We start from the raw sequence: 453,831 nt of genomic DNA, 5'->3' as shown, positions 1-453,831 counted from the left end.
TGGAGCGACGTCGCTGAAGCTGCACGAGGATTGGGGCACGACGCCCGCCGCCATCGACTGCTGCCTGTCGGTCGCTGACGAATACGACGTGCAGGTGATGATCCATACGGACACGCTGAACGAAAGCGGGTTCGTGGAAGATTCCATCGCCGCCTTGAAGGGGCGCACCATCCATGCCTTCCACACGGAAGGTGCGGGCGGCGGGCATGCGCCTGACATTATCAAGATCTGCGGCCAGCCGAACGTCATCCCGTCCTCGACCAACCCGACACGGCCCTATACGATCAACACGCTGGCAGAGCATCTGGATATGCTCATGGTCTGCCATCACCTGTCCCCGTCGATCCCGGAAGACATCGCTTTCGCCGAAAGCCGCATCCGAAAGGAAACGATTGCGGCGGAGGATATCCTGCACGATATCGGCGCCTTCTCCATCATCTCGTCCGACAGCCAGGCCATGGGCCGTGTCGGCGAGGTGGCGATCCGCACGTGGCAGACGGCCGACAAGATGAAACGCCAGCGCGGCCGGTTGCCTGGTGAAACCGGCGACAACGACAATATGCGGGTGAAGCGCTACATCGCGAAATACACGATCAACCCCGCCATCGCACACGGCCTCAGCCACGCGATCGGCTCGGTCGAGGTTGGGAAACGGGCGGATCTCGTCCTGTGGAACCCCGCCTTCTTCGGCGTGAAGCCGGACATGGTGCTGCTCGGCGGCATGATCGCAGCGGCCCCCATGGGCGATCCGAACGCCTCCATTCCAACGCCGCAGCCGGTGCATTACCGGCCGATGTTCGGCTCCTTCGGCAAGGCGCGGACCAACTCTTCCGTGACCTTCGTCTCGCAGGCGTCGCTGGATGCAGGCCTTGCCGCAAAACTCGGCGTGGCGAAGACGCTGATGGCGGTGAAGAACACGCGCGGCGGTATCGGCAAGGCCTCAATGATCCACAATAGCCTGACGCCTGTGATCGAGGTGGATCCGGAAACCTACGAAGTGCGCGCGGATGGAGAACTGCTGACCTGCGAGCCGGCGACGGTGCTGCCGATGGCGCAGCGCTATTTCCTGTTCTAGGTGCTCATGACCGCGATATCGACGCCTGTCCGGAAGCGCGCAGCCATCACCGTGTGGGCATGACGAGGTTCCGCAAGGTCATGCGAAGGCTGGCGCTCGGCCTATCGCTCATCGTTCTGTTGCTCGCACTTTCGGCAGGCCTCGGGACCATCGTGCCGCAGCCGCTCTTTGCGGCAAATGCGGAGGAGGGTGGCGAGATGCGGCGCATCCTCGTTCTCTCCAATCCCATCCACACGGACATCGCCATCCCCGTGGATGCGGAAAGCCTGGCGCGGTTTCCCTTTCTCGCCGCGAACGGTGTTCCGGTTGACGATCCCGCGGCACGGTGGATCATTTTCGGCCGGGGCGGGCGCGCCTTCTATCTGGAGACGCCGACCTGGGCGGACCTGAAGCCGTTGCCGTTGCTGCGCGGGCTCACGGTCGATCGGGCGGTGCTGCATGTGGATGTCGTCGGCGCGCTTGCCGAACCTTCACTGAGCGTGCAAGGCTTCGAGATCGGACCGGCCGGCTACGCCCGATTGCTCGACATGATCGAAGCCAGTTTTGCAAAGCGGGAAGGGCAGGTCGTGCCCGTGCCCGATGTGCGTTACGGGCAGAACGACCGGTTCTTCGAGGCGACCGGCTGGTTTACGGCGCTTGCCGGCTGCAACACCTGGACGGCGCGAGGCCTGAGGGCCGCGGGGCTGCGCACAGGACTGTGGAACCCGTTGCCGGTATTGCTCGCCTTTTCTCTCACGCATTTCAACTGATCGAGGTCACCATGCCCTATCGCTCCACATCCATCGTCTCGCCCGCACCCGCCGATATCACGCCTGTAGCCCTGCTGCGCCTGCCGCACGACCAGCGGCATGTCAGGCGCAAGCTGCTGCACCTGCCGGATGACGATCTTGTCATGCTGGACCTGAAGCAGGCCGTGATGCTGGCAGATGGCGATGCCCTGGTGCTGGAGCAGGGCGGCTACATCCTCATCGCCGCGGTGGAGGAGCCCCTTTACGAGATCCTGCCGCGCAACCGGCTTCACCTCATCGAGCTTGCCTGGCATCTCGGCAACCGGCACCTGCAGGCCGAAATCCGTGAGGACCGCATCGTCATCCTGCGCGATCCCGTCATCCGGTCCATGCTGATCGGGCTTGGCGCCGAGGTGAACGAGGTGACGGCCCAGTTCCAGCCAATGCGGGGCGCCTATCACAGTGGGCACGATAATGGGTCTCATGCTCATGAAGCGCACGAGCACGGGAAGCACGACCACGCCGGTCATGACCATGACCATCCTCACGACGGCCACGGACATAGCGGGAAAGGACACAGCCACTCCCATGACTGACATGCTCATGCAGGGGCAGGGACAACGACCGGCTTCGGGCAGCACGCAGGCTCTGCTCCGCCTGATCACGTGGATGTCGCCGGCATTCCCCATCGGCGCATTTTCCTATTCGGTCGGGCTCGAGCAGGCGGTGGCGGATGGCAGCGTCGGGGATGCGGCCTCTCTTCAGGATTGGTTGTCCGGCAGCATTGCCGAAGGCACGGTCTGGAACGATGCGGTATTGCTTGCGGAAAGCTATCGCGCCGCCGAGGACGTCGAGCGGCTTGAGGTTGTCGCTTCGCTGGCGGAAGCCATGGCCGGCAGTCGGGAACGGCAGATGGAAACGATGCTGCAAGGCGAAGCCTTCATCACGGCTGCTTCGGCCTGGCGAGCGGAGGGCGACCATATCATGCCGATGCGCATGGCCTATCCGGTTGCCGTCGGTGCGGTCGCCGGTGCGCATGCGACGGGACTGGAGCCTGCGATTGCGGCCTATCTGCACGCAACGGCGTCCAATCAGGTCTCGGTCGCGATCCGCTGCGGCGTTCTTGGGCAGCGTGCCGGGGTCGCCGTGCTGGCGGCACTGGAAAGCGAGATCGGCTCAGTGGCCGAGAGAGCGGCGGCAAGTTCGCTGGACGATCTCGGCTCTGCCGGTATCCTCGCCGACATCGCCGGTTTCCGGCATGAGACGCTGACCTCGCGGCTGTTCCGCTCGTGAGTGCCAAACATCCAGTCTTGCCGTATGGCATCTGTCGTCCGGCTTGTGAGCCTTCCGATCAACTCCGGTTCTTCGGCAGCTTTCGACATATTCTCTTGAAAGGATAATCCCATGGCATCTTCCAATGGTCCCCTCCGTGTCGGCATCGGCGGTCCGGTCGGCTCCGGCAAGACGGCGCTGACGGACAAGCTCTGCAAGGCCATGCGTGACAGATGGTCGGTCGCGGTGGTCACTAACGACATCTACACGCAGGAAGACGCGGAAGCGCTGGTGCGCATGCAGGCGCTACCCTCCGAAAGGATCGTTGGTGTCGAGACGGGCGGCTGCCCGCACACGGCTATCCGAGAGGATGCGACGATCAATCTACAGGCCATCGCCGATCTCAACCGTCGTATTCCGGATCTGGACGTCGTCTTCATCGAGTCCGGCGGCGACAATCTCGCGGCAACCTTTTCGCCCGATCTCGCGGATATCACGCTCTACGTCATCTCCGTCTGCCAGGGCGAGGAAATCCCGCGCAAGGGCGGGCCCGGCATCACGCGGTCCGATCTCCTCGTCATCAACAAGAAGGACCTCGCCCCTTACGTCGGCGCCGACCTCGACGTCATGCAGCGCGACGCCGACCGCATGCGCCAGTCCCGCCCGTTCGTGTTCTCGGACATGAAGCGCGGTGAGGGCGTGGAGCGGATCGTGGAGTTTTTGCGGGTTGAGGGGGGGTTGTAAGCTGGCTTCCCAGCTTCCGGCAATTCGTTCTGTCGCGGTGCGCATCTGCACCTCATCTGCCTGCCGGCATCTTCTCCCCGTTTTGACGGGGAGAAGAGACCTGAGGCACCGCTTCCGCCTCACATCGAACCGCCGCGCGGGCCACGTCCCCTCGCCCTGCCAAGCGGGGAGAGGGTTAGGATGAGGGGTTGCCGCAGATGCACAGCCTTTTCGTCTACTCCGCCGCCAGCGCCGGATGCGTGACCACGGTGCCACCCACCGCGCGCAGCGTGCCGGGGGAGGTGCGGCTTTCCAGGCGGTCCAGGCGGGCTTGCAGGGTTTCCAAGGTCTCGGACTGTTCGGCGAGTTTCTCCGTCAAAGCGGTGTTCTCGAGCGGGATGGTCTCGATTTCCTTGCGGCCGACGAGGCGGCCGAAGGACCAGCCTAGCAGGCGGGAGAGGTCGTCCATGATCAGGAAGAACGAGGGAACGACGACCAGCGACAGGACGGTGGAAACGATGATGCCGCCGATGACGGCGATGGCCATGGGTGCGCGGAACGAGCCGCCTTCGCCAACACCGAGCGCCGATGGCAGCATGCCGGCCGACATGGCGATGGAGGTCATGATGATCGGCCGGGCGCGCTTGCGGCCCGCCTCGACCATGGCATCGACGCGCTCCATGCCGTGCCGTTTCATCTCGATGGCGAAATCGACCAGCAGGATGGCGTTCTTTGTGACGATGCCCATCAGCATGAGGATGCCGATGAGGACGGGCATGGAGAGCGCATTGTTGGTTACGATGAGGCCGAGCGCGACGCCGCCGATGGCGAGCGGTAGCGAGAACAGGATCGTGAAAGGCTGGATGACATCCTTGAAGAGGAGGATAAGCACCACGAGCACCAGGAGCAGGCCAAGCAACATGGCATGGACGAAGCCGGACTGCATTTCCGCCTGAACCTCTGCATCGCCGCTTTCCAGGAAGCGCACGCCTTCTGGCATGCTGATTTCGTTCGCGGCCTGCTTGAAGCGATCGGATGCGGTATTGAGCGCGACGCCAACAGGCAGGTCGGCGCCCATGGTGACCACACGAAAGCGGTCGTAGCGCTTGATGGAGCTCGGGCCTTCCGAATAGGAGATATCGGCGACGCTGGAGATCGGCACGAGCGCGCCGGATGCCGTCTGGATCTTGAGATTGCGGATCGCGGCAAGATCGGTGCGCACGCCGGTGTCGATCTGGACGCGGATCGGGATCTGACGATCATCCAGCGAGATCTTCGTCAGCGCGGCATCGATATCGCCGATGGTGGCGACACGCACGATGTCGGAGAGCTGGGACGTGGTGATGCCAAGCCGCGACATGCGGTCGGCAAGCGGCCGCAACTGCAGTTCCGGACGGGGCAGGGCGCCATCCGGGCTGACATTGGCGAGCGTCGGTTCATCCCGCAGCCTTGCCTCCAGCAGACCGACAGCCTCGTTCAGGGCCGCGTCGTTGTTGGAGAGAAGATTGAAAGCGAGGTCGCGTTCGCCACGGTCGTTCAGCTTGAGCACGCGGACATCCGGAATCGAGCGGATGGCAGCGAAAACCTGGGACTCGATCTGCGATTGCGGAATGATGCGACCGGCCGGTGGCAGCTTTGGCATATACTGCCCGACCAGAGGCAGGTTGCCGAGCAACGTATTGACCAGTTTGTTGACGAGGGAATGGTCGAGCTTTTCCAGCATGACCGTGATGGTGGCGCGGCGCAGCTCCAGATCGCCCTTCGGCGAGGCGCCGCCGAGAACGAAGATGCCCTCGACGCCCGGGAAGTCCTTGATCCGGTCGTAGATTTCGGCGGTCGTGCGGTCGGTATCCTCCAGCATCGCATCCGGCGGCAGTTCGACGGAGAGCACGATGCGCGAAGCGTCTTCCGGCGGCAGGAAGCTGCCGGGAACGGTGAGGAGCAGCATGACGGAACCGACGAGGAAGGCGAGCGCCACGGACAAGGTCACGTAGCGCATGTACCAGCGCCGCGTGGTGGCTGCGACAAGCCATGTGTAGCCGCGCATGAACAGGCCGTCGCGCTCCTCGCCATGTCCGTCGCCATCGCCCGAACGCATGAGGTAGGCCGCCATGACGGGTGTGATCAGGCGCGCGACCATGAGCGAGAAGAACACGGAAACGGCGACCGTCAGGCCGAACTGGATGAAGTACTGCCCGGGAATGCCCGGCATGAACGACACCGGCACGAAGACGGCGATGATGGTGAAGGTTGTGGCGATGACGGCGAGGCCGATCTCGTCTGCCGCTTCGATCGATGCCCGGTAGGGAGACTTGCCCATCTTGATATGCCGGGCGATGTTCTCGATCTCCACGATCGCATCATCGACGAGGATGCCGGTCGCGAGCGTTAGCGCCAGGAACGAGACAAGGTTCAGCGAGAAGCCGAGCAGGTCCATGATCCAGAAGGTCGGGATGGCCGAGAGCGGTAGGGCCAAGGCCGAGATCAAGGTCGCGCGCCAGTTGCGCAGGAAGAGAAGCACGACGGCCACCGCCAGCAGCGCGCCTTCGATCAGCGTGTGAAGGGCTGCTTCGTAGTTGCCATAGGTAAAGTAGACGCTGTCGTTGATGAGTTTGATCGACACCCCGGGATTGGCGGCGCGGACCGCATCCAGAGACTTCGCGACCGTCTCGGCAACGCTGACCTCGCTGGCACCCTTGGAACGGAAGACGGCGAAGGTAACGACGGGTGTGCCGTCGAAGCGCGAGAAGCTCTTTGGCTCCTCATAGGTGTCGGTGACCGTGCCGAGTTCCGAGAGGCGCACGAAGCGGCCATTCGGCATAGCGATCATGGTGTCGGCCAGGGCGGAAACGGAGCGTGCGTCGCCGAGCGTGCGGATCGCCTGTTCGCTACCGCCGATCTGCCCGCGGCCGGAGCCGAGGTCCGTATTCATCTTTCGCAGTTGCGTATTCACGTCGGTTGCCGTGATGCCGTAGGAGTTCAGGCGGCTTTCGTTCAGTTCGACGCGCACCTCGCGGTCGGCGCCGCCATAGCGGTCGATGCGGCCGATGCCGGTCTGGCCCTGAAGCGCGCGCTTGACCGTATCGTCCACGAACCAGCTGATTTCCTCGATCGTCATATCCGGCGCGGAGACGGCGAAGGTCTGGATCGCCTGTCCCTCGACATCGACCTTGGCGACGATCGGTTCCTCGATGCCGGCCGGCAGGTCGCCGCGGATACGGTCGATCGCGTCCTTGGTGTCCTGCACCGCCTGGTTCGTCGGAATCTCGATCTCGAATTGCACCGCGGTCGTGGAAAGCCCGTCGGTAATGGTGGAGGTGACGTGCTTGACGCCGGCAATGCCGGCCACGGCATCCTCGATCTCCTTGGTCACCTGCGTTTCCAGCTCGGCGGGTGCCGCGCCGCTCTGTGCGACGGCGATGGAGACGATGGGCACGTCGATGTTGGGGAAGCGCGTGATCGGCAGCGTGTTGAACGACTGATAGCCGAGGAACATCAACAGCACGAAGGTGAGGATCGGCGCGATCGGATTTCGAATGGCCCAGGCCGAAAAGTTCATGGCGGGTCGATCCTCAGTTGGTGGTGGCCGTCTTGTCGGCGGGGTTTGCGGCCTTGACCGGCGTGATGCGGTCGCCATCGCGAACGTAGGCGCCGGCCTTTGCAACGACCTCGTCGCCATCGCTGAGGCCGGAGAGGATCTCGATGTAGCGGCCATCCTGAATGCCGGTCTCGACCCGTGCCATCTCCACGACGCCGTCCCGTACCTTGCGTACGACCGTTTCGGTCTTGCTGCTGGTGACAGCGGTCAGCGGCAAGGCGAGCGCCTGTTTCTCCTCGACCGTAATATCCGCGTTCGCATACATGCCGACCCGCGCCTTATCCGCCTCGGCAATGCTGATGAAGACGGTGCCGAGCCGGGTATCGGCGTCCACGGTCGGGGAGATCAGGCGGATCCTGCCGTCAAGGGTGACGCTGCTGTCGGCGAGCTTCAGCTTGGCCTTTTGCCCGACGCCGAGCTTCAGGAGATCGCTTTCCGAGACGTCGGCGCGCATTTCCACCGCGCCATCGCGGATGATGGTGAAGAGTGGCTGACCAGAGCCCGTGGCAATGGCGCCGACTTTCGCCGTCCGGGCCGAGACCGTGCCGGCGACCGGCGCCTTGACGACGGTGCGGGCGAGGCGAAGATCGACATCGGAAATCTGGGCCTCGACCACCTTGATGTCGGACTGCGCGACGGCGATCAGTTGCTCGGCCGAATTGACGCGCGCAAGGGCGGCGGCTGCCGCGGCTTCCGTCTGGTCGGCAAGGGCCGTGGAAACCGAACCGGATTCCCGGAGCTTGGCATTGCGTGCCGAGACGCGCACGGCCTCCTGCGCATTGGCCTGCGCCTCCACCAATTGGGCCTGGTACTGGGCGAGCGAGGCGCGAGCCTTGGCAAGGTTTGCCTCGTTCTGGCTGCGCGTCAGCAGCAGAGCGTCTTCGTTCAGCGTGGCCATGGTGCCGTCCGCCTCGACGGTATCACCGATATCGACGGCAAGACTGCGGATCGACAGGCCTTCGACCAGCGGCTGCACAAAGGTTTCTTCGACGGCCTGTATGGTGCCGGTCGCGATGACGCGGTCAATGACGGTCCGGGTCTCGACTTTCGTCACGACGATGGAAGGGTAGGCGGCATCGGGTGCGGCCTGTGTTTCCGTCTTTGACGGGGCTGCGTCCTGCGCCAAAGCTCTGCTGTTCAAGGCAGGCGCGGTTCCCATTGCAAGAACGGCCAGGAACACGGGAAGCCTCGCGGCCGTGCCCAGGCGGTTTGCAAACATTTTTCCACCAGCCATCGGCCCGTCCTCATTGTCGAAACATGCTGAAAGACGACCATCATCGTCTGGTCCGCCCCCGCCATCTCCCGGCGAGCGCCACGCACCGCAGCACCGCGCATGATCGTCCATATCATTAATCAGTGTCGGAGACGTGAGCAATAAGGACGGGAGCCACGGCTGCAAGTGACCAAACCCCGGCGAATGCGACAGTCTTTACGGTATATGACGCAGGGATCAGGCATTTTTCAGGCGGAACGCAAAACGCGCGACCGAAGCCGCGCGTTGCAGAATGCCGATCCACTGCGGTCCTACTTCAGGGCTGCGTCGGTGATCTCATGCGTCCAGGCGCCCGTCGGCTCCTTGGTGATGACGGGGTCGGAACCGCCCTTCATGAGGGATGCGACAGTGCGGGTGTAGTCGGCCTCATCCAGTGCGCCGTTTGAGCCGGCGGTCAGCTTGGCGATCTCGCCCATCATGCGCTTCTGATGCTCTTCGGTCTGGGCGCCGGTGGCATCGTTTTCGAGCACGATGCCGGCGGCTTCGTCCACATGCTCCTCGGCGTACTTCCAGCCCTTCATCGAGGCGCGGACGAACTTGACCATCTTGTCCTTGAAGGCCGCATCCTTCAGCTTGTCTTCCAGCACGTAGAGGCCGTCCTCCAGCGTCGCGACGCCCTGGTCCTCATATTTGAACGTCACGAGATCCTCGGGCTTGATGCCAGCGTCGAGAACCTGACCGTATTCATTATAGGTCATGGTGGAGATGCAGGCAGCCTGTTTCTGGATCAGCGGATCGACGTTGAAGCCCTGCTTCAGGACGGTTACGCCGTCCGGTCCGCCATCGGTTTTCAGGCCAAGCTGGCTCATCCACGAGAGGAACGGGTATTCGTTGCCGAAGAACCAGACGCCGAGCGTCTTGCCCTTGAAGTCGGCCGGGGTGGCGACGCCGCTTTCCTTCAGGCAGGTCAGCATCATGCCGGATTTCTTGAAGGGCTGCGCGATATTGACGAGGGGGACGCCCTTTTCACGCGTGGCGAGTGCCGAGGGCATCCAGTCGACCACGACGTCGGCGCCGCCACCGGCAATGACCTGCGGCGGTGCGATGTCCGGGCCCCCGGGCTTGATCTCGACGTCGAGACCTTCCTCTTCGTAGAAGCCCTTGTCCTTGGCGACGTAGTAGCCGGCAAACTGGGCCTGAGTGACCCATTTCAGCTGCAACGTCACCTTGTCCGCCGCCATGGCGTCGAAGGCGGCCAGCGTCATCGCGCTGGACAGGAGAAGCGATGCGATTGTGCGTTTCATGTACGTTCCCTTTGTTATCGTTTGTCTTTTTTTACGCCCGTCCACCGCGGACGGACGGATGCCAGAAGGTGACGACGCGCTCCACCAGCGCCACCACACCGTAAAATACCGAACCGGCCAGCGCCGCGACGGCAATTTCTGCCCAGACCATATCGACATTCATGCGCCCGACCTCCGTGGAGATGCGAAAGCCCATGCCGACAATCGGCGTGCCGAAGAATTCCGCGACGATGGCACCGATCAGCGCCAGCGTCGAGTTGATCTTCAGCGCATTGAAGATGAAGGGCCATGCGGCGGGCAACCGGAGCTTCACCAACGTCTGGAACCAGGAGGCCGCATAGGTCTGCATCAGGTCCTTTTCCATGCTGCTGGCGGCGGCAAGCCCGGTCACCGTGTTCACGAGCATGGGGAAGAACGTCATGATGACGACGACCGCGACCTTGGAAGGCCAGTCGAAGCCGAACCACATGACCATGATGGGGGCAACGCCGACGACAGGCAGAGCCGAGACGAAATTGCCGAGCGGCAGCAGGCCCTTTTGAAGGAAGGGCGAGCGATCGATGGCGATGGCGACGAGGAAGCCGAGGCCGCAGCCGGCGACATAGCCGGTGAGAACGGATTTGAGGAAGGTCTGGCGGAAGTCGGCCCAGAGCGTCGGAAGCGACGAGATCAAGCGCGTCCAGATCATGGAGGGTGGCGGCAGCAGGACGGCGGGCACCGCAAACCCGCGCACCAGACCTTCCCAGAGGACGAGCAGGCTGACGCCGAAGAGGACCGGCACGACGAGGCGGATGGCGCGCTCCGCGGCTCTCGAAGCCGGCCTGCGACGCACAAGCCATTCGTTGAGCGCCCAGGCGCCGAGCCAGAACAGGATGGCAGGCAGGATGGCGTTCATGGGCGGGCTCCCATGCGGCGCAATACCGCGCTATGGGCATAGCCGACGATGAGGACGAGGATGGCGGCGAGGCCTGCCGCCATGAACAGAGCCGACCAGATCTGTACCGTTTGCCCGTAATAGGAGCCTGCCAGCAGGCGCGCGCCGAGGCCTGCGACAGCGCCCGTCGGAAGCTCGCCCACGATGGCGCCGACCAGCGAGATCGCGACCGCAACCTTCAGTGAGGTGAACAAATAGGGCATGGAAGCCGGCCAGCGGAGCTTCCAGAAGAGCTGCGAGGGGCTGGCGCTGTAGGTGCGCATCAGGTCAAGCTGGATCTGCTCCGGGCTGCGCAGGCCCTTCACCATACCCACGGCGATGGGGAAGAAGGAGAGATAGGTCGAGATCAGAGCTTTCGGCAGCAGGCCGGAAATGCCGATCGCGTTCAGCACGACGATGATCATCGGGGCGATGGCGAGGATCGGGATGGTCTGGCTGGCGATGATCCAGGGCATCAGCGAGCGATCCATCGCCTTGTTGTGCACGATGCCGACCGCGAGCGCGATACCGAGCAGCGTACCGAGACCGAAGCCGACCAGCGTGGCCGAAAGCGTGATCCACGCATGGTAGACGAGGCTGCGCTTGGAGGTCACCGGCTTGTTGATCGTGGTGTCCCACAGTTCGACCAGCACCTGATGGGGCGCCGGCAGAACAGGCCGCGCCTGAGCCATGGTTCGCGGCACGATGTCGGAGAAGGCGATGGTGGTGCCGGCCCGGGCGGCGGTGTCGCGCTCGAAGGGCGCATTGAGGAAGACGGCGGCGGCGTACCAGATGACGAGCAGGGCCGCGAGGATGGTGAGGACGGGGAGGATTTTATCGCGGGCTGTCATGGGGTTGCCTCGGAGAGCAGGTGTGCGAGGCGGTGTTCGATCAGGAAGGCATCGCGACGGTGGTCGTGAATACGGCCCTTTTCGGTTTCGTGACTGTCACCATCCACCTCTATGCCGATGCGTGCTGTGAGCCAGGCGACGTCGGCGATGTAGGGGCCCATGGGGGTTTCACGCCGGAAGCGGGCGCCGCGTGGTTGGAAGTCCCGCAGGATGTTCCACATGATTTGCTCGGCCCTGGTGCGTTCCCGGCGGAGACGTTTGGCGCGGATTCGTGTGAGGGGCGTGATGTTGGAGTGGGCCATGGTTCGGGCGGCCCCATTGAGGCGGCGGTGGGTTAGGTAGGAAAGGCCCTCTCTGCCCTGCCGGGCATCTCCCCCACAAGGGGGGAGAGGACGTGGGGCAAGCCTTCTACTCCACAAGGAATATGGAGCGGGGAGCAGGCCAAGAGTCTTCTCCCCCCTTGTGGCGGAGATGGCCGGCAGGCCAGAGAGGGCCTTCCTTCTTTCCTCTCGCAACCCCAGGCTACTCGTCATAGCTATGCCCCGCCCTCAACCCGTCGCGCACGCGGCTGGCGATTTCAAGGAACTCCGGCGTTTCCCGGATATCCAGCGGACGCTCCCGGGGCAGGGTGGACTCGATGATGTCGGTAATCCGGCCGGGGCGAGGGCTCATGACGACGATTTTGGTGGAGAGGTAGACGGCTTCGGGTATCGAGTGGGTGACGAAGCAGATAGTTTTTTCGGTGCGCGCCCAGAGGTCGAGCAGCTGCTCGTTCAGGTGGTCGCGGACGATCTCGTCGAGGGCACCGAAGGGCTCGTCCATCAGCAGGAGATCGGCGTCGAAGGCCAGTGCGCGGGCGATGGAGGCGCGCTGCTGCATGCCGCCGGAGAGCTGCCAGGGGAACTTCTTGCCGAAGCCGGAGAGATTGACCAGTGCGAGCGTACGCTCGATCCGTGCCCGCTTCTCGGCCTCGCTATAACCCATGATTTCCAGCGGCAGGGCGACGTTCTGCTCGATCGTGCGCCAGGGATAGAGCGCGGCGGCCTGAAAAACGTAGCCGTAGGAGCGGTTCTTCCGCGCGTCCTCAGGTGTCGTGCCGTTGACGGTGATGGTGCCGGCGGTCGGCTTTTCCAGATCCGCGATGACGCGCAGGAAGGTGGTCTTGCCGCAGCCGGAGGGGCCGATGAAGGAGACGAAGTCGCCCTTGCGAACGTCGAGGTTGACGCCCGTCAATGCGGTTACCGGCCCGTCATCCGTCTTGAAGGTGAGGCCGAGATCCCGGGCGGAGACGACCGATCGGGCATCTGCAGGGCGGGCATCCGGGGAACTGGCATTCTGTATCATCTGCGGCATTGCGAAAGCGGTCCCCATGTGGTGCCGTCGTTGAAGCGGATCGTGTAGCCCATCGCGCTTCTGTCGAGCGCAACGGTTTCCTTCGGGCCAACCTCGCCTTCGGCGTCGCATCGGGTACGGATGGAGAAGCCCGATGCGGTTTTCGCCGCCGTTCCCTCGAACTGGCAGTAGGCCGTGGCGGTGGTGATCCCCTCATCGTTCAGGAGGAAGAAGGCGTCCGCGCCGCTCGATTCACCCGTCTTTGCGTAGATGCAACCCTCCGCATTGCCATAGGCTCCATCGAGAAAGGTGGGTGCTGCGATGCTCACACCGGAGACGCAGCCGCAGGCGGCAAAAAGCGCGAGGGAACGCATCAGACGCCGCTCGCCGGGATTCCGGTCCTGACAACCTTGCGAGGGGCGGTGATGTCCTTCCAGGTGGAAAGCGCCTTGGCGACAGGCGTGACCGGCGGGCGGCGCACGAAGGCGCCGTGGCCCTCCCTCGTCTTGACCGTATCCTCCTCGATCGCAACCATGCCGCGGGTCAGCGTATAACGGGGCAGGCCGGTGACGGTCTTTCCCTCGAAGACGTTGTAGTCGATAGCGGATTGCTGGGTCTTCGCCGAGATGGTCTTCGTCCGGGCAGGGTCCCAGACGACGAGATCGGCATCGGCGCCGACGAGGATCGCGCCTTTCTTCGGATAGATGTTGAGGATCTTGGCGATGTTGGTCGAGGTCACGGCGACGAACTCGTTCATGGTGATGCGGCCGGTGGCGACGCCGTAGGTCCAGAGCATCGGCATGCGATCTTCAAGGCCACCCGTTCCGTTCGGGATCTTGCGGAAGTCGCCAAGGCCGGAGCGCTTCTGTTGCGTGGTGAAGGCGCAATGGTCGGTGGCCACGCATTGCAGCGAGCCGGAGGAGAGGCCGGCCCAGAGGCTGTCCTGATGCTGCTTGCTGCGAAAGGGCGGCGACATGACGCGGCGGGCGGCGTGGTCCCAGTCGGCATTGGCATATTCGCTTTCGTCCAGCGTCAGGTGCTGGATCAACGGTTCGCCATAGACGCGGATGCCCTTCTGCCGGGCGCGGCGGATGGCTTCGTGGCTCTGCTCGCAGGAGGTGTGGACGATATAGACCGGGCAGCCGGCCATATCGGCGATCATGATGGCGCGGTTCGTCGCCTCGCCTTCGACCTCCGGCGGGCGGGAGTAGGCATGTGCCTCCGGCCCGTCATTGCCCTCTGCCATGAGTTTGGCCTGCATCTGCGCCACGACATCGCCGTTTTCGGCATGGACGAGCGGCAGGGCGCCAAGCTCCGCGCAGCGCTGGAACGAGGCGAACATCTCGTCGTCATCCACCATCAATGCGCCTTTGTAGGCCATGAAGTGCTTGAAGGTGTTGATGCCCTTGTCGCGGACGATCGTCTCCATCTCCTCGAAGACCTGCGCGCCCCACCAGGTGATCGCCATGTGAAAGGAATAGTCGCAAGCCGCGCGCGAGGTCTTGTTGTGCCACATATCAAGCGCATCGAGCAGCGACTGGCCCGGGTTCGGCAGCGCGAAATCCACCACCATCGTCGTGCCGCCGGCCAGCGCCGCCCGGGTGCCGCTCTCGAAATCATCGGCCGAATAGGTGCCCATGAACGGCATTTCCAAATGGGTATGCGGATCGATGCCGCCGGGCATGACGTAGCAACCCGTTGCGTCGAGAAGGTCGCCACCTGTCAGCTTCGGGCCGATCTCGGCGATCACGCCGCTCTCGATGCGGATGTCCGCCGTGTAGGTCAGGTCGGCTGTGACGATGGTGCCGTTCTTGATGATGGTGGTCATGGATGCTCCTCCCTCATGCTCCCTAGTGCGGCTGCGGGATGATTGCCTGTCGCAGGCCGGTAATATTGATCAGTGCCGCTTCGACCTGCGATATGTCTGAATCTGAAAGAAAGCCGATCACATTGCGCATTGCCGTCTTCTTGATGTGCGTCATCTTGTCGACCATGATCTGCGATGTCTCTTCAAGGCCATTCTCCTGTGACGGGACAATCGTCGGCCGGTAATTCGGTGAATCCGCGAGATACGTCGTGAAGGCGCAGACAAGCAGGGTGACGTGGTCTTCGATATATTCGTTGGCATGAAGGATGACAGCTGGTCTTGGCTTTCCGAGGTTTCCCTGAAACACCGCGAGAACAACATCTCCACGCTTCAATCTCACGGACGATCCCATTCTTCATAGGCCGTTGGATCGTATAGCTCCTCGATGCCCGCCTTCTCATCTGCTTCGACCGAATTTGCTGCCTGCCGGCGTGCGTCTTCGAGGTAGGAAGGGTTGGTCGGATCGGGCACCCAGACTTCGACCGGGCGGTAACCTCGCCTTATGAGAAGATCACGCTCTTCCGGCGACAATTCTCTCGGATGTCCCATTGTCGTTCTCCTGCTGCCTCTGTCGCCCGATCCTACTTCACAATTCCCGCCGTCTCCACCACGGCGTGGAACAGGACGTCACAGCCGGCGCTGGCCCAGTCCTTCGAAATCTCCTCCGCCTCGTTGTGCGAAAGACCGCCGACGCAGGGGCACATGATCATCGTTGCCGGCGCGATGCGGGCCGCCCAGCAGGCGTCGTGGCCGGCGCCGGAGATGATGTCCATGTGGCTGAGGCCCAGTTTTTCGGCGGCGGTGCGCACCGCCGACACGAGCGTGGGGTCGAAGGTGACGGGGTCGAAATGGCCGACGGCTTCGACCGCGTAGCCGACGCCGAGATCTTCGCAGATCCGGGCGGCCTCCGCCTCGATGCGGGCGCGCATGCGGTCGAGCTTCGCCTGGTCGGGCGTACGGATATCGACGGTGAAGACGACCTTGCCGGGCAGAACGTTACGGGAGTTCGGGGAGAAGAAGACCTGACCGACGCCACCGACAGCGCCCGGCTGCTCGCTGGTGGCAACGGTCTGTACCATCTCCACGATGCGCGACATGGCAAGCCCCGCGTTGACGCGAAGGGCCATGGGGGTCGAGCCGGTATGCGCCTCGCGGCCCGTCAGCGTGAACTCGAGCCACCACAGACCCTGGCAATGGGTCACCACGCCGATTGCCTTGTTCTCCGCTTCGAGAATTGGCCCTTGTTCGATGTGATATTCGAAGTAGGCGTGCATCTTGCGTGCGCCCACCTCTTCCTCGCCAAGCCAGCCGATCCGCTTCAGCTCGTCGCCATAGGTCTTGCCCTCCGGGTCCCGGCGGGAATAGGCGTAGTCGAGCGTGTGGACGCCGGCAAAGACGCCGGAGGCCAGCATGGCGGGGGCAAAGCGCGCGCCTTCTTCGTTCGCCCAGTTCGTGACAACGACGGGATGCTTCGTCTTGAGACCGAGGTCGTTCATGGTCCGCACGACTTCCAGTCCCGCAAGCACACCGAGAACACCGTCATATTTTCCGCCCGTCGGCTGGGTGTCGAGATGCGAGCCGACATAGACGGGCAGGGCATCCGGATCGCTGCCGGGTCGGGTCGCGAACATGGTTCCCATGCGATCGACGCCCAGGGTCATGCCGGCATCACGGCACCAGGTCGCAAACAGGCTCCTGCCTTCGGCATCCGCATCGGTCAGCGTCTGGCGATTGTTGCCGCCGGCAATGCCCGGGCCGATCTCCGCCATCTGCATGAGACTGTCCCACAGACGGTCGGCGTCGACGCGCATATTCTCGCCCGGTGCGGCCATGATATCATCCTCTTCGTTCGAACATGGCGATGCGCAATGGCGCGATCGGGCCTTGTGTTCGATTGCATTGTTCCCACCGGTCGAATGGGGCATTCTTTTTGCTCGCCCTCGTATCAGTCGTTGCGTTTGTCATTGAAGTGACTGATAATTTAACCGGTTGGTAAACATTACAACTTCCGTTGCAGCACTCAAGACGGAAAAGCAAAAAAACGAAAAAGCTTCAGGGCGACGTGACGGACAGGACGGCCGGAAGGCGGGCGAAGGGGGCGTGGGATGGCATTGCCAAGAGCAGCGAAAACGCAGCGGCGTACGCGGATCCAGGAAGAAAAGGAAGAACTCATTCTGGAGGCCGCGCTGGAGGTCTTTGCGACCAACGGTTTTCGTGGCAGCACCATCGACCAGATTGCCGACGTCGCGGGCATGTCGAAGCCAAACCTGCTCTATTATTTCCGCACCAAGGAGGCGATGCACCGCGCGCTGATCGAGCGGGTGCTGGACAGCTGGCTCGATCCGCTGCGCGAGTTCGATGCGGAGGGCAATCCGGTGTCCGAGATCCGCAGCTACATCCGGCGAAAGCTCGAAATGGCACGCGATTTTCCGCGCGAAAGCCGGCTTTTCGCCAATGAGGTCCTGCAAGGCGCGCCCCGGATCGAGGATGCGCTGATGGGACCGCTGAAGGCGCTGGTGGACGAAAAGGCGAAGGTCATCCGCACCTGGGCCAAGGCCGGCAAGATTGCCAAGTGCGACCCCTATCACCTCATCTTCGCCATCTGGGCGACGACCCAGCACTACGCCGATTTCGACGTGCAGGTCAGAGCCGTGCTCGGCAAGGACAGGGCGGGCGAGGGCCGTTTCGAAGACGCAGCCCGTTTTCTGGAGCTTCTTTTCGTCAATGGCCTCGCGGTCAGCGGACCTGCAACGGGTGGCCCGGCGGCGTAACTTCCTTGCGCGGTAAAACCTGATCAGGCGCCGCTGCGTGCAGCTTGCGCCACCGCCGCTTTCCTCTCGCGGGCGGCGGCAAGCAGCGTCGCGATTTCCTCGGCGTTTTCGACGATCAGCGTCTCCAGCGTGCCCTTGCGGCCGCGGATTGCGATGTCGTGGCTCTCGCGGTCGTCCAGCGTCAGCCCGGCATAGCGGATGACGTCGGCGGAGACGGCGAGCTGCGCGTCGTATTCCTTGGCGAAACCTTCGAGCCGGCTTGCAGCGTTGATGGTGTCGCCGACGGCCGTCAGGGAGGAGGCTCGGCCGTAGCCGATATGGCCGATGATTGCAGGCCCCGCGTGCATGCCCATGGCGATGCGCAGCGGTTTATCGAGTTCGCTCGTGAAGTTGCGGTTGAGGGTGTCGATACCGCGGGCGATGCGCGCCGTCGCGTCCAGTGCATTGGCGCAGGCGTCCTCTATCCGGCCGGTAAGGCCGAAAATCGCAAGCACCCCATCGCCGATAAACTTGTCGATCACGCCGCCCGCACCCTCGACCGCTTCGCCGATCGTCTCGAAATAGCGATTGAGCAGGAACACCGTGTCGAAGGGAAGCTGCTGCTGGGTGAGCAGCGTGAAGTCGCGCAGGTCGCAGAACAGAACCGCGATACGGCGTTCCCGACCGGCCGCGATGTCCTCGCCGATCTGCGGACGCACGCCGACATTATCAGCGCCGAGCACGGGAGCGATGGCCACGTCGTGATTCGGCCGAAGCTGACAGCCGAGGCGGACATTTTCACCGGCGCGAATACGGATCAACGTCTGTCGCTCGCCTTCGCTCGGTGGCGCCAACCCTTCCAGCCCATCCGTTACGCGGACGCGACAGGTCGAACAGCGACCGCGCCCGCCGCACACGGAAAGATGCGGGATGCCGGCGGAGCGGCTCGCTTCCAGCACCGAGAAGCCGCGCGCGACCGACAGCACTCTGCCATCGGGATAGCGGATGCGCACCTTGCCGCGGATGGGGAAGGACCGCCAGAGCAGCGTGAAGCCGATGCAGGCCGCGAGCGTCAGGAAGATGCCCTGGCGGATATCTGCCAGAAGGGCGGGATCGGTACGGCCCGACATGAACCAGGCGTTCGATGGCATGGCGGGGCCGACGGCGCGTGCAGCCACCACGAAGCCGAGCAGCGAGAGCACCGGGACCAGAAGCGCCAGCGTGTAGAGCGTCAGCGCCATGCGGGGATACCAGTCCCGGCCGCGCATCCAGAACCAGAAACCGAGACAGCCGTGCGCCCAGGCGATGATCAGCGCGGCGGATTGCCAGATGGTGTTTTCGGTCCTCGACCAGATGCGCGGCAGGATATCGCGATAATCGGCGGAGTAGCCCGACAGCATCCAGTCGATGCGGGTAACGGTGACATGGCTGATCAGCAGGAAGGGAAGAGCGAGCCCAAGCCCGATCTTCAACGCCTCGCGCAGCGGCATGCGCAGCGTCTGCCGCCGCCGCAGGCCATCGAGTGCCAGAACGAAATGGACAGCGAGCGACCCGTAAAGGGCGATGGTTCCCGGCAGGCTGCGCCAGATCTGGTTGAAGAGGTCCCGGCCTCGCTCCATGGCGTCGATCGAGATGAGGCCGAGCGCGTGGTTGAGAAAGTGTGTGAGCAGAAACAGACCCAGGCACACGCCGGTCCAGATGTGCAGGCGCTTGCGCAGCTTCGAACGATCGCGTTTCAAGCGGGCTCCGGTCCCATCGGTTGATCACAGGATGCTTATCGGCCAGTTTGCGGTGCGGAGCAACGCACGATTTGCGACGCGGCGTTGAAGCCGCGCGCGGCCCGGAGACACTGTGCCGTCAGCCCATCGCCAGCGGAAGCTCGGCTGCGAGCCGGTCGATCACCAGGCGCGTCCTCGGCAGCATGACGGGAGATTTGGGCCAGACGACATGGCTCGGGAAGGCGAAGCCCTGCGTGGAAGGGAGAACCTGGCGCAGCCGCCCCTCGGCGATGCGGTCGCGCACGAGCCAGCACGGCATCCAGGCGAGGCCACCGCCCGCGCACGCGGCGTCGGCGATTGCCTCGAGATCATCGAGTTGCAGCCGCGCCCTCGGCACCACGCTGCGTGTCGGCATGTCCGGTGTGGGAAACAGCCAGGAGCGCTTGATTCCGCTTCGGGCGTAAATGATCGTCTCGTGACGATCGATATCCTCCAGCGTCTGCGGTTCTCCGTGCGCATCGAGATAGGCCGGTGAAGCGCAGACGATCATGCGCTGGCGGGCGATCACGCGGGACATGACGTCGCTGTCGTCGCGAAGCGCACCGTTGCGAACCGCGAGGTCGAACCCGTCCTCAAGAAAGTCCACGAGTCGGTCGCTGAAAGCGAGGTCCAGCTCCAGACCGGGATGTTCGGCCAGAAGCGGCGTGAGAATGGGCGCTATACAGGTGCGACCGAGAACGACCGGAAGCGAGATGCGCAGGCGCCCCCGGATCTCCTTGCGCCCGGATTCAAGCATCGCTTCGCCCGCGCGGATTTCCTCCAGCGCCTTCAGGCAGCGCTCATGAAACAGGATGCCTTCCTCGGTCAGGCTCTGCGAGCGCGTCGTGCGGTGAAACAGGCGGACACCCAGCCGTTGCTCCATCCGGGCGATGGTCTTGGCGACGGCGGAGCGGGTAAGGTGCAGACGGGTCGCAGCGGCGGAAAAGCTGCCGGACTCCGCTGTCTGAATGAAAACCGGGATATCGCGCAGATCGAGCATTGTATCCTCCAGAGAAACGATGTGACGAAAATCTATCATAACTGCCGAACGTAATTCGCCGATAAAGTCGAGCTTCCCATCGAAAAGGAGTTGGACATGGCACGGACAATCAAGCAGTGGCAATTGAGCGCTCTCGGCGCTGACAACCTTGCGCAAGGCACTGCCGAGGTCGTAGAGCCGAAAGGGACGGAGGTGCTCGTCCGCACGGAGGCGGTCTCGCTCAACTATCGCGACAAGCTGGTGGTGGAAACGGGCATGGGTCTTCCGCTCGGCTTTCCCTTCGTGCCGGTGTCCGATATGGCGGGCATCGTGGAGGCGGTGGGACCGCAGGCCACGCGCTTCAGGGTCGGCGACCGGGTGATCTCGACCTTCTCGCCGATGTGGATCGACGGGAAGCCGCTCGGCGATGCTCGCACGCCGCCATATCGTGCGCTTGGCGGCGCCTATCCCGGCGTGCTTTCGGAGATGGTGACATTCCCGGATGACTGGTTCGTGAAGGCGCCGGAAACGCTCGATGCGGCCGAGGCCAGCACCTTGCCCTGCGCCGGCCTCACGGCATGGTTCGCTCTGATCGAGAGGGGGCAATTGCAGGCGGGGGAGCGCGTTCTGATCAAGGGTACGGGCGGTGTCGCGATGTTCGGCCTCGCCATATCAAAGGCTTACGGCGCGGACGTGTTCATCACCTCTTCCAGCGCGCAGAAGCTGGAGCGGGCCGGAGCGCTCGGCGCCGACCACCTGCTTATGCGGGATGGCTGGGTCGAAAAGGTCTACGAGATCACAGGGGATGCGGGCATCGACCATGTTCTCGATATGGCCGGCGGGGAAGGGTTTGCGCAATCTCTGGAGGCGGTTGCCGTCGGTGGGCGCATTTCCGTGATCGGCGTTCTCGATGGGTTTGCGGTCTCCGGACCCGCCGGTCCGCTTCTCCTCAAGAGCCCTGTCGTCCAGGGGATCGGCGTCGGTCATCGCCGCGCGCTCGAGGATTTCGTTCGGGCAATCGACGTGCAAGGGCTGAAGCCTGTGATCGACAAGCGGTATGGTTTCGATGCGGTGCCGGAGGCGTTCGCGCATCTGGATCGGGGGCCATTCGGCAAGGTGGTCATTACATTCTGACGTCCACATCCATGTGCTGTGGTTCGTAAGATCGGTTTAAAGCATGAGCCCTGATGCAAAGCGTCAGAAAATACTTACGTTTTGCATCGGCAACCGGCGGAAAAACTCTGAAATACTGCGTCTTGTAGCTGTGCCAGCATCGTGAAATCGCCTTGTCACGAAAACAGGTTTCGCTTATACGCCAGCCTTGGGAGGACGTGAGATATAGTGAGGTTGACATGGCCAGTGAAAAGAATAGCCGCGCTCCGCGTTCGGGAGCCTCGCAGCATCTGGCCTTGAGTCGCCGACAACTTCTCGGATCTGCCGCAACCGGTGCGGCCGCTCTCACTCTGTCCTCGCTCCCGAGTTGGGCCCTTGCTCCCGAGAAGACGGTCGACGTGCTTCTCGTCGGCGGCGGCATCATGAGCGCGACGCTCGGCGTCCTCATCAACGAGCTGGAGCCGTCATGGTCGATCGAGATGATCGAGCGGCTGGACGACGTGGCGCTGGAAAGCTCCAACGGCTGGAACAATGCAGGCACCGGTCACTCTGCGCTCGCCGAACTGAATTACACCCCAAAGGATGTGAACGGAAACGTCGATATCAGCCGCGCCGTCGGCATCAACGAATCCTTCCAGGTCTCCCGCCAGTTCCTCGCGCATCAGGTGGATCGCGGGGTCCTGAAGGATCCCCGGTCCTTCATCAATTCGACACCGCATATGAGCTTCGTCTGGGGTGACGACAACACGGAATTCCTGGAGAAGCGGTATGAGGCGCTGAAGGCCAGCGCGCTCTTTTCCGGCATGAAGTTCTCGCGCGACCATGACGAGATCGCGAAATGGGTTCCGATCATGATGGAAGGCCGTGACCGCACGCAGACGCTGGCCGCGACATGGTCCCCGCTTGGCACAGACGTGAACTTCGGCGAGATTACCCGTCAGTATGTCGCGCATCTGAAGACCCTGCCGACCTTCAGCCTCGCGACCTCCAGCGAGGTGCAGGAGATCACCCGGAACGAGGATGGCACCTGGCGGATCAGCTACGCCGACACGCGGACAGGCACACAGAAGGGCGTCATCAACGCGAAATTCGTCTTCCTCGGGGCTGGCGGTGGCGCTCTGCCTCTCTTGCAGATGTCGGGCATTCCCGAAGCCGCGGACTATGCCGGCTTTCCCGTCGGCGGATCGTTCCTCGTTTGCGAAAAGCCCGAGATCGTCAGCCAGCATCTGGCGAAGGCCTATGGTCAGGCTTCGGTCGGCGCGCCGCCGATGTCCGTTCCGCACCTCGACACGCGCATGCTGGATGGCAAGCAGGTCGTGCTCTTCGGCCCCTTCGCGACCTTCTCGACCAAGTTCCTGAAGGACGGTTCCTATTTCGATCTTCCGGCTTCGGTGACGCTCGACAATATCTGGCCGATGCTGCAGGTGGGCATGAACGAGTTCAGCCTCGTCCAGTATCTCGCCGGGCAGCTGCTGATGTCGGACGAGGATCGCCTTGCAGCCCTGCGCGAGTATTTCCCGGAGGCCAAGGGTGAGGACTGGCGCCTGTGGCAGGCCGGTCAGCGCGTGCAGATCATCAAGCGCGACCCTGAAAAAGGTGGCGTTCTCAAGCTCGGCACGGAAATCGTCGCCTCGGCAGACGGCACAATCACGGCGCTTCTCGGGGCTTCGCCGGGTGCCTCGACGGCGCCGCCGATCATGCTGGATGTTCTCAAGAAGGTCTTTGCCGAGCGTCTTGCGACACCGGAATGGCAGGCAAGAGTGCAGGCGATGGTGCCGAGCTACGGCAAGAAGCTGAACGACGACCCGCAGGCGCTCGCGCTGGCCTGGGCCGCGACGAGCGAGCGTCTTCAGCTCGCCATCGCTCCGCCGGCGATTGGCGCAACGTCACCCGCCGCCGTTCCGGCCGGCGACGTGCACCGCGTTCCGGATATGGCGCTCTGAGCTTATCGACGTCCTATCTGCCAGCGTCGTTCGCAGCAGGTCATCAAGGGAGCATGGCGAACCGTTTGCCATGCTCTGCTTCATCCGTTACTCCGCCGCCTGACGTGACATCGGGTTGTTCGGGTGCGTGGTCCAGTTCGCATAGGCGGGATCGACCACTTTACCGGTGCGCTCGTCAAGGGTGCCCGGGGGCAGGGCGACCATGGTGATGCAGTCCTGCACGGGACAGACGTTGACGCAGAGATTGCAGCCGACGCATTCGTCCTCCATCACCTCGAAATGCCTGACGCCATCGACAGACTGCGTGATCGCCTGATGCGAGGTGTCCTCGCAGGCAATGTGGCAGCGGCCGCATTTGATGCAGGCATCCTGATCGATCCGGGCCTTGGCGACGTAGTTGAGGTTGAGATACTGCCAGTCCGATACGTTGGGGATCGCCCGGCCGGTGATGTCGTCGAGCGACCGGTGGCCCTTGGCGTCCATCCATGTCGAAAGCCCTGTGATCATTTCCTGGACGATCTTGAAGCCGTAGGTCATGGCGGCGGTGCAGACCTGCACGTTGCCGGCACCGAGCACGAGAAATTCCGCCGCATCCCGCCATGTGGTGATGCCGCCGATGCCGGAGATCGGCAGACCTTGCGTTTCCGGATCGCGAGCGATCTCGGCCACCATGTTGAGCGCGATCGGCTTGACCGCCGGGCCGCAATAGCCACCGTGACTACCCTTGCCGTCGATCGACGGTTCGGGCGCGAAAGTGTCGAGGTTAACGGATGTGATCGAGTTGATCGTGTTGATCAGCGATACGGCATCGGTGCCCCCGGCTTTCGCGGCGCGGGCGGGGTGGCGGATATCGGTGATATTAGGCGTCAGCTTGGTGATGACCGGCATGCGGGTGTATTGCTTGCACCAGCGCACCACCATCTCGATATAGGCGGGCACCTGACCGACGGCCGCGCCCATGCCGCGCTCCGACATGCCGTGCGGGCAGCCGAAATTCAGCTCGATGCCATCGGCGCCGGTTTCCTCCACCAGCGGCAGGATCGCCTTCCAGCTCTCCTCCTCGCAGGGCACCATGATCGAGGCGATCAGGGCGCGGTCGGGCCAGTTCATCTTGACCTGCTTCATCTCCCGCAGGTTGGTGTAGAGGTCGCGATCGGTGATCAGTTCGATGTTGTTGAGGCCGAGGAGCCGCCGGTCGGCGCCCCAGATCGCGCCGTAGCGCGGACCGTTGACGTTGACGACCGGAGGGCCGTCCTCGCCAAGCGTTTTCCAGACGACGCCGCCCCAGCCGGACTTGAAGGCCCGCTCGACATTGTAGGCCTTGTCCGTCGGCGGTGCCGAGGCGAGCCAGAAGGGGTTGGGGGACTTGATTCCGACGAAAGTGCTACGCAGATCAGCCATGATTCATCTCCCTCAAGCGACGGCGACGGCGACGGCCGGATGGCGTTCAGCCATCAGCGCGCGGTGGATCGATTGAGCCGCGTCGCGCCCCTGGGCTACGGCTGATACAGTGAGGTCCTCGCCGCCGAGGCGACAGTCCCCGCCAGCCCAGACACGATCGAGCGAGGTCCGCCCCTCCTCATCCACGACAATACGACCGGACTGGAGCGCCACGATGCCGAGCGCGTCGGGCTCGAGGGTCTGGCCGATGGCCTTGAGAATATGGTCGGCTGCGAGAATGCCGGTCTCGCCGGTGGCAACCAGCCGTCCGTCCACATCCGATGTATAGTCCAGCTCGATCCTGGCGACATTGCCGTCGTCCTGCGCAAGGATGCGTCTTGGCTGCAGCCAGTGGCGAATGGTGACGCCGCGGGACGTGGCGAGATCCTGCTCGTAAGTGGAGGCATTCATATGCTCGCGTCCGCGGCGGTAGCAGATGGTCACTTCCTCGGCACCCAGGAGCTTCGCCTGCACCGCCGCATCGATCGCGGTCATGCCGCCGCCGATGACCACGACGCGCCGGCCAACGGGGATGTCGGTCTTGCCGGGGGATTGGCGCAGGGACGCGATGAAATCGATCGCATCCTCAACGCCTTCGGCCGCTTCGCCTTCCGTGCGCAGCGCGTTGACGCCGGTCAGGCCTATGCCGAGAAAGACGGCATCGTGACGGGCGAGGAGATCGACGAGTTTGATGTCTCGGCCGAGCATTTGACGATTGCGAATCTCGATGCCGCCAATGGCGAGCACATAGTCGACTTCCCTCTGCGCGAAGTCGTCCGTCGCCTTGTAGGTGGCGATGCCGTATTCGTTCAGACCGCCGGCCTTCTCGCGGGCGTCGTAGATCACGACATCATGGCCGTTGACGGCGAGCCGGTGAGCGCAGGCTAGGCCCGCCGGTCCCGCGCCGACGACGGCGACGGTCTTGCCTGTGGAAGGCGCGCGTTCATAGAACTGCCGGCCTTCCGCCATGGCGATGTCGGTGGCAAAGCGCTGGAGCCGGCCGATGGCGACCGGGCGGCCCTCCGCCTCCATGCGGACGCAGGCCTCCTCGCACAGCGTTTCGGTGGGACAGACCCGCGCGCACATGCCACCGAGGATGTTTTGATCGAAGATCGTATTGGCCGAGCCGATCGGGTTGCCGGTCGCGATCTGGCGGATGAAAAGGGGGATGTCGATGGAGGTGGGACAGGCCGTCATGCACGGCGCGTCGTAGCAGAAGTAGCAGCGATCGGATGCGACGAGCGCCTCGTGCTCGTCCAGGCGCGGATGCAAATCCGCAAAGTTTACCTCGTATTGACCGGGCGTCAGCCGCCCGCCGATCATTCCGGAGTCCGTCGTTCCCATGTTTTCCTCCCAATGGCAACCGCACGATCAGCAGAGGCTAACATGGAAAATTTCTTGATCAAAAGGTAAAATTTTAGCGCCCTCTTTCGTTTTTTCATGCGGCGGCGGATCGATTGACAGGCCTGGCCAAAAGGTGTCAGCACTTCGGGTTCCCGCTGGACCTTGGAGGGGCATGGAATGGCACGCAGACCGGAAGCGAATGCACGGCTCGACGATGCGGCACGCGCCGGCTGGCTTTACTACGTCGCGGGACGGACGCAGGACGAGATTGCCGGGCAGATGGGCATCTCGCGCCAATCCGCGCAGCGCCTCGTGTCGCTCGCCATGGCCGAACGGCTGATCAAGGTCCGTCTTGACCATCCGATCGCTGCCTGCATGGAGCTCGGGCTTCGGCTGAAAGAGCGTTACGATCTGCGGCAGGCAGAGGTGGTTCCGAGCGATCCGGCGTCGTCTTCCACCACGGTCGGCATTGCCGAGGCAGGCGCGGCCGAGATCGAACGCTGGCTGAAATCGAGCGATCCGGTCATCATGGCGATCGGAACCGGGCGGACGCTGAAGGCGGCGATCGACCAGCTTCCGGCCATGGATTGCCCGCAGCATCGCATCGTCTCGCTCACCGGCAATATCGGCGTCGATGGTTCGGCGGCCTATTACAACGTCATCTTTTCCATGGCCGACGCTGTGAAGGCACGGCATTTCCCCATGCCCCTGCCGGTCATCGTGTCCTCGGCCGAAGAGCGGGAGGTGCTGCACAAGCAGATCCTCGTGCAGTCTGCCCTCAGCCTCGGAACGCAGGCCAATATCGCCTTCGTCGGTGTCGGTGAAGTGGGGACGGATGCGCCGCTCTGCCAGGATGGCTTCCTGTCGCGCGACGAGATGGCGCAACTGGTGGAGCAGGGGGCCGCTGGCGAGATCTGCGGCTGGATGTTCGATGGTGATGGGCAGCTCATCGCGGGCGACATCAACAATCGGGTGGCCAGCGTGCCCTTGCCCTCGCGCGAAACATCGACACTGATCGGCATGGCGAAAGGCCGTCGAAAGCACCTCGCTCTGCGCGCTGCCCTGCGTGGCGGACTCATCAACGGTGTTATCACCGACGAGGAGACGGCTGAATATCTGCTCGCCCCCTGAGCAAATATGTCAAAAAATTGTCAATTTTTCCGATGGCTTACCGATGTGTTCGGCATCGCAGCATGGAATGCGATTGACAAGTCGGCCCAGAAAATGAGTAATTGCCCGTGAGCGAGGCAAATGCTCATTACTCTTCTGGGAGGAAGATCATGAATTTGAAGACATCTCTGCTGGGCGCATGCTCGGCACTCGTCATTGCAGCCGTTTCCGGCGGTCTGGCTCAGGCCGAGACCCTCACCATCGCAACGGTGAACAATGGCGACATGGTCCGGATGCAGACTCTCACCGACGACTTCACCAAGGCCAATCCCGACATCCAGCTCGAATGGGTGACGCTGGAAGAGAACGTCCTGCGTGAACGCGTCACCACAGACATCGCCACGAAGGGTGGCCAGTACGACGTGCTGACCATTGGCACCTACGAGGTTCCGATCTGGGCCAAGCAGAACTGGCTTCTGCCGCTCGACAACCTCGGTGCCGACTACGATGTCGACGACCTGCTGCCGGCCATCCGCTCGGGCCTGACGGCCGACGGCAAGCTCTATGCCGCACCGTTCTACGGTGAAAGCTCCATGGTAATGTACCGCAAGGACCTCATCGAGAAGGCGGGGCTGACCATGCCCGACGCGCCGACCTGGGACTTCATCAACGACGCGGCGCGCAAGATGACCGACCGTGCCAACGGCATCAACGGCATCTGCCTTCGCGGCAAGGCCGGCTGGGGCGAGAACATGGCGTTCCTGACGGCAACGTCGAACGCCTTCGGCGCACGCTGGTTCGACGAGAACTGGAAGCCGCAGTTCGACCAGCCGGAATGGAAGAACACGCTCGACATGTACGTCAAGCTGATGAACGATGCCGGCCCGCAGGGTGCATCGTCCAACGGCTTCAACGAGAACCTGGCGCTCTTCCAGCAGGGCAAGTGCGGCATGTGGATCGACGCCACGGTAGCGGCATCGTTTGTCACCAACCCCAAGGACTCGACGGTCGCCGACAAGGTCGGCTTCGCTCTCGCTCCCGATACGGGTCTCGGCAAGCGCGGCAACTGGCTCTGGGCCTGGAACCTCGCGATCCCCGCAGGCACGCAGAAGGCCGAAGCGGCCGAGAAGTTCGTTTCCTGGGCGACCAGCAAGCACTATCTTGACCTCGTCGCGCAGAAGGAAGGCTGGGCCAACGTTCCCCCGGGCACGCGCACCTCGCTCTACCAGAATGCCGAGTACCAGAAGGCGGCACCCTTCGCCAAGATGACGCTCGAGAGCATCAACGCGGCCGACCCGAAGAACCCTTCGACGAAGCCCGTTCCCTACGTCGGTGTCCAGTTCGTGGCCATTCCCGAGTTCCAGAGCCTCGGCACGACCGTTGGTCAGCTGTTCTCGGCAGCCCTTGCCGGCCAGATGTCTGTTGACGATGCACTGGCGCAGGCCCAGACGGCAGCGACACGCGAAATGACGCGCGGCGGGTATATCAAATAAACTCGTAGCCCGATGGGTGGGGTTGCCTGTCACGCCTTTGCGTGGTTGCCCCTCACCCTAACCCTCTCCCCGCCTGCGGGGAGAGGGGACGTGCCACACGGTAACTCCGAGTGCCCTTCGCCCCGCCCAAGCGGGGAGAAGGTGCCGGCAGGCGGATGAGGGGCTGACCCGCACGCCGCCCGAGACCGACAAACAACCCACACAACAACAAGCCGCCCCTTCCGCATGTGCGGAAGCCGGAGCCGGCGACACCAGAGGGAGGGTCTATCCATGGCAACGCAGAATACCCGAGGCCTTGCCCGGATCATGATGGCGCCGTCCGTCGGGCTGCTCTTGATCTGGATGATCGTGCCGCTGGCGATGACGCTCTGGTTCTCCTTCCAGAACTACAATCTGCTCAATCCGGGCAATGTCAGCTTCGCCGGTCTGTTCAACTACCAGTTCTTCTATTCCGATCCCGCCTTCTTCCAGTCGATCCTCAATACGCTGATCATCGTCGTCGGCGTCCTCGCCATCACCGTCATCGGCGGCATCGCGATCGCGCTGATGCTCGACCAGCCGGTCTGGGGGCAGGGGATCGTGCGCATCCTCGTCATCTCCCCGTTCTTCGTCATGCCGCCGGTGGCCGCACTCGTCTGGAAGAACATGATCATGCACCCGCAATACGGGGTGTTTGCCGATATCAGCCGGTTCTTCGGCGTGCAGCCTGTCGACTGGTTCGGGCAGTATCCGCTGTTCTCGATCATCATCATCGTCGCCTGGCAGTGGCTGCCGTTCGCGACGCTCATCCTGCTCACCGCCCTGCAATCGCTCGACGGCGAGCAGAAGGAGGCAGCCGAGATGGACGGGGCGAACTTCTTCAACCGGTTCATCTACCTGACCGTGCCGCATCTCGCCCGCTCGATCACCGTCGTCATCCTCATCCAGACGATCTTCCTGCTCGGCGTCTATGCGGAAATCCTTGTGACCACCAATGGCGGCCCGGGCTATGCCTCGACCAATCTGCCGTTCCTCATCTATCGCACGGCCCTTCTCGGCTACGACGTCGGCGGTGCATCTGCCGGTGGCATCATCGCCGTCATCCTCGCCAACATCGTCGCCTTCTTCCTGATGCGCGCCGTTGGCAAGAACCTCGACAAGTAGGGAGATCAAGACCATGGCACGTGCCGTTTCCAAACGCAGAACCGTCTTCTTCACCGTGCTGGCCTGGATCGTGGCTCTGGTGATCTTCTTCCCCATTCTCTACACGATCATCACCTCGTTCAAATCCGAGACCGAGGCGATCCAGGGGTTCAACCTGATCCCCTCCGGCACCGTCGAGAGCTATGCCGCCGTGCAGGCGCAGAGCAACTACTTCAAGTTCTTCCTGAACTCGGTGATCATCTCGGTCGGCTCGACGTTTCTGGCGCTGCTGATCTCGGTGCCTGCCGCCTGGGCGATGGCCTTCTCGCCGACGCCGCGCACCAAGGACATCCTCATGTGGATGCTGTCCACGAAGATGATGCCGGCGGCGGCCGTCATGGTGCCGATCTACCTGCTGTTCCGCGACTTCGGCCTGCTCGACAGCCGGTTCGGCCTGACCATCATGCTGACCATGATCAACCTGCCGATCGTCGTCTGGATGCTCTATACCTACTTCCGGGAAATCCCGGGCGAGATTCTGGAAGCCGCCCGCATGGACGGCGCGTCGCTCTGGGGCGAAATCGCCTATGTCCTGACCCCGATGGCGGTGCCGGGCATTGCCTCCACCATGCTGCTCAACATCATCCTCGCCTGGAACGAAGCTTTCTGGACGATTCGCCTGACGACCACGAACGCAGCACCGCTGACAGCCTTCATCGCCTCGTTCTCGTCGCCGCAGGGCCTGTTCTGGGCGAAGCTTTCGGCAGCCTCGACGCTCGCCATCGCACCGATCCTGATCATGGGCTGGTTCAGCCAGAAGCAGCTTGTGCGCGGCCTGACCTTCGGCGCCGTGAAGTAGCAGATCAACAAACGATATAACGACAAGACGAGCGGGAGCGCGCACCATGGGCAATATACGTCTGAAGAACGTCTCGAAGAGTTTCGCCGCCACGACGGTCATTCCGGGCATCGATCTCGAAATCAAGGACGGCGAGTTCGTGGTCTTCGTCGGGCCGTCGGGCTGCGGCAAGTCCACGCTGCTGCGGATCATTGCGGGGCTGGAGGACGCGACGTCAGGCCACATCGAGATCGACGGCCGGGATGTCACCAATGAGGCGCCCGCCAAGCGTGGTCTCGCCATGGTGTTCCAGTCCTACGCGCTTTATCCGCATATGACGGTGCGCAACAACATCGCCTTCCCGCTGAAGATGGCGAAGATGGATCAGGGCGCGATCGACAAGAAGGTGACCGAGGCCGCCCGCGTCCTCAACCTCACCAACTATCTCGACCGCCGTCCGGGCCAGCTTTCGGGCGGCCAGCGCCAGCGCGTCGCCATCGGCCGGGCCATCGTTCGCGAACCCTCGGCGTTCCTGTTCGACGAGCCGCTGTCCAACCTCGATGCAGCGCTGCGCGGCACGATGCGGCTGGAGATCAGCGAGCTGCACAACCAGCTGAAGACCACGATGATCTACGTCACCCACGACCAGGTGGAAGCCATGACCATGGCCGACAAGATCGTGGTGCTGAACGCCGGCAATATCGAGCAGGTCGGCTCTCCGCTCGATCTCTACCACAAGCCGAACAACCTGTTCGTCGCCGGCTTCATCGGCTCGCCGCGCATGAATTTTGCGACCGGCGCTTTTGCCAGCGGCTACGACGCCCACACGATCGGCGTGCGGCCGGAGCATCTGAAGCTGTCGCGCGACAGCGGCACGTGGATGGGCAAGGTCAGCGTCGCTGAACACCTCGGTGCCGACACGTTCCTGCACATCCAGGTCGAGGGCATCGGTCAGGTGACCGCGCGCATCGCAGGCGATGTGCCCGTGCAGCACGGCGATACCGTTTATCTGACGCCCGACGAGGCGCGCATTCACAAGTTCAACGAGAAGGGCATGGCGATCCGATGAAACGTCTTGAGAGAAAAAGTGCGCTGATCACGGGTTCGGCCAGAGGCATCGGCCGCGCATTCGCGGAGGCCTATATTGCGGAGGGCGCAACCGTCGCAATTGCCGACATCAATCTTGCGCGCGCAACGGAAACTGCGGCCGAACTGGGGCCGCAGGCCTATCCGGTGGAAATGGATGTGACGCAGCAGGCTTCCATCGACGCTGCGATTGCGACTGTCGTGGAGACGGCTGGCGGGCTGGATATCCTCGTGAACAATGCCGCCCTGTTCGACCTTGCGCCCATTGTCGAGATTACCCGTGAGAGCTACGACCGGCTGTTTGCGATCAACGTATCGGGCACGCTCTTTACGCTGCAGGCGGCGGCAAGGCAGATGATCGCGCAGGGTCGCGGCGGCAAGATCATCAACATGGCGAGCCAGGCCGGACGACGCGGCGAGGCGCTGGTGGCCGTCTATTGCGCCACCAAAGCCGCGGTTATCAGCCTGACCCAGTCGGCTGGCCTCAACCTCATTTCGCACGGCATCAATGTCAACGCGATCGCCCCCGGCGTCGTGGACGGCGAGCACTGGGATGGTGTGGACGCGATGTTTGCCAAATACGAGAACCGTCCGCTCGGCGAGAAGAAAAAGCTGGTCGGTGCGGAAGTGCCGTTCGGGCGCATGGGGACGGCGCAGGATCTCACGGGCATGGCCGTGTTCCTGGCGTCGGGCGACAGCGACTACATCGTGTCCCAGACCTACAATGTCGACGGCGGAAACTGGATGAGCTGAGGCCGACGCCCGCTTGACGCCTGAAGCCGCTTTCCGAAAAGGGTAATATCATGACCACCAAGCTCTCGCTTGCAAACCTGGACGCCATCAAGGCGACGGCAACCGTTCCGGCCTTCGAGCGATCTGCGCTGACGGCCGGGATCGTTCACTTCGGCGTCGGCAATTTCCACCGCGCCCATCAGGCCGTCTATCTCGACGACCTGTTCAACACGGGCCGCGATCTCGACTGGGCCATCGTCGGTGCCGGCGTCCTGCCGTCGGACGCCGCCATGCGCGAAAAGCTGGCCGGTCAGGATTTCCTCACGACCGTGGTCGAACAGGACAACAACCGTTCCGCCGCGCGGGTCACCGGGCCGATGATCGACTATCTCGCACCGGGCAAGCCGGCCGAGACCATTGCGCGGCTTGCCGATCCGGCGATCCGCATCGTGTCGCTGACGATCACCGAAGGCGGATACTTCATCGATCCGGCGTCAGGACACTTCAATCCGCAGCATCCGGCCATCGTCGCCGATGCCGGGAACCCGGATGATCCGAAAACGGTGTTCGGCCTCGTTATCGCCGGGCTTAAGGCTCGCCGGCAGAAGGGTATCCAGCCGTTCACGGTCATGTCCTGCGACAACATTCCGGGCAATGGCGAAGTCACGCATGCTGCCGTTTCCGGTCTTGCCCGCCTGTCGGATGCGGCACTTGCCGACTGGATCGACGCCAACGTCGCCTTCCCGAACGGCATGGTCGACCGGATCACGCCGGCGACCGGATCGCGCGAGATCGGGATCGCGGCCGATCAATATGGCATCGACGATGCATGGCCGGTCTTCTGCGAAGAGTTCAAGCAGTGGGTTCTGGAGGACCATTTTCCGGCGGGCAGGCCGGCACTCGAGACGGTCGGCGTCCAGTTCGTGCCGGATGTCGCGCCCTATGAGCTCATGAAGATCCGCATCCTCAACGGTGGCCATGCGGCGATTGCCTATCCCGCAGCACTGCTCGACATCCACTTCGTTCATGATGCGATGGAAGAGCCGATCATTCAGGCCTTCCTCGAAAAGCTGGAGCATGACGAGATCATCCCGATCGTCCCGCCCGTGCCGGATACGGATCTGAAGGCCTATTACAAGCAGGTGGAAACGCGTCTCTTCAACCCGAAGATCGGCGACACCATTCCGCGCCTTGCACAGGATGGATCGAACCGGCAGCCGAAGTTCATCCTGCCCTCGACCGGAGATCGTCTGCGTCAGGGCCTCGACGTTGTCGGTCTGGCGCTGGTCTCGGCGCTCTGGTGCCGCTACTTCGCCGGCACGACGGACAGCGGCGCCGCCATCACCTTCAACGACGCCAGCGCGGACCGCCTGCACGAGGCGGCGGTGAAGGCGAAGGACGATCCGATGGCTTTTCTGGCGCTTTCCGACATCTTCGGCGAGGTGGCGCAGTCCGAACTTTTCCGCAAACGTTTTACTCATGCCTTAAAGACGCTATGGGAGCAGGGTACGCGCCAGACGCTGCAGCTGTATCTCGACGGAAAACTGACGGAGTAAGATCATCATGGCCGCACCCGAACTTGTCATTTTCGATTGCGATGGCGTGCTGGTCGACAGCGAGCCCTTGTCTCTCGATGTGCTGGTACGGGTGCTGCGCACCGCCGGTGTCGAGATGGATGCCGAGGAAGCCACCGAGCGGTTTCTCGGCAAGAGCCTGATGACAATGACGAAGATCCTGCATGACGACTTCGGACTGCATGTGGACGAGCCGTTTCTGGAAGACATGCGGCGGGATCTTTACCAACGGTTCGAAACGGAACTGCAGCCGATTGCCGGGATCGCGGGTGTTCTCGACGCGCTGGACGTTCGGCGTTGCGTGGCATCATCGAGCCAGATGGAGCGCATTCGCCTGTCGTTGACCATCACCGGGCTCATCGACCGGCTGGACCCGCACATCTTCAGCGCCACCATGGTCACGAACGGCAAGCCGGCGCCGGACCTCTTTCTGCATGCGGCCGGCGTGATGGGCGTGGCGCCGGAACGGTGCATCGTCATCGAGGATAGCCCGGCGGGCGTTGTGGCGGCAAAGGCCGCCGGCATGCGCGTCTTCGCCTTCACCGGCGCGTCCCACGCACGCACCGAGCGGCATCTCGGGGCCATTCGTGCGCTTCAGCCGGATGCGGTGTTTGACGATATGCGCGAACTCATCCATCTTGTCGCCAAAGAACAAAAGCGGGATGGACACCCAGACTGACGCACCGGATTGCATCACGTACCGACCCTGCGAGACCGGCGCGCCCGTGGCCAGCGACGGGCTGTGTTGCCGTGTCGGAAGCCTGTGCGACCCTGCGTGACAGAACGGGTGCGGCATGGGCGATCTGATCGTCGCGGTTGATATCGGCACGGGCAGTGCCCGCGCCGGGATATTCGATGCCGCCGGCGTGCTTCTGGCGCGGGCGGATTATCCGATCCTCATGAACCGCCCGGAAGAAAACCACGCCGAGCATGACTCCGAAAACATCTGGTCTGCCGTCTGTATCGCCGTGAAGACCGCACGTGCCAAGGCGGGCGTTCCTGCCGAAGCCATCGCCGCCATCGGCTTCGACGCGACATGCTCGCTCGTCGTGCGGGACCATGACGGCGCGCCGCTGTCGGTCAATCGTAAAGGCGACCCGCGCTGGGACACGATCGTCTGGCTGGACCACCGTGCGCTGGTGCAGGCGGATGCCTGCACGGCGACGGAGCATCCGGTGCTTCGCCACTCCGGCAGCGTCATGTCGCCGGAAATGCAGATGCCCAAACTCCTCTGGCTGAAGCAGACCTTACCGGATCAGTGGGAGCGGGTTGGCTATCTCTTCGATCTTGCGGACTTCATGTCATGGCGGGCGACGGGCAGTGCGATGCGATCGCGCTGCACGCTCACGGCCAAATGGAACTATCTCAGCCATGCCGGCGGCTGGCAGCCGGATTTTCTCGATGTCATCGGACTTCATGATCTTCTGGAGCGCGGAAGCCTTCAGGCCGATGCCTGCCCCGTCGGATCTGCGATCGGCGTGCTGACGGCGGAGGCCGCGGCCGATCTCGGGCTTCACGAGGCGTGCCGGGTCGCGACCGGAGTTATCGATGCCTATGCCGGCGCTATCGGTGTGCTTGGTCAGTTCGCCAGCCGGCCCGAGGTGCTGGAGCGACAACTGGCGCTGATCGCGGGTACGTCGAGTTGCGTCGTTGCATTCTCCCGCGAGATGCGGCCCGGCTTCGGCATGTGGGGGCCGTATTATGAAGCAGGTTTTCCCGGGCAATGGCTGATCGAAGGCGGGCAGTCGGCAACCGGCGCTCTGCTCGATCATGTGGTGCGCAGCCACAGCGCAGGCGGCGAGCCGGATGCGGAAATCCATGCGCGGATCGTGCTGCGGATCCAGGAATTGCGCGCCGCCTACGGTACGGACTTCGCCGCGCGGCTGCACGTGCTGCCGGATTTCCACGGCAACCGCTCGCCGCTTGCCGATCCGCACGCCCGCGGCGTCATTTCGGGCCTGACCCTCGATAGCTCTTTCGACGCGCTCTGCCGCATCTACTGGCGGACCTGCGTCGCCATCGCGCTCGGCGTCCGTCATATTCTCGCGATGATGGAAGATGCCGGCTATCACGTCGATACACTGCACGTCACCGGCGGTCATGTGCGCAATCCGCTATTGATGGACCTCTACAGCGATGCGACGGGCTGCCGCGTGGTTGTTCCGGAAACGACGGATGCGGTGCTTCTGGGGACAGCGATGGTTGCCTCCGTTGCCGGCGGCGTGCATGCCGATCTTTCCGCGGCCGGAACGGCGATGAGCCCGGCCGGCGTCACGCGTCAGCCCGATCCTGCGATGAAAGCGGTCTATGATCGCGACTATGAAAAATTCCTCAGCCTCTACCGTCACCGGGCAGAGCTTGAGGCGGACTGAAAGCCGCTGACCAGCGTATATTTTCGCGAACAAAAAAATTCGAAAAAAGACAATCGGCGGCGGAACGAATATCCGGCCCGGGTGTTTAGTGGATGTCCGGACCATGGTTCTCATCGCCCCCAATGAGAACCGCCAAACAATATCCGGCTTCCAACTCACATGCCCCCTCGGTGAGTTGTCGAATACAGCCAGTGCCTCCCCCCGGCACTGGCTGTTTCTTTTCAGCCTTCAGATACATTACGGAGTGATTGCCTCTCGCCGTCGTGAGGCCTTCTGCGATCATCGTCGCGCTCCACCAACGCCTAGGATAAGACCTGATCAAACAATTGTCTTTATTGCATGATTCTTTCTTATTTTGAGTTTCAATGCAAGGATGTTCATGATGAGCGATCTTTTCTGGCTTTCGGATGAGGCATGGGCTGCGATTGAGCGGCATTTGCCGAAAAACCAGCCCGGTGCCCGCCGGGTCGATGACCGGCGTGTTATTTCCGGTATTCTGCATGTGCTGAAAATTGGCTGCCGATGGCGCGATGTTCCGCCGGAATACGGGCCTGCCAAAACCATCTACAACCGATATCACCGTTGGTCTCGACGTCGTATCTGGCAGCGCATTTTCGAGAAGATGGCGGCAACTGGTCCAGTCCCTGAAGAGCTTTCCATCGACAGCACTCATATCAAGGCGCATCGTTCCGCCCAAAGCTCAAAAGGGGGGCGTGGACGCAAGCGATTGGCACCTCACGAGGCGGAAGAACAAGCAAAATCCATTGTCTGGCCGATGATCGCGGCAGACCGGTCGCATTTGCCCTGACACCGGGAAACATCGCCGACATCAGGATGGCTATCCCTTTGCTGGAAGCCATTCGTCCGACCAGACGCCTCCTCGCTGACAAGGCCTATGATGCCGATAGCCTGCGCGGATGGCTCACTGGTCACAAGATAAAAGCGGTTATTCCGTCCTCGGCGGCACGCAGAACACCATACCCTCTGGATCGAAAAGCATATCGCCGCAGAAATGTCATCGAACGTCTGTTTTGCAGGCTCAAAAACTGGCGACGAATCGCAACACGATACGACAGGCTCGCAACGAACTACCTCTCGGCAATCGCTCTCGTTTCAATAGTTATCGCGTGGATTGGAATGAGTCCTCACCGTAGTCTTCGGCGCGGGTGAGGATCTCGTACTCGTGCGCGGGAATCGTGAGATGATACTCGATCCGGTCGGCGCGCGTCATGTAGATCGCCTTGCCGGCGATGGCGATGGGCACGACACGTTCCAGAACGGTGCGCGCAAAGCTCGGCTCATCGTGATCCCGCGTGTGATCCGCTTCCGGAAGATGCTCGATCCAGGCGAGTTCAAGGGCGGGCTTGTCGTTGAAAACCGTTTCGAAACAGTCCAGCGTCAACGAATTGACCCCGGCAGCGATCGCGCCGTGTGAGGCTGAATTGACGATGAGCTCGTGCAACGCCAGGCCAATATGAAGCGCGGCATTGGGCGACAGATGTGCGTCGATGCCCGTGGCGACGATCGGCATGCGCGGTTCCGACCAGTATGCGGCGAACTGCTTTTCGGCCAACGCGAAAAGAAAAGCACCGCGCCAGCTGGAATCGGTCACAAGGTCCTGAGAATAAGCCAGCGACTGGATGCGCCCGCGAAACTTGACCAGAAAGCTGTCGAGCGACAACGCCTGACGTGCCGTCTGGGTCGCGATGCCCTGGATGATGGCGAGAAGGTTTTTCGAGCGGTGGCTGAGTTCCCGAAGAAGGGTCTTCAGGACGCGCTCGCGGTGGCGAGTTTCCGAGATGTCGGTGATGACGGAGAGGATGCCGTCGGTACCATGCGTGGAGATGCGCTCCAGATCGATCCGGAAGGTCATCAGGCCGGCCGAGGAGGGAAGTTCCACCTCCATGCAATCGGCTTCTGCCGTGTCGAAAACGGTTCTCTTCAGCGACAGGAGCCGGTTGCCGTCATCATCTCCGAGAACGCCGGTTTCGCCGTTCTGCGTTAGTAAACCGGTCAGGCGGTCGGGTATATTGCCGGAGAGGAGAACGTCGAGAGTTGCGGACTGGAAGATATAGCCTGCGCCGGTTTTCTTTACGACGCGGTCGAGCAGTCCGATACTCTCTCCAGCTTCGGCGGTTCTGATCTTGCCGGCCGGAGATGTTGAACTGCTTGCGCTGGTCACGCGGGATGCCTCTTCATTCACTACAATACGGGGCGGCTGACGCGTTAACGAGACAAAGCCGGGTCCGTTCCATCATTCCTGTGACGTTGCGAAGATGTTCGGCTGATCGTTATCCGATGAGAGAAGCCGCCCCCGGACAGGCGCGGCTCGAAGAGAGGGTAGAGCGGAATAAGCTTTGCCGATCAGGCGGCGGCCTGCGTCGATTCGTTGAAGAAGAGCGCCTGGCTGATCAACGCCTTGACCATGTCCGGGTTGAACGGCTTCGTCACGAGGAAGGTCGGTTCGGGACGCTCGCCTGTGAGCAGGCGCTCCGGGAAGGCCGTGATGAAGATCACAGGAACCGCAGACGTGCGCAGGATCTCGTTGACGGCGTCGATACCCGAGCTGCCATCAGCCAGCTGAATGTCGGCCAGCACCATGCTTGGCTGTGTTGCGTTGAAGAGCGCGACCGCTTCATCACGCGTACGGGCGATACCGGTGACGCGGTGACCAAGGCTTTCGACCATCTGCTCGATGTCGATGGCGATCAGCGGCTCGTCCTCGATGATCATGATGTCAGTGGCGACCTGACGGGAGATTTCTTCGGAGGCACGCTCGATAAGCTGCGCCATACCACTTTCCGACGTTCCCAGAACTTCGGCCGCTTCGCTCGTCCGGAAGCCTTCGACGGACACCAGCAGGAATGCCTGACGGGCCAGTGGTGAGACCGATGCCAGATTGATAGAAGCGCGTTTTTCCCATGCGAATGGAGAAACGGGTTCCGGAATGAGAACCGACGAGGACCCGAACAGCTTGGTATAAAGCTGGAACAGAGCGACACGGTCGCTGCTCGCTTCCGGGAAAATCGACATATCCGAGATCAGCGCCTCCAGAACAGCGGCGACATAGGCATCGCCCGAGGTCTGGGACCCCGTCAGAGCGCGGGAATACCGGCGCAGATAGGGCAGGAACGGAGCGATCCGGGTAGACAGTGACATACAAAAACTCCCTCAATCCGGCCGAGGCTATGGCCATGACAGATATGGAAACGTTGATCCAAAAAAAAGGTTCCGTTGCGGGAACAAATTTTTGCTCCATGCATTTAGGGAGCGATCACCACGCGAGGTATTTCGTATTCATGACCGACAAAACTGGGGCAAGTTCCGGAGCCGGCGAGCCGGTCCGGGCCGATCATCCACATGCGCAGATCGCCACGAAGCTGCGCGCGCTTTACGTTTCCGTTCAGGAGGAGGCTATCCCGGATCGCTTTCTGGATCTCCTTGAGCAGCTTGATGCCGTCGAGCGTCGTCATGTTCCGGACGTTGCGAAATGAGTACCAAGATGTCGGCTGAAGAACCCAGTTTCAAGCGCGAAATGCTGGCTGCCCTGCCGAGCCTGCGCGCTTTCGCCATGTCGCTGATCGGTCGCCATGATCGCGCAGACGATCTGGTGCAGGACACGATCATGAAGGCGTGGGCCAAGCAGGATCACTTCGAGATGGGCACCAACATGAAGGCGTGGCTTTTCACGATCCTGCGCAACGAACTCTACAGCCAGATGCGCAAACGCGGTCGCGAGGTGCAGGACAGCGACGGCTTCTTCACGGAATCGCTCGCGCAGCATCCGTCGCAATACGGCTCGCTGGACTTGCAGGACTTCAAGCGTGCGCTGAACATGCTGCCGCCGGACCAGCGGGAAGCCATCATTCTCGTCGGCGCCTCGGGCTTCTCCTATGAGGAAGCTGCGGAGATTTGCGGCTGCGCGCTCGGCACCATCAAAAGCCGTGTGAACCGTGCCCGCCAGCGTCTGTCGGATATTCTGCAGGTGACAGGCGAGAACGAGTATGGGCCGGATGCGACATCCGCGCCTCTGACGTCCCGCGCGTTCGTCTCGTAGGCGTTCGGCACCCATGCAACCATCGTCGGCGCATCTTCGGATGCGCCGAATGCTGACTTTGCGCCTTTCTCCATTGCTGTCGCGCGCAGGATCATGCAGATTCCGGTCGAACCGATTCAACCCCGCCGACCATTCCTAGGTCCTGGGGATGCCGCAGGCGAATGTTGATGACTGAGACGAAACCGGATTTGCAGCCAGATGTCCCCGCGGTCATTCTGGATAAACGCAGACTCTCAGCCTTGCGGTCGCTTCAACCGGGGCGTCCGGGTGTTTCGGCCGAGTTCCAGGAGATCGTGGAGGTTGCCGCCGGCATCTTTGATGCTCCCGTGGCGCTGCTGACGCTCATCGACGACCGACGCGAGTGGGTTGTCGCTCGCGTGGGTACGGACATTTCCGACGTCGATGCCTTTACCTGTTTCGGCGCCCATGCGGTCGCAACCCATCCGCTGGCGCCGTTTGTCGTGCACGATGCGGCAAGGGATCCACGGTTCGCCACCCAGCCCTGCGTGACGGATGGCGTGCGTTTCTATGCCGGCGCGCCCCTGCTGGTGGAGGGGCATGCCGTGGGCATGATCTGCGTCATCGACCGGGTCGTGCGCATCGATGTGCCCGAGGCCCTGACCCTTCAGTTGCAGCGGCTTGCACGTATCGCATCACGCCTGATGAGCTTCAAGGAGGATGCGCGCGTTCGCGCGGCACGTGCCGAGGTGCTGTCGCGTGATGAAAAGAGGCATGCGCAAGCGCTCGAAGCGGCGAATGTGGGCAGCTGGCTCTGGGATGCGGAAACGGGTCAGGTGACATGCAATGCGGCGATGTCGCGGATGTTCGGCATGACCGTGACGACCATGAGCGCCCGCGACATCATCGGCCTCATTCATCCTGAGGATCGCGTCGGCATGCTGGCCAGCCTTCGTGCCGCGATGACCGAGGATGCCGAATATGCCAGCACGTTCCGCGTGGAGACCACGGGCCGCTGGGTCCTGGGGCGCGGGCGGGTGCACGAGCGCGATGCCGCGGGCAAGCCGAAGAGTTTTCTCGGTGTCAATATCGACGTGACCGCGGAGCAGTCTACAACACAGCGAACGCGTCTGCTGCTGCGGGAACTCAATCACCGGGTCAAGAACACGCTCGCCATGCTGCAATCGCTGGCCCGGCAGACCTTGCGGCAGACGAGCGATCCACAGGAATTCATGACCGCTTTCGCCGGACGCCTGCAGGCGATCTCCGAAGCGCATGGTCTGCTCTCCGACCATGAATGGGGAGAGATCCGGTTGTCGGCCTTGCTCAAGAAGCAGCTTTCGCCGCATGTGCGCGATTATGAGGCCCAGATCGAAATCCATAAGGACGAGATCCTTCTCGGGCCCGATCAGGCTGTGGGTCTCGGTCTCGTTCTGCACGAACTGGCAACGAACGCCTATAAATACGGGGCTCTCTCGGTGCCCGACGGCCGGATCGTTATCACGGCGCGCGGCCATCAGGAGGAAACGGGACGTATCCTCAACCTGACATGGACGGAAGTGGGCGGTCCCGGGGTAAAAGAGCCGGGTCGCCGTGGTTTTGGCTCCATCCTGATCGAGCGCAGCCTTGATAAGGTCATGGGCAGCTCGGTGAAGGTGGAGTATCTGCCAGCAGGCGTGACGGCTCTCGTCAGGTTGCCGTTGTAGAACGTGTGCCTGTTCCAGATACAAAAAAGGCCCCGGAAGGGCCTTTTTCGTGTGGTTTCTGTTGCCGATGCTCAGTCGTCGTGACGACCGCGGGTAACACCAAGAAGGGCGCCGACGGCCATGGCAACACCTGCGGCCACCAGAGGCTTGCGTCGGAAGACGGTCAGAGCCGTGGTCATGGCGACATTGGTCTTCAGCTGCGACTGGCGGCGGCGCTCGGCGGCGCGACGCTTCTCGGCCGAAGCCATAGCCGACATGATGATGAAGAGGACGACAGCGATGGCGATGAAGACGCCGCCCATGATGAGCGTTGCCGGGATCATGCCATAGGCATCCGATAGCGCGATGGTGCCGGCGACAAGCAGGAAAACATAGGCCGTCAGAAAGAAAACGCCGGCAATCGCCATAAAGATGGCGTTGCGTTTCGTCCGTGCAACAACCGTTGATATATCAGTGAGTACGACGCCTGACAGTAATGCCGCCAAAGACCCCATGCAGATTCTCCCTCAAACCCTGAAAAGCCGCCCCTCGGGGAGGGACGGCATCCTAAATCGAAGCCGGGCCTTAACGGCGCGAAAGCGCGATGACGGCGATGCCAAGTGCAGCAATGGCGCCGACGGTGGCGAGGGGATGTTCGCGTACCGTGTGGCGTACCTGGCGCTCCGTGGACGCGTAACGATGGCGGAGGTCGGAGAGCAGCTGTTCAGCGCCGTCCATCATGTCGGAGAGGCCGGTCTCGGCCTGACCGCGAACGTCGCTCGCGCGCGAGGAAAGCATGTTGCTTGCCTTGTTGCCGCGCTTCGACACGAGATTGGCGAGCGAAGCGATATCGCTGCGCAGATCGCTCAACTGGTCCTCGATGGCACTACCTATCAGATGCTGGCGCTTGCGGCTGGACGAGCTGGAAAAGAGACCGAAAGACATGATTTACTCCTTGTTGCCGCGGGTTCGACGACGTCGGCCGGAACATACCGACCTTGTGCACCGCAAACGCGGAGAGCAGTCTTTTGTTCCCGTCAGGGCTGCTCTCACGCTTCGTTTGGCGAAAGCGAAGAGTGGAGGAGGGTGTCTACAAGGCCGTGGTTTGCGGCAGGACGAAGGGGATGCCGGCTGGTGGCAAGGCGCTGACACGCATCGGGCAGCCAAAAACCGTTTCCATCATCTCGTCCGTCATGATGGCCGCGGGAGCACCCGCTGTAACGACACGCCCGTCCTTCATCATGACGATGTGATCTGCGAACATCGCTGTGAGGTTGAGATCGTGCATGATGGTGACCACGCCACCGCCGCGCCGGCAGTAGTCGGCGGCTAGCCGCATGATGGTCAGCTGGTGGCGGATGTCGAGGCTGGACACAGGCTCGTCGAGCAGCAGGAAGGCCGGACGTCCGTCGCGCACCGGCTCCCAGATCTGGCTGAGCGCGCGGGCAAGCTGCACGCGTTGCTGCTCGCCGCCGGAAAGCTCCTGATAGAAGCGTCCCGCAAAACCGCCGAGATCGACGGCTTCGAGAGCATCCTGCGTGACGCGGTCCACGAGGCCGGGATCGGCTGGCGTGCCGTTTGCGCGCGTCGTGGATGCGCCGACGGTCAGGCCCATCCGCACGATCTCGCGCACGGTGAAGGGAAAGGAAATGACGCTTGCCTGTGGGAGAACGGCACGGCGGGTGGCCAGTTGCCATGGCTTGAGGCTGCGGATGTCGTCGCCGCCGATGAGGACTCGCCCGTCGCAGGCGATCTCGCCGGCCAGCGCTTTCATCGTGGTCGTCTTGCCGGAGCCGTTCGGGCCTACGATCGCCGTCAGTTCTCCCGCCCGGGCGGTCAGGCAGACATCATTAAGCACAGCCTTGGTGCCAAGGCGGACATTCACGTCGAGCGCTTCGATCATCGGTGTCACAAGCCCATCTGCGTGCGGCCGCGCAGCAGGATCCAGAGAAAGAACGGAGCGCCCGCAAAGGCGGTGATGATGCCGATCGGCAATTCGGCCGGCGGTACGATGGTACGAGCGACCATGTCGGCGACGATCAGCAGCGTGCCGCCGAGGAGGGCGGAGGCGGGCAGGAGATAGCGATTGTCCGGGCCGATCAGGAGGCGCAGCACATGCGGAACGACGATGCCGACGAAGCCGATGCCGCCGCTGACCGCAACGGCCGCCCCGGTGGAGGCGGCGACGGTGACGACGGCCACCGTCTTCAGGCGCTGCACGGGAACGCCCATATGAAAGGCAGCGGCTTCGCCGAGCGTCAGGGCGTTCAGGCCACGCGCGAGGAACGGCACGACGGCGAGCGAGAGCACAATAATGGGGGCGGCACCGGCGATTTTCGTCCAGCTGGCGCCGGCAAGCGAGCCGAGGCCCCAGAAGGTCAGGTCGCGCAACTGCTTGTCGTCGGCGACGAAGATGAGGACACCGGTGACGGCATTTGCGAGAGCAGCAAGGGCAACGCCAGCAAGCAGCATGGTGGCGACCGAGGTCTGCCCGCCGCGCGTGGCGATCCGGTACAGAAGAAATGTAGCGATCAGTGCACCGAGGAAAGCTGCAACAGGCAAGGCATAGACTCCCACGAGAGCAAAGACCGGACCGAGCAGGGATGCACCGAGGACGATGGTCAGAACCGCACCAAGACTGGCGCCAGCCGAAATGCCGACGAGGCCTGGATCGGCCAGAGGATTGCGGAACAGGCCCTGCATCACCGCGCCCGAAACGGCAAGGGCCGCGCCCACCAGCAAGCCCATGAAAGCGCGAGGCAGGCGGATGTCGAGGATGATGATGCGATCGCGCAGGCTGAGTGCGGCCTCCGCGGTTTCCGTGCCGGTCAGCCAGCGCAGCAGGTTGCCGATCGACGCATCGGCGGCACCGGTCATGACCGAGGCGCCGAAAGCAAGAATGGTAACACCGACAAGAGCCACGATCAGGAGACGGGCGAGGCGCGAGCGATCGCCCGCAGCCCAATCCGCGCGAATGCCGGCGAGGGGCGAGAGACGCGGCGCGGGGGGCCTTTGCTGACGCTGGGTCTGCCGCGGCTCTGGGGCCGTGAAATCGCCCGTGACGGCCTTACTGGGATGCATTCGCTTTTCCGTAGATCGCGCCGTTCAGTTCGCGCACGGCGCTGGCGGTGCGAGGGCCGAAACCGAGCAGATGGAGACCGTCCATGCGGATAACGCTCTTGCTGGCAGCGGCAGGCGTGAGCGCGAGGGCCGGCTGCTTGAAGACCTCCTCGTCGGAGGCGCTGTGCGAGCCGCCGCGCGTCATCATCAGCACGAGATCCGGTTTTGCCTCGATGATCGCCTCGTCGGTGACGGGCTTGTAGCCCGGGAACGTGTCCGTCGCGTTGATGGCGCCCGAGAGCTCGACGATGGCATCGGCCGCCGTGCCCTTGCCTGCCGCCATGATCTTGCCGCCCTGCATGCTGAGGATGAAGAGCACGCGCTTGCGCTCGGCTCCCGGGCGGGCATCGGCGGCGGCCACGGCGGCATCGAGATCGGTCTTGACCGTAGCTGCCAGCGCGCTTGCCTTGTCCTCGACACCGAGGACGGCGCCGACGCGCTCGATCTTGGCGACGATGCCTGCGCCATCATAGCGTTCCGGCACGGTTTCCATGGGGATGGCGGCGTTTTTCAGAACGGCAAGCGTCTCGGGCGGACCGCTGCCCTCGACGGCCAGGATGGCCGTCGGGTTCGTCGCCATGATGCCTTCCGGCGAGAGCTGGCGCATGTAGCCGACATCCGGGACCTTCGTCGCCGCTTCGGGATAGATGCTGGTGGAGTCGCGCCCGACCAGCCGCTTCTCCTCGCCGAGCGCATAGATGATCTCCGTGACGTCTCCCCCGACCGAAACAAGACGGGACGTGTCGATGGGCTTGGCCTCCTGCGCCACGGCCGGTGCAGAGGCGAGAGGAGCCGCGAGAATGAGGAAAGCGAGACTGAGAGGCGCAAGACTGGCGCGCAGCCGGTGGTCGAGGCGCAGGGTCATAAGACGGTCCTTCAGGCAGCGACGGTGAGATCGAGGCGGGGCAGGGCTTCCATGATGGAGCGCCATTCCTCGCGTTCGGCGACGCCTTCCTTGCGCTTGCCGAAGAACTGGATGACCATTTCGCCACGGGCGTCCAGCGCCTCCAGCGACGTCACGTGGCCATCGGCTGTCGGCTTGCGCACCGCCCAGATCTCGGCGAGCTGATCCGTGCGCAGATGCAGGTGGAAGGTCGGGTCCATGACGTTAAGCCACGGGCCCATGGTCTTGATGTTCTCGACCGGGCCGGAATGGATCTGGATGATGCCCTGATTGCCGACGAAGCACATCAGCGGGAGGGCGACCTCGGCAGAGCCGCGCATCATCGCCTCGACGGCGCTGCCGTCGAGCTGCCAGGCATAATCTTCGCCGATCGCATGCAGGGCCGCACGGCGCTCGATCTTCAGCTTGCGCAGCAAGCCATGAAACTGATGCGTGTCCGTCATCCGGCTCCAGCCATCGCGCAGGCCTTCGAGATCCGGGGCTTCGGTCTCGGCGGCTGCGACAGGTGACGGCGCTTCTGCCGTGAAGGTCTGCGACTGATCTTCTACCGCAAATTCCTTCACAAGGCGGTGATAGGCTTCGAGGTTGGAGGCCGGGCGCAGGTGAACCTTGTGGACGGCGGTGCCTTGGCGGTCGAAATATTGCAGGCTGCGGCGAACGTCCTCGCCATCCGTCTTGGTGACGGCGAAAGCGTGCGCCCATGCACCCGGAAAGACGCGCAGGTCGATGTTCTCGCCAAGAACGATGGAGGAACCCTTGCCGGTCTTCGGTGTTTCGAAGACGCCGATCTTCTCGTGAACGGCGCTCTCGTTGCGGGTCAGCGCCATGACTTCCCCCAGCTGCGGTGCGAACTCCAGAAGGCGGTTGGCGTCCGAGTCGATGCGGATTGCCGTCAGCCCGCATTCGGCCGCGATCAGGGCTGCTTCCGAGATACCGAGCTGTGCGGCAATCTCGCGCTCGCGCATCTTCGGGTGTTCGGCCCGGTAGGCGCGGATATCTGCGGGAGAAGGACGGTTCGGTTCGGTCATGATTCGCTGCCTGGTTCTGGTGGCTGTTTCGGTCCAGAGACGCCGCTTTTCGGGGTGATCCGGGCGCTCCTATCTTGACTTCATAACTCATCTTTTAATATGGACGCAATATGCCAGCAACGTTCCCGAGTGGACGACGTGCCGGCCAGACCATCGTACCGGAGTTCCGCACCATGATCCGCCGTCCCTTGTCGTCCATCGTCGCCTTTTCCTCGCTCGCGCTGATGACGTCGTTCGCGCCCGTCCTTGCCCAGGGCACTGAAACTGCCGCTGCCGGGCTTTCGGTGGAGTTGAACGATGTTGCGACCTCCGAGCGCGGCTGCAAGCTGACCTTCGTTGCCGGCAACGATCTGGCGCAGCCGCTCTCCAAGGTATCGTTCGAATTCGTGCTGTTCGACCAGAAGGGACGCGTCGAGCGCATGGCGGTGCTCGATTTTCGCGATCTGCCGGCTGGCAAGACGAAGGTTCGGCAGTTCGATCTGGCGGGAACGAAATGCGATGCGCTCGGCAGCTTGCTGATAAACGACGCTCCGGTCTGCACCGGCGAGGGCATCGACAAGAGCGCTTGCATGCAAGGTCTGCGGACCGGCTCCAAGTCGCCGGTGGAGTTGAAGGGCTGAGGCAGGAAGCGGGACGCCACGTCAGGAAGGATTGGAACACGCGATGAAGAAAGCGGCGAAATGGGCTCTGGCCCTGTCAGTCTCGGTAGCGGCCCATGCCGGTGCGGCGATCGCCTTCCTGCCGGACGCGCCGCCACCGCCCTTTGCCGCTACGCAGGGGGGCGAAGAGATGGAACTCGCCATTCTCGGAAACGCGTTCGAGGATACGATTGAGTCCGGCACGATCTCCGATACGATTACCCCGGTGGATACACCGCCTGAAGAGGTTGCCGCGCTCGAGCCTGAAACGACCGAAGCCGAAGCCGAGACAGTGATGCCGACGACACCGACCGAGACGGTTTCCGAAGTGGTGCCGGAAACGGTCCCGACCGAGGCCGACGTCATTCTTCCCGCGGATGCGCAGCCACCCGTCATTGCCGATGAGCCCGAGGTGATCGCTTCGCTTCCGCCGGTGGCAACGGTCATTCCGGAGACGCGTCCCGAAACGCCGCCGGAAGTGGCGGAGAAGCCGCCGGCGCGCAAGCCTGCGCCTGTGAAGCCCGCTTTTGTGAAGAAGGCCGAGGCGGAAAAACCGAAAAAGAAGCCGGAGGCCGTGAAGGCCGGCAAGGACGGTACGGCGGAGGCGCGGAACAACAAGGGCCGGTCAGACGGCTCGGAACTGGCAACGGCGACCACCAGCGGCAAGGGTACGAGAGCGAGTTCGGCGGGCAATGCGTCGTTCTCGAACTTCGAAGGCAAGGTGCGTACAGCTCTGCACCGCGCGCTCCGTTATCCTTCGCGCGCCGAGAGCAAGGGCGTGAAGGGTGTGGTCCAGGTCCAGTTTGTGGTCGCTGCAAATGGCAGCGTGAGCGGCCCGAGAGTGACCAAGAGCAGCGGATCGCAGGTGCTCGACTCCGCAGCCCTTGATGCCGCACGGCGTATGAGATCCCCGAAAATTCCCGAGGCTTCGGGCAAATCGACCTGGCTGTTCACAGTTCCCATTTCTTTCACGCGATGATTTTTTTGTGTCGTCGATGCCAAAAACTTCGGGGCATTAAAATATGACAAAAACTATCATGTTTTAACTTTACTCGGTTTATCAAGTTTACTAGGGTCGCTGTAGAAGAAGCGGCGCGAGACGTGCCCGCGGGAACCCGGAGATCCACCATGGGCGACAAGCGTCAGCGGATGAAACAGAAGCGCGGAGCGACCACAACGGCGGCTGCGGCGCCGGCTGCACAGGAAGCTGAAGCGTTGAACGTCCGCAGCTTTCTCTATGTCGGCGGGCGGGATTGTCAGGTCGCGCATCTTCGCCAGATCGCCAGCAATTTCGGTGCGGAGCTGATCCACCACGATGGCGGCCTGCGCGAAGCCGTCTCCCGGATCGACAACGTCCTTCCCTCGGTCGATTGCGTCTTCTGCCCGATCGACTGTATCAGTCACGATGCCTGCCTGCGGGTGAAGACCGGCTGCAAGAAGTTCGGCAAGGCCTTCGTGCCGTTGCGCAACGGCAGCAAGTCCAGCCTCGAACGTGCCCTGCACGACCTGCAGACGGCACGCGCGCGCGCGAACTGACGCAGCGCAGATTTCACATGCAGGACGATATCCTCTTCGCAGCTCTCGGGCTTCACACGGCGGTGGCTCTTTCCGAACTCCGTGCCCTGAGCGAGATGCCGAGGACGGGCGCCAACGTCGTTCCGTTCCTGCCGCGCCGAACACGCTCCTGCCGTTCGGGGGTTGCGTCCAGGCAGAGCGGCGCTATCGTTCTCCTTCCTCAGCGCGGCAAACCAGCTGCGCCGGAGACGATGACGAAGGAAATGTGAAGCGATGTATTTTGCCATGAACCGTTTCCGGATCGCGCTCGGCCATGAAGAGGCCTTCGAGGCAATCTGGAAGAATCGCGACTCGAGTCTTGCCGAGAACCCGGGTTTCAAAGAATTCCGGTTGCTGCGGGGCGAGACGGTGGCGGACGAGGGCTACACACTGTTCGTCTCGTCCTCCATCTGGTCCAGCCACGAGGATTTCGTCGCCTGGACCAAGTCCGAGAATTTTCGCGCGGCTCATCGCAATGCCGGTGACAATCGCGCGCTATATCTCGGTCCGCCGAAGTTCGAGGGCTTTACCGTCGTAGACGGTGCTTGAAGAGCCTGCCTGGCAGATTCCATTTGTCGAGCCAAGTTGCTGACATCTTTGGCCTTTACCCTCGGGGTAAAGGCCGATGTGGGGTCAGGTCCGTTTCGGCAGGACGGCGCTGATGACGATCAAAGCCCATCCCAGCATCATGAGCATGCCGCCGAGCGGCGCCGACATGGGGAAAAGCCCATGCCCGGCGACGTGCCGCAGGACGAGGTCGCCCGCAAAAATGGCTGTTCCCAATGCCATGGCGGAGCCCGCAGCCGCGCCGAAGCGGAGCCGCGGCAGAACACCGGCGAGCGCGAGGAGCGACGGCGCGTGTGCGAGACACATCGCCGAGGCGCCGCCGAGAAGGCGCGGATCCGTGCCATGCGAGGCCGCGGCAGCAAGCGCCACGCCGCAGAGACCGAGAAGGCCGGCCGCAGCGAGGAATACGGCCGGGAAGTTGACGTGCAGGCGCTCGGCCATCTCTCAGCCCTCCCGATTGTGCATGTGATGGGCGAGCCGGGTGACCGGTTCCAGAATGATCTTACGAAGCTCGGAGTGATCGACGCACTCCTCCAGCGCCTTCCGGAAGCAGAAGAGCCAGCCTTCGATTTCTTCCGGGCCGATGGTGGCCGCGAAATGACGACGGCGCAGCATGGGGTGGCCATGCTTGTCCGTGTAAAGCGGCGGTCCGCCCAGCCATCCCGTCAGGTAGTCAAAGAGCTTGGCCTCACTGCCCGCAAGGGATGGCGGGTGAACGGCGCGACAGGTGGCAGCTTCCGGCGCCGTATCCATGATCTCGTAGAACCGGCGTGTCAGGGTCCGCACAGTGGCGTCGCCGCCGATGGCGTCGTAGAGGGTGGTGGTACTGGCTTCTTCCATGGCGGGCATTCCGGTCGGCGCTGTAGCGCTTTATACGTGCTGCATCATTTATCCTGAAATCGATTTCGATTTAAGGAATGATGCCACAAGGGGGTCATCGCTCATCTCTCCCGTGAGCTTCTTAAACCCGATTTGCAGGGAGAAGAAGATTCCGCAGTCGATTCAATTGGTCGCGGTCTCTAGCTCTCAATGTGAATCGGGTATGTCGGCTCTTGACCGGGCCTGCGGCGAGACCCAAGATCGGTCTTTCCCCGGCGGAGGCTGCCTTGAACCCTTTGATGCTCTATGCCGTGCTGGTGATCGCTATCGTCTTCGAAGTGCTTGGCACCTCTGCCATGCAGGCGGCTCAGCACTTCACGCGGCTCGGGCCGACACTGGTGATGGTCGGTTGCTATGCGGTCGCCTTCTTCTGCCTCTCCTACACGCTGCGCGCCATTCCCGTCGGCATCGCCTATGCCATCTGGAGCGGCCTCGGCATCGTGCTCATTTCCGTGGTGGGCGTCGTCGCCTTCGGGCAGCGGCTCGACTTTCCCGCCATACTCGGGCTCGGCCTGATCATTTCCGGTGTGATCGTGATCAACGTGTTCTCCAAGTCGACCTTCCATTGATGGCAAGGCCTCCGGGACGTCTTGTGCATGTAACTCCTGTGCGGTGATGTCATGCAAATGCTGGCGTCCGCAAGCGCTACGGGTGGGCGCTTTGGCGGAACTTTTTCCGCTTTTGAACCTTGCTTTCGCTGGGGCTGATTCATAGTTTTTCAGGAGATGATAATGACCATTCGTGCCATCGTCTGGGGCGAGAACATCCACGAGCATACGAATTCGATCGTCGGAGGCGTCTATCCCAACGGGATGCATACCGCGATCGCTGCCGGTCTGAACGAACATCCGAATATCGATGCGACGACGGCAACGCTGCAGGAGCCGGAGCACGGCCTGTCCGAGGCGCGTCTTGCAAAGACCGACGTACTTCTCTGGTGGGGACACAAGGCGCATGGTGAGGTCGTGGACGAGATCGTGGAGCGCGTGGCGAAACGCGTATGGGAAGGGATGGGCCTGATCGTGCTGCATTCCGGCCATTTCGCAAAGCCGTTCAAGCGCCTCATGGGGACGCCCTGCGCGCTCAAATGGCGCGAGGCAGGCGAGCGGGAACGGGTCTGGGTCGTCAACCCGCGTCATCCCATCGCAGAGGGGCTCGACGACAATTTCGTGCTCGAGAACGAGGAGATGTATGGCGAACAGTTCTCCGTGCCGGAGCCGCTGGAGACGGTTTTCATCTCGTGGTTTGCCGGTGGGGAGGTGTTCCGCTCCGGCCTGACGTGGCGGCGCGGTGCCGGCAACATCTTCTATTTCCGTCCGGGTCATGAGACCTATCCGACCTACTACGATGCCAATGTGAAGATGGTGCTGAAGAATGCCGTCCGCTGGGCCTACAATCCGCAGGGGGCTCTGACGTCCATACACGATGCGCCGAACGTACCGGTCGAGCGAGCGTTGGAGCCCATCGTCGAGCGCGGGCCGCGTCTGCACAAGGCTGGCGAAGAGGGTTACAAGTGATGCCTCCCATCCGGATCCTCATTCTCGGCACCGGCGGCATGGCCAACACGCATGCGATGAACTTCGAGACGATCACGGATGCCGTTCTCGTCGCGGCGGTCGATGTGGATCTTGCCCGGGTGCGGGCTTTCGCTCTGCGGCACGATATTCCCACGACCTTCACCTCGCTGGACGAGGCCATCGCCTGGGGTGGGTTCGATGCCGTTGCCAATGTCACGCCGGATAGCGTGCACCACGCGACGACGCTTCAATTGCTGGCGGCTGGCAAGCACGTGCTCTGCGAGAAACCTTTGGCGGAGAACTTTGCCAAGGCCGACGAGATGGCGACGGCGGCGGAGACGTCCGGCCTCGTGACGATGGTGAACCTGACCTATCGCAACGTTGCCCCGGTGCAGAAGGCGCGGCAGCTTGTCATTTCCGGCGAGATCGGGCAGGTGCGCCACATCGAGGCGTCGTACCTCCAGAGCTGGCTCGTATCCAAGGCTTGGGGGGACTGGGCGACGGAGTCGCAGTGGCTCTGGCGGCTTTCGACCAAGCATGGCTCGAACGGGGTTCTGGGCGATGTCGGCATCCATATCCTGGACTTCGTCGGCTATGGCGCGGCCACCGAGATCGATCACGTCTTTGCCCGGTTGAAGACGTTCGACAAGGCGCCGGGCAACCGGATCGGCGAGTATGATCTCGACGCGAACGACAGCTTCACCATGACGGCCGAGTTTACCAACGGAGCGATGGGCGTCATCCATGCCAGCCGCTGGGCTGTCGGCCACCTGAACGAGCTTCGCCTGCGGATGCACGGGGACAAAGGCGCGCTGGAGGTGGTCCATACCCCCGATGGGGCGACGTTGCGCGCCTGCCTTGGCGAGGATGTGGAGAAAGGCATCTGGAAGGTCATCGACCCCGGTACCGTCTTCACCAACTATCAGCGCTTCATCGACGCCATCAAGATAGGCAAGACCGCCGAACCCGGTTTCCGCCACGCTGCCGACCTGCAAAAGGTGCTGGACCTTGCGCTGGATACGGAGCGGGAGAGGCGGGAGATGGCTGTTTGAGGAAACGAACCTGCGCGATCAGGCTACCGATAGCGGCATTTAAATAAGATTAACCTAATAGAAAGGGCGTTATTCTAGGTTGAGGAGTGCTATCGCATCATGCAGTAGCGACGCGCGCCGTCATCCATGATCGATAATCGGCGTTACGAGGCTTGCTATGACATATGCTTTGAATGTCGGTTCTACCGCCCTTTCCATTCTTCGGCAGCCCAGTTCGGTTCGTGTCGCAGATATCCAAGACAGCCCGGCCGCCAGCAATCTCATTCTCGTTGCGAACGGACAGTCGTCTTCCGACAGCCCGCCGGCGGCATCTCAGGCCAAAATCGCGAAAACTCTGTTCTCCCTGAATGCAACCGACGTGACGAAGATGAAGCTCGATCTTATCGAGCGGACCGGGAAGGCGCTTGGTGTCAATTCGGACTATTACGTCTCCAATGGAGATTTCGTCGCGGCGATGAGGGAGGCGGTCGCAAAAATCAAGGCACAGCCGACTGGCGAGACAGCGCTGCTTGCTATCGAGAAGGACCTGGGTCTCGACAAGCTCGGAATATCCATCACCGATGTCATCGACAGCGCTGCGGGTGGATCGGGAGAGGACAAAGTAACACGAGCATTGGAAAAACAGGCGAGCGGCCACGACTCTGATAAGAGCACTGTCGATGCATCGAGGGTGCTGGCCATCGATGTCGATGATATCGGACGCTACAACATGATCGCCGAAAACAAACTCTGAGCACCACGCTCATTGCCCTGTTGCCGTCTCCAGTGTGCCGCCGACCGATCTGCCGAGCCGGTCTACCTGGCCGCGATAGTTCTCACGGGTCTTCGGATCGAAAATGAGGATCGGCGTGCTGACGGCGATGCTGGCGGCGCTGCCGACAGTCTGGGCAGTGCCGAGCGCCACGGCGCCGACGCGCTCTCCGAGACCGATATCGCTATCGGTGACGGTCTGGCCGGCGATCAGGCGGTTGCCGAGCAGTTTCACCACTTCCGGGCTTTCGGCGAACTTGCCGTGGTTGAGGCGGTCGCCGGTCTGAAGAGCCGTGAGGTCAAGCACCGTGATGCCTGCCTTTTCCAGATTGGTGCGGTAAGGCTCCTGCGTCGGGTCGATCTGGCCGAGGCGTTCCACATTGCCCGAGATTCGGCGGGAGATGGAGAGCGCCCGGTCGTCGCGCGACACGAACAGCGTGAATTTCGGCTTGTTCGGCCCCATCGCTTCCCACTGCTTGCCGAACACATCGACGTCGAGATCGGGTGATGCCAGGATGACGTTGTTGATCTTCGGCGCGACACGGCCGTCGCGGATGGCCATCTGGCGCAACGCCTCCACGGTAACCCAAGAGCCCATCGAGTGCGCCATGATCGTCACGTCGGAGACGCGCGGGTCCTTTGCGGTCCGTCGCAGCAGGTCTTCCAGCGCGTCTCGCGAATAGTTGGTGCTTTCCTTGTCGTAATTATAGTCGAAGATGCTGGCGCGCGACGGCCACGTGAAGATGATCGGTGCCACGTCGGCGCGGCTGTCATGCACGATCTGCGCGAAGCGATAGACCGCGTCCTCGTAGCGATTGTTGAAGCCGTGGACGAAGATGAGAACGCGGCGGCTCTTCGGCAGCGAGTCGCGTGTCCATGTCTCTACTTCGGCGCGTTCGGCCAGCGGCGTTACCGAAACGGTCGAGAACTCCTTCGACGGATCGGCCGGCAGGCGCTTCGGCCACTGGACCTGCCCGATCTTGCGATTGCTGTCCGGCGGGATGGAAACCACGATCTCGGCGGCTGAAAGCTCGGTGCCGCGCTCGCCGCCATAGAGAACACCGGCCTGCTGCGAAGGCGCGCGGGTCGTTGCCACGAGCATATCGACCTCCGTCGCGCCCGGCGCAGTGCCCGAGGGAATGAGCACGCCGACGGGCCGGCCCGCGCAGGCCGATAGACCAAGCACCAGAGCGAGAAGACCCACTATCCGCAGGCTTCTGGAGAGGGACGGTGCCGGACGTCCTGTCCGCTGCTCTGTCATCATGACGGAACCCTTCATCTGTTCGCTTGAGACTTGCCAGATTTAGGGGACTACGGAAAACCGTTTCTCTCTCTATCGCAAATCGCTGGGGTACCGTCACCCGAATGTCACGCCGGCTCCCTCCTGTGCACTGCCCAATTTGTTTGCAGATCGCCGTTGCAAGCCATGCCCGCATTGTCTAGCATTCAATTTGCCGACAGGAGTTCCGTGCTTCATGTGCGGGTAACACCCTGTTTCAGAAGGTTTTCTATAATGCAGGCAGTTTTCGACGGGCATAATGACGTGCTCTTGCGGCTCTGGAGCCATGCAAGAGGTGGGCAGGATCCTGTTGCCGAATTCCGCAATGGCACGCCCTCCGGGCATATCGACGGTCCGCGTGCAGCCAAGGGTGGTCTCGCGGGCGGACTGTGCGCCATTTACATTCCCTCGGGCGACCTGATCCTCAAGCAGCCGGATGCCAACGGGCACTATGTGACGCCGATGTCGGCGCCGCTGGAGCGGGCCCCCTCGCTGGAAATCGCCCTGCAGTTTGCGGCCATCGCGCTACGCCTCGATCAGGCGAAAGCCTGGCGGCTGTGCCGCACGACGTCGGACATCCGCAAGGCGATGGCGGACGGGATCTTCGCAGCGGTGCTTCATATGGAAGGCTGCGAGGCGATCGACGCGGATCTGGCCGCACTCGAAACCTTCTATGCCGCCGGACTGCGGTCGCTCGGCCCGGTCTGGAGCCGGCATAATATTTTTGCCCATGGCGTGCCGTTTGCTTATCCGATGGAACCGGACACCGGGCCCGGCCTGACGGATGCCGGGTTCGCTCTCGTGCGGGCCTGCGACAGGCTGGGTATCGCCATCGACCTCGCGCATATCACCGAAAAGGGCTTCTGGGACGTGGCAAAGACCAGTACGGCGCCGCTGATCGCCAGCCACTCCAACGCCCATGCCCTGACGCCTGTGGCCCGAAACCTGACCGACAGACAGATGGACGCCATCCGCGAGAGCGGCGGAGTTGCCGGCCTCAACTATGCCACCACCATGCTGCGCCCGGATGGGCAGGAGAATGCGGCGACGCCGCTCTCCGACATGGTGCGGCATGTGGACTATATGGTCGAGCGCATGGGCATCGATTGCGTCGCCCTCGGATCGGACTTCGACGGCGCGACCATTCCTGCCGAGATTTCGGATGCCAGCGGCAACCAGAACCTGATTGCCGCCCTGCGGAGCGCCGGTTATGGTGAGGACGATCTTACGAAACTATGCCGGGAAAACTGGCTGCGTGTTCTTTCCAAGGTCTGGCACGAGACCGACCAGGGCTGACGATCAACGGCCGCAAAGGCCAGAATAACAAAGGGAACAGAGCGATGATGCATACTTTCGGCACGACGATGCGACGTTTGACGGCAGGGGCGGCGATCGCTCTCATCATGGCAGCGGCGGCACCCGCCTATGCCGCGACGCCGGCGGATACACTGGTCCAGGCATGGGCCATCGACGACATCATTTCCATGGATCCAGGCGAGGCCTTCGAGCTTTCGACGGCTGAAATCACCGCAAACACTTATAGCCTCCTCGTCCGGCTCGATCTTTCCGACACGTCGAAGGTCAAGGGCGATCTTGCCGAAAGCTGGACCGTGTCCGACGACGGGCTGACCTTCACCTTCAAGCTGAAGCCGGGCATGACCTTCGCCTCTGGCAACCCGATCACAGCCGAAGATGTGGCATGGTCGATCGAGCGCGTCGTCAAGATGGACAAGAGCCCGGCGTTCATTCTGACGCAGTTCGGCCTGAGCGGCGATAACGTGACCGAGAAGGCCAAAGCCGTGGATGCCGCGACCTTCAGCTTTACCGTTGACAAGCCCTATGCCCCAAGCTTCGTATTGAATTGCCTGACGGCGACCGTGGGTGCCGTCGTGGACAAGAAACTGGTGCTGGAGCATGTCGCACCCGTGACGCCGACGGCAGAATACAAATACGACAACGATTTCGGCAATGCCTGGCTGAAGACGAACTTTGCTGGTTCGGGACCCTTCAAGCTGCGCGAATGGCGCGCCAACGAGGTCGTCGTGCTGGAGCGCAACGACAATTATTTTGGCGAGAAAGCCAAGCTGGCCCGTGTCATCTACCGACATCTGAAGGAAAGCTCCGGCCAGCGTCTCGCGCTTGAAAATGGCGATATTGACATTGCCCGCAATCTGGAGCCGAACGATCTGGAATCGGTTTCAGGCAATGCGGACCTATCTTTCGATAGCGCGCCCAAGGGGCTGGTCTACTTCATCACCTTCAACCAGAAAAATCCGAATCTCGCCAAGCCCGAGGTGGTCGAGGCGTTGAAGTATCTGATCGATTACGACGCCATCGGCGCGACGCTGATCAAGGGTGTGGGTGACATTCATCAAACCTTCCTGCCGAAGGGCGTTCTCGGCGAACTCGATGAAAAGCCTTACAAGCTCGATGTTGCCAAGGCCAAGGAACTGCTGGCGAAGGCCGGTCTTCCCGACGGCTTCAGCATCACCATGGATGTCCGTAGCACACAGCCGGCGACGGGGATTGCCGAGTCGTTCCAGCAGACGGCTGCGCAGGCGGGAATCAAGATCGAGCTTATCCCGGGCGACGGCAAGCAGGTGCTGACGAAGTTCCGCTCGCGGACGCACGAGATCTACTTCGGTGAATGGGGTCAGGATTATTTCGATCCGAACTCCAACGCCGAGACGTTCACGATCAACTACGACAATTCCGATACCGGCAAAGTCAAGACTTTGGCATGGCGTAGCGCCTGGGACGTGCCGAAGGCAATGACTGACGAGGCCAAGGCTGCCCTGACGGAAAAGGACGGCGAGAAGCGAGCCGCCATGTATCGGAACCTTCAAAAGAAGTTCCTTGAGGTCGGTCCGTTCGCTATCGTTTACCAGAAAACGGAAGTCGCGGGCCTTCGCAAAGGGGTTGCCGGCTTCAAGCTCGGGCCGAGCTTCGACAATACCTTCCTCGGTGGCGTCACCAAGGAATAGGCCGGCCGCATGACCCTTCCCGAAACGTCGCAGATGGTGGCCGGGCGCTCGAAAGGCGCCCGGGCGAGGGGGCGGGCGGCGATCGTCGCGCGCTTCCTCGTGGTCATCGTCACCACCTATCTCGGCCTTCTCGCCGTGACCTTCTTCATCGGCCGCGTGATCCCTATCGATCCGGTGCTCGCCGTTCTCGGTGACCGGGCTCCGACCCATGTGGTGGAGCGGGTGCGCGAGGAGATGGGGCTGAACCTGCCGCTCTACCAGCAGTTCTTCCGCTATCTCGGCGATGCTTTGCAGGGGAATTTCGGGACCTCGGTTCTTACAACCAATACCGTCATGACCGACATCCGCCGCGTCCTGCCGGCGACTTTCGAGTTGGCAACTTTGGGAACGCTGATCGGTAGCCTCATCGGCGTACCGCTCGGCGTTCTTGCCGCTGTCAAGCGCGGCAGCCTGATCGACCAGGCAGTGCGCGTCATCGGGCTGATCGGTTATTCCGTGCCGATCTTCTGGCTGGCGCTGCTGTCGCTGCTGCTGTTCTACGCGCAGCTTCGCTGGGTTGCCTTTCCCGGCCGTATCGATGTCGTCTACGAATATACCTTTACGCCGAAAACAGGGCTTTTTCTGCTCGACTCACTCTGGCAGGGGCAGTGGGACGTGTTTCGCGACGTCTTCCGTCACATCATCCTGCCGGCAAGCCTGCTCGGCTATGTTTCCCTCGCCTATATCAGCCGGATGACGCGCAATTTCATGCTCAATGAACTGTCGCAGGAATACATCGTCGCAGCCCGGGCAAAGGGTCTGTCGGAGACGCGGATCATCTGGTTCCACGCGCTGCGCAATGCAGCCGTGCCGCTGGTCACCGTGATTGCGCTGTCCTATGCAAGCCTCCTCGAAGGTTCCGTGCTGACCGAGACGGTGTTCGCCTGGCCGGGTATCGGGCTCTACATCACCAATTCGCTGCAGAACGCCGACATGAACGCCGTGCTTGGCGGCACGATCGTCATCGGGTCGATCTTCATCGCGATCAACATCCTGTCCGACATTCTCTACCGGACGCTCGACCCGAGGACGCGCGCGCGATGACGGCTGTACCCTCCGCTCCCATGAGCCGGCGCGACTGGCTTCTTTCCGACAGGCCGCAGTCACGGATGCAGGCGCGGCTCGGCCGGGCCTACATGACGTGGCGCCGGTTTTCGGCCAACCGGCTGGCGCTGGTCGGCCTCGGTATTCTTCTGCTCCTGATCTTCATGGCGATCTTCGCCGGCGTGCTGTCGCCGCATTCGCCCGTGACCGGTAACCTCGCCGGCGCGCGCCTGCTGCCGCCCGGCTCGCCCGGATATCTGCTCGGCACCGATGAGCAAGGGCGCGATATTCTTTCGCGACTTCTGCATGGGTCACGGCTGACGCTGTTCGTCATCGTTCTCGTGGCCGTCATCGCCGCACCGACCGGCCTTATCGTCGGCGCCGTCGCCGGCTATGCCGGAGGGTGGGTCGATGCCGTGCTGATGCGGATCACGGACATCTTTCTCGCCTTTCCGAAGCTCGTTCTGGCGCTCGCGCTTGTTGCGGCCCTCGGGCCGGGAATAGAGAACGCGGTGCTCGCCATCGCCGTAACCTCATGGCCGCCTTATGCGCGTATCGCGCGGGCGGAGACGATGACCGTGCGCAATGCCGACTACATCGCCGCAGTGCGGCTGATGGGGGCGTCGCCGCTCCGCATCGTGTTGCTGCATGTCATGCCCATGTGTCTGTCGTCGCTCATCGTTCGCATCACGCTCGACATGGCAGGCGTCATCCTGACGGCTGCGGGCCTCGGCTTCCTCGGTCTCGGTGCTCAGCCGCCATTGCCGGAATGGGGCGCGATGATTGCATCCGGCCGCCGTTTCATCCTCGACCAGTGGTGGGTTGCGACCATGCCGGGCATTGCGATCCTGCTCGTCAGCCTGGCCTTCAACCTTCTGGGCGACGGCCTTCGCGATGCCCTCGACCCGCGCGAGGCCGGACAATGAGCCCCCTCTTGACCGTCGAGGACCTGCGCGTCAGCTTCCCCACACGGATCGGGCTGGTGGAGGCGGTGCGCGGCGTGACCTTCTCACTGGGACGCGAGCGCCTCGGTATCGTCGGCGAAAGCGGCTCGGGCAAATCCCAGACCGGACGCGCCATCATGGGTCTGACGCCGCCGCATGCGCGGATCACCGCAAAGACGCTCAATTTCGACGGGATCGATCTGCTCAAGGCCTCTGCACGCCAGAGGCGAGACCTGCGGGGCAACCGCGTCGCCATGATTCTGCAGGACCCGAAATACTCGCTGAACCCGGTCATGACCATCGGTCGCCAGATCGTAGAGACCTTGCGGACGCACCGCAAGATCGGCGCCTCCGAGGCGAAGGAGCGGGCGATCGCCATGCTGGAGGCCGTGCAGATTCGAGACGCCGCGCGTGTTTTCAATCTTCATCCACACGAGGTTTCCGGCGGCATGGGGCAGCGCGCGATGATCGCCATGATGCTGATCGCTGAGCCCGAATTGCTGATTGCCGATGAGCCGACCTCGGCGCTCGACGTCACGGTCCAACTCGATGTGCTCGGTATTCTCGACAAACTGGTGTCCGAGCGCGGCATGGGGCTGATCTTCGTCAGCCACGACCTGCGGCTGGTCTCGTCCTTCTGCGACCGGGTGATCGTCATGTATGCCGGGCGCATCGTGGAGGAGATCGCCGCCGCCGATCTGCGCAATGCGCGCCATCCCTATACGCAAGGGCTCCTGTCCTGCATGCCGGATATCGGCAACGACCGGCATCCGCTGCCCGTTCTCGATCGCAAACCGGAGTGGGCCCTATGAACATTGCCGTTTCCGCACGCGACGTGACGGTCATCTACGAGGATTTCAAGGCGCTCGACAGCGTCAGCATTGCCGTCGAAAAGGGGCAGTCCTACGGTCTCGTCGGAGAATCCGGTTCGGGCAAATCGACGCTGCTGCGGGCGATTGCGGGCCTCGCGCCGGTCTTTTCCGGCACGCTGGACGTCAACGGCCGGACGCTCAAGCCGCGCCGCCGGGACAAGGCCTTCTATCGCGACGTCCAGATGGTCTTTCAGGATCCCTACGGATCGCTGCATCCGCGGCAGACCATCGACCGGCTGCTACAGGAGCCGCTCGCGATCCATGGAATCCCCGACGCCGAGGCGCGGATTGCGCGGGCGCTGGACGAGGTGGGCCTGGGAACAGGATTCCGGTTCCGCTACTCACACCAGCTCTCCGGTGGTCAGCGGCAGCGTGTGGCGATCGCCCGGGCTCTGATCGTCGAGCCCTCTATCCTGCTTCTGGACGAACCGACATCCGCGCTCGACGCCTCGGTGCAGGCCGAAGTGCTCAATCTACTCGAGCAGATCCGGCGCGACCGTGGCCTGACTTTCCTGATGGTCAGCCATGACCTTGGCGTCGTGACGCATATGTGCGACCAGCTTGCCGTCATGCGTCGTGGCAGGGTCGTGGAGCAGCTGAGTGCGTCCGATCTCGTCGAAGGCCGGATCACCGCTGACTACACGCGCAACCTGATGGTCGCGAGCAAAGGCTTCGTTCGTACGGAGGCGTGACGGCGCCCGCATTCTCTTACGCTATTTGATGAACCTGTGGTCGCGCCCGAAGGCGGGCGGATCCGCAGGCGTGTGCCCGATTGTGATGTTTATAAAAATGCCCGCGTGTCTTTTACAGACACGCGGGCCATATCTGCAGAATGCCGATGTCAGAGAGACGCACTCTTCCTGACAGGCTCTGCTGACGCCGATATCGTGGTCTTGCCGGGCTGAGAAATCGTCTCAGCCAATGCCACAAGTGCGTCTGAGAGGGCTGTCGGGCTGTTGATCAGCTTCGGATCGAGGATATGGCCCGTGCCAGCCTCGCGGATGCGGTCCGCCTGTGCCCCAAGGTCGAAGACAACCGTTGGCACGCCTGTCTTGAGCGCAATCGACAGCGTGTAGCAGAAGGTCTCCGGCCAGACGCTGGGGATGAAGATCAGGTCGGGCTGGATGCGTTCGAGCTCGATGAAGGCTTCCTCGTTCGTGGTGTAAGCCCCGGTGATTTCGACGCCGGCCTTGGTGAGGGCTTCATCGATATTCGTGTAGCCGACCACGCTGTAGTCGATGCCGAGATAGCGGTCGCGGGAGTCGTTTGCGAGCGCCAGCAGAATATCGCTGCCCTTGTGCGAGCCGATGGCGCCGATGAGGGTGATACGGATCTGTCCGTCCGGACGACGCGGCAGGACATCGGGCAGGACGTCCCATGTCTCCTCGTGCGGGACGACGCGGATATCGGCTTTCGGGAAGAAGGTTCGGAAGATCTCGGCCGATGCCTTGCTTGGCGATTCCACTCTGGCATCCACGAGAAACGCGTTGTAGGCGGCGTGGCGGATGTCCGGATCGCAAGGGTCCGTCGCCTGCGGGTTCTTCATCAGCGCCCATTGACGCAGATCCGCCATTGTCGGCAGACCAGCGTAGATCTGGTCAGGGCGAATGAGCTGGTAGTGGTGGGTGATGGCCGAGTAGTCGTGCAGCACCAGCGTCTTTTCCGCGCTGAGGCTGGAGAGAGAGGCGAGCAGGGCGCTGTGAAACTCCCAGGTCAGACCGGCGAACGAGTTCACCATGATGCGGCTCGGCGAAAGGTCGGCCAGCAATTGCAGCACGAAGGCCATCTCGGTTCGCATGTCGATGTCCACGAGATTCGGGACATAGATGTCGTCCTGCGAGAACGAAACCATGTGCTGATCATGCACCTTCATCATCAGCGACTTGGTGCCGAGGAGAGCAAGCTCGGCGGCCTTGTCCTTCAGGTAGGTATCGATGCCGCCGCCCCAGTTGTGGGTGACCATCAGTGCGGCGCCCTTGGCCATGTCGATCAGCCGCGCACGATCCAGCGTGCGGCGGGCCGTCAATGCCGGATCGGCTTCGAAATGATGACGCACGAGCGACGGGTAGTTCGGATGCTTGCGCAGCAGCGCCTTCTGCCCTGCGTCGAAGTTCTCCGCCTTGGAGGAGGAGAAGGAGACCGAGCCGACGTGGAAGGTGAAAACGTCGCAGGCGAGCAGGTTCTTGTATCCGGCGTTCAGGCTGCGCATGCAGAAGTCGTTCTCTTCACCGTAGCCAACCTTGAAGGCGACGGGATCGAGCGCGCCGATCTCCTCGATGACCGAGCGGCGCATGTAGAAGCAGAAGCCGACGCCGGTCGGTGCCTCCACCGCGACGCCGGCATTGGCGCGTCCGGCAATGTCGTTCATCTCGGCGGGCGTGCACTCGAGCGACAGAAGGTTGTTCTTGTCGCGCAGCGGGTAGCTGCAGAGCGTTGCGTTGTTGGAGAGCGGCGTGATGGTGGCGACGCTTGGATCCTTGTCGGCATGCGCGATCATACGCTCGAACCAGCCGGGGAAAACGAAGGCGTCGGAGTTGAGGAGCACCACGTCGAGCCCGCCCGAGAGATCGGCGATGGCAAGGTTGCAGGTCTGGACGAAGCCGCGGTTCTTCTCGCTCAGGTGATAGTCGAACAGGCCCTTTTCGCCAAGGCGGGCGAGTTCCGCGTTGAGCTTCTGGTCCGGGCCGCAGTCGTTGATGACGAGGAGGCTGTAGGCTGCATCGCCGCGTGCTGCCAGCGCATGGTAGACGGAGGCGAGCGTCTCGTCGTAGCCCTTGTAGACGGGGAGGATGACGACGGCGCGCGTGCTTGCTCCGAGGACGGCCGGCGAGAGAGCGTCCCACGCAGCGCTGTCGGGCGCCTTTGCGGTGAACCAGCGCTTTTCGCTGAGCGCGTTGCCGCGGAAGCCCTTGCTGCGGTTCTTGACGTAGTGCAGGAGCGACATGGCGCCGGGCTTCAGGTGCTTGCGGTACTGGCGCTCGTAGTACCACGGGTCGAAGGTATGGGAGGGAGACCGCTTTTCCTTCCAGCCGAACAGGATGTAGTGAAGCCGCGGATCGACGCCTGCCGACGCGATATCGCCGTTCAGCTCAAGGTAGTCTTCCGTGCTGAAGACCTCGTCGATCATCCTGATCGTTTCCGGGTAGGAATATTCCGAACCGAGCATCAGGCCCAGTTCCTTCTCGGCTTCCGTGTTGCCGTCAGCCTCATAAGCCTTGAGAAAGTTCTCGTATCCGCCCCAGATGTCGCCACTAAAGCGCAGCATATGCGCGAGGTGGAAGAAGGCTTCCGACCGGTCCGGTGCCAGTTCGCCCGCGGTGACATAGGCGCTACGGGCGCCGTCGATGTCGCCCATTTCCTTGCGGCAATGGCCAAGCTGGATCCAGATCGCAACTTTCGTCGGATCGGCCTTGAGGACCTGTTCGTAGAGACGCGCAGCCTGCGGCCAATTGCGAGCCGCATTGGCCGCATCTGCTTTTTGCAGGAGGGACGCAGTCGCGTTTTTGCTTGATGTTCCTTTCAAGAGGTCCAACCAGTTTCCGGCAGCCATGAATATCCTCGAAATGAAAATCTTAAATGCGAGATATGCGCTGTAGACGCCTGCACGATGAGGCGTCTTAAAGCTCACCTGCACCGGTTGTCAAAGAATATCAAGGCTTTCCGATGGCAGGGCGAGCTTGGTTGGGACCGGACCAATGGTCCGCCGCGCCTAACGCATTGAAGAAAAGAGGGGATTTCTCTTGCGGTGCGGCAAGCATTGTGCGCTGCGGCGATTTCTGCCTTGCGGTGCTCTGCAGGGCATGTTTGTATCAGACGGTCCTCAATCGAACGGCCGTATCCGTGTTGCCCGCATCAGTGCTTGGGGATCGTCGGCCGGATGCAAGAAACGGAGACGAAGCGTGACCTATCGCATCATTGCCGGGGGAACTCTTTGGGCCTTTGCCGATCTGAAGCAGTTGATGGCAAAAGCCACGCCGTTGCGCTCTGGCGATGTGCTGGCGGGGGTTGCAGCTTCGAGTGCGGAAGAAAGCGTTGCGGCTCGCATGTGTCTTGCCGACGTTCCTCTGAAGCAGTTCCTCACCGAGGCGCTCATTCCCTACGAAGCCGATGATGTCACCCGCCTGATCATGGACGGCCATGACGCAACCGCGTTCCGTCCCGTTGCTCACATGACCGTCGGGCAGTTCCGGGACTGGTTGCTGACGCCGGCGGCAAGCTCCGCCGTTCTCTCCGCTCTTGCCGGCGGGCTGACGCCCGAAATGGTCGCAGCCGTATCGAAACTGATGCGCAATCAGGATCTCATTCTGGTCGCCCGGAAATGTCGCGTGGTCACACGCTTTCGCAACACCATCGGCTTGCCCGGCACCATGGCAGTGCGATTGCAACCGAACCATCCCTATGACGACAAGCGCGGCATTGCAGCGAGCATCGTCGATGGGCTGCTTTATGGTTGCGGCGATGCGGTGATCGGCATCAATCCGGCTTCCGACAACATTGCGGTTCTGAGCGACCTCAACCACATGCTGGACGAGATCGTTCATCGCTACGACATTCCCACGCAGACCTGCATTCTCACGCATGTGACCTCCTCGATCGCGATGATCGAGCAGGGGGTCCCGGTCGATCTCGTGTTTCAGTCCGTGGCTGGCACGCAGAAGACCAACCAGTCGTTCGGCGTGACGCTCGACGTGCTCAGGGAAGGGCGCGACGCGGCGCTTTCGCTCAAACGCGGGACCGTCGGCGAGAACGTGATGTATTTCGAGACGGGCCAGGGATCAGCGCTCTCCGCCGGTGGCCATCACGGCGTCGATCAGCAGACCTGCGAAGCCCGCGCCTACGCCGTCTGCCGCGCGTTCGACCCTCTGATCGTCAACACGGTCGTCGGCTTCATCGGCCCGGAATATCTGGCGGATGGCAAGCAGATCGTGCGGGCGGGGCTGGAGGATCACTTCTGCGGCAAGCTGCTCGGCGTGCCGATGGGCTGCGACATCTGCTATACCAACCATGCCGAAGCCGACCAGGACGATATGGACGTGCTGCTCACGCTTCTGGGAGCTGCCGGCGTCAGCTTCGTCATCGGCGTTCCCGGTGCGGACGACATCATGCTGAACTATCAGTCGACCTCGTTCCACGACCAGCTCTACATCCGCGAGGTTCTCGGCCTCAAGCGGGCGCCGGAGTTCGAGACGTGGCTTCAGCGTATGGGATTGACGGACACCGCAGGCCAGCTGACCCATCATGGGTTCAACCACCCCTTGCTCACCATTCTGGAGGCCTCCTGACATGGCAAAGGATCTTTCATCGGCCGATGGCGCCCCGCTGACGGACAACAGGAATACGGCGCTGACGGCGCTGACGAATGCCCGCGTCGGTCTCGGTCGCGTCGGCGCGTCCATGCCGACGACGGAGGTTCTGAAGTTTGCCTATGCGCATGCCCGCGCCCGCGATGCGGTGCATGCGGATTTCGACGCGGAGACCCTGGCGAGGGAGCTGCAGGCAATCGGCCTTGGAAGCTTCTCGGCCCGCAGTGCGGCACCGGATCGGATGACCTATCTTCGGAGACCCGATCTCGGACGCCGGCTTGCCGACGACGACCGCGAGCGTCTGGCAGCGATCCGGGGCGAGGGCGTCGATATCGGCATCGTCGTTGCCGACGGTCTTTCGGCGACGGCGGTCCATGTGAATGCCGTGCCTTTTCTGGCCGCGCTCGTGCCGCTCCTGCGCGGTGCCGGGCTTTCGGTCGGGCCCGTCACCTTCGTCCACAACGCACGCGTGGCCGTCGGTGACGAGATCGGCGCGCTCTTGCAGGCGCGGCTGGTGCTGGTGCTGATCGGCGAGCGGCCGGGTTTATCCTCCGCCGACAGCCTTGGCGTCTACCTCACGCATGGACCGGTAACCGGGCGCTCGGATGCGGAGCGAAACTGCATCTCCAACATTCGCGAGGGTGGCCTCATTCCGCCGCTTGCCGCCCGCAAGGCCATGTGGCTCGTTACGGAGTCCCTGCGTCGGGCCCTGAGCGGCGTTGCGTTGAAGGAAGAGGAGGCGACTCTGATCGGTACGGCTGCCGAAGCGTGATATGCCCGGAGGGTCGGGAAGCCTTTCAGGCGTTCACGTCGATGACCACGCGGCCGCGAATTCGACCTGCGACGATGGTCTCGGCAAGTTCAGGCAGGTCGGACATGGGGGCGACCGTCGTCATGCTATCGAGATGTGCCGGGTCGAGGTCTCGGGACAGACGCTCCCAGGCGGCGAGGCGCTGGGTGCGGGTTGCGTAGACTGAATCGACGCCGATCAAGGTGACCGCGCGCAGAATATGAGGCATGACAGTGCCCGGCAGATCCGCACCGCCGGCAAGACCGCAGGCGGCGATCGCTCCGCCGCGCACCGTCTGGGCAAGGGCATTGGCGAGGGTCGTGGAGCCTACAGAGTCGATCCCGCCGGTCCAGTGTTCCTTCTGGAGGGGGCCGCCCTTTTCGGCCAGCGTCGCGCGATCGATGATCCCGATTGCGCCCAGAGACGTCAGGTATTCTTCCGTATCCGGACGGCCGGTCGATGCGATGACACGATATCCCCGTGCAGCGAGGAGCGAAATGGCCACTGAGCCGACACCTCCTGCCGCACCGGTGACCAGTATCTCGCCCTCGCCGGGCGTGATCGTACCCCACGTCTCCAGCGCATCGACGCAGAGAGCGGCGGTGTAGCCGGCTGTTCCGATGGCCATGGCCTGCTGCATCGAGAAAGCGGCGGGGAGGGGGATCAGCCATTCAGGCTTGACGCGCTGGAAGCGGGTGAAGGCGCCCCATTCCGTTTCTGAAAGGCCCCATCCGTTCAGGACAACCCGGTCGCCGGAGTTCCATTCCGGTGACCGGGAGGAGACGACCGTGCCCGCGAGATCGACGCCGGCCACCATCGGCGTTCTGCGCGCAATGCGGCCCTTTCCGGAGATCGCCAGGCCGTCCTTGTAGTTCAGCGTGGAGTAGGCAATCTCGATCAGCACGTCATGATCCGGCAGGTCGGCCATCGAGATCTCGCGGAAGGCTGCTTGCGGGCGACCATCGACGGTGTCGATCATCATGGCTCTGAATGTCTCGGTCATGTCACTCTCCCGGTGCCGCGGCGATCCAAGCCGCGCCTCTACGTCATGCCATGTTGCGAGCACGCATGCCAATGCGGCTTTGGTCGCGGTCACCTGCAGGTCGAACCCGCCTCCGATGCTCAGGGAATGAGCCAGACGATGAAGGCTATGATGAGGGCCCACGCAGCCAGCGACAGGAGGACGGCGAAGGCAAGCGCCATGATGCGCAGGGTAGGAGCGAACCGGGAAACCTCGTCCGGACGACGTGCGGCCCAGCCAAGCAAGGAGAACTCGCAGGAAAAAACCCAAGGTGGCATAAGTGCTCCCGGTATGTGCGTTAACGCTGACTTAAATAATAGGAGGTTGCGCAAGGACGCAAGCATAAACCGTCGAATGCCATTACCAAGCAGAATTATCGACATGCGGGGATGTGCTTTTTGCCGGGCTGCCTAAAGAACAAGCGGCCGAGGAGCAACGGCGGTGTTCGCTATCGTTTCCCTCGTTAAGGTAAATGGTAGCTAACTTAGATGGTCCTTGTTTTGCAGCCAACACCATGCGATTTGATGGTCGCGACTTAAATTCACGTACCGGATTTGTCCGTGCGGCCAGAGGTCTGAAGGCATGAGGCATCGTCAATACAGGTTTCGACCCACGCTGCGGCTGACAGCGCTTCTTGTCGCCGTCATGATATCGCTGGCTCTTTGGGCGCTTCTCTACGTCTCTTTTGTGCTGATGGCATGGATGTGGTTCGGTTGTCTCATCATCTTCACGCTCCTCGGAATACTCTTTTATGAAAGCGGAGACTTTCGTAATGCAAGCTGGCCATTGACCATCATTGCTTACGCATTCTGGCCGCTGACACTTGTCGGCGCGCTGATCTACCTCGCCACTGTCCGCGCCACGGGCGTCGGCAAACAGCCGGAAGCCGCGGCGCGCGTATCGGATCGTAGAACGTAATTGCCGGCAATCATCTTGGGGTGGCACACCCCTCCCTGGAACCACTGCTCTTCTGCGTGGTTCGCAGTGTTCGTCTGCATCGAGAAGTGGTGAGGGCGCAGGAGGAGTGACATGACCCGCATCAAGACCCGGCCGGCACAGCGGCGTTTTCCCCTTGCACTCACACTGGCGGGAGCGGCGCTGGGTCTCGGACTCGGCGGCTTTTTCGATGGCATTCTTCTGCACCAGATCCTCCAGTGGCATCATCTTCTGAGCGGTATCGACGCCATACAGCAGGATTTGCGGCTCCTCGTGCTGGCGGACGGCCTTTTTCATTTGCTGATGTATGTCATCACGGCGGTGGGCCTGTGCCTGCTCTGGAAGATGCGACGCGTTTTCTCCGTGGCAGGTGCGGATCGATATCTGGTGGCGCATGCTCTCATCGGCTTTGGTAGCTGGCATGTCATCGATGCTGTGCTGTCGCACTGGCTGCTCGGTCTTCACCGCATTCGCATGGACGTGGAGAGCCCGCTGGCGTGGGATCTTGCGTGGCTGGCCATTTTCGGGATCGTGCCGCTCATCGCCGGGCTCGTGCTCCTGCGGTCGGGGAGTGCGGGACGTGCAAGGTGGGTGCCTCCCGGTCTCATGGTTCTCTGCCTCATCTCGGGCGGGGTGGCAGCGGTTCCCGCATCGCCGTCATCGATCGTCATGGTCGTGTTCCGGCCGGATACGTCGCCGATGCAGGCCTATGCAGGCCTTGAGGCTGCCGATGGCAGGCTGGTCTGGACCGATGCGTCGCAGCAGCTCTGGGCAGTTGAGCTTCCCGGAGGTAGTAATGGCTCGGCATTCTATAAACACGGTGCCCTGTTGATCACCAATTCCAGCTTCCTCGCCGGTTGTCTCCAATGGTTCAAAGCATCATCCTGACGAAAACGAGTCCTTACTGGCTATATTAGGTAGTTCTGAGTTGCGTAAACTTAAGGGTGGAAAAACATACTGCCGCGAATACCGCGATGTGGGTCGGTACCGTTGCGCTTCTCTGGCCATGACAGGCGGTGGATGCGCGTCCGTCCAGCATAGGTGTTTCGTGACCAGGCCATCTGTCCGCACATCGCTGATTTCCACTGAGAGCTGACCCCCTATCAGGCTGTGCCGGGTCACCTCTTAGTGGAAATCAACAGGCAGGTATCCCAACTCGTTCAGGATGAGCAGATCGAGGCGGACCAAGGTCTCCGCAATCCGGCCCGCCTTGCCTTTGGCCTTCTCCTGTTCGAGCGCATGGACCGGGCGTTCGTCAAATCGTCAGACATTTAAGACAGACAGGCTCATTCCTGCGACTGAGAAACGACAAGACCTAGGCCCTCAGGTGCAAACCTAGGTGGCCTCACCAGCGGAAGCGGAAATATCAATAAAAACAATGAGTAATGGCGCACCCGACAGGATTCGAACCTGTGACCTTTGGAATCGGAATCCAACACTCTATCCAGCTGAGCTACGGGTGCAGCGACCGGCTTTGCCGGGCGGATGATGGGTTCATAGCTTAGGTTTGGGTTGGCATCAATGGGGAAGACGGGGATTGGTGGAAAATCAGAGCGGGGGCCTTGGGGATGTGGTGGGGGAGATCCGCTTGGGGGAGCGGGGCGTAGATGGTGTGAGATCTTTGTGGTGGATGTGCTGACAGGCCCGGCGGGCCGGGTGTGGTCGGGAGGATGGGATGTCGGGGTTTCGGCAAGGATATCAGGCGGTGGTTCTGGGTGCGAGCGGCGGGATCGGGGCTGCGGTTCTTGCAGCGCTTGAGAATGATCCGAGGTGTGGTCATGTCGTGGCGTTATCGCGGCGGAATGACGGGATGGATGTGACGGAGGAGGGGTCTGTGAGAGCTGCAGCTCTTCGCGTTGCGGAGAAGCTGGGATCCGTGGACCTCGTTTTCGATGCGACGGGAGCGCTGGAGATCGACGGGCATGGACCGGAGAAGACGATCCGGGCGATCGATCCCCAGCTTATGGCGCGACAGTTTGCGGTCAACGCGATCGGACCTGCACTGCTGATCAAGCATTTCGCGCCTCTCCTGCCGCGGGACCGGCGCTGCGTGTTCGCGACGCTGTCGGCGCGGGTCGGGTCCATCGGCGACAACCGGCTCGGCGGGTGGATGTCGTATCGCTCGGCAAAGGCGGCGCTGAACCAGATCGTCCGGACGGCATCTATCGAAATCGCGCGCACCTGCCCTCAAAGTGTCGTCGTCGCCTTGCATCCAGGGACGGTGGAAACCGGGCTGACGGCCACGCATGGGCGGCATGCGCATAAGGTCACGCCTGCGGCAGCGGCGGCTGCACTTCTCTCTGTCATCGATAGGATCTCGCCTGCGCAAACCGGGCAGTTTTTCGCCTATGACGGGACGGAGATCGCATGGTGATGTCCGTTTTCAAGGGGAGGCAGGCGGCCGGTAGGGAAGGACGTATGCCATGAGCGGTGCCAACGTTCGCAACCTGATCCTCATTCTCGGCGATCAGCTGTCGCCCGATATGTCCAGCCTCGTTGACGCATCGACAGATGATGTGGTGCTGATGTGCGAGGTTATGGAAGAGGCGCAATATGTGCGGCATCATCCGAAGAAGATTGCATTTCTCTTCTCTGCCATGCGGCACTTTGCCGGGGAACTCCGCGCGAGCGGCCGGACGGTGCGTTATGTCCGTCTGGAAGACGAGGGGAATAGCGGCTCGTTCGGAGCGGAGGTCGGCCGTGCCGTATCGGAGCTGCGGCCGGATCGGGTTATTGTTACGGAACCGGGCGAATTCCGCGTGCGAGAGATGATGGACGGCTGGCAGCGGGCGTTCAACGTTCCCGTCGAAATCCGCGACGATGGGAGATTTCTCTGTTCGCGGTGCGAATTCGAAGCCTTCGCGGGCGGCCGTCGGCAGCTGCGGATGGAGACGTTTTATCGTGATATGCGGCTCAAGACCGGGCTGCTGATGGAGGGCGACAAGCCTGCCGGCGGACGCTGGAACTTCGACGCCGATAATCGGAAGCCCGCGACGCTCGACCTGTTCTCGCAGCCTCGCAAAGGATTCGAGCCGGATGCCATCACGGCGGAGGTGCTGGAACTTGTCGGGCGGCGGTTCGGCGCGCATTTCGGGCGGCTCGAAGGCTTCGACTTCGCAGTCACGCGAGAGCAGGCGGAGACGCTGCGGGACAGGTTCATGGCCGACCACCTGCCACGCTTTGGCGAGCGGCAGGACGCGATGCTGTCCGGGGATCCCGTGCTCAGCCATTCGCTCCTGTCTTTCTACCTCAATGCCGGTCTGCTCGATCCGCTGGATCTCTGTCGGCGGGCGGAGGTTGCCTACCTCGCAGGCGACGCGCCGTTGAACGCGGTGGAAGGCTTCATTCGCCAGATCATCGGGTGGCGTGAGTATATTCGCGGCGTTTACTGGCTGAAGATGCCGGACTATCGCGAGATGAATTTCCTGGAGGCGGACCGTGCGCTTCCCGATTTTTACTGGACCGGCGAGACGCGCATGGCCTGCCTGCGGCAGTTATCACGGAGACGCGAGACAATGCCTATGCGCACCATATCCAGCGGCTGATGATCACGGGAAACTTCGCCATGCTGGCCGGTGTCCGTCCGCTCGAGATTCACCAGTGGTACCTCGAAGTCTATGCCGACGCCTATGAGTGGGTCGAGCTGCCGAACGTCATCGGCATGAGCCAGTTTGCCGATGGCGGCTTTCTCGGCTCGAAGCCTTATGCGGCCGGCGGTAACTACATCAACCGCATGTCGGATTATTGCGAGGGCTGCGCCTACGACGTGCGCAAGAAGACGGGGAAGGATGCCTGTCCCTTCAACGCGCTCTACTGGGATTTCCTCGACCGCAACGCGGACAGGCTGAAGGGAAACCACAGGCTGGGGCCGGTCTATGCCGCATGGGCACGGATGAGCCCGGAGCAGAAGCAGGAAACGCGGCAGAGCGCCCGGACATTCCTTGCGGAACTGGACGCCCTGCCGAAGACCTATTGACGTCGTCCTCCGACGAAGGTCGGCTCCGGCTCAGATCTCGACGGTGACCTGGCGCTTCTCCTTGACCGAACGCAGCGCGGCTTCGGCGAGGGCAAGCGCCGCCAGGCCATCTGCGCCGGACGGTGTGATCGGCGTGCCGGTCTCGATGGCGGAGATGAAGCTCGCGATCTCGTTCGCATAGGCCTGTGTGTAGCGGGTCATGAAGAAATCATGCAGCGGCGGGCGGGTATAGCCTTCGCCATTGGCGATTTCGATCGAGACGGCGCGCTGGTTTTCTGCCGAGACGACGCCCTTGGAGCCGTGCACCTCGATGCGCTGGTCGTAGCCATAGGTCGCGCGCCGGGAGTTCGAGATGATCGCCTGCTTGCCGGTGGCCGTTTCGAGAATCACGGACACGCTGTCGTAATCGCCGGCGGTGCCGATATCGGGATCGACCAGTACCGCGGCATGCGCCGTGACGATGACCGGTTCCTCGCCAAGGAGAAAGCGCGCCATGTCGAAATCGTGAATCGTCATGTCGCGGAAGATGCCGCCGGAGCGCTTGATGTAATCGACCGGCGGAGCGCCGGGATCGCGCGAGATGATCGTGACCATTTCGACATCGCCGATGCGGCCATCGTCGATAGCCTGTCGTACCGCCATGAAATGGGGGTCGAAGCGGCGGTTGAAGCCGACCATCAGTTTCCCGTCCGTCTCGGCGACCGTCTTCAGGCAGTCGCGCACCCGTTTGACGTCGAGGTCGATCGGCTTCTCGCAGAAGATGGCTTTGCCGGCGCGAGCGAAGCGCTCGATCAGGTCCGCATGGGTATCTGTGGGGGTGCAAATAACGACAGCGTCGATATCGTCTGCCGTCTCGATGGCCTCGACGGTGCGGACAGCGCAGCCGTAGCTGTCGGCAATCGCCTGAGCGGCGGCCGGAAACGCATCGGCGACCGCGACGAGGCGCGCGTGAGCATCGCCGCTGATGGCCTTGGCATGGACCTTGCCGATACGGCCGGCGCCGAGGAGACCAAATCTCACAGTCATGTTACCACTTTCGATAGAGAGCCCCGAGGGCCAATTGAACGCGGAATGATGCGCTCACTCCGCACAAGCGCTTGGCGATCCGCTGACGGCGGCAGATCAGGCATCGAGCAGGGAAGAAGGCTGGTAACGCCGTCTTCCCAAGGCGTTGTGTCATCCAGATCATGCAACGCTCTCTCACGGAACGGAATGCTGATCCGTATGATTTTCAGAATTTTTATTCCGTCTTCATTCCGTCCGTCAAGCCGGTGCTCTTGCGCTTGGAATGTTTTTTGCGCATGTCATTTGCGCAAGACTGCGCGTTCATCATCCATATGGCGCGCCTGTCCGACGTTTCGTCATTCAAGAGGATGCATGCAAAAGTTCATCGACCCGGATCATCCTTTTTATCGTCCTCTCTGGAAGCGGCTGCTGATCGTCGGGAGCTGCGCGCTCTGGACGGCCATCGAGTTCTGGAACGGTGCGACGACCTGGGGCATGATTTTCCTTGCGGTCACCGCCTATACATCGGCCACGCTGATCGTCTTCTTCAAGCCGAAGGCGACATCGACCGAGGTCGGTTCGCAGGCTTCCGAGACAGCCGCCGACCCGCAACCCATTGCAGACGCTGAGGCACCGCCTCGCGACGATCCGAAAGTCTGATCACGACGGCGGGTACGAGGGTCTATCGCGGGTGCTGCGATGTCACGCTGATCGGCAGACCGCGCTTCAGCCGGCGCAATGCTTCATCCACCAGCATGTTCGCCATCGTCATCCGCATCGTCGCCGCCTTCCTGTCCTCCGGCGCATGGCGATCCGGATGGTTTTGGCTGGCGAAGGATCGGCGCTTCTCTGCAAGCGTTGCCGGCGTATCGGCATTCGAAAGTCTTAGGTCTTCGGCCACCTGCGCGGGTGTAAGCCGGTCGAGATGGGCCGGCCGCTGCCGGGGCGGGGGCTTTGGCGCTTCAAGAACGGGTGTCGGTTGCGCAATCGGTGGCTCGGGCGCGGCACTACGCGCATCATCCATATCGGCATAGGCCTGGCGCACGGCATCGCCACCGGTCGTGCGTTCCGTATCGAAGGCAAGGCCGGCGTTGAACCCCGGAATCCCGGTATGCGGCGTCACCTCGGCATCCGCACGAGGATCTTCCGCTTCAATGCGTTCAAGCACGGTCTGGAAGAGCGATTTGCCGAACATGGCCGTCCTCCCACATTAGGGCGCCGCATTTTGTGACGCAGCGGATCTAGATTGCCGCCGCAGAAGCGCAGTGCGGCATTTCAGCCAATCACGACAACATTGCGTAAGCCTGTCCATGCCGTGAAAGCGAATCCTCGACCGTGAGCGCGGAGGCCCGTCATCAGCCTTTGCTTTCCTGCAGGATCAGGTCGTAGAGCAGCTTGGCGCTGGGCGGCAGCTCGCGGCCGCGAGGGGTGATGAGGCTGTAAGGGCGGATAGTGATAGCGAAATCGACCGGGAGAATGCGGATTTCGCCGATGGACGCGCCGTTGCCGGCGACCAGTTCGGCCACGTCCTTGGCCACCGGCGCGATCGCATTGGTGTTGCGCACGATGGAGAGAGTGAGGATGATGGACGACGTGTTGATCGTCGTGGTCGGCAGAGGCACGCCGTTCGTGAGAAAGCTATCCTCGACGGAACGTCGCAGCAAGGTGCCTGCCGGCTGGAAAACCCAATCGTAACCCGGCAGGTCCTCGTGCACGATCACCTGCTTTTCGAGCAGCGGATGGCCCTCGCGGACGATCAGACACACGTCTTCGGAACCGATTTCCACAAGATCGAACTGGCGAGGATCGATGTCGTCGGGAATACGGCCGATGACGAAGTCGTGTCGTGCCGCCATGAGTTCCCGGATGAGAACATTGCTGTTTTCGACCTGAATGCTGATCTCGATGCCGGGATATGCCGTCGTCACCTGGTGCATGGCGGGTACGGCGAGATGCAGAGCGGGACCCGTAACGGAGCCGAGCGAGACCGAGCCGCCACGGCCGGTCTTCAGCTCGCCGATCTCCCGAGCCGTCTCACGAAGCTCGAGGAAGATGGTACGCGCGCGTCGGGCCAGCGCCTTGCCGTAGGGTGTGAGTTCGACGCCCCGCGCAACGCGCTCGCAAAGCGGCGCCCGCAGGATCGATTCGATTTCTCCGAGCATGCGTGAAGCTGCCGGTTGTGATATGCCGAGGGCCTCCGCAGCCGCGCTGATCTGTCCCCTGTCCTCGATCGCCAGGATCAGGTGCAGGTGGACAAGCTTCAACCCCGACTTGAAAACATTGCGTGCAGATGTACCAAGGGGCACAAGCCCTTGATTTTCTGTCTCTTCCATGTGACGTCACCCTCCCAGATCCCCAGTCTTCCAAAAATCACATTCTTTTCGTTTATTATACCAAAAAAAATATGCGCCTAGCCGAATATTGTATTTGACAGTTATGGAGATTGATTCCAGTTTGCGGCGATGTGCGCCGGCGCTAGCGGAGGTTAAAGCCGGGGGGATTTCTTCATCCATTTTCCCTCCACCCTGGAACGAGGTTCCGGGTGCGTCCAGCGCTGCACATATCGCGACGGCTTCAGGCCGGTGCGGTCAACACTCAGGGAGAGACCTTATGAAATTGGTTACATCACTTCTGGCCGCTGCCGCCATCGGCGTCGCGTCCTTCGCATTCCCGGCTTTCGCGCAGGACAAGGGCGTCGTTGGCATTTCCATGCCGACCAAGACCTCGACCCGCTGGATCTCGGACGGCGAGACCATGGAAAAGCTGTTCAAGGAAGCCGGTTACACCGCCGACCTGCAGTTTGCTGACGACGACATCCCGAACCAGCTCGCCCAGATCGAGAACATGGTCACCAAGGGTGCCAAGGTTCTCGTCATCGGCGCCATCGACGGCACGACCCTCTCCGACATTCTCGCCAAGGCTCACGAAGCCGGCGTCAAGGTCATCGCTTACGACCGCCTGATCCGCGACAGCGGCAACGTCGACTACTATGCGACGTTCGACAACTTCCAGGTCGGCGTTCTCCAGGCAACGACGCTCGTCAACGGCCTGAAGCTGGACGGCGCGACCGAGCCGAAGAACGTCGAACTCTTCGGCGGTTCGCCGGACGACAACAACGCCTTCTTCTTCTACGATGGCGCCATGTCGGTTCTCCAGCCGCTGATCGACGCGAAGAAGATCGTCGTCAAGTCCGGCCAGATGGGCATGGAACAGGTCGGTACGCTGCGTTGGGACGGTGCCGTTGCACAGGCTCGCATGGAAAACCTGCTGTCCTCGACCTACACGGACGCAAAGGTCGATGGCGTTCTCTCGCCCTATGACGGTCTTTCGATCGGCATCATCTCGGCCTTGAAGGGCGTTGGCTACGGCTCCGGCGACATGCCGATGCCGATCGTCACCGGTCAGGACGCCGAACTGCCGTCCGTCAAGTCGATCATGGCTGGCGAACAGTACTCCACGATCTTCAAGGACACGCGTGAACTGGCCAAGGTTACCGTTGGCATGGTCGATGCCGTGATCAGCGGCAAGGAGCCCCAGATCAACGACACCAAGACCTACGACAACGGCGTCAAGGTCGTCCCGGCCTACCTGCTGAAGCCGGTCGCCGTCGACAAGACCAATGCCAAGGACGTTCTGGTCGGCGCCGGCTACTACACCGCCGAGCAGATCGACAACTAAGCGTTTACGCTATCATGGGGTCCGCGATACCAGTCGCGGACCCTTTTGGCATATGAGGAGCCTGACCCTCGGCCGGTCCCACCTCATCACACGACGGACGGCCACTGGAACGCCTGACATGGACAAATACATTCTCGAAATGCGGGGCATCACCAAGACGTTTCCCGGCGTGAAAGCGCTCGACAACGTCAATCTCAAGGTTCGCGAGGGCGAGATCCACGCGCTCGTGGGTGAGAACGGTGCCGGCAAATCGACCCTGATGAAGGTGCTGAGCGGCGTCTATCCCGCTGGCAGCTATGACGGCGATATCGTTTATGATGGCACGGTTCGCCAGTTCAAGGATATCACCGACAGCGAGCATCTCGGTATCATCATCATCCACCAGGAACTGGCGCTCGTTCCGCTGCTCTCGATCGGGGAAAACATCTTCCTCGGCAACGAGGTGGCGAGCAAGGGCGTCATCGACTGGAAGGAAACATTCGCCCGGACACGCGAGCTTCTCGCCAAGGTCGGCCTGAAGGAATCCCCCGCGACGCTCATCACCGACATCGGCGTCGGCAAGCAGCAGCTGGTGGAAATTGCCAAGGCGCTGTCGAAGAAGGTACGCCTGCTGATCCTCGACGAGCCGACCGCGTCGCTTAACGAGACGGATTCCGCTGCGCTGCTTCACCTGCTGATGGAATTCCGCAAGCAGGGCATGACGTCGATCATCATTTCGCACAAGCTGAACGAGATCAAGACGGTCGCCGACAAGATCACCATCCTGCGGGATGGCGGCACGGTGGAAACGCTCGATTGCCATAACGAGGATATTGGCGAGGACCGTATCATCAAGGGCATGGTCGGGCGCGACATGGACGACCGCTATCCGCCGCGCGAGCCGAAGATCGGCAATACGCTGCTGGAAGTGAAGAACTGGAACGTATACCACCAGCATCACCGCGACCGGCAATTCCTGCATGACGTGAACTTCACGGTTCGCGCCGGCGAAGTCGTTGGCATCGCCGGCCTGATGGGCGCTGGTCGCACCGAGACGGCGATGAGCATCTTCGGCCGTTCCTGGGGGCACAAGATCACCGGCGACGTGATGATGCACGGCAAGCCGGTCGACGTCAGCACCATCCAGAAGGCCATCGAAGCCGGTCTTGCCTATGTCACCGAGGACCGCAAACATCTGGGTCTCGTGCTGAACAACAACATTATGCACAATACAACGCTCGCCAATCTGCCGGCTGTTGCCAATGGCGGCGTGATCGACGGGCATCGCGAGCGCGAGGTCGCCACCGACTATCGCAAGCGCCTGCGTATCCGTTCGCATTCGATCTATCAGGAAACGGTCAATCTTTCAGGCGGCAACCAGCAGAAGGTCGTGCTGTCCAAGTGGCTGTTCACCAATCCCGAAATCCTCATCCTCGACGAGCCGACACGCGGCATCGACGTCGGTGCGAAATACGAAATATATTCCATCATCAACCAGCTGGCCGCCGAGGGCAAAGGCATTCTCATGATTTCATCGGAGATGCCGGAGCTTCTGGGAACCTGCGATCGCATCTACGTCATGAACGAAGGTCGCATCGTCGCGGAGCTTCCCAAGGGTGAAGCCAGCCAGGAATCCATCATGCGAGCCATCATGCGCTCCGGGGAGAAGCACTAATGGTCCTTGAAACCAGCGCACCAACAGCAAAGCCGTCCGTCGGCGCCTATCTGAAAGCCAACATCCGCGAATACGGCCTTCTGGTCGCACTCGTCGTCATCATGTTGTTCTTCCAGTTTGTCACCGGTGGCGTGCTGTTCCGCCCCGTCAACATCACGAACCTGATCCTTCAGAACTCGTTCATCGTCATCATGGCGTTGGGCATGCTGCTGATCATCGTCGCCGGCCATATCGACCTTTCGGTCGGGTCCATCGTCGCCTTTACAGGCGGCCTCTCGGCTGTGATGATGGTGAAATGGGGCATCCACTATTCGCTCGTGGTGCCGCTTTGCCTCGTCCTCGGCGGGCTCGTCGGCGCAGCGCAGGGATACTGGGTCGCCTACCAGAAGATCCCGTCCTTCATCGTGACGCTGGCCGGCATGCTGGTCTTCCGTGGCTTGACATACCTCATCCTCCAGAACCGCCCGATCGGTCCTTTCCCCAAGGAGTTTCAGGTCCTGTCGACCGGTTTCATACCGGACCTTCTCTGGTTCGCCAATCCGAACCCGGCCATCGTTACCAACCTCTTCGCGCTTGTTGCTGTTATCGTGCTCGTCGGTCTCGCCGTCTATTTCGGCCTCAGGGAACGCAAGAGCAACGACAAGCATGGCACAGAGAACGAGCCTTTCGTGTTCTTCGCCATCCAGATGGCCATCATCGGCGTTGTCGCGATCTTCCTCGGATTCCAGCTTTCGACCTATCGCGGTTTCCCCAACGTGCTGATCGTCATGGCGCTTCTGATCGCGCTCTACACCTTCATCACCACGCGTTCGACCATCGGCCGGCGCATCTACGCCATGGGCGGTAACGAGAAGGCCGCCAAGCTTTCGGGTATCAACACCGAGCGCCTGACCTTCCTGACCTTCGTCAACATGGGCGTTCTCGCCGCGCTCGCCGGCATGATCATCGCCGCCCGCCTGAACTCGGCAACGCCGAAGGCCGGCGTCGGCTTCGAGCTGGACGTCATCGCGGCCTGCTTCATCGGCGGCGCATCCGCTTCGGGCGGCGTCGGCAAGATCACCGGTGCGGTCATCGGCGCGTTCATCATGGGCGTCATGAACAACGGCATGTCGATCATGGGTCTCGGCATCGACTACCAGCAACTCGTCAAGGGCCTGGTTCTGCTCGCTGCCGTGTTCTTCGACGTCTACAACAAGAACAAGGGCTGATCGTCTCCCGAAGGGGTCACGCTCACGTCGTTGAAGATCACGCCGCCGTCTGACACGCTCAGATGGCGGCGTTCGCATTTCAAAAGGGAGAGAACACCATGCTGATGTCGCAGATCCGCAATGAGGACGGCTCGATCACGGTCGCTGTTCGGGAGGAGGGCGAGCCGGCTCGTGCCGTTCGCGGCGCTCGCAGCGTTTATGATCTTGCGCTGGAGGCCGCGAATTCCGGTCGCATGCTTGCCGATGTTGTGACGACGCGGGGTGTGGCAGGTGTGGTCGATCTCCAGGCAGCCTATGCCGATGGGCGGCTTCTGCCGCCGATCACTCATCCCGATCCGGCGCATCTCCACCTGACCGGCACCGGGCTGACCCATCTCGGCTCAGCTGCCACCCGCGATGCGATGCATGCCTCCGTGAAGGCCGACGATGCCCCGATGACCGACTCCATGAAGATGTTCCGCATGGGTCTCGAAGGCGGCAAGCCGAAGCCGGGGGAGGCGGGGGTTCAGCCGGAATGGTTCTACAAGGGAAATGGCCTGCAACTCGCATCGCCCGGCAGCGACCTCATCTCGCCCGCCTTTGCCATGGATGGCGGGGAAGAGCCTGAAATGGCAGGGATCTACATCATCGCCGATAATGGCCAGCCCTTCCGGCTCGGTTTTGCCGTCGCCAACGAGTTTTCCGACCACGTCACGGAGCGGGTCAACTACCTCTTCCTCGCGCATTCCAAGCTGCGCCCTGCCAGCTTCGGCCCTGAGATCCGCATCGGCAATGCCCCGCAGGATATCCGCGGCACCTCTCGCATCCTTCGAGGCGGCGCCGTCCTCTGGGAAAAGCCCTTCCTCTCGGGGGAGGCCAACATGTCCCACAGCTTCGCCAACCTCGAATATCACCACTTCAAGTACGGCCTCTTCCGTGCTACCGGCGATGTCCATGTGCATATGTTCGGCACGGCGACGTTGTCGTTCGGCGATGGCGTGCGAGCGGAGGCGGGGGATGTGTTCGAGATGGAGGCCGAGGGGTTCGGCTTGCCGTTGAGGAACCGGTTGGCTGTGGCGGCAGAGGACGTGGTGACGATCGGGGTGCTGTGAGGACCGACGTCATGCCCAGCCGAGAACGAAGCGTGTAGGCCGGATGCCGTCATGTGCTTGTTGCAGGTCATACTGCTCAAGCGCATTGACGGCTCCATTATCGCCTATGTAGATCTCGAACGTTCACCTCGGGGCGGTTCGAACGATCGCGTTCGATCAACTCTGGCTCTGACTTTGACTCTGTCCCTGTTGTTCCACCGTCAACGCCACCGTGAGCGTCTCATTCGCGGCGCCGTGGACCAGACCGGAGATCGGGGCGGCATCCCGATAATCCAGCCCGGTGGCAATGCGGACGTAGCGTTCGTCCGGGCAGACGTCGTTGGCGGCGTCGAAGCCGACCCAGCCAAGGCCGGGCAGGTGGGCTTCGGCCCAGGCATGGGTGGCCGTTTGCTCGATGCGGTCGTCCATCATCAGGTAGCCGGAAACGTAGCGTGCGGGCAAGCCAACCGAGCGGGCGCATGCGATGAAGATGTGGGCGTGGTCCTGACAGACGCCGATCCCGCGCGTCAGTGCTTCGTCCGCGGTGGTCTCCGTGCCGGTCGATCCCGGCTCGAAGACGACGGCCTGGTGGATTGCGCCCATGAGATTGTGCATCTGCGCAAGGGCGCCATCGCCGGATTGGGACTTGGCGAGATCGCGGATCTGCTTCGTTCGCTTGGTCAGCGGCGTGTCGCGCTGGAAGAGCCAGAGCGGCACGTAGGATTGATGGGGTCCGAACACCCCGGCGCGATCCTGCGTCTCGACCTCGCCGCTGGCGACGATGCGCATGCGGATCTGGTCTCCCATGACGCTGACGAGGGTCACGCGGTTGGCGAAATGATCCTCGTAACCGACCTCCACCTTTGCGCCCTCCACCGAGGTTTCCCAGTTCAGAACCGTTTGTCCCGGCTGCGTGAAGGGCGTGAGGCGGAGCCGCTGCAGCGAGTAGCTCACCGGCTCCGCATAGCTGTACTCGGTCGTATGGGTGATTTTCAGTCGCATGCGCCTGATCTGTCCTTGTTCAATAGAACCGGTAACCGTCGGAAATTTCCTGACTCAGACGGTTGTTCTGGATGATGAACGTCTCGATATACTCGTGCAGGCCCTGATCCATCACGTCCTTGATCGAGCAGTTTCGCAGCGATTTCAGCGTGTTCTCAGACGTTTCATGCGCGCCGTGCCGCTCGCCGTATTCCCGTTCGAGATAGCCGAGATTGCTGTTGATCTTGTCATAGCAATAGGCGAGCGAACGCGGCATGCGGCCGTTGAGGATGAGGAAGTCGGCGATGTTCGCCGCCTTGTACTCCGCCTCGTAGACCCAGCCATAGCTGCGATGGGCTGAAACCGATCGCAGGATCGATTCCCACTGCACATTGTCAATGGCGGTGCCAACCTGTGAAACGGCGGGCAGCAGGACGTAATATTTTACGTCAAGAATGCGAGCAGTGTTGTCGGCACGCTCGATGAAGGTTCCGATGCGCGAGAAATTGAACAGATCGTTCCGCAGCATGGTGCCGTGGAACGCGCCACGGATGAGACCGGTCTTGCGCTTGATCGCGTCGATGACCTCCGGCAGGTCAGCGGCCTTTACCCGGCGCGCGAGCATGGACCTGAGATCGAGATAGCACTCGTTGACGGCCTCCCATGTTTCGCGCGTCAGGGCAGTGCGGACCATGCGGGCATTGCTGCGGGCGGTTTCGATGCAGGAGAGGACGCTCGATGGATTGGTCGTCTCACGCAGCAGGAAATCGACGGCGTCGGCGCTGGTCGCGCTTTCGTATCTCTGCTCGTAGATGTCCATCACCCCTGAGCTCTGGAGCACGCCTTCCCAGTTGTCTTCACCGAGATGAGAGCGGGTGAGGGACATGCGCAGTCCGGCATCCACGAGGCGGGCGCTGTTTTCTGCGCGCTCGATATAGCGGAACATCCAGTATAGGCCGTTTGCGGTTCTTCCGAGCATGCCGATCAGTCCTCCAGTACCCAAGTGTCCTTCGTGCCGCCACCCTGGCTGGAATTCACCACCAGAGAGCCGGCCTTCAGGGCCACGCGGGTCAAACCGCCAGGAATGATCTGCACCTTGTCGGACACCAGCACATAAGGCCGGAGGTCGACGTGGCGCGGCGCGATACCCTTGTTGACCATGATCGGTACGGTCGAGAGGGAAAGGGTCGGCTGGGCGATGTAGTTGCTCGGACGCGCCTTCAGCTTGTCGGCAAAAAGCGCACGTTCCTTCTTGGAGGCCGTCGGGCCAACCAGCATGCCGTAGCCGCCGGAGCCGTGGACTTCCTTCACGACGAGGTCGGCGAGATTTTCCAGCACATACTTCAGGCTATCCGGTTCCGAACAGCGCCATGTCGGCACGTTTTCGAGCAGCGCCTTTCGACCGGTGTAAAACTCCACGATCTCCGGCATGTAGGAGTAGATCGCCTTGTCGTCGCAGATGCCGGTGCCCGGTGCGTTGGCGATGGTGATGTTGCCTGCGCGGTAGACATCCATGATGCCGGGAATGCCGAGTGCCGATTCCGGCTTGAACGTCAGAGGATCGAGGTAATCATCGTCAACGCGCCGGTAGAGCACGTCGATCGCCTCATAGCCCCGGGTGGTGCGCATGCGCACCTTGCCGTCGATGACGCGCAGGTCCGAGCCTTCGACCAGTTCGACGCCCATCATGTCCGCCAGGAACGCGTGTTCGTAATAGGCGGAGTTGTATATGCCGGGGGTGAGCACCGCGACGCGGGGCTTGCCTTCGCAACCGGGAGGCGCCACGGCGGCGAGAGAATGGCGCAGCAGATAGGGGTAGTTCTCCACCGGTTGGACGCGGTTCTGGTAGAACAGCTCGGGGAACATCTGCATCATCGTTTCGCGGTTTTCGAGCATGTAGCTGACGCCGGAGGGCGTGCGAGCATTGTCCTCGAGAACATAGAACTGATCTTCGCCGGTGCGCACGATATCGGTGCCGACGATGTGGGTGTAGACCCCGCCCGGCGGTCGCATGCCGACCATCTGCGGCAGGAAGGCATCGTTCTTTTCGATCAGCTCGCGCGGAATGCGGCCGGCCTTGATGATTTCCTGCTTGTGGTAGATGTCGTCGAGGAAGGCGTTGAGCGCAAGCACGCGCTGCTCGATCCCCTGTGCCAAGCGGCGCCATTCGCGCGCGGAGATGATGCGCGGAATGAGGTCAAAGGGGATCAGCTTTTCGGCGCTGTCGGCATGACCGTACACGGCAAAGGTGATGCCGGTCTTGCGGAAGATATTCTCGGCCTCTTTGGACTTGGCGATCAGGCGGGCTCTGTCCTGGTTGGCATACCATTCGTTGTACGTTGTGTAAGGCGGTCGCGGAGTGTTGTCCGCATTCATCATTTCATCGAATGCCAACGGCCTGGTCCCCTTTTTAAGCCATTTGATTACAAGCGCTATGGCAATGCAAGAAGCATGCTCGTTTCAGACAGAAAGAAATTTTCACCCGTTCTGGCTGTCCCCTCTAGGGATGACATGGCTTTCGCGTGCGGAATGGCAAGATGACGTCTGCGTGACGGCGCAGCTTTTTCGCCTATCATCCGCGCAGTTGCTTATTGAATAAGCGTCAGTGGTCCAGCGCGTACCTGTTGCGCAAAAGAAAGCGGCGGAACTTTCGTCCCGCCGCCAACCGATGTCGAAATGTCGAGGTGATTACGCCTCTTCGCGGCGCGAGCCTTCGCGGCGCTGGGCTGCCTGTGCACCCGGGCTGCCGGCTGCCGGGCGAGGGCCGCGGCTGGACGTGCGCGGTGCGCCGCCCGGGCGGCCGTTGCGGTTGCCGTTGCGCTTGGCAAGGGCTGCCTGATGAGCGGCCTGAGCGGCCGGGCCCTGGCCCTTGCGGTGCTCGCGGCGGCCATTGTCATCACCAGCCAGCAGATCGTCGCCTGCAAACGGGCTCGGTGCCTGTGCAACGCGGGCCGGACGGCTGTTCTCGCCGCCACGATTCTCGTTGCGACCGTTGCCACCACGGTTCTCGCCACGGCCTTGGCCGTTGCGACCTTCATTGTTGCTGCCACGGCCGCCATTGCCGCGCGCATTGCGGGCTGCCGGTGCGCGGGAGATGTGCGCCGGCGCTTCGCCGCTGGCCACGGTGATGGTCATGCCCATCAGCTTCTCGATATCACGCAGCAGACGGGCTTCGTCCGGTGCGCAGAAGGCGATGGCGATGCCGTCGCGGCCGGCACGGGCCGTACGGCCGATGCGGTGAACATAGGCTTCGGCGACTTCCGGCAGGTCGTAGTTGTAGACATGGGTGATGCCGGGAATGTCGATGCCGCGGGCGGCGACGTCGGTGGCGACCAGAACCTTGATCTCGCCGTCACGGAAGGCCTTCAGGGCGCGCTCGCGCTGGCCCTGGCTCTTGTTGCCGTGGATGGAGGCTGCGGAATAACCGACCGATTCCAAGTGCTTCATCAGCTTTTCGGCGCCATGCTTGGTGCGCGAGAAGACGATGGCGCGGCCGTCGGGATTTGCCGTCAGGGACTGCTTCAGCAGGGTGACCTTGCCGTCCTTGCCGTTTACGAAATGCACGAACTGCTCGATCTTGTCGGCAGCCTTGCCGGCTGTTGCCACTTCGACGCGCTTCGGGTCGGTGAGGTAGTCGCCGGCCAGATCCGCGATCGCCTTCGGCATGGTTGCCGAGAACAGCAGGGTCTGGCGGTTCTTCGGGACGAGCTTGGAGATCTTGCGCAGGTCGTGAATGAAGCCGAGGTCCAGCATCTGGTCGGCTTCGTCGAGGACGAGATAGCGCGCGGTCGTGAGCGTCACGGCCTTGCGGTTCAGAAGGTCGAGCAGACGGCCGGGGGTGGCGACGAGGATTTCGACGCCGCGTTCCAGCTGCTGGGTCTGCTTGTTGATGGAGGCGCCGCCGACGACGAGGCCGATGCGCAGCGGGCTCTTCTTGACGAAGACCTTCAGGTTGGCGGCGATCTGGTTCACCAGTTCGCGGGTCGGGGCGAGGATCAGGGCGCGCACATTGCGCGGATCGGCGCGCTTGCCGTCGGCAAGCATGCGCTCGATCATCGGCAGGCCGAACGCGGCCGTCTTGCCGGTGCCGGTCTGTGCGAGGCCGATGAGGTCATGGCCTGCCATGACGAGCGGAATGGCTTCGGCCTGGATCGGCGTCGGCACGGTGAAACCTTCAAGAGTAAGGTTCGCAACCATCTGCTCGGAGAGGCCAAGAGAAGAAAAATTGGTCAAAGGTATGCCTTTCGGGGCGCCAAACGACAGGGACCGGAACAACGCTTTCCTGCGGTTCCGGGTCATCTGGGTTCAAGAACCCCGCGTGAAATGGGATCTTGGTGGGTTGAAAAAGCTGTCTGCGCTGCGGGTGCCGAATATGGCACGGTCTCATGGGTGCGCTTGGCCTTCGCGACGGATTGACAAAATCCGCTTGGCTCGCTCACGCGGCGGCCGGAAGGTGACGCTGGCCCTCATGTCGTTGTTTCCCGCCCGAAAGTCAAGCCGTCTTTTTCGCATGTGCGAACAGACGAGCAGCCTCAGGGGGTGCGCGGACGCTCCGCAGGCTTCGTGCCGCACAGCATTTCCCGCTTGCCGGCAAAGCCCTTGCGGCGCTCGATGGCAAAGCCTGCGGCTTGCAGGTTTCGGCGCACGAAGCCGGCTGCGGCATAGGTCGCGAAGGTGCCGCCCGGAGCCGTGACGTCGTGAACTGCGGCCATGAGAGCCTGCGACCACATGTCAGGATTGCGCGAGGGGGCAAAGCCGTCCAGATACCAAGCATCGAACGTACCGGCATAAGTCGTTACGCCTTCGATGGCCGGGCCGCAGACGATGGTGAGCGTAACGTCGCTTGCAAGGTCGAGGCGCACCGTGCCGGCTGGCGCTGCGGACCATGCGGCGACCAGCGCGTCGCGCTCATCCGCGATTTCGGGCCAGGCGGAGAGGGCGCGCGTAATATCCGGCGCCTGCAGGGGGAAGCGCTCGAACGAGGTGAAGGCGAGGTGGCCGCCGACAGGTTTCTCCGCGTTTTGCCAGTGGCGCCATGTCTCGCAAAAGTTGAGGCCGGTGCCAAAGCCGAGTTCACCGATGGAGAAGACCTGCGCTTCACGCCAGCGCTCCGGCAGGCCGTTGCCGCTCAGAAAGACATGGTCGCATTCCAGCCGTCCGTCGGTCCGGCAATAAAAGTGATCGTCAAATTCGACGGAATACGGCATATCGCCGGTATGCCAGTCGAGTGTCTGGTTTTGTGGTATCGCCGCTTCGGCGGCGGTCGTCGGGCGGCTTTCGATCATGGACAAGCGATAATGAGCCCTGTGGGCAAGGTCAATCGATGGCAGTTATGAAGACGGATCTGATCGTCATCGGTGGCGGCATCATGGGTCTTTGGGCGGCTCTCTATGCAGCGCGCGCCGGGCTTGAGGTCTTGCTCGTGGAGCACGCGACCATCGGCGCCGGGGCGAGCGGCGGGCTGCTCGGAGCGCTTATGCCGCATACGCCGGACCGCTGGAACGACAAGAAGCAGTTCCAGTTCGATGCGCTGGTTTCGCTGGAGCACGAGATCCGGAAGATGGAGGCGGAGACCGGGCTTTCCGCAGGCTACCGTCGAACCGGCCGCCTTATTCCCCTTGCAAAACCGCATCTGCGAGAGATCGCTCTCCGGCAGGTTGGGGATGCCGCTATCAATTGGCGCACCGCAGATGGCGGCTTTGCCTGGCGTGTCCTGAACGCTGCGCCGGATGGTCTATTCGCATCGGATGCCGGTTTACAGGGCGCTGTTTTCGACGAACTTGCAGCACGTGTTTCGCCTCGTGGGCTGCTGCAATTGCTGACGGCTGTGCTCGGAAATATGCCCGGCGTTATCATCCGCGAGGGATGCGCTGCACGCGATATCGATCCGCGGCAGGCACGGGTCGTCCTTGCGGACGGAACCATCGTTCATGCCGGTCACATCGCGCTTTCGGCCGGTGTGGACAGCTTTCCGTTTATAGATGGCCTTACGGCGTCGGCCGGTGGAGAGGCAAGACTTCGGAGCGGCACGGGCGTGAAGGGACAGGCGGCGCGGCTTGCTGTCGATCTCGATCCCGCAACGCCCATCCTTTACTCGGACGGTGTCTACGTCATCGCGCATGATACCGGTGGCGTGGCAATCGGCAGCACCAGCGAAGTGGAGTATGACGACGCGTTTTCGACCGATCAGCGGCTCGATGACCTGCTCGTCAAGGCCGAAAGGCTGGTCCCGGCGCTGGCGGGGGCGCCGGTTATCGAATGCTGGGCCGGCCTGCGCCCGAAGGCCATCGGGCGCGATCCGATGGCCGGCCCGCACCCGGACTTTTCCCGACTGCACATCCTGACCGGCGGCTTCAAGATCAGCTTTGGCATTGCGCATCGGTTGGCGGCAGCTGTCGTGGCGGGTATCTCCGCTCACACGAGCGGCCGAGACGAGGCTATCGAACTGCCTCTGTCATTTCGGTGCGAAACCCATCTTGCCCTGCTGCAAAGCTAACCGTCGCCTTGCAGACTCTTAGCCTACATCCAGTAAGGCGGAACGCCGTAGTAATCGTAGACGAGGCGACCGTTCTCGCGATTCCAGTCGTATTCGTCGTCGCTGCGATATTTAGGCGCTTTCTCGACCTGCTCGCGGGTCAAGTCGGTGCGGTAGCCGCCAAGCTCTTCGTCATAGCTGAGCTTTGCCCAGGGAATCGGATAGTGATCCTCGCCAATGCCGAGGAAGCCACCGAAGCCGATTACGGCGTATGCGACCTGGCCACTGCGCTTGCCGATGATCAGACGTTCGATCGAGCCGATACGTTTTCCGTCCGCGCCATAGACGCGCGTGCCTTCGACTTTGTCGCTGGCAATCAGATCATGTGTCTCGACGATGCTCGCGTCCTGAAGCTTGGGGCTTTCACCCGGAATGTTCGGGTTGTCACCATGCAGATTGGGGTTGTGATAGGTCACGGTCCTTCTCCTCTTCTGACTTGATGAAAATAAACGTGCGAACGGCCCGCCTGGTTCCGTTTCTTTCCACGCACAAATGGTCCTGTTCGTCAGGCTGTCATGCAAATCACGTAATGCAGGGGCAAATCGAGGTCTGCCATGCGCTACGCCATCTGCTTCACTCCGCCGATCCATGATCCGCTATCCGTGGCCGCAGCCGAATGGCTGGGGCGAAACGTCTATTCCGGCGAACTTTGCGAACAACTGTCGGTCGCAGGCTGCAGCGCGCAGGACATGGCTTTCTACACGGCCGTCCCGCGCCGATATGGCTTTCACGGGTCCATCAAGGCGCCGTTTCATCTCGCTCCCGAGCGAACCGAATCCGCCCTTCTGAAGGCTATGATGCGGTTTGCGGGGGACATAACCCCGTTCGAGATTCCGGATCTCGAGGTCTCCTGGCTCGGCAGCGCTTTCGGGCTCAGCCCGCGCGTGCCCTGCGAACCGATGACGCATCTGGCGGCACGCGTCGTTCAGGCCTTCGACGAGTTTCGTGCGCCCTTCACGGATCAGGATATCAAGCGGCTCGATTCCGACAGGTTGACGGCACCCCAGTTCTCGAACCTGCATCGCTGGGGCAGTCCCTTCGTCATGGACGAATACCGGTTTCACATGATGCTGACGGGACCCATGACCGCCGCCATGCGACTGAAGATGGAAGAGCCGTTGCGCATGCAGTTTGCGCCCTTGCTTGCAAAGCCGGTCAAGGTCGCGAGCCTCGCGCTGTTCATTGAGCCGGAAGCTGGCGCCCCGCTGCGCGTGCATTCCCAGCATCCTCTCGGCAAGCTTTCGGCGCACAAGCCGACGGCACGCTTTGCCGTGCCTTCCGATCCCAGTGCTTCGGCCGCAACGCCGGCACGCGAGGTGCAGATGGCGAAGGCCATGCGGCGTCTGACGACCAGCGCCTGAAAACCCGCGCTTCATAAACGGCATTCTGTAGATAGCCGTTAAGCTGGCTGCTTGCCGATTTCGCCTGTCGATATCCATCTTTATGCCTCGACTTTCCCGCTTCGGATGGTACCGTTTGGCGACAAAGAGGGCACAACATGGATTTTTCGACACCGCGCGATCTTGTCGGCTACGGCCGTCATCTGCCGGAGGTTCACTGGCCCGGAGAGGCGCGGATTGCGGTTCAATTCGTCGTCAATTACGAGGAGGGCGGCGAGAGCACGATCATGGATGGCGAGAAGGCTTCCGAATCGTTGCTGTCGGAAATCGTCGGTGCTCAACCTTGGCCCGGGCAGCGCAACCTCAACATGGAGTCCATTTACGAATACGGCTCGCGCGCTGGCTTCTGGCGGCTGTGGCGCATGTTCACGAGCCGCAACGTTCCGGTGACGGTCTATGGTGTGACGCTGGCGATGGCGCGCAACCCGGAAGCGGTTGCCGCCATGAAAGAAGCCGACTGGGAGATTGCCAGCCACGGTTATCGCTGGCTGGAATACAAGGACTTCACCGAGGAGGAGGAGCGTCGTCACATTGCAGATGCGGTGCGGCTGCATACGGAACTCACCGGTTCCCATCCGCTCGGCCTTTATCAGGGCAAGCCTTCCGACAACACGCTGAAGCTCGTCATCGAGGAGGGCGGCTTCCTCTATTCCTCCGACAGCTATGCGGACGAGCTGCCCTATTGGGTGCCGGGCAAGACGCCGGAAACGCCGCACCTCATCATTCCCTATACTCTCGACGCTAACGACATGCGGTTTGCCACCCCGCAAGGGTTCAACTCCGGCGACCAGTTCTTCACCTATCTCAAGGATACGTTCGACGTGCTGTACGAGGAAGGGGCAGAGGGCAGCCCGAAGATGATGAATATCGGTCTCCACTGCCGTCTGGTCGGGCGCCCGGGACGGGCGGCGGCGCTGGCACGCTTTGTCGATTACGTGCTCTCCAAGGACAAGGTCTGGATCGCCAAGCGCATCGACATCGCTCGCCATTGGCATGCGCATCACAAGCCGGAGGGCGGCCTATGAGCATCGGCAGAGACAGCGTAGAGGGGCGAGCTTTCATCGACACGTTCGGCGGAATCTTCGAGCATTCGCAATGGGTTGCCGAAGAGGCGCTCGACTGGCTGGCTGACGGGGCACCGACGGCCCAGACCGTACATGCCGCCATGGTGCAGGCTTTTCGGGCGGCTTCTGCGGAAAAGCGGCTGCAGGTTCTTCGCGCGCATCCCGATCTTGCTGGGCGCCTGGCAATTGCGGGTGAATTGACGGCCGACAGCAAGGCGGAACAGGCCTCGGCGGGGCTCGACCGCCTGACGCGCGAGGAGCATGAGCGCTTCACTACCTGCAACGCGATCTACACCGACAAGTTCGGCTTCCCCTTCATCATCGCCGTGCGCGGGAAGACGAAGGACGATATTCTCGCAGCGTTCGAGGCGCGTCTGGACAATACGCCCGACGAGGAATTCGCGACAGCCACCGCCGAAGTCGAGACGATCGCGCGGCTTCGGCTCGACGCTCTTCTTCCCGGATCGGCGGCATGAGCGGTCTGGTCCTGCCCATCGAGCCGCTGACATCAGAGGCCTTCGCGCCTTTCGGCAGCGTCATCGAAGCCGATCCCGCAACGACGCGGCTCATCAATGGTGGCACGACGGAGCGGTTTCATGCGCTCGGGACGGCCGAAGCTGCCGGCGAGGATGCGCACGTCGTCATCAGCATCTTCCGCGGACAGCCGCGACTATTTCCCTATGCGGTCGATATGATGGAGCGGCATCCCTGGGGTTCGCAGAGCTTCGTTCCGCTCGACAACCGGTCCTGGCTGGCGGTGGTCGCGCACGATGAAGGTGGCCTGCCCGGCCGTCCGAGGGTGTTTGCCTGCTCGGGGCGTCAGGGTGTGCATTACGGCCGTAACGTCTGGCACCACCCGCTGATCGCCGTCGGCGCGGTGAGCGATTTTCTGGTGGTCGATCGGGAAGGGAGCGAGCATAATCTGGAAGAGGTCTTCTTCGAGAACCCCTTCACGATCGCAGCATCTTCGATTTCCTGATCTGTCTGTTCACCGCTCCCATCGGCATTCAGCCGGTCGGTTCTGAAAAGAGGTAATGATGACCGCCACCGGCCGCCTGACCACCCATATTCTCGATACGGCGCTGGGCCGCCCTGCGGCCGGCATGCAGGTCGCGCTTTTCCACATCGAGGGCGAGACGCGTACGCTTTTGAAGATCGTGGCGACGAACGGCGATGGAAGGGTGGACGCACCGCTTCTCGAGGGCGATGCCTTTTTGCGCGGCACCTATGAACTCGTCTTTCATGCCGGTGATTATCTCAAGGCAAGCGGAGCGACGCTTTCCGATCCGCCGTTCCTCGATACCATCCCCTTGCGCTTCGGCATTGCCGATCCGGCAGCGCATTATCATGTGCCGCTCCTGCTGTCGCCCTACAGCTACTCGACCTATCGCGGAAGCTGAGGGGTCCACGTTTCCGCAAATCGCTGCTTACCTTGGCGCGGCAGTCTTTAGATGTCGAGGATATCCCTGTTGACGTCGAGGATGTCGCGCTTGCCGCAGAGCGCCATGGTGATGTCGAGTTCCTTGCGCAGGATTTCGAGCGCCAGCAGAACGCCGGTCTTGCCGCCGGCGCCGAGGCCATAGAGGAACGGGCGACCGATATGGGTGCCGCGCGCGCCGAGGGCGACGGCCTTGAGGATATCCTGTCCCGAGCGTATGCCGCCGTCTATATGGATCTCCACGTCGCCGCCGACGGCATCGACGATGCGGGGCAGCATGACGATGGAGGAGGCAGCACCATCGAGCTGCCGTCCGCCATGGTTGGAAACGATGATCGCATCCGCGCCGGTCTTGGCCGCCATCCGGGCATCTTCAGGGTCGAGGATGCCTTTCAGGATCAGCGGACCGCCCCAGAGTTCCTTGATCCAGGCGACGTCGTCCCAGGAAAGTTTCGGGTCGAACTGCTCGGCCGTCCAGGCGGACAGAGAGGAGAGATCCGAGACGTTCTTGGCGTGACCGACGATATTGCCGAAGCCGCGCCGCTGGGTTTTCAGCATCTTCAGGCACCAGCCGGGTCGCGTTGCCATCTGCCAGATATGTTTCGGCGTGAACTTCGGCGGCGCCGAGAGGCCATTTCGCAGATCCTTGTGACGTTGCCCGAGGATTTGCAGGTCGAGTGTCAGCACCAGCGCCGAGCATTTCGCAGCCTTGGCGCGCTCGATGAGATTACGGACGAAATCGCGGTCCTTCATGACGTAGAGCTGGAACCAGAACGGTTTGGTTGTCACCGACGCCACGTCTTCGATCGAGCAGATGCTCATGGTCGATAGCGTGAACGGCACGCCGAACTCTTCCGCAGCCTGTGCCGCCAGCATCTCGCCATCGGCATGCTGCATGCCCGTAAGGCCTGTAGGGGAGAGGGCGACCGGCATCGAGACCTTCTGCCCGATCATGGTGGTGGCGAGCGACCGGTTGGTCATATCGACCAGCACGCGCTGGCGCAGCTTGATCTTGTGATAGTCCGCCTCGTTGGCGCGATAGGTGCCCTCGGTCCAGGCGCCGCTATCGGCATAGTCGAAGAACATCTTCGGCACGCGGCGCTTAGCCAGAGCTTTAAGATCGCTGATTTCGAGGGACGGCATGGGGCGCTCCGCAATGAGGTGTTGTTTTCCTCCTATCACGCCGGATAGCACGCGTTAAGCAGCTGCGGCACAACTGGTCAAAAAAATTGACCAGTTAGCTCAGAGCACTTTTTGCGGCTCGTCCGGCAACGTAGGTTTCCACCACGGCGCGGTCGTCGCCCATGGTCTGAAGCAGGAAGAGCTCGTCGGACAGGGATGTGACGACCTCGGCTTTCAGTGCCATGGCGGGCGTTGCGGCCATGTCGAGCACGATAAGGTCGGCCTCGGTTCCCGGCTCCAGCGTGCCGATGCGATCCGCCAGGGACAGCGCCTCGGCATTGCCGAGCGTCAGGTAGTAATAACTATCGAAGGGGTTCAGCCGCTCGCCCAGCAATTGCTGGATCTTGTAGGCTTCGTCCATGGTGCGCAGCATGGAATAGCTCGATCCGCCCCCGATGTCGGACGCGACCGAGATGCGGACAGGCTTTTCCCGCCGTGCCAGTTCCTTCAGCGGGAACAGGCCAGAGCCGAGAAAGAGGTTGGATGTCGGGCAGTGAACGGCGATGGAGCCCGTCTCGCTCATCGCCTCCCGCTCGCGCTCCGACAGGTGAATGGCGTGGCCGAACAGGGACTTGGGGCCCATCAGGCCGTAATTTGCGTAGACGTCGGTGTAATCGGCAGCATCGGGGTAGAGCGAGAGGGTGTAGTCGATCTCGTCGCGGTTTTCAGAAAGATGCGTCTGGATGTGCAGGTCCGGGAATTCGGTGGCGAGCGCTTGCGCTGCGGACATCTGTTCCGGCGTCGATGTGATGGCGAAGCGGGGCGTGATGGCGACGTGGTTGCGACCTTTCCCGTGCCACTGCGCGATGACGGCGCGCGTCTCGTCATAGCCCATCTCCGGCGTGTCGAGCAGGCCTTGTGGCGCATTGCGGTCCATCATCACCTTGCCGGCGACCATGCGCATATCGCGCTTCATAGCTTCCGCGAAAAACGCGTCAGCGGAGGTCTTGTGGACGGAGCAATAGGCAACCGCCGTGGTCGTGCCGTGGCGGATCATCTCGTCGAAGAAATGCACCGCGATGCGCTCGGCATGCGCCGTTTCCACAAAGCGGCATTCTTCCGGGAAGGTGTAGGTGTTCAGCCATTCCAGCAGGTTGGCAGCGTAGGAGCCGATGACCTGCATTTGTGGAAAATGGACATGGGTATCGATGAAACCGGGGAGGATGAGGTGTGGCCTGTGGTCTATCTCGATGACATCTTCCGGTGCCTGCTCGCGAAGGGTCGAATAGGCTCCGCTCGCAACGATCAGGCCATCTTCCAGCAGCAGGGCGCCGTCGGTTTCGTAGACATAGGCCTGCGCATCGTCCATCGACAAAGGGCGGCGGCGGAATGTCAGCGTGCGGCCGCGAAGAAGCGTTGACGTCATCGTGTGGCGGTTCCTGCGGCGCTTTCGAACCAGGCGGCAATCAGCGCGCGTTCGTCGGCCGTCATGTCGGTGAGGTTGCCGGGTGGCATGGCATGGCTGCGACCGGCCTGGAGGTAGATCTCGCGCGCATGGGCCGCGATCTCGCCGTCGTTCTCCAGCATCACGCCCTTCGGCGCCCGTACCAGACCCTCATAAACCGGCTCGGCTGCATGGCACATGGAGCAGCGGGTCGAGACCGTATCGCGGACGGCGGGAAAATGCGCGTTCTCGGCAAAACGGGCAAAGGCTGGAGGGACTGCTGCTGTTTCGGCCGCAGTGCCGGGCAGCTTCGGTGCGGTCGAGAGCCACATGATGAGGATGAAGAGAAGGACCGTAACGAGCCACGTCCATGTCGGTCGGCCTTTGCGGGCATGGGTAGTGTTGAACCAGTGGCGGATGGTGACGCCCATGAGAAATACAAGCGCCGCAATGATCCAGCTATAGGCAGTGGCGAAAGCCAGCGGGTAGTGGTTCGACAGCATGAAGAAGATGACAGGCAGCGTCAGGTAGTTGTTATGCAGCGAGCGCTGCTTGGCGATTGCGCCGTATTTCGGGTCGGGCGTGCGACCGGCGATCAGGTCCGCCACCACGATGCGCTGGTTGGGCATGATGATGAAGAAGACATTGGCCGACATGATGGTGGCGGTGAACGCGCCGAGATGGAGAAAGGCGGCACGACCGGTAAAGACCTGCGTGTAGCCCCAGGCCATGGCGACCAGCGCCACGTAAAGCAGCCCCATCAGCGTCCAGGTGTTCTTGCCGAGCGGCGACTTGCAGAGCAGGTCGTAAAAGAGCCAACCTATTCCAAGCGATGCGAGCGACAGGAGGATCGCGGTGGTGGAGGAGATGTCGAGCACGTGGCGATCGACGAGAAACAGGTCGGCTCCGCCGTAGTAAACCAGACAGAGGAGGGCGAAGCCCGACAGCCAGGTGGTGTAGGCCTCCCATTTGAACCAGGTCAGGTGCTCCGGCATCATGGCGGGGGCAACGAGATATTTCTGGATGTGGTAGAACCCGCCGCCGTGGACCTGCCATTCCTCGCCATAGGCCCCGACCGGCAGATACGGGCGCTTCACCAGTCCGAGATCGAGCGCGATGAAATAAAAGGAGGACCCGATCCAGGCGATCGCCGTAATCACGTGCAGCCAGCGCACGGCAAAGGCCAGCCATTCCCACATGATGGCGTATTCGTACATTCCTGTCCCCTTTCATGCCCCCGCCTGTCACATTGCGAGAATTTTCAGGGCGATGGAAGAGCGCTTCCCCTAAAGATCCGCGTGCTCGACAAGATATTTTGTAGCGAGTGCGATATGGCGGGGGATCGGCTTGTCCTTGCGGTAGTCTGCAACGAGGCGGCGGGAAATCTCAAGGGCGGCCGCCATGCCCTCAAGGCTCATGCCGAGGTCCGCCATGGCGTTGCGAAAGGTATCGTTATCAATGGTGGCGGGGCCGAGACGACGGATCCAGTGGGCTGTCAGTTCGGCTCCATCGTCCCACTCCAGAGCGTTTCCGTAGCTGCTCACACGCAATGTTGCAAAAAGCGCGTCGTCTGTCCGCAGCCTCAGAAAGACCGGCTTGCTGGCCAGTGCTGGTGCAAGGTCGACAATCTCCGTGTCGCCGCCGACCCAGCCGATCTCGACCTTACGAGCGTCGAGCGGTAACGCCGAGGAAATGCGAGGAAGTGGCTTGTTGAAGCCCACGATCTCGTTATCGTCAGCGCTGATTAAGTCTTGTCCATTCATCCTGAAGTCTCTGCCTGTTATCTGCCGCCCACGCCAGTACGGCCCGTAAATCCCTTGCCCGCATCTGCCCCGCTACGATCCGGAAATCCGAGATGGCGATAAGGATGTCGTGATCGGGCGACGATGCATGGAAATGCGGTGGATGATGATCATCGGCAAACACCTGAATCTTGACGGTCCCAAGCATGACCAATGTTGGCACGGGTACGACTTCCTGTGAGTTAGTGCACTATATGCACTTTAAAATTTTTGAGCAAACGATTGTTTAGTCAAATTCCTCCAAGATCCAGTCGCGGAAGGCGCGAATCTTGGGAACGTTATGGCGGCTCTCGGCGTAGGCGAGCCAGTAGTTCCGGCCGTCGTTGCACAAAAGATCGAATGGCAGGAGGAGGCGACCGGCGGCGATGTCGTCGGCGTAGTGGGCAGGATTGACGATGGCAACGCCTTGTCCGGCCATGGCCGCTGCCGCATCGAAGGTCTGGACGCCGAAATCGTTCGGCGTGAGGGTGTCGAGGTTCGGATCTGGGACACCGGCAGCAGTGAACCACTGTTTCCACCACGGATCGGACGGGCTGATGAGTGGCAGCTTCAGAAGATCGGCAGGCTCTCGGATGCCGCCATCGACTTCCGCGAGGGCGGGGCTGAGAATCGGCGCGAAATCGAGACGCATGAGGTGGTGGCTGATCAGGCCCGGCCAATCACCCGTACCCCAGCGAATGGCGATGTCGGCATTCTCTGTTTTAAAATCGATCATGCGCGCGCCGGTGACGAGCCGGACGGCGATTTGCGGGTGTCGGAACTGAAAGGTGCCGAGGCGTCGGGTCAGCCATTGCTGCGCAAACGTGGGCGTTGAGTGCAGGATAAGGATTTCGCTCGATGCGCGCCGCGCGCCGCCCCCACGGCCTCACCCAGAAGATCGAACCCTTGGGCGACCTTCGGGAGCAGGCGTTCTCCTGTTTCCGTCAGCGTGATCTGGCGCGGGCGGCGCAGGAAGAGGGGTTCGCCGATGTTCTCCTCGAGCAGCTTGATCTGATAGCTGACGGCAGTCTGGGTCAGGCCCAGTTCCTCACCGGCGCGGGTGAAGCTCGACAGGCGCGCGACCGCCTCGAAGACGCGCAAGGCATTCAGCGGGAACTGTCGGGACATCTTCATGGATCAGTTCTCTTGATGGCAGCAGGCGGATGTTCGATTGGATTTCGATCACGCTCGGCGCGATGATGCAAGCCAATCCTCGACCCATTGGTGATGCCATGAGCTTGCAAACGACTCGCCCGTTTCCCCATCAGACCGCGAAAACCAACGCTGTCCGTCTGGCTCTGCGCAAGGTGCGGGCAGCATTTGCCCTGCTGATACGGAGCGGCTACCCGCGTCTCGACCTGGAGAGCATGCCGCCGCATCTGCAGCGCGACCTTGGCTTTCTCGACGGCCGCGACCCGCGTTACGAGCCGGCAGACAGGCGGTAGGCTTCCAGCGCGACCAGCACGTCGGCCGCCGTCATCGCAGCGATCACGGCGGGACGCTTGTCGCTTACGGTCTTGCCACCAATGGGCAGGACGAGGCGTGAGAGGGCGTCGTCGTCGAGACCTTCGTCGCGCGCCCAACTGGCAAAAGTCGCGCGTTTGGTCTTCGAGCCGATCATCCCGGTATAGGCAAGGTCGGTGCGGGACAGGGCCTCGCGAGCGATCAGAAAATCCAATGCGTGATCATGCGTGAGAATGATGACTGCGCTCCCGGGTGCGATCTCTTTCACGAGCGACTCCGGCATCGCAGTCAGGCGCTGGCTGGCGGCTGACGACATCAGGCCGAGTTCGGTGCTGCGCGTTTCAACGGCAATGGTGCGTACGGGCAGGAGCACAAGCGCATCGGCGAGGGCCCGGCCAACATGGCCGCCGCCGAACAGCCAGACTTCGGGGAAGCCGTTGACGCGGGCCTCCAGCATGGCGTCGAGATCGTCGCGCGCCGATGCATCGAGCGTGCGGAAGGAGAGCACGACGCGGCCGCCGCAGCACTGTCCGATCTCCGGGCCGAGAGGGATATCGAGGCGTGTCTCCGTCGTCATGCCCGCCAGCAGGTTGCGGGCGTGGTCGATCGCCATGTGCTCCATCTGCCCGCCGCCGATGGTGCCGTGGCTGTCCGTGGGCGAAACGAGCATGAAGGCGCCGGTCTCACGCGGGGTGGAGCCTCGCGTTTCCGCGACCTCGACCCAGACGATATATGCCTCGCGGGCAAGGAATGCCTGCAGGCTCCCGACGACGTATTTCATAAGGCGACACGCATCCGCTCGACGGCCATCAGTACGCATTCCGGCGTGGCGGGCGCGTCGAGACGCGGGCATCGGCGATAGCCGCCGACGCTGGCGACCGCCATGGAGATGGCTTCGAGCACCGAGATCGGAAGGTTGAACGGCGGCTCGCCAACAGCCTTCGAGCGGCCGATCGTCTCCTCGCCGTTCTCGCTCCATTCCGCCAGTTTGACGTTGAAGATCTTGGGGCGGTCGGAGGCGAGGGGTATCTTGTAGGTGGAAGGCGCATGGGTACGCAGCCGGCCCTTGTCGTCCCACCAGAGTTCTTCCGTCGTCAGCCAGCCCATGCCCTGCACGAAACCGCCTTCGATCTGCCCGATGTCGATCGCCGGGTTGAGCGAGCGGCCGACATCGTGCAGCACGTCTACCCGCTCGACCATGTATTCGCCCGTCAGCGTATCGATCGAGACTTCCGAAACGGCGGCACCATAAGCGAAATAGTAGAACGGTGTGCCGCGCCCGGTGTTGCGGTCCCAGTGGATTTTCGGCGTCTTGTAGAACCCGGCGGCGGACAGCTGAATGCGGGCGAAATAGGCCTGCTTCACGAGGTCGGCAAAGGGCACGCGCTCCTCGCCGATGATGACATGGTTGGGTGCGAAGGAGATCCTGTCCGGCGTCGTCTGCCAGCGCTCGGCGGCAAATGCGACGAGACGTTCCTTGATCTGGCGGGCAGCGTCGGCCGCCGCCATGCCGTTCAGGTCGGTGCCGGAGGAGGCGGCGGTGGCCGAGGTGTTCGGCACCTTGCCCGTCGTGGTCGCCGTGATCTTCACGCGGTCGATATCGACCTGGAAGCTGTCTGCCAGCACCTGCGCGATCTTGGTGTACAGCCCCTGGCCCATCTCCGTGCCACCATGGTTCAGGTGGATCGAGCCGTCCTGATAAACATGGACGAGCGCACCTGCCTGGTTGAAGGCGGTCATGGTGAAGGAGATGCCGAACTTGACCGGCGTCAGCGCGATGCCCTTGCGGATGATGCGGCTTTGCGCGTTGAAAGCGAGGATGTCGGCGCGGCGCTCCTGGTAGTCGGCACTTTCCTCAAGGTCCGCCACCAGCTTGCCGATGATGTTGTCCTCGACCTGCTGGTGATAAGGGGTGAGATCGCGACCGGAGCCCTTTTCACCGTAGAAGTTCAGCTTGCGGATCTCCAGCGTGTCCTTGCCGAGCGCGTATGCGATCTCCTCGATCATGCGCTCGGCGCCGACGATGCCCTGCGGCCCGCCGAAGCCACGATAGGCGGTGTTGGAGACGGTATTGGTCTTCAGCGGCTCCGAGGTCAGGCGCACATGAGGGTAAAAATAAGCGCCGTCCGCGTGGAAAAGCGCGCGGTCGGTGACGGGCCCGGAAAGATCTGAGGAATAGCCGCAGCGGGCGGCAAAGGTCGCGTCCACGGCGTGAATACGGCCTTCATCGTCGAAGCCGACCTCGTATTCGACGAGGAAATCGTGACGCTTGCCGGTGCAGGCCATGTCCTCGTCGCGGTCGGGGCGGAATTTCACCGGGCGGTTCAGCTTCTTGGCCGCGACGGCCGCGATGGCGGCGAACTGGTTGCCCTGCGTTTCCTTGCCGCCGAAGCCGCCGCCCATGCGGCGGACCTGTACGGTGACCGCGTTGGACGGCACCCCGAGCACGTGAGCGACCATGTGTTGGACCTCGCTCGGATGCTGGGTGGACGACCAGACGGTGATGTCGTCGTCTTCGCCGGGAATGGCAAAGGCGATGTGGCTTTCAAGATAGAAATGCTCCTGCCCGCCAATGCGCATTTCGCCCTTCACGCGGCGCGGCGCGTTCTGCATTTCGTGCGCGGCATCGCCGCGTGAAAGCGTCAGCGGCTTGGTCACCAGCTTGCCACCGGCCTCGCGCGCCTGCGTCACGTCGATGGCGTGCGGTAGGTCGTTGTAGACGATGCTGGCGAGACGGGCGGCCCGACGGGCGGCGTCGCGTGTTTCGGCAATGACGGCGAATGCCGCCTGACCGTGGAACTCGACGCGGCCGTCGGCAAGCACCGGCTCGTCATCGAGATGGCTGGGGCTGATGTCGTTGGAATGCGGCATGTCGCGCGCGGTGAGAACGCAGACGACACCGGGATAGGCTTCCACGGCGCTCAGATCCATGGAGACGATCTCGGCATGGGCGCGGTCGGTCAGCCCGAGGGCGGCATGCAGCGTTCCCGCTGGCTCGGGCATGTCGTCGATATAGTCGGCACTGCCTGCCACATGCTTGTGCGCGCTGTCGTGGCGCAGGTTCTTGTGCATACCGCCGCGGATGGTCTTGCGCTCCTGAAAGGTCGAGGTGTCCATGGTGCATCTCCTTGCCCTTGAGGCTCGTTTATCGTTCGCACTTCACATTCGTGACTGCCCCTCATCCGCCTGCCGGCACCTTCTCCCCGTTTGCACGGGGAGAAGGGACGCGGGCGTTGACGTGAGGCACGTTCCCTCGCCCCGCGTGCGGGGAGAGGGTTAGGGTGAGGGGCAGTGCCCACCCGAAGCATTCCATTTCATTCCGCAGCCTCGAACCGAACCAGCTCGGCCGGGGAGCCGGATGTTTCGAGATAGAACCGCAAAAGCAGGTTTTTCGCGGTCACTGCGCGATAGGCGCTGGTCGCGCGCCAGTCGCTCAAGGGCTGGTAATCGAGGTCGAAGGCCGGGCGGGCGGCTGTCACGGTTTCCTCTGTCCACGGCTTGCCGATCAGCGCATCCTCGACGGCCGTGGCACGCTTCGGCGTGCCGGCCATGCCGCCGAAGGCGATGCGGGCTGATGTGACAAGACCTTGCTCCGAAAGGGCAATCCGGAAAGCGGCGCAGAGGGCGGAAATGTCCTCGTCTCGGCGCTTGGAGATCTTGTAGACGGCGAAATGCTCGTCTGCAGGCAAAGCGGGCACGAACAGGCTTTCGACGAACTCGCCCGGATAACGGTCCTGCCGGCCATAGGCGATGAAATAGTCCTGAAGAGGCAGGGTGCGCGTGCCGGAAACGGAGCGGAGCGTGACCGTGGCGTCGAGAGCGATCAACGGTGGCGGCGTGTCGCCGATGGGCGAGCCGTTGGCGATGTTGCCGCCGATGGTGCCCATGTTGCGCACCTGATCGCCGCCGAGCCTGTCGAGCAGCTTCCCCAGCGGCGGCAGGCGGCGCGCAAGGGTGGAGAAGGCGAGCGAATAGGTGACGCCGGCGCCGATGGTGATGCCGTCGGGCGCTTCGGTGATCGATTGCAGATCGGCAAGGCCGTTGATGAAGATGACGGGATTGATGGCCCGCATCTGCTTCGTCACCCAAAGGCCGACATCGGTGGAACCGGCAACGACGGTCGCGCCCGGATATTCGGCCAGCGCTTCGGCCAGCGCCCGCGCCGAGCCGGGCACCACGAGGCGGGCGTCGCTGGGGCCGAGGACAATGGTTTCGCCGGTGGGCAGGCCAGACAGAAATGCACGAACGCGATCGCGCATCTTCAGGATCGGATCGAACACGGCATCGGGCCGGGCTGTAGCGACGGCTTCGGCCGCGCGCACGATCGGCTCGTAGCCGGTGCATCGACAGAGATTGCCCTGAAGCGCCTTCTCGATGTCGGCCCGGCCGGGATTGTCCTTCGACAGCCAGAGGCCGTAGAGCGACATGACGAAGCCCGGCGTGCAGAAGCCGCATTGCGAACCATGATAATCCACCATCGCCTGCTGCACCGGATGCAGAGTGCCGTCTCGTGCCGCCAGATGCTCGACGGTGACGACATGGGTGGCATTGAGCGAGCCGACGAAACGGATGCAGGCATTGACGCCTTCATAGACGAGCTTTCCCGCAACCAGCCGCCCCACAAGAACGGTGCAGGCGCCACAGTCACCTTCCGCGCAGCCTTCCTTGGTGCCGGTGAGCCTACGTTCCAGCCGCAGAAAATCGAGCAGCGTTGCGGTGGGCGCAACGGTCGAGAGGGCGATTTCGCGGTCGTTGAGCAGGAAACGGATGCTGCCGGAAGACGGATGGACGATTTCGGTGGTGCTGGTCATACGGACCCCTTGTCTTGACGGGCAAGACTAAGCGCAAAGACAGCCGCATGACAATTGCTTTTGGCAGCCAGCTCGCGCATCCCCCGAAAGGCACGCTGCCTATGGGTGTAAACAGGGCGGCAACGCAGCGTTCTGTCTTTGGCTGTGGGAAAACATGGGGCTCATGGTTATGTGTAGGGGAGAACTCCATCAGCAGGGCAGGCACATCATGGAACTCGGTCTTTACACCTTCGGCGATGTCGATCCCAAAGCTGCTGACAAGGGCCGCGAGGGCGAGCGCCGGCTGAAGAATCTGCTCGAGGAAATCGAGCTGGCCGACCAGGTCGGCCTCGACGTTTTCGGGCTCGGGGAACATCACCGGGCCGATTATGTCGTCTCGTCCCCGGCCGTGGTGCTGGCGGCAGCGGCGGCGAGGACCAGCCGCATCCGCCTGAGCAGTGCCGTGACCGTGTTGTCGTCGGACGATCCGGTGCGCGTGTTCCAGCAGTTCGCAACGCTCGATCTTCTCTCCGGTGGACGGGCGGAGATCATGGCCGGGCGCGGTTCCTTCATCGAATCGTTTCCGCTGTTCGGCTATCCGCTGGAGGATTACGACGACCTGTTTTCCGAGAAGCTGGACCTGCTGATGGCGTTGCGCAACGACGAGATCGTCACGTGGGAGGGGGAGAAACGGGCCGCTCTCCACGATCGCGGCGTCTATCCGCGACCGTTGCAGGCACCGCTGCCGCTCTGGGTGGCCGTTGGCGGCACGCCTCAGTCGGTCGCGCGCGCAGGCGCGCTCGGACTGCCCGTGGCACTGGCCATCATTGGCGGGGAGCCGGCGCGCTATGCACCGCTGTTTGATCTCTACCGGGAAGCCGCGCGGCGAGCAGGGCAGCCGGCGACGGGGCTGAAGACCAGCATCAACGTGCATGGCTTCATCGCCGATACGACGCAGGCCGCAGCCGACCAGTTCTACGGGCCGCAGGCCGAGGTGATGGACAGGATCGGCCGCGAGCGTGGCTGGGGACCGACAAACCGCGCGCATTTCGATCAGGCGATCGGTCCGCGCGGCAATCTGTTTCTTGGCGATCCGGAGACGGTCGCGGAAAAGATCGTCCGGCATCACCGCATCTTCCGAAACGATCGCTTCCTGTTGCAGATGGCGATCGGCCCTATGCCGCACGAGCAGATCATGCGGGGCATCGAGCTTTACGGCACCAAGGTTGCGCCACTGGTTCGCGAAGGCATTGCCGAAGATGCGGCGCGGGCGGCGAACGCCGTCTGAAAAGGCGTGGTCTTGCCCTCGGCCGGTCCACCTTTCTTGCGCGAAAGAAGCGGAGTACATAGATCTGCCTTTTGCCGGAGCATCGGGTCCGTTCCCGATGCTCCGAGCCAGCCTTCGGATATGCACGACCATGACACTTGAAAATGACGACGATCTCGAACGCCTGAAGGAGATCGGCCGGATCTGCGCCAACACGCTGCAAATCATGGGCGCCGCTCTGGAACCGGGCATGACCACTGCAGAACTCGACCTCATCGGCCGCAAGGCGCTGGAGGCGGAGGGCGCGCAGTCGGCGCCGGAACTTTCCTATCGCTTTCCCGGCGCGACCTGCATTAGCGTCAACGAAGAGGTTGCGCATGGCATTCCCGGCGCGCGGGTGATCGCGGCCGGCGATCTCGTCAATATCGACGTATCGGCCGAAAAAGGCGGGTTGTTTGCCGATACCGGCGCATCCTTTGCCGTGCCGCCGATCTCGCGGGCGACGGAACGGCTCTGCCGCGACGGCAAGCGCGCCATGTGGGTGGGGCTGAACGAGGTGAAGGCGGGCAAGCCGCTCGCCGCTATCGGCAACGCCATCGGCGCATTTGCTCGCAAGAACCGCTATACGCTGATCTCCAATCTCGCGAGCCATGGTGTCGGCCGCTCGCTTCACGAGGAGCCGACCGAGATCTCCACCTGGCCTGACAAGCACGAGAAGCGGCGGATGGAGGACGGAATGGTTTTCACCATCGAGCCCTTTCTGTCGATGGGCGCGCAATACGCCGAAGGGGGCGACGATGCCTGGACGCTCTATAGCGAGCCGCGCGCGCCGACCGTGCAGTATGAGCACACCGTCATCGTGACCCGCAACGGTCCTCTCGTCGTCACGCTGCCAGGTTGATGCCCCACACGCGCGCACATGGCTTTCGGCTTTTCGCGACGGCTCTGGCCGGTGCGATTGCAATGGCGGTCGCCATGGGCTTCGGCCGGTTCTCCTACACGCCCATCCTGCCGGGTATGATGCTGGACATTCCGCTGTCGCCGGGGCAGGCCGGGGTCATCGCGGCGGCAAACTTCGTCGGGTACCTGCTCGGCGCTGTGTTGGCGGGTCTTTCTTTCGCGCAAGGGCGAGAACGGGTGATCGGGCTTGGCATGCTGGTTGCGACCACCGTGCTGCTCTGCGCCATGGGTCTGACGACGTCGGTCGTCCTGTTTGCGCTCATCCGGTTTCTCGCGGGCATGGCCAGCGCCTTCACCATGATCATGATCTCCCAGATCGTGCTGACGCGGGGTGCAGCGGCCGGTCATACCTACGTGCAATCTTTGCATTTCGCGGGCGTCGGCCTTGGCATTGCTGCATCGTCGCTGATGGTCTGGCTGCTGCCGTCCGGGCAGGGAGAGGCCCTGGCGAACTGGCGGGAAGCCTGGTTTGCCGGCGCGTTTCTTGCTCTCCTCGGCACCGCCTGCGTGGCGCTGCTGCTGCCGGATGGGCCGGCGAGCACCGCAGCCGCGCCCGTGGCCGAGCCGCCGCTCGTGTGGACGCGGCCTTTCGTGGCGCTGACGCTGACCTATGGCCTGTTCGGCTTCGGTTACGTAATCACGGCGACCTTTCTGGTTGCCATGGCGCGCGCGGGTGCGGTGGATCACACCATCGAGTTCTTATCCTGGCTTATCACGGGTCTCAGTGCCGCCGCGTCTGTTGCAGCATGGCGAAAGGCAGTGCCGCGCTTCGGCATCGTCGGCGTTTATCTTATCGGGCTCGTGGTAGAGGCGCTCGGCCTTATCCTCACCGTGGTCCTGCCGTTCCCGGCCGCGCCCCTTGCCGGCGGTCTGCTGCTGGGAGCCACCTTCATCATGATCACGGCCTTCGGCCTCCAGATCGGCCGGGCGCTGGCCCCGGCCAGCCAGCGCCGCGCGCTCGCCGTCATGACCGCCGCCTTCGGCGTCGGGCAGATCATCGGGCCGCTTGTCGCCGGCTGGCTCGCCGGCAATACCGGTAGCTTCACGCTGCCGACGCTGATTGCGAGCGGTGTCCTCATTCTCTGCGTGGTCATCATCTTTGCCGAGCGACGGGGGATCCGTGCGGCCTCCGGGCTTTGAGTTGGTTGTCCGGAATTAAAAAGCTGTAACCTTTCAATGGCGTGATTGTGATGAGACGGCATTTGGCCTAGGTTCGCCGCCATGAACGCGGGCGGTTCGCCCGCCAGCCAAAAGGTTGCCGCCTTGTTTCATTCGTTCTTTCCCAAGCCAAAGTTGTTCTTCACGTCGCTGATCGTGTGGACGCTCGTCTGCATCTTTCTCTGGTATGGCTTCGTTGCCGATTGGGGAGCCTCTATCGGCTACGCTCCGATCCCGGAGGACCAGATGCCGATCGATCTGCGTTTCTTTCTGACGCCGGACAATCGCTTCTTCTATGCCTATTTCTTCGTCTGCACGGTGCTTTTCGGCGGTGTCTGGAACTACATCGCCCGGGATCATCCCTGGATTGACTGGTCCATCTGGGGCTCCGCTTTGATCCTCTTCTGCACCTATTTCGGCGTGCAGGTGTATGTTGCCATCAACAACTGGCGCCGTCCTTTCGGCGATCTCTTGCAGAATGCATTGACGGGAAAGCCGGGCGTTACCGTCTGGGATTTCTACTCGCTGCAGCTGATCTTCTGCCAGATCGTCTTCCTCAGCATGTTCGTGTCGATCCTCACGGATTTCTTCGTCAGCCATTACGTGTTCCGCTGGCGCACCGCGATGAACGACTACTACATGTCTCAGTGGGAGCGTGTTCGACACATTGAAGGCGCCTCGCAGCGTGTGCAGGAAGATACGATGCGCTTTGCCAACATTCTCGAAGGACTAGGCGTCAGCCTTATCAATTCGGTGATGACGCTGATCGCCTTTCTCCCCATCCTGTTTGCCCTGTCGAGCTATGTAACGGAACTGCCGGTCATCGGGCCGATTGCGCATTCGCTGTTCTGGCTTGCCATTGGTTGGTCGGCATTTGGAACGCTGTTGCTGGCCTTTGCCGGCATCAAGCTTCCGGGCCTGCATTTCCGCAATCAGCGGGTTGAGGCAGCGTACCGCAAGGAGCTTGTCTACGGTGAGGATCACGCCGATCGCGCTCAGCCGATCACCGTTGTGGAATTGTTTTCCAATGTGCGCCGAAATTACTTTCGTATGTACTGGCACTACCTGTATTTCAACGTCGCGCGCTATTTCTACATTCAGGCCGACGCCCTGTTCGTCACCTTCATGCTGGTGCCGACCATCGTTGCGGGCAAGATCACCTACGGTATCTACCAGCAGATCGCCACAGCCTTCGGGCAGGTATCCAACTCGTTCCAATATCTCGTCAATTCCTGGACGACGATCATCGAGCTCTTGTCCATCCACAAGCGCCTGAAGGCATTCGAAGCTGCCATCGACAATTTGCCGCTGCCGGACATCGATCAGCGATATCTGAAAGGTCAGAACGAGGAAGAGGTCAATCCTGCTCAGCCCTGACCAAGGCGTTCGACGAGACGATCAAAAGGCGGAGGGATCCGCCTTTTTTCGTGCCTCGATCAAAGGCAGGGCCTGCGCATAGCTGACGCAGGCGACGTCCGCCTTCCGGCAGGTTTCGGTCAGAAAGGTTTCGAGCGCGCGCCAGTAGGCGCCTCCGTTCATCTCCACGAAGTGGAAGCCGAGTTGCAGGGGGATGCGGGCGCCGTCGTACTGGGCGGCGAAGGCATCGCGGTAGGCCTTCAGCGTTCGTTGTTCGAACGTGGCGCTGTCCTTGCGGTTTTCGACGCCCATCGAGTGGCGGACGAAGAGGTTGTAATCCATGCCGATGACGCGGCGGCCGGTCGGGCCTTCGGGGATCAGCGGCAGGCCGAAGCGCTGGACGCCATCCTCGATGATGGGCCAGGCCGGTCCCTTGGTCACGAGGCTGGCGTCGTAGGACAGGCCCGCCTTTCGCTCGGCCGGAACGAGCCCTGTGCTGGTCGAGAGGTACGGAGCGCGAAATCCTTTGATGCCGTCGATCATGCCGCGCCAGCCGTCCGGCTCTTCGGCTCCGATGCCACCGGCTTTCCAGCCATTGTCGAGCGCCGCATCGAAGGCGGTGAACTCGGCGCTCCAGTCTTTTTCGCTCCAGTCCTTGCCGTCAAAATGACCGCAGCCATGGCTGCCGATGTCATGGCCATCCTGATGCGCCTGCCAGATGTGACGCACGCGCGTTGCGATCTCGTCGCGGTTCTGGGCGTAGCCGACATTCGACGCCCCGACCTTGTGTCCGCTCGCCCGATAGGAACGGCCACCTTCGGCCTTGGTCATCAGGAAAGTGCAGGAGAGGAAATAGGTGAAATGCGCGCCGACCTTCGGCCCCATGGCAAGGCTTCGCTCCCAGAGGCGATTGTCGTGGGCACCGTCGAACGAGATGATGACGAGTTGCTGGAATGCCGAGGGTGTCTTTGCGGCAGGTGCTGGCTGGGCGGTTTGCGTCGCCGGTCTCGGTGGGTCCGCTTGCACCGCCGACGGCGCCAGCGTCACTGAAGGCAGGAGGAGAATGGCGGCCAAGGGTGCGGCGGATCTGTGCATGCGGAACCTGACGTGATGCGCCTGCTGCGGGCAATGGCGATCTGGGCGAGATCTCGGCCTGAAGCAGAGGGATGTGGAACACGGCGAAACCGTAGGGGATACGGGTCGGCGCTCGCCCATGCGACAGGAATGCGGCGATCCTTTGAAGCGATGACAGCCAAAAGCCCTAGGATGCGGAAAAACCGCATGAATGTGCCTTTGGGGGCATATGGGTGCGGTATATCAGAAAAGCTTTGCAGATGCCCGGATTTGCTTCATAAATCTTTGTTAACCCTTTCGGGTGCGGTCTACGGGCGGCTGGAGCTGTTTGGCGACAGCATGACAAGATGATGGGTACAGGCATGGGACTTCTGGTTTTCGGTGTCGTTGTTCTCCTCGGCGTGCATCTGCTGCGCGTGGTGGCTCCCGCTTTCCGCACGGCGCTGATAACCCGGTTGGGCAAGCCGACCTTCATGGTGCTCTACGGCCTCGTCAGTCTTGTGGGCCTCTGTCTTGTGGTGGTGGGCTTCGGGCAGGCGCGGGCGGTTACCGGGTTGCTCTATGCGCCACCGGTGTTCCTCAAGCACATCGCTTTGCTGCTCATGTTGCCCGCCTTCATCTGTCTCGCCGCGGGGTGTCTCCCGGCCGGCCGGATCGCCGTAAAGACACGGGCTCCCCTGGTGCTGGCCATCAAGATCTGGGCGCTGGCGCATCTGCTTGCGAACGGCGAGACGGCATCCGTTCTGCTGTTCGGCACTTTCCTTGCCTGGGGCGTCATCGTGCGAATTTCTCTGAAGCGCCGCGAACGGGCCGGCGAGGAGGTGCTCCCGGTTTTTCGCTCGCCGCGCTTCGACGTGATGGCGATTGCCCTCGGCCTTCTTGCTTACGCCCTCTTCGTGCTGAAGCTGCACGAGCTCCTGATCGGCGTCTCGCCGATCGCGATGTCGTGAGAGGATTTTTGCGGCTATGTAGGGCGGCGGCATGCTCACATTGCCGCGATTTCGCCTTGCCCCCTTACAATATGCGCGAAATAGGCTAGAAGCGCGGCTTTGACAGAAATGGCAGAGAAGGCCGGTCCGCCGGAACCCGAATGGCGCATCAGAACGACAGTTTCATCCGCGAGGTCAATGACGAGCTTCGCTCCGAGCAGGTCAAGGCGGTCTGGCTCCGCTTCGGCGGCATTCTTGCCATGCTCGCGATTCTCATCGTTATCGGCACGATCGGCAAGGTCGCTTATGACTACTGGCACGAAACGTCCGCTTCGGCATCAGGCGATGAGTTTCTGGCAGCCCTGACGCTGGCCAAGGACAACAAGACCGACGAGGCGCTCGCGGCATTCGACAGACTGGAGGCTGACGGTTACGGCGCCTATCCGGTTCTGGCGCAGATGCGCGCGGCGACGCTGAAGGCCCAGAAGGGCGATACCGCTGCCGCCGTCACAGCTTTCACCGAAATTTCGAAGAACGATGCGATCGTGCAGCCGATGCGGGACGCAGCGCGGATCCGTGCCGCCTATCTGCTCGTCGATACGGGCACCTATGCACAGGTTGCGGCGGAAGCCGAGCAGCTGGCGGTGGATGGCAATGGCCTGCGCAGCTCCGCGCGCGAAGCGCTGGGTCTTGCCGCCTACAAAGCCGGGGACAAGGCCAAGGCAAAAGAATGGTTCCAGCAGATCGTAGACGACAACCAGGCGCCTCGCGGCCTTGCAAACCGGGCGCGCATGCTTCTGGACGTCATGGCGTCCACGCAGTGAGCCGAACCCCGTGCCGCTACCTCTTGTAGGGCGCGCGGGGATGAAACAAGAGGTCGCGCCGCCTATCGCCCGTCATGACGACGAGCGGCGCTGCGACCGGGACAGCGGCGTGAACGCCGCGACAGGATTTGAGATGAACTTCACCGTCGCCATCGTCGGCCGGCCCAATGTCGGCAAGTCCACGCTCTTCAACCGCCTTGTCGGCAAGAAGCTGGCGCTGGTCGATGACACGCCGGGCGTTACGCGTGACCGCCGGCCGGGCGACGCGAAGCTTGTCGATCTCCGCTTCACCATCATCGACACTGCCGGCCTCGAGCAGTCCGGCCCCGAGACCTTGCAGGGTCGCATGTGGGCGCAGACGGAGGCCGCGATCGACGAGGCCGACATAACGTTGTTCGTGGTCGATGCCAAAGCAGGCCTGACGCCGGCCGACCAGACGCTGGCCGACCTCTTGCGCCGGCGCGGCAAGCCGGTCGTGCTCGTCGCCAACAAGTCGGAAGCCAAGGGCTCCGATGGCGGGTTCTACGATGCCTTCACGCTCGGCCTTGGCGATCCCTGCCCGATTTCGGCCGAGCACGGGCAGGGCATGATCGATCTGCGCGATGCTATCGTCGAGGCGATCGGCGAGGAGCGGGCCTTCCCGCCGACCGTGGACGAAGCCGAGACGAATATCGACCTGCGCAAGACGGCGGAAGAGGGCGACGACGACGAGGAGCCGGTCTATGACGAGACCAAGCCGCTACGTGTCGCCATCATCGGACGACCGAATGCCGGCAAGTCGACGCTGATCAATCGCTTTCTCGGAGAGGATCGGCTTCTGACCGGTCCGGAAGCCGGCATCACGCGCGATTCCATCTCGGTGGAGTGGGACTGGCGCGGCCGCACGATCAAGATGTTCGACACGGCCGGCATGCGCAAGAAGGCGCGTGTGCAGGAGAAGCTGGAAAAGCTCTCCGTCGCCGACAGCCTGCGCTCCATCCGCTTCGCCGAATCCGTCGTCATCGTCTTCGATGCGACGATCCCGTTTGAAAAACAGGACCTACAGCTGGTCGATCTCGTGATCCGCGAGGGTCGCGCAGCCGTGCTCGCGTTCAACAAGTGGGACCTTGTCGAGGATCCGCAGGCACTACTGACCGATCTTCGTGAGAAGACCGAGCGGCTGTTGCCGCAGGCGCGCGGCATCCGGGCCGTGCCGATGTCCGGGCAGACCGGATATGGGCTCGACAAGCTGATGCAGTCGATCATCGACACGGACAAGGTCTGGAACCGCCGCATTTCCACGGCGCGCCTCAACAAGTGGCTCGATGCGCAGCAGACGCAGCATCCGCCACCGGCCGTTTCGGGCCGTCGCCTGAAGCTGAAATATATGACGCAGGTCAAGGCCCGCCCGCCGGGCTTCATGATTTCCTGCACGCGGCCGGACTCTGTGCCGGAAAGCTATATCCGCTATCTGACCAACGGCCTGCGCACCGACTTCCAGCTACCCGGCGTGCCGATCCGCATTCACCTGCGGGCGTCCGACAATCCGTTCGAAGGCAAAAAGCGCCGCTGAGCAGCGCTCCACCGCGTTGCAGCAGGAACGTGTTGTGATGCGGGACTTTCCCACGTCACCGTCCAATGTGACTTTTCATGCGAATACGCTTGTCGCGAGGTTCATGCCTGCGGCAGATGCTCGACAGGCACGAGCGCGCCGTGATGGGCGATGACGGCGGCGGCGACGCGGGATGCGAAGGCTGCGGCTTCGGCCGGCGCAGCGCCCGCCAGCACTTTCGCCAGAAACGCACCGTTGAAGCTGTCGCCGGCGCTTGTCGTATCGACCACGGTCTCCACCTTCGGCGGCGATATGCGCGCGACATCGTTCGCTCCATCGGAGAGAAGCGCGTCTCCACCGCCATTCTTGACGAGCACTATCTCGGCGCCCCACTGCCGATACCGCGCGATCGTGGCCTCGGGGTCGGCGTCGCCGAAATGCACCTGCTCGTCATCGAAGCTCGGCAGCAGAACGGAGGATGCACGCGCCCCGGCCTCGACGACGGCGCGTAAGCTTGCCGCATCTTCCCACAGCCGTGGGCGGATATTGGGGTCGAAGACGACGCGCTTGCCCGCAGCCTTTGCGCGCCGCAGTTCGAGGATGAGCGTCTCGCGTGCTTCAGGTGAAAGGATGGCCAGCGTTATGCCGGAGAAGACGATGGTATCCGCCTTCTCGATGGCACGGCGCAGATGCGCGGCGTCGTCGGCAAGCTTTCGCGCGGCAGACGCCGAACGCCAGTAGGAGAAGCTGCGTTCCCCATCCTTGAGGTGGATCATGTAGAGGCCGGGGGCGGCACCCTCGATCTGCCGGATATCCTCGGTGAGGATGGACTTGCCTTCTATGAAGGCGAGCATTTCCTGTGACAGGAGGTCCGTCCCGACGGCGCTGAGATAGGCGACATCGTGATCGGCAGGGAGATAAGTCCGGGCATAGTAAGCGGCGTTCAGGGTGTCGCCGGCGAAGCCCTTTCGGAGCAATCCGCTGCCGGCATCGCCAAGTTCAACCATGCATTCGCCGATCGCCAGAAGCCGTGCCATTGCTTTTCTCCTCTTCGCTTTGCCGGATAAAGCCTGTGCGTGACGATGGCAAGGCAACGCATTTCTTCGGGAAGCGTATATTAGCGGTGCGTTCGTCGGGGCGGCCTCTGAAAGGCGCTCTCGCGTCATTGCCTCCCGGGTGAGTGGTCGTTAAACATCGACTGTCCCCATCGTTCAGAAGGAATCGTCCATGGCCTCTTCCTCGAAGACCAACCCGGACTGGTGGCGTGGCGCGGTGATCTATCAGGTCTATCCGCGCTCGTTTCAGGATACGAACGGAGACGGTATCGGGGACCTCACGGGCATCACCGACCGGCTGCCGCATATTGCGAGCCTCGGCGTCGATGCCATCTGGCTCTCTCCCTTCTTCACCTCTCCCATGGCGGATATGGGCTACGACGTCTCGGATTACTGCGATGTCGATCCGATGTTCGGAACGCTGGCCGATTTCGATGTGATGCTCGCAGAGGCGCATCGCTTGGGCCTCAAGATCATCATCGATCAGGTCATCTCGCACACATCCGACCAGCATCCCTGGTTCAAGGAAAGCCGGACGAGCCGCAACAATGCGCGCGCCGACTGGTATGTCTGGGCGGATGCCAAGCCCGACGGAACGGCGCCGAACAACTGGCTGTCGATCTTCGGCGGGCCGGCCTGGGAATGGGATGGTGTGCGCCGCCAGTACTATCTGCACAATTTCCTCGGCTCGCAGCCAGACCTGAACTTCCACAACCCGCAGGTTCAGGAAGCCGTGCTCGACACGGTCCGTTTCTGGCTGGAGCGCGGCGTGGACGGCTTTCGGCTGGATACGGTCAACTACTACTTTCATGACAAGGAATTGCGCGACAACCCGCCGCTCGGGCATGGAGATGACGGGCCGGGGCTCGATGCACCCGACGTCAATCCCTATGGCATGCAAAGCCATCTCTATGACAAGACGCAGCCGGAGAATATCGGCTTCCTCAAGCGTTTCAGGGCGCTGCTGGAGGAGTACGACGATCGCACCGCCGTTGGCGAGGTCGGCGATGGCGGGCGCTCGCTGAAGACGCTGGCGGCCTATGTCAGCGACGGCGACAAGCTGCACATGTGCTATACGTTCGATCTCCTGGGTCCGGACTTCACGGCGAGCCATATCAAGCACTGCGTCTCGTCGTTTCAGGAATCGGTGACGGATGGCTGGGTCTGCTGGGCGTTTTCCAACCATGACGTCCAGCGGCACGTGTCGCGTTTCATTCAGAACGAGAGCGAACGGGAGCGGATCGGCAAGCTGGCCATCTCCGTGCTTGCAACGCTACGCGGCTCCATCTGCCTCTATCAGGGCGAGGAACTGGCATTGCCGGAAGCCGAACTCGAACTGCACGAGCTTCGCGACCCTTACGGCATTCGCTTCTGGCCGGCCTTCAAAGGCCGCGATGGATGCCGCACGCCGATGCCGTGGGAAAGCGCGGGCCAGAGCGGCGGCTTCTCGACGGGGCAGCCGTGGCTGCCGGTGCCGGACGTGCACAAAGCTATTGCCGTCGATGTGCAGGATGCAGCCCCAGACTCGGTGCTCGCGCACTATCGGGCAACGCTTGCCTTCCGTAAGGCTCACCCTGAGCTCTTCGACGGAGGAATGACCTTCCTCGATACGAACCAGGACATTCTGATTTTCACCCGCGAGAAGGGCGGCGAGAAACTGCTCTTCGTCTTCAACCTCCGCCGGGGCCCGCAGACCGTGACGTTGCCGAAGGGCATGACCATCGCCGCGGCGCTGCCCTTGCCGGGGTTCGACACAGCGCGCGTCGAGAAGGGCGAGATCGTTCTGGAGGCGCTGGATGCGTTTTGCGGGCGGGTTTCAGGCTAGAAGTTTGTCGTACTCGGCATGCGAGCCGATCCAGAACCAGACAAGGTCTTCGCCGTTTCTGACGGCGAGGGCTCGCCAAGACGATCCGACCCGAACGGACCAGAACCGCCCTGCCTGTTTCAGATGAAGGGAAGGATGGAGAGGATCGTCCTTCAGGATATCGAAATTGCGATCGGCTACCTTTCTCACATGCGCAGGAAGCGCATTGTAGCATTTCCAGAACGCGGCGGTCGCGTGATGCTTCAAAGGCGTTGTGCTCGTCCCGCGAAAAGCTCCGACAGGGCTTCATCCGCAAGCGTATCAAGCTTTCCAGATGTCGCATCCGTTTCGAAGCGCTCGTCCCAGCGCTTTGCCTGCAGGTCTTCGAACCAGCGTGTGAACTCTGCCAGTTCTTCGGCTGATAGTTCGATTACGGATTTTTCGATATGTTCGAGGCGGCTCATCACAGTCTCCGATTTTGCACGCAGATTAGGACACGCGTCTGTTGCTGCCAAGGTCGTCCTTCACCCGATCAGCATGAACCGATCCACATCCACCAGTCCCCTGTCTGAAATCTTGAGATGCGGGATGACAGGGAGAGGGAGGAAGGCGAGCTGGAGGAAGGGTTCCTGGAGGGTGGCACCCAAAGCGAACGCGGCCTGTCGGAGGTCGTGGAGGGTGTCACGAACGCTTTCATAGGGTTCGAGGCTCATGAGGCCTGCCACGGGCAGAGAGATCTCGCCGGTCACGACGCCGTCTTCCACCACCACGAAACCGCCTTTGATCTCGCCGAGGCGGTTGGCGGCAAGCGCCATGTCGTCGGGATCGACGCCGACGACGCAGATATTGTGGCTGTCGTGCCCGACCGTCGAGGCGATGGCACCCTTCCGAAGGCCGAAGCCTTGAACGAAGCCGTTGGCGTGGTTGCCGTTCACGCCATGGCGTTCGATGACGGCGGCCTTGATGATATCCCGCCCCAGATCGACGCCCGTCTGGTTGCCGTCGGCCGGTAGCTGGAACCGGCGATGTTCGGTGATGATCTTGCCCGGAAGCACGCCGATAACAGAGCTTTCGCCTTCGGTATAGGGCACCGCGAAGGCGGCCGCGTTGATGTGCCCGGCCTTGACGCTGTCGAGCCCGACAGGTGCAACAGCGCCCCGGCTCGCAAAGAGAGCATCGGTCACGCGGCGACCGCCGGAAAACACCATCTGCGCCTTGCAGTTCTCGAGGCTGTCCACCACCACGAGATCGGCGCGCCAGCCTGGCGCGACCAGTCCGCGGTCGCGCAGGCCAAAGGCGCGGGCGGCAGAGATGGACGCGGCGCGATAGACGACGAGCGGTTCGACGCCGTGGGCGATGGCCTCGCGGATCATGTAGTCGAGATGCCCTTCCTCCGCGATATCGAGCGGATTTCGGTCGTCGGTGCAGAGTGCGAGGAAAGGCGACAGCCGCTCGGTCAGGATAGGCATCAGGGCATGGAGGTCTTTCGACACCGAGCCTTCGCGCACGAGGATGTGCATGCCCTTGCGGATCTTTTCCAGCGCTTCGTCCGCCGTCGTGCACTCGTGATCTGTGCGGATGCCGGCTGCGAGATAGCCGTTGAGGTCGAGACCGCGCAGCAGCGGCGCATGGCCATCGATATGACCGTCCTGGAACGCTTCGAGCTTGGCGAGGCAGATGGGGTCCTTATGAATGACGCCCGGGAAGTTCATGAACTCGGCAAGGCCGATGACCTTTTCATGGTTTCGATAGGGCAGCAGGGCTTCGATCGGCAGATTGGCGCCGGAGGTTTCCAGATGGGTCGCGGGTACGCAGCTCGACAGCTGCACGCGAATATCCATGATCGTTTCACGGGCGCTGTCGAGGAAGAATGCGATGCCCTCCGTGCCGAGCACGTTGGCAATTTCGTGAGGATCGCAGATCGCCGTCGTCACGCCGTAGGGCAGCACGCATCGATCAAACTCGTGCGGTGTCACCAGCGAGGATTCGATGTGCAGATGCGTATCGATGAAGCCGGGAACGACGATGCGGCCGGAAATGTCGATCTCCTCTACGCCTTCATAGCTACCGCAGGTGCCGACGATTCGGTCTCCACAAAGGGCGATGTCGGATTCGATGCATTCGCCGGACACGAGATCGAAGAAACGGCCGTTCTTGAGGACGATGTCGGCGGCGACGCGGCCCGTGCCCTGGTCGATACGGTCGGAGAGGGAGGCGGACATGGGAACTCCGTTTCTGGCATGTGACAAGCGGCACGACGAGCGAGCGAGGTCTGGCGTCGAGCCTCATCATAGAGGGCAGAGCCGGCAGGGGAAGGGCAGTTGGTAAAATGACCTGTCCGGTTGGCGCGAAGGGTTATCGCGGTCGCGGTGGTCAGATGTAGAGCGCGGCCATCTTCCGCCAGGACTGGCCGCGATGGGCTCGACCGTCCCATATGTGGAGCTGGTGGCTTACGTTCTTCTCACGCAGCACCTGGCTCAGATGCCGATTGTTGTCGAGAAAGGGATCGGCATTGCCTACGGTCAGGACGATATCGACGGACCTTAGGCGATCAATCCGCCAGTCCTGCGAGAGGCCGGGGAGAAAATGGGTCGGCGTGTGGAAATAGACCTCATCGTCGTAATATCCGTCAAGAAGGTTCGTGAAGCTCTCGATCTCCAGCGTGAGGTCGTAGCGGCCGGAAAAGGCGACGAGCTTGGAGAAGAGGTGAGGGTGGCGAAAGACGAGGCTCGCCGCCTGGTAGGCGCCGAGGCTGCAACCCTGCACGATGGTGGCTCCGTCCGGGTTCTTGTGCGCCATCAGCGGCAGCACTTCGTTGAGGACATATTCTTCCAATGCCCTGTGGCGGCGGATGCGGTCGGCGGGGTGACGGCTGGGGTCGTAGAAGGTCTCTCGCGCGAGACCCTCGATGCAGAAGAGCTGCAGGTGACCGGCATGAACCTTGTCTGCCAGCGCATCGACCAGCCCGAGCTTCTCGTATTCCCAGAACCGACCTTCGCGTGTCGGGAACATCAGCACCTTGGCGCCGGCATGCCCGAACACCAGCAACTCCATGTCCCGATGGAGCCGTGGACTGTACCAGCGCAGATATTCGCGATTCATGGTGTCCCGAAGAGGTTCCCGACTTTTGCCATGAGCGCAGATACCTGCGCTGCCTGACCAGGATAATCGAAATGCCCGGCATCCAGTATGAAGATTTCGTTACAGTCCTCGATCGGCAAAGCATTTGCGACAGAGAACTGACAGGGCGGCGCCACCGCGGGATCGAAGCGTGCGACGGCGCAGAGGATGGGCACGGTGATGCGGGTGGCAGCGGTCGCAGCATCGAAGAGCCTCAGCGTTTCCTGCACCTCGGGGTGGCTGTGCCCATAGACCTGCACGGCACGGGCGCTGCCGACGGTTGGCAGCGTCAGCCAGAGCGGCCGGTTGCCGAAGGTGGGAACCACGAGATGGCCCCTGTCGATGCGGTCGTCGTACGGGATGGCCAATGCGCCGATACCGCCACCGAGGCTGATGCCGCTGTAGCCGACATGGCCTTTCGTGCCAGGGAAAAGCGTGTTCAGCACGGTCACAGCAACCCACACGTCTTCGACGCAACCGCCGATGATGTAACGGTCCGGCTTGTCGATATCGTGCAGCACGTGCCAGTCGGGATCGGTCGAGATGGGCGCCCGCGAGCTGCGCGAAAGGCCGCGAAAGCACAGAAAAAGGATCGCTGTATCATCGACCGGCAGGTCAAGATCCGGCCTGTCGCGCCCGCCATAGCCATGGCCGACGACGAGCCCGCGACGCACATTGCCGTGGTGCGGGACGAGAAGCCACCCGCCGATGCGGAAGCCATCCGTCGAGGTGTAGGAGAGATCGTGGATGAGCCACTTTGGATGCTGCGTCGGAGAGCGCGTCAGGCTGGGGCTCGGCTCGATGGCAAGCGCCCGATTGTAACGCGCCTGCCAGAAAGCGTCGAAACCTTCCACCTCCCGCGGGGGGCGGATCGCGCGGAGATCGGCCAGCCCCAGACCGTAGGTCGGGTCGAAATCATAAGGGTGGCGCTTGGGTATGCTCATGGTCGGCAGCCTTATGCTCAGGGAACGGACGACCGCACGCTGCGCGCGGTTCGCCCGTCTGCCGATGCGGCATTATCGGAATCGAGCATGGAGGTCCATCTTCCCGCAACTGATCCGTGCAGCGGGATGATGGCCCGGCCGGATCAGATGCCGGTTTCGAGGACCTGTCGGATTCCCGCGACCAGTTCGTCGATCTGGGCTTCGGTGATGATCAGCGGCGGAGAGAGGGCGATCGTGTCGCCGGTGGTGCGGATCAGAAGGCCATTCTCATAGGCCTTGAGGAACGCGGAGAAGGCACGCTTCGTCGGTTCCCCGGCGATCGGCGCGAGCTCGATCGCACCGATGAGACCGATGTTGCGGATGTCGATGACATGCGGGCAGTCCCGGAGCGAGTGCAACGCATTCTCCCAATAGGGCGCGAGCGTGGCCGCGCGGGTCAGAAGACCTTCGTCGCGGTAGGTGTCGAGCGTTGCGATGGCAGCCGCCGAGGCGATCGGGTTGCCGGAGTAGGTGTAGCCGTGGAAGAACTCGATCATGTGTTCGGGACCCTGCATGAACGCGTCGTGGATCTCCGACGTCACGAAGACGGCGCCCATGGGAATGACGCCGTTGGTGAGGCCCTTCGCCGTCACGATCATATCCGGCATCACATCGAAATACTGTGCTGCAAAGGGTGTCCCCAGACGACCGTATCCGGTGATAACCTCATCGAAGATCAACAGGATGCCATGCTTGGTGCAGATCTCGCGCAGTTTCTGCAGATAGCCCTTCGGCGGGATGAGCACGCCCGTCGAGCCTGCCACGGGCTCAACGATGACGGCAGCGATGGTCGAGGCATCGTGCAGCGTAACGATGCGCTCCAGTTCGGAGGCGATGTCGCCGCCATGCTCGGGCTCGCCCTTGGTGAAGGCGTTCTTGTCCGGCATGTGCGTGTGCGGCATGTGATCGACACCGCTCAGCAGCGTGCCGAACATCTTGCGGTTGGAGACGATGCCACCGACGGAGATGCCACCGAAATTGACGCCGTGATAGCCGCGCTCGCGGCCGATGAGCCGCGAACGGGCGCCATCGCCCTTTACGCGGTGGTAGGCCAGCGCGACCTTGAGAGCGGTATCGACAGATTCAGATCCGGAGTTCGTATAGAGCACATGATTGAAGCCTTCTGGCGCGATATCCACAAGGCGGTTGGCCAGTTCGAAGGCCTTGGGGTGGCCGAGCTGGAAAGCAGGGGCGTAATCCAGTTCGCCGGCCTGTTCGCGGATCGCCTCGGTGATCAGCGGGCGGCAATGGCCGGCATTGACACACCACAGGCCGGCTGTGCCATCGAGAACGGTGCGCCCGTCATGCGTCTTGTAGTGCATGTCCTTCGCCGAGACGAACATGCGCGGTTCCTTCTTGAACTGCCGGTTCGAGGTGAAGGGCATCCAGAAGGCACGCAGGTCGTTAGGGGTGGCGTTCAAGCGGTTCGACATGACGGTCTCCATGGCCGGAATGGCCATTTGGCGTTTGAGCTGATCGGCGAATTTTATCCGATGGTCAAACTATCAGCGGACCTGAGGGCGTCAAGGCATGGCGCAGACAGTGACGTGAACGAGGCAAACACTACGTGCCGACATATACACAGAAGCCCGTCCTCTAAAGGGTGAGTCAGCATCTTGTTACGTAAATTTCCTCAACGTGCCGGGGAGGGCGATGAAATCCGGAATTCGGCTTTTAAGGTAAGTAAAGTCTAACTTTTCGGGTGGTTGTGAAAAGAAAAAAGGCCAGGAACCTCCCTGATTCCTGGCCCCTATTTTCAATTTTGACTCATCCCGGCGAGAGCAGGTTTGAGGGTCGTGCGTTGATACCTGCCCGTGTCAGACCATTGCTAATCGCGGCTTTTACCGGCGACAGCAGCTATCATGGCATCTCAGGCAGACCGGCGGCGCGGCTGTGCTTCTTCCTTTGCGTCTGCTGCTCCGTAGATCTCGGACAACATTGAAAGGACCTTCAAAACGGATTCGGACGAAGACGAGTAGTAGATCGTCTGTGCGTCGCGGCGTGTCGTAACGAGGCTCTGTGCCCGAAGCTTCGACAGATGCTGCGAAAGCGCAGACTGACTAAGTCCGACCTGAGCGGCAAGCGCTCCAACGGCCATTTCGCCTTTGACCAGTTCGTTCAGGATCAGCAGCCGCTTCGGATTGGCCATAGCCGAAAGAAAATCCGCAGCGACCTCGGCTTTTTCATGCTGGTGGGGAGGGATCGTTTCCATGCCATACTCCATGCGACGTCTTGGCCCCACCCATTTGGTGCGGCTAGAATGAGACAATTAGGCATGACGCATAAAGGGAACAACAGGGCTATGCGAGATTTAGGGGTACTTTAGCAGAGTTAACGGTAAAGTTTGACGAACATTGCATGGAGTTCTGCGGCGTTTTCAACCTGTCGGGGAAAGACGACCCTGCGAAATGCGTCTCCCAGTGCAAGATCGACTCCCTCTGAGTCGATGCCAGTCACTTGCCAGGCTGGAGTAACAGGCTCGGGATCGTCCGCTATCAGATGTTTGACAGCATCTGCGTTGCTTCTGAGTTCGTCAAGAAGAAGACGTTCTGCTGTTGCAATTTCTTCGAGCGCCGATGACGTGATCAAAAGATCGTTTCCGGCCAGTGCGTAAGCCCGGCCGAAGCCTGCATTGAAGCTTGCGCGCATGGGTGCGAGGTGGAAGAACAGGAAATCGGGAAGGTCGATATAGAGCTGAGCCTTGGGATGCCGTCGAAGGAAGCGCGCCCGCATGAGCGGATATCGCGGGTCCGTCTGCGTCACCGGTTCCCCCTCGCACTGCACCGTGATTCTCGGATGCGCGAGGGGATCGCCCTTGCCCATGCGCCCTGCCAGCAGCGAACACCTGGTATCGGTAAGCAGCGCCTGCGTATGTGTCGCCAACCGCGAGGCGAGAATGACGGGCGCGCCATCGAGATCGAACCCGAGGAGGACGCGGCTGACGAAGGGGAAGCCATCGCTGCCCGGTTCGACGACGGCCATGGCTGCACTGCGCTGTTCACGCAGGACGAGGCGGGCAAGCTTCCGCGCCTCATCGTCCGTCTCCCGCAACACCTTCGGTTTGTCTGTCATCTCAGGCCTTCCTGACGTCTCGAAGCTTCATCGTTGACGAAACGATTCCGCGGTGAGACTACAGGGCAAAGCCGTGTTGTGAAGTCATCATGGGCAGACATATGCGTGGCGTCGTCAGGGGCGGGTTCGGTGCCGCGTCAGCCCCTCGATCACATCCTGTGCATCGATCGTGCCGATGACGGCACCGTTTTCGACGACGCCGATCGCCCCCGGCTGCCGCGTCATGGCGTCGAGAATGTCGATCAGCGGCGTGTCGGGCGCGGCCGTGGCGCTGACGCCACCGGGCGAGGGACGCTGGTTAAGGCCGCGCTGCATGACATCTGTCGCGGTCAGCATGGTGATCGGGTTCATATGCTGAACGAAATCGGCCACATACTGATTGGCTGGGTTCTTCACGATCTCCTGCGGCGTTCCGCACTGGATAATACGTCCGCCCTCCATGATGGCGATGCGATTGCCGATCCGGAAGGCCTCATCCAGATCATGGCTCACGAAGAGAATGGTCTTCTTCAGTCGGCGCTGGAACTCGAGAAGCTCGTCCTGCAGTCGTGTGCGGATGAGCGGATCGAGTGCGGAAAACGGCTCGTCCATCAAAAGAATCGGCGCGCCGGTCGCAAAGGCGCGGGCGAGGCCGACGCGCTGCTGCATGCCTCCCGAGAGCTCCTGTACCTTGCGCCCGGCCCATTGCGTAAGGTTCACCAGCTCCAGTTGCTCGCCGACGCGGCGTCGACGTTCGGCGTCGGGTACCCCGGCCAACTCGAGCCCGAAGCCGACATTGTCCTCGACCGTGCGCCACGGCAGAAGAGCGAACTGCTGGAACACCATGGACACGGTGTGCATGCGAAAGTCGCGCAAGGCCTTTGACGTCGCGCGATAGGGGTCGATCGTGCCGTTGCCCGTCTTCACGCTGACATTGCCGCGCACGACAGGAGCCAGGCCGTTGACGGCTCGCAGGAGCGTTGACTTGCCGGAGCCCGACAGCCCCATCAACACGAGGATTTCGCCTTCGCGCACGGAAAGCGACGCGCCGGCCACGCCGAGGACGAGACCCGTGGCATCGCCGATCTCGTCGCGGGTCTTTCCGGCGTCTACCATCTGCAAGGCCCGCTCGGGGCGATCGCCGAAGACGATGTCGACATTTCCGAAGATCACGGCATCGCTCATGCGCCTTCTCCTTCATCCGAGGAGCGGAAGAGACGATCGAGAATGATCGCGAGGATGACGATACAGAGACCGGCTTCGAAGCCCTTGGCGACGTTGACCGTGTTGAGTGCCCGCAGCACGGGAACGCCGAGGCCGTTGGCCCCGACGAGAGCCGAGATGACCACCATGGACAGCGAGAGCATGATCGTCTGCGTGAGACCCGCCATGATCTGCGGGGTCGCGAAGGGCAGTTCGATCTTGCGCAGGACCTGTGATGGCGTGGCGCCGAAAGACACCGCCGCCTCCGTGAGCGCTGGCGGCGTCGAGATGATGCCGAGGCGGGTGAGGCGGATCGGTGCGGGAATGGCGAAGATCACCGTCGCGATGAGGCCGGGAACCATTCCGAGGCCGAAAAGGATCAGTGCCGGAATGAGATAGACGAAGGTCGGAATGGTCTGCATCAGGTCGAGCACGGGGCGCATGAAAGCGTAGACCCAGGCGCGGCGGGCGGCGGCGATGCCCAGGGGAATACCGATGGCCATGGACACGACGCTTGCGGCCAGAACGAGGGCCAGCGTTTCGGTCGTCTCCTTCCAGTACCCCTGGTTGATGATGAGCAGCAGTCCGAGGCCCGTGAAGAGTGTAATGCCGATCGAGCGGCGCAGCCACCCGGCGAGCACGGTGACGAGGCCGACGACGACGAGGGGGTGGGGATATTGCAGAACGAAGAGAATGGCCGAGACGACGCCCGACAGGAAGCTTGAGAGCTGGTCGAAGAACAGGCTGAAATTGGTCGTCAGCCATTCGACGAAGGCCTTCGCGCCCTGGCCGATAGGAACGCGGTGTCCTGTCAGAAAATCCATGCGGGATCCTCTCCTGAAAGAGTGGCGGATGATACGACATCGATCGTTTTGACATCATGGACCGCGGACGCGCGGATCGCAAAGGCCGGATCGAAAAAAGGCGGATCTGAGAGAAACGGGGCTTGGATAAGCCCGGATGCCAGCGTGGAAAAGGCGGGGTTTCCCCCGCCTTCCGGTGTCTGGATCAGAGGCCGAGCGCCGCCTTGACGGCTGGCAGACCGTCCTTGCCATCCAGCGTCGTCACGCCGGCGAGCCAGGGTTCGATCGCGGTCGGGTTGGCCTTCAGCCATTCCTTCGCCGCCGTATCGGGTTCTTCACCGTCGTTCAGGATCTTGCCCATGATATGGTTTTCCATATCGAGGGTGAATTTGACGTTGGAGATCAGTTTGCCGATGTTCGGGCATTCCGCAACGTAGCCGGCGCGCGTGTTGGTATAGACGGTCGCGCCGCCGAAGTTGGGGCCGAAGCTCGAGTCGCCGCCCGTCAGGTATGTCATCTCGAACGTCGAATTCATCGGGTGGGGAGCCCAGCCGAGCCAGACGACCGGCTTGTCGTCCTTCTGGGCGCGAGCGACCTGCGACAGCATGCCCTGTTCCGAGCTCTCGACGACCTCGAGGCCGCCCATGCCCATCTCGTTCTTCTCGATCAGCGTCATGACGAGACGGTTGCCGTCATTGCCCGGCTCGATGCCGTAGATCTTTCCGCCGAGCTCGTCCTTGTGCTTGGCGATGTCGGAGAAGTCCTTGATGCCGAGGGCTGCGCCCTTGGCGTTGGTGGCGAGCGTGTATTTTGCGCCTTCGAGGTTCGCGCCGAGCGATTCGACGGTCTTATCATCCAGATAGGGCTTCACGTCCTTTTCCTGCGCCGGCATCCAGTTGCCGAGGAAGACGTCGATGTCCTTGTTCTTCAGCGACTGGTAGGTGACGGGAACCGAGAGGACCTTGATGTCGGGCGTGTAGCCGAGACCTTCAACGATGGCGGCAACGGTTGCGGTCGTCGCCGTGATGTCTGTCCAGCCGACATCGGAAAAACGGACGGTGGCACAGCTTGCCGGGTCAGCGGCTAGGGCGGTTCCGGCGCTCAGCGCGCTCAGAGAAACGGCGGCGGAGAGCGTGAGCAGACGGGTGAAACTTCTGGTCATTGGTTTTTTGTTCCCCTGTTATGACGTCAGAAAGAGCAGCGGATCCTCGGCCTGTCGGATCCGGTGGTGCGATGAGTGTATTGCGCTTGCGAACTCACACGGCCCGTAATGCGACAGTGAATGTCGCAATGGCGCATTCCATGACCGCGATCGAATTTTGTGGACCGTCGATCCTGAGCGCAATGTCGGACCGGCATGAGGACGGTCGCGCGTTCACGAGCGTCAACATAAGGCATCGCCTCCGCGAGGCATAGGTGCAAGGGGCAAGAATGATCGAAGCCAAGCGTCCAAACAGTGCTCTGGCCAAATGACGCTTGGTAAGGCATGAAGCCGCCGGCCGGGCGCCGCGTGGCGCCCCTACAGCGATGTGTCTTGAAAACCCGAAAGGATCGTCGGCATGGCGAAGCTCTATTTCCACTACGCCACGATGAACGCCGGGAAATCGACCCTGCTGCTCCAATCCTCCTACAATTACGAAGAGCGCGGCATGCGGACGGTGGTGCTAATCGCTGCCTTCGACGACCGCGCAGGTGAGGGACGCGTCTCCTCCCGCATAGGCCTGTCGTCGAATGCCATCGCGTTCAACGTTGCGGACGACCTCTATGCACTGGTCAAGGACGCGATATCGCAGACGGATGCAGCTTGCGTGTTCGTTGACGAGGCGCAGTTTCTCAGCGAGGTGCAGGTCTGGCAGCTTGCCCGTGTGGCCGACCGGCTCGGCATTCCGGTGATGGCCTACGGTCTGCGCACCGACTTTCGTGGTCAGCTGTTTCCCGGTTCCGCCACGCTTCTTGCGATCGCGGACGAACTGCGCGAAGTGCGGACCATCTGCCATTGCGGCCGCAAGGCGACCATGGTGGTGCGTCTCGACGGGCAGGGCCGCGTGATGCATGAAGGTGCTCAGGTGGAGATCGGCGGCAACGAGAAATACGTCTCCTACTGCCGCCGGCACTGGGACGACCGGATGCATGAAGCATAAGCTGCGTTTTCACCTCGTTCTCGGGAGCACGACATGCGCATCGGTTTTTCCCTCTGTCTTCTGCTCGCCTTCCTTGCGGTAACGGGTGCGGCGCGTGCCGGAGATGCCCCGGTTGGAGATATCGCCGCGGGCGAGCGCGTCTTTCGCAAATGCGGCGCCTGCCACATGGCAACCGGGCCTGAGAATCGCGTCGGCCCCAGCCTGCAAGGCGTCGTCGGCCGGCCGGTCGCGCATGTGGAAAGCTACGGCTATTCGGCTGCGATGAAAGCATTCGGCAGTGACGGCAAGACGTGGGACGAGGCGCGTCTCGGGAGGTATCTGCTGGCGCCGCGCGCCATGGTTCCCGGTACGCGCATGAGCTTTGCCGGCCTGAAGACCGACAAGGACATCGCCGACGTGATCGCTTATCTGAAAAGCACGGCCGCGCAATAAAGCGCCAGGCATGATGAAGCCGGTTGTGGCGGATGGCCACGACGCCTATGTCAGGCTGGGCAATACGCCGCATGTCAGAAGGAACACGCCTCCATGCTCGAACCGGTCGTCGCGTTCTTCCAGCGCTTCTTTTCATCGTTCGGCCGGGGGCTCGGCGTTGCCATCTCCTGGCTTCTTTTCCCTTTCGTCAAATTTGCCGGCTGGTTCCGGGCGAGTGGCGGCTGGATCGTCAAAGGGCCGGTCGCCGCTGTCGTGATCCTCTTCGTCGGTCTCTACGGCTACTTTATCTTCACGACGCAGGCCTGGACGAATTTCGATCCCGACTACGTGAACCGCTATAATTTCGCGGCACGCAAGACCGATGCCGGGCTGCCGGTGAAACTGGCGCCGGGTGCCGCAGCGCCGGCAACGCCGACCTGCGAGCGCTCGGCGATCGTCGATGTCGCTTCGGACCTGATCGATTTCAATGTCGACGAGAATGCGTGGATATCCTCCATGCTGCTCTACAAGGCAGGCTTCTTCGGCATCGACTGGGACCACACGCCGTTCCTCGATAACAAGGCATCCTTCCAGCGCGGCGTGAATCAGGCGGTGCGGCGCACGACGGTTGAGCTGGTCGATTCGCTCGGCAGGGTGCGTGGCACGTCGGGCATCAACGAGAACCTGCAAAAGGCCCGCAGCAACATGCAGTTCGATGAGGGCGCATGGTATTTCGGGCTTGATCCCTTCGGTCCGAAGACGCCGACACCGAGCTTTTATCGCTCCGCCAAGCGTGATCTGCAGACGTTCAACGAGAGCCTCGTGAAATGCGAGGCGACGTTTGACGGGCGTTCGGACAATCTGGTCGAGTTCATCGACCGCATTTCCAACGATATCGGGAACACCTCGGCGATGATCCGCGAGCGTTCGGAGGATCACAATGGCGGCTGGTTCGATACGCGAGCGGACGACCGGTTCTGGTTCGCCTACGGCCAGCTCTACGGTTACTACGGCGTGATGGCAGCGGCTGGCGCCGACTTCGACGGCGTTATCACCCAGCGTGGCCTGGCGCCGATCTGGGCGGAAAGTCTGAAGCAGCTGCGCTCGGCGCTCCGCATCCAGCCGGCCATCATTTCCAATGGCCGCGAGGACGGCTGGATCATGCCGACGCACCTCGCGACGATGGGTTTTTACATCCTGCGCGTTCGCTCCAATCTCGTGGAAATGCGCGAGATTCTGGCCCGCTAGGTGACGCGTTACCGGCAGTAACGGTAGTTGCCGCGCCTTTGCAGCACGTCGAAATGCAGGTGATTTTCGTGGGCCTCGTCGCTGCCGGGGTCCAGCACCGTTTCGAAGTAGAGGCATCCGGTCGCCGTCACCGCGCGCTGGAAGGCGCCGGAGAGGGTGCCATCCTCATCGCGCGGCTGGATGGCGATCGTTTCGCCGTTTTTGAAGGTGAACGAGGCGATGTCGATGGCGTTGCCGCGGGCGTGCTCGGAGATCTTGCCGGTCGAGGCATTGTTGCGCAGGCGGCAGATATAGCTTGAGGCCTGGTTGATGGTCTTCAGCGCTCCATCTTCAGACATCGCGATGCGGGCCGCGGGAAGCACGGCTTCCTTCGTCCAGCGGGCGAGTTCCAGTGCGGCCTCGCAGCGCAGCGTGGCGTCCGGTGCGAGCTTGATGCCCGGCAGGATCTCTGAGACGGAGATCGGCTTGTCGATGCCGCAACCCTTGCCATCGTCGATGCGCGGCTTCTCCGAGAAGGTCGCGCCGAGGGCTTTGAGGTCGGTCAGGCACTGCGCATAGGCTGCGGGCTCCTCCGGCGTGATGACGAGTTCGGCGGCAGGCGTCGTGGTCCTGGGTTCGGCTGGCTTGTCAGCTGGCGCTGAATCGCCCGGCTCAGGCACCTCGGACTTCGTTTCCGGCTGGGCAGCATTCTTATCTGCCGGCGGCTCTGCCGGTTTTTTCGTCTCGCTTTCCGGCTTTCCGGTTTCTGGCTCCGCCGGCGCCGCATCGGTCGTCGGCGGGGCAGGTTTGGCCTCGGGCTTTGGAACATCTTCCTCGGCTGCCGGTTCGACTGGCTGACCGTCAGTGCTCGTCGGCTCGGGCTTCTTTTCCGTCGTCGGCGCAGGTTGTGTTTCGGCGGTCGCCGGCTTCGTGTCCGGAACGGGGCCGGCTTCCGGCAGGCCTGCACCTGCGAGGATAAGGACGGCCGGGATGACCATCAGCGGGAGAAACAGCGGCAGACGTCGACGCATAGGGACCCATCCAGTTTCAGGCGGCGCTTTGGCCGGTCATCCTGAACTAGGTGCGCGACGACTGGCGGCGAGGGGCATGACGAACGGTTTGCCGAGAGGTGTCGCCCTTTCGCCACGGTGTCGTGATGGCGAAGCCTGCTTTTGCAGCGCTTGCCGCTTGCCAGACGGCGATCTCCGCGCTAACAGTTTTTCATGATCAACACACGCATCCTCTCTGTCTGGTGGTGGGCTCGCTAAAGCGGCCTCGATCAGTCCTGCGTGATGGATTTTTACGATAAGCCGCCCGGAGTTTCGAGGCGGCTTTTTTGCATTCTGGCCGTGCTCGTTTCCCGAGCCAGAACGGAGCGAACGAATGTCGACGACCAAGCTTGAAGATGGTGCCGAATCCTACGTGACGCAGGGTGGAATCACCGTCACACGCCGCCGCCGCGAGGCGTCGTATGCCGATGCGATCTCGACTTATGTTGACCAGCTCGATGAGCGGCGCGGCGCGGTGTTCTCCTCCAACTACGAATATCCCGGTCGCTATACCCGCTGGGACACGGCCATCGTCGATCCGCCCCTCGGCATATCCTCCTTCGGCCGCTCGCTGTGGATCGAAGCCTATAACGAACGCGGCGAGGTGCTGCTGTCTCTGATTTCGCAGCACCTGAAGGGCGTGAAGGACATCACGCTCGGCACGTTGACGGATCGGCGGCTGGATCTGACGATCGACATGCCGGATCATGTCTTTACCGAGGAAGAGCGTTCGAAGACGCCGACCGTTTTCACGGTGCTGCGCGCCGTTACAGCGCTGTTCTTCTCGGCGGAAGATGCCAGCCTCGGCCTCTACGGCGCCTTCGGCTACGACCTCGCATTCCAGTTCGACGCCATCGATTTCACCCTGAAGCGCCCGGACGACCAGCGCGACATGGTGCTGTTCTTGCCCGATGAAATCCTGGTGGTCGATCATTACGCCGCCAAAGCCTGGATCGACCGTTACGACTTCGCGCAGGGCGATCTCTCGACTTTCGGAAAGGCTGGCGACATCGAGGCCGAGCCGTTCCGCGTCGTGGACAGCATTCCACCGCATGGCGACCATCGGCCGGGCGAATATGCCGAACTGGTGACGAAGGCCAAGGAGAGCTTTCGTCGCGGCGACCTCTTCGAGGTCGTGCCCGGGCAGAAGTTCTACGAGCGCTGCGAAAGCCGCCCCTCGGAAATTTCCAATCGCCTGAAGGCGATCAATCCTTCGCCCTATTCGTTCTTCATCAATCTCGGCCATCAGGAGTATCTGGTCGGGGCATCGCCCGAAATGTTCGTGCGCGTGTCCGGCCGGCGCATCGAGACCTGCCCGATATCGGGCACGATCAAGCGCGGCGACGATCCGATTGCCGACAGCGAGCAGATTTTGAAGCTGCTGAACTCCAAGAAGGATGAATCCGAGCTGACCATGTGCTCCGACGTCGACCGCAACGACAAGAGCCGCGTCTGCGAGCCCGGCTCGGTCAAGGTCATCGGGCGCCGCCAGATCGAGATGTATTCGCGTCTGATCCACACCGTCGATCACATCGAAGGTCGCCTGCGCGACGACATGGATGCTTTCGACGGCTTCCTCAGCCATGCCTGGGCCGTAACGGTCACCGGCGCGCCGAAACTGTGGGCGATGCGCTTCATCGAAAGCCACGAGAAGAGCCCGCGCGCATGGTATGGCGGCGCGATCGGCATGGTCGGTTTCAATGGTGACATGAACACGGGCCTGACGCTGCGCACGATCCGCATCAAGGACGGCATTGCGGAAGTGCGGGCCGGCGCGACGCTGCTCAACGACAGCGATCCGCATGAGGAAGAAGCCGAAACCGAACTGAAGGCCTCCGCCATGATCTCCGCCATCCGCGATGCCAAATCCGCCGCCAAGGGCAAGCAGGCCCGCGATGTCGCGCCCGTTGGCGCCGGCGTCAGCATTCTGCTGGTCGATCACGAGGACAGCTTCGTTCATACGCTCGCCAATTATTTCCGCCAGACGGGCGCGACCGTGAACACGGTGCGCTCTCCGGTGGCAGAGGAACTGCTGGACCGGTTGAAGCCGGATCTCGTCGTGCTTTCGCCGGGCCCCGGCAAGCCTAGGGATTTCGACTGCAAGGCGACGATCAAGAAGGCAAGGGCGCGCAATCTGCCAATCTTTGGTGTGTGCCTTGGCTTGCAGGCGCTCGCCGAAGCCTATGGCGGGGACCTGCGGCAGCTTGCCGTTCCCATGCATGGCAAACCTTCGCGCATCCGCGTGCTGGAGCCGGGCCTCGTCTTTGCCGGTCTCGGCAAGGAAGTGACCGTCGGGCGCTACCATTCGATCTTCGCCGACCCCTCGACACTGCCGCGCGATTTCATGATCACGGCCGAGAGCGAGGACGGGACGATCATGGGCATCGAGCATACGAAGGAGCCGATCGCAGCCGTTCAGTTCCATCCGGAATCCATCATGACGCTCGGCGGCGACGCCGGCATGCGGATGATCGAGAACGTCGTGGCGAACCTCGCCAAGCGCGCCAAAGTGAAAGCAGCCTGATAAGCGGCTTGCGCCTGTTTTAGGGTCTTGCATGCCCGTGCCTTTTCCGCGAAAGGGTGCGGGCAATATCGTTTCGGCAGATACGTCGATGGCCGTGACCGCTCTCGGCGGCAGAAGACACTGCGACCGCGCAGATCAGGCATTCCAGATAGGTCCGCAGTCGTCGCCCCATCGCCACCAACGCGGCGGCGGGCGTCAGCCGCGTGAGAGGCAGGCACGGGCTGCCGGCCAGAGGTACGTTTCATGACGACGACAAGCACCATCAACCGCGCCCAGCGGCTTGCTTTCTGGACCATTCCGCTGTCGCTTCTCGTGCTGGCCATGAAGATGGCGGCATGGTGGTTCACGGGGTCCGTGGCGCTGCTCTCCGATGGTCTCGAATCGATCGTCAACGTCGTTGCGGCTGTCGTCGCCTTCGTGGTGATCGGTTATGCCGCAAAGCCCGCCGATGACGACCATCCATTCGGCCATCACAAGGCGGAATATTTCTCGGCCGTCATCGAGGGCGTGCTCATCGTCGTCGCAGCCCTCGTCATCGTCTACGAGGCCGTGCCCGCAGTTCTCTCGCCGCAACCGATCGAGGCGCCGGCCATCGGTCTTGCCATCAACCTTGCGGCCGGCGTCGTCAACGCGATCTGGGCGACCATTCTGCTGCGCGCCGGAAAGGCGTTCCGGTCGCCGGCGCTGTCCGCCGACGGGCATCACATCATGTCGGATGTCGTCACCTCGGGCGGCGTCCTTGTCGGTCTCCTGCTGGCCATCGCTACGGGTTACACCATCCTCGATCCGCTCCTTGCGGTTATCGTCGCCGGCAATATCCTGTTTCAGGGCTGGAAGGTCATCGCCGGTTCGATCAGCGGCTTGATGGATCGCGCGGTGGAGACCGCGGAAGATGCGGAGATCCGTGCCGCTATCGCGGACAATGCGGCGGGGTCGCTCGGTGTGCACGACTTGAAGACGCGGCAGGCGGCTTCGGTCATCTTCGTCGATTTTCACATGGTGGTGCCGGCGGACATGACCGTCGGCGCCGCGCACGATATTTGCGACCGCATCGAGGACGCCATCCGCGCCGTCAACGGGGCCGCCAAGATCGCCATTCACATCGAACCGGAGAGTGAGAAGGCCCACGGCATTCGCGTCAAGGTAACGCCGAGCCGGCCCGAGCCGATGTCACCCGACGGACCGAGAAGCCAAGAAGGAGCTGATACATGAGTAAGACCGACGTTTCCGGGCTGTCCATGCTGGGACAGGCCGTTGCCGGCGCAACGAACCCCGACGAAGCCGTGCTGGAGCGCGTTCCGAGCAATCACGCGGGCACCGATTTCGTGGTGCGCTTCACGGCACCGGAGTTCACATCGCTTTGCCCGATGACCGGGCAGCCGGATTTTGCGCATATCGTCATCGACTATGTGCCGGACGGATGGCTGGTCGAATCGAAGTCGCTCAAGCTCTTCCTTCATTCGTTCCGCAATCACGGCGCATTTCATGAGGATTGCACACTCGATATCGCCAAGCGGCTGGTCGATCTGCTCTCGCCGAAATGGTTGCGCATCGGAGCCTACTGGTATCCGCGCGGCGGTATTCCGATCGACGTGTTCTGGCAGACGGGCAACCCGCCCGAAGGCGTCTGGCTGCCCGATCAGGGTGTCCAGCCCTATCGCGGTCGTGGCTGACCGCCGGCAGGGCCGCTCGGGTCACACGTCCATGGTATCGTCGGAGCCGAAGTCGGTATCGACGTCATCGCCCTGCGATGAGTCGAAGTCGGCTTGCTGCCAGCCGTCATTGCCGGCGGGCGCATCGGGCGCATTGTCTGCCGGTGCGGTATCCGACGCCTGGGTGACGGCATCGTCACCGTAATAGTTGTTGATCGTGGTTTCCTCGATCGGCGCTGCGGTTGGCATCGCGCCGCCAAGGCCGAGCGATGACATATGGTTGCCGAAGATGCCGCTGAGCGAGTTGGCGAGCAGCATGCCACCTGCAACCCCGGCTGCCGTACCCATGGCACCGCGCAGAAAGCCTCCGCCGGCTGATGTCTGCTGCGGCTGACGCTCCCAGGGACCGCTCGCTGGCTGCTGCGGCTGATAGGGTTGCTGCTGTGGCATAGGCGACGTTGCGCGGGGTGCGCTGCCCCATGGCCCGCCTGTGTCGGACCGATCCGTTGGTTGCGGCCTTTCCGACGATCCGAAGATGGAGCCGAGGAAGCCACCCGGATGGCTCTCGCGTGGCGCGCTGTCGCGTTCGCGCTCCAGTGCATGGAGGCGGTCCTCGCTCTGGCGAAGTTGAGCTTCGAGGGCCTCGATCCGCTGTGCTGCGGCCTCCAGGCCCTTTTCCTGAACGATGACGGCCTGGGCGAGGTAGTAGGGTGCCGAAGGCTGGCTGCGGACAGCCTGATCGATCAGGTTTTCCGCCGCGCTGTCGCGTGGCGTCGATGATGCGGTGCGGACCCGTTCGAAAAGGCCGCTGAGAAGGGATTGTTCTTCCGGTGACATGCTCGTCTCCCAAGGGCACGATCATTCAAGAATGATGCTGCCGCTTGTCGGTTCCTCATGGATCGGTCTCGCGGTGCTGTGCCGCCCGGTCCATGCTGGCTGGTGTGCCATGTCGTCGATTACACCGAGCAAATCCGGCTTTTCAGGGCCGGATTCGGGCAGTGTGCAAAAGATTTTCAGCGTCGCCTGGAGGCGAACGTTCCGGTCAACCGGCGACGAACAACGCGGCACCCGTTATGGCCGTCGCGGCGCCGAGGAAGCGAGAGACGAGACTTGCATTGCCCGCACGGCCGATCATGAGGCCAAGGCCGATACCCGCTGCATGCAGCGCTGCCGTCGAAAGTGCGAAGCCGAGGCCGAAGGGCAGGGCGGTTGCCGCGCCAAGTTCGCCGCCATGTGCATAGCCGTGGAAGAGGGCGAAGATACCGACGACGCCCGCGCCGGCCGCCGCCGGCATGCGCACGGCCATGGCCACCAGCAGGCCGAGCGCCACGATGGAGGCAAGGATGGCCGGCTCCACGAAGGGCAGGTGCAGGCCGGACAGCGCCAGCGCGAAGCCGAGAGCCATCGTGACGACGAAGGCCGCGGGAACGACGGGAATGCTACGGCCGCCCATCTGCGCCGCCCAGAGCCCGACGGCGACCATGACCAGGATGTGATCGAGCCCCGAAAGCGGATGGGTGATGCCCGCCATCATCGAGCCGTGTTCGGCCGGGTTCAGGTGGGCGAAGGCGGGAGCGGTGGAAAGGGCGAATGCCGCGGCGGTGGCGGCGAGAAAGCGACGTGTCATGATGGTCCCCTCAGTTCATGGCGGCGAATGGGATCTGCTTGGGAGGCGCGCCGCCGTTATCGTTGCAGTCCGCATCCTAATCCGCCATCGCCCAGTGTCCATACGGCAAATGCCCAGGACAGGGCTTCAAAATTGCCCTCTTAACCATCGCGAGCGGTCTGGCCGGTGCAGGGGACCGCGCTTGTTGCCCCGGGTCCTGTGTTTGTTGCATTGTCATCGCGGTCGAGTCGCCTTATCTGAGCAGGCAGACACCTGAAATTTCGCGGGAGACAGCGGATGAACGAAGACGAGGACGACAAGAAGACGGAACTGCCCCTGGGCAAGGAAACGGAAGCGAACCTTTTCAAGTCGCGCTCGATTTTCATCTACGGCCCGATCAACCAGGAACTGGCGCAGAAGGTCTGCTCGCAGCTCGTGGCCCTGTCGTCCGCAAGCGATGAAGATATCCGCATCTTCGTCAATTCGCCGGGCGGCCATGTCGAATCCGGCGACAGCATTCACGACATGATCAAGTTCGTGAAGCCGAAGGTCTGGATCATCGGCACAGGCTGGGTCGCCTCCGCCGGCGCGCTGATCTATGTATCGGTGCCGAAAGAGCAGCGTCTTTGCCTGCCCAATACGCGCTTCCTCCTTCACCAACCCTCTGGCGGCACGCGCGGCATGGCATCCGACATCGAGATCCAGGCACGTGAAATCATCAAGATGAACGAGCGCCTGAACCGGATCTTCTCGGAAGCGACCGGCCAGCCGATCGAAAAGATCGCCAAGGATACGGACCGCGATTACTGGCTGTCCGCCGAAGATGCCAAGACCTACGGTCTTGTATCGCGGATCGTCACGAATGTGGCCGACATCTGAGCCATTCGGCTTGGAACGGTATTTTGAACCCCGCCGCGTATCGGCGGGGTTTTTCGTTGCGCAGATTGAGGACTGCGCCGGACCGGCGGCCGCGGGACGTTCATACAGCCATACATGCATTATCGGTGTGCATATGCCTTTTCCTTCATCCGCACTTGCCCTTTTCTGCAGCGGCGTGTATTGAGCCCATCATGTCGAAGAACAGCGCCAAGATCATCGAGCAGTTTTCCCGTGGACGCACCGTCGTTCGCGATCGCTCGCGCGCGTTCACCTCGCTTCTTCTTCTCGGCCTTACGCGCGGTTGCCGGGTTCTTTAAGGAGCGCCCGGTGGCCGACAAGCCCACCGGCACAGCTCCTTAGCCTCCGCTAAAATCCGACGTCTCCGCAGCACTCCTCAGCATTTGCCATCGCAAACCGGTCTCCGATCGGTTATGGCAGCACGCGCGACGTTTCACCGTGACAGCGAACCAGGCCCCGCCTTTATCCGATGCCGGACGCTGTGAAGTCGAAGAGAACCGAAATGATCCTGAAGTCCCATACCGTCAAACAGGGCATGCCCTCGGCCGCCGTCAAGTATCAGCCTTATCCGCAGGTGCCGATCACCGACCGCACATGGCCGTCGAAGACGATTTCCACCCCGCCCATCTGGTGTTCCGTTGATCTGCGCGACGGCAATCAGTCGCTGGTCGATCCCATGGGGCATGACCGCAAGGCACGGATGTTCCAGTTGCTGGTCGACATGGGCTTCAAGGAAATCGAGATCGGCTTTCCCTCCGCATCCCAGACAGACTTCGATTTCGCGCGCTGGTGCATCGAGGAGGGCAACATTCCGGCCGACCTTTCCTTGCAGGTTCTGGTTCAGTGCCGTCCGGAATTGATCACGCGGACGTTCGAGTCGCTGCAAGGCGCCAACAAGCCGATCGTGCATTTCTACAACTCCACGAGCGAGTTGCAGCGCCGCGTCGTGTTTGCCAAGGACGTGCACGGCATCAAGCAGATTGCGACGGATGCGGCCAAGATGATCGCGGACATGGCGGCAAAGGCCGGCGGAGACTTCCGGTTCGAATATTCGCCCGAAAGCTTCACCGGTACGGAGCTGGAGGTCTCGCTGGAGATTTGCAATGCCGTCGCCGAGATCATCAAGCCGACCGCCGAGAACAAGCTGATCCTGAACCTGCCCTCGACCGTGGAGATGTCTACGCCGAACATCTATGCCGACCAGATCGAGTGGATGTGCCGCAACCTCGACAATCGCGAAAACCTGATCATCTCTCTGCACCCGCACAATGACCGGGGTACCGGCATCGCTGCCGCCGAACTCGGCCTGATGGCAGGCGCGGACCGCGTCGAAGGTACGCTGTTCGGCAATGGCGAGCGGACCGGCAACGTGGATATCGTAACGCTGGCGCTGAACATGTTCACGCAAGGGGTGGATCCGCAGATCGATTGCTCCGACATCGAGCGGATCAAGGACGTCTACGAATACTCCAACCAGATGGCGATTACCGAGCGTCACCCCTATGTCGGCGAATTGGTCTATACGGCCTTCTCCGGCTCGCATCAGGACGCGATCAACAAGGGCATGAAGGCGATCAAGACCGCCAACAAGCCGCAATGGGAAGTGCCCTATCTGCCGATCGATCCGCGTGACGTGGGACGGTCCTACGAGGCGATCATCCGGATCAACTCCCAGTCAGGCAAGGGCGGCATCGCCTATATTCTGCAGGAGGATTACGGGATCAACCTGCCGCGTGCGCTGCAGGTCGAGTTTCGCGAGGACATCCAGCGCATCACCGACGAGCAGGGCAAGGAACTGCCCTCAAAGGCGATCCATGCGCGGTTCCTTGAGCGTTATATCGAGCAGCCGGGTGCACGCATCCGCTATGTCGATCACACGACGCTGCCGCTTGGCGAGCATCGGGGCGCGCGCATTGTGCAGGCGGAGATCATCGATCGCGGCGAGACGAAGACGATCGAGGGGCGTGGCACGGGACCGATCGATGGCTTCATCAACGCGCTGTCACTCTATCTCGGCGTCGATATCTCGGTTGCCGATTATTCCGAGCATTCGTTGCAGCAGGGATCGAACGCGGCGGCCATCGCCTATGTCGAGGTCCAGCACAATGGCGGCAAACTCTTCGGGGCCGGCATCAACACCAATATCGTCACGGCATCCCTCGAAGCCATCGTTTCCGCTGCCAACCGGGTGATCGAGGAACAGGTGGCCTGATCGCCTGCTTTCCAACAGGTAAAACACGATCCCCGGATGGAAATGTCCGGGGATTTTTTTGAAGCTACATCACGTCGGCGATGGCGTCGGCGAGGTCCTTGAAGTTCGCCGTGGCGGAAGGGCCGACGACGACATAGGCAGCACCCGGCTTGTCCCATGAGATGAGCGCGAGGTCGTCGCGCATGCTCTCCGTCATGCGGTCGCTTTCATCCGCCGTGGCTGAGCGCTGGAAACAGACGGCGAAGACCTCGCCGTCCTCATCCTTGAAGAGCAGCTGCGCGGTCGGCTTGCCGGCAGCGACCAGCAGGCGGGCGCCCTGAAAGGTCAGCTTGCTTGCCGAGAGATCCGGGATAGCAAAGGAGACGCCGGTGCTGGCGGTCAGCCAGTTGCGGATTTCTTCGTCATTTTCAGCCGTGACCTCGACCAGATGGCGGGGTTGACGGGCGTAGACCCGATGCGCATCCGTGACATCATCGAGCCAAGTGCGAGGCTTGACCACCGGTGTCGGCGGCGTGTTGTCGTCGACGGTTCGACCGATCAGGTAGCCCGTGGAGCCGCCAATGAGAAGCATGCCGCAGGAGGCGGCAAGCGCGCCGCGCCAGAGCTTGCGACGCTGTTTTCGCGGTGCGCCCACCACGCGTTCCTGTTTGGGGTTGATGTCTGTACCCTGCCGGATGCGGCGGGCGAGCGACAGCGGGACAGGATCGTGCAGGAACGCTTCGAAGCCGGAGGCACCGAGCGCGCTGCCCTGTTTGAGATGTTCGAGTATCCGGCGCGCTTCGGCATCGTTTGCCAGAAGCTGGTCGATCTCCCGGCGCTCGTTTTCGTCCACTTCGCCATCGAGATAGGCCGACAGCCTTGCCTCGATGGAGGGACTTCTGGTGTTCTGCAAGGTCAGGCCCTTCTTTCCGTCATGTCGGAGGCCATCGAGGCCAGCCGCGCCCGTGCGGTCGCAAGCCTGCTCGCGATGACATCCGGCGCCAGACCCAGAATCCGGCCGGCGTCGCGATAGGTTCTATGCTCGACGGCGACCAGAAGGAAGGCGCTGGCCAGCCCCTCGGGCATCGAAATGATCACCTGCTGCACGGCGCCGGTATAGGATGTTTCTCCTGATGGGCTCGGTCCTGCATGCAGATTGGTGGCCACGCGCCGTCGGCCCATGGCCTCGTCGCGCAGGCTGCGTGCCAGCGTATAAAGCGCATCTTCGAGCCGACCATGACCGTTCCAGACCGGCTGGCGTCCCGTGGCGCGCTCGCAGACCGTCTGCACAAGGTCATCCGCCTGCTGCCCGTCGCGCGTCAGGGTGAGCGCAAAGCGTCGCAGCCTGGGCAGCAGACTGACGAGATCGCGGCTGATGTCGATCGTTTCCTGAGCTGGTCGCATCGCTTTCACCTGCGGAGGTTTAGTCCGGAATCCTGGATATCAGCGCTTCCGGTCGGCGCCGAGCCCTCGGCTCCCGTTTGTCGAACCGAACAGATATGAAACCATCGGCTGGTGCTTCGCAAGTCGAGCCACGGTTCTATCACGGTTTTTTGCCGATCACGATGCGGTGGTATGGCGGTGTTTCCCGTTTCGCCACGCTCAGGCGAGGAAACGTGTCGTTTCCGCCAGATGCACGCCTTGCCCGACCTCGTTCAGCTCGAAGCGCTCCCGCAGGAGCTTCCAGTTGCCCGGGCTTCCCGATATCGAGAAGAGATTGAACCCGGCAGGGGGTTTGGACCCGCCGAGACCCTGCGATGCCGACGCGATGCCCACGACCGGCACGGGCATCTGCTGGCCGCGGAGCGAATAGACCGTGTTGAGATGCGTATGCCCATGCAGCACGAGTTCCGCGCCGCCCGCCGAGATGGTGGCGCCGAAACGGCGGATGCCGATCATGCGCTTATGGGTGGGCGTAGCGCCACGAATTGGCGGATGGTGGATCATGACGACGCGGAAGAGACCGGCCTCTCCGGCGGCGCGCAACAGGTTGACCGTCTCGCGCGCCTGACGCCGGCCGAAATAACCGCTGGCGGCGAAGGGCGGCGTGGCAAGGGCCGTCGAACAGCCGATGATCGCGACATTGCCGCGAACCCGCATGTAGGGGTAGCAGTGAAAATCTTCGTCCCACACCGCGGGCGCATCTTCGCCACGCATGAAGGGGTACCAGGCCTTCGTCGCCTTTTCATAGGCGCCCGGCACATAGGCGTCGTGATTGCCGGGGATGACCGAGATGTTACGCGGGTCGCCGGCATCCGTCAGCCAAGCCGTTACCGTCTCGATCTCCCGCGAGGATGCGAGGTTCACCATGTCCCCGGTGATGGCGAGGTGATCCGGGTCGATCCGGTCGATCGCATCCATCAACGTGTTCAGCGTATTGCCCACCATATGGCTGCGCCTGTTGCGATGCCAGTTGATGAAACCGGTGATGCGCTTGGAGGCGAGTTCCCGAAGGGACAGGCTGGGGAGGGGGCCAAGATGAATATCGGAGATATGCGCAAGTTTGAACATGGGTTCTACCTAGCGCATATCGCCCGAAAAGCTAACCGCAGCGGCACGCTTTTGCCACAATCTTGAACGGACGGCGATCAGGCCGCTGTCAGGCGTTCGCGGCCATGCGGACCGTCGAGGTCGAGATGTGGCCCCTCCGGCACGATGCCGGTCGGGTTGATGGTCTTGTGGCTCTCGTAATAGTGATGCTTGATGTGATGCATATCCACCGTGCCGGCGACGCCGGGGGTTTGGTAGAGATCCTTCAGGTACCCCTGCAGGTTGGGGTAATCGACGATGCGGCGGATGTTGCATTTGAAGTGTCCGACATAGACCGGGTCGAACCGGACCAGTGTCGTGAACAGCCGCCAATCGGCCTCGGTCACGCGGTCGCCAAGAAGGTAGCGGCGGGCGGACAGTCGCTCTTCCAGATCGTCGAGGGTCTCGAAGACGGCTTCGACGCTCTCCGCATAGGCCTCCTGTGTGGTGGCGAAGCCGGCTTTGTAGACGCCGTTGTTGACGGTGTCGTAGATGCGGGTGTTGAGTGCGTCGATCTCCTCGCGCAACTCGCTCGGGTAGAAATCGCGGGTCGAGGCTGTCAGCCCATCGAAAGCTGTGTTGAGCATGCGGATAATGTCGGCAGACTCGTTGGAGACGAGCTTGTTCTGCTTTTTATCCCAAAGGACGGGAACGGTGACGCGACCCGAATATTTCGGATCGGCGCGCACGTAGATTTCAGACAGCGCTTTCGCGCCGAAGAGATGGTCCTGCGTATCGCCCGGACCGTCCTTGAACTCCCAGCCCTTCGACAGCATCAGGTAATCGACGACGGAGACCGAAATCAGATCCTCCAGGCCCTTCAACGCCCGGAAGATCAGCGTGCGGTGAGCCCAGGGACAGGCCAGCGAGACATAAAGATGGTAGCGTCCGGCTTCGGCCTTGAACCCCGCTTCGCCGGTCGGCCCCGCGCTGCCGTCCGCTGTCACCCAGTTGCGGAACTGCGATTCGGAGCGCTTGAAATGCCCTTTGGTCGCCGCGGTATCGTACCAGACGTCGTGCCAGATGCCTTCGACCAGCATGCCCATGGATCGGTTTCCTCATTGTCGGTTCAGTGTCCTCGATGACACACAAGATAGGAGACGGGCAACGTCCGGACAGGCATGCCGCGGTGAACGATGCGTTTTCACTTGGTGACGCCATTTTTTTCTGCTATCGGCGCACCAGCTTTTTCTTGAAAGACGTGAACATGCATTTTGCAGGAAACCCTCGACGACGCTGATGACCATGCTTTCGGGCATGCGCGGTCGCGCGCTGCCGTTCCCCATGTTTCGTTTGCCAATCGGGTTTCCCCATGTTCATGCACAAGCACGACCTCGTCTATCTGACGGAAGATGCCTCTCACGCCGCCGCCATTGAACTGATCAACGAGGAAGCCTTTGGCCCCGGCCGGTTTGCGCGCGCCGCCGCCCGCATCCGCGAGCAGGGACCGCATGATCGCTCGCTGTCCTTCATTTGTGCCGACGACGGCGAGACGATCGGTTCCGTGCGGATGACGCCGGTCTTTGCCGGTCCTGTCTCCGCCCATTTGCTGGGGCCGCTGGCCGTGCGGCCTTCCCACAAGAACAGGGGCATCGGTCGGGAACTGGTGCGGATAGCTGTCGAGGCCGCCCGGCGGAAGGGATCGGAAGCCGTGATCCTCGTCGGCGACGCTGCCTATTACCAGCCGCTCGGTTTCGAGCCCGTTTCCCGCGGAGCGCTGGCGTTTCCTGGCCCGGTCGACATGGCTCGGGTTCTGGTGGTGCCGATCGGCGCTGATATTCACGCGCGGCTTGCCGGCGAAATCCGCTGGCGCGGCTGATCGCGCCAATTGTCGGGCTCGACGTAAACGTTCCTCAATATCGTATGCGTAGTGTGGCCTCGTGTCCGGACGCCTTGCCCGGCAAAGCCGAGGTGCGCGTTCATGTCCGGTCTCAAGGGTCTCGTTCTCGCGTTCATCGTCTTTGCGCTCGGCTATCTCGGGGTGGCCGGCGACGAGCGCTGGTATCGCTTCAATCCGCCGCCGCCGCTGCCGCGCGCCGATGAAAGCGGCTTTGCCGCCGTGAACGGGATCCGCATGTATTATGCTGTGTACGGCAAGGGGAAGGGGTCGCCGATCCTGCTCATCCACGGCGGCATGGGAAGCGCCGATGTCTGGGGTTTCCAGGTGCCGATCCTCGCCAGAACACATGAGGTTGTTGTCGCCGACAGCCGGGGTCATGGCCATTCCACCCGCACGGATGCGCCCTTCAGCTATCATCTCATGGCCGAGGACTATGTCGCCCTGCTCGATACGTTGAAGATCGAGCGAACGGCCATTGTCGGCTGGAGCGATGGCGGCATCATCGGCCTCGACATCGCCATGCATCATCCGGATCGGCTGACCAAGCTGTTCGCCCAGGCCGCCAATGTTTCGCCGGACGGACTTCTTCCCGAGCCGCGCTTCTCGCTTCAACAATCCGACGGCAACCGGGATGAGACGGACTATCGCCGTCTCTCCTCCACACCCGACGAATATCCGGCATTCAGGGCAGCCATAGCCAAGCTCTGGGAAACCGAGCCTCATTACACCGAGGCCGACCTGAAGAGCATCCGCGTGCCCACCCTGATCGCTCTCGGAGATCATGACGAAGCCGTCAGCCAAACGCATTCCGAGTATATCGCCCGTACGATACCCGGTGCCCGTTTTCTCCTGCTCAAGGATGTGGGCCACAAGGCGATCTATCAGGATCCTGCCGGCTATGCCGCCGCGGTGCTCGCCTTCATCGATGCGCCGGAAACGAGGCCATAGGGTCTTTCCGTTCCGGCTGGAAAGGCTCTAGCGGCCCTCGCGATACCACGTGCTGGAGAGGACGAGGAGCAGCGCGGCAAGGCCGAGAAAGCCGGCGAAGAGGGGAAGAGAATTGACGCCCTTCAGCACCGTCTCATCCGTCATGCGCAGTGACATTCGATTGGCATCGGCGACGCGGACCTGACCGCGAACGGGCAGGATGGCGGGAATGTCGATGTTCCCCGAAGCATCGGCAACACGGTGGACCAGCCCCTTGGTTTTCTCCGCCCAAGGCGCCAGCATCTCCTCCGTCGAGACGGTTGCCTTGAACTCCGGCGCATCGACGCTGCCGACATGGACAAGCGTGGTCAGGTCGCCGTTGGCTACTTCGAACAGACCGGTTTCGCCGGTGCGCACATCGGCGCGGTAGAGCCCGGGCTCGCGTTCCGTCAGGGCGACGTCTTGTGTCCCGCCCGAGGGCAGAGTGATGCGCGCGGGACCCGGATCGCCGGCGATGGTCTGGCGGGTGACTTCGAGGGTCCTGCCGCTGGCACGCGCCGTCAGCGCTTCCTCTTCCAGTGCCGGTTCCTGCATCAGCCAGTGGGCCATGCGGCGATAGAGCGAAACGCTGGGCCCGCCGCCTTCGAAGCCACGCGCCCAGAGCCAGCCCTGATCGGACAGCAGCATGGCGACGCGGCCCTTGCCGACGCGGTTGAGCACCAGCAGAGGCTTGTTGTCGGCGCCCTGCATGATGGTCTGCCCCTCAGGCGGATCGACATCGACGGTGCGGAACCAGCGTCCCCAATGCGGCGGCTCGCTGTTGGCGCCCTCAAGCCCGCGTGTCACGGGATGCTTCCTGCCTTCGTCCGTCAGTCTCGGAAAAAAGGCCTTGTCGTTCATCTGCCCGGTCGGGCTTGCGGGAAGGACGGCGGAGAGCGGCGTTGTCGCAATCGAGTCCGCGCCCGCATGTTCAGGCCCTGCGGCGATCAGAAGGGCGCCGCCGTTTTCGACATATTGCGCGATGTTGTCGTAATAGATGATCGGCAGCACGCCGCGATGCTGATAGCGGTCGAAGATGATGAGGTCGAACTCGTTGATCTTCTCGATGAACAGTTCGCGGGTCGGGAAGGCGATCAGCGACAGTTCGTTGATCGGCGTGCCGTCCTGCTTTTCCGGCGGGCGCAGAATGGTGAAATGGACCAGATCGACCGACGCATCCGACTTCAGGAGGTTGCGCCAGGCGCGCTCGCCGGAGTGTGGTTCGCCAGAGACGAGGAGCACGCGCAGGTTCTCGCGGATGCCATCGAGCACGTGAACGGCACGGTTGTTCGCCTCGGTGACCTCGCCGGCAAGCGGGGCCACCGCGAACTCCAGAATGTTATTGCCACCACGCGGCACGGTGAAGCGAAAGGGAATGTCGGTGCCCGGCTCGGCCTGCTGCTTGGCAATTTCCTGACCATTGAGGCTGACGGTGACGTCAGCTGTGCCGGAAGGGGTGCGGCCATCGTCGATGACGCGAAAGGTTACGGCCTGTTCCTCGCCGACGATGCCGAAGCGGGGCCCGCTGATGACCTCGATACGGCGGTCGAACTCGTCGGGCTGGCCGGTGATCAGGCCATGGACCGGCGCATCGAAGCCGAGCGGCTGGTTGATGTCGGGCACGTCATGGATCTGCCCGTCGGTGATGAAGATGGCACCGCCGACACGGGCCGGGGGAACGTCGGAGAGCGCATTCGACAGGGCCGAGAACAGGCGTGTCGATGGCGTCTCCGTGTCTGCATCGTCGGCGGCCTCCACGATGCGCGGCTCGATCTGCGGGAAGCGCGCAAGGCGCTCCTTCAGGGTTGCGAGAGCCTGATCGGTCATCGCGCGTCGATTTGCGGTACCCTGTCCCACATCCTGGCTTTGGCTGCGATCCACAACCACGGCGACGATAGTGGACAGCGGCTCGCGTTCTTCCTGAAAGAAGACAGGATTGGCGAGCGCAAGGCAGAGCGCCGCCAACGCCAGAGCGCGCAGGACGGCACCGCGAACGCCGCGCCACAGCGACAGCGCGATCAAAAGAGCCGCGAGGATCGAAAGGGCGATCAGTACCGATTGGGGAACGAGGGGCGAAAAGTCGATGGTCATCTGTGGGCCTTCACTGGCCGAGCCGTTCGAGCAGCGCCGGGATGTGCACCTGATCGGCCTTGTAGTTGCCGGTGAGCATATACATCATGATGTTGACGCCCGAGCGGAAGGCATATTCGCGCTGCATCTCGTCCGGCGGCACGGTCGGCAGGAGGGGTGCGCCGTTGTCGTCGGTCGCCCAAGCGCCCGCCATGTCGTTGCCCGTGATCATGATCGGCGAGACCCCGTCTCCCGAGCGGGCCGGACGCTCCGATTGCTCGCCATCGCTGTGCGGCTGCGCCTCGATCCACAGCGGGCCGCCGGAGTAGCGGCCGGGAAAGGACGAGAGCAGGTAGAAGGACTTGGTAAGCACGCTGTCCGTCGGCACGGGTTCGAGCGGGGGAATGTCGAGATCGGCCAGAATAGCCTGCAGGCGCTCTGTGTTCGGGCTCGTGCCGGAGGCGGCCGACAGGGAGGAGAGCTGGTCGCGCGTGTCGAACAGCACGGTGCCGCCGGCGCGCATATAGGCATCGATCCGGCTGATAGCGGCGGCACTCGGCATCTCGGCGTTGGCCGAAATGGGCCAGTAGATCAGCGAGTAGAACGACAGTTCGTCCTTGGAAATATCGAGGCCCACAGGGGCGCCGGGTTCCAGGGTCGTGCGGTAGGTAAGAAATTCGGTAAGGCCGGCAAGGCCGCGCTCCGAAATGCGATCGACCTCGCTTTCGCCGGTGACGACATAGGCCAGATGGGTGTTGTCGAGGTGGCCGAGGATCTCGTCGTCGCCGGGACGGGTATCGTCGAAAGGCCCTTGCGCGGGCGCGGTCTGAGCCTGCGGTGCAGGTGGCGTCTGTGCCTGAGCAGCCTGCGGCGAGAGAGCCGTCATGCCGATGGCGATCACCCCGATTGCCAGCATGGCGGTTGCCGTCCGCATCCGGTTCGTGCGTGCGAACGTGCCGGCCATGAAGAGAACGATCAGCGTATCCACCAGCAGGAGAACCAGAGCGGCGGTGAAGAAGGCGGGCTTCAGTGACCACGCTTCGCTGCCGATCAGGGCTTCGCTGGTGTACGGCATCGGCAGATCCGTGCTTTCGATCGGGCGCAAAGTGGCATCCCTGGGCAGAAGGTTGAGCGCAACGAAGCCTTCTTCGGAACCGTAAAGGCCCGGAGGATGCTCCCCGTCGGCCACAGGTGTGGTGCCCGCCGATATCTCCAGCGGACGCGCGCTACCGGTTTCGGTGACGAGCGTACCGTCCGCGTTCATCAGGCGATAGGGCGGCAGGGCCTGCGCCTGTGCGCCGCTTTCGCTGGTCACGCCGCCGCTGCGCGACAGCTGCACGACACGGCGCAGCATCTCCACGAAGTCACCCGAAATCGGCAGGTTCGACCATGTCGCCTCCGCGCTGACGTGGAAGAGGACGATGCGGCCGGCGCCGAGCGTGCGGGTGGTGACGAGCGGCGTGCCGTCCGCAAGGCTGGCCCAGGTTCGTTGCGAAAGATCGGCCGTCGGTTCGGCCAGCACCTGCCGGTTTACCGTGATGCCGTCCGGGCGCGGCATGCCGGCAAAGGGGCTCGTGGCCGGGTAGGGTGCGAGCGGTTGAGGTTCCGACCAGGAGAGCGTGCCGCCGAGCGCACGCTCGCCCTGACGCAGGCGTACCGGAACCAGTGGATCGTCCGCCGGCGCGGTGGCGAGACGGGGACCGGCGAAGCGCACCAGCGTGCCGCCATTCTGGATCCAGCGCGTCATGACCGGCATCGTGTCCTCCGGCAGACGACCGATATCCGCCATGATGACCATCGAGGGCTTTTGCTCGAGAAGCTGCGGCAGTGCGACGGCAAGGTCGGTCTCCGTCGGCTGCACGAGGTCGGCATAGGGGGCCAGGGCGCGATTGATGTAGTAGAGCGGCGACAAGAGCGGCTGCGACTGGTCGCGCGCCTCGCCGGACAGAAGCGCCACGCGACGACGGCGAAAACCATCGTCCAACAGATAGGTGCTGCCTGCGGTGGCGAGGCCGTCGATGCCGATGCGGGCAAAATCATTGCGCAGCTCGAAGGGTGCCGTCAGCGTGCCGGACGCGGTGGCCTCGCCTGCGGGGAAGGTGATGCTGCCATTCGAGATCGCCCGGCCGCGTGTGTCGAAGGCGGTGAGCGCCACGGTGCGCGGTGCCGCACTCTCAAGGCGCGTCGCGGTAATGCGCATGGCATCGGCTTCGTTGACCGCGCCGGTGAGCGCGATCGCATCGCCTCCGTTGCCTTCGATCAGACGCAGGCTTTGTGGTGACAGGGATGCGAGATCGCGCATGATCGTGTCTTCGCCGGACGCAATGCCGTCACTGATGAAGGCGAGCGTGCCGGGGCGCGTCCCGTTAAGTCCGGCGCGGAGCGCAGCCAGAGCTTGCGGACGGTTCGGGCGAAGGGGCCTCGGAGCGGCGGCGGCCAGCCGGGTACGGGCGGCCGTGGCGGTCCCGGGCACGCCGTCATTCTCCCGATCTGCGGAAAACACGATGGAGACGGGGACATCCGCGGATTCGGCCTCGGCGATCAAAGCGTCGGCCGTTCGCACACGGCGTTCCCAGTCGTTTGCCGTTGCCCAGCCATTGTCGATAACGAGTGCCAGTGGTCCCGAAGACGACAGTGTGCCGACCCTGGGATTGACGACCGGATCGGCGATGGCAAGAATGATGAGCGCCGCCATGAGCATGCGCAGAGCCGTCAGCCACCACGGGCTTTTTGACGGAGTTTCCTCGCGCTTCAATATCCCGGCCAGAATACGCAGCGGTGGAAAAACCTCCGTCACCGGTTTCGGTGGCGTCAGCCGCAGAAGCCACCAGATCGCGGGCAGAGCGACGAGCGCCGCGAGCATCAGCGGGCTTGAGAAAATGAAGGGCAGGAAGCTCATAGCTGACCCCCGTGCGTGGCGCGTCCCGGCATGCCTGAAAGGTGCATGTGGACGGCGACCAGCGCTTCGGACGCCAGATGATCCGTGCGATGGGGAATGAAGGTCCAGCCCATGTGCCGCAAGCCTTCGCCCAGACTGTCGCGTCGCGCGAGATAGGCACGCCGATAATCTTCGGCGAGGATCTCGGCGCGACCGGCCGTCAGCTTGTCCCCGGTTTCCGGGTCTGTGAATTCGGTCCGGCCGGCATAGGGAAAGGTTTCCTCGGCAGGGTCTGCGACCTCGATGACATGGCCGCGCATGCCGCGCCGGCCGAGAGGGCCCAGGCGTTCCATGATGGCAGGGGTCGGATCGAGAAAATCGCCGATCAGCACGAGATCGCTCCAGCCGCGGATCATGCCGGTCGCCGGCAATCCCGAGGAGAGGTCGCTGTGCATCAGCGCGGTCGCCAGGCGCTCGGCCGCGTTGCGCGCGGACACCGGCTCCATGACGCCGGGGCAACCGATACGCTCGCCCGAGCGGGCGAGGATTTCGGCAAGTGCCAGCATGAGCACCAGCGCGCGGCTTTCCTTTGATACCGTGCCGAAGCGGGACTTGTACATCATCGACGGTGACAGGTCGGCCCAGAGCCAGATCGTGTGAGCGGCCTCCCATTCCCGGTCACGAACATAGGTATGATCGTCTCGGGCGGAGCGGCGCCAGTCGATTCGCGACAGGCTTTCGCCATCGGAATAGGGGCGGAACTGCCAGAAATTCTCGCCGATGCCACGCCGGCGGCGTCCGTGCCATCCGGAGATGACCGTATTGGCGATGCGGCGGGCTTCGACCATGCAGTCCGGCACCAGCGCGGCCCGGCTCTGGGCGCGCGAGAGGACTTCGCCGGAGGGCGTGCGATCGACGATGTGCCCGACGGCGTTCACCATCCGGTCAGGCCTTGAGCGTCTTGACGACGCCGGCAATGACGTCGCGCACCGACATGCCTTCCGCGCGGGCGGCAAATGTGAGCGCCATGCGGTGCTGCAGCACAGGTTCGGCAAGCGCCGCGATGTCATCGATCGACGGCGCGAGCCGACCATCATAGAGAGCGCGGGCGCGGGCCGTCAGCATCAGCGACTGGCCGGCGCGGGGGCCGGGTCCCCAGGCGACATGGCGATCCGTATCGGCATTGCCGTGTCCAGGACGAGCGGAGCGCACAAGCGTCAGGATCGCATCGACCACGGTTTCGCTGACGGGCATCTGTCGGATCAGGTTCTGGATGCTCATCAGCTGCGGCGCATCCAGAACCGCCTTGACGCTGCTCTCATGCGTGCCCGTGGTCTCGAGCAGGATGCGGCGTTCGGCGGCGAGCTCGGGGTAATCGACATCCACCTGCATCAGAAACCGGTCGAGCTGGGCTTCCGGCAGCGGGTAGGTGCCTTCCTGCTCCAGCGGGTTCTGGGTGGCCAGCACATGGAAGGGGCGCGGCAGGTCGTTGCGCTGCCCGGCGACGGTCACGTGATATTCCTGCATGGCCTGCAGAAGGGCGGACTGCGTCCGCGGGCTTGCGCGGTTGATCTCGTCGGCCATCAGCAATTGGGTGAAGATCGGGCCGGGTACGAATCGGAACGATCGACGTCCCGTCTCGTCCTGATCCATGACTTCCGAGCCCAGAATGTCGGACGGCATCAGGTCGGGCGTGAACTGCACACGGTTGCTGTCGAGGCCGAGCACGGTGCCGAGCGTGGTCACCAGCTTGGTCTTCGCAAGCCCGGGCACGCCGACAAGCAGCGCATGACCGCCGGAGAGAACGGCGAGCAATGTCTGCTCGACCACGCTTTCCTGACCGAAGATGACCTTGCCGACCTCCGTGCGGACAACCGCGATATCGGCAAGCGCCTTTTCGGCCGCGGCGACGATGGCTTTGTCGTCAAGCGCGGTGTCTGCCGTGTTCATCAGTCCCATCGCTTAACTCTCCGCTCGCCCGGCGCCCCGATGATCCTGATCCGAACGGGAATTTCGAATCGCGTCCGCGCCTGTTCCGTGTTCCATTTCAAACTAGCTATCACCTTCAGGCTGACAAGCCACGCGAGGCGCACTATCTCGTGAAACGCATTCTGATAGAACGCCGGATCACTTTCACGACGCAAGATCACGGGCAAACGGGACGGAACGATGGCAGCTGCGAAAACGGATGAGAAAAGCGACGCTGCCGGTCTTGCAGCGATGATCGCGCGAGCGGCAGGGCAGGCCGTGACCGTCGAGGGTGCCGCGCCACGCGGCTCGGCCCCCGTGGAACGCTGGAACCCGCCGTTTTGCGGCGATCTCGATATGGAAATCCGCGCTGACGGAACTTGGTTCTACATGGGCACGCCCATCGGTCGACCGGCGCTGGTGCGACTGTTTTCGACCGTTCTGCGCAAGGACGAGGACGGCAAGACATATCTGGTGACGCCGGTCGAGAAAGTGGGCATCCGCGTTGCGGACGCGCCTTTCCTCGCCGTGGAGATGACGGTGACCCATCGCGACGGGGCGGCGGTCCTGTCGTTTCGCACGAATGTCGGCGATGTCGTGGAAGCGGGCCCTGAGCATCCTCTGCGCTTCGAGATTGCCGGCGAGCATTCCGAGATGAAGCCCTATCTGCGCGTGCGGGGCCGGCTGGACGCGCTGGTGTCCCGGGCCGTCATGTATGATCTCGCGGCACTTGGCGAGGAGATCGAGATCGACGGCGTGCCCACCTTCGCCGTTCGCTCAGGGAGCGCCATCTTCCCCGTGATGCCGGCTGAGACGCTGGCAGCTCTTGCCGAGTGATGGCGGCTGGACGATGACGCTGTCATGACCGATGCCATCAACACGACCGGGGCAACGACCGATTTTTCCGCTGCCGCGTTCCGTAGCCGCGCTGCGTCTCAGACGGGCGGGCCGATCGAGCTTGCCTGGCGGGATCACGCCGATATCCTGCTCAATCCCGATGTCGTCCCGTATATCGAGACCCTGACGCTCAGGGACGCCGCCGTGCTGGTGCCCGTGATCGACGACGGTGCCGATGCACGGGTGATTTTCACCCAGCGGACGGCGACGTTGCGCAAGCACTCCGGGCAGATCGCCTTCCCCGGAGGTTCGGTCGATCCCGAAGACCGTTCTGTCGAGGAAGCGGCGCTCCGGGAAACCGAGGAGGAGATCGGCCTCGACCGCGCTTTCGTGGAGCCTGTCGCGCGACTGCCGCATTACATGGCGCTCTCCGGCTTCCGGATCACGCCGGTGCTCGGTATCGTTCGTCCTGGCTACACGCTGTCTTTGAACCCGGCAGAGGTCGCGTCGTCTTTCGAGGTGCCCCTGTCCTTTCTGATGAACCCCGATAACCACACCGTCGACAGCGGCATGTGGAAGGGTTCGACGCGGCATTACTACGCCATGCCCTATGAGGGGCATCGGATCTGGGGCATCACGGCCGGCATCGTCCGGATGCTGTATGAAAGGCTTTACGCATGACGACTTCCGCACGCTCCGTTGCCGATCAGCCCTGGTTTCAGGCGCCCGGCCTTCGCCGCGTCTTCGACCTTCTGAACGCGGATGGCGGAGAGGTTCGCGTGGTCGGTGGTGCCGTGCGTAACGCGCTCATGGGAGCTGCCGTCAACGATGTCGATCTGGCGACGACGTTGACGCCCGATGTGGTAACCGAGCGTGCGAAAGCGGCCGGCATCAAGGTCGTACCGACGGGCATTGCGCATGGCACCGTCACGCTGGTCGTGGACGGCACGCCCTTCGAGGTCACCACGCTGCGCCGTGATGTCTCGACCGATGGCCGGCATGCCGAGGTCGCATTCGGTACGGACTGGGCCGTGGATGCGGCACGGCGCGACCTGACGATGAACGCTCTCTACGCAACGGCGTCCGGCGAGGTGATCGATCTCGTTGATGGTATCGCCGACATAGAACGGGGCATGGTGCGCTTCATCGGGCCGGCGGCCGAGCGGGTGGCGGAAGACTATCTGCGCATCCTGCGCTTCTTCCGGTTCTTCGCGTGGTACGGTTCCTTCCGCCCGGATGCAGATGGTCTGCGCGCCTCCGCTCAGGCAAAATCGAAGCTCTCGACGCTGTCTGCGGAGCGGGTCTGGGCAGAATTGAAGAAGCTACTGTCCGCCAGAGATCCCGGCCGGGCGCTGTTGTGGATGCGGACGTCCGGCGTCCTTACCGAAATCCTGCCGGAAAGCGAGAAATGGGGCATCGATGCGATTCCCGGTCTCGTGGCAACCGAACAGGCTCTGGCGTGGCCGGTCGATCCGTTGCTGCGGCTCGCGGCCATGGTTCCCCCGGATGCCGAAAGGCTGGAGGCGATGGCCACGCGGCTGCGTTTCTCCAAAGCGGAAGCCGCCGTGTTGCAGGCGTTTGCCGAGGCCGGGACAATCAAGGACAGCATGTCGGAGGCAGCCCTCGACCGGAACCTTTATCGGCAGGGTGCCGTCGGTGTGGGGTTCCGCCTGAAACTCGCGCTCGTCTCCGCACGCCAGAAGGCAGAGGGAGACGTGGAGGCAATGGTCGCCGTCGGACGGCTCGGACGGTTGCTCGATCATACATCCAAGTGGAAAACACCTGTGTTTCCCGTTAGCGGCAGCGATCTGATCGCCAACGGCATTTCACCGGGACCCGCCATGGGGGCAACACTTGCCGACCTCGAAGAAGCTTGGATCGCGTCGGGCTTTCGTGAAAAGCGGGAAAGCTTGCTAAAGCGGGTGACGGATGCCCCATCGACATAGTCAGGTCCGAGACCGGCCAAGCCGCAAGCTATATGCCTGCGGCTCCCGTCCTGTTCGTTCAGGCCGCTTTTGTTTCGTCGGATATGCGGCACTTGATGTTGTCGATCATCGTCTCGCGGATAACGTCTTCGCCGTGCGCCTGGCGAAGGTGCTCCACCGTGCGACGTACGATTTCGGCGTCGCTATCGGCTCTCGTGTGCCAGTCGCATCCGGGCACGAGCGCGCCACATTCAAACAACCTCATCGCTTCCTCCTTGGTTTCCTCCTGCCATCCCGTACCTGCGCACGAGACAGCTTTTGCAAACACGCGAGAGGGAGGGATGGTTCCGGAAATCTGCATCTCGTCACATTCTTGCCGGGTGGGTCGGTCAGAAGGGGCGCGGGCTGAGAAACGCAACGGAAGCAGACGGCTTCCCGGAAACACGGAAGGACACTTCATGAACAACCGCCCCACGACGCTCCGTATCAAGGCTGCCTCCACTCCCGTCGCATCGTTGACGGCCGCGCTCCTCGGTATTCTCGTCGTCCAGTCGCCGGCCTTCGCGCAAGGGGCGGCGGAGCCGCAGGCGACCCAGCCGCGCACGCCGCAAGCCGGAGCCACGCAGATTCCAGCGCCTCAGGGACAGGCTCCGCAAGCTGCGATTACCGACGAGAAGCTGAAGGCGTTCGCCGTTGCCTATCTGCAGGTGGACAAGGTACGGCAGGATTATACCCAGAAGATCGGCACGACGACCGATGCCGCTGCCAAGCAGAAGCTGCAGAACGAGGCAAACCAGCAGATGATCAAGGCTGTGGAAACCTCTCCCGGCATGTCGCTGAACGACTACAAGACGATCATCACAGCTGCGCAATCCGACCCGACCGTGGCGCGCAAGGTGCAGGAAAACCTGCAGAAGAGCCCCACTGCCGCGGATTGACGAAGATTTTCGAACGGTCCGGCTGCCGGCCGGACCGTTCCCTTGCGGTGTGCGATTTTCACGAAAATGCTGTAGGGCCCGGCCAGGTCCGGTGCTAAGAGTTGCCGGTAACAGACCTTTGCGAGGCCTTCCGTTTTCATGACGTCTTCCCTTCAGAGCGAGCTTTCCGCCGCCATCCGCACCATCGAGAATTATCCGAAGCCCGGCATTCTCTTTCGCGACATCACAACGCTGCTTGGCAATCCCCGTGCGTTCCGTCGCTCGATCGACGAACTCGTGCACCCCTATGCCGGTACCAAGATCGACAAGGTCGCGGGCATTGAAGCGCGTGGCTTTATCCTCGGCGGTGCCGTTGCGCACCAGCTGTCCTCGGGGTTCGTGCCGATCCGCAAGAAGGGCAAGCTGCCGCACGATACGGTGCGCATCGCCTACAGTCTCGAATATGGCGTGGACGAGATGGAAATGCACCGCGACGCCATTACGCCGGGCGAGAAGGTTATCGTCATCGACGACCTGATCGCCACCGGCGGCACGGCGGAAGGCGCTTGCAAGCTGCTGAAGCAGATGGGCGCCGACATCGTCGCCGCGTGCTTCGTCATCGATCTTCCCGATCTCGGCGGGCGCAAGAAGCTCGAGGCACTGGGCGTCGAGGTGCGCACGCTGGTCGAATTTTCAGGTCACTGAACAAAACGGCCTCAGGCATGTCCGAAGCGGAGATGCCTGAGGCGTTGTCTTGTCGCTGCTTGTCAGCGCTTAGGTGTTGAAGCGGAAGTGAATGACGTCGCCGTCCTGCACGACATATTCCTTGCCTTCGTCCCGCGCCTTGCCGGCTTCTTTTGCACCGCTTTCGCCGCCGAACTGGATGTAGTCGTCAAAAGCGATGGTATTTGCGCGGATGAAGCCGCGCTCGAAGTCCGAGTGGATGACGCCGGCGGCAGCGGGTGCCTTGGTGCCGCGCTCGATGGTCCAGGCGCGTGTCTCTTTTGGCCCCACCGTAAAGTAGGTGATGAGGTCGAGGAGCTTGTAGCCTGCGCGAATGAGACGGTCGAGACCGGCTTCGCTCAGCCCGAGCGCCTCGAGGAATTCCCGCGACTCTTCTTCCGGCAGCTGTGCGACTTCCGATTCAATGGCGGCGGAGATGACCACCGTTTCCGCGCCCTGCGCTTTTGCCATCGCCTCGACGGCGCGCGTATGGGCATTGCCGTCGACCGCATCGGCTTCAGCGACGTTGCAGACGTAAAGGACGGGATGCGAGGTCAGGAGGTTGAGACCCTTCAGGATCAACAGTTCCTCGGCATTCAACGTGGAGAGAAGTGTGCGGACCGGCTTGCCTTCGTTCAGGAGCTTCAGCGATGCATCCATGATCGGCAGGGCGGCGACCGATTCCTTGTCCTTGGAACTTGCCCGCTTGCGGGTCTGCTCCGTGCGGCGCTCCAGGCTTTCGAGGTCGGCGAGCATCAGCTCGGTTTCGATCGTGTCGGCGTCGGCGACCGGATCGATCTTGCCCTCGACATGGGTGATGTCGTCGTCTTCAAAGCAGCGCAGCACGTGGACCACGGCATCGACTTCGCGGATGTTGGCGAGAAACTGGTTGCCGAGGCCTTCGCCTTTCGACGCGCCACGGACGAGGCCGGCGATATCGACGAAGGCGATGCGGGTCGGAATGAGCTCCTTGGACTTGGCGATGTCGGCAAGTTTGCGCATCCGGGGATCCGGCACCGCGACTTCACCCGTGTTCGGCTCGATGGTGCAGAAGGGATAGTTGGCCGCCTGCGCCTGCGCCGTTTTCGTCAGCGCGTTGAACAGCGTGGACTTGCCGACATTCGGCAGACCGACGATACCGCATTTGAAACCCATGGCGTGACGACCCGTCTCTTCTCGTTTTGCAATGCGGTGCCTATGGGCGAAAGCGGCTAAGGGGTCAAGGGGTGGGCTGTCGCAGGTGCGGTCTGACGGCGCAGCTTCTCTTGGCGAGCCGGTGAGGTGCGGCCTGAGCCGCACTTGAAACCGATGGCTTGCGATGTGATATAGCGGCATGCCTGCATCCGGGCCTTTCCGTCAGAAGGCATTTGCCCATGAGCGATGATACAACCACCACGCCGAAGACCGTGACCAAGCCGAAGCTCGACCGGCCTAAACTTTACAAGGTCATTCTGCTCAACGACGACTACACGCCGCGTGACTTCGTCATCATGGTGCTGAAGATCGTTTTCCGAATGAGCGAAGAAACCGGATACCGGATGATGCTGACCGCCCACAAGATGGGCTCCTGCGTCCTTCTGGTCTGCGCGCGAGACATCGCGGAGACCAAGGCGAAAGAGGCGACGGACCTTGCCAAGGAAGCCGGGTTTCCGATGATGCTGACCACCGAGCCGGAAGACTGATCAGGCCATCGCGGCGGTCTTGTTCTCTCGGGCCGCTTACTCGTCCTTGTTGCCAAACATCTTCTTCAGCATGTCCGCCATCGGTCCGGTCGTCGGCAGTATTTTCGGCTGGGCATGGTTGCGTGCCGCGCGGATGTGGGATTGGCCTGCGGGCTTTGCCTTTGGCGCCGGCTCGGCGGGCGGCGGGCTGCCGGTTGCGAGCGCAAGCTTGTTCATGAGTTGCGAATCCTCGCCCTTGGCCAGCATGTCCGCATTATCAGCCAGTGCTTCCAGCAGCGGGTCGAGCCAGATGCGGTCGGCTTTCGCGAAGTCACCGAGAACGTGGCGTTCCACCAGCTCCTTGGCGCCGGGATGTCCGATGCCGAGGCGCAGGCGGCGGTAGTCGCGACCGCAATGGGCGTCCATGGACTTGATGCCGTTGTGTCCTCCATGGCCGCCGCCCGTCTTCAGTCGGGCCTTGCCGGGCACCAGATCGAGCTCGTCATAAATGGCGACGACGCTGCCCACGGGAACCTTGTAGAAGCGCATTGCCTCACCGACAGCTTCGCCCGAGAGGTTCATGAAGGTCTGCGGTTTCAGCAGCAGCACGCGCTCGCCGCCGAGGTCACCCTCGGAGATCTCGGCCTTGAACTTCTTCGTCCATGGTGAAAAGGCGTGGCGACGGTGGATCGCGTCGAGCGCCATGAAGCCGATATTGTGACGGTTTCCCGCGTATTTCGGGCCCGGATTGCCCAGTCCTGCAAAGATCAGCATGTTTCGTCTCGGTTCGGTCGCCGGTTCGGGTGCATGGTCATTGTTGCCAACGCATGCCGTTCAGCCCGTGTCATGCACCGCGCAGGCCCGTTCCTGTCAAGCCGCGCGGGCAGCAGTAGACCCTATTTCGACGATTTTTCGTACCGACGCTCCATCTCGGCCTGGGTGCCGTCTGCAATCAGGCGGTCGAGAACCGCCTGCATGTCAGCGATGGTCAGATCCGGCACGGCTTTGTTGCAGGCAATGCCGGAACGTGTCGTCTCCACATCCAGGATGGCTTCGAGGGGCTGGCCCTGTTCGCGCAACTGATCGTATGCTTTGCGGGTCAGCAGCACGAGATCGACGCGGCCGGCGAGAAGCTTCTTCAGGGAAAGATCGATGCTGGGGGCGGTATCCAGATGCGGAAATCCCTTGTTGATTGCGAACAGCTCACCGCTGTCACCCTTGTAAACGGCGATCGTAAAAGCCTTTGCAGCGTCGAGCGAAAGAGGGCGCGCATTCCCGCCTGTGCGGCCGACCAGCATCAGCGTATCGATATTCAGCGGCGCTACCCATTTGAAGCGTTCTGCGCGCTCTGGCAGCAGCGTCGTCGTGAAGACGCAGGTCGCGGGGTCTGTTTCCGCCGTGGCGATCGCGCGAGCCCATGGGACGATGTCGAGCGTATAGTTGGGATGGACTTCGGCCATGATGCGGCGGACCTGATCGACCGAGGACCCGGTGATTTCACCGTCCCGGGTGAAGGCGAAGGGCGAATATTCCTCCGTCAGCATCGTGATGGTCCGTTGAGCGTCAGGCGCTTCGGACGATTGCGCGAGGGTAGGGGTCGTCGGCAAGAGGACGCACAGAAGGGCAGCGCCCGATACCGTCAAACCACGTACCTGCCATGATCTCGTTCGTTGCATGCCTGCCGTCATTCCTTGCCCGTCATCAGCCCTCTTTGGGCGCTTGTCGTGGTACATTCGGTTCAGGCCGTGGTTGCCTTGGCTTCCGAATTGCTTTCCAGCATTTTCAGCATGTCGCAGATCGGCATCGGCTTGCTGAAGAAGTAGCCCTGGCCATAGTCGATGCCGAGCTTCTTCAACAGCTCCCAGTCCTCCAGCGTCTCGATTCCCTCGGCGACCGTGTCATAGCCCATCTGGTTCGAAATGGTTCGGATGCCCTTGATCAGCATGCGGCTCTTGCGGCGGACGTCCACCTCATCAGCCGTCAGAGACCGGGTAAAGGACTGGTCCACCTTGACGATATCGACGGGGAAGCGGTTCAGATAGCTGAGCGAGGAATAGCCGGTTCCGAAATCGTCGAGCGCGATCCGGCAGCCGAATTCACCGAGCTGCTTCAGCACGGCATGGACCTCCGGGCTGTCGAGCATCAGCACGGCTTCGGTAATTTCGATCACGATGCGGCTGGGCGCGATGTGGTTTTTGAGAAGCAGCGCCGCCAGCTTGTGGGGGAGAGTGGTCTCGAACTGCATCGGGGAGAAGTTGACCGCGATGTACGTGTCTCCCGTGCCCTCCAGTCGCGAGATAGCAGCGAGATGTCCGATGGCCTTTTCCAGAATACGCTCGCCGATGCGGCCGATCGTTCCTGTTTCCTCTGCGATGCCGATGATGCGGGCAGGGGGGAGAATGCCTTTTTCCGGATGGTTCAGGCGCATCAGCGCTTCGAACCCGACGATACGGCCATCGCTCATGCCGACGATTGGCTGGAGGTAAGCTTCGAACCAGTCTTCGCGCAGGCCTGTTTCGATATACTGGGCGATCTCGTGGCGCTCGCGGGCGGCGTCCAGCATTGACGTGTCGAACATCTGCTTGCCGTTCTTGCCGCCATGCTTGCGCGCATACATCGCGATGTCGGATTTCAGCAGGAGATCCGAGGCGTTTTCGGCATGGATCGGATAGAGGGCGATGCCCACGCTGCAGCTGACCGACAGCTCGGTGCCCCGTACATAGATCGGTTCGGCAAGCCCCGCGCAGATGCTGTCGCCGATGTCGCTTGCCAGCGTCTCGACGTTTTCGCCATTGATGAGAATGGCAAATTCATCGCCGCCGATACGCGACATCGTATCTTCCGGGCGCAAGTTGGCGCGGACGCGGGAAACGACCTGCCGCAGAACTTCGTCGCCGACGGCATGGCCGAAATTGTCGTTGATCCACTTGAAACGATCGAGGTCGATGAAGACGCAGGCGAGTTCGCCGAAACGCTCGTCAGCCCTGCGGATGCCGGCGTCCAGCGCTGCCTCGAAGCCCTGACGGTTGAGGAGGCCGGTGAGGTGGTCCGTCATGGCCTGCACGTGATTGCGGCTTTCCGCCTGCTTCAGCGCGGTGATGTCAGTCATGACGGCGAGGGCAGCATCCTCTGTCTGGCCGTGGCCGAGCGTCATGGTTTCCTGTATCAGGACAGTCATCGTCTCGCCGTCCGCCTTCAGGAAGGGGACGGTCACTTCACACGTGTTCTGCAGACCTGCGGCGATACGGCGTTCGCGATAGGCCTCGTGAGCCGACGTTTGGATGAAGTCCGAAAAGAGACGGTCGATGACGGCTTCCCGCGCATAGCCCGTCTTGCTGAGCCAGAAATTGCTGACGGCGACGATCCGGTCTTCCAGATCGATCGAGAACAGCATGGCCGGGGTCAGGTTGTAGATTTCGGTGGAGCGCGCGTGCGCACGGCGAAGGGCGTTCTGCTCGTTTTCCAGACGGCTCTGCATTTCGTTGAACTTCAACACGAGCGCGCCCATTTCGTCGTCGGATTCCCATTCGACTCTTTGACGCGACCCGAACAGGCGGCTCATCTCGATGGCGGCCGTCAGGCGCAGGAGTGGGCGAATGACAGTGATGCGATTGCCGATAATGGCGGCGATGAAGACCACCGCAATGGCAATGAGGAGAATCGAGAATATGACGAGTTCGTCATTGCCGAAGCGGGTAAGAAGACCCTCTTTCCGCACATGTAGCTCGACCGCTCCGACGGACTTCCGGCCTGACGGAGCATCATAGACGATGTCTCGCGAGAAGACCGAATGGGGCGCGGCGCTTTCATCGTCCTTGGCAGGATAGGCTGCCGACGGTCCGCCCGACGTGCCGGTAACCCTGACGAAGGCAATGTTACTGTCGGCGGCCAGCGCGCGCACGATCTGGTTCATGGCTTCCGTGTCGAAGTCCCAGAGCGGCTTTGCCAGCGCCTTTGCCCCGGCATCCAGCATGATTTCGGCATTGGCGATCTGCTCGCGCTCGATGCGATCTGAGGAGAGATAGAGGAAGAGTAAGATCAGCGGTGCGACGAATACCAGCATGGCGCCGCAGACGATCGCGACGAAGCGATGTTCCACGGAGTGCATCATTCTCCTGCCCCTAAAAACGCCCTTGCCATCACTCGTTCCCCGCACGGTGCCGCATGCTGGAACATGCCGCACAACCTGCGGCAACATGACCATAAAAGCATTAAATGTTATTGAAGCGGCGGAGCGTCTTTTGAATGCAGAAAGGCCCGTCTGCTGGGTGCGGACGGGCCTTTCAAAGAAACGATAGCGTTCGTAAAACCTAACTGTAAGTAAGGTTTACTCGGCGTTACCTTCGTTTGCCGTATCACCAGCAGCTTCGCCAGCTGGCGTACCTTCTTCTTCTTCGGCCGTCAGGACGTCCGGAGCAGCGATGGTCGCAACCGTGAAGTCGCGGTCTGTGATCGTCAGCGTGGCGTTCTCGGGCAGCTTGATGTCCGAGATGTGGATGCCGTCGCCAACCTTTGTCAGGCTGCTGAGGTCAACGGTGATGGCTTCCGGGATCGCGTTCGCGGGAACGACCAGTTCGATCGTGTGACGGACGACGTTCAGAACGCCGCCGTTCTTGATGGCAGCGGACTTGTCTTCGTTTTCGAAGTGAACGGGCACTTCAACAGTGACGACGCTGTTCTTCGACACGCGCAGGAAGTCGACATGCATGGTGAAATCGCGCACCGGGTCGAGCTGATAGTCCTTCGGGAGGACCTGGATCTTCTCGCCATTGACGTCGATCGTGGCAACCGTGGTCATGAAACCGCCGGCATGAATGCGCTGCGTGACTTCCTTCGTGGACAGGGCGATGGAAATCGGTGTCTGCTTGTCACCGTAGATGACAGCAGGAATAAGACCGTTGCGGCGAAGTTCACGGGAGGACCCCTTACCAACCCGTTCGCGCGTTTCGGCCTTGAGCTCGTAAGTTGCGTTGCTCATGGCAGTACCTTTCTTGTTGTGAAGCATTCGCAGGGCGCGCTGGCCTTGCGAATTGAGGTTTTGAGGCCTCATCCGCGTTTGCCTCCAAGGGTGTCTGCGCGGACGCGCGTCCATAACGGAGAACGCCCGGAATTGCAATGGTTCCCGCTCTTGAGGCTCTTCAGAGGTCGGTAACCGTCCTGCGAGATCGCATCGGCACGTTAAGGATCTGAAGGCAGCGGACGTGGCATGCACAAGCTGTCTCTTATAGGTGTGCCATGCCGACCATTCTTTCCTGCATGACGATCGATCATAACTTTCCTCTGCTGATGGCGGCGCTTGTCGTCTGCATCCTGGGCTCGGTCCTCACGATGCGGCTTTATGCCCGGGTGCGGCGGACCCAGGGCGTCCAGAAGCTGAACTGGCTGTTTCTGTCCGGCAGTATCGGCGGCTCCACCATCTGGTCCACGCATTTCATCGCGATGCTCAGCTACCGGATGCCGATCGATCACGCCTATGATCCGCTTATGACGATGTGGTCGCTGGCGATCGCCGTTGGTTTCACCCTGTTCGGCTTCGCCGTCACGGCTGGACGGCGCACCGGTGTTACCATCGAGGTCGGGGGTGGCATTGTCGGGCTTGGCATCGTGTCCATGCATTATGCAGGAATGGCCGCGCTGCTCGTGGCGGGATTAAAGACCTGGGATACGGTGCTCACGGTTGTCGCCGTCGTTCTTTCCGTCGGTCTCGGCGCCATTGCCACCAACCGGATCGCTCGACCGGTCACCCGCTTCTGCAAATATGGCGGTGCGACGGGCCTCGTTCTCGCGATTCTTTCGCTGCATTTCACCGCTATGGCAGGTATGACGGTGGTTCCGGATCCCACGATGTCGATCCCTGCAATGGCAGTGGCGGAAAGCGTGCTCGCCGCCATGGTTCTGCTGATCATGGCCGTCATGATGGCGCTCGGCGCCTCCGCCTATGTGATCGACCTCAACTCCAATCAGATGGCAGCCGAGCGGTATCGCCATCTCTCCCTGCACGACCCTTTGACGGGCCTTCCAAACCGCGAAGCGCTGCATGAGCATGTCGGCGAGGCGATGCGGCAGCCGCGGGACGACACGGCACGTCTGGCGCTGGTGGCTATCGGTATCAACAGGTTCAAGGATGTGAACGATGCCCATGGGCAGGCGGTCGGCGACCGTGTCTTGCGGACAATCGCCGAACGGGTATCCGGTATTCTGCAGCATGGCGAGTTCCTCGCGCGTGTCGGGGGCGACGAGTTCGTGGCCGTTCGGGATCAGTTCTTCATAAAGACCGACGCGAAGGAATTCGCCGAACGGATCCTCGGCGCCGTGAACCTGCCGATGGATCTCGAGGGCCGAGCGTTCCGCGTGACGGCAAGTGCCGGTATCTCGCTCTTTCCTGGCTCGGCGCAGACCGCTATCAACCTTGTGGCGCAGGCGGATCTTGCCATGCACCGGGCCAAGGCCAACGGAGCCGGCGCTGTGCGGTTCTACAAACCGAGTATGGATGCGGCCACGCGCGACCGCAGCCTTCTTTCGATCGATCTTCATCATTCCATCGATCGTGGCGAACTCGAACTCTATTACCAGCCCCAGAACGATACGCTGAGCCGTGATATTATCGGATACGAGGTGCTGCTGCGCTGGCGTCACCCGACACGGGGTATGGTGTCGCCCGCCGAGTTCATTCCGCTGGCGGAGCGGACGGGCTTCATCCAGACGCTGGGTGACTGGGTGCTGGAAACGGCTTGCCGGGAGGCCTCGTCCTGGGCACAGCCCGTCCGCATCGCCGTCAACGTCGCGCCTGCCCAGCTGGCCGATATGCTCCTGCCGCACCGTGTGCGCGACATCCTGCTCCAGACGGGCCTTTCGGCGGATCGGCTGGAACTCGAGATCACCGAATCCGGTATCATTGGCGACCAGCAGCACGCCTTGCACATTATCCGACAGCTGAAGGCCATGGGCGTAAAGATCGCCATGGACGACTACGGCACCGGCTATTCCTCGCTGTCGACGCTGCAGAACTTTCCGTTCGACAAGATCAAGATCGACCGCAGCTTTGTCGATGGCATCGGTCGCAGCCGACCTGCGGAAGCGATCGTGCGCTCGACCATCATCCTCGCACGCAGCCTCGATATCCCCGTGCTCGCCGAAGGCGTGGAGACGGAGGAGCATATGACGTTCCTGAGAGGTGAGGGGTGCTTGCAGGTCCAGGGTTATCTTTTCGGGAAACCGCAGCCACTTTCCGACATCAAGACCGCGGTCATGACCGCTATCGAGGCCAGCCCCCCATCGCTCGACGAAGACATCGTCGATCTTCCCACCGCAACGGCAGCCTGAAGATCTCGCAAGGCGCAGCCGTCAGGAGGTGCGTGAAGCTTTGCTGCGTCCGGACCTGACATGGGCGAGGAGCAGCATGAGCCCGCCCGCCACAATACCCCAGAACGCGCCGGAGATGCCGGCGAAGCTGACACCGGATGCCGTAACCAGGAAGGTAATGGCCGCACCGTCCCGGGTCTCTGCGTCTTTGAACGCGGCGGAGGCCGACGTCGCAAAGGCCCCGATCAGCGCAAGGCCCGCCACGGCCTGGATGAGCACGGGCGGCGCGAGACCGACGAGCAGGGTCACGGTGGCCGCGAGAAGGCCGAAGACGATGTAGAAGATGCCGGCGATGATGGCCGACCAGTAGCGTCGTGCCGGGTCGGCATGCGAATCCGGCCCGGCGCACATGGCCGCCGTGATCGCCGCCAGGTTGACGGCATGGCCGCCGAAGGGCACGGCGAAGAGCGAGAAGACACCGGTTGCGGCAAAGAGCGGACCCGGCTCGGGTGAATAGCCGTGGACTTTCAGCACCGCGATACCGGGGATATTCTGCGACGCCATGGTGACGACGAAGAGGGGCAGGGCGATCGACACGAGACCTGCGAGAGTGAACACCGGCATGACAAACACTGGCTGCGGGACAAGCGTTTCGACGACGCGGTCCATCGTGCCCGGCGGAATATCGATGCCGAAGACGATGACGAGGGTGAAGGCGAGGAGGGCGGCGGGCACGGCCAGCAGCCGGTTGATCGCTCCGGCGATTGCCCAGGCCAGCACGATCGGCAGGCCGAGGGCGGGATCGATCCCCACGGCCTTGACCGGAGCAAAGCAGAGCGAGAGCAGGACGCCCGCGAGCATGGCGTTTGCGAGCGGGGCGGGGATCATGGCGACAAGCCGGCCGAGCGGGCGCCAGAGGCCGGCGATGACGATCATGACGCCGCAGAGAACGAAGCCACCTGCGGCGGCTGGAAATCCGCCGGCAATCGCACCAGAGCTGGCGATCAGGGCTGCGCCCGGGGTCGACCAGGCTATGCTGATGGGCAGACGGGTCCAGACGCTCAAAAGGATCGCGAGGATGCCCATGGAGACGGAGAGGGCCATCAGCCCGGATGCTGCCTCGGCTTCCGTCGCACCCACGGACGACAGTCCGTGAAGGATGACGGCGAAGGAACTGGCAAAGCCGACAAAGGCCGTGAGCAGGCCCATGAACAGGCTCTGGAAGGAGATGTCTCGCAGCATGATCGTCCGTCGGAAGGATATGAAAGAGCTGGCCCTTGCGGGCATGGTGTCCTTTCGCTGTAGCAAGTTGAAAGCCGAGAGGACACAGGCCCGCGCGAAATTTCCTGAATGGACCGTTCCGGCAACAGCGGGAGCCCCGGCGCGCCCGGCATGGACCTTTCCGGAAATCCCGTTATAGTGCCCTTACCGTCAGCTTTCGGGGAGGAGAGCGGATGAACCATTCGGATCACGTTCAGGCCGTGGCGCATCATGCGTCTGCGGCAGCCAGTTCGCCCGTTGCCGCCTCGTGGCGGCGATGCATGACCGTTCATGGACTTTCGCCGGAGGAAGCGCGGTCGCCGCTCCGGCTCGACGAGCGGGCATTCAGCGATGCCCGTGAGGAGAGCGGAGCCTTGCTCGAAGAGGCGCGGGGCGAGATCGACCGGCTGTTTGCGACAGTCGGGAAGGCGGGTTGCTGCCTGCTGCTGACGGATGGCAACGGCGTCGCGCTGGACCGGCGGGGCGCAGCCGGCGACGACGATGATTTTCGTGGAATAGGTCTGTGGTCCGGTACGCTCTGGAGCGAGGCCAGCGTCGGCACCAACGGCATCGGAACGGCCATTGCCGACGAGCGGCCCATCGTCATCTATCGCGACCAGCATTTCCTCAGCCGCAACACCGGTCTTTCCTGCGCCACGGCACCGATCCGTGACCACCGGGGGCGGGTCACGGCGGCAATCGATATCTCCACCTGCCGGGAAGACGCCGGGGAGATGGCTATGACCATTCTCTCGCAGGCGGTGCGCGATGCCGCAGCGCGGATTGAATCGAATCTCTTCCACCGGGCCTTCAAAGGCCATCGCGTGCTCCTCGTGCCGGCGGAGGGGAAAGCGACACCGGCGCTCCTCGCCATCGATCGCGACGACCTCGTCCTCGGTGCGACGCGGGCGGCCCGGCTGACGCTCGGGATCGATGATGTGAGAATCGCGGCAGGCATTCCTGCCTCGGACCTCCTGCACGACCGTCCCTCAGGCGAACACGAGAACCTCGATGACGCGGAGCGTGCCGCGCTTCGCCGAGTGCTGTCTCGGGCCAGTGGGAATGTGTCGGCTGCTGCCGAAAGCCTCGGCATCAGCCGGGCAACTCTCTACCGGAAGATGAAGAAGCTCTCGATCGACTGAGAAGGCTGCTGTTTGCGGTGCAGCACGGGTTGCACTGCACCCTTGTCGCAGATGTGAGACATTCGCGCCCCCGAAGCGGTTTCCGCCTCTTTTGCTACGCGATGTTCCGGCGCAGGTTCTCTCCAGACAGAGGTAGCTGTCCTTTGGAGGAGAACCACATGCTGCACCAGAAGATCGTCGAGAACCCGTTCAAGCAGACGTACGGCAACTTTATCGGAGGGGCTTGGCGCGACGCCGCAAGCGGCCGGACGTTCGACAATACGACCCCCGTCACGGGCGGCGTGCTCTGCAAGATCGCCCGCTCGGAGGCCGCCGACGTGGAACTGGCGCTCGATGCCGCCCATGCCGCCAAGGACAAATGGGGCCGCACCTCGACCACCGAGCGCGCCAATATTCTGATGAAAATCGCCCAGCGCATGGAAGACAATATGGAGCTGCTGGCGCGGGCGGAGACCTGGGACAACGGCAAGCCGTTGCGCGAGACCATGGCGGCCGACATGCCGCTCGCTATCGACCACTTCCGCTATTTCGCGTCCTGCGTCCGCGCTCAGGAAGGCACGATCGGCGAAGTCGATCGCGATACCATTGCCTATCACTTCCACGAGCCGCTTGGCGTCGTCGGGCAGATCATCCCCTGGAACTTCCCGATCCTCATGGCCGCGTGGAAGCTAGCCCCGGCACTGGCGGCCGGCAACTGCGTCATCCTAAAGCCGGCCGAGCAGACACCGGCATCCATCCTCGTTTGGGCCGAACTGATCGCCGACCTGCTGCCGCCGGGCGTGCTCAACATCGTGAACGGCTTCGGTCTGGAGGCCGGCAAGCCGCTCGCCACCAATCCGCGCATCAACAAGGTTGCCTTCACCGGGGAGACATCGACCGGCCGGCTCATCATGCAATATGCGAGCCAGAACCTCATTCCGGTCACGCTCGAACTCGGTGGCAAGTCGCCGAACATCTTCTTTGCCGACGTGATGGCGGAGGATGACGACTATCTCGACAAGGCGCTCGAGGGCTTCGCCATGTTCGCGCTTAATCAGGGCGAAGTTTGCACCTGCCCGAGCCGGGCGCTGGTCAGCGAAAAGATCTACGACAGGTTCATGGAAAAAGCGCTGAAGCGCGTGGCAGCCATCAAGCAGGGCAATCCGCTCGATATGGCCACCATGATCGGCGCGCAGGCGTCCTCCGAGCAGCTGGACAAGATCCTGTCCTACATGGACATCGGCCGCCAGGAAGGCGCGGAAGTTCTCATCGGCGGCGAGCGCAACATGCTTGAGGGCGAGCTTGCCGGTGGTTTCTACGTCAAGCCGACGGTGCTGAAGGGCCACAACAAGATGCGGGTGTTTCAGGAGGAAATCTTCGGCCCCGTGGTCTCGGTCACCACCTTCAAGGATGACGCGGAAGCGCTTGAGATCGCCAACGACACGCTCTACGGCCTCGGTGCCGGCGTATGGAGCCGCGATGCGAACCGCTGCTACAACTTCGGCCGCAACATACAGGCAGGACGTGTCTGGACGAACTGCTACCATGCCTATCCCGCCCACGCTGCCTTTGGCGGCTACAAGCAGTCCGGCATTGGGCGCGAGACGCATAAGATGATGCTTGATCACTATCAGCAGACCAAGAACATGCTGGTCAGCTATAGCCCGAAAGCTCTCGGATTCTTCTGAGACCAGAGGGAATCCGCGCATCCGTGAGGCCATCTCCCGTTGTCAGGGAGGTGGCATGCGGTCGCGGTCAACCGTGATGAACGACCAGAGCCAGCGCGCTCCACAAGAGCAGTGAGAGACTGATGCAGCTCAGATAGCACTCCGTGCGGTACGACATGATGTGATCCTCCCAAATCGTGGACGCAACTATGTCACAATTATGAACAGGTCGTCACTCACTAAATTTAGGCATATCTCATAAATGGACACTATCCACATGCATGGCATTGTCGCCGGCGATATGCCGGACGGGCAGAAACGGGTTCTTGCAACAGAGGTGGCGCTCGCCTTCATCGAGGAGATCCGCCAGGATCATCCCGACATTCTGTTCCATCAGTCCGGCGGCTGTTGTGATGGCTCCTCGCCCATGTGCTATCCGGCGGACGATTATATCGTCGGGGATCACGACGTATGCCTTGGCGAGATCGGTGGCGTGCCAGTCTATATCAGCGGCAGCCAGTTCGAGGTCTGGAAACTTACGCAGCTGATCATCGATGTCGTTCCCGGGCGCGGCGGCATGTTCTCACTGGACAACGGTCGCGAGAAACGGTTCCTCACCCGCTCACGTCTCTTCTCCGGCGGCGAAGCCTGTGCCGTACCCACGCGCACCTGAGAGAGCAGGCGCTCAAAGCTCGACCCGGAAAATCTTCAGGACCATCTTTTCCGAAGTCGTGACGGGCTGAAGGTAGGCGGGAACAATGCCCTGGCCGAGCGTGGCATAGAGCCCGTCGGGAGCATGATCCGCAATCAGGCTTGTCTGGCCGTCCGTAGCGCAGAAGGCAAGCAGTGTGACGCCGTTCCTGATCAAAAGATCTTTCGCGGTTTCAGCCGGGGCAAGTCCGATATTCAGTTCCGCAAGCATGCCCGCCTGGTTGCGATGATAGGGAGCCGCGAGCACGCGGTGGTGCGTGAAGCGCAGGATAGAGGCGCCTAGATTGGAGGGAGCTGCCACGACGCCGATGGGTTCGTCGGCCAACGGAGCGATCGCGTCACGTGCGACGCAGGCGCTCGGCGCTATCCCCCCCATCACCGTGTCGTCCGCACCGGTGATCTTTGCCACGCCCGCTGCAGCGACAGCCCAGGCGCTCGGGAGCGAGACCAGCATCAGCCCGGCAAAGGCGAGTTCCGCGCCGATGATTTTCGGTTCGCGGTGTGCTCGGGTACGCAGGTCGGAAACCGCAAGCGACAAGGGGAAAATCGACAGAAAATTGAGGAAGGTGGTGCCGCGGATCTGAATCATGCTGATCGCAAGCGTTGGAAGGCAGAGCGCGAGGAAGACGAGATGCAGTTCCCGACGGTCGTTTCGCCAGATGCGCACGAGGCAGACGATGATGGCGATGATGCCGGCCGCAAAGCCGAAGCCGAGATAGGAAGGCATGGTCTGCACCGTTTGTACGATCGACTGCGCTTCCTGTACTCGTTCCAGCCAGAGGGTCTTCAGGAGTGGATCGAGCGAGGCGAGGGGATTTTGCAGGCATTGCGGTGCGCTCGAGAGCGTGATGGCGGCAACGGCCACACCCGAGGCGGCAAGGGCCAGAATGCGTGCCCGTCGCGAACGCTGGCTTGTGATGAGGGCGGAAAGATAAAGCGCCAGACCGCCCGCAGTCGCGATGGCGAAGAAGCCGAATGAAAGATTGTCGCAGGTCACCGTCCCGTAGAGCCGAGGCGGCGTTGTGGCGATGAAGGTCGCCGCAACCGTGGCGGCAAGCGACAGGCCGAAGACCATGGCGGCTCTATCCATCGACTGGCCATGCCACGCCCAGCGGAGCGAGACGACCAGTGCGGCGACCGCCACCAGCGGGGTTGTTTCCGCGCCGACGGCGATGGCGAGCCCTGCCATGATGCCAGCAATGGCATGGCCGCTGGTCCGGCCGAGAGGATCGGTAAGGCCGGCCACGAGCAGAGCGATCAGGGCAAGCTGGACGTTGTGATGGTCGATATTTCCCGGCTGGAAGCGCACATTGCTGATCATCGACATGGCGATCAGAACGAGACCGATCATCATGGTCTGGTATCCGCCGATATTCCGGCAGGCCCTGGCCACGCCCGCGACGACGGGGACGATCAACAGGATCGGCCAGATGAAGAGAGCTGCCGCCTCGGCGGCCTCCGGTTTCAGGAACAGGCCGAAGACGATAATCAGCCCGGCGATCGGCAGATCCACGAGGCGCGACCAGTGCATCAGGGTACCGCCGTCCAGGCCGAGGCGGTATTGCATCATGTCGAACCAGCCTTGTCCGAGGAGAAAATCCCTGATCTCGACGAGGCGCATGGCGTCGTCATTGTCTGCCCCGACATAATCCGTAGCCCTGATACCGGCAACGATGGAGGCGATGGCGACGACGAGAATGGCGAGGAAGACCGCGACCCGAGGCGTGACGGCCCTTTTCGGCGATGTTGCTGTCGATGGCGCGACGTTGCGAGAGGCGGGTTCGGAAAGGGTCACGGCGGAAGGCCTCGCAATCGTCATCCGGGGTGTCCGGCTGGCAGGAACCATAGAAGGCGAAGGTGAAAAAACCTTTGTCGAACAAGGGTAACCGGAGCGCTCGATCATCGACCATTGACCGGGTATCGTCTTCAACGAGACCTTAAGATTTCCCGGTCATTGTCGTGCGATCGCCACGGATGACATCGATGCAGACGCTTCCGACAGATCTCAGGATCGCCGTACTCCTTCCATGCTATAATGAAGCGGCGACGATCGTGTCGGTCGTTCATGCGTTCCGCACGGCATTGCCCCTTGCGCGCATCCATGTTTACGACAACAATTCGACCGATGAGACGGCGTTGCGCGCAGCGCTCGCGGGTGCCCACGTCACGCGGGAGACGCGGCAGGGCAAGGGCCATGTCGTGCGCCGCATGTTCTCCGACGTCGATGCCGATGTCTACGTGATGGCGGATGGCGACGGCACCTACGCGGCGGCGGACGCGCCGGCGTTGATCGCCACAATGATCTCCGAGCGCGCGGACATGGTGGTGGGCACGCGAAGGGGCGTTAAGGCGGATGCGGGCCGGCAGGGGCACGCCTTCGGCAACCGGCTGTTCAATCGGCTTTACCGGACTTTGTTCGGCAATGATTTTACCGACATTTTTTCGGGATACCGTGTGTTCTCGCGGCGCTTTGCCAAGAGCTTTCCGGCCATTTCCGGCGGGTTTGAAATCGAGACCGAGATGTCCGTGCATGCTTCGAGGCTGAAGCTCCCGGTTTGCGAGATGCCGCTCGATTACGGCCGGAGGCCGGAAGGATCGCATTCCAAGCTCTCCACATTCCGGGACGGCGGGCGGATCCTCTGGATGTTTGCGATGCTGATGAAGGAGACGCGGCCCTTCACCTTCTTCGGCACCATCAGCGCCGCCTTCATGGCTTCGAGCCTCGTCTTCATGGCGCCTGTCCTGGTCGAATATTTCGAGACAGGTCTCGTTCGGCGCATGCCGACCTGGGTACTGTCGGTTGCCTTGATGATGATTTCGTTCATGATGTTTACCGCCGGTCTGATCCTAGACTCTCTTGCCCGTGCTCGCGCAGAGCAGCTGCGGCTGCACTACATGGCCCTGCCGTCGAGCCCTTTCCTGTCCGAAAGCATGTCTGTCTCGGCCAAGCCGATGCCGCAGGAAACGGGCGATGCGCGGAGTGCGGCTGCGTGATGCCGGAGGCCGGGCGATGAACCGCGAGACCACCAACCGTATCCGCTTCGTGCTGGAAGACCTGCTGCCGCCGGTGGTGCGGGATTCTCGTCTGTTCCGTGCGGCCGCCAAGCTGGTCTGGGGCGAGCACATCGTCCATCTCGCCAGCTTTCGCGCCCGCGCGCCATTTTTGACGGAAGCGGAATATGAGGACCTCTACCGCAAGCACCCGCGCGTGCATGAGGGGACCGATAACTCGGTCGCCTGCATCCGTCGTATCGCCGGCGCGATCGAAGGTGAAAGCGTCTGCGATGTCGGCTGCGGGACCGGCGCGCTCCTGAAACATGTTCAGGCAGCACAGCCGGCCCTCAGTCGCGTGACTGGCGTCGATTTCGTGGTCGACGATGCCGCAAGTCTTCCGGGTGTCGAATATGTTGCTGCTCGTATCGAGGATCTGCCTTTTGCGGATGGCGAATTCGATACGGTCATTTGCACGCATGTCATCGAGCATGTGCTCGACTATCGGAAGGCTATCTCCGAGTTGCGCCGGATCGCGCGCCGCCGGTTAATCATCGTCGTACCGCGCGAGCGGGAGTATCGCTACAGCTTCAATCCGCACTTCAACTTCTTTCCCTATACGCACTCCTTCCTGCGCGCCCTCCACCCGGTTCCCGCGATCCATGTCTGCGAGGATATCGGCCGCGACATCTTCTATTGCGAGACGGTCGAGAGGGCAGGGAACGTCGCTGGCCGCAACGAGACGGCTGCGGCATGATCGGGGGAAACGACAACCCGGCTCTCTGGTTGGGCCTGATCGGAACGCCACTGATGATCGCAATGGGGCAGGTATTGTTCAAGCTGTCGAGCCGCACCACGGGCGACTTCGGCGTGGCCGGCATCGTTGCGCTTCTGCTCAATCCGCTGATGATCGCGGCGCTTGCGGTCTATGGCGTGGGAACACTGGTCTGGATCTTCGTGCTGAAGAGCGTGCCGCTGACGATCGCCTATTCGTTCATGGCGCTGACGTTCTGCTTCGTGCCGCTGCTCGCCAGCGTGTTCCTTGGGGAAGCGCTGACCTTGCGCACCGCCATCGGCGCAGTGCTCTTGATCGGCGGGATGATCGTCATCAACAGCTGAGGCACACGCCCGCAGCCGGGCGCGATGTCAGTCGAACAGGCTGGATACGGATTCTTCCTGGCTGGTGCGGTTGATGGCCTCGCCGATCAGGTTTGCGGTCGAAATCACGCGAATATTGTGCGCGGACTGCACGGCCGTCGTTGGCTGGATGCTGTCGGTGATGACGAGCTCCTTCAGCTTGGACGAGGTGACGCGCGCGACGGCGCCGCCTGAGAGCACGCCATGCGTGATGTAGGCCGTGACGCTGGTTGCGCCGTTCTTGAGCAGGGCTTCCGCCGCGTTGCAGAGCGTGCCGCCGCTATCGACGATGTCGTCGATCAGCAGGCAATCCTTGCCGGTGACGTCGCCGATGACGTTCATGACTTCGGATTCACCTGCGCGTTCACGGCGCTTGTCGACGATGGCGAGCTGACAGTCCAGGCGCTTGGCGAGCGCGCGGGCGCGCACCACGCCGCCGACGTCGGGCGAAACGACCATGACGTTGCTAAGCTCGTAATGCTCTTTCACGTCGCGCGTCAGGATCGGCACGGAGTAGAGATTATCCGTGGGGATGTCGAAAAAGCCCTGGATCTGGCCGGCATGCAGGTCGAGCGTCAGCACGCGGTCGGCACCGGCTTCGGTGATGAGGTTCGCTACGAGCTTTGCGGAGATCGGTGTGCGCGGGCCGGGTTTGCGGTCCTGACGGGCATAGCCGAAATAGGGGATGACGGCCGTGATGCGCCGTGCCGACGAGCGGCGCATGGCGTCGATCATGATCAGCAGTTCCATCAGATGATCGTTCGTCGGGAAGGACGTGGACTGGACGAGGAAGACATCCTCGCCGCGCACGTTCTCCTGAATCTCGACAAAGATTTCCTGATCGGCGAAACGCCGGACCGTTGCCCGCCCGAGCGGAAGATTGAGATAGTTGCAGATCGCTTCGGCGAGGAGCCGGTTCGAATTGCCCGCGAAAACCTTCATCGATGGTCCGCCTGTCGTGCTGTCCGGGATAGGCCCGAACCGGACGGTCCGTTTGCCGTAATCCGCAAGATTCCGTAAACCCGCATCCCAATGCGCGTCGGTCTCAAGGAGCGTGCCCCTGTCGATGCCGATGGGCGCTTCATAGCGGCCTTATCCTCGAATGCAAGAGGAACGCCGGTATGGAGAGGGTTTATCCGAAAAAGATTTCGAAGGCGGTGCCGGAAAAGGCGTTTTAGAGGCTTCGAAAAGACGGGCGCGCTCATTCTCAATCGGCCATTCTCAACCTGCCGTGGCATCCCGCCAGGTCACGTACTGCCCGACGCTCTTTGTGGCTATGTCGCGCATCGTCTGCGGGGGGACGCCCGACCAGAGATCGGCGCCCTTGGTCTCGACGCTGTCCTGCCCCTGGATGCGGTGCAGGCGGTTGCCGGCCTGATCGAGCACGTCCCAGACGTAGACGATCGTGGTCTTGCGACCATCCTTGAAGGCCGAGAAATAGCCCTTGAGGATATGCTGGCTCCCGGGTTCGGCCGCCGTCTTGATGGTGAGACCATGCGAGCGGGCTTCGGAGCCCAGTTGCTCGGAGAGGGGGCGGATAGCCTCGACGGGAGCGCCCATGATGGGGAGAAAGCGGATGCTGCCGGCAGGGCCTGCCTTGGCGGCCGGGGCGATGGCGGCTTGCTCTTCCGGTGCGCTGCCGGCTTCGGCGGGTACATCGTTCTGCGCTGTTTCTGCCGGCTCGGATCGCGGCGCCTCGGCGCTCCGCGTGCGTGCGGCGGCCTCGGTCTCGCTGACCTGGTTGCCGTTTGCAGGAAAGCCGACCGCGCTTTCGGACGCTGAGACCTGCGGGGGCGGATTGCTGGAGAGCGCTTGAGCCTGCGCCTCGAAGGAGCCCGCAGGATTGCGGTAGCTCTCGTCGCCACGTGCATAGGCGGTGCCGGTGATGTCGGGCTGGTCCGCCCGCGGTGCGGCCTGATCGGTATAGTTCGGATCGGACAGGCTTGCCGACCGTTGGACCCGCATTTCATGGACGGCGACCGCACCGGCGGGCGCGCTGTTCACCACCGGCTGCTGCGACGACATGGTGTCGAGGTCGGCCTGATTGACCGGCGAGGACTGATAGCTGCCGTCGCCGACATTCTCCGGCGGGGTCAGCGCGTCGATGCTGTTGCAGGACGACAGCGCGAAAAGGAAAGGGAGGGCCAAGAGCGTTGCTGCGGCGCGGCTGCGCGCGATGTTCGTCGTCGTTGCGAAGAGGGTGCGCACGGTCGACCTCCGTCCTGGACAGATGCAGCGCACGTCGCCCGTCTCCAGCACCCGGTACGCCTCATGGCGAACGTCAGGATAGCTGCAGTATATACGCCGATACGCTGGCACACTGTGACGCCATCCGAAGGGCCTATCCCTTCGGTGCTGAGCGTCGAGGCGGCCAGTCTATCGCGATAATCCTAAGAACCCGTTTTGATCGGGCTTATCCTTTTTGGGGCTGGCGAGCGCCTGTCCCCGCTCTATCGCCGGGCGCCCGTCACAGGTCGATGACATCGAGGCCGTAGCGCGACAGAGCCCGTGGCGCACCGTCGGTCGTCAGGTAGGTCTGCCCGAGCGTCATGGCCGTACCGCTGTCGCTGTCCATGATGATCATGTGCACGAAAAGCGACATATTGGGCAGGATCTCCTGCGGATTGCCTGCGTGGAACATCTGCTGTTCCATCCACGAGGGCGAGAAACGGGCGCCGAGCGAGTAGCCGCAGGCGTTCAGCCGGTGCTTGGCCAAGCCGCGTTCGTCCATGATCTTCGCATGGACATCGAAAACGGTGCCGAAAGTGTTGCCCGGCCGAAGGACCATCTCGATCGCCTGAATGGTTTCGCGGCAGGCGCTGTAAAGCTCGCGATGACGGTTGGTCACCTCGCCGACGACGATCGTGCGCATCATGGCCGCGTGGTAGTGGGCGCTGACGCCGGCCCATTCAAGCGTGAGCTGGTCCTGCGCATCGAGCTTGCGGCGGCCGGCCTTGTAGCGGCAGAGAAGGGCGTCCGCGCCCGACCCGATGATGAACTCGTTGGCGGGATAGTCGCCGCCGCCTGCAAAAACCGCGCCCTGCATGGCGGCGAGGATGGCCGCTTCGTCGCCGCCGGGGCCGATCAGCGGCAGGGCTGCATCCAGCGCGTCGTCGGCCAGGCTTGCGGCCTTTTCGACATGGGCGATTTCGGCGGGGCTCTTGATGAGCCGCAGCCGTCCGACCAGCATGGATGCGTCGATGATCTGTCCGAAGCTTGCCATCTGGTGATCGAGCAGCCGGGCGATACGGCCGGTCATACCGTGCGTGTCGTATTCGATCCCGATACGCGCGCCGAGGAGGTCGAGTTCGCTCAGCAGGTTCTTGAGGTCCATCGTCGGGTCGGCATTGACCCTGTCGACCCAGACCTGGATGCGCTCGATATTGGAGGTGTGGCGCGCCTGACGCAGATCGGCCGACCGCGTCAGCAGGACCATGGAGCCATCGGATTTTACCACCAGCGTCTGGAAGAAGCAGTAGCCGAAGGTGTCGTAGCCGGTCAGCCAGTACATGCTCTCCTGCGCGAAAAGCAGCAGCGCGTCGAGCTTGTCCTCGCGCATCTTCGCCGTGAGGCTGGCAAGGCGCGCGGCGTACTCGTCCTGGGTGAAGTGAAGGGCCATGTCATGCCTCCCTGATGCTGATGGCGGAAATCTGCCGACCGTAATCCGGCTCGCCGCGATGGGTTGTCCGGCGGTACGAAAAGAAACGAGCCTCGTCCTCATAGGTGCAGAGGCCGAGTTTTTCGGCCTTGACGCCGGCCGCCACAAGGCGCGCGACGGTCAGGCCGGGGAGGTCGAACATCGCGTGACCGGAGCGCTCGGACGGGGTGAAGAAGCTGGTATAGGTCGAGTCGTGAGCAAGGAACCGCTCGACGAATTCCGGCCCCACCTCGTAATTGCCGGGGCCGATGGAAGGGCCGAGGCAGGCGACGATGTTTCCGCGAGTCGCGCCGAGCTTTATCATGGCGGAGATCGTGTTTTCGAGGACGCCGGTCAGCGCACCCTTCCAGCCGGCATGTGCGGCACCGACGACACGGGCCTGCGGGTCGGCGAAAAGGATCGGGCCGCAATCGGCCGAGAGGACGCCGAGCACGATGCCGGGTGCCATCGTGACCAGCGCATCGGCTTCCGACCGCGTGCCGTCGTAATCGTGGCCGACGGTGACGACATCGGGCGAATGGATCTGATGGACGGTCGCGAGCTTTGCGACAGGCTGGCCGAACCATGCGGCAATGCGGCTGCGGTTTTCCTCGACATGGGCACGGTCGTCCTTCGAGCCGAGGCCAACGTTCAGCCCCTCGTAAACTCCCTCCGAGACGCCGCCCTCTCGGGTGAAGAAGCCATGGGCGATGGAAGGCGATGCGGAGGTGAGCAGCGCGCTCTGAAGGGGGGAGGGAAAGGCGTCGTCCTGCATTGGTCTTTCGCCCTTTTTGATGTCAGCGTTTTCACGGGAACGAGCGATGCCAAGCATGGCTCGCCTCTGATTTGCGCGGGATGTTGACCTTTTGCCGCCTGCCGTGTCAATCGCGCAGGCCGAAGACGGCATCTTCAGCGGTGCGATCCGCTCAGGCCTGAAACGGCACGAGGGCCACGGCGGGGTGGCTGACGGCGAGGACTTTGAACAGTTCGCCCATCTTGCCTTCGCCCGAGCCGGAAAGACGCTCGGCATCCTGTCGTACGCCTTCCTGCACGATGATGTCCTTGCCGCGCGCAAGCGCTTCGGCACGTTCGCGGATGCCGAGGGCAAGCAGGAAATCGCCCTGATAGGTCAGGCCGTTGATCCGCAGTCCCTCTGCGACGGCGCGGCGGGCGAGCTGTTCGAAGTCCACATGGCTCGTGATGTCAGCTTCGCCGGGGTGGGCAAGCGGCGGGTCGAACTGATGGGCGCGAACCGCTTGCAGCGTATCGCCGTAATTCGTCGCCATATGGCCATAGTCGATGATGAGGGCAGAGCCGTCGGTGCGCTTCAGCCGTGCGGAAATGGCGGCCATGACCGCGTCACGGGCCGGGGCGACCTCGAAGATGGTGCCGAGGGGCAGGTTGTCTCCTGGCGGCAAAAGGTCAGGGTCGATGGTCGCGACGCCTGCCGTGAAGCAGAGATTGTCGTCGGCATCCAGGCCCACCATGCGCTCGCGAAAGCCCTGCTCGGTCTTTACGAACTGGCGGATGGGGATGGCGTCGAAAAGTTCGTTGGCAACCAGCAGCATGAAGCCGTCCGGGATCTCCTCGAAGCTCTCGTGCCACGCGATCTTGAACTTGTGGGCGACGAGCGTCTGGCTCTGGACCTTCTGCAGGCGCTCGCTTGTCTCGACCAGATGCACGCTGGCCTTCTCATAGAGCTCCGGTGACAGGCGGGAAAGAACACGCAGGATATCCGCCATCATGGTGCCGCGGCCCGGGCCGATCTCGGCAATGGCAACCGTTTCCGGCTGGCCGTGACGGCGCCAGGCCTCGAACAGGAACATGCCGATGAGCTCGCCGAACAGCTGGCTGATCTCGGGCGCCGTGATGAAGTCGCCGCTTTGCCCGAAAGGTTCGCGCGTCCGGTAGTAACCGTGTTCGGGATCGGCAAGGCAAAGCGCGAAGTAGTCGGTGACGCTGATCGGTCCCGATGCCAGGATGATCGCCTTGATCTTCTCTGCAAGCGGCGTGGTCACAGGCGCGTCCTCGAAAGGGTTGCGGCCCGGCGGGCGCGCAGAATCGCCCAGACACCAAGCCCGACCATCGGTAGCGACAGCAGCATGCCCATCGTCAGCCAGCCCCCTGCGAGATAGCCGATCTGCACGTCCGGCTCGCGGAAGAACTCGACGAAGATGCGGGCAAGGCCATAGCCGGTGATGAAGACGCCGGCGACAAGCCCGGGTTTACGCAGGGCGTGGCGCTTGTAGATGAGGAACGCTAGCACGAGGAGCAGGAGAATGCCCTCAAGGCCTGCCTCGTAGATCTGGCTCGGATGGCGCGCGAACGGCCCGCCGGTCGGGAACACGATGGCCCAGGGCATGGAGGAGAGGCGACCCCATAGCTCGCCATTGATGAAGTTGGCGAGGCGGCCGAAGAGCAGACCGATCGGCACCACGGCGGCCACGACGTCGAACAGGCTCCAGATCGGAATGGACCGCTTGCGAGCGAAGATCAGCATGGCGAGGATCGTGCCGATGAGGCCGCCATGGAAAGACATGCCACCGTTCCAGATCTCGAAAGCCCGCAGGGGATTGGCGATAACGGAGGGCAGGTCGTAGAACAGGATGTAGCCTATGCGCCCACCGCCGACGATGCCGACGGCCACCCAGAGGAGGAAGTCGTCGAGATCGACCTCGGTGATCGGTGCCTTGCCGCCCCACAGCGTCTCGTTGCGCACGATACGGCGGGCGTAGAACCAGCCGAGCAGGATGCCCGCGACGTAGGCAAGACCGTACCAGTGGATCTGCAGCGGGCCGATAGCGATCAGGACGGGATCGATCTCCGGGAAGGGCAGGATCGAAAGAAGGCTTGCGATGGGTTCCAAAGGACGTGCTTCAGCCTCGGTTTCACCCGGCCGATCCTTTGGCAGACCCGGCAACGGATCAGGACCTGCGACGGGTGGTTTCTTTGCGGACCGGTCTTTCGCCACGCCCGCCTGCTCGGGACCATGGCGGGCGGCATGCATGGGGTCAAGCGAAGCGAGGGTTGCAAGCCCCATGATTCACTGGTTTTTCCTTGCAAGCCGGCCCTGCCTCTCCTACCTCCATATCACAGGCGCCATGCGGCGCTCCAACCGCGATCCCGGAGGGACATCATGACGACGACAGGCGCAAACCGCATTCTCGACGATCTTGCCAAGCTGATGACGGACGCGGCCGGCGCGGCGCAAGGCGTGCGGCGCGAGGCGGAGACGATGTTCCGGACGCAGGGCGAGCGCATCCTCAACACGATGGATGTGGTCAAGCGTGAGGAATTCGAGGTTGTGCGCGAGATGGCGCTGCGGGCCCGCGAGGAAAACGACGCCCTTCTGGCGCGCGTCGCTCTTCTGGAAGCACGTCTCGCCGAAAAGGGCTGATCGACCTTTTCGATGGCTTTATTCCGAGAAGCGGGGAGGGTGTTTCTCCGCTTCCTTGCCTGCTGGCGACACTTGCGTCGCCGTTACGGGCGGCTCCACTGCCTCATGGCAGGCTTCGTGCGGTCGAAATCGCGAAAAAATTCGACCCTGTGGACATCCCTAAAAAACGCAATCCGCTGAATCCTTTACTGACTCAGGCTGAATCAGTTTCCAAAGCTCTATCCACAGCTGCGACGCCTTTTTCGGACTGTCGGGGCTGGCGTGCAGACTCCGGCGTTATACACTGATTTTACAAGATGATTCGAAACGGGTCACACGAGATACGGGCAGAGTCATCGGTTCGACCTCGTCGTGCGTTCGTCGATCATTCCATGTTGTTTCCGGTGTCGTCGGGCTTGTGGGGCTTCGCGTGAGAACGCGATGGCGCATGCCACGCTGGAACTTTGAAGGTGAAGCATGAGCCTCGTAGAACTGGAACTGCAGCGTCAATCCAATCCGGTCGATATGATCGAGTTCGTCGCGGCCAACAACGACTGGACCTTCGAGCGTTCCGGTGAAGACGAGATCGCGATGACGGTGGAGGGCAAGTGGTCCGATTACCACGTCTCCTTCTCGTGGATGGAGGAATTCGAAGCGCTGCATCTTGCCTGCGCCTTCGACATCAAGGTTCCCGAAAGTCGCGTCAACGAGGTCATCCGGCTTTTGTCCCATATTAACGGCCAGGTGCTGATGGGCCATTTCGATCTCTGGCGTCAGGAAGACGTCGTCATCTTCCGCCAGTCGCTGTTGCTGTCTGGCGGCGCGGAACCGACGAACCGTCAGGTCGAGGTTCTGTTGTCGAGTGCGCTCGACGCCTGCGAAAGCTATTTTCAGGCATTTCAGTTCGTGGTCTGGTCCGGCGTCGATGCCGAGCGCGCGGTCGAGGCCGTGATGTTCGAAACGGTTGGAGAAGCCTGAGCGTGGCGGCGAGCGGTATGGGCCCGATCGTCCTCGTGGGCGCCGGCAATATGGGCGGCGCCATGCTCGCCGGCTGGCTGAAAAGCGGCATCTCCGGAGCGGATGTGCTGGTGCTCGATCCCGGTCCGGCACCGGCAATGGCCACGCTGATCGCAGAACACGGTGCGCGTCACGTAACATCGGCGCCGGATGGCGTGACGGCATCCGTGCTGTTCCTCGCGGTCAAGCCGCAGGTCATGGACGCCGTGCTGCCCGGTCTTTCCGCTCTTGTCGGGCCGCAGACCGTCGTGGTGTCGGTCGCTGCCGGCAAGACGCTCGGTTTCCTCCAGTCTCATCTCGGCGACGTCGCCATGGTGCGCGCCATGCCGAATACGCCGGCGATGATCGGCCGTGGCATTACCGGCGCCTTTGCCAATGCAAAAGTCGGGGAAGATCAGCGTGTCCGCGTCAACGACCTCCTGAAGGTGTCCGGTCCGGTCGAATGGGTCGATAGCGAGGCGGATATCGATGCGGTGACCGCGCTCTCGGGCAGCGGGCCGGCTTATGTTTTCTATCTCGTCGAATGCATGGCGGAAGCCGGTCGCAAGGCCGGGCTTCGGGCGGACCTCGCCATGCGTCTCGCACGGGAAACCGTCGCGGGGGCTGGCGAACTGCTTCACCAGTCCCCCGATGACGCCTCGAAATTACGCCAGAACGTTACATCTCCCGGCGGCACCACGGCCGCAGCTCTTGCCGTTCTGATGGCCGAGGACGGCATGCAGCCGCTGTTCACATCTGCCATTGCCGCCGCGCGGCAGCGGGCGGAAGAACTGGCCAACTAGAATTTGCGGTGAGGACGGACCCGATGAGCGACACGATTAGCTATGGTGATTTCGAGCGGGTCGACATTCGCACCGGTACGATCGTCGAGGCATCTGCCTTTCCGGAAGCGCGCAAGCCCGCCATCAAGCTGGTCATCGATTTCGGTCCGGACATCGGCCTGAAGAAATCTTCCGCGCAGATCACGGTCCATTACGATCTCCAGACACTGGTTGGACGACAGGTCCTCGGTGTCGTCAACTTTCCGCCCCGGCAGATCGGACCATTTCAGTCCGAAGTTCTAACGCTCGGGTTCGAGGACGAGGCCGGCGCCATCGTTCTCGCCACGTCCGAGAAGCCGGTTCCGAACGGTCGAAAGCTTCTCTAGTCTCGATGACATTTCCTGCCGTTGGCAGAAGCGAATTCTCCGTTTCGGGGAGCGGCGCTCTGTGTCCTGATCGAATCTTTCGGGACGCAAAGCAGCGTTATGTCCGATTTCGACGGAAGGACTCGTTAACCTTAGATACCGCTAATTTTACTATTGCCTCTTTAGAAAAACATTAATTTAACGGCGGTAGCGTTTTTAGCGCAACCATTGAAGGCGCATGTCGTGCGGACGAGACGTAATACCAAGTGTCGATGATAGAAACCTATAGGTTCCTATCATCGACACTTGGTATAAGTCGGTTCAGTCTGGATGAAGGACGCGCTTTTGTTTGCTCCTCGTTGCTACAGGAGAGCTAAATGGAAGAGAATCGACGTAAACCCCGTATGAGAACGTTCAAATCGGGACTTCTCGTCTTCAATGAGGGACGATCAACACTCGATTGCGTCGTTCGTAATATCTCGGAAGGCGGGGCCAAGCTTTCTTTCAATCAAGTTGCGGACATTCCGAATGTCTTTCATATCTCGCTGTCAGACGGTGCGAAGAAGACATGCCGGATCGTGTGGCGAAAGTCTCTGGATGTCGGCGTGTCGTTTGATGAGCCGGAGGATGCACCTGCGACGTCGCCTTCGGCCGAAGGCTTATGAATATCTCATCCAGCGGCCGCTTGGCTTGGACTTGTCGATCCCGTGTGATGGTCTTTGCGCTATGCCGTGCGATTCGGACACTCGGTAGAGATCTGCCTCACGCGGGGATTCGCGCGACAGCTCTCAATCCGCCAAGGGGACTGTCCGACAGTATGACGTTGCCGCCATGGCTTCTGGCGATATCGCGGGCGATGGACAGGCCGAGGCCGGTGCCGGTGCTATCGAGATTGCGGGCCTCGTCCAGACGGAAGAAGGGCTTGAACACGTCTTCACGGGCACGCTCGGGAATGCCCGGGCCATTGTCGTCAATGGTAACGGACAGCCAGCGCTGCCCGTGCCGCGCTTCGATATGGATCGTATCGGCATAGCGGTAGGCATTGGATGCGAGATTGAGGATGAGACGCGTGAAGGCGTTGGGCCGCACCTGTACCTCGTCGTCGCCTTCGATCACGGTGGTCAGTGTCTTGCCGTGCAGCTCGGCTTCGGCCGAGAGGCGGGTCATGACATCCGTCAGCTTCAGCGTTCCGACATCTTCCTCCGCCTCGCCACGCACGAAGGCCAGATAGCCTTCGAGCATGCTCTGCATGTCATCGACATCCTGGTTCAGCGGTTGCAGATCGGGGTGATCGCCGGCAATGGCGAGTTGCAGCTTGAAGCGGGTGAGGATGGTGCGTAGGTCGTGGCTAACGCCTGATAGCATCGTGGTGCGTTGTTCTATCTGCCGTTCGATCCGCTCGCGCATCTGAATGAAGGCCAGGCCTGCCCGGCGAACCTCCTCCGCGCCACGCGGCGAGAAATCATCGATCTTCTGCCCCTTGCCGAAGCTTTCGGCGGCGCGGGCCAGATGCAGGATCGGCCGGATCTGGCCGCGCAGGAACAGGATGGCGATGAGCAGAAGCACCAGCGACGCGCCGACCATCCAGACGATGAAGATATGTGTGTTGGAGGCGTAGGCGGCATTACGGCGAACGGTGACGCGCAGGATGCGGGCGCCATCGAGCTTGATGCGGACATAGACGTTGTCTTCGCTGGAGGACGTATCCAGCCAGAACGGAAGCTGCGTCTCCTGCCGGATTTCGTCGGAGAGAATGCGGTTGAGGATGTCGAAATACGGCTGCCGAACCGGCATCGGTAGTTCTCCGCCGTTTTCAAGCGAGATGACGAGCCCCAGCTGTCTTCGGGCGATCGACTCGATATCCGGATAGGAGGTGGACGGCATGGTGTTGATCAGGTCGATGACCGCAGCGATATCGGAGGTCACGGCCGCCGAAAGCCGCTGGGTGACCAGTTGCCAGTGCCGCTCCATGAAGACGAAAGCGACGATGGACTGGAGGAGCACCATCGGTATGATGACGATCAGCAGCGAGCGGGCGTAGAGCCCCATCGGCAAGTGCCGGCGGAGCCAGCGGGCGAGCGGGCTGCGTGGCTTTTCTCCGCGTTCTGTCTTCGTCTGGCGAACGGCCTCGATCATTGTCGTCCTCCGGTCTGCCCGGGATGGTGGTGTCTGTTCAAACGCGTGATGGCGCTGCTCGGCGGGACAGCATGGTTCAGTTGACAGCCAGCTTGTAGCCGATGCCGCGCACAGTCTGCAGCCAGACGGGGTTGGACGGGTCGTCCTCGATCTTGCGGCGTAAGCGGTTGATCTGGACGTCGATGGTGCGCTCGCCGACTTCCGTGTCGTCGCTGACGAGTTCGTGCCGGGGGATCGTCTCGCCCGCACGCTGGGAGAAGAGCATCATGATCTCCTGCTCGCGGTCTGTGAGGCGGATATGGTCCGCGCCGCGGCGCAACTCGCGCCGGACGACGGAGAAGGTGAAGGGCCCGAAAATCACCTGCTCCACCTTTGGCGGCTGGACCGGCGTGTTGCGGCGCAGGATGTTGTTGATGCGCAGGACGAGTTCACGCGGGTCGAATGGCTTCGGCAGATAGTCGTCGGCGCCGGCTTCCAGCCCCTCCACCCGCGCATTGGTCTCGGCGAGGGCCGTCAGCATGATGATCGGCACGGTCTTCAGACGGCGCAGGCTCTGCGTGAGCGAAATTCCTGTCTCGCCCGGCATCATGACATCGATGATCAGAAGGTCGAAGTCGATACCGGAAAGGCGGCGGCGGGCTTCGTCGGCATCGGCTGCGGTGGAAATACGAAAACCCTGCTCGACCAGATAGCGGTTGAGCAGATCGCGAATGCGGCGGTCGTCATCGACGATCAGAAGATGTGGCGCGTCGTCGGGGAGGGAGAATGGTTTTGTCATCGTCGTCGCTCTCTGGACCCTCTCCGGACAATTCCGGCTCATCGGAGCGGCTCCAGCTCCTTGTGTTCAACGCGGGGCCTGATAGCGGAGCCGTCAGGCTTGCCCGCATGGGCTTTAGACCGGACCTGTTCTCATGCTGGCGAGAAAGCGGCGAATGACATCGCGGCCGCCGGGCCCGACCTTTGTCAAAGCATCGGCTATGCGTTTCGACTGTGGCTCCGCCAAGGCCTTGGCCAATGCCTTGCCCTCGCGCGTCGTGTAGAGCATGCGCTGACGCCGGTCTTCCGGCCCCGCGACCTGATGGATGTAGCCGCCGTCGATCAACTGCTTCAGCACGCGTGCGAGGCTCTGCTTGGTGATCTTGAGTGTTTCCAGGAGGTCGGCCACCGTCATGCCGGGCTCACGATCGACAAAATGCAGCACGCGGTGATGTGCACGGCCGAAGCCGCGTTTTTCCAGAATGACATCGGGATCGGACGTGAAGTCGCGATAGGCAAAGAAGAAGAGCTCGATCAGTTCGTAATCAAGACCATTACGCTCCGCAGAGGGCTGCTCGGCAGGGCGCGTCTTCTCCGCGGAAGGAACGTGTTCAGCCAAAGGTGTCTGTTCTGCCAAATGCATGAATCCTGCGGATATGTGGTCTGATACGAGGGCGCGGTATCGCCGCGCTCCTGTAAGCTCATATGATACGTTCTGCTCTTTCTACCGTTTGCTCCGGCGCTCTGCCAGCAGGAAAGCGTGTTTGTTGCCGCTTTGCAACAGCGTGTTCCGGCTCGCTCGAAATAGCTGCTTTCCAGGACGGTCGGTCGGAACTTTTGTGACGGGAACTGCATTTCGGCGTCAAATACAAGGACCCGTGCCATGCAGATCGAAGCAACCTCACCTGCCTCCTCGACCGCCGAACAACTTCGCCCGGTCGTGATCACCGTCGTCCTCGCCAAGATCGCCGTCTTCGCCTTGCTGATGACGACGATCAACTACCCGGTCCTGCCAACCCTGAGCACAGGCGACACCCTGGAAATTGCAGCGATACGCTAGAACGCTCGCGCGATGACCCGTTAGACGGTCTCATCAGAGCGATTGCCTGTTTCCACGCCGCAGCGTTACCCTTATATCGGCTGAACGTCGCAATCTTGCCGGCAAGGCAAGCGTCGTTTGGTCGGATTGGCACCCCAAGATCTGGGCCTGCCACAGGCGAGGGTTCTTATGCTTCAGGCAGGCATTATTCCGGTTACGCATTTCCAGCAGAACTGCACAATCCTCTTCGATAGCGAAACGAAGGAAGGTGTCGTCGTCGATCCCGGTGGGGATGTGGATGTCATCCTGCAGACGGTGCGGGAGAATGGTATCGATCTGAAGGCCATATGGCTGACGCACGGTCATATCGACCATGCTGGCGGCGCCAAAGAATTGAAAGAGGCCACGGGTCTCGAGATCATCGGACCACATGAGGACGACAAGCCCCTTCTGGAGAAACTGGAAGCACAGGCAGAACGCTTCGGCCTGACGATGAAGGTCGAGAATGTCTTGCCGGACCGGTGGCTGTCCGACGGGGATACTGTTTCCTTCGGAACCCATGTCTTCGACGTCTTGCACTGCCCTGGCCACGCGCCGGGCCATGTCGTCTATGTCAATCAGCTTCAGCGTTTCGCCCATGTTGGCGATGTGTTGTTCCACGGGTCCATTGGTCGGACGGATCTACCGGGTGGCAATCACCAGCAATTGCTCGACTCGATCCGCACCAAGATCCTGCCACTTGGCGATGATTTCGGTTTCATCTGCGGCCATGGCCCCGGCGGGCAAATCGGCGAGGAACGTCGCACGAATCCTTATCTACGCGGCATCTGACAACGCATCTCAGATTTTCCATACAAAGAAGGCCACGCTTCCCGGAAGCGTGGCCTTCTTTGTAGGACGATACGCTGGCTGATCAGCCTGCGTTGCAGAAGTAGGAGCGACCGTCATAACCGACGAAGGTGCCCGTACGGGAGTCGAACGAGCGGTAGCGGTTCGAGCAGTAGCGGTACCAGGACGGAGACCAGGGCTCCAGCGAGCCGTAATTATTCACGACCACGGGGCGAGGGCGGCGATAGACCGGTGCCGGTTCGTAATAGTCGTCAGCTGGGGGGTCGATATAGACGCGCTCCTCGTTGCGATAGCGCGGCGCGCTCGCAATAGCGCCGCCGACGATCAGGCCGGTGGCAAGGCCGACGGCGCCGAGCGCCAGGCCGTCATTGCCGCGATGATGATGGCGACGATACCGCCAGTCGTCCGCATGCGCGGGCGTCATGCTCGGCAGCACTGCGGAGAGCGAGGCGATGGTAAGAACGGCAGCTTTGACCAAGGTTCTCATAGCGTTGATCCTGTCTCACGGGACGAAACGGCTCGCCCCTTACGATGACCTCACATTAGGTGAGCCAAACTGAATGCAGGGTGAACGGTTCGTTTTCATGGCAGACGGCCAGAAGCTCGTACGTTCCACGGCGAGAATGCCCGAATTCCGCGCACCTCAACCATGAATGGATAAAGGCAAACCTTTGTTGCGCGTGAGATCGGACGATCTACCTCTGGTAAAAACCCGGCATGAGAGCCGGGTTCCATCTTGGGGCCAAGGGCTGACGTCTCAGTCGGAGACGTTCAGGTTGACCGCCTTCGGTCCCTTGCCACGGCGGTCCGGCTCGGTGTCGTAGCTCACCTTCTGGTTCTCGTTCAGGCCATTGAGGCCCGACGCCTGTACGGCGGAAATATGGACGAAAATGTCCGCGCCGCCATTGTCAGGCTTGATGAAGCCAAAGCCCTTGTCGGTATTGAAGAATTTTACGATGCCAGTTTCGGCCATACGTCAGGTCCTTTTTCCCCTGCCCGGGTGCGGCGGGCAGTATTGCGAATGTGCCCATTGGGCGAGTGGCAGGCATGTCTCGACTGTGAGGAAAGGTCCCGTCATTCATGTCCCGTATCGGATCTACCGCTCCGACACGGGCCACCCGGAGAATTTTTGCGTCCCCGGTGCGCATTTATTCTTAAGGTCTTCCCGTGTTCGCAGATTGCCCGAACGCAGTAAACTTGCTGGGTTTATTTTCAATTGGCAAGCGAAAGTTTATTGAAACAAGTCAGCCGGTTGCGTTTGTCTAAATTCGGCGCAGCTGCCGATAAACCACGCTTTTACCCGCTGTATTGCAAGCTATTGAAAAGATTTTCGTTTGCGTGAAGGCTGGTTAAAAAAGGTGCGAAACGAGATGGAGGATGTCGCTTTCGTACGCGCGCACTCCAGGTTCGGTATGGCGCTACGAACCGGCAGGTGGACGTAAGATCGTGCTAACCCACTGATGAAACAGGAGTCTCGCTCGTTTTGCGGCGCCCGAGTTCGGGGACGATCTCCACCATCAGCATGGCTGCAAAGATGATAATGCCGCCAAGGTAACCGATGGGGGAGATGGTTTCACCCAGAAGCAACACGCCGAACAATGCTGCAAACAATGCTTCGCTCGACAGGAAGATCGCCGCTTGCGGAGCCGTGGTGTAGCGCTGGCCGACAACTTGCAGCGTGAAGGCAACGGCGCTGGCGAAGATGCCGGAGTATATCAATTCCGTCGCCGTCGCCCTGATCGCGTCGAGCGATATGGGTTCAAGAAACAGCGCGACGACCCCTGCGAGGACCGCGCAGGTCGCAAACTGAACGAGGGAAAGCGTAAAAGGGCGCCCGCTGGAATGCGCGAAGACCGCGATGAGGATGACCTGCACGGCGCAGAAGAGAGCGGCGAGAATGGTCAGGAGATCCCCACCCGTCAGCGCCGACAGAGCGCCACCCGACAGAAGGAAAATGCCCAGGAACGCCAATCCGGCAGCCGGCCAGATAACCCAGTGGGGACGGCGGCGCAGGAAGAGAACCGTGAGGATGGGGACGAGCACCACGTACAGTCCGGTGAGGAAGCCGGAATTTGCGACCGTGGTCGTCATGATGCCGACCTGCTGGGCGATGGCGGCAAGGAAGACAGCGCCGCCGATGGCGACGAAGCCGCGCATGTCTCGACGGCCGAGCGGCAGCGCCGCCCGACGGCTTTCGCGGAGCGCAAACGGCGCGAGGACGATCAGGGCGATGACGAAGCGCAGGCTCGTGAACCAGATCGGGCCGATGGTTTCCATAGCCGTGGATTGCGCGACGAAACCCGCGCCCCATATCGCTCCGGCAAGAAGAAGGACGAGATTGGCCTGAATGCGCGTCACGACCTGCTCCTCTGAACGCTTTCCTGACCGTTCGGCTAACAGGCAGGGCGTATCGTGGTATAAGCTCGCGCTAAAGTGCGGCGACAAAGATCGCCCCCGGGCCGGCAACGATGCGGCTCTGCAGGAAGAGGCCCTTTCCAACGAGCATCATGCCGGCGAGTGCGACGATGACGATTGCGGCGACAACAATGGTCTCCAGCGCGTTCAGGCCGGAGAGGAGGCCGAGGCGAGGCTGTTTATGATCGGGTTCGGAGGCCATGTCTTTCACGCTTCCCACGACAGGCCGCGGACCTGCCAGCGCCAGAGACCGAAGCTGACCGCAGCCATCGCAGCGCCGGCAAGCAGCATCAGGCCGATGGCGATATGGCGTTCGGCCGGCATGATGCGGCCGGGGAGGGAGAAGGCGCTGATGCTGGCAAGCTGGCGGGCCGAGAGGATGGCGCCCGTCGACATGCGATCCGGCTCCGTCAACGTCGCACCATCCAGCCAAAGCATCGGGCTGCTCACCGCCGAGCCCGTTGCCTCGATCAGCGCCGGTGGTTTGCCAAGAGGAAACAGGGCGTCATCCGCCTGCTCGATCGCCATTTCCGATCGCCACTGCATCTCGCCACTCTCTCCGGCAACCGCTCCGCCCGCAAAGGCAAGCGTCGCCGCGGTCGCAAAGCCAAAAACCGCGCGGCGTGTGGGCGGCGATAGGGCAGGCGGTGCGGAAACGGACATGACGGACCTCGATAGCAGGCGGCAGGGGGTTTGGCGGATATGATGTAAAAGGCGCTCCGAAATCGGCTTCATATCGACCGAATTGCGGCATGCTCCGGCAAATATCGTGGCAAAAATAAGGCGGGTGTATAGGGCGGAAATAACTGTTTTTATTAAGGAAAAATAAACCACTCAGGCAGGGTTCGCGCAAGCTCCCGCAAGCCGGAATTGAAGGCTGTGTTGCCTGATTCGCGAGTGGCATTGCATGCATCCATGCTGATGATGCGACCCATCAAACCTTGTCATGTCACGGGGTCGCGCGGCCTTTCTGCTTGAATTGACCGTCTACATTCGACATACAGCTAGCGCTCCAGGGCAATTCCTTGCCGGGGCATCCTTGTCGAAACCATCAGGACCGTCCCATCATGGCCTTTCTCGCCGACGCTCTTTCCCGTGTGAAGCCCTCCGCCACCATCGCCGTGTCGCAGAAGGCCCGCGAACTCAAAGCCAAAGGCCGGGACGTGATCGGACTTGGGGCCGGCGAGCCGGATTTTGATACGCCCGATAACATCAAGCAGGCTGCCATCGAAGCAATCCACCGCGGTGAGACGAAGTACACCCCGGTTTCCGGCATCCCGGAACTGCGCGAAGCGATTTCAAAGAAGTTCAAGCGCGAAAACAATCTCGACTACACCGCAGCGCAGACGATCGTTGGCACCGGCGGCAAGCAGATCCTGTTCAACGCCTTCATGGCGACGATGAACCCGGGCGATGAAGTTGTCATTCCCGCGCCGTACTGGGTATCCTATCCGGAGATGGTGTCGATCTGCGGCGGAACACCGGTGTTCGTCGAGGCGACGCAGGCCAATAAATTCAAGCTGACGGCCGAGGATCTGGACAAGGCGATCACGCCCAAGACGAAGTGGTTCATCTTCAACTCGCCCTCCAATCCGTCTGGCGCGGCCTATTCGCACGACGAGCTGAAGGCGTTGACGGACGTGCTGCTAAAGCATCCGCATGTCTGGATCCTTACCGACGACATGTACGAGCACCTGACCTATGGCGACTTCAAGTTCGCGACGCCCGTCGAAGTGGAGCCCAAGCTCTATGAGCGGACGCTGACGATGAACGGCGTTTCCAAGGCCTATGCCATGACCGGATGGCGCATCGGATACGCAGCCGGCCCGTTGGCGCTGATCAAGGCCATGGACATGATCCAGGGCCAGCAGACGTCGGGGGCCTGCTCGATCGCACAGTGGGCGGCCGTCGAGGCTCTCAATGGCACGCAGGATTTCATTCCCGAGAACAAGAAGATCTTCGAAGGCCGTCGCGATCTCGTGGTGTCCATGCTAAACCAGGCAACCGGCATCGAGTGCCCGTCGCCGGAAGGCGCGTTCTACGTCTACCCGTCGTGCAAGGGGCTGATCGGCAAGACGGCCCCCACGGGCAAGGTCATCGAGACGGACGAGGACTTCGTGTCCGAACTGCTGGAATCGGAGGGCGTTGCCGTCGTTCAGGGTTCGGCCTTCGGTCTCGGCCCGAACTTCCGCATATCCTACGCCACGTCGGAGGCACTGCTGGAGGAAGCCTGCAAGCGCATCCAGCGCTTCTGCGCGGCCTGCAAGTAAACAACGGATCAGGCGCGCCTTTTGACCATTGCCGGGCATCACAGGATCTACATCTGCTTCTTCCTGTTTGCCGTGGCGCTGGGGGCGTTGCTTGCGCGGATGCCCGACCTGCAGGTTGCCCTGCAGGTCGACAAGTCGGAACTCGGCCTGACCCTGATCGGAATGGCAATCGGCGCGCTGATTTCCCTGACCGTGTCCTCGCCGCTGATCGAGCGGCTTGGCCCGAAGATCACCGCTTATATCACCGTGATCGGTACGGCGGCCTGCTATGCCCTGGTGCCGTGGATGCCCGGTCCCGTCGGTGTGTTTGCCGTGCTGCTCGCGGCGGGCATGCTGGCCGGAGCTCTCGAAATCAATCTCAACGTCGAACTCGGACGCATCGAGGCGGCGACAGGTCGAAGCGTCATGAACCGCGCGCATGGCTGCTGGAGCCTTGGCTTCTTCGTGACGGCGCTGGCCGCCTCATTCATCCGCCAGTCCGGCGTGTCCATGCAGGTCCATCTTGGTCTAACTCTGCTTGCGGTGATCGTCTTGGGCTGGCTGGCGATCCGGGGGCTTGAGGCCGCACCGGTGGATGCGACGCATCTGCCGGAGGAGAAGGCGCCCACCTTCGCCTTTCCGACCGTCGGTCTTCTGCCGCTCTGCCTGATCGGTATCGCCGCGTTTCTGGTGGAGGGGGCCGGTATCGACTGGTCGGCCATCTATATGCGCGACGTGTTCCGGTCGGAACCCTTCGTCGGTGGGCTCGGGTTGACGCTTTTCACCTTCTTCATGGCGCTGGTCCGCATGGTCGCCGACCCCATCGTGGAGCGCTTCGGCAGCCGGGCGGTTGCTGCCTCACTGCTGGTCCTGTCGGCCATCGGCATTGCCGCCGTGGGGCTCTCTCCGCATCCCGCCGTTGCCCTCTTCGGCTTTGCGCTCATGGGAGCCGGCTGCAGCGCTATCTACCCACTGGCGGTTTCCGCCGCCGCCCAGCGCCGCGACCGCGCGCCGCACGTCAATGTCGCCTCGCTCGGGCAGGTGACGTTCATCATCTTCTTCTTCGCGCCGCCTCTGCTCGGTTTCGTCGCAGAGCATGCGGGCATCCGGGCGTCTTACTTCATCTGCCTGCCGCTGGTTGTCGCAGCTCTGTTCTGCGTGCCGGCGCTGAAGAGCGCTGCCGCTCGCGCCGCCTGAATGTTTGCGCGTATCCTGACGGACGGCATGAAAAAGGCCCGCATCGCTGCGGGCCTTTCCCTATCCGTCGGAGGCACAAAGACTACTCGGCGGCCTGCTGCGTGAGTGCCGGATAGTCGGTGTAGCCTTTGGCGCCGCCGCCATACAGGGTGTCCGGGTCGAGGGCGTTCAGCGGGGCATCCTGCTTCAGGCGTTCGACGAGGTCCGGGTTGGAGATGAACGGCTTACCGAAGGCGACGAGATCGACGCGACCGCTTTCGACCGATTCAATCGCCAGCTTGCGGTCGTAGCCATTGTTCGCCATCCAAGCGGCTTTGCCGCCGGCTGCTTGATAGCTTGCACGGAGATCAGCGAAGTCGAAGGCCGTATCGCCTTGGCTGAAGTCGCGATCGCCACCGGTCGCCCCTTCGATGACGTGGATGAAAGCCAGATCGTGCTTGGCGAGACCCTTGACGACGTGGTCGAACAGCTGCTGCGGTGCGGGATCGAACGCGTCGTTGGCCGGCGTGACCGGAGACAGACGAATGCCGGTGCGGCCGGCGCCGATCTCTGCAACGATGGCATCGGTGACGTCGAACAGGAAGCGCGCGCGGTTTTCGATGGAGCCGCCAAAGGCGTCCGTTCGCGCGTTTGTACCGGAGCGCAGAAACTGGTCGATCAGGTAGCCGTTGGCCGCGTGGATCTCGACGCCGTCGAAGCCCGCATCGATCGCTGCGCGTGCGGCCTTGCGGTAGTCCTCGACGATGCCCGGAAGTTCGGAGGTTTCAAGCGCGCGAGGCTCGGACGTCTCCACGAATTCACCGGTACCATCGGCATGACGGATATAGGTCTTGGCCTTGGCAGTGATCGCGGAAGCGGAGACCGGTTGACCTTCGCCCGGCTGCAGCGACGTGTGCGAGATACGGCCGACATGCCACAACTGGACGACGATCTTGCCGCCGGCTGCGTGAACGGCGCTCGTGACCTTCTTCCAGCCTTCCACTGCTTCCGGCGTGTAGAGGCCGGGAACGTCGGCATAGCCCTGTCCCTGGTGGGTGATGGCCGTGGCTTCGGTGATGATGAGGCCTGCCGTGGCGCGCTGTTCGTAATAGGTTACGTTCAGCGAGTTCGGCACGGCGCCCGGCGAGCGATTGCGCGTCAGCGGCGCCATGACGATGCGGTTGGCAAGCGTGATGTCGCCGGCGGTCGTGGGTTCGAAGAGAGACGTCATGGAATGTCCTTTCCAGTCGGGTCGGGGAGGGAGGCTTCAGAGGGTTGTGCCGATTTCGGCAAGGAACGCCTGAATGGTGTCCTCGTTGCGTTTGTAGAAGATCCACTGGCCGACACGCCGCGTCGTTACCAGGTCTGCGCGCTGAAGGATGGCGAGATGCGCCGATACGGTGGACTGCGAGAGGCCGACCGTCTCGAACTGGCTGGCGCAAACGCCCATCTCGACGGGATGCGCCTGGGACGAAAAATGCGCGTGAGGGTCCTTCAGCTTGGTCAGAATTTCGACCCGCTTGGGATGCGCCAGCGCCTTGAGGATTTCGTTCAGGTCCATATCAGCCCATAGCACGATGGCGATTTCTAAATTGTCTTCTTCCGATATATGGATCGTCAAAATACGATTTACAAGGCCTGACCGCGTGGATCTGGAAGGCGGGCAAAAAAAAGGACCTGCGGTCATACCGAGGTCCTTGAGATGTGAAGGTCATAAAACCTCCAGAGGGGAACAGCTGGTGCGGTGATACTGGGAGGGAATAGATCACCAAGTGCATCAGCTGATCTTGATATGGGAAGCGCTGGCAGCGAATTCAACATCCCGCAACGTGATTTCGGTGAGAATTTGCCCAGCGTACGGTAGCGCTCGCCAACGATCAGGGCGCAGCATGGCATCGATGCGAAATCTGGGACGCAAAATCCGGACAAAAAAAGAGGGCCGCAAGTAAACTTGGGCCCTTTTAAATTATGAAGGTTATTCAACCTCCAGAGGGGAACAGCTGCTGCGGTGGCACTGGGAGGAAAATCGCCACCAAAGATGCATCAGCTGTGATCGGTATGATCGTTTCTTAGGCGGGTAGCAATCATTTTATGCGCACATCAGCCATGCAGAAAATGCACCTCTGCTCAAGTTTCGGGCAAAGTAAACGCATAGCTCATTCCGGCAGCGTGGCGCCACCAAGGAAGCATAGCATTAACAGGATGTTGAGAATGGGATTTCCGATGACTGAAATTTCGGCACTGCTAAAGCGCGATGCTAGAAATTCCAGTTTCGCGCCTTGGAGACGATGAAGTCCCGGAAGACCTTCAGCTTTGCCGCATTTTTCAGCTCGTCGGGATAGCAGAAATAGGTGTCGAACGAGGGAATATCGGCGCCGATGGGCAGCTGAATAAGGCCAGGATCGCGCCCAACGATGTAATCCGGCATCATGGCGATACCGATGCCGAGAAGGCAGGCGCGCTTGATGGACGTCTGGCTGTTGATCTGCAGGTGCGAATTGCGCGGATTGTCACCATCGCGACCGGCGATCGCCAGCCAGTTCACGTCGAGAAGGTAATTCGGTGCCGGTTCGCCGAAGGTGATGATGCGGTGGTTATCGAGGTCCTCGATCGACTGCGGCTCGCCATGCTTGTTGATGTAGGACGGCGCGGCGTACAGATGCATGTGCACCGTGAACAGCTTGCGCTGGATCAGGTCCGACTGCTGCGGCTGGCGAAGGCGGATGGCGCAGTCGGCATGGCGCATGTTCACGTCGAGCTCCTCGTTGTCGAGGATGAGCTGGACGGACATATCCGGGTAAAGCGCCAGAAACTCCTGCACCTTGTCTGTCAGCCAGCCCTGGCCGAGTCCGACGGTGGTGGTGATGCGCAGCTTGCCGGAGGGCTTGTCGGTCGTTTCCGTCAGGAGAACCTTCACGCTCTCCAGTTTCATCAGCACTTCATGCGCCGTGCGATACAGGATCTCGCCCTGCTCGGTAAGGATCAGTCCGCGGGCGTGGCGATGGAAAAGTTTTATGCCGACATCCTGCTCCAACGAGGAGACCTGACGGCTGATGGCTGACTGGGACAAATGCAGCTTGTCGGCGGCATGGGTAAAGGAACCTGCTTCCGCCGCCGCATGGAAAATGCGCAGTTTATCCCAGTCAAGCGGCATTCCGTCCCCCCACTCAACGCCTGCAAGGGAAAGCAGTGCTGCTTCCCCTCATCCGGCGCTTCTTTCGTTCCCACATGGCACCATCCGTGATGCCTCGTTCTCTCGCAGCGTCTACTCGGCTGCAATTGCGACGGGCATATGACCCGCCAGAAATTTCTCGGCTTCCAGCGCGGCCATGCAGCCCATTCCTGCTGCCGTGATCGCCTGCCGGTACACATCGTCGGTCACATCGCCGGCGGCATACACGCCCTCGACATCGGTTGCCGTCGAATCGGGTGCCGTCCAGAGGTAGCCGTTCGGCTTCAGACGCAGCTTCCCCTTGAAAAGTTCGGTCGCCGGCGCGTGGCCGATGGCGACGAAGACGCCGTCGATGGGCATGTCCGATATCTCGCCCGTGCGCGTGTTGCGCAATGTAACCCCGGTCACCGAGGCCGGCATGGGCGGCTTCGGGGGTGTGCCGGTATAGGCGGCGATCTCGTGATCCCAGACGATCTTCACGTTCGGCTTGGCGAAAAGACGCTCCTGCAGGATGCGTTCCGCCCGGAAATGGTCGCGACGGTGCACGACGGTCACGGTCTTTGCGAGGTTCGACAGGTACAGCGCTTCCTCGACGGCGGAGTTGCCGCCGCCGACGACGATGACGTCCTTGTTGCGGTAGAAGAACCCATCGCAGGTCGCGCAGGCGGATACGCCGAAGCCCTTGAACGTCTCTTCCGTCTCGATCCCGAGCCACTTGGCCTTGGCGCCTGTGGCGATGACGATCGTATCGGCCGTCCAGGCGGTTCCGCTATCGGTGGTCAGGCGGAACGGGCGTACGGACACATCGACCGACGTCACAAGATCGTTGACGATCTCGGTACCGACATGCACCGCCTGCTTCAGCATCTGCTCCATCAACCACGGGCCCTGGATCGGATCGCCGAAGCCCGGATAGTTTTCCACATCCGTGGTGATCATCAACTGACCGCCCTGGTCCATGCCTGCGATGAGAACGGGGTTCAGCATGGCGCGCGCGGCATAGATGGCGGCGGTGTAGCCGGCCGGGCCGGAGCCGATGATGAGAAGCTTGGTGTGGCGGGACGTCATGGCGTATCCTTGGGCGCGGTCTCAAGCCCGGTTTGCGGAGCATGCGCATGAAACGGGCGATTTTGATAACGGCAGAAGTGCTCAGTGTAGGGATGAGGGTCAAGCGTTTTCAAGTGCGCGGCACAGGATTATCACATCTGATTGTCAACGATACCGGCTTTTCGATCCTCTGCCCCGGATCCGGCACCCTCGCACGGCGGGCCACGCGTGGATGCCGAGAGGACGGAGGCATCCGATATACAGTCGATCTCCGCTAGATAATTAAACATTAGTAATTTAGATCATTTTCTTTTAGCGTGCGGCATCGGCCGGGGTTGTCGATCCTGCGTTCCGGTCCCCGTGCTGCACGCCGTCAATGGTCGAGACATGATGCACAGCAGAATAGAACGTACGCAAAAAACTACGCCTCTCGCACTTTCCGTGTTCATCATCTGCAAGAACGAAGAGGCCTATCTCGAGAACTGCATCCGGAGCCTTGCCGGATGCGCCGAGATCGTCATCGTCGATTCCGGTTCGACCGATGGCACCTTGCCGCTTATTCACCGTTACATCGCCGAGGGCTGGCCGATCCGCCTGTTCGAGGAGGCATGGCGTGGCTATGCCGGGCAGAAGCAGTTCGCGCTCGACCAGTGCACGCAGCCCTGGTGCCTGAACGTGGATTCCGACGAGCGGCTGGATGGGCCGCTCCGCAAAGCTCTGCCAAGGCTTCTGAATGCGGAGGCCGACGTGGTCGCCTGGAGGGTCGCGCGGCGACCGTACCTCATCGGCTTTGGTTTTACGCCGCCGCATGTGCGCGAGCGCAAGAACCTGCGGCTCGTGCGGCGCGGCAGGGGCGCATACGACCTCAGTCAGGCTGTGCATGAGGGGATTTCGGCGGATGGCACCGTGCGCAATGCTCCGACCGGCAGCCTGCTGCACTACCGGCCGCTGATCATGGACGAGCAAATTCTCAAGGAAAATCACTACTCCACGCTGAAGGCCGACCAGGCCTACAACACCGGACGACGCCCGAGGGCGCTTAGTCTGGTTTTCTCGCCGTCGATCTATTTTCTCCGGCTTTACCTGAAGAGCGGCCTGTGGCGCTGCGGCACGTCCGGCTTCATCGAGGCCATGACCGGGGCCGTCTACTCCTTCCTGACACAGGCAAAGCTCCACCAGCGGCACGCTCTTCGCTACCGCGCGAATCTCGACGACTCGCAGAAAAGGTAATCCCAGCATCATGAAAGTTTTCCACTTCCACTTCGGAAAAGATGGTGGAGCCGAGATGTTTTTCGTGCATCTCGTCGGTGCTCTTGGACGTCGCGGCGTCGAGCAGACAGCGGTCATTCGGCGGGATCGTAAATGGCGCGCGGACATAGCGCCTTATGCCCGGATCATCGAAAGCAATTTCCGCAATATGACGATCGACAGGCTGACGCTACCCCTGCGGGTTCGAAGCTTGGCCGAACGGGAACGGCCGGATGCGATCATGTCGTGGGCAACGCGGGGCAGCCGGTTGATGCCGCCCTACCGGCATGGCCTGACCCTGTCCCGGCTCGGCGATTATCCGACACATCTCGGCTATTTCAAAAATACGGACGTGCTCGTCTGCAACACGCCGGGGATCGCCGACCACGTCCGCCGGATCGGCTGGACGCGCGGCGTCGAGGTGATTTCGAACTTCACCAGAACCGAGCCGGTCCAGCCCGCTCTGCGCAGCGCGGCCGATACGCCGGAGGGCGTTCCCGTGGTGATGACGATGGGGCGTTTCGTCAAGCGAAAGGGTTTCCACACCCTGATCGATGCGGTCGCGAAACTTCGCGACGTCTTCCTGTGGATTGCGGGCGACGGCGAGGAGCGTTCCGCGCTGGAGGCGCTGGCTCTCGAGCGCGGCATGCAAGGGCGTACCCGCTTTCTCGGCTGGCAGAAGGACACGCGTGCTTATGTTGCCGCAGCCGACGTCTTCGTGATGCCGTCGTCTCACGAGCCCTTGGGCAATGTCATCCTTGAAGCCTGGGCGCAGAAGCGGCCTGTGGTGTCCTCCCGCTCCGAAGGTCCGTCCTGGTTCATGCGGGACGGCGAGAACGGGTTGTTTGCCGATATCGACAATGTGGATCAGTTTGCCGGTGCGATCGCGCGGATCCTCGCCGATCCAGTCCTCGCCCGAGATCTCGGCGAAGGCGGCTTTGCGACTTTGATGCAGCAGTTCTCGGAAGAGGCAACGGCGGCGGCCTACATCGATTTGTTCAGCCGTCGCAAGTGACGCGAGACGGACTGCATGCCCTCGCCCTGTCGAACGCAGCGGCGCGACGCCACGTATGCGGCTCATAAATCTTCTTGCCCCCGGCAGAACGATGATGCAGAACCCGAAGGCTCTGCCGTGCGTCGATGCCCGGGCCGAACAGGCCATCGTGTGTCGCGCCCGACAGGTCCGTATCCCTGCAGCGTTCCAAGCGCGCCAGACATGGCGTCGCGCTGTCGAGGCGAAGAAGAGGTGGTCACTTCCGTGCTGCGCGCCGATCTCGATCAGATCGACATTAGAATCCTCCGCGAACTTCAGGCCGATGGACGGATGACGAATGTGGAGCTTGCCGCCCGGGTCGGCATCTCCGCACCGCCCTGTCTGCGCCGTGTCCGGCGGCTGGAGGAAACGGGGATCATCGAGGGCTATCGCACGGTGCTGAACGGGCCGATGCTCGGTCTCGATCTCGTGGCCTTCTGCATGGTCGGTCTGAAGCATCAATCGGATGCCAATCTGAAGGCCTTTTCGGCTGCGACGACGGCCTGGCCGCTCGTACGACAGGCATGGCTCGTCAATGGAGACAGCGACTTCCTTCTTCACTGCGTCGCGGAAAATCTCACGACATTCCAGAACTTCGTCATCGAGGACCTCACAGCGAACGAGCAGGTGGACACGGTTCGGACCATGCTGACGATCCGCCAGGTGAAGAAGGTCGGGCTGGTGGATATCTGAATGGCGTCCGATCGACCGCTTAGCCGCAGGATCTGGAAACTGGCCGCCACACTCGCCTACGGCCGTCGTCGCGCCCACGCCTATGACTGGGCGCCGTCGCTTCGCATAGTGCCCGCAGCTTATGGTCCGGAAAGAACAATTGTTTTTCGAAATCGCGTGGCCGGAACGCTGTTGCCGCCCTCTGCGCTGTCGGACCTTGCAGGTAGCGATATCACCATCGTCGGCTCCGGGCCTTCCGTTCGCGACTCCGATCTCGGCGCACTTGCCACACGCAGCACGCTTCTCCTCAACGGGGCTATCGCTCTCGTTCCTGAGCGGATCGCCCGGCCGCTTGGCTTCGTCGTCGAGGACGAGCGCTTCGTCTATCGCCATTTCCAGACATTCATGGCGGGTCTCGACCGGAGCATTCTCTGTCTGTTTTCCGTTGCGGTCATTCGCGCTGTTCTGGAGCAGGACCCGGAGTGGCTGGCCGAGAGGCCTGTCATCCTGATCGACAACCTGCTGAAGCCCTATGGTGAAAACCGGCGCGATCTTGCCGCGGTGTCGCGTATGCCGGCGGTCACGGTGGATGCGCCCAGCCGCTCCGGCGTGTCGCTCGACCCGTCACTCGGTGTTTTTCAGGGCGGCAGCGTCGCCGTATCGGCGCTCCAGTTCGCGCTGTTCTGCCGGCCTCGAATCGTCGGCTTCATTGGCATCGACATCTCCAACGCAGCTCTGCCGCGCTTCTATGAGAAGCCCGGTGAACGGGTCTTTTCCGGCGTATCGGAAGCCGAAGGGCGGATCCTCGGTCATATCAAACTGGCAAAGACGGTCGGTGAGGCGCGAGGATCAGCCTTCGTCAATTACGCGCCATCATCAGCGTTGCAGAAAATCGGCATTCCCTACAGCAACAGGCTTTCCGTTTCGCACTGAGGCACGTCTTCAAGCCGACGGCGTGTTTCGGCCCAGCAATCCATCATAGACCCGGGACAGCGCTTCCGCCTCCCGTTCGATGCCGAACTCGGCGCGGACATGGGCGAGGCCGGCCTGTCCGTGGGCGGTGGCGCGGGCAGGGGCCTGGAGGTAGAGGCGAAGCGCCGTGGTGAGAGCTTCGCCATCGCCTGCCGGCACGACCGCACCCGTTTCGCCGGGACGAATCATCTCGGCATAGGCGCCGGCGTCCGACGCGACGACAGCGGCGCCCGAGGCCATGGCTTCGAGCGGCGTCAGGCCAAAGCCCTCGTTGCGGGAGGGGGCGACCAGCAGCGAGACGCGGCGGTACCACGGTTTGATGTCATCCACTTCTCCTAGAAACCGGATCCGGTCCGACAGCCCCGCGTCAGCAATAGACGTTTTCAGGCTGGCGGCGAAGGCCTCGTGCTCCGGTGTGACGCGCCCGCAGATGACGGCTGTCCATTCGGGATGATGCGGTAAAAGGGCAATCATCGCCTCGATGAAGAGATCTGTACCCTTCTGTGGTCGCACACGCCCGAAGCAGCCAACAAGCCTGCGCCCGGCGAGATCGTCGGGAGCGGGTTCGCGGCCACCAGTGGCCGGCGGATGAAAGCGCTCGAGATCGACGCCATGGCGGATGACGGTGTGGGGAACCTCAAGAAAGCTCCCGGAGCGCGCCGATGTGGCCACCACGGCATCCATGCGACGGATCAGCCCCTTGGTCCACCCTGAATGCCTGCGTTGGGCTGCGGATGTGAACAGCAATTTCAGCGGCATGCGCAGCACGTCGCGCAGAAGAATCCCCGGAAGCATTTCGAGGTTTCGGCGGGCGTGCCAGATGCGGGCTGTGCGATCTTCCGGCGGACGGCGCAGATGCAGGAGATCACGAAAGCGGATGGCGGGCAGGTCTGCCGGCAGGCCGGGACCCAGCGTTGCGATGCGCTCACCCATACGGGTCTGCACCGGCACGAGCTGCACGATGGTCGAGGTGACGCCGGATAGTCGCTTCTTGAAATTCGGAGCGATGATATCGACGTTGCGGATGTCCAGGTGCCTGCTCATGATAGGTTTGAGGATAAAGGAAGTGAAGCGGTCCGTCACCCGCAGGCGCACGTCATCCACCACGCATTCATGCCGGTTATGATTGCACGCAGTACATATTTCTAAGCATGGGCGGATCGCTAGAGACAATTTGCGACGAGTAGAATCAGAACAGCTCCCGACGCGGGGTCGGGAGCTGTTCCAGCATTCGCTGAGGATCAGCCCCAGTTGATCGCAAGGATCTCGTAAGCCTTAGAGCCGCCCGGGGCGACGACCTCGATCGAATCGCCAACTTCCTTGCCGATCAGCGCGCGGGCGATGGGCGAGGAAATCGAGATACGGCCCTGCTTCACGTCGGCTTCCTGATCGCCAACGATCTGGTAGGTCTTGTTCTCTTCGGTGTCTTCGTCGATCAGCTTGACGGTGGCGCCGAACTTGATCTTTGAGCCGGACATTTTCGAAAGGTCGATCACTTCGGCGCGTGCTGTGAAGTCCTCCAGCTCGCCGATGCGGCCTTCGTTATGGCTCTGGGCTTCCTTCGCGGCGTGATATTCGGCATTTTCCGAAAGGTCGCCATGGGCGCGCGCTTCGGCAATCGCCTCGATGATCCGCGGCCGCTCTTCCTGCTGGCGCCAGCGCAGCTCTTCCTGCAGCTTGGTAAAACCGCTCTGCGTCATCGGTACTTTTTCGACCATTTCAACGTCCTTCATGGTGCGCCCCGGGCCTGCGCAGGCAGGCCCGAAGCAAAATAAAACGGCATCCGGAGCGTCAACTCCGGAACCGTTCAAAACATCAAGGCAATAACTATAGCAGAAACGCCCGGTGGGAAGCCAGATGTTTCGAAGAATGTCGATGGGGATGGGCTTGTCCGGCGTTCACAGGAACCAAGCTGGGCACGAGACAGTTCCGACCGACAACATGGAGCATGTCGATGAACCCGGAATTCCCGCAGCAATCCAGTGATCAGATCGATGGACGCCTGAACGCCTACAGGCGCCTCCTGATCGGCCTCATGACGCATGTCGCCCGCGATGCCGACGGACGTGAACTGCTCGAAACGATGGCACGCGATACCGAGATCGTCGCGGACCACGAGGAGGATCCGGGCGTGCTGCCCGACGAGGGCTTTGCGGGCCAACGCCTCGCCGACGAAGAGATCCGCTCCATCATCATGACGGCTTTGACACGGGCGGAGGCCCTTGCTGCCGCTCGCTGAGCTGCATCCAGAACTGAAAAAGGAGACCATCATGACCCAGAACGATATTCGGCAGCTCCGGCTCTACCGGCTGGTTCCCTCGGCACAACCCGGCGACCCGGGCTGGAGCAATGCACCGAGCCAAGGGGAGATCGTCGTGCGGGCGGAGTCGCCGGCCGACGCTCGCATTGTCGCCGCCGAGGCCGAACTCGACTTCACCGAGATCGACGCCAAGCCGGCCGAAGGCACGGATACGCGGATGGCGAGCGTCTTCCGCAACGAGAAGCTCTATACGGTCATCGAGGAGCCCATCAGTCCCGCCTTGAGAAACGAAGGTGAGCGCGGGGTGGTGCAGGGGACGGTTTCGGTCGGCACGATCCGGCCGACGCAGGTTTGAGCCGATTTCTATCCGCGACGTGCGGCGCATTCGGTTTCGCGCATTGAGCCGCGTCGTCAGGCAACATCGAGAAGCGACGAGGAGAGATGCGACCGCGCGTTGAGAACTTCCATCCCGACGATGTGGCCTTGGTCGTCGTAGTCGAGAACGATTCCCTCAGAGACCTCTGCACTTTCCGTGACGGTTTCGCTTGAAAGCCGGATGTAGGCCGCGTCGGACAACCTGTCATATTCAACGATGGGCTTCATGCCGGTTTCCTTGCATCGCGATCGAGGAACGCAGACACTACACGACATTCAACGTCGTCTTCAACGCATGCGACGCGGAGAATCCGCCCGTCTCGCATGGGGATCGCTCGAAAACACCGTCGGACGGCCGGATCGCGGGGATCCGGTTCCGTCCATTCCGGCGTCCGCATCGTTTCTTCAATCCAGCCTTTGGACGACTCTCGCTGCAGGATAACCGTTTCCGCATGCATCGTGTAGCGGACCGGCTTTTCCATTGTCAGAAATAGCTCTGGAGCGGCCTGACCTCCAGATTGCCGGCTTTCAGCGCCTTGATCGCGGCAGCCGCTGCTTCGGCACCGGCCATCGTGGTGAAGTAGGGGACCTTCTGCATCAACGTGGCGCGGCGGAGGGACTTGGAATCCGAGATCGCCTTGTTGCTGTCGGTCGTGTTGATGACGAGCTGGACCTGACGGTTGCGGATGGCGTCCTCGATATGCGGGCGACCTTCCTGAACCTTGTTGATCTTGGTCGTCGCAATGCCATTGGCTTCGAGGAAGCGGGCGGTGCCGCCGGTCGCCAGCACCTTGAAGCCGATATCGGTCAGGATGCGGATCGCCGGGAGGACGCCGTCCTTGTCCCCGTCGCGAACAGAGACGAAGACCGTGCCTTCGCGCGGCAGATCGACGCCGGCGCCGAGCTGGGCCTTGGCGAAAGCGAGCGCGAAATCGGTATCGAGGCCGATGACTTCGCCCGTCGAGCGCATTTCCGGCCCGAGCAGGATGTCGACGCCGGGGAAGCGGGCGAAGGGGAAGACGGCTTCCTTGACGGCGATATGCTTCAGCGCGCGCGGGTCGGGCTTGCCGCCATAGGCTGCGAAGCACTGTTCGAGCGTCTCGCCGGCCATGACACGGGCGGCGATCTTGGCGATTGGCGCACCGATGGTCTTGGCGACGAATGGCACCGTGCGCGAGGCACGCGGGTTGACTTCGAGCACGTAGACCACGCCGTTCTTGATGGCGAACTGCACGTTCATCAGGCCGCCGACGTTCAGCGCTTTCGCCATGGCTTTCGCCTGCCGTTCAAGCTCGTCCAGCATGTCGTTGGACAGCGTGCGCGGGGGCAGGGAGCAGGCGCTGTCACCCGAATGGATGCCGGCCTCCTCGATGTGCTCCATGATGCCGGCGACGTAGACGTCCTTGCCGTCCGAGATGCAGTCCACATCAACTTCGATGGCGTTTGCCAGGTAGCTGTCGAAAAGAAGCGGGTTCTTGCCGAGCAGCGTGTTGATCTGGCCGGTTTTGTCGTTGGGATAGCGCTGCTTGATGTCCTCCGGCACGAGTTCGGGAACCGTATCGAGCAGGTAGGTCTGCAGCATGCTTTCCGAGTGAATGATCTGCATGGCGCGGCCGCCGAGAACATAGGACGGACGCACGACCAGCGGGAAGCCGATTTCGGAAGCGACGAGGCGTGCCTGCTCGACGGAGTAGGCGATGCCGTTGTTCGGCTGGTTGAGGTCGAGCTTCATCAGAAGCTTCTGGAAGCGGTCGCGGTCTTCGGCAAGATCGATCATGTCGGGTGCCGTGCCGAGGATCGGAATGCCATTCTTTTCAAGGGCTTCGGCGAGCTTCAGCGGGGTCTGGCCACCGAACTGCACGATGACGCCGACGAGTTCGCCACGCGTCTGCTCCATCTTCAGGATCTCGATCACGTCTTCCGCCGTCAAAGGCTCGAAATAGAGCCGGTCGGATGTGTCGTAATCGGTGGAAACCGTCTCCGGATTGCAGTTGATCATGATCGCCTCGAAGCCGGCATCCTTCAGCGCGAAGGCGGCGTGGCAGCAGCAGTAATCGAACTCGATGCCCTGTCCGATACGGTTCGGGCCCCCGCCGAGGATGACGACCTTTTTGCGGTCGGAGATGCCGGCTTCGCTGCGGGCCTTGCCGACGAAGGGGGACTCGTAGGTCGAGTACATGTAGGCGGTGGGCGAAGCGAACTCGGCCGCGCAGGTGTCGATGCGCTTGTAGACCGGGCGAACGTCAAGGGCGTTACGCTTTTCAGCGACTTCCTTCGGGCGCTTGCCCGAGAGGGTGGCGAGACGAGCGTCCGAAAAGCCCATGGCCTTCAACATGCGCAGGTTCTCGGCATCGTCCGGCAGGCCGTGCTCACGAATGCGCGCTTCCATGTCCACGATGGCCTTGAGCTGGGCAATGAACCACGGGTCGATCTTCGAGCCGTCATGCACGTCGGCTTCCGACATGCCGAGGCGCAGCGCCTGTGCGACCATGCGCAGGCGGTCTGGCGTCGGCGTGCCGATGGCGGCGCGGATGGCGTTGCGGCCGTCGCTGCCATCGTCGAGGCCGGGGATCTCGATCTCGTCAAGGCCGGTGAGCCCCGTTTCCATGCCGCGCAGGGCTTTCTGAAGCGATTCGGCGAAGGTGCGGCCGATGGCCATGACCTCGCCGACGGACTTCATCGCCGTCGTCAGCACGGGGGAAGCGCCCGGGAACTTCTCGAAGGCGAAGCGCGGGATCTTCGTCACCACGTAGTCGATGGACGGTTCGAACGAGGCCGGCGTCGCACCGCCGGTGATGTCGTTCTCAAGCTCGTCCAGCGTGTAGCCGACGGCGAGCTTGGCGGCGATCTTGGCGATCGGGAAGCCGGTCGCCTTGGAAGCCAGCGCCGACGAACGGGAAACGCGCGGGTTCATTTCGATGACGACGAGGCGACCGTCCTTCGGGTTGACGGCGAACTGCACGTTCGAGCCGCCGGTCTCCACGCCGATCTCGCGCAGAACCGCAATCGAGGCGTTCCGCATGATCTGGTATTCCTTGTCCGTCAGGGTCAAGGCAGGGGCAACCGTGATGCTGTCTCCCGTATGGACGCCCATCGGGTCGATGTTCTCGATCGAGCAGATGATGATGCAATTGTCCGCGGTGTCGCGAACCACTTCCATCTCGTATTCCTTCCAGCCGAGCACCGATTCCTCGATCAGCACTTCGGTGGTGGGGGAGGCATCGAGGCCTGACGAGACGATCTCGAAGAATTCCGAGCGGTTATAGGCGATGCCGCCGCCGGTGCCGCCGAGCGTGAAGGACGGGCGGATGATGGTGGGCAGGCCGATATGGTCGATCGCCTGGGCGGCAATGGCCATGGCATGGCTCATGTAGCGCTGCTTGCGGTCGGTCTCGCCGAGGTTCCACTGGTTTTCCAGCGCGTCGAGCGCAGTGTCGAGATCGGCACCCGACAAGCTTTCCTTGAGCTTGTTGCGTTCGGCCTCATGCATCTTGCGGTCGGCATCCTTGATGTCGGTGGCGTTCGCCAGCATCGACTTCGGCGTTTCCAGTCCGATGCGGGCCATGGCCTCGCGGAACAGCGCGCGGTCTTCGGCCATGTCGATGGCTGCTGGCTTCGCGCCGATCATCTCGACATTGTAGCGGTCGAGCACGCCCATTCTTTTCAGGGAAAGCGCGGTGTTGAGCGCCGTCTGGCCGCCCATGGTGGGCAGAAGCGCATCCGGGCGCTCCTTGGCAATGATCTTAGCCACCACTTCCGGCGTGATCGGCTCGACATAGGTCGCATCGGCAAGGCCGGGATCGGTCATGATCGTCGCCGGATTGGAGTTGACCAGAATGACCCGGAACCCTTCTTCCTTCAGCGCCTTGCAGGCCTGCGTCCCGGAATAATCGAACTCGCATGCCTGGCCAATGACGATCGGTCCAGCACCGATGATGAGGATGGACTTGATATCTTGGCGCTTGGGCATGGTCTCGGTTCCGCTTTTCAGGCTGCGCGAAAAACCGGCTCCGATGGCGGGTGTCCATCGACCGGTCGTGCAGTCTCACGTCTTTAAGGCTAGAAGGGGCTTATAGGGAAACGGCGACCGGAGCGAAACCCCGAATTTCCAAAGATAACATGAAAATCTACGGCATAGCGCCATCAGACGTCGTCCTAAAGGTCGCAGTCGATTGAAGGGTCACGACGGGTCCGCCACCGGCACAATTGAGTATATAATATTCGTGATGTATTGATATCACTCATCACTACGGGCCTAGGTAAATGACGCTTCTTCACGACAAGATCTACGAGGCTGCCTTCTCGCCGGATCTCTGGAAGGACGTGCTGCACGAACTGTCCGTCCTTGTGGGGGCGGAAGGCGCGATTCTCGCGAATGTTAGCAGCGCGCAAAAGCCGTGGATCGCAAGCGACGGTGTGTGGAGCCTCTACAAGGATTTCTTCGATGAAGGTTGGGCTTACGACAATGTGAAGACGAGAACATTGATCGGTACGCCTCATCGTGGCTTCATCAGCGATGCCGACCATGTCGCCGAGAAGATAATGGGGGAGCAACCGATCTACCGGGACTTCTACTGGAAACGTGGTTTTGGCTATGCCGCTGCAACGCTGATCGAAGCACCGAACGGCGATGCGATCGCGATCTCGATCGAGAAAAAGAAGGGGCTCGGTCCTGTCGATCGCGCCGAGCTCGATCTTCTCGATACGTTTCGGCCGCATCTTGCGCGGGCAACACTTCTGGCCAGCCGCTTCGCCTTCTCGAAGATCGAGGCCGCCTTGCACGCTCTCCAGATGATCGATTTGCCAGCGGCCGTCATTGGCGAGGATAGCAGCACGCTTGCCTGCAATACTCTATTCGAGACTTTTTCTCAACAGATCAGCATCGGGAGCCGTGATCGTATCCGGTTTCTGAACCGCAAAGCCGCGGCCTTCTTCGATGGTGTCATGACCCGGCACGACAGTGGAAGACGGACGGCTGACGTCACCAGTCACTCCTTTCCGATCCCGTCTGACGGAGAAAGGCCGCCGGCGATCGTTCATCTTGTACCGGTCGTCGGATCCGGCCGCGACATCTTTCTGGAAGCCGCTTACATCATGATCGTAACGCCGCTACGCCAGAGAGGCGGTCCGTCCGAGATGCTTCTTAAAGGTCTATTCGATCTTACGCCCGCCGAAGCACGGATCGCCGCCTGTCTTGTCTGTGGCTTGACGGTGCAGGCCATTGCCGCCCAGCACAGACTCAGCGTGGAGACGGTGCGCTCCCACGTCAAATCGCTCTTATTGAAATCCGGAACCAGTCGGCAGGCGGACTTTCTGGCGATAGTGTCCGGCTTTCGGGCGCTCTAAGCGATCGCCCGATGCGTTTTGCGGAAGAGTCTCAACGCCGTCGTTCTAATCCTGCTTCGCTTCGGCTGGCGGACGAAGGTTCCGACCTGAACTGTCAGGATTTCGGAGCGGGGATGCATTCCTTATGACGTGGAACGCCCTTGGTGCTACCGGTCACCTGTTTGAGTTGACCTTTCGGGCAGCTACCATCATCGACCAGAACCTTCTGTCCTGTTTGCAATGTGCCTGAGCGCGGTTCTGTTTTCAGCACGGTCTGGCAGCTGGCTAGCAACAGACCAGCCAAAATGGCAACACAATATCTTCTCATAACTCTCTCTCTCTCTTTTGGATCGTTGGCGGCCTTCACAACCAGATCGATGAGAGGCCTCTTCTATTCAACGTGCACCCCCCGTTTTGGTGAGACATGCGAAAAAAACCGGTACGGCCAATTCCAGGAGAATGATGTAGGTTTTCCGGCAGAGCGCTCTATATCGGTTCCATCCGTGATGCCGAACCAAGGGAGTGAACCGCCATGGAATGGAAGGGCCGTCGCCAGTCGAGCAATGTCGAGGATCAAAGCGGTTCCGGGCCTGTACGGGGCGGTTTCGGCCGAGGTGGGCCGATCCGCATTCCCATGGGCGGCGGTCGCGGGGGCGGCTTGAGCATCGGAACCATCATCTTTCTCGTGGTGATCTACTTCATCTTCAAGGCGATGGGCATAGACCTGCTGCAGGTTCTCGATGGGGGCCAGACGGGGCAATCCGGCTACGAGCAGAGCCAGGGCAGCACGCAGGGCACGGCCGAGCAGGAGGAAACCAAGGCCTTCATCCGCACGGTTCTTGCCGAGACGGAAGATACGTGGAACGGCATCTTCCAGTCGAACGGCCAGACCTATCGCGAGCCGACGCTGGTGTTCTTTACAGGCGGCGTTCAGTCGGCCTGCGGTCAGGCCTCGTCCGCCTCGGGGCCGTTCTACTGCCCGGGCGATCAGAAGGTCTATCTCGATACCTCCTTCTTCGATGAGCTTTCGCAGCGTTTCGAGGCGTCCGGCGATTTCGCGCAGGCCTATGTCGTTGCGCATGAGGTGGGGCATCACGTGCAGAACCTGCTCGGCACACTGCCGCGGGTCAACGAGCAGCGCCAGGGAATGGACGAGGCTTCGTCCAACGAGCTTTCCGTGCGGACCGAGCTTCAGGCCGACTGCTACGCCGGCATCTGGGGCAAGTATACGCAGCAAAAGGGTCTGCTGGAGCAGGGCGACCTCGAGGAAGCGCTCAACGCTGCAACCCAGATCGGCGACGATACGTTACAGAAGCGGACGCAGGGTTACGTCGTGCCCGAGAGCTTCAACCACGGCACCTCTCAGCAGCGCGCAACGTGGTTCAAGCGCGGCTTTGACAGCGGACAGCTTCAGGCCTGCGACACGTTCAACAATCCTGTCTGATCCGAGGCGGCACGCGGGCGGTTTCATCCGTTCGCGTGCCGTCTGTCTCTTCCATGTCATGCGCGGTCGCTAATCCAAGTGCATTCCAACGCACCAGGAGCGCCTCTCATGGCAGACTGTCCCAGCACATCATCGCCCGCCATCCGCGACGTCATCGCGGCACGGGCTTCGCGCCGCAGCTTCCTCAAGGGCTTCACGGCCGTGGGGACCATTGCGGCCACGGGTTCAGGCTTTGTCGGATCGCTGTTCGCCGAGGAGAGCTTCGCGGCTTCGTCCGCGTCGACGTTGCAGTTCACCGAATTGAAGCGTGTCTACGACAAGGACATGGCGGTCGCCCCCGGCTACAAGGCCGAAGTGGTCGCGCGCTGGGGCGACCCGATGACCGGTTCCACCGCCGCTTTCGACGGAACCGTTCCGTCCGCCGTCGAGCAACAGGTTCGCTTCGGCTATAATTGCGACTACATCGCCTTCATGCCGCTGCCGAAGGGCTCCGCCAGCGCCGATCACGGCCTGCTCTGCGTCAACAACGAATACATCTCGCCGAACGTGATCTTTCCCGGCATGACCGAAGACGATGCCGGTGCGAAAATGACGCGGGAGCAGGTCGATTTCGGCATGGCCGCGATGGGCCACTCCATCGTCGAGGTGAAGATGGAGAACGGTGCCTGGGCCATGGTCCAGGACAGCACGTACAATCGCCGCCTGACGGTTGAGACGCCGATGGCGCTGTCCGGCCCTGTCGCGGGACACGATCTCGTCAAGACCAGGGACGACCCGGAGGGCCGCCTTGCGCGTGGCACCAACTATAATTGCGGCGGCGGCGTTACCCCCTGGGGCACGGTGCTGACCTGCGAGGAGGGCGCCTCCGACACGTTCGGCGGCAAGCCAGATGGTTCGGCGATCGCGCCGGTACTGGAGCGTTACGGCTTCGACGGTTCGGATGTCTACGGCCGTGCTCGCTTTCACGATCGCTTCGATATGACGCGGGAGCCCAACGAGCCCAACCGTTTCGACTGGGTGGTCGAGATCGACCCTTACGATCCGTCCTCCACGCCGATCAAGCGCACGGCGCTCGGCCGCATGAGCCATGAGGCTTCCACCGTCGTTCACAACAAGGATGGCCGGATCGTCGTCTACATGGGTGACGACGATTACTTCGAATACACCTATCGTTTCGTCACCAAGGCGGCTTTCGATCCGGCGAAACCGGAAACGTCCAAGGACATTCTCGACGAAGGGATCTTGTCCGTGGCGCGTTTCGATGCCGATGGTACGCTGCACTGGCTGCCGCTGGTGCATGGGCAGGGGCCTCTGACGGCCGAGAACGGCTTTGCGTCCCAGGCGGAGGTGCTGCTCAAGACGCGGCTCGCCGCAGACGCGGTCGGGGCGACGCCGATGGACCGGCCGGAAGATATGGAGACCAACCCGGTTACGGGTCGTGTCTACGCCGTCATGACCAAGAACAAGAAGCGCGAGCAGGACAAGCTAAACCCTGCCAATACCCGACCGGAAAACCTGTGGGGTCATATCGTCGAGCTGATCCCGCCAGGCGGGCGCGGTAAAGACGCCGACCATGCGGCCGACATCTATGAATGGGACCTGTTCGTTCTCGCCGGCAATCCCGCCGATGCGGCGACGAAAGCGAGCTTCCACCCGGAAACCTCCGAAAACGGCTGGTTCGTCTGTCCCGATAACATCACCTTCGATCCGGCCGGACGGCTGTGGGTCGCAACCGATGGCGCGAACGATTTCGGATTGCCGGACGGGATCTACGGTATCGACACCGAAGGCCCGGCCCGCGGCCTGCCGAAGCTGCTCTTCACCTGCCCGGCCGGTGCCGAGGCGACCGGGCCATGCTTCACGCCGGATGGCAAAACCCTCTTTGTCTCCGTCCAACATCCGGCCGAGGATGCAGAGACACTGGACAAGGCGGAAACCCTCTGGCCTGACTTCAAGGGCACTCTGCCGCGGCCGTCCGTGGTCGCGATCCGCAAGATCGAGGACGGCGCCGTCGGCGCCTGAGACGCGTATCATCGCGGGGTGACCCGGTCTTCTCTAGAGTATTTCCAGCCGAAGCGGGATCGCTTCGGCGTCGGACAATGCTGATAAAACAAGAGGCTAGAGTATTCCGGTGAACCCGTGTTCACCGGAATACTCTAGCGCCGGGTCGCTTCCATTTTTCCTGACGACACGAGAGGTGAGGATCACGTCGACAATGGTCGTTGCCTCGCCTCACGCTTGCCTCTACAGCAGCACGAAGCGGACCGCGCCTGTCGGAGTCGGACGGTTTGCAGCAGGGCCTCGCGTCTTCAGACGCGCGGTGCGGGAGTGGGGAGGTTTGGCATGATCGATCCGGCTGCTGCGAGGCGGGGGCTTTTCCTCGTCTTCATGATTCTCTTCCTCGATATCATCGGCATCGCGATCATCATGCCGGTGTTGCCGGCCTTCCTTGCGGAACTGACGGGAGATACGGTCAGCGACACGGCCATCGACGGCGGATGGCTTTTGCTCGTCTATTCCGGCATGCAGTTTCTGTTTGCCCCGCTGATCGGCAATCTCTCCGACAGGTTCGGGCGCCGCCCCGTGCTTCTCGCCTCGGTGCTGACATTTGCCATCGACAACCTGATCTGCGCGCTCGCCACAAGCTTCGGCATGCTGTTTGTCGGCCGCATCCTCGCCGGCATCTCCGGTGCCAGCTTTTCCACCGCGTCCGCGTTTATCGCCGACGTTTCCGACGACAGCAATCGCGCCAAGAATTTCGGCCTGATCGGCATCGCCTTCGGTACAGGCTTTGCGCTGGGTCCGGTCATCGGTGGCGCCCTCGGAGAGTTTGGCCCGCGCGTGCCGTTCTACGGCGCGGCGCTGCTCTCCTTCGTCAACTTCGTTGTCGCCTTCTTCCTGCTGCCCGAGACGCTGGAGCGCAAGAATCGCCGGCGTTTCGAGTGGCGCCGAGCCAATCCGCTCGGCGCGCTTCGCCAGATGCGCAGCTATCCCGGCATCGGCTGGGTCCTGCTGGTGTTCTTCCTCTACTGGCAGGCCCATGCGGTCTATCCCGCGGTCTGGTCCTTCGTTGCCACCTATCGCTATGGATGGAGCGAGGGGCAGATCGGCCTATCGCTCGGCGTCTTCGGCATTTGCAGCGCGATTGTGATGGCGTTCATCCTGCCACGCGTCATCCCCTTGCTCGGCGAATGGCGCGCCGGGGCCGTCGGCCTCGTCTTCTGCTGCATCGGGCTTTTCGGTTATGCCTTCGCTTTCCAGGGCTGGATGGTCTACGCCGTGATCGCAGCAACCTGCCTCGAGGCGCTCGCCGACCCGCCGCTGCGCTCCATCGCCGCAGCGAAAGTGCCGCCCTCGGCGCAGGGCGAACTGCAAGGAGCGCTCTCGAGCATTTCCTCCTTCACGACGATTCTCGGTCCGCTGGTCTTTGCGCATATCTTCAGCCAGTTTACCGCGCCGGATGCGCGGTTGAGCTTTGCCGGAGCGCCCTACATCCTTTCCGCCGTGCTCATCGCCGCTGCCGTCTTCCTCTACGTCACCCGGCTGAAACCGAATGGCGCATCCGGCGGGTTTCCGAAGATCTGACGGGAACCGCCTCGAAAACGATCAATCTGTGTGATGTTTCGATGAAATTACGCGCATAGTCTGCCTTTTGCTGGAGGTCTGCAGCCATTCGCGCTATGAGCGACACGTCGCGTGAGCCCATTCCGGCCGCGACGGACCAGAGGCTTCTCGATCATGCTGACGTCAACGCACCCCGCTGCGGGGGACATCCGTGGGGACAATTCCTGGGCTGCGCACTTCCGCGGAAGCGTCATTCTCGGCGTGCCCTTCGTTGCCGCGCAGATCGCACAGCTCGCCATCAACACCACCGACGTCGTGATGGTGGGCAAGCTGGGCGCGACGGAACTTGCCTCCATCATTCTCGCGACGCAGATGTTTTTCACCGTTTTCGTGTTCGGATCCGGTTTTTCAAACGCCGTCGTACCGATGGTGGCGCAGGCCGTCGGACGCGGCGATGTCGTGTCGACGCGGCGTTCCGTGCGCATGGGCATGTGGGCGGTGCTGATCTACGGTGTCCTCACCGCGCCTGTCCTTTGGGCAGCCGAACCGATCCTGCTCTTTGCCGGCCAGCAGCCGGAGGTGGCGGCGAAGGCCGCAGGCTATCTGCATGTCGCGCAGTGGGCGGTGTTTCCGAGCCTTGTCTTCATGGTGTTGCGCGCCTTCCTCAGCGGTCTGGAGCGGGCAGGGATCATTCTCTACATTACCCTGATCACGCTCGTTCTCAACGCCGGCCTCTGCTACCTTTTGATCTACGGTCATTTCGGCTTTCCGGCGCTTGGCATGGTTGGCGCGGCCTGGGCGGCACTTGCGGTCGCCATCCTCGGTCTCGTGCTCGCCATCGTCTACATCCAGCGGCATGAGGAACTGCGCGGCTTCGAGCTCTTCGTGCGGTTCTGGAACCCGGACTGGCATGCGCTGAAGGAAGTCGTGCTGCTCGGACTGCCGATCGCCTTGACGATTCTTGCCGAAGTCAGCCTCTTCACCGTCGCATCGCTGCTCATGGGCACGATCGGCACGGTGGAGCTCGCAGCTCACGGTATCGCCCTGCAATTTGCCTCCATCGCGTTCATGATCCCGCTCGGTCTCGCGCAGGCGGCCACTGTGCGTGTTGGCCTTGCCTATGGCCGTGGCGACATGGAGGGCGTGCGGCGTGCGGGCATCTCGGCGCTGGCACTTGGCATGATCTGCGCCGCCCTTGGTTCGACGTTGTTTGCCGTCATTCCCTATGCCCTTGCAGCGCTCTATCTCGACACGACCCGGACGGATGCAGCCCTCGTGCTGGCCTATGCCGGTCCCCTGATCGTCATCGCCGGCGCCTTTCAGCTCGTCGATGGCCTCCAGGCTATCGCGGCCGGCATGCTGCGCGGGCTGAAAGACACGACGGTGCCGATGGTGCTGGCGCTGATCTCCTACTGGCCGATCGGCTTCTTCTCCGCCTGGCTCTTCGCGTTCCCGTTTGGCTTTGGCGGTCAAGGTGTCTGGTACGGCTTTTCCCTCGGCCTGCTCGCCGCAGCCGTGCTGCTGAACGCCCGGTTCTTCCGTATCGTTCGCAAGATCAGCTGACATTTTAAGGAAAGAGATCCGTCGGCCGTTTCCAGCTTGCGGGCAGGCGGCGATGTATCTTCTTCGCGACGACCAAGCCATCGCTTGCGGAGGCAATGCAGGGCTCGGCGCATGCGCTCACGTCGGAGCTGGCGGCAAGCCGAGCGAAGCTCATCCTGCCGTTCAAGATGCTTCAGATCGTCAGGCACGCTCCGCCAGAGCGTCCTCGCCCTTCTTCTCGCGCAGCAGATTGACGAAGCGGCGGAAGAGGTAGTGGCTGTCCTGCGGACCGGGAGAGGCTTCCGGATGGTGCTGGACGGAGAAAACGGGCTTGCCGGAGAGGCGAAGGCCGCAATTGGTGCCGTCGAACAAGGATACGTGAGTCTCCTCGACGCCTGCCGGAAGAGAGGCGGAATCGACGGCAAAGCCATGGTTCATCGAGACGATTTCGACCTTGCCGGTCGTGTGGTCCTTCACAGGGTGGTTGGCGCCGTGATGCCCTTGATGCATCTTCTCGGTCTTGCCGCCAAGCGCCAGGCCTAGCATCTGGTGGCCAAGGCAGATGCCGAAGACCGGGATGTCTGTCTCGATCAATTCCCGGATGACCGGGACCGCATATTCACCCGTTGCCGCCGGGTCTCCCGGGCCGTTCGAAAGGAAGACGCCATCCGGGTTCAGCGCAAGCACATCGTCCTTGCTCGCCGTCGCCGGCACCACGGTGACCTTGCAGTCGAGCCCGGTGAAGAGGCGCAGAATGTTGCGCTTTACGCCATAGTCGATGCAGACGACATGGTACTTTGCAGCGTCCGCATCCAGTTCGGCAGTGCCTTCGTTCCAGACCCAGGGCTTTTCGCTCCAGGTGGACGACTGACCCGATGTCGCGACCTTGGCGAGATCGAGGCCTTCAAGGCCGCTCCAGTCCTTCGCCATCGCCTTCAGCGCGTCGATGTCGAATTGTCCGTTCGCATCGTGGGCGATAACGGCATTCGGGGCGCCGTTTTCACGGATCCAGGCTGTCAGGGCCCGCGTGTCGATGCCGCACATGCCGATGATCCCGCGGGCCTTGAGCCATGCATCGAGATGGCGCACGGCGCGATAGCTGGACGGATCGGTGATATCGGCCTTGAAGATGACGCCGACTGCGCCGTGCCGGGCCGCAGGCGTGAGATCCTCGATGTCTTCGTCATTTGCGCCGACATTACCGATGTGGGGGAAGGTGAACGTGACGATCTGGCCGAGATAGGATGGGTCGGTCAGGATTTCCTGGTAGCCGGTGAGGGCAGTGTTGAAGCAGACTTCGGCCGGAACCGCGCCTGTCGCTCCGATGCCCTTGCCTTCGATCACGGTGCCGTCCGCCAGGACGAGCATGGCGGTTGCGGTTTTGGTGGTCCATGGAGCGGTCATCGGCATCATCCCGTTGCGGCGAGGCGGCGGAAAATCGGGCCACCGGGTCGCCAAGCTTCTCAGCACCCGGTGCCGCCCGGCGCATGCGGGCGCGGGTCGCAATTCGGGTCTCTCTTGGTGCAGGTCCTCGACATAAGCGCGCGGTCGCGCGGGGTCAACCGTCGCAGATGGAAATCCGCCGAATAATGCGGGCCACGTCCGAGGCTGCCCGCAAGAGATCGGCTGACCTCCTCCTTTGGGCACCCTATCTGATGACGAACACGTTTGTTGCCGCCGAGGCAATGGTCTATGAGGGCCGCCAGGACGACAGACCCACAAGAGACAAGGGAGATATCCATGCTGCGTGACACGATCAACGATGCCCTGAAGACGGCGATGAAGGCCAAGGACGCTCGCCGCGTTTCCACGTTGCGGCTGGTGCAGGCGGCGCTCAAGGACCGCGATATCGCCAATCGTGGCGTAGGCAAGCCGGAAACGACCGATGACGAGTTGCTGCAGATCCTTGCGAAGATGGTCAAGCAGCGTGAAGAATCGGCAAAGGTCTACGAGGATGCCGGCCGGCCGGAGCTGGCGACCCATGAGCGGGAGGAAATCGCCATCATCGCCGATTTCCAGCCGGAGCAATTCTCCGAAGCGCGGGTGAAGGACGTCGTTGCGGCCGCGATTGCCGATGCGCAGGCGGCGGGACCCAAGGATATGGGGAAAGTGATGGCGATCCTGAAGGAGCGGCACGCGGGCCAGATGGATTTCGCCAAGGCATCCGCCGTTCTGAAGAACCTTCTGTCCGGCGCCTGACACTATCTGCTGACACGATGTCCCGCAGTCGATGTCACGATTGCGGGGCTCGCGACAACCATTTGATCTTGCCGTGCCTGTGGATAGCGGTAAGGGACGTCGCGCGCTGTAGCGATACGGCGCGTGAGCGACTATATCGAGTTCATGCGTTTTTCCCCGACCTTTCTCGAAGAGATCAAGGATCGCGTCCCCATTTCGGACGTGATCGGCAAGCGCGTGACCTGGGATCGGAAGAAGACCAACGCGTCCAAGGGTGATTATTGGGCCTGCTGCCCCTTTCACGGAGAGAAGTCGCCGAGCTTCCACTGCGAAGACCGGAAGGGTCGTTATCACTGCTTCGGTTGCGGTGTTTCGGGGGATCATTTCCGTTTTCTGAATGAACTCGACGGGATGAGCTTTCCCGAGGCCGTTCAGCAGATCGCCGATCTCGCCGGTGTCGCCATGCCGCAGCCGGATGTGGAAGCGGAGAAGCGGGACAAGCAGCGTTCGACGCTGCAGGACGTCATGGAGATGGCGACGCACTTCTTTCAGGATCAGTTGCAGACCGCGAACGGCGCGCGTGCTCGCGCCTATCTACGCGACCGGGGACTGACGGGGCGGACGATCGAAACGTTTCGGCTCGGCTACGCGCCGGAAAGCCGTAACGCCCTGAAGGAGCACCTTGCCAACAAAGGCATCCCGCGCGAGCAGATCGAGGCCTGCGGCCTCGTGGTGCATGGTCCTGATATTGCCGTATCCTATGACCGATTTCGCGACCGGATCATGTTTCCGATCCTCTCGTCGCGCGAGAAGGTGATCGCGTTCGGCGGGCGCGCCATGTCGCCGGATGCGCCTGCGAAGTACCTGAACTCCAATGAGACCGAGCTCTTTCACAAAGGGAACGTGCTCTATAATTTTGCTCGCGCCCGCCGGACGCTCGGGGGCGCCGATGGCAACGACACGATCATCGCCGTCGAAGGCTATATGGACGTCATCGCTCTCCACCAGGCGGGAATCGAGAATGCGGTGGCGCCACTTGGTACGGCGCTGACCGAGAACCAGCTGGAACTTCTCTGGAAGCTGACGCAGGAGCCGATCCTCTGCTTCGATGGGGACGGCGCCGGAATCCGGGCTGCCAATCGGGCCGTCGATGTAGCGCTGCCGCACCTCAAGCCCGGTCGATCCGTGCGGTTCGCGCTGCTGCCGGACGGCAAGGATCCCGACGATCTCGTGCGTGAAGAGGGACGAGCGCCGTTCGACCGGGTGCTGGCGGCCGCACGGTCCCTGTCCGAAATGGTTTGGACCCGGGAGGTTCAGGCCGGAAGCTTTGACACGCCGGAAAAGCGGGCGGAACTGGAGGCGAAACTCAAGCAGGTCGTCGGCGTGATTGCCGATGAAAGCGTTCGGCGGCACTACGGGCAGGCCATGCGCGACCGGCTGAACACCTATCTGCGCGGGCCGCAGCGTTCGGGCTTCCAAGGTGGCGGCTTTCAGGGCGGAAACTATTCGCGCGGCGGGGGTGCAGGCGGATTTCAGTCCGGAGGTGGCCAAAGGAGTGGCGGGCAGGGTGGTGGCAGATCCGGCGGACGCGGCGGGTTCGGCAAGGACACCGCGCCGATGCGCAGTCTCGCTGGCGTTTCCGAACGGCTGGCGCGATCCTCGATCGTGTCCGGCGTGCAGTCTCTGCCGCCGCTGAAGGAAAGCGTGCTGGCCCTGACGATCGTCAATCATCCCGACGTGTTGTTTGCCGAGTATGACGAGATCTCCGTTATCGACTACGAGAGCAAGGAGCTTCAGCGCCTCTGGTCCCAGGTCCTGAATGCGGCTGCCGCCAAGGGGCCACGGCTGACGCGCGAGATGCTGGTGGAGAATCTCGAGGCTGCCGGTTTTGCCGGGCTTCTTGCGATGCTCGATCAGCAGGTTCGCTTCGCCCGGCTCTGGATCGCGACGCAGGCGGCCGATCCCGCCGATGCGCTGGAAGGCTATCGGCAGGCTCTGGCGCTGCACAAACGGACGAAGGCGCTTCTCTGGCAGCGTCGCGAGCTGGAGCGCGATCTTGCAAGGGCGACGGAAGACGGCGACGACGAACTGGCAAGTCTTGTCCTGCGCAATCTGGAAGAGGTGCAGCATGAAGTGGAGCGCCTGGAGAATCAGGAGGCGATCATCGAGGGGTTCGGCGTGCTCTCCGGTCGGGTCAAAGGACCGGGCGCGAAATGACGGGTGAATTGTAGAGGTCATTCCCGCGCCTCCCTGTCCTCGCCCTGCTTCGGTTCATGAGAAAACCCTAATTGATATTTTGAACAAAGCAAGAACAAAACGCTTCTCTTTCGTCGCTCTTTCTGTATTCTTTCACTCACGCCAGAGGGGCATGTGGGTCCACTCCGCTGTGATCTTCATGGCGTTCGGCAGCCAGCGCCCTCGCGCCGGCTGGTGGAATCGTGCAGAATGGCTTTCATGACATCTTCTCCAGTGCCTTCTTTTTCCAATCGCAACGACCCGCTTTTCGATCCCCCCGGCGATCCCCGATCTGGCGATCCCTCGGCCGGAAACGCGCGGGATTTCGCGTCGGAGGCAGTCCGGACAACCGGCAAGCCGCCGCTGGATGTTTTGAAATCCGTTTACGGCTACTCCGTTTTTCGGGGACAGCAGGGCGAGGTGGTCGAGCATGTGGTTTCGGGCGGGGATGCGGTGGTGCTGTTTCCAACGGGAGCCGGCAAATCGCTCTGTTTCCAGGTTCCGGCGCTCTGCCGTTCGGGTCTGGGGATCGTCGTGTCCCCCTTGATCGCGCTGATGCGAGATCAGGTGGAGGCGTTGAAGGCGCTTGGCGTTCGGGCGGCGGCTTTGAATTCGTCGCTGTCGCGCGAAGACTTCCTTGACGTGCGGCGATCGGTGCGCGACGGGACGCTCGATCTTCTCTACGTCACACCGGAGCGGATCGTGACAGACGGTTTCCGCGAGATGGTGGCGGGGGTGGAGATCGCTCTGTTTGCGATCGACGAAGCGCATTGCGTTTCGCAGTGGGGTCACGACTTCCGGCCGGAATATCGCACGCTCGGTCAGCTGGCGACGCTCTATCCCGGGGTGCCGCGCATGGCGCTGACAGCGACGGCCGATCCGCAGACGCGCGGCGATATTATCGAGCGTCTTGCGCTCTCCGATGCGCGTGTTTTCAGCACGAGTTTCGACCGCCCGAATATCGCTTACGAGATCGTGGAGCGAGATCAGCCGCGCCAGCAATTGCTGCGCTTTCTCTCTCGACACAAGGGCGCGAGCGGCATCGTCTATTGCCTGTCGCGTGCGAAGGTCGAAGATACGGCGGAATGGCTGAACGGGCAGGGCATCAGGGCGCTCGCCTACCACGCCGGAATGGACCGTGCGGTGCGCGATGCCAATCAGGATGCGTTCTTGAAGGAAGAGAACCTCTGCCTCGTCGCGACGGTCGCCTTTGGCATGGGAATCGACAAGCCGGATGTGCGCTATGTGGCGCATCTCGACCTGCCAGGTTCCGTCGAGGCCTACTACCAGGAGACGGGGCGCGCAGGGCGTGACGGTATGCCGTCGCAGGCCTGGATGGCCTATGGCATGGCCGACGTCATCCAGCGGCGCAAGATGATCGATGAAGGGGGGGCGGCTGACGACATCAAGCGCATCGAGCGTGGCAAGCTCGGATCGCTCCTCGGCATCTGCGAGACGGCCTCTTGCCGGCGACAGGCTATCCTGGCGCATTTCGGTGAACGGCACCCCGGCGGTTGCGGCAACTGCGATACCTGCCTCAACCCGGTCGAGACATGGGACGGGACCGAGGCGGCGATCAAGGCGCTGGCCGCCGTCTATCGAACGGGTGAACGTTTCGGCGCGGGGCACGTGATCGATGTGCTGACCGGCACGGTCAACGAGAAGACGACCCGGTTTGGGCATGCTGATATGCCGGTATTCGGGGCCGGCAAGGAGATTGCGGCGAAGACCTGGCAGTCGATCCTGCGGCAGTTGCTGGCCGCAGGCTTCCTCAGCGTGGATCACGCCGCGTTCGGAGCCCTGAAGCTGGAGCCGGCGGCGCGTGCTGTCTTCAAGAAGGAAACGGAGGTGCGGTTTCGCAAGGATCGCCCGACATCTGCCAAGGCCTCGCGGCACGTCAAAGGCGGTTCACCCGCGCAGGTCGATCTCTCAGCGCGCGATCTCGACCTCTTTCAGGCCCTGCGGGCACTTCGCGCGTCGTTGGCCAAAGATATGAACGTCCCGCCTTATGTCATCTTTCCAGACACCACGTTGATCGCGCTTGCCCGCGAGCGACCGTCGACCTCGGAAGGACTTCTTGCTATCCCCGGTATCGGCCAGTCCAAGCGCGAGCGGTTCGGTATGGCGTTTCTCAACGTTATCTCCATGGCGGACTAGGACGATTCTGATGAACACGGGTTTAAAGGAATTGTCCTAAATCCTTGTTTTAACCGCATTGTCCGACGCCAAAGCGACCCCGCTTCGGCTGGCAATGCTATCGACAGCTAGAGGCGGCCTGATCTCATGAAAACATCCAATCCCGTCCTGCCGCTCGGTTATTCCGCAATCCCTCCAGGCGCGCTGGTCAACGCAGTCACGTGCCTTGAGATGCGAACACCACCTGTTCTGGGAGCGACGCCCGAGAGTAGCGAGTTTTCTCTTCTGAGATGGCCCGTTGACGATCTCGATGGTTATCGAGCACTTTATCGGCGCGTGGGCGAGGACCTTCTCTGGACGTCGCGGCTGGAACTCTCGGACGAGGCTCTTGGCGCTGTTCTCTCGGATCCGCAGGTCGAGATCTATGTTCTGCAAGGCACTGCCGGGCCAGCGGGGCTTCTGGAGCTGGATTTTTCCGTTAAAGGCGAATGCGAGATCGTCTTTTTTGGCGTGGTGGCCGACGTCATCGGCAGGGGTGTGGGCTGGTATCTCATGTTCAACGCGCTGCTGCGCGCGTGGCGTGATCCCGTCGAAAGGGTTTGGTTGCACACCTGCAACTTCGATCATCCCAAGGCGATGGCATTTTATCAGCGGGCAGGTTTTCGCCCCTATGCGTATCTGGTTGAGGTGATCGAAGACCCGCGTGTGACTGGTGTTCTGCCTCGCACGGCTGCGCCGCAAATTCCCCTCATCGTCCCTCCCGATGCAACAGATTTCTGATCTCGATCCATACGGTGCAAGCTCTTATGGGCGATGGTCTTGTCTTGCGGGTGAAAAACCCTACATCTGCCTAGCAGATAGAAACAGCAGGACTGTCGAGCCTTAATTCCGGCGTTTTTCGCCTAATTGCGCTGTTTTCTGCCGGAAGAGCTTGACGTAGCCGAAGAATCTGGGAATCAACCATCTTTGGCTTGGAAGGTTTATTGGATACGGCGGAAACGATCATCATGCAAGTGGTGTTTGGAGCGTGCTGCTGTCGCAGCCGACCGGGATTATCGCGGCAGATGCCGTGGTTAATCGGGAATTAATATCAGCCCGTTAGGTCAGGGATAATGTTCGCGGTGTTGCGCCGGTAGGCGCCCGGGCCACACGGCTCGTCACCGCTCCAACGTGGAATGCTGGTCCAAAGAAAGCGACGAAGAATGGCAACCAAAGTCAAAGAGAACGAAGAAGCCGAATCTGAACGCGACGGCGCAACGGACGGCCCGCTTCTCGATCTCTCGGACGACGCGGTCAAGAAGATGATCAAGGCCGCCAAGAAGCGCGGCTACGTCACGATGGACGAGCTGAACTCCGTGCTTCCGTCCGAAGAGGTGACCTCCGAGCAGATCGAAGACACGATGGCCATGTTGTCCGACATGGGTATCAACGTCGTCGAGGATGAAGAGGTCGACGAGAACGCGTCCGGCGGCGAGGAAGAGGCAAGCGACGACGAGCCCGATAGCGAGGGCGGCGAAATCGCGACCTCCAGCGGCACCGCGCTCGCAACCGCCAAGAAGAAAGAACCGACGGACCGGACGGATGATCCGGTGCGGATGTATCTGCGCGAGATGGGCTCGGTCGAGCTTCTGTCGCGCGAGGGCGAAATCGCGATCGCCAAGCGTATCGAGGCTGGCCGCGAAACGATGATCGCGGGTCTCTGCGAGAGCCCGCTGACGTTCCAGGCCATCATCATCTGGCGTGACGAACTGAACGAGGGCCAGACCCTCCTGCGCGAGATCATCGATCTCGAAACGACCTATTCCGGTCCGGAAGCCAAGGCTGCGCCGCAGTTCCAGTCGCCCGAAAAGATCGAGGCGGACCGCAAGGCCGCCGAAGAGAAGGAAAAGACCCGCCGTTCGCGCAGCAGCGAAGACGACATCACCAATGTCGGCGGCGAGGGCCTGCCTCCGGAGGAAGAGGAAGAGGACGACGACGAGTCGAACCTTTCTCTTGCCGCGATGGAAGCGGAACTGCGCCCGCAGGTCATGGAAACGCTCGACATCATTGCCGAGACCTACAAGAAGCTGCGCAAGCTGCAGGATCAGCAGGTCGAGTTGCGGATGAATGCTGCGACGGGATCGCTCACATCCGCGCAGGAGAAAAAGTACAAGGAGCTCAAGGACGAGCTCATCACGGCTGTGAAGTCGCTGTCTCTCAACCAGAATCGCGTCGATAATCTGGTCGAGCAGCTTTACGACATCAACAAGCGGCTGGTTCAGAACGAAGGCAAGCTGCTTCGTCTCGCCGAAAGCTACGGTGTGAAGCGCGACTCGTTCCTGGAACAGTATTCCGGCAGCGAACTCGTGACCAACTGGATGGAAACGGTCAGCAACCTGACCGGGCGTGGCTGGGCTCCTTTCGTGAAGAACGAAGAGCGCATGATCAGCGCGATCCGTGGCGAGATCCACAATCTGGCGACGGAAACCGGCATCTCGATTTCCGAATTCCGCCGGATCGTTCACATGGTGCAGAAGGGCGAGCGCGAAGCCCGGATCGCGAAGAAGGAAATGGTGGAAGCCAATCTTCGCCTCGTGATCTCCATTGCCAAGAAGTATACGAACCGCGGCCTTCAGTTTCTGGACCTTATCCAGGAGGGCAATATCGGCCTGATGAAGGCGGTCGACAAGTTCGAGTATCGTCGTGGCTACAAGTTCTCGACCTACGCGACGTGGTGGATCCGGCAGGCGATCACCCGTTCGATTGCCGATCAGGCGCGTACGATCCGTATTCCGGTGCACATGATCGAGACGATCAACAAGATCGTTCGTACATCGCGCCAGATGCTGCACGAGATCGGCCGCGAACCGACTCCGGAAGAGCTGGCAGAGAAGCTGGCCATGCCGCTGGAGAAGGTCCGCAAGGTTCTGAAGATCGCCAAGGAGCCGATTTCGCTCGAAACCCCTGTCGGTGACGAGGAAGACAGCCATCTCGGTGACTTCATCGAGGACAAGAACGCGTTGCTGCCGATCGACGCCGCCATTCAGGCGAACCTGCGGGAAACGACGACACGCGTGCTGGCTTCTCTGACGCCGCGTGAGGAACGTGTTCTGCGCATGCGCTTCGGCATCGGCATGAACACGGACCATACGCTGGAGGAAGTCGGCCAGCAGTTCTCGGTCACACGCGAGCGTATTCGCCAGATCGAGGCGAAGGCGCTCCGCAAGCTCAAGCATCCGAGCCGGTCGCGCAAGCTGCGGTCGTTCCTCGACAGCTGATCCGAGCGTTCTGGCGATGATATGCAAACGGCGCCCGCGACAAGCGGGCGCCGTTTTCGTTTATCTTTGGTGGACTTGCGCCGTATGACGCGTATCACGCTCTCTGACGTTGATCCGCCGCGATCTTTGCCTCCATAAAGCGACCTCGGTCCGAGCCTGTATACAGTCGGTGCGAGAGGAGGAGGGACCCCGCGTCCGTTGTCGCATGCACGGTCTTCTTGACCGCAGGCGAGACGCCGCATAAGCTTTGCCTCATGAAACTGATTTGCCCCATGACGACCTGCATCATGACATCCCTCTCGGGATGTGCGGAGCGTTGTCGGGACTGATTGTCTGTTCCAACGTCCGTGCCTCCCTCTCCGAAGGGTGGCCGGTATCGGTTCGCCCTTGACCCTCCAAGGAGCGACCTATGCCTGATCCGTCATTTCCTATCCGTGCTCATGCCGGGCGTCCTGTTCCGGAAGGCTTGAGACTTCGAGCGGCCGAGCACCGCGATGTCGCCGGCATCACAGAACTTTCCAATCTTCCGCTTTATCGTGCGGGTACGCAGAGGTTGCCGTTTCAGAGCGAAGAGGCAACGGCAAGGTGGCTCGGCGCCGGCGGCGAGGCGGCCTCGACGAAGGTGGTTGCGGAACTCGACCGGCGGATCGTGGGATTGGGTGGATTGCACTGCCAGTCCGGGCGACGTCAGCACGTCGCCATCCTCGGCCTTGGCATTCATGATGATTTTCAACGACAGGGCATCGGCGTCGTTCTGCTCGAGGCGCTGCTGGATGCGGCCTTCAACTGGCTGCAGATCCTACGCGTGGAACTAACGGTGTTTTCCGATAATGCAGGCGCGATCGCGCTCTATGAACGGGCAGGCTTTCGACGCGAGGGTGTATTGCGGGCCTATGCGTTCCGCAATGGTGCTTACGCCGATGTTATCGCCATGGCGCTGATGTCGCCGCAACTCGGATGCAAAGCTGCACAGACGGAGACCTGATCGTCATCATCGGTGAGAAGACAGCCAGCAGACGTCCCCTCGCTTGGTGTTACGGCTGAAAGTGCCTATGTCCCTCCCTGTGACATCAGATTCTTCTCACCATCGGTACGACAGACCTCTCTGGGCAGTCATCGCCTCGCTGGTTCTCCACGCGGTTGTCGTTGCGCCGTTTTTCCTGGAACTTCCCCGGAGAACGGCAGAGGCGCCCGTCGAGCCGAGTGTGACCGTCGAGATCGTGCCCGAACCTGAGGTGCCGGAGAAAGCTATAGAGGCACCGAAGCCAGCGCCCGAGCCGGAGAAAGAGGAGGCTGCCTCGGAAAAGGTAGATCGCGCACCGCCTGGGAAAGCCAGGCCGGAACAGTCCGCAGCTTCGCCACCGCCCGGCGCAAAATCGGCTCCGGCCGAGCCAACGCCATCTGCCGCCGCATCGCAACCCTTCGAGGCGTCTGCGGCAGAGGAGCCGGATGCGCCACCGGACCCTCTGGATATGCCGGCACCAAATGGCATGGCCGACGAAGACGAGGCACCGCCACGCGACCCGGCTGCGGAGGCGCCTTCAAAGCTTCCCGATGCCGGGCAGAAACAGGGTACGGCTGCCTCGACGACAACTGCAGCGCCGGTTGCCGAACAGGCGCCGGAGGAGGCTGCTTCGCCAACCTCAACCCCCGCACTTCAGCCGAAGTCGACAGGGGCCTCTCCGGCAGTGCCGCAGATTCTTGCCGGCAAGACGCCATCCGGTGAGGAGGTGTCCTTTCCCCAGGCAACAGCTGAGCCCGCTCCCGAGGCGCCTGCGACAGAGAAGGCGCTTCCGCCTCCACCTGTCGCGCCTCCCGCAAAGCCGGACAGTGAAGCTGCGGAGGCGGCACCAGCCGCTTCATCGCCCGAAAGCGACAGCGACACGCCGATGACGCCGGCCGAGCAGGCGGCATTTGTTCCCGCCACCCCGGTCGTGCCGCAGGCAAAGCCGACACCGTCTCCGGCACCAAAGCCGGCGAAGACGCTCTACTCCAAGAATATCCTGTCGGATCCACGCGTGCGCGGCGCATTGGGCAAGCTGCCTCCAGAGAAGCGTATCGTGCAGATGTGCAGCATCGAGGCCGCCGAGCAGGCGCGACGCGCCAGCGCAGCGTTCACACCGGATCTCGTGCAGAGTTTCGGGAAGAACGGCGGATCGATTACGGCGCAGCATCTCAGCGCCCGCGGCGGTGCTGTCCGCTCTCGCGGGGTGTGGCGTGAGATGACGTTCGATTGTACCGTGAACACCGCGTTCGACGCCGTTACCGCATTTCGCTTTGCGCTTGGCGAAACCATTCCACGCAGCGCCTGGGTAGCACGCGGTCTCGTTGTGGATTGACCGAAAACTCGAAACCCCTTCGGAACATCTCGCCAACCTTCGGCTTCCCCAGCCATCACGAACGGTGTCGTGCGTGGAAGGAGGACGAATGACATATGTCGACGGTTTCATCGTGGCCGTGCGCCGGGATCGGCTCGATGCCTATGCTGACTTGGCTCGAACGGCCGGCGCGATATGGAAGGCGCACGGGGCACTCGATTACGTGGAATGCGTGGGTGACGATCTTCCCTATGGTAAGGTAACCTCGTTTCCCCGGGCCGTGCAGGCCGCCGCGGACGAGGTCGTCATCTTCGCCTGGATCGTCTACGCCTCCAAGGCAGACCGGGATATGATCGTGCCCAAGGTCATGGCGGACCCTCGACTGAAGATCGACCCCGGCGCCATGCCCTTTGACGGGCAGAGAATGATCTATGGTGGGTTCAATACGCTTGTTCACGTGTAGAGTGCGTGCTCGCGCAGATGATGGAACGACCGGGAGATGTCATGCCACAGACCACACTCATCGTCTCGACCCGCGGCGCCGGGCTCTATGAGTTCACCGGCGAGGTGCAGGCTTTTGTACGACAGTCAGAGGTCGAGGAAGGCCTTGCAACAGTGTTCGTCCGGCACACCTCATGCTCGCTGCTCATTCAGGAAAATGCGGATCCGGACGTGCGACGGGATCTCGACATGTTCTTCTCGCGTCTCGTTCCCCCGTCCGATGATCCGTCCATGCGGTGGGTCGTTCACACCGACGAGGGCCCGGACGATATGCCGGCGCACATCAAGGCGGCGCTGACCGCCGTATCGATCGGTATTCCCGTCTCGGCGGGACGCCTGGTGCTTGGCACGTGGCAGGGCCTGTATCTCTTCGAACATCGTCAGCGTCCGCATCGGCGAGAGATCGTGCTTCATCTCGGACGATAGAATTCGGTGCGTCATTCCAGCGCTTGACATCGGCCGTTCTCGTATCATTGTTTCCGAGGAGTGTTTGCTTTCACAGCGCTGTAAGCCGACGAAGAGGGAGGAGTGATGACGGACGTGCAGACGATTGCCCAGCGCTTCATGGAGGCTCTGAACCATCGGGACTTCGAGACGATCGCGGGGTTTCTGGACGAGGATGCGGCGCTCGATACCCTGACCGGGCAACGTGCCATCGGCTCGCATCCGCTACGTCTCGCGATCATGAGTTATTTCCGGCATTTCGACGAGGAATTCGTCGATATGGTGCCGATGCGCGACCAACTCGGCCAGCGCGTCGCAGTGGATGTCACGGCGCGGGGACACTACCGCGAAAGCATGGCGGGATTTCCGGCTGCGACAGGCCAATCCTACTCGATCCCGAGCGTCTTCGTCTTCGAGTTCGACGGACCGAGCGTGACGCGCCTCACGCACTACCGCAACATCCGCATCTTCGAGCAGCAGCTGCTGCGGTAGAGCCCCTTGTGATCTCTCAACCTCGCTGAAGACACGTCTGGTCCTTGCTCCTCTGCATGTCGCTGTGGAGAAACCACGACGCGCTCCTGTATGACGTATTCCCGGGAGCCTGCGCTACCGGGAGACGTAGGCCGGTGCCTTTTCAACATGAACGGTTCCTGAATGTGCGATTTTACCTACATTCAGCTTCCCCGCGCTAAAAAGGAATCCTTCGCCTGATGATGGCGAGCAACAGATGAACGCCTCGCGGAAACGCGAGTTCGCTCCAGAAGATCGAGGAACGCTCCATGAAAACCATGATCACCCGACTTGCCGTTGCCGCGCTGATCGGCGTGTCCGGCCTTTCTGCCTTTGCCGGCACCGCTTTCGCCGACCAGATCCGTCTCGGCCTTCACTCCGGCTCCGTTGTCGATGTTCAGTATCGCGACGAGCGTGACTGGTCGCGAAACCGCCACGATCGCGATCGCCGGGACTGGGGTCGTGACCGCCGCGGTCGTTGTGCACCGTGGCTTGCTGCGGACAAGGCCAGCGCCTACGGCCTGCGCCGCGCCCGCGTCGTCGATGTTACCCCGCGCCGGGTTGTCGTCGAGGGTCGTTTCCGCGGCGGCTTCCGTACAGTGACCTTCGCAAATGTGCGGGGATGCCCTGCTTTGGGCCGGTAATCGCACAGAAATTCTCGTGGCCGCGTGACAAAAAAGCCTGTCTGCTTCGAACGGAGCAGGCAGGCTTTTCCTGTCATTGTATGAAGTCCAAAACAGCGCGGCCAGCGTCGGCTGCTCCGAGCGAGCGATGCCGGCAGAAGGGACGGAAACTGCGTCCACCAAGGTAGAGCGACGAGCTGCAATGAGCCCGTCGCTCCAGATATCCTCAGGGATCGATTGCGAAGGTCACGTTCACCGTGACGTTGTAGCTGTTTTCGCCATTTGCGATAGGAACGGACACTTCGGCCATGTCTTTTGCCATGGCGCGGGCCATGGGCATAGGTTCGGGGCGACCGGCATTCTCGTTGATTTCGATGACCCGTCCAAGCTTTACGCCTGCGGCTTCGGCAAGCGTTCGTGCCTTGGTGACCGCATCGGCGACGGCTGCCTTACGGGCTTCGCTCAGGGTAGCTTCAGGCTTGTCGTTCGTAAACTGAATGCTGCCACCCTGATTGACGCCGAGAGTGACGGCCTGATCGATGATCGCGCCCAGCTTTGCAATCTCGCGCAGGCGTACCGTCAGGGTATTGGCGACCTGATAGCCGATAAGGGTCGGGGGCTCGCTGCCATTGTTGTTTTCGGGATAACGGTATTGCGGATTGACCGCGAAGCCGGAGGTCTGGAGATCCCGGTCGGCGATCCCGCCTGTGCGCAGGGCACCCAGTACATCTGTCATGGCTTTCGAATTGCCGTCCAACGCTTCCCGCGCCGTCTTGCCATCCGTCACCACGCTGAAGGAGAGGATCGCCATATCCGGCGCTACGGCCGCACGCCCTTCGCCATTGACCTCGATCACCGCTTCACGATGCGGTGGCGGTGGTGTCTGGGCGAAAGCGGGCAGGGCCGCCGTGGCCGCCACGACAAGTGCGAGCACGGGTGCGAAACCAGCCGGAAGGGCAGGGCGCGGGCGGAGCGTTGACATCATATCGGGTTCTTTCTCTTCATCTATTTCGTCCCTGCAACCTTGTTGCGGACCGAATGTGAAGGGAATACGGCGGTGTCTTGTGACAATCCCGAAATTCCGCTAAAGCCATCTCGCGGAGGCCACCATTGACCTCCACAAACGGCACCGCCGTCAGGGCCTGTAGCTCAATGGTTAGAGCCGGCGGCTCATAACCGCTTGGTTGGGGGTTCGAGTCCCTCCGGGCCTACCACCTCAATTCTTAGTGCTTGAATTCGTTACGCTATTTGGAATTTTCCCCTCGCAAGTTTCACTGTGAGGGGCAAGCTCGTTCTCTAACTGTTCGCTGACGATGCGGGAAGCCTTGACCCCGAGCCGTGCTCGATCGGCCTTCTTGGTATAGATCTCCGCCTGCTTCGAATTCGACCAGCCGAATTGGCTCATCAGTTCGTGCGCTGTCGCACCGCCATTCGCGGCCATGGTCGCCGCCAGTTTTCGAAGGCCGTGGGTGTTTTTTTCTAGTCCTGCTTTTCTGGAGGCTTCGCCAAACCAGTTCCCAAAACCCGGAACAGAGAACGGCTTACCGTAGTCCGTGACCAGGAAGTGCAGATCGCCGGTTTGCGTGGCCGCGATGATGTCGATCACCCGTTGCGGCAGCTCGACAGTGATTCGAGCTGACGTCTTGGCTGTCGTTATCGACAGTGCGCTGCCTCGGAGATGTTGCCGTCCAATCCGGACAAGGTCAGATCGTCTCAAGCCAGTGTGCATCGCGAGTTCCATCGCAAGCCTCTGCTTCGTGCCGATCGGCCACTTGATACAGAAGGCGCGAACGTCCTCGATCTCCCATGCAGGGAAGCCGTCGCCTTTAAGCTTGTAGCGGTCGGCGCCCTCTGCCGGGTTGCTCTTCATGTGCCCGTTCTTGACGGCCCATTTGCAAAGTGCGGACATGGATTTTAGATAGTTGTTCGCGGCGGCCGGCGTCTTGCCTCGATCTTCCATGCCGGCACGGACGGCCTTCTCTGTGATGAGAGAATATGACTTCATGCCGATCTTGCCGCCGCGACCGTCGGATTTCTCTTTGACGTGGAAGAAGATATTGCTTCGCTGCTTCCGGGTCGCTGGCTGAAGCCCTGCCCATTCTGCACTTTCCATATAGCGGGCGATCAACCACGCGATGGTGTTCGGCGCATCTCGATCTCTGATTTCGATGTCCGTGCCAGCCAAAGCCGCCTGGTAGGCCGCTCGAAATCTGGCGTTGTTTGGATCGGGCAGCCGGGTACGCGAGCCTTTCCCTATTCGGAAATAATAGACCCATGCGCCGTTGCGGTCTTTTTGCTTGCAGACGTAGAGCGGGAGTTTTCGAGGCATGAGATCATTCAAAGCCTGATCTCCTCCTGTTCGTCAACTGCGGCGGGCTTGGAGTGCTCCGGCGCAACCCAGTACACCCTGCCATCGATCTCTGTGCCAACTCGGACGCCTTCACTCTTGACGACCCTCGCCATGCGGCGCAACTCGCTCTCGGTGATGATTGCGCGGGCGGTCATGTCGCACCGCCCGATGGCTCCTGGGGCGTTGGCAAAGGGCGCACCTCTCCCGTCGCTCGGCCGTCTTCATCGAGTACGGCATATTGGCCGTCCGGGATCACGAAGGTTCGCCGCGTTCCATCGTTCGGTTGTTCCTGGGGCGGCAGGTTGCCGCCGAGCGTCGAATAGGCGGCGATGACGCCTAGCGCCTGGCCCTTCGCGTCATCAAGCGCGTTGTGCGCTGTGCCGACGTCGGGTTGCTTTGTGTTGGTCAAATCAAAGATCGTCCGGCAGTCGCGGTGCGTCCGAAAATGCCATGGCACGGGAAGGATGCACGCCCTGAAGGCTGCTTCGAGCAGCACGAGATCGAAGGATGGGGGTTTGGCCCATACTCGACTGGCGTCTGCACTTCGGACAAATTCCGCGAACTCAATCAGGACCGGCGCCAAATGGCGCTCGCCGCAGAAGGCCGCACGGCGCGCGTCTTCCGATTGCTTCATCCACCACATCATCGTTGCGACGTCAGTGGTCAGCCCGATTGAGACTGCGGTTTCAGGATCAATTGCCGAATAGAACTCGTCGCCCAACTGGCCGGTCTCGGCGTCAAACGTGACTGCGCCAATGCTCAAAATGACGCTTCCGGGGCGGCTGCCCAGCGTCTCGATGTCAATCATAAGATCGCGCATCAAAGCGTCTCCTGCTGTTCCGTTTGGGTCGCGGGCTGGACAGCATCGAGCAGCTCACGCCGATGGTGGGCATAGTGGGCCGCCGCCATCTCCGCTTCCTGCCACGCCTGAAGCAAGCGCTCGACGATCTGTTGACCTGCGTCTTCGTCCGCATCGCCCCATTCATCGTCTCGGAAGTTGATGGCCGTGTAGATCAGGTCCTGATCGTCCGGCTTCCACTCGGCATTCCGTTTCGGCCCAGCGAAGTTGGACCAATCCAGCTGCCGCACATTGCGCTCGCGCGGCGGGTCTACGTACAGTGCAACCGTCAAAGGCTGCGGCTCGGTGTAGATAAAGATTTTGCCCTGCACTCCGTCGCGCAGATGCTTAATGAAGGCGCTTGGGATATAGCCGATCGGTTTTGTCGGTTGGGGTGCGTCTGGATAGGTGAGCGCAATATATTCGCCCATCTCCGCGTAATCGGTCGTATCCCAAATCGCACCGATGCCGCCGCATTCGCTGCAGCCTATGCCAAGGTGGCACCTCATCAGATCGCTGTAAGATCCGGTTGCAACGCCCTCGTCAAGTTCATGGCAACCGCTGCATGACCGCCAGACGCCGTCGCCGTTTTCCAGTGCCCTCGAAACGCCGTCGAGTTCGATCGGCACCACATTCGGTTGGGGTGGCGGGGCTTCGACATGGCTCAAAAGCTCGTCCAGTTGCTTGCCGCAACTATGCTCCCGCATTTCCTGCTTCAGGTCGTTGGGTGTCATCTCCCAACGATCAAGGAGGTTTCCGATAAGTCGATCTCGGGTAGCGGTCATTGCTGCTGCCCTTTCTTCTCGCGAAGGACGGACGGCGACAGGATCGACCCGTTCATGGCCCGATAGGTCAGCGATCCGTTTTCGTGGTTGAAGGTGCAGTCCAAGAAAAGCTCCGAGCCTTCGGTCATGAAGCGCTCGATGTGCTCGGGGTTGGCGGCAAGGATGGAGACGATCAGGCCAGCCATCTCCATCGCCGGTTCGCCCGCTTGGAAGCCGACTGCGTTAGAGACTTGCGCGATCTTGGCAACTAGGTCCGCCGCCGTGTGGCCTAGCTTTCTGACCTGGGGTGGCGGGGCTTCAACGAGCGGAACGATGGTATGCCCGTCAGCCCGCCACGTATCCGCCTGCGCCTCGATGTCCGTCACGAAACGCCATCCGCCTTCCGTTTTCGGCACAGTCGCCCAGGCGAGCGGCTTCACATTGTTCTGGGTCGATGGGGGTTGGTCGGCCGCATTGGGAGTGGCGATGCGATATCGACCTTCAGGCAGAAAGTGCCCGTGATAGTGATGGTCGAGCAGCAGGTTAAGAACCTGCGCCTCCACATCTGCCTGGGGTGATGGGGTGGGCGACAAGAATGGTGCGGCGGCGTGAGCGTAGCGCAGCGCCTCGTCACGCTGCGGGGCGGCCGCTGGTTCATCCCAGGCAGGCCGTGCGCTGCCCATTGCGCCGTTGTGCGGCAACAGGTCAAAGATCGTGCGGGCCGCTTCTTCAATCCGGTTTGGTTGCTGACCTTTATGGGGGGTCATCGGTTTGCTCCGATCTGGATCTGTCCTTGCTGAAGGCTCTTGTTGTAGATTTCGACGAGGACCTTCGCGACGCTGGCGGTGGCGTCACCCCCGCCGATACTGCGCAGGGTTTCGGCGTCGCCCGTTAGGATCTTGCGATCCTTTCCCATCAGTTTTGCGGTCATTCGTGCTTCGTCGATGTGTTGGCGGTTGTTGCGATACAGCCGGGCCAGCGCTTGGATCATGATGGCGTGGAGGGCGCCGGTGTCCTTCGGCCATGCTGCAACTAGGGTCCGGCATGCTGAGACGACGGCGGCGTCGCCGTAGGTCTTGATCGACCGCTGCACGGCCGTAACAGCCGCAGTGCGGTTTGCCGCCGGCTTGATGCCGTGGCGCGCGATAACTTCGCAGCCCGCTTCCTCGAGCAGAGTGCAGACGGCCATCATATCCGGGTCACCTGCCTCAATGCCGGCATGATATTTTTCAACCGTGCTGATGGCAGTGCGGTTGACGTTGACGCCAAGGAATGCGCCTGCCTCATCGCGGGGCTGATCTAGCTCCACGATCGCCGCAGGCACTTCGATGATCGACGGATGCCGGCGCGCTGCCTCTACGCGGTGCTGGCCATCGAAACAGGTGAACGTGTCATCTGACTGGCGGACCAGCATGACGGAGCCGAAGTGCGCCCAGGTGAAATCGCTCAGGATCTGCGTGACGCGCTTTTCCTTTAGCTCGCGCTGATAGCTGTCGTCGATGCGGATCGCGGTGACCGGCACCCACGCCAGCTCGGGCGGTTCGCCAATCTCCATCTTTATGGCAGGCTTTGGCGCTGTCATTGGCTTCTCTCCCAGGATTCGAAATCCCGCACGAGATCGCGCCAACGGTTGGCGGCGGCGGGGTCGGTGTTGAGGACGGCTCGGGAGTTGATCCGGAGCATGAAATGAATGCGAGTTCGAATGCGTTCGTCGTTGGACACATCGACGCCGTGGCAGACGCTGAGGAACTGGCGGAACTTGCGTTCGCCGCAGCGCATGGCGCATTCGGCGGCGTAGTTCGCTGGCTTTTCCGGTGTGATCTTGGCCGGCCTGGCCGGCATGAACCGCTTCACGAGAGCGTCGTACATGCGCAGCAGAAAGAGCAAATCGTCAGGCGCGCTGATGGCCATCTCGCGGTTGTCGAGATTGGCGGCATCTTCGAGCCGATAGACACGCTCGCTGTCCGGGCCATCCGCTGCGGTCACAAACGTGCCGGTCTCGTCGGCCATCACCTTCCAGTCGGGCATGGCGGCGGCTACGCGACGGCGTATCGCATCCATGCGCTTCTGGTTCGGGGAGGGCGGCAAGACCGACATGCTCAGATCTTCTCCCTGACGATCTTCACTTTGTTGATCGGCTTTCCGGGGTGCCTGATAGACGCGCGCTTGCGCGCCTCGTCGGGGTCGCAGGCGGCGATATCGACAGGCGTGATCGTCTCGTCCTCGAAATGGACGCGGAAAGGGAGGATGGGCTGGGGCTCGACATCACGCATGGGCGGCCATCCTTTCAGGTGCCGGCGTCCAGGCCGGACGCGGGCGAAAGGCGCGACGCTGCTTTTCGAGATCGAACCATTCCTCCTGCAACTGCTCACGATCGACGCCGTGCGCGGCGGCGATCGCACAAAACTTTTCGTCAGGCGTGACGTAGCAAGCGAGCAGAGCGGCCAGCATGTTCTGATCGAGCCGCTTCATATGCGGGCCTCCGCACGCTCGTAGGCGGCGTGCCGCGCCATGCCGGCGGTTGCCAGCGGCACGGCTGCCATGAGAGCGAGGAAGAGGATTCCGAGCAGAGCGGCGACCATGCCGCGGCACGGCGACGGCGGGCGGCATAAATGGTTGGTGCCGGTGATGTCGGGGAGTTTGATCATCAGCGATAGCCTCCGGTGAACAGAGCGATGAGAGCGACCGCCACAACGACGATGACGGCAAGCGCGCCCGCGATGAGCGCCGCCTTGATGACGGCACGCATGCGGCGCTGGCGACGGCGGGTCTTTGCGACTTCGGGGTGAAAGACGACCTTGCCGCGCGTTGGGGAGCGGACGTCCATCAGCCGAGCCTCTTCGAGTCTTGTGACTGATCCGACCCGGCAAGCGTGACGCTCTCAATGCGGATGCGCTGATGACGACGCTGGACATAAAGCCGGGCGGCATCTTCATTCGGCGCAAGCACGTCGAACTGGACACCGCTCGCCGATGTCAGCCGGTAAGGATAGGTCTTGATCGAAGGCACAGTGCCGCTTTTGCGAAGCCGCATCGCGGTCGCATTGTCAGGCAATCGGGGCATGTTGGGAATCCTTCATCCGTTTCGGATGCCGCCCCACAGGAGGGCGGTCACCGAAAGCGGATCGTGGATCAGGCGGCGCGTCGGGCCGGGACGCGTGCGATCGTCTGGCGCTCGGTGCGCGCTTCGGCTTCGCGGGCCGCGGCGGCACCCAGGCGGTCGAGATCTGCTGGTGTGAAGTGCGCTTCCATCTGCGAGCGCGTGGCACAATGGCCGGCGGAAGCGTAGTGGATGAGCTTGTCGGCCATAGCGGACTTGAGTTCGGCGTCCGTTGCGGAAGTGCGGTATGTGGTCGGGGTCATGATGCGCTCCATCTGTTGTCGTGGGCAAGGCCTCGACGGTGGAGCGGCGCGGGACGCTAAACCTGTTTCTGCGCCGCTCCGGGTCCGGGGAGGTGAGCAGACGCTATGCGAAACTCATAATTTGGTCAACAGTTATTATGGAAAAGTCATACATCTGGCCTTCCGAATATGGTTGGTCCCGAATCAGAGGTTGATGAACTCAACAATTTAGTTCTTGTTATGTTCTCATTATTGAGTCAGTGTGCCTGATCCTTTACGGAGGCAGGTGGCGGAAGTGATCGTATATGAGAGGCGAAAAAAGTTAACACGCGGCGTGTCGATGGGCCGTCTAAAGGCCTTGGCTGCGGATCTCTCGCTCTACGAGATGCGTGAGATCGTCAAAAGAGATGCTACTCTGAAGATGATTTTGCTTTTGCCTGAGCCGGTGCTTGAGCAGGCCCTTGCTGTTGGTAAGGCGCTGCAAGCTTGCGCAGAACATCGGCATAGCTCTCCTGAAGATCAGGAGGAAGGCTATCAAAAGTAAGGAGGATCTCCCTGTACTTTGACGCCAAATCCTTCTGCGGCCCAACGCCGCTCATGAGCCATTCGAAGCGTACTTTGAATTTTTTGGCGTAAATCTCGCCTTTATCGGCACGGAAGCCTGAGCTTCCATTCTCATGACCTGCATATGTAGGATAAGGCACGCCAACGGCTGCCGCTGCCTGAACAGCAGTTTCAAAACCAGCGTCAATTCGCGCCCGCATCAATCGTTCGTGCAATTCCATGGTGTGACTATTTCATATTCTGATATGGGATACTCATTGACAATGATCTATGGAAAACTCATAGATTGGCGATGGAAGCCGAACTTGATGTCAGAAAGCTCCGCGACAAACTTCGCATGACGCAGGCCCAGCTCGCGTCGGAGATTGGCGTTGACCAGAGCACGGTCTCTTTATGGGAGACAGGTCATAGCAGGCCCCGTGGTCCAGCTTTGAAGCTTTTGACGTTCATTTCTTGCTCCAACGAGGTCGTTCTGGCCACCGGAGGCGCGGAATGAAGTTTTCGTTATCATCGGCTCAAGGCCCTCCGTAATTCTGATGGCAAACCTCTAAGCCGCCTCCGGGCGCGCTTCACCGAATCCTTATTCGATTTTTTTTCCTTGCCATTTTGCGGGGTGTTTTCGTGCGTCTGAAATCCGACCATTTGCGTGGCATCTCCGCTGAAGAAGTCCGCACCATCAAGAAGGCGACAGAGGCGGCCTACCGGCTGGCCGGTGGCGTGAGCGTGGTGACAACGCGTACGCGCGCGAGCATTAGCCAGCTTTCGAAGTACGCATCGACGAACGCTGAGAACGACGAAACGCTGATCCCGCTCGACATCGCCGTTGAAGTGGATCGTGCCGCCGGTTCACCGATTATCCTGACCGCGTATGGTGAGATCCTGGGCTTTCAACTCGTGGCTGCCGCGCCTGCTGAAGAGCTCGAAGGTGCGGTTACTGAAGCGGACGCACACATGATTGCCCGCAAAGCCATGGGTCTGGCGGAGGAGATCTTTTCAGCGCTGGAAGACAACGTGATCGACGCGCTGGAGAAGCGGACGATCATCGACAAGTGTCACCGTCTTAAGCGTCTAGTCCGCGACATGGTCAAGCGGCTGGGAGGCGCATGATGTCCTTTCCCTCAACGCTTGAGGTCGTCCTTGTCCCCGCCGCCCGCGCCTTCCTGCGAAAGCTCGATGGCGCGGGCGGTCGGCTTTTCATCGAGACGCCGGCCGATCGCGACAGCGTCCGCACGCTGCTGCCGCTCGGTCTTGTCGGACCATCCGGCCTGAACCGCCGCGCTATCGAAATCACCAACAAAGGCAGGGCCTATCTTGCGCGCCTGCGGGGAGCGCACTGATGAGCAAATACGACCCCTACACCCCTCGAAACCCGGCTGTTCCAGCTGACGAGGCGATGAGTGAACGCCGGGAGACGCGCGCAAAGGTCATCAGCGGCGGGCCGAACGTCGCGGCCGACCAGCTGCGCAGCTTCCTCGAGCGCATCGAGCGCTTGGAAGAGGAAAAGGCCGGCGTGGCCGACGACATCAAAGAGGTTTTCGCAGAAGCCAAGGGCACCGGCTTCGAGCCGAAAATCATGCGGGCCGTGCTGAAAATCCGCAAGCAGGACCCGAATGAGCGGATGGAATTCGAGACGATTCTCGACACGTACCTTGCCGCGCTCGGCATGATCGATAGAGGCGTCGATGGCTAAGCTGGTGTGGGAAAGCGAATTCTCGATCAAGACCGGAAGCGGCGATATGGCGACGGCGGTCCGGGTCGACGAGATCATCATCGGGCATCGTCTGCGCAGCGTCGACCAGGCCAAGGTCGATGCGCTCAAGGTGTCGATCGCGGATCTCGGTCTGCGCACGCCCATTTCTCTGTTCCTCGGGGGTGATGATCAACGCCAGATGTTTTTGGCGGCTGGCGCGCATCGGCTTGAAGCTGTCCGGCAGCTCGGCCGCGAATGGATCGCCGCCGTGGTGCGCGAGGAAGATGAGTTCGATGCCGAGTTGTGGGAGATCGACGAGAACCTTTGCCGGGCGGAACTGACGCCGGCGGACAGGGCACTGTTCGTTTTTCGTCGGAAAGAGCTTTACCTGATGAAGCACCCGGAGACGGCGCAGGGTGCAACTGGGCGCGGCGGCTATGAAAAAGGTGGCCAAGTTGGCCACCTTTCCGACGTGGATTCGAAAAGCTTCGCCACCGCAACGGCTGAAGCTACCGGTCAATCAGAGCGCGCTGTTCGTCGTGATTCCGAGCGTGGTGAGAAGATCTCGGAACAGGCGCTGCGCATGCTGCGCGGCACGCGGCACGACAAGGGCGTCGTACTTGATCGGCTCAAGAGCCTGCGGGCGGAAGAGCAGACAGTTTATGTCCGGGCCCTGTTCGAGGTCGATAAGGCGAAAGAGGCGGAAGCCAAGGAAATCCGCACCGAAAAGATGTCGACGAAGCGTGCGGTCCGGACAGGGCTCATCAACGCGATCGCGGCGCATGGGAAGGTGACGGCAGGCGAGATGCCGCGCGCGGCGTTTCCGATCGGCTACTGCGATTTCCCGTGGGAGCAGGAGGCTTGGAGCGAGGCTACGGGGCAAGACCGGGGCCTGATGTATCCGGCCATGTCCGTCGAGGACGGGCGTGCGCTCTGTGCCGGTGACCAGTCGCCCTTCACGCCGGATGCTCTGCTGTTCTTCTGGGTGACGACGAACCGCTTCGCGGACGGGCTCTCCATCGTTGAGGCGTGGGGCTTCCGATACGTGACGGCCATCACCTGGGACAAGGTGAACATCGGCATGGGCCGATGGGTGCGGGACCGGACGGAGCACCTGCTGATCTGCAAGCGGGGTGATTTCCCGGGCTTGGAAATGGGGACGCAGCCGGAGAGCCTCTACAGCGAGGTGAAGACGGAGCATAGCCGCAAGCCGATGTGGTTTGCGAAAGAGATCGACAGGCTGTTTCCCGACATGCGGAAGCTGGAGCTCTTCCAGCGCAAAGAAAGCCTTCACTTCGCGGATGTGCGCCATGGCCCGACCTGGTCGTTCTGGGGTTTCGAGGCTGGAGGGGTCGACAAACCGGACGCTGCGGCTAATCCAGTTGCGCCGGCGCCGGATGTGCCTGCGTCGAAACTGCCGCCCGGACCGGGAAAGAATGCGCCGGTGGAATTTACCGTTGGCGGCATGCGCAAGGGGTCCTTCGCGCGGTTCTCGGTGCATCTCAACGACGATGCGACCTATTCGATTGCGGCGGAATGCGAACTTGCCGGATTTCGGGGCGGGGCAAGCCCGCTCACCGGCACTATCGGCACATTCGAATCTGCCCTTCGTCATGGGTTGGCGGCGGTCGCTGGCCAGCTGCGGCCGGTGATCAGTGACGCCTCGACGGTTTGCACGTCCGGGCACAAGGCGGCGGCGCGGGCAGGGCTGAAATGGATCGAGGCGCGCATGGAAGAATGGGGGCTTGCGGCAAAGCCTCTGGCGGACACGCGACTGTCAGCTGCGGCAAGTAAGCCGCCAAAGGAACCGAAGCCGCCAAAAAAGCCAAAACCGCCGAAAGAGCCCAAATCGCCAAAACGATCCGAATTCGAGATCGAACGAGAGACGCAACGGGCATTGCGCGTGACCTATCGTGAGACCTTGCCGGCTGATGACGAAGGGCTGATCGGACGAGCATGGGAAGAATTGCGGACCTATGACCGCGCTGTTCGCGCTGGCGCGATCGGGGACATGAAGGATGCTGCGGACCGCATCAGGGCAATTTACGAACATGCCTTCGGGCTCGATCCTCTCCATTCCATGGGCGGCGGGCCTCCTGACGGGAACGGGCGGTTCAATTGCCTGCATGATGCAAGCACTTGGCTGAAGGACGCCTTGGCCGCGCCTGACGGCGATGTGCCGCTGTTCGGTCAGCCCGGGCGCTTTCTCATCGAGCTTTTCGGTTGCCGCGTCGATTTCAAGTATTCGGGGCTGTTCGGTTACAGCGGCGGCGATGCGCATGTGGTCGATCTCGACAAGCCGTTTTTCTCGGACACTGGCTATCGTTCCTTCATGGTGAGCCACCTTGATGGCGAAACGATCTCGGAAGGGCTCGATGTGCGGTCGTATCTGGAAAGCGTCTGCACGCTGCAATTCACGGAGGGCGGAAAGAAGAAGGTCAAGCTACACGACGGACCTTTCGGCTTGAATACCTCCGAAGACGGCCCGCGCGAAAGCTGGATCTTGCAGCGTCGGGAAACGGACCCTGCCTATCTGCCCGGCGGGTTCCTGTATGATGCTGCCAGCTCGACAGCGGCCGTCGCAAGCGAGGTGGCGGCATGAGCCATCTTCCTATCGTCGAGCTTCTTGCGGACGCGCAGGACGGCGCGGAGCGAGCGGCGTGGCTGCTGGCAGCGCCGGTCTGCATCCTTGTTCGCGAGATGATCTCCATACGCGCCATCCTGCGTTCCTGTGGCTGCCAGTGGGGCGTGGACGCGCTCGACATCGAGATCGCCTGTGGCAGCGCCCGGCGCGACCCAATGACCGGCGAGGTGCCTGCTGCGCTTCTCGCCGCACGCCGCAAGGCCCGCACGGGTTTGATCGATATCGCGCATGGGGATGCGCAGAGGGCATCTGCATCATGAGTTTCGACGCCACCAACTGGGCGATCAAGCAGCGCGGGCTAAGGCCTGCGGCTAAGATTGTGCTCTGGCACCTGTGTGACCGCTTCCATCCCGACCACGGGTGCTTTCCGAGCCAGGATACGCTTGCCGAGGACTGCGAGCTGCCACGCTCGACATTGAACGTGCACCTGAACGATCTCGAAGCGGCGGGGCTGATTGCGCGTGAGCAGCGTCGCAGCAAGGGCACGCGGCGGCAGGAATCCACCCGGTATCGGTTCCCGTTCGAACCCGGATTCGAGCGGCAAAATGCGGAAAAGCCGGGTCCAGAAACTGGACACGGGTCTGATGAAGCCGTGTCCAGAAATCAGCCCGAGCCGTGTCCAGAAAATGGCGAAAGCCGTGTCCAGAATCTGGACAGTAACCCTGTAAGGGAACCAGTAAGAGAACCAGTAAATTTGAGAGAGGGCGGGCGCGAGGCATCGGAAAAGAACGAACAGCCTTTGAGCGATGCGAAAAAGGCGGAGGCTGCGTTCTGGAGGCTGGTGAAGAACTGGCCCGGCTTCGACGGCATGCCGAAAGAGCCGGCACTCGTCGTCTGGATGAAGCTGACCGATGACGAGCGCGAGCAGGCTACCGTGCGGTTCCCGGCTTGGCTGGCCATGCTCAAGGCGCAGAAGAAATCGCATGTGCCTGCGCCTTCTACCTATTTTCGGGAAAAGCTCTGGACGGCTGCGCCTGACCCGGTTGAGGCGGCCAAGCCGAAGTCGGCGGTTGCGGGCCCTTTCGGCAAGCTCTGGATGGCAACACGCTTCGCAGAACTCATGCTGCCACATGCGACAAACATCCCCGGGCCCACCGGCTTCGAGCAGGCGCAGATCCGAGCTGGGAAGCTGACGCTGGCCCAGGTCAGGGAGCAGAAGCTCATTCGGTTCGGATGGCCAGCTGTCAACGCGATGCACGAGAGTGCAGCCGACAGGCGCCCTACGCATTGCCCTCTGGCGCTGGAAGAGGCTGCTTCCGACTTCCGTCAGGTCCATCGGGATAGCCCGCTCTTTGACGCATGGATGGCGGAGCATCAGCGGCGTGGATGGCCCACGCTTGACCGCAGGCGCGTTGCGGAATGGATCTACTTCCCATCCGTGGAAGATGGTGAAGCGCCCGCTGCTGGCCTTGAGCGCTTCGTGGATGCGATCTCGGATTACCTCACCACTCGGAGACAGGGCGATGAACATGCAGCATAGGAACGGTGAGTTTGACAAAGCGCAGGCAATCGAGATCCGTCCGTATGCCGAGTTCAAGCAAGAAAAGGCACGGCGTGAGAACCGAATCAGGATCTCACAGCTCGCGTCGGCCAGTCGGAGAATCGCCGAGGATTACCCCGATCTGGCTGCATGGTTGTGCTTCAGACTGCGGAGCCGTTGTGAATTTGCTGTGGAAGAGGCACTGTTGTCTGAAGACGTGCATGCCCTTGTCCCGAGGCGAAAAGGCGAAGAAACAAGACGAAGGGGCAGGGTTATCCCTGCGCCGACGCTGCCCGTTCTCCCCGGATATGTCCTCGTTCGGTGTGTCCCAAGCGCTTCCGCCATCCAAGGCGTGCTGCACTTCGATAGCCAAAAACGTATCTCGGGTGTGATCGGTGGAGGTGGGCATGTTCACCGTGTTCCTGACAGATTGATGAGCAAATTCATACAGAAGGCTGATCATGGTGCTTACGATCATCGTGACCCTGATCCGGTTCGCTATGTCGTTGGAGAGACGGTTCTTGTGACTGAAGGACCATTCTCTCGGTTTCACGGCGTTGTTCTTGCGCAAGATGTGGATCGCAACAGGATCAGGGTTGAAGTGAGGATCTTTAACGGTTGCACGCCGATGGAATTAGATGTTGCAGACGTCGAGAAAGTGTGAGTATCAATTCGCCCACGGACGATCCTATGATCCTGATTGTGAGCCCTAGAGCCGATGGCAATGCGACCAGAGGCGAGTGAAGCGAAAGCTTCCGGGTCGGTACACCGGTAGGACCCAGCCCTGAAAGCCTCATAAGAGGCATCGATTCAGGGCCAGTGCGAAAGCTATGACCAGACGATGAGGCGGCCAAGAGGTCGCCTTTTGTGTTCTAGAAGTATGCGCCTTCGCTCCATTAAGTCATCCATCCGCCAGATCGACGCCCGCGCTGTCAAGCCAAAGCCAAAGACGGCGGACGCCTTCTACCTGTCTCCGGAATGGCGGTTGCTGATGAGCCGCCTGATCGCTGAGCGAGGCCGGCGGTGCGAAGAGGTGGGGTGCGGTCGGATCAACACTCGGATCTTCGGCGACCACATCGTTGAGGTGAAAGATGGCGGACCGTTGCTCGATCCCTCGAACATCAGGCTTCTCTGCGGCTCGTGCCATACGACTAAGACCTTGGCGCAGCGTGCCAAGCGGATGGCGGAGCGGTTCTGATGGGTGAGCAGATGGATCAGGCCAAGGCTTTCATCGATGCACTGCCAGACGGCGATGTCATCGTTGTCACAGCCACCAACGACATCGCCCGCTGGCTGGCCAATGGCATCCGAGAAAGACGTGGGCCCGCAGTCGCGCGCAGGTGCAAGGTGATCGGTATTCTGAGGCGGTCGTCCACCGCCAAACTGATCGGTCGGCGCGGGACAGTAATCCTCGAAGACAGCTTCATCAGTCATGCCCGGCCCGAGGTCAGGGCCGAGGTCGAGGGTCTTATGCAGGGCATCAACGCGATGTCCGGATCGGAGGGGCGGACCTGACCGGACTGTGGCAGATGCGCCACAGGGGGTAGGGGGTCGAAAGTCCACAGGGTCCTAGGGCCCCAACCGCTTGGGTGCGAGCGAGAGGTTTTTTTTCTATGCCTGCTGTTTTTGACCTCTTCGGCGATGAGGTTCCCGAAGGCTGGGGAAAGCGGGGTCGCCCGCCTCATCTGGTCGATGACAAAAAGCGTTGCAAAGTCAGACTGTTGCTCGCGATGGGCCGGAAGGAAGCGGAGATCGCTGCCGCCCTCGGCATCACAGAGCCGACTTTACGCAAACATTATTTTCGTGAGCTGGCCTGCCGACAAACGGCGCGCTTCCAGTTGGAGGGTACGGTGCTCTTGCGGCTCTACGAGGAGGTCGAGGCCGGCAACGTGGCGGCGATTAAGGAGCTGGGCAAGAAGATCGACAAGGCTGCGATTGCCGACAGCGATTTCGCCCGCCGTGTCGCCGAGCAGAGCCAGCCGAAGAAGGCAGTGAAGCTGGGCAAGAAGGAGCAGGCCCTGCAGGACGCTCGCACGCCGGATACCGCAACGCCGCTCGGCCGCCTGATGGCGATGCGGACAACCGACAGCGACAAGCTGAACTGACATGAGCGTTCATGTCCGCCAGCCCGTCGGATGGGATCTGAGTTGCGTCGACTGGGAGGACCGGATCCGCAACGGTCAATCCCTGATCCCGGATCTGCCCTTGTTCGAGGAAGAGGCGGACTTGGCCGTCGAGATCTTCGACGAGCTTCGCCTGCCGGATGTCATCGGCCAGCCAAAGATGCGCGACGCCTGCGGGCCATGGTTCCGCGGCATCGTCCGGGCGGCCTTCGGCTGCTACGACCCGGTCGAGCATATCCGCATGATCCGCGAGATCTTTGTGCTTGTGCCGAAGGGGCAGTCGAAGACGACTTACAGCGGCGGCCTGATCATCGTCGCCATGCTGATGAACCGCCGGCACAATGCCGAGATGCTGTTCATCGGGCCGACGCAGTCTGTGTCCGACCGTGCCTTTCTGCAGGCTGCCGGCATGATTCAGGCGGCGCCAGAACTCTACGGCGGCCCCGGTCGGTCTGGACGCTTCCATATCGTTTGGCACGAGAAGCGGATTGAGGATCTTCTGAACGGCTCGATGATGAAGGTGAAAACTTTTGCGCTGGACATTCTGACGGGCTCCATGCCCGTTGTCGTCCTGCTCGACGAGCTTCATCTGCTCGGACGCAACCCGCATGCGGCGCAGGTCATGCGCCAGATCCGCGGCGGCCTGGAGAAAAATGCCGAAGGCCTGCTGATCATCATCACGACGCAGAGCGTTGCGGCGCCCGCCGGCGTGTTCCGCGACGAGTTGATCACGGCGCGCAAGATCCGCAACGGCGACTACCGGGGGAAGCTGATCCGGGCAATGTTGCCGATCCTCTATGAGTTCCCGGATGATATCGCCACTGACCCGTTCAAGTGGCAGGACCCAGCGAACTGGGGGATGGTCATGCCGAACCTCGGGCGGTCAATGCGTCTTCACAGTCTGGTTCTCGACTGGGAAGGCGAGCGGGTCAAGGGCGAGCGTGATATTCGCAACTGGGCGAGCCAACATCTGAACATCGAGATCGGCATCGGCATCAAGACCGATGCATGGCCGGGGGCGGAGTTCTGGGATCGACGGGCGGATGCGACCCTCACGATGAAGACGCTGATGGAGCGTTCGGAAGTCATCGTGGTCGGCATCGACGGTGGAGGGCTCGACGACTTGTTCGGGTTTGCAGCACTCGGTCGCGAGAAGGAAACGAGGCGCTGGCTCAGCGTGTCGCGCGCATGGTGTCATGAGGGTGTGCTCGATCGGCGCCAGTCGATTGCCTCGACCCTTCTGGATTTCAAGGCGGATGGTGACCTGACCATCGTCGACGACGAGCTGAAGGACGTCAGCGAGATCATCGAGATCATCGAAGAAATTAACGAGGCCGGGCTGCTCGCCTGCGTCGCGATCGACAACGAGGGTCCGTACGGTGAGTTCGTTGAGGAGCTTGCTAAGATTGGCATCACGCCGGAGGGCGGCCAGATCGAGGGCGTCGGGCAGGGCTACAAGCTAATGAACGCCATCAAGACCACGGAGCGAAAGCTGGCCAACGGCACGTTCGTGCATTCGGCCAGCCGCATGATGGATTGGTGCATTGGCAACATCAAGATCGAGCCTACCGCCACCGCGATCCGGGCCACGAAGCAGAACGCTGGCGACGCCAAGATCGACCCGGCCATGGCGCTCTTTGATGCCGTCACGGTCATGATTACCAACCCCGAGGCGGCCGGCCGGTCCGTCTATGAAGAACGTGGATTGAGGGTAGCCTGATGACAGAAGACACCAAGGCCGTTTCATCGTCGATCAAGATTGATCGCCAGACCGGCCGCGAGATCATCGGCATCTGCGGCGCCGCCCTGTCGGGCTACGGCGCCTGGCTGCATTACCCACCAGCCGGGTTCATGGTCGCTGGCGGTATCCTTGTCGGCCTTGCCGTTCTCGGCACTGTACGCGGCGGACGCTAAGCATGGGTCTGTTCTCGGCGATGCTCGGAGGCGTGCGCGCTTCGTCCGACAGCAAGCCGCCGCCGGCCGACGACGATCGTTGGTACGATGGTGGCGGCGTGTCCAGTATGAGCCTGTCCGGTCGCCGCGTGACCGAAGACGGCGCGATGCGTGTGTCGGCCGCTTACGCTTGCATCGGTCTTTTGTCGAAGACCGTCGCGACGCTTCCGCTGCGAATGTATCAGCGCGACCCTGTGACGAAGAAACGTTCGGAGGCTCCATCGCACCCGCTGAACGATCTTTTGGAGTATCAGCCGAACCACTGGCAGTCGGCATGGGACTTCAAGGCCATGATGATGGGGCATCTCGCACTGCGAGGGAATGCCTATTCCGAGATCCTCTCTGGGCCGCGCGGTTTTGCCAACAGCCTCGAGCCGATCCACCCCGATCGCGTGCATGTCGAGCGGCTGAGTGACCAGAGCATTCGCTATCTGGTCGCCGATCCCATCAAGGGAAACAGGATCCTGCTGCAAGACGAGATTCTGCATCTCCGGTCGCATATGGCACCCGGCGGGCTGGTTGGCGTGAGCCCGGTTGCCTATGCAAGGGAAACCATCGGCCTGGCGCTTGCAGCCGAAGAGCACGGTGCTCGCCTGTTCTCCAACGGGGCACGCCCCTCCGGCGTCGTGACCGTTGAAAAGCAGATGAGCGACGCGGCGTTCGAGCGGTTCAAGTCGCAGTGGAATGCGAACTTCTCCGGGTTGGGCAATGCCAGCAAGACGCCGATCCTCGAGCAGGGTGCCAAATTCGAAAGCATCAGCCTCGATTCCGAGGAAGCGCAGTTTTTGCAGACCCGTGAATTCCAGATCGAGGAAATTGCGCGCTGGTTCGATGTGCCGCTCGTCCTGTTGCACCACATGACCAAGACGAGCTCTTGGGGCACTGGCGTCGAAGCCATCATGCTGGCGTTCGTGCGCAACAATCTGATGCCGTGGCTGAGTTGCTGGACGGGCGCGATCCGCCGCGACCTCATTCTCGCGCCGAACATCTACGAGGCCGCTTTCGATGTTGAGCCTTTGATCGCGGGGGACTCCAAAGCGCAGGCGGATTTCTTCTCGCGCCTTGTGCTCAACGGTATTCTCACCCGCAATGAGGCGCGTGAGGCACTGGGGTACAATCCGCTGGATGGCCTTGATGAACCGTTGGTCCCGACTAACACCACAACGCCCGACAATATGCCGAACCACCAGCCCGACGACACGGCCAGCGCCCTGATCGGTCATAACGGCGGCCCTTCAATCTCTGACATTGCCCCGGAGCCTGATGATGACAATTAGATTTCCCCACCTTCACGCCGCCATCGTCCAGCACCCCTGGGCAATCACACCCGACCGGCTTCAAGCGATTGCGGAAGTCGTGGAGCGACGTGCCGAGGGCATCCGTCTGTCGCCCAGCGAGATCGCAGCACTGAAGGGTGAGCGTGAGCCGAACGGCGTTGCGACGCTGTTCAGCGCAACCTCACTGGATCAAGTGGCCATCGTTGGTCGGGGTGAGGGCGGAGCGCCAGCGCCGGTCGCTTCTGTGATAGCCGTCATTTCCGTGTTCGGCATCATCGCCCAGCACGCATCCGAGGTCGACGACATCAGCGGGCCGGGCGGAACGTCGACCGAGCGCGTGATGCGGAGCTTCCGCAACGCAATGGGCGATGCTTCGGTTAAGGCCATCGTGCTGCGCTTCAATAGCCCTGGCGGAAACGTCCATGGCGTGCAGGTTTTGGCAAACGAGATCTTCAAGGCGCGGGGGCAGAAGCCAATCATCGCTCAGGTGGACAGCCTTGCAGCGTCAGCGGCCTACTGGATCGCGTCGGCCTGCGACGAGATCGTCGTGACGCCCGGAGGTCAGGTCGGTTCGATCGGCGTCTACGGCTTGCATCGTGATGTTTCGAAGGCTGCCGAAGCGCAAGGGGTGAAGTTCACCTTCATCTCGGCCGGCAAGTACAAGGTCGAAGGCAACCAGTACGAGCCGCTGACGGATGAGGCGACGCAGGCGCTGCAAGCGCAGATCGACGACTATTATCGCGACTTCACGACGGACGTTGCGCGCGGTCGGGGCGTCAAGGTTGCTGACGTCGTCGGTGGTTTCGGAGAGGGGCGCGTCGAAAAGGACAAGGTTGCCGTCAAGCTCGGCATGGCCGACCGGGTTGCCACGCTCGACGAGACGTTGCGCCGGGTCGCCTCCATGAAAACGACGTCTGGCCCTCGCGCAGATCATGACACCATCCTGCATGCAACGGCCGGGACGACCGAACTGGAAGAACCTACCGCTGCCCCGGATATTCCTCCATCTGAGCCGCCGGAAGGCGATAGCCCCCTCGATGCGGCTGCTCCGTCTTCAACTGAGAGCGATAGAGATGCATTCCGGCGCCGGCGCCATGCCCATCGGTCGCGAAACGGCTGATACCGCGCGGCCCTGACACGATTGGCCGCATCCAACCGACATTTCTTCAGCGCCCCACGATCGCCGGGACAGTGGGCTGACTTCCTGCGCCCCATTCGCCCGGTTCTCTCATCAACGGAGCATGTACATGACAATCAAAGTTCTTCGCCAGAAGCGTGCCGATCTCGTCAAGGAGGCGCAGAGCGCTTTCGATCTGGCGGCGTCGGAAAACCGCGGCCTGACCGATCAGGAGGCAACTCGCGACGACGCGATCTCTGCCGAGCTGACCGCTCTCGACGATCAGATCGTTCGCGCCGAACGCCAGATGGAGCGTCAACGCTCCGTCGGCAGTGTGATCGACCCGAACGAAAACGCAGATCGCAACAATGCCCAGGGGCGGGAAGGGGCACGGTTCTCCTCGCTCGGAGAACAGATGCTTGCGATTGCCGGTGCAGCCAACCCCGATCGTCGCGGCAATGCCGACCCCCGGCTGATCTTTGCGGGCCCGACCGGTATGTCGGAGGGCGTTGCGGCTGATGGCGGCTTCCTCGTGCAGACCGATTTCTCCAACGAACTGCTGCAGAACACCTACGAAGGCGGCGAAATCGCCAGTCGTGTGCGTCGCATTCCCATCGGCCCGAACTCCAACGGCATTCACATGAATGGCGTCGATGAAACGAGCCGGGCGAATGGTTCGCGTTGGGGTGGCATCCAGTCATTCTGGACCGCCGAAGCCGGCCTGAAGCGTGACAGCACGCCGAAGTTCCGTCGCATCAAGATGGAGCTCGATAAGCTCACCGGCCTCTGCTACGCGACCGACGAGCTTCTGCAGGATTCCACGGCGCTCGAATCGTGGCTGCGCCAGGCCTTCGCCGACGAGTTCCTGTTCAAGATCGAAGATGCGATCATCAACGGTACCGGCGCCGGCATGCCGCTCGGCTTCCTCAACGGCGGTTCGATGATCACCGTCCCGAAGGAAGCCGGCCAGCTGGCTGGCACCATCGTCGCCGAAAACATCCTGAAGATGTGGGCCCGCATGCCGGCCCGGTCGCGCAAGAATGCCGTCTGGGTCATCAACCAGGACGTCGAGCCGCAGCTCTATCAGTTCGTGATCAAGGTGAAGAATGCGGCCGGCACGGAGAATGTCGGCGGCATTGCGGCTCCTGCCATCATGTTCACGCCACCCGGCGCGAACGGCAGCCAGTATGCGACCCTGATGGGCCGCCCGATCATTCCCGTCGAGTACGCCGCAACGCTCGGCACGGCTGGCGACATCATGCTGGTCGACCTGTCGCAGTACCTCGCCATCGACAAGGGTCCGACGCAGTTCGCGTCGTCCATCCATGTCCGCTTCATCTACGACGAAACGTGCTTCCGCTTCGTCTACCGGTTCAACGGCCAGCCCATCTGGTCGAACCCGATGACGCCCTACAAGGGCACGGCCACCCAGAGCCCGTTCATCACGCTTGAAACCCGCGCGTAACACGAGGCGCCGGGTTTCGCCCGGCACTTCGGCCTCCACTAGATCGTCATAGGAGACGAATGAAATGACCAAGTTTACATTTCCCCAGCAGATGAAGCTGGTCGAAGCCCTTGCGCCGGCGGCCGATGCTGCCGGCCGCGCTTCGGATATCATCAGCCTCAAGAGCTGCGGCAAGGCCTACGTCAAGGTGCACCTTGCACAGGGCAACGCTGCGACCGTTGCCCTTGCCATCATGCAGGCAACGGACGTGGCGGGCACGGGCGCCAAGGCTCTGGTCAACGCCGTGCCGATCTGGGCGAACCTCGACACGTCGCTGAGCGACACGCTGATCCGCCGCGGTGACGCGGTGAGCTACACCACGGACGCGGCAGTGAAGAACAAGCAGGTGATCTTCGAGGTCGATCCTGCGCAGCTCGACATCGCCAACGGCTTCGACTGCATCTTCCTGACCACCGGCGCTTCGAATGCCGCGAACATCACCCAGGCCGAGTTCATCCTGGTCGATCTTCGCTACCAGCAGGCAACGCCGCCCTCCGCCATCATCAACTGATTGCTGACGCGCCGCCGCTCGTCGGCGGTGCCTTGCTCCAGCAGAAGGATCCCCCATGTTCGTTCGCCAACTGATCGGCCGCGAAGCCGGCAAAATCATTACCCTTCCGTATTCCGCCGCGACGTCGAGCATCGCCATGGGCACGTGCGTCGCTGCCACGGATGAGGAAATCGCAGAGGCCGGCCTTCTTGAGGTCGAAGTGTTTCGCCATCCGTCCCCGGAAGAAATGCCGCGCGGGTTGCAGGCGATACCCTCTCTTGGCGGTGGCTTCGATGTCGTCGATGCTGGCGGCGTCATCCTCAACGAGGGGTTTCTTCCGAACCTCCCAGCGGCGAGGTCCTTCGCCGTTGATCTGATCGCGGCGCAGAGCACGACTGATGCGGACGCGTCGGAACTTGCGGAGCCGGAGACGCCGGAGCTGATCGATTTCGAGAAGCTGACGCGCGGCGAGCTTGAGGCTCTTGCCGCCGATCGGGGCATCGATGTTGCCGGCGCACGGACCAAGGCCGACGTCGTTGCGGCACTTCAGGCTGCGCTCAAGGCCGCGTCCGAGGCGCAGGCCTGATGCGGGGCATCCTACAAATCGTCACGCCGGCGACCGAACTTGCGCTTCTGACGCCGGAAGAGCGCCGCGTTGCGGCTGGTCTGCGCACGACGGACGTTTCTCAGGATGCGCTGCTTGAGGCGATGGACCTGCGTGTCGCTGCGGCGATTTGCGCGGAATGTAACATTGCGGTTGCAGCGGGGTCTGCGCCCACTCTGCTGCAGGAAACTTTGAGAGAAACGTTTCGCGGCATTCGCGGCGAAGATCTGCTGCTTGCGCGACGTCACGAGGTAGAGATCGTCTCGCTTGATGTGAGCGGATCAGTGTTGACCGCGAGCGACCACTACGTCGACCCGGAGGCTGGGATCGTGCGCCGCCTCTACGACGATCGCGTCGTATCCTGGGGCTCCGGAAAGCTTGTCGTCACGTACAAGGCCGGTTTCGCAGAGGTGCCGGCGGACCTCAAGATGGCCGCGCTCGACTTTTTCCGCTTCGCATGGCTGGAGCGCGCACGTGATCCCTCGCTAAAGAGCGAGGAAATCGACGTCCCGGACGTGATGCGCACGAAACGAGATTATTGGGTCGGGGCGATTCCTGGCCGCGCCGGTGAAGCTGCTGTTCCGCCCGTAGTTGCGGGGCAGCTGATCCGGTATCGCAACCTGTTGGGTCCGTGATGTTCACAGCACAAGAAGCGGTTGCCCAGCTGGATAAGGATTTGGCGCTGACAGGCGAAACGGTATCTCTCTATCGCTACGATGGCAGCCCGCGAGCCAAAATGCATGAGGTATCGGTCAATGCTTTCGTCCGGCCGGTGAAAAACGATGAACTCGTTGGTGATATCAAGCTAACCGATCTGGTGGTTATCGTCAGCCCGACAGGTTTGGATGGCCTTGTCCCCCTCAAAAAGGGCGATAAGGCCCTCGTAGAGGGGCGCGAGCTTAACATCGAGATCCCAAAGCCAATCCGGATGCAGAGTGCCTTGGTTCGCTACACACTGTTGGTGCGTGGCTGATGGCTCGCTTTGACGCGTTTGACCGTGAGTTGCAGCTTGCGACAGCGGATCTTGATCCAGAGCAGATCAGTAAGGCGCTGGCCGTCTTTGCCCGGCAGGAACTTCACAAGGCGCAGAACGCGGGCGCGAGCAAGGTCTATGACATCTACGTCAATGGCCGCGCCGCATCGTCCGAGGATGAGGTCGTCGCGCCTGGTCCGATCATCTACGAATTTGCGCTGTGGGAGCCGGTCATCACCTTCGTGCTCGACCGTCTTCGCCAGCGTGCGCCATCGCGCTCAGGACGGTTCAGGGATTCGTTCATCGTCTTGGCTGATCAAGTGCCGGTGACGAACTTCGACGCTATCAGCGGCCGCGCTGAGGTCGTGATCACGAATTTTCAGCCGTATGTCCGCAAGGCAGAGACGGGACAGCTCAGCACCAAGCGCTTTGCCATCTTCGACGGCGCAAAACGTGATGCTGCTCGCCGGTTCGGCAACGAGGGCCGGAATACGCCGGCTGCCTTCCAGTTCGAGACGAAGTGGCTCGATATCCGCGCGGGCGTCCACCCGCAAATGCCATACGTCCTCAAGCGCGAGGGCACCCGCAAAGACCGGCAGAAGGGCATGCCGATCACCTATCCCTCTGTCGTCATGAACATGGTGTTCTGAATGTCCAGCCTCAGTGCCTACGACCTGATCATGGCTCGCCTCACCGAATGGACGGAGACGCCGGTTTCCGAGGAAAACGACGGCTTTGATACGCCGGATGTACCGGCGCCGTTCGTATACGTCGAGGTCGTTGGTGACTTGCTCGAGCAGCAGACCGTCGGCGCACCCGGCAACAATCTCTGGATGGAGTCCGGGGTCATCTATCTGCACGTGATGACGCCGAACGATGCCGGCAGCCGCCAAGCGCGGGGCATTGCCGAGCGCCTGACGATGCTCTTCCGCGAGCGTCCGCTTGAAGACCTTCACCCTCGCCAGATGTCGATCGGCGCCGGCGACCCCGGCCGCACGTTCGGGAATTACTACGCCATGACGGCCACGATCACGTGGGACCGTCAGGATTACACGAGCGCGTAACCGCAGTTGATGGGTTGGATTGTCCAGCCTGGTGTCAAGCGCAGTATGTCTAAGGAGATAGACAGATGAAAACGCAGCCTAGCCTATCAAAGTCTCAGACCGCAGAAGAGGCCGACGCAGCAACCCTTTCAGAAGCTGCATCGTGCTCGTCTACTCAGACCAGCAAAATAGCGAGCGTGCCTGATATGGACTTCGTTCTCTTCGATCCTCGGACTGACGATTTCCAGACCTTCAAATTCAGCGCTTAGATTTCCTCTATCGCTTTGTCGACATTCTTGAGCATGCCTGGAGGCATCGAAATCACGAAAAGCGCCTTTCCGAACCCTAACCGCAGTCGCTGCTCGCCACTTTGTTTGTCGGTCTCGACGGATACTGCATCGGGATAAAGGATAGCGCCCCCGGTGGGGGTGTTGTCCCCGAGCTCAGCCGCCTTTTGCTGCATCTTGTGCAGCATCACGGATATGAACGCGCTTGCTTTGTCAGCCGGCAGTTCCTCGGTCTGACCGTTTATCTCGATACGTATGCCGCCGGCCGGCTGTGAACTTGCTTCAATCATTTCGACTCCTTTCGATTGCGCGTCGAAAACAAACCATGGGTTTATCAGCGAGTCGAGGCGCTCCCCCGAACTACGACCTGAAAGATTTTAAACGGCATTTTGCCGATCCCGCTGTAGAGCGGCCTTACCTGGAGAACAGCCATGACAGTTGCTGAAGGGTCGCAGACGCGGCTTGCTTATCTTGTCGAATCCACCATCGGCACGATCCCCGCCACTCCCTCGTGGAAGGCGCTGCGCTACACGAGCGAAAGCATCGTGCTCGACAAGCAGACGTCCATCCCCGACGAGATCCGCGACGATCGCAACGTGTCGGATATCGTCGACGTCGGCCGCTCGGTCACGGGCCCGGTCAACGGCGTGCTGAGCTATGGCACCTATGACGATCTGCTCGCCGCGCTCTTCTGCTCGGAATGGTCCTCGGATGTGCTGAAGAACGGCAAGATGCCGAAGACGCTGGCGTTCGAGAAGACGTTCGAGCAGGGCAGCACGGACGCCTACACGCGGTACCGCGGTTGCCGGATCAATACGCTCGATCTGCAGCTGACGGCCAAGGCGTTCATCACGGCCAACTTTGGCGTGATGGGTCTCGGCAGCCCGGCGCCGGCAACCAGTCCGATCACGGGTGCGACCTATATCGCGGCCACCACCACGCCGGTGCTGAATGCGGCTCTCAATATCGGCGAGCTGACGATCGGTGGCGTTGCGGCATCCCCGAAGCTTCAGGCAGCTTCCATCCGCATCAACAACAACATCTATGCGAACGACGTCCTGGGCCAGTACGAGACCTATAGCCATGGTCTCGGCCGTTTCGACGTGACCGGTTCCATTACGGCGCTGTTCGAGAACCTTGATCTCTACAACGCCATCCTGAACCACGACGACCTGTCGCTGTCGCTCACCCTCGGCGCCGCTTCCAGCGCCAAGTACACGCTGACCATCCCGAAGATGAAGGGCATGAGCGGCGGCCCGATGGTTCGCGGCAACAATCAGTCGGTCATCATCGAAATGCCTTTCCAGGCGAAATTCGATCCGACCACGGCCGCGTCGATGACACTGACGAGGGCTGTTGCATGAGCAAGAAGCCTGAAGAGAAGCTCGTCACCTTCACGCCGACAGAGAGCTTCGACGGCTATCCGGACGACAAGACGAAGGTCCGCTTCATTGCTGGCGTCGAGAGCGTGCCGGTCCCCGAAACCTACGCTCAGCTGATGCGCGATAAGGGGCTGATTGTCCCGCGCACGCAGCTTCATGAACCGAAGGCGGATGCGATCGATGAATAGGCGTAGTTTCCTGAAGGCCGCCCCAGCCGTCGCCGTGCTGCCTGGTGTGGCGCTTGCCTCCGGGCACGCGCCGGCTGGCTATCAACGTCTTTCAACTGAGAAGGACGACCCTGGATACCGCGCCTACTGCATGCTGCGAGGGGACCGGAAGAAGGTGAAGATTTTCCTCAACGGGCAGGAGACGAGCGCTCTTACAGCGGATGCTGGCGAGGGCTGGGTAAAGCGTCACGTGATCACGCCCGAAGGCAATGTCGCTCACGACGGCCGGGAGCTTCTCACAGAAGTCGTTCACGGCGCCGTCACCATCGAAATCACCAACAAGGACGAAGTGAAATGACCGTCAAGCTTGCATCGCTCAAGGCCGACCTGACCCGCGAAGAGAAGGGCGACTGGATCGAGTTCCCCGACTGGCCGGGCGTCGAGTTCAACGTCTCGTCCCTCCATCTGCCGGTCTACCGGACGCAGCGCGAACTCCTGATGCAACGGCTGGGCCGGAAGTACAAGAAGAAGCCGGTACCGCCGAACGTCCTGCTCGTCGAGCTCGGCAAGCTCTACCACGAGCATCTCCTTCACGGCTGGCGCGGCCTCGATGTCGCCTATGACCGGACGGCGGCCGCCGACATCATGACCAACCCGGAATACCGGAACGTCATTTCGGCTGTTGAATGGTGCGCTGCGGCTGTCAGTGAGGTCGAGGTCGAATACGACGAGGACGAAGCGGGAAACTTCGAGCAGCCTTCCGAGACCGCATAGAGCGCTCGGGGGCTGCGAAACACCAGTCGTGGATCGATGAGATTGCCGAAGCCTACCCCGACGAGGGGTGGCTAACGGCTGAAGATGAGGGCGGGGACGAGGACTTTGAGCCTCGCCCCTGGCACGAATTCTACTTCCGTGCGTTCGATGCCATCCGGTTTGATCGGCAGTATGGCGCCATGGGGGGCGAGAGTCCGATCTCGTACATGGTGATGAGCCAGTACGCTCGGGACCATGGACTCACGCTCGACGAGTTCGAGCATTTCAGGCGCTTCATCGGCGTTCTGGATGGGGTGCATCTGGAAATTGAGGCGCAGAAGGCGAAAGCGTCCAAGACCAGCGGTTGAAAATTAAGGGAATATCAGGCGCACATTTGCACCATTTGCGCCCGATACGTCGCCATCGAATGCGACATAGACGCAATCTACTACTCCGCGAACTGGCGCGTTGAACGCGTTGGGTGCATCGTAAACGAGATGCACAGAAAATTCTTCGGGGACTTTGCCTGCATCGTACTCGCGAAGGCCTTGCTCGGTCTTCTCGTAGCTGTAGTCGATCTTCGCGATCAGCATCCTGTGGTAGTCGTCCCGGCTTACTGTCTTCTGTGTTTGGGTTGCACTGACACGATGATAGCCCGCTGGCGCCACAAGATGATCCGCAAGCGACTGCTCACAGGCGGAGATCAGATCGCCAGCCGTGGCTCCACCTGAACCCAGTCCCAAAAGAGCAATCGTTAGTAGCGCTCTGCGAACCATAGTCATCCCTCTCCTATTGCGAGAGGCGACGATAGCGCATGGTTAGAAAAGGTAAAGCTATGGCCGTTGAACTTCGCAGCCTCCGCGTTTCAGCTGATTTCGATGCGAATGGATATGCCGCAGGTGCAAATCGCAAAGTTGCTGCGGATCGGGCTATGTCTGAGTCCGGCAGGCAGGCCGCGCAGGCCATGGAAGCTGTCGGAACAACGGCGGCATCGACCAACACAAGGATCTCGTCGGCCGCCGACGGGATCGAGCGGATCAAGCGACAGTTCGTGACAGGGTATGCCGCCCAGGCAGACTTTGACCGCGGCCTCAAGACGGTCGGCGCAGGCCTTGACAAGGGGCGACTGTCCGCAGAGCAGGCCTCGGTTGCCGTGGAAAACCTTTCGCGGAAATACGGCGTAGCGGCCGACGCCTCTCATTCTGTTGCAAAGGGCAACGCCGCATTGTCCCAGGCGATCGCTGAGGCCAACGGTCGGATCACGGCTCAGAGCGCAGCTGTCGACGACCTAGCGCAATCCTACCAGCGCATGGCAGCTGAGGCGCGTCTGGCCCAGGCGGCAGAACAGGCGGCTTCGCAGGCGCAGGCCAGCATCAACCGGACGCTCGGCGTGGGTGCCGCTGCGGGCGGTCGCGCATCTGACTCCGCATCCGTCTTTGCCGAAGAGCTTGCTCGTCGGGAAGAGATGGAGCGACTTCGCGCCATGCAGACAGGCGGTGCGTTTGCCAGCGATCTGAACGCGCGCCTGGGAGTCAACGGCAATGGCACCTCCGCGCGCGGTTCTGCTGCTGTGTTTGAGGAGGCGGCGCGTGAGGCGGAACGATTCGCGCAGAAGGCGACGATGCTGCGGGCTCAACTCGACCCGGTTGGAACGTCTCAGGCACGGCTGAATAGCGAGCTGGCGGAATATGCAATGCTTGCCGACCGCGCTGAAATCAGCACGACAGAGCTTGCTCAGGCGCAGACGATGGCGCGCGCTCGTCACGAGCAGTATGTGGCCAGCTTGGATCGCAATCCCGTCAATGACAACAGTCCGAACCACGCCGCGACAAATGCGATGTTCCAGTTTCAAGATGTCGCTGTGACCGCCGCCGGCGGAATGAATGCCGGCATGATTGGCCTCCAGCAGGGCTCTCAGATTGCCGGAGCATATGCTGGCATGAGCCTTAAAGAGGCTGCAGCTACAACCGGCGCGGCGCTTGCTGGATTGGTCAGCCCGCTGTCGCTTGCAACAATTGGTCTCACGGCGGGTGCTGCAGCTGCGATCCAGTTTGGGATGGGCCTTACGGATGCCGAAGGCGATGCCAAGAGCCTCGAAAAGGCTCTCGAGCGCCACGAGAACACGCTCAAGCAGCTTGAAACCAGATACGGTTCACTCATCCAAATGGCGAAGGGGTACAATGCCGAAGGCATTCGCACACTTTCGTTTCAGGCGGGATCGGATGTTCGCGGACTGCGGAACGCCACGAAAGTTGCAGGGGAAGAATTCTTTTCTGAAGTTGGTGGAATTGCAATCGGAGGCGTGAATCGAGGGAGTTACGTAGCCGACGGCGGGGCTTTCCTAGGTTCAGGGTTTAAACCGTTCAACGATGCCATCACAAAGCTTCGCAAGGAATTTAAGGACGGTAAGCCTGACTTCGAAGCATTTTACGATAGCCTTTACAAGACTGCGGACCTTGATCCCGAATACGCAAAAAAGGCGGACGAGCTTGGCAAGTTGGTTGAGAAGTTCCGTGAGGGTTCATACGCACTGCAGGAAATGGAACGCATCCAGCGCGCGGTACAGAACGCAGGTAGCCGGAACTACGGCGCGGTAGGTGCAGCGTTTCAAGCCGATCAGGACTTCCGGCAGCTGACGATGCATCGATCTGCTGAGCTTGACGCATTGGAAATGCGAGCGCGCACCCCGGCCGAGCATGCAGCTGCAGCGCGAATGAGAGAAGAAAATTCGTATGACCCTCTCGAATCCACAGCTACGAGAAGTATGCGAATCCAACTTGCGGAGACGCAGGCTCTCACCCGTGCTGAATACGAACTGAAAGAGGCGCAGAGCCAGCGCGTGCGCCAATATGATGCGGATATGGCGGCCATGCGCGCCAAGTCGCCGGCTGAAAAGGAAGCGGCGGCGCGCGCTCAAGCCGGTGTACAGATTGTAGATGGTGAGGACGGACCGTCCCGCCAGTCGCGGATTGCCATGGCAGGTACGCAGGCTCGCATCCAGGCGGAATATCAACTGAGCGAAGCCCAGCAGGAACGCGTCCGCTCGATCCAGGACGGTATCCGCCAGCAGGAGCTTGAAGTCGCCGTCATTGGACAGACCGTTGGCAAGACGGCCGAGCTGCAGACGGCTTATTCCCTCCTCTCCCAGCTACGCACTGAAGCTGCTCGCAACGGCATCACATCCGAGACTGAGTTCCAGCGAGTCTTTGGGCAGGAAATCGAGCTTGTCAATCAGGCGGCTGCCGCCCATGGACGCCTCGCCGAAACACGGGCGCGAGCGCAGCTGTCGAACGACCTGCAGTTCGAGCGTGACCAGCTTTATCGCTCGTCCCAAGACCAGCAGATTGCATCGCGCCAGCGCGGCGCCGGGCTGACTGTTGATCTGTCGTCGGAAGACGCTTTGATCATGCGTCAGAACATGCAGCTGGCGTCGCTGCGTGAGGGCATTACAGGCTTCTTCACCGATTTTCGGGACGGGCTTGAGCAGGGCGACAGCATCGGGGAAGCCTTCGGCAACGCGTTGCTGAACGGCCTCATGAAGGTGACGAACCGGATCACTGACAGCCTGATCGACAGCTTTGTCAGCAGCATAATCGGCAAGCCGGGAAGCGGCTCGACGGCCGGCACGGGTATTTTCAGCCTGATCGGCGCTGCCGCAGCGCCTGCGGCCGCTGCATCCACGTCTGCGGCCTCGGCCGGTGCCGGAATTGCGAGCACGGTCGCTGCTGCTGCGAACGACAATGCCGTCCGGAGTGCGGCTGGATCGGCTCTCAGCTTCGTCGGCAACTACAAAAGCGGCGTCGATGCGAAATTGACCGACATTCTGAACACGGCCGCGCAGCGCTTCCCGGGGTTCAAGGTCGATGCCATGTCCGGCTTCCGTCCGGGCGATCCTCGCTTTCACGGCCAAGGGCTGGCGACCGACGTCAAGCTGACGGACCTGTCATCCGGTAAGATGCTCGGCAACTACCAGGACGCATCGAGCTTCCGGACCTATGAGCAGTTCGCGCAGACGGCCCGCTCTGTTCAGATGGAGAAGTACCCGGAACTTGCCCAAGACTTCCGCTGGGGTGGTTACTTCGGCGGCGGCAAGGGCAAGTACGGCGCCGTGGACAGCATGCATTTCGATCTCGCCGGAAAGAAGGTCGGCATGGGCGGCGGATCTTGGGAGGGCGGGCTGAACTCCAGCCAACGCTCTCTATGGCCTGGCGCTCAGAGCAAAGGCATGGATTCCGACACGGCGGCGGCCGCTGTTGAGCGAATGGCAGCCAACAGCAATCAGGCTGCAACCAACCTCGGCGGCCTGACGAACGCCACGACGACCGCCATGAAGGGGGTCGGCGACTTCGGCACGGGTCTTGGACAATTCAGCCAGCAGCTGATGTCGGCAGCATCGGGCGCCAACAGCCCGAGCAGCCTTCTGGGTAGTCTTGGCAGCCTTCTTGGCGGTATCAGCCCCACCAGTTCGCTTTGGGCACCCAACACGACGCTAGGCAGCTTCCTGCTCACGGGCAAAGCAGGCGGTGGCTATACCGGACCGGGCGGCATCAACGAGCCGGCCGGCGTCGTCCACAAGGGTGAGATCGTCTGGTCGCAGATGGATATTGCCAGAGCGGGCGGTATCGGCGCTGTTGAGGGCATGCGGCTCGGCTGGGCTGGATATGCGGCCGGTGGCCTGGTCGGAGGCCCTGTCGATACCCCAGATCGACGCTCGACGATCCGTCAGGCAGGTAACGAGAATGCAGCTGGCCGGGGGAGTGACCGCGTCAAGGTTGATGTCGGTGTTTCGGTTGACGATGACGGCAACTTCAAGGGCTACGTCAAGAGGATCGCCGTCGAGGAAAGCCAGCGAGAGGCGCGCGACGCTGTCGACGACTATGACCGGTATATGCCGGAGAGGCTCCATGAGTATAACCGCAACCCCTACAACAGGGCTGCCCGATGACAGTCGTCTATCCATATTCGCTTTCCGCATTCGCTGACCAACTGGCAATCTCGACGGTCATCTGGGACATCCAGCGGAACGATGAGATGTCTGCTGGCGGTGATGGGCGGATCTGGCAAGCAGAGCTTTCCAGCCCCCTGTGGATGGCGACCGTCGAGCTGATCCTTCTGACGAACGACCGCGCCAAGCAGATCGCCGCGCAGATCCGCAAGCTCCACGGCACGCAAGAGGCGATCTACCTGAGTGATCCGCTATCGCTCTATCCTCAGTCAGATCGCACCGGCGCCATCCTCGGTAATGCCGCGGTGAAGGTTTTGAGCATCGCCACGGATCGGGCTTCTCTTTCCTTCACGGGTCTACCTGCCGGCTACGTGCTTACGCTGGGTGACAAGCTTACGATCCTTTACGGCAGTAACCCTGAGCGTGTTGGCTTCTTCGAGATCTCGGAGACCGTCGCGGCGAACGGTTCTGGCGTCACAGGTATGATCGGCGTTTTCCCGCATCTTCCATCAGGCATTAGCGCCGGTCTCAGCATCCGGCTTGCCAAGCCCTACTGCAAGTGCGGCATCGTCCCAGGGTCCCATAATCCTGGAACCGGCCGCAAACTGCACACAGAGGGCGCCGGCTTTAAGGTGATCCAGAAGAAATGAGAAACCCTCATCCGGACTTTTACGCCGCGCTCGTCAATGCGCGCGAACGCGGGATCGTGCCTCGCAAGCTGGTGAGCATTACCGGGCGATCGCATACCACAGGCGAGCTGGTCGCGCCGGTCAGCTTCTGGTCCGAGAATGATGACGAGGATATTACGGTCACCAGCGGGTTGACCGGGGACACCTCCACCCGCTTGTTCTTCGGCGGCATCAACCTTGTCGTCAGTCCCATCCCGCGCGTTGCCAGCCTGACGATCCAGACCGTGACAGTGACAGCCGGCCAGATCTCGCCAGCCATTCAGACAGTCGTTCGTGGCAGCAACATCCGGCAAGCCAAGGTCGAGATATGGGACGCTCTTCTCGATCCGGCGTCTCGCTTGCTTGTCGCACCGCCTGAGCTTGTTTGGCTCGGAGAAGTAGACGGATCGCCGATCGAGACGCCGCCGGTCGGCGGCAATGGCAGCGTCAAGATCAACACGAAGTCCGACGCCATCTCGATGCTGACACGGAAGAACCCCGCCAAATCCTCGGCCGAAGAGCAGAAGCGCAGGCAGGGCGACGAGTGGAACAAGTACGCCGGCGCGGTGAAGAACTGGAAGCCAAATTGGGGGCAAGATGATTGAGCTAAGACGTCGCCCATTGTGGATCGGGCCGTTCAACGATGTTCTGGACGACATGCGCCGGACGCCGTTCGACTGGAAGACAAACGACTGCGCCTGCAAGTTTGCCGGCCGGATTGTTGAGGTCTTGACGGGAGAGAACCTCTACGCCGAGTTCGATGGAGCTTACGACGACGCAGCGTCGGCCTACCGGGTGATGCGAGCAGCGGGCTTCACGGATCTTGCAGACATGGTCGCTGCCTACCTCCCTGAGTATGATCACCCTTCCGAAGCCCACATCGGCGACATCATGGCGATGCCTGTCGACACGCCGTTCGGCCATTCCCTTGGCGTTCTCAACGGCGAGCGGATCTTCACACTTGCCCCAAACGGCATCAACCACATCGACCGCGCCGCCGCAACGCGCGCCTTTCGCGTCGGATAATCCATGAAATTTTTTATCCTGCTTTTGAACGTCGCATGGTTGGTGCTGACGGCGGCGGAGCCTGCGCATGCGGGTCCGCTTGCCGCTCTTGCTTCCGTGATATCGACGGCGATCGCAGGCGCCGGCGCGATCACCAAGATCGTTCTCGGCCTCGTCTTTAATGTCGCTGTATCGTTGCTGCAAAAGGCCCTGACCAAGACGCCGCAGCAAAAGGCCATTGGCGTCAAGCTGGACATCCAGATTGGCGACGACATCCCCGTGTCGACAGTCATTGGCTATTACCCGACGGCCGGGAAGCGCAATTACGTACAGACATGGGGCGAGTTCAGAAAGACCCCGAATGCGATGATTTCGCAGGTCGTTGAACTTGGCAATCTGCCGATGTCGAAGACGGCTCTGCAGGATCTGGAACTGTGGATCGATGACCAGAAGGTCACGGTCCTGACCGGTGAAGCACCGGATGAGAACGGCTATCCGATTAAGGAATTTCGCGACGACGACGATCGGGATGGCGATGTTGGCAGCGGCATCGACGATTACGCGTGGATCAAGTTCTACAACGGTACGCAGACCACCACAGACCCCTTCTTGATGGAGAAGTTTGGCGATCTGGAGGACCGCCCATGGCTGTCGAGCATGATCGGGCGCGGCGTCCCTTACGCCATCATGACGTACCGCTACCGGCCGAAGTATTTCAATACGGTTCCGGAAGCGCTGTTCGTGTCGCGAGGCATTCCCCTCTACGACATCCGCAAGGACTCGACGAACGGCGGTAGCGGCCCTCAACGGTGGGACGATCAGTCCACTTGGGAGCCGTCGGTCAATGCTGTCGTGCTGACCTACAACGTCGTCCGTGGCCTGCGCTATGAGAACGAATGGTTCTTCGGCGGTCAGAACCTCGCCGCCTCGCGCCTACCTGCGTCGAACTGGATCGCCGCAGCGAACGAAGCTGGACGCCTCATCGAGATCCCCGGAACGCAGACGGAACCTCAGTTTCGCGCAGGCCTTGAGATCACCGGTGACATGGTGCCGCTTCAGGTGGTCGACACTCTGCGGGAAGCCGCGAATGCGCGTATCGCCGAAGTCGGTGGCGTGTTCAAGATCCAGGTCGGCGCGTTTGGTGCGGCGGTCTTCAGCTTCACCGATGCGGATATTGAGATCACGAAGGGCCAGACCTTCGAGCCGTTTCCGACGCTCGACAAGACCGTCAACCAGATCAACATCAGCTACCCGAACCCGGAAGAGAAGTGGGTCACGAAGGATGCCCCGGCACTGTCTGCCAAGAGCATCATCGATGACGCAACGGGCAAGTCGCTGTTTGAGATCGACGGCAACCGGGTGCTGCCGGCTGACGTCCAGCTTCCGGCTGTGCCGTTCCCGCGCCAGGCGCAGCGCATACGCCGCGCGATGATCAAAGAGGAGCGTCGTTTCCGCACGCACCGCTTTTGGCTACCGCCTGAGGCGTGGGTGCTGGAGCCTAACGACGTGATCGCATGGACGTCGCTGCGCAATGGCTACGTCAACAAGAAGTTCATCGTCGTCGAAATCCAGGGCGAAGTCACGATGAATCAAATGGTGACGATCCGCGAGATCGACCCGGCCGACTATGACTGGTCGCCGACGTTTGAGCTGCCGTTCGCCTCCGGCTATCTCGGCACGATGCCGGTGCCGGCGCAGCCTATGGAAGGCTGGACGGTCACTGCGACGACCATCCTCGATGCAAGCGGCCTTGCGCGGCGGCCGGCGATCCGCGTGACGGCGGCTGCCAACCTTGACGACGTACGGAACGTCTGGGTGAAAGTCCGACTGAAAGAGACTGGCGCCATCGTTTTCGACAGTGACCAGCAGCTTTATGCCGCGCCCTATGCGTGGATTCTCTCAGGCGTGTGGCTTCTGCCGGCGACGGAGTATGAGGCGCAAGGCAGGCTTCTTCGAAACTCGCTGTCGGTTGAAACGGAGCCCAGCGCCTGGTTGCCGGTCACGACGGATGACATTCGGTTCTCGACTCAAGATCTCCACCTGCAGGAAATCTCGCAGGCAATCGGAAGCGAGCTTGCTGCGCTCGAAGAATGGGTGTGGCGCGACACCAACATCCGCAAGCTGATCGAGGACCGCAAGGCGCTGGCGCTGGGGATCTCCGAGCAGGACCTCGCAAACTACTCGGACAAGAAGCAGCTTCGCCGGGAGCTGGTCAGTCAAGCCGGCAAGCTCCGTGCGCGCTTTCAGGAGCAGATCGACGTCGCGACGTCTGACACGAAGGCTCTTGCGCAGCGTGTGACAACCTTTGAAGCCGAGCTGGAGGACAAGGCGTCAGCGTCGGTCGTCGAAACAACCATTGCACGGGTGACGGCAGCCGAGGGCAGCATCTCCAGCCTGTCGGCGGATATGATGACGCTGGCGACGTCGCTGTCCGACAAGATCGGCTCGACGGTCTTTTCATCGCTGGTCTCCGAGGTCTCGCAGATCGGCGACGTCATCACCCTTCAGGGCGACATCATCAACGAGATCGAGCTTGAGCTTGACGATAAAGCCTCATTCGAGGCGCTGTCGGTACTGACAGGCACTGTGACGCAGCAAGGCGAAACGATCACCACCCAAGGCGAGGCCATCCTTGGTATCCGCAGCACCGTGGGCTCGGCCATCGCGCAATCCCGCATGAGGTTCGAGACGGTCAACGCGAACGGCTCCGGTTATGCGCTGGCTGCCATTCAGACCCGCTTCGGGACGGCAGACGATTATCGGTCGGCCGGGATGTTCTTCAAGACCTATTCCGATCCAAGCAAGCCGCCGGAGGTGATCGTCAACGCCGGTCTGTTTGCCGTGGCCGTCGGGAACGACGAGACCGGCACCAAGATCTTCGCAGTCGATGCGGGCGGCCTCTACATCGATGCCGGCTACATCCGCAACATTACGACGGACAAGATCACCTTTCTCGACAACAGCGTTCTGACGAGCGCGCTTGCTCAGGAAGCGGCCATGTCGATGCCGACGTTCAGCATGGCCAATAGCTTTCCCCATACGACGGGCACGTCGCAAATCGGCTTCCTCTCCGTCACGAAGACAGCGCGCGATAGCGTTCGCGTTGCCGGGGATGTTCGCGTGAGGATCACGGATCTTGGCGGAAATCCCAAGGTAGATGTGACCGTCGAAATCTATTGGGGCGCTCAGTTTCTCGGCGATGCGACGGTCTCCTTCGATGAGCAGACGCCGCTCGGCAAAACGATCGCTTTCGGCGGAACGATCATCTCCGGGGCCGGAACGCAGAACCTTCAGCTTCTGATCAGCAGTGACCGTCCGAGCGCATTGCAGATTGGACGTCGAACGATGACGGCGATCGTCGGCAAGAAGGTCCTGCCTCCGTCGGCCTGACCGACTGCACACTTCCGTTTCCAACATAGGCCGGCCACTGCCGGAAGGACACTTCATGAGCGATGCGATGACCATCAGCGCCGCCGCGCAACTGCGCGAGGCGGAGAACCAGCTTGCCTACTTCCGAGGGCGTGTCGCGGTCCTGGCGCAGCACATCATTGATCGCGATCAGCTCCTTCAGAACGCAAAGCAGGCGGTCGACGAGGCCAGCGCTCGCGAGATCGAGATGAACGCGCAGATCGTCGAACTGCAGGACAAGCTGCGGGTCGCGACAGCGAAGAAGACGCCGGCCAAGGGAGCTGCAAATGGCGAATGAGGACCTGATCAGCGGCGGCACGGCTTCGATTGCTACTGGCTCGAAAGCCGTAACCGGGCAGAACGTCAGCTGGGCGCGTGTGATGGAGGGTGACTTCTTCGGTGCACATGTCGGCTTGGCAATCCCCATCGAGGCCGTCTCAGGCGGAACCATCACGCTTGCCTTCCCGTGGCCGGGCGCTTCGCAGACAGATGCTCCCTACGCCATCCAGCAGAAGGGGGATGTCACCCGGTTTCAGGAGCGCATCCGCCTTCTCGTGGAAGGCCTGACGACGATCGATGCTGCCGTCGCTGCGGCTGTCGAGGAAGAGCTCGCCGACTTCGTGGGGTCTGCGCCAGAGCTTTTGCGGTCGCTTGCCGATTTCGCAGCCGCGATCGGCAACGATCCGAATTTCGCAGCTACGATTTTCGCTCAGCTTGGTTTCCGGCTGCGGGTCGATACTGATCAAGGGCTGAGTCCTGCTCAGATGCAGCGTGGGCGAGCGAACCTCGGTCTGGATAAGGTTTCTAACCTGGCGCCCGGCGAGTATCCGGTGTCGTCTCTTCAGGCATCAGCCATCGCCGCAGCCGTCGCGACAGAAGCATCGGCACGATCGGCAGCTATCGCCCAGCTCGTCGGTTCCGCACCTGAGTTCCTCGACACCTTCGCGGAGATAGCGGCGGCGATCGGGAACAACCCGAACTTCCTGACCACGATCCTGACCGCGCTTGGCCTCCGCCTCCGCGTGGATGCCCCACAGGGCCTCTCGGCCGAGCAGAAGCTTCAAGGAAAGACGAACCTCGGCCTCGATACACTCGAGGTCGATATTGAGGCACTTGAGGATGAGGTCGTTCTTCTCGATGGCAAGATAAAGGACGAGGAGACTTTCCGAAAACAGGATGTAGCCGGTCTGCAGGGTGCAATCCTAGAAGAGGCCACCACGCGGCAGACGACAGATAACGAGCATCATGCCCGTATTGTCGCAGCCGAGGGGATCTTTGCCCGCTTGATGGCTGCCTTCGGCGCCAGCGTCGATGCGATCCGCATGTTGAAGGAGGCGAAGTATCGCCGCTCGGGCATCGACGCAGCGACCATCGACGCGGCCGGTCGTCTTTTCTTCGGCTGGCGCCGGCGTGACAGCGTCATGGTGGTTGGCGGTGAAGGTGTTGAAACGAACAGCTGGCGATTGATTGAGGATCATCGCTTTCGGCGTTCGGGCATGATCGCGGCTGTCGTTGATAGGGGCGGACGCCTGATTTCTGGATTGCGCCAGCGCGACCAGACTTATGTCCTACCGGCGCGAGCGCTTGAAGTTGGCGCAACCACCCGGATCGATAGCGGCGCCAAGTTTGCCCGCTCCGGGATCGCGGCGGCTGTTGTTGATCAATCCGGGCGTCTGATCCGTGGGCAGGATGTCGCCGCCCGCCGTGAGAGACTTGGCGCCGCTGGCGTCGCGACCCGATATCAGGCTTGGGATGGGCTGAACCCCGCCTCTCTATCCAGATCGGGCTACATTAAGGCAACGGTGAATGAGGATCGCCGTGTAATCGACGCAGTGAAGACCTCTGGGGTCGGCATCGTTAATGGCCGCGAGGTGGCGGTGCCTTCTGAGGCATGGAAGGATTACGTCGTCTATACCAAGATGGTCGGAGGCTTTCAGCACGTCTTTTCCGAGAGGCGTGAGACGGGGGTGCGGCTGCAGTTGTCTCGATCGGGCACTGAAAACGCCAATCCGCGCTTTGAACCCGATGGCTCGGTAGTGTGGGAGCAACTCACCGACGACTTCGGACGGGTGCTCTGGACATCGGCGGCGGACAGCGTGACGACACGGCGTGTGTTCCCGATGATCGAGATGCTCGGTGCGGGAGACAGTCTTGTCGAGGCGAACTATGGTGCACAGTTGGCCACGCTTGCGGGTATCCCTTACCGCAATATCGGGAGATCGGGCGCGACCAGTGCCAATGTGGCGACACGTTTGGGGGGGCGTCGCATGAGGCTCGCTTCCGTCACTGGATTCATCCCCGCTTCCGGCTCAGTCGAGGTTGACAGCCTGGATGGGCTTGGGGTCCTTTCCTTCTATGGCGATGCCAGCGTGAGTAACGTTCCTGGCTCGTGGGCGGGCGTACCGGGCACTCTCTCGTGGGACAAGCCAACGCGCAAGATCACCTTCGCACGAACGACGGACGGCGCGGCCGTAGTTGTGCGCGGTGGCATTCCTTTCGAGCCCCTTATCGTCGAAAACGGCACAGGTGCCGCGCTGCCTGACCTGCTGCAACGCATCCTTGTTTTCGGCTTCGGTCGCAACGACATGGAAAACTATCTCCGGATCTTTGCTAACCTTCAAGCCGTCGTCGCTGCCATCCCCACCATCGCCAAGCATTGGGTCTTCGTGCTCCCAATGCCATCCAAGAGCGAAGTCCTGGGAAACTGGGCTGGGTACCAGTCGTATTTGGCGCTCAAAGCGCTCTGCCTTGCGGCCTATCCGAACAACACCTTCGACATGCTTGGCCACTTCCTGACGCAGGCGAACGGGACGACGGCAGACCAAGCTGCGGTCGCGGCGGGCTACCCCCCGCCGTCGCTGATGGAGAGCGATGAAATCCACCCGAACGCCCTGGGCCGGACGGCCGAGGCGAATGGGCTCTACAACCACCTTAACGCAAAAGGATATTTCTGATGGCTGGACCTTACACCAAGCTCCTCAATGTCAGCGCCTCCGGGCCCATCCTCTACCCCGACGCCATCATGGACGTCGGGACCCTCTCTGTGATCGACTTCCTCGACAACTACACGTGGCCCAATGAGGTAGCCGTCACGCCTGTCAGCACAACCGCAGACTACAAGCAGTTCGATGCCACTGGCGTTGAGTTCGAAGGCCCGCCTGTCCGTTTCGATTATCCGCTCACGGTCTACGGCGGGGCGATCAGTTACGACGGAACGAAGGGTCGCAACCTGATCCTGCCTGACTGCTGGAAGCTCAATACTGGCATGAAGCATTTCGCCATGGGGTTCTGGCTCCAGATGAACGGAGCGATCCAAACAGGCTTCAACAACGTGATCGCGGGCTTCATCAGCGATGCAAACGAGATCCAGTGGGTCATCTCGCCGATCGGCAACTCTTCTAACGCAGTGGTCAATCTTAACCCTTACTTTCGGCGCGGGGCGGTTGCTTGGGATATGAGCCTCATCAGCGCGCTCAACATTGCAGGCGACATCTTCAACAGTGGCGTTCACCAGCTGGTTTTCGAGTATGAAGAAAGCGCGGATGGAAGCACCTTCGTCATGCGCTTTTACCTCGATGGCCAACTGGTGGCGACATCGGGTGCTTTCCCGACCTCGGGTGGAAACCCTTTCTTGGCAAAAACGACGGCTGGCAAGGCGAAGATCGGATGCCCAGCCGGTTATGCCGGTGGCACGTTCACCGGCAGTTTCCGCCGCGCTTGGTTTCAGGATCTCATGGTTTCGAACCGTGATCTTATGAAGATGGCCAAGCTCGACTGGGATGAGAACAAAGACCGCATGAGGGCCTTCTGATGGGGCGCTTTTCGCTGACCACCGGTCAAGTACCGTCGGCTGCGGATGCTAGCATTGGAGACCTCCTAGCCAACCTGACGGACTTCAAGATCTTCGGCAGACTCCCAGGCGGGGCCGTCGTCCTTCTGGCCAGTCGGTCGGCCTCCGATCTATCGTCAGGGACCTTGGCAGACGCGCGCATGGCCGCTCGCGTCCGCTCTGACAGCCTACCCGTAGCCGACGCCGACGCGGCCGCTGAGAACGGATGGTACCGGTGCGATCCAGCATCACTGAACACGCCCTACGCCAATTACTGGATCCTGGAAGTTCAACGCTACGACACCACGATACATCAGGAGATCACCCACCACCAGCTGGCCATAAAGTATCGTCGAGCCAAGTTGGGCACTTGGACCACCTGGGAGCAGGTCCTCGGGGGGCTGGCGGAGCTTGACGCGCGGTATGCCCGCATCAACGGCACTCAGAACCTTTTCGTCACAGCTACCTACGCCGCGCTAGTCCTGAGTAAGACGGCCTCGGGTCAAGCCTCGCGCGTTGTCGGCTCGACTGCAGGGCTCACCCGCTGGGAGTTAGCATTGGGGGACGGGAGTGCAGAGTCCGGCTCGGATGCGGGCTCCAACTGCTCTCTCAACGCCTATACCGATACTGGCGCTTACAAGATGACACCGTGGACGGTCAGCCGCGCCACGGGCGTCATGGCGTTCAACCTGCCCGTCAAACTGCCGTCCTACACGGTCGCGACACTGCCCAGCGCCTCTGCATTTGCGCAAGGCATTGTGTATGTCTCGAACGGTACGGCCAGCAAACGTCTGGCCATTTCAGACGGGGCCAACTGGCGCTTCGCCGACGGGGCGATCGTCTCTTAACACTCCATCAGAAGGGCCAGCGTCATGGCAATTGAAGATAAGAAAATTCCGTATGAACTGCTGGTGCGGTACGGCCTTGATGGCAAGCCCGTAGGCGCCCACGCAGTTTACCGCCGACACATCACCCTGGATGGTGAGGTGATCAAGGACGAGGTTGGATCAGCCGAGCCGATCGACGTTGCCGGCTTCCCGACCAGCTCCATCATGTCCGACACGACGCGCGATGCGCTGGCCGAGATCGCCGCGCTCAATGCGCGCGTCGATGAGCTAGCCGAGCAGGTGAATGCGGCGGCTGACACGCTGGAGACGGCGAACAAGCATGCCGAGCTGCTGGCGCAGGAGAATGAGGCGCTGATCGCGGAGGTCGAAAGTCTGCAGGCGGAGATCGCAGCCATGCAGTCGTCCGCTTCTGCTTCGGCTGAGACGCCCTCGGCCGAATAACGCGCCGCTCTCACGGTCACCACGCCTCCGGGCAATCTCAAAGGACATCGTTATGACGACCCCCACGACGCTGGATCTCCAGCGGAGTTTGCTTTCGCTTGGCATCGACGTCGGTAAGGCCGGCGCCGATGGCCAGTATGGCGGCGATACGCGCCGCGCAATGGACGCGGCTCTTATTCAGCTTGCGAAGTTTCGCGGGGCGGCGGAGGTTATTCCTCCTGCCGTCGCCAGCATCAACCGCGATGTGCTTTTCGACGGTATCCGTCGACAGGGCTTGTTCAACGGTGCGCTGAAGCTGTCGCAGGTCGAGGGTATCGAGATCATCCTCGACGGCTGGGACCGATCAGATCTGACGGACCGCCGCTGGCTCGCCTACATGCTTGCGACCGCCTACCACGAGACCGGCCGCACTATGCAGCCCGTGCGCGAGACGTTCGCAGCGAACGATGACGAGGCGATCAAGATCCTCGATCGCAACTTCGGTGCTGGCAAGCTGTCATGGGTCAAGACGCCCTACTGGCGTAGGGATGCCAATGGCAAGAGCTGGCTCGGCCGTGGCCTCGTGCAGCTGACACACGAGGCGAACTACCGGACGATGTCCGCAATCCTTGGCCTCGATCTCGTCGGCAATCCGACCTACGCCATGAACCCGGAAATCGCCGTCGAGGTCATGATCGAGGGCATGACGCACGGTGCGTCGTCCAAGGGCGATTTCACCGGCAAGAGCCTCGAAACTTACTTCAATGCCACGACGGAAGACTGGGTCAACGCTCGCCGGATCATCAACGGGATCGAGAGCGCTGACACCGTCGCCGGCTATGGCCGCAAATTCCATGCAGCCCTCAAGGCTGCTTAACCCCTGAAAGGTCAAAAGACATGCATCGTTCTACATTCATTCTGGGCGCCGCAGCCGTCGTCATCCTGTCACTGCTCGTAGGGACGGCCGTGTTTGCGCAGGACGCTGCGCCTGTAGTGGCGCGTTCCTCGATCTGGTTCGATCTCTGGCAGATCCTGCAGCCGCTCGTCGTGCTCTTCGTCTCGATCGTCGGGCCGGTGCTCGTCACATGGATCGGCGCCCGCGTGATCGCGCTGCTCAAGATCACCGACCAGGCCAAGCAGCTGGAAGTCGAAGCGCAGCTGCGCAACGCGCTGCATGCGTCCGCCGCCAACGCCATCCGGTTCGCAATCGCCAAGGCGGGGCTCATGCCCGGGGCTGTGATTTCGCCGCAGCTCATCGAGACGGCCGCCACCTATGTTGTCGAGAAGAACCCCGATGCCCTGGCGAAACTCAAGGTCAGCGAGGATGCCCTGCGCGAGATCATCACCTCCAAGGTGCCCGATCTCGTGAAGGTCGTCAGCGGGCCGGCGAGAGCCTGAGCGGATGCACGGCGAAAGCTACACGGGTCCAGGTATCTGGATCCGTATCCAACACAGGTTCGGTCCGCGGAACATGGAATGGTTCTCAGGAGCCGTAACGACAACGTTTGGAGTCATTGTCCTCGTGGGCGACGACTTGTTCTCGCAGCCGTCTTGGGCCGGCTTCCGCGACTTCTTCGGCACGCAATCCCTCTTCGGCACCATTATGCTGATCCTGGGGATGTTGCGGCTGATCGCCCTTCTCATTAATGGCGCCAAAAAGAAGGTAACCCCTCAGATCCGGCAGGTCGCTGCCGGGTTTGGCCTCGTCATCTGGTTCGGTGTCTGTGCCGGATTCTACAGCTCAGGTGTCATCAGTACCTGGGCGGCGATCTATCCTTGGCTCGTGATCGCGGAGCTGACCAACATTCATCGTGCCGCGCATGATCAGGGAGAGACCCGCAATGGAAGAGCTGCTTAGGTCGCTGCCCGCCGAAGCTTTGTTTGGCCTTGGCGCCGTCATTGGGCTCGGCATTCTCGCGCGATACGCCGGCCTATGGCAGGGGCAGCGTGCGAGCCCCGAGCACTCCACCAACAGCGCTCAGGTCGCCGCCGTAATTGTTGACCCTACGGCTTTAAACAAGGCCACGGCGGCGATTGAGGCCCAAACGCTCGAAGCAATTCATTTCAGGAAATCGACCGAGCGCGCTGCTGACGACTTTGGTGATCGTATCCGCGATCTCACGCGAAGCATCGACGCAATGCGCGAGGAACTCATCCGTAGGGGCCGGTAGGTCCATCACATTTACGTTAATAAGAGAATCGTTTTGGCACATCTGGGCATTACGATAACGAGGTGTTAGCAATGACGCGGGAGGATTTCACTGGAGACACCACAGATGATTTTCAAACCGAGAATGGCAAACACAGCAGAACTTCAGACGGAGGTCGCGGACTTGAGGAGCAAGGTTCGGGCCTTTGGTCTCTTTGATGAGCGGGATTACCTTCAAGCGAACCCGGACGTCAGAGCAGCTGTGGGAGCGGGACAGTTCAAGGATGGATTGAGCCACTTCCGACAGATGGGCCTCGCCGAAGGCCGCTTCCCTGGCTACGGGGGATTTGACTGGGATGCCTATCTGCGCGCTAACGGCGACCTTGCGCATTTTCGGAATGAAAAAGATCCAGAGGCTGCTGCTCGTCGGCACTTTCGGGAGGCGGGGTATAGAGAAGGCCGAACATTTAAGGATAGCGAAGTCTGAACTTCATCTTGCCCCGTTGGACGCTATCCAACTGCCATGAACTCATACGAAAGCCAGTTCCGCGCCATCGTCGGCGAAGACTATGACCAGACAAGAGACCTCGGGGCGGAACAGGCCCGTGCGCTGTCCGCTCTGATCTTTGGCATGCCTCTGGTGCAGGTGACCCGTGACGGGTCTTTCATCACGTATGAAGGCTGGAGCGAAGAGCAGGGTGTCTACCTGTCGGTAATGGCGACCTACGACCACAAAGGCGCGATGCAGGCTATCTGCGAGCCGCACAACCGGATAGGCGCGACCTAAGCCATACCGCGCGTTTGTTCTGTAGGGTGGGGGCGCCTACGGCCTCGGAATATTTCCCGGCTGGTTGACTTGATGGGCTTCAGCAATCGAAATCATCCTCTGCAAGATGTCGACCTTATCCGGCGCAATCGTGCAGTATCTCGACTGCTCGTCTTTCCGCTGGACAAGCAGTCCTGCCATTTTGAATCTTCTGAGATGCTGAGACGTCGCAGACGACGATAGAGAAACGCGATTTGCTAGGTCGCCCACCTGCAACTCGCCTTCAAGCATGATGTGCACCATGCGTATTCGCATCGCATTCGCCAAGACCCCAAGCATTTCAGCAGCTTCATTTACCTGTCTACCGGTCACGTCATCCTACCTTTGCACCTGTTCGCTTCAACGGCGAATCGAGAAAGTAAGGATTTCATTACGTAAGAGCATCGTCTAGTTCTACATTTGGGGCCGACATGCTGGCTAATCCATCTCAGGAACGTCACCAGCCTGAAACAGCACGACCGGCGGCCCATACTCGCCGAGCCCTGGATCAGCGTCCCGGCTCCATGCGACGACGCCAGCGTGGCTATCTGCCATCAGCCGCGCTTCGCGCTTCGCCCGCTCTTCGGTGTCCACCTGACGGGGATCAAACGCCGGCACGAGATTGCCTTCGTCGTCCTTGTCGAATGCCGCCAGCACGATAAGTTTTGCACCTGCCATCGTCATGCCTCCTCACGCTTAAGCTGGATGAGCTTGTCATCGGGAAGGGGGCGCTGCAATCCCTTCGCTTCGTCCCATGGCAGTGTCAGCCAGGCATCCACCTCGGCTTCCGTCGTCAGGATCGCGGGCATTGCTTTCGGGTGGATCGGTCCAACAACGCCATTCGGCGGGCAGGTGAGAAAGGCATAGTAGTCTGACGTGATCAGCCCTTCCTTGACCTTGCGCACGCTGGTCCAGTCCTTGACCCAGATTCCGGTGAAGAACATCAGCGGCTCGCTCGCGTCGCCGGCGAACCATGCCAGCGGCGTCCGGCCACCTTCGACCTTGCTGGCAGGATCAGATTCCGAAAAGCGGGTGAGGGGCACTACGCACCGGTTCTCAACGCCAAGCCAGCGCTTCCAGTGCCGACTTGCCGTATTGCGCACATTCGTGGTGCCGCCGTCCGGCTCCATCTTCAGAAGCATGTCGAAATCGACGTCCTTCCCCTTGGCGCGCAGTTTGTCCGCTCGCTTGGTTGCCGCTTCATAAAGCGCCTGGCTGGAGCTTGGCATCCCCCATCGCACGGACGCGAGTTCACGCACACCATCGGGTGCATTGTGCACGACCGGCGCCATCCGGTCAGGGTAGACATCGAGCGCTGGCTCCATGTTGCCAACGACGTCACGCGCAGCTTTCGCGAAAGCGCGAATGGCCTCTTGATTGGTCGTGACGTTGTAGAGATTGCACATACTGTTCGCTTCACTCCACGGGAAAGGTGCCGAACTCCGGCGTGCTGCTGTCGGACAGGGCGGGATCGTCCTCCGGGTCCGGGTCTTCCTCGTATGCGAGCGCCTTAGCCCCTGCGAGCTTGGCCAACGCCTTGAAGATCGTCCGGTTATCCCAGCCGGCTTGAACTGCGTCCTCGATCAGCTCCTGCACGGGAAGGTCCAAGGCCTCTTCGCATTCGAGCGCGTAGTCTGGATGGTCCTTGGCAAACTTTGGACTGAAGATTTCTTCCATGACGGGTCTCCCTTTCGGGTGGACAACCGTAATCTGCGTGACTCGTTCCGGCCGTATCAGTGCCGATTTGACTTGATAAGGTCGCGATAGCCCTCAATCCCCGCCGTGATCGTGTCGCGATCCTTGGGCGCCTCTGTCGACAAGATGACGTGGCTGCCGTGACGGAGCATGATCCGACGGTTCGGCGTCCAGTGCAGGATAGCAAAGAAAGCCGCTCGCGCTGCATAGATATTGCTTGCGCCGGCCATACGCTCCGTGCGCTTGCCGGACGCATCCACCATGTCGATGGCGTGTACGAACTGATCCCCGAAAAAATTCTCTCGGTTGGCCTCAGGCATATCTTCCACCTGATCTGCGTAGCAGACTTCACAGAAGAACTGTCCGTCAGGCTCGGCAAGCCACGCCTCTACAGGTCTACCATCAATCTTGCCCCGCGCCTTGAAGCAGATGCGCCAAGTGTCTTTGTGCCGAACGAGCTTGAGGTGAGCAGGATAGGGGACTTGCCTTGGTCTAGGGTAGGCCATCGGTTGGACCTCAGTAGCTCATCTTCCGCTCGCCGCTCTCTTCGCGTGGGACATGCTCAAAGCACCACCAATCGGTGACGCCACGGCCTCGGTCATAGCCGAATGAACCCCAGGCACGGCAGCCGGGCTCGACGCAATAGTGCTCGTACATCTCCATCTTGCCGGTAGATGCCGTTCTGTTTTCGTCGCTCATGGTGGGACTCGCTGCCTGCTGACTGAGATTTCGTTCTCAGTATGTTCTTGCGGCAATCCAAGTCAAGCCGCGTGGGCGGATAGGCGCGCCGGACGGACTTGAGTGACACGCCGCCTTGAAATGGCTGGCGGTTCTGGAAGCTTCCCAAGCTGAAGACCGACGCGAGTACGCACCTTTCAACCTGTTCAAAAATTTTAACTAGAAAAATCCACGTTCAGTTGTACGCTGACCTCATTGGAGGGACTTATGCATCAACTGTTACAAAACATCGCCAATGAGCTAGATGTTGTAAGCCAGCAAATATCTGCACTTTCAACCGAGCAGCGGGTATTCACTGAATCCAGTGCGTGGCATATGCCGGCTATTGGGTATAAACAGCTGGCGGATATGCCCTATGATTTAGGTCGATCTATACGTACGGCAAACACAGAAGAGCTTGATAACGAGGAGATACAGCAATGTGAAGAGATCCTCGTCTCTCTAGCCGCTCTGCGGATGCAGCTGTTGCCAAATTTCGGTGCAAACCTTGGTCCCGCAATCAATGGTTACATGGCAACCATGTCTTATATTAGCATAGCTCTTACCCCAATGCTCTCCTGGTGGGGCGTGGAGAATACGAAGCTTCCCGGACAACTCGTTCGAAAGTTGAGTAAGCTTAGTCGAGAGATTGATCAAATGGCGCCGGACAAAGAGGCGCTGTCGTCGCACATCCAAGTTATATTAGACGCAAGGCAAGCGGCAGATCGATTGCCGACGGATTTGCAGGAGTTGAAGGCGACGCAGGCTGAGATACGCGCGATCGCAACTACATCGGCAGAGTCGTCAGGGCGCATCAAAAACATACTCGATGTATCAATTTCTCATTCCGACCAACTTCGAGAAATGGCGATCGAAGCTGAAAGCTTGGTGAAGCAAGCGTCCGATGCTTACGGGATCACGACTTCTATTTCGCTCGCAACAGCCTTCGACGTAAGGGCGAAAGAGCTTGGAAAGTCGGTAAATACCTGGTCCGTCATCTTGGCTGCAACGCTAATTATAATGATGATCATCGCAAGCTACCGCTATTTTCTAATGGAGCAACTTTTTACCGGACCGGTTTTTGATAGTGCGCGTGTGTGGATTCAGCTTCTTATCTCGATTTTCAGTGTTGCTGCACCGGGATGGTTCGCATGGTTGAGCACGAAACAGATCAGCCAACGTTTCCGGCTAGCTGAAGATTATGCGTTCAAAGCCTCTGTCGCTACGGCGTATGAGGGATACCGGCGGGAAGCTAAACGAATTGATCCCACTTTTGAGAAGGCATTGTTTGCCTCTGCTCTTTCGAGATTGGATGAGCCCCCTCTGAGGCTAATGGACACGAAGACGCATGGCAGTCCATTGCACGAGCTGAGTGAAACATCTTCGGCTAAGCTTTTCATAAAATCAATTACGGACAGACTTTTCAGAGCTACAACGAAAGATTGACCGCTTGCTAAGTGAAAAGTGAGGGCCGCAGTGGGAGTGGCAGCCGTTGGCCGCGACCCACACTGCGTCGGGAAGTAGCGGACCACTTGCGGACCGCTTCGTTAGACACAACCGGAACAAACGAGTACTGAGCTAGATCGCTTCTACCAGAAATGCAGGAGTTGCGGGAAGCCTACGCCCTTAGGAACGAAGGGATCTCTCCGCACTCGGATCGCCGGAGCGAAAGAAATAGAGTGGAGTCTTTGCATACCTGCCGGTCATCTGCTGTGTCATCAAACGAACCTAGCGCTTACAGCGTCGGGTTGTCAGTCAATAACCCGCCATAACGAGACAATAGCCATTCCGTTCTGCGAAACTGTGAGACATCTAATTTGAAAAGCATAACAAACTGGCGTCGCGTTTGTTTGTCCCACAAATTGCTAAGTGCAATACTAGATTAGAAATCCTCAGTCCGGCATGGGGCACCAAGCTACCGCTTCAGCCTTGGTGTCTCACCCCGCGTGGTTAGCCACCGCAAATGGAACGGAACAAGAAGATTGTTGGCTAGAACCTTAAGTCGACGATTGTATTTGCTGTCTATTCAAAAGCTCAAAGACGCGCTCTTCATCAGCGGCGTCGTGGTCCTGAACAGAAACGGCAATATGTCCGCCAGCTGTCCAGCGATCGCGCTCTCGCTGGATTCCTTTAGCAACCAACTTGGCACAGTCGTTCTAGCCTTGCGTCATGTGCTCGGCAACGATCGCCCATGCCATCTGCTTGATATTGTCTGAATCCGTGCCTCTCTCCTGATTGTAAGAAAGCGAGGCTACTTGTTCGCGCTGAAGCGAGGCTTACTGTTATTATCGCGTCTTTTCGAAGAGCCAAGCCTGAACGGATCTCGCCTGCCTCATGGAAACTGCGATGGCCATATCAAAATAGGCGCGCGCTATCCGTACGTACTTCATCGACCATGCGAACCACTTGTAAGTCAGTAGCTTGTCGTGACCAGCATGGTAGATTCTTTCAACAATCAGGAACGTCGCCAGGTACGAAAGGATGAGAGTGGTCATACCGAGCGCAAGCTGGCCCTTGGCGATGATCACGACTGCAGCAATCTTCATCGGTTCGGCTATTGCGAACGGTACCACAAACAAGACTAGTATTGCGAGCCTCGGAAGGGTTCCTATTCGACGCTCCATCGCGGCGAACAATTGCAATCCCATCACCGCCTTGACCAACGGCCCGTAAACCGGGCGAACTAAAAACTCGATCAGCGTGCCAACGAAGATGACCGCTCGAATGGGGTAGGTCACGATTTTCAGTAGCTTCCGCATGCGGGGGTGACCTGTTCGTTTGCTGTGTTGCCAACTCTCTAACCCACGCCACGCGAGAACCCAATGGGCGAGATCTTCTCAGCTCGGCGGGTCGTCGTGTTCACTAAGCGGACATCGCTTTCATCAAAAGGAGCTAGTCGCTGGGCAGCGCGACCCTACCGCCGCTGCCATGAACTCCTATGAAAGACAGTTTCGCGCAATCCACTACGGCGACAATGATCAACGGCCCTATCAGGCTGACAAACAGCAGAATGCCCAAGCTCTCATTTGACGGGGGACCTAATGTCCATATCAACAGCCATGTTCCTCACCGAAGCCGAGCTGGCTGCGCGGATTGGGGTCAAGTCTGAGATTCTGAAAGGAGCGCTCCTAGCGCTGGACAAGGAAGGCTTTCCCGTGCCGGATCCGTTGTTTGGCAACAGACGGTACTGGCCGGCCTGCAAAGCTTTCCTGGATCGCCGTTACGGGCTAGCGGCACCGAACTCATCCTCCCCCGGTCTCGACGGCGAGGAGAACTGGGCATGAGTGCCTCAGCTTGAAAAAATTGCCTCAGAGAACACGGTACGGCTTATATTACACAGCTTTAGACAGTTGCAGACGCCCGCATCAGCGCTACATCGCTTCAACTCAATAGAAGGCCTGTGCCTCGTTCTTGATTTGCGCGATGTGGCATAAACTACCCTGAGCGTGTGATGCGCGCGGTGAAAGTTGTCAGGGTCTGGACGGACGTTCGCGTCGGTTCGTCTGAGCCTCCGCAATCGTAACGATCACCCTCAGCAACCCAGCCCATTTTGAAGAGAGCGAGTAGTATCGAAACTGTTGGAATTTGCGTTGATCGACCATCCCGACCGCCTTCAGGCGCCTTAGGTGCATTGAAGTCGTGGACTGGTAGAGTCCGACACGGAGGGCCATCTCGGTTACGGCTATTTCGCCATCCAGCATGATTTTGATCATCCGGACCCGCATTGGAGCAGCGACCGCCGCAAGTACCTTTGCTGCTTTTCTCGCTTCTAACTCTGTCACTTGCGTCCAATTCTTTGCCCTGCTGGCTTGGGGGCACTGTACATAGTGGCTGCTTGGCAGGCGCTCGTCTTTGTGGAAAACCACATTATTGAGTGTCGGGAACTCTTTGTACTGGTACTAATCACCGCTGATGACGCCATCGCTATTTCCGTAATGACGCCTTGTCCGTAGCTGCGCATACGCGCACTCAGCGCGTTCTGCTGCTGCCGTATGCGAAGGGGCGTACCCAGCCCTTTCGTTGGAAGTAATGCCCTCATGGTGCGCTATCAGCTCCCTACGCCAGTTCTCATTCAAACTGATGTCAGACACAACAAGGTAGATGCGTGCAACGGCTCGACCCTCATCGAATCCCCTGAAGTCGGCGTGAGTAATAGGGTTGGACCTGCGCCACCGCAGAGGATTAGTGATTGAAGTGGAAAGGTTCATATCAGTGATCGGCGGGCGCGAAGCGTCGTTCTGCTGAACGGTACTTTATATAGAGGCCTGCAACCCATGAAACGCCTCCTCGGCGATATGTTTTAGATGCGTACATGCAGAAGTATTATAAACAGCGCGGCACCGGTAGATCGAGTGCAACGCCAACCGCACGTTAAAGCCCGTCCTCGACTAAAGTGCCCTAATTCCGCACACCTCAAGAGGATTAACTGATCTACCTAAATCGACACGTAGACCTAATCTAGAGGATGGAAGATTGTATATGTAGTCCTCGCGGTAGTCTTGGTGATTACGGCAGAACCGTTCAAATGTCGCTAGATTGGCAAATGTGGATCGGCTCATACCGACGAAAGTTTTCGCAAGTTTAGCAAGCTCGAAGTCGATTAGCGAAGCAGCAATGGGCGTCAGATCGTCGGCAACATCACGGGCTAAAAAGTCTGATTTCCAATAGATGTTCACGCCGGTCGCCTCATAGACCTCTTTGGTAAGGTCTTTCTTGGCGATATGTACGTACCTCTCGTCGCAAGATACTAGTACTTCAAGCACTCCTAACGTCTCCTTTGTCTTCTTAATTATTTCGGGGGCAGATAGATTATAGTCTTCGGGATGTTTGATAGTCGGCTCAAGACTATACTGACAGTGTATCCTCCAGTCTTCTTCTATCCGAAGTTGGTTGACTACTTGGAGTTTGAGCTCGGTGAAAGCGCCAGAGCAAATTGTTAAAAAAGAAGGCGAGCGCGTCACCAATGGGACTAAGGATCGAAAGAAATCTGGCACTAGATCTCGAGATCTACCGTTGCCCCCGCCAGAACCTAAGATCCAGGCTCCGAAATCGAAGAACTTCCATCCGTTTCTCTCGATACGGTCTGCATAGTCAATTGCTGGGTTGTCCACGCGAGCGATATCCCAGCGGGCAAGCAGCGCCATAAACATTTGTTCATCGAAAATTTCGCCAAAATCGTGGAGCGACGACCTCGTCTCGCGCTGATCCTTGCTAAACATCTTTGGGAGGTACAATGGCTTCGATTGCTCGTACGCTGCAACAACCAAACCCAGCAACGCTAGCTTTTGATTGTTGATTCCCCCGTCGTTCCATTCGTATCCAAGCATAAAGAAATCCTCGAGAACCGCCACTCAATAGGTAACTACAACGCGAACAAAGCAATTAAATTAGAAACATAACTTAGCCAACGTTGTCACAAGGCCACATAATTAGTCCGTATTTAAGTTTAATTGCATCCTCCGACATTTAATCTAGGCGCGGTTCAGCATTCACCTCGCCTCCTTTCCTACCATTCGGTAGTTGCTAGACGGAGTGCCGTAACATTGCGGCTCACAGTTTAGCCGTTATCGCGTCAAACCACTCCAACTGCTTGTCGACCTCTGAGTCAAATCTCCTGATCGCGGTGTTTCTCTCATCATTTAAATCAAGCTGCTTAAACCTTTCGATGCTGGCGTCGCGCAGTTTTCCGGGCCCGTCAGGCACATTTGCGTCACCCCTTCGCATCCGAGCAGAGAACTCTTCGAATGTCTTACATTGGTAGTGGTTGATCTGAATTCTGTGATGCACAATCCTATTAGAAAGTCCGTTATTAACCATTTCAAACTCACTGAAGTCCGAGATAGTGCTGCGTCCACTGGATGTGATCACGTTATGGATCATGGCCTCCGTAGCCAAATCTGTCCGGGCGATGGTCTTAAAGTGATGATGGTTTCCCCAGCCCACTGCGGCAGCCATATCGAACGTTCTGGTCACCAACTGGTAGTTACTATCCTCAACTCCCGCTGACCCAAAACCTCTCCAGTTGATATGGACAGATGAAACGTCGGACGGAATTGTAGAAAGCCACTCGGTTATCGTCGCATCTTCCAGCGGGACCAAAAACTCATCGATGTCGATGAAGCACACCCACGGCGTCGAGACGCGCTTGAGAAAGTCGTTATAGGCAGAGACTTGCGGTGATACTCCCGGTAAAGATTTCCACTCTGTCCAGGTAATACGGGAATCTTGCCTAGCAATTGCATCAAGCTTGGCTGATTGATTGTCTTCAGACTCGTTACTATAAACGTGTATCCGATCGACGCCAATGGCTAAGTGGTAGGCGAGCCACTCAACTATATAACGGCCCTCGTTCTTCGCTATTGCACATATCGTCACGCCGTTTAGGAGGTTCTCTTGGCTCATAACGTCACGCTCAAATTCGTTGGGGAAGCTGTTGGAGGCGAGAAGGCCTCCGAATAACGGAGAGAAAATCATAAGAGCCTCGTTGCAGGCGGATTGCATTTGTCCCTGCCTAATCTACCGTGATGTCGATGTCACCCTCAGTTTCAAAAAAGCACTGCTTGAATTTACGGATGATGATTCGGTCTATTTTGAAACCGGTATCTAGGATGCACGACATAAGCACGAAATTCGCTGCCGTGAGCGCCTAGCTCTTCCGCACGAAACATTCGATCCGCCGCTCTTGATTTTCGTCCTTACGTACATGGGTAACTATTGCGACAGTCCCTCCTGCCACGAGCTCGTTAGGGTTTGATCAGGAAGCAACTGAAACTCGTGTAGCGAGGCTGTCCAGAACAATGCGCCGTTGTTGATCATTGTCGCAGCTGAGGAGATCCTTTAGGCACTCTGCAAACAAGGCTACCCGCCCGGTCACCAGTGTGTGCTTTGGGTCATCAACCAGTAGAAGTTCGACTTCGTCCAGATGGCCGATTCTTCCCGCGTGCAATTGGTCCATCCAGTAATATGACGCTACCGGATTCTGGCTCTCGCCAGTTGCGAACATGATCGTCCGCATTGTCGATCTGGTTGCCCCGGGAAGGTACTTTGCTAAGTCGATTACCTGTTCATCCGTAAGCGACATGGTAATCCCAGGCTGCCTTCGGATCTTCAATTTTAGATGAGCGTCATAAAATGTTTGCGGATTGATGCTGAGTGTGACAGAATTTGTGACATGTTTGGAGGCTGCAAGCGCAGCATACCCGCCTGAGGATTGTCCAAACAAAACCTTTCGGTCCCCGAAAGCACCTCCAGTGATTAATTCACCTAGATTTCTTATGTCCGGCAACAAGCTGGATCCGCCGTACCAAGGGCTGAAGATGTCTTGAAAACAGACCACGTTGTGCTCAATGAATCTTGCACCGCTGAGCATCGAGAAGCGCTCTTGATTGCTGCCAAACAAGACGAGTGTTCTATCGGAGTAGTTATTATAGACAACGCAGCCGACGTGTTCCGCAAGTGCATTGAGCGTTGCAATATCTTCTCGCAGACCGCTTAGGCCAAATTCGCCAGCTGAAGCATTTTTAACAATGTGCCGAAAAGGTAGCCGGAACGGACCGTCCCCAGCATTATACGTGATTAAACGCACGTCTTTTGCGAAGGGGTAACCAGAAGCTTGCGCCATGGTATTGATGACCTCAGTATCAACTGCATATGTTTACCCCGCATAACAGAGCGAAGGGATTTTATAAAACCACATCATCGCTCAAGTCTTTATAATGGTTTCCGGGCAGTTGCTTGTGTACGCGTGAGTAAATTAAGCCAACCTCTTCGTACGCTACAAGTCGATGAGGGTGATCTTCAAGAATATCATTTACAGCTAGCGTATATGGAATTGGCCCTGTCGTTTTAAGAACGCCCATCCAACCAACGCCGAATTCTTTTCGGGAGTAACGTGTTATGTTGGTGAGTATAAGCTCTAAAACAGCCTCAAGAAACTTGTGTCTTGGCCTCGCGATCAAGAACCATTGCAGGAGTTCGCCGTGTTTTGAGCCGCTGAGCTCTGGGTGCATGCCAATACCTATGGTGCGCTCGTGCTCGCTCCATGTTGAAATGATGTATTCATCATCCGCTCTGATCAATTGATCAAGACCAGCGGCATGGCTCTTCAAGTCAAGATAGACCCCGCCTGAATGATACATAAGGGCGTATCGAAAAAAGTCCGCCCTCGCGGCACCGTAGCGCGGATTGATGCGCAAAAATGCGCTCAGGACCTCGAAACCGAACCAGTCCTTTATTGCTTCCAAAACGGCTTCGTTCGTCCAAAGACGGTGCGAAAAGCTCGGATTGCTCTCTTTTAAGCTTGATATATTTTCCCTCAGCGCTTCTGGTAGATCATCAGAGAATGGATGGGATAAGAAAACCTGGTTTATAATCTTCGGTATTTTCCCTATATATTCAACAGATTTAGGTATAGTCAGAAATTTAATGCTAAGTCCAAGTCGAGGCGCAACTTCCCCGTAGGCTTCTAGCGTAAACAACTCCCACCCGCCAATTGAGGGGCGGTCCAAGGGAACTTCGCCATTCGAGTCGGCGCACATCCAGCCTGATGTCTTTAGAGAAAATTCTAATCCGGAGCGGGATACTTCAAATGAACCATCTATAAGTGCTGCTACAGCCGGACTAGAGTCCCTTGGATCGATATCGAAGCGGAATGAATCTCCTTCAACGAAGACCATCAGAAGACGATGTAACCCTTCCACCATTCCATGCTTGATGCGCCGTCCGACTTCATCAAAGTATAGATGCGTCCCATGCCATGTCCTTATCGCATAGTACAAAATTACTTCTCCAACGTTCGGTTCATATGCGATCATATGAAGCATTTTCGTGTTGATATCGTTACGCGCGCCATGCCGATATCGCCGCTATAGCACTAGGTCAACCTTCACGATATCGATACGCGTTCTGTTCCTCGTAACGCTGCGGCTCTCATGCTGACCTACCCTATAAAGCTCGCCTGTCCTTACCCCGCAAACTTTCCGGCCCGCCAGTGATAATCTTTTATCTGAACAGGAACTATTTTTTTGAAAACATCTTGAGGCTTAAGTTTCTTATTTGGAGTGTTGCAATGTTTAAGCCGGACAACTCGTAGCCGATATTCAATCCGCCAATCTTGTAGTCCGAGATGTCGTTGGACTTTAGTAAACCCTTACGATAGGCGATCTCAATCGATCGTATCGCATATGGAAGTATGTCCCCTCTGAAATTAACCCATTCTCCACTGTGCGCGTTGCCGCTAGTCAGGCTGGATGTCGGGACGAAATAGATTGACATGCTTGTACCCATGTCTGTCATTTCCTGATCTTGCTTTGAGACCGCTACCTCGTTTCTGTCGTCGTAAGGGTTGATCTGTAGCCACACGAACTGGCCATATCCTTCGCTTCCATCTTTTAGGTTTTGAACCGTAAAATTTACCGGAAAGATCATAGCGTTCCGGTTAGGGTCGTACCCGTGCTTTCGATTCTGGTCATCATAGTCTTTCTTAAAGTCGACGTTGAAGACTAGCTTACTCATGCCGCTCAGGGATCCCGTATCGCGGTGATAAAGGCCCGGCGCGGCAATATTTTGTCCAGCAATTAGGCTCGGTTTCGAAGGCTGCTCGTTTCGATACTGTCCACCGAATTCGCTCTCTCCACTGACAGCCATTTCAATCCGTCCACCCGGATATACAACCAAGCGTTTGTCCGGTGTTATCCAGGCATAGCCCTCGCCGTACTTGATGGGTACGGCGCCGAATGTGCTTCTGCTACCCCACTGTCTTAAATCCCAAACAGGCTTCACATCTGCCATATTGGGAAAGGCGGGCGACTTCAGCACGTAGCGCGTGTTGTCCGCACATTCTTTTTCTTCAGGGCTATTGCACGCAGGTGTCGCTGAGAACCCTGTCTCAAATTGGTTGTCGGCTATCAGTTCAACCCCGTTGGTGCTGCCTTTCTGAAGGTCTTGACTGACCGGGAAGAGCCTTTCGGCCGCGGCTGACGGCAGTGCGAGGAGCGAAAATGCCACAAAGGTGGCAAATGCGATTCTGCGAATTTGAGTTGCCAATGTTAAGCCCTGATGCTGCTGGAGGAGGGGATCGATAATGCGCCTACTGTCTGACGGTTGACGAATGCAAGTGAATCAATTTTTGAAAATATAGAAGGAACTCTGGAGCGACGGAAGCGCTATGTCACCTTAGCATTTTGGTCTACTCGACAAATGCTCTCGACGACCGAGCCATACTCGTCCGCAATTTCGATCTACTGGATGTCTGTGGGCTCTCCGATCCAAAGCGCTACACTGATCATGTCTCGCTTAGCCTGGACTGCAGACGCGCGCGGACCTCTTGACTTGCTGCTCCGATTGAGACCGCTTCGTCGGACAGATCATGAACAGGCGAGAACGACAGGTATGCAATGTTGCCGGAAATGCTAGGTTTGTGCGAAGCGGACGCCGTTCGGGACGGGGCTTCGCATAGTGAGGGTTTGATGCTCTGCCTGAGGTGCAATCTGCGAGGGCAGCGGTCGAAAGACCTTTGCAATTTCAATAGGTGGTTGGAGGGGCAAAACGGCGGCATTCATATTGAAATCGCTGCGTTAATTGACTTCCTCCGGGCCTACCACCTCAAATCTTAGTGCTTGTGAACCCTTCGTTATTTGGGATTCTCCCCTCACACGTTTCACTGTGAGGAGCAAGCTCGCTCGCTGACGACACGGGAAGCCTTCACGCCAAGCATCGTTGGTTCGAAAGGACCCCGACGCCACGATTTTGAGTCTTCAGGCGGGCACTAGACGAAATCCCAAACCGGCAGCTTTCAACGCTCGAACGTGCCGTAAACGCCATTGTGGTAGAGCAAGGGTGCTCCGTCCTTCTGGGTTATCGCGAGGACGCGGCCGATGATGATGGCGTGGGTGTGGCGTTCGATGATGTGCTCGACTTCGCAATCGATGGCCGACAGGGCTTCGGAGAGGACGGGGGCGCCGCTGGCGAGTGTGGTCCACTCGGCGCCTTCGTAGCGGGCGGGCCCCTTGAGACCGCCTTTTCCAGCGAAGCGATCGGCGATGTCCTGTTGGTCGTCTGATAGGATGTTGACGCAGAAATGGCCGTGACGCGCGATCACAGGCCAGCTCGAAGATGTGCGATTGATATTGACGATCATCGTCGGAGGATCAACACTCAGGGCGGTAGCGGACGTTACCGTGGCGCCGGTCCGGTCGTGCGTGCCCGCAGTGATGACGGACACCGTGGCGGCGACGTGGCGCATGGCCTGCTTTAACTGCTCGGTCCCGTCGAACTGGACGATGGACAAAGGCGCCTGGGCCGCGGCGTCGGTGGCCGAAGAGGTCTTGGCAAGGCTCATTGTATTTTCCTTCCGGAATGGCCGGGCTCGAAGCTGACGGCATATGTTCAGCATGGGCGATGTGGCGAAGACGTATCTATTGCCTATCGCCAGCATCCCGGCACGATAATGTCTACTTCAGCGCTAGACAAAGAAGGGAATGCCACTGCGAGCGTTCTCTCGGGAATGGTTTTTCGATTTGGCTGGTCCTTACGATGCAGCGATCTCGATTGCTTACAAACCGTTCCTGAGCGTGCTGGCTACCCGGGTGGCGACGAGGCGCGCGTGTTCGCTGACTTGCGGCAGGCCCATCAGTTCGCCGAAGCGTCCGCGCGCGAGTGGGCCCGAGATCAGGAGACTGTCGTTCGGCTGGCTGCGGGTGTCGAGCGCGCGGGATTCGGTATCGCAATCGATGCCCAAGCCGGTTGGGTCGAGACGGAGATGGCCGGCATTCCGAAGATCCCGCAGCCACCCCTGACTATCGAGAATGCCGCCATGGGCGGGGCCGGTGGTCACGACAACGGCGTCGAAGAACTGCTCGATAGTGCCGGTCGCCCCCCTCAGCTTCAGCGTGACCCGGATGCGGTCCCCCTCGATGGCGGCCCCCCGGACGGTGCCTGCCAGGATGTCGAGGCGCCCGTTCTCGATAGCCAAATCAAGTGCCTGTTCGACCTGCGGGGCAATGCGGAAGCGGTGGACGTCCCAGAACACCCGGAGGTGGCGCACGATACGGCGGCGCTCGGTGATCGGCAGATCGGGCCAGAACGTGGCGGCCTGGGTGCGGACCCGGTCGATGACGGCATGCCATGTGAGGCCGCCGGCTTCCGCTGCGCGGATCGCGTTGCGGACACGCTTGACAAGGTCACGGGCAGAGATTGGAGGCTGGGTGAGAAAGTCGCCGAAAGGTTCCTGCGGAGACGGCGCATGACCGCGAGAGCGCAAGCCTCGGCGCGACACGGAGAGGATGCGGCCGTTGTGACCGGCGGCCGTGAGCGAGGCAACGACGTCTGCGGATGTCAGGCCGTTTCCGACAATGAGCACATCGTCGTCCGGCCGGATCGCCGCAAGGGCTTGGGGTCGCGTCGGATCCGGCACGAAGCGTGGGTGACCGCCTAATGCCTCGGCGAGTGCGCGAGGCGGTGTCGGTGGCGGATGTGTCGTCGCGATGACGAAGAGGGCGGCGTCCCGGCGCGCGCCGGTGTCGTCCTCGATGTTCCACCCATCTGAAGTCCTGCGTATCGCGGTGACAGCTGCGCGGATGTGGCGCACGGCGCCGCTCTCGATGTGCGGCCTGAGGCTGTCGGCGACATAGCCACCGAAAACGCCGCGCCGCGGGTAGAGAGTGCCATCCGCACGCTTCGCTTCGCCGTCGTCGGCGGTCGCGTTCGTCCGTTCCAGCCACGCCGCGAAGTGCTCGGGCTCGTCCGGGCGCAGGCTCATGCGGGTTGCCGGCACATTGATGCGATGGGCAGGATCGGCGGTGTCGTAGGCAAGACCGCGACCGATCTCGGCGCGGGGCTCGAAGACGACGATGTCTGTCTGAAAGGCGATGTCGGGATTGCCGGCCAAATGATAGGCGACCGCCGCACCGGAAAATCCGCCGCCGATGATGGCGATGGTCCTGGGGGCGCCAGCCTTGGTCTCGCCTACCTGAACCGCGGCGGACAGGCGCACATCGGTGATCGTCATGAGGGTATCAAATCCGTTCGCTTCGAGTTGGCGCAGTTTCCATCGAATGCAGGTCTGCTGCAAACGTAGAAATTCTAAGGATTTGGTAGATAATAGAAAGCCATTCCTTCTTACTCGCAGGGCTCCTTTCTACCTTCCTGACCATTCGCGGCAGCGTGCGGCGGTTAGGAGGATGGCGGCGATATGACGACGATCTTGAGCAAATTCCTGGCACTTGGCCTTGCCACCGGTGTGGCGCTTGCCGGCGCGGTGACCGGCGCACTTGCCGCTGACGTAAAGGAGATCCGGATCGACTGGGCGACCTATAATCCGGTCAGTCTGCTGCTCAAGAAGGAAGGCCTGCTGGAAAAGGCGTTCGAGAAGGACGGCATCAGCATTCGCTGGGTCCAGTCTGCCGGGTCCAACAAAGCGCTCGAATACCTGAATGCCGGGTCGATCGATTTCGGGTCCACGGCCGGTGCGGCAGCGCTGATCGCTCGGGTCAACGGCAATCCCATCAAGTCCGTCTATGTCTATTCGCGTCCGGAATGGACGGCGCTGGTGACGGGCAAGGACTCGACGATTGCGAGCGTCGCCGATCTCAAGGGCAAGACGGTTGTCGTTACGCGCGGAACAGATCCGCATGTGTTTCTGGTGCGGGCGCTGGCGGATGCCGGGCTGACGTCGAAGGACGTGACGTTCGTGCTGCTGCAGCACGCCGATGGTCGGCTGGCTCTCAGCCGAGGCGATGTGGATGCGTGGGCCGGGCTCGACCCGTTGATGGCGGCGGCCGAAGTGGAGGAGGGCGCCAAGCTGTTCTACCGCAAACCGGAGAACAACAGCTGGGGCGTGCTGAACACGCCGGAAAGCTTTGCCGCCGAGCATCCCGACATCGTCCGGCGCGTTCTTGCCGCGTATGAGGAGGCGCGCAAGCAGGCGCTTGCCGATCCCGCTGCGTTGAAAGCGGCGCTCATCGAAGCCGCGAAACTGCCCGAGGCGGTTATTGACCGGCAGCTGGAGCGCACGGATCTTTCCACGTCGCGCATCGGTGACGTGCAGGCCGAGACCATCACCAAGGCCGGCATCGCTCTTCAGGAAGCGGGCGTTCTGCCTGTCGATGCCGATATACGGAAGACCGTCGCAGATCTCATCGACCCGAGCTTCAGTCAGGATCTGATTCAGTAATGACCATCGGCGCAGCAGAGCCAGGGCTGGCAGTGGGCGTCGATGACGGGCGAGCGGAAACGCTTGCCATGTCGCGGCGGTCGTCGCGGCTGACCTTTTTGACGGGGCGCTGGGGCCATGCATTCGTCCGGTTTGCCGTTGCCATCGCTTTGCCGGCAGGTGCCTTTCTTCTTTGGGAGCTTGCGGTCGATAGCGGGCTGGCCAGCGGGCGGCTTGTCCCGCCGCCGTCCCGCATTCTTGTCACGCTTGCCGACCTCTGGACGGCGGGGCAACTTGCCGATCATATCGCCTCGACCTGTCTTCGCGTGCTGCTCGGTTTTCTCGCCGGTGCCGCAGCCGGTGCGCTTGCGGGCAGCCTTACCGGCTATTTCCGGTTTCTGCATGCGTCGGTCGATCCAACTTTACAGGCGCTGCGCGCCATTCCGTCGATTGCCTGGGTGCCGCTTTTCATTCTCTGGTTCGGTATCTTCGAGACGTCGAAGGTGGTGCTGATCGCAACGGGCGTGTTCTTCCCCGTCTACCTCGGTGTGTCCACGGCGCTGCTCTCGGTCGATCGCAAGATCGTGGAGGTCGGGCGGATCTTTCGGTTGAGCGGGTTCGATCTCGTGCGGCGCATTCTTTTCCCCGCCGTACTGCCTGCGTTCATCGTGTCGCTGCGCGCTGGCCTCGGGCTCGGCTGGATGTTCGTCGTCGCGGCCGAGTTCATGGGCGCGTCGGAAGGGCTCGGCTATCTCCTCGTGGATGGGCAGCAACTGGGCAAGCCGGACCAGATCATGGCGGCAATCCTGATCTTCGCGATCATCGGCAAGCTGTCGGATGCGCTTTTAGTGCGCGCGACAGCGCCGCTTGTTGCTTGGCAGGATAATTTCAGCCGGGGAGGTCTCTGATGCTGGCGCTCACGGGACTTGGCAAGACGTATACGGGTGGCGTGCAGGCGCTCTCCGGGTTCACGCTGGATGCGCGGCCGGGCGAGATCGTGGCTGTCATCGGCGGTTCCGGCTGCGGCAAGAGCACGCTTCTGCGGTTGATCAGCGGGCTCGACACGCCGACCGCCGGCAATGTCAACATCAATGGCGAAACGGTGAAGCAGCCGCATCCGCTGATCAACCTCATCTTTCAGGAACCCCGCCTTCTGCCCTGGCTCAGCGTTCGGGACAATGTCGGCTTCGGGCTCGCGCATCTGTCGCGGGCGGAGCAGGCATCGCGGATCCACGAGGCGCTCTGTCGCGTGAACCTTGAGGCCTATGGCGACCGGCTGCCGAAGGCATTGTCCGGCGGGCAGGCGCAGCGCGTTGCCATCGCCCGCGCGCTGGTGACGCGACCTGAGGTTCTGCTGCTCGACGAGCCTTTCTCGGCGCTCGACGCCCTGACGCGCGAAACACTGCAGCAGCATCTTCTCGATATCTGGTCGGAGACGCGGGCGACGATGATTCTCGTGACGCACGACATCGATGAGGCCGTTTCGCTTGCCCACCGCGTCATCGTCATGAAGCCGTGGCCGGGCCGCATCCTTGACGAGATCGTCATCGCGCAGCCGCATCAGCGCGCCGGCAGCGATTTCGATCGGGTCGGGGCGCAGGTTCGCAGCGCGCTCGATCGTTCCCTTTCCGCCTCGGCCCCTGCTGCTCACAGCAAGACCCGGCCACAGCATTCACTCGTTCTGGAGACATCGCCATGACTTCCGCGCCTGAAAAAATCAACGTCCTCTGGTTCCTGCCGACCCATGGCGACAGCCGGTATCTCGGCACCACCATCGGCGGCCGCAATGTCGATCTCGCCTATCTGAAGCAGGTTGCGCAGGCTGCGGACTCGCTCGGCTATTACGGCGTGCTCATTCCCACCGGCAAGAGTTGCGAAGACAGCTGGGTCGTCGCCTCGGCGCTGGCGCCGCTGACCGAAAAGTTGAAATATCTGATCGCCGTGCGTCCCGGCTTGCTGTCGCCCACGCTTGCAGCCCGGATGACAGCAACGCTCGACCGCATCTCGGAAGGTCGCGTGCTGATCAACGTCGTGACCGGCGGCGATCCGATCGAGAACAAGGGCGACGGCATCCACTATGCACATGGCGAACGCTACGAGGTGACGGAGGAGTTCCTTCATATATACAAGGCACTGCTTCAGGGCGAGATGGTCAACCACAAGGGCAAGCACTTCGACATCGAGGACGGCCGCGTGCTGTTTCCGTCTTACCAGACGCCACATCCGCCGCTGTATTTCGGCGGTTCCTCCGGCATCGGGCAAGAGGTTGCCGCGCGCACCATCGACAAATACCTGACCTGGGGCGAGCCGCCGGAGGACGTCGCGAAGAAGATCGCCGAAGTCCGCGCGCTGGCCGATCGCGAAGGCCGTGAGGTCACCTTCGGTATTCGCTTGCACGTCATCGTTCGCGAGACGGCGGAAGCGGCCTGGCGAGCGGCGGACGAACTTATCCAGTATCTCGATGACGACACGATCGCGGCGGCCCAGAAGGTGTTCGAGCGGATGGACTCAGTGGGTCAGAGCCGCATGAGCCGCCTGCATGGCGGTCGTCGCGACAAGCTGGAGGTGAGCCCCAATCTCTGGGCGGGCGTCGGCCTCGTGCGCGGCGGCGCGGGCACGGCATTGGTCGGCGATCCCGATCAGGTGAAGGCGCGGATGGAGGAGTATCGCGAGATCGGCATCGACACGTTCATCATGTCCGGCTATCCGCATCTCGAGGAAGCTTACCGTTTCGGTGAACTGGTCCTCCCAAACCTGCCGCTGGCGCATCCCGTCAAGGCACGCGAGACATCGATCAATACCGGACCCTTTGGCGAGACGATCGCAGGAGATCATCGACCGACACTGAAGGTCAGCCAGTCCTGATCTCGTCTGAAAAACATCCTCGTCACCGATGCCTGCCCACGGCATGGCATCGGTGACGTCCGCCGCTCGTTCGTCTATAAATTTACTCGACAAACTCCGTTATGTCTCTACCTTGGGCATGGTGTGCTCGTGAGGTTTCCCCGGTTTTACCCCGGGGGAACGCCTTTATGCCGCCTCGAAGACAGACGGAGGGTTGCCTTGGATTATGATGTTGCGGTCGTCGGCTCCGGGTTTTCGGCCATCGCGGTCAGCGTTCACCTTTTGCGGTCGCTGCCTCCTTCGGCCACCATCGCGGTTGTCGGCGACGATCCGGCCTTCGGCCGTGGCACAGCCTACCGCACGGAATTTCACCTTCACCGGTTGAACGTTCCCGCCGGGCGCATGAGCCTCTTTCCGGACGAACCGGATCATTTTCTCAACTGGCTGGAGCGGCAGGGGCGCGGGATCTCGCGCGACGAGTTTGCGTCGCGTGGCGACTACGGGCTCTATCTTCGCGATACGCTCGCCTCGCTGCTGAGGGACCGCCATGCCCGCGCCAAGCTCGATTTTATCAGGGCGAAGGCCACCGGTTGTGTGCGCTCGCAGGAAGACGGGCTGCTGTTTCAACTGGCGGATGGCGAGAGCCTTCATGCGCGTGTGGTCGCCCTGTGTCTTGGTGTCGGCACGGCGGACCTGCCGCTCCGGGAGGAGCGTATCGCCGAGGCTGCACGGCGGCGGCTGGTGCGCAATCCCTGGCGGCTGAAGTGGCTTTCAAAGGTGAAGCCTGACGATACGATCTGTATTCTCGGCTCCGGTCTGACGATGATCGATCAGGTGCTGACGCTGCGGGCCCGTGGGCATCGTGGCTTGATCCACGTTCTCTCGCGGCGCGGGCTGGTGCCGCATGCGCATGCCCGCCACCACGGAATGCCCGTTCTTCCGGATCTCCCCGAGGGTCCGCTGACGATCAGTGGCATCCTGAAGGCGCTGCGTGCGCAGGTGCGCGCCGCCGCGGAGTGGCGCTCGGTGATGGATGGCCTGCGACCGCGAACACAGGCGCTGTGGCAGCGGCTTTCCCCGTCCGAGCGCTCCCGCTTCTTGCGGCACGCGCTGTCCTGGTGGAACATCCATCGTCACCGTGTTGCGCCGCCCGTGTTCGAACAGTTCGATGCGTTGCGTCGCGATGGCTCCGTGAAGATCCATGCCGGGTTCTTGCGCGAGATCGGCATCGACGGAAACCGTCCGTGCCTTGCCTACCGACCGCGCGGCTTTCCGGATATCGCGTCTCTTCCCGTCGATTGGGTCATCAACTGCACCGGCATGGAGCGCGCCGGTATCGGGCATTCGCCCCTGTTGGTCGAAATGGCGGATCAGGGGATGATCCTTCCCGACCGGTTAGGCCTCGGTTTGCGGGTCGACGAGATGTCGCGCGCCATCTGCGCCGATAGCAGTACGCGTTCGGGCCTGTTTGCCGTGGGCGCACTGACAGCCGGGCAATTCTGGGAAATCACGGCCGTGCCGGATATCCGCGTACAGGCACAGACCGTTGCCGGCGCGATCATTGCCGATACCGCATTGGGTAAAGCTCAGGCGGCGCGGCGGAAGGCGAACGTTCTTCCCATGTCCGAGGTGGAGACGAGCCCCATCCGGTAAAGAGACGCGAGCACGCTGGCGACAGCCGGGCGGATGCGCTGTCCCTGACGGAAACGTGCGGCGATGTCGGCCGCATCCACGGCACCGCCGCTGGCAATCAAGGCATCGATGACGAGCGCTGTCTGGGCAGCGTCGTCGCGGGCGGGGAAAAGAGGCCTGCGTGTCCCGCCGCTTTCGATCGGTTGAGCCGTCTGCGGAGGTATCCGTTCAAACGCCCAAGCAGCCAGCGGTTCGAAGTTTGGTTGCGGGGACGGGGCTCTTGCTTTCTCGTCATCTGTGCCGAAGAGGGTGATCTGGTAGTCCGGCCTGAGCCATGCAACATGGCCGCGCTGCTCACTTCGTGATCTTTCGGTATTCAGGTCTACAAGACGGGTCACGATTGCAGCGCTCTCTAAACCAGACGGCCAGCCATAGGCTTGCGCAACGGCTTCATCCAGCCGCTCGTGCAGTTCGTCCAATATGAGCACCAGCCCGTCGTCGAAGATGCGTGCGCTGCGCGGGTCGAGATCTGCGCGGCTGGCGCCGCCGCGGGTCAGTTCGAGCACATTGTAGAGATCGGTCATGGTGATGTGCGGATGCTCGTCGAGCACGCTCCGTCTATGAGCGTCCAATGCGTCGCCGAGCCTCGATATGCTCTGGCGCGCAGCCTGGTCCGGCTCGGGAAACGGGAAGGGATCGAAGCAGCGCGATTTCACATAGACAGCGTCACCATCGTAGATACCGATCTTCGCGGCGTTGGCGACATACCATGCGCGGTGGATGGCGCTGGAGAGGACGCCCAGCACATAGCCTCTGCTGTCGGCGACGACGATCAGCTTGTTGTCGGGCAGGATGGCGGCATCGACGAACTGGAACACCCGGTGCTTCGCCGTCTCGACCGTGGCGATATATCGGGGCAGGCCGGCGAGAGCAGGGCGTAGATCCCGCCGCGGTTCTCCGAAGATCCACCAGTTATCCCGATAGCTCGGCCGGTTGTTCTTGTCGCGCTCCGGCTTCACCGTCTGTAGAAGGTGCTGGTAGATTTCGGGATAACGGTCTCTCACGTCATCCCGGCTCAGGCCGAAAAGATCGATGGCCATGACACCGCGCGGCCGGATCATGATGTCGCGTCCGTTGCGGTAGGTGCGCAGGTGCTGTTCGAGCCCTTCGCGGCGGCCGAGACCCAGGTGTGCGGCATGCGAAGGCCTGACGATGAAGCCTTTCCCATGAAGCGAGACGCCACGTGACGCAAGCCCGGCATTGGCTCGGAGCGGTCTGGCGGAGCCCACGTCGGCACCGATGGTCAGGTCCGAATGAATAGGCCCTGCCGTCTCCTGAAAAAGGATGACCGGCGAATCCGTCGCGAGACCGTCCTCGGAGACCGTCGTCATGAGGCGGCCATCCAGTTTGCCCGCTTCCACGACGGTCATTGCAATCCGCACGGCGGCGCTGTCACGCGTAACCTTCGTCCAGGGATGGTCGGGGATTGCCATGACCAGTGAAACCGGCGATTTGGCGGCGAGGTGCCGCTCCATGACGCGGCGCTGGAAAACCTGGCTGATCGAATTTGTCGTGACGAAGCCGAAGCGCTTGAGCCGGCTCCCCTTCCGGGTCAGCAGTTCGGCCGACCTGTCCCACCAGTACATGACGAAATCGGCGCTCTCGTTCATATCCGGATGGGCCGCCCAAAGAGCTCGTGCATAGGTGTCACCCATGCGGTTGCGCAGGTCCTTGCCGCCGATGAAAGGCGGGTTGCCGACGATGTAGTCGGCCTCCGGCCATTCCGGCCGACGCGGGTCTTCGGGCGAAACCAGAACCGCATCCATGCAGCGGATGTTGTGGAACGCCTTGAGGATAGGCTCGGAGGGGATGCCGCCATTGTTGCGGAAGTGGAGCTGCAGATGGCCGATCCAGAGAACGAGTTCGGCGATGGCCGCAGCGCGCGGGTTCACTTCCAGTCCGAGGAACTGATGCGGATCGACGGTATGGCTTTCCAGCCCATGCAGCGCCTCCTGTCCCCCCAGATCGTTCAGTGCTTCCAGCACATCGCTTTCGAGGGTCTTCATCAGCTCCAGCGAGACATAGAGAAAGTTGGCGGTGCCGCAGGCGGGATCGAGAATGCGCAGGTTACAAAGCCGGTCGTGGAAGGCTTGCACGCTGGCGATCGCCTGTTTCTCGCGGCCTTCGGTTTTTTGCCGGTCAGCGGTCGCCCGGATGCCGGCCCACTCCAGCCGCAAGGGGTCGATGACGGTCGCAATGACCAGCCGCTCCACATAGGCGCGTGGTGTGTAATGCGCGCCAAGGCGACGGCGGTCGGCGGGGTCGAGCGCCTGCTCCAGGAAGGTGCCGAAAATGGCGGGCTCGACATCCTTCCAGTCGTGGTTGGCAGCAGCGGCAAGTTCGCCGATCTCCTCTCGCCGGAGGGGCAGGGCGCGGCGGTTGCGGAAGAACTCGCCGTTGAACCGTCGCACCGGATGCCGGATGGTGGCGGAGAAGCCGCCTTCGTCCATCGCGCGCCAAAGTTCCTCCATCATGCCGGGAAAGATGTCCGGCCGACCGGCGCAGTCCTTCAGCAGCTTGAAGCTGTTGCGCGGCAACAGGTCCACGTCTTCGGCGAACATGGTGAAGAGCACGCGCATCAGGAACATCGCGACATCTTCCGTGGGATGTCCTGCAGTTTCCAGGGACTGCGACACTTTCGCGATCCGGGTCGCGATATCGCGTGTGACCTTTGCCGCGTGACGGGCAGGGTCGAGAGACAGGGGATCTGACCAGATGGCGGCGAGGCGTTTGCGGACAGCCTCGTCGCGCAGGTCCTCAAGATAGATGCGATAGGCGCGGCGGTCGGGAAATATGTCATATGCCTTCCCGTCGCGGCGGAAGTTGGCGTAGACCTCGATGCAGTGGCCGACATCGCAGACCAGAAGGAAGGGCGGAGGATCGTGGTCGGGCGGCAGCAAGCGCACGTAGTCCTCCGCCTGCGCACGCGCGTTGCGCATCAGCACGTCCCAGGCGCGACCGGCGCCCCGCCTGCCGCGGGTTTGTGGTTCCATGCCGGGAAAGGTCAGCATGTTCTCCGCGGAGCCGGCCGTGCCGCGAAGGCTCTTGTCGCCGAAGATCCGGCTCTGCTTGGCTTCCAGAACGAAACAATCGCGCTTGTAGAGGTCGATCCGGCGGCGCGTGAAGGCGCCCTCGCGGTTGGGCTCGCGAACAACGCGCTCGAAGACGTAGTCGTTGGCCTCCGTGCTGGCGGCGGCTGGCTGGGCGTGAGGCAGGCCGAGGAGATCGCAGAGTTCGGTGAGAAACAGGGCATAGTTGGCGCGCTCCTGCCCACCTTCCTGCCCCTGCCACCGGCGAATGAACGTTTCAACTGCGGACTGCACGCTCGGCCCTCTTGCACGTCTGTCGTTCTGGAAGACTTCCGTTTCCCATGCAAGCAGAAATTACATTTCAACCTTAAGCACGTTATGAGTGCATTATCTATTTCTTGGCAAAAGCTGAATTTGCCGGTGTACGCCCGGTAATTCCGCGCCTGCGGTTTAAATCGTCTGCGGCACGCCCTATACAAACCTCCACACGCTGCGGTGCGGTGAATGGCGGCGCCAACCGCTGCCTCATGACAGGACGAAGGAGACGAGCATGACTCTCACAGGCGAACTTCTGATCGGTGCTACGGCGCGGCGCGGACAGGGCGGTGCGATCACCGGCTACGACGCGGCAACGGGTGAGGCGCTGCCCACGATCTTCTCGGGGGCGACGGCTGCCGATGTCGACGAAGCTGCCGCACTCGCCTGGGAGGCATTCGGCATCTATCGCGAGACAGGCCTCGAAGCCCGCGCGGCGTTTCTTGAAGCCATTGCCCGGAACATCCTCGATATCGGTGATAGCCTGATCGAGCGTGCCATGGCCGAATCGGGTCTGCCGCGCGGCCGGCTGGAGGGCGAGCGAGGCCGGACGGTGGGCCAGCTTCGGCTGTTTGCGGCCGAAGTGCGTGCCGGTGATTTCCAGAGCCTGCGTTTCGATGCGCCGGACCCGGAGCGCAAGCCCGCGCCGAAGCCGGATCTGCGTCTGCGCAACATCGCCGTTGGACCCGTCGCCGTGTTCGGCGCGTCGAATTTTCCGCTGGCCTTCTCCGTTGCCGGCGGCGATACGGCCTCTGCCCTTGCGGCCGGCTGCCCGGTCATCGTCAAGGCGCATTCCGCCCATCCAGGCACGTCGGAGCTCGTGGGCCGTGCCGTGCAGAAGGCGGTTACCGATTGCGGCCTGCCGGCTGGAACGTTCTCGCTGGTGTTTGACGAAGACCGTGCCATCGGTCAGGCGCTGGTGGCCGATCACCGCGTCCGCGCCGTCGGTTTCACCGGTTCGCGCGCTGGCGGCACGGCGCTGATGAAGATCGCGGCGGAACGCCCGATGCCGATCCCGGTCTATGCGGAGATGAGCTCTATCAACCCGGTTATTCTTTTCGAACACGCGCTCGCAAACCGTGGTGCTGCGATCGGCAAGGCCTTTGCCGGCTCGCTAACGCTGGGTGCAGGCCAGTTCTGCACAAATCCGGGCCTGATCCTTGCCATCGACGGACCGGGGCTGGACGCTTTCATTGCGGCTGCCGGCGAGGCGCTGAGCGCCATTCCCGCACAGACCATGCTCACAAGCGGCATCTGCAAAGCCTATCTCTCGGGCGTTGCCCGTCTGTCGGGACATGCCGAGGTGAAGACGCTGGCACAGGGTCTGGAAGGTACGCCGACGCAGGGCCGTGCCGCGCTCTTCGAGACGAGCGCGAAAGCCTTTCTCGCCCATCACGAGCTGCAGGACGAAGTCTTTGGCGCCGCCGGTCTCATCATCCGCTGCGCGGATGCTGCCGAACTCGAAGCGGTGATCGACGCGATGGAAGGACAGCTGACGGCGGCGCTTCATATCGACGAGGCGGATCACGAAGCTGCTCGCAAGCTTCTGCCGAAGCTCGAACTCCTGGCCGGACGCCTGCTCGTCAATGGCTTCGGCACGGGTGTCGAGGTTTCCCCGGCAATGGTTCATGGCGGACCATATCCGGCGACTTCTGACGGCCGCACGACCTCCGTCGGTACGCTGGCGATTTATCGCTTCCTGCGCCCGGTGAGCTATCAGGATATGCCGAAGGCACTCTTGCCTGAAGCGCTTGTGCGATAAGTGCCGATGGTCTGCGTTGGCTGGCCCTTGGCGGCCTAAAGACTTGACGACACACCGCCGATCCTGAACAGATCGGCGGGTACGCCGCAGTCACGGGAGGAGCCCAGACTGCGGCATCTTTCTCTTGCGTCAAGGCGGCGTCCGCGCCGGCAATTCCATGATCGAACATACGCCGCTGGTGGTCGCCATCGCCGTTGCCGCTGCTTTTCTCGTCGGCCTGTCCAAGGGTGGACTGCCGATGGTCGGCACCATCTCGGTGCCGCTTCTGGCCCTTGTCATATCGCCGGTAACGGCTGCGGCGTTGTTGCTGCCGATTTATGTCGCGAGCGACATGGTCGGCCTCTATCTCTACCGCAAGGATTTCTCGCGTCGGAACCTCGTGATCCTCACGCCGGCGGCGCTCTTCGGTGTTTTCCTCGGCTGGCTGTTCAGCGCCCACCTCTCCGCTGTGGTCATCGGCGCGCTGGTCGGTCTCGTTGGCGTCCTTTTCTGCCTGAACATCTGGTTCGGCGCGCGCTATCGCAAGACGGCGCGCGAGGCCGATGTGCCGCGCGGGCTTTTCTGGGGAACGCTGACGGGATTGACGAGCTTTGTTTCCCACTCCGGCGCGCCGCCCTACCAGATGTACGTTCTGCCGCAACGTCTGGAAAAGATGACTTTTGCGGGCACGTCCACCATCCTGTTTGCGATCGTGAATGCCGCGAAGATCCTGCCGTACTGGCAGCTGCAGCAGTTTTCCAATTACGACACGTCGCTGGTTCTCTGGCTGGCGCCTGCCGCCATTATCGGCACGGTCGCGGGCCGGCGGCTGACACTCGTCATCCCCGATGGCCTGTTCTTCCAGATCGTGCAGATCACGTTGATGCTACTGTCGATCAAACTTATTGCCGATTACGTGATGACGCTCCTTGCATGAGCCCCTTCCTTTCGCGTTGCGGTATCATCACATTGGCAGCTGAATCATCCTGCCATTCGAGGACCCATGGAAGCTATTGTTGAAAGCCTGATGCAGATGTTCGGCCCCTGGGGCATCGCGCTTCTCATGTTCCTGGAACACATCTTCCCGCCGATCCCCTCGGAACTCATCATGCCGCTCGCCGGCTATCGCGCTTCGCAGGGTGATATGTCCATCGTGACCGTCATCGTTGCGGGCAGTGTCGGTTCGCTGCTCGGCGTCATGCCCTGGTACTATGCCGGACGAAAGCTCGGGGAGGCCCGGATGAAGCGTCTGGCCGCGCGGCATGGGCGTTGGCTGACGCTGACAGAGCAGGATGTGGACGCGGCGAGCCGCCGGTTTCGGGAGAAGGGGGCAACCGCCATCCTTGTCGGCCGGCTCATTCCGACAATCCGCACGCTGATCTCCGTGCCAGCCGGCATCGCGCGCATGCCGCTTTCCACCTTCACCATCTTCTCGCTGATCGGGACGGTGGCCTGGACCTCGGGGCTGGCGATGGCCGGCTATCTGCTCGGTCAGGCCTATGATGTCGTCTCCGCCTATGTCGATCCGGTGTCTACCGGCATTTTCGTGCTGATCGTGCTTTTCTACGGCTACCGCGTCGCGACCTTCAAGCCGCAGCGCAGCGACGCCTAGTGTCCGCCGCATCGTCGCGTTCAGAAAGTGCTGCGAACGCGCCTGAACGTGAATTGCTCTCGTCTGTCACTGGACACTGAAATAAGGCGCTATATCTTGCGCCGCATGTGGAGGAGCGGCCAGAAGGCCGGTTCGTCGTCCGAAGCCGTCGCTCGACCGCGGCTTCTCTCGTGAGAAAGGCGGCTTCGTGCCAAGTCTTGATATCGCCGGACTGATTGCAAAGGTCGCCATGGGCGATCGCGCGGCGCTGGCCTCCCTCTATTCCGCCGTCTCCCCGAAACTCTTTGCCATCTGCCTGCGTATCCTCAAGGATAGAACAGATGCCGAGGATGCTCTTCAGGATGTCTTCGTCAAAATCTGGCAGCGTGCAGACCGGTACGCGGCAACAGGCGTCAATCCGAACGGCTGGCTTGCCGCAATTGCGCGCAACCAGGCGATCGATATGATCCGTGCGCGCCGGCCGGTGGCCGACACGATTGGCGAAGAGGGGCTTGAGATTGTTGACGGCAGTCCGGATCCGGAGGCTGTCTCGATCGGCCTTGGCGAAGGGCGGCGGATTGACCGTTGCATGAGCGAACTTCCACCGGAGCGGGCCGATGCTGTGCGGAACGCCTATGTGGAGGGATTGAGTTATCAGGAGTTGGCGGAACGCTATAGCGTGCCGCTGAACACGATGCGAACCTGGCTGCGCCGCAGCCTGCTGAAACTGAAAGAGTGCCTGGAGCGATGACCGAGTTGGATGATAGCGACAGAGACCGATCCCGCGACGAGGTGCTTGCCGCCGAGTATGCCGTGGGCGTGCTGTCCTTCGCCGACCGGAAGCGATTGGAAGCCCGAATTGAGCGTGAGCCGGCCTTTGCCCTGCTTGTCGCGCAGTGGGAAGATCGCCTGAGCCCTTTGGAACTGGCGGCAGAAGAGGTGCCTCCGCGCACGGTCTATCCGAAGATCGAGGCGAGGCTGTTTGGCTCTCCTGTCACCGCTCGCGGGATGCGCACGGGTTGGTGGAACTCGGTAGCGCTCTGGCGCAGTGTCGCTTTCGCCTCGCTAGCGGCAGTCGTCGTCATGGCTGCATTGCAGCAAGGCCTGTTTGGAAGCGCAAAGCCGCCTGCGCCTCTCGTTGCTTCGATGACGGGTGAGGGCTCTCCGCTGGCGCTGCATGCATCCTACGATGCGGCAAGTGGACGGATCGCGGTAACACCGATTGCGGCAAATGCCGGACAGCCGCGCTCGCTTGAATTGTGGATGGTCCCGGGCGGTGATGCCGCCCCCGTGCCACTCGGCGTTCTGCCGCAGGATGGTCGCGGCGTTATCGAGGTCCCCGCAGCGCTCCGAGCACACCTTGCCGACGGCATGACGCTCGCCGTCAGCGTCGAGCCTCCTGGCGGATCACCGACAGGCCTGCCGACAGGTCCTGTCATCGCAGCAGGGCAGGCACGCTATCCCTGATCGGGATATGCTCGACACGATCCGACACTTTTTTCGGCCGGGGCTCTCTCCGGCCGAAACTCTTTCTTCTGCTGCCTCGTCTCCTGTCTGTCACCCGAGACGTGACGCCCCGAAAGGCGCTGCCGCGCCGGGCAGATAAACGAACAGGAAGAGGAACCACCCATGTTGACGTCCGCACTCCGTACCATCGCCTTTGCGACACTCGTTTCCGCCACCGCCGTCTCCGCTTATGCCGCCAATCCCAAGGTCGGTGGCGCCGCAATGTTTGAAGACAAGAACATTGTCGAGAATGCCGCAAACTCGAAGGACCACACGACACTGGTCGCCGCCGTCAAGGCTGCTGGTCTGGTCGAGACCCTGCAGGGCAAGGGCCCATTCACGGTCTTCGCACCAACAAACGAAGCTTTCGAAGCATTGCCGAAGGGCACCGTGGAAACGCTTCTGAAGCCCGAGAACAAGGCACAGCTGACCAAGGTTCTGACCTGCCACGTTGTTGCTGCCGATGCTATGTCCACGGCAATCGCCAAGATGATCAAGGACGATGGCGGCGAACATGACGTGAAGACCGTCGGCGGTTGCGTGCTGAAGGCCAAGGAAGCCGGCGGCAAGATCACGCTGACCGATGAGACGGGTGGCGTGGCCCATGTCACCATCGCCGACGTGAAGCAGTCGAACGGCGTGATCCACGTTATCGACAAGGTTCTCTTGCCGAAGATGTAAGCCTCAAGATCTAGAGATTTGAAAAGCCGGCCGTTTCGAATGAAGCGGCCGGCTTTTCTGTAGGTTCGTGCCATGTGTTCCTGAAGGGGCGAACCGATTGAATGTTGAAGAGCCGTGCGATCGACGCATGGGTGGCCTGAGGGCTTCGCGCTGGTGGGTCGGCCTGTGCAGGCGTATAAAACGGTCAGCAAACAGCAACGGGGTCAGGCACTCGGGAACATCCAGACGGTGTTTCGGCAAAGCCCCCTGAAGACCTTGGAAAGGGAACATCATGAACGTAGCACGCTCTTTCAGCACATGGCGCAAATACCGTCAGACGGTCAACGAACTCGGCCGTATGACGACCCGCGAACTCAACGATCTCGGCATTGCTCGCAGCGACATCCGTACCGTTGCCCGTTCGGCTGCCGCTCTCTGATTGATCCGGAATGCCTGCCGCCGGCATCTGCCGGATGGCCCCACCAAACGCCCGCGCCTTGTCGCGGGCGTTTCGCGTTCTGGCGTAACGCGAGCCAGCATGACCCGGTGGCGTAAGCGGCAGAGGCATCTTGATTTTACGAACGAAAACCCCCGCTCGTGGCGGGGGTTTCTGCCTTGGGAGGCGGCACCACGGCAATGCCGGGGCCAAGTGGCACCGGACGCACGGAGGCATCCGGTGCAAGTCGAGCTTTATTCCGCGGCCTGAAGGGCGGGTGCTGGTTCGACCAGCGGCGGTGCGTTACCGGCAAGAGCTGCGGCGAGCTGGTCCTTGTCCAGCTCGTTTTCCCAACGGGCGACGACGACGGTTGCGACCGCGTTACCGATGAAGTTGGTCAGAGCGCGGCATTCCGACATGAAGCGGTCGATGCCGAGGATCAGCGCCATGCCGGCAACGGGGACAGATGGAACGACCGAAAGTGTGGCGGCGAGCGTGATGAAACCGGCACCGGTAATGCCCGCGGCACCCTTGGACGACAGCATTGCCACCAGCAGCAGCAGGATTTGGTCACCATAGCCAAGCGGCGTATCGGTTGCCTGGGCGATGAACAGGGCGGCAAGCGTCATGTAGATGTTCGTGCCATCAAGGTTGAACGAGTAGCCCGTGGGGATGACGAGGCCGACGACCGAGCGCTTGCAACCGGCACGTTCCATCTTGGCCATCAGGCCAGGAAGTGCGGCTTCCGAAGACGATGTGCCGAGGACCAGCAGCAGCTCTTCCTTGAGGTAGCGGATGAGCGCCACAATAGAAAAGCCGTTGTAGCGGGCGACCGCGCCAAGGACGATGAAGACGAAGATTGCCGCTGTCAGGTAGAAGGTGCCGATCAGGAAAGCGAGATTGGCGATCGAGCCGATACCGTATTTGCCGATGGTGAAGGCCATGGCGCCGAACGCACCGATGGGTGCGGCCTTCATCAGGATGGCCACGAGGCGGAACATGGGGGCGGTGACGGCATTCAGGAAGTCCGTAACCGGACGGCCCTTGTCGCCGACCATGCCGAGCGCGATGCCGAACAAAACGGAGAAGAACAGGACCTGCAGGATGTCGCCGTCCGCGAAGGCGCCGACGATGGTCTGCGGGATGATGTTCATCAGGAAGCCGACAATGCTCGCCTCATGCGCCTTCGTCGTATAGGTCTCGACGGCTGTCGCATCGAGCGAAGCAGCGCTGATGTGCATGCCGGCGCCCGGCTGTACAATGTTGGCGACCACAAGACCGACGGCCAGCGCCAGCGTCGAGAATGTCAGGAAGTACAGCATTGCCTTGCCGGCAACGCGGCCGACCTTCTTCAGGTCGGACATGCCGGCAATGCCGGTGGTGACGGTGAGGAAGATGACAGGCGCGATGATCATCTTGACCAGCTTGATGAAGGCATCACCAAGAGGTTTCAGCTGTGTTCCGAGCTGCGGATAGAAGTGACCCAGCAGGATACCCGCGATAATCGCGGTCATGACCTGGAAATAAAGGTGCCGGTAGAAAGGCAGCTTCGATTGAGGTGCCATGGGTTCTGGTATTGCGTGCATGTTGTCCTCCTTGCGTCCCCCGCCACATGGCTCTCCCGGGACTGTTCCTACTCGTTGACGAGTTTGCAAAGGACGTGCCAGTTTTCAGCCTCCTGCTAGGCTCTTGTTTTTCCTTGAAATGGCATGTGGATTGGCGGCATGTGCATGCAGATTATGCGGATTTCCGCACTGGATGAATTGCGATTTGTCTGGATTTATGCACAGTAAGACATGCAACATCGCCTCCAGATCCAGCCGGCATCCTCACATCGCGAACGCGTTCTCCCGTGGGTCGTCCTGGGGATGTTCGTTCTCTGCGGACTGGCGGTCGCCATGTCGGCCGGGTCCTATCTCGGGCGGGAAGATGCATTGCAGACGCTGGAAGCGCAGGCCCGCACGGATGCCAGTCTGAAGGTTGCACACCTGCGCGCTGTTCTGGAGCGGCCGCGTGCCTTGCCGATGCTGCTGTCCCGGGATCGTCAGCTTGCCGATACGCTGGAGCGGCCCGATCCACAGCGTCGTCTGAGCCTCGATCAGAAACTGGAAGAGATCGTCGCCGATACGAACGCAGCCGTCATCTATGTGATCGGCCGGGACGGGATTGCGATCGCGTCGAGCAACTGGCAGGAGCCGACGAGTTTCGTGGGCAACGACTACACGTTTCGTGCATATTTCACCAAGGCCATGGCTGGTGGAACGGCCGAGCACTTCGCGCTCGGGTCGGTGAGCAAGCGCCCGGGTCTGTATATTTCGCAGCGGATCGAGGGCGCTTCCGGCCCTCTCGGTGTCGTGGTGGCCAAGATGGAATTCGACCAGATCGAGACAGACTGGCGGATGGCCGGTCGGCCGACGTTCGTGACCGATCAGAACGGCGTGGTGCTGATCACCAGCATTCCTTCCTGGCGGTTCATGGCGATGACGCCACTCGCCGCTGATAGTCTCGAAGCGATCCGGACCAGTCTTCAGTTTGGCGATGCGCCGCTGACACCGGTGCCGATTTCGCTGATCGAGCCGATGTCGCAGGGTGTCGAACGGGTGAGCGCCGTCATGCCCGGGGAACCACAGAGAGATTTTCTTCGCCTGGCCATCGCCGTGCCCTCGACAGGCTGGAGCCTTGATTATCTCGTTGAGACGGACGCCGCCGTCGCGGCCTCCGTTCAGAGCCGCCGTTTGCAGGGTCTTGCGCTCGTCCTGCCGCTTGCCGCACTCGCTGCATTTCTGCTGGCTCGTCGCCAGCAGGCCATCGGCCGACTGGCGCGAGAACTCGCCGCGCGTGAGGAACTCGAGCGGCGCGTGCGCGAGCGCACCGAAGCCCTGACGTCGGCGCGTGACAGGCTGGAAGACGAGATCGCCGGCCACCGTGCAACGGAAACGAAGCTTCAGGGCGTGCAACAGGAACTTGTCCATGCCAACCGGCTTGCTATTCTCGGTCAGGTCGCAGCGGGCGTTGCGCACGAGATCAATCAGCCGCTCGCTACCATTCGCGCCTATGCCGACAATGCCCGCGTGTTTCTTACGCGCGCACAGCCGGGTCCTGTGGATGAGAATCTGGAGAGCATCGCTGCCCTGACGGATCGCATCGGCACCATCACCGACGAGTTGAAGACGTTTTCGCGCAAGGGCCGGGCCCCGAGCGGGCCGGTGTCCGTCCGTACCATGGTGGAAAGTGCGGTCATGTTGCTGAAAAGCCGTTTCGCCGGTCAGCTCGATGCGCTCCAGATAGCCCTGCCGGACGACGATCTTCACGTTCTCGGGGATCGTGTGCGGCTGGAGCAGGTACTGATCAACCTTCTGCAGAACGCGCTGGAGGCCTTGTCGGGTCGTAGCGACGCACGGGTCGATGTCAGGGTCGAGACAGTGGACGACGATGTTCTCCTGCATGTCCGCGACAACGGTCCGGGCATATCTCCCGCCATCATGAGCGCGCTTTTTACGCCGTTCAACACCTCCAAGGAGCGGGGCCTGGGGCTCGGCCTCGTCATCTCGCGGGACATTCTTGCGGACTATGGCGGGCGCATCGCCGTCGAGAGCTCTGATGGCGGAGCACATTTCACCATTCATCTGAAAAGGGCGCAGGCATGAGCGACGTCAACGTTCTCCTTGTCGATGACGACCGTGATCTTCTGAAGGCAACCCGCCAGACGCTGGAACTGGGCGGCTTCACCGTTACCGCCGTCTCTTCCGCACTCGATGCGCTGGCGCTGCTGGATCCACGCTTTCCCGGCGTTGTCGTCACGGATATCCGCATGCCGCTGATCGACGGTCTGGAGCTATTCGACCGCATTCGCCGCATCGATCCCGACATCCCTGTCATCCTGATGACCGGGCACGGGGATATCCCGATGGCGGTCAAGGCCATCCGGGATGGCGCCTATGATTTCCTCCCAAAGCCGTTTCCGACCGACCGGCTGGTGCAGGGCGTCATGCATGCCGGGGAGAAACGCCGGCTTGTGCTGGAAAACCGGGCGCTGCGCGATGCGGCGGAGGAGACGCGGGACGGCGGTCTGCTGATCGGGCAGACGCCGGCCATGGAGCGCCTGCGCGAGACGATCCGTCAGATCGCCAATACGGATGTGGACGTGCTGATGACGGGAGAAACGGGAAGCGGCAAGGAGGTGGTGGCGACGCTGCTACACCGCTGGAGCCAGCGGGCGAAGGGTCATTTCGTTGCGCTGAACTGCGGTGCGCTGCCGGAACAGGTCATCGAGAGCGAGCTTTTCGGACACGAACCCGGCGCCTTTACCGGCGCGCAGAAGAAGCGCGTGGGTCGGATCGAACATTCGAGCGGGGGTACCCTGTTTCTCGATGAGATCGAGAGCATGGCGCCATCGACGCAAGTGCAGATGCTGCGCGTACTGGAAATGCGCGAGGTCACCCCGCTCGGAACCAACGAGGTGCGCCCGGTCGATCTGCGGGTCGTGGCGGCGACGAAGGTGGATCTTGCAGATCCGCGGTCGCGCGGTGATTTTCGAGAGGATCTCTATTACCGGCTGAACGTGGTGACACTGTCGATCCCGCCATTGCGCGAGCGCCGTGACGATATCCCGCTGCTGTTCTCGACCTTTGCCGCTCGGGCAGCGTCGCGCTTCAGGCGCGATGTGCCCGTCATGACCGACGCTGTTCGTCGCCATCTGGTCGAGCACGATTGGCCCGGCAATGTTCGCGAACTCACCCATTTTGCCGAGCGGACGGTGCTGGGCTTCTTACCGGAGGGAACGTCCCCGAATGTGCCGGATGTGTCGGACGCGGGAGGTGGCACATTGCCGCAGCGGATGGACCGGATCGAGGCGGAGATCATCCGCACGGCCCTTCGCGAGGCCGAGGGAGACGTGCAGCGGACCATCGACGCGCTCGGCATTCCCCGGAAGACCTTCTACGACAAGCTGCAACGGTACGGGATCGTACGCAGCGTATTCGCCCGGAAGTAGTCATGCCCTAAAAATGGGAGACGTTAATCCGGCTTGAAGGTTTGCGCAGCTAGTGTGTGCGGGGAGACCGGGCGGGTCGCTGTTGTCGCGGCTTTCTAAGGGTGTCCTTACCTTTACCTTCACGCAGACAGCCGTCTGGATGCCTGCATATCTTTATATCCGATCCACGCACCCTTGCCGGTTGCGGCGGTTCGCCATGAGGCGTGCCTATGCTCAGAGTTCTCTCGTGCATTGCAACGGAGCATGATCTGCGTCTGGTTGTTTTTGCCGGTTTTCTGTGTCTCGTTTCCTGTGCTGCGGCTATGATGCTGCTACAGCGTGCGCATCGCGCGCATGGATATGCACGGTGGATCTGGCTTGCCAGCGCAGGAACGTCCGGCGGCTTTGGTATCTGGGCGACGCATTTCGTCGCGATGCTCGCTTATGAGGCTTCGCTGGTTCTCGGTTACGAGCCATCGCGAACGCTGCTGTCGCTTGCGATCTCGGTGACGACGACGTTCCTTGCCGTCGCGGTCGCGTCTTCGCTGACCGGTCGTCTGGCCTTCGTCATGGCCGGCATCCTCTTCGGTCTCGGTGTTTCCACGATGCATTTCGTTGGCATGACGGCGATCGAGTTTCCCGGCAAAATCCATTGGGATGTCAATCTCGTCTGGAGCGCGGTTCTTCTTGCCGTCCTGTTTTCGGTTCCCGGATTTGCGTCCGTGAGACCTGGACGCAAGGGAATAAAACGGCTTGGCTCTGGGGCAAGCCTCCTGACGCTCGGCATCGTCTCCATGCATTTTACCTCCATGGGCGGCGTGATCATGACGCCGGTGGCCGACTCGCCGCTGCCATCGAACCTGTTGTCACCGGCCCTCATGGTCATCGTGATTGCCACGACCGCCTTGTCGCTGCTGTTCTCCGTGCTTGCGGCCGCGCTCTTCGCGAGCCGGTCCGAGAACGCGACCATGGCCATGAACACCCGGTTTCGGCATCTCGTTCAGGGCGTCAGCGACTACGCGATCTACCTGCTCGATCCCTCTGGCCGGGTGACGAACTGGAACGTCGGCGCGCAGCGCATGAAGGGTTACGCCGACCGGGAAATCGTAGGCAAGAGCTTCTCCATCTTCTATTCCGCGGAAGAGAGAGCGGACGGCGCACCGGCGCATGCTCTGCAGACAGCACTGACAACGGGGAAATTCGAGACGGAAGGTTGGCGCTATCGCAAGGATGGCTCGGCATTCTGGGCATCGGTCGTGATCGATCCGATCTATGACGAGCATCATGAGCATATCGGCTTTGCCAAGATCACCCGCGATTGTACCGAAGCCAAGGACAGTGCGGCACGTCTTCTCGATGTCACCAAAAACCTTTCCATCGCGCTCAACACCATGGGGCACGGGATTGCGCTTTTCGACGCGAACGAGCGCCTGATCCTGCACAACGAACTTTTCCGGGAGATCATCGAGTTTCCGCGTTCTCTCGATATCGTCGGCCAGAGCTTTCACTCGCTCTGCTACGAGCGCTTCAAGACCGACCAGACCGGATCCTATGATGCAGACGGGCTGTACGAGCAGCACCGGGCCCTGTTCACAGCGCCCGGAGGTGGCGAGACGGCGCGCGAGGTGTCCAGCGGACGCACGATCCGGACAGTTCACCGGCCGACGGGCGACGGCTCCTTCGTCACGACGCTTGAAGACATCACCGCCCGGGTGAATGCCGAACAGAAGATTCAGCACCTTGCCCGGCATGATGCCTTGACGGGGCTTGCCAACCGGCACCAGTTCGCGGAACGGCTGGATGCCGCAATCACGAATGTTGCCGGGTCGGAGAAGGTTGCGGCCATCTGCATCGATCTCGACGAGTTCAAGGAGATCAACGACCGCTACGGCCATGCGATGGGCGACAAGGTGCTCTACGCGCTTGCCAGCCGGATGCAGAAACTGGTCGGCGAAAGCGAGGCTGTCGGGCGCTTCGGCGGAGATGAATTCGTCGCGTTCAAGCGTTTCGTGCAGGAGAAGGATCTCGAGGATTTTATCGGCCGGCTTTTCCGGGCATTGACCGAACGCATTGTCATTGACGGGACGGAAATCCTGCCCGGTGCCAGCATCGGTGTGTCGGTCTATCCCTCGGACGCTGGGGATCGCGAAAAACTTCTGAACAATGCCGACATGGCGATGTATCGCTCCAAGGCGCAGCCGGAGCAGCGCATCAGCTTCTACGAGGCGGCGATGGACGAGGCTGCGCGCGAACGCCGTGCTATCGGCCGTGATCTCGGTGTTGCCCTTGAGGAGAAGCAGTTCTTCCTCGTCTATCAGGTGCAGAAGTCCGCGCGGACACGGCAGACGACCGGATACGAAGTCCTGCTGCGCTGGCGGCATCCGCAGCGCGGGTTGATCTCACCGGCCACCTTCATCCCGATTGCGGAAGAGTGCGGTCTGATCTCCACGATCGGCGACTGGGTGCTCGAGGAGGCCTGTCGCGAGGCCGTCGCATGGGGTCTCGATCACAGGATCGCGGTCAACCTGTCGCCGCTGCAACTCGGGGATGTCGGGCTTGTGGAGAGGGTTCGCTCCGTGCTGCTGCGGACCGGCCTTCCATCATCGCGGCTGGAACTGGAGGTCACCGAAAGCGCCATCATCGGCGACAAGGGCAGGGCGCTCCACATCCTGCGCCAGATCCGCGCGATGGGCGTGATGATCGCGATCGACGATTTCGGAACAGGATACTCCTCGCTGGAAACGCTGAGGGCGTTCCCCTTCGACAAGATCAAGCTCGACCGGAGTTTCGTCAACGAACTCGATGGTCGTCAGTCCAAGGCATTCATCCGGGCCATCGTTGCGCTTGGCAAGAGCCTCGATGTGACGATCCTTGCCGAAGGCGCAGAAACGGAAGAACAGTTCCAGGTTCTGCTCGCCGAGGGATGCGACGAGGTGCAAGGCTTTCTGTTCGGCCGCCCTTGTCTCATCCAGGATCTTCAAGCTGTGTTGCCCGACCTTCCGGCGCTGACAGCCTGAGGTCCGGGCGTTCTCCAGTCCTGCTCTTCCGGCTCTGAGCCGTAATCCGCTGTCTCGTGTCTATCCGGTTAGACGACGATCGTCGTCTCACTGATCGAAGATGATGATGAACCTGACAAACACCTTCCTCTGGAATGCGCAATCCGCAACGCAAAAAGCCCGGCTGCTGAGACCGGGCCTTTTTGTCATCGCGGCTTGAAGCTCAGGCCGTCTTGCGGAGAATGAGAGCTTCATCCTGGCGCAGTCGCTGGGCACTGCCGGGTTCGCGGATCCCGTGGCTTCGGTTGAGCTGGAACCGGCATACGAGATCGGCGAGCGTAGCCGCGCCTTGAGCCAGCGTGTGGCTCAGTTCCGTCGTGCGCGCGACGATCGTCGCGTTCTGTTGCGTCATGTTGTCGAGGCTGTTGACCGACGCACTGATCTCGCCAAGACCGGTGGTCTGTTCGGATGCGGCGGCGGCGATGGCGTCGATGTTCTCGTTGATCGAGGCGACGAAGACCTCGATTTCCGTCAGCGCTCGACCGGTATCGCCGACGAGGCGGACGCCTTCAACGACCTCTCGGGAGGCGTTCGAGATCAGGTCCTTGATTTCCTTGGCGGCCCGCGCGGAGCGTTGGGCAAGTTCGCGGACTTCCTGTGCCACCACGGCAAAGCCGCGGCCGGCTTCGCCAGCGCGGGCCGCCTCCACGCCCGCGTTCAACGCCAGCAGATTTGTTTGGAACGCGATTTCATCGATGACGCCGATGATGTGACCGATGGAGGACGAGGCGGTCTCGATGCGCTGCATGGCGGCAACGGTGTCACCAACGACGGTCACGGAGTGTCCGGCTTGTTCCTTTGCCTGTTTCACAAGATTGCGCGTGTCGTGCACGCGCTCGTTCGACTGACGCACCGTGATGGTGATCTGTTCCAACGCGGCGGATGTTTCCTCGAGCGCGGCGGCCTGTTCGCGGGCGCGTTGCGCCAGAATATCGGATGCCTCGTGCATCGTTTGGCTATGTCCATTCAGGTTTTCCGTCTGCCCGAGGACATTGACCAGTGTCTGCTGGAAGCCGCCGATCGACATATTGAAGTCGTTCCGCAGCTGCTCGAACTCCTGCGTGAAGGGACGGTCGAGCGTCTGGCTGATATTCGCATGTGCGAGGCGTCCAAGACCTGCCCCGAGTTCCTCGATAGCGCGGACGCGTTCGGTCATGTCGGTCGCGAACTTCACGACCTTCATGACCCGGCCATTCTCATCCATGATCGGATTATAGGTCGCCTGAATATGCACCCGCCGCCCTCCTTTGCCGAAGCGGAGGAACTGGTCGGTCACGAATGCGCCACCGGCGAGCTGTTCCCAGAACGTCTTGTAGGCGGCGGACTGAACATAGGAAGGCTCGCAGAACATGGCGTGATGCTGGCCCACGATCTCTTCCAGCCGATACCCCAACACAGACAAAAAGTTCTCGTTCGCTGAAACGATTCGACCGTCAGGCGTGAACTCGATGACGGCCTGAGCACGCGAGAGCGCTTCCAGCTTGCCATTGTCACTCAGGCTCTTGATCTTCGACGCGGTTATATCCGTTGCGAACTTCACGACCTTGACCGGCCGCTTGCCTTTGAAGATGGGATTGTAGGAAGCCTCGATCCAGATTTCGCGACCGCCTTTGCCGAGACGCTTGTACTGCGCCTGCTGGAACTTGCCTTTGGCAAGCTCCTGCCAGAAAGCCGCGTAAGCCGGTGAGCGTGCTTCCTCCGGCATGACGAACATGCTGTGATGCCGCCCGACAATCTCGCTGGACTCATAGCCGATGGCCCGGCAGAAGTTCGCGTTCGCTCGGAGAACCTTTCCCGTGAGGTCGAATTCTATGATGGCTTGCGACTGGTCGAGGGCTCGCAGGACCGCACTATCGGACGAAGAGAAGAGAGACATCGAGGCTGCTCGCTTTTTTAGACGATTTTAATATTTCCGGGAAAATAGGGTGGCAGCTCTAAATTATTCTTTAAGTACAGTCGGATCCGTACGCAATCAGACGGGAATTTTGCCGTCGCAGCAACAGCGCAGTTTTCTACATCTCCAGATGATTTCAGGTTGCAGCGATGTGCATCGTGCGTTGCGGAGATGGAGTTTGCAGCCCCAAAGCCACCATTGAGGCATCCCTGTCGCGAAACTGTCTCTCTAAACCTTGTTTCGAGCGAGCAAGCACTCCACATCTCAAGTAACACGAACACAGGAGTGGGTAGTGATGGCGTCGACAGCGTATAGAGCCGACTTTGCCGAGGCGGCCGGTGACATCGGTCGTGCGGATCAGTTGCGCCGTCTGCGCCGGCTTGCCAAGCTTGCACGCTTCATGGATACCGCAGTCGGCATTCCGGGAACGAGGTTTCGTTTCGGTGCCGACGCATTGCTCGGTATCGTCCCGATATTTGGTGATGCAACGGGTGCTATCATCGGTCTTGCCATCGTCAACGAGGGGCGGCGGCTTGGTCTTCCCAAGCGCAAGATAGCACGGATGCTTTACAATCTCGGCTTGGATGCAACGATCGGCGCCGTTCCGCTGGTGGGCGATGCGTTCGACATCTTTTTCAAGGCGCACAAGCGGAACATCCGGGTCATCATGGATCATTTCGCGCTGACCGAGAACGATCTTTGACGGAGGGAAGTCCTTCGCACCGGTGACGTTTACCGACATAATACAAACAAAAAATGGAACCAGTTTTGATCTGGTTCCATTTCAGGGAGTCTTGAAAATAACAGGAGAAGAGATCATGTCCATGCAGAAGCCAGCCACCGCGGTTGCTGAACCGAATGTCGTGACGGCGCAGGAAGCGCTGGAGCCGCTTTTCGTGAAGCTGGAAGTCGAGGCAGATGCGCGCCTGATCCGGGCTGCCGTCGGTGCTGGCTGGACAGCCGAGGAAGCCGTGGCGGCAATTGACGACCTGCGCCGACAGGACGTAGAGCCCTCCCGACATTGAGGGCCGGTGTTGTGCACAAAGCAGGACGTCAGCTGCATCAGTATGTTATGTGAAACAGGCCGGAAGAATTTCCGGCCTTTCCATTTGAGTTACAGCCCGCCAAAGCCGGGCATGATATCCTTACATCAGTGCTGGGTATCGGACTGCGGTTCCGAATAATCCCAGTTCTCGCGGGCGAACTGGACGGCTGCAGCTTCGGCGCTTTCCTTCGTGTTGAAGCGCTCCGCAAGCACATGGCTTCGGTTGCGGCACTGGAGCAGGACTGTTCCGCTTCGGAAGTCGTACTGCACTCTCAGATGATCCGGCGTTTCCATCATCATTCCTCCCATAGGCTTCGGCGACTCCTCATCGCATATCTAGATGTAAGCCATGGACTCGCCGGCGCAAGGAAACTTAACCGTAAACTTATTCACGGTTTCATGATCTCGTCGATCATTGCAGACTTCGTGAGGACGTTCCGATTTCGTTTACTGCTCTGTTTTACCGTAAATTTAAATTAGCGACCTATGTTATGCCCCGGGCGCCGAGAGATGTGTGCTCCTGAGGCCGTCATCATGTTCAAGCGCTTTCTCGTTGATCGTTCGGGCAATCTTGCCATTATCGGAGCTCTTTCGCTCATTCCGGTGCTCGGTACGGCCGGGCTCGCGCTCGACGTGGCACATGCGATCAAGGTCAAGACCAAACTTCAGGGAGCGGCGGATGCTGCAGTGATCGGTTCCGTCACGGACAAATCGGCCGGCGTCGCCGAGGCGATGGCCATGGTGACGGACGGCGCCGTGAGAGTGAGCGAGAGCGAAGCGCGCAGCATCTTCAATGCGCAGATGGTGGAAGCGAATGCAATCCAGTTGCCGGGAGAGGCCTCCGAGCCGGACCCGAACAACATTGAAACGGCGACGAGAACCTTCAATGTCAGCGTCATGAAGTCCGGCCGCGACATCAACGTGTCAGCGACCTATTCGACGTTGGTGCCGACCACATTCTTGAAAATCTTCGGCAAAGATTCCATCAAGGTAGAAGGTGTCGCAAAGGCGACCTTTCAGTCGAACTCCTTCATGGATTTCTACATGCTGCTCGACAACACGCCGTCGATGGGTGTCGGTGCCACGCCCGCGGATGTCGATAGCCTGATTAAAGCAACGAAGCGCGTGTCGGATCCCGGCTCCCGCAATTGCGCTTTCGCCTGCCACATCGTTGCCGAGAACGGGGACGTCGACAAGACCAGCAATTATTTCGTGGCTCGCAAGGTCGGCGCCACCATCCGCATCGATGTCGTCGCGAAGGCCGTGGCGGCCCTGACGACGGAGGCCGAGCGGGCCGAGACCTATACGAACCAGTACCGGATGGCCGCCTACACATTCGGACAGAAGGCGGAGGAGGCCAAGCTCTTTAGCGTTTCCAAGCTCACCGACGACTTGAAGGACATACAGACGAAGTCGGAAACCATCTCGCTGATGAGCATTCCGTATCAGGGGTATAATGACGACCAGATCACCAGTTTCGACAAGGCGCTGACGCAGATCAACAGCGAAATCCCTGACCCCGGCGATGGTTCTACCGCTGCCAAGGCGGAAAAGGTTCTGTACTTTGTTGCCGATGGCGTTGGCGACAGCTACAAACCTCGTGACTGCACCAAACGAGTGACGGGTGGCCGTTGTCAGGAGCCGATCGACGTCAGCTACTGCAAGACGATCAAGGATCGCGGCATCAAGATTGCCGTGCTCTATACGACCTATCTGCCGTTGCCGACGAACGACTGGTACAATGAGTGGATCAAGCCGTTTCAGTCGGAAATCGGTACGCGGATGCAGGCTTGCGCGTCTCCGGGCCTTTATTTTGAGGTGAGCCCGGCGCAGGGTATCGAGTCGGCGATGAAGGCGCTGTTCGTCAAGATCATTCGCAGTCCGCGCCTGACCGGCTGACCGGAGCCTTCCCCTGAAAGCACCGAGCCGATCCGTCTCGCGGCGCTCCCCTGTACATTTGCTGCTTAAGGGATTAAGAGATCGCTATGGTATGGGCCGCAGCGTGCGGTCCTCAAGGCATGTGCGCATTATTTCGTGCACGCTGCACGGTTCGAACTTCCGAGAGACAGACATATGACAGAATTCGCAGGGGTCGTTCCGGCGATCGCCGAGGCGTTGACCAAACGCGGCTATTCCACCCTGACACCGGTCCAGACCGCCGTCATCGAAGCGGAAATGTCGGGTCGCGACGCGCTCGTCTCCGCCCAGACCGGCTCCGGCAAGACCGTTGCCTTCGGGCTCGCGCTTGCCTCGACGCTGCTGGATGGCGCAGACCGGTTCGGCCCGGCTAACAAGCCGCTGGCTGTTGCCGTCGCCCCCACCCGCGAGCTGGCTCTGCAGGTTCAGCGCGAGCTTGAGTGGCTCTATGAGATGACTGGCGCGGTCATCGCTGCTTCCGTTGGGGGCATGGACATTCGCACCGAGCGGCGCGCGCTCGATCGTGGCGCACATATCGTGGTGGGTACGCCTGGGCGTCTGTGCGACCATGTTCGTCGCGGTGCGCTCGATCTGTCCGCCTGCAAGGCCATCGTTCTCGACGAGGCCGACGAGATGCTCGATCTGGGCTTCCGCGAGGATCTGGAATTTTTGCTGGAAACGGCACCGGCCGATCGCCGCACGCTGATGTTCTCGGCCACCGTACCGAAGTCTATCGCGACGCTTGCCAAGAACTACCAGCGCGATGCGCTGCGGATCTCGACGCAAGCCGAGGCGAAGCAGCATCTCGACATCGACTATCGCGCGCTCGTCGTCGTTCCCTCCGACCGGGAGAACGCCATCATCAACGTGCTGCGCTACTACGAGGCAAAGAACGCGCTGGTGTTCTGCTCCACCCGTGCTGCCGTCAACCATCTGACGGCGCGGTTCAACAATCGCGGCTTCTCCGTCGTCGCCCTTTCGGGCGAACTCAGCCAGAGCGAGCGGACGCATGCGCTTCAGGCCATGCGCGACGGTCGCGCACGCGTCTGCATCGCGACGGATGTCGCCGCGCGCGGTATCGATCTCCCGAACCTTGAACTCGTCATTCACGCCGACCTGCCGACCAACCCGGAAACGCTGCTGCACCGCAGCGGCCGTACCGGCCGGGCAGGGCGCAAGGGCGTCAGCGCGATCATCGTTACCTCGAACGCTCGCCGCAAGGCCGAGCGGCTGCTGCGCGATGCGCGGATCGAAGCCGTCTGGGCCAAGCCCCCGTCGGCCGACGAGGTCTCGCAGAAGGACGACGAGCGCATTCTCTCGGATGCCGCGCTCAACGATCCGATCCGCGAAGACGAAGCAGCCTTCGTGCAGCAGGTTCTTTCCGGCTTCAGCGCCGAGCAGGTTGCCGCCGCCTTCGTGCGTCTGGCGCGTGCCGGCCGTTCCGCGCCGGAAGATATCATCGACACGCCTGCGTTTCAGCCATCGGGCGCATCATCCAGCGATCGCGGTCCCCGGCCGGAACGGTCCGAACCGCGTGCCCCGCGTGGTGATTTTGGCGATGCCGTCTGGTTCTCCATCTCGGCCGGCCGCAAGCAGAATGTCGAACCCCGCTGGCTGATCCCGATGCTTTGCCGCATCGGTCGCATCACCAAGCAGGAAATCGGCGCCATCAAGATGATGCCGGAGAACACATTCGTCGAGATCGCGCGCGAGTTCTCCGACAGCTTCGTGGAGGCGCTGGGACCCAAGCGCATGCTCGAAAAGGGCATCACCGTGACCCAGCTCGACAGCGCGCCGGATCTGTCTGCCGCACCGCGCAAGCCGTTCGTCCGCAAAGACAACGCCACGCCATCCGACAGCAAGCCGCGCTGGAAGGAAGGCGGCGAGAATGCCGACCGGCCCGATAGCAAGCCGTGGGCGAAGAAGGCGGCAAAGCCCGGCTTCTCGAAGTCCGGTCCGCGACCGACGGACGATGGCGGCAAGCCTGCCAAGAAGCCTTTCAAGAAAAAGGCCTACTGATCAGAAAAGGCTCCGGCGGTATCGCCGGAGCCTTTTTCTTTTGACCGATAGAGAAGCGTTCCTCAATCGTCGGAGTAGCGCTGCTCCCGCCACGGGTCGCCCACCATATGGTACCCGTTCTTCTCCCAGAAACCGGCACGATCGCCGATCATGAATTCGATTTTGGTCAGCCACTTCGCGCTCTTCCAGAGATAGAGATGTGGCACGATGAGGCGGGCAGGGGCTCCGTGCTCGCGTGTCAGCGGCTGACCCTCCCAGTCGGTTGCCACCAGCGCATGCTCGCTTGCGAAGTCGGCGATCGGCAGGTTGGTTGTATAGCCGTCATAGCTCGTCAGCATGACATAGGTCGCCTCTGGCTTCGGCATGACCAGGTCCAGCAGGTCATGCGTGGAAACACCCTTCCAGCGGTTGTCATAGCGCGACCAGGTGGTGACGCAGTGGATGTCCGATACGAACGTGCTCTGCGGGAGAGCTTTCAGTTGCGCCCAGTCGAGCGTCAGCGGCTGTTCGACCGCACCTTTCAGGCTCAAAGACCAGCTTGACGTCTCGATGATCGGATGTTGGCCGAGGTCGAGAACGGGCCAGTTCTTCACAAGATGCTGCCCGGGTGGCAGGCGGTCGGTTTCCGAGCGCGAGACCTGACCGGTCAGGAACTTTCCTTCCTCCGCCCAGCGGCGCTTCGAGCGCGTGAGCTTCGTGTCGTCGGATGGGTCTTCCGGTGAATTCATGTCCGACATGGCGTGCTCCTGACCGCGCTTTCGAAGCCTCTATCGTCGTCCGTCACGAATGCATTCGTCAAGCAATACGTCCGATCAGGCGGGTTCTCTCGGCTTTGCCAGGATGCCGGCTTCTCGGGCTGCCGCCATGAAGGATGCCTGTGCCTTGCGCGGGCTGAGGATACCGTCAAGGGCATCCATGCAGTGCTGTAGCGCGATGCGATACGCCCTGCCGGAGCGTCCGGCAGGCCAGCCACGCAGGCATTCGAGTGCATCCCAGGCGGACGCGACAATGAACTCCTGGCTTTGCTGGAGAATGATCCGGACCGGCTTCGGGAAGTGCTTGTAACTCATACTCGCCTCGCATGCTGTCTGTCTTGCGCGTGCAAAACGTCTTGCAAGGGGTTTGGTTCCGTTCACCGTTAACAAAAAAATTTAAGCAGAATCAGTGAGTTGTGAAGAGTAATGCCATTCCCGTCTTAAGGGAGGAGAACGTCGCGAAGCTCGTTGGCACGGCGCACGCGCAGGTCGAGATCCGCCTCGATATGGTGGATATGGTGAACCATCAAGCGGCTGGCGCGATCCATCTGGCCGGCCTCGATGGCATCGACGATCTCGGTATGTTCGTTGTGACCGCAACTGGAAACCGTGGATTGTCCATAGAGCGATATGACGAGCGAAGAGCGGGCGATCAACTCGTCCATGAAGCGCTGCATGACCGCATTTCCGGTCATGGCGGCGATCATCAGGTGGAAATCGCCGGAAGCCTTGATCTCGGCCCGACGGGCGCTCTGTCCCCTCTCGTTCATCAGGCGGCCTTCATCGACCAGCTGCTCACGAAGCTGTCGAAAATGGGACGGCGTCATGTGGCGTGCCGCTTCCATCAGAATGCCGGGCTCGATAATGCGGCGCGTTGCGAAAATCTGGCGTGCTTCTTCCGGCGACGGGTTGGCCACGAAAGCACCGCGATTGCGCTCGACGGTGACGAGGCCTTCATGTGCCAGAGCCTGTAGAGCGCCGCGAACCAGCGTTCGGCTGACATTGAACAAGGCCCCGACATCCGTCTCGGTCAGCTTCGTACCCGGCAGGAGGCGACGATCGACGATCGCGTCGCGGATGGCATCACGAATGGCGCGCTGGTTTCCCTCGGCGCCGGTATTATCAGCGTCAGGTCTGGCGATCACGGATTCCGGCTTCGTCTGACGATTGTTCATGGTCGTCGAATCTAATCCAAATGATCTTCCGACAGAAGGCAAATTCGTATTCAGACGCGAGGCATATTGTATACGATCTGGCGGATAATTTTGCACAATAGGTCAGAAAATAGGCAATTTCTCGTGTGTACCAGGCATCGTACCGGATTGATCAACACGTTTCCTAATAGAAACAAAGCGATGATGGCTGCCTGACGAACTGGCACGGTTGATGCATTCTCTTGTTCACGACAGGGGAACCCATCATGACAAAAGCGGCAGAGATCGACATCGTATCCGTTTCCAAGATTTACGGAAGCACCACGGCCGTCCATTCCATCAGCCTCAAGATCCCTTCCGGCAGTTATTGCTGCTTTCTTGGGCCGTCCGGATGCGGCAAGACCTCGACGCTGCGGATGATCGCCGGGCACGAGACGATCTCCTCCGGCGATATCCGGCTCGGAAACACAGTCGTGACCGACCTGCCGCCTGCCAAGCGCGGCACGGCGATGATGTTCCAGTCCTATGCGTTGTTTCCGCATCTGGATCTCATCGACAACGTGGCCTTCAGCCTGAAGATGAAGGGCGTGGAGAAGGAAGAGCGCCGTGCAAAGGCGCTCGAGATGCTGAAGCTGATGCAGATGGAGCCCTACGCCAACCGGCGCCCGGCCCAGCTTTCCGGTGGGCAGCAGCAGCGCGTGGCGCTGGCCCGGGCGCTCATCACCGATCCCGAGGCGCTCCTGCTCGACGAGCCGCTGTCCGCGCTCGACCCCTTCCTGAAAATCCGCATGCGCGCGGAGTTGAAAAAGCTTCAGAAGAATCTCGGCATAACCTTCGTCCACGTGACCCATAGCCAGGAAGAGGCGATGGCGCTTGCCGATATTATCGTCATCATGAGCGACGGGCGTATCGAGCAGGCTGCAAGCCCGCGCGAGGTTTTCGAGCGGCCGGCAACGGCCTTTGTCGCGCGCTTCATGGGTGACCACAACGTGCTGACCGGTCGCGTTATCTCCAGCGCCGACGGCGTTCTGACCCTGCAGGTGCCGGAGGGGCAAACCTTTACCGTTGCCGGAGAAGGCCGGGAAGAGGGGTCGCCGATCGACATCGGTATCCGCACCGATCGCGTCCGGTTGCGCGAATCCGGCGAGAAGACGCTCGGCTTCAACGGCGTGGTTTCCAACGTGGAATATCGCGGCGCCTCGGTGAAGATCACCGTCATGGGCGCCGGCTCGGAGGATTTCACCGTCATCGCTTCGGATGCGGATTATTTCGACAAACCCGTCGCTGTGGGCGATGCGGTTTCACTGAGTTGGGGCCTTGAGGATGCTGTCCTCCTGGGCGCCGTGGCGGCTTGAGCTGCCAGAACAAACACCTGTCCAACCAGAATAAAAGGGAACAGACTATGACCGAGATCAAGGACACGAAGAAGGCGACCGGCATCAGCCGTCGCGCTCTGATGAAGACAGGGGCTGCGGCCGTCGGCGCCATTGCCGGCTCCGGGGCGATCACGGGTTTCCCGACCGTCTGGGCGCAGAACCCCATCACGCTGCGCCAGTTCGGCACCGGCGTTTCCAACATCAATGCCATCGCCGAGAAGTGCAAGGCCGACCTCGGCATCACGCTTGAGATGACGGCGACCGACTCGGATGCCGCCGCCCAGCGCGCCGTCACGCAGCCCGACAGCTACGACATCGCCGACATCGAATACTGGATCCTGAAGAAGGTGTTCCCGGCAGGCGTCATCCAGCCGATGGAAATCTCCAAGCTGAAATATTACGATCAGATCGTGCCCCTGTTCAAGACGGGCAAGCTGACGCCGGACAGCGTGATCGCGCAGGGCACGGCGCCGCATACGGTCGGCTTTGTGGAGAAGGCAGGCGACAAGACGTTCGCCAAGTCCGAAACCGGCCTCTTCACGATGGTTCCGACTATCTACAATGCCGACACGCTGGGCATTCGTCCGGACCTCGTCGGCCGCGACATCACCTCCTGGGCCGATATCATGGACCCGGCTTTCAAGGGCAAGACCTCGATCCTCAACATTCCCTCGATCGGCATCATGGATGCCGCGATGATCATGGAAGCGCTCGGCAACATCAAATATGCCGACAAGGGCAACATGACCAAGGCGGAAATCGATGCGACGATCGACTTCCTGATCAAGGCGAAGCAGGACGGCCAGTTCCGCGCTTTCTGGAAGTCCTTCGACGAGTCGGTCAACCTCATGGCCTCCGGCGAAGTCGTCATCCAGTCCATGTGGTCGCCGGCCGTTGCCGCCGTTCGCTCCAAGGGCATCGCCTGCAAATACCAGCCGCTCAAGGAGGGCTATCGCTCGTGGGGCGGCGGTCTCGGCCTTGCCGCGCATCTCCAGGGCGCGCAGCTGGACGCGGCCTACGAATATATCAACTGGTACACCTCCGGCTGGGTCGGTGGCTATCTCAACCGTCAGGGCTACTACTCCGCCGCCATGGACACGGCAAAGAAGTTCATGACCGAAGACGAGTGGGGCTACTGGATCGAGGGCAAGGCCGCCCAGGGGGACATCATGTCCCCGGAAGGCAAGGTCATGGAAAAGGCCGGTGCGGTTCGCGATGGCGGCTCCTTCGTGGAGCGCATGGGCAAGGTTGCCTGCTGGAACTCCGTCATGGACGAGGATCGCTACATGGTCCGCCGCTGGAACGAGTTCATCGCTGCTTGATGCGGTTCGGGTCGCACATGCGGCGGCCCTCACCCGAACCTTCTCCCCGCTCGCGGGGAGAAGGTGCCGGCAGGCTGATGAGGGACAGCCTTCTCACTCTGCGCCGAGTCTGAAAACGTAACGGAGACCGAGCGATCATGGCGACCATTGCTGAAAGCAAGCCGACACCGGCGACAGGTGGGCGCGTGCGCAACGCCAAGGCGTTTCGCCTGCCGCCGCGGGCGATCTCCTACCTGCAATCGGCACCGCTGATCGCGATTCTCGGCTTTTTCTTCCTGCTGCCGATCCTGATGATCCTGATCGTCAGTTTCTGGGATTACGACTTCGCGGGGCTCTATCCGGACTTCCTCACTCTGAACTACGAGGAAACGCTGGGGTCCTGGGTCACCTGGAAAACCTATCTGAACACGCTGAAATATACGGTCGTCGTCTGGGCTCTGACGACCTTCATCGGATTCTGGGTCGCCTATTTCCTCGCCTTCCACATCCGCACGACGACGATGCAAATGGTGCTGTTCCTCGTCTGCACCGTGCCATTTCTCACGTCCAACATCATCCGCATGATCTCCTGGATCCCGGTTCTCGGGCGCAACGGGCTCGTGAATTCGACGCTGATCGAAATGGGGATCATTCCGGCACCCATCGAATGGCTGCTCTACTCCGAGTTTGCCGTCATTCTCGCCATGGTGCATCTGAACACGCTCTTCATGGTAACGCCGATCTTCAACACGCTGATGCGCATCGATAAATCGCTGATCGAGGCGGCCCGCGATGCGGGTGCCACCGGCTGGCAGATCCTCTGGAACGTCATCATTCCGCTCGCCAAGCCCGGCATCGCCATCGGCTCGATCTTTGTCGTCACGCTCGTCATGGCGGATTTTTCGACCGTGCAGGTCATGTCCGGCGGGCAGAGCGCATCGGTGGCTCTAATGATGCGCAACCAGATGTCGCTGCTGCAATATCCCGCCGCTGCTGCCAACGCCGTCGTGCTTCTCATCGTCGTGCTTCTGATGGTGGCCGCGATCCTGCGCGTCGTCGATATTCGCAAGGAGCTGTAAGATGAGCCACGAGAAACGCACCTTCGAATTCTACGTCCTCGCCGCATTCTTTGCGCTGTTCGTGCTCTTCCTCTACGGTCCGCTGTCGGCGGTCCTCATCCTGTCCTTCCAGGGGCCGAACGGCGGTTTGACCTTCCCGATGAACGGCGTGTCACTGCGCTGGTTCTACAATCTTTTCGAGCAGCAGGCGGTCGGCAACTTCGGCGCATCGTTCCGGCGGTCCTTCTCGCTCGGCATCATGGTCATGGTCGTCAACGTGCTGGTTTCGCTGCTGGCAGGCCTTGCCTTCCGTCGGAAGTTTCGCGGCTCGACCACGCTGTTCTACCTGACGGTCGCCAGCCTTGTCGTGCCATCCATCATCATTTCGCTCGGTATCGGCGTCGTCTTCCAGCAGTTCGGGCTCAAGCCCGCCTGGTATTCCTCGGCCTTCGGCGCGCATCTCACCTGGACGCTGCCCTTCGGCGTGCTCATCATGTTTGCCGTCTTCAACCGGTTTTCGCCCGCCTACGAAGAAGCGGCGCGCGACCTGGGCGCAAGCTCCTGGCAGACCTTCCGGCATGTGGTGCTTCCGATGATCGCGCCAAGCCTTATCGGCGTCGGTCTCTTCGGCTTTACGCTCTCCTATGACGAGTTCGCCCGCACGTTGATGACCTCCGGCACCTACAATACGTTGCCGCTGGAAATCTATGGCATGACCACGAACGTCACCACCCCGGTGCTCTATGCGCTCGGCACCGTCACCACCGTCTTTTCCTTCACCGTTATTCTGCTGGCGCTCGGCATCATCCTGATGCTCGGTCGCAAGCAGGCCAAGCTGGTCTGATCTCCGAATGCGCATTCTTGTCGTTAATCCCAACACCACAGTTTCCATGACCGAAAAGGCAGCGGAGGCAGCCCGTCTCGTCGCAGCCGATGGCACGGAGATTGTTGCCGCCACGGCCGCCATGGGACCAGCTTCGATCGAGGGGCATTATGACGGCGCGCTGGCTCTGCCGGGCCTGCTGAATGCGATACGAGAGGGTGAGGCGGCAGGCGCTCAGGCGGCCGTCATCGCCTGTTTCGACGATACCGGGCTCGACGCCGCGCGGTCTCTTGCCTCTATTCCTGTGCTTGGGCTCTGCGAAAGCGCCCTGGTGACGGCGGGCTTCCTGGCGCAACGATTCACCGTTGTCACGACGCTGGAGCGCTCCCGGGTGCTCCTCGAGAACCTGACGCGGCACTACGGTTTCGGCGGACGGGCGAAGGTTCGCGCGGCGGACATTCCGGTGCTCGATCTTGAGAAGGAGGGCTCCGGCGCACTCGACAAGCTTCGTCACCAGATCGAGCGGGCGCTTGCCGAGGATGGTGCGGAAGCCATCGTTCTTGGATGTGCGGGCATGGCGGATCTTGCTTATGAATTGCAGTCGATCTACCGCGTGCCGGTTATCGATGGCGTTTCGGCCGCTGTGAAACAGGCCGAAGCGCTGATCGCCCAGCGGCTGACCACCAGCAAGCGCGGCTCCTACGCCGCACCCTTGGCCAAGCCCTATTCCGGGATGCTCAGCGGATTTGCACCGTCTCAATCCGAGTAAGGCCTTCTGACAGGTTCGTCACGCCGCATCCTGTCGGCCACCGGCCTCATATCCTTTCGCGCCGTTCTTTCTATATTCTCCTTTATCGAAGGCCGGGGATGAAGACCTGTGGCCATCACGCGTAGAAGAGAGATGGCATGGAACGGGATGCGGATGTGATCGTGGTCGGGGCCGGCTTCACGGGGCTGGCGGCTGCGGGGGCGCTGATCGATCATGGGCTTTCCGTGATCGTGCTGGAAGCCCGGTCCGAGGTTGGTGGGCGCGTACGTTCCTTCGAGACCTCGGACGGCACGCGGCGAGATGCCGGGGGGCAGTTCTTCTGCGAGGATATGCCGGAGGTGATGGCGCTCGTAAAGGATGCTCGACTGGAGATGATCGAAAGCCGCTGGAAGGGCGCTGCGAAATCGGTGTCCGCCACACCGGTGCGGCGCGCGTCCCACCGGAGCAATCCACTGTACGAGAGGATGGAGGCAGCTGATCCCGGTGATCCCGCACTGGCAGGTCTTTCCATTGCCGATTGGCTTAACGGCCAAGATGCGACGGAGGAGGCAAAGCGGGAATTTCTGAGCATGGTTCACGGGCTCTGGTGTCTTCCGGCGGATGTTATCCCCTTCTGGTATCTCGTCGATAGCGACCGGCGGAATACGGCTGACGTATCCGAGTTGCAATATTTCCTGAAGGACAGCGCCGCCTCGCTTGCAGACGCCATGGCTGTACGGCTGCGGCCGCATGTTCTTTTGTCCTCACCTGTCTCGCTCATCCGCCGGAATGAGCATCATGTCGTCGTTCACTCGGGGCAGCGGCAGATGACGGCGCGGCATGTGCTGGTGGCCGTGCCGCCGGTTCGGGCACGCGAGATCGTCCAGCAGCCTCCTCTGCCGGAGACGCTCGACCGGGCGCTCGGCTGCTGGAGGAGCGGGGCCGTGATCAAGATCCTGCTGCGCTACGACGAGCGCTTCTGGTCGCCCGAGGTGTCGTCCGGCGTCTCATGGGAGGATGTGAGCGGGCTCTACGCCTTCGACGTCAGCCAGGGTGACGCGCATGCTGCTTTCGTCGTCTTCGTCGGCGGGCCGCTTGCCCTCGAATGGCGGGCACGGGGCGCGGCGTTCATCGAGCGGACGGTGCTGGAGCGCATGGGCGCGTTGCTGGGTGCCGATGCGCCGGAGCCGGTCGACGTTATTCTGCACGACTGGACGGACGATCGCTGGAGCGGAGGGGGCTACAGCGATGTCATTGTCGATCCCGAGGCCTATGATGCAGAAGCGCTCCTGCGGCGGGGCGTCGACCGTGTCGCATTCGCAAGTTCCGAACTCTCTCCGTCCTTCCCGACCTATATCGAGGGGGCGATCGTGGCCGGACGTCTCGCAGCCGCGCGGATAGCCGACGCCCTGAATGCCGAAGACGCAGCGCCTGGCGCAGGCTTGAAGCGGGTGCGTTGACGCGTGCTACTTGTCGAAGAATCCGGGCCGCAGCTTTTCACCGATCAGGCAATCCACGGGAGCGGGATTGGCAACGGGAACGGGACGAAGGGTCGGCTGGCGGTCGCTGACCTCCATGACGAGCTTTTGCCGGATGGCGACGCCGAAGTCTTCAGGGCTGTGGATTGGTAGAACGAAAGCGCCGGGACCGCCGATGACGCAGTCGCCGTAATAGCGGTCGAGCCGGACCCCGACGCCGGTCGGGCGGATGATGATGGCGAGGCCATTGACGATGATACCGCTGCGCACCGCCGTGTCGCGGGCGGGGAGGACCGGCGGGCCGAGATTGTTCGGTCCGTCGCCGGAGACATCGATGACCCGGCGCTGGCCGTTGAAGGCGTTGGTGTCGATCATTCCCGCTGCATAGCTCAGCGCATTGGAAATCGAGGTGCCGCGGCGCGTGGTCACGGGACGTGCGGCGATCTCGTCTGCGAAGGCTGCAGCGTCCGCGGCATTCGCAATGACGTGCCAGTCCACGCGTGAGCTTTCGTTGACGCTGCCGGCCCACTCGAAATAGCTGATGGCGATTTCGCCGATCAGCCCGCCGCGAACGGCACTGATGAATTCCTTGTGGCGCAAAGCTTCGAGATAACCGGCGCGCTGGATGCGAGCCTCCTCCAGGTCCATCGACCCCGACATATCGACGGCAAGAACCAGTTCGACATCCACGTCTCGATGCCCCGGTGCGGCGATGCGCGTTATGTGTGTCACGTCGGTTGCGAGGGGGGCTGGTGGAAGCCCCTGGCCGGACAGACCCATCAGCAATGCAATTCCCGCTAAGATCATGTCATCCAATCCCTACTTTGAACCGTAGAGGCGAACATTAACACAACGGGTGATGGCGGCGACCGGTAAGCGGCGGCCTGGCTTCAACACTCGGTGAGCAAAGAATTTTCGCACGGATAAAGAGACGAGGCACGCGCCGTGTGCCCGCTCATGAGGAGTTGCAATGCTTTTCAAGGATACGACCGACGTTGGGCTGATCGATAGATTCCAGCTGGGCGCGTTCCGGTATTTCATGCGGTATACGCATGCGGAAACGGGTCTCGTTGCCGACAGTTCGCAGGAAGGTTCTCCGGCCAGCATCGCTGCCACCGGCTTCGGCCTGTCGGCGCTGCCGGTCGGCGTCGAGCGCGACTGGATCTCCCGCGAGGATGCTGCCGAGCGTGCGCTGAGGACGTTGCGGTTCCTGCGCGACAGCGAGCAGAGCCGCGATACGCTGGCCACCGGCTACAAGGGCCTCTACTACCATTTTCTGGATATGAAGACCGGTCGGCGGGCTTGGCGGAGCGAGATTTCGCTGATCGACAGCGCCCTGCTGATCGCCGGCGCCATAACGGTCGGTGCCTACTTTTCGGAACATACGCCGGCGGAGAAGGAAATACGGGATATTGCCGATATGATCTACGCCCGGGCCAACTGGGCCTGGGCGCTGGATGAACAGGATACGCTGGCGCTCGGCTGGAAGCCGCGCAGCGGTTTCCTACCCTATCGCTGGCACGGATACAGCGAAGCGGTCATTCTGTACACGCTGGCGCTGTCCTCGCCGTCCTACCCGATTCCGGCCAGCAGCTATCTTGCGTTCGGCAATCAGTGCGACTGGAAGGAAGCTCTTGGCAAGCCGTTCCTCTATGCAGGGCCTCTGTTCATCCATTTGTTTTCCCATGCCTGGATCGACTTTCGGGGCATCCGCGATGCGGCGATGGAGGAGCATGACAGCGATTATTTCGAGAACACGCGCTTGGCGATCGACGTGCAGCGTGATTATACGGAGCGGAACCCGGAGTCCTTTGTCGGCTATGGCATGGATTGCTGGGGGCTGACCGCTTGTGACGGGCCTGAGCGTTCGCGGCGTCTGCGGGATGGCCGTCAGCAGCAGTTTTCAGGCTATGCGGCGCGCGGCGCGCCGTTCGGGCCGGATGATGGCACTCTTGCGCCCTGGGCACCGCTTTCCTGCCTGCCTTTCGCTGAAAAAGCGGCGCTTTCCGCAACACGGCATATTCTGGAGACCTATCCGGGCGTTGTCGAGGAGGACGGTTTTATCGGAAGCTTCAATCCCAGCGTTCCCGCCCGCACGGCGGAGGGCTGGATGAACACACGGCGGATCGGGCTCGATCAGGGCATTCTGCTGATGATGATCGAAAACCACCGGACAGGTTTTTTCTGGAACCTGCTGCGGCAATCGACACCGATCCGGCGCGGGCTGAAACGTGCCGGCTTTACGGGTGGATGGCTGTAATTTGTTGGTGCAATGCGGCCCGCCGTTTCAGCGGGCCGCATCGTTGTCACGCCGTCTTGAGGAAGCGATCGTTGATCGCGCCCGAGACGCTGCCGAGGACGAGCCAGAATGCGAGCGTGGTTGCCAGCGCTGCAACGGCGAACTCTGCTCCTAGGACAGCAGGAACGGGGCTGGCGATGTCAGCAGGTTGCGGTGCGCCATAAAGGTGGGGCAGGGCGAGAAGGACGGAGCCCGCGCCCTTTGCCACGACGCCCGGCCGCAGCGCGATCAGGCCGAGACCGAGCGCCGAGAGCGCGGTGGTGACGAGCCACCAGGTCTGGCGCTCGCTAAGGTCCGCGGCGGGAAAACCGGGCAGCTCCGGCGGCAGGCCGAGGGCCGGGAGCATATGGACGGCGAGCCAGCCGAGGGCTCCCCATGTGAGGCCTGTCCGCAGGCTCGGCGGGCTGCCGGTGAGAATGCCGAGACCGCCCAGAAGAAGCCCGAAGCCGGCACCCGTGACGAGATTGGCAATCAGCGTGCCGGAGAAGCGGCCCATGCCGAACAGGATGCCGCCACCCTCATGCGTCTCGCCGTCATGCGCATAGGCGGGCGTTATCGGCAGGATCGCCGATGTCAGCGACGGAAACAGCGAGCTGGAATCGAGCGAAGAATGTTCGTGCGCTGGCGATGCGCCCGGGGCGGGTTCACCCTCGAAGGTTTCCGCTTGGAGAATTAGTGGCACGACGCGGAGTTCCTGTGCGGCGGTCATGAAGAGACCCGCCATCAGGCCTGCGCAGATGGCGGCCAAAAGTGTCTTGACGATCATGGTTGTACCTTTCGGAGCAGAACTTTGTCAGCCTGCTCTCGTCCTGTGCATGTCTGGAACAAGCCGATCTGCCGGCGCGACATCGCGCAACGGCACATTCGCCGACGAGGAGCGACGTGCCTCGATCAGCCATAGGCCAGCGGCGCAGCGCCCGGTCTCCGGGCTCGCGTTTGTATGCTGCTCGACAGATTGGTTCGATACGCTCGTCCTGCCTAGTGGCAGGGGAAGCCGAACGAGTGGCGGACGTCGTGCGCGGTATCGTGCAGCACAGCCGAATTGGCCAGGCCCGCGCCGAATACGAGGAACGCCCCGATGCACAGGGAAAGAAGACCCGCGATCATGCGGTCATTGAGGGAAAGTGAAACGCCAGATGCGTTGGTAACAGCCATGACAACCTCCGTGATGGCAACGTGGGACGTGACCCGCTCATTTGGGCGAAATGCCCGACATCAATCGGCAGGTGTCCTGGCTCGCGGCGTCTGATGCCGAATGGCATCGTCGGATCTTCCTCGCCTTCCCGCAGATCCGGTTTCCCGTATCCGCAGTGACTTCTACCGGTTACCGGCATGAAAGACCCTGACCGCTCTACAGTCGCGGGGTCGGCCGTGATTGAGGTGCCGCACTGGGTCCACCCGTCACGTTCCCATTTACTCTCTGGATGGTGTAGCACCCGGAGAACCTCTTGATGAGGATCACTATGACGCGCGCGGAACGGCTGTCAATCGGCTTGGCCCGCCTGTCCCCGGCATCAGAGTGTGGCGGCAAGCGCCGCCAGCTGATCCGCGCACTGGTTCCAGCCTTCGTGAAAGCCCATCTGCTCGTGCGCGTCGCGATCGGTTTTCGTCCAATGGCGAACGCGGGCCGTGTAGCGGGTTCCATCATTCTCCGGCTCGAATGTGATGATGCCGGTCATGAAGGGTTTCTCGGACGGCGTCCACGCCTCGATATAGGCGTCGGTGAAGACAATCTTCCGGTCCTGCACGATCTCGAGATAGACGCCGCGATTGGGCATCTCTTCGCCCTCCGGGCTCTTCATGACGATAAGGTTCGAGCCACCGACGCGCAGATCGACCTCGGCGGTCGCGATGGTCCACGGTTTCGGCACGAACCATTGCTGGATAAGCTCCGGCTCGGTCCAGCAGCGGAACAGCAGGTCAGGGGTGGCATCGATGTGACGGGTGATGACGAGGTCGCGATCGTCGGAATTTGTCGGTTCTGTCATGGGCATGATCCTGGCAACGCTGTCTCTTAGCGTCAGTTTCCGTCATCTCGCGCCGACTGTCGAGACCCTTGCAGCGGGCGACGGTCAACCGCCCTCAGGGACCGGCTGGCGAGGACTGTATCTTCACGATCGCCGTCGTCCATCGCGGTGTCTCGGGCGGGCCGGTGCGGGGCGCAGGGAAGACGAGGGACGTGCGAAGTGCTGCGGATTGACCCGGCGGGATGCGGGCAATGATCAGCGCATCGTCGCGACCGATCGTGCGGCAGGTGCCATCAGGGCAATCATCCAGCGTAACGTCCAGCGTGAAGTAATCGAGGAATGCGGCGCTGTCATTGTGGATCATGCCGGTCACCACATAGCTGCTGGCGGGGGTGCTCTTTTCGAACGTCAGATTGTCCAGCCGGACCTGATTTTCCGCAATCGCGGCGACGGGGCGGTCTGCGGTGACCGGCGACAGAGGCTCGTTTGGTCGGGCGTTGTCATCCGTCCACCAGACGACGAAGGCGCTGATGAGACCGACGGCGACAAGGACCGAAAGCGCCGGTTCGGCCATCTTGCGAAACCGCTGGTCCCATACGGCGAGCGCGACCACCACAAAGCTCGCAATTGCGAGCGAAATCCAAAGCATGAACTGCCTCCCCATGCCTCTTCATATAGGAACGGGGCAGCCGGGTTCAAAGCGCGTGCAGTGAATCAAAAGGGGAACAAAGGTTCGCTCGCCAAGTTCCTCAGCCGCAGAAACATCATTTGAACCACCGCGGAGACGCATCGTCCCGCGGATCCACGAAAGGATAGAACAATGGCAGGGAAAGCACTCGAGGATCTGTTCCACGACATGCTCAAGGATGTCTATTACGCTGAAAAGAAGATTGCGAAGACGCTGCCGAAGATGGCTCGCGGCGCGCAGAGCGCCGAGTTGAAGGCAGCCTTCGAGAAGCACCGGGAAGAGACCGAAGGCCAGATCGAGCGCCTTCAGCAGGTCTTTGAAATCTTCGGCAAGCGCGCCACCGGCAAGACCTGTGCCGCCATCGAGGGCATCATCGAAGAAGGCGAGGAAGTTCTTGAGGCGTTCAAGGGTTCGCCGGCTGTCGATGCCGGTCTGCTGGCCACGGCGCAGGCCGTCGAGCATTACGAGATGGCGCGCTACGGCACGCTGAAGACATGGGCGGGCCTGCTCGGGCTCGACGAAGCCGTCAAGCTTCTCGATGAGACGCTGAAGCAGGAGGAAAAGACGGACGCCGACCTGACGAAGCTGTCGAAGGCCGTCAACGCCACCGCCATGGACAAGGCAAAGGCTGCCTAAGCTTTTTGCTGATGACCGAGACAACGACGCCGGCCGGATGCTCCGAGCCGGCGTTTTTGTGGGCGCATGTCCGCGTCAATTCTGCAGGCTGATCCAGTAGGCGCCCTCGAAGGGTACTGCTGCGAAGCGCTTGTTGATCTCGGCCAGCGTTGCCTTCGGGTCGAGATCGGGGAAGATATCAGGCCGCAGCCAACGGGCGAAGGCTTCCGCCGCGAGAATGTTGAGCGGTACCGCGTTGAAGAAATTCCAGAGGCCATGCACGCGTCTGTCGCGCACACCCTTGAGGTTGGCGAGGATGGGAGACGTGACGACCTGCGTCAGCGTCTGCCGGGCCTCTTCGTCCGGTACCCCGGGGCCGATGGAGAAGGTGCTGTAGGTGCCGCCGGGCGATCCCGTGGCGATGTAGACCTCGGGGTCGGCAGCGATCAGATATTCCGTTGAGACGATGCCGCCCTGCGCAGGCAGGTTGCCTTCCGCGATATTCCGGCTGCCGGTGAGGCCGATGAACGCGCCGAGGCCGCCGGTCCCGTAGGCGTAGCAGCACTTTTCCGGATTGGGGAAGGCATCCATCAGGACGGTCGGGCCAGGGGCGGTTGCTTGTGCTACGCGATCGCGAATGCGCTGAAGATGCGTCTCGTAGAACGTTGCGAAATCCTCCGCCTGCGCCTCGCGGTCAAGGACGGTGCCGAGCAGGCGCATGGCGGACGGCGTATTTTTCAGCGCATCGCTGTTGAAATCGACCACGATGACGGGCACGCCCGTGCTTTCCAGATATTCGATGGCGCGCTTGCCGAGTTCCGTATCGGCCTGCCAGTTCGCCATGATGGCAAGATCGGCCTTCAAAGACAGGATGGTCTCGAAAGACAGACCGTCGCCGGTACCATCCCCGATGGTGGGCAATTTGGCGATGTCGGGAAAGCGTTTCTCGAAAGCGGAATAGATTTCCGGGTTGTCGCCTTTCATGTCCCCCGACCATCCCGCAAGCAGGCTCACAGGATCGGGATGGATGAGCGAGAGGGCGACGAGGTTGAAGCCGCTGCCGAGCAGGATGGCCTTCGGCTTCTCCCTGATCGTCACGGAGCGCCCGACGGAATCGGTGACCGTCAGGGGGTAGGTGGAAGCGCTTGACGTGCCCGTCGCGAGAGCACTCACAGCCAAGAGGAGACAGGCGAGAACGGCGAACAGGCGGCGGGAAAGCATCGGTCCTAATGTCCTTTTTGCGGGCCTTCGCCACGCTGGCTCGGCAATGCGCAAAGAGCGCCACAGCTTGGAATGCCGGGCAGGAGGTAACGCAGGCAGCAGACCTTGCGCCGACAGACGGTTTCACTGCCCACCGGCTCGTGCCGAAGACAGCCACGGAAGGGATTGGCCGTGCCATCCGCAAGGACCGGCTGCTCGAACAGCGGGCGGGATGCCCAGGCATCGCTGCCGCTCGTCGGCGCTGTTGCGTTAAAGGCGTAGTCGATATAGACGGCCGCGTTGTTCCAGGCCAGTTTCGGGGCGAGGCCCGCGGCGGCTTTCATGGCCGTAATTGCCGCGGCAAGGTGGCGGTGCACCAGCGGCACGACAAAGCCATCCGCGCCATCGGTTGCATCGTCCTCGCTCCAGTCACCCTCGGTCTCCAGCCCGAAGGCCCGCGGCAGGCCGTCTTCCGCGAGCGCGATCGTCATGCTGGAGAGATCGACCGGCAGGATGTAGTCGGCCCTGCGCGCGACGATGAAGGGAATCGTCAAGCCGGCGAAATAGTAGAGTGACCACATGGAGGCCACCGCACGCCGGTCGCTGCCGCCATGGGTGCCTGCATAGCGATCGAGCGCCTCGGTGAAGGCGGAGGACGAAAAGAACCCGGCGAGGGGCAGCGCCCCTTCCAGATCCCGTGACAGCATCATCTTCTCACCGCACCACGCGTGCTCCCCAGTGAACACGGACTTCAGTTCCGGTGGCCGGAAAGCGTCGTTTGGCGATGATGGAGGTGTCGGGATCATCCGGGCCTACCAGCTGTATTTGAGCGAGCCGATGACGGTACGGCCCTGATCACGATAGCAGAAGCCGCTCGAGCAGACGGCGTCACGCCGGTCGAAGAGATTGGTGGCGTTGACCTGCAGCTTCAGCCCCTCGTATTTCTTGTCGATTGCGGCGAAATCGTAGTGGACGGCCGCATCGAACAGAACCCGTGACGAATTTTTGACCGTGTTGATGTCGTTGCCAAAGCTCGATCCGATGAAACGGGCGCCGGCGCCGACGCCGAGACCGTGTGCGAACGTGTCTTCCGGCATGTCATAATTCGCCCAGACGGAGGCCATGTGCAATGGCACCGAGGACACGAAATTTCCCTGGCTGTCTGCCGGCCCCTCGATGATCTTCATGTGCGTGTAGGTATAGGACGCGGTGAGCGACAGGCCGTTGTCGAGGCTGGTCGTCGCCTCCAGTTCCAGTCCGCGCGACCGCAGCTTGCCGCGTTGGACCTGAATGTTTTCAGGGCCCGTCGGCAGGTTGACGACTTCATAGTAGAGGCCATTGTCCTGATCGATGTTGAACAGGGCTGCGGTCAGCATCGTGTTGCTGTCCGGCAGAAGGTACTTCACGCCGATTTCCTGCTGACGGCTTTCCGTCGGGTCGAAGGGTCGGCGTGTCTCCTGATTGATGCCGGCATTGGGCGAAAAGGCCGTGGAGTAGCTCGCATAGGGCGCGAGACCGAAATCCGTCTCGTAGGTCAGACCGATGCGGCCGGAGAACGCCTTGTCGCGCTGCGATGTGGTGGTCGTGTCGCCGCTCGCCAGCAGTGTGTCGTCTGTGTCTGTATCCACCCAGTCGTAGCGGCCGCCGAGCGTCAGCGTCCAGGCGTCGTAGCGGATCTGGTCCTGCACATAGGTGCCGATCTGCCACTGGTCCTGAACGGTGCGGGTCGAGAAGGGGATGGGATCCACATCGCGTCCGGCATTCGGATTGGCGGTATCGAGCGGCGGGGTCGTGCCGGTGCCGTCGAGCGAGCGGTAGCGCAGCTTCTGGAAATCGAGGCCGACGAGGAGTGTGTGGTCCAGCGCGCCGGTCGAGAACGTCGCCTCGATCTGGTTGTCGATGACGCCCGCCGTCAGGCGCTCGTCGAAGGTGCCGGCGCTGCTATCGAGCAAGGTGGGGTCGAGCGCGTTGGGCGCATAGGCGAAGGCATAATCCGCATCGATGTTGAGGGTCGAGAGGCGGGCATTCTGGCGGAAGACGAAGACATCGTTCAGGCGGTGCTCGAACTCGTAGCCGATCCGCGCCTGCTTCTGGACGGAATCGTTGAAGTCGGGATTGCCGCCGAAGATGTCGGTAACCTTGCCGGTCAGCGGATCGTTGTAATAGGCGGCTGTGCCACCCGATCTGGTGCGGGAATATTCGCCGAGAACCGTGAGCTTGGTGTCCTCGTCCGGCTTCCACGTTATTGCGGGAGCGATATAGGCGCGGTCGTCGGAAACGGAAACCTGTTCGGTATCGGCATCGCGAAGAAGGCCGGTCAGGCGGTAGTAGACCGGGTCGGTCTCATTGATCGGACCGGAGAGGTCGAACTGGCCCTGATAGCGCTGGTTGGTGCCGTATTGCAGCTCGATCTCGCGGAGCGGCTCGATCGTCGGGCGTTTGGTAATGAGGTTGTAAAGACCGCCAGCGCCAGATGCGCCGTAGAGCGCAGAGGAGGGGCCGCGCAGAATGGAGACGCCTTCAAGGCCGTAAGGCTCCGTCTTGAACAGCGAGGATCCCGCGCCGGGCTGACGCAGGTTGTCGCGGAAGATGCCTGTATAGGTGACATCGAAGCCGCGGACGGAAAAGCTGTCGAAGCGTGGATCGAACCCGAAGGCACCGACGCGGGTGCCCGGCGTGTAGGCGAGGGCGTCCTGAAGCGATTGCGGATTGCGATCCTCAAGCTGAGCCTCGGTGACCGAGGATATGGATTGTGGTGTCTGGAGGAAAGGCGTGTCCGTCTTCGCGCCCGTCGCGCTTGCCGTTCCGACATAGCCTTCGCCCGTGATGACGCCGCCACTGCCGCCGGTCACGACGATTTCCTCAAGCACCGTTGCATTGCCGGTGGCTGCGTCCTGTGCGGAAGCCATCGTGCCGATATCGGACAGGGCGATGGCCAGGACGGAAGTGCTGGTGACAAGGGCTGAGCGAAGCGGAAAACGGCGTGGCATGCGAACACTCTCTCGGTGAAAAGATGATTTTCACTATCAAGATTCTGTCGCAATGACAGCCCTAAAACATGACGTTGACAATCATGTTTAGGCCTGTGGGAATTTCGCAACGCCTGTGCCGAGATGGTGGATAGGCCGCAGACTTGAGCTGCGGCAGTCCCTGGAATCCATCAGCCCTTTGCTTGTGAGACCAGTGCCGGCTTGTCGCGATAGGCGTTCGGGAAGAGCGACTTGAGGCTCCCGATCTTCGGCAGGTCATTATAGACGATGTAGGGATAATCGGGATTGAGGGTCAGAAAGTCCTGATGATAGGCCTCGGCGGTATAAAAGCCCTTCAGGTCGGTAACCTCCGTCACGACCTTGTCCGGAAAAACCTTCGCCTGGTCGAGCTGCGCGACATAGGCGTCGGCGACCTTCTTCTGCTCGGGGCTGAGCGTGAAAACAACAGAACGATACTGCGTACCCTGATCCGGCCCCTGGAAGTTCAGCTGCGTCGGATTATGCGCAACCGAGAAGAAGATTTGCAGCAGCTGCCCGTAGCTCACCTGCCCGGGATCATACGTCACCTCGACCGCTTCGGCATGACCGGTCTTGCCGCCGCTGACAGTTTCGTAGGAAGCCGTCTCCTTCGCCCCACCGGAATAGCCGGAGACGGCGTTGCTGACGCCCTTCACATGCTGGAAGACGCCTTGAACGCCCCAGAAACAGCCGCCTGCGAAGACGGCCTTTTCGGTCTTGGCCGAGGTCTTTTCGTCGATGGCTGGCGGCGGGATGACCACGGCTTCTTCAGCGGCACCGGCACGAACGGCCGTGACGGCGATGATGAGCGCTGTGAGCGCGAATGCGCCGAGGACGCCGCCGGTCAGGTTGCGGCGGAGATTGGAGCGGGAGGTTTTTGACATACGGCAATCCCTGAGGGCGCGGATGGCTTGAGCGCCTGACGACGCGCCGTGACGTTGCGGAAGTATGCGCGAACATTGAGCCGATCCGTCAGCGACGTCAAATCGCGATTTCGTGTAGTTTTGCGCTGGGGCGCTACGGCGATGATCAGAGCGACAAGGCGAGGTTCCTACCCCCACGATGTCTTGAACGGCTACGTTAACAGGCGGGGATATCGGAGTCTTCCGAGTCGCTTACAGCGGTTCATTCGCGCTGCGTCTTACAACTTTCGTTTCTTCTAATATAATTAATGGTTGCTAAATCTGTCGCTTGGAGACAGGTCTTTGCTGCCGGGATGGAAGACGCACGTCTTCATTCGGCACATCTGATTTAGAAGGGGCATTTTATATGAGCAGAAAACTTGCGGCCGAATTTTTCGGCACGTTCTGGCTGGTCTTCGGCGGTTGCGGCAGCGCGGTGCTCGCCGCTGGCTTCCCGGCACTCGGCATCGGTTTCGTCGGCGTATCCCTGGCTTTCGGTTTGACCGTCATGACCATGGCCTACGCGGTTGGCGGCATTTCCGGTGGGCATTTCAATCCGGCCGTTTCTCTCGGTCTCGCCATTGCCGGGCGTTTCAGCTGGAAGGAGATCTTGCCCTACTGGCTCGTCCAGGTCATCGGAGGCGTGGCTGGAGCGGTCGTGTTGTACGCCATCGCAGCCGGTAAGCCGGATTTCATCGCCGGCGGGTTCGCATCGAACGGCTTCGGGGCAAACTCACCCGGTGGCTATAGCCTGATCTCGGCACTGCTGGTGGAGATCGTCCTGACGGCGGCATTCCTCATCATCATTCTGGGCGCCACGGCGCGGGCAGCACCTGCCGGCTTCGCGCCGATCTCCATCGGCCTCGGGCTGACGTTGATCCATCTGATCTCGATTCCCGTGACCAATACGTCGGTCAATCCTGCGCGTTCGACCGCCGTGGCGTTCTTTGCGGAAAACGGCGCAACGAACCAGTTGTGGGTATTCTGGTTTGCGCCTCTGGTCGGGGCGGCCATTGGCGCGTTGATCTGGAGAATGATTCTGTCTCCCGGCGAGTCGCCGCGGGGGATCGGTCGTGAGGCGGGTAAGTCCGGCGCCTGACGACACAGTGAAAAGACGAGACATCGCCTGGGGGCATGTCTCGTCTTCGGTTTTCGGTCGCGTATGTTGCCGTGAAGCAGACCGAGCGACGCCCCGCTGCCATTAAGGCTGCGGGCCATCTTCGTTTCACGCGGCTGCCTGTGCCGGAGCAAGCGCAATCTCGGCGCGTGCTGCCAGCAACTGGCGGGCAGCGTTGGCCGCTTCAGCGCCCTTGATGACGAAGTGATCCGTGAAGAAGCGGATGTGGGCTTCCGACTCCTGGAAGTGATGCGGGGTCAGGACGGCGGAGAGGACGGGAACGCCGGTGTCCAGCGAGACGCGCATCATGCCGTCGAGCACGGTGGAGGCGACGAAATCGTGGCGGTAGATGCCGCCATCGACAACGAATGCTGTGCCGAGGATAGCCGAGAACCGACCGGTCTTTGCCAGTGTCTGGGCATGAAGCGGGATTTCAAGTGCGCCGGGCACATCGAAGATCTCGACATCGGCCGCGTTGCCGCCGAGTTCCTGCCAGCGGGCGGTGAAGGCGTCGACGCACCGGTCCACGATGGCGGCGTGCCAGCGAGCCCGGATGATAGCGATTTTCTGTGAAGGGTGGGAGGCGATGGTCATGCAAGTGGCCTTTCAAGGGTTAGCCGTTCGACGGGATCCCTTGGGCGAACACGCGGACACGACGCGGCCTTGTCGGGCCGTGTCCTGCCGTTTGCTCTCTTTCATCCGGACTATACCGTCGGCTCCGGAGTCACACCGGATCTGCTGACCTTCATTCCAACCGGCAAGCCGCCTGAGACATGAAGCGCTCGCGGGCTCCAGGCATTAACGCCTGTTACCGCCGGTGGGGAATTTCACCCCGCCCTGAGAACGTACGGATGTGACTATAAGCACCTGTGGCAAACCGTCAAATCCGCTTTGTTTCATGCAGGGAGGATTTTGAAGAAAACTATTCCCTGACGATGAGAAGATCGCCCGCGGTAAAGCGCAGCGTCACCGTGTCTCCGATCGCCGGTGGCTTCAGGCCGGGGTTGTTGAACATGTCGAAGGAAATGACACTGTCGGCAATCTTCATGCGGGTGCGGATAACCGAGCCGAGGAAATTGGTGGCGATAACGGTGCCCGTCAGAGCCGTATCTCCCTTCGCGTCGGGCGCAATGGAACCGGCTTCCGGCCGCAGCGCCAGCGAGACCGTGTCGCCGGCCTTTACAGCCCCCAGCGGTTCGCGCAGCGTAATGCTCTGGTCGCCGATGGCGATGCGGTTGGCTGCGGGGTCGATGACCTTGGCGTCGATCAGGTTCAGCGTTCCGACGAAGGAGGCGACGAAGCGGGTCGCCGGTCGATTATAGATCTCGAAAGGCGTGCCGATCTGGTCGGCGCGTCCCGCGTTCATGATGACGATGCGATCGGAGATGGACAGCGCCTCTTCCTGATCGTGCGTGACGAAGACGGTGGTGATGCCCAGCTGCTGCTGGATCATGCGGATCTCCTCACGCAGAGAGACGCGGATCTTCGCGTCCAGCGCCGAGAGAGGCTCGTCGAGAAGGAGAACCTGCGGCTTTGGTGCAAGGGCGCGGGCAAGGGCCACGCGCTGCTGCTGTCCGCCGGACATCTGGTAGGGGTAGCGATCCGCCAGATGCTCGAGGTGGATGAGCGCCAACATTTCCTTCACACGGCTGTCGATATCCGCCTTGGGGGCACCCGCGACCTTCAGGCCGAAGGCGACGTTGTCGCGGACCGTCATGTTGGGGAACAGCGCATAGGCCTGGAAAACCATGCCGATATTGCGCTGGTTGGGCTTCAGCTCGTTCTGGTTCCGGCCATTCATCACGATGGTGCCGGAGGAGGGTGTTTCGAAGCCGGCGATCATTCGCAGAACGGTCGTCTTGCCGCAGCCGGATGGCCCGAGGAAGGAAACGAATTCACCTTTCTCGATCGACATGTCGAAGTCGTGCACGACCTGCGTCTGGCCAAAGGATTTCCGGATGTGGGTCAGGGTAAGAAAGGACATGGAGCCTGTGACCTTTATGCCTTGGCCGGGGCGGACTTGCCAAAGCGCGAAACGAGATTGAGGAGGCCCATGGAGAGCCATGTGATGGAGAAGGCGATTACCGCGAGCGCTGATGGCTCATAGGCCTTGTTGGCGCCGACAAGCTGCAGGTAAGGGCCGAACGCCGGACGGTTGAGGAGTGCCGCCATGGTGAACTCGCCCATGACGATGGCGAGCGTGATGAAGGCTCCGGAGAGGACGCCGCTCATGACGTTCGGAAAGATGCAGCGGAAGAGGATGGTCGACCAGTTGGCGCCAAGGCTCTGCGCCGCCTCCGTCAGCGTGCGGACGTCGATGGCGCGCATGGCGGTGTCGACAGCCTTGTACATGTAGGGCAGCGACAGGGTGATGTAGGAGAACATGAGCAATATGTTCGTGCCCGTCGTCGAGCCGGTGAGCGGGAGGACGGACGACGAATTGTACAAGCGCAGATAGCCGAACACGATGACGATGGCGGGAATGACCAGTGGCAGCAGCGTGATGAACTCGACCACCGGCCGCATCTGCGGCAGGCGCAGGCGCACCCAGTAGGCCGTGGGGACCACCAGCAGCATGCCGAAGACGATGGTCAGCAGCGCCATCATCATGGAATAGCCGAAGGTCTCGCGGAACTGCATGTCCGAAAAGACCGAGCGATAGGCGTCGAAGGAGTATTCGCCCCGGCGCATGCGCAGCGAGAATTCGAAGGTGCCGATCAGCGGAATAACGAAGTAGCTGGCCCCGATGGCCATGGCGATCCAGGCGCCGATGCGGTTCGTCTTCATTTCTGCCACCTCTCCGCGCGCATGCGCAGCATGAGGTAGAGGACGTTGGAGAGGCCGGTGATGACGATCATGCCGAGCGCGATGGCATAGCCGAGGTTCGGATTGTGCAGCACGTCGCCGCGGATCTGCGCGTAGAGCAGGATCGGCACGATGTTGAGCGAACTGCCCGTCAGCGCGTAGGCGGTGGCGATGGCGCCGAAGGCGTTGGCAAACAGCAGCAGCGTTGTGCCGAGCAGGCTGGGCCACAGGATCGGCAGGGCGACCATCGTCCAGTATTGCCGGTTCGTGGCTCCGAGGATCTCGGAAGCCTCGCGCCATTCCTTCTTCATGCCGTCGAGCGCCGGGGTGAGGATCAGCACCATCAGCGGGATCTGGAAGTACATGTAGGTGAGCGTGAGGCCGGTGAAGCTGAGGAGGTTGAAGCCGGTCGAGTAGAGATTGAACCCCCACCAGTCACGCAGGAGCACCGTCGCCAGCCCTGTGCGGCCGAGCGTGGCGAGGAAGGCGAAGGCGAGGGGGACGCCTGCGAAGTTGGAGGCGACGCCGGAAAAGGTGAGAAGCGTCGAACGCACGGAGGCCGGCAGCCCCCCGAGCACGACGGCCCAGGCAAGGAAGAAGCCGATGAACGCGCCACCGAGAGCGGAGGCAAGCGAGATGCGGATCGAGATCCAGTAGGCAGACAGTATCGAGGGCGTGAAAAGATCGGAAATGTTCTTGAGCGTCAGCTGGCCATCCGGCGTGAAGAAGGCACCGACGACGAGGTAGAAGGTCGGAGCCAGCAGGAAGAGCAACGCGAAGAGCATGAACGGCGCGATGCCCAGCCAGTCGATGATCCGGTCCTTGCTGATCGTCGTGACCGATTTCGGTACCGGCGCTGTCACTCTGCTGATCGGGGGGCTGATCGGTGGGCTCATCGGCGAGCTTTCGTTCGGGAGGGCGTATTGGAAGCCTCTCCGCGCATGCGCGGAGAGGCCATGTTTAAGCGATCATATGACCGGAAGAGTGTTTTACTGGACGTTGGCGCCGACGACGCTGTCCCACTTGCCGGTGATCTCGGTCTTGCCGGCAGCCTGTTCGTCAAGCGTCGGGAACACGGCCTTTTCATAGGCAGCGGCCGGCGGAAGCTTGTCGAGCATTTCCTTGGGGATTTTGTTGTTCTTGGCAAGATCGTTGAAGCGGATCGGGTGGCAATAGCCCTTCAGCCAGCCGAGCTGACCTTCGTCGGAATAAAGGTACTCCATCCACAGCTTTGCAGCGTTCGGATGCGGCGCGAAGGCGGAAATGGCCTGTACGTAGACGCCGGCGACAACGCCGCTCGTGGGAACGACGACTTCGACCGGCGGGTTGCCGTTGAGGCTGTCGCGCCAGGAGAGGCCGTTATAGTCCCATGCGACGACGATCGGCGTGGAGCCCTGCGCAAGCGAAGCCGACTTGCCGATGACGGGCACGAGATTGCCGGCTTTGTTGAGTTCGCCGAAGTAGGAGAGGCCAGCGGTGCCGGCTTTCGTCGCGTCCGTTTCGCCAGCGGCGAGACCTGCCGCGTATACAGCCTGAACCGCCTGGTTGGAGGCGCGCGGATCGCCGGCGAGCGCGATGCTGTTGGCGTAGTCAGACTTTTTCAGGTCGGCCCAGTCCTTGGGTACGTCCTTGACGATGTCGGTGTTCACGACGAAGGACAGCACGCCGTAATAGTCGCCGTACCAGAAGCCGTCGGCATCCTTGGCGCTGTCGGGGATCGAGTCCCAGGTGGAGACCTTGTAGGGCTGGATCAGGCCTTCGGCCTTGGCGGACGGGCCGAAGGAGAGGCCGACATCGATCACGTCGGGCGCCTGCGGGCCGGTGTTGCCCTTGTTGGCCTTGATGGCCTCGATCTCGTCGCCCGAACCGGCGTCGGGGTTCAGTTCGTTGACCTCGAGACCATACTTGGCCTTGAAGCCGGCGATGACGTCGCCGTAGCCGCACCAGTTGTGGGGAAGCGCGATGGTGGTCAGCGTGCCTTCCTTCTTGGCGGCAGCGATCAGCTCCGCGCTCGGCTCGGCAGCGGCAAGCGCCGTGGAGGCGACAAGCATCGCCGATGTCAGCGACAGAAGGCGGTGGGTCTTTGACAGCACGAAAGTCTCCTTGGGTTTTTCAGGCCGGGGTTTCCGGCCCGGTGGATCAAGCTGATAGAGCGGCGTCATGAAGCTTCTATGACAGACGCGGTGGACGGTTTCAGGCTTCTTTGCCCGGCTCAGAAATGTATCGAGGGTTTTCTTGCGGGGGTTCCGGCTTCATCCCTTTCTCTCTTGAAAAGGCTTGCGAAACAGCGGTGTCGTGTCGAACAGGCTCTCCAGCGCCTTCATCCGGTCGCGGGTCTCCGCCCAGATCGAGCTCTGGACCGCTTCGATCAGCGCCTCCACGGTAAAAAGGGTCACCACCGAGCTGTCCCAGGCGGAGGGAGCCTCGATATGAACGCGGAAGACTTTGGCTGCAGATTTTGCCACGGGCGAGGACCACTGATCCGTGAAAAGGATGATCTCGGCACCGCGGGAACGCGCAGCCTTCGCCAGGGTTTCAAGCTCCTGCTCGTAACGGCGGATATCGAACACGACCAGCACGTCGCCCTTCTTCATGTCGAGCACATAGTGCGGCCATGGGCTTGAGCCGGATGCGATCAGCGTCACGCCGGCTCGAATGACCTGAAGATGCGTGAACACATAATCTGCGAGCGTGCGGGTGATGCGGCCGCCGATCAGGTAGATGCGCCGGCGGGGATCGGCGATGAGCGCGGCCGCGCCATCGAAATCCTGCGTTTCCATCTGGGCCAGGGTGGACCTGAGATTGTTGATGGTGGCGTCGGCGAAACGGTTGAGAATATGGGTGCCCGGCGCATTCGCCGCCCAGCGGTCGTGCTTGCTGATCGGGTTGGAGATCGTCGCTTCCAGCTCCTGATGCAGTCGCGCCTGGAAATCCGGAAAGCCGCGAAAACCGAGCTTCTGCACCATGCGCGCAACGGTCGGCGTTGAGACGCCGGCGTTTTCGGCAACGGTCGTGATGCTGCCGAGCCCGGAAACGGGATAGTTGTCGAGCAACGTCTCCGCCAGCTGCTTCTCCGCCCGCGTCAAAGCGGTGAAGTTCGCGGCGATCACGTCCGACACCGTCTTGTGTGTTTCGGTGCTGATCAAGATATTCCCCTGAGACCGATCTTCGCCGGCCTTTATCGGAGTAAACATCGCTGTCACAATCGGAGTCAATGGGGTGGAGGCAATGAGATGCGTGAAGAGATCTTTTCAGTTCGCAATTGACAGATTCGGCTTTGTGAAGAATTCTCTTCAGTATCGGGCTCGCCATGACGGCGGGATCAGCCACGGAGCGGGGTGTGGGTGCTCTTCTGACTGTCGAGGATGGCGCGCCCGTCGCGCTGGAGAATGCGGAGGCGAGCTCCCGCATTCTTCTCGTCTGCGAGCACGCCTCAAGCCGGCTGCCGGAAAGAATGGGCACGCTGGGGCTTTCCGCGCAGGCGCTGGACAGCCATATCGCCTGGGATCCGGGAGCGCTCGCCGTTTGCCGGCTTCTCATGGGGTCGCTCGACGCGACTCTGATCTACCAGCGCTTTTCCCGTCTCGTTTATGATTGCAACCGGCCGCCGGATTCGCCGAGCGCCATGCCGGCCGTCAGCGAGGTCTTCGATATTCCGGGCAATGCGGCGCTTTCGGCGGCCGAGCGGCTGGCGCGGACGGAAGCGATCTACAGTCCTTTCCGCAAGTGCCTGTCCGATCTCATCAAGACGCGGGTTGCAAACCGCCGCCCGCCGGTTATCGTCACTATGCACTCGTTCACGCCGGTCTGGCACGGCCAGCAGCGTGAAGTAGAGATTGGTATCCTGCACGATAGAGACAGTCGGCTCGCCGATGCGCTTCTCGCGGATACAGCTGAGGACGAAACTTTCGTCACGCGTCGCAACGAGCCGTATGGGCCGCAGGACGGAGTGACGCATACGCTGATCGAGCACGGTATTCACCACGGCCTGCTCAACGTCATGATCGAGATCCGAAACGATCTCATCGCAAGCAAAGACGGCCAGAGGGTCCTGGCCGGCTATATCGGGGATCATCTGGGGAAAGCCCTGATGCGCCTCGAATCATAAAAAGACCCGGGGGAGCGGCATGTCCGCGGAGACCGTTTCCGCCCCGTTGGCGGGAGCACTGGCACGACTGCGTGAAGACCTCGAAACGAACCTGAAAAACGGGGCACACACGCAGCACGATCAAGCGTTGCAGCGTTCGCGCGCCATCACGGTTGCGCACCGCTGCACCGGCATCCGGCAATACCGCCCGGCGCCGAGCGTTCAGAGGGGAAAATCATGTCCGACTATAGCGATGTCGACAAGCATGCGGACCTGCAGGTCCTTCATTCCATGGGTTACGCGCAGGAACTCGAGCGACGCATGAGCTCGTTCTCGAATTTCGCTGTCTCGTTCTCGATCATCTGCATTCTTTCCGGCGGCATCAATTCGCTGGCGCAGGCAACGGCCGGGGCAGGCGGGGCCGCCATCGGCATCGGCTGGCCGATCGGCTGCTTCGTGTCCTTCGTCTTCGCCATGGCGATGGCCCAGATTTCCTCGGCCTATCCCACGGCCGGCGGCCTCTATCACTGGGGCTCTATTCTCGGGAACCGCTTTACCGGCTGGCTGACCGCCTGGTTCAATCTGCTCGGGCTCGTCACCGTGCTCGGCGCCATCAATGTGGGCACCTATTATTTCTTCATGGGCACCTTCGGCACGCCGTATTTCGGGCTGGAGGACACGACCACGTTCCGCATCCTGTTCCTCGTGGTCATCACCGGCCTGCAGGCGCTCGTGAATCACATGGGCATCGGGCTGACGGCGAAGCTCACGGACTTCTCCGGCTACCTGATCTTCGTCACGGCCATCCTGCTGTCGCTGGCCTGCCTGATCGCCGCCGATAGCTACGATATCGCCCGCCTCTTCACCTTCTCCAACTTCTCGGGCGCTGCCGGCGGCAATGTCTGGCCGGAAACATCGTCCACCTGGGTGTTCCTGCTCGGCCTGCTGCTGCCGATCTACACGATCACCGGCTATGATGCGTCCGCCCACACATCGGAAGAGACCGTCAAGGCGGCGACATCCGTGCCGCGCGGCATGATTTCGTCGGTGCTCTGGTCGGCGCTTTTCGGCTACATCATGCTGTGCTCTTTCGTGCTGATGATCCCGGCGCAGGCACCACTGGCCGACGGCACGGTCGCAGACGGCATGACGGCTGCAGCAGCCCAGGGCTGGAACGTGTTCTTCTGGTCGATGGATACGCAGATGAACCCCATCGTCAAGGACGTGCTCTATCTCGCGATCCTTCTTTGCCAGTGGCTCTGCGGCCTTGCGACGGTGACCTCGGTTTCCCGCATGATCTTCGCTTTCTCGCGCGACGGCGGTCTGCCGGCGTCGAAGGCTCTGGCCAAGGTCAGCCCGAAGTTCCGCACGCCGGTCTCTGCCATCTGGACCGGTTCGATACTGTCGGTGCTCTTCGTCTGGGGCTCGTCGCTGATCACCATCGGCGAGACGCCGGTCTACACCATCGTCGTGTCCTGCACGGTCATCTTCCTGTTCTTCTCCTTCGCCATTCCGATCACGCTCGGCCTCTTTGCCTGGGGGACATCGAAGTGGCCGGCACAGGGACCGTGGAACCTGGGAGAAGGCGTCTTCAAGCTCTTCGCCGGGCTTACGGTTGTTGCAATGATCCTGATCTTCGTTCTCGGCGTGCAGCCGCCGAACGGACCGGCACTCTACGTCACCGTCGGCTTCCTCGTTCTTACCGGCGTGATCTGGTTCGGCTTCGAAAAGCGCCGCTTCCGTGGCCCGCCGATCGGCGAAGAGGTCAAGCGCCGTGCCGCCGAGATCGCCGCGGCCGAAAAGGCCGTTGGACAGGAGTAACACGCCTTGCAACGCGAGGCGGCACCCGAAGAGGGTGCCGCCGATCATAGCCCAAGCTGCCTCATGACACTTGCAGACAGGACGCCCTGATGACCTATTTGTTCGAAGAGCTGAAGACCGACGTTGCCGAAGGCCGTATCGACACGGTCCTTGCCTGCCAGATCGACATGCAGGGGCGGCTGATGGGGAAGCGCTTTCAGGCCGAATATTTCGTCGAAAGCGCGTTCGAGGAAACACATAGCTGCAACTATCTGCTGGCCACCGACCTCGAAATGGAGACGGTGACCGGATACGCGTCCACGAGCTGGGAGTCCGGCTATGGCGATTATACGATGAAGCCGGATCTCGGCACTCTTCGCCGGATTCCCTGGCTCGACGGCACGGCGCTCGTGCTCTGCGACGTGCTCGATCACCACACGCATCAGGAGGTCCCGCATTCGCCGCGTGCCATCCTCAAGCGGCAGGTGAAGCGGCTGGAAGCCATGGGGCTGAAGGCCTTCATGGCAAGCGAACTCGAATTCTTCCTGTTCGACCAGACCTACGACCACGCCCGCGAAAGCGGCTATCGCGATCTGAAGCTCGCCAGCGGCTATAACGAGGACTACCACATCTTCCAGACCACCAAGGAAGAGGACGTGATGCGGGCGATCCGGAAGGGGTTGCAGGGCGCGGGCATTCCTGTCGAGAACTCCAAGGGTGAGGCCTCGGCGGGCCAGGAAGAGATCAATGTCCGCTATGCAGAAGCGCTCGACATGGCCGATCGGCATGTGATCATCAAGAACGGCTGCAAGGAGATTGCCTGGTCCAAGGGCAAGGCGATTACGTTCCTGGCGAAGTGGCACATGAATGCCGCCGGCTCCTCCTCTCACATTCACCAGTCGCTCTGGAGCCTCGACGGCAAGACGTCGCACTTCTTCGACAGTCAGGGCGAATACGGGATGTCGGAGACGATGCGGCACTATATCGCCGGTCTGCTGACCCATGCGGGCGAGATCACCTATTTCCTTGCGCCTTACATCAATTCCTACAAGCGGTTCATGGCCGGCACGTTTGCACCTACCAAGGCCGTCTGGTCGAAGGACAACCGAACGGCCGGCTATCGCCTTTGCGGCGAGGGCACGAAGGGCATCCGCATCGAATGCCGCGTTGGCGGCTCGGACCTCAATCCCTACCTCGCCATGGCGGCGCTGCTGGCGGCGGGCATTGCCGGCATCGAAGGCAAGCTGGAACTGGAGGCGCCCTTTGCGGGTGACGCCTATTCCGGGAAGGACATCCGCGAGATCCCGAAGACGTTGCGGCACGCGACGGACCTCATGACGAACTCGGCCATGCTGCGTCAGGCTTTCGGCGACGACGTGATCGACCATTATACCCGTGCTGGCACCTGGGAGCAGGAGGAATACGATCGCCGCGTGACGGACTGGGAGGTAGCGCGTGGTTTCGAGCGGGCCTGATTGCAAAACCTGTCGGGGTGCGGCATGCCACATCGTCCCACCGCGTCAAGACGATGGCCTGCGGGCCGCCTGCCTTTGGAGTTGAGAATGACGATGATCCAATGCATTTCGCCGGTCGACGGCTCGGTCTATGCCGAACGCGAGGCCATGCCCTATGAAGCGGCTGCCGATGCCGTGGCGCGTGCGCGCAAGGCACAGAAATCCTGGGCCAGGCGGCCGCTTGAGGAGCGGGTCCAACTGGTACTGAAGGGTGTCACGCGGCTGAACGAGATGGTGGCGGACGTGGTGCCGGAGCTTGCCTGGCAGATGGGCCGGCCGGTGAAGTATGGCGGCGAGTTCCGTGGCTTCAACGAGCGCTCGAACTATGTCGCCTCGATTGCGGCCGACGCGATGAAGCCCATGGTGATCGAGGAGAGCGACCGTTTCGAGCGCCGGATCGTGCGCGAACCGCACGGCGTCGTCTTCGTGATCGCGCCCTGGAACTACCCCTATATGACGGCGATCAACACGATCGCGCCGGCCCTGATGGCGGGCAATGTCGTTATCATCAAGCATGCGAGCCAGACGCTGCTCGTCGGCGAACGCATGGTGCGCGCGTTCACGGAGGCCGGCATGCCGGAGGACGTGTTCCAGAACCTGTTCCTCGACCACGAGACGAGCGCCCGGCTGATTGCCGCGAAGAGTTTCGATTTCGTCAACTTCACCGGCTCTGTCGAAGGCGGACGGTCGATCGAGCGTGCGGCGGCCGGCACCTTCACCGGTCTCGGTCTTGAGCTCGGCGGCAAGGACCCCGGCTACGTCATGGAGGATGCCGATCTGGATGCGGCCGTGGACACGCTGATGGACGGCGCGACCTATAATTCCGGCCAGTGCTGCTGCGGCATCGAGCGCATCTACGTCCACGAGAGTCTCTACGACGATTTCGTCGAGAAATCTGTCGCATGGGTGTCGAACTACAAGCTCGGCAATCCGCTCGATCCGGAAACGACGCTGGGGCCGATGGCCAACAAACGCTTTGCCGCCGTGGTGCGGGCGCAGGTCGCCGATGCCATCTCGAAGGGCGCCCGAGCGACGATCGACCCGAAGCTGTTTCCGGCCGATGACGGCGGTGCCTATCTCGCGCCGCAGATCCTCGTCGATGTCGATCATTCCATGGAATTCATGACGGAGGAAACCTTCGGCCCTGCCGTCGGCATCATGAAAGTGAAGAGCGATGCCCAAGCCCTCGCGCTGATGAACGACTGCAAATACGGGCTGACGGCCTCGCTCTGGACGCAGGACCCCGAACGGGCTGCCGCCATTGGCGCCGAGATCGAAACGGGTACCGTGTTCATGAACCGGGCCGACTACCTCGATCCCGCACTCTGCTGGACCGGCGTCAAGGAAACCGGCCGCGGCGGTTCGCTCTCCATCTTCGGCTTCCACAATCTGACCCGGCCGAAATCCTACCATTTGAAGAAAGTCACGGCATGACCATTACCGCTAACTGGAGCTACCCGACCGCCATCAAGTTCGGCGCGGGGCGCATCAAGGAACTGGCCGAGCACTGCAAGGCCGTGGGCATGAAGCGGCCATTGCTGGTGACGGACCGTGGCCTTGCGCCGATGGCCATCACGCAGAACGCGCTGGACATTCTGGAGGCTGCCGGCCTCGGTCGCGCGATCTTCGCGGATGTCGATCCCAATCCGAACGATGTAAACCTCGAAGCTGGCGTGAAGGCCTTTCACGATGGCGGTCATGATGGTGTCGTGGCGTTCGGCGGTGGTTCCGGGCTGGACCTCGGCAAGGCTGTCGCCTTCATGGCCGGACAGACGCGGCCGGTCTGGGATTTCGAGGATGTCGGCGACTGGTGGACGCGCGCGTCCCTGCCGGGCATTGCGCCGATCATTGCTGTGCCTACCACGGCCGGCACCGGCTCGGAGGTCGGCCGCGCCAGCGTTATCACCGATCACAGGACGCACACCAAGAAGGTCATCTTCCACCCGAAGTTCCTGCCGGCCGTGACGATCTGCGATCCGGAACTGACCGTCGGCATGCCGCAGGTGATTACGGCGGGCACCGGCATGGATGCCTTCGCCCATTGCCTGGAGGCCTACTCCTCACCGTTCTATCACCCGATGTCGCAGGGTATCGCGCTCGAAGGTATGCGGCTCGTCAAGGATTACCTGCCGCGCGCCTTCACCGACGGACAGGATATCGAGGCGCGTGCGAACATGATGAGTGCCGCCGCCATGGGCGCCGTTGCCTTTCAGAAGGGTCTCGGCGCCATTCACGCGCTGTCGCATCCCGTCGGCGCGATCTACAACACCCATCATGGCATGACCAATGCGGTCGTCATGCCGGCGGTGCTCCGCTTCAATCGGCCTGCTATCGAGGAAAAGATCGCGCGAGCGGCCGCCTATCTCGACATTTCCGGCGGGTTCGATGGCTTTACCGACTATGTGCTCGCGCTGCGAACGAGCCTTGGCGTTCCCGATGCGCTCTCCGGTCTCGGCGTCGGCACGGACCAGATCGACCGCATGGCCGAAATGGCGATCGTCGATCCCACAGCCGGCGGCAATCCTGTCGCGCTGACGCTCGATGCAGCGCGGGCGCTGTTTATCGAAACGATCTGACCCACGCATCTCCACCTGACGCGGGTCTCCATCGAAGCTCGCGTCAGGCTGTCTCTCATTGGTTCTCGTATGGCGTGTTAACACTTCGTTAACCACGATTTGAAAGGTTCGGTTAACCACAGCAGCTTCAGGGGCTGGAGCTGTTTGCGGGGCCAAACCGGGGCTTTGCATCCCCAACGAGGTTTCCATGCCAGTCATCACATTCGCCAACACCAAAGGCGGCGCGGGCAAGACCACCGCAGCACTCATTCTCGCAACCGAACTGGCGCGCGCCGGCAACCGTGTGACGGTGCTCGATGCTGACCCGCAGCGCTGGATTTCGACGTGGCACGACATTTCGGGTCGCGTGCCGAACATCGACGTCATCTCGGAAATCACGATGGCGTCGATCCAGGGCCACATCATCGAGAACCGTCGCAGCACCGATTATTTCGTCATCGATCTCGCCGGTGCGCGCAACAGCCTGCTGGCAACCGCGATCGGCCTTTCGGACCACGTTCTCATCCCCATTCAGGGCTGTTCCATGGATGCCAAGGGCGGCGCGCAGGTTCTGGAGCTGCTGGCCCAGCTGCAGAAGCAGGCCGGTGTGCGCATCGATCATTCCGTGGTTCTGACACGTGTCAGCTCGCTGGTGACAACGCGGGCGCTTCAGGTCGTGAAGGGGCTTCTGGCCAGCCGCAACGTGCGCGTTCTGGAAACGCCGATCATCGAGCGCGCGGCTTTCCGCGATGTGTTCGATTGCGGCGGTACGCTGCAGACCATGGATCCGGCTCGCGTCAGCAATCTCGATAAGGCGCGTGAAAATGCACGTGTCTTTGCCGAGGAGGTTCGACGCCTCGTGCCGCTCCACGTCACCCGCGCCTTCCGCCGCGCGGCCTGATCTACGTCCGGGGACGCGACCTGACCGGTGTTGCGTCCCCGGAGAGATGATCCCTTTTATTCTCAGAAGCGGCGGTCGATCAGGTGCTTTGCCTGCGCGCCGACATGGTAGAATGCAGACTTGACCGTCCGCAACGGGTCGGGTGCGAGTGGCGTTTCATCAAGCGGCATCGCGTGGGTGCCACCGGTGATGTGATGAGCGAGCGCCCGGCCGAAGACCGTGCCGGGCGCGATGCCCCGGCCGTTATAGCCGCTGACCGAGAGAACATCCGGCGCGACGGTGTGCAGGCGGGGCAGGGCATTGGTGGTCATGCCGATGCGGCCGTCCCACCAATATTCGAAGTCGATGTTGCCCAGTTGTGGAAACAGAGCCGCCAGAGAGCGTTTGGCGAAGGCGCGGTGTGTACCGGTCGCCAAGGCATCGAGACGCCCGATGCTGCCGAAGATCAGCCGGTTCTGCTGGTCCATGCGGAACGAGGTCATGACCATGCCCGTGTCCCAGCAACCCTGCCGATCCGGCAGGATCGTGGCCGCGACATTGGCGGAAAGTGCCTTCGTGGCGAACTGGAAATAGGGAAGGATCGTCAGTTCGGTCGTCGGCGCGCTCCATGGCATGCCATCGATCAGCGTGCCGTACGCATTGGTGGCGAGCACCACCTTCGGTGCGCTTACGCTGCCCGATGGCGTCTTCAAGAACCAATCGCCTCCTTGGCGTGTCGCCCCCGTCAGCGGCGTCTCGGTGAAGAGGCGCACTCCTGCTTTGACAGCCGCGTGCGCCAGTCCCCGCGCATAGGCCAGGGGCTGGATCGTACCGGCACGTCGATCGAGAAGGCCGCCTGCAAAACCCTCGGCACCCGTCATTTGGCGCGCGCGGTCCGCATCGAGCACCTCCACCGGCGCGCCGAAGCCTGCCCATTGTGCCTGCCGGTCCGTAATGTCTGCAAGCCCCTCGGCCCCCACAGCCATATGCAGCGTGCCGTTGCGAACAGCTTCGCACCGGATCTCGTGCCGTTCGATCAGATCGAAGACAAGGGCCGGGCCATCGCCAAGCGCGTGCAACAAGCGCTCGCCGGGCTCCTTGCCGAGCGAAGCGATGAGGTCGGCCGGCTTCGTCCACATGCCGGCATTGACGAGACCGACATTTCGCCCCGAGCCGCCGAAGCCGATCATGCGCGCTTCGACGAGGACGACCTTCACACCCTGTTCGGCAAGATGCAGCGCTGCCGAAAGACCGGTGAAACCACCGCCGATAACGGCGACATCTGCTGTGATATCGCCCTGCAAGGCCGTGGTTTGGGGTGCAGGCGGCGCAGTCGCATGCCAGAGGTTCGGCCCAATCTTGTAATGCGCGCTTTTATTCGCCATGCCGCAATCCTTGTCGCGTTTTCAGGTCTTTGACCGGAGGGATAACCGATCTTGCGGGCACTGCGTCATGACAATAGCGGATGAGGTGATGAGCCGGCGCGATCCTCATCAGGAGCGGGGCAAGGTTCATCGCAAGGCTTTGCCTCTAAAGGCACCCACCGGATGTTCCCGACCATCCGGTTTTCCCCGGCGTGAGGGCGGCGAAGCGTCAGCGGCTTATTCGAGAAACTCCACCGTCGTGCCGACGCTGACCATCTTGGCCAGTTCCGTCGCATCCCAGTTGGTCAGTCGCACGCAGCCGTGGCTCTGTGTCTTGCCGATCTTCGACGGCTCCGGCGTGCCGTGAATGCCGTAGGTGGGCTTCGAAAGTGCGATCCAGACCGTGCCGACAGGGCCGTTGGGGCCGGGCTGAAGGGTCAGAACCTTGTCGTTCTCGCCCTGCTTGAAATTGATCTTCGGGTTGTAGGTATAACCGGGATTGAGGGCGATCCGGTCAACCTGCACGGTGCCTGAGGGCGATGGTGTGTCCGAGGAGCCGATCGTCGCCGGATAGGCGGCAATGAGCGCGCCCGCCTCGTCATAGGCGAACACCTGCTTGCGTGCCTTGTCCGCGACCACGCGCGTCACCTTGCCGGTCTTCGGTTCGCCGGGATTGATGACCTTGATGATCGTCCCGGGAATCGTGAAATCGACACCGGGATTGAGTTCCCGCAGGTAGGCTTCGTCCATATGGAATCGCTCGCCCAGCATTTCCGCCGTCGAGGTGAAAGACATGTGCGGAAGCAGCGCCTTGTGGGCGTAATCTTCCGGAATCTGCGCAACATAGGGGCCCGCCGCGTCGGCCGCCGTGATGGTGTAAGTGGTAATCGCGAGCCCGCCGCTCAGCCGCAGACGTTCCAGCGTGTCTTCCGTGTTGTTCGGATCGAGCGTTTCGCCCGTCGCCTGCTGCCACGCCTCGATGGCTTTGGTGACGTTCGAGCCATTCTTCCCGTCGATCACACCGGGCGAGAAGCCTTCACGATCGAGGAAGACCTGCAATGCGGTGATTTCCGCGCTGGACTTGCGCGTGATCGCCGCCGCGCGGGGCAGGGTAGTGCCCTGCGAGGCTGCCGGCTGTTCGGGCGGCAATGCGGCCAGGTCGTTTTCGTCCTGTGGAGCCTCCTGGTCAGCGGTCGGAAGATCGCCGCGCTCGACGCCCGGGGGTACAAAATTGCGGTAATCCGGAACCCCGCTCGCGCCACCACGCTGTCGAATATACGGGCGCTCTCCGTAGGCTTCGTTGCCGAACGTCCCTTCTCCGGAAGGCTGCCCACCGAAAGCTTCGTCGCCATAGGGTGCCGCGCCGTAAGGATCCGGCGGCGGGCGGCGTCTCCCCTCGTTTGCGGCGCGTGATCCCATGACCGTCGCAACGATGTTGCCCCAATTATCCACCAGGACCGTGCGGCCGCGCGCATCGCGCATCACCCGAACCTCGCCATTCTCAGGCACATAATCCAGGATATCGCCCTGCGGCGTCACCAGAACCTGATCCGGCGACAGTGCAATGCGCGACTGTGCCGCAGCCGGTGTGGACACCGGTATGAGACCAGCCGCCACAAGGGCGGCGACAAGGAAAGAAGGGATACGTCTCGGAGCGATCGTCACGACATGAACCTGTTGATGGGCGGGCCGACCCGCGAGCTACAAGCGGAATTGGACGTTAATATGAAAAGACTGAATTCAACGTTAAAGAACTGCTAACCATATGCCGGCCAAGGCGGCCATCCGCAAGAGCGACGCCTTGGGCTTTCTGAAAGGTGACGACATGCGCATAGACGGAAGCCATGACGGCAAAATCGTGACGCTGCTCCTCGATCCCGCATCGGCACTGGATGTCGCGGCGCTCGTGATCGATGGCATCGACCTCTCGCCGGGCGACGCCATCCCCTCCGACGGCGATCCGCGCATCGATCATGCGCTGAAGGGCTTTCTCTTTACCTGCGGTCCTGACCATATCCGGCATCCCGAGCCCATCGTGGCCGGCGGACATTATCCGTTGCACGGCTCCCTGTCCGGCACGCGCGTTCCGGCTGAAACACTGACGGCGAACGAGCATGCATGCGATGCAAGCCTCGATATCCGTCTCGCGGACGGGGGTGTCGCGCGGTTGACGCGCCGGTGGTCGATGGTGGAGGGTGCCGTTCATCTCGAAGACAGGATCGAAAACGTCGGCGACACGCCGTTCCCGCCGATGTGGATGTATCATCTCAACATCGCTGGACGGTTCTTCGATGACAGCACGCGCATCCAGGGTGAGATGCTCCCGAACGGATCGAATGGCTGGCGATTCGGCGAGGGCGAGAGCGCGCATATGTTGTTTCCCGCGGTCACTCAGGATGGCTGGGCAAGCGTCGAGATCGGTCCGTTTCCTGCGCTTCAACATCGTACCCTCCGGGTCCGGTTCAGAACCGACAGCCTGCCATTCCTCCAGATCTGGCGTTGCCAGCGCGGCAAGGCCGACGTGGTCAGTATCGAGCCGGCTTCGCACAGGATCGCCCGGCGTTCTGCCCTGTCCGAAAGCGGCGAACTCTCGCTGCTTTCGCCGGGCGAGGCGATCGTCTACGAACTGATGTTCGGCTTTCTCGATGGAGCTTCGGCCCCCAGGGCATGATTGACGTGTGGCGCAAAGGCGTCCTACATCGTCGTGAGCGAAGGTTGCGGCACGCCGCGCGCCGAGGAGAACTTGCATGGACGACATCCGCCCGATCAACGATGAATACTCCGTAACCGGCCAGATCACGGCCGCCGATCTCGACCAGATCAAGGCGCTGGGCTTCAAGTCGATCGTCTGCCACCGGCCCGATCACGAGCAGCCCGGCCAGCCGGATTTCGCCGAGATCGAACAGCGCGCTCATGCGCTCGGCATCGAGACGATGCACATCCCCGTTGGCCCTGCCGGCGTTACCGCCGATGCCGTCCACAAGATGGTCGATGCGCTCGATACGTTTCAACGCCCGATGCTGGGGTATTGCCGTTCCGGCGCGCGCTCGACCGCGGTGTATCAGCAGACGCAGCATATTCGCGGCTAGAGACCGTACGTTACGGATGACGCAGCGGGGTTGCTCTACCTTTTTGACCTGCAGCTTATGTCATCTGAAGCCTGTTCCGGCTTCACGAGTTATGCTGCAAGCAAGGGGCTCTCTCGCCCCGAAGCACGACGGCGCGCTCCATCGACTTTTCTAAACGAGAGTTCGGCACCAGGTCGAAAAGCCATCGATAGCTTTTTCCCGGATCGTATCGTTCAGCGTCTCGTGCCGCGCATGTGGATAGATCGTCGTCGTGACCTTGCGCAGGCCCGCCGTTTTCATCCGGGCTTGCAGCCACAGCATTGCCTCGCCGTTTTCGGTGGCCGGGTCTTCTCCGCCGCCGACGAGGTTGATCGGCATGTCAGGCGGCAGCCGGCCGAGGCGGTCGGGTCGGGCGCCTGCATAGCTCATGCGAAACAGATCGATCCAGAGTGACACCGTCACATCGAACCCGCAGAGCGGGTCGGCGATGTAGCGGTCGACCGATGCCGGGTCATGCGAGAGCCAGTCCAGATCGGTTCGGCGCGCCGGGATCGAGCGTGCCCAAGCTCCGAACGAGAGGTTGCTCACGAGCGGGCTCGGAACATCCGAGCCCTTCAGCATGCGCTCGACCGCCAGCAAGCCTTGTCCGAATCGACCGGCGAGGCCGGGGTTGAAATTGGCGTTCCACACCGCAAGCGCGTCGTAGATCCCGGGTTCTGCTGCCGCCGCATTCAATGCGATCAACCCGCCCATCGAGTGCCCGAAGAGAATGACGGGCAAGCCGGGATGCCGTGAAACCGCGTGATGTCTGACGGCGGCAACGTCCGCCAGAACCGCCGTGATCCCGTTATGAGGCGCAAACCTCGCCTGTAACTGCGCGGGGCTTCGCGTTGCGCCGTGCCCGCGATGATCATGCGCATAGACCGTAAAGCCGCCCGCCGCCATCGCCACGGCAAAGTCATGGTACCGCCGAGCATGCTCTGCCAGACCATGGTTGATCAAAAGGATGCCGCGCATCTCAGCGCTTGCGGGCATGTGGTAAAGCGCAAGATCCGCACCGGACGGACTTGCGAGCCGACTCTCCTCGAATGCCATAGCCTCATCTCCCAAGTCGTCCCCGATGACCACTATTCCGGTCCGATCGGGATGCTGTCAATGTGAGAATTTGCTGAAAAATCGCCGGCAGATACGAATCTCACTTGCGGTATTCCTGTTTTAGTCCTTTATTGATCACGCTTTGTTCTGGAGATCGAGATGATGGCAGCTTACATGGAAATGATGATCGGCATTGTGAAGCGCTGGCTGGGCGGCTGGTATCCGGCGTTGTCGTCCTGCGTCTTCATCCTGGCGACGTGCAGCGTATTTGATGTACAGGCCGCAGAGGTGGACGTTCCTCGATCGCCGATCGAGCAGAGGGTGCCTCACCCTGCCGAAGGCACAACTGCCGTTGGACCATCCGGAGAGCTGCCTGTTTCGCAGACGCTCGATGCACCGCCGCGGGCGACGGGGAAAACCGGCTTTGTTCTCGGTCTCAGCTGGCTACCGGCGTTCTGCGAAACGAAGGGGAAGCGGCCTGAGTGCGTGGGGCAAAATGCCGAGCGTGCGGATGCGAAGCAGTTGACACTTGCGGGGCTCCGGCCGGTCCGCAACAGCTTCTGCAAGGTCTCCGAAACGTTGCAGGCCGAGGATCGCAAGCGCGACTGGATGGCACTGCCGGCCGTGCCATTGTCGGCGGATGTCGCCAGACAACTGTCCGTCTCGATGCCGGGTACGGCCTCTGGCCTTGACCGCCATACATGGCTGCGAAGCGGGAGTTGTCAGGTCCTCGATCCCGACGCGTATTTCTCCCTGCAGATCCGCTTGCTGGAAGCTGTCAACACATCGGCAGTCGGCGCGCTGTTTCGGAGCCGGATCGGCAGCCGACTGAGCGAAGACGAGGTCAAGGCAGCCTTCGACCGGAGCTTTGCCGCCGGAGCAGGGGATCGCATTCGCCTGCAGTGCCGTCAGGTCGGCGACCGCATGCTGGTCACCGGCCTGACAATCGGTCTCTCTGCGACGATGGAGGCAACGTCGGATCTTGCCACTTTGATCCATGCTGCAGCGCCGGTCCGCTCTCGCTGCGGCGGCGGCGTGGTCGATGCGGCGGGCCGGCTTCGCCCGGAACGCTCGGCCCTTGCCGGGCAAACGCCACCCAGAACGGATGGCGAAGCGAAGGTGGTCGATGTTCGCTAGCGAAGGCGTTGGCCCCGATGTGAAGGTTGCGGCGCGTATGCGTTTCTAAAGAGTGTCCGGGCGGAAATGACGGCTTGCATCATTGCTCCCCCGGCGCAATTCGCCTACATAGCGGGCCAAATTCCAATTCCCGCGGAGCATTGATCGAGCATGGCGCGTCAATTTATTTATCACATGGCCGGGCTGAACAAGGCCTACGGCACCAAGAAGGTCCTCGAGAACGTTCATCTCTCGTTCTACCCTGATGCAAAGATCGGTATTCTCGGCCCGAATGGTGCCGGTAAGTCGACCGTCCTGCGCATCATGGCAGGCCTCGACAAGGAGTATACCGGCGAGGCGTGGCTGGCCGAAGGTGCAACGCTCGGCTACCTGCCGCAGGAGCCGCATCTCAATGCCGAGAAGGACGTGCTCGGCAACGTCATGGAAGGCGTGGCGCATAAGACAGCCGTGCTCGAGCGTTACAACGAACTGATGATGAACTACTCGGACGAGACGGCCGATGAAGGTGCGCGTCTGCAGGACGTCATCGACAGCCAGAATCTCTGGGATCTCGATAGTCAGGTTGAAATGGCGATGGATGCGCTGCGCTGCCCGCCGGCAGATGCCGACGTCACGGCGCTGTCGGGGGGTGAGCGTCGTCGCGTGGCGCTCTGCAAGCTTCTTCTGTCCCAGCCGGACCTTCTGCTCCTCGACGAACCGACCAACCATCTGGACGCCGAGACGATTGCCTGGCTCGAAAAGCACCTGCGGGAATACCCGGGCGCCGTCATGATGATCACCCACGATCGCTACTTCCTCGACAATGTCACGGGCTGGATTCTGGAACTCGACCGCGGCCGGGGCATTCCGTACGAAGGCAATTACTCCGCCTACCTCCAGTCGAAGGCGAAGCGTCTTGCCCAGGAAGGCCGCGAGGATGTGGCCAAGCAGAAGGCCCTGTCGCGCGAACAGGAATGGATCGCATCCAGCCCCCGCGCTCGTCAGGCCAAGTCGAAGGCCCGTATCCGGGCTTATGACGAGTTGGTGGAAGCAGCGGAAAACCGGAAGCCCGGTGAAGCGCAGATCGTCATCCCCGTGGGCGAACGACTGGGCCAGGTGGTTATCGAAGCGGAGAACCTCTCCAAGAGCTACGGCGACCGCCTGCTGATCGACAATCTCACATTCAAGCTCCCTCCGGGCGGCATCGTCGGCGTGATCGGCCCGAACGGTGCCGGCAAGACCACGCTGTTCCGCATGATCACGGGACAGGAAACACCGGACACCGGCAAGATCACCGTCGGTGAGACGGTCGATCTAGGCTATGTCGACCAGAGCCGCGACTCGCTGGGAGGCGACAAAACCGTCTGGGAGGAAATTTCCGGCGGCAACGACATCATCAAGCTCGGCAAGTACGACATGAACAGCCGGGCCTATTGCGGCGCGTTCAACTTCAAGGGCGGTGACCAGCAGCAGAAGGTGGGCTCGCTCTCGGGCGGTCAGCGCAACCGTGTGCATCTCGCCAAGATGCTGAAGGACGGCGGCAACGTCATCCTCCTCGACGAACCGACCAACGACCTGGATACCGAAACGCTCTCGGCTCTTGAAGAGGCGCTGGAAGCATTCGCAGGCTGCGCCGTGATCATCAGCCACGACCGCATGTTCCTCGACCGGCTTGCCACGCACATCCTCGCCTTCGAAGGCGACAGCCATGTCGAATGGTTCGAGGGCAACTTCGAGGATTACGAGAAGGACAAGGTCCGCCGTCTCGGCCCGGAATCGGTCAATCCGCGCCGCGTTACCTACAAGCGTCTGACGCGTTAAGCGTCGGTCTCGCAAGCATCGCTTGGGCGTGCCGTTTAATTCGAACGGCGCGCCCGATGTTGCATCTGGTGTGATGCAAGCCGCATTCAGGTTACTTGCGCGCTATCTTCGGCATGATCTCATGCTAAATCGGTTCGGTTTGAGAATGAGTCATTCGGTATTCTCACAGCCGACATCGAATAGACGTCGCGTGAAGAGATACGACGGCATGGACCGGCGGCATTCAGTAAAGGCTGTCGTGACCTCCGAAGTTTTCTAACCGCGCTTTTCCTGTTTTCCGCATCCCTCTTTCGCAAATTGGTTCGTACCTTCGGTATCGGTGACCTATCGCCCGACCCGATCAGGCGGCGTTAAAGCTGTGTTTCCGCTTGCAGCCCCGTCACAAATCACATAAAGATATCTTTATGTGTTGATGGGAAGAGCATGCTGAACGAAACCGGATTGCGGCTGGACGAAGTGGTGGATGTGCTGAAGGCGGCGGGGGAGCCGACGCGCCTGAGGTTGCTCGCCCTCTTGGCGGCCGGGGACCTGACGGTGACCGACCTGACCGAGATTCTGGGGCAGTCGCAGCCTCGCATATCCCGCCATCTGAAGCTCTTGACGGAAGCCGCTCTGATTGATCGGTATCAGGAAGGTGCCTGGGCCTATTTCCGGCTTCGAGGGCAAGGGCAGAACGTTGCACTGGTGCGCCGGATCCTGGATGCGGCGGATGGCGATGATGCCGTTCTCGCTCGTGACAGCGAGCGACTGACAGCGCTGAAGCAGGCTCGATCCGATCGCGCGCAGGCCTATTTCAGCCGCAACGCCGCCGAGTGGGATGCCATGCGACGGTTTCATGTCAGCGAGGCGGAGGTCGAAGAGGCATTGGTTGCAGCCGTCGGGCCGGAGCCTGTCGAGAGCCTTCTCGATCTGGGAACGGGAACCGGGCGCATCCTCCAGCTCTTTCAGGGGCTCTACCAGACGGCCACGGGCGTGGACGCTAGCCGGGATATGCTGGCGGTCGCGCGTGCCAACCTCGATCGTACCGGTGTCTCCACGGCTTCGGTGCGGCACGGCGATATCTTCAACCTGCCGCTCGATGGACGACAATTCGATCTGGTGACGATCCATCAGGTTCTCCACTTTCTCGAGGCGCCGGAAGCAGCGATCGAGGAAGCGGCGCGCCTGCTCACGCCGGGCGGACGTCTGGCGATCGTCGATCTCGCGCCTCACGCCCTTGAGCATCTCCGTCAGGATCACGCGCATCTGCGTCTCGGTTTTTCGCACCAGGTGATGGGGGAATGGTTGGATGCCGCCGGTCTTTCGGTCCAGCGCGTCATCGATCTCTCGCCGAAGGCGGCGCAGGATACTCCGCTCACCGTTACCATCTGGATCGCGGGCAAGCCCGTCGATTCCTCTGCCGACCAGACCCGACGTCTTGCTTCAGGAGCCCGCTGAATGTCCACCCGCACGCTTTATCCGGCCGAGCGCGGCGATCTGCGCCTCTCCTTCGAATATTTTCCGCCCAAATCCGATGAAATGGATGCGCAGCTAACCCGGACGGCCGCGGCGCTGAACGCCTATGCGCCCGAGTTCGTTAGCGTCACCTATGGCGCAGGCGGCTCCACCAAGGCGCGTTCGCTGACCACGGTTCGACGCCTTATCGATGATTGTGCGATACCCGGCACCGCGGCCCATCTCACCTGCGTCGGCGCGACGCGGGCCGACGTGGATGCCGTGGTGGAGGAGTTCGCAGCGGCTGGCGTCCGACATTTCGTGGCGCTCCGCGGCGATCCGCAGGGCGGCATCGGTGCGCAGTATCAGCCTTTTCCGGATGGATATGAAAATGCGGCAGCTCTCGTTGCGTCGCTTGCCCGCAGCGGCCGGTTCCAGATTTCGGTTTCCGCCTACCCGGAGAAACACCCGGAGAGTTTGGATGTCGATGCCGATATCGATATGCTCAAGCGCAAGGTCGACAATGGCGCGACACGGGCTTTGACCCAGTTTTTCTTCGACAACAATGACTTCGAGCGATATCTCGAGCGCGTTCGCAAGGCCGGGATTTCGATCCCCGTCGTTCCCGGCATCCTGCCGATCAACCAGTTCGCTCAGGTGGCGAAATTCTCCGGTCTTTGCGGCGCGCGTATTCCCGAAGCTTTGTCAGCCCGGCTCGCCCATCTCGATGACGCTCCGGAAGAGCGATTCAAGGAGGCGACCCATATCGCGGCCGAGCAGATCGTCGATCTCGCGCGTCGCGGTGTTCGGGATTTCCACCTCTACACGATGAACCGCTCACCGCTGATCATGGCCGTTTGCGATCTCGTAGGCTTCAAGCGCACGCAGGAGCCTGCCGTCGAAGGCGCTGCTGCCTGAGAAGGTAGCGTCATGAGGCGAAGCAGCGGAGAGAGTCTTTCGCGCGAGATCTACGAGACGTACAAAAGCCCTCGAAGGTTCATTTCGAGGGCTTTTGCATGCCAGATCAGGGAGACGATATTCTCCCGTCTCACGCTGAGAGCTTCCCGTCAGCCTCCATCCTCAAGGCATCGGGGTGATCATCTCCTCCTAGATGAAGAGCATCATCGCAACGAATGCGAACGAGGCACCTATCATGAGAACATTCACGGACCGTGCGATTCCCATTCAACCCTCCAAGCGTTAACGCGTGAAACATAGGTTGAAAATGCCACACCTCCAAGGAAATCTTGTGCTGCAATGCGGCGGCCTGCACTGGTTCGGAAGCTCAGGGTCCCTTATGTCTTTGTATTTCCTGATCTACTTCCGATTAACAGATTATTTTTAGATGTTAACAACCGCTCGTGCTGACCCCCTATTGTTAACGTCTGCGGCCGAAATGCGACAGTTCGCGTGTCGAACGACAGGAATGCGTGATGTCTAGCGGGACCGGTTCCTCGCCAGCAAGCGCCCGTCCAGCACGATCAGTCCGGCTGCGATCAGCGTCATTCCGCCGACATCCGTTGCGTCGAGACGCTCGCCGAGGAACACGAGACCGAAGAGAAGGGCACTTGGCGGCACCAGCAGCGTAACGAGCGAGGTATTCGTCGCGCCGGCCCGCGCCATGATCCGGAAGAACAGAATGTAGCCGTAAGCCGTGGACACAAGCGCCAGCGCGAGGACGGCGAGGACCGTCGTCAGTGGCGGCATCGTCAGTGTCCATGGGTGATCCGACAGCAGCGATACCGGAAGCATGATCAGGCTTGAGGCCGTCAATTGGCCAGCGGCGGTCACCGGCGGCGCGAGTGCGCGAAAACGGCGACCATAGATGCCCGCAAAGCCATAGCTGATCGCAGCACCGAGCGGCAGGATCAGCGCCCAGAGCGGGATGCCGGCGGATGTCGCGCCGAGATGACCAAGAGCGCTCGGGCCGATCAGGAAGATCGTCCCGGCAAGGCCGAGCGCTGTGCCACCCAGTTTCCGCGGGCTCAGCTTTTCGTCCTCGGTCAGGACATGCGCGATCAGTACGGTCCAGATCGGCGTCGTTGCGTTGAGGATGGAGGCGAGCCCGGCGCCGATCTGTGTCTGCCCGAGGAAGATGAGGCTGTGTGGAATTGCGTTGTTGATGAGCCCGAGGACAAGAAAGGCACGCCACCGCGCGGCCAACTGGGCGTAGATGTCGAACCGGCCATGGACGAACAGATGCAGTGCCACGGCAGCAATCGAGACGCGCAGGAACACCAGCGTGAAGGCGGGGACATGCTGAACCGCGATCCGGCCAAAAAAGAACGATGCGCCCCAGATAAGCCCGAGCAGCGCCAGAAGGCTCCAGGTCAGCGGCGTCATCCGCGTTTCCACCGGCGTCATTGCAGTCGTCATGTTGGGCCCCCGCCTGTTTCACCGGGTGACTGCGCAATCGCACCCGGCACATGCTGGGCTGTATCGTATTTGCCATCGCGTCATCCACCCGATTCTTGCACCCCGCAGGTCATTCGCCCACGGGAACGCCATCCCGGCTGAGCGCTCCCACGCCGACAAGGGTTGACCTGGGCGGTTCCATGCCGATCATGGCGGCACGTTCGCGTCCATCGCCGCATCGGTGAGAAAGCGCGTTTCGGTGCGCATGAAGAGGGAGACGAACGCTGCAGCCATCATCCGCCGCACAGACGGCCGCAGAGGCGGCAGGGCATGGGCAGGATCTCGTCGCGATCGCGCTGGTCATCGCGGTGGCCGCTCTCATGGGGCTCGGCTTCCTGAGATTGCGCCAGCCACCGCTTGTCGGATTCATCCTGGCCGGGGTTGCCCTGGGGCCGACCGGCTTCGGATTCATTGCCGATAGCGCCAATGTGACGCTGCTGGCGGAGATGGGCGTGATCGTGCTCCTGTTCTTCATTGGCATGGAGCTGTCCATTCGCGCCTTCATCCTCAGCCTGCGGCAGGCCCTGCTGGTTGCCGGCGGGCAGATCGGTGTTTCCGTCGGGGTGGCGCTGCTGATTGCGGCAATCTCTGGCAAGCCGTTAGCCGAAGGGCTTATTCTGGGTTTTGTGGTGGCGTTGTCCTCCACCGTTGTCGCGATGAAAATGCTCGACGATCGCGGCGCGTTGCGCAGCGAGACCGGCCGGATTGCCGTCGGCGTGCTGATTGCTCAGGATATCGCGGTCGTGCCCATGCTCATTCTCGTGACCAGCCTTGGTGGCGCAGATAGCGGCGAGATCGGCGTGTTGCAGATTGCGGTCAAGATGCTTCTGGCGATCGGGCTGCTCGGCGGCTTGCTCTGGTGGCTGGGGCGGCGGGGGAAGCTGCGGCTGCCGTTCAGCGAAGCCATCGAGGACAAGGTTGAAATCCTCGCGCTCGGCGCACTTGCCGTCTGCTTCTCTGCGGCGGCGCTCTCCGGCATTGCGGGCATGTCGCCAGCCTATGGCGCTTTTCTCGCGGGTATCGTCATCGGCAACTCCACGCTCCGGTCGCGCGTCATTCCCGTCATCGAACCGATCCAGAGTGTCCTTCTCGTCGCCTTCTTTCTCTCGATCGGGCTTCTGATCGACCTCACCTTCATGGCGGAACATCTGTTTCTGGTGTTGTCTCTCGCCATCGTGGTCATCGCGGCGAAGACGGTGCTGAACATCGCCCTCCTGCGCCGCACGGGATCGCCGCCGCAAGTGGCGCTGGTCGCGGGGCTCTCCATGTCGCAGATCGGCGAGTTCTCGTTCGTGCTCGCGGCTGCGGGGCTATCGGCGGGGGCGCTGGATCTCGACGCTTATCGCATTGCCATCGCTGTGACGGCCCTCTCTTTGCTGGTGTCCCCGCTCTGGGTTTCGATCATGCATCGGCTGGATGGCCTCGCTGCGGAACATCGTGAAAGTTACCGCCACGCTTTTGCCATTGCCTATGCCAGGGAGCTTGCCGAGGTGTCGCGTGGCGGAGCCGCGTTGCTCGGGATCGGGCGGGCCCTGCGCGTCCGATATCGGGCGCTGCGGCTTGCCCGGCAGCACCGGCGCGAGCGAGCCGACGGGGAGTGATCGCAGAACATGAAACGCCGCGGTCGTTTTCGACGCGCGGCGTTTTCGGTCTTCTCGTCAGTGGGATGGCTTATGGCAGGGCGTCCAGGACGGCCTGCGTTGCCCAGCCATCGGCAGGAATGCCAAGGCGCAACTGTTCGCGTTGCAGAGCGGCGCGGGTGCCGGAGCCGAGAATGCCGTCGATCTTGCCGACATCATGGCCGATGGCGTCGAGCTTCGTCTGCAATACCTTCATCTGCTCGTCGTTCAGTCCCTGTTCCGGGTTGCGTGCGTCGTAAGGCGGCGCGCCGGCAAGGCGTGTGGCGAAGTAGGCGGCTGAGGTCGTGTAGATGAACGACTGGTTCCATTCGAGATAGATGTTGAAGTTCGGATAGGTCATGAACGCCACGCCCTTGCGGCCCTGCGGAATGACGACCGAGGCGGCGAGATCGCCGAACTTCGTGTTGCCGTCGCGTGGCTTGACGCCAAGCGCGAACCACTGTCCAGCCGTCATGCCCGGCTGCAGGCCGGTCTTCTCCCAGGGCAGGTTTTCAGGCAGCAAAACTTCCTGAATCCAGGGCTGTCCGGCGGTGTAGCCAAGGCTCTTGATGAACTTCGCGGCCGTCAGGATGGCGTCCGGCGAGCTGTCCTTCAGGTTGACGTGGCCGTCGCCGTCGCCGTCGACGCCCTGCGCGATGATGTCTTCCGGCAGCATCTGGACCTGGCCGATTTCGCCGGCCCAGGCACCCGTCGTCGTGGCGGGGTCGAGGTCACCGTGCTGGACCATCTCGATGGCGGAGATCAGCTGCGGGCGAAACATCTCGGGACGGCGGCAGTCATGCGCGAGCGTGACGAGTGCGTTGCGGGTGTTGAAGTTGCCCTGAACGGCGCCGAAGTCGGTTTCCATCGCCCAGAAGGCGGTAATGACAGGCGCCGGCACGCCGTACTCCTGCTCGGCGCGGGCGAAGACGCTTGCAAACTCTTTCATCTTCTTGGCGCCGATGTCCAGCCGTGCCTTGCTGACGGTGCGATTGGAAAACTCGGCGAAGGTCTGCTTGAAGACGCCCTGCGCGCGGTCGCGGCCAAGCACCTTTTCGTCGATGACGGCACCGGCGAGCGCGCGATCGACGACGTCGGCCGGAATGCCCTTGGCCACGGCTTCCGTCTTCACGCCGCTGAGAAAGGCAGAGAGATCGCCACCGCAAGGTGCTGCCGGCGCCGTGCTCGCCGGGGCCTGCGCAGGCGTCGCCGTCTGTGCCGATGCCGCTCCCGAAACGGCAGCGGATGACATGAGGGCGAGCAAGCTGGCGGTAACGAGGCGGGACGAGAGCAGGCGTGTTCGAAGCATAGCGGGTCCTTCAAGAGAGTTCAGGCAAGAGGGTTCTGGCAAGACGGTTCAGGCAAGACGTTTCGGGCAATATCACGTCAAACAGATGGCCGCCGGTCGGTGGACCGGCGGCATCAGGCCGCTCTCACACGGCAATAGGGCGGAATGAAGAAGCGGGGAGCATGAAAACGGGCGCTGGCTGCGGAACAGCAGCGCCTTTAGTTGCCGGCCACCTGTTTTGGCTCGGAAACCGCTTTCACCCATTTGCGCCAGTTCTTTTCCGAACCTGCAAAGACGTTGATGTCGGTATTTCCGGAAATGCCGGGGATCTGGCCGGTGCTGGTATATTGCCAGAATGCCCAGCGACGGTCCTTGTAGATCTCGACCGGATGCTTGGCGACGGAGCGGACCCAGAAGTGATGCTCGTTGAACTGTCCGACAAGGTTGTCGCGATGGAAATCGACCGAGGTATAGATGATCGGGCGTTTGCCGTAATAGGCCTCGAGCCGGTCCATGAAGCGCTTCATTTCGCTCTGCACGGTCAGCGGCGAGGGGCGATAGCGGCAGGTCTTGGATTCGCCGTTCCACTCCACATCCAGCACGGGCGGCAGATGAACGGCGCTTCTTGGTACGTTGCGGATGAACCAGTCTGCCTGCTCATCGGCCGTCGAGCAGAAGTAATAGAAGTGATAGGGTGCGTAGGCGATGCCGGCTGCGCGCGCCTTCGGCCAGTATTCCGAGAAGCGGGTATCGACAACGTCCTTGCCTTCGGTCGCCTTGATGAAGGCGAAGGAAACGCCCGACTGCTTCACAGCTGCCCAGTCGATGTCGCCCTGCCACTTGGAAACATCGATACCGTGGATGCTGTGGTGTTGTGGAGTCCGGTCGCCGAAATCCTGCGGGTCCTTGTCCTGGAAGCGCGGTGGTATGGATGCCGTCTGCACCAGATCATAATCAGTGGACGTGCACGCGGAAAGAAGCGTGACAATCGGCAAAAGAGCGAGGAGCAGCCGGCGCATGGAGTTCCCGTTCGTTGATGATGGAACGTTGTGCCTCACCCGTGACTGCCCATTTGTGCCGACCCCCCGGAGACATTGAACCCCATGTTCATCATATCAACGTAAAAATTGGGTTAGTTTCAAGCCCTGATCGTAGCATAGCGTTCGTGGCTTGTGTCAGACGGCCCAGTCGCGCGGCTCTATCTGTCGTGTTCGCCTGTTCTCGGGCACGTTCCGCGTCGGCACAGGCTATCTGAAACGAGGTTACGGACGTCGGCAGACGAGAAGCCAAGCATAGCCCCGGCCGAGGGTTGTCGTCTCTAAAGTCATGCCGCGCTCGTGGGCCTTCGCCGTGGCGACAGTCATGAGTTGCGCCCGCGGCGTGACGTGAAAGCGCGTGAGCCAGGCCGTCAGGATGCGGCGCGCGATGGGCGGCAAGCCTTCCTGCTGGCCGAAATCCGCAATATGCAAGGTGCCGCCCGGCGCAAGCGCGTCAAGCGCGGTATCGATGGCCTTGTCCCAGTCGGGGATCATCGACAGGGCGTAGGAGATGACGATGCGGTCGAAGCCGTCCACACCGAAGGCGCGCGCGTTGAAATCCGTGGCATCGGCCGTCTTCAGGATGGCATTGCGACCCGCGAGCGCCTTCTCGGCCGAGATCAGCATTTCCGCCGAAATATCGAGGCCATAGAGCTTTGCACGGGGATAGCGCCTGGCGATCAGCGCCAGATTCCGTCCGGTGCCGCAACCCACTTCCAGTACGCGCGAACCGCTCCCCGCTCCGAGGCCGTCGATGAGCGTGTCCCGGCCGAAGAGGTAGTACTTCCGGGTGACATCATAGATGTGACGCTGGGTGCGGTACATCCGGTCCATACGACCGGCGTGCTCTCGGTCGGAAACGATGGCCTCGGGCATGCGGCTCATGCCTGCCTGCGGTAGATGTGAAAGCCGCCATAGATTGCGGAACGATCCTTGACGTTCAGGGCTCCGGATTTCGCGCGGTCATAGTGCCAGTGTGCGAGCAGGTTTTCCGACACGCGGCCTTCGAGAATGCTGCGCTCGGCAGCGGTGCGGAAGATGACGACGGCGCCGGGAGCGGCCGTGCGGGTGATCTCCGACCAGAGGTCGTCGAGCTGCTGGTCCGTCATCCAGTCCTGCGCATCGAGAAGAACATAGCGATCCACAGCGCCCGGCTGCTTGCGCGCGAGGAGGTCGGTAAAGCTTTCGTGATGAACGTGCACCCGCTCCGCATTGTCGCGAATCGCCTCGTAGGCTTCCGGCTGAAGGTGCAGAGGCAGCATGCCTTCATGGGGCAGGGGATAGCGACGGCCAAAGGCCTGCCACGCGAAATAGTTGTGGCGAAGCGGGAAGTGGCAGACGAGCTTTTCCAGCCGGTGGCGAAGCACCGGTGCCAGCGTCTTCTCGGTGCTGAGACTTGCCAGTTCGTCGAACTGCTGCGGCGGGATACCAAGACCGAAGAGGGAGCTTTTGCGCCCGGTCAGCCAGCGGATGACCGGGCGTTCGAACAGAGGCGCAAGGCGCTGATCGAAAAACTGGCGTTGCTCGCGAAGGGAGCGGGTCGCGACAAGCTCGGCCGGATCGACGCCATGGGCGCGCGCCAGCATGTGGCTGAGCCAGATAAAGCGCCCGAGCAGTCCCGTGCGATAGAGATTTGCATTGAAAACGGAGATGCGCCGGCGGCCATTGAGCTTGCGGCTTTCCCAGTAGCTGCGCGTGGACGCATCGAGATGCGGCGCGATGAACCGGTCGTAGGCGGCGACGTTGGAGCTCAGCTCTTCGCGGGCGAGGAAGCGGACGAGGTCGCTATGGGCGGGGAGGTGGCGGAAGGCGGCAAGCTTCAGCCGGTTCAGCGCCACATGATGCCTGTTCAGATCCACGACATCGATGCGCTCCGGCGTGGCGGAGAGGTAGGCGAGCATGTTGCAACCGCCGGAACCGATGGTGACGATGTGGTGCTCCGGGCGGATCTCCATCGCCTCCATATCCACAGCGGGGTCTTCCCAGATCTGCGGATAGACGAGGCCAGAGAAGAGAAGTCCGAACAGACGCTCCGACAGGCCGGAGGCTGTCAGCGGCTGGTGCTGTATCAGCGCCTTGCGAAGCTTCTGGTTCTTGCGCCCCTTTGGCGCATCCGCAACGCGCGGGGAGGATACGAGATCGATGGGCGCAAGATCGGTCATGGTTAACAGCCGTTCGTTGAAGATGCGATGCTTCTAGGACGCTAGCGCAACACTTTCGTGACGCGGGCTGTGGACCCCCGGTTTGCCGTTTACCAAACCTTCAAAGTCTGCTTGGCAGGCCGCTCGGGATCAACCAAAAGTATAACTTGGCATGTCTTTCCGTCCTTCAGTTGGCTGAGGAGGGCATGGCGCCCCGCGGAGCAGGTGATTCCTTGTCGGAAAGAGCATGATGTTGACGTGGCTGAAAAAGAGACGATTCGGGTACAGGAGCTCGAATGACACGAACGGTGACCGCGAGACGCGGGCACAACCGATCGTGCCGATGCTGCACATCGATCATCTCACCGGCATCTACAACCGGTTCGCGCTCGAACATGACCTGACGGCGCTCCTGAACCGTCCGCAGAGTGAAGGGCGGGGCGCACTTCTCCTGATCGACCTCGACCGGTTCAAGTTCGTCAACGACGCGATGGACCATGCGGCTGGCGATGAGGTTCTGATCTCGATCGCAAGGCGTCTTGCCAGTGTGCTGACGGGCGTCGGGACGATCTACCGGCTGGGCGCGGACGAATTCGCGGTTCACGTTGCGGGATCACCGTCGCGTGGCAAGATCGAGGATATCTGCGCAACGATCAAGACCATTCTGAGCACCCCTTTCGTGCTCTCTGCCGGTGAGGTCTGGATCGGCGGGAGCATCGGCATTGCCGTGCCGACTCCCAACGACCTGTCCATGTCGGCGTTGTTGCGCCGGGCGGATCTCGCCGTGATGAAGGCCAAACAGACGGCCGGCAACAGTCATGTCTTCTACGAAGCCGGGATGTCGGCCGAGGCATCGGCCCGATCCGAATTGGAATACGATCTCTCGCGGGCGCTCGACCGGAACGAGTTCTTCCTGGAGTACCAGCCGATCGTCTGCTCTGAAACGCGCATGATCAAGGCTTTCGAGGCGCTGATCCGCTGGCGGCACCCGCAGAAGGGCATCATTGCGCCGGATCAGTTCATCTCCATCGCGGAGACGACGGGTCTCATTATGCCGATCGGTAATTGGGTCGTTCGCACGGCCTGCGACGAGGCGAAGCGCTGGCCTTCGCCGATCGGGGTTGCTGTCAATGTCGCCGGCGATCAGTTCCGCGACCCGACCTTCCTGCCCTATGTCCGGGATTGTTTGCGCCGGTCGGGTCTCGCACCCGAGCGCCTGACAATCGAAGTCACCGAATCGATCTTCTCGGTCGATCCTGCCGTCATCGCCGACAGCCTGATGGAACTGCGTGCGGAGGGCGTGAAGATCGCGCTGGACGATTTCGGCATCGGCTTTTCCTCGATCAACAACCTGCGCCGCTTCCCTCTCGATCATTTGAAGATTGATCGCTCCTTTACCGAGGCGATGCTGGGCAGCAAGCGGGATGCGGAGCTTGTGGATATCATCCTGAGGCTTGGCACCACTTTCGATGTTTCCACGACGATCGAGGGCGTGGAGACGGAGCGGCAACTCGAGTATGCGCGCTCGCGCGGGGCGAATGCCATTCAGGGTTTTCTCATCTCGCGGCCTGTGGCGGCAGGCGACGTGTCGGCCATTCTCGACCGCAACCGCGTGCACGGCGCGAAGACCTGAGCGGGCGACCGCAGGTCTTGCGGGTTGCGTTCACCCCTTCGAAACGGCCATAGTGGGCGCGGCGTCGGCTTGGACGCGGCTTCGTCCGGCCGCCTTGCTTTCGCCCGCGCACGTGCATGCCTTTCTCTCCAGCAGGGCATGACGTCGTGGCAGCTTCATTCGCTGCAAGGCCTGTTTTCCTGCCGCATCGGCCGGCTGCGGGCCTGCAGTCATGCGGAACCGGATCATGCGCAGACGCACGTTTCTCATGTCGATGGCCGGTGGGCTGTTCACGGTTGTGGCCGGAGTCGGGACCTGGCTGACGGTTGCCCCTCCCGACCTCCTCAGACTCGGCGACAGCTACGCGGCAAAGATGGTCTGTTCCAGCCTGTTCGTTGCCGGCCGCAATGCATCGGAGGTTCTCGCCGATGATGTTCAGGCGCCCGGCCATCCCTTGCTCCGCTTCATTCGCGTATCCGTGGACGAGCAGCGCAAGACGGTGACGGCGCGGATGTTCGGCTTTGCCGCGCCGGGCCATGCGATCTTCCGCGACGGTCTCGGCTGCTCGAACGTGACCGACGGTGCTTTCGCAGCCTTCCCCGGCAACCGGTCGCTGCGCCGTCGTGGCGTGGAGCCTGATACGACGCAACCCTGGCCGGATGGCGGTGCTCTCGTGGCGAATGCCGGCGTTCAGGCCTTGATCGAGGACGACCAGCGGGCGGGGCCCGGTTTGCGTGGCCTCGTCGTCATCAAGGATGGTCGGATCATCGCCGAGCGCTATGGACGCGGCTTCTATGTCTCCACACCGCTTCTCGGCTGGTCCATGACTAAAACGGTGACGGCCGCCTTGATCGGTCTTCGGGTTCGGGATGGGCAGATGGCGCTCGATAAATCCGACCTCCTGCCGCAATGGCGGAACGACGAGCGAAGCCGGATCACATTGTCGGACCTGCTCGGCATGCAGAGCGGCCTTGGCTTCAACGAGAGCTACGGTAGCGTGACGGATGCTACACGCATGCTTTTCCTTGAAAACGATATGGCGGCCTATGCCGCGTCGAAAACGCTCGATACGGCACCGGGCACGCAGTTTTCCTATTCCAGCGGGACATCCGTCATCCTGTCGCGCCTGTGGATGAATTCGTTCGCCAGCCCCCGCGAGGCGCTGACGTTTCCGCGTGCCGCCCTGTTCCGGCCACTCGGCATGAGCAGCGCTATTCTTGAGCCCGACGCTCACGGCACCTTTGTCGGATCATCCTATATGTATGCAACGGCGCGGGACTGGGGGCGGTTCGCGCTTTTCCTGTTGCAGGATGGCGTATGGAACGACGAGCAGATCCTTCCGCCGGACTATGTCCGCCTGATGCGGACAGCGACGCCAGCCTCCAACGGCCGGTTCGGCTCCGGGCAGGTGTGGATGAAGACCGGGCAGGAGGCTCTGGGGTTTCCAAGCGATGCCTACTGGATGCGAGGGCATGACGGGCAGTCGATCCTGCTGGTTCCCTCGATGAAGCTCGCCGTGGTCAGGCTGGGCCTGACGCCGCGCCAGTCAGGATATGACGACAGCGTGCTCCATCGGGATATCATCGCCGCGCTGGCAGAGCCGCAGCCCTGACGGGGATTGAGCGTCCGTGGTAACGGAGAGGTGGCTGGCGGCGCAGTATAAGGCGCTAACGCTCCCGCGTCGTTCCTATGACAAGACTTCGTTGCGTCTTCTCATCGTGAGAGCACTTATCCGTCGTATGCCTTATCGCATACCGAGGGTGTCGAGGAGGCCCTTGCGCTTGGCGTGGTAGTAATAGCCGCTGGCATAGAGCTTGACGGCATTGTCGTTCTGGTTTTCAGCAACGACCCAGGCACCGCGCAGATATTGTGTCGCATATTTCAGATTGGTTTCCGCATCGAACAGACCTTCCGGCGGACCACTGTAACCAAGGCCCTTGGCCGTGTTGTAGCGGATCTGCATCAGGCCGTAATTGCCGTTGTGGTAGGCGCGCGGATTGTATGTGCTTTCGCGGCGGACGACGCGATGGACCAGATCCTCGGGGACGCCGTTCAGCTTGGCGTAGTGGGTGATCAGCTTGTCGAGTTCGGGACGCGAACTCGTCGGTTTGTCGCGGCCGAGGATAGCGCTGGCTGCCGATTCCATTTTGGAATAAGCGACGGAAATCAGTTGCGGCTTGGCGGCGGGAACGATCATGCGTTTTGCCACCAGCGTTTCAAGGCCGACCGGCTCGCCCGTGTCGAAGTCCGACTCCATGGCGCCGGCGCTAGCGATCGTCGGCTTTACCGAGACTTTTTGCACGTTGATCATTGCGTTCGCGTTTTCCGGCAGGGCGTCGGTCGCGGTGCTGGCGAGAAGCGGGTTGGCCGCATTCACGGACGTCGTCGTCCTGGACGGAGCGATCGATGCGACTTCGGTGCTGGCAAGCGCGTTCACGCTCGAAGGTGTGCCTGGCGCGGTCTTTGCGGCCTCAGCCGAAGCCGTGGCCACCGGTGCTGCGGCAGTGCCGGGTGTGGTCGAAGCCTGGCTTGTCGAAGAAGCGGTTGTCGCAGACGTTCCGGCCGTCTGGGCGGCAAGGGCGGCTGCGGCCGTAGTGGCGGCACCATCCGGCGTCGGAAGGGCGTAGGCCGTCATTTCCGTTCCGGGCTTGGCAAGCGGCGTGACCGTCTGCGCTGCCATCAACTGCTCCATCGGAGTGCGCTCAACGCTCGAGCATCCCGCCATCAAGGTCGCCGAGATCAGTGCGCATGCCGTAAGAGATTGTTTATGAACGGAAAGACGTGAAACTGCCATGCTGTCGCTTTCGTGCTTTGTGGCCCCGTAGCCTTACCAGTGCTGCAGCCAAAAGCCGCCATGTCGTGCCCGTCATTAACCTATATGAAGACGGGTCGCAAGCGAGGGCGGGAAATGGGGGGTGGCGACGCCCTTCTCCACAGGTGCGGAAGCCCGGAAATGCAGGCGCCGAAGCTCTCGTTTTTCGAGCTTCGGCGCCACGTTTTTCAGTCCAGCGGCACCGGGAAACGCATGGCTGGACATCGATCGATCGATCGCCACACTCCCGGCGTCCCGGGTGTCAGTGCGCCGCTTTCCAGCTCTGGCCGATCGCATCCATCACGTCGCCGAACCATGGGGTGGCGGTGTTGAAATGCTTGCCGCCGCGAATACGCGGGAACTCGATCGTGCGCAGCTTGCCGCCATGATCCTCGTCATGGCCGGTAACACCCGAGACCTTGTCGAGGGCGCTCTGGACCGCAAGATCCACCATGCCCTGTATGAGACGCAGATCGTCGATGTTGGCGGGTGCCGAGCGGGCATAGTAACCCGATTTCTGCACCATGGCGCGCTGTGCGCCGAGGAGGTCTGCGAACTGCTTGGAGAACCAGTTGCCGACATTGATGGTGTCGAGCTTGACGTGGCCGAAGGCGTCGCGCTTCACGGTTTCACCTGCAGCTTCGCGTTCGGCAACGATCGCATCCATGCAGGCACCTTCGCTGACGAACAGAGTGACATAGCCGGTCTTTGCCATCACGGCGCGCAGGCGCTCGGCTTCGGCCTGCAGGTCGAAGGCCGTTTCGGGGAGATAGAGGCCATCGATAGTCTTGAGGTCCTTGTTCATCATGAAGCCATCGACGAACTCGGTCTTTTCCACCGTCTGCATGTAGGCGCGTGCCGTGGCGGCCGTCAGCCAGCCGCAGTGGCGGCCCATGACTTCGTGAACGATCAGCGTCTTGGGAGCCGCGCTCTGTTCGTTGCTGACGTTGTCGAAGAACTTCGCGCCGTATTCGGCAGCGGTCCAGGCGCCGAGCGACTGGCGGATCGGCACGACGTCGTTATCGACGGTCTTCGGCAGGCCGACGACGGTGAGGTCATAGCCGTTGGCGCCGAGATAGGCGGCAAGGTCGGCGGCCGTCGTGTTGGTGTCATCGCCGCCGATCGTGTGGAGAATCGTCACGCCGTCGGAGGCAAGGCGCTCGGCTGCGACACGCAGCGGGTTCTCACCCTCCTTGACGAGACCGCGCTTGACGCAGTCGGCGGCGTTGGTGAGCTTGACGCGGCTGTTGCCGATGGGCGAGCCACCGTAGCGATGCAGAAGCCCTGCCTTTTCGCGCATCTGCGGCGTGATTTCGATCCGGTCGGCAAGAAGCAGACCATGATAGCCGGAGCGATAGGCCATAAGTTCGATATCGGGCGCGATATCGGTGTAGCGCTCGATCAATCCGCCTACGGCAGACGACAGGCACGGAGCGAGACCGCCCGCCGTGAGCATTGCGACTTTCTGCTTGGCCATGATTCCTCCTCGGGATGATGCCATTCATCGGGTTCCGCACCTGTCCTAGCCCAGATCCCCTACAAGTAAAATGACATGAACCGCACGGCTGCCGAGCGCACAGCGCAAATTGAAGCCATAAAGTAGTGAGGGCCATCACAAAATTGTCATTCGCGGCCTTCCTCGTCTTGCAATCGGCAACGACATCTGATCAGACTTTAGCTCCTCGCGGAACACGACCGAAGATGTCCGTGGTTCCGATGCAACAAATCGCACGCGCGATGCTTTCGTCCTGACATCACCGCCGGACAAAACGGGCCTGACGGACAGGCCGGCCAAACGGAAAGAAAACTCTCATGTCGATCTGGGATCGCCTCATCGGAATCGTGACATCGACCGGCAATGCGCTGTCGGGTCTCGTCGAAGCGATCCGGACGCTGTTCGAGGGTGACCCCGAGACGCGTCGCAAGGTTGCCTTTTCCGTCGCCATGATCGCTCTGTCGGCCAAGATGGCGAAGGCTGATGGCGTGGTGACGGAAGCCGAAGTGTCGGCATTTCGCCAGATCTTCAAGTTCCCGGAGGATCAGGCTCAGAACGTGGCCCGGCTCTACAATCTCGCCCGCCAGGATGTGGCGGGATATGAGGCCTATGCAGAGAAGCTTTCTGGGCTCTGCGTTTCCGGGGAAGCCAACTGCCCTGTGCTGGAGGACATCGTCGACGGGCTGTTCCATATCGCCAAGTCCGATGGCGCCTTGCATGAGAAGGAGCTCGCCTTCCTGCGCCGCGTCGCCGAAATCTTCGGAATGGACGAGGTGAAATTCGAGACGATTCTCTCGCGGCACGCCTATCTCGAAGGCGTGGATCCCTATGCGCTGCTCGGCGTTTCGCGCAAGGACGATTTCTCGACCATCCGCAGGCGCTACCGCGTGCTCGTCTCCGAGCATCACCCGGACCTTCTTGTGGCACGCGGCGTTCCGGCCGAGCAGCATGCCACCGCCAACGACCGGATGGCGGCGTTCAATGCAGCTTATGCAGCGATCGAACGGGAACGTCGCGCGGCATGAGCCTTCCTGTTTGCGATTTCCCCAAGGCGCGGTTCGTTGCTTCGCCCAATCATAACGAGCGGCTGGGCGTTTCCGGTCCTGATATGATCATCCTCCACTATACCGGCATGCCGACGGCGGCCGGTGCGCTGGATTGGCTGTGTCGCGAGGAAAGCCAGGTCTCCAGCCACTACTTCGTGCACGAGGATGGTCGGGTGGATCAACTCGTGGCGGAGGATCGCCGTGCGTGGCACGCTGGCAAGAGCGTGTGGAAGAACGAGACGGACATCAATTCCCGCTCGATCGGCATCGAGATCGCCAATGCCGGCCATCCCGGCGGCTTGCCCGATTACCCATTGGTTCAGATCGCGGCAGTCGCCGAACTGTGTCAGTTTTGTGTCGAGCGCTGGTCCATCGCCCCGGAAAGGGTGCTTGCGCACAGCGATATCGCACCTGTACGCAAGGTCGATCCGGGGGAAAATTTCCCCTGGAAGAACTTGTATGAAAACGGTGTTGGTCACTGGGTCGAGCCGACGCCTGTCGGTGGCGGGCGCTACTTCCAGCGGGGCGATAAGGGGCAGCCGGTCGAGGCGGTGCAGAGCATGCTCTCGCTCTACGGCTATGGCCTTGAGGTGACTGGAGAATTCTGCGAGAAGACCCACGGCGTCGTGGAGGCCTTCCAGCGGCATTTCCGCCCGAGCCAAATCGATGGCATCGCCGATATTTCGACGCTCGACACGCTGCACAGGCTGCTCGGTTCGTTGCCGCAATTCACCCGCTGAGAAGACCGGTCGCATTTGCCGTTCCGCAGCAAATTGCTGCATCGCCATATCATGACCATGTTCCACACGGATTTTGACGTCGTACCGAGGGCGGGGTCCTGAGGGTTGCGTACCGTTCCCCGCTGATGACCATGATCATGGATCGGATGAGGCCGGGGCGGGGCGTCCGCTGGCTTCCCGATCCCAGCGGAGTTTACAAAATTCATGAGACGAACGACTGTCGTCCAGGCAGCCGCCTGCTTTTGCGTGCTTTTTTCAGGGGTTCAACCATCATTCGCCGGTGCACTAGATGGCGCAGTCGCGCCGGTGGTGCCGGCACCGGAAGCCGCTTACCAGACTGCATCCACAGAACTTTCCCTCCAGTCTCCTCAGACGAGAACAGCCTCTCTCGAAGACGTCAAGACATCCGACATGACGCGTGCGCTGCCGGACGTCGGCCAGACGCTCGGCTTTCCGCTCGCTGACTTCGAGATGGACGCTCCGGCCTATTCCAGCCTCATCGCGACATATGCGGAGGCCTTCGGCGTACCGGTTGATCTGGCGCAGGCCGTCATCCGTGTCGAGAGCAATTTCAATCCGAAGGCGCGCGGCAGTGCCGGTGAGATCGGGTTGATGCAAATCAAGCCGGCAACGGCACGCATGATGGGATATGGCGGCAGCCGGGCAGGGCTCTTCGATCCCGAAACCAACATCAAGTTCGGCATGAAGTATCTTGCCAAGGCCCATCGGCTGTCCGGCGGCTTCACCTGTGGCACCATCCTGCGCTACAACGCCGGTCATGGCGCCACCCGCATGAACCCGGTCTCCAGGCGCTATTGCGGCAAGGTCCAGACGCTGCTGGACTCGTAAACGACAAGGCCACTGTGGAGACCGGTCAATTCCGGAGAAGACGATGAGCGGAACGTTCGACACGATCGTGGTCGGCAAGGGCATGATGGGCGCGGCCGCCGCGCGCCATCTGGCCGTCAGCGGGGCGAACGTCGCCCTGATCGGGCCGGACGAGCCAGGTAACTGGGCCACCCACGAAGGCGTTTTCTCCAGCCACTACGACAACGGCCGGATCACCCGCACCATCGATAGCGACAGCGACTGGGCCCGCATGGCCCGCCGCTCCATCGAGCGCTATCGGGGCATCGAGAGCCGGTCCGGTGTTTCCTTCTACACCGAGGTCGGTTGCCTGATCGCCGGAGCGGACGGTGGCGCCTATCTCGGCAATGTCGATGCCGCCGCCAAAAAGCTTGGCGTCCCCGTGGCGTACATGGATGCACCCGGCCTCCAATCGCGCTTTCCCTATTTTTCCTTCCATGATCATGAAAGCGGGATCTTCGAGGCGAGGGACGCCGGGCATGTCAACCCGCGGGCGCTGGTCGCCGCAGAAACCGTTTGCGCGGCAATGGCCGGCGCCGCCGTCATCAGCCGTGAGGTGACGGGCCTTGCCGAGACGGCGGACGGCGTGGCCGTGACGATGGCCGACGGCGCCACCTATCAGGCGCAGAAGGTGCTGGTGGCGACCGGTGGCTTCGCGCTCTCGGAGACGCTTCTGCGCCGCAAGCCCGCCATGCAGGTTATGGCGCGCACGGTTCTTTTTGCGGAAGTGGCGGAGACGGATCGGGAGCGCCTGTCGGCTATGCCGTCGCTTATTCGCAACGGACCGACGGAAGCGGAGAGCTTCTATCTCCTGCCACCGATCCTCTATCCGGACGGCAAGACCTATATCAAGATCGGTGGCGATCCGGACAATCTTCAGCTTCGCGACGAGGCGCACATCCGGTCGTGGTTCCGCAGCGGGGGGCGAGCGGAAGCCGCAGCGCATCTCGCGCGGCATCTTGCCGATGTCCTGCCGGCCTTCACGCCGGCCTCCACACATTTTTCGCCATGCGTCGTCTCGCTGACGGAAACCGGCTATCCCTATATCGGCTATGTCTCATCCGATCGCGTCGCGGTTCTGACCGGCGGCAATGGGATGGCGGCGAAAAGCTGCGATGAGATCGGCCGGCTGGGGGCTTCGCTGATCCTCGATGGCAAGGTGGACGGCGAAGGATACAGCCAGTCCTTCGCGCCGGTCTTTGCCTGAGACCTTGCCTCTCCGGCGTGGATAAACGCTGGCCAAGGCTGGAAGTCTCCGCTATCAGGGCGCTGCCAGTCGGCCGGGCAGCCGCTCTCCGCTATGACCGAAAGGTTGCGGGGGGAGGAAAGTCCGGGCTCCACGGAAAAACGGTGCCGGATAACGTCCGGCGAGGGCGACCTCAGGGACAGTGCCACAGAAAGCAAACCGCCCGCGTCTGACGCGGGTAAGGGTGAAAGGGTGGGGTAAGAGCCCACCGCGCGTCTGGTAACAGGGGCGGCACGGTAAACCCCACCGGGAGCAAGACCGAATAGGGATGACGTGGGAGCCGCAAGGCTTCCGGCCTGTTCCGGGCCAGTCATCCGGGTGGGTTGCACGAGGCGGCGCGCGAGCGTCGTCCCAGATGAATGGCTGCCACGTTCCGGTCCTCAACCGGCCGGAGCCATACAGAACCCGGCTTACAGGCCGACTGGCGTTTTTCCTTCCCGCTATTCCTGCGGTGCAACGCACCATTTCGGCGGGCCTCCGCATTTCCCTTATGTTACTGTTCTCTCACGTATTTGAGCATGTCCTGATGCCGATTGCGGTGTTTTCGCCGTGTCTGATCCCGCTTTGCAAACAAGGTGTTGCCGAAGCCATCGTAACCATTTGTTAAACTTAACAGTCTATCAATGAACGGTGGAGGTGGCCCCTCCAGCGACCCAAATCCCATTGACCCCCATATGGTCCCATGCTATCCCACTCATGCACTGCACAGGGGTCGTTGAAGACCCGATCATCGCGAGTTTGGTGGTTGCCCCGAGAGGGGTTTTGGAACGGGCACGTCGCCCGGCGGTGGCGTATTGTGTCTGCTTCCGGGGTTGCTTGCGGGCGTTTGCCGTCGGCGCATTGGATGAAAACGGCTGTTGCGCGTCATGAACCGCTTTCTCTCGCATGCTACCAACCGTATCGACGCGAAGGGGCGGGTTTCCGTTCCCTCGTCGTTTCGCGGCGTGCTGGCGAAGCTGGATATACGGGAGCTGTATTGTTTCCAGGACTTCGTGTTCCCTGCCATCAGTGCGGGCGGACCGGAATTGCTGGATCGTTTCGAGCGGCAGATTGCGGACGAGGATCCGTTTTCGCCGCAGGCCAACGAGATGTCGCTCCTAATTCACGGGGGCGGGGTCTTCATGAAGCTCGACCAGGAAGGTCGGTTGATGGTCACGGATTTTATCCGCGACTTCACCGGCATCACCAACGAGGTGACTTTCGTTGGCCGGGCGGATCACTTTCAGTTATGGGCGCCGCAGGTGTTTCAGGAAACGCAGGCGACGGCACGTCAGGAACGCAGGTTGCGAGGTCTGCGCCCCGGCTAGCATGGAGAGACGGAATGGTGGCGGATCTTGGCGACAGTGCAGCTGGAGCCGATGGCGGACCGGTCCGCCACATTCCGGTTCTTCTCCCAGAGGTTTTGAACAGTCTTCAGCCGGGAGCGGGCAAGACGATCCTCGATGGCACGTTCGGTGCGGGAGGGTACACGTCCGCGATTCTGCAAAGCGGTGCCGATGTCATCGCGCTCGACCGCGACCCGAGCGCCATTTCTGCCGGACAGGCGCTTGTCGCGGCGAGCGATGGCCGCCTTACTCTCGTTCACGCACAGTTTTCCGAGCTGGCCCGGCATGCGCCCGAAGGCGGGCTTGATGGTGTCGTGCTCGATATCGGCGTTTCCTCCATGCAGATCGATGAGGCGGACCGGGGCTTTTCCTTTCAGCGTCGCGGCCCGCTCGATATGCGCATGTCGTCCGATGGCGTTTCTGCTGCCGATGTCGTCAACCGTGCGAAGGTCGGCGACCTTATCCGCATCTTCGGCTTCCTCGGCGAGGAGCCGCAGTCCGGCCGTATCGCGCGGGCCATCGAGAAGCGACGCGCCGAGACGCCGTTCGAGACGACCCGGGATCTCGCCGGGCTCATCGAGGTGGTGACCCCCCGCAAGGCCAAGGACAAGATCCACCCGGCGACCCGCGTCTTTCAGGCGCTGCGCATCTTCGTCAACGACGAACTCGGCGAACTGGCTCAGGCGCTCTTTGCAGCCGAGCGGTCGCTGAAGCCCGGCGGACGGCTGAGCGTCGTGACGTTCCATTCGCTCGAAGACCGGATCGTCAAAAAGTTCTTTCAGGATCGCGCCGGCAAGGCTTCGGGCTCCCGCCATCTTCCCATTATGCACGAGCGACCGGCAACCTTCGCACCAGTTGGCAAGGCGATGATCGCTGCCAGCGAAGACGAATCATCCAGAAATCCGCGCGCCCGTTCCGCCAAGCTGCGGGTCGGGGAACGCACGCATGCCCCAGCCGAGGCCGCCGACATGTCGATTTTCGATCTGCCAGACCTTGCAAGTCTTTCGAAGCTGGGAGGCTGACGCATGCTGAGAACACTCGATATCGTGCTGATCGTCGTCATGACCGCTGCGGCGACGGTGACCTACACGATCAAGCACAAGGCTGAGAACAAGCTTGAGGAAGTCCGCTCGCTGGATGCGCAGATCAAGCTCGAGGAAGACACGATCGACCTTCTCCGGGCCGACTGGGCTCTTCTGACCCAGCCGAACCGGCTCGATCGCCTCGTGAAAGCCTATGACAAGGACCTGCAGCTCGTTCCCACGGATCCGACGCAGCTTGCGCATCCCGAAGAGTTGCCGATGTTGAAGGCCGATGTCCCTCCGCCCGAGGAGAAGGACAGCAAGGGCAAGAAGAAAACCGTTCCGGCCGTCGCATCGAGCGATGGCCAGAAGACCGACAAGATCTCAACAGGTTCGGTGGCGCGCTGATGTCGTTTCTTTCCCGCATCATGGTCGTCAAGAGCAAGGCGCACTTCTCCGCCGGCGGCAACAATCATCCCGGCGACCTTTCGCGCGGCGCGCCGTTCGAGGGCATCCGCAAGCGGCGTGGCAACCAGGCTCGCAGCCGCGTGGCCATCGTGATCGCCGGCTTTTCGGTCGTCTACTGCATCATCGGCGGACGGCTGATCCAGTACGGTTTCGCCCAGCCCGAGACGGTATCGAGCATCGGCCGCGCCGACAATCTGATGGCCTCACGGCCTGACATTCTCGACCGGAACGGCCAGATTCTGGCCACCGATATCCGCACCGTGTCGCTCTTCGCCGAGCCTCACAAGATCGTGGATGCGGACGAGGCGGTCGAGCAGCTGGCGACCGTGCTGCCGAACCTCAACAATGCCGACATCTACAACAAGCTGAAGTCCAAATCGCGCTTCCAGTGGCTGCGCCGCCAGCTGACGCCGAAGCAGCAGAGCGAAATCCTCGCGCTCGGCATTCCCGGCATCGGCTTCCGGCCGGAGAAGCGCCGTTTTTACCCGGGCGGCGTCACCGCTTCGCATATCGTCGGTCACGTCAATGTCGACAACCGCGGCATTGCCGGCATGGAGCGCTGGATCGACAACCAGGGCCTCGCCGACCTCGCCGCCATCGGCATGACGAGCGACGCGAAGCTGGAGCCCGTGCGCCTGTCGATCGACCTTCGCGTTCAGAACATCATGCGCGACGTCGTCGTCGATGCCATGGTCAAGTTCAAGTCGCTCGCGGCCGGTGGCGTCGTCATGGATGTGAAGACGGGCGAAATTCTCGCCATGGTTTCCTATCCCGACTACGATCCCAACAAGCCGGCGGACGGGGCGAAGGAAGGCTGGATGAACCGCATGTCGAACGGTACGTTCGAGATGGGCTCCACCTTCAAGTCGTTCACGACGGCGATGGCGCTCGACAGCGGCAAGGTGAAGCTGACTGACAGTTTCGACGCGCGTTTCCCGATCCGCATCGGCGGCTTCACCATCAAGGACTTCCACGGCAAGCACCGCGTGCTGACTGTGCCGGAGATCTTCCAGTATTCGTCCAACATCGGCACGGCCAAGATGGCTGATATCGTCGGCATCGACGCGCACAAGGAATTCCTCACCCGCCTCGGTCTTCTGACGAGGATCCCGACGGAGCTGCCCGAGATCAAGATGCCGAGCCAGCCGAAGGTCTGGAAGAAGATCAACTCAATCACCATCTCGTTCGGCCACGGTGTCTCGACCACGCCGCTGCAGACGGCGGTTGCCGGCGGGGCGCTGCTGAACGGCGGAAAGCTCATCGAGCCCACCTTCCTGCCGCGCTCGATTGAGGACGCCGCTGCCGCCTCTACGCAGGTCATCAAGAAATCCACCAGCGACGACATGCGGTATCTCTTCCGCTGGAACGGTGTCCACGGATCGGGCCGGAACGCGCGCGTTCCCGGCTTCAACGTCGGCGGCAAGACGGGGACGGCCGACAAGGTCGTCAATGGACGCTATTCGAGCGACGCCAACTTCAATGCCTTCCTTGCCGGCTTTCCGATCGACGATCCGCGCTATGTGGTGCTGACCTTCATCGATGAGCCGAAGACGGACAAGGGCAACGGTGCAGCGCTCGCCGGCAACACGGCAGCCCCGATGGTCCACGACATCATCAGTCGTTCCGCGCCGCTTCTGGGCGTCGAGCCGAAGTTCGGTGCCGACGGTTCCGCCTTGCTTGTGGCGTATTGAACGGTAAAGGACGGTCACGCGGCTGTGATGGCCCTGGGGAATCGTGTTGGGAAAAGTGCAATCGATGAAGATCAGTGACCTTGCGACGCTTGCAGATGGTAACAACGGGGCTGGGACCCTTCCGCCTTCAGGCCGGGCCGATGCCGATATTGGCGGGTTGACCGCCGACAGTCGCAAGGTTTCGCCTGGCATGTTGTTCGTGGCCGTTCCTGGCAACAAGGCGAACGGCAGCGTCTATGTAAATGATGCCGTCTCGCGCGGCGCGGTCGCCATCGTTACCGAGGAGGATCTTGGCTCCAAGCTCTCGGTTCCTGTCCTGCGTGTTGCCTCCACGCGCAAGTTTCTCTCCCTCGCGGCAGCGCGGTTCTTTGAAGCGCAACCGGAAACGATGGTTGCGGTGACCGGCACGGCCGGCAAGACCTCCGTTGCATCCTTCACGCGTCAGATCTGGGCGCAGGCCGGTCTCGCGGCAGCGATGATCGGCACGACGGGCGTCGTGGCGCCCGGTCGCAACGATTACGGGTCGCTCACGACACCGGACCCTGTCTCGCTGCACCAATTGCTTTCGGAACTGGCTGCTGCGGGCGTGACGCATGCGGCCATGGAAGCCTCCAGCCACGGGCTCGACCAGAGCCGGCTCGACGGTGTGCGTCTTTCTGCTGCGGCCTTTACCAATCTCGGCCGCGATCACATGGATTACCATCCTGATATCGAGCATTATCTCGGCGCCAAGATGCGCCTGTTCGAAGCGCTGCTGCCCAAGGGCGCGCCGGCGATCATCTTTTCCGACGACGAATGGTCGGATGCCGCGATCCGTGCCGCAAAAGCAGCCGGCAGCGACGTGCGCACCGTCGGGCGCAAGGGCGATTATCTCGCTCTGAAGCGCGTCGAGCATTTCCGCCACAAGCAGATTGCCGAAATCCATGTCGATGGACGTATTTTCGAGGTGAACCTGCCGCTTGCGGGCGACTTCCAGATATCAAATGCGCTGGTTGCCGCCGGTCTTGCTCTTTCCACGGGTGTGGATGCGCCCACGGTGATGCTGGCGCTTGAGAAGCTGCAGGGCGCGCCGGGCCGACTGGAACTTGTAGGCCAGACGCCGGAAGGCGCGCTGGCCTATGTCGATTATGCCCACAAGCCCGACGCGCTGGCGCAGGTCCTGTCGTCTGTCCGCCCGTTTACCACCGGACGCGTCGTCACGGTGTTTGGCTGCGGCGGCGACCGTGACAAGGGCAAGCGGCCGTTGATGGGCGAGATCGCTGCCAGGCTCTCCGATATCGTGATCGTGACGGATGACAATCCACGTTCGGAAACGCCGGCAACGATTCGCAGCGAGATCCTTGCTGCGGCACCCGGCGCGACCGAAATCGCCGATCGCGCCGAGGCTATCCGGCATGCCGTCGGTATACTCGGAACCGGCGACACGCTGATCGTCGCAGGCAAGGGTCACGAGCAGGGACAGACGGTCGGTACGGTCACGCTGCCCTTCTCGGACCATGCCGAAATTCGCAAGGCTCTTGGTGCGCAAGGGACGGCGGGCCAGGAAGTGGGAGGCTGACGACATGGGTTTTCTCTGGACGAGCGCCGACCTGATGGCGGCGATGCACGGTCGCCCTGTGGGCAACCTGCCGCAGGGTATCACCGGCATCTCGATCGACAGCCGCGCCATGGGCAAGGGCGAAGCCTTTTTCGCCATCAAGGGCGACCGCGTGGACGGGCATGATTATGCCGGGCTCGCCATTGCCAATGGCGCAGCACTTCTGGTGGTCAGCGAAGGCAAGCTGCCGGCGCTCGGGCGTCTGATCGCACCGATGATCGTGGTGGACGATGTTCTCGCCGCCCTGGTCCGGCTCGGCTGCGCGGCGCGCGACCGGAGTGCGGCCAAGATCATCGCGGTCACAGGCTCCGTCGGCAAGACGACCACCAAGGAGATGCTGCGGCACGCGCTGTCGCCGAGCGGCCGCGTCCATGCGTCCGTCGCCTCCTTCAACAATCACTGGGGCGTGCCGCTGACGCTCGCACGCATGCCGGAAGCGACCGATTACGGCGTCTTCGAAATCGGCATGAACCACCCGGACGAGATCCGGCCGCTGGTGCGAATGGTTCGTCCGCATGTCGCCTTCATCACCACGATCGCGGCCGCCCATCTGGGCAACTTCCGCGATCTCGATGAGATCGCCACGGCGAAGGCCGAGATCATGGAAGGGCTGGTCGATGGCGGTCACGTCCTTCTCAACCGCGACAATGCGCAGTTCGGCACGCTGGAGAAGGCCGCCGCGATGCTTGGCGTCTCCAGCGTTCACAGCTTCGGTGTCGATCAGCGCGCCGATTTCCGGATGATCGAATATGCGGCGACGCCTGAGGGCGGCACGCTCTGGGCGATGATCGACGGTCGCACGCTCGAGATCCCGCTCGGCGCTCCGGGCAGGCATATCGCCGAGAACGCGCTCGCGGTGCTCGGTGCAGCGGCGCTTGTCGGCGCAGACCTCGACAAGGTGATTTCAGCGCTGGCGACCCTGCAACCTGAAAAGGGCCGCGGCGAACGTCATCGCCTGTCCGTCGGCACAGGCACGCTGACGCTGATCGATGAAAGTTACAATGCCAACCCCGCTTCGATGCGCGCGGCCATCGCTCTTCTCGGCGAGGCCGAAATCGCCGAGGGCGGAAGGCGGATCGCTATTCTCGGCGACATGCTGGAGATGGGCGCACATTCTGCGCAGGCGCACGCGTCTCTCGCCGGACCGCTCTTGGAGCAGGGCATCGATACGGTCTGGCTTGCCGGGCCGGAGATGACGCATCTGCGGGATGTTCTGCCGGAGACGGTGTCCGTCGTTCATTGCGATGCGGTCGACGATCTGCGCAACCACGCAGTCGCCTCGGTGCGAGCCGGCGATGTCGTCATGATCAAGTCTTCGAAGGGAACGGGCTGCGGGCGGATTGTCCAGGCGCTTCTCGATACATTTCCGGCGCAGGCCGAACCGGGGCAGGCGCTCTAGCGCTCGCTCCACCTCTTTTTCCTCTCCGGTCGGGAGAGGCATGTCGATATCGAATTTTCGGGGAAGGGTCCCTCATGCTCATCTGGCTTGTCGAACTGGCGGACCATTTCCAGTTTTTCAATCTGTTCCGGTACATCACGTTCCGCACCGGGGCTGCGCTTTTCACCTCCGCCATGATCGTCTTCCTGTTCGGGCCGAAGATGATCTCGTCGCTACGCGTGCGGCAGGGCCGCGGACAGCCGATCCGTGCCGATGGACCGCAGACGCACTTCAAGAAGGCGGGAACGCCGACGATGGGCGGTCTCATGATCCTTGCCGGCATCGTCGTCTCGTCGCTTCTCTGGGCCGACCTGTCCAGCGTTTACGTGGTCTCGACATTGCTCGTCACGCTCGGCTTCGGCGCTATCGGTTTTTATGACGACTATCTCAAGGTGACGAAGCAGTCGGACAAGGGTTTTTCCGGCAAGGCGCGTCTTGCGATCGAATTCGCTGTCGCCGCCATCGCCGTGTTCTTCATGATGCGGTCGGCGATATCGGCGGGCACTGCCGGCTCGACCTTCGGCTCCTCTCTGACATTTCCCTTCCTCAAGGATTTCACGCTCAACCTCGGTTATTTCTTCATCCTGTTCGGTGGCTTCGTCATCGTCGGCGCCGGCAATGCCGTGAACCTGACGGACGGGCTCGACGGCCTCGCCATCGTCCCGGTGATGATCGCTGCGGCGTCCTTCGGTGTCATCGCCTATCTCGCCGGCAATGCGGTGTTCGCCAACTATCTTCAGATCCATTTCGTGCCGGGTACCGGCGAACTGGCCGTCATTCTCGGGGCGGTCATCGGGGCGGGGCTCGGGTTCCTGTGGTTCAATGCGCCGCCGGCCGCCATCTTCATGGGCGACACCGGCTCTCTGGCGCTCGGCGGTCTCATCGGCACCGTTGCCGTCGCCACCAAGCACGAAATCGTCATGGTCATCATTGGCGGCCTGTTCGTCATGGAGACGCTGTCCGTCATCATCCAGGTCTTCTGGTTCAAGCGCACCGGCCGCCGCGTGTTTCTCATGGCGCCCATCCACCACCACTTCGAAAAGAAGGGCTGGACGGAAAGCCAGGTCGTTATCCGCTTCTGGATCATCGCCGTCATTCTGGCCATGGTCGGCCTGTCCACGCTGAAGCTGCGGTAAGCCGATGATCCCCGTCACCACGCTCAAAGGTCGTCACGTCGCTCTCTTCGGTCTCGGAGGCTCCGGGCTCGCCACCGCGCGTGCGCTGGTTGCCGGCGGTGCCATGGTGACGGCGTGGGACGACAATGCCGGGAGCGTGGCAAAGGCTGCGGCCGAGGGTATCGGCACCGGCGACCTGCGGGAGGCCGACTGGTCGATATTTTCGGCCTTCGTTCTGTCGCCCGGCGTTCCCTTAACGCATCCGAAGCCGCACTGGACGGTCGATCTTGCGCGCGGCGCTGGCGTCGAGGTCATCGGTGACGTGGAGCTTTTCTCGCGTGAGCGACGCGCGCTTGCGCCCGCAGCACCGCTGATCGCCATCACGGGCACCAATGGAAAATCCACGACCACGGCGCTGATTGCGCATATTCTCGCCGCCAGCGGCCGGGATACGCAGCTCGGCGGCAATATCGGCACTGCGGTGCTGACGCTCGATCCACTGGCGGAAGACCGGTTCTACGTGGTCGAGTGCTCGTCCTACCAGATCGACCTGACGCCTTCGCTGGAGCCGACGGCCGGCATTCTTCTCAACCTCACGCCCGACCATATCGACCGGCACGGGACCATGGAAAATTATGCAGCGATCAAGGAGCGCCTCGTCGCTGCGAGCCATACCGCCATCATCGGCGTGGACGATGTCTGGTGCGAAGCCATTGCGGATCGCGTGGCGCTCGCCGGTCGTCACGTCATTCGGATCGCGCGGCACCGGTCGCTTGGCGACGGATATTTCGCGCAGGACGCCGCCGTGATGCGCGCCGAGGCCGGTCATGCGGAGGTCTTTGCCGATCTCTCGGGCATTGCGACGCTGCGAGGCAGCCATAACGGACAGAACGCGGCAGCGGCGATCGCCGCCTGCCTTGCTGTCGGCGTGTCGAAAGCGGAAATCCTTTCGGGCCTCGCATCCTTTCCAGGGCTCAAGCATCGCATGCAGCCGGTTGCGACCATCGGCGGCGTCACGTTCGTCAATGACAGCAAGGCGACGAATGCCGAAGCTGCGGCCCCGGCCTTGTCGAGCTTCGAGCGGATCTACTGGATCGCCGGCGGCGTGCCCAAGGAAGGCGGCATCGCGTCGCTTTCTCCCTATTTTGCGAGAATCGCAAAAGCCTACCTGATCGGTCAGGCTGCGGACGATTTTGCTGCGACACTTGGCGATGCCGTTCCCTTCGAGCGTTCGGAAACGCTGGAGAAGGCCGTGGCGGATGCGGCGGCCGATGCGGCACGGGACGGGCTGCCGGCAGCCGTTCTGTTATCCCCGGCTTGCGCAAGCTTCGATCAGTACAAGAACTTCGAGATGCGCGGGGATGCATTCGTGGCTCATGTGGCTGCACTCCCCGGTGCGACCATGCTGATTTGACAGCCGTGGCGGCTCATGTCGCCGCGGCCGGACGGTTTACGGCGCGACTGCGCTTTTTGACGAGGATGAAGACATGGTGAGTCGTGCGGAGCGTGGCCCGGTGGCCGACTGGTTCTGGACCATCGACAGGTTTTTCCTGGCGACGTTCATTCTGTTGATGGGCATCGGCTTCATGCTGTCCTTCGCCGCCAGCCCGGCCGTGGCCGAGCGGCTGGGCCTCGACAGCTTTCACTTCGTGAAGCGCCAGGCGGCATTTCTCATTCCGTCGCTGGTCGTCATGATCGGCCTGTCGTTTCTCACACCGCGTCAGGTGCGTCGCACGGCCATCGTCATCCTCGCCGCATCCATCGCCATGATGATTCTGGCGCTTTTCTTCGGCGTCGAGATCAAGGGCTCGCGCCGCTGGTTCTCCGTGGGCCCCATCGGTATACAGCCGTCCGAATTCATGAAGCCGGCCTTCGTCATCGTTTGCGCCTGGCTCTTCTCCGAACATGCTCGCCAGCCGGAAATCCCGGGCAACCTTTTCGCAATCCTGCTGTACGGCATCGTCGCCACGCTTCTCATCGCCCAGCCCGACCTTGGTCAGACCATCCTCACGACGGCCGTCTGGGGTGGCATGTTCTTCATGGCTGGAATGCCGTGGCTCTGGATCGTCGTGCTCGGCGGTTCGGCCGTCGGCGGTCTGGTTGTCGCCTACACGCTGCTTCCCCACGTGGCCGGCCGTATAGACCGGTTCATGACCGGCGAGGGCGACACGTTCCAGGTCGACACGGCGCGCGAAGCGATCATCCGCGGTGACTGGCTGGGGCAGGGTCCGGGCGAGGGCATCATCAAGCGCATCATCCCGGACAGCCATACCGACTTCATCTTTTCGGTCGCGGCCGAGGAGTTCGGCATCGTGTTCTGCATGGTGATCGTCGCCATCTTCTCGTTCCTCGTCATGCGCGGCCTCAGCCATGCCTTCCGCGAGCGCAACGACTTCAACCGTTTCGCCGTCGCCGGGCTGGTGTTGCAGATCGGAATCCAGTCGATCATCAATGTCGGGGTCAATCTCGAACTGCTTCCCGCCAAGGGCATGACGTTGCCGCTGATCTCGTATGGCGGCTCCTCGATGATCGCGATCTGCGTGACGGCCGGCTTCATTCTCGCTCTGACGCGTCACCGCCCAGAAAAGCGCGCTCTGGAGCGCAGCCTGTTCCGCACCGGGGCGCCTGTCGCGGCGGAATAGCGACTGCCGCGTTCCCGTCGTGCGCTCAAAACGGGCGCCAACCAAATGACAGCGCCGCGCTTCGTTCCGACACGCGGCGCTGAGGCACTTCAAGTTGCTGGAAAGTTGAAGGAAACCGGTGCCGGTTTTCGACATTATGCGCTAGAACATTTCGGCCGTGCTTTTTTGATACATATTCGCTGCGCAGCTTTGCGCAACACGCTTCGTACTGGAGGTCTCGAGTCTTGACCAAGGGCATTGTCATGCTAGCCGCCGGAGGTACCGGCGGTCATCTTTTTCCAGCCGAGGCGCTCGCGCACGAACTGGCCGCACTGGATTTCACGGTGCACCTGATCACCGACCACCGCGCCGAGCGTTATGCCGGTTCGTTCCCCGCCGAGGGCATCCATGTCGTCCGCTCCGCCACGATCGGTTCGCGTAACCCGGTAAAGGTCGCGTCCTCGCTCTGGCAATTGTGGAGCGGCATGCGCGAGGCCCGCGGGATCATCCGGCAAGTGAAGCCGAAGGTGGTTGTGGGCTTCGGGGGCTATCCGACCGTGCCGCCGCTTCTTGCTGCCAGCCGGCTGCGCATCCCCACCATCATTCATGAACAGAACGCGGTGATGGGCCGCGCGAACAAGGGCCTTGCCGGGCGTGTCACGGCGATTGCCGGCGGCTTTCTGCCGGAAACGGACGGGCGCTATGCGAAGAAGACGGTAACGACCGGCAATCCCGTGCGTCCCGCCGTGCTTGAGGCTGCGGAGGTTCCCTATGCGGCGTCTGGCCCGGGCGAGCCCTTCCGGCTTGTCGTGTTTGGCGGTAGCCAAGGCGCGCAGTTTTTCTCGAAGGCCATTCCCTCAGCCGTCGCACTGCTCGAGCCCGAGCTTCGCGCCCGTCTGCACGTGACGCAGCAGGCCCGGCCGGAGGATCTCGATGGCGCGCGGACGGCGATGGCGAAATTCGAGCTGACATCGGAAATCTCGCCGTTCTTCACCGATATGGCAGGACGGATCGCCGCCGCGCATCTGCTCGTCTGCCGTTCCGGGGCTTCCACCGTATCGGAGATTGCCGTCATCGGTCGCCCGTCCATCCTCGTGCCTTATCCCTTCGCACTCGATCACGATCAGTCGGCAAATGCCGCCGCTCTTGCCGAGACGGGAGCAGCACGGCTCGTGCCGCAGAAAGACCTGTCGCCGGAGGTTCTCGCTAGCTTCATTCGCGATGCGATGAACAACCCGGAGAGCATGGCGGAGATGGCGACCAGCGCCAAGGCTGCCGGCCGCCCGGATGCCGCGCGCTTGCTTGCCGGCATGGTAGAGGCTATTGCCAGCGGCCAGACGATTGCCCAATTCAAGGAAAAGCGCTCATGAAACTGCCGCAGACGATCGGCCTCGTCCATTTCATCGGTATCGGCGGGATCGGGATGAGCGGCATTGCGGAGGTGCTGCACAATCTCGGCCACCGCGTTCAGGGTTCCGACCAATCCGAAAGCGCCAACGTCCAGCGACTGCGCGAGAAAGGCATCGAGGTTTTCGTCGGTCACAAGGCTGAGAACCTTGGCGAGTCCGAGGTCGTCGTCGTGTCCACGGCGATCAAGAAGACCAACCCGGAACTGATCGCGGCGCGCGAAAAGCTGCTGCCCGTCGTGCGCCGCGCCGAGATGCTGGCCGAACTCATGCGCTTCCGAAGCTCGATCGCCATCGGCGGCACGCATGGCAAGACGACCACGACCTCGATGGTTGCGGCCCTGCTGGAAGCAGGCGGCCTCGACCCGACCGTCATCAATGGCGGCATCATCAATGCCTATGGCACGAATGCCCGCATGGGGGCCGGGGAATGGATGGTGGTCGAAGCCGACGAATCGGATGGCACATTCCTGAAGCTTCCTGCCGATGTCGCTGTCGTCACCAATATCGACCCGGAGCATCTCGACCATTACGGCACGTTCGATCAGGTGCGGGCCGCTTTCCGCCAGTTCGTCGAAAACGTACCGTTCTACGGCTTCGGCGTGATGTGCCTCGATCATCCCGAAGTGCAGACGATGGTCTCCAAGATCGAGGACCGCAAGGTCATCACCTATGGCGAGAACCCGCAGGCGGATGTTCGCTTCTTCAATATCCGCATGGATGGAGCGACCTCGATCTTCGACGTCGCCATCCGCCGCCGCCGTACGGGCCAGCTGATCGAGCTGAAGGACCTGCGCCTTCCGATGCCCGGTCGCCACAACGTCTCCAACGCGACGGCCGCGATCGCGGTCGCAAACCGGCTCGGCATGAACTCCGAGGATATCGCCAAGGGCCTTGCCGCCTTCGGCGGCGTCAAGCGGCGCTTCACCTTTACCGGCGAGTGGAACAACGTTCGGATCTATGATGACTACGGGCACCACCCGGTCGAGATCAAGGCGGTGCTGCGCGCCGCGAGGGAGGCCTGCCAAGGCCGAATCATAGCTGTGCACCAGCCGCACCGGTTCTCGCGTTTGCAGAGCCTGTTCGAGGACTTCGCGGCCTGCTTCAACGATGCCGATACGATTATTCTGTCGCCGGTCTACTCGGCCGGCGAGGAGCCGATCGAGGGTATCACCTCGCGGGAGCTGGTTTCCCGGATCAAAGCGGGCGGCCATCGCGATGCCCGCTACGTCGAAGGGCCCGAAGGCCTTGCGCCGCTCGTCGCCACCATTGCACAACCCGGTGACTTCGTGGTTCTTTTGGGCGCCGGCAGCATTACCTACTGGGCTGCCGCGCTGCCAAAGGAATTGGCCGACATCACAGAGCAGGGGACAGGACAGGACGCATGAAACAGGTTGACGGAACAAAGCTGCTCGCATCTCTCGGCGAGGGCGTCAACGCGCTTCGGGGACGGCTGACGCCGGATGCGCCCATGGACCGCGTGACCTGGTTCCGCGCCGGCGGGCTTGCCGAGCTGATGTTCCAGCCACATGACGTCGATGATCTCGTGACCTTTCTGAAGCTCGTTCCGGAAGAGGTTCCGGTCATGGTGGCCGGCGTCGGCTCGAACCTGCTGGTGCGCGACGGCGGCATTCCCGGCGTGGTGATCCGCCTTTCGGCAAAGGGTTTTGGTGACATCGAGCTTGTGGGCGACAACCGTGTAAAGGCTGGCGCCATCTGCCCGGACAAGAACCTCGCCGCCATGACGCTCGATCACGGGATCGGCGGCTTCTTCTTCTATTACGGCATACCGGGCACGGTCGGTGGCGCACTGCGGATGAACGCTGGCGCAAACGGCGGCGAGACGCGCGAGCGGGTGGTCGAAGTGCATGCCATCGACAGGCAGGGCGAGAAGCACGTGTTGAGCAATGCCGACATGGGCTACAGCTACCGCCATTCGAGCGCGCCGAAGGAACTGATCTTCACGCACGCCGTGTTCGAGGGATATCCCGAGGACAAGGCGAAGATTCGCGCCGAGATGGACGCGGTGCGCCAGCACCGGGAGACAGTTCAGCCGATCCGTGAGAAGACGGGTGGCTCGACATTCAAGAACCCGGAAGGTCATTCCGCCTGGAAGCTGATCGACGAGGCCGGCTGCCGTGGCATGATGATCGGCGGCGCGCAGATGTCCCCCATGCACTGCAACTTCATGATCAATACAGGGCAGGCGAGCGGCTACGAGCTTGAATATCTCGGCGAAACCGTGCGCCAGCGCGTGATGGAGCATTCCGGCATCAAGCTGGAGTGGGAGATCAAGCGGATCGGCAAATTCATGGCCGGTTACGAGGTGCGGGAGTTTCTGGGCCGGGCCACGGTGTGATGGCGGGAGGTGATGCTTCGCCTCTCATCCACAATGAGCGGGTGAAGCTCGCAGCCAATTCGATCGACCGATTGGCTACGGCGTCCATTGCGGCAGGTTTCATAACGCCGGTTGTTTCGCTGGCGAATGGGCAGGTGCTGTTTGGTTTATCGGCGCCGCTCGCTATTTCGACCATCACTTGGCTTTTGACAGCGCTCGCATTACATTGGGCAGCAAGACATATGCTCGGGAAACTCAGGCCGTGACGTTCGGGACCATCTTCTATCTCTATCTTCTGCCTGTGTTGCTCGCAGTTTCCGTGTGGGGCGCGATATGGATTTCCGAATGGAGATCAGGGCGTCGCAATAGGTTGCATCCGGGAGAGTAAGCTTTCTTCACAAACAAAAAGGCCGCGAAGTCAGAGACTTCGCGGCCTTTTTGTTTGTTCTGATTCTGCTTGAGGTCAGACCTCGTGCTTGCCTGACAGCAGGATGCAGACGAGCGTTATGACGGCTGCGAACAGCACGTAGTAGCCGACGGCGGTCATGCCGTAGGTCGCCTGCAGGTAGGTTGCGATGTAGGGCGCCAGCGAGGCGCCGAAGATGCCGGCGAAGTTGAAGGTGATCGACGAACCGGTGTAGCGCACATTGGTCGGGAAGGGGGCGGCGAGCGCCGTTCCGATCAGGCCGTAGGTGATGCCCATCAGCGCCATGCCGATGACGACGAACAGGACGACGCTCGCTTCACCGCTGGTCAGAAGACCCGGCAGGAAGAAGGAGAAGATACCAATCAGCACGGTCACGCCGATCAGGATCTCACGGCGGCCGAAGCGCTCGGCCAGCTTGCCGGCGATGGGGATGAAGATGCCGAAGAGAACGGCGCCGAGCAGCTGGATTTCGAGCGCATCGACGAAGGGTAGCTTCAGAACCTTGATGTTGTAGGACAGGAGATAGGCCGAGCCGATGTAGAACAGCACGAAGGTTGCCAGCGCAACGAAGGTGCCGAGAACGAGGCTCCGCTTGTGGTTGCGGAAGAGTTCGACCACAGGAACCTGAACGCGTTCGTGTTTGTCGATGGCCTTCTGGAACGCCGGTGTTTCTGTGATGGACAGGCGAACCCAGAGGCCGACCGCGATCAGCAGGATCGAGGCGATGAACGGCACGCGCCAGCCCCAGCTCAGCAGCGCTTCCTGCGACATGACATGCAGCAGCAGCCAGAAGACGCCGGAGGAGAGGAACAGGCCGACGGGTGCGCCGAGCTGCGGGAACATGCCGTACCAGCTCTTCTTGCCTTCAGGCGCATTCTCGGTTGCCAGCAGAACGGCGCCGCCCCACTCGCCGCCAAGGCCAAAGCCCTGACCGAACCGGCACAAAGCCAGAAGCAGCGGTGCGAGAACGCCGATCGATTCGTAGGATGGGAGAAGGCCGATGATGACGGTGGAGATGCCCATTGTCAGAAGGGCTGCGACCAGCGTCGTCTTGCGGCCGACGCGGTCTCCGTAATGGCCGAAGACGACCGCGCCGAGCGGGCGGGCGAAGAAGGCGATGGAGAAGGTGGCGAAGGATGCCAGCAGCGCTGTCGTCGGATCGTTGTTCGGGAAGAACAGCGTCGGAAACACCAGAACGGCAGCCGTTGCGTAGACGTAAAAGTCGAAGAATTCGATGGTGGTGCCGACGAGGCTCGCCAGGAGCACGCGAGCCGGGGAATTGGTAGCGCGTGCGTCCAAGACATCTGCCTTCGACGATACCGGAGATATCGCGTTGCTCATGATCTTGTCCGTGTTGAGGATCCGCCACCCTCATAGGTAGCTGACGGCTTCTTAAGGCAAGTTAATGTCGGAAGAAACCCTGTTTACGCAATAATATGACGCGATCTCTCGCCGTTTCGCATGAGATGGAACGATGCCGCATAGCTCGCTTTGCGGGCTGCCTTACCGCTGCCTTGTCTTTGGGCGAAAGCCCGGTGAGGGGAGATCACTCTTCGCAAAAGTGTGACGGAACCGGCGCGAGCCATGCGGAATGCTTCCGTGCCATTTTGATCACAGCCATCGCCAGCCTTGGCTGCGGTTCTGTCTGGCGTGCCGCTCACCGCACCAGGTTAACGAAAGTAAACGGTTCGTTAACCTTAATGACGCTTTAGTGAGCGCAGACAGGCAAGCGTTGAGTCGGAGTTCTTCCGGTCGCTTCGCCGGCGCATGATGGATCAGAAACGTCGGGGGTTTTCATGAGTGGCAAACACGTCGCAGTGCTGATGGGAGGCTTCTCGTCGGAGCGGCCGGTCAGCCTGTCTTCGGGCGCCGCCTGTGCCGACGCGCTGGAAGCCTTCGGTTATCGCGTCACGCGAATCGATGTCGATCGCGATGTCGCCACCGTTCTTGACGCGCTGCGCCCCGACGTCGCTTTCAATGCACTGCATGGTCCTTTCGGCGAAGACGGCACGATACAGGGCATTCTGGAATATCTCGAAATTCCCTACACACATTCCGGTGTGCTGGCCTCGTCGCTGGCCATGGACAAGGGGCAGGCCAAGATCGTCGCGAAGGCGGCGGGCATTCCCGTTGCCGAGGCGAAGGTGATGGATCGGCACGATTTCGGCCAGGATCATCCGATTCCGACGCCCTACGTGGTCAAGCCTGTGCGCGAAGGGTCGAGCTTCGGCGTCGTCATCGTCCAGAAGGATCAGTCGCATCCGCCGCAGATCATCACATCCAGCGAGTGGCGCTACGGCGACCTCGTCATGGTCGAGCGGTACATTCCCGGCCGCGAATTCACCTGCGGCGTCATGGGCGGCGAAGCGCTGGGCGTGACCGAGATCATTCCGCAGGGGCATGCCTTCTACGACTTCGATGCAAAATATGCCGCGGGTGGCTCGAAGCATGTCATTCCGGCGGAAATTTTACCGAATATTTACCAAAACATTCAAAGACTGGCCGTTGCGGCACATCATGCGATGGGGTGCCGTGGTGTCAGCCGCTCCGACTTCCGCCTTGACGAAAGCGCATCCGAAGAGGGTGAGCTGATCTGGCTCGAAATCAACACGCAGCCAGGTATGACCCCGACATCGCTGGTTCCTGAAATGGCGGTTCATGCCGGCCATTCCTTTGGTGAGTTCCTCAGCTGGATCGTGGAGGATGCGTCGTGTTTGCGTTGAGAGGTCGTTTCCAGGAGCGCGTCCGCGCGCCGCAGGAGTTCCGGGACATGGATGGCCATGTCGTCTTGCCGCGTCCGCTGCGTCGCGTCGTCCGCTTCTTCGTCGCGCTCGGCACGGGCCGCATTCACTTCGCACCTTATACCGGCACGGTCTCCGCGCTGGCGCTCTTTGCTGCAACGGGCCTCTATGGCATGGCGATCGGCGGACACACGCCTGAAGTCGCAAAGGCGACGACGTCGGCTGCCGGCTTCGCCATCGAGGACGTGAAGATCGCTGGCAACGACCAGACCTCTGAAATCGACATTCTTCAGGAGATCGGTCTCGATGGTGCGACGTCACTCGTCGCTCTCGATATCGATGCCGCCCGTCAGGCCATCGCGAAGATGCCGTGGGTCGAAGAGGTGACGGTCCGCAAGGTCTATCCCGGCACGATCGAGGTCAACCTCAAGGAGCGCAAGGCTTTCGGTATCTGGCAGCACGGGTCCGATCTGTCGCTCATCGAGAAGAGCGGCAGCGTGATTGCGCCGCTGCGCGACAACAAGTTCGCCGAATTGCCCCTGTTCGTCGGTCGGGACGCGGAAACCGCAGCGGCCGGCTTCTATGCCCGCTTCGCCGACTGGCCGGAAATCGCCAGCCGCGTGAAGGCCTATGTCCGTGTCGCCGGTCGTCGCTGGGATCTGATCCTCGACAATGGCGTCATGGTGAAGCTTCCCGAGCAGGATCTCGACCGCGCCATGCAGGTGCTGTCCACGATGGAAGAGGGCCAGCAACTGCTGGAGCGCGACATCGCCGCCGTCGATCTTCGTCTCGAAGATCGCACCACCATACAACTGACCCCCGGCGCCGCAGAGCGCCGACAGGTCGCCCTTGAAGCCCGCACCAAACAGCTCAAGAAAATCGAGAGCCAAGAGGACCGCATATGAGCCTGTTCGGTTCGTCGCATTTCGGCCTGCCGCGTCTGAAGCCCCTGTCGGCGAAGCGATCCCACATCGTTTCGGTCCTCGACATCGGTTCGACGAAGGTCGTTTGCATGATCGGCCGCCTGACACCGCGCGCCGAAAGCCAGATCCTGCCCGGTCGCACGCATGCGATCGAGGTTATCGGTCTTGGCCATCACAAATCGCACGGCATGAAGAACGGCGTCATCGCCGATCTGGATGCCGCCGAAAGCGTCGTACGGCTTGCCGTGGATGCCGCCGAGCGCATGGCCGGGCTGACAATCGACAGCCTGATCGTGAACGTATCCGCAGGACGCCTGCAGAGCGACATCTACACGGCCTCCGTCGATCTCGGCGGTCAGGAAGTGGACGGCGCGGACCTCAAGCGGGTTCTTGCGGCTGCCGGCCAGCGCTCGCAGCGTCAGGACCGAGTCATTCTCCATTCGCTGCCGACAGGTTTCTCGCTCGACGGTGAACGTGGCATCCGCGATCCGCTCGCCATGTTCGGCGACACCCTCGGTGTCGACATGCACGTGCTGACGGCCGAGCGTGCGGCGCTGAAGAACCTCGAACTGTGCATCAACCGCGCGCATCTTTCGGTCGAAGGCATCGTGGCGACCCCGTATGCCAGCGGTCTTTCCGCACTGGTGGACGACGAGGTCGAACTCGGCTGCGCCTGCATCGACATGGGCGGCGGCACGACGACGATCTCGGTCTTTGCGGAGGGCAAGCTTGTGCATGCCGACGCCGTGAGCCTGGGCGGTCATCATGTGACGACGGACCTTGCACGCGGTCTCTCGACCCGGATCGAGGATGCCGAGCGGCTTAAGGTCGTGCATGGCTCGGTCATGCCGAACGACGCCGACGAGCGCGAAATGGTGACGGTTCCGCCTATCGGCGAAGACGATCGCGATCAGCCGACTCACGTTCCACGCGCCCTCGTTTCGCGAATCGTTCGCGCTCGCGTCGAGGAGACGCTGGAACTCATTCGCGACCGCATCCAGCGTTCGGGCTTCTCGCCGATCGTCGGAAAGCGGGTTGTGCTGACCGGTGGCGGAAGCCAGCTGACGGGCCTGCCGGAAGCGGCGCGCCGTATTCTTGCCCGCAACGTGCGGATTGGTCGCCCTCTTGGTGTTTCCGGCCTTCCGCCGGCCGCCAAGGGCCCGGCCTTCTCCACGGCTGTCGGCCTGATGATCTATCCGCAGGTCGCCGAGATGGAGACGCATGCCGCCCAGGGCGGGATGCTTTCGTCGCTCGGCGGCGGCGACAGCCGTATCGCTCGAATGGGGCAGTGGCTGAAAGAGAGTTTCTAGGTTCGCGTAAGGTAGGACCTGCATAAGGGTAAATTGAGATTTGGTCGGCTCGGCAAGGCGACCAGAAACCAGGAAGGAACGGGTAAAATGACCATCAACTTGCAGAAGCCGGATATCACCGAGCTCAAGCCCCGCATCACTGTTATCGGTGTCGGCGGCGGCGGCGGCAACGCCGTCAACAACATGATCACCGCAGGTCTCCAGGGCGTCGATTTCGTCGTCGCCAATACGGACGCCCAGGCGCTGACCATGACCAAGGCAGAACGAATCATCCAGATGGGTGTGGCTGTCACCGAAGGTCTCGGCGCGGGTTCGCAGCCGGAAGTCGGTCGCGCTGCTGCCGAAGAGTGCATCGATGAAATCATCGACCACCTCTCCGGCACGCATATGTGCTTCGTGACCGCCGGCATGGGCGGCGGCACGGGTACGGGTGCTGCTCCGGTCGTCGCGCAGGCTGCGCGCAACAAGGGCATCCTCACCGTCGGCGTCGTCACGAAGCCTTTCCACTTCGAAGGCCAGCGCCGCATGCGTCTTGCCGATCAGGGCATCGCCGAACTGCAGAAGTCGGTCGATACGCTGATCGTGATCCCCAACCAGAACCTCTTCCGCATCGCCAACGACAAGACGACCTTCGCCGATGCCTTCGCAATGGCCGACCAGGTTCTCTATTCGGGTGTTGCCTGCATCACCGACCTGATGGTCAAGGAAGGTCTGATCAACCTCGACTTCGCCGACGTTCGCTCTGTGATGCGCGAGATGGGTCGTGCGATGATGGGCACCGGCGAAGCCTCGGGCGATGGCCGCGCAATGGCCGCTGCCGAAGCCGCAATCGCCAACCCGCTCCTCGACGAAACGTCGATGAAGGGTGCGCAGGGCCTCCTGATCTCGATCACCGGTGGTCGTGACATGACGCTGTTCGAAGTCGACGAAGCCGCGACTCGTATCCGCGAGGAAGTCGATCCGGACGCCAACATCATCCTTGGTGCGACATTCGACGAAGAACTCGAGGGCATGATTCGCGTGTCCGTCGTTGCAACCGGAATCGATCGTACGGCCGCGGAGGTGGCCGATCGGACTTCTAGCTTTCGCCCGGTAGCATCCAAGCCCGCCGCCCGCCCGGCAGCACCTGCCGCCGCGCCGGTCATGCAGGCTCAGCCGGCACCCGTCATGCAGCAGGCGGCTCCCCAGCCGCAGGCACCGCAGGCCGACCATATCGCAGAAGCCATCCGTCAGGCTGAGATCGAACGCGAACTCCTGATCCAGGCGCGCGCCGCCGAAAAGGCTCAGGACGACTTCCGCCCGCAGAGCAAGCTGTTTGCCGGTGCTGCACCGGAAGCCGCTCCGGTCATGCGCGCTCCGGCTCCGCAGGCTCCGGTTGAGATGCCGATCTACCAGCAGCAGCCGGTTCAGGCCGCTCCGATGCATGCCCAGCATGCGCCGGCGCACCACATGCAGCATGAGCCGATGGTTCAGCGTCACGAGCCCGCTCCGATGATGCGCCAGCCGGAACCTGTCCGCATGCCGAAGGTCGAGGACTTCCCGCCAATGGTGAAGGCCGAAGCCGAACACCGGTCCCAGCCGGCCGCCGCGCATCACGAAGAGCGCGGTCCGATGGGTCTTCTCAAGCGAATCACCAATTCGCTCGGCCGCCGCGAAGAGGAAGATCATTCCGTCGCGTCGGACATGACCTCGGGAGCGCCGACAGCTGCATCGCAGCAGCGTCGTCCGCTGTCACCCGAGGCGAGCGTCTACGCACCGCGTCGCGGTGCGCTCGACGAACGCGGCCGCGTGAACCCGCAGCCGCGTGCGCAGGACGACGATCAGCTCGAAATTCCGGCGTTCCTTCGCCGGCAGTCGAACTGATTTTCCACCCGCCTTCTACCTTGCCGGAACGCCTGGGCCCACAAGCCCAGGCTTTTCCGTTTTTCGTAACCCGTTCATGGGTTTAGCGGGTGTAGAAGAAGCGTTACAATGCGAAAGAAACAGTGATTTGGAATGGCCGGTCGAGGGCCTTATCTTCGGACTGGAAAGTCTGCGCATATCAATGCTCCCGATCGTACCGAAGGCTGGGGGCGGCAAGTTCGACTTGCCGTCGAGAGGTTGACCTGGGGCTCAAAGACGTATCTTGCAGACACGGAATAAGGCGGTTCGCCGCCAGAATTGTGAAAGTGAAGAGTATGGGACTGGGAATTGGACTGCTGGGGTTTCAGACGACCATCGCCGATCAGGTAACCCTGAGCGGGACGGGCGTGCACTCAGGCGCCGACGTATCGATCACCTTTCATCCGGCTGAAGCCAATACCGGTATCGTCTTCCAGCGTGTCGAGGGCGAGCGGGTTCTCGGTGAGTACCGTGCCGTCTCCTCCAATGTCGGCAATACGGATCTCTGCACCATTCTCGGCACGTCGCCGGCTACCTGGATTGCAACGATCGAGCATGTGATGGCTGCGATCTACGCTGTCGGTCTCGACAATCTGCTCGTCGAGGTTCATGGCGCGGAAATGCCGATCATGGACGGCAGCTCGGCTCCTTTTATCGAGGCCATTGAGCAGACGGGCATCAAGGCTCTTGCCGTGAAGCGCCGCTACATCCGAATCCTGAAGCCGGTGCGAATCGAGAGCGGTGCTTCCTGGTCGGAATTCGTGCCTTACGATGGCGGTATGCGCTTTGAGGTCGAGATCGATTTCGATACGCCGCTCATCGGCCGCCAGTCCTGGCAGGGCGACATGACGGCTGCGACCTTCAAGAACGAACTGTCGCGGGCCCGCACGTTCGGCTTCATGCGCGATGTCGAGCGTATGTGGGCTGCCGGCCGCGGCCTGGGCTCCTCGCTCGAAAACTCTGTCGTCATCGCCGATGATCATACCGTCATCAATGTCGAAGGTCTGCGCTACGCCAAGGACGAGTTCGTTCGTCACAAGACGCTGGATGCTGTCGGCGACCTCGCGCTGGCCGGCCTGCCGTTCATCGGTTGCTATCGGTCCTATCGCGGCGGTCACAAGATGAACGCCAACGCCTTGCAGGCTCTGTTCAGCGATCCCACGGCCTACGAGATCGTGGAAACGGCGATGCCGCGCACACGTCTCCCGCGCGAGAAGCAGGTCGCAGGCGCGTCCGAGCTTTCGGCCTGACGCACAATATACATAAAAATTGCCTTAAAGCCGGTCATATGACCGGCTTTTTCATGGACGCGATGCCACAAAATTGCGTTAATCGGTCACCATGACGTTGCGGACTTGTTCTAGTATGATCTAGAACCGCATGGTCGGCGGCGGGGCAGCTGCCACTCGAGTTGGGATGTTCTGATGGTTTTTGCAGACGGCTTCGAATGGAAGACGATGGCGCGCGTGGCGATGGTCACGCTTGTAGCGGGGACAACCAGCGTCGTCGTGACCGCCTGCCAGAACGACCCCGACATCGACATCACCAAACTGACGGCCGAGACAGATCCGCCGGAGGTTCTGTACAATCAGGGCCTCGCCAACCTGAATGCCGGCAAGACGACGGAAGCCGCGCGCAAGTTCGACGCCATCGACAAGCAGCAGCCGTTCTCCGAATATGCCCGCAAGGCTCTGGTCATGAAGGCCTTCGTCAATTATCGGCAGGGACAGAACCAGGACGCGATCAACGCGGCCACGCGCTATCTCAATCTTTATCCCGAATCGGAAGATGCCGCTTACGCGCAGTACATTCTGGGTCTTGCCTATTCCAAGCAGATCCCGACGGTGACGCAGGACCAGAAGCCGGCGTTCAAGACGATCGAGGCCATGCAGGTGGTTGTCGATAAATACCCGAATTCCGAATATGTCGAAGATGCGCAGGCGAAGATCCGCTTTGCGAAGGACCAGCTGGCCGGCAAGGAAATGCAGGTCGGGCGCTACTATCTGGAACGCAAGGAATACCTGGCGGCCGTCACGCGTTTCCGCACCGTGGTCGAGCAGTATTCCGGCACCAATCAGGTCGAGGAAGCGCTGGCCCGCCTGGTCGAGAGCTACTTCGCCATGGGCATTACCAGCGAGGCGCAGACGGCAGCCGCCGTTCTCGGACATAACTATCCTGACAGCCAATGGTACGCCGACAGCTACAAGCTGCTGCAGACCAACGGGCTCGAGCCGCGCGAGAATGGCGGGTCCTGGATTTCCCGGGCCGGCAAGAAGATCCTCGGCGTCTGATCCGAAAGAACAGAAGACCGAATGCTTTCACAGCTCTCGATCCGCGATATCGTCCTGATCGAACGGCTTGACCTGTCCTTCGATGCCGGCCTTTCCGTCCTGACCGGCGAGACCGGGGCAGGCAAGTCCATCCTGCTCGACAGCCTGTCGCTGGCGCTCGGCGGGCGCGGCGATGGTTCGCTCGTGCGCCATGGCGGGACAAAGGGGCAGGTGACGGCGGTTTTCGACGTTGCGCTCGATCATCCCGCGCGGCTGCTCGTGCGGGAAAACGGCATCGATGACGATGGGGACCTGATCTTTCGCCGCGTGCAATCGTCCGACGGTCGCACCAAGGCCTATGTAAACGACCAGCCGGTTTCCGTTCAGCTTCTGCGGCAGGCGGGGCAGCGGCTTGTCGAAATCCACGGACAGCATGATGATCGCGCGCTGGTCGATACCCATGCCCATCGGCTGCTTCTCGATGCCTTCGGCGGCTTGACGGGGGAAGCGGAAACGGTCAGCGACCTTTTCCGTATCTGGCGCGATGCCGAACGCGGTCTGAAGCGTCACCGTGAGAAGGTAGACGCCGCCGCCCGCGAAGCCGATTATCTCCGCGCCGCCGTCGAAGAGCTGGAGGCTCTGGCGCCACTCGATGGCGAGGAAGACGAGCTTGCCGAGCGTCGCGCGACGATGATGAAGTCGGAGCGCATTGCCTCGGATATCAGCGAGGCGAGCGATTTCCTCAATGGCAACGCGTCTCCCGTTCCGCAGATTGCCTCGCTCATGCGTCGTCTGGAGCGCAAGAGCCACGAGGCGCCGGGTCTTCTGGAGGAAACCGTCAACCTGCTCGATGCGGCGCTCAACCAGCTGTCCGACGCGCAGATGGCTGTGGAAGCGGCATTGCGGCGGACGGAATATGATCCGAAAGAACTGGAGAGGGTGGAGGAACGGCTGTTCGCACTTCGCGCTGCCGCCCGCAAATATTCGGTTCCCGTCACGGAGCTTCCGGCACTGGCCGTGCGCATGATCAATAGCGTGGCCGATCTCGATGCGGGCGAAGAGAAGCTGAAGCAGTTGGAAACGCAACTCGCCATTGCGCGATCGGATTTCGATGCGGCGGCGGCGGCCCTGTCGTCCAAACGGCATCATACGGCGAGCGCCTTGTCGGAGGCCGTAATGGCCGAGCTTCCGGCGCTGAAACTGGAGCGTGCGCGCTTCATGGCGGAGGTCGCGAGCGATCCGACGCAGATGACGGCCGAAGGCATCGATGTCGTCGAGTTCCATGTGCAGACCAATCCGGGCACGCGGCCGGGGCCGATCATGAAGGTGGCGTCGGGGGGCGAGCTTTCACGATTCCTGCTGGCGCTGAAGGTGGCGCTGGCCGACCGCGGCTCCGCACCCACGCTCGTCTTCGACGAGATCGACACCGGCGTCGGTGGCGCGGTTGCCGACGCCATCGGGCAGCGGCTGAAGCGGCTCTCGAAGACGGTTCAGGTTCTCTCCGTCACCCACGCGCCGCAGGTGGCGGCGCGAGCGGCGACCCATCTGTTGATCTCGAAGGGTCCTTCCGAAAAGTCCTCGGAGATGATCGCGACACGGGTTGCGCGCATGAACGACAAGGATCGCACGGAAGAGATCGCCCGCATGCTTGCCGGTGCCTCGATCACCGAAGAGGCGAGGGCGGCGGCGGCGAAGTTGCTGGCGGGTGGTGGCTGACGCGGCGACCCTTTTCCCTGTCTTATGAAGACTTTGCGGAATAACAGGACTGAGATGAGCTTGCGATCGCCGGTCTCGTCCTCTTCTCAAAAGAGCGAATTTCGCTACAACACTCCCGACAGCAGGAGTGACCGCCATGACCGATATCAAGCCCGTCGATGCGCTGAGCGAAGCCGATGCCGTGGAGGAGCTGGCGTTTCTGGCCTCCGAGCTTGCCCGCCATGACGCGCTTTATCACGGTAAGGACGCGCCTGAAATTTCGGATGCCGACTATGATGCGCTGAAGCGGCGCAATGGCGAGATCGAAGCGCGGTTCCCGGATCTCGTGCGGCCAGACAGCCCCTCCGGCAAGGTTGGCGCTGCGCCGTCCGGCCTCTTTCAGCAGGTAACGCACGCGCGTCCCATGCTGTCGCTCGACAACGTGTTTTCCGACGAGGACGTGAGCGATTTCATCGCCAGCGTCTACCGCTTCCTCGGTCGCCTTCCGGATGATTCCATCGCGTTTACAGCCGAGCCCAAGATCGACGGACTGTCGATGTCGCTGCGCTACGAAAAGCGCAAGCTGGTGACGGCCGCAACGCGAGGCGACGGCACGACGGGGGAGAACGTCACCGCCAATATCCGCACCATCTCGGAGATACCGCAGACCTTGCCCGATGGCGCGCCCGATGTGGTGGAGGTGCGCGGCGAGGTCTATATGGCCAAGAGCGACTTCCTGAAGCTGAACGCCCAGATGGAAGCCGAAGGGCGCCAGACCTACGTCAATCCCCGCAACACCGCCGCTGGCTCGCTTCGCCAGCTGGATGCTGCGGTTACCGCGACGCGCAAGTTGCGGTTCTTCGCCTATGCCTGGGGAGAAATGTCGGAGATGCCGTCGGACAGCCAGTCCGGCATGGTGGAGGCGCTGAAGGGGTGGAGCTTCCCGGTCAATCCGCTGACGCAGAGGTTGACATCGGTCGCGGCCATTCTCGACCATTACCGCCAGATCGGGCTCCAGCGACCGGAGCTCGACTACGATATCGACGGCGTCGTCTACAAGGTCGATGACCTCGCGCTCCAGCGTCGGCTCGGCTTCCGCTCGCGCTCGCCGCGCTGGGCCACCGCGCACAAGTTTCCAGCCGAACAGGCTTTCACGATCCTGACCGCCATCGACATCCAGGTGGGGCGGACGGGGGCGCTGACCCCCGTTGCGCGCCTTGTGCCGGTGACCGTCGGCGGGGTGGTCGTGACCAATGCGACGCTGCACAACGAAGACTACATCAAGGGGCTCGGCACTGCCGGCCAGCCTCTGCGAGATGGGCGCGACATCCGTATCGGCGATACTGTCATCGTCCAGCGCGCCGGCGACGTCATTCCACAGATCGTCGATATCGTCGAGGAGAAGCGTGAGGCGAATAGCGTGCCTTATGTCTTTCCGAAGACATGCCCTGTTTGCGGCAGTCATGCCGTGCGGGAGGTCAACGAGAAGACGGGCAAGGTCGATTCGGTCACGCGCTGCACGGGTGGGTTCGTTTGCAGGGCGCAGGCCGTGGAGCATCTGAAGCACTTCGTCTCGCGCAACGCCTTCGATATCGAAGGCTTCGGTGCCAAGCAGATCGATTTCTTCTTCGCTTCGGAAGATCCCACCCTGTCGATCCGCACAGCCCCTGACATTTTCACGCTGGAAGAGCGCCAGCAGGGCTCTCTCTCCAAACTTGAAAACATCGACGGCTTCGGCAAGGTCAGCGTTCGCAAGCTTTACGAGGCAATCAACGAGCGTCGACAGGTGGCGCTACCGCGCTTCATCTACGCGCTCGGCATCCGCCATGTCGGCGAGACCACGGCAAAGCTGCTGGCGCGATCCTATGGTAGTTACGGCGAGTTCGACAAGGCGATGCGGGCAGCGGGCGAGCCGGGTGCGGAGGCCTGGGACGACCTGAACCGGATCGACGGGATCGGCGACGTCGTCGCGCGTGCCATCGTGGAGTTCTACAAGGAGGATCGGAATGTCGCCGTGGTCGATCGTCTCCTTGAACAGGTGACGCCGCTCGATGCGGAAGCGCCGACAGGCGAGGGGAGCCCGGTTGCAGGCAAGACGGTGGTCTTTACCGGATCGCTGGAGAAGTTCACCCGAGACGAGGCGAAGGCTCGGGCCGAAAGTCTGGGCGCAAAGGTTTCAGGCTCCGTTTCCAAGAAGACGGACATTCTCGTTGCCGGTCCGGGGGCTGGCTCAAAGCTCGACAAGGCTCGGGAACTCGGTGTGGAGACGATGGACGAGGACGAGTGGTTGGCCCTGATCGGCGGCTGATATGTTGGATGCCTTGGGTGCATCAGCAGTTTATTTTGCACCTGCTTCGTCTTTGAATTGTCTTTTTGCAGCGCACGCGATACCGGATGCCGGATAACGGAGGGGGAGATCCGGGATGGAGACGGTTTCGACAATCGGCGATCTGCGGCGGCTGCTCGGCGAACATCGACGGGCGGGACGCTCCGTCGGCCTTGTGCCCACCATGGGCTATCTACATGCCGGGCATATGGATCTCGTGCGTCGGGCGCGCGCGGCCAGCGACATCGTCGTTGCCAGTATTTTTGTCAATCCACTGCAATTCGGCGCGGGCGAGGATCTTTCGCGCTATCCCCGCGATCTCGCGCGCGATCAGGCAATGCTGCTGGACGGTGGCGTCGATATCCTGTTTGCGCCTAGTGTTTCCGATATGTATCCGCGCGCTATGGAGACGGTGGTCGATGTCCACACGCTCGGTGCAGAGCTTGAGGGGGCGGTACGTCCCGGTCACTTTGCGGGCGTGGCGACAGTGGTGACGAAGCTTTTCAATCTCGTGCAGCCGGATCGCGCCTATTTCGGCGAGAAGGATTTCCAGCAGGTGCAGATCATCCGGCGCATGGTGGATGACCTTGCCCAGCCGGTGGAGGTGGTGGCCGTCCCGACCGTGCGCGAGGCCGACGGGCTCGCCTTTTCCTCGCGCAACGTCTACCTGTCTCCTGAGGAACGCCGTGCGGCCGTGATCGTGCCGCAGGCGCTGGACGAGGCTGACCGACTGCTCCGCTCCGGTTTGACGTCTGCCGCCGATTTGGAGCAGGCGGTTGCCGACTTCATCCGCCGCGAGCCGCTTGCCGCTCCCGAGGTGGTTGCCGTGCGCGATCCGAAGACGCTGGCGCCTGTCGATACGGTTGAGGGTCGTCCGGTGCTGCTTCTTTTGTTCGTCCGGTTCGGCGGTACGCGGCTCCTCGACAATCGCGTCTATTCCCCGTCCTCTTCTTCCGAAAGCCGTCTGCCATGAGCGTTCAGCCCGGTTCCGCCACCTCCCGTCGTCGCCTGACCCCTTCCGCCGTTCAGGCGCTGAAGGGCGAGCGGCCGATCGTCAGCCTCACCGCCTATACGACGCCGATTGCCCGGCTGCTCGATCCCCATGTGGACTTTCTGCTGGTCGGCGATTCGCTCGGCATGGTGCTCTACGGCATGGACTCGACGCTCGGTGTCACGCTGGAGATGATGATCGCGCACGGGCAGGCCGTCATGCGCGGAACGTCCGCTGCCTGTGTCGTCGTGGACATGCCGTTCGGCTCCTATCAGGAGAGCCGCGAACAGGCCTTCCGCAACGCCGCCCGTATCCTGAAGGAAACGGGGTGCAGCGCCATCAAGCTTGAAGGTGGTGCGGAGATGGCCGAGACGGTCGATTTCCTGTCGAGCCGCGGAATTCCCGTGCTGGGTCACGTCGGGCTGATGCCGCAGCTGGTGAACACGACGGGAGGTTATCGCTCTCTCGGTCGGACGGAACGCGAGGCGGCCAAGATCCGCCGGGATGCCAAGGCCATCGACGATGCCGGCGCCTTTGCCATCGTGGTCGAGGGAACCGTCGAGCCGCTCGCGCGAGAAATCACCGCCTCCCTGAAGGCGCCCACGATCGGCATCGGCGCATCGCCGGCTTGCGATGGCCAGATCCTCGTATCGGACGATATGCTGGGTCTCTTCAACGACTTCAAACCGCGCTTCGTCAAGCATTTCGCCAATCTCGCGCCACAGATTTCGGCCGCCGCCGAGGCCTATGCGGACGAGGTGAAGGCCCGCACCTTTCCGGGGCCGGAGCACACGTTCACGGTGAAAAGCTGAGGGCGGCGCTTCCAACTTCGGTGCATGACGCGGACTGATCGGGCCATCAGCGGAATTCATTTGCCGTTGACGACATCCGTGGCTAAAGGCGGTGGCCTTAAGCCGCAGGCCGGCAACGCCCTTGGATCTTCATTATGACATCTCGTGATTTCTGGGACGGCGCCCGCCGTGGCGTTCCCATCGTGCTTTCCGCCTCTCCCTTCGGCGCCCTGTTCGGCGCGCTGGCGATCGACAACGGATTCAGTATCCTCGATGCGGTGTTCATGAGCGCGACCGTCTTTGCCGGTGCGAGCCAGATGGTGGGGCTCGATCTTTTCGGCCATGCCGTCCAGCCATGGCTGATCGTGCTTTCTGTCTTCGCCGTGAACTTTCGCCACGTGCTTTATTCCGCATCCATGGCCCGCCACATCGCGCATTTCTCGCTCGTCCAGAAGGCTGCCGCCTTGTTCCTGCTGACGGATCCGCAATATGCGGAAACGGAGAAGCGGGGCGAGCGTGGCGAGCCGGTGACTTTCGTCTGGTACATGGGGCTCGGCCTCGCGATCTACCTGCCGTGGCTGGTCGCGACCTTGCTCGGTGCCGTCTTCGGCGGTCTGATCGGCGATCCCAAGGCGATCGGGCTCGATGTCATGCTGCCGATCTACTTCATGGCACTGGTGCTCGGCTTCCGCAGCCGTGACAACTGGCTGCCGGTGGTGGCCGTCAGCTCCGTCGTATCGGTGATCGCGATGCACCTCGTCGGCTCGCCGTGGCATGTGAGCATCGGAGCGCTGGCCGGTGTCGTGCTCGCCGCCTGCCTGCCGGTGAAATCCGGGGAGACTGCCCGATGAGCTTCGATCATTTTCTGCCGCAGGACCTTCGTCTGGTCGGCATCATCCTCCTCGCGGCCCTTGCCACCTATCTCACGCGCATCGGCGGCGCGATCATGATGGCGCGGATGGAGCGCATCCCGCCGCGCATGGAAGCCGCGCTGAACGCCGTGCCAGCAGCCGTTCTTTCGACGCTCGTTGCGCCGGCGCTCTTCTATGGCGGAGCGGATGTCACGATCGCAATCTTCGCCGCCTTCCTCGTCGGCCTGCGACTGTCGGCCCTGCCGATGCTGTTTGCCGGATGGGCAGTGGTGATGGCGCTCCGGTACACGGGGATGTTCTGATCATCCCTTCAGGCCAAGGGGCTAGAGTCTGGCAGGTTCATTCTGAACCAGCCAGACTCTCGATTCCCTTGTCGTCGTTTGTCTCTTCGGGATAACCGGATTCCACTTATCCCTGACAAACTGGAGTGCCCCCGGCCCGAAGGTCGTCTTTCAATGCTTCAAAGTGCGGCCGTCGCAGCCTCCAGCCATGCTTTCACATCCGCGCCATCGATGAGCGGCATCAGCTTCTCACGCGTCTCGGCGTGGTAGGCGTCGACCCAGGCACGTTCCTCGGCCGTCAGAAGCGTCGGCAGGATCAGGCGGCGGTCGATCGGGCAGAAAGTCAGCGTTTCGAAGCCGAGCATTTTCTGGTCACCGCCCTCGATGGAAGCTGCTTCCAGCACATGCAGCAGGTTCTCGATCCGGATGCCGAAGGCGCCCGGCCGGTAGTAGCCGGGCTCGTTGGAGAGGATCATGCCCGGCAGAAGTTCCTGCATGCCGGCGCGCGAGATGCGTTGCGGCCCTTCATGGACGGAGAGGTAGGAACCCACCCCGTGGCCGGTGCCATGCCCATAGTCCGCACCGGCCTTCCAAAGGGCGATGCGGGCCAGCGGATCGAGCTCCACGCCGCGCGAGCCCTTGGGGAAGCGCGCCGTGCTGATCGCGATCATGCCCTTCAGCACCAGCGTGAAGAAGCGCTTCTGTTCCTCCGGCACGTCGCCGATGGCGACCGTGCGGGTGATGTCCGTCGTGCCGTTGACGTATTGCCCGCCGGAATCGACGAGGAACATGGTTCCCGCTTCAAGCGGCTGGTCGCTTTCGGTCGTCACGCGGTAATGCATGATGGCCGCATGCGGCCCCGCACCGGCAATCGTGTCGAAGGAAATGTCCTTCAGCGGGTTTTGCAGCCGCTCGCCGCAGGCGATCCGCACGGCCTCCAGCTTTTCGGTGGCGGCAATTTCGGTAACGGTGCCGGGCGTCGTTCCATCGAGCCAGGCGAGGAACTCGACCATCGCCGCACCATCCTGCAGATGTGCGCGGGCAGAGCCTTCAAGTTCGACGGGGTTCTTGCGCGCGCGGGGAAGGCGGGCGGGGTCCGCCGCTTCGATGACGGTGCCGCCGTCCTTCCGGATGCGGTCGGCAAGCGCGAAGGCCGCGTGGTCGGGGTCCAGCATGAGGCTCACGCCGGATACGGCCAGTGCCGAGATACGGGCTTCGAAGGTTTCCGGCGCTGCGATCTCGGCCATCTGGGTCAGGTAGGCCTTTTCCTCGATGCCGGTCTTGCGGGCATCAAGGAAGATTTCGGCTCCACCATCGGCGTGAATGATGGCGCGGGCGAGGGGATGCGGCGTGTGGGGAACGTCATTGCCGCGCAGGTTGAACGTCCAGGCGACGGAGGAGGGATCGGTGAGGATGACGGCGGCAGCGCCGGCCTTCACCACCGTTTCGGCTATGTCGGCGATCTTCTCGGTCGCAAGGATGCCGGCCTGTTCGATCTTCTGGATAATAACGTGACCCATCGGCGCGTCGGGCCGGTCGTTCCAGAGGCGGTCGAGGGGATTGTGGTCGAGGTGGACGAGCGTGCCGCCGATCTTCGTCAATGCGGCTTCCAGCTTGCGCACCTCCGCTCCCGTATGCAGCCATGGATCGATGCCGAGGCGGAAGCCCTTCGGCGCATGGCGCTCGATCCAGAGGTGCGGCGGCTCGCCGATCAGGTCGCCGCCGGTAAAGACCGCGCCATCTACCTGTTCGGCAAGCTGCGTGACGTATCGCCCATCCACGAACACGATGGCTGCATCGCGCAGGACGAGGGCGATGCCGGCAGATCCGGTGAAACCTGTAAGCCATGCCAGCCGCTCGGCGGAGGCGGGAACGTATTCTCCCTGATACTCGTCTGCGCGAGGCACGAGAATGCCATCGATGCCCAGCACATCGAAAGAGGCCCGCAGACCGTCAACCCGTTCGCGGCCGAACTGCGGAGTGGAGGTAACGTCGAACGACTGGAACATAATGTCTTCCTGCATGCGGATGAGATGGGACGTTCCGCTTATAGCAAATCCGGTCCCGATGTCCCAACAGCAGAGGCAACAACCAAAGCGCCCGTGAAACATTCATCATACTTATGCGGATTCCGCATGGCACCTATTCACGTCAGCCCCTAGCCGTTGTCCGGAAATGCGCTAGAAGCACTGCCAACGGACGGGCTGCGAACAACCCGTTCCCGCAGATGCCTCAGGGCAATCTTCTGAGTGATCCGTTCGATCGGTTGCCTTCTCCTCCTCCCTCCGGGCGCCGTTTTGGGATCACGCAGAGTCCGCTTGAGCGATCCTCCTCCCTTTGCTCGCGGACATTGGCCGGCTTGCCGGTCACGGGCGATGCTTCGGCATCGCCTACGTTTTCGAAAGGCCGTCCCATGCTCCCGCATCGGACGGCCTTTTTGTATTCTCTGCGTATTGTCGTATCGGGGGTACGGCGCCTCAGGCGCGGCTATCCAGATGGATGGTGACCCAGCCGTTGCGCCAGAGGGTGCGGACATGGCGCAGCTTCTGGGCGTTGTAGGCCGACAGAACCTTCCAGCGCTGTTCGGCCAGAATCCCTGAGAGAATGACGGAGCCGCCGGGCAGGAGGTGTCGTGCGAGGTCCGGCGCCATGCGCATCAGCGGGCGGGCGAGAATGTTGGCGATGATGAGGTCGAACGGCCCGTGTTCGCCAAAGGCGGGCGACTGGAAGCCGGTGGCGGTTACCGCCGCGATGCCGCTCGCGATGCCGTTGCGACGAACGTTCTCGCGAGCGACCCGGGTGGCGATCGGGTCGATGTCGGTTGCCAGGACCGGCACGTTCTTGATCTTGCGCAGCCCGATTGCGAGAACGCCGCTGCCTGTCCCCAGATCCAGCGCATTGGTGACGGTGCGCGAGCGAACGACGCTTTCGATCATTTCCAAGCAACCGGCCGTGGTGCCGTGATGACCGGTGCCGAAAGCTTCGCCGGCGTCGATCTCGATGGCAATCTGGCCGGCGCGCACCTTGTCCCGGTCATGCGAGCCGTGGACGAGGAACCGGCCGGCGGCAACCGGGCTCAACCCCTCGAGCGATTTTGCGATCCAGTCGATATCGGGGATTTCCTCGCGCAGGATCTCGGTGCCCGGCTTCCAGGCATTCACGATCTCCGCAAAGCGCGCCCGCAGTTCCTCCTCCTCGGCGAAGTCGAGATAGAGAGAGGCTTCCCAGATGTCGCGCTTCTCATCGATCTCCATCGTGGCGATGGCATAACCTTCGTCCTCGAAGGCATCGGTCATCAAAGCGAGAATGCTGTCGGCACCTTTTTCGGTGGTGGTGAGATAAAGACGCAAATCAGCCACGGGTGGTCCTTCAGGTCTGGAGAGCTTCGGATGAGCGCTTTACCACGGCCACGCGGCATTGCACGGCCAAAATGCCCGATCGTGCACAGTGCGCTCAGCTCTTGATGAGGTTTTCGAGCTTCTGGACCGCGGTATCGGTGTTCTCGCCATAGGCGATGGTGCCGCGAAAACGACCTTCCGCATCCAGCAGGAAGACGGAGGCCGAATGGTCCATCGTATAGTCGCCGTCCGGCTTCTGCGCATCGAGCGGGACTTTCTTGGCGTAGACCCTAAAGCCCTTGACCATCTCCATGACCTTGTCCGGTGCGCCGGAAATGGCGGTAACGCGGCTGGAAACGTTGGAGACGTACTGGCCGAGGATCTCCGGCGTGTCGCGTTCGGGATCGACGGTGACGAAGAAGGCGTTGAGCTTGGTGTTGTCGGGATCGACCTTGGCGAGCCAGCCGTTCATCTCGAACAGCGTCGTCGGGCAGACTTCCGGGCAATGGGTGAAGCCGAAGAACACGGCCGAAGGCCGGCCGGTCAGTGCCTTCTCCGTGATGGGCTGACCATTCTGCGCGACCAGCGTGAAGGGAACGCCGAATGGGCCGCCCGCCGTCGCTTCCTTCGTCTCGGTCATCTTATAGGTCAGGAACCCCAGCGCCGACGCCGTGACCAGAACGGCAATCCAGAGCACGATTCGAAGAAGTTTCATGTCAGCCCGTCCCCGTCACGCGATGTCGATGAAGGCTTAAAGCCAAGTGGTGATCAGCGCAAATCGATTTGCGCGAGGCCCTCGACAGCAGGGATCACGTCCGCGGCACCGCGTCATTCTCACTGTGATGTGCGCAGCGCGATCTCAGAAGCAGAGCGACAGGCTTCCAGCAGCAAGCGCCAGTACCATGTCGGGGCCGTGTGCCCACCAGCCGAGCATGCCGGCCCAGCCCACCAGCAGGAGGCCTGCGGCGACGAGAGCAATCCTGGTAGCGCTGCCGGGCGAAATACGTTCCATCATGCGGTTCTTGTAGCCGATTTCCATCCGCGCCAGAAGCGGGAACGAAGACGTGTTATCTTTACCAGATCTTTAACGCATTGCTGTTATGCTTTTCTTCCGTGCAGGTTTTCCCGCGCGTCGACATGAGGTCGGCCGTTCCCGCCATCGCCATCTGTGACCGCTGCTATCCCACCTGCGCGCGACACGGTTCGCGCCATTCCGGACCTCGATCATGCATCATGAGACACGCCAGAAATCCCTGACCGTAAGCCAGAGGCTTGCCACGCTGGGTGTCGTTACCTTCGTCGGAATTAGTGCGATCCTCGCCACCGGCTGGTATGAGCATCGGCAGATCGAGCGCGTCCTTGCCGAGGCGAGCGTCGCGAAGACAGCGGAAAACCGGGCCATCCAGCTACGCGTTGCGAGCCTCAACCTTGTCCTGGCTGCCATGGACACGATTGTTGACAAGGATGCCAGGGTTATCGCGCCCGACCGGATGAAGGAAATCGATGCGGCCGCATCGACCCTGACTTCCGCCAGTGGCGAGATTGCCGCTCTCGCAGCGGGTATCGGTGAGCCGAACCTCGGGGACGGCGTTCCCCAGATGATTTCCGAATTGACGCGATCCATACAGACGGACCTGAAGGCTCTGGTCGAAGCGGGCGCCGACGAAGCCGCATTCGATGCCGCCGATGACCGGATCGACGCGGCGGGTTCGCAACTGACGGAGCGCTTTAACAGTCTGGCGGATACCAGCATGACGCTGATGCGCATGCGTGTCGAAGAGGCAAACGCGATATCGCGCTCGGCTTTCGTCTGGCAGTTCGTCTGCGGCCTCGGCGCTATGGTATTCGTTCTCGGGCTTCTGACGGTTCAGGGCAATATCCTGCGTCGGGGCATCCTCGGTGTTCGCGACAGCATGCAGCGCATTCATGGCGGCGATTACGCCACGCCCGTCGGCGCGGTGGAGCGCAGCGATGAAATCGGTGACATGGCCCGCTGTGTTGACCGCTTCCGTACCGATGCTATCGACAAGCAGCGGCTGGAGCGCGATGCCGCGGACAGCCGCAGCCTCAACGATACCGATCGTCGTCAGCGCGAAATGACGGCGGCCGACGATGCTCGCCAGGTTCAGGTTGCCGTCAGTGCACTCGGCCAGGCGCTGAACAAGCTTGCCGATGGCCAGCTGACGGTTGCCATCGACACGCCGTTCCGCGCCGATCTCGAATCGCTTCGCCTCGATTTCAATCAGGCCGTGGAAAAGCTCCGCAACGTTCTTTCTGGCATGCGCGACAACAGTGCTTCGATCACCGCCAACGGACGCCAGATGCGGTCTGCGGCGGACGATCTTGCCAAGCGTACGGAACAGCAGGCGGCCTCGCTGGAGGAAACCTCCGCTGCGCTCGATCAGATCACCGTCACCGTTCGCACCGCGACGGAGAAGGCGGAAGAGGCGAGCCAGATGGTCAGCCGCACCCATGCCAACGCCGAGGAGTCCGGCCGGATCGTCGGCGAAGCCGTCGCAGCCATGGCGCGTATCGAGGATGCGTCCGCCGAAATCGGCAAGATCATCAACGTGATCGACGAAATCGCCTTCCAGACCAATCTTCTCGCGCTGAATGCCGGTGTCGAGGCCGCGCGCGCTGGGGAAGCCGGCAAGGGTTTTGCGGTCGTCGCGCAGGAAGTTCGCGAACTGGCCCAGAGAGCGGCCGGTGCCGCCAAAGACATCAAGGGCCTCGTCAACCGCTCCTCGACCGAGGTTGGCACCGGCGTACGGCTTGTTCAGGAAACCGGCGATGCGCTCGGTCGCATTGGCACGGATGTGGAGCAGATCAACGAGCATATGCGCACCATCGTCGTTGCGGCCCGCGAGCAATCGACCGGGCTGACCGAGATCAATATCGCGATTGGCCAGCTCGACCAGATGACGCAGCAGAATGCGGCCATGGTGGAGCAGACCAATGCGTCCAGCCATACGCTTGCGCAGGATGCGGAGAGCCTTTCGAGCCTGATCGCACAGTTCGCCATCGGTGGTGACGCGGCTTCCTATGCTTCGGCTTCGTCGACTTCGCGTTCGACCCGCACAGCCACGTCGTCGTCAAGCTATCGCCCTGCTGCGCCGACGAAGACCTCGTCCGCCAAAAGCCCTGTTGCTATCCGCCCTGCAACCATAAAGCCGGCTGCCGCGAATTCGCGCCCGGCCCCGTCGCCCGCCAAGGCGCTGATGGGCAAGCTTTCCGGCGCGTTCGCATCGCCGTCGGCCTCCAGTTCCAACGATCAATGGGAAGAATTCTGATCATGAACATCACGTCCAAACAGTCGGGGAGCTCGATGGAAATCGTGTCCTTCCATCTCGGCAACCAGGAATTCTGCATCGACATCATGGCGATCCGCGAAATTCGTGGCTGGGCGCCGGTGACGCCGATGCCGCATACGCCGCCTTACGTCCTCGGGCTCATCAACCTGCGCGGCGCCGTGATCCCCGTCATCGACATGGCCTGCCGCCTCGGCATGAACATGACGGAACCGTCGGAACGTTCCGCCATCATCGTTACGGATATCGCCGGCAAGCTGGTCGGCCTGCTGGTCGAACAGGTCTCTGACATGATGACGATCCGCAGCGAGGATCTGCAGTCGGCACCGGAAATCATTCCTGAAGCACAGCGGGCCTTCTGCCGAGGCATCGTGGCGCTGGAAAAGACGATGGTCTGCTTCCTGAACCTCGACACCGTTATCGCCGACGAGCTGGCCCAGGCCGCCTGATCGGTCTGCCTGATCGACTGTCTCTCGTTCTGACAACGCATGCCGGGCTGGCCCGGCATGCAGGGTCGGTCTATGCTCTGTCGCACCAGATCACGTCTCGGGAGATGCACGGCCGATGAAATGCCTCTTGCTTGTCGACATCCAGAACGGCTTCTGCCCCGGCGGCAATCTTCCCGTGCCCGGTGGTGACGCCATCGTACCCGTTGCCAACCGGCTGATGGCCGACGGTGGCTACGATCTCGTCGTCGCGTCGCAGGACTGGCATCCGGCCGATCACGGCAGTTTCGCCTCGCAGCATGAAGGCGCGGTTCCCTTCACCATGGGAACGCTGAACGGCCAGCCGCAGATGTTGTGGCCGGATCATTGCGTCGAAGGGACCGAGGATGCGGCCCTTCGCCCGGATCTCGACCAGAGCCGGATCGACGCGATCCAGCGCAAGGGCCTCGACCGCACCGTCGACAGCTACTCCGCCTTTCGCGACAATGATCAGACGGCGCTGACGGGGCTCTCCGAGCTTCTCATCGCGCGTGGCGTGACACGGCTCGATATTTGCGGACTGGCGACGGATTATTGCGTGAAATTCTCCGCGCTCGATGCGCGTGCCATGATGCCGGAGGTGCATATCCGGTTCATCGAGGACGCCAGTCGCGGGATCGATCCGGAGGGTGTCCGGGCCGCGATCGACGAGATGACGCAGGCGGGAATTGCCGTGGTCACCTCGGATACGGTTCTCAGCGAGACGCGAACCTGATGCCGCTCTCGCCGAGATGGGGTGCGCCTTATTGCGGCGCGCCTTTCTTCCATGTCACCTGCTGGTTGAAGAGCGGTACGGTCGAGATCGACATCTTCGCCGATCCTTCCACGACCTGACGTGAATGGGCGAGATAGATCAGCGTATTGTTCTTGCGATCGTAGATGCGGGTCACCTGCAGCGACTTCCAGATCAGGGACAGGCCGGAGCGAAACACTTCCTCACCCTCCTTCGACAGATCGATATCGTCGATGACGACAGGGCCGGTCTGGCGGCAGGCGATGGAATTGTTCGAAGGGTCTTCGAACCAGTTGCCCTTGCGAAGCCGGTCGATCACGCCGCGGTCGAAATAGGTCACGTGGCAGGTGATGCCCTCGATCTTCGGATCGCTGACGGCGTCCACGATGATATCGTTCCCGGTCCAGTCGACGCCGACATCACCAACGGTTTCGGCGGCGGCCGGTGCCAAAAGGGCGGCGAAGCTCAAGAGGGCGGCAGCGGCGGCAAGGCGGATTTTGGGCAGGGGCATCGGCAGATCTCCGGATCGGGTTCACAGCCGAGATAAGCGTGGCCGAGGGCAATGCAAGCCATCGGCGATGAAATGTCTGCGTGCGGGCACGCCGCAAGGGAAGGTTTGTCGCTGCCGGAATATCTTTCCACCATCTTTACCGAAGGTAGAACGGGATTGCTCGAAGCATCAAGGCGCGCTTCCTATATCCAAGGAAACTGGAGGCTTACCCTCATGTCCGTTCTTTCCTCTTCAACAGTATCACCATCCAAGGCTTCGCCTGCTGGTGCGCCGAACCTCGGGGCGCCCGGATTGGTCGCCATCGCCGTCCTGCTACTCGGTACTTTGCTTCTCGGCCTCGTCTACGGCCCAATTCAGGGTGCGCTCTTCCTGGTGGGCGGCGCGCTGGGTATCTCGCTTTATCACGCTGCGTTCGGCTTTACCTCCGCGTGGCGGGTCTTCATCGCGGAAGGCCGCGGGCGCGGGCTTCGGGTTCAGATGGTTCTGCTGGCGCTGGCGGTCATCCTGTTCTTCCCGGCGTTGGCCGATGGCACGCTCTTCGGAAATCCTGTGAAGGGTTCCGTGTCTCCGGCCGGCCTCGGCGTTATCGTCGGCGCGTTCATGTTCGGCATCGGCATGCAGCTTGGTGGCGGATGCGCGTCCGGCACGCTCTTTACCGCTGGCGGCGGCAATGCGCGCATGCTGGTGACGCTTCTGTTCTTCGTCATCGGCTCGGTCGTTGCCACGGTGCATTTCGACTGGTGGACGAGCCTGCCGTCGCTGCCGCCTATTTCGCTGGTGCAGAGTTTCGGCGCCTGGGGCGGGATCGCCGTCTCTCTCGTCATCTTTGCCGCCATTGCGGGTTTGACCGTCATCGTGGAGCGGCGGCGGAACGGTTCGCTGGAGCAGGCGCCCTCATCGTCGCGGAGCGGGTTCGGCCGAGTTCTGCGGGGGCCATGGCCGCTGGTCTCGGGCGCTGTCGCCTTGGCGCTTCTCAACTTTGCGACGCTGGCACTTGCGGGCCGGCCTTGGGGCATCACGTCTGCCTTCGCGCTCTGGGGTGCCAAGGGCGCGCAGTTCGTCGGGTTCGATCCTGCCGCCTGGGCCTACTGGCAGACGCCGGCCAACGCCAGGGCGCTGAGTGAAAGCGTCTTTGCCGATGTCACCTCGGTCATGGATTTCGGTCTGATTGCGGGCGCTATGCTGGCCGCATCGCTTGCGGGGCGTTTCGCGCCGAGCCTCGATATCCCGCTGAGGTCCATCCTTGCGGCGGTGGCGGGCGGTCTTCTGCTCGGCTATGGCGCCCGTATCGCCTATGGCTGCAACATCGGGGCCTATTTCTCCGGCATCGCGTCGGGCAGTCTGCATGGGTATCTCTGGGCGGTCGCCGCCTTCGCGGGCAACGTGCTGGGGGTTCGGCTTCGGCCTTGGTTCTTCCTGGAAAGGCGAGCTCCAGCGCGCATCGACGGCTGAGCAGCACCAAAATCGCGAATCGAAGAAAGCCGCGGGCGGGTCCCGCGGCTTTTTCATTTTCGACAATCCGAAGATTTCGGGAGGCCCGTAAAGGAAATGGTTACCATGTTTCGCCATTCTTTCGCCTAGCCGCAGTGTTCTAGGGAGCGCGCAACATCAGCGCCAGGCAACCCAAACGGCCGGCTTCGACGACAGTGCGTAGTGCTGTTTTCGAATTGCGTAACAATTTGGGTAAAGAGTTCCATGGCGCTAGCGATTGAGAATGTTCGACAGGTCGATACGCGTTCGCAGACGCGGCCCCTCCGCCAGCAGTCCCATTCGCCGCGCTCTTCCGGCTCTGCGAAACCGCAGCGCTCACGCCTCGTCCCCGGCCTCCTTGCCGCAGGTGTCGGCCTGGCGGGCCTTGGCTGGCTTATGGGCACCATCCTGACCATGCATGGTGTGGCGGGCGATCTTGCGACCGGTGGGCGGCCGACATTCGAGACATCGCTCGGTCTGAATGCCATTCCTCGCGGCCCGGTGGGTGAGCGGATCGTGCATGTGGCGAAGTTCTCGCGTCTCGTGAAGACGCCGGTCGTGGCCGTGGCTGCGGCGAGAACGCAGCCGCAGATCGCGTCCGCCAGCACCGTTCACCGCGTCGTGCTCGCCGCATTGCCACCCAAGCCGGCGACACCCGCTCCTGTTCAGGTCGCGTCGCTGGAAGCCCGTCCGGATGTCGTCGTTCCCCTTCGTGAAAATGCGATGCTGGAGCCGGATGCCCTGCCGACCGGATCGTTGCCCAAGCCCTTCAGTCTTGTTCTCAACGATGATGAGACGACCGAGCATCTGCCGGATCTCGGACCGCTGCCGCTGTCGCGTCCCGGCATGACGATCGAGGCGGACGATACCCCGACCGCCGCCGAGCGCCCTCGCAAGCCGCCGGTGCAACTCGCCTATGCCAAGCCGAACGCACCGATCGACATGGAAGACGACGAGCCATCGATGGCGCCGCGCAAGCCGCTGTTCGGCAGCCGGAAGGGCGTCGCCTATTACGACATCTCGGCCGGCGTCGTGCACATGCCGAATGGCGAGAGACTGGAAGCGCATTCCGGGATCGGCAAACTGCGTGACAATCCCGACGCCGTGCATATACCGATGAAGGGCCCGACACCGCCCGGCACCTACAAGGTGACGATGCGCGAAGCGCTGTTCCATGGGGTCGAGGCCGTTCGCCTGACGCCGATCGACGGTGTCGCCCCGCATGGTCGCGTGGGACTGCTGGCGCACAGCTACCTTCTGCGCAACCGAGGCGACAGCCATGGCTGCGTCGCCTTCGCCGACTATCCTCGCTTCCTCAAGGCCTTCAAACGCGGCGAGGTGACCCAGATGGTTATCGTGAAGAGCATGAAGGGTGGCTTCTCCAAGCCTTCGAAGACGCTCGCTTCGCTCTTCTCCCGTAATGGCTGACGGGGTCGCGCCCGGTTCCCGTCCGCCTCGATCTGCTGTAGGGAAGACCGTTTTCAACCGGACCCTTGCCCATGCTTCCCTGGATCGAGATCGATAGAGCCGAGATTCCCGGTACAACCGCCGCCGGGGATGCGGGCGAGTTGCGGCTGAAAAGCCGAGGCCAGGAATTTTCGATCATGCTCGGCAATAATGAGCTGATGAACAGCCGTCTCAGCGGCTCCGAGGAGGCGTTGGCGTCCCTCGCACGCGAGAGGATCGGCGATCGTCCCCGACCGTCCTTTCTCATCGGCGGGCTCGGAATGGGGTTCACGCTCCGCGCCGCGCTTGCGATCCTGCCGGAAGACGCTGCGGTAACGGTCGCCGAACTCGTTCCGGCCGTCGTGCGATGGGCACGAGGCCCGATGGCCAGCGTGTTCAAGGGTTGTCTCGACGATAACAGGGTCACGATCTACGACGGCGACGTGGGCGCATGCATTGCGGCCGCGCGTTCTGCCTATGATGCAATCCTGCTCGATGTGGATAACGGCCCCGACGGACTGACCCGTGCTTCGAACGATCGCCTCTACGACCATCAGGGGCTGCTCGCTGCGCAAACAGCGCTTCGCCCGGGCGGTGTGCTGGCCGTCTGGTCCTCAGGGCCGGATCCGCGTTTCACACGCCGGCTGAAAGACGCAGGGTTCGAGGCGGAAGCGGTTTCAACGCGGGCAAACGGCAAGCGCGGCGGCGCACGCCATGTGATCTGGCTGGCGGTCAAGCGCTAGGATCTCACACCTTCTCGACGAAGCCGTCCAGAACGCGTTTCTGTCCTGCGCGGTCAAAATCGATGGTGAGCTTGTTGCCTTCGATACCCGCGATATTGCCGTTTCCGAACTTGATGTGGAACACCCGGTCGCCGACGCCGAACTTCGAAGGTGTCTCCACCGTCGAGCGGACGGTAAGCTCACCCTCGATGGTACGGGCCTTCGGGCCGCTTTCGCCATAGCCGATGCGATCGATGGCGACGCCGGAGCGGTTGCCCCAGTTGTCGCGGGTCGCGTCCGTCTTGTTGGCCTGCGCGCGTTTCCAGCCCGGTGTCGCATAGGTGTTCTGGAACGGTTCCTGCTTGTCGAAGCGCGATTGGCCATAGCCGCCCCGTCCATAGCCGCCATAGGACTGCTCCATCTCCGCCACCTCGACGTGATCGACGGGAAGCTCTTCGATAAAGCGCGAGGGAATCGTGGATTGCCAGAGGCCATGGATGCGGCGGTTCGAGACGAACCAGAGGTGGCATCGGCGCTTGGCGCGGGTCAGGCCGACATAGGCAAGGCGCCGCTCTTCCTCCAGCCCCGAGCGTCCACCTTCATCGAGCGAGCGCTGGTGCGGAAACAGGCCTTCCTCCCAGCCGGGAAGAAAGACCGTGTCGAACTCCAGCCCCTTGGCGGAATGCAGCGTCATGATGTTGACGGCGTCGAGGTTCTCGTTCTGCTCGGCATCCATGACCAGCGAAACATGTTCGAGGAAGCCGCGCATGCTTTCGAATGCTTCCATCGAGCGCACGAGTTCCTTCAGGTTCTCAAGCCGACCGGGCGCTTCCGCCGTCTTGTCGACCTTCCACATGTCGGTGTAGCCGGATTCCTCAAGGATGATTTCGGCAAGCTCGGTGTGCGGCGTGTTTTCGAGCAGCGCCTGCCAGCGGCGCACCATGGTCACCACGTCGAACAGCGATTTGCGCGCCTTGGCCTTCACCTCGTCGGTTTCGATGATATCGGCAGCTGCGGCCAGCATCGGGATATCGCGGGCGCGGGCATAGTCGTGCAGCAGGCGGATGGTGGTATCGCCAAGGCCGCGCTTTGGCGTGTTGACGATGCGCTCGAAAGCGAGGTCGTCGGCATCCTGGCAGACCAGCCGGAAGTAGGCCATCGCATCGCGGATTTCCATGCGCTCGTAGAAGCGCGGACCGCCTATGACGCGATAGTTGAGGCCGAGCGTGACGAAACGATCTTCGAACTCGCGCATCTGGAACGATGCGCGGACGAGGATCGCCATGTCGTTCAGCATGTGCTTGTCGCGCTGGAGTTGTTCGATCTCCTCGCCGACGGCGCGGGCTTCCTCTTCCGAGTCCCAAGCCGCGTGAACCTGGACTTTCTGGTCGTCAGGGTCATGGCGGTCGGTGAAGAGCGTCTTGCCGAGGCGTCCTTCGTTATGGGCAATCAGATGGCCGGCAGTGGCAAGGATATGCGCGGTCGAGCGATAGTTGCGCTCCAGCTTGATGACGGTCGCGCCGGGGAAGTCCTTATCGAAGCGCAGGATGTTGTCCACCTCCGCGCCGCGCCAGCCATAGATCGACTGGTCGTCATCGCCGACGCAGCAGATGTTGACCGTGTTGTCGGCCGTGCGCGGTTCGCCCTTGGCAGGGCTCGGTCGCTGCGCCAGAAGCCGCAGCCACATATACTGGGCAGTGTTGGTATCCTGATACTCATCCACGAGGATATAGCGGAACCGGCCGTGATATTCGCGCAGCAGATCCGGATGCTTGCGGAAGATGGCGATGGGGTGCAGCAGCAGATCGCCGAAATCGCAGGCGTTCAGCGTGCGAAGCCGCGCCTGATAGGCGGCATAAAGTTCGCGTCCCTTGCCGTTGCCGAAGGCGCGCGCGTCGCCTTCCGGAATATCGGCGGGCGTCAGGCCCTTGTTCTTCCACCCGTCGATTAACTGTGCGAACTGTTTGGCGGGCCAGCGCTTGTCGTCGATGGATTCCGCCTGCAGGATCTGCTTGATCAGGCGGGTCACGTCATCGGTGTCGAGAATGGTGAAGTCTGAACGAATACCGGCAAGTTCGGCATGTCGCCGCAAGAGCTTGACGCCGATGGAGTGGAACGTGCCGAGCCAGGGCATGCCCTCGACCGCGCCTCCGACGAGGACGCCGATACGCTCCTTCATCTCGCGCGCCGCCTTGTTGGTAAAGGTGACGGCAAGGATCTGGCTCGGATAGGCACGGCCTGTGGCCATGATATGCGCGATGCGTGTGGTGAGGACACGCGTCTTGCCGGTGCCGGCGCCGGCCAGCACGAGGACGGGACCATCGAGCGTTTCCACGGCAAGGCGCTGCTCCGGGTTCAGGCCCGAGATATAGTCCGGCGCGCGGTCACGGTCGCGGGCAGCCATGGCGCGGGCTGCAAGGCCGGAGGGACCTTGTCCGCCGTTGCCCGGCGTCCCTTCGGGGCGGCGATCGGGTGCCGTTGCAGACGGTGCTCCGTGACGTTCGCCTCTTGCGGGCGCGCGTGCTGGTTCTTCGTCGAAGAAGGGAATGTCGTCAAAACCGTTGCTCATGGGGCTCAATGTAGTGATTCGGGTCCGAAAGGCCAGAATTGCGTTCTTCTTTTATTCCGCGCCGTTGGGGATGAAGATGGACGGAACCAAGGAAATCCATCATCATTACAATTGCGTAATGATAAGCATGCGGGATTGCGTGACATGCGCGCTGCCCGGTACTTTGGGACAAACCGCCGCATTCCGATTATCTCAATCACCCTGTCCGGGAATGCCGACTTCGGAGACCTGCATGCAGATCTGGAAACAGCTGGTCCTCAGCCTCGTCATTCTCCTTGTCGGCCTTGCCGCATGGGTGCGTTTTGTCCCGTCCGCCGGCCCGTTGCTCGTGTCGGTCGGTGTGCCCGGGAGCGTGGTCGCACTGGTCGCGCCATCGGCTGCGCCGGGCGAGAAGGGGCGGGAAAAAGCCGGGCAGGCGGGAGCCCAGCGTGCAGGTAGTGGCAATCAGACACCGCTTGTCGTGACGGAGGCTGCGGGAACGGCGCTTGTCAACGATCGGCTGAACGCGATCGGCAATGGCGAGGCTATCCTGTCCGTGACCGTGACCCCGCTTTCGACCGGTAACCTGACGGAGGTGTTGGTGAAATCCGGTGAGCGCATCGAACAGGGACAGGTGATCGCCAAGCTCGACCGCGACGAGCAGGTGCTGGCCGTTGCGCAGGCCAAGGTGCAGCTGGATGCCGCACGCGACAAGGTGGAGCGTAACCGCCGCCTCGGCAATGCGGTTTCGATCGCGACGCTGCGGGAAGCGGAGTTTGCCGAACAAGCGGCGGAACTCGCGCTGAAGACAGCTGAGCTCGATCTCACGCGGCGCGACATCGTCGCTCCCTCCAAGGGCATCGTCGGCATCATCACCGTCAACCCCGGCGATTACGTGACCACATCAACGCCGATTGCCGTCGTGGATGACCGGTCCCAGATCCTCGTCGATTTCTGGGTTCCCGAACGGTTCGCAAACAACATCAAGGTCGGCCAGGAGGTCTCCGCCGTTGCGGTCGCGCAGGTGACGCGCCAGCTCACCGGGGCGATACACGCCATCGACAACCGGATCGACCAGGCGAGCCGGACGCTTCGTGTGCGAGCGCGCCTCGAAAATCCGGACGACAGTCTGAGGGCCGGCATGTCCTTCTCTGTCAGCGTCCGCTTCCCCGGTGACAGCTATCCCACCGTCAATCCGCTCGCGGTGCAGTGGAGCGCGGATGGCTCCTATGTCTGGCGTGTGGTGGACAGCAAGGCCGAGCGCGTTCCGGTGACGATCATCCAGCGCAACTCGGACAAGGTGCTGGTGGATGCCAAGCTCGAGAAGGGCGACATGGTCGCGACGGAAGGCGTACAGCGGCTGAGGGACGGCGGCGAGGTGAAGGTCGCCAATGCGCCGGCGCGCGGCGGGCAGGCAGCCGACCAGAAGGTTTCGAGCGCACAACCTGTGACGACGGCGGAGGCGGCGCGATGAGCGGCGCTCACGAGACAGGCGCGGGTGGCTCTGCGGGCTTTACCGCCCTTTTCATCCGGCGACCGATCTTCGCGCTTGTGGTCAATACGCTGATCATCGTCGCCGGCCTAGCAGCGTTGAACGGCGTCGAGATCCGCGAACTGCCGGAAGTCGACCAGCCGGTCGTGTCCGTCAATACGCGCTTTGAAGGTGCCGCGCCCGAAACGGTCGACCGGGAGCTGACCTCCGTCATCGAAGGCGCTGTGTCGCGCGTGCAGGGCATCAAGGACATCTCGTCCACCTCGCAATATGCGCAGAGCCGGGTTACACTTCAGTTTAGCGACACGACCGATATCGGCCAGGCGTCCAACGATGTGCGCGACGCGCTCGGTCGCGTGACGAACGACCTTCCGGACGGCGCCGACGCGCCGCAGATCGTGAAGGCCGACGCGGACAGCCAGCCGATCCTTCGCCTCGCGCTCACCTCCGACACGCTGTCAATGGAGGACCTGACGCTGCTGGCCGAAAACGAGGTGACCGACCGGCTCGCCTCCGTAGAAGGTGTGGCCGATGTTCAGCTGAACGGCGATCAGGAGAAGATCTTCCGCATCGACGTCAATCAGGGAAAGCTTGCAGCGCGCGGCCTCAACGTGGCCAACCTGCGCTCGGCGCTGGCCACCGCTTCGCTCGACGTTCCCGCGGGGTCGCTCACCAGCGCCAATCAGGATCTCTCCGTCCGCGCGACCGCCGACCTGCAGACGCCGGAGCAGTTCGAGAAGGTGATTCTCGGGTCGAATGTGCGCCTCGGCGATGTTGCGACGGTGACGATGGGCCCCGATATCGGGACATCGTCGCTCCGCTCGGGCGGCAAGCAGGGGATCGGCCTCGGCATCATCCGGCAGGCGCAGTCGAACACGCTGGACATATCGAATGGCGTGAAGACGACAGTGGCCGAGATCGGCAAGATCCTGCCGCCGGGCACCGAACTCACCATTACCAGTGACGATGCCGTCTTCATTCAGGGCGCCATCCACGAGGTGGAAATCGCGCTCGTCGCCTCCGTCATCATCGTGACGGTTGTCATCTACATGTTCCTGCTCGACTGGCGGGCGACGCTCATTCCCGTGCTCACCATGCCGATCGCGCTGATCGGCACCTGCGCCGCCATTTATATGGCCGGCTTCTCTATCAATATTCTCACCCTGCTCGCGATCGTGCTGGCCACCGGCCTTGTTGTGGATGATGCGATCGTCGTGCTGGAGAACATCGTGCGACGGCGAAGCGAGGGAATGGGGCCGCGGGCGGCCGCCGTTCTCGGGACTCTGGAAGTCTTCTTCGCGGTCATCGCGACGACGGCGACGCTTGCGGCCGTCTTCATTCCGCTGTCCTTCCTGCCGGGGCAGACGGGTGGTCTCTTCCGCGAGTTCGGTTTCGTTCTAGCCTTCGCCATCATTCTCTCCGCCTTCGTCGCGCTGACGTTCTGCCCCATGCTCGCATCGCGGATGCTGAAGGCGCAGCATGACGGGCATGGCCATAGCGGTTTCCTGGGCCGTCTCGGCGGCATGTTCGCGCGGGGATATCGTCGCTCGCTGAAGGCCTGTCTCGATTCGCCGCTCGTCGTGTTTCTTGTCGCCGTCATGGTCGTCATTGCCGGCGGCATCGCGTTCACGACGCTCCCGTCCGAACTCACGCCGACGGAGGACCGGGCGCGCATCCTCCTGCGGATGCAGGCGCCGCAGGGTGTCTCGCTCGATTACACGCAGGCGCAGATGCGCCGGGTGGAGGATGCCTTGCAGCCGATGGTGAAGGCCGGCGAGATCGCCAATGTCTATTCCATCTCGGGGCAGGGTGGTTCGGTGAATAACGGCTTCATGGTGATATCGCTGTCGCCCTGGGGTGATCGCGAGCGGACGCAGCAGCAGATTTCGCGCGAGATCTCGCGCCTGTCAGCCGAGATTCCGTCGATCCGCGTGTTTCCGGTCCAGCCAAACAGCCTTGGCATTCGCGGCGCCGGCAACGGTCTGCAACTGGCGCTGGTCGGCAATGATTATACCGCGCTCGGCGATGCCGCCGCCAAGCTGGTGCGGCAGATGGAGGATAGCGGCCGCTTTGAAAACGTCCGCCTGAACTACGAGGCGAACCAGGCGCAGCTGTCCGTGACCATCGACCGGGAGCGGGCTTCCGACCTCGGCATCGATATCAACGGCTTGTCGGCGGCGCTTCAGGCCATGCTCGACGGCAACAGCGTCATCGACGTTTATGTCGAAGGCGAGGCCTATCCGGTAAAGCTGCTCTCGACCACCAATCCGGTCAACGATCCGACCGACCTGCAAAACCTGTTCCTCAAGACGGCCGATGGCAAGATCGTGCCGATGTCGTCCATCGCCAGCGTCAAGGAGCAGGCGGTCGCACCGCAGCTTTCGCGCGAATCGCAGCTACGCGCCGTGTCTCTCTCTGCGGGGCTTGCGCCCGGCATCGGCCTTGGCGAGGCGCTTGCCTATGCCGAGCAGGTGGCCAAGCCGCTGCTCCCGGCCGGCTCCCGCGTGGTGCCGCTGGCGGAAGCCGCGACCCTCAACGAGAACTCGGGCGCGCTGTTCGTCACCTTCGGCTTTGCCATCGTCATCATCTTCCTCGTGCTGGCCGCCCAGTTCGAAAGCCTGATCAGCGGCCTCGTCATCATGTCCACGGTGCCTCTGGGGCTCGCCTGCGCCGTGTTTGCGATGATCCTCACGGGCAACACGCTGAACATCTACAGCCAGATCGGGCTGGTTCTGCTGGTCGGCATCATGGCGAAGAACGGCATCCTGATCGTCGAGTTCGCCAATCAGCTGCGAGATCGCGGGCAGGGGCTGCGCGAGGCGATCGAGAATGCTTCGAACATACGGCTTCGTCCCGTGATGATGACGATGATCGCGACCATTGTCGGCGCCGTGCCGCTCGTGCTTGCCAGCGGCGCTGGCGCGGAGGCGCGCGTCGCGCTCGGCTGGGTGCTCGTCGGTGGCCTCGGGCTTGCGACGGTCGTCACGCTCTACCTCACGCCGGTCGCCTATCTCGCTATCGCACGATTTTCCAAGCCGCAGGTCGATGAGGAGAGGCGGCTTCAGCGCGAGCTCGATGCGGCTTACGGCATTCAGGAGGTCGAGCCGCAGGAGACGCTGCGCGCGGCGGAATAGGATCGTGCGCGCAATATCTTGTTCCGAATCGACGCACCTGTGGCGCTTGCGTGCCACGCGCTTCCGAAATGCGGCGTGATGCTCGTGCGACGAAGGAGGTGCTGGACAAAGTGATTCCGGATTCTACAGTAGGGCATTGATATTTCAGCAGGACCGCAGACAAGAGCATGCGGTGGAGGATGCGGTCGATGGCTCTCAAAGCGATCAGGTCGGGCGTTCGCAACGAGACAGGCATCGTCGAGGCGATTGCAGCGCTGAAGGGCCGGTTCGGCGAGCACTTGCAGACGGGCCACGCGATCCGGGCTCAGCATGCGCACACGACCACATATATCCCGGCACAGCTGCCGGATGCGGTGGTGTTTCCGGAAACCAGTGCCGACGTTCAGGCGATTGTCGGGGTCGCCGCAGAAAACCGGGTCCCTCTGATCCCGTTCGGAACGGGTTCGTCGCTTGAAGGGCATGTCAATGCGCCCCATGGCGGCATCAGCATCGACATGAGCCGCATGAACCGCGTCCTCTCCGTCAACGAAAGCGATCTCGATTGCACGGTCGAGCCGGGCATCACGCGGGAGGAACTGAACAGGGAGTTGCGCGCGACCGGGCTTTTCTTCCCGATCGACCCGGGCGCCAATGCATCGATCGGCGGCATGGCATCCACACGCGCCTCGGGCACCAATGCGGTGCGCTATGGCACCATGCGGGAAAACGTTCTCGCGGTGACAGCCGTGATCGCCGACGGGCGCGAGATCCGCACGGCGCGCAGGGCGCGCAAATCCTCGACAGGCTACGATCTTACGCGGCTGTTCGTTGGGGCCGAGGGAACGCTCGGCGTGCTGACCTCGGTTACCTTGCGGCTGCACGGTATTCCCGAAACGATCGCAGGTGGCGTCTGCTCCTTCCCGGATGTCGGTTCCGCCTGCAACGCGGTCATTCTCACCATCCAGTCCGGTATTCCTGTCGCGCGGATCGAGCTTCTGGATGAAACGCAGGTGAAGGCGAGCAATGCCTATTCCGGTCTCCACCTGCCGGAAATGCCGACGCTCTTTGTCGAGTTCCATGGAAGCGCGGAAAGCGTAAAGATGCAATCCACCGCCTTTGCCGAGATCGTCGAGGCGTTCGGCGGCGGTAACTTCAGCTGGACATCGAATGCCGATGAGCGAGCCGTGCTCTGGAAGGCGCGTCACAACGCCTACTGGGCGCAGAAGGCGTTGCGGCCGGACTTCGCGATGTTGTCCACAGACGTCTGCGTGCCGATTTCGCGCCTGGCGGAATGCGTCGAGGCGACGCGCGAGGATATCGCCGCGAACGACCTGATCGCGCCCATCGTCGGCCATGCCGGCGACGGGAACTTTCATGTCGGCCTCCTGTTCGACGACAAGGATCCGGCCTATGTCGATCGGGCAGAGGCGTTCGTGGAGCGGCTGAATGCGCGGGCGCTGGCCATGGACGGAACGTGTACGGGCGAGCATGGTATCGGGCAGGGCAAGGTGCCGTTTCTGGAGGCGGAGCTCGGCGATGCGCTGGACCTGATGCGTCAGGTCAAGCGGGCTATAGACCCGCAGGGAATCTTCAATCCGGGTAAGATTTTTACGTGAAGAACGAGAATTCGCCGCCGTGCCATGCTACTGCATCGCCTGCGCGGTGCCTCGCCTGCAAGGGAATGACGGCAGATATTTGATGCGCGCCGGCCGGCATCTCGACGTCGTTAACGACACGGGGTGCAGGGCGGTAAGGCCAAAAGGATACACCGGCTCGTTGTGGGCTCGTGGCAGGATCGGACAGGACGTAAGGCTCGGTGCTTTCGCGTATTTTCGTCATCGTCGGCGGTTTGTTTGTGCTCGCGCTGTTTGCTGCGCTGATCGCGCCGCTGTTCATCGACTGGACGGATTTCCGAAAGGACTTCGAGCGTGAAGCCGGCCGCATCATCGGGCAGCCGGTGGTCGTGCATGGCAGTGTCGATGCGCGGCTGATCCCCTTTCCCTCTGTCACTCTCAACGACGTTCGTATCGGCGAGACCGAAGCCGGCGCGCCTTTGGTGCAAGTCGAGCATTTCTCCATGGATGCCGAGCTTGCGCCGTTCCTTTCAGGCGAGGCGCTGATCTTCGACATGCGGCTGGACAAGCCGAAGGCGAAGATGCGTCTGCTGCCGGATGGTACGCTCGACTGGGCGCGTGGTCGCCGCGCCGCGATCCCCGCAAAGACAGTGGTGCTCGAAAACGTCGAGATCACCGATGGCGAGATCGAGTTCATCGACGAGCAGACCGGGCGGACGCGTGAAATAACGGGGTTGAACGCCGATCTTTCCGCCCGCACGCTTGCCGGGCCATGGAAGGTCGAGGGGCGGGCGGCGCTCGATGGAGAAGCCGGCAGTTTCTCCTTCTCCAGCAGCGAGCCGCTGGAAGGCGGTGGATTGCCGCTGCGGGCGCGGCTGACGCCCGACAAGCGCCCTTTCGGCGTCGATCTCGAAGGCGAACTGAAGATTGTGGAGTTTCGCCCGGTCTATCAGGGCAAATTCACCATGACGGAGAACCGGCCGGCCGATGCGCAGAAGCGCGAGGACGATGCGGCTGCGCTCAGGATCAACGGACAATTCGAACTGACCAACGACCGGATCCGCGTGCCGGACTATCGGGTCGAGGTCGGCCCGCGGGACGATCCCTACCTCGTGACCGGCGAGGCGACGCTCGATACCGGCAAGGTCCCGGAGTTCCTGCTTCTGGCAGACGGACAGCAGATCGACGTCAGCCGTATCGGCGGCAATACGGGCGCGGCCGGCAAGACCGGGCGCGATCCCGCAATCTCGATCCGTCAGCGACTTTCCGCCATGATGGAGATCGTTGCCAACATTCCCATTCCACAGGTGCCGGGCCGGGCGAGCCTCAAACTTCCTGCCATCGTCATCGGCGACACGACCGTGCGCGACGTGCGGCTTGACCTTCGCCCCGATGGCGCGGGATGGATGATCGACAACGCCGTGGCGCAGTTTCCCGGCCGGACGCAACTCGAAGCGAAGGGGCGGCTGAACCTTTCCGGCCAGCGCGCTTTCCGTGGGGACCTTCTGGTCGCCTCAAACCAGCCTTCGGGGCTTGCCTCCTGGCTGGCGGGTTCCGTCGATCCCGCCATCCGCCGCCTTCGCACGGCCGGCTTTTCCGCGACCGTCAACCTGACGGATACGCTGCAACAGTTCGAGCGTCTGGAAGTTGCGGTAGGTCCGGCAACGCTCAATGGCCGCGTGGAGCGGCAGGCGCTGAACGGCGTTCCCCCGACGCTTTCCCTTCAACTGAAGGGCAATCGCATCGATCTGGAAGCGCTACAGGCGTTGACCGGGCTCGTTGCGGGTGATGCCTCCTATGAAACGCTTCTGTCGCACACCATCGCCGCCGATATTTCGGCCGACACCCTGCTGGCGTTCGGCGAGGAAGCGCGGGACGTGCAACTGGTCGCAACGCTGAAGAACGGGCAGTTGCAGGCGGAACGCGCATCCATCGGCAGCATCGCCGGTGCGCAGCTCGCGGCCTCCGGCCGTCTTGGCGGCACGCTGGCCGCACCTATCGTTTCCGCCAAGATGAAGATCGCGGCGCCCGACATGACCTCGTTCTTCCAGATGGTCGAGCGGCATGCGGCAGCTCATCCCATCCTCGCGCGGCTCGCCCGCAGCGGCGGATATTACAATGATGCCGCGCTGGACGTGACGCTGACGGCCGGCAGCCGCGAGGGCGATGCACCCGTGACGTTCGGCATTGTCGGCACGGCCGGCGGCAGCCGGGTCGCGGCGAACTACCAGGCGCCAACGATCGCGCAGGCGCTCGAAGGCCAAGGCATCTTCCTGGAGGCGACCCTGGAGAATCCTTCCAGTCTTGCGCTGCTCGGGCAGGCCGGTTTCGATCCGCTGCCGTTCGACACGGATGCCAACGGTCTCCTTTCTATCAAGCTGCAGAGCACGGAAGGCGACAAGGCCTCGGGGACGCTGAGTTTCACGACGGAAAAAACGGCGCTCAACGCCAGCGGCGAGATCGACCTGTCGCGAGACCGCTTCCTTAGCGGGCAGACGAAGCTGACGCTGGAAAGCCAGGATTTCGAGCCGTTTCTGCTGGTGCAGGGCATCGCGCTGCCGCAGACGGGCACGGGCCTGCCGCTGAGCCTGAAGAGCGACGTGACCGTGACGCCGGAGGCAGTGACGCTTTCCGCCTTGGAAGGGAAGGCGGACCGAAACGGTTTTACGGGTCAGATTGCCTTCGACCGCACCGTGACCGGCAAGGCCACAGGTCAGTTGGCCGTCGATACGCTTGATCTTGCATGGGCAGCGGAGGGCTTGCTCGGCCCCGTGCAGGATCCGCTCGAGGGAACACTGGCGACCTCCCCGGTCGCGCCGGTGGCGTGGAGCGGCTACGTTATCGCGCTCGACCTCACCGCAAAGCAGGTTTGGCCCGGTGTCTACGGCGCCATTTCCAACCTGATCGGCAAAGTCGTCTGGAAAGGCGATCAGCTTGAAATAACGGATGCTGCCGGCGAATGGCTCGGCGGAAAGATGTCCGGACGGATGTTGCTGGGTAACGGCAACGGGTCCGGATTTTTGCAGGCCCGGGTCGATCTTGCAGGTGGCGATCTCTCGGCGGCAGCCTGGAAGACATCCGGCGCCTCGGTTGCCAACGGCCGGTTCGATCTGTCGCTGGCGCTCGAAGCGTCCGGCAAGACGGCGAGGGGCATGGCGGAGTCGGCGAGCGGCTCCGGTGCCGTCAATCTATCGGATCTGACCGTTCGCGGACTGAATGTCGGCGCGATGCCTGCAATTCTTGCCGGTGCCGATCGCCTTGAAGGCGAGATTACGCCTGCCGCCGTGGAGCCGATCGCCCGTCCGGCCATTCTCTCCGGCGACGCAGCGCTTGGTACGGTCAAGGTGCCCTTCAGCATCGCGGGCGGTACGTTGCGCGCGCAGAACGTGACGTCAAAGGTCGAAGGTGCGACGGTGACGGGCAATGCGGATGTATCGCTGCCGGACCAGACGCTGAATGCCGCCTTGCAGGTCGTCTTCAATGCCGGTGACCAGACGGTTGCAGGTGCCGAACCACAGGTGGAACTCTCCTACACCGGCGCACTGGATACACCGGGCTTCCAGTTGAAGACGGGAGAACTTGCAAGCTTTCTGTCGCTGCGCGCCTTCGAGCGCGAGCGGCGTGGGGTGGAAATCCTCCAGGCCAACGTGCTGGAGAAGCAGCGCCTGCGCCGGGAAGCCGCTCTCTACAAGGCGCAGGCCGATCAGCGCGAGGCGGACCGCGTGCGTGCCGCAGAAGAGCAGCGGCGCCGTGCGCTTGCGCGTGAGGAGGCGGCGCGGCAGAAGGCCGAAGCCGAAGCGCGGGCAGCTGCCGCCGCCAAGGCTGCGGCGGAAGCCAAGGCGATTGCAGACCAGTGGGCCGCGCAGGCGGAACGCATGGCCGCCGAAAAGAAGGCCGCGGCAGACGCGCGTGATGCAGCACGGGCGGCGGAACAAGAACGCCAGCGACGTCTGATGCCGGTCGATCCCGGTGAACAGGTGGAGCGCGGCGGCACGCTATCGGCGCCGGGTACACCACCGGACAGGCTGAACTTTCAGACATTGCCGGGTGTGACACCGCAATAGTCGGCCCGAGACGCTTGGCACGCGCAGGAGCGGTATGCATAGCGCTGAAGCATCTTTGATGTGCCGGTTCTAAGAATTGCAGTCACCGCAACCTTCAGGTCCGGTCTGCCGTCTCGCCTTGGGGTGTTGGAGAGGCGGCATCCGGCGCCTTCACCCAGGCAAGAACGTATACTCTCAATGCGGAGGACAGGTTGCTGTCGGCTGGCCGGGCATCGTCTATCTCCGCGATGAGACGGGCAAGTGGTATGGCGCGGGCGCCAGCGATGGCTTTCAGCTCCTGCCAGAAGGGGTCTTCCAGCGAAAAGCTCGTGCGGTGGCCGTGAAGGGTAGCAGAGTGCTTTTTCAGCATGGGGGCCGTGCCGTTGGAGCGGCTTGTTCGTCGCTGATACCGGGTGACGCCAGCACGTCAGCCCGTCGCGGGATCAGTCCTTGTCCTGCCGGTCGCCCTTGGCTGGCGTCTCCAGCCGGCCTTGATCCAGCCGGCGCTCGGACGTTTCGTTCAGCGCTTTCGTCAGCGTTTTCTCGACCTTGGTACGGCCGAACGTAATGCGGTTCTGTTCCGCCGCCTTCTCGTCCCGGGAGCGGGTCTTCTGCTTGCGAAATTGTCGGAGATTGACGACGTCGCCGGCCATGAAGTGTCAGTTCTTCTTGCGGAAAGCGTCGAGAGACACCACGGAAGCACCGGGCTTGCCGTCATCGGTCTTCGGCGCCTCCGCGTCCGTATCTTCGTCACCTTCGACGATCATAACGGGACGCTCCGCGGTCACGCCGGGATATGCGGTGATCTCGGCGGATTCCGTTTCCGTATCCTCGTCCTCGGCGACGGCGACATCGAATTCCAGCTCGAAATTGACAGACGGGTCATAGAAGCCGCGAATCGCGTTGAACGGAATAACCAGCTTTTCCGGCGTATCCGAGAAGGAGAGGCCGATTTCGAACAATGATTCCGTGACCTTCAGGTCCCAGAACTGATGTTGAACGACGATGGTCATCTGCTCGGCATATTTGGATTTCAGATGCTGGGAGATCCGCACGCCCGGCGCGCCTGTCAGGAATGTGATGAAGAAGTGGTGATCGCCCGGAAGATGGCCGGTCGCTGCAACTTCGCTCAGAACCTTGCGGATAACGCCACGCAGCGCGTCCTGTGCGAGAATGTCGTAGCGGATATGGTCCTGGCCCATCGGATCCCCGTCTTGTCTAGCTGTTTCAGTGCGCACTGCCGTCTGCCGCGCGGGCGGCATCGGACAATGCCTCGTCTATGAAACCATTTGCACTATTGATGGACGATTTCAAGGCGCAGTGGACGGAGGTCGGGAATTGGTAGGCATGCCAAGGCACCCTTGATCAGGGCTGCGGATGCATGTCGTCTGTTGGGGAGGAAGTGGAGGTTTCTGTTGCCAGGTACCTCCGAACCCCGCCTTACGGTGCGAACCGGAAGGACTTGATTTGAAGTGTCACACCGCGATTAAGCAGCGAGACGAGCTTCCGCATAGTTGTCGTTTGCAACTACTGTTTAAGCCCGATAACGGTGGTACAATGCCGAGCAAAAGTTCGATCTTTACGCCCTTGTCGATCCTATTTCGCCCCCATCAAAAGCCGGCCGCTAAGGCTTTCGCCCTTCGAATGCCCCGTTTCAAGAACATCTTCGGGCCGGTTTTTGGTGGAGGCGCCGGGTACCGCCCCCGGGTCCAATAGGTTTATTACACCGACAGTTTATTGCCATAGCCGCCTTGCGACGACATGAGAGATATAGGCGTTCCCGCAGCCGATGAAAAGGGCAAAGCGCATGGAAAAAGGGCACCGCCGCGGAAAAACGTGGTGCCCTGTCACATGTATGTCTTCCGTCTTGCCGGCCGCAGCGATCAGGCGGCGTCCTGTTCGATTTCGGCGATCTCGATCCGGTCGTCCGTCGATATGGCGTCGATTGTCCTGCCGGGTTGCTCGGCCGAGCCGTCCGCATGCTCGATGGTGATATCGACGGCGCCGGGGTCCATCAGGCCGAAAGGTGTGCAGAACGCGATTTCCGCGGCATCTCGCCCGACGCCGATGCGCACAAGGCCATCGAGATTGGCCTGGCGCGTTGCATCGAACAGCCACCAGCGGCCATCGAGATAGGCCTCGAAGACGGCATGAAAATCGGACGGACGCAGGCCGTAGGCATAGCAGCTGACGAAGCGGGCGGGGATGCCAAGTGCCCGGCAGAAGGCGATGCCGATATGAGAGAAATCGCGGCAGACGCCGGCGCGCAGCAGCAGGCTTTCATCCGCCGTCGTCTGACCATTGGAAGAACCGCGCTGGTAGTCGATATTGTTGTAGATCCAGTTGCAGATCGCCGTTACCCGCTCATGCCCCCTGGGCAGGTAGCCGAATTCGCGGAGGGCGAAAGCCGCGAGACGGTCGGACGAGACGAAGCGCGACGGCAGAAGGAAGGGCATGATGTCGAGCGGGATGTCCGCCAGGGGCGTCTCGTTGATCGTGGCGGGATCCGCCCGGAAGACATCGAGCGTGACCTCGGCGGCGTAGTTCACTTCGAGCGGGCCGGGGGCGACGTCGATCTTGAAGTAGCGGTTCTGCTCTTCGGGCACCGTATAGGTCCAGCGCGGCGTCTTCGGATTGATCGTCAGTGTTTCCACCAGATCGTGATGGCGCTGCAGCTTGGCGACTTCAAGGTTGAAGATGAAAACGGTCGGTTCGCGAACGTCATAGGTGAGGGTGCAGCCAAGCTTGTAACGGACGGTCATGGGCGCGCTTTCGAACACGGAGGATGCAAGGCGGGCGAACGCCGGGAGGTCTCGTCGCCCGGATGAAGGGTATGAGGAAGGTGCCGGGGAACGCGCTTCAGGTCAAAGAGTTCCGACGTTCTTTCGAAAATTATAAATGTCGTGAATGTCAGGTCTGTGACCGTTGCTCGAGGGTCTGTCGCTCCCCCTCAGATGCCGCGACCGACATGCTTAGATCCGTACAGGCGGCGGAAGCTAGGGACAACGGAAAGAGGGCTCTATCGCCGCCGCACCGCAGGTCTTATTCTTATGCGGACTCAAAGTTTGCGGACATGCCGATCATGAAACAGTATCTCGACCTCCTTCGCCATGTCATGGACACCGGCTCCGACCGAAGCGACCGGACGGGGACGGGGACGCGCTCGGTCTTCGGATACCAGATGCGGTTCGACCTCGCGGACGGTTTTCCGGCTCTGACGACCAAGAAACTGCATCTGCGCTCGATCATCCACGAGCTTCTCTGGTTCCTCCGCGGCGATACCAACATTGCCTATCTCAAGGAAAATGGCGTCAGCATCTGGGACGAATGGGCCGATCGTGAGGGCGATCTCGGGCCGGTCTACGGCTATCAGTGGCGTTCGTGGCCGGCGCCCGACGGTCGGCATATCGACCAGATCGCGCAGTTGGTGGAGGGGTTGAAGACCAATCCGCACTCTCGCCGCCACATCGTCTCGGCCTGGAACCCCGCGCTCGTGGACGAAATGGCGCTGCCGCCGTGCCACTGCCTGTTCCAGTTCTACGTGTCGGACGGCAAGCTGTCCTGCCAGCTTTACCAGCGTTCGGGTGACATCTTCCTCGGTATCCCGTTCAATATCGCCTCCTATGCGCTGCTGACGCTGATGGTGGCGCAGGTGACGGGGCTGAAGCCGGGCGATTTCGTGCACACGCTCGGAGATGCGCATATCTACAGCAACCATTTCGAACAGGCGCGGCTTCAGTTGACCCGGACGCCCAAGACGTTGCCAATCATGAAACTCAATCCCGATGTGAAAGACCTCTTCGCTTTCCGCTACGAGGATTTCGAGCTGGCAGACTATGAGGCCGATGCGGCGATCCGGGCGCCGATCGCGGTATGAGCGCCGCCAAGGTCGTCATCGTGGTGGCGGCCGCGCGGAACGATGTGATCGGCCGGGACGGGGATATGCCGTGGCGGCTGCCAACCGATCTCAAGCATTTCAAGGCGTTGACGCTCGGTCGCCCGGTGGTGATGGGCCGGAAGACGTGGCAATCGATCGGCCGGCCTCTACCCGGTCGCCCGAATATCGTCATCACGCGCGACGAGAGCTTTGTCGCGGAGGGCGCCGAGCGGGTCGCATCGCTGGATGATGGCGTGCGGCTGGCGAGGGAGAAGGCGGCCTCTCTCGGCGTGGACGAGGTCTGCGTCATCGGCGGCGGGCAGGTCTATCGCGATGCGATGTCCATTGCCGATGTCATTCACATGACGGTGGTCGATGCCGATATCGACGGCGATACGGTCTTTCCAGCGATCGACACCGCCATTTTCGAGAAGGTTTCCGAGATGGCTCCGCCGCGTGGGGAGAAGGATACGCATGCTGTCGTCTTCACGACCTGGCAACGGCGCACGGGTGGTCGCCGCGCGTAACGATGGCGGTTCGCTCGAACTTTAGCAATAAACAGAACGAAATTGCCTTGTTAACGCCAAAGTTATGACGCGCCGCGTTGAAAGGCTTCGGGGCGATACCTATAACGGGTTCACTTCCCAATCGGTTCCGCCGATTGCCGGAGGCGGGAGTTTAACGAAAGAGGTATGAATGCCCTGGAGCAATCAGAACGGCGGCGGCGGCGGTCCTTGGGGCGGCGGCGGTAACGGCGGCAATGGCGGTAGTGGCGGTGGTGGAAACAAAGGCCCATGGGGCCAGGGTCCCAACCGTCCGCGTGGCGGCGGCGGTGGCCGCGGCAATGGCGGTCCGCCCGACCTCGAAGAAATCTTGCGACGGGGTCAGGACCAGCTGAAGAACGTCGTTCCCGGCGGCTTCAATGGTGGTGTGGCGGCTATTATCGGCCTGCTGATCATCGGCTTCATCCTCATCAATTCCGTCTACACCGTCCAGCCGGACGAGCGTGGTGTCGAGATGCGCTTCGGCAAGCCGAAGGAAGAGATCTCCATGCCGGGCCTGCATTATCACTTCTGGCCGCTGGAAACCGTCGAGTTGGTCAAAGTCACCGAGCAGCAGCAGAATATCGGCAGCAAGTCGGTCTCGGCAGATCCTTCGTCGGCCGGCCTGATGCTGTCGGGCGACCAGAACATCGTGAACGTCCAGTTCTCGGTCCTGTTCTCGGTCACCGATCCAAAGGCCTACCTCTTCAACGTCGAAGATCCCGCAAACACCCTGCAGCAGGTCGCCGAAAGCGCCATGCGCGAGGTCGTCGGCCGTCGTCCTGCACAGGATATCTTTCGCGACAACCGTCAGGCGATCGCGCAGGACGTGAAGGCGACGATCCAGGCAACCATGGACACCTATGGCGCCGGTATCTCCGTCAATACGGTCGCAATCGAGGATGCGGCTCCGCCGCGCGAGGTTGCCGACGCGTTCGACGAGGTGCAGCGCGCCGAGCAGGACGAGGATCGTTTCGTCGAGGAATCCAACCAGTACGCCAACCAGGTGCTCGGTCGGGCCCGCGGTCAGGCGGCTCAGAACCGCGAAGAGGCGGCGGCTTACAAGGACCGCGTCGTCAAGGAAGCCCAGGGTGAGGCGCAGCGCTTCGTCTCGGTCTATGATGCCTATGCGCAGGCTCCCGAAGTGACGCGCAAGCGCCTCTATCTGGAAACCATGCAGGAGGTTCTCGGCAAGTCCAAGAAGGTCATTCTGGACGAGAAGAATGGCCAGGGCGTGCTGCCCTATCTGCCGCTCACTGAAATCGGCCGACCGGCCCCGCAGGTCGGAGGAAGCAACTGATGAATAGCCGTCTTCCCTACTTCCTGATCGCTCTGGCGGTCATCCTGATGGTCGTCTATTCCTCGGTCTTCGTCGTGACCGAGCGTCAACAGGCTGTCGTCGTCCGCTTCGGTCAGATCCAGGACGTGAAGACCGAACCGGGTCTCTACTTCAAGCTGCCCTTCGCCTTCATGGACGCCGATCGCGTCCAGTATGTCGAGGATCAGGCCCTCCGGTTTGACCTCGACAACATTCGCGTACAGGTTTCCGGCGGTAAATTCTACGAAGTGGATGCCTTCGTGGTCTATCGCATTCAGGATCCGCGTCGCTTCCGCGAAACGGTATCCGGTGACCGGTCATCGGCCGAAGCCCGTCTGCGTACGCGTCTCGATTCGTCGCTGCGTCGGGTCTACGGTCTTCGCGGTTTCGAATCGGCTCTCTCCGAAGAGCGGGCTTCGATGATGCGCGAAGTTCGTGCCGACCTGAAGAACGATGCAGAATCGCTCGGCCTCAACATTCAGGACGTTCGCATTCGCCGCACTGACTTGACGCAGGAAGTCTCGCAGCAGACCTTCGACCGCATGAAGGCGGAACGTCTCGCAGAAGCCGAACTGATCCGCGCTCGCGGTAACGAGGAAAGCCAGCGCCGCCGCGCCATCGCCGACCGTCAGGTCGTCGAGATCGTGGCCGATGCCCAGCGGGATGCGGAAATCCTGCGAGGCGAAGGCGAGGGCGAGCGGACGCGTGTGTTTGCCGATGCCTTCTCTCGCGATCCAGGCTTCTTCGAGTTCTACCGCTCGATGACCGCTTATGGTTCTGCGATTGCAAGCCCGGATACGACGCTGGTGATTTCGCCTGACTCGGAGTTCTTCCGCTTCTTCAACAGCTCTCAGGGCGCCCCCCTGCCGTCTGCGGCACCTGCTGCTCCCGCCCCCCTGGCGGCGCCGGCTGCGAACTGAGCGAAAAAGAACCACAGGATAAAAGAAGGGGCCGGCAGCAATGCCGGCCCCTTCTTTCTTGACGGCATGCGCTCGGGATGGCAGGGCAAAGCCTGCAGGGCGGTGCATCTCCCATGTCCGGCCCTCAATGAATGGTTTAACCTGCTGCTGGTGTGCAGCAGACGTTACGTCCACACGCTTGCTGCCCGTCAGGCCCGATGTCGGAAGCCTTCGATCCGGAGCCGGCGTATCGAGGGGTATGAATGTCTCGCAAACTGCTGATCCGGCTGGTTGAAGCCGAATATTCGATCACCCGGCTGAATGTCGGCTCGCCGCTGCCGGAATGGCTGCCGGGCGCCGGCTTCTGGTCGGTCTCCTCGTCGCGCGAGGAAATGACGCTCGTCTGTCGTGCCGCACGCGTGCCGACAGGTGTGATTTCTTCGAATGGCTGGCGGTGCCTCAGGATCGAGGAACACTTCGCGTTCGATATTCCAGGCATTCTGTCGTCGGTGCTGGAGCCGTTATCGACGGCGGGTGTCGGGCTGTTTGCGAACTCGACCTTCAGCACCGACTATATCTTCATCCTCGGCTCGGACCTCGACAAGGCGGTTGCCGCGCTCAAGGCCCACGGCCATGAGGTCATGGTCTGAGCGGGCTGATCACGGGCGCGGCGAAACCTAGCCCGATCAGGCCTTTTTTAGGAACTCCGTGCGAAGCACGAGACCCTTGACCTTTTCCGCATTGCACTCGACTTCTGCCGGATCGTCCGTCAGGCGAATGTTCTTGACCAGCGTCCCGCGCTTCAGCGTGACCGAGGTGCCCTTGACCTTGAGGTCCTTGATCAGTGTCACCGAGTCGCCATCGGCGAGTTCGGTTCCGTTGCTGTCCCTGACGACGATGCTCATGGTTGTATCTCCTCTGGCGCGCCCCCGCGCCTGCGTGTGTGTTTCGCCGCTTATGACGCTCGGAAGGATCCCGCGCAAGGGCTTCGGCATGGGATCTGATGCGGTGGTTCATCGCAGGCGATGCATAACGAAAAGATGACTGGACGGGCAGGGCGCGCGCCTTATCTTCGCTTTCATGCGCCGTAAAAGCGTCGGCCTCTGTATGTGGCTTCCCTGTGCTGCGGCCATGGCTTGTCTGGTCTCGTTTGCCCGAGGCTTTTCCTTCCGCCGTCGTGCCGGTAAGGTGCCGGCGAACCGACTGCTTATCTTTCCGAAACGAGGACTTCATGGGATCACACCGCTCCAGCTTCACCCGGACGGCGGCGCTTGCCCTGTCGACGGCTCTCGTTCTCGCAAGCCCATTCGAGGCGGCGGCCCAGGTCGCCAAACCGATCGCGCCGCCAGCGGCCACCGGGCCGCTTCCCGTACCGCCGCAGCCTTCGCCGTCCATCGCCCCGCAGGCACGCGCCGCGCAGGGCCCGGACTCCGTGGCCGATCTCGCGGCCGGCCTTCTGGATGCCGTCGTCAACATCTCCACCTCTCAGAACGTGAAGACGGACGACGACGCACCGATGCCGAAGGTGCCGCAGGGGTCGCCGTTCCAGGATTTCTTCGATGAATTCTTCAAGGGGCAGAACGGGCAGGGCGCGCCGGGCCGCAAGGTCGAATCGCTCGGCTCTGGCTTCGTTATCGATCCCACCGGTTATATCGTCACCAATAACCACGTCATCGAGGGGGCTGACGATATCGAGGTCAACTTCGCCAACGGCTCGAAGCTGAAGGCGAAGCTGATCGGAACCGATACCAAGACCGATCTTGCGGTGCTGAAAGTCGAGCCGAAGAAGCCTCTGACGGCCGTGCCGCTCGGCGACAGCCGCACGATGCGGATCGGCGACTGGGTGATGGCGATCGGCAACCCGTTCGGTCTGGGTGGTACGGTGACCGTCGGCATCATTTCGGCCCGCGGGCGCAATATCAATGCCGGCCCTTACGACAACTTCATCCAGACGGATGCCGCCATCAATCGCGGCAACTCGGGTGGACCTCTGTTCAACATGAAGGGCGAGGTGATCGGCATCAACACGGCGATCATCTCGCCTTCCGGCGGCTCGATCGGCATCGGTTTTTCGGTGCCCACGGAGCTCGCTTCCAACGTCATTACGCAGCTGAAGGATTTCGGCGAGACCCGGCGCGGCTGGCTCGGCGTTCGCATCCAGCCGGTTACCGACGATATTGCCGAAAGCCTCGGCATGGATACGCCGCGCGGCGCGCTGGTTGCCGGTATCATCGAAGGCGGCCCGATTTCGAAGGGTGAGATCAAATCCGGCGACGTCATTACCAAGTTCGACGGTCGCGACGTGGCGGAGATGCGCGATCTCCCGCGGGTGGTTGCCGAAAGCCCGGTCGGCAAGGCCGTGGATGTCATCGTCATACGGGACGGCAAGGAGATGACCGTTCAGGTCACGCTCGGCCGGCTGGAAGATTCGGACGTTGCAAGTGCCGAGACGTCCACGGACGATGCGCCTGCGTCCCCGAACGACGCGCCGGCGACGGAAGGCGAAGGCGGTGCGGGTAGCCAGGAAGGAACCGACCAGGCGGAGCCACCGGCGGCTGAGCTGTCGAAACCCGACGAAGTGCTCGGCATGAAGCTCGCCTTGCTGGAGGCACCGAACCGCCGCAGCTTCGGCATTGGCGACGATGTCGAAGGCGTCGTCATCACCGAGGTCGCCCAGGGCTCGGCCGCTGCCGAGCGGCGGATTACGGCAGGCGATGTGATCGTGGAGATCGGCCAGGAAGCCATGAAGACACCCGAGGACGTAACCGCTCGCATCGAGGAGCTGAAGGCCGACGGGCGTCGCAACGCCTTGCTGATGATCTCCAACAAGACCGGCGAATTGCGGTTCGTCACGGTGCGGATCGAGTAGCAAACATTTCGCGAAATCGTGGGGCCTCCGATTGGAGGCCTCCGTCACTCCGGGCGCTTGAGCCTGTAGAGCACGTGTCGTTTCAGGTGGGGATGCGTATCGGGCACGCGGGGATGGTCGAAGTCCCCGGCAATGTCGCGGACGAGGCCGATGCGCTCCATCACGGATATTGAGCGGCGGTTGTCTGCGACGGCGAATGAGACGATCTCGTTCAGATCGCGCGTCTGAAATCCAAGGTCGACAAGGGTGCTTGCCGCTTCCGTCACATAGCCTTTCGACCAGTGGCGTCGCGCCAGGCGCCAGCCGATCTCGACCGTGCCGATCGGCAGGATCGGCGCGAGATCCGGAATAGCAAGTCCGCAGAAGCCGATAGGCTCATCCGTCTCCTTCAGGCCTATCGCGAAGAAGCCATAGCCCGTGTCCGCGATCGCCTGACGGTTCCGGTCGAACAGGGCGTCGGCATCCGCGCGATCCCGGCGGAACGGGAAGAATGTCATGACCTCGGGATCGCTGTTGATCTCGAAGAACAGATCCCGATCAGACTCCTGCCAGTTGCGCAGCCGAAGGCGCTCTGTCTCCGCAATGATCATGCACGACCGGCTGGGGTAACGAAATCGGTTTTGCGATAGCCCTGGATGTAGAGGAGGGCGGTGAGGTCGCCATGGTCGATGCGGATCTTCGCCTCCGCGGAGACGGTCGGCTTTGCGTGAAGCGCAACGCCCGAGCCTGCAAGCTTGATCATGCCAAGATCGTTCGCGCCGTCGCCGACGGCCATGGCATCTTCCGGCGTGATCCCGAGCCGTTCCGTGATGTCGATCAGGGCATCGACCTTGGCCTGCCGCCCGAGGATCGGTTCCTCCACCGTGCCGTCGAGAATACCGTCTTTGACCACCAGCCGGTTGGCGCGATTTTCGTCAAATCCGATTCGCCTGCCGATGGGGCCTGTAAAGACGGTAAAGCCCCCGGACACGAGGGCGGTATAGGCACCCTTCGCCTTCATGGTGGCGACCAGTTCGATTCCGCCGGGCGTCAGCGTGATGTGCTTCTCGATCACATCGTCCACAACGCCGAGCGACAGCCCCTTGAGCAGGCCTACCCGCTCTATCAGCGCAGGCTCGAACGCGATTTCGCCATTCATGGCCCTTGCGGTGATGACGGCAACCTGATCCTTCAGGCCGACTTCCGCTGCGAGTTCGTCGATGCATTCCTGCCCGATCATGGTCGAGTCCATGTCGGCGATCAGCAGGCGCTTGCGCCGCGTTTCCGCATCCTGCACGATGACATCGACCGGCTGTCCGGCAACGGCTTCACGCAATTGCCGCTCGGCATCCACCGCGTCCGTACCGTCGCGCAGCGCGATATCGCAGGCGATACCGTCCGCAAGCCAATAGAGACCGGACGCGTTGACGGCCGCTGCGGCCTTTTCACCGAGCGCCGCGCTCAGCACCGGATTTGACGGATTGGCGACAAGCGTGGCAACGAGAGCCATGATGAAAAACCTTGAAAGAGGACAGGACACGATCCTGATAACGGGACCGACTGCCAGCGGCAAGTCCGCGCTCGCCGTTCGGCTGGCGCAGGCGCATGGCGGCGTGGTCGTCAATGCCGACAGTATGCAGGTCTACGATACCCTGCGCGTGCTGACCGCGCGGCCATCCGAAGCCGATATGGACGGTGTGCCGCACAGGCTCTACGGGCATGTGCCGGCCGGCCACAGCTATTCCACCGGCGAATGGTTACGGGAGGTGACCGTGTTGCTGGACCAGCTCCGCGCGGAGGGACGGGTGCCCATCATCGTTGGCGGCACCGGCCTCTACTTCAAGGCGCTGACGGGCGGATTGTCCGAAATGCCGGATGTGCCGGAAGAAATCCGCTCGTCCCTGCGGGCGCGCCTGCAGGCGGATGGACCCGGGCCGCTGCATGCCCGGCTTGCGCAGGTCGACCCCGAGGCAGCCGTCGTGCTGAAGCCCGAGGACGGGCAGCGCATCGTGCGCGCTCTTGAAATCTTCGAGGCGAGCGGCCGGTCGATCCGCAGCTTTCAGGCCATGCGTGGTGCGACGGTCGTTGAACCGGATAGAGCCCTGAAGATGATCGTGACGCCGGATCGGGACGAACTTCGCCGGCGGATCGACCGGAGGTTCGAGACCATGCTGGATCAGGGGGCGGTGGAAGAAGTCGAACGCCTGCTGGAGAGGGAACTTTCGGCCGACCTACCGGCCATGAAGGCGATCGGCGTGCCGCAGATCGCGGCGATGCTGCGCGGTGAGATGGATCGACGCGGCGTCATCGAGACCGCGTCGGCTGCGACGCGCCAATATGCCAAGCGGCAGATGACGTGGTTTCGCAATCAGCTGGACGAGAGCTGGGGGCGTGTGGCGCCTTGATCGCGTAGCATGAATAAGCCTGAGGCCTATTTGCGGATCATGCTGCCGAGCGGCTTTCTGAGCAGACTCTCGCGGAGAGATGGCGCCCGCAGGGCGGGGGCCGGTTCGTCCGGTGTGGCGGAGGGCTGCGCGTCGGCCGCGGGACGATCCGCTTCGCCGAGAATCTGACGGCGATAGGCGTTGAAGCGGTCGACCTGCGGATTGGATATGGGGTCCGGGTGCTGCGGCTCGACGCGTGGCAGCATGTCTGGGCGGTAGCTTTCGAGCCTGTCCGATCCGGTCGGTATCTCGCCTCGCTTCGGGCTCTCCAGCCGCTCGGCGGCGCGAGGAGAGAGCTGTGGTTCGAGACTGTCGCCGAACGAGAGATTGCCGGCTCCGGTGGGACTGGTCGAGAGCGGCGTCGTCTCGCTGCCTGAACTTGCGCGCATTCGCGCCACGATCGTGCGCAGGTCCACATTGGCGGGCGTGTCATCGTCGGCCTTCATCAGTCCGCCGGCCGCCTTCGGCAGGCGATTGTCCGGAATGCGCTCGAATCGCATGCGCATCGGCACGGACACGGCTTCTCCGAAAGCGATAGCCTCGCCGTTTCCGATCGAGGAGAGAAAGCTCATGGTCGACACGGACGAATCCGGAATGGCCGAGCGGATGATGTCCTGGTCGCGGTCGTTCGACAGGCGCATGGCAAACACCGTCGAGCACTGCGAGAGGATGGTGGGGTCGAGTTCGCCGGGGCGCTGGGTGATCATGCCAAGCGAGACGCCGTATTTTCGCCCCTCCTTTGCGATGCGAGCGATGGCCTGGCGGGTTGGCAGGAAACCGAGGGACTGGTCGGCCGGTACGTAACGGTGCGCCTCTTCGCAGACGACGAGCATGTGAACGCCGCCATTGCTCCAGAGGCCGATTTCGAACGCCATGCGGCAGAGAACCGAAGCCACCGAATTGACGACCTCCGACGGGATGCCCGCCAGCTGGAACGTGGTGATGGGGCGCCCGTCGCCGGGAATGCGAAAGATCTTGGCGATCGTTTCCAGGATCGTGTCGTTGATCGTGTTGGACGAAAACATGAAGGTGTAGCGCGGGTCGTTGACCGCCGCCATGATGCGCACTTTCAGCGACCGGAGTGCCGGCTTTTCGGTGCGGCCTTCCAGGCGGCCGATACGCTCGTCGATCAGCGCCATCAGGTCTGCGATGCGATAGGGAACCGGCGTATCCGCCGTCAGGGAGCTCTTTTCCGTCTGCCGGCGCATCAGACCGCCATCGCCCTTGAAGCCCTTCTTCGCCTCGGGAATGAGGTCGCGAAGGATGTCGAGTTCCTCTGCAATGGCGGGGCGTCCCCGGAAGACGACCTCCGCGAATTCCTCGAGCCGCATCAGCCAGAAGGGCAGGTCCAGCGTGTCCGTGTCGATCACGACGGCATGATCGGGAAAGGCGGCCGCGAACTCGTTGTGCGGATCGAGGATCAGAATGCGCAGCTTGGGATCGGCCTCGATCGCCTTTCGCAGAAGCAACGTCACGGCTGACGACTTTCCCACGCCGGTGGTGCCGACGACGGCGAAATGCTTCGACAGCATGGAGGGAATATGGATCGCCGCGTCCAGGCTCTCGTCCTGCGTCAGCTTTCCGATGGTGAAGCTGCCGCCGCGGCCGGTGTCGTAAATGCGTGCGAGGTCGGCCGTGCGGATGCGGTGCGCGATGGCGCCGAGATAGGGATACTGGCTGATTCCGGCGGAGAAGGCCTCCCGACCATCGAGGTCGACACGGACCTCTCCGACGAGTTCAACGTCGATCCGGAAGATATTGTCCTGCTGCTCCGCCCAGTTGTCGTCGCTGGTGCGCATGGAGGAGACAAGGGCGACGACGCGATTTTCGCCAACGGTGATGGAGACCAGCCGCCCGACCGACCAGAGCTCCGTCAGGGAGGTCTCACCGTTCTCGGCCAGTGCCGCGATGGTCGCGCGCGATCCATTACAGGCGATGACACGACCGAGGAAGCGATTGCCCCGGGCGATGGTATCGCGCCTGTCCGCCTCAGCTGCCCGGCCATCGGCCTGAAGTTCGTTGCTCACCACGTCGTAACCTCGCTTACGTCGCGGAATGTAAGTGAAGGACTTTAAGAATATGTTTCTCTTCGGCTATTTTTGATTTCACGGGACGTCGTCATGCGTGAACGCGCCTCTCGATCCGTAGCGGCTTCCATCCCGTCAAAGGTGTAAAAAGCGTTGACGGCACGGCCGAATGCCGGTATCAGTGCGCCCCATGAACATTCAAGCAATCATTCTTGTGGTGGGATCGCGCATGGGCAGGATGGTGTAACCATCCGGCGATAGCCACCCATGCGCAAACCAAGGCTCCTGACGGGGCCTTTTTTTATGCCTTCGAACAAGCAGAGCACAGGATCGAGACATGTCGGGCGGAGATAGCGAAATGGATGCAGCGAGCAGGGATAACAGAATGACGGGCGCGGAAATCGTTCTGCGCGCACTCAAGGACAATGGCGTCGAGGTCATCTTCGGCTATCCCGGCGGTGCCGTTCTCCCGATCTATGACGAGATCCACCAGCAGGAAGACATCAAG

433 protein-coding genes, 2 tRNA genes, 2 other RNA genes, 2 pseudogenes and 2 riboswitches (2 of these 441 running past the window's edge) are annotated in these 453,831 nt (G+C 61.7%); of the genes and pseudogenes, 253 read left to right on the top strand and 186 right to left on the bottom strand.

All coding sequences use genetic code 11. The features are described from left to right. The 5 genes from ureC to ureG form a co-directional block, all read left to right on the top strand. Positions 1-1,075: the 3' portion of an urease subunit alpha gene (gene ureC, locus BSG19_RS04040; protein WP_092985031.1), read on the top strand. Its footprint begins 638 nt before the window's first position; the window shows 1,075 of its 1,713 coding nt (coding positions 639-1,713); the start codon falls outside the window, past its left edge; the stop codon is at positions 1,073-1,075. Between the two features lie 59 nt (positions 1,076-1,134). After that, complete coding sequence (locus BSG19_RS04035) at positions 1,135-1,824, top strand: TIGR02117 family protein (RefSeq protein ID WP_244529078.1); 690 nt, start codon at positions 1,135-1,137, stop codon at positions 1,822-1,824. Between the two features lie 11 nt (positions 1,825-1,835). Next, positions 1,836-2,399, top strand: coding sequence for an urease accessory protein UreE (locus BSG19_RS04030; RefSeq protein ID WP_092985029.1), 564 nt, complete (start codon positions 1,836-1,838; stop codon positions 2,397-2,399). Between the two features lies 1 nt (position 2,400). Next, complete coding sequence (locus BSG19_RS04025) at positions 2,401-3,096, top strand: urease accessory protein UreF (RefSeq protein WP_244529101.1); 696 nt, start codon at positions 2,401-2,403, stop codon at positions 3,094-3,096. Between the two features lie 111 nt (positions 3,097-3,207). Then, positions 3,208-3,819: an urease accessory protein UreG gene (ureG, locus tag BSG19_RS04020; protein WP_092985027.1), complete on the top strand. Its 612-nt coding sequence runs from the start codon at positions 3,208-3,210 to the stop codon at positions 3,817-3,819. Positions 3,820-4,033: 214 nt separating this feature from the next. On the opposite strand, the gene BSG19_RS04015 is transcribed toward ureG, so the two are convergent. The 12 genes from BSG19_RS04015 to BSG19_RS03960 form a co-directional block, all read right to left on the bottom strand. Next, positions 4,034-7,357, bottom strand: coding sequence for an efflux RND transporter permease subunit (locus BSG19_RS04015; protein WP_092985025.1), 3,324 nt, complete (start codon positions 7,355-7,357; stop codon positions 4,034-4,036). Positions 7,358-7,370: 13 nt separating this feature from the next. After that, positions 7,371-8,555 carry an efflux RND transporter periplasmic adaptor subunit gene (locus BSG19_RS04010; RefSeq protein WP_092985595.1) on the bottom strand — a complete coding sequence of 395 codons (1,185 nt, stop codon included), beginning with the start codon at positions 8,553-8,555 and terminating at the stop codon, positions 7,371-7,373. Positions 8,556-8,920: 365 nt separating this feature from the next. Further along, positions 8,921-9,913, bottom strand: coding sequence for an ABC transporter substrate-binding protein (locus BSG19_RS04005; RefSeq protein ID WP_092985023.1), 993 nt, complete (start codon positions 9,911-9,913; stop codon positions 8,921-8,923). Positions 9,914-9,944: 31 nt separating this feature from the next. Next, complete coding sequence (locus BSG19_RS04000) at positions 9,945-10,808, bottom strand: ABC transporter permease (RefSeq protein WP_092985021.1); 864 nt, start codon at positions 10,806-10,808, stop codon at positions 9,945-9,947. Then, complete coding sequence (locus tag BSG19_RS03995; RefSeq protein ID WP_092985019.1) at positions 10,805-11,677, bottom strand: ABC transporter permease; 873 nt, start codon at positions 11,675-11,677, stop codon at positions 10,805-10,807. The genes BSG19_RS04000 and BSG19_RS03995 overlap by 4 nt, the downstream gene beginning before the upstream one ends. Next, the gene (locus BSG19_RS03990; RefSeq protein ID WP_092985017.1) at positions 11,674-11,979 is read right to left on the bottom strand and encodes an endonuclease domain-containing protein; all 306 of its coding nucleotides are present in this window, start codon (positions 11,977-11,979) and stop codon (positions 11,674-11,676) included. The genes BSG19_RS03995 and BSG19_RS03990 overlap by 4 nt, the downstream gene beginning before the upstream one ends. A 220-nt stretch (positions 11,980-12,199) precedes the next feature. Next, the gene (locus BSG19_RS03985; RefSeq protein WP_092985593.1) at positions 12,200-13,021 is read right to left on the bottom strand and encodes an ABC transporter ATP-binding protein; all 822 of its coding nucleotides are present in this window, start codon (positions 13,019-13,021) and stop codon (positions 12,200-12,202) included. Next, complete coding sequence (locus BSG19_RS03980) at positions 13,018-13,383, bottom strand: hypothetical protein (protein ID WP_092985015.1); 366 nt, start codon at positions 13,381-13,383, stop codon at positions 13,018-13,020. Before BSG19_RS03980 ends, BSG19_RS03985 begins: the two co-directional genes overlap by 4 nt. Then, on the bottom strand, positions 13,383-14,837 hold the full coding sequence (gene hydA, locus BSG19_RS03975; protein ID WP_092985013.1) for a dihydropyrimidinase: 1,455 nt from the start codon (positions 14,835-14,837) through the stop codon (positions 13,383-13,385). The genes BSG19_RS03980 and hydA overlap by 1 nt, the downstream gene beginning before the upstream one ends. A 22-nt stretch (positions 14,838-14,859) precedes the next feature. Further along, positions 14,860-15,216 (bottom strand): type II toxin-antitoxin system PemK/MazF family toxin, encoded by a 357-nt coding sequence (locus BSG19_RS03970; protein WP_170865851.1) that lies wholly within the window; start codon positions 15,214-15,216, stop codon positions 14,860-14,862. Continuing rightward, the gene (locus tag BSG19_RS03965; RefSeq protein WP_092985009.1) at positions 15,213-15,425 is read right to left on the bottom strand and encodes an antitoxin MazE-like protein; all 213 of its coding nucleotides are present in this window, start codon (positions 15,423-15,425) and stop codon (positions 15,213-15,215) included. Before BSG19_RS03965 ends, BSG19_RS03970 begins: the two co-directional genes overlap by 4 nt. 32 nt (positions 15,426-15,457) lie before the next feature. Beyond that, the gene (locus BSG19_RS03960) at positions 15,458-16,708 is read right to left on the bottom strand and encodes a Zn-dependent hydrolase (protein WP_092985591.1); all 1,251 of its coding nucleotides are present in this window, start codon (positions 16,706-16,708) and stop codon (positions 15,458-15,460) included. Positions 16,709-16,981: 273 nt separating this feature from the next. Between BSG19_RS03960 and BSG19_RS03955 the strand changes: the two genes are divergently transcribed. Next, complete coding sequence (locus BSG19_RS03955) at positions 16,982-17,647, top strand: TetR family transcriptional regulator C-terminal domain-containing protein (RefSeq protein WP_092985007.1); 666 nt, start codon at positions 16,982-16,984, stop codon at positions 17,645-17,647. A 23-nt stretch (positions 17,648-17,670) separates the two neighbouring features. On the opposite strand, the gene BSG19_RS03950 is transcribed toward BSG19_RS03955, so the two are convergent. Both BSG19_RS03950 and BSG19_RS03945 read right to left on the bottom strand, forming a co-directional pair. After that, entirely contained in the window at positions 17,671-19,365 is a 1,695-nt protein-coding gene (locus BSG19_RS03950) for an adenylate/guanylate cyclase domain-containing protein (protein ID WP_092985005.1), read from the bottom strand. Positions 19,366-19,483: 118 nt separating this feature from the next. After that, entirely contained in the window at positions 19,484-20,383 is a 900-nt protein-coding gene (locus BSG19_RS03945; protein ID WP_092985003.1) for a LysR family transcriptional regulator, read from the bottom strand. 96 nt (positions 20,384-20,479) lie between these two features. On the opposite strand from BSG19_RS03945, the gene BSG19_RS03940 reads away from it, so the two are divergent. Together BSG19_RS03940 and mqo are read left to right on the top strand one after the other, a co-directional pair. Further along, positions 20,480-21,496, top strand: coding sequence for a zinc-dependent alcohol dehydrogenase family protein (locus tag BSG19_RS03940; protein ID WP_092985001.1), 1,017 nt, complete (start codon positions 20,480-20,482; stop codon positions 21,494-21,496). Between the two features lie 218 nt (positions 21,497-21,714). Then, positions 21,715-23,418 carry a malate dehydrogenase (quinone) gene (gene mqo / locus BSG19_RS03935; protein ID WP_092984999.1) on the top strand — a complete coding sequence of 568 codons (1,704 nt, stop codon included), beginning with the start codon at positions 21,715-21,717 and terminating at the stop codon, positions 23,416-23,418. Between the two features lie 87 nt (positions 23,419-23,505). On the opposite strand, the gene preA is transcribed toward mqo, so the two are convergent. Both preA and BSG19_RS03925 read right to left on the bottom strand, forming a co-directional pair. Continuing rightward, positions 23,506-24,819 carry an NAD-dependent dihydropyrimidine dehydrogenase subunit PreA gene (gene preA, locus BSG19_RS03930; RefSeq protein ID WP_092984997.1) on the bottom strand — a complete coding sequence of 438 codons (1,314 nt, stop codon included), beginning with the start codon at positions 24,817-24,819 and terminating at the stop codon, positions 23,506-23,508. Positions 24,820-24,831: 12 nt separating this feature from the next. Continuing rightward, complete coding sequence (locus tag BSG19_RS03925; protein ID WP_092984995.1) at positions 24,832-26,202, bottom strand: NAD(P)-dependent oxidoreductase; 1,371 nt, start codon at positions 26,200-26,202, stop codon at positions 24,832-24,834. Between the two features lie 177 nt (positions 26,203-26,379). On the opposite strand from BSG19_RS03925, the gene BSG19_RS03920 reads away from it, so the two are divergent. From BSG19_RS03920 to BSG19_RS03870, 10 genes are all read left to right on the top strand, one after another. After that, positions 26,380-27,333, top strand: coding sequence for a sugar-binding transcriptional regulator (locus BSG19_RS03920; protein WP_092984993.1), 954 nt, complete (start codon positions 26,380-26,382; stop codon positions 27,331-27,333). A gap of 149 nt (positions 27,334-27,482) precedes the next feature. Then, the gene (locus tag BSG19_RS03915) at positions 27,483-28,805 is read left to right on the top strand and encodes an ABC transporter substrate-binding protein (protein WP_092934902.1); all 1,323 of its coding nucleotides are present in this window, start codon (positions 27,483-27,485) and stop codon (positions 28,803-28,805) included. A 270-nt stretch (positions 28,806-29,075) separates the two neighbouring features. Next, positions 29,076-29,948: a carbohydrate ABC transporter permease gene (locus BSG19_RS03910; RefSeq protein WP_092984991.1), complete on the top strand. Its 873-nt coding sequence runs from the start codon at positions 29,076-29,078 to the stop codon at positions 29,946-29,948. 13 nt (positions 29,949-29,961) lie between these two features. After that, entirely contained in the window at positions 29,962-30,786 is an 825-nt protein-coding gene (locus tag BSG19_RS03905; RefSeq protein ID WP_092984989.1) for a carbohydrate ABC transporter permease, read from the top strand. Between the two features lie 46 nt (positions 30,787-30,832). Continuing rightward, positions 30,833-31,834 (top strand): ABC transporter ATP-binding protein, encoded by a 1,002-nt coding sequence (locus BSG19_RS03900; protein ID WP_092984987.1) that lies wholly within the window; start codon positions 30,833-30,835, stop codon positions 31,832-31,834. Beyond that, positions 31,831-32,604, top strand: coding sequence for an L-iditol 2-dehydrogenase (locus tag BSG19_RS03895; RefSeq protein WP_092984985.1), 774 nt, complete (start codon positions 31,831-31,833; stop codon positions 32,602-32,604). The genes BSG19_RS03900 and BSG19_RS03895 overlap by 4 nt, the downstream gene beginning before the upstream one ends. Positions 32,605-32,654: 50 nt before the next feature. Next, complete coding sequence (locus BSG19_RS03890) at positions 32,655-34,139, top strand: mannitol dehydrogenase family protein (RefSeq protein ID WP_092984983.1); 1,485 nt, start codon at positions 32,655-32,657, stop codon at positions 34,137-34,139. Between the two features lie 7 nt (positions 34,140-34,146). Continuing rightward, positions 34,147-34,836, top strand: coding sequence for an HAD family hydrolase (locus tag BSG19_RS03885; protein ID WP_092984981.1), 690 nt, complete (start codon positions 34,147-34,149; stop codon positions 34,834-34,836). Between the two features lie 115 nt (positions 34,837-34,951). Continuing rightward, positions 34,952-36,529: an FGGY-family carbohydrate kinase gene (locus BSG19_RS03880; RefSeq protein WP_092984979.1), complete on the top strand. Its 1,578-nt coding sequence runs from the start codon at positions 34,952-34,954 to the stop codon at positions 36,527-36,529. 382 nt (positions 36,530-36,911) lie between these two features. Beyond that, positions 36,912-37,699, top strand: a protein-coding gene (locus BSG19_RS03870; protein WP_092984975.1) for an IS5 family transposase whose coding sequence is annotated in 2 segments (ribosomal slippage) — positions 36,912-37,244 and positions 37,247-37,699 — 786 coding nt in all. Because the reading frame shifts where the segments join, the coding sequence is not laid out codon by codon here. On the opposite strand, the gene BSG19_RS03865 is transcribed toward BSG19_RS03870, so the two are convergent. Together BSG19_RS03865 and BSG19_RS03860 are read right to left on the bottom strand one after the other, a co-directional pair. Beyond that, on the bottom strand, positions 37,650-38,711 hold the full coding sequence (locus tag BSG19_RS03865) for a sensor histidine kinase (protein ID WP_244529077.1): 1,062 nt from the start codon (positions 38,709-38,711) through the stop codon (positions 37,650-37,652). The genes BSG19_RS03870 and BSG19_RS03865 overlap by 50 nt on opposite strands. A gap of 182 nt (positions 38,712-38,893) precedes the next feature. Beyond that, the gene (locus BSG19_RS03860; protein WP_092984973.1) at positions 38,894-39,688 is read right to left on the bottom strand and encodes a response regulator; all 795 of its coding nucleotides are present in this window, start codon (positions 39,686-39,688) and stop codon (positions 38,894-38,896) included. A 140-nt stretch (positions 39,689-39,828) separates the two neighbouring features. Here BSG19_RS03860 and BSG19_RS03855 point away from each other — a divergent pair, with 140 nt between their 5' ends. The 3 genes from BSG19_RS03855 (at position 39,829) to BSG19_RS03845 (ending at position 42,250) form a co-directional block, all read left to right on the top strand. After that, positions 39,829-40,023, top strand: coding sequence for a NepR family anti-sigma factor (locus tag BSG19_RS03855; protein ID WP_062476434.1), 195 nt, complete (start codon positions 39,829-39,831; stop codon positions 40,021-40,023). Between the two features lie 8 nt (positions 40,024-40,031). Beyond that, positions 40,032-40,586, top strand: coding sequence for an RNA polymerase sigma factor (locus BSG19_RS03850; protein ID WP_092985587.1), 555 nt, complete (start codon positions 40,032-40,034; stop codon positions 40,584-40,586). 167 nt (positions 40,587-40,753) lie between these two features. Next, positions 40,754-42,250, top strand: coding sequence for a sensor histidine kinase (locus BSG19_RS03845; RefSeq protein ID WP_092985585.1), 1,497 nt, complete (start codon positions 40,754-40,756; stop codon positions 42,248-42,250). 71 nt (positions 42,251-42,321) lie between these two features. On the opposite strand, the gene BSG19_RS03840 is transcribed toward BSG19_RS03845, so the two are convergent. From BSG19_RS03840 to BSG19_RS03815, 6 genes are all read right to left on the bottom strand, one after another. Continuing rightward, complete coding sequence (locus BSG19_RS03840) at positions 42,322-42,744, bottom strand: phage holin family protein (RefSeq protein WP_092984971.1); 423 nt, start codon at positions 42,742-42,744, stop codon at positions 42,322-42,324. A gap of 70 nt (positions 42,745-42,814) precedes the next feature. Next, positions 42,815-43,174, bottom strand: coding sequence for an ElaB/YgaM/YqjD family protein (locus BSG19_RS03835; RefSeq protein WP_092984969.1), 360 nt, complete (start codon positions 43,172-43,174; stop codon positions 42,815-42,817). Between the two features lie 145 nt (positions 43,175-43,319). Next, positions 43,320-44,132: a heme ABC transporter ATP-binding protein gene (locus tag BSG19_RS03830; protein ID WP_092984967.1), complete on the bottom strand. Its 813-nt coding sequence runs from the start codon at positions 44,130-44,132 to the stop codon at positions 43,320-43,322. Positions 44,133-44,137: 5 nt separating this feature from the next. Further along, positions 44,138-45,310 (bottom strand): FecCD family ABC transporter permease, encoded by a 1,173-nt coding sequence (locus BSG19_RS03825; protein WP_092984965.1) that lies wholly within the window; start codon positions 45,308-45,310, stop codon positions 44,138-44,140. Continuing rightward, a complete protein-coding gene (locus BSG19_RS03820; protein ID WP_092984963.1) occupies positions 45,297-46,214 on the bottom strand; it encodes a heme/hemin ABC transporter substrate-binding protein in 918 nt (305 codons plus the stop codon). Before BSG19_RS03820 ends, BSG19_RS03825 begins: the two co-directional genes overlap by 14 nt. Before the next feature lie 11 nt (positions 46,215-46,225). After that, positions 46,226-47,281 carry a hemin-degrading factor gene (locus BSG19_RS03815; RefSeq protein ID WP_092984961.1) on the bottom strand — a complete coding sequence of 352 codons (1,056 nt, stop codon included), beginning with the start codon at positions 47,279-47,281 and terminating at the stop codon, positions 46,226-46,228. 224 nt (positions 47,282-47,505) lie between these two features. Here BSG19_RS03815 and BSG19_RS03810 point away from each other — a divergent pair, with 224 nt between their 5' ends. The 5 genes from BSG19_RS03810 (at position 47,506) to BSG19_RS03790 (ending at position 50,022) form a co-directional block, all read left to right on the top strand. After that, positions 47,506-47,901 carry a hypothetical protein gene (locus BSG19_RS03810; RefSeq protein ID WP_092985583.1) on the top strand — a complete coding sequence of 132 codons (396 nt, stop codon included), beginning with the start codon at positions 47,506-47,508 and terminating at the stop codon, positions 47,899-47,901. Between the two features lie 43 nt (positions 47,902-47,944). After that, positions 47,945-48,898, top strand: a complete 954-nt coding sequence (locus tag BSG19_RS03805; protein ID WP_092984959.1) for an energy transducer TonB family protein — start codon at positions 47,945-47,947, stop codon at positions 48,896-48,898. 149 nt (positions 48,899-49,047) lie between these two features. Beyond that, entirely contained in the window at positions 49,048-49,455 is a 408-nt protein-coding gene (locus tag BSG19_RS03800; protein ID WP_092984957.1) for a DUF2325 domain-containing protein, read from the top strand. 17 nt (positions 49,456-49,472) lie between these two features. Continuing rightward, complete coding sequence (locus BSG19_RS03795; RefSeq protein ID WP_092984955.1) at positions 49,473-49,703, top strand: hypothetical protein; 231 nt, start codon at positions 49,473-49,475, stop codon at positions 49,701-49,703. A 4-nt stretch (positions 49,704-49,707) separates the two neighbouring features. After that, positions 49,708-50,022 carry a heme-degrading protein HmuQ gene (locus BSG19_RS03790; protein ID WP_092984953.1) on the top strand — a complete coding sequence of 105 codons (315 nt, stop codon included), beginning with the start codon at positions 49,708-49,710 and terminating at the stop codon, positions 50,020-50,022. A gap of 84 nt (positions 50,023-50,106) precedes the next feature. Here BSG19_RS03790 and BSG19_RS03785 read toward each other — a convergent pair whose 3' ends face one another. Both BSG19_RS03785 and BSG19_RS03780 read right to left on the bottom strand, forming a co-directional pair. Continuing rightward, a complete protein-coding gene (locus BSG19_RS03785; protein ID WP_092984951.1) occupies positions 50,107-50,481 on the bottom strand; it encodes a DUF423 domain-containing protein in 375 nt (124 codons plus the stop codon). A gap of 3 nt (positions 50,482-50,484) precedes the next feature. Beyond that, positions 50,485-50,880 (bottom strand): globin domain-containing protein, encoded by a 396-nt coding sequence (locus BSG19_RS03780; protein ID WP_092984949.1) that lies wholly within the window; start codon positions 50,878-50,880, stop codon positions 50,485-50,487. A gap of 266 nt (positions 50,881-51,146) precedes the next feature. Here BSG19_RS03780 and BSG19_RS03775 point away from each other — a divergent pair, with 266 nt between their 5' ends. The 4 genes from BSG19_RS03775 to BSG19_RS25655 all read left to right on the top strand — a co-directional run bounded on the left by BSG19_RS03775 (position 51,147) and on the right by BSG19_RS25655 (position 54,221). Continuing rightward, on the top strand, positions 51,147-51,488 hold the full coding sequence (locus BSG19_RS03775; protein WP_280142383.1) for a DMT family transporter: 342 nt from the start codon (positions 51,147-51,149) through the stop codon (positions 51,486-51,488). Positions 51,489-51,650: 162 nt separating this feature from the next. Beyond that, complete coding sequence (locus BSG19_RS03770; RefSeq protein WP_092984945.1) at positions 51,651-52,436, top strand: ThuA domain-containing protein; 786 nt, start codon at positions 51,651-51,653, stop codon at positions 52,434-52,436. An 8-nt stretch (positions 52,437-52,444) separates the two neighbouring features. Next, entirely contained in the window at positions 52,445-53,488 is a 1,044-nt protein-coding gene (locus BSG19_RS03765) for a Gfo/Idh/MocA family protein (protein ID WP_170865876.1), read from the top strand. Between the two features lie 367 nt (positions 53,489-53,855). Beyond that, positions 53,856-54,221 (top strand): hypothetical protein, encoded by a 366-nt coding sequence (locus BSG19_RS25655; protein WP_139274725.1) that lies wholly within the window; start codon positions 53,856-53,858, stop codon positions 54,219-54,221. A 9-nt stretch (positions 54,222-54,230) separates the two neighbouring features. On the opposite strand, the gene BSG19_RS03755 is transcribed toward BSG19_RS25655, so the two are convergent. Beyond that, a complete protein-coding gene (locus BSG19_RS03755) occupies positions 54,231-55,499 on the bottom strand; it encodes an alpha/beta hydrolase (protein ID WP_170865875.1) in 1,269 nt (422 codons plus the stop codon). A 252-nt stretch (positions 55,500-55,751) separates the two neighbouring features. Between BSG19_RS03755 and BSG19_RS03750 the strand changes: the two genes are divergently transcribed. The 6 genes from BSG19_RS03750 to BSG19_RS03725 are packed head-to-tail and all read left to right on the top strand — an operon-like array spanning position 55,752 to position 62,092. Continuing rightward, positions 55,752-56,813: a dipeptidase gene (locus tag BSG19_RS03750; RefSeq protein ID WP_092984937.1), complete on the top strand. Its 1,062-nt coding sequence runs from the start codon at positions 55,752-55,754 to the stop codon at positions 56,811-56,813. 44 nt (positions 56,814-56,857) lie between these two features. Beyond that, complete coding sequence (locus BSG19_RS03745; protein WP_092984935.1) at positions 56,858-58,501, top strand: ABC transporter substrate-binding protein; 1,644 nt, start codon at positions 56,858-56,860, stop codon at positions 58,499-58,501. A 9-nt stretch (positions 58,502-58,510) separates the two neighbouring features. Then, positions 58,511-59,584, top strand: a complete 1,074-nt coding sequence (locus tag BSG19_RS03740) for an ABC transporter permease (RefSeq protein ID WP_170865850.1) — start codon at positions 58,511-58,513, stop codon at positions 59,582-59,584. Continuing rightward, the gene (locus BSG19_RS03735; RefSeq protein ID WP_092984933.1) at positions 59,581-60,510 is read left to right on the top strand and encodes an ABC transporter permease; all 930 of its coding nucleotides are present in this window, start codon (positions 59,581-59,583) and stop codon (positions 60,508-60,510) included. The genes BSG19_RS03740 and BSG19_RS03735 overlap by 4 nt, the downstream gene beginning before the upstream one ends. Next, positions 60,507-61,340 carry an ABC transporter ATP-binding protein gene (locus tag BSG19_RS03730; RefSeq protein WP_092984931.1) on the top strand — a complete coding sequence of 278 codons (834 nt, stop codon included), beginning with the start codon at positions 60,507-60,509 and terminating at the stop codon, positions 61,338-61,340. Before BSG19_RS03735 ends, BSG19_RS03730 begins: the two co-directional genes overlap by 4 nt. Continuing rightward, the gene (locus BSG19_RS03725) at positions 61,337-62,092 is read left to right on the top strand and encodes an ABC transporter ATP-binding protein (RefSeq protein WP_092984929.1); all 756 of its coding nucleotides are present in this window, start codon (positions 61,337-61,339) and stop codon (positions 62,090-62,092) included. Before BSG19_RS03730 ends, BSG19_RS03725 begins: the two co-directional genes overlap by 4 nt. A 149-nt stretch (positions 62,093-62,241) precedes the next feature. Here the strand turns inward: BSG19_RS03725 and BSG19_RS03720 are convergent, their stop codons facing one another. Beyond that, a complete protein-coding gene (locus BSG19_RS03720; RefSeq protein WP_170865849.1) occupies positions 62,242-64,932 on the bottom strand; it encodes a glycosyltransferase in 2,691 nt (896 codons plus the stop codon). 367 nt (positions 64,933-65,299) lie between these two features. On the opposite strand from BSG19_RS03720, the gene BSG19_RS03715 reads away from it, so the two are divergent. Together BSG19_RS03715 and eutC are read left to right on the top strand one after the other, a co-directional pair. Further along, a complete protein-coding gene (locus tag BSG19_RS03715; protein WP_092984925.1) occupies positions 65,300-66,682 on the top strand; it encodes an ethanolamine ammonia-lyase subunit EutB in 1,383 nt (460 codons plus the stop codon). Position 66,683: 1 nt separating this feature from the next. Continuing rightward, complete coding sequence (gene eutC / locus BSG19_RS03710) at positions 66,684-67,475, top strand: ethanolamine ammonia-lyase subunit EutC (protein ID WP_092984923.1); 792 nt, start codon at positions 66,684-66,686, stop codon at positions 67,473-67,475. A gap of 25 nt (positions 67,476-67,500) precedes the next feature. On the opposite strand, the gene BSG19_RS03705 is transcribed toward eutC, so the two are convergent. After that, the gene (locus BSG19_RS03705; protein ID WP_092984921.1) at positions 67,501-68,496 is read right to left on the bottom strand and encodes an MDR family oxidoreductase; all 996 of its coding nucleotides are present in this window, start codon (positions 68,494-68,496) and stop codon (positions 67,501-67,503) included. A 119-nt stretch (positions 68,497-68,615) separates the two neighbouring features. Next, on the bottom strand, positions 68,616-68,792 hold the full coding sequence (locus tag BSG19_RS25970) for a hypothetical protein (RefSeq protein WP_170865847.1): 177 nt from the start codon (positions 68,790-68,792) through the stop codon (positions 68,616-68,618). Between the two features lie 367 nt (positions 68,793-69,159). Here BSG19_RS25970 and BSG19_RS03700 point away from each other — a divergent pair, with 367 nt between their 5' ends. After that, positions 69,160-69,432 carry a hypothetical protein gene (locus tag BSG19_RS03700; RefSeq protein ID WP_139274724.1) on the top strand — a complete coding sequence of 91 codons (273 nt, stop codon included), beginning with the start codon at positions 69,160-69,162 and terminating at the stop codon, positions 69,430-69,432. Positions 69,433-69,543: 111 nt separating this feature from the next. Then, positions 69,544-70,338 (top strand): DUF2243 domain-containing protein, encoded by a 795-nt coding sequence (locus BSG19_RS03695; protein ID WP_092984917.1) that lies wholly within the window; start codon positions 69,544-69,546, stop codon positions 70,336-70,338. A gap of 252 nt (positions 70,339-70,590) precedes the next feature. On the opposite strand, the pseudogene BSG19_RS03690 reads toward BSG19_RS03695, so the two are convergent. Both BSG19_RS03690 and BSG19_RS03685 read right to left on the bottom strand, forming a co-directional pair. Next, positions 70,591-70,695, bottom strand: a pseudogene (locus BSG19_RS03690) (ATP-binding protein); the annotation flags it as partial. 141 nt (positions 70,696-70,836) lie between these two features. Beyond that, positions 70,837-70,913 (bottom strand) — tRNA-Arg (locus tag BSG19_RS03685). A 212-nt stretch (positions 70,914-71,125) separates the two neighbouring features. Here BSG19_RS03685 and BSG19_RS03680 point away from each other — a divergent pair. Together BSG19_RS03680 and BSG19_RS03675 are read left to right on the top strand one after the other, a co-directional pair. After that, complete coding sequence (locus BSG19_RS03680) at positions 71,126-71,824, top strand: SDR family NAD(P)-dependent oxidoreductase (protein ID WP_092984915.1); 699 nt, start codon at positions 71,126-71,128, stop codon at positions 71,822-71,824. A gap of 49 nt (positions 71,825-71,873) precedes the next feature. Then, positions 71,874-73,426 (top strand): annotated as a pseudogene (locus tag BSG19_RS03675) (cryptochrome/photolyase family protein). A 30-nt stretch (positions 73,427-73,456) separates the two neighbouring features. Here BSG19_RS03675 and iolG read toward each other — a convergent pair. Next, a complete protein-coding gene (gene iolG / locus BSG19_RS03670) occupies positions 73,457-74,452 on the bottom strand; it encodes an inositol 2-dehydrogenase (protein WP_092984913.1) in 996 nt (331 codons plus the stop codon). 351 nt (positions 74,453-74,803) lie between these two features. Here iolG and BSG19_RS26320 point away from each other — a divergent pair, with 351 nt between their 5' ends. Continuing rightward, on the top strand, positions 74,804-75,091 hold the full coding sequence (locus BSG19_RS26320) for a hypothetical protein (RefSeq protein WP_244529075.1): 288 nt from the start codon (positions 74,804-74,806) through the stop codon (positions 75,089-75,091). A gap of 22 nt (positions 75,092-75,113) precedes the next feature. Here BSG19_RS26320 and BSG19_RS03660 read toward each other — a convergent pair whose 3' ends face one another. Both BSG19_RS03660 and BSG19_RS03655 read right to left on the bottom strand, forming a co-directional pair. Further along, complete coding sequence (locus BSG19_RS03660) at positions 75,114-75,626, bottom strand: hypothetical protein (protein WP_092984911.1); 513 nt, start codon at positions 75,624-75,626, stop codon at positions 75,114-75,116. Positions 75,627-75,786: 160 nt separating this feature from the next. Continuing rightward, positions 75,787-76,764 carry a LysR family transcriptional regulator gene (locus tag BSG19_RS03655; protein WP_092984909.1) on the bottom strand — a complete coding sequence of 326 codons (978 nt, stop codon included), beginning with the start codon at positions 76,762-76,764 and terminating at the stop codon, positions 75,787-75,789. 277 nt (positions 76,765-77,041) lie between these two features. Here BSG19_RS03655 and chvE point away from each other — a divergent pair, with 277 nt between their 5' ends. The 4 genes from chvE to araD1 all read left to right on the top strand — a co-directional run bounded on the left by chvE (position 77,042) and on the right by araD1 (position 82,062). Beyond that, positions 77,042-78,109, top strand: coding sequence for a multiple monosaccharide ABC transporter substrate-binding protein (chvE, locus tag BSG19_RS03650; RefSeq protein WP_092934822.1), 1,068 nt, complete (start codon positions 77,042-77,044; stop codon positions 78,107-78,109). Between the two features lie 118 nt (positions 78,110-78,227). Beyond that, positions 78,228-79,763, top strand: a complete 1,536-nt coding sequence (mmsA, locus tag BSG19_RS03645; RefSeq protein WP_092984907.1) for a multiple monosaccharide ABC transporter ATP-binding protein — start codon at positions 78,228-78,230, stop codon at positions 79,761-79,763. Continuing rightward, complete coding sequence (mmsB, locus tag BSG19_RS03640) at positions 79,763-80,971, top strand: multiple monosaccharide ABC transporter permease (protein WP_092984905.1); 1,209 nt, start codon at positions 79,763-79,765, stop codon at positions 80,969-80,971. The genes mmsA and mmsB overlap by 1 nt, the downstream gene beginning before the upstream one ends. Positions 80,972-81,069: 98 nt before the next feature. Continuing rightward, positions 81,070-82,062, top strand: a complete 993-nt coding sequence (gene araD1 / locus BSG19_RS03635) for an AraD1 family protein (protein WP_092985579.1) — start codon at positions 81,070-81,072, stop codon at positions 82,060-82,062. Between the two features lie 156 nt (positions 82,063-82,218). Here araD1 and BSG19_RS03630 read toward each other — a convergent pair whose 3' ends face one another. From BSG19_RS03630 to mnmD, 5 genes are all read right to left on the bottom strand, one after another. After that, a complete protein-coding gene (locus BSG19_RS03630; RefSeq protein ID WP_092984903.1) occupies positions 82,219-83,043 on the bottom strand; it encodes a transglutaminase family protein in 825 nt (274 codons plus the stop codon). 19 nt (positions 83,044-83,062) lie between these two features. Beyond that, positions 83,063-84,001, bottom strand: a complete 939-nt coding sequence (locus tag BSG19_RS03625) for an alpha-E domain-containing protein (protein WP_092984901.1) — start codon at positions 83,999-84,001, stop codon at positions 83,063-83,065. 5 nt (positions 84,002-84,006) lie between these two features. Then, positions 84,007-85,401: a circularly permuted type 2 ATP-grasp protein gene (locus BSG19_RS03620; RefSeq protein WP_170865874.1), complete on the bottom strand. Its 1,395-nt coding sequence runs from the start codon at positions 85,399-85,401 to the stop codon at positions 84,007-84,009. A gap of 309 nt (positions 85,402-85,710) precedes the next feature. Next, positions 85,711-87,255, bottom strand: a complete 1,545-nt coding sequence (locus BSG19_RS03615) for a DEAD/DEAH box helicase (protein WP_170865846.1) — start codon at positions 87,253-87,255, stop codon at positions 85,711-85,713. A 299-nt stretch (positions 87,256-87,554) separates the two neighbouring features. Next, positions 87,555-88,307, bottom strand: coding sequence for a tRNA (5-methylaminomethyl-2-thiouridine)(34)-methyltransferase MnmC2 (gene mnmD / locus BSG19_RS03610; protein WP_092984895.1), 753 nt, complete (start codon positions 88,305-88,307; stop codon positions 87,555-87,557). A gap of 38 nt (positions 88,308-88,345) precedes the next feature. On the opposite strand from mnmD, the gene BSG19_RS03605 reads away from it, so the two are divergent. After that, on the top strand, positions 88,346-89,518 hold the full coding sequence (locus BSG19_RS03605) for an NAD(P)/FAD-dependent oxidoreductase (protein WP_244529074.1): 1,173 nt from the start codon (positions 88,346-88,348) through the stop codon (positions 89,516-89,518). Positions 89,519-89,541: 23 nt separating this feature from the next. Here the strand turns inward: BSG19_RS03605 and BSG19_RS03600 are convergent, their stop codons facing one another. Next, a complete protein-coding gene (locus BSG19_RS03600; RefSeq protein ID WP_092985577.1) occupies positions 89,542-89,931 on the bottom strand; it encodes a PRC-barrel domain-containing protein in 390 nt (129 codons plus the stop codon). A gap of 180 nt (positions 89,932-90,111) precedes the next feature. Here BSG19_RS03600 and BSG19_RS03595 point away from each other — a divergent pair, with 180 nt between their 5' ends. The 5 genes from BSG19_RS03595 (at position 90,112) to uraH (ending at position 93,421) form a co-directional block, all read left to right on the top strand. After that, entirely contained in the window at positions 90,112-90,918 is an 807-nt protein-coding gene (locus BSG19_RS03595) for a DUF1045 domain-containing protein (RefSeq protein WP_092984891.1), read from the top strand. Positions 90,919-91,055: 137 nt separating this feature from the next. Further along, a complete protein-coding gene (gene puuE, locus BSG19_RS03590; RefSeq protein WP_092984889.1) occupies positions 91,056-91,982 on the top strand; it encodes an allantoinase PuuE in 927 nt (308 codons plus the stop codon). Continuing rightward, positions 91,979-92,497 carry a 2-oxo-4-hydroxy-4-carboxy-5-ureidoimidazoline decarboxylase gene (gene uraD, locus BSG19_RS03585; protein ID WP_092984887.1) on the top strand — a complete coding sequence of 173 codons (519 nt, stop codon included), beginning with the start codon at positions 91,979-91,981 and terminating at the stop codon, positions 92,495-92,497. Before puuE ends, uraD begins: the two co-directional genes overlap by 4 nt. Continuing rightward, positions 92,494-93,000 (top strand): ureidoglycolate lyase, encoded by a 507-nt coding sequence (locus BSG19_RS03580; RefSeq protein WP_092984885.1) that lies wholly within the window; start codon positions 92,494-92,496, stop codon positions 92,998-93,000. Before uraD ends, BSG19_RS03580 begins: the two co-directional genes overlap by 4 nt. 58 nt (positions 93,001-93,058) lie before the next feature. Next, complete coding sequence (gene uraH / locus BSG19_RS03575; protein WP_092985575.1) at positions 93,059-93,421, top strand: hydroxyisourate hydrolase; 363 nt, start codon at positions 93,059-93,061, stop codon at positions 93,419-93,421. A 47-nt stretch (positions 93,422-93,468) separates the two neighbouring features. Here the strand turns inward: uraH and BSG19_RS03570 are convergent, their stop codons facing one another. From BSG19_RS03570 to BSG19_RS26540, 7 genes are all read right to left on the bottom strand, one after another. After that, entirely contained in the window at positions 93,469-94,602 is a 1,134-nt protein-coding gene (locus tag BSG19_RS03570) for an alpha-hydroxy acid oxidase (RefSeq protein WP_092984883.1), read from the bottom strand. Positions 94,603-94,696: 94 nt separating this feature from the next. Further along, entirely contained in the window at positions 94,697-96,007 is a 1,311-nt protein-coding gene (guaD, locus tag BSG19_RS03565; protein ID WP_092984881.1) for a guanine deaminase, read from the bottom strand. Further along, entirely contained in the window at positions 96,004-97,242 is a 1,239-nt protein-coding gene (locus tag BSG19_RS03560; protein WP_092984879.1) for a urate hydroxylase PuuD, read from the bottom strand. The genes guaD and BSG19_RS03560 overlap by 4 nt, the downstream gene beginning before the upstream one ends. Positions 97,243-97,311: 69 nt before the next feature. Continuing rightward, positions 97,312-97,788, bottom strand: a complete 477-nt coding sequence (locus tag BSG19_RS03555) for a DUF2442 domain-containing protein (protein ID WP_092984877.1) — start codon at positions 97,786-97,788, stop codon at positions 97,312-97,314. Continuing rightward, complete coding sequence (locus BSG19_RS03550) at positions 97,760-97,990, bottom strand: DUF4160 domain-containing protein (protein WP_207903339.1); 231 nt, start codon at positions 97,988-97,990, stop codon at positions 97,760-97,762. Before BSG19_RS03550 ends, BSG19_RS03555 begins: the two co-directional genes overlap by 29 nt. Positions 97,991-98,053: 63 nt before the next feature. Then, positions 98,054-98,614, bottom strand: coding sequence for a LysR substrate-binding domain-containing protein (locus BSG19_RS26545; RefSeq protein WP_348272125.1), 561 nt, complete (start codon positions 98,612-98,614; stop codon positions 98,054-98,056). Next, positions 98,611-98,940 (bottom strand): LysR family transcriptional regulator, encoded by a 330-nt coding sequence (locus BSG19_RS26540; protein WP_348272116.1) that lies wholly within the window; start codon positions 98,938-98,940, stop codon positions 98,611-98,613. The genes BSG19_RS26545 and BSG19_RS26540 overlap by 4 nt, the downstream gene beginning before the upstream one ends. 29 nt (positions 98,941-98,969) lie before the next feature. On the opposite strand from BSG19_RS26540, the gene BSG19_RS03540 reads away from it, so the two are divergent. Beyond that, positions 98,970-99,251 (top strand): hypothetical protein, encoded by a 282-nt coding sequence (locus BSG19_RS03540; protein ID WP_092984875.1) that lies wholly within the window; start codon positions 98,970-98,972, stop codon positions 99,249-99,251. On the opposite strand, the gene xdhC is transcribed toward BSG19_RS03540, so the two are convergent. From xdhC to xdhA, 3 genes are all read right to left on the bottom strand, one after another. Then, positions 99,227-100,051 carry a xanthine dehydrogenase accessory protein XdhC gene (gene xdhC / locus BSG19_RS03535; RefSeq protein WP_092984873.1) on the bottom strand — a complete coding sequence of 275 codons (825 nt, stop codon included), beginning with the start codon at positions 100,049-100,051 and terminating at the stop codon, positions 99,227-99,229. The two genes, BSG19_RS03540 and xdhC, sit on opposite strands and share 25 nt — an antisense overlap. Then, a complete protein-coding gene (gene xdhB / locus BSG19_RS03530) occupies positions 100,048-102,387 on the bottom strand; it encodes a xanthine dehydrogenase molybdopterin binding subunit (RefSeq protein WP_092984871.1) in 2,340 nt (779 codons plus the stop codon). Before xdhB ends, xdhC begins: the two co-directional genes overlap by 4 nt. A gap of 197 nt (positions 102,388-102,584) precedes the next feature. Beyond that, on the bottom strand, positions 102,585-104,081 hold the full coding sequence (gene xdhA / locus BSG19_RS03525; protein WP_092984869.1) for a xanthine dehydrogenase small subunit: 1,497 nt from the start codon (positions 104,079-104,081) through the stop codon (positions 102,585-102,587). 208 nt (positions 104,082-104,289) lie between these two features. Between xdhA and BSG19_RS03520 the strand changes: the two genes are divergently transcribed. The 4 genes from BSG19_RS03520 (at position 104,290) to sbmA (ending at position 108,822) form a co-directional block, all read left to right on the top strand. Then, entirely contained in the window at positions 104,290-105,348 is a 1,059-nt protein-coding gene (locus BSG19_RS03520; RefSeq protein WP_092984867.1) for an LLM class flavin-dependent oxidoreductase, read from the top strand. A 130-nt stretch (positions 105,349-105,478) separates the two neighbouring features. Continuing rightward, the gene (gene map, locus BSG19_RS03515; RefSeq protein WP_092984865.1) at positions 105,479-106,228 is read left to right on the top strand and encodes a type I methionyl aminopeptidase; all 750 of its coding nucleotides are present in this window, start codon (positions 105,479-105,481) and stop codon (positions 106,226-106,228) included. After that, a complete protein-coding gene (locus BSG19_RS03510; protein WP_244529073.1) occupies positions 106,228-107,427 on the top strand; it encodes a YbfB/YjiJ family MFS transporter in 1,200 nt (399 codons plus the stop codon). The genes map and BSG19_RS03510 overlap by 1 nt, the downstream gene beginning before the upstream one ends. 123 nt (positions 107,428-107,550) lie before the next feature. After that, positions 107,551-108,822, top strand: a complete 1,272-nt coding sequence (gene sbmA, locus BSG19_RS03505; RefSeq protein ID WP_092985569.1) for a peptide antibiotic transporter SbmA — start codon at positions 107,551-107,553, stop codon at positions 108,820-108,822. A 21-nt stretch (positions 108,823-108,843) separates the two neighbouring features. Here sbmA and BSG19_RS03500 read toward each other — a convergent pair whose 3' ends face one another. After that, entirely contained in the window at positions 108,844-109,896 is a 1,053-nt protein-coding gene (locus tag BSG19_RS03500) for a polysaccharide deacetylase family protein (protein ID WP_092984863.1), read from the bottom strand. Between the two features lie 341 nt (positions 109,897-110,237). Between BSG19_RS03500 and BSG19_RS03495 the strand changes: the two genes are divergently transcribed. The 3 genes from BSG19_RS03495 (at position 110,238) to der (ending at position 113,180) form a co-directional block, all read left to right on the top strand. After that, entirely contained in the window at positions 110,238-110,825 is a 588-nt protein-coding gene (locus BSG19_RS03495; RefSeq protein WP_092985567.1) for an NnrU family protein, read from the top strand. Positions 110,826-110,965: 140 nt separating this feature from the next. Further along, positions 110,966-111,628 (top strand): tetratricopeptide repeat protein, encoded by a 663-nt coding sequence (locus BSG19_RS03490; protein ID WP_092984861.1) that lies wholly within the window; start codon positions 110,966-110,968, stop codon positions 111,626-111,628. Between the two features lie 133 nt (positions 111,629-111,761). Further along, positions 111,762-113,180 carry a ribosome biogenesis GTPase Der gene (gene der, locus BSG19_RS03485; protein WP_092985565.1) on the top strand — a complete coding sequence of 473 codons (1,419 nt, stop codon included), beginning with the start codon at positions 111,762-111,764 and terminating at the stop codon, positions 113,178-113,180. A 101-nt stretch (positions 113,181-113,281) separates the two neighbouring features. Here der and BSG19_RS03480 read toward each other — a convergent pair whose 3' ends face one another. Then, the gene (locus BSG19_RS03480) at positions 113,282-114,196 is read right to left on the bottom strand and encodes a sugar kinase (protein ID WP_092984859.1); all 915 of its coding nucleotides are present in this window, start codon (positions 114,194-114,196) and stop codon (positions 113,282-113,284) included. Between the two features lie 190 nt (positions 114,197-114,386). Between BSG19_RS03480 and BSG19_RS03475 the strand changes: the two genes are divergently transcribed. Continuing rightward, positions 114,387-116,039: a beta-galactosidase BglA gene (locus BSG19_RS03475; protein ID WP_092984857.1), complete on the top strand. Its 1,653-nt coding sequence runs from the start codon at positions 114,387-114,389 to the stop codon at positions 116,037-116,039. Here the strand turns inward: BSG19_RS03475 and BSG19_RS26315 are convergent. The 11 genes from BSG19_RS26315 to BSG19_RS03420 form a co-directional block, all read right to left on the bottom strand. Further along, a complete protein-coding gene (locus tag BSG19_RS26315; RefSeq protein WP_092984855.1) occupies positions 116,031-116,285 on the bottom strand; it encodes a ParE family toxin-like protein in 255 nt (84 codons plus the stop codon). The genes BSG19_RS03475 and BSG19_RS26315 overlap by 9 nt on opposite strands. Beyond that, positions 116,282-116,482, bottom strand: coding sequence for a hypothetical protein (locus BSG19_RS03465; RefSeq protein WP_092984853.1), 201 nt, complete (start codon positions 116,480-116,482; stop codon positions 116,282-116,284). The genes BSG19_RS26315 and BSG19_RS03465 overlap by 4 nt, the downstream gene beginning before the upstream one ends. A 60-nt stretch (positions 116,483-116,542) precedes the next feature. Continuing rightward, positions 116,543-118,240 carry an adenine deaminase gene (ade, locus tag BSG19_RS03460; protein WP_092984851.1) on the bottom strand — a complete coding sequence of 566 codons (1,698 nt, stop codon included), beginning with the start codon at positions 118,238-118,240 and terminating at the stop codon, positions 116,543-116,545. A gap of 151 nt (positions 118,241-118,391) precedes the next feature. Then, positions 118,392-119,120 (bottom strand): esterase family protein, encoded by a 729-nt coding sequence (locus BSG19_RS03455; RefSeq protein WP_092984849.1) that lies wholly within the window; start codon positions 119,118-119,120, stop codon positions 118,392-118,394. Beyond that, positions 119,117-120,082 carry an acetylxylan esterase gene (locus BSG19_RS03450; RefSeq protein WP_092984847.1) on the bottom strand — a complete coding sequence of 322 codons (966 nt, stop codon included), beginning with the start codon at positions 120,080-120,082 and terminating at the stop codon, positions 119,117-119,119. The genes BSG19_RS03455 and BSG19_RS03450 overlap by 4 nt, the downstream gene beginning before the upstream one ends. 143 nt (positions 120,083-120,225) lie before the next feature. Beyond that, positions 120,226-121,554: an omega-aminotransferase AptA gene (locus tag BSG19_RS03445; protein ID WP_092985563.1), complete on the bottom strand. Its 1,329-nt coding sequence runs from the start codon at positions 121,552-121,554 to the stop codon at positions 120,226-120,228. A 437-nt stretch (positions 121,555-121,991) separates the two neighbouring features. Continuing rightward, positions 121,992-122,333, bottom strand: coding sequence for an ArsR/SmtB family transcription factor (locus BSG19_RS03440; protein ID WP_092934751.1), 342 nt, complete (start codon positions 122,331-122,333; stop codon positions 121,992-121,994). A gap of 119 nt (positions 122,334-122,452) precedes the next feature. Continuing rightward, the gene (locus BSG19_RS03435) at positions 122,453-123,193 is read right to left on the bottom strand and encodes a HugZ family pyridoxamine 5'-phosphate oxidase (RefSeq protein WP_092984845.1); all 741 of its coding nucleotides are present in this window, start codon (positions 123,191-123,193) and stop codon (positions 122,453-122,455) included. Between the two features lie 114 nt (positions 123,194-123,307). Continuing rightward, positions 123,308-124,357 carry a choline ABC transporter ATP-binding protein gene (gene choV, locus BSG19_RS03430; protein ID WP_092984843.1) on the bottom strand — a complete coding sequence of 350 codons (1,050 nt, stop codon included), beginning with the start codon at positions 124,355-124,357 and terminating at the stop codon, positions 123,308-123,310. Continuing rightward, entirely contained in the window at positions 124,354-125,199 is an 846-nt protein-coding gene (gene choW, locus BSG19_RS03425) for a choline ABC transporter permease subunit (RefSeq protein WP_092984841.1), read from the bottom strand. Before choW ends, choV begins: the two co-directional genes overlap by 4 nt. A gap of 184 nt (positions 125,200-125,383) precedes the next feature. After that, on the bottom strand, positions 125,384-126,340 hold the full coding sequence (locus BSG19_RS03420) for a choline ABC transporter substrate-binding protein (protein ID WP_092984837.1): 957 nt from the start codon (positions 126,338-126,340) through the stop codon (positions 125,384-125,386). 397 nt (positions 126,341-126,737) lie between these two features. Between BSG19_RS03420 and BSG19_RS03415 the strand changes: the two genes are divergently transcribed. The 3 genes from BSG19_RS03415 (at position 126,738) to BSG19_RS03405 (ending at position 128,978) form a co-directional block, all read left to right on the top strand. Beyond that, positions 126,738-127,319, top strand: a complete 582-nt coding sequence (locus tag BSG19_RS03415; protein ID WP_092984835.1) for a thymidine kinase — start codon at positions 126,738-126,740, stop codon at positions 127,317-127,319. Positions 127,320-127,352: 33 nt separating this feature from the next. After that, the gene (locus BSG19_RS03410) at positions 127,353-127,751 is read left to right on the top strand and encodes a c-type cytochrome (protein ID WP_092984833.1); all 399 of its coding nucleotides are present in this window, start codon (positions 127,353-127,355) and stop codon (positions 127,749-127,751) included. A gap of 93 nt (positions 127,752-127,844) precedes the next feature. Beyond that, positions 127,845-128,978 (top strand): DUF2333 family protein, encoded by a 1,134-nt coding sequence (locus tag BSG19_RS03405; protein ID WP_092984831.1) that lies wholly within the window; start codon positions 127,845-127,847, stop codon positions 128,976-128,978. Positions 128,979-128,986: 8 nt separating this feature from the next. Here BSG19_RS03405 and BSG19_RS03400 read toward each other — a convergent pair whose 3' ends face one another. Next, entirely contained in the window at positions 128,987-129,988 is a 1,002-nt protein-coding gene (locus tag BSG19_RS03400) for an extensin family protein (protein WP_092984829.1), read from the bottom strand. Positions 129,989-130,340: 352 nt separating this feature from the next. Here BSG19_RS03400 and BSG19_RS03395 point away from each other — a divergent pair, with 352 nt between their 5' ends. From BSG19_RS03395 to queF, 3 genes are all read left to right on the top strand, one after another. Then, positions 130,341-132,530, top strand: a complete 2,190-nt coding sequence (locus tag BSG19_RS03395; RefSeq protein WP_092984827.1) for an anthranilate synthase — start codon at positions 130,341-130,343, stop codon at positions 132,528-132,530. Positions 132,531-132,773: 243 nt separating this feature from the next. Next, on the top strand, positions 132,774-133,742 hold the full coding sequence (locus BSG19_RS03390; protein ID WP_092984825.1) for a cation diffusion facilitator family transporter: 969 nt from the start codon (positions 132,774-132,776) through the stop codon (positions 133,740-133,742). Continuing rightward, positions 133,739-134,203 (top strand): preQ(1) synthase, encoded by a 465-nt coding sequence (queF, locus tag BSG19_RS03385; protein ID WP_092984823.1) that lies wholly within the window; start codon positions 133,739-133,741, stop codon positions 134,201-134,203. Before BSG19_RS03390 ends, queF begins: the two co-directional genes overlap by 4 nt. A gap of 21 nt (positions 134,204-134,224) precedes the next feature. Here queF and BSG19_RS03380 read toward each other — a convergent pair whose 3' ends face one another. Next, complete coding sequence (locus BSG19_RS03380) at positions 134,225-135,019, bottom strand: DUF2076 domain-containing protein (protein ID WP_092984821.1); 795 nt, start codon at positions 135,017-135,019, stop codon at positions 134,225-134,227. Between the two features lie 205 nt (positions 135,020-135,224). Continuing rightward, positions 135,225-135,809 carry a HupE/UreJ family protein gene (locus BSG19_RS03375; RefSeq protein WP_092984819.1) on the bottom strand — a complete coding sequence of 195 codons (585 nt, stop codon included), beginning with the start codon at positions 135,807-135,809 and terminating at the stop codon, positions 135,225-135,227. Positions 135,810-136,085: 276 nt separating this feature from the next. Between BSG19_RS03375 and BSG19_RS03370 the strand changes: the two genes are divergently transcribed. The 3 genes from BSG19_RS03370 (at position 136,086) to leuA (ending at position 138,897) form a co-directional block, all read left to right on the top strand. After that, complete coding sequence (locus BSG19_RS03370; RefSeq protein WP_092984817.1) at positions 136,086-136,667, top strand: ATP-dependent Clp protease proteolytic subunit; 582 nt, start codon at positions 136,086-136,088, stop codon at positions 136,665-136,667. Positions 136,668-136,858: 191 nt separating this feature from the next. Then, entirely contained in the window at positions 136,859-136,984 is a 126-nt protein-coding gene (locus tag BSG19_RS26495; protein ID WP_274533663.1) for a hypothetical protein, read from the top strand. Between the two features lie 203 nt (positions 136,985-137,187). Continuing rightward, on the top strand, positions 137,188-138,897 hold the full coding sequence (leuA, locus tag BSG19_RS03365) for a 2-isopropylmalate synthase (RefSeq protein ID WP_092984815.1): 1,710 nt from the start codon (positions 137,188-137,190) through the stop codon (positions 138,895-138,897). A gap of 64 nt (positions 138,898-138,961) precedes the next feature. Here the strand turns inward: leuA and BSG19_RS03360 are convergent, their stop codons facing one another. From BSG19_RS03360 to BSG19_RS03345, 4 genes are all read right to left on the bottom strand, one after another. Next, positions 138,962-139,789, bottom strand: a complete 828-nt coding sequence (locus BSG19_RS03360) for an anti-sigma factor family protein (RefSeq protein ID WP_092984813.1) — start codon at positions 139,787-139,789, stop codon at positions 138,962-138,964. 2 nt (positions 139,790-139,791) lie between these two features. Next, a complete protein-coding gene (locus BSG19_RS03355) occupies positions 139,792-140,280 on the bottom strand; it encodes a sigma factor-like helix-turn-helix DNA-binding protein (RefSeq protein ID WP_092984811.1) in 489 nt (162 codons plus the stop codon). A 198-nt stretch (positions 140,281-140,478) separates the two neighbouring features. Then, complete coding sequence (locus tag BSG19_RS03350) at positions 140,479-141,387, bottom strand: metallophosphoesterase family protein (RefSeq protein WP_092984809.1); 909 nt, start codon at positions 141,385-141,387, stop codon at positions 140,479-140,481. Between the two features lie 77 nt (positions 141,388-141,464). After that, on the bottom strand, positions 141,465-142,451 hold the full coding sequence (locus BSG19_RS03345) for a glutathione S-transferase family protein (protein ID WP_092984807.1): 987 nt from the start codon (positions 142,449-142,451) through the stop codon (positions 141,465-141,467). A gap of 272 nt (positions 142,452-142,723) precedes the next feature. Between BSG19_RS03345 and BSG19_RS03340 the strand changes: the two genes are divergently transcribed. Together BSG19_RS03340 and BSG19_RS03335 are read left to right on the top strand one after the other, a co-directional pair. Continuing rightward, positions 142,724-143,224 carry a GNAT family N-acetyltransferase gene (locus BSG19_RS03340; RefSeq protein ID WP_092985561.1) on the top strand — a complete coding sequence of 167 codons (501 nt, stop codon included), beginning with the start codon at positions 142,724-142,726 and terminating at the stop codon, positions 143,222-143,224. A gap of 102 nt (positions 143,225-143,326) precedes the next feature. Then, positions 143,327-144,193: an alpha/beta fold hydrolase gene (locus BSG19_RS03335; protein ID WP_092984805.1), complete on the top strand. Its 867-nt coding sequence runs from the start codon at positions 143,327-143,329 to the stop codon at positions 144,191-144,193. 27 nt (positions 144,194-144,220) lie between these two features. Here the strand turns inward: BSG19_RS03335 and BSG19_RS03330 are convergent, their stop codons facing one another. Genes BSG19_RS03330 through BSG19_RS03315 form a run of 4 tightly spaced genes read right to left on the bottom strand, consistent with a single transcriptional unit; the run spans position 144,221 to position 151,118 of the window. After that, positions 144,221-146,302, bottom strand: coding sequence for a hypothetical protein (locus BSG19_RS03330; protein ID WP_092984803.1), 2,082 nt, complete (start codon positions 146,300-146,302; stop codon positions 144,221-144,223). A 10-nt stretch (positions 146,303-146,312) separates the two neighbouring features. After that, complete coding sequence (locus tag BSG19_RS03325; RefSeq protein WP_092984801.1) at positions 146,313-149,180, bottom strand: DUF4159 domain-containing protein; 2,868 nt, start codon at positions 149,178-149,180, stop codon at positions 146,313-146,315. Beyond that, a complete protein-coding gene (locus tag BSG19_RS03320; RefSeq protein ID WP_170865845.1) occupies positions 149,177-150,100 on the bottom strand; it encodes a DUF58 domain-containing protein in 924 nt (307 codons plus the stop codon). Before BSG19_RS03320 ends, BSG19_RS03325 begins: the two co-directional genes overlap by 4 nt. 4 nt (positions 150,101-150,104) lie before the next feature. Next, entirely contained in the window at positions 150,105-151,118 is a 1,014-nt protein-coding gene (locus BSG19_RS03315) for an AAA family ATPase (protein WP_092984799.1), read from the bottom strand. Between the two features lie 210 nt (positions 151,119-151,328). On the opposite strand from BSG19_RS03315, the gene BSG19_RS03310 reads away from it, so the two are divergent. Genes BSG19_RS03310 through BSG19_RS03300 form a run of 3 tightly spaced genes read left to right on the top strand, consistent with a single transcriptional unit; the run spans position 151,329 to position 153,910 of the window. Next, a complete protein-coding gene (locus tag BSG19_RS03310) occupies positions 151,329-151,964 on the top strand; it encodes a DUF1285 domain-containing protein (RefSeq protein ID WP_092984797.1) in 636 nt (211 codons plus the stop codon). Positions 151,965-151,988: 24 nt separating this feature from the next. Then, positions 151,989-152,645 carry a CoA pyrophosphatase gene (locus BSG19_RS03305; protein ID WP_092984795.1) on the top strand — a complete coding sequence of 219 codons (657 nt, stop codon included), beginning with the start codon at positions 151,989-151,991 and terminating at the stop codon, positions 152,643-152,645. Next, positions 152,642-153,910, top strand: coding sequence for a CCA tRNA nucleotidyltransferase (locus tag BSG19_RS03300; RefSeq protein ID WP_092984793.1), 1,269 nt, complete (start codon positions 152,642-152,644; stop codon positions 153,908-153,910). The genes BSG19_RS03305 and BSG19_RS03300 overlap by 4 nt, the downstream gene beginning before the upstream one ends. Before the next feature lie 58 nt (positions 153,911-153,968). Here the strand turns inward: BSG19_RS03300 and BSG19_RS03295 are convergent, their stop codons facing one another. Next, complete coding sequence (locus BSG19_RS03295; RefSeq protein WP_092984791.1) at positions 153,969-154,154, bottom strand: DUF1059 domain-containing protein; 186 nt, start codon at positions 154,152-154,154, stop codon at positions 153,969-153,971. 193 nt (positions 154,155-154,347) lie between these two features. Between BSG19_RS03295 and BSG19_RS03290 the strand changes: the two genes are divergently transcribed. Continuing rightward, positions 154,348-154,827: a DUF4168 domain-containing protein gene (locus tag BSG19_RS03290; RefSeq protein ID WP_092984789.1), complete on the top strand. Its 480-nt coding sequence runs from the start codon at positions 154,348-154,350 to the stop codon at positions 154,825-154,827. A gap of 138 nt (positions 154,828-154,965) precedes the next feature. After that, the gene (locus BSG19_RS03285) at positions 154,966-155,511 is read left to right on the top strand and encodes an adenine phosphoribosyltransferase (protein ID WP_092984787.1); all 546 of its coding nucleotides are present in this window, start codon (positions 154,966-154,968) and stop codon (positions 155,509-155,511) included. A gap of 69 nt (positions 155,512-155,580) precedes the next feature. Here BSG19_RS03285 and ychF read toward each other — a convergent pair whose 3' ends face one another. Further along, positions 155,581-156,684: a redox-regulated ATPase YchF gene (ychF, locus tag BSG19_RS03280; protein WP_092934690.1), complete on the bottom strand. Its 1,104-nt coding sequence runs from the start codon at positions 156,682-156,684 to the stop codon at positions 155,581-155,583. A 218-nt stretch (positions 156,685-156,902) separates the two neighbouring features. On the opposite strand from ychF, the gene clpS reads away from it, so the two are divergent. Further along, entirely contained in the window at positions 156,903-157,211 is a 309-nt protein-coding gene (clpS, locus tag BSG19_RS03275) for an ATP-dependent Clp protease adapter ClpS (protein ID WP_092984785.1), read from the top strand. Positions 157,212-157,247: 36 nt separating this feature from the next. Here clpS and pth read toward each other — a convergent pair whose 3' ends face one another. The 4 genes from pth to BSG19_RS03255 form a co-directional block, all read right to left on the bottom strand. Then, positions 157,248-157,964: an aminoacyl-tRNA hydrolase gene (pth, locus tag BSG19_RS03270; protein WP_092984783.1), complete on the bottom strand. Its 717-nt coding sequence runs from the start codon at positions 157,962-157,964 to the stop codon at positions 157,248-157,250. Between the two features lie 122 nt (positions 157,965-158,086). Then, complete coding sequence (locus BSG19_RS03265; protein ID WP_170865844.1) at positions 158,087-158,734, bottom strand: substrate-binding periplasmic protein; 648 nt, start codon at positions 158,732-158,734, stop codon at positions 158,087-158,089. A gap of 194 nt (positions 158,735-158,928) precedes the next feature. Then, positions 158,929-161,301 carry a putative bifunctional diguanylate cyclase/phosphodiesterase gene (locus tag BSG19_RS03260; RefSeq protein WP_092984779.1) on the bottom strand — a complete coding sequence of 791 codons (2,373 nt, stop codon included), beginning with the start codon at positions 161,299-161,301 and terminating at the stop codon, positions 158,929-158,931. 216 nt (positions 161,302-161,517) lie between these two features. After that, positions 161,518-162,168 (bottom strand): 50S ribosomal protein L25/general stress protein Ctc, encoded by a 651-nt coding sequence (locus tag BSG19_RS03255; protein ID WP_092984777.1) that lies wholly within the window; start codon positions 162,166-162,168, stop codon positions 161,518-161,520. A gap of 257 nt (positions 162,169-162,425) precedes the next feature. On the opposite strand from BSG19_RS03255, the gene BSG19_RS03250 reads away from it, so the two are divergent. Further along, the gene (locus BSG19_RS03250; RefSeq protein WP_092984775.1) at positions 162,426-164,513 is read left to right on the top strand and encodes a putative bifunctional diguanylate cyclase/phosphodiesterase; all 2,088 of its coding nucleotides are present in this window, start codon (positions 162,426-162,428) and stop codon (positions 164,511-164,513) included. A gap of 21 nt (positions 164,514-164,534) precedes the next feature. Here BSG19_RS03250 and BSG19_RS03245 read toward each other — a convergent pair whose 3' ends face one another. Continuing rightward, positions 164,535-165,734, bottom strand: a complete 1,200-nt coding sequence (locus BSG19_RS03245) for a benzoate/H(+) symporter BenE family transporter (protein WP_092984773.1) — start codon at positions 165,732-165,734, stop codon at positions 164,535-164,537. A gap of 212 nt (positions 165,735-165,946) precedes the next feature. On the opposite strand from BSG19_RS03245, the gene BSG19_RS03235 reads away from it, so the two are divergent. The 3 genes from BSG19_RS03235 to BSG19_RS03225 all read left to right on the top strand — a co-directional run bounded on the left by BSG19_RS03235 (position 165,947) and on the right by BSG19_RS03225 (position 169,213). Then, a complete protein-coding gene (locus tag BSG19_RS03235; RefSeq protein WP_092984769.1) occupies positions 165,947-166,894 on the top strand; it encodes a helix-turn-helix domain-containing protein in 948 nt (315 codons plus the stop codon). A 158-nt stretch (positions 166,895-167,052) separates the two neighbouring features. Beyond that, complete coding sequence (gene adh / locus BSG19_RS03230) at positions 167,053-168,561, top strand: aldehyde dehydrogenase (RefSeq protein ID WP_092984767.1); 1,509 nt, start codon at positions 167,053-167,055, stop codon at positions 168,559-168,561. Positions 168,562-168,817: 256 nt separating this feature from the next. Continuing rightward, a complete protein-coding gene (locus tag BSG19_RS03225) occupies positions 168,818-169,213 on the top strand; it encodes a DUF779 domain-containing protein (RefSeq protein ID WP_244529072.1) in 396 nt (131 codons plus the stop codon). Between the two features lie 12 nt (positions 169,214-169,225). On the opposite strand, the gene BSG19_RS03220 is transcribed toward BSG19_RS03225, so the two are convergent. Then, positions 169,226-171,070, bottom strand: a complete 1,845-nt coding sequence (locus tag BSG19_RS03220; RefSeq protein ID WP_092984765.1) for a hypothetical protein — start codon at positions 171,068-171,070, stop codon at positions 169,226-169,228. 164 nt (positions 171,071-171,234) lie between these two features. Here BSG19_RS03220 and BSG19_RS03215 point away from each other — a divergent pair, with 164 nt between their 5' ends. Genes BSG19_RS03215 through BSG19_RS03205 form a run of 3 tightly spaced genes read left to right on the top strand, consistent with a single transcriptional unit; the run spans position 171,235 to position 173,361 of the window. Beyond that, positions 171,235-172,245 carry a glycosyltransferase gene (locus tag BSG19_RS03215; protein WP_092984763.1) on the top strand — a complete coding sequence of 337 codons (1,011 nt, stop codon included), beginning with the start codon at positions 171,235-171,237 and terminating at the stop codon, positions 172,243-172,245. Beyond that, positions 172,223-172,999, top strand: a complete 777-nt coding sequence (locus BSG19_RS03210) for a class I SAM-dependent methyltransferase (protein WP_244529071.1) — start codon at positions 172,223-172,225, stop codon at positions 172,997-172,999. The genes BSG19_RS03215 and BSG19_RS03210 overlap by 23 nt, the downstream gene beginning before the upstream one ends. Then, positions 172,996-173,361 carry an EamA family transporter gene (locus BSG19_RS03205; RefSeq protein ID WP_244529070.1) on the top strand — a complete coding sequence of 122 codons (366 nt, stop codon included), beginning with the start codon at positions 172,996-172,998 and terminating at the stop codon, positions 173,359-173,361. The genes BSG19_RS03210 and BSG19_RS03205 overlap by 4 nt, the downstream gene beginning before the upstream one ends. A 27-nt stretch (positions 173,362-173,388) precedes the next feature. Here the strand turns inward: BSG19_RS03205 and BSG19_RS03200 are convergent, their stop codons facing one another. The 6 genes from BSG19_RS03200 to lgt form a co-directional block, all read right to left on the bottom strand. Continuing rightward, positions 173,389-174,321, bottom strand: coding sequence for a ribose-phosphate pyrophosphokinase (locus BSG19_RS03200; protein ID WP_092984761.1), 933 nt, complete (start codon positions 174,319-174,321; stop codon positions 173,389-173,391). Between the two features lie 279 nt (positions 174,322-174,600). Continuing rightward, positions 174,601-175,587 (bottom strand): hypothetical protein, encoded by a 987-nt coding sequence (locus BSG19_RS03195; protein WP_348272114.1) that lies wholly within the window; start codon positions 175,585-175,587, stop codon positions 174,601-174,603. Positions 175,588-175,846: 259 nt separating this feature from the next. Then, entirely contained in the window at positions 175,847-176,998 is a 1,152-nt protein-coding gene (locus BSG19_RS03190; protein ID WP_092984759.1) for a M24 family metallopeptidase, read from the bottom strand. A 1-nt stretch (position 176,999) separates the two neighbouring features. After that, complete coding sequence (gene pgeF, locus BSG19_RS03185; RefSeq protein WP_092985550.1) at positions 177,000-177,791, bottom strand: peptidoglycan editing factor PgeF; 792 nt, start codon at positions 177,789-177,791, stop codon at positions 177,000-177,002. 151 nt (positions 177,792-177,942) lie between these two features. Further along, positions 177,943-179,034 carry a class I SAM-dependent methyltransferase gene (locus tag BSG19_RS03180; protein WP_092984757.1) on the bottom strand — a complete coding sequence of 364 codons (1,092 nt, stop codon included), beginning with the start codon at positions 179,032-179,034 and terminating at the stop codon, positions 177,943-177,945. Then, entirely contained in the window at positions 179,031-179,882 is an 852-nt protein-coding gene (gene lgt, locus BSG19_RS03175; protein ID WP_092985548.1) for a prolipoprotein diacylglyceryl transferase, read from the bottom strand. The genes BSG19_RS03180 and lgt overlap by 4 nt, the downstream gene beginning before the upstream one ends. A gap of 270 nt (positions 179,883-180,152) precedes the next feature. Here lgt and BSG19_RS03170 point away from each other — a divergent pair, with 270 nt between their 5' ends. From BSG19_RS03170 to BSG19_RS03150, 5 genes are all read left to right on the top strand, one after another. After that, complete coding sequence (locus tag BSG19_RS03170) at positions 180,153-180,413, top strand: accessory factor UbiK family protein (protein ID WP_092984755.1); 261 nt, start codon at positions 180,153-180,155, stop codon at positions 180,411-180,413. A gap of 456 nt (positions 180,414-180,869) precedes the next feature. Continuing rightward, positions 180,870-181,370, top strand: a complete 501-nt coding sequence (locus BSG19_RS03165; protein ID WP_092934650.1) for a type III secretion system chaperone family protein — start codon at positions 180,870-180,872, stop codon at positions 181,368-181,370. A 17-nt stretch (positions 181,371-181,387) separates the two neighbouring features. Further along, the gene (proC, locus tag BSG19_RS03160) at positions 181,388-182,191 is read left to right on the top strand and encodes a pyrroline-5-carboxylate reductase (RefSeq protein ID WP_170865873.1); all 804 of its coding nucleotides are present in this window, start codon (positions 181,388-181,390) and stop codon (positions 182,189-182,191) included. Between the two features lie 23 nt (positions 182,192-182,214). Further along, positions 182,215-182,556: a tRNA-binding protein gene (locus BSG19_RS03155; protein ID WP_092984751.1), complete on the top strand. Its 342-nt coding sequence runs from the start codon at positions 182,215-182,217 to the stop codon at positions 182,554-182,556. A gap of 356 nt (positions 182,557-182,912) precedes the next feature. Continuing rightward, complete coding sequence (locus BSG19_RS03150; protein WP_092984749.1) at positions 182,913-183,200, top strand: PilZ domain-containing protein; 288 nt, start codon at positions 182,913-182,915, stop codon at positions 183,198-183,200. 97 nt (positions 183,201-183,297) lie between these two features. Here BSG19_RS03150 and BSG19_RS03145 read toward each other — a convergent pair whose 3' ends face one another. The 3 genes from BSG19_RS03145 to BSG19_RS03135 all read right to left on the bottom strand — a co-directional run bounded on the left by BSG19_RS03145 (position 183,298) and on the right by BSG19_RS03135 (position 186,046). After that, entirely contained in the window at positions 183,298-184,671 is a 1,374-nt protein-coding gene (locus BSG19_RS03145; protein WP_092984747.1) for an ATP-binding protein, read from the bottom strand. Between the two features lie 76 nt (positions 184,672-184,747). Then, positions 184,748-185,449 (bottom strand): response regulator, encoded by a 702-nt coding sequence (locus tag BSG19_RS03140; RefSeq protein ID WP_092984745.1) that lies wholly within the window; start codon positions 185,447-185,449, stop codon positions 184,748-184,750. Positions 185,450-185,563: 114 nt separating this feature from the next. Next, complete coding sequence (locus BSG19_RS03135; RefSeq protein ID WP_244529068.1) at positions 185,564-186,046, bottom strand: MarR family winged helix-turn-helix transcriptional regulator; 483 nt, start codon at positions 186,044-186,046, stop codon at positions 185,564-185,566. Between the two features lie 264 nt (positions 186,047-186,310). Between BSG19_RS03135 and BSG19_RS25965 the strand changes: the two genes are divergently transcribed. After that, complete coding sequence (locus BSG19_RS25965) at positions 186,311-186,487, top strand: hypothetical protein (protein ID WP_170865843.1); 177 nt, start codon at positions 186,311-186,313, stop codon at positions 186,485-186,487. A gap of 168 nt (positions 186,488-186,655) precedes the next feature. Next, a complete protein-coding gene (locus tag BSG19_RS03130; RefSeq protein ID WP_092984741.1) occupies positions 186,656-187,297 on the top strand; it encodes an MBL fold metallo-hydrolase in 642 nt (213 codons plus the stop codon). A gap of 82 nt (positions 187,298-187,379) precedes the next feature. On the opposite strand, the gene BSG19_RS03125 is transcribed toward BSG19_RS03130, so the two are convergent. The 5 genes from BSG19_RS03125 to BSG19_RS03105 form a co-directional block, all read right to left on the bottom strand. Then, complete coding sequence (locus BSG19_RS03125; RefSeq protein ID WP_092984739.1) at positions 187,380-187,802, bottom strand: BA14K family protein; 423 nt, start codon at positions 187,800-187,802, stop codon at positions 187,380-187,382. 270 nt (positions 187,803-188,072) lie between these two features. Continuing rightward, the gene (locus BSG19_RS03120; protein ID WP_092984737.1) at positions 188,073-188,288 is read right to left on the bottom strand and encodes a cold-shock protein; all 216 of its coding nucleotides are present in this window, start codon (positions 188,286-188,288) and stop codon (positions 188,073-188,075) included. Positions 188,289-188,764: 476 nt separating this feature from the next. Continuing rightward, a complete protein-coding gene (locus BSG19_RS03115; protein WP_092984735.1) occupies positions 188,765-189,673 on the bottom strand; it encodes a DMT family transporter in 909 nt (302 codons plus the stop codon). A 70-nt stretch (positions 189,674-189,743) separates the two neighbouring features. Further along, complete coding sequence (locus BSG19_RS03110; RefSeq protein ID WP_092984733.1) at positions 189,744-189,932, bottom strand: hypothetical protein; 189 nt, start codon at positions 189,930-189,932, stop codon at positions 189,744-189,746. Between the two features lie 5 nt (positions 189,933-189,937). Next, complete coding sequence (locus tag BSG19_RS03105; protein ID WP_092984731.1) at positions 189,938-190,393, bottom strand: hypothetical protein; 456 nt, start codon at positions 190,391-190,393, stop codon at positions 189,938-189,940. 404 nt (positions 190,394-190,797) lie between these two features. Between BSG19_RS03105 and BSG19_RS03100 the strand changes: the two genes are divergently transcribed. Then, positions 190,798-192,000 carry a pyridoxal phosphate-dependent aminotransferase gene (locus BSG19_RS03100; RefSeq protein ID WP_092984729.1) on the top strand — a complete coding sequence of 401 codons (1,203 nt, stop codon included), beginning with the start codon at positions 190,798-190,800 and terminating at the stop codon, positions 191,998-192,000. A 21-nt stretch (positions 192,001-192,021) separates the two neighbouring features. Continuing rightward, positions 192,022-193,176 (top strand): MFS transporter, encoded by a 1,155-nt coding sequence (locus tag BSG19_RS03095; RefSeq protein ID WP_139274723.1) that lies wholly within the window; start codon positions 192,022-192,024, stop codon positions 193,174-193,176. Positions 193,177-193,258: 82 nt separating this feature from the next. On the opposite strand, the gene BSG19_RS03090 is transcribed toward BSG19_RS03095, so the two are convergent. From BSG19_RS03090 to trxB, 4 genes are all read right to left on the bottom strand, one after another. After that, positions 193,259-194,386 carry an alkene reductase gene (locus BSG19_RS03090; protein ID WP_092984727.1) on the bottom strand — a complete coding sequence of 376 codons (1,128 nt, stop codon included), beginning with the start codon at positions 194,384-194,386 and terminating at the stop codon, positions 193,259-193,261. A gap of 36 nt (positions 194,387-194,422) precedes the next feature. Beyond that, entirely contained in the window at positions 194,423-194,716 is a 294-nt protein-coding gene (locus BSG19_RS03085) for an ArsR/SmtB family transcription factor (protein ID WP_092984725.1), read from the bottom strand. Between the two features lie 696 nt (positions 194,717-195,412). Further along, entirely contained in the window at positions 195,413-196,309 is an 897-nt protein-coding gene (locus BSG19_RS03080) for a LysR family transcriptional regulator VtlR (protein ID WP_092984724.1), read from the bottom strand. Between the two features lie 111 nt (positions 196,310-196,420). Then, a complete protein-coding gene (gene trxB / locus BSG19_RS03075) occupies positions 196,421-197,395 on the bottom strand; it encodes a thioredoxin-disulfide reductase (protein ID WP_092984722.1) in 975 nt (324 codons plus the stop codon). A gap of 369 nt (positions 197,396-197,764) precedes the next feature. Here trxB and BSG19_RS03070 point away from each other — a divergent pair, with 369 nt between their 5' ends. From BSG19_RS03070 to BSG19_RS03055, 4 genes are all read left to right on the top strand, one after another. After that, positions 197,765-198,604 carry a glycosyltransferase family 2 protein gene (locus BSG19_RS03070; protein WP_092984720.1) on the top strand — a complete coding sequence of 280 codons (840 nt, stop codon included), beginning with the start codon at positions 197,765-197,767 and terminating at the stop codon, positions 198,602-198,604. Positions 198,605-198,614: 10 nt separating this feature from the next. After that, positions 198,615-199,637, top strand: coding sequence for a glycosyltransferase (locus tag BSG19_RS03065; RefSeq protein ID WP_092984718.1), 1,023 nt, complete (start codon positions 198,615-198,617; stop codon positions 199,635-199,637). Positions 199,638-199,880: 243 nt separating this feature from the next. Continuing rightward, positions 199,881-200,348: an Lrp/AsnC family transcriptional regulator gene (locus BSG19_RS03060; protein ID WP_092985544.1), complete on the top strand. Its 468-nt coding sequence runs from the start codon at positions 199,881-199,883 to the stop codon at positions 200,346-200,348. Beyond that, a complete protein-coding gene (locus BSG19_RS03055; protein ID WP_092984716.1) occupies positions 200,349-201,260 on the top strand; it encodes a hypothetical protein in 912 nt (303 codons plus the stop codon). Between the two features lie 9 nt (positions 201,261-201,269). Here BSG19_RS03055 and BSG19_RS03050 read toward each other — a convergent pair whose 3' ends face one another. Next, complete coding sequence (locus tag BSG19_RS03050; protein ID WP_092985542.1) at positions 201,270-202,343, bottom strand: glycosyltransferase family 4 protein; 1,074 nt, start codon at positions 202,341-202,343, stop codon at positions 201,270-201,272. A gap of 197 nt (positions 202,344-202,540) precedes the next feature. Beyond that, positions 202,541-203,017, bottom strand: coding sequence for a transcription elongation factor GreA (gene greA / locus BSG19_RS03045; protein WP_170865872.1), 477 nt, complete (start codon positions 203,015-203,017; stop codon positions 202,541-202,543). A gap of 236 nt (positions 203,018-203,253) precedes the next feature. Between greA and BSG19_RS03040 the strand changes: the two genes are divergently transcribed. After that, a complete protein-coding gene (locus BSG19_RS03040; RefSeq protein WP_139274722.1) occupies positions 203,254-203,538 on the top strand; it encodes a hypothetical protein in 285 nt (94 codons plus the stop codon). Between the two features lie 31 nt (positions 203,539-203,569). After that, complete coding sequence (locus BSG19_RS03035; protein ID WP_092985540.1) at positions 203,570-203,914, top strand: hypothetical protein; 345 nt, start codon at positions 203,570-203,572, stop codon at positions 203,912-203,914. Positions 203,915-203,970: 56 nt separating this feature from the next. Here BSG19_RS03035 and BSG19_RS03030 read toward each other — a convergent pair whose 3' ends face one another. The 3 genes from BSG19_RS03030 to carB are packed head-to-tail and all read right to left on the bottom strand — an operon-like array spanning position 203,971 to position 207,904. After that, entirely contained in the window at positions 203,971-204,162 is a 192-nt protein-coding gene (locus tag BSG19_RS03030; RefSeq protein ID WP_092984710.1) for a DUF2283 domain-containing protein, read from the bottom strand. Continuing rightward, positions 204,159-204,392, bottom strand: coding sequence for a DUF4258 domain-containing protein (locus BSG19_RS26535; protein ID WP_092985538.1), 234 nt, complete (start codon positions 204,390-204,392; stop codon positions 204,159-204,161). Before BSG19_RS26535 ends, BSG19_RS03030 begins: the two co-directional genes overlap by 4 nt. Positions 204,393-204,418: 26 nt before the next feature. Beyond that, complete coding sequence (gene carB / locus BSG19_RS03020) at positions 204,419-207,904, bottom strand: carbamoyl-phosphate synthase large subunit (protein ID WP_092984708.1); 3,486 nt, start codon at positions 207,902-207,904, stop codon at positions 204,419-204,421. 293 nt (positions 207,905-208,197) lie between these two features. On the opposite strand from carB, the gene BSG19_RS03015 reads away from it, so the two are divergent. From BSG19_RS03015 to BSG19_RS02995, 5 genes are all read left to right on the top strand, one after another. Then, the gene (locus BSG19_RS03015) at positions 208,198-209,280 is read left to right on the top strand and encodes a helix-turn-helix transcriptional regulator (RefSeq protein ID WP_092984706.1); all 1,083 of its coding nucleotides are present in this window, start codon (positions 208,198-208,200) and stop codon (positions 209,278-209,280) included. Positions 209,281-209,791: 511 nt separating this feature from the next. Then, the gene (locus BSG19_RS03010) at positions 209,792-210,703 is read left to right on the top strand and encodes a KPN_02809 family neutral zinc metallopeptidase (protein WP_092984704.1); all 912 of its coding nucleotides are present in this window, start codon (positions 209,792-209,794) and stop codon (positions 210,701-210,703) included. Positions 210,704-210,811: 108 nt separating this feature from the next. Further along, positions 210,812-212,725, top strand: a complete 1,914-nt coding sequence (locus BSG19_RS03005; protein ID WP_092984702.1) for a PhoX family protein — start codon at positions 210,812-210,814, stop codon at positions 212,723-212,725. Positions 212,726-213,046: 321 nt separating this feature from the next. Beyond that, positions 213,047-214,288, top strand: a complete 1,242-nt coding sequence (locus BSG19_RS03000; RefSeq protein WP_092984700.1) for a TCR/Tet family MFS transporter — start codon at positions 213,047-213,049, stop codon at positions 214,286-214,288. Between the two features lie 153 nt (positions 214,289-214,441). Continuing rightward, positions 214,442-215,830 carry an MATE family efflux transporter gene (locus BSG19_RS02995; protein ID WP_092984698.1) on the top strand — a complete coding sequence of 463 codons (1,389 nt, stop codon included), beginning with the start codon at positions 214,442-214,444 and terminating at the stop codon, positions 215,828-215,830. A gap of 180 nt (positions 215,831-216,010) precedes the next feature. Here BSG19_RS02995 and carA read toward each other — a convergent pair whose 3' ends face one another. Beyond that, on the bottom strand, positions 216,011-217,222 hold the full coding sequence (gene carA / locus BSG19_RS02990; protein ID WP_348272113.1) for a glutamine-hydrolyzing carbamoyl-phosphate synthase small subunit: 1,212 nt from the start codon (positions 217,220-217,222) through the stop codon (positions 216,011-216,013). A gap of 327 nt (positions 217,223-217,549) precedes the next feature. Between carA and BSG19_RS02985 the strand changes: the two genes are divergently transcribed. The 11 genes from BSG19_RS02985 to BSG19_RS02930 all read left to right on the top strand — a co-directional run bounded on the left by BSG19_RS02985 (position 217,550) and on the right by BSG19_RS02930 (position 230,032). Then, entirely contained in the window at positions 217,550-218,008 is a 459-nt protein-coding gene (locus tag BSG19_RS02985) for a GatB/YqeY domain-containing protein (RefSeq protein WP_092984696.1), read from the top strand. A 144-nt stretch (positions 218,009-218,152) separates the two neighbouring features. Continuing rightward, the gene (gene dnaG / locus BSG19_RS02980) at positions 218,153-220,204 is read left to right on the top strand and encodes a DNA primase (RefSeq protein ID WP_092985534.1); all 2,052 of its coding nucleotides are present in this window, start codon (positions 218,153-218,155) and stop codon (positions 220,202-220,204) included. A gap of 237 nt (positions 220,205-220,441) precedes the next feature. After that, the gene (gene recQ / locus BSG19_RS02975; RefSeq protein WP_092985532.1) at positions 220,442-222,379 is read left to right on the top strand and encodes a DNA helicase RecQ; all 1,938 of its coding nucleotides are present in this window, start codon (positions 220,442-220,444) and stop codon (positions 222,377-222,379) included. A 126-nt stretch (positions 222,380-222,505) separates the two neighbouring features. Then, positions 222,506-223,138 carry a GNAT family N-acetyltransferase gene (locus BSG19_RS02970; protein ID WP_092984694.1) on the top strand — a complete coding sequence of 211 codons (633 nt, stop codon included), beginning with the start codon at positions 222,506-222,508 and terminating at the stop codon, positions 223,136-223,138. A 422-nt stretch (positions 223,139-223,560) separates the two neighbouring features. After that, entirely contained in the window at positions 223,561-225,615 is a 2,055-nt protein-coding gene (rpoD, locus tag BSG19_RS02965; RefSeq protein WP_092984692.1) for an RNA polymerase sigma factor RpoD, read from the top strand. A 409-nt stretch (positions 225,616-226,024) separates the two neighbouring features. After that, positions 226,025-226,600, top strand: a complete 576-nt coding sequence (locus BSG19_RS02955; protein ID WP_092984688.1) for a GNAT family N-acetyltransferase — start codon at positions 226,025-226,027, stop codon at positions 226,598-226,600. 220 nt (positions 226,601-226,820) lie between these two features. Further along, the gene (locus tag BSG19_RS02950) at positions 226,821-227,954 is read left to right on the top strand and encodes a DUF930 domain-containing protein (RefSeq protein WP_170865841.1); all 1,134 of its coding nucleotides are present in this window, start codon (positions 226,821-226,823) and stop codon (positions 227,952-227,954) included. Positions 227,955-228,042: 88 nt separating this feature from the next. Continuing rightward, positions 228,043-228,396, top strand: coding sequence for a DUF1428 domain-containing protein (locus BSG19_RS02945; RefSeq protein ID WP_092984684.1), 354 nt, complete (start codon positions 228,043-228,045; stop codon positions 228,394-228,396). A gap of 41 nt (positions 228,397-228,437) precedes the next feature. Beyond that, entirely contained in the window at positions 228,438-228,860 is a 423-nt protein-coding gene (locus tag BSG19_RS02940) for a secondary thiamine-phosphate synthase enzyme YjbQ (protein ID WP_092984682.1), read from the top strand. Between the two features lie 105 nt (positions 228,861-228,965). Beyond that, positions 228,966-229,370 (top strand): nuclear transport factor 2 family protein, encoded by a 405-nt coding sequence (locus BSG19_RS02935; protein ID WP_092984680.1) that lies wholly within the window; start codon positions 228,966-228,968, stop codon positions 229,368-229,370. A gap of 287 nt (positions 229,371-229,657) precedes the next feature. Next, the gene (locus BSG19_RS02930) at positions 229,658-230,032 is read left to right on the top strand and encodes a hypothetical protein (protein WP_092984678.1); all 375 of its coding nucleotides are present in this window, start codon (positions 229,658-229,660) and stop codon (positions 230,030-230,032) included. 205 nt (positions 230,033-230,237) lie between these two features. Here BSG19_RS02930 and BSG19_RS02925 read toward each other — a convergent pair whose 3' ends face one another. Next, positions 230,238-230,996, bottom strand: coding sequence for an SIMPL domain-containing protein (locus BSG19_RS02925; RefSeq protein ID WP_092984676.1), 759 nt, complete (start codon positions 230,994-230,996; stop codon positions 230,238-230,240). A 153-nt stretch (positions 230,997-231,149) separates the two neighbouring features. On the opposite strand from BSG19_RS02925, the gene BSG19_RS02920 reads away from it, so the two are divergent. Further along, positions 231,150-231,225: transfer RNA gene (locus tag BSG19_RS02920), tRNA-Ile, on the top strand. Positions 231,226-231,227: 2 nt separating this feature from the next. Here the strand turns inward: BSG19_RS02920 and BSG19_RS02915 are convergent. From BSG19_RS02915 to BSG19_RS25650, 14 genes are all read right to left on the bottom strand, one after another. After that, a complete protein-coding gene (locus tag BSG19_RS02915) occupies positions 231,228-232,352 on the bottom strand; it encodes a tyrosine-type recombinase/integrase (protein WP_092984674.1) in 1,125 nt (374 codons plus the stop codon). Continuing rightward, a complete protein-coding gene (locus tag BSG19_RS25960) occupies positions 232,349-232,516 on the bottom strand; it encodes a hypothetical protein (RefSeq protein WP_170865840.1) in 168 nt (55 codons plus the stop codon). The genes BSG19_RS02915 and BSG19_RS25960 overlap by 4 nt, the downstream gene beginning before the upstream one ends. Beyond that, the gene (locus BSG19_RS02910; RefSeq protein WP_092984672.1) at positions 232,513-233,181 is read right to left on the bottom strand and encodes a 3'-5' exonuclease; all 669 of its coding nucleotides are present in this window, start codon (positions 233,179-233,181) and stop codon (positions 232,513-232,515) included. The genes BSG19_RS25960 and BSG19_RS02910 overlap by 4 nt, the downstream gene beginning before the upstream one ends. Further along, the gene (locus BSG19_RS02905) at positions 233,181-233,984 is read right to left on the bottom strand and encodes a hypothetical protein (RefSeq protein WP_139274721.1); all 804 of its coding nucleotides are present in this window, start codon (positions 233,982-233,984) and stop codon (positions 233,181-233,183) included. Before BSG19_RS02905 ends, BSG19_RS02910 begins: the two co-directional genes overlap by 1 nt. Then, positions 233,981-234,730 carry a hypothetical protein gene (locus tag BSG19_RS26310; RefSeq protein ID WP_244529067.1) on the bottom strand — a complete coding sequence of 250 codons (750 nt, stop codon included), beginning with the start codon at positions 234,728-234,730 and terminating at the stop codon, positions 233,981-233,983. The genes BSG19_RS02905 and BSG19_RS26310 overlap by 4 nt, the downstream gene beginning before the upstream one ends. Continuing rightward, complete coding sequence (locus tag BSG19_RS02895; RefSeq protein ID WP_092984668.1) at positions 234,727-235,545, bottom strand: DUF6551 family protein; 819 nt, start codon at positions 235,543-235,545, stop codon at positions 234,727-234,729. The genes BSG19_RS26310 and BSG19_RS02895 overlap by 4 nt, the downstream gene beginning before the upstream one ends. Beyond that, positions 235,542-235,973, bottom strand: a complete 432-nt coding sequence (locus BSG19_RS02890; RefSeq protein WP_139274720.1) for a hypothetical protein — start codon at positions 235,971-235,973, stop codon at positions 235,542-235,544. Before BSG19_RS02890 ends, BSG19_RS02895 begins: the two co-directional genes overlap by 4 nt. Positions 235,974-236,062: 89 nt before the next feature. Then, positions 236,063-236,236 (bottom strand): hypothetical protein, encoded by a 174-nt coding sequence (locus tag BSG19_RS25955; RefSeq protein ID WP_170865839.1) that lies wholly within the window; start codon positions 236,234-236,236, stop codon positions 236,063-236,065. Then, on the bottom strand, positions 236,229-236,435 hold the full coding sequence (locus BSG19_RS02885; protein ID WP_092984664.1) for a hypothetical protein: 207 nt from the start codon (positions 236,433-236,435) through the stop codon (positions 236,229-236,231). Before BSG19_RS02885 ends, BSG19_RS25955 begins: the two co-directional genes overlap by 8 nt. Continuing rightward, positions 236,432-236,611, bottom strand: coding sequence for a hypothetical protein (locus BSG19_RS02880; protein ID WP_092984662.1), 180 nt, complete (start codon positions 236,609-236,611; stop codon positions 236,432-236,434). The genes BSG19_RS02885 and BSG19_RS02880 overlap by 4 nt, the downstream gene beginning before the upstream one ends. Beyond that, on the bottom strand, positions 236,611-236,790 hold the full coding sequence (locus BSG19_RS02875) for a hypothetical protein (protein ID WP_092984660.1): 180 nt from the start codon (positions 236,788-236,790) through the stop codon (positions 236,611-236,613). Before BSG19_RS02875 ends, BSG19_RS02880 begins: the two co-directional genes overlap by 1 nt. Further along, positions 236,790-237,026 (bottom strand): hypothetical protein, encoded by a 237-nt coding sequence (locus BSG19_RS02870; protein ID WP_139274719.1) that lies wholly within the window; start codon positions 237,024-237,026, stop codon positions 236,790-236,792. Before BSG19_RS02870 ends, BSG19_RS02875 begins: the two co-directional genes overlap by 1 nt. 68 nt (positions 237,027-237,094) lie before the next feature. Then, entirely contained in the window at positions 237,095-237,325 is a 231-nt protein-coding gene (locus tag BSG19_RS02865; RefSeq protein ID WP_139274718.1) for a hypothetical protein, read from the bottom strand. A 389-nt stretch (positions 237,326-237,714) separates the two neighbouring features. Then, positions 237,715-238,089, bottom strand: coding sequence for a hypothetical protein (locus tag BSG19_RS25650; RefSeq protein ID WP_139274717.1), 375 nt, complete (start codon positions 238,087-238,089; stop codon positions 237,715-237,717). A gap of 400 nt (positions 238,090-238,489) precedes the next feature. Between BSG19_RS25650 and BSG19_RS02850 the strand changes: the two genes are divergently transcribed. The 21 genes from BSG19_RS02850 to BSG19_RS02750 all read left to right on the top strand — a co-directional run bounded on the left by BSG19_RS02850 (position 238,490) and on the right by BSG19_RS02750 (position 254,787). Then, on the top strand, positions 238,490-238,975 hold the full coding sequence (locus BSG19_RS02850; RefSeq protein ID WP_139274715.1) for a hypothetical protein: 486 nt from the start codon (positions 238,490-238,492) through the stop codon (positions 238,973-238,975). Next, the gene (locus BSG19_RS02845; RefSeq protein ID WP_170865838.1) at positions 238,972-239,205 is read left to right on the top strand and encodes a hypothetical protein; all 234 of its coding nucleotides are present in this window, start codon (positions 238,972-238,974) and stop codon (positions 239,203-239,205) included. Before BSG19_RS02850 ends, BSG19_RS02845 begins: the two co-directional genes overlap by 4 nt. Positions 239,206-239,261: 56 nt before the next feature. After that, positions 239,262-239,558, top strand: a complete 297-nt coding sequence (locus tag BSG19_RS02840) for a DUF2312 domain-containing protein (RefSeq protein ID WP_170865870.1) — start codon at positions 239,262-239,264, stop codon at positions 239,556-239,558. Further along, positions 239,551-242,160: an MT-A70 family methyltransferase gene (locus BSG19_RS26250; RefSeq protein WP_092984644.1), complete on the top strand. Its 2,610-nt coding sequence runs from the start codon at positions 239,551-239,553 to the stop codon at positions 242,158-242,160. The genes BSG19_RS02840 and BSG19_RS26250 overlap by 8 nt, the downstream gene beginning before the upstream one ends. Continuing rightward, complete coding sequence (locus BSG19_RS02830) at positions 242,157-242,462, top strand: hypothetical protein (RefSeq protein ID WP_092984642.1); 306 nt, start codon at positions 242,157-242,159, stop codon at positions 242,460-242,462. The genes BSG19_RS26250 and BSG19_RS02830 overlap by 4 nt, the downstream gene beginning before the upstream one ends. Further along, positions 242,459-243,682 (top strand): helix-turn-helix domain-containing protein, encoded by a 1,224-nt coding sequence (locus BSG19_RS02825; RefSeq protein ID WP_092984640.1) that lies wholly within the window; start codon positions 242,459-242,461, stop codon positions 243,680-243,682. The genes BSG19_RS02830 and BSG19_RS02825 overlap by 4 nt, the downstream gene beginning before the upstream one ends. Beyond that, complete coding sequence (locus BSG19_RS02820; RefSeq protein ID WP_170865837.1) at positions 243,666-244,346, top strand: transcription termination/antitermination protein NusG; 681 nt, start codon at positions 243,666-243,668, stop codon at positions 244,344-244,346. The genes BSG19_RS02825 and BSG19_RS02820 overlap by 17 nt, the downstream gene beginning before the upstream one ends. A 327-nt stretch (positions 244,347-244,673) precedes the next feature. Further along, positions 244,674-244,880: an HNH endonuclease signature motif containing protein gene (locus tag BSG19_RS02815; RefSeq protein WP_244529066.1), complete on the top strand. Its 207-nt coding sequence runs from the start codon at positions 244,674-244,676 to the stop codon at positions 244,878-244,880. After that, positions 244,880-245,197: a hypothetical protein gene (locus BSG19_RS02810; protein ID WP_092984634.1), complete on the top strand. Its 318-nt coding sequence runs from the start codon at positions 244,880-244,882 to the stop codon at positions 245,195-245,197. The genes BSG19_RS02815 and BSG19_RS02810 overlap by 1 nt, the downstream gene beginning before the upstream one ends. A gap of 98 nt (positions 245,198-245,295) precedes the next feature. Beyond that, the gene (locus tag BSG19_RS02805) at positions 245,296-245,787 is read left to right on the top strand and encodes a helix-turn-helix domain-containing protein (protein ID WP_092984632.1); all 492 of its coding nucleotides are present in this window, start codon (positions 245,296-245,298) and stop codon (positions 245,785-245,787) included. Position 245,788: 1 nt separating this feature from the next. After that, positions 245,789-247,525, top strand: a complete 1,737-nt coding sequence (locus BSG19_RS02800) for a terminase large subunit (protein WP_092984630.1) — start codon at positions 245,789-245,791, stop codon at positions 247,523-247,525. Beyond that, entirely contained in the window at positions 247,525-247,719 is a 195-nt protein-coding gene (locus tag BSG19_RS02795) for a hypothetical protein (protein WP_092984628.1), read from the top strand. The genes BSG19_RS02800 and BSG19_RS02795 overlap by 1 nt, the downstream gene beginning before the upstream one ends. Before the next feature lie 2 nt (positions 247,720-247,721). After that, positions 247,722-249,035 (top strand): phage portal protein, encoded by a 1,314-nt coding sequence (locus BSG19_RS02790; protein ID WP_092984626.1) that lies wholly within the window; start codon positions 247,722-247,724, stop codon positions 249,033-249,035. After that, the gene (locus BSG19_RS02785; RefSeq protein WP_244529065.1) at positions 249,022-250,155 is read left to right on the top strand and encodes a S49 family peptidase; all 1,134 of its coding nucleotides are present in this window, start codon (positions 249,022-249,024) and stop codon (positions 250,153-250,155) included. Before BSG19_RS02790 ends, BSG19_RS02785 begins: the two co-directional genes overlap by 14 nt. Positions 250,156-250,282: 127 nt before the next feature. Further along, a complete protein-coding gene (locus BSG19_RS02780; RefSeq protein ID WP_092984622.1) occupies positions 250,283-251,617 on the top strand; it encodes a phage major capsid protein in 1,335 nt (444 codons plus the stop codon). Positions 251,618-251,681: 64 nt separating this feature from the next. Continuing rightward, entirely contained in the window at positions 251,682-252,167 is a 486-nt protein-coding gene (locus BSG19_RS02775; protein WP_092984620.1) for a hypothetical protein, read from the top strand. A 55-nt stretch (positions 252,168-252,222) separates the two neighbouring features. Next, a complete protein-coding gene (locus BSG19_RS02770) occupies positions 252,223-252,732 on the top strand; it encodes a hypothetical protein (RefSeq protein WP_092984618.1) in 510 nt (169 codons plus the stop codon). Then, positions 252,732-253,385: a hypothetical protein gene (locus BSG19_RS02765; RefSeq protein WP_092984616.1), complete on the top strand. Its 654-nt coding sequence runs from the start codon at positions 252,732-252,734 to the stop codon at positions 253,383-253,385. The genes BSG19_RS02770 and BSG19_RS02765 overlap by 1 nt, the downstream gene beginning before the upstream one ends. Then, on the top strand, positions 253,385-253,723 hold the full coding sequence (locus BSG19_RS02760; RefSeq protein WP_092984614.1) for a hypothetical protein: 339 nt from the start codon (positions 253,385-253,387) through the stop codon (positions 253,721-253,723). The genes BSG19_RS02765 and BSG19_RS02760 overlap by 1 nt, the downstream gene beginning before the upstream one ends. Further along, positions 253,723-254,373: a hypothetical protein gene (locus BSG19_RS02755; RefSeq protein WP_092984612.1), complete on the top strand. Its 651-nt coding sequence runs from the start codon at positions 253,723-253,725 to the stop codon at positions 254,371-254,373. The genes BSG19_RS02760 and BSG19_RS02755 overlap by 1 nt, the downstream gene beginning before the upstream one ends. After that, on the top strand, positions 254,374-254,787 hold the full coding sequence (locus tag BSG19_RS02750) for a hypothetical protein (protein ID WP_092984610.1): 414 nt from the start codon (positions 254,374-254,376) through the stop codon (positions 254,785-254,787). Positions 254,788-255,031: 244 nt separating this feature from the next. Here BSG19_RS02750 and BSG19_RS02740 read toward each other — a convergent pair whose 3' ends face one another. Then, positions 255,032-255,343 (bottom strand): hypothetical protein, encoded by a 312-nt coding sequence (locus tag BSG19_RS02740; RefSeq protein ID WP_092984606.1) that lies wholly within the window; start codon positions 255,341-255,343, stop codon positions 255,032-255,034. Between the two features lie 141 nt (positions 255,344-255,484). Between BSG19_RS02740 and BSG19_RS02735 the strand changes: the two genes are divergently transcribed. The 5 genes from BSG19_RS02735 to BSG19_RS25945 all read left to right on the top strand — a co-directional run bounded on the left by BSG19_RS02735 (position 255,485) and on the right by BSG19_RS25945 (position 257,723). Beyond that, positions 255,485-256,417, top strand: coding sequence for a phage tail tube protein (locus tag BSG19_RS02735; RefSeq protein WP_092984604.1), 933 nt, complete (start codon positions 255,485-255,487; stop codon positions 256,415-256,417). Further along, a complete protein-coding gene (locus tag BSG19_RS02730) occupies positions 256,414-256,623 on the top strand; it encodes a hypothetical protein (protein WP_092984602.1) in 210 nt (69 codons plus the stop codon). Before BSG19_RS02735 ends, BSG19_RS02730 begins: the two co-directional genes overlap by 4 nt. Continuing rightward, the gene (locus BSG19_RS25645) at positions 256,616-256,960 is read left to right on the top strand and encodes a hypothetical protein (protein ID WP_139274714.1); all 345 of its coding nucleotides are present in this window, start codon (positions 256,616-256,618) and stop codon (positions 256,958-256,960) included. Before BSG19_RS02730 ends, BSG19_RS25645 begins: the two co-directional genes overlap by 8 nt. Then, complete coding sequence (locus BSG19_RS02720; protein WP_092984598.1) at positions 256,957-257,376, top strand: hypothetical protein; 420 nt, start codon at positions 256,957-256,959, stop codon at positions 257,374-257,376. Before BSG19_RS25645 ends, BSG19_RS02720 begins: the two co-directional genes overlap by 4 nt. Positions 257,377-257,582: 206 nt before the next feature. Further along, positions 257,583-257,723 (top strand): hypothetical protein, encoded by a 141-nt coding sequence (locus tag BSG19_RS25945; protein ID WP_170865836.1) that lies wholly within the window; start codon positions 257,583-257,585, stop codon positions 257,721-257,723. A 3-nt stretch (positions 257,724-257,726) separates the two neighbouring features. On the opposite strand, the gene BSG19_RS02715 is transcribed toward BSG19_RS25945, so the two are convergent. After that, a complete protein-coding gene (locus BSG19_RS02715) occupies positions 257,727-258,137 on the bottom strand; it encodes a hypothetical protein (RefSeq protein WP_092984596.1) in 411 nt (136 codons plus the stop codon). 701 nt (positions 258,138-258,838) lie between these two features. On the opposite strand from BSG19_RS02715, the gene BSG19_RS02710 reads away from it, so the two are divergent. From BSG19_RS02710 to BSG19_RS02635, 16 genes are all read left to right on the top strand, one after another. Further along, on the top strand, positions 258,839-262,300 hold the full coding sequence (locus tag BSG19_RS02710) for a phage tail length tape measure family protein (RefSeq protein ID WP_139274713.1): 3,462 nt from the start codon (positions 258,839-258,841) through the stop codon (positions 262,298-262,300). Further along, the gene (locus tag BSG19_RS02705) at positions 262,297-262,950 is read left to right on the top strand and encodes a hypothetical protein (RefSeq protein WP_092984592.1); all 654 of its coding nucleotides are present in this window, start codon (positions 262,297-262,299) and stop codon (positions 262,948-262,950) included. Before BSG19_RS02710 ends, BSG19_RS02705 begins: the two co-directional genes overlap by 4 nt. Further along, a complete protein-coding gene (locus tag BSG19_RS02700; protein ID WP_092984590.1) occupies positions 262,947-263,573 on the top strand; it encodes a hypothetical protein in 627 nt (208 codons plus the stop codon). The genes BSG19_RS02705 and BSG19_RS02700 overlap by 4 nt, the downstream gene beginning before the upstream one ends. Next, complete coding sequence (locus tag BSG19_RS02695; protein ID WP_092984588.1) at positions 263,566-263,994, top strand: DUF6950 family protein; 429 nt, start codon at positions 263,566-263,568, stop codon at positions 263,992-263,994. Before BSG19_RS02700 ends, BSG19_RS02695 begins: the two co-directional genes overlap by 8 nt. A 3-nt stretch (positions 263,995-263,997) precedes the next feature. Further along, positions 263,998-267,363 carry a phage tail protein gene (locus BSG19_RS02690; RefSeq protein ID WP_092984586.1) on the top strand — a complete coding sequence of 1,122 codons (3,366 nt, stop codon included), beginning with the start codon at positions 263,998-264,000 and terminating at the stop codon, positions 267,361-267,363. 55 nt (positions 267,364-267,418) lie between these two features. After that, positions 267,419-267,679, top strand: a complete 261-nt coding sequence (locus tag BSG19_RS02685) for a hypothetical protein (RefSeq protein WP_092984584.1) — start codon at positions 267,419-267,421, stop codon at positions 267,677-267,679. A 256-nt stretch (positions 267,680-267,935) separates the two neighbouring features. After that, positions 267,936-270,335 (top strand): hypothetical protein, encoded by a 2,400-nt coding sequence (locus BSG19_RS02680; RefSeq protein WP_139274712.1) that lies wholly within the window; start codon positions 267,936-267,938, stop codon positions 270,333-270,335. An 89-nt stretch (positions 270,336-270,424) separates the two neighbouring features. Next, on the top strand, positions 270,425-271,192 hold the full coding sequence (locus BSG19_RS02675; RefSeq protein WP_139274711.1) for a hypothetical protein: 768 nt from the start codon (positions 270,425-270,427) through the stop codon (positions 271,190-271,192). 179 nt (positions 271,193-271,371) lie between these two features. Next, positions 271,372-272,058, top strand: a complete 687-nt coding sequence (locus BSG19_RS02670; RefSeq protein ID WP_139274710.1) for a pyocin knob domain-containing protein — start codon at positions 271,372-271,374, stop codon at positions 272,056-272,058. A gap of 24 nt (positions 272,059-272,082) precedes the next feature. Continuing rightward, positions 272,083-272,499, top strand: a complete 417-nt coding sequence (locus BSG19_RS02665; RefSeq protein WP_092984576.1) for a FlxA-like family protein — start codon at positions 272,083-272,085, stop codon at positions 272,497-272,499. A 52-nt stretch (positions 272,500-272,551) separates the two neighbouring features. Then, on the top strand, positions 272,552-273,355 hold the full coding sequence (locus BSG19_RS02660; protein ID WP_244529064.1) for a lysozyme family protein: 804 nt from the start codon (positions 272,552-272,554) through the stop codon (positions 273,353-273,355). Between the two features lie 20 nt (positions 273,356-273,375). Further along, positions 273,376-273,876, top strand: coding sequence for a hypothetical protein (locus tag BSG19_RS02655; RefSeq protein WP_092984574.1), 501 nt, complete (start codon positions 273,376-273,378; stop codon positions 273,874-273,876). A 124-nt stretch (positions 273,877-274,000) separates the two neighbouring features. Beyond that, positions 274,001-274,336, top strand: a complete 336-nt coding sequence (locus tag BSG19_RS02650) for a hypothetical protein (protein WP_139274709.1) — start codon at positions 274,001-274,003, stop codon at positions 274,334-274,336. Beyond that, the gene (locus BSG19_RS02645; protein WP_092984571.1) at positions 274,320-274,649 is read left to right on the top strand and encodes a hypothetical protein; all 330 of its coding nucleotides are present in this window, start codon (positions 274,320-274,322) and stop codon (positions 274,647-274,649) included. Before BSG19_RS02650 ends, BSG19_RS02645 begins: the two co-directional genes overlap by 17 nt. A gap of 105 nt (positions 274,650-274,754) precedes the next feature. After that, positions 274,755-275,114, top strand: coding sequence for a hypothetical protein (locus tag BSG19_RS02640; protein WP_092984569.1), 360 nt, complete (start codon positions 274,755-274,757; stop codon positions 275,112-275,114). 36 nt (positions 275,115-275,150) lie between these two features. Next, on the top strand, positions 275,151-275,414 hold the full coding sequence (locus BSG19_RS02635) for a hypothetical protein (RefSeq protein ID WP_092984567.1): 264 nt from the start codon (positions 275,151-275,153) through the stop codon (positions 275,412-275,414). Between the two features lie 36 nt (positions 275,415-275,450). Here BSG19_RS02635 and BSG19_RS02630 read toward each other — a convergent pair whose 3' ends face one another. The 6 genes from BSG19_RS02630 to BSG19_RS02605 all read right to left on the bottom strand — a co-directional run bounded on the left by BSG19_RS02630 (position 275,451) and on the right by BSG19_RS02605 (position 277,826). Continuing rightward, positions 275,451-275,765: an ArsR/SmtB family transcription factor gene (locus BSG19_RS02630; protein ID WP_139274708.1), complete on the bottom strand. Its 315-nt coding sequence runs from the start codon at positions 275,763-275,765 to the stop codon at positions 275,451-275,453. Between the two features lie 105 nt (positions 275,766-275,870). Beyond that, entirely contained in the window at positions 275,871-276,116 is a 246-nt protein-coding gene (locus BSG19_RS02625) for a hypothetical protein (RefSeq protein ID WP_092984563.1), read from the bottom strand. Further along, entirely contained in the window at positions 276,113-276,838 is a 726-nt protein-coding gene (locus BSG19_RS02620) for an SOS response-associated peptidase (protein WP_092984561.1), read from the bottom strand. The genes BSG19_RS02625 and BSG19_RS02620 overlap by 4 nt, the downstream gene beginning before the upstream one ends. A gap of 10 nt (positions 276,839-276,848) precedes the next feature. Then, positions 276,849-277,109 carry a hypothetical protein gene (locus BSG19_RS02615; RefSeq protein ID WP_092984559.1) on the bottom strand — a complete coding sequence of 87 codons (261 nt, stop codon included), beginning with the start codon at positions 277,107-277,109 and terminating at the stop codon, positions 276,849-276,851. A gap of 56 nt (positions 277,110-277,165) precedes the next feature. Continuing rightward, on the bottom strand, positions 277,166-277,447 hold the full coding sequence (locus BSG19_RS02610; protein WP_092984557.1) for a hypothetical protein: 282 nt from the start codon (positions 277,445-277,447) through the stop codon (positions 277,166-277,168). A gap of 196 nt (positions 277,448-277,643) precedes the next feature. Next, entirely contained in the window at positions 277,644-277,826 is a 183-nt protein-coding gene (locus BSG19_RS02605; protein WP_092984555.1) for a hypothetical protein, read from the bottom strand. Between the two features lie 246 nt (positions 277,827-278,072). Here BSG19_RS02605 and BSG19_RS02600 point away from each other — a divergent pair, with 246 nt between their 5' ends. Beyond that, positions 278,073-279,290, top strand: a complete 1,218-nt coding sequence (locus BSG19_RS02600; protein ID WP_092984553.1) for a hypothetical protein — start codon at positions 278,073-278,075, stop codon at positions 279,288-279,290. Between the two features lie 839 nt (positions 279,291-280,129). On the opposite strand, the gene BSG19_RS02590 is transcribed toward BSG19_RS02600, so the two are convergent. Then, positions 280,130-280,603 carry a hypothetical protein gene (locus tag BSG19_RS02590; protein ID WP_244529063.1) on the bottom strand — a complete coding sequence of 158 codons (474 nt, stop codon included), beginning with the start codon at positions 280,601-280,603 and terminating at the stop codon, positions 280,130-280,132. A gap of 282 nt (positions 280,604-280,885) precedes the next feature. On the opposite strand from BSG19_RS02590, the gene BSG19_RS02585 reads away from it, so the two are divergent. After that, positions 280,886-281,128, top strand: a complete 243-nt coding sequence (locus BSG19_RS02585; RefSeq protein WP_092984549.1) for a winged helix-turn-helix domain-containing protein — start codon at positions 280,886-280,888, stop codon at positions 281,126-281,128. A 1,104-nt stretch (positions 281,129-282,232) separates the two neighbouring features. Here the strand turns inward: BSG19_RS02585 and BSG19_RS02575 are convergent. The 7 genes from BSG19_RS02575 to BSG19_RS02540 all read right to left on the bottom strand — a co-directional run bounded on the left by BSG19_RS02575 (position 282,233) and on the right by BSG19_RS02540 (position 290,850). Then, complete coding sequence (locus tag BSG19_RS02575) at positions 282,233-283,171, bottom strand: O-fucosyltransferase family protein (protein ID WP_092984545.1); 939 nt, start codon at positions 283,169-283,171, stop codon at positions 282,233-282,235. Between the two features lie 223 nt (positions 283,172-283,394). Further along, a complete protein-coding gene (locus BSG19_RS02570) occupies positions 283,395-284,318 on the bottom strand; it encodes a glycosyltransferase family 2 protein (protein ID WP_170865835.1) in 924 nt (307 codons plus the stop codon). A 280-nt stretch (positions 284,319-284,598) separates the two neighbouring features. Further along, on the bottom strand, positions 284,599-285,465 hold the full coding sequence (locus BSG19_RS02565) for a hypothetical protein (RefSeq protein ID WP_092984541.1): 867 nt from the start codon (positions 285,463-285,465) through the stop codon (positions 284,599-284,601). Positions 285,466-285,526: 61 nt separating this feature from the next. Further along, positions 285,527-286,657, bottom strand: coding sequence for a glycosyltransferase family 32 protein (locus BSG19_RS02560; RefSeq protein ID WP_170865834.1), 1,131 nt, complete (start codon positions 286,655-286,657; stop codon positions 285,527-285,529). A gap of 202 nt (positions 286,658-286,859) precedes the next feature. Beyond that, positions 286,860-287,888 carry a hypothetical protein gene (locus BSG19_RS02555; RefSeq protein ID WP_092984537.1) on the bottom strand — a complete coding sequence of 343 codons (1,029 nt, stop codon included), beginning with the start codon at positions 287,886-287,888 and terminating at the stop codon, positions 286,860-286,862. Positions 287,889-288,636: 748 nt separating this feature from the next. After that, complete coding sequence (locus BSG19_RS02545; protein ID WP_092984533.1) at positions 288,637-289,182, bottom strand: flavin reductase family protein; 546 nt, start codon at positions 289,180-289,182, stop codon at positions 288,637-288,639. Positions 289,183-289,395: 213 nt separating this feature from the next. Next, on the bottom strand, positions 289,396-290,850 hold the full coding sequence (locus tag BSG19_RS02540; protein ID WP_092984531.1) for an FAD/NAD(P)-binding protein: 1,455 nt from the start codon (positions 290,848-290,850) through the stop codon (positions 289,396-289,398). Positions 290,851-291,033: 183 nt separating this feature from the next. On the opposite strand from BSG19_RS02540, the gene BSG19_RS02535 reads away from it, so the two are divergent. The 5 genes from BSG19_RS02535 to BSG19_RS02515 all read left to right on the top strand — a co-directional run bounded on the left by BSG19_RS02535 (position 291,034) and on the right by BSG19_RS02515 (position 296,490). Next, a complete protein-coding gene (locus BSG19_RS02535) occupies positions 291,034-292,014 on the top strand; it encodes an aliphatic sulfonate ABC transporter substrate-binding protein (protein WP_092984529.1) in 981 nt (326 codons plus the stop codon). 68 nt (positions 292,015-292,082) lie between these two features. Then, on the top strand, positions 292,083-292,901 hold the full coding sequence (locus tag BSG19_RS02530) for an ABC transporter permease (RefSeq protein WP_092985526.1): 819 nt from the start codon (positions 292,083-292,085) through the stop codon (positions 292,899-292,901). After that, a complete protein-coding gene (locus BSG19_RS02525; protein WP_092984527.1) occupies positions 292,901-293,692 on the top strand; it encodes an ABC transporter ATP-binding protein in 792 nt (263 codons plus the stop codon). Before BSG19_RS02530 ends, BSG19_RS02525 begins: the two co-directional genes overlap by 1 nt. Beyond that, positions 293,689-294,858, top strand: coding sequence for an FMNH2-dependent alkanesulfonate monooxygenase (gene ssuD, locus BSG19_RS02520; protein ID WP_092984526.1), 1,170 nt, complete (start codon positions 293,689-293,691; stop codon positions 294,856-294,858). The genes BSG19_RS02525 and ssuD overlap by 4 nt, the downstream gene beginning before the upstream one ends. Positions 294,859-295,056: 198 nt before the next feature. Next, complete coding sequence (locus BSG19_RS02515) at positions 295,057-296,490, top strand: FAD/NAD(P)-binding protein (RefSeq protein WP_092984524.1); 1,434 nt, start codon at positions 295,057-295,059, stop codon at positions 296,488-296,490. Here the strand turns inward: BSG19_RS02515 and BSG19_RS02510 are convergent. After that, positions 296,424-299,852 carry a class I SAM-dependent DNA methyltransferase gene (locus BSG19_RS02510; protein WP_092984522.1) on the bottom strand — a complete coding sequence of 1,143 codons (3,429 nt, stop codon included), beginning with the start codon at positions 299,850-299,852 and terminating at the stop codon, positions 296,424-296,426. The two genes, BSG19_RS02515 and BSG19_RS02510, sit on opposite strands and share 67 nt — an antisense overlap. Positions 299,853-300,108: 256 nt before the next feature. On the opposite strand from BSG19_RS02510, the gene BSG19_RS02505 reads away from it, so the two are divergent. From BSG19_RS02505 to BSG19_RS02475, 7 genes are all read left to right on the top strand, one after another. Continuing rightward, the gene (locus tag BSG19_RS02505; RefSeq protein WP_092984520.1) at positions 300,109-301,635 is read left to right on the top strand and encodes an aldehyde dehydrogenase (NADP(+)); all 1,527 of its coding nucleotides are present in this window, start codon (positions 300,109-300,111) and stop codon (positions 301,633-301,635) included. A gap of 157 nt (positions 301,636-301,792) precedes the next feature. Continuing rightward, on the top strand, positions 301,793-302,551 hold the full coding sequence (locus tag BSG19_RS02500; protein WP_092985524.1) for a sulfite exporter TauE/SafE family protein: 759 nt from the start codon (positions 301,793-301,795) through the stop codon (positions 302,549-302,551). A 66-nt stretch (positions 302,552-302,617) separates the two neighbouring features. Continuing rightward, positions 302,618-303,226 carry a DedA family protein gene (locus tag BSG19_RS02495; RefSeq protein ID WP_092984518.1) on the top strand — a complete coding sequence of 203 codons (609 nt, stop codon included), beginning with the start codon at positions 302,618-302,620 and terminating at the stop codon, positions 303,224-303,226. Between the two features lie 187 nt (positions 303,227-303,413). Further along, positions 303,414-303,956, top strand: a complete 543-nt coding sequence (locus BSG19_RS02490; RefSeq protein WP_092984516.1) for a sigma-70 family RNA polymerase sigma factor — start codon at positions 303,414-303,416, stop codon at positions 303,954-303,956. After that, positions 303,953-304,672 carry an anti-sigma factor gene (locus BSG19_RS02485; RefSeq protein WP_092984514.1) on the top strand — a complete coding sequence of 240 codons (720 nt, stop codon included), beginning with the start codon at positions 303,953-303,955 and terminating at the stop codon, positions 304,670-304,672. The genes BSG19_RS02490 and BSG19_RS02485 overlap by 4 nt, the downstream gene beginning before the upstream one ends. A 162-nt stretch (positions 304,673-304,834) precedes the next feature. Continuing rightward, complete coding sequence (locus BSG19_RS02480) at positions 304,835-305,392, top strand: fasciclin domain-containing protein (RefSeq protein WP_092984512.1); 558 nt, start codon at positions 304,835-304,837, stop codon at positions 305,390-305,392. Positions 305,393-305,663: 271 nt separating this feature from the next. Next, on the top strand, positions 305,664-305,810 hold the full coding sequence (locus BSG19_RS02475; RefSeq protein WP_092934545.1) for a DUF1127 domain-containing protein: 147 nt from the start codon (positions 305,664-305,666) through the stop codon (positions 305,808-305,810). A 251-nt stretch (positions 305,811-306,061) separates the two neighbouring features. Here BSG19_RS02475 and BSG19_RS02470 read toward each other — a convergent pair whose 3' ends face one another. Further along, a complete protein-coding gene (locus BSG19_RS02470) occupies positions 306,062-307,393 on the bottom strand; it encodes a dicarboxylate/amino acid:cation symporter (RefSeq protein WP_280142381.1) in 1,332 nt (443 codons plus the stop codon). A 312-nt stretch (positions 307,394-307,705) separates the two neighbouring features. Here BSG19_RS02470 and BSG19_RS02465 point away from each other — a divergent pair, with 312 nt between their 5' ends. The 3 genes from BSG19_RS02465 (at position 307,706) to BSG19_RS02455 (ending at position 313,796) form a co-directional block, all read left to right on the top strand. Next, entirely contained in the window at positions 307,706-309,454 is a 1,749-nt protein-coding gene (locus BSG19_RS02465; RefSeq protein WP_244529098.1) for a sensor histidine kinase, read from the top strand. Next, positions 309,451-310,800, top strand: a complete 1,350-nt coding sequence (locus BSG19_RS02460; protein ID WP_092984506.1) for a sigma-54-dependent transcriptional regulator — start codon at positions 309,451-309,453, stop codon at positions 310,798-310,800. The genes BSG19_RS02465 and BSG19_RS02460 overlap by 4 nt, the downstream gene beginning before the upstream one ends. Positions 310,801-311,009: 209 nt before the next feature. Further along, complete coding sequence (locus BSG19_RS02455; RefSeq protein ID WP_092984504.1) at positions 311,010-313,796, top strand: bifunctional diguanylate cyclase/phosphodiesterase; 2,787 nt, start codon at positions 311,010-311,012, stop codon at positions 313,794-313,796. A gap of 202 nt (positions 313,797-313,998) precedes the next feature. Here BSG19_RS02455 and BSG19_RS02450 read toward each other — a convergent pair whose 3' ends face one another. Then, positions 313,999-315,711 carry a methyl-accepting chemotaxis protein gene (locus tag BSG19_RS02450; RefSeq protein WP_092984502.1) on the bottom strand — a complete coding sequence of 571 codons (1,713 nt, stop codon included), beginning with the start codon at positions 315,709-315,711 and terminating at the stop codon, positions 313,999-314,001. 313 nt (positions 315,712-316,024) lie between these two features. Here BSG19_RS02450 and BSG19_RS02445 point away from each other — a divergent pair, with 313 nt between their 5' ends. Next, a complete protein-coding gene (locus BSG19_RS02445; protein WP_092984500.1) occupies positions 316,025-316,432 on the top strand; it encodes a DUF4112 domain-containing protein in 408 nt (135 codons plus the stop codon). A gap of 115 nt (positions 316,433-316,547) precedes the next feature. After that, positions 316,548-316,754 carry a hypothetical protein gene (locus BSG19_RS02440; RefSeq protein WP_092984498.1) on the top strand — a complete coding sequence of 69 codons (207 nt, stop codon included), beginning with the start codon at positions 316,548-316,550 and terminating at the stop codon, positions 316,752-316,754. A gap of 125 nt (positions 316,755-316,879) precedes the next feature. Here BSG19_RS02440 and BSG19_RS02435 read toward each other — a convergent pair whose 3' ends face one another. Then, positions 316,880-317,083 (bottom strand): hypothetical protein, encoded by a 204-nt coding sequence (locus BSG19_RS02435; protein ID WP_139274706.1) that lies wholly within the window; start codon positions 317,081-317,083, stop codon positions 316,880-316,882. A 225-nt stretch (positions 317,084-317,308) separates the two neighbouring features. On the opposite strand from BSG19_RS02435, the gene BSG19_RS02430 reads away from it, so the two are divergent. Next, positions 317,309-318,673 (top strand): TadE/TadG family type IV pilus assembly protein, encoded by a 1,365-nt coding sequence (locus tag BSG19_RS02430; RefSeq protein ID WP_092984494.1) that lies wholly within the window; start codon positions 317,309-317,311, stop codon positions 318,671-318,673. Positions 318,674-318,847: 174 nt separating this feature from the next. Continuing rightward, complete coding sequence (locus BSG19_RS02425; protein WP_092984492.1) at positions 318,848-320,710, top strand: DEAD/DEAH box helicase; 1,863 nt, start codon at positions 318,848-318,850, stop codon at positions 320,708-320,710. 62 nt (positions 320,711-320,772) lie between these two features. On the opposite strand, the gene BSG19_RS02420 is transcribed toward BSG19_RS02425, so the two are convergent. The 3 genes from BSG19_RS02420 to BSG19_RS02410 all read right to left on the bottom strand — a co-directional run bounded on the left by BSG19_RS02420 (position 320,773) and on the right by BSG19_RS02410 (position 322,640). Beyond that, positions 320,773-321,447 carry a sulfite oxidase-like oxidoreductase gene (locus BSG19_RS02420; protein WP_092984490.1) on the bottom strand — a complete coding sequence of 225 codons (675 nt, stop codon included), beginning with the start codon at positions 321,445-321,447 and terminating at the stop codon, positions 320,773-320,775. A gap of 75 nt (positions 321,448-321,522) precedes the next feature. Further along, entirely contained in the window at positions 321,523-321,780 is a 258-nt protein-coding gene (locus tag BSG19_RS02415; RefSeq protein WP_092984488.1) for a DUF982 domain-containing protein, read from the bottom strand. A gap of 125 nt (positions 321,781-321,905) precedes the next feature. Beyond that, the gene (locus tag BSG19_RS02410; RefSeq protein WP_092984486.1) at positions 321,906-322,640 is read right to left on the bottom strand and encodes a GntR family transcriptional regulator; all 735 of its coding nucleotides are present in this window, start codon (positions 322,638-322,640) and stop codon (positions 321,906-321,908) included. A 245-nt stretch (positions 322,641-322,885) separates the two neighbouring features. Between BSG19_RS02410 and BSG19_RS02405 the strand changes: the two genes are divergently transcribed. The 6 genes from BSG19_RS02405 (at position 322,886) to BSG19_RS02380 (ending at position 329,385) form a co-directional block, all read left to right on the top strand. Beyond that, on the top strand, positions 322,886-323,974 hold the full coding sequence (locus BSG19_RS02405) for an ABC transporter ATP-binding protein (RefSeq protein WP_092984484.1): 1,089 nt from the start codon (positions 322,886-322,888) through the stop codon (positions 323,972-323,974). A 47-nt stretch (positions 323,975-324,021) separates the two neighbouring features. Next, positions 324,022-325,317, top strand: coding sequence for an ABC transporter substrate-binding protein (locus BSG19_RS02400; RefSeq protein WP_092984483.1), 1,296 nt, complete (start codon positions 324,022-324,024; stop codon positions 325,315-325,317). A 137-nt stretch (positions 325,318-325,454) separates the two neighbouring features. After that, a complete protein-coding gene (locus tag BSG19_RS02395; protein WP_092984481.1) occupies positions 325,455-326,375 on the top strand; it encodes an ABC transporter permease in 921 nt (306 codons plus the stop codon). Between the two features lies 1 nt (position 326,376). After that, entirely contained in the window at positions 326,377-327,198 is an 822-nt protein-coding gene (locus tag BSG19_RS02390; protein ID WP_092984479.1) for an ABC transporter permease, read from the top strand. Positions 327,199-327,205: 7 nt separating this feature from the next. Beyond that, entirely contained in the window at positions 327,206-327,946 is a 741-nt protein-coding gene (locus BSG19_RS02385; RefSeq protein ID WP_092984477.1) for an aspartate/glutamate racemase family protein, read from the top strand. A gap of 137 nt (positions 327,947-328,083) precedes the next feature. After that, the gene (locus BSG19_RS02380) at positions 328,084-329,385 is read left to right on the top strand and encodes a flavin monoamine oxidase family protein (RefSeq protein WP_092984475.1); all 1,302 of its coding nucleotides are present in this window, start codon (positions 328,084-328,086) and stop codon (positions 329,383-329,385) included. Positions 329,386-329,391: 6 nt separating this feature from the next. Here BSG19_RS02380 and BSG19_RS02375 read toward each other — a convergent pair whose 3' ends face one another. Then, on the bottom strand, positions 329,392-330,207 hold the full coding sequence (locus BSG19_RS02375) for a DUF1194 domain-containing protein (protein ID WP_280142392.1): 816 nt from the start codon (positions 330,205-330,207) through the stop codon (positions 329,392-329,394). Between the two features lie 166 nt (positions 330,208-330,373). On the opposite strand from BSG19_RS02375, the gene BSG19_RS02370 reads away from it, so the two are divergent. Then, positions 330,374-331,663 (top strand): glucoamylase family protein, encoded by a 1,290-nt coding sequence (locus tag BSG19_RS02370; RefSeq protein WP_092984471.1) that lies wholly within the window; start codon positions 330,374-330,376, stop codon positions 331,661-331,663. A 46-nt stretch (positions 331,664-331,709) separates the two neighbouring features. Here BSG19_RS02370 and BSG19_RS02365 read toward each other — a convergent pair whose 3' ends face one another. From BSG19_RS02365 to BSG19_RS02350, 4 genes are all read right to left on the bottom strand, one after another. Further along, complete coding sequence (locus BSG19_RS02365) at positions 331,710-332,468, bottom strand: CbtA family protein (protein ID WP_092984469.1); 759 nt, start codon at positions 332,466-332,468, stop codon at positions 331,710-331,712. A 212-nt stretch (positions 332,469-332,680) separates the two neighbouring features. Beyond that, positions 332,681-332,857: a CbtB domain-containing protein gene (locus BSG19_RS02360; RefSeq protein ID WP_092984467.1), complete on the bottom strand. Its 177-nt coding sequence runs from the start codon at positions 332,855-332,857 to the stop codon at positions 332,681-332,683. A gap of 48 nt (positions 332,858-332,905) precedes the next feature. Beyond that, a riboswitch (cobalamin riboswitch) is annotated at positions 332,906-333,166 on the bottom strand. 50 nt (positions 333,167-333,216) lie between these two features. Further along, positions 333,217-333,690, bottom strand: a complete 474-nt coding sequence (locus BSG19_RS02355) for an SRPBCC family protein (RefSeq protein ID WP_092985522.1) — start codon at positions 333,688-333,690, stop codon at positions 333,217-333,219. Positions 333,691-333,784: 94 nt separating this feature from the next. Beyond that, positions 333,785-334,318, bottom strand: coding sequence for a hypothetical protein (locus BSG19_RS02350; protein WP_092984465.1), 534 nt, complete (start codon positions 334,316-334,318; stop codon positions 333,785-333,787). Between the two features lie 171 nt (positions 334,319-334,489). Here BSG19_RS02350 and BSG19_RS02345 point away from each other — a divergent pair, with 171 nt between their 5' ends. Further along, the gene (locus tag BSG19_RS02345; protein WP_092984463.1) at positions 334,490-334,993 is read left to right on the top strand and encodes a YciE/YciF ferroxidase family protein; all 504 of its coding nucleotides are present in this window, start codon (positions 334,490-334,492) and stop codon (positions 334,991-334,993) included. A gap of 75 nt (positions 334,994-335,068) precedes the next feature. Here the strand turns inward: BSG19_RS02345 and BSG19_RS02340 are convergent, their stop codons facing one another. From BSG19_RS02340 to msrA, 4 genes are all read right to left on the bottom strand, one after another. Then, the gene (locus BSG19_RS02340) at positions 335,069-336,193 is read right to left on the bottom strand and encodes an ABC transporter substrate-binding protein (RefSeq protein WP_092984461.1); all 1,125 of its coding nucleotides are present in this window, start codon (positions 336,191-336,193) and stop codon (positions 335,069-335,071) included. Between the two features lie 5 nt (positions 336,194-336,198). Further along, on the bottom strand, positions 336,199-336,882 hold the full coding sequence (gene fhuF / locus BSG19_RS02335; RefSeq protein ID WP_244529062.1) for a siderophore-iron reductase FhuF: 684 nt from the start codon (positions 336,880-336,882) through the stop codon (positions 336,199-336,201). A gap of 102 nt (positions 336,883-336,984) precedes the next feature. After that, the gene (locus BSG19_RS02330) at positions 336,985-339,162 is read right to left on the bottom strand and encodes a TonB-dependent siderophore receptor (RefSeq protein WP_092984457.1); all 2,178 of its coding nucleotides are present in this window, start codon (positions 339,160-339,162) and stop codon (positions 336,985-336,987) included. Positions 339,163-339,332: 170 nt separating this feature from the next. Beyond that, positions 339,333-340,064 (bottom strand): peptide-methionine (S)-S-oxide reductase MsrA, encoded by a 732-nt coding sequence (msrA, locus tag BSG19_RS02325; RefSeq protein WP_092984455.1) that lies wholly within the window; start codon positions 340,062-340,064, stop codon positions 339,333-339,335. A 385-nt stretch (positions 340,065-340,449) separates the two neighbouring features. Between msrA and aqpZ the strand changes: the two genes are divergently transcribed. Further along, on the top strand, positions 340,450-341,181 hold the full coding sequence (gene aqpZ / locus BSG19_RS02320) for an aquaporin Z (protein ID WP_092984453.1): 732 nt from the start codon (positions 340,450-340,452) through the stop codon (positions 341,179-341,181). Between the two features lie 126 nt (positions 341,182-341,307). On the opposite strand, the gene BSG19_RS02315 is transcribed toward aqpZ, so the two are convergent. From BSG19_RS02315 to BSG19_RS02290, 6 genes are all read right to left on the bottom strand, one after another. Further along, positions 341,308-341,793, bottom strand: coding sequence for a 6,7-dimethyl-8-ribityllumazine synthase (locus BSG19_RS02315; protein WP_092984451.1), 486 nt, complete (start codon positions 341,791-341,793; stop codon positions 341,308-341,310). An 89-nt stretch (positions 341,794-341,882) separates the two neighbouring features. Then, positions 341,883-342,048, bottom strand: a riboswitch (FMN riboswitch). Between the two features lie 73 nt (positions 342,049-342,121). Then, a complete protein-coding gene (locus BSG19_RS02310; RefSeq protein WP_092984449.1) occupies positions 342,122-343,183 on the bottom strand; it encodes an ABC transporter ATP-binding protein in 1,062 nt (353 codons plus the stop codon). 14 nt (positions 343,184-343,197) lie between these two features. Next, positions 343,198-343,986: an ABC transporter permease gene (locus BSG19_RS02305; protein WP_092984447.1), complete on the bottom strand. Its 789-nt coding sequence runs from the start codon at positions 343,984-343,986 to the stop codon at positions 343,198-343,200. Beyond that, positions 343,983-344,876, bottom strand: a complete 894-nt coding sequence (locus tag BSG19_RS02300; RefSeq protein ID WP_244529096.1) for an ABC transporter permease — start codon at positions 344,874-344,876, stop codon at positions 343,983-343,985. The genes BSG19_RS02305 and BSG19_RS02300 overlap by 4 nt, the downstream gene beginning before the upstream one ends. A 117-nt stretch (positions 344,877-344,993) precedes the next feature. After that, positions 344,994-346,097, bottom strand: coding sequence for an ABC transporter substrate-binding protein (locus BSG19_RS02295; RefSeq protein WP_092985520.1), 1,104 nt, complete (start codon positions 346,095-346,097; stop codon positions 344,994-344,996). 159 nt (positions 346,098-346,256) lie between these two features. After that, the gene (locus BSG19_RS02290; RefSeq protein ID WP_244529061.1) at positions 346,257-347,150 is read right to left on the bottom strand and encodes a MurR/RpiR family transcriptional regulator; all 894 of its coding nucleotides are present in this window, start codon (positions 347,148-347,150) and stop codon (positions 346,257-346,259) included. Between the two features lie 194 nt (positions 347,151-347,344). Between BSG19_RS02290 and BSG19_RS02285 the strand changes: the two genes are divergently transcribed. The 6 genes from BSG19_RS02285 (at position 347,345) to BSG19_RS02260 (ending at position 354,861) form a co-directional block, all read left to right on the top strand. Continuing rightward, positions 347,345-348,112: an N-formylglutamate amidohydrolase gene (locus BSG19_RS02285; RefSeq protein WP_092984441.1), complete on the top strand. Its 768-nt coding sequence runs from the start codon at positions 347,345-347,347 to the stop codon at positions 348,110-348,112. 216 nt (positions 348,113-348,328) lie between these two features. After that, positions 348,329-349,912 (top strand): amino acid permease, encoded by a 1,584-nt coding sequence (locus tag BSG19_RS02280; RefSeq protein WP_092984439.1) that lies wholly within the window; start codon positions 348,329-348,331, stop codon positions 349,910-349,912. Between the two features lie 89 nt (positions 349,913-350,001). Continuing rightward, a complete protein-coding gene (locus BSG19_RS02275) occupies positions 350,002-351,366 on the top strand; it encodes a glutamine synthetase family protein (protein ID WP_092984436.1) in 1,365 nt (454 codons plus the stop codon). Between the two features lie 87 nt (positions 351,367-351,453). Continuing rightward, positions 351,454-352,839, top strand: coding sequence for an aldehyde dehydrogenase family protein (locus BSG19_RS02270; RefSeq protein WP_092984434.1), 1,386 nt, complete (start codon positions 351,454-351,456; stop codon positions 352,837-352,839). After that, complete coding sequence (locus BSG19_RS02265; RefSeq protein ID WP_092984432.1) at positions 352,836-353,981, top strand: iron-containing alcohol dehydrogenase; 1,146 nt, start codon at positions 352,836-352,838, stop codon at positions 353,979-353,981. The genes BSG19_RS02270 and BSG19_RS02265 overlap by 4 nt, the downstream gene beginning before the upstream one ends. Positions 353,982-354,168: 187 nt before the next feature. Then, positions 354,169-354,861: a ParA family protein gene (locus tag BSG19_RS02260; RefSeq protein WP_092984430.1), complete on the top strand. Its 693-nt coding sequence runs from the start codon at positions 354,169-354,171 to the stop codon at positions 354,859-354,861. A gap of 62 nt (positions 354,862-354,923) precedes the next feature. Here the strand turns inward: BSG19_RS02260 and BSG19_RS02255 are convergent, their stop codons facing one another. Further along, entirely contained in the window at positions 354,924-356,225 is a 1,302-nt protein-coding gene (locus BSG19_RS02255; RefSeq protein WP_092984428.1) for an NAD(P)/FAD-dependent oxidoreductase, read from the bottom strand. 216 nt (positions 356,226-356,441) lie between these two features. Continuing rightward, entirely contained in the window at positions 356,442-357,800 is a 1,359-nt protein-coding gene (locus tag BSG19_RS02250) for a L,D-transpeptidase family protein (protein ID WP_244529095.1), read from the bottom strand. Positions 357,801-358,029: 229 nt separating this feature from the next. Between BSG19_RS02250 and BSG19_RS02245 the strand changes: the two genes are divergently transcribed. Next, complete coding sequence (locus BSG19_RS02245) at positions 358,030-358,875, top strand: DUF4432 family protein (protein ID WP_092985518.1); 846 nt, start codon at positions 358,030-358,032, stop codon at positions 358,873-358,875. A 76-nt stretch (positions 358,876-358,951) separates the two neighbouring features. Beyond that, on the top strand, positions 358,952-359,293 hold the full coding sequence (locus BSG19_RS02240) for a protein tyrosine phosphatase family protein (RefSeq protein ID WP_092984424.1): 342 nt from the start codon (positions 358,952-358,954) through the stop codon (positions 359,291-359,293). Between the two features lie 150 nt (positions 359,294-359,443). On the opposite strand, the gene BSG19_RS02235 is transcribed toward BSG19_RS02240, so the two are convergent. Beyond that, on the bottom strand, positions 359,444-360,367 hold the full coding sequence (locus BSG19_RS02235; protein ID WP_092984422.1) for an alpha/beta fold hydrolase: 924 nt from the start codon (positions 360,365-360,367) through the stop codon (positions 359,444-359,446). Positions 360,368-360,526: 159 nt separating this feature from the next. Here BSG19_RS02235 and BSG19_RS02230 point away from each other — a divergent pair, with 159 nt between their 5' ends. The 4 genes from BSG19_RS02230 (at position 360,527) to metF (ending at position 365,656) form a co-directional block, all read left to right on the top strand. Beyond that, on the top strand, positions 360,527-361,504 hold the full coding sequence (locus BSG19_RS02230; protein ID WP_092984420.1) for a ribonuclease T2 family protein: 978 nt from the start codon (positions 360,527-360,529) through the stop codon (positions 361,502-361,504). 150 nt (positions 361,505-361,654) lie between these two features. Next, positions 361,655-363,304, top strand: coding sequence for an energy-dependent translational throttle protein EttA (gene ettA, locus BSG19_RS02225; RefSeq protein ID WP_092984418.1), 1,650 nt, complete (start codon positions 361,655-361,657; stop codon positions 363,302-363,304). Positions 363,305-363,727: 423 nt separating this feature from the next. Further along, complete coding sequence (locus BSG19_RS02220) at positions 363,728-364,741, top strand: ArsR/SmtB family transcription factor (RefSeq protein WP_092984416.1); 1,014 nt, start codon at positions 363,728-363,730, stop codon at positions 364,739-364,741. Further along, positions 364,742-365,656 carry a methylenetetrahydrofolate reductase [NAD(P)H] gene (metF, locus tag BSG19_RS02215; protein ID WP_092984414.1) on the top strand — a complete coding sequence of 305 codons (915 nt, stop codon included), beginning with the start codon at positions 364,742-364,744 and terminating at the stop codon, positions 365,654-365,656. 519 nt (positions 365,657-366,175) lie between these two features. On the opposite strand, the gene BSG19_RS02210 is transcribed toward metF, so the two are convergent. Beyond that, a complete protein-coding gene (locus BSG19_RS02210) occupies positions 366,176-367,114 on the bottom strand; it encodes a DMT family transporter (protein WP_092984412.1) in 939 nt (312 codons plus the stop codon). A 263-nt stretch (positions 367,115-367,377) separates the two neighbouring features. On the opposite strand from BSG19_RS02210, the gene BSG19_RS02205 reads away from it, so the two are divergent. Then, positions 367,378-368,754: a cation:proton antiporter domain-containing protein gene (locus BSG19_RS02205; RefSeq protein WP_280142391.1), complete on the top strand. Its 1,377-nt coding sequence runs from the start codon at positions 367,378-367,380 to the stop codon at positions 368,752-368,754. A 70-nt stretch (positions 368,755-368,824) separates the two neighbouring features. Here BSG19_RS02205 and BSG19_RS02200 read toward each other — a convergent pair whose 3' ends face one another. The 4 genes from BSG19_RS02200 to BSG19_RS02185 form a co-directional block, all read right to left on the bottom strand. Beyond that, positions 368,825-370,081: a lytic murein transglycosylase gene (locus tag BSG19_RS02200; protein WP_092984410.1), complete on the bottom strand. Its 1,257-nt coding sequence runs from the start codon at positions 370,079-370,081 to the stop codon at positions 368,825-368,827. Between the two features lie 197 nt (positions 370,082-370,278). After that, on the bottom strand, positions 370,279-371,079 hold the full coding sequence (locus BSG19_RS02195; RefSeq protein ID WP_092984408.1) for a glycoside hydrolase family 25 protein: 801 nt from the start codon (positions 371,077-371,079) through the stop codon (positions 370,279-370,281). A 243-nt stretch (positions 371,080-371,322) separates the two neighbouring features. Next, positions 371,323-371,982 (bottom strand): class I SAM-dependent methyltransferase, encoded by a 660-nt coding sequence (locus tag BSG19_RS02190; protein ID WP_170865833.1) that lies wholly within the window; start codon positions 371,980-371,982, stop codon positions 371,323-371,325. Next, positions 371,979-373,259 (bottom strand): BtaA family protein, encoded by a 1,281-nt coding sequence (locus BSG19_RS02185; RefSeq protein ID WP_092984406.1) that lies wholly within the window; start codon positions 373,257-373,259, stop codon positions 371,979-371,981. The genes BSG19_RS02190 and BSG19_RS02185 overlap by 4 nt, the downstream gene beginning before the upstream one ends. Positions 373,260-373,581: 322 nt before the next feature. On the opposite strand from BSG19_RS02185, the gene BSG19_RS02180 reads away from it, so the two are divergent. Both BSG19_RS02180 and BSG19_RS02170 read left to right on the top strand, forming a co-directional pair. Then, positions 373,582-374,871: a putative bifunctional diguanylate cyclase/phosphodiesterase gene (locus tag BSG19_RS02180; RefSeq protein ID WP_170865832.1), complete on the top strand. Its 1,290-nt coding sequence runs from the start codon at positions 373,582-373,584 to the stop codon at positions 374,869-374,871. Between the two features lie 226 nt (positions 374,872-375,097). Next, on the top strand, positions 375,098-376,462 hold the full coding sequence (locus BSG19_RS02170; RefSeq protein WP_170865831.1) for a serine hydrolase domain-containing protein: 1,365 nt from the start codon (positions 375,098-375,100) through the stop codon (positions 376,460-376,462). 132 nt (positions 376,463-376,594) lie between these two features. On the opposite strand, the gene BSG19_RS02165 is transcribed toward BSG19_RS02170, so the two are convergent. Both BSG19_RS02165 and BSG19_RS02155 read right to left on the bottom strand, forming a co-directional pair. Further along, positions 376,595-377,644: a lytic transglycosylase domain-containing protein gene (locus BSG19_RS02165; protein WP_092984398.1), complete on the bottom strand. Its 1,050-nt coding sequence runs from the start codon at positions 377,642-377,644 to the stop codon at positions 376,595-376,597. 280 nt (positions 377,645-377,924) lie between these two features. After that, positions 377,925-379,139 (bottom strand): pyrophosphate--fructose-6-phosphate 1-phosphotransferase, encoded by a 1,215-nt coding sequence (locus BSG19_RS02155; protein WP_092984394.1) that lies wholly within the window; start codon positions 379,137-379,139, stop codon positions 377,925-377,927. 335 nt (positions 379,140-379,474) lie between these two features. Here BSG19_RS02155 and BSG19_RS02150 point away from each other — a divergent pair, with 335 nt between their 5' ends. From BSG19_RS02150 to BSG19_RS25640, 18 genes are all read left to right on the top strand, one after another. Beyond that, on the top strand, positions 379,475-380,182 hold the full coding sequence (locus BSG19_RS02150) for a J domain-containing protein (protein ID WP_092984392.1): 708 nt from the start codon (positions 379,475-379,477) through the stop codon (positions 380,180-380,182). Beyond that, a complete protein-coding gene (locus BSG19_RS02145) occupies positions 380,179-380,943 on the top strand; it encodes an N-acetylmuramoyl-L-alanine amidase (protein WP_092984390.1) in 765 nt (254 codons plus the stop codon). Before BSG19_RS02150 ends, BSG19_RS02145 begins: the two co-directional genes overlap by 4 nt. A gap of 204 nt (positions 380,944-381,147) precedes the next feature. Next, positions 381,148-381,792, top strand: coding sequence for a lytic transglycosylase domain-containing protein (locus BSG19_RS02140; RefSeq protein WP_244529059.1), 645 nt, complete (start codon positions 381,148-381,150; stop codon positions 381,790-381,792). 43 nt (positions 381,793-381,835) lie between these two features. Continuing rightward, positions 381,836-383,017: an NAD(P)/FAD-dependent oxidoreductase gene (locus BSG19_RS02135; protein ID WP_092984386.1), complete on the top strand. Its 1,182-nt coding sequence runs from the start codon at positions 381,836-381,838 to the stop codon at positions 383,015-383,017. A 65-nt stretch (positions 383,018-383,082) separates the two neighbouring features. Continuing rightward, an RNA gene (gene rnpB / locus BSG19_RS02130) (RNase P RNA component class A) lies at positions 383,083-383,485 on the top strand. Positions 383,486-383,922: 437 nt separating this feature from the next. Continuing rightward, complete coding sequence (mraZ, locus tag BSG19_RS02125) at positions 383,923-384,363, top strand: division/cell wall cluster transcriptional repressor MraZ (protein ID WP_244529058.1); 441 nt, start codon at positions 383,923-383,925, stop codon at positions 384,361-384,363. Positions 384,364-384,377: 14 nt separating this feature from the next. Then, on the top strand, positions 384,378-385,403 hold the full coding sequence (rsmH, locus tag BSG19_RS02120; protein WP_092984382.1) for a 16S rRNA (cytosine(1402)-N(4))-methyltransferase RsmH: 1,026 nt from the start codon (positions 384,378-384,380) through the stop codon (positions 385,401-385,403). A gap of 3 nt (positions 385,404-385,406) precedes the next feature. Beyond that, positions 385,407-385,811, top strand: a complete 405-nt coding sequence (locus tag BSG19_RS02115) for a cell division protein FtsL (RefSeq protein WP_092984380.1) — start codon at positions 385,407-385,409, stop codon at positions 385,809-385,811. Then, the gene (locus tag BSG19_RS02110; RefSeq protein ID WP_092934424.1) at positions 385,811-387,562 is read left to right on the top strand and encodes a peptidoglycan D,D-transpeptidase FtsI family protein; all 1,752 of its coding nucleotides are present in this window, start codon (positions 385,811-385,813) and stop codon (positions 387,560-387,562) included. The genes BSG19_RS02115 and BSG19_RS02110 overlap by 1 nt, the downstream gene beginning before the upstream one ends. Before the next feature lie 64 nt (positions 387,563-387,626). Beyond that, a complete protein-coding gene (locus BSG19_RS02105; RefSeq protein WP_092984378.1) occupies positions 387,627-389,120 on the top strand; it encodes a UDP-N-acetylmuramoyl-L-alanyl-D-glutamate--2,6-diaminopimelate ligase in 1,494 nt (497 codons plus the stop codon). A 4-nt stretch (positions 389,121-389,124) separates the two neighbouring features. Then, a complete protein-coding gene (locus tag BSG19_RS02100; RefSeq protein ID WP_092984376.1) occupies positions 389,125-390,558 on the top strand; it encodes a UDP-N-acetylmuramoylalanyl-D-glutamyl-2,6-diaminopimelate--D-alanyl-D-alanine ligase in 1,434 nt (477 codons plus the stop codon). A 74-nt stretch (positions 390,559-390,632) separates the two neighbouring features. Then, positions 390,633-391,733 carry a phospho-N-acetylmuramoyl-pentapeptide-transferase gene (gene mraY, locus BSG19_RS02095; protein WP_092934418.1) on the top strand — a complete coding sequence of 367 codons (1,101 nt, stop codon included), beginning with the start codon at positions 390,633-390,635 and terminating at the stop codon, positions 391,731-391,733. 4 nt (positions 391,734-391,737) lie between these two features. Beyond that, entirely contained in the window at positions 391,738-393,126 is a 1,389-nt protein-coding gene (murD, locus tag BSG19_RS02090; RefSeq protein WP_092984374.1) for a UDP-N-acetylmuramoyl-L-alanine--D-glutamate ligase, read from the top strand. Positions 393,127-393,199: 73 nt separating this feature from the next. Beyond that, on the top strand, positions 393,200-394,354 hold the full coding sequence (ftsW, locus tag BSG19_RS02085) for a putative lipid II flippase FtsW (RefSeq protein ID WP_092984372.1): 1,155 nt from the start codon (positions 393,200-393,202) through the stop codon (positions 394,352-394,354). 224 nt (positions 394,355-394,578) lie between these two features. Beyond that, the gene (murG, locus tag BSG19_RS02080; RefSeq protein ID WP_092984370.1) at positions 394,579-395,703 is read left to right on the top strand and encodes an undecaprenyldiphospho-muramoylpentapeptide beta-N-acetylglucosaminyltransferase; all 1,125 of its coding nucleotides are present in this window, start codon (positions 394,579-394,581) and stop codon (positions 395,701-395,703) included. Next, on the top strand, positions 395,700-397,127 hold the full coding sequence (gene murC / locus BSG19_RS02075; RefSeq protein ID WP_092984368.1) for a UDP-N-acetylmuramate--L-alanine ligase: 1,428 nt from the start codon (positions 395,700-395,702) through the stop codon (positions 397,125-397,127). Before murG ends, murC begins: the two co-directional genes overlap by 4 nt. Then, the gene (murB, locus tag BSG19_RS02070; RefSeq protein WP_092984366.1) at positions 397,124-398,098 is read left to right on the top strand and encodes a UDP-N-acetylmuramate dehydrogenase; all 975 of its coding nucleotides are present in this window, start codon (positions 397,124-397,126) and stop codon (positions 398,096-398,098) included. Before murC ends, murB begins: the two co-directional genes overlap by 4 nt. Beyond that, the gene (locus BSG19_RS25640) at positions 398,098-398,343 is read left to right on the top strand and encodes a hypothetical protein (protein ID WP_139274705.1); all 246 of its coding nucleotides are present in this window, start codon (positions 398,098-398,100) and stop codon (positions 398,341-398,343) included. Before murB ends, BSG19_RS25640 begins: the two co-directional genes overlap by 1 nt. A 197-nt stretch (positions 398,344-398,540) precedes the next feature. Here the strand turns inward: BSG19_RS25640 and BSG19_RS02065 are convergent, their stop codons facing one another. Continuing rightward, complete coding sequence (locus tag BSG19_RS02065; protein ID WP_092984364.1) at positions 398,541-399,845, bottom strand: MFS transporter; 1,305 nt, start codon at positions 399,843-399,845, stop codon at positions 398,541-398,543. A 455-nt stretch (positions 399,846-400,300) separates the two neighbouring features. On the opposite strand from BSG19_RS02065, the gene BSG19_RS02060 reads away from it, so the two are divergent. From BSG19_RS02060 to BSG19_RS02005, 12 genes are all read left to right on the top strand, one after another. Next, complete coding sequence (locus tag BSG19_RS02060) at positions 400,301-401,227, top strand: D-alanine--D-alanine ligase (RefSeq protein ID WP_092984362.1); 927 nt, start codon at positions 400,301-400,303, stop codon at positions 401,225-401,227. A 47-nt stretch (positions 401,228-401,274) separates the two neighbouring features. Then, positions 401,275-402,150 (top strand): cell division protein FtsQ/DivIB, encoded by an 876-nt coding sequence (locus BSG19_RS02055; protein WP_280142390.1) that lies wholly within the window; start codon positions 401,275-401,277, stop codon positions 402,148-402,150. Then, entirely contained in the window at positions 402,147-403,478 is a 1,332-nt protein-coding gene (gene ftsA / locus BSG19_RS02050) for a cell division protein FtsA (RefSeq protein WP_092984360.1), read from the top strand. The genes BSG19_RS02055 and ftsA overlap by 4 nt, the downstream gene beginning before the upstream one ends. A gap of 87 nt (positions 403,479-403,565) precedes the next feature. Next, positions 403,566-405,341, top strand: coding sequence for a cell division protein FtsZ (gene ftsZ / locus BSG19_RS02045; protein ID WP_092984358.1), 1,776 nt, complete (start codon positions 403,566-403,568; stop codon positions 405,339-405,341). Between the two features lie 320 nt (positions 405,342-405,661). Beyond that, entirely contained in the window at positions 405,662-406,609 is a 948-nt protein-coding gene (gene lpxC / locus BSG19_RS02040) for a UDP-3-O-acyl-N-acetylglucosamine deacetylase (RefSeq protein WP_092985512.1), read from the top strand. Positions 406,610-406,816: 207 nt separating this feature from the next. Further along, positions 406,817-407,650, top strand: a complete 834-nt coding sequence (locus BSG19_RS02035) for an outer membrane protein assembly factor BamD (protein WP_244529094.1) — start codon at positions 406,817-406,819, stop codon at positions 407,648-407,650. A gap of 21 nt (positions 407,651-407,671) precedes the next feature. Beyond that, positions 407,672-409,345: a DNA repair protein RecN gene (gene recN, locus BSG19_RS02030; RefSeq protein ID WP_092984354.1), complete on the top strand. Its 1,674-nt coding sequence runs from the start codon at positions 407,672-407,674 to the stop codon at positions 409,343-409,345. Between the two features lie 136 nt (positions 409,346-409,481). Continuing rightward, positions 409,482-411,632 (top strand): NAD-dependent DNA ligase LigA, encoded by a 2,151-nt coding sequence (gene ligA, locus BSG19_RS02025; RefSeq protein WP_092984352.1) that lies wholly within the window; start codon positions 409,482-409,484, stop codon positions 411,630-411,632. Between the two features lie 115 nt (positions 411,633-411,747). Further along, on the top strand, positions 411,748-412,623 hold the full coding sequence (gene panC, locus BSG19_RS02020) for a pantoate--beta-alanine ligase (protein WP_092984350.1): 876 nt from the start codon (positions 411,748-411,750) through the stop codon (positions 412,621-412,623). Next, a complete protein-coding gene (gene panB / locus BSG19_RS02015; protein WP_092984348.1) occupies positions 412,620-413,453 on the top strand; it encodes a 3-methyl-2-oxobutanoate hydroxymethyltransferase in 834 nt (277 codons plus the stop codon). The genes panC and panB overlap by 4 nt, the downstream gene beginning before the upstream one ends. A gap of 134 nt (positions 413,454-413,587) precedes the next feature. Further along, positions 413,588-414,283 carry an AzlC family ABC transporter permease gene (locus BSG19_RS02010; RefSeq protein WP_092984346.1) on the top strand — a complete coding sequence of 232 codons (696 nt, stop codon included), beginning with the start codon at positions 413,588-413,590 and terminating at the stop codon, positions 414,281-414,283. Continuing rightward, complete coding sequence (locus tag BSG19_RS02005; protein WP_092984344.1) at positions 414,280-414,606, top strand: AzlD family protein; 327 nt, start codon at positions 414,280-414,282, stop codon at positions 414,604-414,606. Before BSG19_RS02010 ends, BSG19_RS02005 begins: the two co-directional genes overlap by 4 nt. 158 nt (positions 414,607-414,764) lie before the next feature. Here BSG19_RS02005 and BSG19_RS02000 read toward each other — a convergent pair whose 3' ends face one another. The 4 genes from BSG19_RS02000 to BSG19_RS25940 all read right to left on the bottom strand — a co-directional run bounded on the left by BSG19_RS02000 (position 414,765) and on the right by BSG19_RS25940 (position 418,938). Further along, positions 414,765-416,594, bottom strand: a complete 1,830-nt coding sequence (locus tag BSG19_RS02000; protein ID WP_092984343.1) for an aminopeptidase P family protein — start codon at positions 416,592-416,594, stop codon at positions 414,765-414,767. 468 nt (positions 416,595-417,062) lie between these two features. Further along, complete coding sequence (locus BSG19_RS01995; RefSeq protein WP_092984341.1) at positions 417,063-417,944, bottom strand: 50S ribosomal protein L11 methyltransferase; 882 nt, start codon at positions 417,942-417,944, stop codon at positions 417,063-417,065. A gap of 94 nt (positions 417,945-418,038) precedes the next feature. Continuing rightward, positions 418,039-418,638 (bottom strand): SCO family protein, encoded by a 600-nt coding sequence (locus tag BSG19_RS01990; protein WP_092984340.1) that lies wholly within the window; start codon positions 418,636-418,638, stop codon positions 418,039-418,041. Positions 418,639-418,782: 144 nt separating this feature from the next. Beyond that, entirely contained in the window at positions 418,783-418,938 is a 156-nt protein-coding gene (locus tag BSG19_RS25940; RefSeq protein ID WP_170865830.1) for a hypothetical protein, read from the bottom strand. Positions 418,939-419,149: 211 nt separating this feature from the next. On the opposite strand from BSG19_RS25940, the gene BSG19_RS01980 reads away from it, so the two are divergent. The 3 genes from BSG19_RS01980 (at position 419,150) to pncA (ending at position 422,431) form a co-directional block, all read left to right on the top strand. After that, on the top strand, positions 419,150-421,213 hold the full coding sequence (locus BSG19_RS01980; protein ID WP_092984337.1) for a methyl-accepting chemotaxis protein: 2,064 nt from the start codon (positions 419,150-419,152) through the stop codon (positions 421,211-421,213). A gap of 2 nt (positions 421,214-421,215) precedes the next feature. Further along, positions 421,216-421,680 (top strand): chemotaxis protein CheW, encoded by a 465-nt coding sequence (locus tag BSG19_RS01975; RefSeq protein WP_092934375.1) that lies wholly within the window; start codon positions 421,216-421,218, stop codon positions 421,678-421,680. A 115-nt stretch (positions 421,681-421,795) separates the two neighbouring features. After that, positions 421,796-422,431: a bifunctional nicotinamidase/pyrazinamidase gene (gene pncA / locus BSG19_RS01970; protein WP_092984335.1), complete on the top strand. Its 636-nt coding sequence runs from the start codon at positions 421,796-421,798 to the stop codon at positions 422,429-422,431. 28 nt (positions 422,432-422,459) lie between these two features. On the opposite strand, the gene BSG19_RS01965 is transcribed toward pncA, so the two are convergent. Continuing rightward, positions 422,460-422,960, bottom strand: coding sequence for a CreA family protein (locus BSG19_RS01965; protein WP_092984333.1), 501 nt, complete (start codon positions 422,958-422,960; stop codon positions 422,460-422,462). Between the two features lie 213 nt (positions 422,961-423,173). Between BSG19_RS01965 and BSG19_RS01960 the strand changes: the two genes are divergently transcribed. The 3 genes from BSG19_RS01960 (at position 423,174) to BSG19_RS01950 (ending at position 426,619) form a co-directional block, all read left to right on the top strand. Further along, positions 423,174-424,412: a YeeE/YedE family protein gene (locus BSG19_RS01960; protein WP_092984331.1), complete on the top strand. Its 1,239-nt coding sequence runs from the start codon at positions 423,174-423,176 to the stop codon at positions 424,410-424,412. 243 nt (positions 424,413-424,655) lie between these two features. Then, the gene (locus BSG19_RS01955) at positions 424,656-425,858 is read left to right on the top strand and encodes a DUF2778 domain-containing protein (RefSeq protein ID WP_092984330.1); all 1,203 of its coding nucleotides are present in this window, start codon (positions 424,656-424,658) and stop codon (positions 425,856-425,858) included. Between the two features lie 71 nt (positions 425,859-425,929). After that, positions 425,930-426,619, top strand: coding sequence for a polyamine aminopropyltransferase (locus BSG19_RS01950; protein WP_092984328.1), 690 nt, complete (start codon positions 425,930-425,932; stop codon positions 426,617-426,619). A gap of 4 nt (positions 426,620-426,623) precedes the next feature. Here the strand turns inward: BSG19_RS01950 and BSG19_RS01945 are convergent, their stop codons facing one another. Beyond that, on the bottom strand, positions 426,624-429,167 hold the full coding sequence (locus tag BSG19_RS01945) for an ATP-dependent helicase (protein ID WP_092984326.1): 2,544 nt from the start codon (positions 429,165-429,167) through the stop codon (positions 426,624-426,626). Positions 429,168-429,399: 232 nt separating this feature from the next. Between BSG19_RS01945 and BSG19_RS01940 the strand changes: the two genes are divergently transcribed. From BSG19_RS01940 to BSG19_RS01925, 4 genes are all read left to right on the top strand, one after another. Further along, positions 429,400-430,620: an efflux RND transporter periplasmic adaptor subunit gene (locus tag BSG19_RS01940; RefSeq protein ID WP_092984324.1), complete on the top strand. Its 1,221-nt coding sequence runs from the start codon at positions 429,400-429,402 to the stop codon at positions 430,618-430,620. Continuing rightward, positions 430,617-433,772, top strand: coding sequence for an efflux RND transporter permease subunit (locus tag BSG19_RS01935; RefSeq protein WP_092984323.1), 3,156 nt, complete (start codon positions 430,617-430,619; stop codon positions 433,770-433,772). The genes BSG19_RS01940 and BSG19_RS01935 overlap by 4 nt, the downstream gene beginning before the upstream one ends. A gap of 188 nt (positions 433,773-433,960) precedes the next feature. Further along, positions 433,961-435,367 (top strand): FAD-binding oxidoreductase, encoded by a 1,407-nt coding sequence (locus tag BSG19_RS01930; protein ID WP_092984321.1) that lies wholly within the window; start codon positions 433,961-433,963, stop codon positions 435,365-435,367. A 200-nt stretch (positions 435,368-435,567) separates the two neighbouring features. Then, positions 435,568-439,389: an AsmA family protein gene (locus BSG19_RS01925; protein ID WP_092984319.1), complete on the top strand. Its 3,822-nt coding sequence runs from the start codon at positions 435,568-435,570 to the stop codon at positions 439,387-439,389. Between the two features lie 94 nt (positions 439,390-439,483). Here BSG19_RS01925 and BSG19_RS01920 read toward each other — a convergent pair whose 3' ends face one another. The 5 genes from BSG19_RS01920 to BSG19_RS01900 form a co-directional block, all read right to left on the bottom strand. Continuing rightward, positions 439,484-439,738 carry a ribbon-helix-helix domain-containing protein gene (locus tag BSG19_RS01920; protein WP_092984317.1) on the bottom strand — a complete coding sequence of 85 codons (255 nt, stop codon included), beginning with the start codon at positions 439,736-439,738 and terminating at the stop codon, positions 439,484-439,486. A gap of 73 nt (positions 439,739-439,811) precedes the next feature. After that, positions 439,812-440,021: a DUF4169 family protein gene (locus BSG19_RS01915; RefSeq protein WP_092984315.1), complete on the bottom strand. Its 210-nt coding sequence runs from the start codon at positions 440,019-440,021 to the stop codon at positions 439,812-439,814. Between the two features lie 6 nt (positions 440,022-440,027). Next, complete coding sequence (locus BSG19_RS01910) at positions 440,028-440,570, bottom strand: SspB family protein (protein ID WP_092984313.1); 543 nt, start codon at positions 440,568-440,570, stop codon at positions 440,028-440,030. A gap of 199 nt (positions 440,571-440,769) precedes the next feature. Next, positions 440,770-441,168, bottom strand: a transfer-messenger RNA (tmRNA) gene (gene ssrA, locus BSG19_RS01905). Positions 441,169-441,251: 83 nt separating this feature from the next. Further along, positions 441,252-442,130 (bottom strand): transglutaminase-like domain-containing protein, encoded by an 879-nt coding sequence (locus BSG19_RS01900; protein ID WP_092984311.1) that lies wholly within the window; start codon positions 442,128-442,130, stop codon positions 441,252-441,254. Between the two features lie 320 nt (positions 442,131-442,450). Between BSG19_RS01900 and BSG19_RS01895 the strand changes: the two genes are divergently transcribed. The 5 genes from BSG19_RS01895 to BSG19_RS01875 all read left to right on the top strand — a co-directional run bounded on the left by BSG19_RS01895 (position 442,451) and on the right by BSG19_RS01875 (position 446,654). Continuing rightward, positions 442,451-443,245 carry a thymidylate synthase gene (locus tag BSG19_RS01895; protein WP_092984309.1) on the top strand — a complete coding sequence of 265 codons (795 nt, stop codon included), beginning with the start codon at positions 442,451-442,453 and terminating at the stop codon, positions 443,243-443,245. Next, complete coding sequence (locus tag BSG19_RS01890) at positions 443,242-443,772, top strand: dihydrofolate reductase (protein ID WP_092984307.1); 531 nt, start codon at positions 443,242-443,244, stop codon at positions 443,770-443,772. Before BSG19_RS01895 ends, BSG19_RS01890 begins: the two co-directional genes overlap by 4 nt. A 169-nt stretch (positions 443,773-443,941) precedes the next feature. Further along, the gene (gene hflK / locus BSG19_RS01885) at positions 443,942-445,087 is read left to right on the top strand and encodes an FtsH protease activity modulator HflK (RefSeq protein ID WP_092984305.1); all 1,146 of its coding nucleotides are present in this window, start codon (positions 443,942-443,944) and stop codon (positions 445,085-445,087) included. Next, the gene (locus BSG19_RS01880) at positions 445,084-446,025 is read left to right on the top strand and encodes a protease modulator HflC (RefSeq protein WP_092984303.1); all 942 of its coding nucleotides are present in this window, start codon (positions 445,084-445,086) and stop codon (positions 446,023-446,025) included. Before hflK ends, BSG19_RS01880 begins: the two co-directional genes overlap by 4 nt. A 242-nt stretch (positions 446,026-446,267) precedes the next feature. Beyond that, complete coding sequence (locus BSG19_RS01875; RefSeq protein WP_092984301.1) at positions 446,268-446,654, top strand: ACT domain-containing protein; 387 nt, start codon at positions 446,268-446,270, stop codon at positions 446,652-446,654. 36 nt (positions 446,655-446,690) lie between these two features. On the opposite strand, the gene BSG19_RS01870 is transcribed toward BSG19_RS01875, so the two are convergent. Then, positions 446,691-446,909: an alkylphosphonate utilization protein gene (locus tag BSG19_RS01870; protein ID WP_092984299.1), complete on the bottom strand. Its 219-nt coding sequence runs from the start codon at positions 446,907-446,909 to the stop codon at positions 446,691-446,693. 326 nt (positions 446,910-447,235) lie between these two features. Here BSG19_RS01870 and BSG19_RS01865 point away from each other — a divergent pair, with 326 nt between their 5' ends. Then, on the top strand, positions 447,236-448,873 hold the full coding sequence (locus BSG19_RS01865; RefSeq protein WP_092984297.1) for a DegQ family serine endoprotease: 1,638 nt from the start codon (positions 447,236-447,238) through the stop codon (positions 448,871-448,873). A gap of 44 nt (positions 448,874-448,917) precedes the next feature. On the opposite strand, the gene BSG19_RS01860 is transcribed toward BSG19_RS01865, so the two are convergent. Then, positions 448,918-449,463 (bottom strand): GNAT family N-acetyltransferase, encoded by a 546-nt coding sequence (locus BSG19_RS01860; protein ID WP_092984295.1) that lies wholly within the window; start codon positions 449,461-449,463, stop codon positions 448,918-448,920. Continuing rightward, positions 449,460-450,362: a phosphoserine phosphatase SerB gene (gene serB, locus BSG19_RS01855; protein ID WP_092984293.1), complete on the bottom strand. Its 903-nt coding sequence runs from the start codon at positions 450,360-450,362 to the stop codon at positions 449,460-449,462. The genes BSG19_RS01860 and serB overlap by 4 nt, the downstream gene beginning before the upstream one ends. Between serB and miaA the strand changes: the two genes are divergently transcribed. Further along, positions 450,361-451,257 carry a tRNA (adenosine(37)-N6)-dimethylallyltransferase MiaA gene (gene miaA, locus BSG19_RS01850; RefSeq protein ID WP_092984291.1) on the top strand — a complete coding sequence of 299 codons (897 nt, stop codon included), beginning with the start codon at positions 450,361-450,363 and terminating at the stop codon, positions 451,255-451,257. The genes serB and miaA overlap by 2 nt on opposite strands. Positions 451,258-451,283: 26 nt before the next feature. Here the strand turns inward: miaA and BSG19_RS01845 are convergent, their stop codons facing one another. Next, positions 451,284-453,326 (bottom strand): ATP-binding protein, encoded by a 2,043-nt coding sequence (locus BSG19_RS01845; RefSeq protein WP_092984289.1) that lies wholly within the window; start codon positions 453,324-453,326, stop codon positions 451,284-451,286. 334 nt (positions 453,327-453,660) lie between these two features. Between BSG19_RS01845 and BSG19_RS01840 the strand changes: the two genes are divergently transcribed. Continuing rightward, a protein-coding gene (locus tag BSG19_RS01840) for an acetolactate synthase 3 large subunit (protein WP_170865829.1) crosses the window boundary here: on the top strand, positions 453,661-453,831 show its beginning. The gene runs 1,635 nt beyond the window's last position; 171 of the gene's 1,806 nt are visible here — the first part of the coding sequence; its start codon is at positions 453,661-453,663; its stop codon lies off the right edge, out of view.

This window comes from Rhizobium sp. NFR03 (assembly GCF_900111275.1).
Lineage (GTDB): Bacteria > Pseudomonadota > Alphaproteobacteria > Rhizobiales > Rhizobiaceae > Ferranicluibacter.
The sequence above is the reverse complement of the archived record's forward strand: the minus strand, read 5'-3'. Positions and strand labels throughout refer to the sequence as shown.

Bases quoted from the DNA above. Each gene is read 5' to 3' on its own strand.
- BSG19_RS04025 (WP_244529101.1), top strand. From the start codon at position 2,401: ATGCTCATGCAGGGGCAGGGACAACGACCGGCTTCGGGCAGCACGCAG.
- BSG19_RS02135 (WP_092984386.1), top strand. From the start codon at position 381,836: ATGAGCGGAACGTTCGACACGATCGTGGTCGGCAAGGGCATGATGGGC.
- BSG19_RS02750 (WP_092984610.1), top strand. From the start codon at position 254,374: ATGTCCAGCCTCAGTGCCTACGACCTGATCATGGCTCGCCTCACCGAA.
- BSG19_RS02340 (WP_092984461.1), bottom strand. From the start codon at position 336,193: ATGCTTTCCCGCCGCCTGTTCGCCGTTCTCGCCTGTCTCCTCTTGGCT.
- BSG19_RS04010 (WP_092985595.1), bottom strand. From the start codon at position 8,555: ATGGGAACCGCGCCTGCCTTGAACAGCAGAGCTTTGGCGCAGGACGCA.
- BSG19_RS02235 (WP_092984422.1), bottom strand. From the start codon at position 360,367: ATGGCATTCGAGGAGAGTCGGCTCGCAAGTCCGTCCGGTGCGGATCTT.
- map (WP_092984865.1), top strand. From the start codon at position 105,479: ATGACACTTGAAAATGACGACGATCTCGAACGCCTGAAGGAGATCGGC.
- BSG19_RS02805 (WP_092984632.1), top strand. From the start codon at position 245,296: ATGCCTGCTGTTTTTGACCTCTTCGGCGATGAGGTTCCCGAAGGCTGG.
- BSG19_RS02210 (WP_092984412.1), bottom strand. From the start codon at position 367,114: ATGACGACTGCAATGACGCCGGTGGAAACGCGGATGACGCCGCTGACC.
- BSG19_RS02220 (WP_092984416.1), top strand. From the start codon at position 363,728: ATGCTGAACGAAACCGGATTGCGGCTGGACGAAGTGGTGGATGTGCTG.
- BSG19_RS02395 (WP_092984481.1), top strand. From the start codon at position 325,455: ATGGCGACCATTGCTGAAAGCAAGCCGACACCGGCGACAGGTGGGCGC.
- BSG19_RS25945 (WP_170865836.1), top strand. From the start codon at position 257,583: ATGGTGATGAGCCAGTACGCTCGGGACCATGGACTCACGCTCGACGAG.
- BSG19_RS03885 (WP_092984981.1), top strand. From the start codon at position 34,147: ATGGCCGCACCCGAACTTGTCATTTTCGATTGCGATGGCGTGCTGGTC.
- metF (WP_092984414.1), top strand. From the start codon at position 364,742: ATGTCCACCCGCACGCTTTATCCGGCCGAGCGCGGCGATCTGCGCCTC.
- BSG19_RS02365 (WP_092984469.1), bottom strand. From the start codon at position 332,468: ATGATCGTCAAGACACTTTTGGCCGCCATCTGCGCAGGCCTGATGGCG.
- BSG19_RS03355 (WP_092984811.1), bottom strand. From the start codon at position 140,280: ATGCGACCAGCTCAGGAAACGATCGACATCAGCCGCGATCTCGTCAGT.
- recN (WP_092984354.1), top strand. From the start codon at position 407,672: ATGCTTTCACAGCTCTCGATCCGCGATATCGTCCTGATCGAACGGCTT.
- aqpZ (WP_092984453.1), top strand. From the start codon at position 340,450: ATGAGCAGAAAACTTGCGGCCGAATTTTTCGGCACGTTCTGGCTGGTC.
- BSG19_RS25960 (WP_170865840.1), bottom strand. From the start codon at position 232,516: ATGACCGCCCGCGCAATCATCACCGAGAGCGAGTTGCGCCGCATGGCG.
- BSG19_RS02475 (WP_092934545.1), top strand. From the start codon at position 305,664: ATGAACGTAGCACGCTCTTTCAGCACATGGCGCAAATACCGTCAGACG.
- recQ (WP_092985532.1), top strand. From the start codon at position 220,442: ATGACATCTTCTCCAGTGCCTTCTTTTTCCAATCGCAACGACCCGCTT.
- BSG19_RS02410 (WP_092984486.1), bottom strand. From the start codon at position 322,640: ATGAACAATCGTCAGACGAAGCCGGAATCCGTGATCGCCAGACCTGAC.
- BSG19_RS03465 (WP_092984853.1), bottom strand. From the start codon at position 116,482: ATGAGCCGCCTCGAACATATCGAAAAATCCGTAATCGAACTATCAGCC.
- BSG19_RS03480 (WP_092984859.1), bottom strand. From the start codon at position 114,196: ATGGCACGGCTTCTGGCGATCGGCGAATGCATGGTTGAACTTGGCGAT.
- BSG19_RS02830 (WP_092984642.1), top strand. From the start codon at position 242,157: ATGAGCCATCTTCCTATCGTCGAGCTTCTTGCGGACGCGCAGGACGGC.
- BSG19_RS03900 (WP_092984987.1), top strand. From the start codon at position 30,833: ATGGGCAATATACGTCTGAAGAACGTCTCGAAGAGTTTCGCCGCCACG.
- preA (WP_092984997.1), bottom strand. From the start codon at position 24,819: ATGGCTGATCTGCGTAGCACTTTCGTCGGAATCAAGTCCCCCAACCCC.
- BSG19_RS02305 (WP_092984447.1), bottom strand. From the start codon at position 343,986: ATGAAGACGAACCGCATCGGCGCCTGGATCGCCATGGCCATCGGGGCC.
- BSG19_RS02440 (WP_092984498.1), top strand. From the start codon at position 316,548: ATGTCCATGCAGAAGCCAGCCACCGCGGTTGCTGAACCGAATGTCGTG.
- BSG19_RS02760 (WP_092984614.1), top strand. From the start codon at position 253,385: ATGTTCACAGCACAAGAAGCGGTTGCCCAGCTGGATAAGGATTTGGCG.
- BSG19_RS03825 (WP_092984965.1), bottom strand. From the start codon at position 45,310: ATGCATCCCAGTAAGGCCGTCACGGGCGATTTCACGGCCCCAGAGCCG.
- greA (WP_170865872.1), bottom strand. From the start codon at position 203,017: ATGGTCGAAAAAGTACCGATGACGCAGAGCGGTTTTACCAAGCTGCAG.
- BSG19_RS02330 (WP_092984457.1), bottom strand. From the start codon at position 339,162: ATGCCACGCCGTTTTCCGCTTCGCTCAGCCCTTGTCACCAGCACTTCC.
- BSG19_RS03890 (WP_092984983.1), top strand. From the start codon at position 32,655: ATGACCACCAAGCTCTCGCTTGCAAACCTGGACGCCATCAAGGCGACG.
- BSG19_RS02810 (WP_092984634.1), top strand. From the start codon at position 244,880: ATGGGTGAGCAGATGGATCAGGCCAAGGCTTTCATCGATGCACTGCCA.
- BSG19_RS02005 (WP_092984344.1), top strand. From the start codon at position 414,280: ATGAGCTTCGATCATTTTCTGCCGCAGGACCTTCGTCTGGTCGGCATC.
- BSG19_RS02665 (WP_092984576.1), top strand. From the start codon at position 272,083: ATGGCAATTGAAGATAAGAAAATTCCGTATGAACTGCTGGTGCGGTAC.
- BSG19_RS02190 (WP_170865833.1), bottom strand. From the start codon at position 371,982: ATGAGCCGCATGCCCGAGGCCATCGTTTCCGACCGAGAGCACGCCGGT.
- BSG19_RS03325 (WP_092984801.1), bottom strand. From the start codon at position 149,180: ATGAGCTTCCTGCCCTTCATTTTCTCAAGCCCGCTGATGCTCGCGGCG.
- BSG19_RS02180 (WP_170865832.1), top strand. From the start codon at position 373,582: ATGCTGCACATCGATCATCTCACCGGCATCTACAACCGGTTCGCGCTC.
- BSG19_RS02165 (WP_092984398.1), bottom strand. From the start codon at position 377,644: ATGGCAGTTTCACGTCTTTCCGTTCATAAACAATCTCTTACGGCATGC.
- BSG19_RS02795 (WP_092984628.1), top strand. From the start codon at position 247,525: ATGACAGAAGACACCAAGGCCGTTTCATCGTCGATCAAGATTGATCGC.
- BSG19_RS02470 (WP_280142381.1), bottom strand. From the start codon at position 307,393: ATGCACGCAATACCAGAACCCATGGCACCTCAATCGAAGCTGCCTTTC.
- BSG19_RS02620 (WP_092984561.1), bottom strand. From the start codon at position 276,838: ATGTGCAATCTCTACAACGTCACGACCAATCAAGAGGCCATTCGCGCT.
- BSG19_RS03960 (WP_092985591.1), bottom strand. From the start codon at position 16,708: ATGGCCGCACCGGGCGAGAATATGCGCGTCGACGCCGACCGTCTGTGG.
- BSG19_RS03595 (WP_092984891.1), top strand. From the start codon at position 90,112: ATGCGCTACGCCATCTGCTTCACTCCGCCGATCCATGATCCGCTATCC.
- BSG19_RS03390 (WP_092984825.1), top strand. From the start codon at position 132,774: ATGACGACGACAAGCACCATCAACCGCGCCCAGCGGCTTGCTTTCTGG.
- BSG19_RS02925 (WP_092984676.1), bottom strand. From the start codon at position 230,996: ATGATGTCAACGCTCCGCCCGCGCCCTGCCCTTCCGGCTGGTTTCGCA.
- BSG19_RS26495 (WP_274533663.1), top strand. From the start codon at position 136,859: ATGTCGAAGAACAGCGCCAAGATCATCGAGCAGTTTTCCCGTGGACGC.
- BSG19_RS04015 (WP_092985025.1), bottom strand. From the start codon at position 7,357: ATGAACTTTTCGGCCTGGGCCATTCGAAATCCGATCGCGCCGATCCTC.
- BSG19_RS03145 (WP_092984747.1), bottom strand. From the start codon at position 184,671: ATGATCGAGGCCGTTCGCCAGACGAAGACAGAACGCGGAGAAAAGCCA.
- BSG19_RS03410 (WP_092984833.1), top strand. From the start codon at position 127,353: ATGCGCATCGGTTTTTCCCTCTGTCTTCTGCTCGCCTTCCTTGCGGTA.
- BSG19_RS02690 (WP_092984586.1), top strand. From the start codon at position 263,998: ATGAAATTTTTTATCCTGCTTTTGAACGTCGCATGGTTGGTGCTGACG.
- BSG19_RS02465 (WP_244529098.1), top strand. From the start codon at position 307,706: ATGTCGGCCGGGTCCTATCTCGGGCGGGAAGATGCATTGCAGACGCTG.
- BSG19_RS03340 (WP_092985561.1), top strand. From the start codon at position 142,724: ATGCACAAGCACGACCTCGTCTATCTGACGGAAGATGCCTCTCACGCC.
- BSG19_RS03985 (WP_092985593.1), bottom strand. From the start codon at position 13,021: ATGATACAGAATGCCAGTTCCCCGGATGCCCGCCCTGCAGATGCCCGA.
- BSG19_RS03570 (WP_092984883.1), bottom strand. From the start codon at position 94,602: ATGCCGTCCCTCGAAATCAGCGATCTTAAAGCTCTGGCTAAGCGCCGC.
- BSG19_RS25955 (WP_170865839.1), bottom strand. From the start codon at position 236,236: ATGCGTGATGTCGAGCCCCAGCCCATCCTCCCTTTCCGCGTCCATTTC.
- BSG19_RS03130 (WP_092984741.1), top strand. From the start codon at position 186,656: ATGCTTCAGGCAGGCATTATTCCGGTTACGCATTTCCAGCAGAACTGC.
- BSG19_RS03980 (WP_092985015.1), bottom strand. From the start codon at position 13,383: ATGCGTTCCCTCGCGCTTTTTGCCGCCTGCGGCTGCGTCTCCGGTGTG.
- BSG19_RS02840 (WP_170865870.1), top strand. From the start codon at position 239,262: ATGAGTGAACGCCGGGAGACGCGCGCAAAGGTCATCAGCGGCGGGCCG.
- BSG19_RS03835 (WP_092984969.1), bottom strand. From the start codon at position 43,174: ATGTCTTTCGGTCTCTTTTCCAGCTCGTCCAGCCGCAAGCGCCAGCAT.
- BSG19_RS01910 (WP_092984313.1), bottom strand. From the start codon at position 440,570: ATGGGCCAGGACCATATCCGCTACGACATTCTCGCACAGGACGCGCTG.
- BSG19_RS03895 (WP_092984985.1), top strand. From the start codon at position 31,831: ATGAAACGTCTTGAGAGAAAAAGTGCGCTGATCACGGGTTCGGCCAGA.
- BSG19_RS02115 (WP_092984380.1), top strand. From the start codon at position 385,407: ATGCTGAGAACACTCGATATCGTGCTGATCGTCGTCATGACCGCTGCG.
- BSG19_RS03605 (WP_244529074.1), top strand. From the start codon at position 88,346: ATGGCAGTTATGAAGACGGATCTGATCGTCATCGGTGGCGGCATCATG.
- chvE (WP_092934822.1), top strand. From the start codon at position 77,042: ATGAAATTGGTTACATCACTTCTGGCCGCTGCCGCCATCGGCGTCGCG.
- BSG19_RS02815 (WP_244529066.1), top strand. From the start codon at position 244,674: ATGAGCCGCCTGATCGCTGAGCGAGGCCGGCGGTGCGAAGAGGTGGGG.
- mqo (WP_092984999.1), top strand. From the start codon at position 21,715: ATGGCCAGTGAAAAGAATAGCCGCGCTCCGCGTTCGGGAGCCTCGCAG.
- BSG19_RS03225 (WP_244529072.1), top strand. From the start codon at position 168,818: ATGCATGGCATTGTCGCCGGCGATATGCCGGACGGGCAGAAACGGGTT.
- BSG19_RS02640 (WP_092984569.1), top strand. From the start codon at position 274,755: ATGATTTTCAAACCGAGAATGGCAAACACAGCAGAACTTCAGACGGAG.
- BSG19_RS02560 (WP_170865834.1), bottom strand. From the start codon at position 286,657: ATGATCGCATATGAACCGAACGTTGGAGAAGTAATTTTGTACTATGCG.
- BSG19_RS03370 (WP_092984817.1), top strand. From the start codon at position 136,086: ATGAACGAAGACGAGGACGACAAGAAGACGGAACTGCCCCTGGGCAAG.
- ligA (WP_092984352.1), top strand. From the start codon at position 409,482: ATGACCGATATCAAGCCCGTCGATGCGCTGAGCGAAGCCGATGCCGTG.
- BSG19_RS03375 (WP_092984819.1), bottom strand. From the start codon at position 135,809: ATGACACGTCGCTTTCTCGCCGCCACCGCCGCGGCATTCGCCCTTTCC.
- BSG19_RS02565 (WP_092984541.1), bottom strand. From the start codon at position 285,465: ATGGCGCAAGCTTCTGGTTACCCCTTCGCAAAAGACGTGCGTTTAATC.
- BSG19_RS03155 (WP_092984751.1), top strand. From the start codon at position 182,215: ATGAGCGACACGATTAGCTATGGTGATTTCGAGCGGGTCGACATTCGC.
- BSG19_RS03040 (WP_139274722.1), top strand. From the start codon at position 203,254: ATGAACCCGGAATTCCCGCAGCAATCCAGTGATCAGATCGATGGACGC.
- BSG19_RS03300 (WP_092984793.1), top strand. From the start codon at position 152,642: ATGACGACTTCCGCACGCTCCGTTGCCGATCAGCCCTGGTTTCAGGCG.
- BSG19_RS03255 (WP_092984777.1), bottom strand. From the start codon at position 162,168: ATGAGCAACGCAACTTACGAGCTCAAGGCCGAAACGCGCGAACGGGTT.
- BSG19_RS02780 (WP_092984622.1), top strand. From the start codon at position 250,283: ATGACAATCAAAGTTCTTCGCCAGAAGCGTGCCGATCTCGTCAAGGAG.
- BSG19_RS03725 (WP_092984929.1), top strand. From the start codon at position 61,337: ATGAACATTGCCGTTTCCGCACGCGACGTGACGGTCATCTACGAGGAT.
- BSG19_RS04000 (WP_092985021.1), bottom strand. From the start codon at position 10,808: ATGAACGCCATCCTGCCTGCCATCCTGTTCTGGCTCGGCGCCTGGGCG.
- BSG19_RS03065 (WP_092984718.1), top strand. From the start codon at position 198,615: ATGAAAGTTTTCCACTTCCACTTCGGAAAAGATGGTGGAGCCGAGATG.
- msrA (WP_092984455.1), bottom strand. From the start codon at position 340,064: ATGTCAAAAACCTCCCGCTCCAATCTCCGCCGCAACCTGACCGGCGGC.
- BSG19_RS02905 (WP_139274721.1), bottom strand. From the start codon at position 233,984: ATGACCGCTACCCGAGATCGACTTATCGGAAACCTCCTTGATCGTTGG.
- BSG19_RS03510 (WP_244529073.1), top strand. From the start codon at position 106,228: ATGCCCCACACGCGCGCACATGGCTTTCGGCTTTTCGCGACGGCTCTG.
- BSG19_RS03205 (WP_244529070.1), top strand. From the start codon at position 172,996: ATGATCGGGGGAAACGACAACCCGGCTCTCTGGTTGGGCCTGATCGGA.
- BSG19_RS01935 (WP_092984323.1), top strand. From the start codon at position 430,617: ATGAGCGGCGCTCACGAGACAGGCGCGGGTGGCTCTGCGGGCTTTACC.
- rsmH (WP_092984382.1), top strand. From the start codon at position 384,378: ATGGTGGCGGATCTTGGCGACAGTGCAGCTGGAGCCGATGGCGGACCG.
- carB (WP_092984708.1), bottom strand. From the start codon at position 207,904: ATGCCCAAGCGCCAAGATATCAAGTCCATCCTCATCATCGGTGCTGGA.
- proC (WP_170865873.1), top strand. From the start codon at position 181,388: ATGGGCCCGATCGTCCTCGTGGGCGCCGGCAATATGGGCGGCGCCATG.
- BSG19_RS02610 (WP_092984557.1), bottom strand. From the start codon at position 277,447: ATGCCTGAGGCCAACCGAGAGAATTTTTTCGGGGATCAGTTCGTACAC.
- hydA (WP_092985013.1), bottom strand. From the start codon at position 14,837: ATGACCACCATCATCAAGAACGGCACCATCGTCACAGCCGACCTGACC.
- leuA (WP_092984815.1), top strand. From the start codon at position 137,188: ATGATCCTGAAGTCCCATACCGTCAAACAGGGCATGCCCTCGGCCGCC.
- BSG19_RS02500 (WP_092985524.1), top strand. From the start codon at position 301,793: ATGATCGAACATACGCCGCTGGTGGTCGCCATCGCCGTTGCCGCTGCT.
- carA (WP_348272113.1), bottom strand. From the start codon at position 217,222: ATGATGCCGATGACCGCTCCATGGACCACCAAAACCGCAACCGCCATG.
- BSG19_RS02930 (WP_092984678.1), top strand. From the start codon at position 229,658: ATGAAAACCATGATCACCCGACTTGCCGTTGCCGCGCTGATCGGCGTG.
- BSG19_RS02310 (WP_092984449.1), bottom strand. From the start codon at position 343,183: ATGTCCTTTCTTACCCTGACCCACATCCGGAAATCCTTTGGCCAGACG.
- BSG19_RS03925 (WP_092984995.1), bottom strand. From the start codon at position 26,202: ATGGGAACGACGGACTCCGGAATGATCGGCGGGCGGCTGACGCCCGGT.
- BSG19_RS02600 (WP_092984553.1), top strand. From the start codon at position 278,073: ATGCATCAACTGTTACAAAACATCGCCAATGAGCTAGATGTTGTAAGC.
- BSG19_RS03920 (WP_092984993.1), top strand. From the start codon at position 26,380: ATGGCACGCAGACCGGAAGCGAATGCACGGCTCGACGATGCGGCACGC.
- BSG19_RS26320 (WP_244529075.1), top strand. From the start codon at position 74,804: ATGCAAAAGTTCATCGACCCGGATCATCCTTTTTATCGTCCTCTCTGG.
- BSG19_RS02265 (WP_092984432.1), top strand. From the start codon at position 352,836: ATGACCATTACCGCTAACTGGAGCTACCCGACCGCCATCAAGTTCGGC.
- BSG19_RS02755 (WP_092984612.1), top strand. From the start codon at position 253,723: ATGGCTCGCTTTGACGCGTTTGACCGTGAGTTGCAGCTTGCGACAGCG.
- ftsW (WP_092984372.1), top strand. From the start codon at position 393,200: ATGGTGAGTCGTGCGGAGCGTGGCCCGGTGGCCGACTGGTTCTGGACC.
- BSG19_RS03755 (WP_170865875.1), bottom strand. From the start codon at position 55,499: ATGACAGAGCAGCGGACAGGACGTCCGGCACCGTCCCTCTCCAGAAGC.
- BSG19_RS02955 (WP_092984688.1), top strand. From the start codon at position 226,025: ATGCCTGATCCGTCATTTCCTATCCGTGCTCATGCCGGGCGTCCTGTT.
- BSG19_RS02170 (WP_170865831.1), top strand. From the start codon at position 375,098: ATGCGCAGACGCACGTTTCTCATGTCGATGGCCGGTGGGCTGTTCACG.
- BSG19_RS03395 (WP_092984827.1), top strand. From the start codon at position 130,341: ATGTCGACGACCAAGCTTGAAGATGGTGCCGAATCCTACGTGACGCAG.
- BSG19_RS03790 (WP_092984953.1), top strand. From the start codon at position 49,708: ATGTATTTTGCCATGAACCGTTTCCGGATCGCGCTCGGCCATGAAGAG.
- BSG19_RS02545 (WP_092984533.1), bottom strand. From the start codon at position 289,182: ATGAGCCTTGCCAAGACCTCTTCGGCCACCGACGCCGCGGCCCAGGCG.
- BSG19_RS02895 (WP_092984668.1), bottom strand. From the start codon at position 235,545: ATGACAGCGCCAAAGCCTGCCATAAAGATGGAGATTGGCGAACCGCCC.
- BSG19_RS02260 (WP_092984430.1), top strand. From the start codon at position 354,169: ATGCCAGTCATCACATTCGCCAACACCAAAGGCGGCGCGGGCAAGACC.
- uraH (WP_092985575.1), top strand. From the start codon at position 93,059: ATGACCGCCACCGGCCGCCTGACCACCCATATTCTCGATACGGCGCTG.
- BSG19_RS02360 (WP_092984467.1), bottom strand. From the start codon at position 332,857: ATGGCTGTTACCAACGCATCTGGCGTTTCACTTTCCCTCAATGACCGC.
- BSG19_RS03705 (WP_092984921.1), bottom strand. From the start codon at position 68,496: ATGACCGAGACATTCAGAGCCATGATGATCGACACCGTCGATGGTCGC.
- fhuF (WP_244529062.1), bottom strand. From the start codon at position 336,882: ATGATGCTGTCACGGGATCTGGAAGGGGCGCTGCCCCTCGCCGGGTTC.
- panC (WP_092984350.1), top strand. From the start codon at position 411,748: ATGGAGACGGTTTCGACAATCGGCGATCTGCGGCGGCTGCTCGGCGAA.
- BSG19_RS03235 (WP_092984769.1), top strand. From the start codon at position 165,947: ATGAACCATTCGGATCACGTTCAGGCCGTGGCGCATCATGCGTCTGCG.
- BSG19_RS03265 (WP_170865844.1), bottom strand. From the start codon at position 158,734: ATGCTGACGGAGGAATATTCGCCCTTCGCCTTCACCCGGGACGGTGAA.
- BSG19_RS03000 (WP_092984700.1), top strand. From the start codon at position 213,047: ATGATCGATCCGGCTGCTGCGAGGCGGGGGCTTTTCCTCGTCTTCATG.
- BSG19_RS02590 (WP_244529063.1), bottom strand. From the start codon at position 280,603: ATGCGGAAGCTACTGAAAATCGTGACCTACCCCATTCGAGCGGTCATC.
- BSG19_RS02100 (WP_092984376.1), top strand. From the start codon at position 389,125: ATGGGTTTTCTCTGGACGAGCGCCGACCTGATGGCGGCGATGCACGGT.
- BSG19_RS02060 (WP_092984362.1), top strand. From the start codon at position 400,301: ATGAGTGGCAAACACGTCGCAGTGCTGATGGGAGGCTTCTCGTCGGAG.
- BSG19_RS02505 (WP_092984520.1), top strand. From the start codon at position 300,109: ATGACTCTCACAGGCGAACTTCTGATCGGTGCTACGGCGCGGCGCGGA.
- BSG19_RS03440 (WP_092934751.1), bottom strand. From the start codon at position 122,333: ATGGAAACGATCCCTCCCCACCAGCATGAAAAAGCCGAGGTCGCTGCG.
- BSG19_RS02000 (WP_092984343.1), bottom strand. From the start codon at position 416,594: ATGTTCCAGTCGTTCGACGTTACCTCCACTCCGCAGTTCGGCCGCGAA.
- BSG19_RS02485 (WP_092984514.1), top strand. From the start codon at position 303,953: ATGACCGAGTTGGATGATAGCGACAGAGACCGATCCCGCGACGAGGTG.
- BSG19_RS01870 (WP_092984299.1), bottom strand. From the start codon at position 446,909: ATGAGCATCGTCGTCAGGGACAGCAACGGAACCGAACTCGCCGATGGC.
- BSG19_RS03905 (WP_092984989.1), top strand. From the start codon at position 29,962: ATGGCACGTGCCGTTTCCAAACGCAGAACCGTCTTCTTCACCGTGCTG.
- BSG19_RS02275 (WP_092984436.1), top strand. From the start codon at position 350,002: ATGACCTATTTGTTCGAAGAGCTGAAGACCGACGTTGCCGAAGGCCGT.
- BSG19_RS02945 (WP_092984684.1), top strand. From the start codon at position 228,043: ATGACATATGTCGACGGTTTCATCGTGGCCGTGCGCCGGGATCGGCTC.
- BSG19_RS02535 (WP_092984529.1), top strand. From the start codon at position 291,034: ATGACGACGATCTTGAGCAAATTCCTGGCACTTGGCCTTGCCACCGGT.
- BSG19_RS02655 (WP_092984574.1), top strand. From the start codon at position 273,376: ATGCATCGTTCTACATTCATTCTGGGCGCCGCAGCCGTCGTCATCCTG.
- BSG19_RS02345 (WP_092984463.1), top strand. From the start codon at position 334,490: ATGGCAGGGAAAGCACTCGAGGATCTGTTCCACGACATGCTCAAGGAT.
- BSG19_RS02940 (WP_092984682.1), top strand. From the start codon at position 228,438: ATGCCACAGACCACACTCATCGTCTCGACCCGCGGCGCCGGGCTCTAT.
- BSG19_RS02770 (WP_092984618.1), top strand. From the start codon at position 252,223: ATGTTCGTTCGCCAACTGATCGGCCGCGAAGCCGGCAAAATCATTACC.
- BSG19_RS25650 (WP_139274717.1), bottom strand. From the start codon at position 238,089: ATGGAATTGCACGAACGATTGATGCGGGCGCGAATTGACGCTGGTTTT.
- BSG19_RS03110 (WP_092984733.1), bottom strand. From the start codon at position 189,932: ATGGCCTCCGAACCCGATCATAAACAGCCTCGCCTCGGCCTCCTCTCC.
- BSG19_RS02935 (WP_092984680.1), top strand. From the start codon at position 228,966: ATGACGGACGTGCAGACGATTGCCCAGCGCTTCATGGAGGCTCTGAAC.
- BSG19_RS03580 (WP_092984885.1), top strand. From the start codon at position 92,494: ATGAGCGGTCTGGTCCTGCCCATCGAGCCGCTGACATCAGAGGCCTTC.
- iolG (WP_092984913.1), bottom strand. From the start codon at position 74,452: ATGACTGTGAGATTTGGTCTCCTCGGCGCCGGCCGTATCGGCAAGGTC.
- BSG19_RS03630 (WP_092984903.1), bottom strand. From the start codon at position 83,043: ATGCGACTGAAAATCACCCATACGACCGAGTACAGCTATGCGGAGCCG.
- BSG19_RS02420 (WP_092984490.1), bottom strand. From the start codon at position 321,447: ATGTCGGACATGAATTCACCGGAAGACCCATCCGACGACACGAAGCTC.
- mraZ (WP_244529058.1), top strand. From the start codon at position 383,923: ATGAACCGCTTTCTCTCGCATGCTACCAACCGTATCGACGCGAAGGGG.
- BSG19_RS02685 (WP_092984584.1), top strand. From the start codon at position 267,419: ATGAGCGATGCGATGACCATCAGCGCCGCCGCGCAACTGCGCGAGGCG.
- BSG19_RS03295 (WP_092984791.1), bottom strand. From the start codon at position 154,154: ATGAGGTTGTTTGAATGTGGCGCGCTCGTGCCCGGATGCGACTGGCAC.
- BSG19_RS02705 (WP_092984592.1), top strand. From the start codon at position 262,297: ATGACAGTCGTCTATCCATATTCGCTTTCCGCATTCGCTGACCAACTG.
- BSG19_RS02270 (WP_092984434.1), top strand. From the start codon at position 351,454: ATGACGATGATCCAATGCATTTCGCCGGTCGACGGCTCGGTCTATGCC.
- BSG19_RS02355 (WP_092985522.1), bottom strand. From the start codon at position 333,690: ATGACAGAACCGACAAATTCCGACGATCGCGACCTCGTCATCACCCGT.
- BSG19_RS03445 (WP_092985563.1), bottom strand. From the start codon at position 121,554: ATGTCGAACCGCTTGAACGCCACCCCTAACGACCTGCGTGCCTTCTGG.
- BSG19_RS01865 (WP_092984297.1), top strand. From the start codon at position 447,236: ATGGGATCACACCGCTCCAGCTTCACCCGGACGGCGGCGCTTGCCCTG.
- BSG19_RS03015 (WP_092984706.1), top strand. From the start codon at position 208,198: ATGACGCTTCTTCACGACAAGATCTACGAGGCTGCCTTCTCGCCGGAT.
- BSG19_RS03105 (WP_092984731.1), bottom strand. From the start codon at position 190,393: ATGTCCGTTTCCGCACCGCCTGCCCTATCGCCGCCCACACGCCGCGCG.
- BSG19_RS03320 (WP_170865845.1), bottom strand. From the start codon at position 150,100: ATGGTGAACGCCGTCGGGCACATCGTCGATCGCACGCCCTCCGGCGAA.
- BSG19_RS02110 (WP_092934424.1), top strand. From the start codon at position 385,811: ATGTCGTTTCTTTCCCGCATCATGGTCGTCAAGAGCAAGGCGCACTTC.
- ureG (WP_092985027.1), top strand. From the start codon at position 3,208: ATGGCATCTTCCAATGGTCCCCTCCGTGTCGGCATCGGCGGTCCGGTC.
- xdhC (WP_092984873.1), bottom strand. From the start codon at position 100,051: ATGAAATACGTCGTCGGGAGCCTGCAGGCATTCCTTGCCCGCGAGGCA.
- BSG19_RS04005 (WP_092985023.1), bottom strand. From the start codon at position 9,913: ATGAAACGCACAATCGCATCGCTTCTCCTGTCCAGCGCGATGACGCTG.
- BSG19_RS03380 (WP_092984821.1), bottom strand. From the start codon at position 135,019: ATGTCACCGGAAGAACAATCCCTTCTCAGCGGCCTTTTCGAACGGGTC.
- BSG19_RS01860 (WP_092984295.1), bottom strand. From the start codon at position 449,463: ATGATCATTGCGGAGACAGAGCGCCTTCGGCTGCGCAACTGGCAGGAG.
- BSG19_RS02010 (WP_092984346.1), top strand. From the start codon at position 413,588: ATGACATCTCGTGATTTCTGGGACGGCGCCCGCCGTGGCGTTCCCATC.
- BSG19_RS03965 (WP_092985009.1), bottom strand. From the start codon at position 15,425: ATGGGACATCCGAGAGAATTGTCGCCGGAAGAGCGTGATCTTCTCATA.
- panB (WP_092984348.1), top strand. From the start codon at position 412,620: ATGAGCGTTCAGCCCGGTTCCGCCACCTCCCGTCGTCGCCTGACCCCT.
- BSG19_RS02720 (WP_092984598.1), top strand. From the start codon at position 256,957: ATGACCGTCAAGCTTGCATCGCTCAAGGCCGACCTGACCCGCGAAGAG.
- BSG19_RS03170 (WP_092984755.1), top strand. From the start codon at position 180,153: ATGACGACGACAGGCGCAAACCGCATTCTCGACGATCTTGCCAAGCTG.
- guaD (WP_092984881.1), bottom strand. From the start codon at position 96,007: ATGACGTCAACGCTTCTTCGCGGCCGCACGCTGACATTCCGCCGCCGC.
- dnaG (WP_092985534.1), top strand. From the start codon at position 218,153: ATGCGTTTTTCCCCGACCTTTCTCGAAGAGATCAAGGATCGCGTCCCC.
- BSG19_RS02995 (WP_092984698.1), top strand. From the start codon at position 214,442: ATGCTGACGTCAACGCACCCCGCTGCGGGGGACATCCGTGGGGACAAT.
- BSG19_RS03840 (WP_092984971.1), bottom strand. From the start codon at position 42,744: ATGGGGTCTTTGGCGGCATTACTGTCAGGCGTCGTACTCACTGATATA.
- BSG19_RS26250 (WP_092984644.1), top strand. From the start codon at position 239,551: ATGGCTAAGCTGGTGTGGGAAAGCGAATTCTCGATCAAGACCGGAAGC.
- BSG19_RS02820 (WP_170865837.1), top strand. From the start codon at position 243,666: ATGAACATGCAGCATAGGAACGGTGAGTTTGACAAAGCGCAGGCAATC.
- BSG19_RS03260 (WP_092984779.1), bottom strand. From the start codon at position 161,301: ATGATGCACTCCGTGGAACATCGCTTCGTCGCGATCGTCTGCGGCGCC.
- BSG19_RS03035 (WP_092985540.1), top strand. From the start codon at position 203,570: ATGACCCAGAACGATATTCGGCAGCTCCGGCTCTACCGGCTGGTTCCC.
- BSG19_RS02425 (WP_092984492.1), top strand. From the start codon at position 318,848: ATGACAGAATTCGCAGGGGTCGTTCCGGCGATCGCCGAGGCGTTGACC.
- BSG19_RS02105 (WP_092984378.1), top strand. From the start codon at position 387,627: ATGAAGATCAGTGACCTTGCGACGCTTGCAGATGGTAACAACGGGGCT.
- mmsA (WP_092984907.1), top strand. From the start codon at position 78,228: ATGGACAAATACATTCTCGAAATGCGGGGCATCACCAAGACGTTTCCC.
- BSG19_RS03150 (WP_092984749.1), top strand. From the start codon at position 182,913: ATGGAAGAGAATCGACGTAAACCCCGTATGAGAACGTTCAAATCGGGA.
- BSG19_RS02350 (WP_092984465.1), bottom strand. From the start codon at position 334,318: ATGCTTTGGATTTCGCTCGCAATTGCGAGCTTTGTGGTGGTCGCGCTC.
- BSG19_RS04030 (WP_092985029.1), top strand. From the start codon at position 1,836: ATGCCCTATCGCTCCACATCCATCGTCTCGCCCGCACCCGCCGATATC.
- BSG19_RS02035 (WP_244529094.1), top strand. From the start codon at position 406,817: ATGGCGCGCGTGGCGATGGTCACGCTTGTAGCGGGGACAACCAGCGTC.
- BSG19_RS01960 (WP_092984331.1), top strand. From the start codon at position 423,174: ATGTCCGTTCTTTCCTCTTCAACAGTATCACCATCCAAGGCTTCGCCT.
- clpS (WP_092984785.1), top strand. From the start codon at position 156,903: ATGAGCGATGATACAACCACCACGCCGAAGACCGTGACCAAGCCGAAG.
- BSG19_RS02385 (WP_092984477.1), top strand. From the start codon at position 327,206: ATGCGCATTCTTGTCGTTAATCCCAACACCACAGTTTCCATGACCGAA.
- BSG19_RS25970 (WP_170865847.1), bottom strand. From the start codon at position 68,792: ATGCCACCTTGGGTTTTTTCCTGCGAGTTCTCCTTGCTTGGCTGGGCC.
- BSG19_RS03820 (WP_092984963.1), bottom strand. From the start codon at position 46,214: ATGACCCTGCGCCTCGACCACCGGCTGCGCGCCAGTCTTGCGCCTCTC.
- BSG19_RS03125 (WP_092984739.1), bottom strand. From the start codon at position 187,802: ATGAGAACCTTGGTCAAAGCTGCCGTTCTTACCATCGCCTCGCTCTCC.
- BSG19_RS02885 (WP_092984664.1), bottom strand. From the start codon at position 236,435: ATGAAGCGGCTCGATCAGAACATGCTGGCCGCTCTGCTCGCTTGCTAC.
- BSG19_RS03055 (WP_092984716.1), top strand. From the start codon at position 200,349: ATGGCGTCCGATCGACCGCTTAGCCGCAGGATCTGGAAACTGGCCGCC.
- miaA (WP_092984291.1), top strand. From the start codon at position 450,361: ATGATGAAAAACCTTGAAAGAGGACAGGACACGATCCTGATAACGGGA.
- BSG19_RS02150 (WP_092984392.1), top strand. From the start codon at position 379,475: ATGTCGATCTGGGATCGCCTCATCGGAATCGTGACATCGACCGGCAAT.
- BSG19_RS03245 (WP_092984773.1), bottom strand. From the start codon at position 165,734: ATGCTGCGAGACATCTCCTTCCAGAGCCTGTTCATGGGCCTGCTCACG.
- choW (WP_092984841.1), bottom strand. From the start codon at position 125,199: ATGGATTTTCTGACAGGACACCGCGTTCCTATCGGCCAGGGCGCGAAG.
- BSG19_RS01930 (WP_092984321.1), top strand. From the start codon at position 433,961: ATGGCTCTCAAAGCGATCAGGTCGGGCGTTCGCAACGAGACAGGCATC.
- murC (WP_092984368.1), top strand. From the start codon at position 395,700: ATGAAACTGCCGCAGACGATCGGCCTCGTCCATTTCATCGGTATCGGC.
- BSG19_RS01990 (WP_092984340.1), bottom strand. From the start codon at position 418,638: ATGAAACTTCTTCGAATCGTGCTCTGGATTGCCGTTCTGGTCACGGCG.
- BSG19_RS02695 (WP_092984588.1), top strand. From the start codon at position 263,566: ATGATTGAGCTAAGACGTCGCCCATTGTGGATCGGGCCGTTCAACGAT.
- BSG19_RS02890 (WP_139274720.1), bottom strand. From the start codon at position 235,973: ATGGCCGACGAGACCGGCACGTTTGTGACCGCAGCGGATGGCCCGGAC.
- BSG19_RS03450 (WP_092984847.1), bottom strand. From the start codon at position 120,082: ATGAGCATACCCAAGCGCCACCCTTATGATTTCGACCCGACCTACGGT.
- BSG19_RS02435 (WP_139274706.1), bottom strand. From the start codon at position 317,083: ATGGGAGGAATGATGATGGAAACGCCGGATCATCTGAGAGTGCAGTAC.
- BSG19_RS02865 (WP_139274718.1), bottom strand. From the start codon at position 237,325: ATGACCCCGACCACATACCGCACTTCCGCAACGGACGCCGAACTCAAG.
- BSG19_RS03700 (WP_139274724.1), top strand. From the start codon at position 69,160: ATGATATCGCTGGCTCTTTGGGCGCTTCTCTACGTCTCTTTTGTGCTG.
- BSG19_RS25965 (WP_170865843.1), top strand. From the start codon at position 186,311: ATGCAGATCGAAGCAACCTCACCTGCCTCCTCGACCGCCGAACAACTT.
- BSG19_RS02880 (WP_092984662.1), bottom strand. From the start codon at position 236,611: ATGATCAAACTCCCCGACATCACCGGCACCAACCATTTATGCCGCCCG.
- BSG19_RS03845 (WP_092985585.1), top strand. From the start codon at position 40,754: ATGACTGAGACGAAACCGGATTTGCAGCCAGATGTCCCCGCGGTCATT.
- xdhB (WP_092984871.1), bottom strand. From the start codon at position 102,387: ATGGACACCTCGACCTTTCAGGAGCGCAAGACCATCCGCGGCGGTATG.
- BSG19_RS02740 (WP_092984606.1), bottom strand. From the start codon at position 255,343: ATGATTGAAGCAAGTTCACAGCCGGCCGGCGGCATACGTATCGAGATA.
- BSG19_RS02145 (WP_092984390.1), top strand. From the start codon at position 380,179: ATGAGCCTTCCTGTTTGCGATTTCCCCAAGGCGCGGTTCGTTGCTTCG.
- BSG19_RS03420 (WP_092984837.1), bottom strand. From the start codon at position 126,340: ATGACCAGAAGTTTCACCCGTCTGCTCACGCTCTCCGCCGCCGTTTCT.
- BSG19_RS02785 (WP_244529065.1), top strand. From the start codon at position 249,022: ATGATGACAATTAGATTTCCCCACCTTCACGCCGCCATCGTCCAGCAC.
- BSG19_RS02715 (WP_092984596.1), bottom strand. From the start codon at position 258,137: ATGACTATGGTTCGCAGAGCGCTACTAACGATTGCTCTTTTGGGACTG.
- BSG19_RS02480 (WP_092984512.1), top strand. From the start codon at position 304,835: ATGTTGACGTCCGCACTCCGTACCATCGCCTTTGCGACACTCGTTTCC.
- BSG19_RS03090 (WP_092984727.1), bottom strand. From the start codon at position 194,386: ATGACGTCTCTCTTCGAACCCACGACCGCCGGCGACATCACGCTTGCC.
- BSG19_RS02765 (WP_092984616.1), top strand. From the start codon at position 252,732: ATGCGGGGCATCCTACAAATCGTCACGCCGGCGACCGAACTTGCGCTT.
- BSG19_RS02570 (WP_170865835.1), bottom strand. From the start codon at position 284,318: ATGATTTTCTCTCCGTTATTCGGAGGCCTTCTCGCCTCCAACAGCTTC.
- BSG19_RS02970 (WP_092984694.1), top strand. From the start codon at position 222,506: ATGAAAACATCCAATCCCGTCCTGCCGCTCGGTTATTCCGCAATCCCT.
- BSG19_RS25645 (WP_139274714.1), top strand. From the start codon at position 256,616: ATGAATAGGCGTAGTTTCCTGAAGGCCGCCCCAGCCGTCGCCGTGCTG.
- murB (WP_092984366.1), top strand. From the start codon at position 397,124: ATGAAACAGGTTGACGGAACAAAGCTGCTCGCATCTCTCGGCGAGGGC.
- ychF (WP_092934690.1), bottom strand. From the start codon at position 156,684: ATGGGTTTCAAATGCGGTATCGTCGGTCTGCCGAATGTCGGCAAGTCC.
- BSG19_RS03795 (WP_092984955.1), top strand. From the start codon at position 49,473: ATGCAGGACGATATCCTCTTCGCAGCTCTCGGGCTTCACACGGCGGTG.
- BSG19_RS02460 (WP_092984506.1), top strand. From the start codon at position 309,451: ATGAGCGACGTCAACGTTCTCCTTGTCGATGACGACCGTGATCTTCTG.
- BSG19_RS03850 (WP_092985587.1), top strand. From the start codon at position 40,032: ATGTCGGCTGAAGAACCCAGTTTCAAGCGCGAAATGCTGGCTGCCCTG.
- BSG19_RS02185 (WP_092984406.1), bottom strand. From the start codon at position 373,259: ATGACCGATCTTGCGCCCATCGATCTCGTATCCTCCCCGCGCGTTGCG.
- ftsZ (WP_092984358.1), top strand. From the start codon at position 403,566: ATGACCATCAACTTGCAGAAGCCGGATATCACCGAGCTCAAGCCCCGC.
- BSG19_RS03010 (WP_092984704.1), top strand. From the start codon at position 209,792: ATGGAATGGAAGGGCCGTCGCCAGTCGAGCAATGTCGAGGATCAAAGC.
- BSG19_RS03815 (WP_092984961.1), bottom strand. From the start codon at position 47,281: ATGACCGAACCGAACCGTCCTTCTCCCGCAGATATCCGCGCCTACCGG.
- BSG19_RS03140 (WP_092984745.1), bottom strand. From the start codon at position 185,449: ATGACAAAACCATTCTCCCTCCCCGACGACGCGCCACATCTTCTGATC.
- BSG19_RS03995 (WP_092985019.1), bottom strand. From the start codon at position 11,677: ATGACAGCCCGCGATAAAATCCTCCCCGTCCTCACCATCCTCGCGGCC.
- BSG19_RS03620 (WP_170865874.1), bottom strand. From the start codon at position 85,401: ATGATGAATGCGGACAACACTCCGCGACCGCCTTACACAACGTACAAC.
- BSG19_RS03345 (WP_092984807.1), bottom strand. From the start codon at position 142,451: ATGGGCATGCTGGTCGAAGGCATCTGGCACGACGTCTGGTACGATACC.
- BSG19_RS03220 (WP_092984765.1), bottom strand. From the start codon at position 171,070: ATGACGATTGCGAGGCCTTCCGCCGTGACCCTTTCCGAACCCGCCTCT.
- BSG19_RS03990 (WP_092985017.1), bottom strand. From the start codon at position 11,979: ATGGCCCACTCCAACATCACGCCCCTCACACGAATCCGCGCCAAACGT.
- BSG19_RS02845 (WP_170865838.1), top strand. From the start codon at position 238,972: ATGATGTCCTTTCCCTCAACGCTTGAGGTCGTCCTTGTCCCCGCCGCC.
- BSG19_RS02790 (WP_092984626.1), top strand. From the start codon at position 247,722: ATGGGTCTGTTCTCGGCGATGCTCGGAGGCGTGCGCGCTTCGTCCGAC.
- BSG19_RS03770 (WP_092984945.1), top strand. From the start codon at position 51,651: ATGACCATTCGTGCCATCGTCTGGGGCGAGAACATCCACGAGCATACG.
- BSG19_RS03100 (WP_092984729.1), top strand. From the start codon at position 190,798: ATGGCCTTTCTCGCCGACGCTCTTTCCCGTGTGAAGCCCTCCGCCACC.
- eutC (WP_092984923.1), top strand. From the start codon at position 66,684: ATGGCAAAGGATCTTTCATCGGCCGATGGCGCCCCGCTGACGGACAAC.
- araD1 (WP_092985579.1), top strand. From the start codon at position 81,070: ATGCTGATGTCGCAGATCCGCAATGAGGACGGCTCGATCACGGTCGCT.
- BSG19_RS02985 (WP_092984696.1), top strand. From the start codon at position 217,550: ATGCTGCGTGACACGATCAACGATGCCCTGAAGACGGCGATGAAGGCC.
- BSG19_RS03860 (WP_092984973.1), bottom strand. From the start codon at position 39,688: ATGTCACTGTCTACCCGGATCGCTCCGTTCCTGCCCTATCTGCGCCGG.
- der (WP_092985565.1), top strand. From the start codon at position 111,762: ATGAACTTCACCGTCGCCATCGTCGGCCGGCCCAATGTCGGCAAGTCC.
- BSG19_RS01915 (WP_092984315.1), bottom strand. From the start codon at position 440,021: ATGGCCGGCGACGTCGTCAATCTCCGACAATTTCGCAAGCAGAAGACC.
- BSG19_RS03910 (WP_092984991.1), top strand. From the start codon at position 29,076: ATGGCAACGCAGAATACCCGAGGCCTTGCCCGGATCATGATGGCGCCG.
- BSG19_RS03655 (WP_092984909.1), bottom strand. From the start codon at position 76,764: ATGGAAGAGACAGAAAATCAAGGGCTTGTGCCCCTTGGTACATCTGCA.
- BSG19_RS04035 (WP_244529078.1), top strand. From the start codon at position 1,135: ATGACGAGGTTCCGCAAGGTCATGCGAAGGCTGGCGCTCGGCCTATCG.
- BSG19_RS02875 (WP_092984660.1), bottom strand. From the start codon at position 236,790: ATGGACGTCCGCTCCCCAACGCGCGGCAAGGTCGTCTTTCACCCCGAA.
- BSG19_RS03540 (WP_092984875.1), top strand. From the start codon at position 98,970: ATGTTCGATTGGATTTCGATCACGCTCGGCGCGATGATGCAAGCCAAT.
- BSG19_RS02525 (WP_092984527.1), top strand. From the start codon at position 292,901: ATGCTGGCGCTCACGGGACTTGGCAAGACGTATACGGGTGGCGTGCAG.
- BSG19_RS02055 (WP_280142390.1), top strand. From the start codon at position 401,275: ATGGATGGCCATGTCGTCTTGCCGCGTCCGCTGCGTCGCGTCGTCCGC.
- BSG19_RS03555 (WP_092984877.1), bottom strand. From the start codon at position 97,788: ATGAATGGACAAGACTTAATCAGCGCTGACGATAACGAGATCGTGGGC.
- pncA (WP_092984335.1), top strand. From the start codon at position 421,796: ATGAAATGCCTCTTGCTTGTCGACATCCAGAACGGCTTCTGCCCCGGC.
- BSG19_RS03855 (WP_062476434.1), top strand. From the start codon at position 39,829: ATGACCGACAAAACTGGGGCAAGTTCCGGAGCCGGCGAGCCGGTCCGG.
- BSG19_RS02380 (WP_092984475.1), top strand. From the start codon at position 328,084: ATGGAACGGGATGCGGATGTGATCGTGGTCGGGGCCGGCTTCACGGGG.
- BSG19_RS03200 (WP_092984761.1), bottom strand. From the start codon at position 174,321: ATGAAGGTTTTCGCGGGCAATTCGAACCGGCTCCTCGCCGAAGCGATC.
- BSG19_RS02615 (WP_092984559.1), bottom strand. From the start codon at position 277,109: ATGGAAGAAATCTTCAGTCCAAAGTTTGCCAAGGACCATCCAGACTAC.
- BSG19_RS03305 (WP_092984795.1), top strand. From the start codon at position 151,989: ATGACCGATGCCATCAACACGACCGGGGCAACGACCGATTTTTCCGCT.
- BSG19_RS03085 (WP_092984725.1), bottom strand. From the start codon at position 194,716: ATGGACCTGAACGAAATCCTCAAGGCGCTGGCGCATCCCAAGCGGGTC.
- BSG19_RS02280 (WP_092984439.1), top strand. From the start codon at position 348,329: ATGTCCGACTATAGCGATGTCGACAAGCATGCGGACCTGCAGGTCCTT.
- ettA (WP_092984418.1), top strand. From the start codon at position 361,655: ATGGCGCGTCAATTTATTTATCACATGGCCGGGCTGAACAAGGCCTAC.
- BSG19_RS02910 (WP_092984672.1), bottom strand. From the start codon at position 233,181: ATGCGCGATCTTATGATTGACATCGAGACGCTGGGCAGCCGCCCCGGA.
- BSG19_RS02315 (WP_092984451.1), bottom strand. From the start codon at position 341,793: ATGACCATCGCCTCCCACCCTTCACAGAAAATCGCTATCATCCGGGCT.
- BSG19_RS03955 (WP_092985007.1), top strand. From the start codon at position 16,982: ATGGCATTGCCAAGAGCAGCGAAAACGCAGCGGCGTACGCGGATCCAG.
- BSG19_RS03785 (WP_092984951.1), bottom strand. From the start codon at position 50,481: ATGGCCGAGCGCCTGCACGTCAACTTCCCGGCCGTATTCCTCGCTGCG.
- rpoD (WP_092984692.1), top strand. From the start codon at position 223,561: ATGGCAACCAAAGTCAAAGAGAACGAAGAAGCCGAATCTGAACGCGAC.
- BSG19_RS02670 (WP_139274710.1), top strand. From the start codon at position 271,372: ATGGCCGCTCGCGTCCGCTCTGACAGCCTACCCGTAGCCGACGCCGAC.
- BSG19_RS03250 (WP_092984775.1), top strand. From the start codon at position 162,426: ATGCCGACCATTCTTTCCTGCATGACGATCGATCATAACTTTCCTCTG.
- BSG19_RS03745 (WP_092984935.1), top strand. From the start codon at position 56,858: ATGATGCATACTTTCGGCACGACGATGCGACGTTTGACGGCAGGGGCG.
- BSG19_RS01965 (WP_092984333.1), bottom strand. From the start codon at position 422,960: ATGCCCCTGCCCAAAATCCGCCTTGCCGCCGCTGCCGCCCTCTTGAGC.
- BSG19_RS03780 (WP_092984949.1), bottom strand. From the start codon at position 50,880: ATGGAAGAAGCCAGTACCACCACCCTCTACGACGCCATCGGCGGCGAC.
- BSG19_RS02635 (WP_092984567.1), top strand. From the start codon at position 275,151: ATGAACTCATACGAAAGCCAGTTCCGCGCCATCGTCGGCGAAGACTAT.
- BSG19_RS01920 (WP_092984317.1), bottom strand. From the start codon at position 439,738: ATGCTGAAAAAGCACTCTGCTACCCTTCACGGCCACCGCACGAGCTTT.
- BSG19_RS02390 (WP_092984479.1), top strand. From the start codon at position 326,377: ATGAGCCACGAGAAACGCACCTTCGAATTCTACGTCCTCGCCGCATTC.
- BSG19_RS03120 (WP_092984737.1), bottom strand. From the start codon at position 188,288: ATGGCCGAAACTGGCATCGTAAAATTCTTCAATACCGACAAGGGCTTT.
- BSG19_RS25655 (WP_139274725.1), top strand. From the start codon at position 53,856: ATGAAGCTCGATCTTATCGAGCGGACCGGGAAGGCGCTTGGTGTCAAT.
- BSG19_RS25640 (WP_139274705.1), top strand. From the start codon at position 398,098: ATGGCGGGAGGTGATGCTTCGCCTCTCATCCACAATGAGCGGGTGAAG.
- BSG19_RS03560 (WP_092984879.1), bottom strand. From the start codon at position 97,242: ATGTACGAATACGCCATCATGTGGGAATGGCTGGCCTTTGCCGTGCGC.
- BSG19_RS03165 (WP_092934650.1), top strand. From the start codon at position 180,870: ATGAGCCTCGTAGAACTGGAACTGCAGCGTCAATCCAATCCGGTCGAT.
- trxB (WP_092984722.1), bottom strand. From the start codon at position 197,395: ATGACGTCCCGCCACACCAAGCTTCTCATCATCGGCTCCGGCCCGGCC.
- mnmD (WP_092984895.1), bottom strand. From the start codon at position 88,307: ATGATCGAAAGCCGCCCGACGACCGCCGCCGAAGCGGCGATACCACAA.
- adh (WP_092984767.1), top strand. From the start codon at position 167,053: ATGCTGCACCAGAAGATCGTCGAGAACCCGTTCAAGCAGACGTACGGC.
- BSG19_RS03335 (WP_092984805.1), top strand. From the start codon at position 143,327: ATGTCCGGTCTCAAGGGTCTCGTTCTCGCGTTCATCGTCTTTGCGCTC.
- BSG19_RS02585 (WP_092984549.1), top strand. From the start codon at position 280,886: ATGTCCATATCAACAGCCATGTTCCTCACCGAAGCCGAGCTGGCTGCG.
- BSG19_RS02730 (WP_092984602.1), top strand. From the start codon at position 256,414: ATGAGCAAGAAGCCTGAAGAGAAGCTCGTCACCTTCACGCCGACAGAG.
- BSG19_RS03945 (WP_092985003.1), bottom strand. From the start codon at position 20,383: ATGCTCGATCTGCGCGATATCCCGGTTTTCATTCAGACAGCGGAGTCC.
- choV (WP_092984843.1), bottom strand. From the start codon at position 124,357: ATGAGCGATGCCGTGATCTTCGGAAATGTCGACATCGTCTTCGGCGAT.
- BSG19_RS02455 (WP_092984504.1), top strand. From the start codon at position 311,010: ATGCTCAGAGTTCTCTCGTGCATTGCAACGGAGCATGATCTGCGTCTG.
- BSG19_RS02735 (WP_092984604.1), top strand. From the start codon at position 255,485: ATGACAGTTGCTGAAGGGTCGCAGACGCGGCTTGCTTATCTTGTCGAA.
- BSG19_RS03495 (WP_092985567.1), top strand. From the start codon at position 110,238: ATGGGACTTCTGGTTTTCGGTGTCGTTGTTCTCCTCGGCGTGCATCTG.
- BSG19_RS02230 (WP_092984420.1), top strand. From the start codon at position 360,527: ATGATGGCAGCTTACATGGAAATGATGATCGGCATTGTGAAGCGCTGG.
- BSG19_RS03415 (WP_092984835.1), top strand. From the start codon at position 126,738: ATGGCGAAGCTCTATTTCCACTACGCCACGATGAACGCCGGGAAATCG.
- BSG19_RS02800 (WP_092984630.1), top strand. From the start codon at position 245,789: ATGAGCGTTCATGTCCGCCAGCCCGTCGGATGGGATCTGAGTTGCGTC.
- BSG19_RS03830 (WP_092984967.1), bottom strand. From the start codon at position 44,132: ATGATCGAAGCGCTCGACGTGAATGTCCGCCTTGGCACCAAGGCTGTG.
- pth (WP_092984783.1), bottom strand. From the start codon at position 157,964: ATGCTGATCTTTGCAGGACTGGGCAATCCGGGCCCGAAATACGCGGGA.
- BSG19_RS03475 (WP_092984857.1), top strand. From the start codon at position 114,387: ATGGCCTCTTCCTCGAAGACCAACCCGGACTGGTGGCGTGGCGCGGTG.
- BSG19_RS26310 (WP_244529067.1), bottom strand. From the start codon at position 234,730: ATGACCCCCCATAAAGGTCAGCAACCAAACCGGATTGAAGAAGCGGCC.
- BSG19_RS01975 (WP_092934375.1), top strand. From the start codon at position 421,216: ATGAACATCACGTCCAAACAGTCGGGGAGCTCGATGGAAATCGTGTCC.
- BSG19_RS02605 (WP_092984555.1), bottom strand. From the start codon at position 277,826: ATGAGCGACGAAAACAGAACGGCATCTACCGGCAAGATGGAGATGTAC.
- BSG19_RS03400 (WP_092984829.1), bottom strand. From the start codon at position 129,988: ATGCGTCGACGTCTGCCGCTGTTTCTCCCGCTGATGGTCATCCCGGCC.
- murD (WP_092984374.1), top strand. From the start codon at position 391,738: ATGATCCCCGTCACCACGCTCAAAGGTCGTCACGTCGCTCTCTTCGGT.
- BSG19_RS02495 (WP_092984518.1), top strand. From the start codon at position 302,618: ATGGAAGCTATTGTTGAAAGCCTGATGCAGATGTTCGGCCCCTGGGGC.
- BSG19_RS02575 (WP_092984545.1), bottom strand. From the start codon at position 283,171: ATGCTTGGATACGAATGGAACGACGGGGGAATCAACAATCAAAAGCTA.
- BSG19_RS02195 (WP_092984408.1), bottom strand. From the start codon at position 371,079: ATGCGCCGGCTGCTCCTCGCTCTTTTGCCGATTGTCACGCTTCTTTCC.
- BSG19_RS02645 (WP_092984571.1), top strand. From the start codon at position 274,320: ATGGAAGAGCTGCTTAGGTCGCTGCCCGCCGAAGCTTTGTTTGGCCTT.
- BSG19_RS02445 (WP_092984500.1), top strand. From the start codon at position 316,025: ATGGCGTCGACAGCGTATAGAGCCGACTTTGCCGAGGCGGCCGGTGAC.
- BSG19_RS01890 (WP_092984307.1), top strand. From the start codon at position 443,242: ATGAGCGCCGCCAAGGTCGTCATCGTGGTGGCGGCCGCGCGGAACGAT.
- BSG19_RS01980 (WP_092984337.1), top strand. From the start codon at position 419,150: ATGCATCATGAGACACGCCAGAAATCCCTGACCGTAAGCCAGAGGCTT.
- BSG19_RS03750 (WP_092984937.1), top strand. From the start codon at position 55,752: ATGCAGGCAGTTTTCGACGGGCATAATGACGTGCTCTTGCGGCTCTGG.
- BSG19_RS03915 (WP_092934902.1), top strand. From the start codon at position 27,483: ATGAATTTGAAGACATCTCTGCTGGGCGCATGCTCGGCACTCGTCATT.
- pgeF (WP_092985550.1), bottom strand. From the start codon at position 177,791: ATGCAGGACGACGCCTTTCCCTCCCCCCTTCAGAGCGCGCTGCTCACC.
- BSG19_RS02415 (WP_092984488.1), bottom strand. From the start codon at position 321,780: ATGAGTTACAAGCACTTCCCGAAGCCGGTCCGGATCATTCTCCAGCAA.
- BSG19_RS03190 (WP_092984759.1), bottom strand. From the start codon at position 176,998: ATGGCCCTTCACTTCACCCAGGACGAGTACGCCGCGCGCCTTGCCAGC.
- BSG19_RS01875 (WP_092984301.1), top strand. From the start codon at position 446,268: ATGTCTCGCAAACTGCTGATCCGGCTGGTTGAAGCCGAATATTCGATC.
- BSG19_RS02240 (WP_092984424.1), top strand. From the start codon at position 358,952: ATGGACGACATCCGCCCGATCAACGATGAATACTCCGTAACCGGCCAG.
- BSG19_RS01900 (WP_092984311.1), bottom strand. From the start codon at position 442,130: ATGACCGTCCGTTACAAGCTTGGCTGCACCCTCACCTATGACGTTCGC.
- BSG19_RS02450 (WP_092984502.1), bottom strand. From the start codon at position 315,711: ATGTCTCTCTTCTCTTCGTCCGATAGTGCGGTCCTGCGAGCCCTCGAC.
- BSG19_RS03695 (WP_092984917.1), top strand. From the start codon at position 69,544: ATGACCCGCATCAAGACCCGGCCGGCACAGCGGCGTTTTCCCCTTGCA.
- BSG19_RS03005 (WP_092984702.1), top strand. From the start codon at position 210,812: ATGGCAGACTGTCCCAGCACATCATCGCCCGCCATCCGCGACGTCATC.
- BSG19_RS01895 (WP_092984309.1), top strand. From the start codon at position 442,451: ATGAAACAGTATCTCGACCTCCTTCGCCATGTCATGGACACCGGCTCC.
- xdhA (WP_092984869.1), bottom strand. From the start codon at position 104,081: ATGACCAGCACCACCGAAATCGTCCATCCGTCTTCCGGCAGCATCCGT.
- BSG19_RS03940 (WP_092985001.1), top strand. From the start codon at position 20,480: ATGGCACGGACAATCAAGCAGTGGCAATTGAGCGCTCTCGGCGCTGAC.
- serB (WP_092984293.1), bottom strand. From the start codon at position 450,362: ATGGCTCTCGTTGCCACGCTTGTCGCCAATCCGTCAAATCCGGTGCTG.
- BSG19_RS03735 (WP_092984933.1), top strand. From the start codon at position 59,581: ATGACGGCTGTACCCTCCGCTCCCATGAGCCGGCGCGACTGGCTTCTT.
- BSG19_RS03625 (WP_092984901.1), bottom strand. From the start codon at position 84,001: ATGCTCGGAAGAACCGCAAACGGCCTATACTGGATGTTCCGCTATATC.
- BSG19_RS01940 (WP_092984324.1), top strand. From the start codon at position 429,400: ATGCAGATCTGGAAACAGCTGGTCCTCAGCCTCGTCATTCTCCTTGTC.
- BSG19_RS02710 (WP_139274713.1), top strand. From the start codon at position 258,839: ATGCAGACAGGCGGTGCGTTTGCCAGCGATCTGAACGCGCGCCTGGGA.
- BSG19_RS01945 (WP_092984326.1), bottom strand. From the start codon at position 429,167: ATGAGCAACGGTTTTGACGACATTCCCTTCTTCGACGAAGAACCAGCA.
- BSG19_RS02400 (WP_092984483.1), top strand. From the start codon at position 324,022: ATGACCGAGATCAAGGACACGAAGAAGGCGACCGGCATCAGCCGTCGC.
- BSG19_RS02255 (WP_092984428.1), bottom strand. From the start codon at position 356,225: ATGGCGAATAAAAGCGCGCATTACAAGATTGGGCCGAACCTCTGGCAT.
- BSG19_RS02405 (WP_092984484.1), top strand. From the start codon at position 322,886: ATGACAAAAGCGGCAGAGATCGACATCGTATCCGTTTCCAAGATTTAC.
- puuE (WP_092984889.1), top strand. From the start codon at position 91,056: ATGGATTTTTCGACACCGCGCGATCTTGTCGGCTACGGCCGTCATCTG.
- BSG19_RS03500 (WP_092984863.1), bottom strand. From the start codon at position 109,896: ATGCACAGATCCGCCGCACCCTTGGCCGCCATTCTCCTCCTGCCTTCA.
- ssuD (WP_092984526.1), top strand. From the start codon at position 293,689: ATGACTTCCGCGCCTGAAAAAATCAACGTCCTCTGGTTCCTGCCGACC.
- BSG19_RS01955 (WP_092984330.1), top strand. From the start codon at position 424,656: ATGGCGCTAGCGATTGAGAATGTTCGACAGGTCGATACGCGTTCGCAG.
- BSG19_RS02660 (WP_244529064.1), top strand. From the start codon at position 272,552: ATGACGACCCCCACGACGCTGGATCTCCAGCGGAGTTTGCTTTCGCTT.
- BSG19_RS03330 (WP_092984803.1), bottom strand. From the start codon at position 146,302: ATGACCATCGACTTTTCGCCCCTCGTTCCCCAATCGGTACTGATCGCC.
- BSG19_RS03215 (WP_092984763.1), top strand. From the start codon at position 171,235: ATGCAGACGCTTCCGACAGATCTCAGGATCGCCGTACTCCTTCCATGC.
- BSG19_RS03740 (WP_170865850.1), top strand. From the start codon at position 58,511: ATGACCCTTCCCGAAACGTCGCAGATGGTGGCCGGGCGCTCGAAAGGC.
- ftsA (WP_092984360.1), top strand. From the start codon at position 402,147: ATGAGCCTGTTCGGTTCGTCGCATTTCGGCCTGCCGCGTCTGAAGCCC.
- BSG19_RS03030 (WP_092984710.1), bottom strand. From the start codon at position 204,162: ATGAAGCCCATCGTTGAATATGACAGGTTGTCCGACGCGGCCTACATC.
- BSG19_RS03285 (WP_092984787.1), top strand. From the start codon at position 154,966: ATGACGTCTTCCCTTCAGAGCGAGCTTTCCGCCGCCATCCGCACCATC.
- BSG19_RS03210 (WP_244529071.1), top strand. From the start codon at position 172,223: ATGCGCGGAGTGCGGCTGCGTGATGCCGGAGGCCGGGCGATGAACCGC.
- BSG19_RS02430 (WP_092984494.1), top strand. From the start codon at position 317,309: ATGTTCAAGCGCTTTCTCGTTGATCGTTCGGGCAATCTTGCCATTATC.
- BSG19_RS03310 (WP_092984797.1), top strand. From the start codon at position 151,329: ATGGCAGCTGCGAAAACGGATGAGAAAAGCGACGCTGCCGGTCTTGCA.
- BSG19_RS02245 (WP_092985518.1), top strand. From the start codon at position 358,030: ATGCGCATAGACGGAAGCCATGACGGCAAAATCGTGACGCTGCTCCTC.
- BSG19_RS03490 (WP_092984861.1), top strand. From the start codon at position 110,966: ATGGCGCATCAGAACGACAGTTTCATCCGCGAGGTCAATGACGAGCTT.
- BSG19_RS03435 (WP_092984845.1), bottom strand. From the start codon at position 123,193: ATGACAGACAAACCGAAGGTGTTGCGGGAGACGGACGATGAGGCGCGG.
- BSG19_RS03290 (WP_092984789.1), top strand. From the start codon at position 154,348: ATGAACAACCGCCCCACGACGCTCCGTATCAAGGCTGCCTCCACTCCC.
- BSG19_RS02775 (WP_092984620.1), top strand. From the start codon at position 251,682: ATGACCAAGTTTACATTTCCCCAGCAGATGAAGCTGGTCGAAGCCCTT.
- BSG19_RS02625 (WP_092984563.1), bottom strand. From the start codon at position 276,116: ATGACGATGGCAGGTGCAAAACTTATCGTGCTGGCGGCATTCGACAAG.
- BSG19_RS02370 (WP_092984471.1), top strand. From the start codon at position 330,374: ATGCTTTTCAAGGATACGACCGACGTTGGGCTGATCGATAGATTCCAG.
- BSG19_RS02825 (WP_092984640.1), top strand. From the start codon at position 242,459: ATGAGTTTCGACGCCACCAACTGGGCGATCAAGCAGCGCGGGCTAAGG.
- BSG19_RS03080 (WP_092984724.1), bottom strand. From the start codon at position 196,309: ATGCCGCTTGACTGGGATAAACTGCGCATTTTCCATGCGGCGGCGGAA.
- BSG19_RS02870 (WP_139274719.1), bottom strand. From the start codon at position 237,026: ATGCCCCGATTGCCTGACAATGCGACCGCGATGCGGCTTCGCAAAAGC.
- BSG19_RS03455 (WP_092984849.1), bottom strand. From the start codon at position 119,120: ATGAATCGCGAATATCTGCGCTGGTACAGTCCACGGCTCCATCGGGAC.
- BSG19_RS02540 (WP_092984531.1), bottom strand. From the start codon at position 290,850: ATGACGATCACCGATGTGCGCCTGTCCGCCGCGGTTCAGGTAGGCGAG.
- BSG19_RS03070 (WP_092984720.1), top strand. From the start codon at position 197,765: ATGCACAGCAGAATAGAACGTACGCAAAAAACTACGCCTCTCGCACTT.
- BSG19_RS03315 (WP_092984799.1), bottom strand. From the start codon at position 151,118: ATGGGACTGATGAACACGGCAGACACCGCGCTTGACGACAAAGCCATC.
- ade (WP_092984851.1), bottom strand. From the start codon at position 118,240: ATGTCCGCCTCCCTCTCCGACCGTATCGACCAGGGCACGGGCCGCGTC.
- BSG19_RS02065 (WP_092984364.1), bottom strand. From the start codon at position 399,845: ATGAGCAACGCGATATCTCCGGTATCGTCGAAGGCAGATGTCTTGGAC.
- BSG19_RS03810 (WP_092985583.1), top strand. From the start codon at position 47,506: ATGACGTCGTTCGCGCCCGTCCTTGCCCAGGGCACTGAAACTGCCGCT.
- BSG19_RS03520 (WP_092984867.1), top strand. From the start codon at position 104,290: ATGGAACTCGGTCTTTACACCTTCGGCGATGTCGATCCCAAAGCTGCT.
- BSG19_RS02155 (WP_092984394.1), bottom strand. From the start codon at position 379,139: ATGGCCAAGCAGAAAGTCGCAATGCTCACGGCGGGCGGTCTCGCTCCG.
- BSG19_RS02200 (WP_092984410.1), bottom strand. From the start codon at position 370,081: ATGCTTCGAACACGCCTGCTCTCGTCCCGCCTCGTTACCGCCAGCTTG.
- BSG19_RS01950 (WP_092984328.1), top strand. From the start codon at position 425,930: ATGCTTCCCTGGATCGAGATCGATAGAGCCGAGATTCCCGGTACAACC.
- BSG19_RS26540 (WP_348272116.1), bottom strand. From the start codon at position 98,940: ATGAAGATGTCCCGACAGTTCCCGCTGAATGCCTTGCGCGTCTTCGAG.
- BSG19_RS03680 (WP_092984915.1), top strand. From the start codon at position 71,126: ATGTCGGGGTTTCGGCAAGGATATCAGGCGGTGGTTCTGGGTGCGAGC.
- BSG19_RS25940 (WP_170865830.1), bottom strand. From the start codon at position 418,938: ATGATGGAACGTATTTCGCCCGGCAGCGCTACCAGGATTGCTCTCGTC.
- BSG19_RS02140 (WP_244529059.1), top strand. From the start codon at position 381,148: ATGAGACGAACGACTGTCGTCCAGGCAGCCGCCTGCTTTTGCGTGCTT.
- BSG19_RS03730 (WP_092984931.1), top strand. From the start codon at position 60,507: ATGAGCCCCCTCTTGACCGTCGAGGACCTGCGCGTCAGCTTCCCCACA.
- uraD (WP_092984887.1), top strand. From the start codon at position 91,979: ATGAGCATCGGCAGAGACAGCGTAGAGGGGCGAGCTTTCATCGACACG.
- hflK (WP_092984305.1), top strand. From the start codon at position 443,942: ATGCCCTGGAGCAATCAGAACGGCGGCGGCGGCGGTCCTTGGGGCGGC.
- BSG19_RS02700 (WP_092984590.1), top strand. From the start codon at position 262,947: ATGAGAAACCCTCATCCGGACTTTTACGCCGCGCTCGTCAATGCGCGC.
- BSG19_RS03350 (WP_092984809.1), bottom strand. From the start codon at position 141,387: ATGTTCAAACTTGCGCATATCTCCGATATTCATCTTGGCCCCCTCCCC.
- mmsB (WP_092984905.1), top strand. From the start codon at position 79,763: ATGGTCCTTGAAACCAGCGCACCAACAGCAAAGCCGTCCGTCGGCGCC.
- BSG19_RS03050 (WP_092985542.1), bottom strand. From the start codon at position 202,343: ATGAGCAGGCACCTGGACATCCGCAACGTCGATATCATCGCTCCGAAT.
- BSG19_RS03405 (WP_092984831.1), top strand. From the start codon at position 127,845: ATGCTCGAACCGGTCGTCGCGTTCTTCCAGCGCTTCTTTTCATCGTTC.
- BSG19_RS02530 (WP_092985526.1), top strand. From the start codon at position 292,083: ATGTCGCGGCGGTCGTCGCGGCTGACCTTTTTGACGGGGCGCTGGGGC.
- BSG19_RS26535 (WP_092985538.1), bottom strand. From the start codon at position 204,392: ATGCATGCGGAAACGGTTATCCTGCAGCGAGAGTCGTCCAAAGGCTGG.
- BSG19_RS03660 (WP_092984911.1), bottom strand. From the start codon at position 75,626: ATGTTCGGCAAATCGCTCTTCCAGACCGTGCTTGAACGCATTGAAGCG.
- BSG19_RS03880 (WP_092984979.1), top strand. From the start codon at position 34,952: ATGGGCGATCTGATCGTCGCGGTTGATATCGGCACGGGCAGTGCCCGC.
- BSG19_RS03805 (WP_092984959.1), top strand. From the start codon at position 47,945: ATGAAGAAAGCGGCGAAATGGGCTCTGGCCCTGTCAGTCTCGGTAGCG.
- BSG19_RS03800 (WP_092984957.1), top strand. From the start codon at position 49,048: ATGGGCGACAAGCGTCAGCGGATGAAACAGAAGCGCGGAGCGACCACA.
- mraY (WP_092934418.1), top strand. From the start codon at position 390,633: ATGCTCATCTGGCTTGTCGAACTGGCGGACCATTTCCAGTTTTTCAAT.
- queF (WP_092984823.1), top strand. From the start codon at position 133,739: ATGAGTAAGACCGACGTTTCCGGGCTGTCCATGCTGGGACAGGCCGTT.